This window comes from Fusibacter sp. JL298sf-3 (genome assembly GCF_053842995.1).
The window spans coordinates 859,182-1,320,554 of the sequence record NZ_CM132608.1; the positions used below are offsets into that span (position 1 = coordinate 859,182).

440 protein-coding genes, 19 tRNA genes, 3 rRNA genes, 1 other RNA gene, 2 pseudogenes, 3 riboswitches and 1 other annotated feature (2 of these 469 running past the window's edge) are annotated in these 461,373 nt (G+C 45.6%); of the genes and pseudogenes, 74 read left to right on the top strand and 391 right to left on the bottom strand.

The genetic code is table 11. The annotated features are described in order from the left end of the window. The 6 genes from ACR6HW_RS04195 to ACR6HW_RS04220 all read right to left on the bottom strand — a co-directional run. Positions 1 to 376, bottom strand: the 5' portion of a protein-coding gene (locus tag ACR6HW_RS04195) for a methyl-accepting chemotaxis protein (RefSeq protein WP_455729914.1). It extends 1,637 nt beyond the left edge of the window; the window shows 376 of its 2,013 coding nt (coding positions 1–376); its start codon is at positions 374 to 376; its stop codon lies off the left edge, out of view. A 333-nt stretch (positions 377 to 709) separates the two neighbouring features. Continuing rightward, complete coding sequence (locus ACR6HW_RS04200; protein WP_455729915.1) at positions 710 to 892, bottom strand: L-2-amino-thiazoline-4-carboxylic acid hydrolase; 183 nt, start codon at positions 890 to 892, stop codon at positions 710 to 712. A 454-nt stretch (positions 893 to 1,346) separates the two neighbouring features. After that, positions 1,347 to 2,519, bottom strand: coding sequence for an ABC transporter permease family protein (locus ACR6HW_RS04205; protein WP_455729916.1), 1,173 nt, complete (start codon positions 2,517 to 2,519; stop codon positions 1,347 to 1,349). After that, entirely contained in the window at positions 2,512 to 3,111 is a 600-nt protein-coding gene (locus ACR6HW_RS04210) for an ABC transporter ATP-binding protein (protein WP_455729917.1), read from the bottom strand. The genes ACR6HW_RS04205 and ACR6HW_RS04210 overlap by 8 nt, the downstream gene beginning before the upstream one ends. Next, positions 3,101 to 3,991: a hypothetical protein gene (locus tag ACR6HW_RS04215; protein ID WP_455729918.1), complete on the bottom strand. Its 891-nt coding sequence runs from the start codon at positions 3,989 to 3,991 to the stop codon at positions 3,101 to 3,103. Before ACR6HW_RS04215 ends, ACR6HW_RS04210 begins: the two co-directional genes overlap by 11 nt. Before the next feature lie 148 nt (positions 3,992 to 4,139). After that, entirely contained in the window at positions 4,140 to 4,715 is a 576-nt protein-coding gene (locus ACR6HW_RS04220; protein ID WP_455729919.1) for a hypothetical protein, read from the bottom strand. Positions 4,716 to 5,215: 500 nt separating this feature from the next. Here ACR6HW_RS04220 and ACR6HW_RS04225 point away from each other — a divergent pair, with 500 nt between their 5' ends. The 5 genes from ACR6HW_RS04225 to ACR6HW_RS04245 all read left to right on the top strand — a co-directional run bounded on the left by ACR6HW_RS04225 (position 5,216) and on the right by ACR6HW_RS04245 (position 9,782). Further along, the gene (locus tag ACR6HW_RS04225; RefSeq protein WP_455729920.1) at positions 5,216 to 5,635 is read left to right on the top strand and encodes a MarR family winged helix-turn-helix transcriptional regulator; all 420 of its coding nucleotides are present in this window, start codon (positions 5,216 to 5,218) and stop codon (positions 5,633 to 5,635) included. Continuing rightward, positions 5,632 to 6,300: an EFR1 family ferrodoxin gene (locus ACR6HW_RS04230; protein WP_455729921.1), complete on the top strand. Its 669-nt coding sequence runs from the start codon at positions 5,632 to 5,634 to the stop codon at positions 6,298 to 6,300. Before ACR6HW_RS04225 ends, ACR6HW_RS04230 begins: the two co-directional genes overlap by 4 nt. A 125-nt stretch (positions 6,301 to 6,425) precedes the next feature. Continuing rightward, positions 6,426 to 7,745, top strand: a complete 1,320-nt coding sequence (locus ACR6HW_RS04235) for an IS1380 family transposase (RefSeq protein WP_455727928.1) — start codon at positions 6,426 to 6,428, stop codon at positions 7,743 to 7,745. Between the two features lie 346 nt (positions 7,746 to 8,091). Then, positions 8,092 to 9,411, top strand: coding sequence for an IS1380 family transposase (locus ACR6HW_RS04240; RefSeq protein WP_455728668.1), 1,320 nt, complete (start codon positions 8,092 to 8,094; stop codon positions 9,409 to 9,411). A gap of 167 nt (positions 9,412 to 9,578) precedes the next feature. Continuing rightward, positions 9,579 to 9,782 carry a 4Fe-4S double cluster binding domain-containing protein gene (locus ACR6HW_RS04245; protein ID WP_455730862.1) on the top strand — a complete coding sequence of 68 codons (204 nt, stop codon included), beginning with the start codon at positions 9,579 to 9,581 and terminating at the stop codon, positions 9,780 to 9,782. 266 nt (positions 9,783 to 10,048) lie between these two features. Here ACR6HW_RS04245 and ACR6HW_RS04250 read toward each other — a convergent pair whose 3' ends face one another. The 7 genes from ACR6HW_RS04250 to ACR6HW_RS04280 form a co-directional block, all read right to left on the bottom strand. After that, the gene (locus ACR6HW_RS04250) at positions 10,049 to 10,879 is read right to left on the bottom strand and encodes a phosphoenolpyruvate hydrolase family protein (RefSeq protein WP_455729922.1); all 831 of its coding nucleotides are present in this window, start codon (positions 10,877 to 10,879) and stop codon (positions 10,049 to 10,051) included. Between the two features lie 15 nt (positions 10,880 to 10,894). Then, positions 10,895 to 12,103, bottom strand: a complete 1,209-nt coding sequence (locus ACR6HW_RS04255; protein WP_455729923.1) for a Tm-1-like ATP-binding domain-containing protein — start codon at positions 12,101 to 12,103, stop codon at positions 10,895 to 10,897. Positions 12,104 to 12,284: 181 nt separating this feature from the next. Then, positions 12,285 to 13,478: a phosphoenolpyruvate hydrolase family protein gene (locus tag ACR6HW_RS04260; RefSeq protein WP_455729924.1), complete on the bottom strand. Its 1,194-nt coding sequence runs from the start codon at positions 13,476 to 13,478 to the stop codon at positions 12,285 to 12,287. A 378-nt stretch (positions 13,479 to 13,856) separates the two neighbouring features. Further along, positions 13,857 to 15,038: a zinc-binding metallopeptidase gene (locus tag ACR6HW_RS04265; RefSeq protein ID WP_455729925.1), complete on the bottom strand. Its 1,182-nt coding sequence runs from the start codon at positions 15,036 to 15,038 to the stop codon at positions 13,857 to 13,859. Then, positions 15,035 to 15,847: a 4Fe-4S binding protein gene (locus ACR6HW_RS04270; protein ID WP_455729926.1), complete on the bottom strand. Its 813-nt coding sequence runs from the start codon at positions 15,845 to 15,847 to the stop codon at positions 15,035 to 15,037. The genes ACR6HW_RS04265 and ACR6HW_RS04270 overlap by 4 nt, the downstream gene beginning before the upstream one ends. Next, a complete protein-coding gene (locus ACR6HW_RS04275) occupies positions 15,847 to 15,978 on the bottom strand; it encodes a CD1871A family CXXC motif-containing protein (RefSeq protein ID WP_455729927.1) in 132 nt (43 codons plus the stop codon). Before ACR6HW_RS04275 ends, ACR6HW_RS04270 begins: the two co-directional genes overlap by 1 nt. Then, positions 15,965 to 16,564, bottom strand: coding sequence for a TlpA family protein disulfide reductase (locus ACR6HW_RS04280; RefSeq protein ID WP_455729928.1), 600 nt, complete (start codon positions 16,562 to 16,564; stop codon positions 15,965 to 15,967). The genes ACR6HW_RS04275 and ACR6HW_RS04280 overlap by 14 nt, the downstream gene beginning before the upstream one ends. Before the next feature lie 579 nt (positions 16,565 to 17,143). On the opposite strand from ACR6HW_RS04280, the gene ACR6HW_RS04285 reads away from it, so the two are divergent. Together ACR6HW_RS04285 and ACR6HW_RS04290 are read left to right on the top strand one after the other, a co-directional pair. After that, complete coding sequence (locus ACR6HW_RS04285) at positions 17,144 to 17,845, top strand: response regulator transcription factor (protein WP_455729929.1); 702 nt, start codon at positions 17,144 to 17,146, stop codon at positions 17,843 to 17,845. Beyond that, a complete protein-coding gene (locus tag ACR6HW_RS04290; protein ID WP_455729930.1) occupies positions 17,830 to 19,170 on the top strand; it encodes a HAMP domain-containing sensor histidine kinase in 1,341 nt (446 codons plus the stop codon). The genes ACR6HW_RS04285 and ACR6HW_RS04290 overlap by 16 nt, the downstream gene beginning before the upstream one ends. 15 nt (positions 19,171 to 19,185) lie before the next feature. On the opposite strand, the gene ACR6HW_RS04295 is transcribed toward ACR6HW_RS04290, so the two are convergent. The 17 genes from ACR6HW_RS04295 to ACR6HW_RS04375 all read right to left on the bottom strand — a co-directional run bounded on the left by ACR6HW_RS04295 (position 19,186) and on the right by ACR6HW_RS04375 (position 36,299). Then, on the bottom strand, positions 19,186 to 19,842 hold the full coding sequence (locus ACR6HW_RS04295; RefSeq protein ID WP_455729931.1) for an AroM family protein: 657 nt from the start codon (positions 19,840 to 19,842) through the stop codon (positions 19,186 to 19,188). A gap of 9 nt (positions 19,843 to 19,851) precedes the next feature. Further along, a complete protein-coding gene (locus tag ACR6HW_RS04300; protein ID WP_455729932.1) occupies positions 19,852 to 21,111 on the bottom strand; it encodes a M20 family metallopeptidase in 1,260 nt (419 codons plus the stop codon). A 1-nt stretch (position 21,112) separates the two neighbouring features. Next, complete coding sequence (locus ACR6HW_RS04305) at positions 21,113 to 22,093, bottom strand: ABC transporter ATP-binding protein (protein ID WP_455729933.1); 981 nt, start codon at positions 22,091 to 22,093, stop codon at positions 21,113 to 21,115. Between the two features lie 7 nt (positions 22,094 to 22,100). Then, positions 22,101 to 23,096, bottom strand: coding sequence for an ABC transporter ATP-binding protein (locus tag ACR6HW_RS04310; protein ID WP_455729934.1), 996 nt, complete (start codon positions 23,094 to 23,096; stop codon positions 22,101 to 22,103). A gap of 11 nt (positions 23,097 to 23,107) precedes the next feature. Further along, positions 23,108 to 24,289, bottom strand: coding sequence for a M20 family metallopeptidase (locus ACR6HW_RS04315; protein ID WP_455729935.1), 1,182 nt, complete (start codon positions 24,287 to 24,289; stop codon positions 23,108 to 23,110). Between the two features lie 2 nt (positions 24,290 to 24,291). Then, positions 24,292 to 25,203: an ABC transporter permease gene (locus ACR6HW_RS04320; protein WP_455729936.1), complete on the bottom strand. Its 912-nt coding sequence runs from the start codon at positions 25,201 to 25,203 to the stop codon at positions 24,292 to 24,294. Beyond that, entirely contained in the window at positions 25,200 to 26,162 is a 963-nt protein-coding gene (locus tag ACR6HW_RS04325) for an ABC transporter permease (RefSeq protein ID WP_455729937.1), read from the bottom strand. Before ACR6HW_RS04325 ends, ACR6HW_RS04320 begins: the two co-directional genes overlap by 4 nt. A 110-nt stretch (positions 26,163 to 26,272) precedes the next feature. Beyond that, positions 26,273 to 27,904, bottom strand: a complete 1,632-nt coding sequence (locus tag ACR6HW_RS04330; protein ID WP_455729938.1) for an ABC transporter substrate-binding protein — start codon at positions 27,902 to 27,904, stop codon at positions 26,273 to 26,275. Beyond that, entirely contained in the window at positions 27,901 to 28,836 is a 936-nt protein-coding gene (locus ACR6HW_RS04335) for a DUF1177 domain-containing protein (RefSeq protein WP_455729939.1), read from the bottom strand. Before ACR6HW_RS04335 ends, ACR6HW_RS04330 begins: the two co-directional genes overlap by 4 nt. Before the next feature lie 168 nt (positions 28,837 to 29,004). Beyond that, on the bottom strand, positions 29,005 to 30,123 hold the full coding sequence (locus tag ACR6HW_RS04340; RefSeq protein WP_455729940.1) for a PucR family transcriptional regulator: 1,119 nt from the start codon (positions 30,121 to 30,123) through the stop codon (positions 29,005 to 29,007). 97 nt (positions 30,124 to 30,220) lie between these two features. After that, positions 30,221 to 31,816, bottom strand: coding sequence for an ABC transporter transmembrane domain-containing protein (locus tag ACR6HW_RS04345; protein WP_455729941.1), 1,596 nt, complete (start codon positions 31,814 to 31,816; stop codon positions 30,221 to 30,223). Further along, entirely contained in the window at positions 31,809 to 33,098 is a 1,290-nt protein-coding gene (locus ACR6HW_RS04350; protein ID WP_455729942.1) for a radical SAM protein, read from the bottom strand. The genes ACR6HW_RS04345 and ACR6HW_RS04350 overlap by 8 nt, the downstream gene beginning before the upstream one ends. A 686-nt stretch (positions 33,099 to 33,784) precedes the next feature. Continuing rightward, a complete protein-coding gene (locus ACR6HW_RS04355; protein ID WP_455729943.1) occupies positions 33,785 to 34,186 on the bottom strand; it encodes a GFA family protein in 402 nt (133 codons plus the stop codon). Between the two features lie 56 nt (positions 34,187 to 34,242). Next, positions 34,243 to 34,656 carry a DUF6608 family protein gene (locus tag ACR6HW_RS04360; RefSeq protein ID WP_455729944.1) on the bottom strand — a complete coding sequence of 138 codons (414 nt, stop codon included), beginning with the start codon at positions 34,654 to 34,656 and terminating at the stop codon, positions 34,243 to 34,245. Beyond that, positions 34,653 to 35,099 carry a LytTR family DNA-binding domain-containing protein gene (locus tag ACR6HW_RS04365; protein WP_455729945.1) on the bottom strand — a complete coding sequence of 149 codons (447 nt, stop codon included), beginning with the start codon at positions 35,097 to 35,099 and terminating at the stop codon, positions 34,653 to 34,655. The genes ACR6HW_RS04360 and ACR6HW_RS04365 overlap by 4 nt, the downstream gene beginning before the upstream one ends. An 18-nt stretch (positions 35,100 to 35,117) precedes the next feature. Beyond that, positions 35,118 to 35,699, bottom strand: coding sequence for a hypothetical protein (locus ACR6HW_RS04370; protein ID WP_455729946.1), 582 nt, complete (start codon positions 35,697 to 35,699; stop codon positions 35,118 to 35,120). A gap of 105 nt (positions 35,700 to 35,804) precedes the next feature. After that, positions 35,805 to 36,299, bottom strand: coding sequence for a GNAT family N-acetyltransferase (locus ACR6HW_RS04375; protein ID WP_455729947.1), 495 nt, complete (start codon positions 36,297 to 36,299; stop codon positions 35,805 to 35,807). Between the two features lie 440 nt (positions 36,300 to 36,739). Here ACR6HW_RS04375 and ACR6HW_RS04380 point away from each other — a divergent pair, with 440 nt between their 5' ends. Further along, a complete protein-coding gene (locus ACR6HW_RS04380; protein WP_455729948.1) occupies positions 36,740 to 37,075 on the top strand; it encodes a DUF4870 domain-containing protein in 336 nt (111 codons plus the stop codon). A gap of 910 nt (positions 37,076 to 37,985) precedes the next feature. Here ACR6HW_RS04380 and ACR6HW_RS04385 read toward each other — a convergent pair. Beyond that, positions 37,986 to 39,212, bottom strand: a complete 1,227-nt coding sequence (locus ACR6HW_RS04385; protein ID WP_455727774.1) for a transposase — start codon at positions 39,210 to 39,212, stop codon at positions 37,986 to 37,988. A 151-nt stretch (positions 39,213 to 39,363) separates the two neighbouring features. On the opposite strand from ACR6HW_RS04385, the gene ACR6HW_RS04390 reads away from it, so the two are divergent. Beyond that, positions 39,364 to 40,134 carry a C39 family peptidase gene (locus ACR6HW_RS04390; protein ID WP_455729949.1) on the top strand — a complete coding sequence of 257 codons (771 nt, stop codon included), beginning with the start codon at positions 39,364 to 39,366 and terminating at the stop codon, positions 40,132 to 40,134. Between the two features lie 43 nt (positions 40,135 to 40,177). Further along, a complete protein-coding gene (locus ACR6HW_RS04395; protein WP_455729950.1) occupies positions 40,178 to 40,747 on the top strand; it encodes a hypothetical protein in 570 nt (189 codons plus the stop codon). A gap of 105 nt (positions 40,748 to 40,852) precedes the next feature. Here the strand turns inward: ACR6HW_RS04395 and ACR6HW_RS04400 are convergent, their stop codons facing one another. Beyond that, positions 40,853 to 41,101, bottom strand: a complete 249-nt coding sequence (locus tag ACR6HW_RS04400) for a hypothetical protein (RefSeq protein WP_455729951.1) — start codon at positions 41,099 to 41,101, stop codon at positions 40,853 to 40,855. A 70-nt stretch (positions 41,102 to 41,171) separates the two neighbouring features. Then, on the bottom strand, positions 41,172 to 41,438 hold the full coding sequence (locus ACR6HW_RS04405) for a serine hydrolase (RefSeq protein ID WP_455729952.1): 267 nt from the start codon (positions 41,436 to 41,438) through the stop codon (positions 41,172 to 41,174). 518 nt (positions 41,439 to 41,956) lie between these two features. Here ACR6HW_RS04405 and ACR6HW_RS04410 point away from each other — a divergent pair. Both ACR6HW_RS04410 and ACR6HW_RS04415 read left to right on the top strand, forming a co-directional pair. Continuing rightward, a complete protein-coding gene (locus ACR6HW_RS04410) occupies positions 41,957 to 42,724 on the top strand; it encodes a C39 family peptidase (protein ID WP_455729953.1) in 768 nt (255 codons plus the stop codon). Positions 42,725 to 42,766: 42 nt separating this feature from the next. Further along, entirely contained in the window at positions 42,767 to 43,342 is a 576-nt protein-coding gene (locus ACR6HW_RS04415) for a hypothetical protein (protein WP_455729954.1), read from the top strand. A 226-nt stretch (positions 43,343 to 43,568) separates the two neighbouring features. Here the strand turns inward: ACR6HW_RS04415 and ACR6HW_RS04420 are convergent, their stop codons facing one another. Then, positions 43,569 to 43,871, bottom strand: coding sequence for a hypothetical protein (locus ACR6HW_RS04420; RefSeq protein ID WP_455729955.1), 303 nt, complete (start codon positions 43,869 to 43,871; stop codon positions 43,569 to 43,571). Beyond that, the gene (locus tag ACR6HW_RS04425; RefSeq protein ID WP_455729956.1) at positions 43,862 to 44,023 is read right to left on the bottom strand and encodes a hypothetical protein; all 162 of its coding nucleotides are present in this window, start codon (positions 44,021 to 44,023) and stop codon (positions 43,862 to 43,864) included. Before ACR6HW_RS04425 ends, ACR6HW_RS04420 begins: the two co-directional genes overlap by 10 nt. Before the next feature lie 514 nt (positions 44,024 to 44,537). Here ACR6HW_RS04425 and ACR6HW_RS04430 point away from each other — a divergent pair. Further along, positions 44,538 to 45,305 carry a C39 family peptidase gene (locus ACR6HW_RS04430; RefSeq protein ID WP_455729957.1) on the top strand — a complete coding sequence of 256 codons (768 nt, stop codon included), beginning with the start codon at positions 44,538 to 44,540 and terminating at the stop codon, positions 45,303 to 45,305. Between the two features lie 43 nt (positions 45,306 to 45,348). Continuing rightward, entirely contained in the window at positions 45,349 to 45,924 is a 576-nt protein-coding gene (locus ACR6HW_RS04435; RefSeq protein ID WP_455729958.1) for a hypothetical protein, read from the top strand. A 159-nt stretch (positions 45,925 to 46,083) separates the two neighbouring features. Here ACR6HW_RS04435 and ACR6HW_RS04440 read toward each other — a convergent pair whose 3' ends face one another. The 3 genes from ACR6HW_RS04440 to ACR6HW_RS04450 all read right to left on the bottom strand — a co-directional run bounded on the left by ACR6HW_RS04440 (position 46,084) and on the right by ACR6HW_RS04450 (position 47,983). Further along, entirely contained in the window at positions 46,084 to 46,947 is an 864-nt protein-coding gene (locus ACR6HW_RS04440; protein ID WP_455729959.1) for a serine hydrolase domain-containing protein, read from the bottom strand. Next, positions 46,944 to 47,504, bottom strand: coding sequence for an SF0329 family protein (locus ACR6HW_RS04445; RefSeq protein WP_455729960.1), 561 nt, complete (start codon positions 47,502 to 47,504; stop codon positions 46,944 to 46,946). The genes ACR6HW_RS04440 and ACR6HW_RS04445 overlap by 4 nt, the downstream gene beginning before the upstream one ends. Positions 47,505 to 47,668: 164 nt before the next feature. After that, the gene (locus ACR6HW_RS04450) at positions 47,669 to 47,983 is read right to left on the bottom strand and encodes a DUF3784 domain-containing protein (RefSeq protein ID WP_455729961.1); all 315 of its coding nucleotides are present in this window, start codon (positions 47,981 to 47,983) and stop codon (positions 47,669 to 47,671) included. 224 nt (positions 47,984 to 48,207) lie between these two features. Between ACR6HW_RS04450 and ACR6HW_RS04455 the strand changes: the two genes are divergently transcribed. From ACR6HW_RS04455 to ACR6HW_RS04475, 5 genes are all read left to right on the top strand, one after another. Continuing rightward, complete coding sequence (locus ACR6HW_RS04455; RefSeq protein WP_455729962.1) at positions 48,208 to 48,936, top strand: hypothetical protein; 729 nt, start codon at positions 48,208 to 48,210, stop codon at positions 48,934 to 48,936. A gap of 151 nt (positions 48,937 to 49,087) precedes the next feature. Further along, positions 49,088 to 49,855, top strand: coding sequence for a MerR family transcriptional regulator (locus tag ACR6HW_RS04460; RefSeq protein WP_455729963.1), 768 nt, complete (start codon positions 49,088 to 49,090; stop codon positions 49,853 to 49,855). A gap of 121 nt (positions 49,856 to 49,976) precedes the next feature. Beyond that, a complete protein-coding gene (locus ACR6HW_RS04465; protein ID WP_455729964.1) occupies positions 49,977 to 50,702 on the top strand; it encodes an ABC transporter ATP-binding protein in 726 nt (241 codons plus the stop codon). Further along, positions 50,689 to 51,432: an ABC transporter permease gene (locus ACR6HW_RS04470; RefSeq protein WP_455729965.1), complete on the top strand. Its 744-nt coding sequence runs from the start codon at positions 50,689 to 50,691 to the stop codon at positions 51,430 to 51,432. Before ACR6HW_RS04465 ends, ACR6HW_RS04470 begins: the two co-directional genes overlap by 14 nt. Before the next feature lie 193 nt (positions 51,433 to 51,625). Continuing rightward, the gene (locus tag ACR6HW_RS04475) at positions 51,626 to 51,955 is read left to right on the top strand and encodes a hypothetical protein (protein ID WP_455729966.1); all 330 of its coding nucleotides are present in this window, start codon (positions 51,626 to 51,628) and stop codon (positions 51,953 to 51,955) included. Between the two features lie 121 nt (positions 51,956 to 52,076). Here ACR6HW_RS04475 and ACR6HW_RS04480 read toward each other — a convergent pair whose 3' ends face one another. The 8 genes from ACR6HW_RS04480 to ACR6HW_RS04515 all read right to left on the bottom strand — a co-directional run bounded on the left by ACR6HW_RS04480 (position 52,077) and on the right by ACR6HW_RS04515 (position 59,156). Continuing rightward, complete coding sequence (locus ACR6HW_RS04480; RefSeq protein WP_455729967.1) at positions 52,077 to 52,640, bottom strand: hypothetical protein; 564 nt, start codon at positions 52,638 to 52,640, stop codon at positions 52,077 to 52,079. Positions 52,641 to 53,092: 452 nt separating this feature from the next. Continuing rightward, positions 53,093 to 53,650, bottom strand: coding sequence for a hypothetical protein (locus ACR6HW_RS04485; protein WP_455729968.1), 558 nt, complete (start codon positions 53,648 to 53,650; stop codon positions 53,093 to 53,095). 40 nt (positions 53,651 to 53,690) lie between these two features. Further along, positions 53,691 to 54,356, bottom strand: a complete 666-nt coding sequence (locus tag ACR6HW_RS04490) for a hypothetical protein (RefSeq protein ID WP_455729969.1) — start codon at positions 54,354 to 54,356, stop codon at positions 53,691 to 53,693. Positions 54,357 to 54,497: 141 nt separating this feature from the next. Continuing rightward, the gene (locus tag ACR6HW_RS04495; RefSeq protein WP_455729970.1) at positions 54,498 to 54,695 is read right to left on the bottom strand and encodes a hypothetical protein; all 198 of its coding nucleotides are present in this window, start codon (positions 54,693 to 54,695) and stop codon (positions 54,498 to 54,500) included. A gap of 40 nt (positions 54,696 to 54,735) precedes the next feature. Then, positions 54,736 to 57,363, bottom strand: a complete 2,628-nt coding sequence (locus ACR6HW_RS04500) for a LuxR C-terminal-related transcriptional regulator (protein WP_455729971.1) — start codon at positions 57,361 to 57,363, stop codon at positions 54,736 to 54,738. A 148-nt stretch (positions 57,364 to 57,511) separates the two neighbouring features. After that, on the bottom strand, positions 57,512 to 57,907 hold the full coding sequence (locus ACR6HW_RS04505) for a DUF6326 family protein (protein WP_455729972.1): 396 nt from the start codon (positions 57,905 to 57,907) through the stop codon (positions 57,512 to 57,514). Positions 57,908 to 58,069: 162 nt separating this feature from the next. Continuing rightward, a complete protein-coding gene (locus tag ACR6HW_RS04510) occupies positions 58,070 to 58,522 on the bottom strand; it encodes a hypothetical protein (protein WP_455729973.1) in 453 nt (150 codons plus the stop codon). 112 nt (positions 58,523 to 58,634) lie between these two features. After that, positions 58,635 to 59,156, bottom strand: coding sequence for a hypothetical protein (locus tag ACR6HW_RS04515; protein ID WP_455729974.1), 522 nt, complete (start codon positions 59,154 to 59,156; stop codon positions 58,635 to 58,637). A gap of 169 nt (positions 59,157 to 59,325) precedes the next feature. Between ACR6HW_RS04515 and ACR6HW_RS04520 the strand changes: the two genes are divergently transcribed. After that, entirely contained in the window at positions 59,326 to 59,718 is a 393-nt protein-coding gene (locus ACR6HW_RS04520; protein ID WP_455729975.1) for a rhodanese-like domain-containing protein, read from the top strand. Positions 59,719 to 59,726: 8 nt separating this feature from the next. Here the strand turns inward: ACR6HW_RS04520 and ACR6HW_RS04525 are convergent, their stop codons facing one another. The 17 genes from ACR6HW_RS04525 to ACR6HW_RS04605 all read right to left on the bottom strand — a co-directional run bounded on the left by ACR6HW_RS04525 (position 59,727) and on the right by ACR6HW_RS04605 (position 84,521). After that, positions 59,727 to 60,989: a TIGR02679 domain-containing protein gene (locus tag ACR6HW_RS04525; RefSeq protein ID WP_455729976.1), complete on the bottom strand. Its 1,263-nt coding sequence runs from the start codon at positions 60,987 to 60,989 to the stop codon at positions 59,727 to 59,729. Positions 60,990 to 61,003: 14 nt separating this feature from the next. Then, on the bottom strand, positions 61,004 to 65,101 hold the full coding sequence (locus ACR6HW_RS04530; protein WP_455729977.1) for a TIGR02680 family protein: 4,098 nt from the start codon (positions 65,099 to 65,101) through the stop codon (positions 61,004 to 61,006). Then, positions 65,085 to 66,254, bottom strand: a complete 1,170-nt coding sequence (locus ACR6HW_RS04535; protein WP_455729978.1) for a TIGR02678 family protein — start codon at positions 66,252 to 66,254, stop codon at positions 65,085 to 65,087. The genes ACR6HW_RS04530 and ACR6HW_RS04535 overlap by 17 nt, the downstream gene beginning before the upstream one ends. 2 nt (positions 66,255 to 66,256) lie before the next feature. Beyond that, positions 66,257 to 67,756: a TIGR02677 family protein gene (locus ACR6HW_RS04540; RefSeq protein WP_455729979.1), complete on the bottom strand. Its 1,500-nt coding sequence runs from the start codon at positions 67,754 to 67,756 to the stop codon at positions 66,257 to 66,259. Positions 67,757 to 67,927: 171 nt separating this feature from the next. Then, positions 67,928 to 69,799 (bottom strand): DUF3427 domain-containing protein, encoded by a 1,872-nt coding sequence (locus tag ACR6HW_RS04545; protein ID WP_455729980.1) that lies wholly within the window; start codon positions 69,797 to 69,799, stop codon positions 67,928 to 67,930. A gap of 191 nt (positions 69,800 to 69,990) precedes the next feature. Continuing rightward, the gene (locus ACR6HW_RS04550) at positions 69,991 to 71,310 is read right to left on the bottom strand and encodes an IS1380 family transposase (protein WP_455727928.1); all 1,320 of its coding nucleotides are present in this window, start codon (positions 71,308 to 71,310) and stop codon (positions 69,991 to 69,993) included. A 125-nt stretch (positions 71,311 to 71,435) separates the two neighbouring features. Further along, the gene (locus ACR6HW_RS04555) at positions 71,436 to 72,563 is read right to left on the bottom strand and encodes a DEAD/DEAH box helicase family protein (RefSeq protein WP_455729981.1); all 1,128 of its coding nucleotides are present in this window, start codon (positions 72,561 to 72,563) and stop codon (positions 71,436 to 71,438) included. 111 nt (positions 72,564 to 72,674) lie between these two features. Then, positions 72,675 to 73,070 carry a (deoxy)nucleoside triphosphate pyrophosphohydrolase gene (locus ACR6HW_RS04560; RefSeq protein ID WP_455729982.1) on the bottom strand — a complete coding sequence of 132 codons (396 nt, stop codon included), beginning with the start codon at positions 73,068 to 73,070 and terminating at the stop codon, positions 72,675 to 72,677. A gap of 140 nt (positions 73,071 to 73,210) precedes the next feature. Continuing rightward, positions 73,211 to 75,427 (bottom strand): S-layer homology domain-containing protein, encoded by a 2,217-nt coding sequence (locus tag ACR6HW_RS04565; protein ID WP_455729983.1) that lies wholly within the window; start codon positions 75,425 to 75,427, stop codon positions 73,211 to 73,213. A 280-nt stretch (positions 75,428 to 75,707) separates the two neighbouring features. Beyond that, a complete protein-coding gene (locus tag ACR6HW_RS04570) occupies positions 75,708 to 76,523 on the bottom strand; it encodes an MmcQ/YjbR family DNA-binding protein (protein WP_455729984.1) in 816 nt (271 codons plus the stop codon). Positions 76,524 to 76,626: 103 nt separating this feature from the next. Next, complete coding sequence (locus tag ACR6HW_RS04575; protein ID WP_455729985.1) at positions 76,627 to 77,469, bottom strand: helix-turn-helix domain-containing protein; 843 nt, start codon at positions 77,467 to 77,469, stop codon at positions 76,627 to 76,629. A 23-nt stretch (positions 77,470 to 77,492) separates the two neighbouring features. Beyond that, complete coding sequence (locus ACR6HW_RS04580; protein WP_455729986.1) at positions 77,493 to 79,253, bottom strand: ATP-binding cassette domain-containing protein; 1,761 nt, start codon at positions 79,251 to 79,253, stop codon at positions 77,493 to 77,495. Continuing rightward, positions 79,237 to 81,024, bottom strand: coding sequence for an ATP-binding cassette domain-containing protein (locus ACR6HW_RS04585; RefSeq protein ID WP_455729987.1), 1,788 nt, complete (start codon positions 81,022 to 81,024; stop codon positions 79,237 to 79,239). Before ACR6HW_RS04585 ends, ACR6HW_RS04580 begins: the two co-directional genes overlap by 17 nt. Before the next feature lie 32 nt (positions 81,025 to 81,056). Then, complete coding sequence (locus tag ACR6HW_RS04590; protein WP_455729988.1) at positions 81,057 to 82,853, bottom strand: B12-binding domain-containing radical SAM protein; 1,797 nt, start codon at positions 82,851 to 82,853, stop codon at positions 81,057 to 81,059. Between the two features lie 101 nt (positions 82,854 to 82,954). After that, the gene (locus tag ACR6HW_RS04595; RefSeq protein WP_455729989.1) at positions 82,955 to 83,218 is read right to left on the bottom strand and encodes a hypothetical protein; all 264 of its coding nucleotides are present in this window, start codon (positions 83,216 to 83,218) and stop codon (positions 82,955 to 82,957) included. Further along, positions 83,215 to 84,333 (bottom strand): radical SAM protein, encoded by a 1,119-nt coding sequence (locus tag ACR6HW_RS04600; RefSeq protein WP_455729990.1) that lies wholly within the window; start codon positions 84,331 to 84,333, stop codon positions 83,215 to 83,217. The genes ACR6HW_RS04595 and ACR6HW_RS04600 overlap by 4 nt, the downstream gene beginning before the upstream one ends. A 65-nt stretch (positions 84,334 to 84,398) precedes the next feature. After that, positions 84,399 to 84,521: a hypothetical protein gene (locus tag ACR6HW_RS04605; RefSeq protein ID WP_455729991.1), complete on the bottom strand. Its 123-nt coding sequence runs from the start codon at positions 84,519 to 84,521 to the stop codon at positions 84,399 to 84,401. Between the two features lie 222 nt (positions 84,522 to 84,743). Here ACR6HW_RS04605 and ACR6HW_RS04610 point away from each other — a divergent pair, with 222 nt between their 5' ends. Continuing rightward, entirely contained in the window at positions 84,744 to 86,159 is a 1,416-nt protein-coding gene (locus ACR6HW_RS04610) for an ISNCY family transposase (protein WP_455730852.1), read from the top strand. 273 nt (positions 86,160 to 86,432) lie between these two features. On the opposite strand, the gene ACR6HW_RS04615 is transcribed toward ACR6HW_RS04610, so the two are convergent. Next, the gene (locus ACR6HW_RS04615) at positions 86,433 to 86,828 is read right to left on the bottom strand and encodes a GNAT family N-acetyltransferase (protein WP_455729992.1); all 396 of its coding nucleotides are present in this window, start codon (positions 86,826 to 86,828) and stop codon (positions 86,433 to 86,435) included. Positions 86,829 to 86,925: 97 nt separating this feature from the next. On the opposite strand from ACR6HW_RS04615, the gene ACR6HW_RS04620 reads away from it, so the two are divergent. Then, on the top strand, positions 86,926 to 87,483 hold the full coding sequence (locus tag ACR6HW_RS04620) for a GNAT family N-acetyltransferase (protein WP_455729993.1): 558 nt from the start codon (positions 86,926 to 86,928) through the stop codon (positions 87,481 to 87,483). A gap of 12 nt (positions 87,484 to 87,495) precedes the next feature. Here ACR6HW_RS04620 and ACR6HW_RS04625 read toward each other — a convergent pair whose 3' ends face one another. The 6 genes from ACR6HW_RS04625 to ACR6HW_RS04650 all read right to left on the bottom strand — a co-directional run bounded on the left by ACR6HW_RS04625 (position 87,496) and on the right by ACR6HW_RS04650 (position 95,396). Beyond that, positions 87,496 to 89,325: an ABC transporter ATP-binding protein gene (locus ACR6HW_RS04625; protein ID WP_455729994.1), complete on the bottom strand. Its 1,830-nt coding sequence runs from the start codon at positions 89,323 to 89,325 to the stop codon at positions 87,496 to 87,498. Further along, positions 89,322 to 91,133 carry an ABC transporter ATP-binding protein gene (locus tag ACR6HW_RS04630; protein ID WP_455729995.1) on the bottom strand — a complete coding sequence of 604 codons (1,812 nt, stop codon included), beginning with the start codon at positions 91,131 to 91,133 and terminating at the stop codon, positions 89,322 to 89,324. The genes ACR6HW_RS04625 and ACR6HW_RS04630 overlap by 4 nt, the downstream gene beginning before the upstream one ends. Before the next feature lie 118 nt (positions 91,134 to 91,251). Then, positions 91,252 to 91,989, bottom strand: coding sequence for a peptidylprolyl isomerase (locus ACR6HW_RS04635; protein ID WP_455729996.1), 738 nt, complete (start codon positions 91,987 to 91,989; stop codon positions 91,252 to 91,254). 15 nt (positions 91,990 to 92,004) lie between these two features. Beyond that, positions 92,005 to 93,345: a hypothetical protein gene (locus ACR6HW_RS04640; protein WP_455729997.1), complete on the bottom strand. Its 1,341-nt coding sequence runs from the start codon at positions 93,343 to 93,345 to the stop codon at positions 92,005 to 92,007. Between the two features lie 12 nt (positions 93,346 to 93,357). Beyond that, positions 93,358 to 94,485, bottom strand: a complete 1,128-nt coding sequence (locus ACR6HW_RS04645; protein ID WP_455729998.1) for a hypothetical protein — start codon at positions 94,483 to 94,485, stop codon at positions 93,358 to 93,360. 17 nt (positions 94,486 to 94,502) lie between these two features. After that, the gene (locus ACR6HW_RS04650; RefSeq protein WP_455729999.1) at positions 94,503 to 95,396 is read right to left on the bottom strand and encodes an ABC transporter ATP-binding protein; all 894 of its coding nucleotides are present in this window, start codon (positions 95,394 to 95,396) and stop codon (positions 94,503 to 94,505) included. A 355-nt stretch (positions 95,397 to 95,751) separates the two neighbouring features. On the opposite strand from ACR6HW_RS04650, the gene ACR6HW_RS04655 reads away from it, so the two are divergent. Then, positions 95,752 to 96,312: a VanZ family protein gene (locus ACR6HW_RS04655; RefSeq protein ID WP_455730000.1), complete on the top strand. Its 561-nt coding sequence runs from the start codon at positions 95,752 to 95,754 to the stop codon at positions 96,310 to 96,312. 240 nt (positions 96,313 to 96,552) lie between these two features. On the opposite strand, the gene ACR6HW_RS04660 is transcribed toward ACR6HW_RS04655, so the two are convergent. From ACR6HW_RS04660 to recQ, 9 genes are all read right to left on the bottom strand, one after another. Next, complete coding sequence (locus tag ACR6HW_RS04660; protein WP_455730001.1) at positions 96,553 to 96,894, bottom strand: hypothetical protein; 342 nt, start codon at positions 96,892 to 96,894, stop codon at positions 96,553 to 96,555. A 103-nt stretch (positions 96,895 to 96,997) separates the two neighbouring features. After that, positions 96,998 to 97,369: a CPBP family intramembrane glutamic endopeptidase gene (locus tag ACR6HW_RS04665; protein WP_455730002.1), complete on the bottom strand. Its 372-nt coding sequence runs from the start codon at positions 97,367 to 97,369 to the stop codon at positions 96,998 to 97,000. A gap of 377 nt (positions 97,370 to 97,746) precedes the next feature. Further along, on the bottom strand, positions 97,747 to 98,973 hold the full coding sequence (locus ACR6HW_RS04670; RefSeq protein WP_455727774.1) for a transposase: 1,227 nt from the start codon (positions 98,971 to 98,973) through the stop codon (positions 97,747 to 97,749). A 232-nt stretch (positions 98,974 to 99,205) separates the two neighbouring features. Continuing rightward, a complete protein-coding gene (locus tag ACR6HW_RS04675; protein WP_455730863.1) occupies positions 99,206 to 99,433 on the bottom strand; it encodes an AAA family ATPase in 228 nt (75 codons plus the stop codon). 234 nt (positions 99,434 to 99,667) lie between these two features. Then, on the bottom strand, positions 99,668 to 100,120 hold the full coding sequence (locus ACR6HW_RS04680) for a hypothetical protein (RefSeq protein ID WP_455730003.1): 453 nt from the start codon (positions 100,118 to 100,120) through the stop codon (positions 99,668 to 99,670). 233 nt (positions 100,121 to 100,353) lie between these two features. Next, complete coding sequence (locus ACR6HW_RS04685; RefSeq protein ID WP_455730004.1) at positions 100,354 to 100,893, bottom strand: hypothetical protein; 540 nt, start codon at positions 100,891 to 100,893, stop codon at positions 100,354 to 100,356. Positions 100,894 to 101,039: 146 nt separating this feature from the next. After that, positions 101,040 to 101,573 carry a methylated-DNA--[protein]-cysteine S-methyltransferase gene (locus ACR6HW_RS04690; protein ID WP_455730005.1) on the bottom strand — a complete coding sequence of 178 codons (534 nt, stop codon included), beginning with the start codon at positions 101,571 to 101,573 and terminating at the stop codon, positions 101,040 to 101,042. A gap of 8 nt (positions 101,574 to 101,581) precedes the next feature. After that, positions 101,582 to 103,069, bottom strand: coding sequence for a DNA-3-methyladenine glycosylase 2 family protein (locus tag ACR6HW_RS04695; protein WP_455730006.1), 1,488 nt, complete (start codon positions 103,067 to 103,069; stop codon positions 101,582 to 101,584). A gap of 32 nt (positions 103,070 to 103,101) precedes the next feature. After that, positions 103,102 to 104,922, bottom strand: a complete 1,821-nt coding sequence (recQ, locus tag ACR6HW_RS04700) for a DNA helicase RecQ (protein WP_455730007.1) — start codon at positions 104,920 to 104,922, stop codon at positions 103,102 to 103,104. A 244-nt stretch (positions 104,923 to 105,166) separates the two neighbouring features. Between recQ and ACR6HW_RS04705 the strand changes: the two genes are divergently transcribed. Then, positions 105,167 to 106,177, top strand: a complete 1,011-nt coding sequence (locus tag ACR6HW_RS04705) for a hypothetical protein (RefSeq protein ID WP_455730008.1) — start codon at positions 105,167 to 105,169, stop codon at positions 106,175 to 106,177. A 308-nt stretch (positions 106,178 to 106,485) separates the two neighbouring features. Here ACR6HW_RS04705 and ACR6HW_RS04710 read toward each other — a convergent pair whose 3' ends face one another. From ACR6HW_RS04710 to ACR6HW_RS04720, 3 genes are all read right to left on the bottom strand, one after another. Next, complete coding sequence (locus ACR6HW_RS04710) at positions 106,486 to 108,084, bottom strand: sodium:solute symporter family protein (protein ID WP_455730009.1); 1,599 nt, start codon at positions 108,082 to 108,084, stop codon at positions 106,486 to 106,488. 85 nt (positions 108,085 to 108,169) lie between these two features. Then, positions 108,170 to 109,444, bottom strand: a complete 1,275-nt coding sequence (locus tag ACR6HW_RS04715; protein WP_455730010.1) for an MFS transporter — start codon at positions 109,442 to 109,444, stop codon at positions 108,170 to 108,172. A gap of 8 nt (positions 109,445 to 109,452) precedes the next feature. After that, positions 109,453 to 110,556 carry an ester cyclase gene (locus tag ACR6HW_RS04720; RefSeq protein WP_455730011.1) on the bottom strand — a complete coding sequence of 368 codons (1,104 nt, stop codon included), beginning with the start codon at positions 110,554 to 110,556 and terminating at the stop codon, positions 109,453 to 109,455. Between the two features lie 312 nt (positions 110,557 to 110,868). Here ACR6HW_RS04720 and lepB point away from each other — a divergent pair, with 312 nt between their 5' ends. Both lepB and ACR6HW_RS04730 read left to right on the top strand, forming a co-directional pair. Further along, the gene (lepB, locus tag ACR6HW_RS04725) at positions 110,869 to 111,369 is read left to right on the top strand and encodes a signal peptidase I (RefSeq protein ID WP_455730012.1); all 501 of its coding nucleotides are present in this window, start codon (positions 110,869 to 110,871) and stop codon (positions 111,367 to 111,369) included. A 17-nt stretch (positions 111,370 to 111,386) separates the two neighbouring features. Beyond that, positions 111,387 to 111,593 carry a hypothetical protein gene (locus ACR6HW_RS04730; RefSeq protein WP_455730013.1) on the top strand — a complete coding sequence of 69 codons (207 nt, stop codon included), beginning with the start codon at positions 111,387 to 111,389 and terminating at the stop codon, positions 111,591 to 111,593. Positions 111,594 to 111,644: 51 nt separating this feature from the next. On the opposite strand, the gene ACR6HW_RS04735 is transcribed toward ACR6HW_RS04730, so the two are convergent. After that, on the bottom strand, positions 111,645 to 112,868 hold the full coding sequence (locus tag ACR6HW_RS04735) for a tetratricopeptide repeat protein (RefSeq protein WP_455730014.1): 1,224 nt from the start codon (positions 112,866 to 112,868) through the stop codon (positions 111,645 to 111,647). Positions 112,869 to 112,969: 101 nt separating this feature from the next. Beyond that, positions 112,970 to 114,022 (bottom strand): methyl-accepting chemotaxis protein, encoded by a 1,053-nt coding sequence (locus tag ACR6HW_RS04740; protein WP_455730015.1) that lies wholly within the window; start codon positions 114,020 to 114,022, stop codon positions 112,970 to 112,972. Positions 114,023 to 114,281: 259 nt separating this feature from the next. On the opposite strand from ACR6HW_RS04740, the gene ACR6HW_RS04745 reads away from it, so the two are divergent. Then, complete coding sequence (locus ACR6HW_RS04745; protein WP_455730016.1) at positions 114,282 to 115,655, top strand: MATE family efflux transporter; 1,374 nt, start codon at positions 114,282 to 114,284, stop codon at positions 115,653 to 115,655. 108 nt (positions 115,656 to 115,763) lie between these two features. On the opposite strand, the gene ACR6HW_RS04750 is transcribed toward ACR6HW_RS04745, so the two are convergent. The 3 genes from ACR6HW_RS04750 to ACR6HW_RS04760 all read right to left on the bottom strand — a co-directional run bounded on the left by ACR6HW_RS04750 (position 115,764) and on the right by ACR6HW_RS04760 (position 118,632). Next, the gene (locus ACR6HW_RS04750) at positions 115,764 to 116,597 is read right to left on the bottom strand and encodes an exodeoxyribonuclease VII large subunit (protein ID WP_455730017.1); all 834 of its coding nucleotides are present in this window, start codon (positions 116,595 to 116,597) and stop codon (positions 115,764 to 115,766) included. Between the two features lie 89 nt (positions 116,598 to 116,686). Then, entirely contained in the window at positions 116,687 to 117,628 is a 942-nt protein-coding gene (locus tag ACR6HW_RS04755; RefSeq protein ID WP_455730018.1) for an ROK family protein, read from the bottom strand. An 11-nt stretch (positions 117,629 to 117,639) separates the two neighbouring features. Continuing rightward, positions 117,640 to 118,632: a lipoate--protein ligase gene (locus tag ACR6HW_RS04760; RefSeq protein ID WP_455730019.1), complete on the bottom strand. Its 993-nt coding sequence runs from the start codon at positions 118,630 to 118,632 to the stop codon at positions 117,640 to 117,642. A 214-nt stretch (positions 118,633 to 118,846) separates the two neighbouring features. Between ACR6HW_RS04760 and yedE the strand changes: the two genes are divergently transcribed. The 4 genes from yedE to ACR6HW_RS04780 all read left to right on the top strand — a co-directional run bounded on the left by yedE (position 118,847) and on the right by ACR6HW_RS04780 (position 122,336). Further along, positions 118,847 to 119,902: a YedE family putative selenium transporter gene (yedE, locus tag ACR6HW_RS04765; RefSeq protein WP_455730020.1), complete on the top strand. Its 1,056-nt coding sequence runs from the start codon at positions 118,847 to 118,849 to the stop codon at positions 119,900 to 119,902. A 10-nt stretch (positions 119,903 to 119,912) separates the two neighbouring features. Beyond that, entirely contained in the window at positions 119,913 to 120,122 is a 210-nt protein-coding gene (locus tag ACR6HW_RS04770; RefSeq protein WP_455730021.1) for a sulfurtransferase TusA family protein, read from the top strand. Beyond that, a complete protein-coding gene (locus ACR6HW_RS04775; protein WP_455730022.1) occupies positions 120,122 to 120,358 on the top strand; it encodes a DUF3343 domain-containing protein in 237 nt (78 codons plus the stop codon). The genes ACR6HW_RS04770 and ACR6HW_RS04775 overlap by 1 nt, the downstream gene beginning before the upstream one ends. Before the next feature lie 367 nt (positions 120,359 to 120,725). Continuing rightward, positions 120,726 to 122,336 carry a M23 family metallopeptidase gene (locus ACR6HW_RS04780; protein ID WP_455730023.1) on the top strand — a complete coding sequence of 537 codons (1,611 nt, stop codon included), beginning with the start codon at positions 120,726 to 120,728 and terminating at the stop codon, positions 122,334 to 122,336. 92 nt (positions 122,337 to 122,428) lie between these two features. On the opposite strand, the gene mnmA is transcribed toward ACR6HW_RS04780, so the two are convergent. Both mnmA and ACR6HW_RS04790 read right to left on the bottom strand, forming a co-directional pair. Then, positions 122,429 to 123,523, bottom strand: a complete 1,095-nt coding sequence (gene mnmA / locus ACR6HW_RS04785) for a tRNA 2-thiouridine(34) synthase MnmA (RefSeq protein ID WP_455730024.1) — start codon at positions 123,521 to 123,523, stop codon at positions 122,429 to 122,431. A 4-nt stretch (positions 123,524 to 123,527) separates the two neighbouring features. Then, the gene (locus ACR6HW_RS04790) at positions 123,528 to 124,598 is read right to left on the bottom strand and encodes a cysteine desulfurase family protein (protein ID WP_455730025.1); all 1,071 of its coding nucleotides are present in this window, start codon (positions 124,596 to 124,598) and stop codon (positions 123,528 to 123,530) included. Positions 124,599 to 125,492: 894 nt separating this feature from the next. On the opposite strand from ACR6HW_RS04790, the gene ACR6HW_RS04795 reads away from it, so the two are divergent. Then, a complete protein-coding gene (locus tag ACR6HW_RS04795) occupies positions 125,493 to 126,362 on the top strand; it encodes a lysozyme family protein (protein WP_455730026.1) in 870 nt (289 codons plus the stop codon). 162 nt (positions 126,363 to 126,524) lie between these two features. Then, positions 126,525 to 126,833 carry a hypothetical protein gene (locus ACR6HW_RS04800; protein WP_455730027.1) on the top strand — a complete coding sequence of 103 codons (309 nt, stop codon included), beginning with the start codon at positions 126,525 to 126,527 and terminating at the stop codon, positions 126,831 to 126,833. A gap of 130 nt (positions 126,834 to 126,963) precedes the next feature. Here ACR6HW_RS04800 and ACR6HW_RS04805 read toward each other — a convergent pair whose 3' ends face one another. Both ACR6HW_RS04805 and ACR6HW_RS04810 read right to left on the bottom strand, forming a co-directional pair. Beyond that, complete coding sequence (locus ACR6HW_RS04805; RefSeq protein ID WP_455730028.1) at positions 126,964 to 127,857, bottom strand: YitT family protein; 894 nt, start codon at positions 127,855 to 127,857, stop codon at positions 126,964 to 126,966. A 186-nt stretch (positions 127,858 to 128,043) separates the two neighbouring features. Continuing rightward, complete coding sequence (locus ACR6HW_RS04810) at positions 128,044 to 128,502, bottom strand: DUF6557 family protein (RefSeq protein ID WP_455730029.1); 459 nt, start codon at positions 128,500 to 128,502, stop codon at positions 128,044 to 128,046. 71 nt (positions 128,503 to 128,573) lie between these two features. Between ACR6HW_RS04810 and proC the strand changes: the two genes are divergently transcribed. Next, positions 128,574 to 129,380, top strand: coding sequence for a pyrroline-5-carboxylate reductase (proC, locus tag ACR6HW_RS04815; RefSeq protein WP_455730030.1), 807 nt, complete (start codon positions 128,574 to 128,576; stop codon positions 129,378 to 129,380). Here proC and ACR6HW_RS04820 read toward each other — a convergent pair. Continuing rightward, positions 129,325 to 130,047 (bottom strand): YkgJ family cysteine cluster protein, encoded by a 723-nt coding sequence (locus ACR6HW_RS04820; protein ID WP_455730031.1) that lies wholly within the window; start codon positions 130,045 to 130,047, stop codon positions 129,325 to 129,327. The two genes, proC and ACR6HW_RS04820, sit on opposite strands and share 56 nt — an antisense overlap. Before the next feature lie 37 nt (positions 130,048 to 130,084). Between ACR6HW_RS04820 and ACR6HW_RS04825 the strand changes: the two genes are divergently transcribed. Then, on the top strand, positions 130,085 to 130,324 hold the full coding sequence (locus ACR6HW_RS04825; RefSeq protein WP_455730032.1) for a hypothetical protein: 240 nt from the start codon (positions 130,085 to 130,087) through the stop codon (positions 130,322 to 130,324). On the opposite strand, the gene ACR6HW_RS04830 is transcribed toward ACR6HW_RS04825, so the two are convergent. From ACR6HW_RS04830 to miaB, 9 genes are all read right to left on the bottom strand, one after another. Then, positions 130,319 to 130,558 carry a TIGR03905 family TSCPD domain-containing protein gene (locus ACR6HW_RS04830; protein WP_455730033.1) on the bottom strand — a complete coding sequence of 80 codons (240 nt, stop codon included), beginning with the start codon at positions 130,556 to 130,558 and terminating at the stop codon, positions 130,319 to 130,321. The two genes, ACR6HW_RS04825 and ACR6HW_RS04830, sit on opposite strands and share 6 nt — an antisense overlap. 64 nt (positions 130,559 to 130,622) lie before the next feature. Continuing rightward, complete coding sequence (locus ACR6HW_RS04835) at positions 130,623 to 131,384, bottom strand: hypothetical protein (protein WP_455730034.1); 762 nt, start codon at positions 131,382 to 131,384, stop codon at positions 130,623 to 130,625. Between the two features lie 7 nt (positions 131,385 to 131,391). Then, positions 131,392 to 132,093 (bottom strand): ATP-binding cassette domain-containing protein, encoded by a 702-nt coding sequence (locus tag ACR6HW_RS04840; RefSeq protein WP_455730035.1) that lies wholly within the window; start codon positions 132,091 to 132,093, stop codon positions 131,392 to 131,394. Between the two features lie 361 nt (positions 132,094 to 132,454). Continuing rightward, complete coding sequence (gene tkt / locus ACR6HW_RS04845) at positions 132,455 to 134,425, bottom strand: transketolase (RefSeq protein WP_455730036.1); 1,971 nt, start codon at positions 134,423 to 134,425, stop codon at positions 132,455 to 132,457. A gap of 90 nt (positions 134,426 to 134,515) precedes the next feature. Next, the gene (gene hfq / locus ACR6HW_RS04850) at positions 134,516 to 134,737 is read right to left on the bottom strand and encodes an RNA chaperone Hfq (RefSeq protein ID WP_455730037.1); all 222 of its coding nucleotides are present in this window, start codon (positions 134,735 to 134,737) and stop codon (positions 134,516 to 134,518) included. 41 nt (positions 134,738 to 134,778) lie between these two features. Beyond that, entirely contained in the window at positions 134,779 to 135,702 is a 924-nt protein-coding gene (gene miaA, locus ACR6HW_RS04855) for a tRNA (adenosine(37)-N6)-dimethylallyltransferase MiaA (RefSeq protein WP_455730038.1), read from the bottom strand. Positions 135,703 to 135,717: 15 nt separating this feature from the next. Further along, positions 135,718 to 137,607, bottom strand: coding sequence for a DNA mismatch repair endonuclease MutL (gene mutL, locus ACR6HW_RS04860; protein WP_455730039.1), 1,890 nt, complete (start codon positions 137,605 to 137,607; stop codon positions 135,718 to 135,720). 17 nt (positions 137,608 to 137,624) lie between these two features. Then, positions 137,625 to 140,225, bottom strand: coding sequence for a DNA mismatch repair protein MutS (gene mutS, locus ACR6HW_RS04865; RefSeq protein WP_455730864.1), 2,601 nt, complete (start codon positions 140,223 to 140,225; stop codon positions 137,625 to 137,627). Further along, positions 140,225 to 141,625: a tRNA (N6-isopentenyl adenosine(37)-C2)-methylthiotransferase MiaB gene (gene miaB, locus ACR6HW_RS04870; protein ID WP_459251974.1), complete on the bottom strand. Its 1,401-nt coding sequence runs from the start codon at positions 141,623 to 141,625 to the stop codon at positions 140,225 to 140,227. The genes mutS and miaB overlap by 1 nt, the downstream gene beginning before the upstream one ends. Positions 141,626 to 142,114: 489 nt before the next feature. Here miaB and ACR6HW_RS04875 point away from each other — a divergent pair, with 489 nt between their 5' ends. After that, entirely contained in the window at positions 142,115 to 143,434 is a 1,320-nt protein-coding gene (locus ACR6HW_RS04875) for an IS1380 family transposase (RefSeq protein ID WP_455728983.1), read from the top strand. A gap of 602 nt (positions 143,435 to 144,036) precedes the next feature. On the opposite strand, the gene ACR6HW_RS04880 is transcribed toward ACR6HW_RS04875, so the two are convergent. From ACR6HW_RS04880 to ACR6HW_RS04980, 21 genes are all read right to left on the bottom strand, one after another. After that, on the bottom strand, positions 144,037 to 144,711 hold the full coding sequence (locus ACR6HW_RS04880; protein ID WP_455730041.1) for an N-acetylmuramoyl-L-alanine amidase family protein: 675 nt from the start codon (positions 144,709 to 144,711) through the stop codon (positions 144,037 to 144,039). Further along, entirely contained in the window at positions 144,711 to 145,109 is a 399-nt protein-coding gene (locus tag ACR6HW_RS04885; RefSeq protein ID WP_455730042.1) for a phage holin family protein, read from the bottom strand. Before ACR6HW_RS04885 ends, ACR6HW_RS04880 begins: the two co-directional genes overlap by 1 nt. Before the next feature lie 13 nt (positions 145,110 to 145,122). Next, a complete protein-coding gene (locus ACR6HW_RS04890; RefSeq protein ID WP_455730043.1) occupies positions 145,123 to 146,484 on the bottom strand; it encodes a hypothetical protein in 1,362 nt (453 codons plus the stop codon). After that, on the bottom strand, positions 146,485 to 147,900 hold the full coding sequence (locus ACR6HW_RS04895; RefSeq protein WP_455730044.1) for a hypothetical protein: 1,416 nt from the start codon (positions 147,898 to 147,900) through the stop codon (positions 146,485 to 146,487). A gap of 15 nt (positions 147,901 to 147,915) precedes the next feature. Beyond that, positions 147,916 to 148,398 (bottom strand): hypothetical protein, encoded by a 483-nt coding sequence (locus ACR6HW_RS04900; protein ID WP_455730045.1) that lies wholly within the window; start codon positions 148,396 to 148,398, stop codon positions 147,916 to 147,918. Beyond that, positions 148,391 to 149,674: a hypothetical protein gene (locus ACR6HW_RS04905; RefSeq protein ID WP_455730046.1), complete on the bottom strand. Its 1,284-nt coding sequence runs from the start codon at positions 149,672 to 149,674 to the stop codon at positions 148,391 to 148,393. The genes ACR6HW_RS04900 and ACR6HW_RS04905 overlap by 8 nt, the downstream gene beginning before the upstream one ends. Continuing rightward, positions 149,671 to 149,895 carry a hypothetical protein gene (locus tag ACR6HW_RS04910; RefSeq protein WP_455730047.1) on the bottom strand — a complete coding sequence of 75 codons (225 nt, stop codon included), beginning with the start codon at positions 149,893 to 149,895 and terminating at the stop codon, positions 149,671 to 149,673. Before ACR6HW_RS04910 ends, ACR6HW_RS04905 begins: the two co-directional genes overlap by 4 nt. 113 nt (positions 149,896 to 150,008) lie before the next feature. Beyond that, positions 150,009 to 151,253: a hypothetical protein gene (locus ACR6HW_RS04915; protein WP_455730048.1), complete on the bottom strand. Its 1,245-nt coding sequence runs from the start codon at positions 151,251 to 151,253 to the stop codon at positions 150,009 to 150,011. Beyond that, positions 151,184 to 153,439, bottom strand: coding sequence for a phage tail tape measure protein (locus tag ACR6HW_RS04920; protein WP_455730049.1), 2,256 nt, complete (start codon positions 153,437 to 153,439; stop codon positions 151,184 to 151,186). Before ACR6HW_RS04920 ends, ACR6HW_RS04915 begins: the two co-directional genes overlap by 70 nt. A 199-nt stretch (positions 153,440 to 153,638) precedes the next feature. After that, the gene (gene gpG / locus ACR6HW_RS04925) at positions 153,639 to 153,944 is read right to left on the bottom strand and encodes a phage tail assembly chaperone G (RefSeq protein WP_455730050.1); all 306 of its coding nucleotides are present in this window, start codon (positions 153,942 to 153,944) and stop codon (positions 153,639 to 153,641) included. Between the two features lie 10 nt (positions 153,945 to 153,954). Beyond that, positions 153,955 to 154,509 (bottom strand): major tail protein, encoded by a 555-nt coding sequence (locus tag ACR6HW_RS04930; RefSeq protein WP_455730051.1) that lies wholly within the window; start codon positions 154,507 to 154,509, stop codon positions 153,955 to 153,957. 9 nt (positions 154,510 to 154,518) lie between these two features. Continuing rightward, on the bottom strand, positions 154,519 to 154,839 hold the full coding sequence (gene gp17, locus ACR6HW_RS04935; protein WP_455730052.1) for a tail completion protein gp17: 321 nt from the start codon (positions 154,837 to 154,839) through the stop codon (positions 154,519 to 154,521). Next, on the bottom strand, positions 154,836 to 155,219 hold the full coding sequence (locus ACR6HW_RS04940) for an HK97-gp10 family putative phage morphogenesis protein (RefSeq protein WP_455730053.1): 384 nt from the start codon (positions 155,217 to 155,219) through the stop codon (positions 154,836 to 154,838). Before ACR6HW_RS04940 ends, gp17 begins: the two co-directional genes overlap by 4 nt. Then, on the bottom strand, positions 155,219 to 155,584 hold the full coding sequence (locus ACR6HW_RS04945) for a phage head closure protein (protein WP_455730054.1): 366 nt from the start codon (positions 155,582 to 155,584) through the stop codon (positions 155,219 to 155,221). Before ACR6HW_RS04945 ends, ACR6HW_RS04940 begins: the two co-directional genes overlap by 1 nt. Positions 155,585 to 155,770: 186 nt before the next feature. Continuing rightward, a complete protein-coding gene (locus ACR6HW_RS04950; RefSeq protein WP_455730055.1) occupies positions 155,771 to 155,989 on the bottom strand; it encodes a hypothetical protein in 219 nt (72 codons plus the stop codon). Next, complete coding sequence (locus ACR6HW_RS04955; protein WP_455730056.1) at positions 155,986 to 157,146, bottom strand: phage major capsid protein; 1,161 nt, start codon at positions 157,144 to 157,146, stop codon at positions 155,986 to 155,988. Before ACR6HW_RS04955 ends, ACR6HW_RS04950 begins: the two co-directional genes overlap by 4 nt. Beyond that, a complete protein-coding gene (locus ACR6HW_RS04960; protein WP_455730057.1) occupies positions 157,136 to 157,810 on the bottom strand; it encodes a head maturation protease, ClpP-related in 675 nt (224 codons plus the stop codon). Before ACR6HW_RS04960 ends, ACR6HW_RS04955 begins: the two co-directional genes overlap by 11 nt. Positions 157,811 to 157,819: 9 nt before the next feature. Continuing rightward, entirely contained in the window at positions 157,820 to 158,941 is a 1,122-nt protein-coding gene (locus ACR6HW_RS04965; protein WP_455730058.1) for a phage portal protein, read from the bottom strand. A 13-nt stretch (positions 158,942 to 158,954) separates the two neighbouring features. After that, complete coding sequence (locus tag ACR6HW_RS04970) at positions 158,955 to 160,493, bottom strand: terminase TerL endonuclease subunit (RefSeq protein WP_455730059.1); 1,539 nt, start codon at positions 160,491 to 160,493, stop codon at positions 158,955 to 158,957. Positions 160,494 to 160,578: 85 nt separating this feature from the next. Beyond that, positions 160,579 to 160,917, bottom strand: a complete 339-nt coding sequence (locus tag ACR6HW_RS04975) for a P27 family phage terminase small subunit (RefSeq protein ID WP_455730060.1) — start codon at positions 160,915 to 160,917, stop codon at positions 160,579 to 160,581. Between the two features lie 108 nt (positions 160,918 to 161,025). After that, the gene (locus ACR6HW_RS04980; protein ID WP_455730061.1) at positions 161,026 to 161,334 is read right to left on the bottom strand and encodes an HNH endonuclease; all 309 of its coding nucleotides are present in this window, start codon (positions 161,332 to 161,334) and stop codon (positions 161,026 to 161,028) included. A 217-nt stretch (positions 161,335 to 161,551) separates the two neighbouring features. On the opposite strand from ACR6HW_RS04980, the gene ACR6HW_RS04985 reads away from it, so the two are divergent. Further along, positions 161,552 to 162,865, top strand: coding sequence for a KAP family P-loop NTPase fold protein (locus ACR6HW_RS04985; protein WP_455730062.1), 1,314 nt, complete (start codon positions 161,552 to 161,554; stop codon positions 162,863 to 162,865). A gap of 57 nt (positions 162,866 to 162,922) precedes the next feature. Here ACR6HW_RS04985 and ACR6HW_RS04990 read toward each other — a convergent pair whose 3' ends face one another. The 13 genes from ACR6HW_RS04990 to ACR6HW_RS05050 all read right to left on the bottom strand — a co-directional run bounded on the left by ACR6HW_RS04990 (position 162,923) and on the right by ACR6HW_RS05050 (position 170,575). Then, positions 162,923 to 163,360: an ArpU family phage packaging/lysis transcriptional regulator gene (locus ACR6HW_RS04990; RefSeq protein WP_455730063.1), complete on the bottom strand. Its 438-nt coding sequence runs from the start codon at positions 163,358 to 163,360 to the stop codon at positions 162,923 to 162,925. A 35-nt stretch (positions 163,361 to 163,395) separates the two neighbouring features. After that, positions 163,396 to 164,403 (bottom strand): ParB/RepB/Spo0J family partition protein, encoded by a 1,008-nt coding sequence (locus ACR6HW_RS04995; RefSeq protein WP_455730064.1) that lies wholly within the window; start codon positions 164,401 to 164,403, stop codon positions 163,396 to 163,398. A 32-nt stretch (positions 164,404 to 164,435) separates the two neighbouring features. Next, the gene (locus ACR6HW_RS05000; protein WP_455730065.1) at positions 164,436 to 165,206 is read right to left on the bottom strand and encodes a ParA family protein; all 771 of its coding nucleotides are present in this window, start codon (positions 165,204 to 165,206) and stop codon (positions 164,436 to 164,438) included. Next, positions 165,203 to 165,868, bottom strand: a complete 666-nt coding sequence (locus ACR6HW_RS05005; RefSeq protein ID WP_455730066.1) for an HNH endonuclease signature motif containing protein — start codon at positions 165,866 to 165,868, stop codon at positions 165,203 to 165,205. The genes ACR6HW_RS05000 and ACR6HW_RS05005 overlap by 4 nt, the downstream gene beginning before the upstream one ends. Positions 165,869 to 166,147: 279 nt before the next feature. Then, on the bottom strand, positions 166,148 to 167,467 hold the full coding sequence (locus ACR6HW_RS05010; protein WP_455727928.1) for an IS1380 family transposase: 1,320 nt from the start codon (positions 167,465 to 167,467) through the stop codon (positions 166,148 to 166,150). Positions 167,468 to 167,635: 168 nt separating this feature from the next. Further along, entirely contained in the window at positions 167,636 to 168,400 is a 765-nt protein-coding gene (locus ACR6HW_RS05015; protein WP_455730067.1) for a rolling circle replication-associated protein, read from the bottom strand. Positions 168,401 to 168,600: 200 nt separating this feature from the next. Then, positions 168,601 to 168,966, bottom strand: a complete 366-nt coding sequence (locus tag ACR6HW_RS05020; protein WP_455730068.1) for a DUF6075 family protein — start codon at positions 168,964 to 168,966, stop codon at positions 168,601 to 168,603. A gap of 162 nt (positions 168,967 to 169,128) precedes the next feature. Further along, on the bottom strand, positions 169,129 to 169,332 hold the full coding sequence (locus ACR6HW_RS05025; RefSeq protein WP_455730069.1) for a hypothetical protein: 204 nt from the start codon (positions 169,330 to 169,332) through the stop codon (positions 169,129 to 169,131). A gap of 14 nt (positions 169,333 to 169,346) precedes the next feature. Continuing rightward, positions 169,347 to 169,505: a hypothetical protein gene (locus tag ACR6HW_RS05030; RefSeq protein ID WP_455730070.1), complete on the bottom strand. Its 159-nt coding sequence runs from the start codon at positions 169,503 to 169,505 to the stop codon at positions 169,347 to 169,349. A gap of 288 nt (positions 169,506 to 169,793) precedes the next feature. Then, positions 169,794 to 170,033 (bottom strand): hypothetical protein, encoded by a 240-nt coding sequence (locus ACR6HW_RS05035; protein WP_455730071.1) that lies wholly within the window; start codon positions 170,031 to 170,033, stop codon positions 169,794 to 169,796. Continuing rightward, positions 170,030 to 170,215, bottom strand: coding sequence for a hypothetical protein (locus tag ACR6HW_RS05040; RefSeq protein ID WP_455730072.1), 186 nt, complete (start codon positions 170,213 to 170,215; stop codon positions 170,030 to 170,032). Before ACR6HW_RS05040 ends, ACR6HW_RS05035 begins: the two co-directional genes overlap by 4 nt. Positions 170,216 to 170,228: 13 nt before the next feature. Further along, complete coding sequence (locus ACR6HW_RS05045; RefSeq protein WP_455730073.1) at positions 170,229 to 170,402, bottom strand: hypothetical protein; 174 nt, start codon at positions 170,400 to 170,402, stop codon at positions 170,229 to 170,231. A gap of 17 nt (positions 170,403 to 170,419) precedes the next feature. After that, positions 170,420 to 170,575 carry a hypothetical protein gene (locus ACR6HW_RS05050; RefSeq protein WP_455730074.1) on the bottom strand — a complete coding sequence of 52 codons (156 nt, stop codon included), beginning with the start codon at positions 170,573 to 170,575 and terminating at the stop codon, positions 170,420 to 170,422. Between the two features lie 128 nt (positions 170,576 to 170,703). Between ACR6HW_RS05050 and ACR6HW_RS05055 the strand changes: the two genes are divergently transcribed. The 6 genes from ACR6HW_RS05055 (at position 170,704) to ACR6HW_RS05080 (ending at position 175,883) form a co-directional block, all read left to right on the top strand. Beyond that, complete coding sequence (locus ACR6HW_RS05055) at positions 170,704 to 171,180, top strand: helix-turn-helix transcriptional regulator (protein WP_455730075.1); 477 nt, start codon at positions 170,704 to 170,706, stop codon at positions 171,178 to 171,180. Between the two features lie 8 nt (positions 171,181 to 171,188). Next, complete coding sequence (locus tag ACR6HW_RS05060; protein ID WP_455730076.1) at positions 171,189 to 171,644, top strand: ImmA/IrrE family metallo-endopeptidase; 456 nt, start codon at positions 171,189 to 171,191, stop codon at positions 171,642 to 171,644. 24 nt (positions 171,645 to 171,668) lie between these two features. Then, complete coding sequence (locus tag ACR6HW_RS05065) at positions 171,669 to 172,349, top strand: hypothetical protein (RefSeq protein WP_455730077.1); 681 nt, start codon at positions 171,669 to 171,671, stop codon at positions 172,347 to 172,349. Positions 172,350 to 172,468: 119 nt separating this feature from the next. Further along, a complete protein-coding gene (locus tag ACR6HW_RS05070) occupies positions 172,469 to 173,287 on the top strand; it encodes an ion transporter (protein WP_455730078.1) in 819 nt (272 codons plus the stop codon). A 56-nt stretch (positions 173,288 to 173,343) separates the two neighbouring features. Further along, positions 173,344 to 174,102: a hypothetical protein gene (locus ACR6HW_RS05075; protein ID WP_455730079.1), complete on the top strand. Its 759-nt coding sequence runs from the start codon at positions 173,344 to 173,346 to the stop codon at positions 174,100 to 174,102. 83 nt (positions 174,103 to 174,185) lie between these two features. After that, complete coding sequence (locus tag ACR6HW_RS05080) at positions 174,186 to 175,883, top strand: recombinase family protein (RefSeq protein ID WP_455730080.1); 1,698 nt, start codon at positions 174,186 to 174,188, stop codon at positions 175,881 to 175,883. A gap of 36 nt (positions 175,884 to 175,919) precedes the next feature. On the opposite strand, the gene ACR6HW_RS05085 is transcribed toward ACR6HW_RS05080, so the two are convergent. The 10 genes from ACR6HW_RS05085 to ACR6HW_RS05130 form a co-directional block, all read right to left on the bottom strand. Next, positions 175,920 to 176,612, bottom strand: a complete 693-nt coding sequence (locus ACR6HW_RS05085; RefSeq protein WP_455730081.1) for an acetylglutamate semialdehyde dehydrogenase — start codon at positions 176,610 to 176,612, stop codon at positions 175,920 to 175,922. After that, positions 176,609 to 176,956, bottom strand: coding sequence for a hypothetical protein (locus ACR6HW_RS05090; protein ID WP_455730082.1), 348 nt, complete (start codon positions 176,954 to 176,956; stop codon positions 176,609 to 176,611). Before ACR6HW_RS05090 ends, ACR6HW_RS05085 begins: the two co-directional genes overlap by 4 nt. After that, positions 176,919 to 177,998: a hypothetical protein gene (locus ACR6HW_RS05095; protein ID WP_455730083.1), complete on the bottom strand. Its 1,080-nt coding sequence runs from the start codon at positions 177,996 to 177,998 to the stop codon at positions 176,919 to 176,921. The genes ACR6HW_RS05090 and ACR6HW_RS05095 overlap by 38 nt, the downstream gene beginning before the upstream one ends. Positions 177,999 to 178,152: 154 nt before the next feature. Continuing rightward, a complete protein-coding gene (locus ACR6HW_RS05100; RefSeq protein ID WP_455730084.1) occupies positions 178,153 to 178,332 on the bottom strand; it encodes a hypothetical protein in 180 nt (59 codons plus the stop codon). A gap of 1,291 nt (positions 178,333 to 179,623) precedes the next feature. Further along, positions 179,624 to 179,905, bottom strand: coding sequence for a DUF2087 domain-containing protein (locus ACR6HW_RS05105; protein ID WP_455730085.1), 282 nt, complete (start codon positions 179,903 to 179,905; stop codon positions 179,624 to 179,626). A gap of 10 nt (positions 179,906 to 179,915) precedes the next feature. Beyond that, on the bottom strand, positions 179,916 to 180,665 hold the full coding sequence (locus ACR6HW_RS05110; RefSeq protein WP_455730086.1) for a DUF2087 domain-containing protein: 750 nt from the start codon (positions 180,663 to 180,665) through the stop codon (positions 179,916 to 179,918). 405 nt (positions 180,666 to 181,070) lie between these two features. Further along, a complete protein-coding gene (locus tag ACR6HW_RS05115) occupies positions 181,071 to 182,264 on the bottom strand; it encodes a pyridoxal phosphate-dependent aminotransferase (protein WP_455730087.1) in 1,194 nt (397 codons plus the stop codon). A 131-nt stretch (positions 182,265 to 182,395) separates the two neighbouring features. Further along, positions 182,396 to 182,995, bottom strand: coding sequence for a histidine phosphatase family protein (locus ACR6HW_RS05120; RefSeq protein WP_455730088.1), 600 nt, complete (start codon positions 182,993 to 182,995; stop codon positions 182,396 to 182,398). A 148-nt stretch (positions 182,996 to 183,143) separates the two neighbouring features. Continuing rightward, positions 183,144 to 184,229 carry an HD-GYP domain-containing protein gene (locus ACR6HW_RS05125; protein WP_455730089.1) on the bottom strand — a complete coding sequence of 362 codons (1,086 nt, stop codon included), beginning with the start codon at positions 184,227 to 184,229 and terminating at the stop codon, positions 183,144 to 183,146. A 403-nt stretch (positions 184,230 to 184,632) separates the two neighbouring features. Then, complete coding sequence (locus ACR6HW_RS05130; RefSeq protein ID WP_455730090.1) at positions 184,633 to 186,420, bottom strand: SLC13 family permease; 1,788 nt, start codon at positions 186,418 to 186,420, stop codon at positions 184,633 to 184,635. A gap of 135 nt (positions 186,421 to 186,555) precedes the next feature. Here ACR6HW_RS05130 and pepF (ACR6HW_RS05135) point away from each other — a divergent pair, with 135 nt between their 5' ends. After that, the gene (pepF, locus tag ACR6HW_RS05135) at positions 186,556 to 188,358 is read left to right on the top strand and encodes an oligoendopeptidase F (protein ID WP_455730091.1); all 1,803 of its coding nucleotides are present in this window, start codon (positions 186,556 to 186,558) and stop codon (positions 188,356 to 188,358) included. Positions 188,359 to 188,447: 89 nt separating this feature from the next. Here pepF (ACR6HW_RS05135) and ACR6HW_RS05140 read toward each other — a convergent pair whose 3' ends face one another. The 51 genes from ACR6HW_RS05140 to ACR6HW_RS05390 all read right to left on the bottom strand — a co-directional run bounded on the left by ACR6HW_RS05140 (position 188,448) and on the right by ACR6HW_RS05390 (position 232,511). Next, positions 188,448 to 189,218: a CheR family methyltransferase gene (locus ACR6HW_RS05140; protein WP_455730092.1), complete on the bottom strand. Its 771-nt coding sequence runs from the start codon at positions 189,216 to 189,218 to the stop codon at positions 188,448 to 188,450. Between the two features lie 197 nt (positions 189,219 to 189,415). Beyond that, positions 189,416 to 190,501 (bottom strand): 30S ribosomal protein S1, encoded by a 1,086-nt coding sequence (rpsA, locus tag ACR6HW_RS05145; RefSeq protein WP_455730093.1) that lies wholly within the window; start codon positions 190,499 to 190,501, stop codon positions 189,416 to 189,418. Next, a complete protein-coding gene (gene ispH, locus ACR6HW_RS05150; protein WP_455730094.1) occupies positions 190,501 to 191,364 on the bottom strand; it encodes a 4-hydroxy-3-methylbut-2-enyl diphosphate reductase in 864 nt (287 codons plus the stop codon). The genes rpsA and ispH overlap by 1 nt, the downstream gene beginning before the upstream one ends. Positions 191,365 to 191,383: 19 nt before the next feature. Then, the gene (locus ACR6HW_RS05155; protein ID WP_455730095.1) at positions 191,384 to 192,001 is read right to left on the bottom strand and encodes a lysophospholipid acyltransferase family protein; all 618 of its coding nucleotides are present in this window, start codon (positions 191,999 to 192,001) and stop codon (positions 191,384 to 191,386) included. Then, positions 191,998 to 192,660, bottom strand: coding sequence for a (d)CMP kinase (cmk, locus tag ACR6HW_RS05160; RefSeq protein WP_455730096.1), 663 nt, complete (start codon positions 192,658 to 192,660; stop codon positions 191,998 to 192,000). Before cmk ends, ACR6HW_RS05155 begins: the two co-directional genes overlap by 4 nt. 173 nt (positions 192,661 to 192,833) lie before the next feature. Continuing rightward, the gene (locus ACR6HW_RS05165) at positions 192,834 to 193,685 is read right to left on the bottom strand and encodes a MurR/RpiR family transcriptional regulator (protein WP_455730097.1); all 852 of its coding nucleotides are present in this window, start codon (positions 193,683 to 193,685) and stop codon (positions 192,834 to 192,836) included. A 25-nt stretch (positions 193,686 to 193,710) separates the two neighbouring features. After that, a complete protein-coding gene (locus tag ACR6HW_RS05170) occupies positions 193,711 to 194,250 on the bottom strand; it encodes a 2-oxoacid:acceptor oxidoreductase family protein (RefSeq protein WP_455730098.1) in 540 nt (179 codons plus the stop codon). Between the two features lie 20 nt (positions 194,251 to 194,270). Next, complete coding sequence (locus ACR6HW_RS05175; protein WP_455730099.1) at positions 194,271 to 195,086, bottom strand: 2-oxoacid:ferredoxin oxidoreductase subunit beta; 816 nt, start codon at positions 195,084 to 195,086, stop codon at positions 194,271 to 194,273. Then, positions 195,086 to 196,219, bottom strand: coding sequence for a 2-oxoacid:acceptor oxidoreductase subunit alpha (locus tag ACR6HW_RS05180; RefSeq protein WP_455730100.1), 1,134 nt, complete (start codon positions 196,217 to 196,219; stop codon positions 195,086 to 195,088). The genes ACR6HW_RS05175 and ACR6HW_RS05180 overlap by 1 nt, the downstream gene beginning before the upstream one ends. Then, positions 196,219 to 196,428, bottom strand: coding sequence for a 4Fe-4S dicluster domain-containing protein (locus tag ACR6HW_RS05185; protein ID WP_455730101.1), 210 nt, complete (start codon positions 196,426 to 196,428; stop codon positions 196,219 to 196,221). Before ACR6HW_RS05185 ends, ACR6HW_RS05180 begins: the two co-directional genes overlap by 1 nt. Positions 196,429 to 196,608: 180 nt before the next feature. After that, positions 196,609 to 197,019 carry a GNAT family N-acetyltransferase gene (locus ACR6HW_RS05190; RefSeq protein ID WP_455730102.1) on the bottom strand — a complete coding sequence of 137 codons (411 nt, stop codon included), beginning with the start codon at positions 197,017 to 197,019 and terminating at the stop codon, positions 196,609 to 196,611. A 64-nt stretch (positions 197,020 to 197,083) separates the two neighbouring features. Continuing rightward, entirely contained in the window at positions 197,084 to 197,641 is a 558-nt protein-coding gene (gene scpB, locus ACR6HW_RS05195) for an SMC-Scp complex subunit ScpB (RefSeq protein WP_455730103.1), read from the bottom strand. Between the two features lie 19 nt (positions 197,642 to 197,660). Continuing rightward, complete coding sequence (locus ACR6HW_RS05200) at positions 197,661 to 198,434, bottom strand: segregation and condensation protein A (protein WP_455730104.1); 774 nt, start codon at positions 198,432 to 198,434, stop codon at positions 197,661 to 197,663. Positions 198,435 to 198,615: 181 nt separating this feature from the next. Continuing rightward, the gene (locus ACR6HW_RS05205; RefSeq protein WP_455730105.1) at positions 198,616 to 199,917 is read right to left on the bottom strand and encodes a pyrimidine-nucleoside phosphorylase; all 1,302 of its coding nucleotides are present in this window, start codon (positions 199,915 to 199,917) and stop codon (positions 198,616 to 198,618) included. 15 nt (positions 199,918 to 199,932) lie between these two features. Next, positions 199,933 to 200,754 carry a purine-nucleoside phosphorylase gene (locus ACR6HW_RS05210; protein WP_455730106.1) on the bottom strand — a complete coding sequence of 274 codons (822 nt, stop codon included), beginning with the start codon at positions 200,752 to 200,754 and terminating at the stop codon, positions 199,933 to 199,935. Between the two features lie 10 nt (positions 200,755 to 200,764). Next, complete coding sequence (locus ACR6HW_RS05215; RefSeq protein WP_459251970.1) at positions 200,765 to 201,940, bottom strand: phosphopentomutase; 1,176 nt, start codon at positions 201,938 to 201,940, stop codon at positions 200,765 to 200,767. A gap of 196 nt (positions 201,941 to 202,136) precedes the next feature. After that, positions 202,137 to 203,318 (bottom strand): GGDEF domain-containing protein, encoded by a 1,182-nt coding sequence (locus ACR6HW_RS05220; protein ID WP_455730107.1) that lies wholly within the window; start codon positions 203,316 to 203,318, stop codon positions 202,137 to 202,139. A gap of 18 nt (positions 203,319 to 203,336) precedes the next feature. Then, the gene (gene recN, locus ACR6HW_RS05225; protein WP_455730108.1) at positions 203,337 to 205,025 is read right to left on the bottom strand and encodes a DNA repair protein RecN; all 1,689 of its coding nucleotides are present in this window, start codon (positions 205,023 to 205,025) and stop codon (positions 203,337 to 203,339) included. A 27-nt stretch (positions 205,026 to 205,052) separates the two neighbouring features. Continuing rightward, a complete protein-coding gene (locus tag ACR6HW_RS05230; RefSeq protein WP_455730866.1) occupies positions 205,053 to 205,502 on the bottom strand; it encodes an arginine repressor in 450 nt (149 codons plus the stop codon). 81 nt (positions 205,503 to 205,583) lie between these two features. Beyond that, complete coding sequence (locus tag ACR6HW_RS05235) at positions 205,584 to 206,144, bottom strand: chromate transporter (protein ID WP_455730109.1); 561 nt, start codon at positions 206,142 to 206,144, stop codon at positions 205,584 to 205,586. Beyond that, a complete protein-coding gene (locus tag ACR6HW_RS05240) occupies positions 206,141 to 206,683 on the bottom strand; it encodes a chromate transporter (RefSeq protein WP_455730110.1) in 543 nt (180 codons plus the stop codon). The genes ACR6HW_RS05235 and ACR6HW_RS05240 overlap by 4 nt, the downstream gene beginning before the upstream one ends. Before the next feature lie 59 nt (positions 206,684 to 206,742). Next, positions 206,743 to 207,546, bottom strand: coding sequence for a TlyA family RNA methyltransferase (locus ACR6HW_RS05245; RefSeq protein WP_455730111.1), 804 nt, complete (start codon positions 207,544 to 207,546; stop codon positions 206,743 to 206,745). After that, positions 207,547 to 209,391, bottom strand: a complete 1,845-nt coding sequence (gene dxs / locus ACR6HW_RS05250) for a 1-deoxy-D-xylulose-5-phosphate synthase (RefSeq protein WP_455730112.1) — start codon at positions 209,389 to 209,391, stop codon at positions 207,547 to 207,549. It abuts the gene before it with no gap. Between the two features lie 11 nt (positions 209,392 to 209,402). Further along, positions 209,403 to 209,975, bottom strand: coding sequence for a hypothetical protein (locus tag ACR6HW_RS05255; protein ID WP_455730113.1), 573 nt, complete (start codon positions 209,973 to 209,975; stop codon positions 209,403 to 209,405). 836 nt (positions 209,976 to 210,811) lie between these two features. Then, positions 210,812 to 211,255 carry a divergent PAP2 family protein gene (locus tag ACR6HW_RS05260; protein ID WP_455730114.1) on the bottom strand — a complete coding sequence of 148 codons (444 nt, stop codon included), beginning with the start codon at positions 211,253 to 211,255 and terminating at the stop codon, positions 210,812 to 210,814. A 41-nt stretch (positions 211,256 to 211,296) separates the two neighbouring features. After that, positions 211,297 to 212,175, bottom strand: a complete 879-nt coding sequence (locus ACR6HW_RS05265) for a polyprenyl synthetase family protein (protein ID WP_455730115.1) — start codon at positions 212,173 to 212,175, stop codon at positions 211,297 to 211,299. Between the two features lies 1 nt (position 212,176). After that, a complete protein-coding gene (gene xseB, locus ACR6HW_RS05270; protein WP_455730116.1) occupies positions 212,177 to 212,377 on the bottom strand; it encodes an exodeoxyribonuclease VII small subunit in 201 nt (66 codons plus the stop codon). A 3-nt stretch (positions 212,378 to 212,380) separates the two neighbouring features. Further along, positions 212,381 to 213,586, bottom strand: coding sequence for an exodeoxyribonuclease VII large subunit (gene xseA / locus ACR6HW_RS05275; RefSeq protein WP_455730117.1), 1,206 nt, complete (start codon positions 213,584 to 213,586; stop codon positions 212,381 to 212,383). Between the two features lie 14 nt (positions 213,587 to 213,600). Continuing rightward, the gene (locus ACR6HW_RS05280) at positions 213,601 to 214,521 is read right to left on the bottom strand and encodes a DNA-binding protein (protein WP_455730118.1); all 921 of its coding nucleotides are present in this window, start codon (positions 214,519 to 214,521) and stop codon (positions 213,601 to 213,603) included. A gap of 2 nt (positions 214,522 to 214,523) precedes the next feature. Continuing rightward, positions 214,524 to 214,922, bottom strand: coding sequence for a transcription antitermination factor NusB (nusB, locus tag ACR6HW_RS05285; RefSeq protein WP_455730119.1), 399 nt, complete (start codon positions 214,920 to 214,922; stop codon positions 214,524 to 214,526). A 61-nt stretch (positions 214,923 to 214,983) separates the two neighbouring features. Then, positions 214,984 to 215,349 carry an Asp23/Gls24 family envelope stress response protein gene (locus tag ACR6HW_RS05290; protein WP_455730120.1) on the bottom strand — a complete coding sequence of 122 codons (366 nt, stop codon included), beginning with the start codon at positions 215,347 to 215,349 and terminating at the stop codon, positions 214,984 to 214,986. A 68-nt stretch (positions 215,350 to 215,417) separates the two neighbouring features. Next, a complete protein-coding gene (locus ACR6HW_RS05295) occupies positions 215,418 to 215,888 on the bottom strand; it encodes a CD1247 N-terminal domain-containing protein (RefSeq protein ID WP_455730121.1) in 471 nt (156 codons plus the stop codon). A 38-nt stretch (positions 215,889 to 215,926) separates the two neighbouring features. Then, complete coding sequence (efp, locus tag ACR6HW_RS05300; protein WP_455730122.1) at positions 215,927 to 216,484, bottom strand: elongation factor P; 558 nt, start codon at positions 216,482 to 216,484, stop codon at positions 215,927 to 215,929. A gap of 71 nt (positions 216,485 to 216,555) precedes the next feature. Next, positions 216,556 to 217,011, bottom strand: a complete 456-nt coding sequence (gene aroQ / locus ACR6HW_RS05305; protein WP_455730123.1) for a type II 3-dehydroquinate dehydratase — start codon at positions 217,009 to 217,011, stop codon at positions 216,556 to 216,558. Continuing rightward, positions 216,992 to 217,507, bottom strand: coding sequence for a shikimate kinase (locus ACR6HW_RS05310; RefSeq protein ID WP_455730124.1), 516 nt, complete (start codon positions 217,505 to 217,507; stop codon positions 216,992 to 216,994). The genes aroQ and ACR6HW_RS05310 overlap by 20 nt, the downstream gene beginning before the upstream one ends. Continuing rightward, positions 217,497 to 218,576, bottom strand: coding sequence for a type IV pilus twitching motility protein PilT (locus tag ACR6HW_RS05315; protein ID WP_455730125.1), 1,080 nt, complete (start codon positions 218,574 to 218,576; stop codon positions 217,497 to 217,499). The genes ACR6HW_RS05310 and ACR6HW_RS05315 overlap by 11 nt, the downstream gene beginning before the upstream one ends. Positions 218,577 to 218,593: 17 nt before the next feature. Next, complete coding sequence (locus ACR6HW_RS05320) at positions 218,594 to 219,064, bottom strand: methylglyoxal synthase (RefSeq protein WP_455730126.1); 471 nt, start codon at positions 219,062 to 219,064, stop codon at positions 218,594 to 218,596. A gap of 19 nt (positions 219,065 to 219,083) precedes the next feature. Next, a complete protein-coding gene (gene udk / locus ACR6HW_RS05325) occupies positions 219,084 to 219,713 on the bottom strand; it encodes a uridine kinase (RefSeq protein WP_455730127.1) in 630 nt (209 codons plus the stop codon). Beyond that, positions 219,713 to 220,945 (bottom strand): peptidase U32 family protein, encoded by a 1,233-nt coding sequence (locus ACR6HW_RS05330; RefSeq protein ID WP_455730128.1) that lies wholly within the window; start codon positions 220,943 to 220,945, stop codon positions 219,713 to 219,715. Before ACR6HW_RS05330 ends, udk begins: the two co-directional genes overlap by 1 nt. Before the next feature lie 6 nt (positions 220,946 to 220,951). Beyond that, positions 220,952 to 221,611 carry an O-methyltransferase gene (locus ACR6HW_RS05335; RefSeq protein ID WP_455730129.1) on the bottom strand — a complete coding sequence of 220 codons (660 nt, stop codon included), beginning with the start codon at positions 221,609 to 221,611 and terminating at the stop codon, positions 220,952 to 220,954. A 1-nt stretch (position 221,612) separates the two neighbouring features. Next, complete coding sequence (gene mltG, locus ACR6HW_RS05340; RefSeq protein ID WP_455730130.1) at positions 221,613 to 222,623, bottom strand: endolytic transglycosylase MltG; 1,011 nt, start codon at positions 222,621 to 222,623, stop codon at positions 221,613 to 221,615. A gap of 121 nt (positions 222,624 to 222,744) precedes the next feature. Then, entirely contained in the window at positions 222,745 to 224,625 is a 1,881-nt protein-coding gene (locus tag ACR6HW_RS05345; protein WP_455730131.1) for a ribonuclease J, read from the bottom strand. 110 nt (positions 224,626 to 224,735) lie between these two features. Further along, entirely contained in the window at positions 224,736 to 225,170 is a 435-nt protein-coding gene (locus tag ACR6HW_RS05350) for a Fur family transcriptional regulator (protein ID WP_455730132.1), read from the bottom strand. A gap of 139 nt (positions 225,171 to 225,309) precedes the next feature. Next, the gene (locus ACR6HW_RS05355; RefSeq protein ID WP_455730133.1) at positions 225,310 to 225,636 is read right to left on the bottom strand and encodes a DUF1292 domain-containing protein; all 327 of its coding nucleotides are present in this window, start codon (positions 225,634 to 225,636) and stop codon (positions 225,310 to 225,312) included. 42 nt (positions 225,637 to 225,678) lie between these two features. Next, positions 225,679 to 226,119, bottom strand: a complete 441-nt coding sequence (ruvX, locus tag ACR6HW_RS05360; protein WP_455730134.1) for a Holliday junction resolvase RuvX — start codon at positions 226,117 to 226,119, stop codon at positions 225,679 to 225,681. Between the two features lie 58 nt (positions 226,120 to 226,177). Beyond that, complete coding sequence (locus tag ACR6HW_RS05365; protein ID WP_455730135.1) at positions 226,178 to 227,128, bottom strand: aldo/keto reductase; 951 nt, start codon at positions 227,126 to 227,128, stop codon at positions 226,178 to 226,180. After that, the gene (locus ACR6HW_RS05370; RefSeq protein ID WP_455730136.1) at positions 227,122 to 227,394 is read right to left on the bottom strand and encodes an IreB family regulatory phosphoprotein; all 273 of its coding nucleotides are present in this window, start codon (positions 227,392 to 227,394) and stop codon (positions 227,122 to 227,124) included. Before ACR6HW_RS05370 ends, ACR6HW_RS05365 begins: the two co-directional genes overlap by 7 nt. 38 nt (positions 227,395 to 227,432) lie before the next feature. Beyond that, positions 227,433 to 230,060 (bottom strand): alanine--tRNA ligase, encoded by a 2,628-nt coding sequence (alaS, locus tag ACR6HW_RS05375; RefSeq protein WP_455730137.1) that lies wholly within the window; start codon positions 230,058 to 230,060, stop codon positions 227,433 to 227,435. Between the two features lie 55 nt (positions 230,061 to 230,115). After that, positions 230,116 to 230,326: a binding site (T-box leader), on the bottom strand. A gap of 79 nt (positions 230,327 to 230,405) precedes the next feature. Beyond that, a complete protein-coding gene (gene nifU, locus ACR6HW_RS05380) occupies positions 230,406 to 230,852 on the bottom strand; it encodes a Fe-S cluster assembly scaffold protein NifU (RefSeq protein ID WP_455730138.1) in 447 nt (148 codons plus the stop codon). Positions 230,853 to 230,856: 4 nt separating this feature from the next. Beyond that, positions 230,857 to 232,032, bottom strand: a complete 1,176-nt coding sequence (gene nifS, locus ACR6HW_RS05385) for a cysteine desulfurase NifS (RefSeq protein ID WP_455730139.1) — start codon at positions 232,030 to 232,032, stop codon at positions 230,857 to 230,859. 20 nt (positions 232,033 to 232,052) lie between these two features. Then, positions 232,053 to 232,511, bottom strand: coding sequence for an RrF2 family transcriptional regulator (locus tag ACR6HW_RS05390; protein WP_455730140.1), 459 nt, complete (start codon positions 232,509 to 232,511; stop codon positions 232,053 to 232,055). A 179-nt stretch (positions 232,512 to 232,690) separates the two neighbouring features. Between ACR6HW_RS05390 and ACR6HW_RS05395 the strand changes: the two genes are divergently transcribed. Continuing rightward, the gene (locus ACR6HW_RS05395; RefSeq protein ID WP_455730141.1) at positions 232,691 to 233,575 is read left to right on the top strand and encodes a hypothetical protein; all 885 of its coding nucleotides are present in this window, start codon (positions 232,691 to 232,693) and stop codon (positions 233,573 to 233,575) included. Between the two features lie 78 nt (positions 233,576 to 233,653). Here the strand turns inward: ACR6HW_RS05395 and ACR6HW_RS05400 are convergent, their stop codons facing one another. The 29 genes from ACR6HW_RS05400 to ACR6HW_RS05540 all read right to left on the bottom strand — a co-directional run bounded on the left by ACR6HW_RS05400 (position 233,654) and on the right by ACR6HW_RS05540 (position 262,267). After that, positions 233,654 to 234,091, bottom strand: a complete 438-nt coding sequence (locus ACR6HW_RS05400; protein ID WP_455730142.1) for a GNAT family N-acetyltransferase — start codon at positions 234,089 to 234,091, stop codon at positions 233,654 to 233,656. An 86-nt stretch (positions 234,092 to 234,177) separates the two neighbouring features. Continuing rightward, positions 234,178 to 234,342: a hypothetical protein gene (locus tag ACR6HW_RS05405; protein WP_455730143.1), complete on the bottom strand. Its 165-nt coding sequence runs from the start codon at positions 234,340 to 234,342 to the stop codon at positions 234,178 to 234,180. Positions 234,343 to 234,534: 192 nt separating this feature from the next. Continuing rightward, the gene (locus ACR6HW_RS05410; protein ID WP_455730144.1) at positions 234,535 to 234,954 is read right to left on the bottom strand and encodes a GNAT family N-acetyltransferase; all 420 of its coding nucleotides are present in this window, start codon (positions 234,952 to 234,954) and stop codon (positions 234,535 to 234,537) included. A gap of 121 nt (positions 234,955 to 235,075) precedes the next feature. After that, a complete protein-coding gene (locus ACR6HW_RS05415) occupies positions 235,076 to 236,053 on the bottom strand; it encodes a hypothetical protein (RefSeq protein WP_455730145.1) in 978 nt (325 codons plus the stop codon). 153 nt (positions 236,054 to 236,206) lie between these two features. After that, a complete protein-coding gene (locus tag ACR6HW_RS05420; RefSeq protein ID WP_455730146.1) occupies positions 236,207 to 236,767 on the bottom strand; it encodes a GNAT family N-acetyltransferase in 561 nt (186 codons plus the stop codon). A 407-nt stretch (positions 236,768 to 237,174) separates the two neighbouring features. Next, positions 237,175 to 237,963, bottom strand: coding sequence for a metallophosphoesterase family protein (locus tag ACR6HW_RS05425; RefSeq protein ID WP_455730147.1), 789 nt, complete (start codon positions 237,961 to 237,963; stop codon positions 237,175 to 237,177). 15 nt (positions 237,964 to 237,978) lie between these two features. Then, positions 237,979 to 238,950: a hypothetical protein gene (locus ACR6HW_RS05430; protein WP_455730148.1), complete on the bottom strand. Its 972-nt coding sequence runs from the start codon at positions 238,948 to 238,950 to the stop codon at positions 237,979 to 237,981. A 403-nt stretch (positions 238,951 to 239,353) separates the two neighbouring features. Beyond that, positions 239,354 to 241,357, bottom strand: coding sequence for a methyl-accepting chemotaxis protein (locus tag ACR6HW_RS05435; protein ID WP_455730149.1), 2,004 nt, complete (start codon positions 241,355 to 241,357; stop codon positions 239,354 to 239,356). 339 nt (positions 241,358 to 241,696) lie between these two features. Beyond that, positions 241,697 to 242,239 (bottom strand): DJ-1 family glyoxalase III, encoded by a 543-nt coding sequence (locus ACR6HW_RS05440; protein WP_455730150.1) that lies wholly within the window; start codon positions 242,237 to 242,239, stop codon positions 241,697 to 241,699. 12 nt (positions 242,240 to 242,251) lie between these two features. Further along, entirely contained in the window at positions 242,252 to 243,043 is a 792-nt protein-coding gene (locus ACR6HW_RS05445; RefSeq protein ID WP_455730151.1) for a transglutaminase-like domain-containing protein, read from the bottom strand. Positions 243,044 to 243,079: 36 nt separating this feature from the next. Beyond that, positions 243,080 to 244,147 (bottom strand): type IV pilus twitching motility protein PilT, encoded by a 1,068-nt coding sequence (locus tag ACR6HW_RS05450; RefSeq protein ID WP_455730152.1) that lies wholly within the window; start codon positions 244,145 to 244,147, stop codon positions 243,080 to 243,082. A gap of 1 nt (position 244,148) precedes the next feature. After that, the gene (locus ACR6HW_RS05455) at positions 244,149 to 244,625 is read right to left on the bottom strand and encodes a hypothetical protein (RefSeq protein WP_455730153.1); all 477 of its coding nucleotides are present in this window, start codon (positions 244,623 to 244,625) and stop codon (positions 244,149 to 244,151) included. Beyond that, positions 244,618 to 245,043: a type IV pilus modification PilV family protein gene (locus ACR6HW_RS05460; RefSeq protein WP_455730154.1), complete on the bottom strand. Its 426-nt coding sequence runs from the start codon at positions 245,041 to 245,043 to the stop codon at positions 244,618 to 244,620. Before ACR6HW_RS05460 ends, ACR6HW_RS05455 begins: the two co-directional genes overlap by 8 nt. Before the next feature lie 16 nt (positions 245,044 to 245,059). Further along, the gene (locus ACR6HW_RS05465) at positions 245,060 to 245,554 is read right to left on the bottom strand and encodes a DUF4860 domain-containing protein (protein ID WP_455730155.1); all 495 of its coding nucleotides are present in this window, start codon (positions 245,552 to 245,554) and stop codon (positions 245,060 to 245,062) included. A 2-nt stretch (positions 245,555 to 245,556) separates the two neighbouring features. Next, positions 245,557 to 245,853: a hypothetical protein gene (locus ACR6HW_RS05470; protein WP_455730156.1), complete on the bottom strand. Its 297-nt coding sequence runs from the start codon at positions 245,851 to 245,853 to the stop codon at positions 245,557 to 245,559. 8 nt (positions 245,854 to 245,861) lie between these two features. Next, the gene (locus ACR6HW_RS05475; protein WP_455730157.1) at positions 245,862 to 246,914 is read right to left on the bottom strand and encodes a type II secretion system F family protein; all 1,053 of its coding nucleotides are present in this window, start codon (positions 246,912 to 246,914) and stop codon (positions 245,862 to 245,864) included. Between the two features lie 15 nt (positions 246,915 to 246,929). After that, positions 246,930 to 248,264: a replication-associated recombination protein A gene (locus tag ACR6HW_RS05480; RefSeq protein WP_455730158.1), complete on the bottom strand. Its 1,335-nt coding sequence runs from the start codon at positions 248,262 to 248,264 to the stop codon at positions 246,930 to 246,932. A 152-nt stretch (positions 248,265 to 248,416) separates the two neighbouring features. Further along, the gene (locus ACR6HW_RS05485; protein WP_455730159.1) at positions 248,417 to 249,493 is read right to left on the bottom strand and encodes a response regulator; all 1,077 of its coding nucleotides are present in this window, start codon (positions 249,491 to 249,493) and stop codon (positions 248,417 to 248,419) included. Beyond that, the gene (locus ACR6HW_RS05490) at positions 249,490 to 250,656 is read right to left on the bottom strand and encodes an HDOD domain-containing protein (RefSeq protein WP_455730160.1); all 1,167 of its coding nucleotides are present in this window, start codon (positions 250,654 to 250,656) and stop codon (positions 249,490 to 249,492) included. The genes ACR6HW_RS05485 and ACR6HW_RS05490 overlap by 4 nt, the downstream gene beginning before the upstream one ends. Before the next feature lie 150 nt (positions 250,657 to 250,806). Beyond that, the gene (gene orr / locus ACR6HW_RS05495; RefSeq protein WP_455730161.1) at positions 250,807 to 251,874 is read right to left on the bottom strand and encodes an ornithine racemase Orr; all 1,068 of its coding nucleotides are present in this window, start codon (positions 251,872 to 251,874) and stop codon (positions 250,807 to 250,809) included. After that, positions 251,859 to 253,250, bottom strand: coding sequence for a GlmL-related ornithine degradation protein (locus ACR6HW_RS05500; protein ID WP_455730162.1), 1,392 nt, complete (start codon positions 253,248 to 253,250; stop codon positions 251,859 to 251,861). Before ACR6HW_RS05500 ends, orr begins: the two co-directional genes overlap by 16 nt. Positions 253,251 to 253,383: 133 nt before the next feature. Next, a complete protein-coding gene (gene oraE, locus ACR6HW_RS05505; protein WP_455730163.1) occupies positions 253,384 to 255,606 on the bottom strand; it encodes a D-ornithine 4,5-aminomutase subunit OraE in 2,223 nt (740 codons plus the stop codon). A 2-nt stretch (positions 255,607 to 255,608) separates the two neighbouring features. Further along, on the bottom strand, positions 255,609 to 255,983 hold the full coding sequence (locus ACR6HW_RS05510; protein WP_455730164.1) for an ornithine aminomutase subunit alpha: 375 nt from the start codon (positions 255,981 to 255,983) through the stop codon (positions 255,609 to 255,611). Between the two features lie 22 nt (positions 255,984 to 256,005). Continuing rightward, positions 256,006 to 257,421, bottom strand: a complete 1,416-nt coding sequence (gene ortB / locus ACR6HW_RS05515; protein WP_455730165.1) for a 2-amino-4-oxopentanoate thiolase subunit OrtB — start codon at positions 257,419 to 257,421, stop codon at positions 256,006 to 256,008. After that, a complete protein-coding gene (ortA, locus tag ACR6HW_RS05520; protein ID WP_455730166.1) occupies positions 257,414 to 257,725 on the bottom strand; it encodes a 2-amino-4-oxopentanoate thiolase subunit OrtA in 312 nt (103 codons plus the stop codon). Before ortA ends, ortB begins: the two co-directional genes overlap by 8 nt. Before the next feature lie 37 nt (positions 257,726 to 257,762). Then, positions 257,763 to 258,812, bottom strand: a complete 1,050-nt coding sequence (gene ord / locus ACR6HW_RS05525) for a 2,4-diaminopentanoate dehydrogenase (RefSeq protein ID WP_455730167.1) — start codon at positions 258,810 to 258,812, stop codon at positions 257,763 to 257,765. Positions 258,813 to 259,101: 289 nt separating this feature from the next. Beyond that, positions 259,102 to 260,889, bottom strand: coding sequence for a GGDEF domain-containing protein (locus ACR6HW_RS05530; protein ID WP_455730168.1), 1,788 nt, complete (start codon positions 260,887 to 260,889; stop codon positions 259,102 to 259,104). Between the two features lie 128 nt (positions 260,890 to 261,017). Further along, positions 261,018 to 261,353, bottom strand: a complete 336-nt coding sequence (locus ACR6HW_RS05535) for a hypothetical protein (RefSeq protein WP_455730169.1) — start codon at positions 261,351 to 261,353, stop codon at positions 261,018 to 261,020. A 149-nt stretch (positions 261,354 to 261,502) separates the two neighbouring features. After that, entirely contained in the window at positions 261,503 to 262,267 is a 765-nt protein-coding gene (locus ACR6HW_RS05540) for an SGNH/GDSL hydrolase family protein (RefSeq protein WP_455730170.1), read from the bottom strand. 256 nt (positions 262,268 to 262,523) lie between these two features. Between ACR6HW_RS05540 and ACR6HW_RS05545 the strand changes: the two genes are divergently transcribed. Further along, on the top strand, positions 262,524 to 262,742 hold the full coding sequence (locus ACR6HW_RS05545) for a hypothetical protein (RefSeq protein WP_455730171.1): 219 nt from the start codon (positions 262,524 to 262,526) through the stop codon (positions 262,740 to 262,742). Between the two features lie 94 nt (positions 262,743 to 262,836). Here the strand turns inward: ACR6HW_RS05545 and ACR6HW_RS05550 are convergent, their stop codons facing one another. From ACR6HW_RS05550 to ACR6HW_RS05670, 25 genes are all read right to left on the bottom strand, one after another. Further along, positions 262,837 to 264,231 (bottom strand): sigma-54 interaction domain-containing protein, encoded by a 1,395-nt coding sequence (locus tag ACR6HW_RS05550; RefSeq protein ID WP_455730172.1) that lies wholly within the window; start codon positions 264,229 to 264,231, stop codon positions 262,837 to 262,839. 15 nt (positions 264,232 to 264,246) lie between these two features. Beyond that, on the bottom strand, positions 264,247 to 264,702 hold the full coding sequence (locus ACR6HW_RS05555; protein WP_455730173.1) for a SoxR reducing system RseC family protein: 456 nt from the start codon (positions 264,700 to 264,702) through the stop codon (positions 264,247 to 264,249). Positions 264,703 to 264,715: 13 nt separating this feature from the next. Then, positions 264,716 to 266,500, bottom strand: a complete 1,785-nt coding sequence (gene aspS / locus ACR6HW_RS05560; RefSeq protein WP_455730174.1) for an aspartate--tRNA ligase — start codon at positions 266,498 to 266,500, stop codon at positions 264,716 to 264,718. A gap of 9 nt (positions 266,501 to 266,509) precedes the next feature. Continuing rightward, positions 266,510 to 267,931 carry a coproporphyrinogen dehydrogenase HemZ gene (hemZ, locus tag ACR6HW_RS05565; RefSeq protein ID WP_455730175.1) on the bottom strand — a complete coding sequence of 474 codons (1,422 nt, stop codon included), beginning with the start codon at positions 267,929 to 267,931 and terminating at the stop codon, positions 266,510 to 266,512. Positions 267,932 to 267,938: 7 nt separating this feature from the next. Further along, positions 267,939 to 268,565 (bottom strand): MBL fold metallo-hydrolase, encoded by a 627-nt coding sequence (locus tag ACR6HW_RS05570; RefSeq protein WP_455730176.1) that lies wholly within the window; start codon positions 268,563 to 268,565, stop codon positions 267,939 to 267,941. A gap of 11 nt (positions 268,566 to 268,576) precedes the next feature. Beyond that, a complete protein-coding gene (dtd, locus tag ACR6HW_RS05575; protein WP_455730177.1) occupies positions 268,577 to 269,026 on the bottom strand; it encodes a D-aminoacyl-tRNA deacylase in 450 nt (149 codons plus the stop codon). A 12-nt stretch (positions 269,027 to 269,038) separates the two neighbouring features. Beyond that, positions 269,039 to 271,213, bottom strand: coding sequence for a RelA/SpoT family protein (locus tag ACR6HW_RS05580; protein ID WP_455730178.1), 2,175 nt, complete (start codon positions 271,211 to 271,213; stop codon positions 269,039 to 269,041). Between the two features lie 111 nt (positions 271,214 to 271,324). Next, positions 271,325 to 271,843, bottom strand: coding sequence for an adenine phosphoribosyltransferase (locus ACR6HW_RS05585; protein WP_455730179.1), 519 nt, complete (start codon positions 271,841 to 271,843; stop codon positions 271,325 to 271,327). A gap of 15 nt (positions 271,844 to 271,858) precedes the next feature. Further along, positions 271,859 to 274,159, bottom strand: a complete 2,301-nt coding sequence (gene recJ / locus ACR6HW_RS05590) for a single-stranded-DNA-specific exonuclease RecJ (protein ID WP_455730180.1) — start codon at positions 274,157 to 274,159, stop codon at positions 271,859 to 271,861. Positions 274,160 to 274,281: 122 nt separating this feature from the next. Continuing rightward, complete coding sequence (gene secF, locus ACR6HW_RS05595) at positions 274,282 to 275,172, bottom strand: protein translocase subunit SecF (RefSeq protein WP_455730181.1); 891 nt, start codon at positions 275,170 to 275,172, stop codon at positions 274,282 to 274,284. Between the two features lie 6 nt (positions 275,173 to 275,178). Then, positions 275,179 to 276,474, bottom strand: coding sequence for a protein translocase subunit SecD (gene secD, locus ACR6HW_RS05600; protein WP_455730182.1), 1,296 nt, complete (start codon positions 276,472 to 276,474; stop codon positions 275,179 to 275,181). A 13-nt stretch (positions 276,475 to 276,487) separates the two neighbouring features. Next, the gene (locus ACR6HW_RS05605; protein ID WP_455730183.1) at positions 276,488 to 276,994 is read right to left on the bottom strand and encodes a gamma carbonic anhydrase family protein; all 507 of its coding nucleotides are present in this window, start codon (positions 276,992 to 276,994) and stop codon (positions 276,488 to 276,490) included. A gap of 14 nt (positions 276,995 to 277,008) precedes the next feature. After that, positions 277,009 to 278,367 carry a thioether cross-link-forming SCIFF peptide maturase gene (gene scfB / locus ACR6HW_RS05610; protein ID WP_455730184.1) on the bottom strand — a complete coding sequence of 453 codons (1,359 nt, stop codon included), beginning with the start codon at positions 278,365 to 278,367 and terminating at the stop codon, positions 277,009 to 277,011. 97 nt (positions 278,368 to 278,464) lie between these two features. Next, on the bottom strand, positions 278,465 to 278,605 hold the full coding sequence (gene scfA, locus ACR6HW_RS05615; RefSeq protein WP_455730185.1) for a six-cysteine ranthipeptide SCIFF: 141 nt from the start codon (positions 278,603 to 278,605) through the stop codon (positions 278,465 to 278,467). A 147-nt stretch (positions 278,606 to 278,752) separates the two neighbouring features. Further along, positions 278,753 to 279,070: a preprotein translocase subunit YajC gene (gene yajC / locus ACR6HW_RS05620; RefSeq protein WP_455730186.1), complete on the bottom strand. Its 318-nt coding sequence runs from the start codon at positions 279,068 to 279,070 to the stop codon at positions 278,753 to 278,755. A gap of 50 nt (positions 279,071 to 279,120) precedes the next feature. Beyond that, complete coding sequence (tgt, locus tag ACR6HW_RS05625; RefSeq protein ID WP_455730187.1) at positions 279,121 to 280,236, bottom strand: tRNA guanosine(34) transglycosylase Tgt; 1,116 nt, start codon at positions 280,234 to 280,236, stop codon at positions 279,121 to 279,123. 19 nt (positions 280,237 to 280,255) lie between these two features. Then, a complete protein-coding gene (gene queA, locus ACR6HW_RS05630) occupies positions 280,256 to 281,275 on the bottom strand; it encodes a tRNA preQ1(34) S-adenosylmethionine ribosyltransferase-isomerase QueA (protein WP_455730188.1) in 1,020 nt (339 codons plus the stop codon). A 23-nt stretch (positions 281,276 to 281,298) separates the two neighbouring features. Further along, on the bottom strand, positions 281,299 to 282,969 hold the full coding sequence (locus ACR6HW_RS05635; RefSeq protein WP_455730189.1) for a SpoIID/LytB domain-containing protein: 1,671 nt from the start codon (positions 282,967 to 282,969) through the stop codon (positions 281,299 to 281,301). Then, complete coding sequence (gene ruvB, locus ACR6HW_RS05640) at positions 282,959 to 284,002, bottom strand: Holliday junction branch migration DNA helicase RuvB (RefSeq protein WP_455730190.1); 1,044 nt, start codon at positions 284,000 to 284,002, stop codon at positions 282,959 to 282,961. Before ruvB ends, ACR6HW_RS05635 begins: the two co-directional genes overlap by 11 nt. An 11-nt stretch (positions 284,003 to 284,013) precedes the next feature. After that, positions 284,014 to 284,616 carry a Holliday junction branch migration protein RuvA gene (gene ruvA / locus ACR6HW_RS05645; RefSeq protein ID WP_455730191.1) on the bottom strand — a complete coding sequence of 201 codons (603 nt, stop codon included), beginning with the start codon at positions 284,614 to 284,616 and terminating at the stop codon, positions 284,014 to 284,016. Positions 284,617 to 284,736: 120 nt separating this feature from the next. Then, the gene (locus ACR6HW_RS05650) at positions 284,737 to 285,081 is read right to left on the bottom strand and encodes a PspC domain-containing protein (protein WP_455730192.1); all 345 of its coding nucleotides are present in this window, start codon (positions 285,079 to 285,081) and stop codon (positions 284,737 to 284,739) included. A 105-nt stretch (positions 285,082 to 285,186) separates the two neighbouring features. Continuing rightward, a complete protein-coding gene (locus ACR6HW_RS05655; protein WP_455730193.1) occupies positions 285,187 to 287,556 on the bottom strand; it encodes a homocysteine S-methyltransferase family protein in 2,370 nt (789 codons plus the stop codon). Further along, positions 287,553 to 288,221: a hypothetical protein gene (locus tag ACR6HW_RS05660; RefSeq protein ID WP_455730194.1), complete on the bottom strand. Its 669-nt coding sequence runs from the start codon at positions 288,219 to 288,221 to the stop codon at positions 287,553 to 287,555. Before ACR6HW_RS05660 ends, ACR6HW_RS05655 begins: the two co-directional genes overlap by 4 nt. After that, complete coding sequence (gene metF / locus ACR6HW_RS05665) at positions 288,214 to 289,098, bottom strand: methylenetetrahydrofolate reductase [NAD(P)H] (RefSeq protein WP_455730195.1); 885 nt, start codon at positions 289,096 to 289,098, stop codon at positions 288,214 to 288,216. Before metF ends, ACR6HW_RS05660 begins: the two co-directional genes overlap by 8 nt. A gap of 11 nt (positions 289,099 to 289,109) precedes the next feature. Beyond that, entirely contained in the window at positions 289,110 to 290,300 is a 1,191-nt protein-coding gene (locus ACR6HW_RS05670) for an aspartate kinase (protein ID WP_455730196.1), read from the bottom strand. A 106-nt stretch (positions 290,301 to 290,406) separates the two neighbouring features. After that, positions 290,407 to 290,509, bottom strand: a riboswitch (SAM riboswitch). A gap of 125 nt (positions 290,510 to 290,634) precedes the next feature. On the opposite strand from ACR6HW_RS05670, the gene ACR6HW_RS05675 reads away from it, so the two are divergent. Then, the gene (locus ACR6HW_RS05675; protein WP_455730197.1) at positions 290,635 to 291,039 is read left to right on the top strand and encodes a bacteriohemerythrin; all 405 of its coding nucleotides are present in this window, start codon (positions 290,635 to 290,637) and stop codon (positions 291,037 to 291,039) included. A 73-nt stretch (positions 291,040 to 291,112) separates the two neighbouring features. Here ACR6HW_RS05675 and ACR6HW_RS05680 read toward each other — a convergent pair whose 3' ends face one another. The 8 genes from ACR6HW_RS05680 to ACR6HW_RS05715 all read right to left on the bottom strand — a co-directional run bounded on the left by ACR6HW_RS05680 (position 291,113) and on the right by ACR6HW_RS05715 (position 301,685). Beyond that, the gene (locus ACR6HW_RS05680) at positions 291,113 to 294,133 is read right to left on the bottom strand and encodes a GNAT family N-acetyltransferase (RefSeq protein WP_455730198.1); all 3,021 of its coding nucleotides are present in this window, start codon (positions 294,131 to 294,133) and stop codon (positions 291,113 to 291,115) included. Positions 294,134 to 294,208: 75 nt separating this feature from the next. Then, positions 294,209 to 296,053 (bottom strand): ABC transporter ATP-binding protein, encoded by a 1,845-nt coding sequence (locus ACR6HW_RS05685; RefSeq protein ID WP_455730199.1) that lies wholly within the window; start codon positions 296,051 to 296,053, stop codon positions 294,209 to 294,211. Positions 296,054 to 296,075: 22 nt separating this feature from the next. Beyond that, positions 296,076 to 297,818 (bottom strand): ABC transporter ATP-binding protein, encoded by a 1,743-nt coding sequence (locus tag ACR6HW_RS05690; RefSeq protein ID WP_455730200.1) that lies wholly within the window; start codon positions 297,816 to 297,818, stop codon positions 296,076 to 296,078. 341 nt (positions 297,819 to 298,159) lie between these two features. Next, positions 298,160 to 298,282, bottom strand: coding sequence for a hypothetical protein (locus ACR6HW_RS05695; RefSeq protein ID WP_455730201.1), 123 nt, complete (start codon positions 298,280 to 298,282; stop codon positions 298,160 to 298,162). A 139-nt stretch (positions 298,283 to 298,421) separates the two neighbouring features. Continuing rightward, entirely contained in the window at positions 298,422 to 299,084 is a 663-nt protein-coding gene (locus ACR6HW_RS05700; RefSeq protein ID WP_455730202.1) for a class II aldolase/adducin family protein, read from the bottom strand. Positions 299,085 to 299,093: 9 nt separating this feature from the next. Next, the gene (locus tag ACR6HW_RS05705; RefSeq protein ID WP_455730203.1) at positions 299,094 to 299,810 is read right to left on the bottom strand and encodes a lysophospholipid acyltransferase family protein; all 717 of its coding nucleotides are present in this window, start codon (positions 299,808 to 299,810) and stop codon (positions 299,094 to 299,096) included. A gap of 86 nt (positions 299,811 to 299,896) precedes the next feature. Then, positions 299,897 to 301,171 carry a response regulator gene (locus ACR6HW_RS05710; RefSeq protein ID WP_455730204.1) on the bottom strand — a complete coding sequence of 425 codons (1,275 nt, stop codon included), beginning with the start codon at positions 301,169 to 301,171 and terminating at the stop codon, positions 299,897 to 299,899. Between the two features lie 4 nt (positions 301,172 to 301,175). Next, positions 301,176 to 301,685: a type 1 glutamine amidotransferase domain-containing protein gene (locus ACR6HW_RS05715; protein WP_455730205.1), complete on the bottom strand. Its 510-nt coding sequence runs from the start codon at positions 301,683 to 301,685 to the stop codon at positions 301,176 to 301,178. Positions 301,686 to 301,858: 173 nt separating this feature from the next. Between ACR6HW_RS05715 and ACR6HW_RS05720 the strand changes: the two genes are divergently transcribed. After that, complete coding sequence (locus ACR6HW_RS05720; protein WP_455730206.1) at positions 301,859 to 303,370, top strand: alkaline phosphatase; 1,512 nt, start codon at positions 301,859 to 301,861, stop codon at positions 303,368 to 303,370. Positions 303,371 to 303,433: 63 nt separating this feature from the next. After that, a complete protein-coding gene (locus ACR6HW_RS05725; RefSeq protein WP_455730207.1) occupies positions 303,434 to 304,567 on the top strand; it encodes a YibE/F family protein in 1,134 nt (377 codons plus the stop codon). Here the strand turns inward: ACR6HW_RS05725 and ACR6HW_RS05730 are convergent. Beyond that, positions 304,537 to 304,782, bottom strand: coding sequence for a putative signal transducing protein (locus ACR6HW_RS05730; protein WP_455730208.1), 246 nt, complete (start codon positions 304,780 to 304,782; stop codon positions 304,537 to 304,539). The genes ACR6HW_RS05725 and ACR6HW_RS05730 overlap by 31 nt on opposite strands. A 99-nt stretch (positions 304,783 to 304,881) precedes the next feature. On the opposite strand from ACR6HW_RS05730, the gene ACR6HW_RS05735 reads away from it, so the two are divergent. Further along, entirely contained in the window at positions 304,882 to 305,730 is an 849-nt protein-coding gene (locus ACR6HW_RS05735; RefSeq protein WP_455730209.1) for a mechanosensitive ion channel family protein, read from the top strand. Between the two features lie 17 nt (positions 305,731 to 305,747). Next, complete coding sequence (locus ACR6HW_RS05740; protein ID WP_455730210.1) at positions 305,748 to 306,674, top strand: polysaccharide deacetylase family protein; 927 nt, start codon at positions 305,748 to 305,750, stop codon at positions 306,672 to 306,674. Positions 306,675 to 306,731: 57 nt separating this feature from the next. Here ACR6HW_RS05740 and ACR6HW_RS05745 read toward each other — a convergent pair whose 3' ends face one another. The 6 genes from ACR6HW_RS05745 to hflX form a co-directional block, all read right to left on the bottom strand. Then, positions 306,732 to 308,639 (bottom strand): ABC transporter substrate-binding protein, encoded by a 1,908-nt coding sequence (locus ACR6HW_RS05745; RefSeq protein WP_455730211.1) that lies wholly within the window; start codon positions 308,637 to 308,639, stop codon positions 306,732 to 306,734. A 204-nt stretch (positions 308,640 to 308,843) separates the two neighbouring features. After that, positions 308,844 to 309,575 carry a YebC/PmpR family DNA-binding transcriptional regulator gene (locus ACR6HW_RS05750; protein ID WP_459251971.1) on the bottom strand — a complete coding sequence of 244 codons (732 nt, stop codon included), beginning with the start codon at positions 309,573 to 309,575 and terminating at the stop codon, positions 308,844 to 308,846. A 133-nt stretch (positions 309,576 to 309,708) separates the two neighbouring features. Further along, on the bottom strand, positions 309,709 to 310,458 hold the full coding sequence (nadE, locus tag ACR6HW_RS05755; protein WP_455730213.1) for an NAD(+) synthase: 750 nt from the start codon (positions 310,456 to 310,458) through the stop codon (positions 309,709 to 309,711). 23 nt (positions 310,459 to 310,481) lie between these two features. Next, positions 310,482 to 310,874, bottom strand: coding sequence for a CoA-binding protein (locus ACR6HW_RS05760; protein ID WP_455730214.1), 393 nt, complete (start codon positions 310,872 to 310,874; stop codon positions 310,482 to 310,484). A gap of 57 nt (positions 310,875 to 310,931) precedes the next feature. After that, positions 310,932 to 311,579: a YigZ family protein gene (locus ACR6HW_RS05765; RefSeq protein WP_455730215.1), complete on the bottom strand. Its 648-nt coding sequence runs from the start codon at positions 311,577 to 311,579 to the stop codon at positions 310,932 to 310,934. 3 nt (positions 311,580 to 311,582) lie between these two features. Then, a complete protein-coding gene (hflX, locus tag ACR6HW_RS05770; RefSeq protein ID WP_455730216.1) occupies positions 311,583 to 312,845 on the bottom strand; it encodes a GTPase HflX in 1,263 nt (420 codons plus the stop codon). A 165-nt stretch (positions 312,846 to 313,010) separates the two neighbouring features. Here hflX and ACR6HW_RS05775 point away from each other — a divergent pair, with 165 nt between their 5' ends. Further along, positions 313,011 to 316,436 carry a transglycosylase domain-containing protein gene (locus tag ACR6HW_RS05775; RefSeq protein ID WP_455730217.1) on the top strand — a complete coding sequence of 1,142 codons (3,426 nt, stop codon included), beginning with the start codon at positions 313,011 to 313,013 and terminating at the stop codon, positions 316,434 to 316,436. Positions 316,437 to 316,572: 136 nt separating this feature from the next. Here the strand turns inward: ACR6HW_RS05775 and thiI are convergent, their stop codons facing one another. Then, complete coding sequence (thiI, locus tag ACR6HW_RS05780; protein ID WP_455730218.1) at positions 316,573 to 317,751, bottom strand: tRNA uracil 4-sulfurtransferase ThiI; 1,179 nt, start codon at positions 317,749 to 317,751, stop codon at positions 316,573 to 316,575. Position 317,752: 1 nt separating this feature from the next. Continuing rightward, entirely contained in the window at positions 317,753 to 318,910 is a 1,158-nt protein-coding gene (locus ACR6HW_RS05785; protein ID WP_455730219.1) for a cysteine desulfurase family protein, read from the bottom strand. A 105-nt stretch (positions 318,911 to 319,015) separates the two neighbouring features. Here ACR6HW_RS05785 and ACR6HW_RS05790 point away from each other — a divergent pair, with 105 nt between their 5' ends. Then, positions 319,016 to 320,002 carry an asparaginase gene (locus ACR6HW_RS05790; RefSeq protein ID WP_455730220.1) on the top strand — a complete coding sequence of 329 codons (987 nt, stop codon included), beginning with the start codon at positions 319,016 to 319,018 and terminating at the stop codon, positions 320,000 to 320,002. Between the two features lie 74 nt (positions 320,003 to 320,076). On the opposite strand, the gene ACR6HW_RS05795 is transcribed toward ACR6HW_RS05790, so the two are convergent. Beyond that, positions 320,077 to 321,147 carry an HD-GYP domain-containing protein gene (locus tag ACR6HW_RS05795; protein ID WP_455730221.1) on the bottom strand — a complete coding sequence of 357 codons (1,071 nt, stop codon included), beginning with the start codon at positions 321,145 to 321,147 and terminating at the stop codon, positions 320,077 to 320,079. A 259-nt stretch (positions 321,148 to 321,406) separates the two neighbouring features. Between ACR6HW_RS05795 and ACR6HW_RS05800 the strand changes: the two genes are divergently transcribed. Further along, positions 321,407 to 322,384 carry a ribonuclease H-like domain-containing protein gene (locus tag ACR6HW_RS05800; RefSeq protein ID WP_455730222.1) on the top strand — a complete coding sequence of 326 codons (978 nt, stop codon included), beginning with the start codon at positions 321,407 to 321,409 and terminating at the stop codon, positions 322,382 to 322,384. A gap of 56 nt (positions 322,385 to 322,440) precedes the next feature. On the opposite strand, the gene ACR6HW_RS05805 is transcribed toward ACR6HW_RS05800, so the two are convergent. The 27 genes from ACR6HW_RS05805 to ACR6HW_RS05935 form a co-directional block, all read right to left on the bottom strand. Further along, positions 322,441 to 322,516: transfer RNA gene (locus tag ACR6HW_RS05805), tRNA-Phe, on the bottom strand. 6 nt (positions 322,517 to 322,522) lie between these two features. Then, positions 322,523 to 322,599: transfer RNA gene (locus tag ACR6HW_RS05810), tRNA-Ile, on the bottom strand. A 7-nt stretch (positions 322,600 to 322,606) separates the two neighbouring features. After that, positions 322,607 to 322,683 (bottom strand) — tRNA-Pro (locus ACR6HW_RS05815). A gap of 20 nt (positions 322,684 to 322,703) precedes the next feature. Continuing rightward, positions 322,704 to 322,779, bottom strand: a tRNA-Trp gene (locus ACR6HW_RS05820). An 11-nt stretch (positions 322,780 to 322,790) separates the two neighbouring features. Further along, positions 322,791 to 322,867 (bottom strand) — tRNA-Ile (locus ACR6HW_RS05825). 5 nt (positions 322,868 to 322,872) lie between these two features. Beyond that, positions 322,873 to 322,965, bottom strand: a tRNA-Ser gene (locus tag ACR6HW_RS05830). 5 nt (positions 322,966 to 322,970) lie between these two features. After that, a tRNA-Ser gene (locus tag ACR6HW_RS05835) sits at positions 322,971 to 323,059 on the bottom strand. Positions 323,060 to 323,062: 3 nt separating this feature from the next. Further along, a tRNA-Lys gene (locus ACR6HW_RS05840) sits at positions 323,063 to 323,138 on the bottom strand. 11 nt (positions 323,139 to 323,149) lie between these two features. Continuing rightward, positions 323,150 to 323,224: transfer RNA gene (locus ACR6HW_RS05845), tRNA-Gln, on the bottom strand. Positions 323,225 to 323,236: 12 nt separating this feature from the next. Beyond that, positions 323,237 to 323,312, bottom strand: a tRNA-Val gene (locus tag ACR6HW_RS05850). 1 nt (position 323,313) lies between these two features. After that, positions 323,314 to 323,387, bottom strand: a tRNA-Gly gene (locus ACR6HW_RS05855). Between the two features lie 4 nt (positions 323,388 to 323,391). Further along, a tRNA-Tyr gene (locus ACR6HW_RS05860) sits at positions 323,392 to 323,476 on the bottom strand. 17 nt (positions 323,477 to 323,493) lie between these two features. Further along, positions 323,494 to 323,569 (bottom strand) — tRNA-Thr (locus ACR6HW_RS05865). Between the two features lie 5 nt (positions 323,570 to 323,574). Further along, positions 323,575 to 323,651: transfer RNA gene (locus tag ACR6HW_RS05870), tRNA-Asp, on the bottom strand. A 31-nt stretch (positions 323,652 to 323,682) separates the two neighbouring features. After that, positions 323,683 to 323,757: transfer RNA gene (locus ACR6HW_RS05875), tRNA-Glu, on the bottom strand. A gap of 5 nt (positions 323,758 to 323,762) precedes the next feature. Beyond that, a tRNA-Met gene (locus tag ACR6HW_RS05880) sits at positions 323,763 to 323,839 on the bottom strand. Positions 323,840 to 323,843: 4 nt separating this feature from the next. Continuing rightward, positions 323,844 to 323,918: transfer RNA gene (locus tag ACR6HW_RS05885), tRNA-Met, on the bottom strand. A gap of 17 nt (positions 323,919 to 323,935) precedes the next feature. Continuing rightward, a tRNA-Leu gene (locus tag ACR6HW_RS05890) sits at positions 323,936 to 324,022 on the bottom strand. Positions 324,023 to 324,027: 5 nt separating this feature from the next. Continuing rightward, positions 324,028 to 324,102 (bottom strand) — tRNA-Asn (locus ACR6HW_RS05895). A 5-nt stretch (positions 324,103 to 324,107) separates the two neighbouring features. Then, positions 324,108 to 324,224: ribosomal RNA gene (gene rrf, locus ACR6HW_RS05900) — 5S ribosomal RNA — on the bottom strand. 151 nt (positions 324,225 to 324,375) lie between these two features. Beyond that, positions 324,376 to 327,290 (bottom strand): 23S ribosomal RNA (locus ACR6HW_RS05905). Between the two features lie 284 nt (positions 327,291 to 327,574). Further along, positions 327,575 to 329,104 (bottom strand): 16S ribosomal RNA (locus ACR6HW_RS05910). The 16S, 23S and 5S rRNA genes sit together here with 19 tRNA genes alongside, the layout of an rRNA operon. A 782-nt stretch (positions 329,105 to 329,886) precedes the next feature. After that, positions 329,887 to 330,246, bottom strand: coding sequence for a hypothetical protein (locus tag ACR6HW_RS05915; protein ID WP_455730223.1), 360 nt, complete (start codon positions 330,244 to 330,246; stop codon positions 329,887 to 329,889). Positions 330,247 to 330,273: 27 nt separating this feature from the next. Continuing rightward, positions 330,274 to 332,472 (bottom strand): DNA gyrase subunit A, encoded by a 2,199-nt coding sequence (locus ACR6HW_RS05920; RefSeq protein ID WP_455730224.1) that lies wholly within the window; start codon positions 332,470 to 332,472, stop codon positions 330,274 to 330,276. 11 nt (positions 332,473 to 332,483) lie between these two features. Then, the gene (locus tag ACR6HW_RS05925; RefSeq protein WP_455730225.1) at positions 332,484 to 334,454 is read right to left on the bottom strand and encodes a DNA gyrase/topoisomerase IV subunit B; all 1,971 of its coding nucleotides are present in this window, start codon (positions 334,452 to 334,454) and stop codon (positions 332,484 to 332,486) included. Between the two features lie 245 nt (positions 334,455 to 334,699). After that, positions 334,700 to 335,761 (bottom strand): HD-GYP domain-containing protein, encoded by a 1,062-nt coding sequence (locus ACR6HW_RS05930; RefSeq protein WP_455730226.1) that lies wholly within the window; start codon positions 335,759 to 335,761, stop codon positions 334,700 to 334,702. A gap of 93 nt (positions 335,762 to 335,854) precedes the next feature. Then, a complete protein-coding gene (locus tag ACR6HW_RS05935) occupies positions 335,855 to 336,211 on the bottom strand; it encodes a single-stranded DNA-binding protein (protein ID WP_455730227.1) in 357 nt (118 codons plus the stop codon). Between the two features lie 175 nt (positions 336,212 to 336,386). On the opposite strand from ACR6HW_RS05935, the gene ACR6HW_RS05940 reads away from it, so the two are divergent. After that, complete coding sequence (locus tag ACR6HW_RS05940; protein WP_455730228.1) at positions 336,387 to 337,622, top strand: MFS transporter; 1,236 nt, start codon at positions 336,387 to 336,389, stop codon at positions 337,620 to 337,622. 172 nt (positions 337,623 to 337,794) lie between these two features. Here ACR6HW_RS05940 and ACR6HW_RS05945 read toward each other — a convergent pair whose 3' ends face one another. The 18 genes from ACR6HW_RS05945 to ACR6HW_RS06030 form a co-directional block, all read right to left on the bottom strand. Further along, the gene (locus ACR6HW_RS05945) at positions 337,795 to 340,527 is read right to left on the bottom strand and encodes a PAS domain S-box protein (protein WP_455730229.1); all 2,733 of its coding nucleotides are present in this window, start codon (positions 340,525 to 340,527) and stop codon (positions 337,795 to 337,797) included. 26 nt (positions 340,528 to 340,553) lie between these two features. Beyond that, on the bottom strand, positions 340,554 to 341,618 hold the full coding sequence (locus ACR6HW_RS05950) for an HD-GYP domain-containing protein (RefSeq protein WP_455730230.1): 1,065 nt from the start codon (positions 341,616 to 341,618) through the stop codon (positions 340,554 to 340,556). 258 nt (positions 341,619 to 341,876) lie between these two features. Beyond that, entirely contained in the window at positions 341,877 to 342,479 is a 603-nt protein-coding gene (locus ACR6HW_RS05955; protein WP_455730231.1) for a prepilin peptidase, read from the bottom strand. A gap of 72 nt (positions 342,480 to 342,551) precedes the next feature. After that, on the bottom strand, positions 342,552 to 344,054 hold the full coding sequence (locus ACR6HW_RS05960; protein ID WP_455730232.1) for a hypothetical protein: 1,503 nt from the start codon (positions 344,052 to 344,054) through the stop codon (positions 342,552 to 342,554). 11 nt (positions 344,055 to 344,065) lie between these two features. Next, the gene (locus ACR6HW_RS05965) at positions 344,066 to 345,250 is read right to left on the bottom strand and encodes a hypothetical protein (RefSeq protein ID WP_455730233.1); all 1,185 of its coding nucleotides are present in this window, start codon (positions 345,248 to 345,250) and stop codon (positions 344,066 to 344,068) included. Then, the gene (locus ACR6HW_RS05970; RefSeq protein ID WP_455730234.1) at positions 345,240 to 345,800 is read right to left on the bottom strand and encodes a PilN domain-containing protein; all 561 of its coding nucleotides are present in this window, start codon (positions 345,798 to 345,800) and stop codon (positions 345,240 to 345,242) included. The genes ACR6HW_RS05965 and ACR6HW_RS05970 overlap by 11 nt, the downstream gene beginning before the upstream one ends. Positions 345,801 to 345,811: 11 nt before the next feature. Beyond that, positions 345,812 to 346,870 carry a pilus assembly protein PilM gene (pilM, locus tag ACR6HW_RS05975; protein WP_455730235.1) on the bottom strand — a complete coding sequence of 353 codons (1,059 nt, stop codon included), beginning with the start codon at positions 346,868 to 346,870 and terminating at the stop codon, positions 345,812 to 345,814. Positions 346,871 to 346,881: 11 nt separating this feature from the next. Further along, positions 346,882 to 347,934, bottom strand: coding sequence for a type IV pilus twitching motility protein PilT (locus tag ACR6HW_RS05980; RefSeq protein WP_455730236.1), 1,053 nt, complete (start codon positions 347,932 to 347,934; stop codon positions 346,882 to 346,884). A 10-nt stretch (positions 347,935 to 347,944) separates the two neighbouring features. Next, complete coding sequence (locus ACR6HW_RS05985) at positions 347,945 to 350,368, bottom strand: prepilin-type N-terminal cleavage/methylation domain-containing protein (protein ID WP_455730237.1); 2,424 nt, start codon at positions 350,366 to 350,368, stop codon at positions 347,945 to 347,947. A 14-nt stretch (positions 350,369 to 350,382) separates the two neighbouring features. Further along, positions 350,383 to 351,990: a prepilin-type N-terminal cleavage/methylation domain-containing protein gene (locus ACR6HW_RS05990; protein ID WP_455730238.1), complete on the bottom strand. Its 1,608-nt coding sequence runs from the start codon at positions 351,988 to 351,990 to the stop codon at positions 350,383 to 350,385. Beyond that, complete coding sequence (locus ACR6HW_RS05995; protein WP_455730239.1) at positions 351,978 to 352,412, bottom strand: hypothetical protein; 435 nt, start codon at positions 352,410 to 352,412, stop codon at positions 351,978 to 351,980. Before ACR6HW_RS05995 ends, ACR6HW_RS05990 begins: the two co-directional genes overlap by 13 nt. A gap of 337 nt (positions 352,413 to 352,749) precedes the next feature. Then, complete coding sequence (locus ACR6HW_RS06000) at positions 352,750 to 353,133, bottom strand: type II secretion system protein (protein WP_455730240.1); 384 nt, start codon at positions 353,131 to 353,133, stop codon at positions 352,750 to 352,752. A gap of 44 nt (positions 353,134 to 353,177) precedes the next feature. After that, entirely contained in the window at positions 353,178 to 354,395 is a 1,218-nt protein-coding gene (locus ACR6HW_RS06005) for a type II secretion system F family protein (RefSeq protein ID WP_455730241.1), read from the bottom strand. 11 nt (positions 354,396 to 354,406) lie between these two features. Further along, entirely contained in the window at positions 354,407 to 355,483 is a 1,077-nt protein-coding gene (locus ACR6HW_RS06010; protein ID WP_455730242.1) for a type IV pilus twitching motility protein PilT, read from the bottom strand. Next, positions 355,476 to 357,149, bottom strand: a complete 1,674-nt coding sequence (locus ACR6HW_RS06015; RefSeq protein WP_455730243.1) for a GspE/PulE family protein — start codon at positions 357,147 to 357,149, stop codon at positions 355,476 to 355,478. The genes ACR6HW_RS06010 and ACR6HW_RS06015 overlap by 8 nt, the downstream gene beginning before the upstream one ends. A 243-nt stretch (positions 357,150 to 357,392) precedes the next feature. Beyond that, a riboswitch (cyclic di-GMP riboswitch) is annotated at positions 357,393 to 357,477 on the bottom strand. Positions 357,478 to 357,550: 73 nt separating this feature from the next. Beyond that, on the bottom strand, positions 357,551 to 358,300 hold the full coding sequence (locus tag ACR6HW_RS06020; protein WP_455730244.1) for a prepilin peptidase: 750 nt from the start codon (positions 358,298 to 358,300) through the stop codon (positions 357,551 to 357,553). After that, complete coding sequence (locus ACR6HW_RS06025) at positions 358,290 to 358,709, bottom strand: hemerythrin family protein (RefSeq protein WP_455730245.1); 420 nt, start codon at positions 358,707 to 358,709, stop codon at positions 358,290 to 358,292. Before ACR6HW_RS06025 ends, ACR6HW_RS06020 begins: the two co-directional genes overlap by 11 nt. Further along, on the bottom strand, positions 358,709 to 359,572 hold the full coding sequence (locus tag ACR6HW_RS06030) for an aromatic acid exporter family protein (protein WP_455730246.1): 864 nt from the start codon (positions 359,570 to 359,572) through the stop codon (positions 358,709 to 358,711). Before ACR6HW_RS06030 ends, ACR6HW_RS06025 begins: the two co-directional genes overlap by 1 nt. A 239-nt stretch (positions 359,573 to 359,811) precedes the next feature. On the opposite strand from ACR6HW_RS06030, the gene ACR6HW_RS06035 reads away from it, so the two are divergent. The 6 genes from ACR6HW_RS06035 to ACR6HW_RS06060 all read left to right on the top strand — a co-directional run bounded on the left by ACR6HW_RS06035 (position 359,812) and on the right by ACR6HW_RS06060 (position 364,622). Further along, positions 359,812 to 360,792: an RnfABCDGE type electron transport complex subunit D gene (locus ACR6HW_RS06035; RefSeq protein WP_455730247.1), complete on the top strand. Its 981-nt coding sequence runs from the start codon at positions 359,812 to 359,814 to the stop codon at positions 360,790 to 360,792. Then, positions 360,782 to 361,399, top strand: a complete 618-nt coding sequence (locus ACR6HW_RS06040) for an FMN-binding protein (protein ID WP_455730248.1) — start codon at positions 360,782 to 360,784, stop codon at positions 361,397 to 361,399. Before ACR6HW_RS06035 ends, ACR6HW_RS06040 begins: the two co-directional genes overlap by 11 nt. Continuing rightward, positions 361,392 to 362,006, top strand: a complete 615-nt coding sequence (locus tag ACR6HW_RS06045; protein WP_455730249.1) for an NADH:ubiquinone reductase (Na(+)-transporting) subunit D — start codon at positions 361,392 to 361,394, stop codon at positions 362,004 to 362,006. The genes ACR6HW_RS06040 and ACR6HW_RS06045 overlap by 8 nt, the downstream gene beginning before the upstream one ends. A gap of 2 nt (positions 362,007 to 362,008) precedes the next feature. Continuing rightward, positions 362,009 to 362,599, top strand: coding sequence for an NADH:ubiquinone reductase (Na(+)-transporting) subunit E (locus ACR6HW_RS06050; RefSeq protein WP_455730250.1), 591 nt, complete (start codon positions 362,009 to 362,011; stop codon positions 362,597 to 362,599). Between the two features lie 9 nt (positions 362,600 to 362,608). Beyond that, on the top strand, positions 362,609 to 363,709 hold the full coding sequence (locus ACR6HW_RS06055; protein WP_455730251.1) for an NADH:ubiquinone reductase (Na(+)-transporting) subunit F: 1,101 nt from the start codon (positions 362,609 to 362,611) through the stop codon (positions 363,707 to 363,709). Between the two features lie 160 nt (positions 363,710 to 363,869). Next, the gene (locus ACR6HW_RS06060) at positions 363,870 to 364,622 is read left to right on the top strand and encodes a class I SAM-dependent methyltransferase (protein WP_455730252.1); all 753 of its coding nucleotides are present in this window, start codon (positions 363,870 to 363,872) and stop codon (positions 364,620 to 364,622) included. A 114-nt stretch (positions 364,623 to 364,736) separates the two neighbouring features. On the opposite strand, the gene glyA is transcribed toward ACR6HW_RS06060, so the two are convergent. The 15 genes from glyA to ACR6HW_RS06135 all read right to left on the bottom strand — a co-directional run bounded on the left by glyA (position 364,737) and on the right by ACR6HW_RS06135 (position 379,105). After that, positions 364,737 to 365,969, bottom strand: a complete 1,233-nt coding sequence (glyA, locus tag ACR6HW_RS06065) for a serine hydroxymethyltransferase (RefSeq protein ID WP_455730253.1) — start codon at positions 365,967 to 365,969, stop codon at positions 364,737 to 364,739. 1 nt (position 365,970) lies between these two features. Next, the gene (gene lpdA / locus ACR6HW_RS06070; protein WP_455730254.1) at positions 365,971 to 367,377 is read right to left on the bottom strand and encodes a dihydrolipoyl dehydrogenase; all 1,407 of its coding nucleotides are present in this window, start codon (positions 367,375 to 367,377) and stop codon (positions 365,971 to 365,973) included. 8 nt (positions 367,378 to 367,385) lie between these two features. Further along, positions 367,386 to 368,843, bottom strand: coding sequence for an aminomethyl-transferring glycine dehydrogenase subunit GcvPB (gcvPB, locus tag ACR6HW_RS06075; RefSeq protein ID WP_455730255.1), 1,458 nt, complete (start codon positions 368,841 to 368,843; stop codon positions 367,386 to 367,388). Then, positions 368,840 to 370,186 (bottom strand): aminomethyl-transferring glycine dehydrogenase subunit GcvPA, encoded by a 1,347-nt coding sequence (gene gcvPA, locus ACR6HW_RS06080; RefSeq protein ID WP_455730256.1) that lies wholly within the window; start codon positions 370,184 to 370,186, stop codon positions 368,840 to 368,842. Before gcvPA ends, gcvPB begins: the two co-directional genes overlap by 4 nt. Position 370,187: 1 nt before the next feature. Further along, positions 370,188 to 370,571, bottom strand: coding sequence for a glycine cleavage system protein GcvH (gene gcvH / locus ACR6HW_RS06085; RefSeq protein WP_455730257.1), 384 nt, complete (start codon positions 370,569 to 370,571; stop codon positions 370,188 to 370,190). Between the two features lie 84 nt (positions 370,572 to 370,655). After that, positions 370,656 to 371,759 carry a glycine cleavage system aminomethyltransferase GcvT gene (gene gcvT, locus ACR6HW_RS06090; RefSeq protein ID WP_455730258.1) on the bottom strand — a complete coding sequence of 368 codons (1,104 nt, stop codon included), beginning with the start codon at positions 371,757 to 371,759 and terminating at the stop codon, positions 370,656 to 370,658. A 111-nt stretch (positions 371,760 to 371,870) separates the two neighbouring features. Further along, a riboswitch (glycine riboswitch) is annotated at positions 371,871 to 371,951 on the bottom strand. A gap of 182 nt (positions 371,952 to 372,133) precedes the next feature. Continuing rightward, positions 372,134 to 373,096 (bottom strand): diguanylate cyclase domain-containing protein, encoded by a 963-nt coding sequence (locus ACR6HW_RS06095; RefSeq protein ID WP_455730259.1) that lies wholly within the window; start codon positions 373,094 to 373,096, stop codon positions 372,134 to 372,136. After that, the gene (locus ACR6HW_RS06100) at positions 373,077 to 373,715 is read right to left on the bottom strand and encodes a chemotaxis protein CheC (protein WP_455730260.1); all 639 of its coding nucleotides are present in this window, start codon (positions 373,713 to 373,715) and stop codon (positions 373,077 to 373,079) included. Before ACR6HW_RS06100 ends, ACR6HW_RS06095 begins: the two co-directional genes overlap by 20 nt. After that, the gene (locus tag ACR6HW_RS06105; RefSeq protein ID WP_455730261.1) at positions 373,705 to 374,079 is read right to left on the bottom strand and encodes a response regulator transcription factor; all 375 of its coding nucleotides are present in this window, start codon (positions 374,077 to 374,079) and stop codon (positions 373,705 to 373,707) included. The genes ACR6HW_RS06100 and ACR6HW_RS06105 overlap by 11 nt, the downstream gene beginning before the upstream one ends. A gap of 10 nt (positions 374,080 to 374,089) precedes the next feature. Then, positions 374,090 to 375,241, bottom strand: coding sequence for a GGDEF domain-containing protein (locus tag ACR6HW_RS06110; protein WP_455730262.1), 1,152 nt, complete (start codon positions 375,239 to 375,241; stop codon positions 374,090 to 374,092). 81 nt (positions 375,242 to 375,322) lie between these two features. Then, entirely contained in the window at positions 375,323 to 375,922 is a 600-nt protein-coding gene (locus tag ACR6HW_RS06115) for a DUF445 domain-containing protein (protein ID WP_455730263.1), read from the bottom strand. Between the two features lie 97 nt (positions 375,923 to 376,019). Then, positions 376,020 to 376,853 (bottom strand): phosphonate ABC transporter, permease protein PhnE, encoded by an 834-nt coding sequence (gene phnE / locus ACR6HW_RS06120; RefSeq protein WP_455730264.1) that lies wholly within the window; start codon positions 376,851 to 376,853, stop codon positions 376,020 to 376,022. Then, positions 376,801 to 377,532 (bottom strand): phosphonate ABC transporter ATP-binding protein, encoded by a 732-nt coding sequence (gene phnC, locus ACR6HW_RS06125; protein WP_455730265.1) that lies wholly within the window; start codon positions 377,530 to 377,532, stop codon positions 376,801 to 376,803. Before phnC ends, phnE begins: the two co-directional genes overlap by 53 nt. Positions 377,533 to 377,544: 12 nt before the next feature. Then, the gene (phnD, locus tag ACR6HW_RS06130; RefSeq protein WP_455730266.1) at positions 377,545 to 378,402 is read right to left on the bottom strand and encodes a phosphate/phosphite/phosphonate ABC transporter substrate-binding protein; all 858 of its coding nucleotides are present in this window, start codon (positions 378,400 to 378,402) and stop codon (positions 377,545 to 377,547) included. 265 nt (positions 378,403 to 378,667) lie between these two features. Then, the gene (locus ACR6HW_RS06135; protein ID WP_455730267.1) at positions 378,668 to 379,105 is read right to left on the bottom strand and encodes a 2-thiouracil desulfurase family protein; all 438 of its coding nucleotides are present in this window, start codon (positions 379,103 to 379,105) and stop codon (positions 378,668 to 378,670) included. Between the two features lie 115 nt (positions 379,106 to 379,220). On the opposite strand from ACR6HW_RS06135, the gene ACR6HW_RS06140 reads away from it, so the two are divergent. Next, the gene (locus tag ACR6HW_RS06140) at positions 379,221 to 380,045 is read left to right on the top strand and encodes a deoxyribonuclease IV (protein ID WP_455730268.1); all 825 of its coding nucleotides are present in this window, start codon (positions 379,221 to 379,223) and stop codon (positions 380,043 to 380,045) included. Here the strand turns inward: ACR6HW_RS06140 and ACR6HW_RS06145 are convergent. Both ACR6HW_RS06145 and ACR6HW_RS06150 read right to left on the bottom strand, forming a co-directional pair. After that, a complete protein-coding gene (locus ACR6HW_RS06145) occupies positions 380,032 to 380,490 on the bottom strand; it encodes a GNAT family N-acetyltransferase (protein ID WP_455730269.1) in 459 nt (152 codons plus the stop codon). The two genes, ACR6HW_RS06140 and ACR6HW_RS06145, sit on opposite strands and share 14 nt — an antisense overlap. Continuing rightward, positions 380,487 to 381,356, bottom strand: coding sequence for a hypothetical protein (locus ACR6HW_RS06150; protein WP_455730270.1), 870 nt, complete (start codon positions 381,354 to 381,356; stop codon positions 380,487 to 380,489). The genes ACR6HW_RS06145 and ACR6HW_RS06150 overlap by 4 nt, the downstream gene beginning before the upstream one ends. Before the next feature lie 154 nt (positions 381,357 to 381,510). Between ACR6HW_RS06150 and ACR6HW_RS06155 the strand changes: the two genes are divergently transcribed. Continuing rightward, complete coding sequence (locus tag ACR6HW_RS06155; RefSeq protein WP_455730271.1) at positions 381,511 to 381,858, top strand: DUF6176 family protein; 348 nt, start codon at positions 381,511 to 381,513, stop codon at positions 381,856 to 381,858. A 220-nt stretch (positions 381,859 to 382,078) separates the two neighbouring features. Here ACR6HW_RS06155 and ACR6HW_RS06160 read toward each other — a convergent pair whose 3' ends face one another. The 12 genes from ACR6HW_RS06160 to ACR6HW_RS06215 all read right to left on the bottom strand — a co-directional run bounded on the left by ACR6HW_RS06160 (position 382,079) and on the right by ACR6HW_RS06215 (position 394,524). Continuing rightward, a complete protein-coding gene (locus tag ACR6HW_RS06160; protein ID WP_455730272.1) occupies positions 382,079 to 383,257 on the bottom strand; it encodes a YcjF family protein in 1,179 nt (392 codons plus the stop codon). Between the two features lie 160 nt (positions 383,258 to 383,417). Continuing rightward, complete coding sequence (locus ACR6HW_RS06165; RefSeq protein WP_455730273.1) at positions 383,418 to 383,876, bottom strand: peptide-methionine (S)-S-oxide reductase; 459 nt, start codon at positions 383,874 to 383,876, stop codon at positions 383,418 to 383,420. A gap of 135 nt (positions 383,877 to 384,011) precedes the next feature. Then, a complete protein-coding gene (locus ACR6HW_RS06170) occupies positions 384,012 to 385,445 on the bottom strand; it encodes an ABC transporter ATP-binding protein (protein ID WP_455730274.1) in 1,434 nt (477 codons plus the stop codon). Positions 385,446 to 385,456: 11 nt separating this feature from the next. Next, entirely contained in the window at positions 385,457 to 386,314 is an 858-nt protein-coding gene (locus ACR6HW_RS06175) for an ABC transporter permease (protein ID WP_455730275.1), read from the bottom strand. Then, positions 386,301 to 387,305, bottom strand: a complete 1,005-nt coding sequence (locus ACR6HW_RS06180; protein WP_455730276.1) for an ABC transporter permease — start codon at positions 387,303 to 387,305, stop codon at positions 386,301 to 386,303. Before ACR6HW_RS06180 ends, ACR6HW_RS06175 begins: the two co-directional genes overlap by 14 nt. Then, the gene (locus ACR6HW_RS06185; RefSeq protein ID WP_455730277.1) at positions 387,298 to 388,911 is read right to left on the bottom strand and encodes an ABC transporter substrate-binding protein; all 1,614 of its coding nucleotides are present in this window, start codon (positions 388,909 to 388,911) and stop codon (positions 387,298 to 387,300) included. Before ACR6HW_RS06185 ends, ACR6HW_RS06180 begins: the two co-directional genes overlap by 8 nt. A 220-nt stretch (positions 388,912 to 389,131) precedes the next feature. Further along, a complete protein-coding gene (locus ACR6HW_RS06190; protein ID WP_455730278.1) occupies positions 389,132 to 390,736 on the bottom strand; it encodes an ABC transporter substrate-binding protein in 1,605 nt (534 codons plus the stop codon). 28 nt (positions 390,737 to 390,764) lie between these two features. Then, a complete protein-coding gene (locus ACR6HW_RS06195) occupies positions 390,765 to 392,069 on the bottom strand; it encodes a HAMP domain-containing sensor histidine kinase (RefSeq protein ID WP_455730279.1) in 1,305 nt (434 codons plus the stop codon). Then, the gene (locus ACR6HW_RS06200) at positions 392,062 to 392,745 is read right to left on the bottom strand and encodes a response regulator transcription factor (protein WP_455730280.1); all 684 of its coding nucleotides are present in this window, start codon (positions 392,743 to 392,745) and stop codon (positions 392,062 to 392,064) included. The genes ACR6HW_RS06195 and ACR6HW_RS06200 overlap by 8 nt, the downstream gene beginning before the upstream one ends. 359 nt (positions 392,746 to 393,104) lie before the next feature. Next, the gene (locus tag ACR6HW_RS06205) at positions 393,105 to 393,302 is read right to left on the bottom strand and encodes a hypothetical protein (RefSeq protein ID WP_455730281.1); all 198 of its coding nucleotides are present in this window, start codon (positions 393,300 to 393,302) and stop codon (positions 393,105 to 393,107) included. A 126-nt stretch (positions 393,303 to 393,428) separates the two neighbouring features. After that, complete coding sequence (locus tag ACR6HW_RS06210; protein ID WP_455730282.1) at positions 393,429 to 394,256, bottom strand: WD40 repeat domain-containing protein; 828 nt, start codon at positions 394,254 to 394,256, stop codon at positions 393,429 to 393,431. Positions 394,257 to 394,350: 94 nt separating this feature from the next. Then, on the bottom strand, positions 394,351 to 394,524 hold the full coding sequence (locus tag ACR6HW_RS06215; protein ID WP_455730283.1) for a hypothetical protein: 174 nt from the start codon (positions 394,522 to 394,524) through the stop codon (positions 394,351 to 394,353). 574 nt (positions 394,525 to 395,098) lie between these two features. Between ACR6HW_RS06215 and ACR6HW_RS06220 the strand changes: the two genes are divergently transcribed. From ACR6HW_RS06220 to ACR6HW_RS06230, 3 genes are read left to right on the top strand one after another with little or no spacing between them, the layout of a single operon-like run. Continuing rightward, a complete protein-coding gene (locus ACR6HW_RS06220) occupies positions 395,099 to 395,557 on the top strand; it encodes a hypothetical protein (protein WP_455730284.1) in 459 nt (152 codons plus the stop codon). Next, positions 395,532 to 395,762, top strand: coding sequence for a hypothetical protein (locus ACR6HW_RS06225; RefSeq protein WP_455730285.1), 231 nt, complete (start codon positions 395,532 to 395,534; stop codon positions 395,760 to 395,762). Before ACR6HW_RS06220 ends, ACR6HW_RS06225 begins: the two co-directional genes overlap by 26 nt. Before the next feature lies 1 nt (position 395,763). After that, a complete protein-coding gene (locus ACR6HW_RS06230; protein WP_455730286.1) occupies positions 395,764 to 396,174 on the top strand; it encodes a hypothetical protein in 411 nt (136 codons plus the stop codon). Between the two features lie 381 nt (positions 396,175 to 396,555). On the opposite strand, the gene ACR6HW_RS06235 is transcribed toward ACR6HW_RS06230, so the two are convergent. The 3 genes from ACR6HW_RS06235 to ACR6HW_RS06245 form a co-directional block, all read right to left on the bottom strand. After that, positions 396,556 to 397,740 (bottom strand): methyltransferase domain-containing protein, encoded by a 1,185-nt coding sequence (locus ACR6HW_RS06235; protein ID WP_455730287.1) that lies wholly within the window; start codon positions 397,738 to 397,740, stop codon positions 396,556 to 396,558. A gap of 546 nt (positions 397,741 to 398,286) precedes the next feature. Next, positions 398,287 to 398,589: a hypothetical protein gene (locus ACR6HW_RS06240; RefSeq protein ID WP_455730288.1), complete on the bottom strand. Its 303-nt coding sequence runs from the start codon at positions 398,587 to 398,589 to the stop codon at positions 398,287 to 398,289. A 178-nt stretch (positions 398,590 to 398,767) separates the two neighbouring features. Then, on the bottom strand, positions 398,768 to 399,328 hold the full coding sequence (locus ACR6HW_RS06245; protein ID WP_455730289.1) for a YdeI/OmpD-associated family protein: 561 nt from the start codon (positions 399,326 to 399,328) through the stop codon (positions 398,768 to 398,770). A gap of 310 nt (positions 399,329 to 399,638) precedes the next feature. Here ACR6HW_RS06245 and ACR6HW_RS06250 point away from each other — a divergent pair, with 310 nt between their 5' ends. Further along, positions 399,639 to 399,971 (top strand): hypothetical protein, encoded by a 333-nt coding sequence (locus tag ACR6HW_RS06250; RefSeq protein WP_455730290.1) that lies wholly within the window; start codon positions 399,639 to 399,641, stop codon positions 399,969 to 399,971. Positions 399,972 to 400,101: 130 nt separating this feature from the next. Here ACR6HW_RS06250 and ACR6HW_RS06255 read toward each other — a convergent pair whose 3' ends face one another. The 4 genes and pseudogenes from ACR6HW_RS06255 to ACR6HW_RS06270 all read right to left on the bottom strand — a co-directional run. Further along, on the bottom strand, positions 400,102 to 401,925 hold the full coding sequence (locus tag ACR6HW_RS06255) for an ABC transporter ATP-binding protein (RefSeq protein ID WP_455730291.1): 1,824 nt from the start codon (positions 401,923 to 401,925) through the stop codon (positions 400,102 to 400,104). Further along, complete coding sequence (locus ACR6HW_RS06260; protein WP_455730292.1) at positions 401,915 to 403,771, bottom strand: ABC transporter ATP-binding protein; 1,857 nt, start codon at positions 403,769 to 403,771, stop codon at positions 401,915 to 401,917. The genes ACR6HW_RS06255 and ACR6HW_RS06260 overlap by 11 nt, the downstream gene beginning before the upstream one ends. 69 nt (positions 403,772 to 403,840) lie before the next feature. After that, on the bottom strand, positions 403,841 to 403,936 hold the full coding sequence (locus ACR6HW_RS06265) for an IS3 family transposase (protein WP_455730867.1): 96 nt from the start codon (positions 403,934 to 403,936) through the stop codon (positions 403,841 to 403,843). A gap of 183 nt (positions 403,937 to 404,119) precedes the next feature. Further along, positions 404,120 to 404,452, bottom strand: a pseudogene (locus ACR6HW_RS06270) (helix-turn-helix domain-containing protein); the annotation flags it as partial. Between the two features lie 198 nt (positions 404,453 to 404,650). Between ACR6HW_RS06270 and ACR6HW_RS06275 the strand changes: the two are divergent. After that, positions 404,651 to 405,225, top strand: a pseudogene (locus ACR6HW_RS06275) (IS256 family transposase); the annotation flags it as partial. A gap of 80 nt (positions 405,226 to 405,305) precedes the next feature. Here the strand turns inward: ACR6HW_RS06275 and thyX are convergent. From thyX to rpoN, 17 genes are all read right to left on the bottom strand, one after another. Then, positions 405,306 to 405,926: an FAD-dependent thymidylate synthase gene (thyX, locus tag ACR6HW_RS06280; protein WP_455730293.1), complete on the bottom strand. Its 621-nt coding sequence runs from the start codon at positions 405,924 to 405,926 to the stop codon at positions 405,306 to 405,308. 10 nt (positions 405,927 to 405,936) lie between these two features. Beyond that, positions 405,937 to 407,598, bottom strand: a complete 1,662-nt coding sequence (locus ACR6HW_RS06285; protein WP_455730294.1) for an HD domain-containing protein — start codon at positions 407,596 to 407,598, stop codon at positions 405,937 to 405,939. Continuing rightward, positions 407,599 to 408,579, bottom strand: coding sequence for a hypothetical protein (locus ACR6HW_RS06290; RefSeq protein ID WP_455730295.1), 981 nt, complete (start codon positions 408,577 to 408,579; stop codon positions 407,599 to 407,601). Next, positions 408,576 to 409,595 carry a hypothetical protein gene (locus ACR6HW_RS06295; RefSeq protein ID WP_455730296.1) on the bottom strand — a complete coding sequence of 340 codons (1,020 nt, stop codon included), beginning with the start codon at positions 409,593 to 409,595 and terminating at the stop codon, positions 408,576 to 408,578. The genes ACR6HW_RS06290 and ACR6HW_RS06295 overlap by 4 nt, the downstream gene beginning before the upstream one ends. Positions 409,596 to 409,721: 126 nt before the next feature. After that, positions 409,722 to 410,084: a transfer-messenger RNA gene (gene ssrA / locus ACR6HW_RS06300) on the bottom strand. Between the two features lie 3 nt (positions 410,085 to 410,087). Continuing rightward, positions 410,088 to 410,552, bottom strand: coding sequence for an SsrA-binding protein SmpB (smpB, locus tag ACR6HW_RS06305; protein ID WP_455730297.1), 465 nt, complete (start codon positions 410,550 to 410,552; stop codon positions 410,088 to 410,090). A 103-nt stretch (positions 410,553 to 410,655) separates the two neighbouring features. Beyond that, positions 410,656 to 411,471, bottom strand: coding sequence for an HAD family hydrolase (locus ACR6HW_RS06310; protein ID WP_455730298.1), 816 nt, complete (start codon positions 411,469 to 411,471; stop codon positions 410,656 to 410,658). Positions 411,472 to 411,483: 12 nt separating this feature from the next. Next, entirely contained in the window at positions 411,484 to 413,589 is a 2,106-nt protein-coding gene (gene rnr, locus ACR6HW_RS06315; protein WP_455730299.1) for a ribonuclease R, read from the bottom strand. A gap of 156 nt (positions 413,590 to 413,745) precedes the next feature. Continuing rightward, positions 413,746 to 415,728 carry a sodium-translocating pyrophosphatase gene (locus tag ACR6HW_RS06320; protein ID WP_455730300.1) on the bottom strand — a complete coding sequence of 661 codons (1,983 nt, stop codon included), beginning with the start codon at positions 415,726 to 415,728 and terminating at the stop codon, positions 413,746 to 413,748. 71 nt (positions 415,729 to 415,799) lie between these two features. Beyond that, positions 415,800 to 416,030 carry a preprotein translocase subunit SecG gene (gene secG / locus ACR6HW_RS06325; RefSeq protein ID WP_455730301.1) on the bottom strand — a complete coding sequence of 77 codons (231 nt, stop codon included), beginning with the start codon at positions 416,028 to 416,030 and terminating at the stop codon, positions 415,800 to 415,802. 410 nt (positions 416,031 to 416,440) lie between these two features. Next, positions 416,441 to 417,730, bottom strand: a complete 1,290-nt coding sequence (gene eno, locus ACR6HW_RS06330) for a phosphopyruvate hydratase (RefSeq protein ID WP_455730302.1) — start codon at positions 417,728 to 417,730, stop codon at positions 416,441 to 416,443. Between the two features lie 13 nt (positions 417,731 to 417,743). After that, positions 417,744 to 419,273, bottom strand: coding sequence for a 2,3-bisphosphoglycerate-independent phosphoglycerate mutase (gene gpmI / locus ACR6HW_RS06335; protein WP_455730303.1), 1,530 nt, complete (start codon positions 419,271 to 419,273; stop codon positions 417,744 to 417,746). Between the two features lie 10 nt (positions 419,274 to 419,283). After that, the gene (tpiA, locus tag ACR6HW_RS06340) at positions 419,284 to 420,030 is read right to left on the bottom strand and encodes a triose-phosphate isomerase (RefSeq protein ID WP_455730304.1); all 747 of its coding nucleotides are present in this window, start codon (positions 420,028 to 420,030) and stop codon (positions 419,284 to 419,286) included. 8 nt (positions 420,031 to 420,038) lie between these two features. After that, the gene (locus ACR6HW_RS06345) at positions 420,039 to 421,229 is read right to left on the bottom strand and encodes a phosphoglycerate kinase (RefSeq protein WP_455730305.1); all 1,191 of its coding nucleotides are present in this window, start codon (positions 421,227 to 421,229) and stop codon (positions 420,039 to 420,041) included. Between the two features lie 257 nt (positions 421,230 to 421,486). Next, positions 421,487 to 422,497 (bottom strand): type I glyceraldehyde-3-phosphate dehydrogenase, encoded by a 1,011-nt coding sequence (gap, locus tag ACR6HW_RS06350; RefSeq protein WP_455730306.1) that lies wholly within the window; start codon positions 422,495 to 422,497, stop codon positions 421,487 to 421,489. A 13-nt stretch (positions 422,498 to 422,510) separates the two neighbouring features. Then, on the bottom strand, positions 422,511 to 423,569 hold the full coding sequence (locus ACR6HW_RS06355) for a sugar-binding transcriptional regulator (protein ID WP_455730307.1): 1,059 nt from the start codon (positions 423,567 to 423,569) through the stop codon (positions 422,511 to 422,513). 184 nt (positions 423,570 to 423,753) lie between these two features. Beyond that, positions 423,754 to 425,166 carry an RNA polymerase factor sigma-54 gene (gene rpoN, locus ACR6HW_RS06360; RefSeq protein ID WP_455730308.1) on the bottom strand — a complete coding sequence of 471 codons (1,413 nt, stop codon included), beginning with the start codon at positions 425,164 to 425,166 and terminating at the stop codon, positions 423,754 to 423,756. 338 nt (positions 425,167 to 425,504) lie between these two features. Between rpoN and proB the strand changes: the two genes are divergently transcribed. Beyond that, positions 425,505 to 426,338: a glutamate 5-kinase gene (gene proB, locus ACR6HW_RS06365; protein WP_455730309.1), complete on the top strand. Its 834-nt coding sequence runs from the start codon at positions 425,505 to 425,507 to the stop codon at positions 426,336 to 426,338. A 3-nt stretch (positions 426,339 to 426,341) separates the two neighbouring features. Continuing rightward, entirely contained in the window at positions 426,342 to 427,598 is a 1,257-nt protein-coding gene (locus ACR6HW_RS06370) for a glutamate-5-semialdehyde dehydrogenase (protein ID WP_455730310.1), read from the top strand. Between the two features lie 64 nt (positions 427,599 to 427,662). Here the strand turns inward: ACR6HW_RS06370 and ACR6HW_RS06375 are convergent, their stop codons facing one another. From ACR6HW_RS06375 to ACR6HW_RS06485, 23 genes are all read right to left on the bottom strand, one after another. Continuing rightward, entirely contained in the window at positions 427,663 to 428,613 is a 951-nt protein-coding gene (locus tag ACR6HW_RS06375; protein ID WP_455730311.1) for an ABC transporter permease, read from the bottom strand. Then, positions 428,613 to 429,716 (bottom strand): ABC transporter permease, encoded by a 1,104-nt coding sequence (locus ACR6HW_RS06380; RefSeq protein ID WP_455730312.1) that lies wholly within the window; start codon positions 429,714 to 429,716, stop codon positions 428,613 to 428,615. Before ACR6HW_RS06380 ends, ACR6HW_RS06375 begins: the two co-directional genes overlap by 1 nt. Beyond that, positions 429,703 to 431,238: an ABC transporter ATP-binding protein gene (locus ACR6HW_RS06385; protein ID WP_455730313.1), complete on the bottom strand. Its 1,536-nt coding sequence runs from the start codon at positions 431,236 to 431,238 to the stop codon at positions 429,703 to 429,705. Before ACR6HW_RS06385 ends, ACR6HW_RS06380 begins: the two co-directional genes overlap by 14 nt. A gap of 159 nt (positions 431,239 to 431,397) precedes the next feature. Beyond that, complete coding sequence (locus ACR6HW_RS06390) at positions 431,398 to 432,504, bottom strand: BMP family lipoprotein (RefSeq protein ID WP_455730314.1); 1,107 nt, start codon at positions 432,502 to 432,504, stop codon at positions 431,398 to 431,400. 297 nt (positions 432,505 to 432,801) lie between these two features. Further along, entirely contained in the window at positions 432,802 to 434,442 is a 1,641-nt protein-coding gene (locus tag ACR6HW_RS06395; protein WP_455730315.1) for a Na/Pi cotransporter family protein, read from the bottom strand. A gap of 143 nt (positions 434,443 to 434,585) precedes the next feature. Beyond that, positions 434,586 to 435,056 (bottom strand): tRNA (uridine(34)/cytosine(34)/5-carboxymethylaminomethyluridine(34)-2'-O)-methyltransferase TrmL, encoded by a 471-nt coding sequence (gene trmL / locus ACR6HW_RS06400; RefSeq protein ID WP_455730316.1) that lies wholly within the window; start codon positions 435,054 to 435,056, stop codon positions 434,586 to 434,588. 20 nt (positions 435,057 to 435,076) lie between these two features. After that, entirely contained in the window at positions 435,077 to 435,538 is a 462-nt protein-coding gene (locus ACR6HW_RS06405; protein ID WP_455730317.1) for a chemotaxis protein CheX, read from the bottom strand. 251 nt (positions 435,539 to 435,789) lie between these two features. Then, positions 435,790 to 436,380 (bottom strand): histidine phosphatase family protein, encoded by a 591-nt coding sequence (locus ACR6HW_RS06410; RefSeq protein ID WP_455730318.1) that lies wholly within the window; start codon positions 436,378 to 436,380, stop codon positions 435,790 to 435,792. A gap of 16 nt (positions 436,381 to 436,396) precedes the next feature. After that, positions 436,397 to 437,077: a DUF2225 domain-containing protein gene (locus ACR6HW_RS06415; protein ID WP_455730319.1), complete on the bottom strand. Its 681-nt coding sequence runs from the start codon at positions 437,075 to 437,077 to the stop codon at positions 436,397 to 436,399. A gap of 13 nt (positions 437,078 to 437,090) precedes the next feature. Further along, a complete protein-coding gene (locus ACR6HW_RS06420) occupies positions 437,091 to 439,124 on the bottom strand; it encodes a cell division protein FtsA (protein WP_455730320.1) in 2,034 nt (677 codons plus the stop codon). Further along, a complete protein-coding gene (nth, locus tag ACR6HW_RS06425; protein ID WP_455730321.1) occupies positions 439,112 to 439,768 on the bottom strand; it encodes an endonuclease III in 657 nt (218 codons plus the stop codon). The genes ACR6HW_RS06420 and nth overlap by 13 nt, the downstream gene beginning before the upstream one ends. A 142-nt stretch (positions 439,769 to 439,910) precedes the next feature. After that, a complete protein-coding gene (locus ACR6HW_RS06430; RefSeq protein ID WP_455730322.1) occupies positions 439,911 to 440,669 on the bottom strand; it encodes a folate family ECF transporter S component in 759 nt (252 codons plus the stop codon). A gap of 77 nt (positions 440,670 to 440,746) precedes the next feature. Next, positions 440,747 to 442,531, bottom strand: a complete 1,785-nt coding sequence (gene pepF, locus ACR6HW_RS06435; protein ID WP_455730323.1) for an oligoendopeptidase F — start codon at positions 442,529 to 442,531, stop codon at positions 440,747 to 440,749. 25 nt (positions 442,532 to 442,556) lie between these two features. Beyond that, positions 442,557 to 442,913, bottom strand: coding sequence for a PilZ domain-containing protein (locus ACR6HW_RS06440; protein ID WP_455730324.1), 357 nt, complete (start codon positions 442,911 to 442,913; stop codon positions 442,557 to 442,559). A 25-nt stretch (positions 442,914 to 442,938) separates the two neighbouring features. Then, on the bottom strand, positions 442,939 to 444,096 hold the full coding sequence (locus ACR6HW_RS06445) for an aminotransferase class V-fold PLP-dependent enzyme (RefSeq protein WP_455730325.1): 1,158 nt from the start codon (positions 444,094 to 444,096) through the stop codon (positions 442,939 to 442,941). 121 nt (positions 444,097 to 444,217) lie between these two features. Further along, entirely contained in the window at positions 444,218 to 444,880 is a 663-nt protein-coding gene (phoU, locus tag ACR6HW_RS06450) for a phosphate signaling complex protein PhoU (protein ID WP_455730326.1), read from the bottom strand. After that, entirely contained in the window at positions 444,837 to 446,945 is a 2,109-nt protein-coding gene (locus ACR6HW_RS06455) for a methyl-accepting chemotaxis protein (protein WP_455730327.1), read from the bottom strand. Before ACR6HW_RS06455 ends, phoU begins: the two co-directional genes overlap by 44 nt. 22 nt (positions 446,946 to 446,967) lie before the next feature. Continuing rightward, on the bottom strand, positions 446,968 to 447,747 hold the full coding sequence (gene pstB, locus ACR6HW_RS06460; RefSeq protein ID WP_455730328.1) for a phosphate ABC transporter ATP-binding protein PstB: 780 nt from the start codon (positions 447,745 to 447,747) through the stop codon (positions 446,968 to 446,970). 13 nt (positions 447,748 to 447,760) lie between these two features. Beyond that, the gene (pstA, locus tag ACR6HW_RS06465) at positions 447,761 to 448,642 is read right to left on the bottom strand and encodes a phosphate ABC transporter permease PstA (RefSeq protein WP_455730868.1); all 882 of its coding nucleotides are present in this window, start codon (positions 448,640 to 448,642) and stop codon (positions 447,761 to 447,763) included. A gap of 41 nt (positions 448,643 to 448,683) precedes the next feature. Next, a complete protein-coding gene (gene pstC / locus ACR6HW_RS06470; protein WP_455730329.1) occupies positions 448,684 to 449,607 on the bottom strand; it encodes a phosphate ABC transporter permease subunit PstC in 924 nt (307 codons plus the stop codon). Between the two features lie 70 nt (positions 449,608 to 449,677). Then, positions 449,678 to 450,721, bottom strand: coding sequence for a PstS family phosphate ABC transporter substrate-binding protein (locus ACR6HW_RS06475; protein WP_455730330.1), 1,044 nt, complete (start codon positions 450,719 to 450,721; stop codon positions 449,678 to 449,680). 212 nt (positions 450,722 to 450,933) lie between these two features. Further along, positions 450,934 to 452,661 carry a two-component system histidine kinase PnpS gene (pnpS, locus tag ACR6HW_RS06480; RefSeq protein ID WP_455730331.1) on the bottom strand — a complete coding sequence of 576 codons (1,728 nt, stop codon included), beginning with the start codon at positions 452,659 to 452,661 and terminating at the stop codon, positions 450,934 to 450,936. Positions 452,662 to 452,674: 13 nt separating this feature from the next. Beyond that, positions 452,675 to 453,379 carry a response regulator gene (locus ACR6HW_RS06485; RefSeq protein ID WP_455730332.1) on the bottom strand — a complete coding sequence of 235 codons (705 nt, stop codon included), beginning with the start codon at positions 453,377 to 453,379 and terminating at the stop codon, positions 452,675 to 452,677. Positions 453,380 to 453,524: 145 nt separating this feature from the next. Here ACR6HW_RS06485 and ACR6HW_RS06490 point away from each other — a divergent pair, with 145 nt between their 5' ends. After that, the gene (locus ACR6HW_RS06490) at positions 453,525 to 454,886 is read left to right on the top strand and encodes an MATE family efflux transporter (RefSeq protein WP_455730333.1); all 1,362 of its coding nucleotides are present in this window, start codon (positions 453,525 to 453,527) and stop codon (positions 454,884 to 454,886) included. Here ACR6HW_RS06490 and ACR6HW_RS06495 read toward each other — a convergent pair. Continuing rightward, positions 454,883 to 455,620: an acyl-[acyl-carrier-protein] thioesterase gene (locus tag ACR6HW_RS06495; protein WP_455730334.1), complete on the bottom strand. Its 738-nt coding sequence runs from the start codon at positions 455,618 to 455,620 to the stop codon at positions 454,883 to 454,885. The two genes, ACR6HW_RS06490 and ACR6HW_RS06495, sit on opposite strands and share 4 nt — an antisense overlap. A gap of 111 nt (positions 455,621 to 455,731) precedes the next feature. Here ACR6HW_RS06495 and ACR6HW_RS06500 point away from each other — a divergent pair, with 111 nt between their 5' ends. Then, positions 455,732 to 457,711 carry a methyl-accepting chemotaxis protein gene (locus ACR6HW_RS06500; RefSeq protein ID WP_455730335.1) on the top strand — a complete coding sequence of 660 codons (1,980 nt, stop codon included), beginning with the start codon at positions 455,732 to 455,734 and terminating at the stop codon, positions 457,709 to 457,711. Positions 457,712 to 457,911: 200 nt separating this feature from the next. Then, positions 457,912 to 459,171 (top strand): uracil-xanthine permease family protein, encoded by a 1,260-nt coding sequence (locus tag ACR6HW_RS06505; protein WP_455730336.1) that lies wholly within the window; start codon positions 457,912 to 457,914, stop codon positions 459,169 to 459,171. A gap of 73 nt (positions 459,172 to 459,244) precedes the next feature. Here ACR6HW_RS06505 and pdxR read toward each other — a convergent pair whose 3' ends face one another. Beyond that, entirely contained in the window at positions 459,245 to 460,639 is a 1,395-nt protein-coding gene (gene pdxR / locus ACR6HW_RS06510) for a MocR-like pyridoxine biosynthesis transcription factor PdxR (RefSeq protein WP_455730337.1), read from the bottom strand. Between the two features lie 141 nt (positions 460,640 to 460,780). Between pdxR and ACR6HW_RS06515 the strand changes: the two genes are divergently transcribed. Then, positions 460,781 to 461,373, top strand: the 5' portion of a protein-coding gene (locus ACR6HW_RS06515; protein WP_455730338.1) for a response regulator transcription factor. It continues 91 nt past the right edge of the window; only the first 593 of its 684 coding nucleotides appear in the window; the start codon lies at positions 460,781 to 460,783; its stop codon lies off the right edge, out of view.

Genomic DNA, 461,373 nt, shown 5'->3' on the forward strand with positions numbered 1-461,373 from the left:
CAATCTCGGCTTTCTGCTCTGCTAGGCCGACAAAGGTTTCAAAGTTGGCTTTGTAGGACGATAGTCCCGCCACCATGTTCGCCGCATTGTTCCGGTTGGTTTCAGAGAGCATCATCGACTGCGCCGTCTGCACGCTAGACACACTTTTATCGATGTGATCGTACACCATTGCAGCAGATGCCGCATCAGACGTCACCTCAAAGCGCAACTGCTCGATACGCGCCAAACTAAGTTCTTTGTCGGCGTTGACGATGTCATCGAATATAGCAACCTGGACATCCATCTTACCCAGATTCACATACGTTACGGCTGCACTTAAAATAATCAACACCACAACCATTGAAAACCCCAAGCTCAACTTTGTTCTTTGCCGCATGTGCCTCAATGGATTTTTCCAGTTTTTCTTTTTCATTATTGTCCAACACTCCTTATTTATTTTTTTAAAACAGTTCTATTATACCCTCGGTGCCGTTCTATACGCAGAAAAGCGCCTCTTTTTCTCTTTATGCGGAGAAGAAGCGCTTTTCTGAACCCTCTGATTATTGGTGTAAATGCTTGCTCATACGCCTGTTTTTAAGCCTAAGAGACAACGCCAATTCTAAAGCATCGTACAAGTGTAGAGCCCTTTCACGACTAGACTTTCAACTGGCTGGTATAAAATCAATGGTAACACATAATACGAGAAAACTTAAAAAGTAGACAGAACTTATTAAAAAAAAGAAAAGCGAAAATCACATCTCTCACCATTTTCTCCCAGTGTTTGATTGCGGTCAAAGGTGATTTGACGAATTCCTTCATACATAATCCAATCGCAAGAACAGAACACTTCGCAAATATTTGGACACTCAAAATAGCCACAAGTGTCTTTCCGCAAGCACTTTGAAATGTCCATAAAAAATGTTTATCGTCATCTGCTAAAATAACACTTTTCCAAATGTCTGCACCGGCAAGTTGTTTCCGCATAAACTTTCGAAACAGCTTTGAAAACATCGGTATACGAAAGCATACCTTGAAACTCTGTTGGCTTTTTTGACACCATGGTAGGCGTGTTCTCTCAAGAGCTCTTTCGCCTTTTCTTCACCAAACCCTTGTTCTCTAAACGTTTAATACAGAGCAATTTTAAGCAAAATAAATTTTTTTGAAAGCCTATTTGACGACGCGTCCCAGTTCCACGCTTGACTATTTGAATCAGCTTTTTCTTATTCTTTTTGTACATAAACTCTAGTTTACTGGAGATTTCTTCATCTACGCGAGAGAAATAGAATTTCTTTAATTTCATAACCTCACCTCACTACTCATTTAGACTTTACTGAGTTAAGTATTTGTCATCCGTATCAGATTGAGGGTTACTCTTCTCTCTTCATTTCTTTGAGCAACTTAAGTGGCGATTGCTTTGCATACCGTCGCACTTGAACGCCTACAGCAAACAATACAAGAACAGTTAATCCAATTTGAAAAGCTGAAATATACAGCCAGAAACGCAACTCTATTTTAAAAATTTCGTAGAACACAAGGATATTAATGAGAAGAAGTAATGCCAAACCAACACTTAGACAAATACGAAGCCTAGCGGTATAAATATAGGCAATTTGATTAACTGAATAACCTAGATGCTTTAATATAGCAATATCCCCAACAGCATTGTGCAAGGAGGCTCGAAATACAATCACTATAATGCTACCTGTTCCTAGCGCCAACAAAAAAATCGAGACAAATAGTAGGGCTACCGAAAGATTAATCGAAGAGGTAAAACTCTCGTCATAATACTTTAAAGCGTACTCGCAACTATAGCCCATTTTCTCTACCTCTTTTACAACTTCATCTAAATAAGCAATTTCTTTAACATAAATTAAAATTTCTTGTACTTCATTAGCATTGTTTAGCTGCATAATACGACTGATTTCGAGAAACTCATCATATGAAACAACAAATTCCGTTAAATCATCAATAGTCTCAATCAACTTGTTTCCGCGCAAATCAATCTCTACTTTGTAAGCTTTTTCTTTGCGCGATGAAGAAGTAAACCCCCCCTCAGCGCTCTCAACAATAGGTATGTTCAATGTTATTTTACTTCTATCTTCAATTGATTTTACGGGATAAATTGTCTTATTGTTGAGCTTTTCATTTGTTAGATGCTTCTCTATAGGTCCTGAATATGCTGTTAAAAAAACACTACTTCCACCCTTTAAATCGGAAGGAATTCCAAATTTAATCCTATGCACACTGGACACCTCCGCCCTTTTACGTATCAACTCATTTTTCCTCAATATATCCACATCTTTTTTCTCCAGCGTAGAATAATTGCCGTCTGCTGTCGTTGAACGTAAGGTAACAGGTACATACTTTATATAGTCATTCTCAATAAAATGAGTCTTATTGGCCCTGTACTCTCTTAGTAAAGTACCACCCGCTAAAGCAAACAGAATTAATGAAACGAGGTAAGCAATCACAAGTGCCAATATTAAAGACTTTTTTTTAGTAAAAATCAACTTCGAAACAGCTTTATTATTTTTATTCATACAACCCACCTTTGTCTAACTTCAATACATTAACGCCTTTTGTACGCCAGATATCGTCATGTGAAACCACAATGACGAGTTTGTCTTTAAAGATTTTTAAAATTTTCTCAACCAACTCTTTTGCCAAGTCTTTCTGAAGTGATGAAGTCGGTTCATCAAGCAAAACAACTTTTGAGTTTTTTAAGAGCATTTGCGCTAAAGCGACTTTTTTACGCTCACCACCAGAAAGGTGTGAGACTTTTTGGTGACAAACTTCATGTAAATCAAATAGGTCTAGGCTCCGATTTAATTGAACTTCAATGTCACTCACATTATGATTTGAAAAGAGCGCGATAAGCAAATTATCTTTCACAGTTAAATTGCGAAAAAGCATATCATCTTGCAACAAATAAATGATGTCACCAACTGAGTTGTCAATAGTCCCTTCATAAGCGCAATCATATCCATAAATCATATTCATTAATGTGGTCTTGCCAATGCCGTTTACACCTTGAATAACATATACTTCAGGATACGTAAACGTGTATGTTAAAGCCTCAAAAAGACACTTTTCACCAAAATACTTCTGCACACGATCAATTTTAATATACAAATTTACGCTCCCCTTCCCTTGAGAAAAACTTTAATCCACTGTCCAACCATTGAAGACCTAACATTTGATCTACCTCGAGTTCCAGTTCGCCGTTTTCAATATTATAAATACTGCATTTAAGATCGCCCCCTTCTGTTAAACTGATCTGCATCAAATAATTTTTTACCAAGTAGTTTTCAGCCCCAACATCATACGCCTTTCCGTTAATTTCGATTTTATTGTTCACCTCCACGAAATACTGATCGCCTTCGGCTAAGATAAGATCACTTTCAAGGCCCTCCTGCAATATCTCTGGTCGATTTTTAAAATCATCAATTTCTATTTTTTTTGCCACAAATTTGTCTTGATCCGGGATGTACTGAGCAAAATAAATCACACCGTTACTCAATGCACCTCCTACGGTCAATCCTTCTGTATAAACATATTCCTCAATTACCTCTGTTTTTAAATCTAAAACCGCTATGCGCCTTTTTTCGGTAAATTCTGCATTTTCTGAGCTGTAATACGTATGCGTAAAATACAGCTTACCGTCTTTGAATCCTATAGGAAACATGCCTTCATACTTACCGATTTTATAAAGGATGTCGTACCCCTCTTCAGACAACTGAATAACACCGAAGTCATTTTCTATGCTATCCCCATCTATATACGCATTTTCCAAGCCCATTATCGGGTACTGAAATCGCTGTTCACCTTCTATTAGGTCCTCAGTGTTTACTTTGCTCTTATAAATCTTTTGCAGTTCGTATACAAACGGATTGTATCCAATCTCATAGTCTTCTTCCTCGACATCTTTACGTTCAATTGCATTACATCCAACTAGAAACATTATTATGCACGCACAGCTAATTAATACTCTGCTCATTGTATTGTTCATCATTGTTTTCCCTCCTAATTGCCGACTAATAGACTTGATAGGACCGCTATGCTCTGACTCTACTGTAGACAACACTTTATCGCTCTATTCAACTTATGGTGCTCTTACATGTGCATTTTGAGCTTTAAAAATTCATCAAAATGGAGTTTACTTAAGCTGAGGCTTTAATCTCATACGCTTTTTCGTCGCCATCTAGGACTACTTTTGCCTCATTTTCAATGGCAATTGTATCTTCTCTGTAATCAATTGCAGGCTTAACTACGATGTTGCTTCTATAATCTGATGTTTTTGCACCGTTGGTATTTGACCAGTATTTAACAGGTGTTTCTACGGTTTCCCAACTGCTTCCTCCTCCAATAGAAACGCCGTCAGAACTTACCCCCACGTCTATAGAAGCGGAGTTTCTTAATGAAGCACTGGCTACCCATGTCGTTCGTATCTCTTTAACTATGACATCGCCTTCATACACAGCTGAAACTTGGTAATCCCACTGGAGGGTATTTCCTGACTCTGTTTCAGAAGTCGAGCGCCAAGCGTTTGAAATTAATTTCCCTCGTCCATTGGGGATTAACATATCTACGCTGTTCGCTGTTCTAGGCTCACGTGAAGAAGCAACTGATTCATTAGACTCCGCATCCGCCGGCGTCCCTTCATCTAGTGCAAATCCCGTTCCCCATGTTATAGAAAGTAAGAGTATAAAACTTTGAACAATCAGCCTTTTTTTCATAACGACCTCCTAGTATATTGTGTCAGAGCATATCAGCCCTATCAAATCCATTGTCCCTTTCGATAACACCCGTAACACGATTAACTTTTTGGTGTAGCATCTTGTTCACTTCTGAGCCACTATTGGCGTATTCATCTCAGATTACCGTAAATCTTCTAAAGCTCCTTACACGAACCGAACAAATCAAAATTACTCAATGGTTTATCATAAGATTGATCACCTCCTTCATAATATACATGTCATGAGAGGGTGAAAAAGTGACATACTTTACAAATATTTAACATTTTTTTTTTAGAGTCAAACTTAAATATTGAATCATCGTTCGTACATCATTTGTCAAAAATCTGATATGGCATTTTATGATAACTCTGAAAAAGTGCTAACGATCCAAATGAACCATAAAGTTTAACACAGAATCAACCGACAACAAATTGCACATCTAATATAGATGTGTTACACTAAAGTTGTCCACACAACCCTACTGTGAAATGAGGTGCCACATGCATACAGATAGACTAGGTGATGTAGTCATGACACTCTATAAAAACATTAAAACAAAATTGGAAAGAGAGTTGAGACATTATGATATTGGCATGGGTCAAATGCAAATACTGATGATTTTTTTTAGCAATGAGTATGCCCACTATACTCAAAGTGAACTCGCTAATATTACTGGCGTTGACAAGGGAAACATAAGTAGAAGTGTCTATAAACTCGTTGACAAGGCCTACATCCAACCCCATGAAAAGAACAAAAGATATTATCAAATGACACCAAAAGGTGTTCAACTAAAATCAGAAATCATCCCGATACTTGCCAACTTACACAACTCTATGTCGAAAGATATTGATGCAAGGGATTTAATGGTGACATTTATGACCCTTACCAAACTATCTAATAACTTGGAGGAAACCGTATGAACGTCTCTATTGTGTACTTCAGTGGTACAGGAAATACCAAAACTATTGCAGAAGGCTATGGGACTGCACTTTACAAGCAGGGCCACTGCATTGACATTCAATCTATAGAAACGACAACGAGTATCCCGCCCCATGATTTACTAATTATCGGTGGCCCGATTTACGCAGGCAATATGCCTGATAACCTAATCAACTGGGTTAGAAAGAACGTTAAAAGAGTTTATGGTCAAAAATCCATCGTTTTTTCAACTTCTGCCGGCTTAGAAAATGCGCATGGCATCAAATCCATAGGCAAAAAACTGGAGAAGAAAGGTTATTTACTTACGGATACCACTGCGTTTAAAATGCCTCGAAATTTCTATTTGGACCGCTATGCCCCAACACCTGAAAGCGACCAAAAACAAGAGTTTGAAGATGCGGCAACCAAAATTATAGAATCGATCAGCCGTCTTGATGATTGTTCTTTTATAAATATTAAAGAATCGGTTTTATTGACAGACCTATCTTCCGATTTGTTTAGACTGATAGCTATATTTCTAGGTAAATCCTTCCGTATAACTGACAAATGTGTCCAATGTGGGCTATGTGAAAAAAATTGTCCTAAGAATAATATTAATCCTGAATTATTCATGACGGTTCACGAAACACTCCCCAAAACCGCATAGTTACTGTGTTTTAGACTACTTTTGCTTTTCACTTATCAAGTGAAACCTAAATAAATAGAAGAAGAGCTCCAACTTTGTTAAAATGAAGTTACCACACTCACAAACTAACAAAGGAGAAACTCTTCATGTCTAGTGTAAGTTCACTTCAGCTCGAAAGCAATAGTAAAATCAAAATAAATTTCAATGGAGGCGATTTATCCTCCGATTCGGGGCTGCTTCTCATAAAAGAATTCGCCCATAAGTTTGGCTTCAATAAACACATCAGCCAGTTTGTAACGGACAAAAATGATAGCTTCCGTAAACACAAAGACCATCAAAATCTATCCCAGCTAATTTATCAAATCCTTGCTGGATACTTTAATGACAATGATGCAGACGAACTGACCAATGAACCTGTCTTTAAAAGTATTCTGGGTAAACAGGCTCTTGCCTCACAACCCACACTGTCGAGGTTCTGGAACCGTATGGATGGAGATACAGTCAAACAGTTTGAAGATATCATCCGTCATATGAGATCATCGGCCTACAGGACTAAAATGCCAGAACAAGTTCTGCTTGATCTTGATTCAACCCTACTTAACACGTACGGCAAGCAGGAAGGCGAAGGCTTTAATTACCACTATCAAGCTCATGGATATCACCCCTTACTCTGCTATGACGGACTCACTGGAGATCTTCTCAAAGCAGAGCTTCGAGATGGTACCGCCTATAGTTCTACAGGCGTCTGCGAATTCATGCAACCTTTATTAGATGAATACTTTACGAAGTACCCTGATGTCCATCTGTTCCTCCGTGGAGACAGTGGTTTTGCAACACCAGACTTGTACAAACAGTGTGAAAGCAATGGTGTATCCTATGCCATACGTTTGAAAGCAAACAAAATACTGTATGCTCACGCAAAACATTTGGATGATGAAATAACCGAAGCTACAAAGGATAACATGATTGATTATGTGGTCCGTTATGATGAGTTCTTGTACCAAGCCGGTAAATGGGACTATCCTAGACGGGTTATCGTCAAGGTCGAGAAACCGTACAATCAGCTAACCAATCAGTATGCCTTTATTGTGACCAACATGGATCTCAGTCCTGAAGAACTAATTAAGTTCTATCGACATCGAGGCACCATGGAAAACTTCATCAAAGAAGGTAAAAGTGGCTTCAACTTTGCATCAACGCCAAGTAAGGACAAAGTCGTTAATGCGAATCATCTACTGCTCCATGTCCTAGCATACAACCTATTTAATTACTTTAAACGATTGGTATTACCTAAAAGCATGAAGAAAATGTTGATAGATACCATTCGATTGAAGCTGCTCAAAATCGCATCAAAGGTTGTTAAAGCAGCAAGATATATTCATTTCAAACTGTGTAGCAGTTGTCCATACAAGAATGAGTTCTATGAAATTCTTGAGAACATCCGTCGACTTCCACAGTTGGAATAAACGTAACTGATGAACTTTGAAATCTGAAAATCGAGAAAAGTATTGTCCACAGGATAAGTCTGCCCATTTTTAGGTGATAAACAGGAAGACGTCTTCTATGATAAGCATTATGAAGCGCAAAAACTTAAATCCGCTCGATTTTTGGTGATATCATGGGTTCATGAATAATTCAGGCTGAATTATTCATGACGGTTCACGAAATACTCCCCAAAACCGCATAGTTACTGTATTTTAGATTACTTTTGCTTTTCACTTATCAAGTGAAACCTAAATAAATAGAAGAAGAGCTCCAACTTTGTTAAAATGTAGTTACCACACAAACACCAAAACAAAGGAGAAACTCTTCATGTCTAGTGTAAGTTCACTTCAGCTCGAAAGCAATAGTAAAATCAAAATAAATTTCAATGGAGGCGATTTATCCTCCGATTCGGGGCTGCTTCTCATAAAAGAATTCGCCCATAAGTTTGGCTTCAATAAACACATCAGCCAGTTTGTAACGGACAAAAATGATAGCTTCCGTAAACACAAAGACCATCAAAATCTATCCCAGCTAATTTATCAAATCCTTGCTGGATACTTTAATGACAATGATGCAGACGAACTGACCAATGAACCTGTCTTTAAAAGTATTCTGGGTAAACAGGCTCTTGCCTCACAACCCACACTGTCGAGGTTCTGGAACCGTATGGATGGGGATACAGTCAAACAGTTTGAAGATATCATCCGTCATATGAGGTCATCGGCCTACAGGACTAAAATGCCAGAACAAGTTCTGCTTGATCTTGATTCAACCCTACTTAACACGTACGGCAAGCAGGAAGGCGAAGGCTTTAATTACCACTATCAAGCTCATGGATATCACCCCTTACTCTGCTATGACGGACTCACTGGAGATCTTCTCAAAGCAGAGCTTAGAGATGGTACCGCCTATAGTTCTACAGGCGTCTGCGAGTTCATGCAGCCCTTACTTGATGAATACTTTACAAAGTATCCTGATGTCCATCTGTTCCTCCGTGGAGACAGTGGTTTTGCAACACCAGACTTGTACAAACAGTGTGAAAGCAATGGTGTATCCTATGCCATACGCTTGAAAGCAAACAAAATACTGTATGCTCACGCAAAACATTTGGATGATGAAATAACCGAAGCTACAAAGGATAACATGATTGATTATGTGGTCCGTTATGATGAGTTCTTGTACCAAGCCGGTAAATGGGACTATCCTAGACGGGTTATCGTCAAGGTCGAGAAACCGTACAATCAGCTAACCAATCAGTATGCCTTTATTGTGACCAACATGGATCTCAGTCCTGAAGAACTCATTAAGTTCTATCGAAATCGAGGCACCATGGAAAACTTTATCAAAGAAGGTAAAAGTGGCTTCAACTTTGCATCAACACCAAGTAAGGACAAAGTCGTTAATGCAAATCATCTACTGCTCCATGTCCTAGCATACAACCTATTTAATTACTTTAAACGATTGGTATTACCTGAAAACATGAAGAAAATGTTGATAGATACTATTCGATTGAAGCTGCTCAAAATCGCATCAAAGGTTGTTAAAGCAGCAAGATATATTCATTTCAAACTGTGTAGCAGTTGTCCATACAAGAATGAGTTCTATGAAATTCTTGAGAACATCCGTCGACTTCCACAGTTGGAATAAACGTAACTGATGAACTTTGAAATCTGAAAATCGAGAAAAGTATTGTCCACAGGATAAGTCTGCCCATTTTTAGGTGATAAACAGGAAGACGTCTTCTATGATAAGCATTATGAAGCGCAAAAACTTAAATCCGCTCGATTTTTGGTGATATCATGGGTTCATGAATAATTCAGGTTAATTTAAAAGAGAAAAAATATTACAATAGGTGCATTATGTGTACACGTTGCATTCACAACTGCCCAGCAAACGCTATTAGTTACAAAAATAGATATATCCAACAATATAAGGTACATTACGATATTGAATTAACCGATGAACACCTCAAAGTAGAACAGATGCAAATTGTCAAAACAATTCCCCCCATTAACTGACAACTGAAAAACGGCTATTTTGAATTTGAAATAGTCGCCCTCATTCCCACTCTTTTATTTATCCATACCATTTGCTCGCATCTGTACATACCTTTTACAAAAGATGCTCAAGGCATAAAAAAAACCGGCGCCTCTTATAAGCCACGAGACGCCGGCCACTCTATGGCAGCTATGTAACACATACTCTTTGAACACATCAAAGCCAGTTCAATACGCTGCCGGATAAGGCCTGCCCGACTGGGGGGACGAGCAGGCACCAAATCCCACTATTTAGATAAATTTTTAAACGCTTCTGCTTGCGCTTTGATGCCCTTTTCAGCCGCAAAGCGTTCAATGCTCGACGCACCGAAAAATCCGTCTATGCCATCAGCTTTTCCGATAACGTATTCAGCATCTTCTGGCTCTGCAATCGGTCCGCCGTGACAAATGACGAGGATATCCGGATTAACGGCTTTACCTGCCGCTATGATTTTTTCAATGCGCTCGACACAATCGTCCAATGTCAAAGCCGTCTTTGCGCCAATGGTGCCCTTTGTCGTAAGGCCCATATGAGCAACGAGGATGTCGGCACCGGCCTCAGCCATCGCCTTTGCCTGTTCTTCATCAAACACATACGGACAAGTGAGCATATCGAGTTCATGTGCTTTGCGAATCATATCGACTTCAAGCCCATAGCCCATGCCCGTCTCTTCAAGATTTTGTCTAAAGACCCCGTCGATTAACCCGACAGTCGGGAAATTCTGCACGCCGTTAAAGCCCATGTCTTTAAGTTGCTTCAAGTAAATTTCCATTACTCGGAACGGATCGGTACCACAGACCCCTGCAAGTACCGGCGTATTTTTAACAACAGGAAGCACTTCGCTCCCCATGTCCATAACGATTTGATTGGCATCGCCATAAGAAAGCAAACCGGCAAGCGAGCCTCGACCCGCCATTCTATAGCGTCCGGAGTTGTATATTATAAGCATATCTGCCCCGCCGGCTTCACTGGATTTAGCAGTAATGCCCGTTCCCGCGCCAACACCTAGTAAAATTCGTCCGTTTTCAATTTCCGACTTAAACTGATTCATAATTTCTTTTCTAGAAAGTGTATTCATCGTCAACCTCCACCTTTATGCTCTCATGAGCTCGACCAACTTCTTCGCCGCCGCCAATGCAAATGCATCGTCATTGATAGCCGCGTCTATTTCTATTAACGACACTTTATCCGCGTCAATTTCTCGTCTCAATGTTTCAAAGAGTGCCGCATCTTCCTCGGGGCCGTAAAACGGCTGACCGATGCCATCGATAAGCGATACGCCCTTTAACGGCAATAGCAGTGCCGTCTTGCCGTTGGCGCTATTGAGCTTTTCGGCAATGACGCTACCTACGCTTCGATTCTCCTCTACAGTGGTGCGCATCAACGTCACCGTCGGGTTATGTTTGTAGAACAAACGCCCTTCAAAAGCTTTTGGAATTGTATCGTAAGGACCGAAGTTTACCATATCGACTGCCCCCACTGAAACCACTTGTGGCACACCTGTTCTTCCGGCGGCCTCAAGTCGCTTGTCGCCTGCTGTTAATACACCACCGACGAGTTCGTCGCACCACTCAGTGGTCGTTACATCGAGAACCCCTTTAAAGTAGCCCGCTTCAATAAGGGCTTCCATAGACTTGCCGCCGGTTCCCGTGGCATGAAAGACGAGCACTTCATACCCTTCAGCTTCTAAATAAGCTTTTGCCTTATCGACACAAGGCGTTGTCACGCCGAACATAGACGCCGCAACTAGCGGCTTTTCACTTTCAGGAAGTTCTGTCGCATTTGTTACCATGCCGACAACAGCGTGGACTGCATTGCTAAAGATGCGCATGGAAATGGCATTGAGACCTGCGACATCCACCACTGACGGCATCATGACAATATCGCTTGTGCCGACGTACTGAGATGTCTCACCCGACGCCATCGTTGAAACCATGACCTTGGGAACCCCTATAGGAAGTGCTTGCATCGCAGGCGTCACCAAAGAAGTTCCACCTGAACCCCCTAGCGAAATAATGCCGTCGAAAGCCCCCTCTTGGTAAAGAGTCGACACAAGCTGCCTCGTGCCCTCTGACAATACCGCCATGGCCTCGCCTCTATCTTTTGAATCTTTTAACCGGTCAATCGACTTACCCGCCGCTTCGGCGACGCGCACGTTGTCGATATCCGGTGTAAAGCCCGGCTCAAAAACACCGGTGTGTATGGTCAACGTATTAAGGCCCAACTTCTCTATTTGTTCTTTGACAAACAGAAATTCACGACTCTTTGAGTCAAATGTCCCTGCAACTGCAATGGTTTTCAAATGGAACCTCCTTCGCTCTCTAAACTGTTCACAAGTTGTACCGTCGAGACCCTCAACACTCTTAAAATTTAGCCGAGCCCCTCAAATTTAAAAACGGTAGAATATAAGTCTATTCTACCGTTTGAGGACATATAAGTAAATGTGTTTATACGTTCTACAATTGTGTTTATATATTACGTTTTTAGTGATGTTCTTTTGTAGACATGTGTTTATATGCTTTTAAGTACATCTTAGGCGAAAGCCCTTTTATTTTTTTAAACATTTTACTAAACTGTGCGTAATCGAAGTACCCCACCATTTCCGCAATTTTCTTCAACGGGAGCTCTTCTCTCTCCATGAGTTCTGACGCCTTGCCAATTCTAAAACGCACCAAGTAATCGGTAAAGCTCATACCGACTTCCTTTTTAAATTTGCTGCTCAAATAAGATTCTGATATGTGGGCGACCAATGCGAGTTCACTTAGCTTAATCGTCTTTGCGTAATGGGCGGCAATATACTGCTTCACAAAGGCAACGTAGTCATTACGCCCATTTGATAGACGATTGACACCATCGTCAGACTGCCCCACTTTGAACCCTCTCACAGCATCGAGTATCGCCTTTTCCGCCGGTATGCGTTCAATAGAAGAACCGCCTATATACCCTGAAATTGCCGTGTGGGCATACAGATACTTTAAGGCAGCCGGATTGGTCGCCGGGCCACCGTATACCATTTTTATCGGTTGATGCGCTTCACCATCAACCGCTTTAAAAATTTTATCGGTGCGTATTTTGGCGTGTTCAATTGAAAAGCTTCTTTTGGCACCTAGAGCACCGCCCTTTGTCAGTCCCAAATGAACGCACAAGACATCTGCGCCCGCCCGCACCATCTCCACAGCTTGCGAGGCATTGAACACAAATGCAACAGTAAACAAGTCTAGAAATCTGGCGATTCGGATGGCCTCAACTTCTCGCTGAAAAGTGATGCCCTCTTCCTCTAAAGCCTCTCTAAATTGGCCGTCAAAGAGGCCGATACTTGGAAAGTTGTTAATTCCCGAAAAGCCGGCGGCTTTTATGCGCTTCATGTACTCGTAGAGATGAATGTCGGGATCGTTGGCGTGTAGACCAAAAAAAATCGGAGGCTTTTTAATCAAAGGGAGAAGCTCTGTCGTCCCGAGATGCATCACCATATCGTTGCTATTGCCATAACACAAGAAACTGGCCAGCGAACTCCGTCCCATCGTTCTAAACTTTCCTGCACTCAATGCCAATATGAAATCGGCACCGCCCTGAGCCGCATACTTCGCTGTCATCCCACTGCCGGTAGAAACGCCGACAATATGTCCATTGACGTTAATCTGTGCCCTCAACATTTTTAGTATAGCCTGTCTATCCATTTGTATTCCTCATCTCCCACGCTGTATTCACCACCATTATAACACACCTATGGACACCTAGTGCAATGTCCCTTCAAAGCTTAATTAAACGACCAAATATTTCGTATCCATACAACGTGAATAATCGACGACATTTCGGACGGTAGAGACGCCTTCGGCATCACTAACCGATTTTCGCTGACGCCTTTCCGCGTTGAATAGTCGCGGTAAGTCTTTCGGCTCAAATCTTGTTCGGCAACAACATGAGTAATGCCTCCGGCATCACTAACCGATTTTCGCTGACAGCTTTCCGCGTTGAACATTCGCGGTAAGCCTTTCGGCTCAAATCTTGTTGTTAAATAAAGCAGTGCCGCTTTTTTTGGGGGCACTGCTTTTAGATTATTTTGACAAGCCGAGTTTTTCTCTTAGGACATCGCGTATTTTAGTCATGTCTTTTTGGCTGTAGAGCCATTTTACTTTCTGGTCGGCGATGGTATTGCCTTCGGGCTTGTCGTTAAAAACAAAGACGCGAATGGTCTCTGCGATATCTTCTTCCGGATTGGTTGCCGCATACTCTGAAACAAATTGATTGGAGAACTTATCATAAAAGTCGTAAACGGAATCCGGCTGTTCCCAGCTCACCATTTTGGCATGTTGCGCAGAAATAGGCGTCCAAAATTTTTGATAAAAAGAATTGAGATAAGACGTTGGCGCAGTTATACCTTCATTAGTTTCATACGTTCCTGATGCCGTTTCTTGCATTTGGTCGAGATTTAAGGTCATTATATGCGCCAGTTCATGGACTATGGTTTCGTCAAACGCGCTTCTGTAGGCCCCTTCTTTATCGTAGGCATCTTTGATATCGAGCACGACACGCCACTTTTCAGGCTTGTCCGTCTCTTGTCTCACAAAAGCGGCCGTATTGTAGACGCCATCTGAGTTCACAAGAAAATAGTCGATGTAGGGTGCCAATACCTTTGGCGTCAGCTCAAGAGTCCGATCAACTACATATTGAAATTTTTCAAAATCTTGAGGCCGATAAGTTCCTAGCGCCTCTATCAAAGTAGCTTTGCCCGCTTTGTGCTCGTATTTGGCGTAAAGAACGCTGTTCATAGACATATGCCCGAGTAAGTCATCGACATTAAACCCCGCCGTTTCAAGATAAACGGCAAGTTTTTGATAGAGATTCATCACACGCAACTCAGAGCCGCCTTCATCACTTTCTCTTACCAAAGCTTTTTCAAGGCCTACAATTTCTTTCTTTTGACGATCGCTAAATCGATCCGGATACCGCTCAATAACGTCTGTAAATGACGTCATGGGCACAGTGATGCCGTTGGCTTTCAAAAAAGTGTTGAGCGCTTCAAGTGCCGCTTCTTCCGCTTCCGCATCCACCCCTTCAACCTCTAGATAGTCGTCCAAAAGGGTCTCACCTTCGTCGACTTTACTTTGGGGAAATAAGTCGTACTCAAAGCCTAAGTATTCCTTGAGGTCAACCTCTTCTGGAATATTCGCTCCTCCAAAGGCTACAGTAGGTAATAAAAGTGCCGTAATAAGCAATAACGTCGCTATTTTTTTCATAAAGTTCTCCTCTTAATTGCTTGTGAAGGGCAAACACGCTTACACTCTCCGCAGCGTATGCACTCCACACTGTTAATTTGCCGGACCGGATCGAGATCCATCTTACAAGTGCGTGTACACACATTGCAATGTGTACACTTGGCTTCTTCTACACGGTACCCTAAGAAGCTGAATCGGTTAAACCAACCGTAAATAAGTCCTAGCGGACATAAAACTTTGCAAAAGATGCGATAGACAAACACAGACGCCGTCAGCACAGTGGTGAGCAACAGCATCTTCCACCCAAAGAGCACACCGAGAGCCGCCCTAAGGCCTTCGTTTTTAAGGAGGAGCGGCAAGGCCCCCAACAAGGTGCCACTGGGACAAATATACTTGCAGAAGCCCGGGGCGCCGATGCCCACTTTACTTGTAAACACCGTGGGAATTAAAATGACAAAATAAACTAGAACAATGTATTTGATGTAAAGAAATAGTTTGGGTATTTTAAACTTCCGCGTCCTAAGCTTGTAGAACACATCTTGAACCATGCCGAACGGGCATAAATAGCCGCAGACAAAGCGCCCAAATACAGTGCCGAAAACCATCAGCAATCCTAAAACATAGTAAGACATCTGGTATTTAATGCTCCCAAGTACCGCTTGTAGTGCGCCGATAGGACAAGCGCCCAAAGCGCCTGGACAAGAATAACAGTTGAGTCCCGGAACACAAACGTACTTTGTCGGCCCTTTAAATATTCTTCCGCTAAAGAAACCTTTAACATAAGCATTTGTCGTGATAAAAGAAAGCAGTTGTATGTGTATGCGCTTCATCACCCGACTCCTATGCATTCCAAACAGATGCGTATCGCCTTGTGAAAAACGATATCTGCTTCATTTCGGTAGAGTCCGAGACCCATAAATGCCATGCCCGTTGCCAGTAGAAACCATTTAACCTTTTTCATTGAGTAAGGCCTCTATTCTGGATTTAAGGGCTTCTTCAGTTGTACCGCCCGGAATGTACGATTCGACGACGACGCCTTCAGAATCGACAAAAAGCGTGACGGGAACATAGTCAAATTTCGAGGACAACAATTCTTCAGTTTCCTCGTTCTCTTTTACCAACGGGTAAGTGATGCCTAAAACATCTTTTAACTGCTTGACTTCCGACGCTTCTGAGTTTAACGCCAGTCCTACAAATTGCACCTCTTTGTCTTTGTAGATTTTCCAGGCGTTTTCAAACGCCGGCATTTCTTCTACACATGGCCCACACCAAGAGCCCCACAAGTTGAGTACGGTGAGTTTCTTCTCTTTAAAGACAGCCCCTTCAAAGGTCCCGCCATCGTAGGTCTCAAGGGATAAGGTGCTTAAATCCGTTCCCACAACAGGGTTCTTTTCGTCATCAGGCTCCTCTGACGCAAGGTCTTCAGAGTCATTGCCCTGAGTCTCACCAGGCTGCTCAACATCCGCGGTCTCCGGGGGATCATCCGCTCGGCTACAGCCTGAAATGGACAATAAAGCCACTAATGCAACCACAACAATCTTTTTCATTTTCGCCTCCTTAAGTCTTCTAAATAGTGTCTGTACATTGGCCCCCCACTTTTAAAAGGGATTGCCAAGGCACAATTAATCGCATAACCGATCAATAAACCACCCCCTAACCTAGACGGGAGCCGAGCTTAAGATCGTTTATAACATAGAGTCGTTGTGATGTTATCTATTTGTTGTAACTTGTTGGTGTTCTATGGGCGTTTTATAAGTTGTTTTCACACACTTTAGCAATCTCCATAAAATCGTGTTTTACTGTGTCCGCTTTAATTATCAGGGGTATCGTTTGCCCCTACCTGCTCCAAAACAATTGAACGGATGCTTTAGTTTTTTCAGCTTTTTTGACGCAACAGTCGCCTATACAGCTTACATTCTGCACCACTACAGCTCGCCAACGTGTAAAATAAGCTCAGGCGGTCTCATTGAATTGTTTTATAAGGAAGAATGCCTTCACTATAACAAGCCAATCTTTCTCCTCGATAAAACTATTCTTAAATCAACCTTAAAATAACAATAGAAAGTGTCTCAAACTCAAAAAATATGCTAAAGTACAGAGTATGAACTTAAGAAAGGAACCCTACAATGAACGGAAAAATTTTGCTCTTAGAAGACGATAGAGGCATTAACGATCTCCTCACCATGCAACTGCGTGCCGAGGGGTATGACGTTCTTCAGGTATTTGATGGCAAATCTGCAATTGAAGCTTTCGACGAGACCATTGATTTGGCGATTTTAGACGTTATGGTCCCCAAGTGCGACGGTTTCGAGGTGCTCAGTTGTTTACGACAAAAGAGCACCATTCCTATTATTTTTTTGACAGCGAAAAACGAAGACCTCGATAAAATGCGTGCTTTGGGGATGGGCGCTGACGACTACGTCTGCAAGCCCTTCAGTGTTGTCGAAGTCGTCTATAGATGTAAAGCACACTTGAGGCGTTTTTTTCAATACGCGGGAAAACCAGACGCAGAAGTGCTTGTCCACGGTGATATTCGTTTGAACAAGCGCACTTTTGAAGCCACTTTCCGCGGCGCGCCTTTGCCCCTTCACGTTAAAGAATTCGAGCTCCTCGCCTATTTTATGACCCATGTCGGCCAAGTCTTCACCAAACAACAAATTTACGAACGCGTATGGGGCGAGAACTATTACGGCGACGACAACACTATTATGGTACATATTTCACGTATAAGAGAAAAACTCGGCGACAACCCCAAGTCCCCAGTCTACATCAAAACCATAAAGGGCCTCGGCTACAGAATGGAGAGGGTATCATGTCAAAAAAAATAGCGCATCAGCTGTTAAAAGGTTACTTACTGATGCTCTTTATGCTGCTTACCATTGCAGGCATGCTCTATATCACCTACGAAGTTTACATCAATCGAAGTCCCAGTTTATCACAGCTAAACTGGGTCAAGTTTATAGAAACTTACGAATCCGGCGCAGATACAAAAGTGCTCAATGCCATGTTAAACGGCGACGACTACGTCGTCGTTACCGATAGAGCGTACGACATCTTGAGTACGTACAACGCCCCCCTTCCCAAAGCTCAAACCTTCCACGACATCCAAATCAGGAGCACCACAGAAGGGTTCACCGATTACTTTATCTTCGAGTCGGAAGACGGGAAAACACTTTTTCACTTCTACCTGTCACCCTACATCAACAGTGTGCAGGTTATTTACACGGGTATTACAGTGGCCCTTCTTACTTTCGTAGTCTTTGCTGTACGCCATGCCAAAGCGACCAGTCAAAATATTGTGGTGCCTATTAAAAAGCTCGAGGTGGGCGTCCACGAAATCACAAAGGGCAATTACAATCACACCATTTCATATACGACGCACAACGAACTGGATTCTGTCAAAGACACGCTCAACGAAATGAGCCGACGTCTAAAGGAGGAAACCCGCAAACGCGTTGCGCTGGAAGAAGAACGTAGCACACTGCTTATGAACCTATCCCACGATATTAAAACTCCCCTTACGAACATCATCGGTTATGCGCAGGCGCTCTCTTTGAAACCACTTCCAAAAGAAATTGAGCAATCCGTCGAAACCATTTACAAATACGGTTTAATTGCAACGGAACTCACCGATGAACTCTTCGAATTTGCAAAACTCAACAACGACGGCGGCTTTGAGAGTGTGCCAAAAGACGTGGTCGAAATCACAAGGTTAAAACTCATCGACTACATAAGTGAGTTCGATGAAGCACGTATCGACTACACGTTTGATCTTCCGGACAAACGTCTCTACTGCCAACTGAACTCGAGTATGTATCTGCGTGTGCTGGACAATCTCATTCAAAATACACTGAAGTACAACGGCACCGATTTTGCGTTTAAAGTGGTCTTAACAGAACTCGATCACGAAATTGCCATTGTCGTACAGGACGATGGCATCGGCATTCCGGAAAGTTACCACGCCATCATCTTCGATCCTTTAATACGCGTCGAATCTTCTAGGAATCGCGCTCTGGGCGGCACCGGCTTAGGCCTCTCTATTGCAAAACAAATTGTGGAAAAACACCGGGGAACTATTGAACTCGACAGCACTTACGCAAACGGCTGTCGCTTTGAGATACACCTGCCAAAATGCAAACCGCCGGCTGATTAGCCGACGGCTTAAAGGTCAATAGACGAGTTCGTTGAGCATGCGCACGGCTATGGTGCGCGGCAACAGTATCGTTTTCCCGAGTTTATGACTGAGTTGTTGTTTCATCGCGCCGGTATAGCCCATACAGTCCATGACAACATACGCCAAAGAAGGGGTGTTAAAAGAAACGGTTTCAAAGGCGCTTACCTCCGAATAAGGCGAACACGCCTGCACTTCGACGTCGACCCCTCTCTTACGCCACCAGTTTGAAATGGCCTCTTTTTGTGCCCCATCCGGCACTAAAATACCGATTTTATCGACTGCCAGTGCCTTTGTGAGAGCCAATACCAGTTCTTTCGGTTCGATGAGCAGACGTCTGCTTCTGAGTCCCTCAAATTTACCTGTGCACAATAAGAGAATGATGTCAGCCGATGCCTCTACATCTTGTATCAGCACCTGTAATGCCGCTTTAACAGCAGACGTGCCGAGAGACACCTGCGTACCGTCTCTCATTCTCGAAACCAACAGTGTGTCTCTGGGGGACGGCGCAAACTGCGCGTCAATAGCCTCTCTGGATAGGCCATCGAGTATCCCCTTTTCCACCACTTCATACCGCGGGTCTAAAAGCGGCTTTAAGTCCGTCACCAAATCATCGCGCGGCGCTTGACCAATGGTTAAAATCGCAAGTCTCATAGAGGCCGCCTATTCTGAAATGCGCAAAAGGTCTACTAAAACGGCGACGTAAACTTTGGCCGAGTTCACCACATCTTCGATATCTACGTCCTCGTCATAAGAGTGGATGCCCTTTAAGTTGGCCGGACCGAACTGAATGGTCGGTATCGCCTCTGCGCGGTAATAGCGCGCGTCACTGGTGGCCCACTGATAGGCGGGCGTGATGGCACTTTGCCACACGGCCTCGGCATTTTGAACCACTGACTGCACAAGGGGGGCATCGACTTCTGTGAAATTGGCTTCACAGTTCCACTGAAAGGCCAATGAGATGCCTCCAATGCCCAAACGCTCCACCAGTGCACGGGTTTCAGCTTCCACCTGAGCGCAGGTGACGCCGATGGGGAGCCGGCAGTTTATAGCACACTCGCAATAGTCCGGCACCATGTTGTCTTTAACACCACCTTTGATGAGACCGATGTTCACCGTGACGTGGTCGATAACCGACGCGCTCCCCGGCGCTTTGAGCGCTTTTTCAGCGATGGCCTTGGAATCCGCCAAAACCTTCAGCTGACTTTCTTTATAAACCCCCTTAATCGCCCTGAGGGCGTGAATCTCTGAGAGAACTGCCAGCAACTTCTCGATGGCGTTTTCACCGACATAATTGCCGATGCTGCCGTGCGCACTGACGCCCTTTGCCATGACTTTGATGTTGAGCGATCCCTTCTGCCCCACCTCGACATTGTCGTTAGAGGTCGGTTCGGCGATGAGGCATGCTTTGGCGCCAGTGCCGTAACCGGCGGCCATCAAAGCTTTCGTACCATATGTGCCGCCGCTCTCTTCATCTGTCACCACGTGAAGTTGAAGCATCCCGTCTAATGAAGCTCCCTGCTCTTTTAAGAGCTTCATGGCAAACATAAGCCCTGCGAGCCCCGCTTTCATATCGGAAGTACCGCGCCCTTGAATTTTGCCGTTTTCAACTTTTCCGCCAAAGGGATCGAAATGCCACTGTTCGAGATCCCCCACAGGCACCACGTCAGCGTGACCATTCATCAACACTTTGTTGTGCGCGCCGTCCCCCAGTGTTACAACGAGGTTGGGAAACGCCGGATTAAACGCAACTGTTTCACACGCGAGATCGCACGCTTCAAAGAACTTTTGAAGATAAGCGACTATGGCGTCCATTGTGCCCGTCGGATTTTCACTGGGAATTTGGATCATATCGCATACCAGTTCAACAAGCGCTTCCCGCTCTGCATCCACCAGCCCGATGTATTTTTCTTTTACCGTCATTTTAAACCTCCGTTTCGTATAGATGACAAGCCGCCATATGCGTTCCGTCTACAGATTTAAGTGTCGGTTTTACAGCACTGCACATGGACATCGCCTTCGGACAACGTGAAACCAGAGCACATCCCGCCGGTCTGTTCAACGGACTCGGTATGTCGCCGACCAGTGCCCCCGCCGCCTTTTCTTCAAAAGGGGACTCCGGCGGAATGGCTGCGAACAGCGCCTTTGTATACGGGTGCTTCGGCGATTGATAGACAGCCGCCGCAGTGCCTGTTTCGACAATCTCTCCCAAATACATAATCAAGACCCTATCGCTGATGTACTTGACGACACTGAGGTCGTGTGAAATAAAGATGTACGTTAGACCGTACTTTTTTTGAACGCGCTGCATCATGTTGAGCACCCGTGCTTGAACAGAGACGTCGAGGGCTGAAACGGGTTCGTCGCACACGACGATTTTAGGGTCTAGGGCCAGCGCACGTGCCACGTTGATACGCTGTCTCTGTCCGCCGGAAAACTCATGTGGGTAGCGCGTCGTGTGCAGGGCATCCAGACCGACTTCGACCAACAGTTCCTCGACGCGTTTGTTTCGAGATGCCGTCGTGCCGATACCGTGGATATCCATCGGTTCTCTAATGAGCGATAAAATCGTCTTGCGTGGGTCAAGGGAGGCATACGGGTCCTGAAATACCATCTGAATATCTTTTCGAACGGCTCTCAGTTCTTTTTTCTTCAGTGTCGTCAGGTCTTTATCGTCGTAATAAATACGTCCCTCTGTTGGACGGTTGAGTTGAATAAGCGCCCGTCCCAGTGTGGACTTGCCACAGCCCGACTCACCGATGATGCCCAGAGTCTCGCCCTCGTAGACGTCAAAAGACACATCGTCGACGGCCTTTAGGGGCGCCGCTTTTTCAAACAACCTGCGACTTTTAATGTGAAAGGTTTTTGAAAGGCCTTCGATTCTAAGTAATTTCTTATCTGTCACAGCGCACCTACTTTCTCGATAAAATCTGTTCAGCGGTTTGAAAGTGACAGGCGACAAAGTGCCCGGGGTCGACTTCTATAAGCCCCGGTACTTGGTCGTAGCACACCGCCTCGGCATACGGACAACGGTTGTGAAAATTACACGAAGTCCCCGTCAACCTCAAGTCCGGCGGCGACCCCTCTATGGTCACAAGTGCCTCACGTCCACTTTGCTGTCGCTTCGGCATGGCGTCGAGCAACCCCCAAGTGTACGGATGCCTCGCCGATGTGTACAGTTTTTCAACGGTTGTGTACTCCACTGTTTTACCGGCATACATCACCATAACTCGGTCACAGACGTCCCAGACCACGCCGAGGTTGTGGGTGATGAGCAAAATCGACGTGCCGATTTCATTCTGAAGAGACTTGAGCAATTGGAGAACTTGTGCCTGCACGGTAACATCCAGCGCCGTCGTCGGTTCATCGGCAATAATCAATTTTGGCCGACAAATAATGGCCATGGCGATTATAACCCGTTGACGCATCCCCCCTGAAAACTCGTGCGGGTAAGCATTCATCCGCTTTTCGGGCTCCGGTATTCCCACTTTCCTTAAAGCGTCCACCGCTTCGGCATGTGCAGTTGCATCGTCCACCGGCCGATGTGTACGGATAACTTCCTTTACTTGAACCCCCACTTTGTACACGGGGTCAAGAGAGGTCATTGGGTCTTGAAAAATCATGGTAATTTCTTTTCCGCGTATGCGGCACATGGCGTTTTCAGGCAAAGTCACCAAATTCCTGCCTTCAAACTCGATAGAGCCGCTCTCTATTCTGCCTGTATTTTTGGGAAGTAAGCGCATTATCGACGCCGCGGTAACGCTCTTCCCCGACCCCGACTCACCAACTATGCCCATGGTTTCACCCTTTTCCAATGTAAAACTCACGCCGTCCACCGCTTTTACCACGCCTGTAGTCAAGTGGAAGTACGTCCTCAAGTTTTCCACAGCAATAATTGTTTTGTCCATGTCTCCCCCCTTCATTTGTACCGCTGTTTCTGGCGTTCAAAAGCCGCTTTTACAGCCTTAAGGTGCGCGCTGTCAAATAAGTCGACGGCGGTCATGGCCATGGCTTTGGCACCCTTTAGTAACGTACGGCGCCCACGTGCATCAGACGCCGCTGCCATGAGCGCATCGCTGTGTGTCATCAAATCGTCGTCGAGTTTCACATAAGATTGAAGCGCCGGTAGCGCGTGTGTGACATTGCCCATGTCGGTACATCCGATGCCCAAAATTGTATCGCGCGTTTTAACCGATTCGCCGAGGGCTTCAAAATTGGCTTTGAGAAGTGCTTCAATAGCCGGATTGTTTTGGATGGCTTCGTAGGAAAGTCGACTAAAACTGTACTTGAAAGTCGTCTCTGTGCTGTCGGCCATATGCTGACAGATACTGAGAAACCGTTCGACCAAGGCGTTTTTCAAAGCGGTGTCAAAGCTTCTGATGGTGAAATGGCCCCTCGTGTAATCCGGTACGTAGATGGGGTTCTCGCCACCGTCTTCTATAACGCCCAGTATATAAGCTCTGCCGTTTAGACGCTGCCGCCATTCTGCGACAGTGCCAAAGAGCTGAAGCAAGGGGCTCAAAGCACTGATGCCGTCCTCGGGATACGTTGCGGCATGTGCTTTAACGCCATAAAATTCCACGACGATGTCGGTTACTGAATACGACAAATCATTTACAACGGTCTCGTTGGCAGGGTGTATCAACAACCCCACATCCAAATCGTCGAACACCCCTTCTCTTAACATGAGAATCTTGCCGCCACCGCCTTCTTCAGCCGGTGTCCCCAGCACACTCACTTTACCTCCGAGCGCCTCGACCACAGGACGAAGCGCAATACCGGCCCCGACGCCCATTGCCGCCATAAGGTTATGACCACAGCAGTGCCCTTTGGGTTTGACGGCATCGTACTCGCAAAAGACGCCGATGTGCGGCCCCGGTTTCCCACGCCCATAGGTGGCTTTAAAAGCCGTTTCGAGACCACCGGCTCGCGGATCTACTGCAAAGCCGTACTCTGTGAGGCAATCGACCAACACCTTATGCGCTTTAAACTCCTTGAATCCGAACTCTGGATTTTCAAAGATGTAATCCGACAGTGCAAAGAGCTTCTCCTCAATGGCCTCTATTTCTTTTTGAACCTGTACTTTATACTTGTTTTCCATAATCACCTCTTCATCTTCGGATCCAGAACGTCTCTGACGCCGTCGCCGAGTAAATTAAAGCCCAGCACGGTAATCAGTATAAAAAGACCGGACAGTGTGGCCACGTGTGGCGCCGTGTTCAGAACGTCTTTACCGGATTTCAGTATATTCCCCCAAGACGCCGTCGGCGTAGAGATGCCCAGTCCCAAAAAACTCAGTGCCGCTTCTGAAATAATGGAACCCGCAATCCGCAACGAGGCAAACACAATGACAGAAGACAAGATGTTGGGCAGTATGTGCCTGAAGACGAGGCGCCCGTTACCGGCGCCGATGGCACGTGTCACTTGACAATATTCTTCATTTTTAACCACGTGGACCTGTGCCCTGACGAGGCGCGCATAATTGGGGACATTGGCGATGCCAATGGCGAGAATAACGTTAAAAACATCGCTGTTGCCGGTATCCGCCAGTACTGTCATCAACACAATGGCGAGCAGAATAAAGGGAAACGCCAACATGCCATCCATAAATCGCATAATCACAGCGTCCACCCAACCACCTTTAAATCCCGAGAGCAAGCCCAACAATACGCCGATGGAGCCCCCTACCAAAGTGCCGCCCACTGCGACGATAATGGAGATGCGCGCACCGTAAACAATGCGGCTCAAAAGGTCTCTTCCAAACTCGTCGGTGCCAAAAAGATGCCCCTCTGCACCGGGTTTAAGGTGTATCTGAGCCAACTGCATTTCATTGGGGTCCCGTGGTACAAGTAACGGCGCAAACACCGCCATAATCACCATGACGAGCACAATGGCGAGCCCAAACATCGCCGTCTTGTTGCGCCTGAGTTTGTTAAATGGGCTGTTGGCCTTGCGCTCTTTTAGAATAATGGCGTTTTGATTCTTTACGTCGAATGGGCTTTCTCTTTGAATCATGCGCGGCCCCCTTCCCCGGAATAGTCGATTTTAGGATTGATGGTCAAATAGACCACGTCCACAATCAAGTTGACAAAGACGAAGATAAAAGCTATAAACAGCACAGCGCCCTGTATCAGCGCATAATCGCGGTTTTCTATGGCGTCGAAAATCATGCGCCCCATCCCCGGCCATGAAAAAATAGTCTCCGTCAAGATCGCCCCCGCTAACGATACCGAAATTTGAAGCCCCATAACGGTGACAATCGGTGGCAGAGCGTTTTTAAGGCCGTGACGCCAAATGACGGCGCGGTCCTTCAAGCCCTTGGCTTTGAGCGCTTTCATATAGTCTTGTCCAAGTACTTCCAGCATACTGGAGCGGGTGATGCGCGCAAATGTCGCCGCTGGGATGGTGGCGAGGCAGATACACGGTAAAATCAGATGACTGACCACATCCCACAGACCATTTTCAAAGCTGCCCATACCAAAGGACGGCAACCAGCCCAAGTTGACACTGAATACCAAGACCAGCATCAGTCCGAGCCAGAAAATCGGCATCGACACGCCGACGAGTGCGAACACCATGGCGATGTAATCGAAAATGGAATACTGCCGCGTCGCCGACAAAATGCCAATGGGAATGGCTACTACCGTCGCTATTACTAGACTGATGACCGTCAAGATCACCGTGTTTGGAAAGCGTTCGAGAATCAGCGACATCACCGGCTGGTTGTAGTGATAGGATTTTCCGAAATCCCCTTTTACAATACCGCCGATGTAGTTGACGTACTGAACCGGCAGACTTTTATCGAGCCCCAGCTCCACTGTGAGGGCCTCTACCGCTTCTTTTGGCGCTTGCGGCCCTAAAATAGTCGCCGCCGGATTGCCGGGAATGATTCTCGTGATGACGAAGACGATGGTCGCCACTATAAAGAGAATCGGTATCAGCTGGAGCAAGCGTTGTACAATGGTTTTTAACATAAACAGCTCCTTTATCGAGATTCGAATAGAGTTCACATCGCTGTGAACTCCATTCGACTACATGAGGTTTTTAAGATAGGGAGATTATTCGTAAGAGGTTTTCACCTCGATTACGGCTGTATTTTGTAGACATTGATTTCCGGTGTACAGAAGTAGATATTCCCATCCGGTCTAATGACATACCCGCCGACAGACTGATTGAGTCCGTATATCTGCTTTTCATTGCCATAGTCGATGCGCGCATAGCTCTCCGCTATGATTTTGAGCGCCTCTTTATACAGCGCCGCCCGCGATTCGGTATCGGATACGGCAAGTGCTTCGTCAAGCAAGCGGTCGACTTCTGGATCGTCAAACCCTTGACCGTTGCCAAGCGCCCCTATTTCAGAGCTGTGAAACATCTTGTTGAGGAAGAAATACGGATCGGGGTACCACGTCCAAGACATGCCGTAGAGATCGGCTTGGCCACTTGAAGCGATGTCGCTGAAAGTGCCCCATTCCACTGTTTTAATCGATACGTCGACGTTGAGATTTTGTTTGAGATACGCCTGTAAAATCGTGGACATTTTAACCCGCGCCGGTTTATTGGAAACGTAGATTTCAAGCGAAAACCCGTCTTCATAGCCGGCTTCTTTTAGGAGTTCTTTTGCCCTTTCAGGATCATAGGTCGGTACGATGCTTTCTAAAGATGCGTCGTATCCCCAGGAGTTCGGCGGCAGCGGCAGATAAGCTCTGTCGGCTTCCCCGTATTGATAAATTCCCTTTACCATCTCGTCGATGTCCACGGCTCGAATAATCGCTTCTCTTACGCGTTTGTCCTTAGTCGGCCCCTCCATCATATTCATGTACATGTACGCGACATGAAGTCCCGGCACTTCCTGCATCACCAAATTTTTATCGCCTTCCACCAGTGGAATGCTCTCACCTCTTAAATCCGTGGCGATATCGATATCACCGGATCTCAAGGCATTGGTCATTTGATTGGCATCGGTGATAATTTTAAAAACCACACCGTCTAAATACGGCTTTTGCGCCCAGTACAGGTCGTTTCTTTCCAATATAACCTCTTGGTCCTTTTTAAAATCGACCAACGTAAATGGGCCACTGCCCACGAGGTGTGCGCCAAAATCATCGCCCCAGCCTTCCACTTCTTCTTTCGGAACTATGACGTTGCCCGCGTCGGTTAGCACCGTTAAAAATGCCGCATCCGGTTGCTTCAGATGACAAATTAGCTCAAAATCGCCGACGACCTCGACGCTTTGGAGCATGCCCAATCGATTCATGGCGGAGTGCTCTGCCGACCGCTCCAGGGCAAATTTAACGTCGCTTGCCACCAACTGTCGACCGTCTTGGTACGCACCTTTTTGAAAGAAAATGTCTTCTCGCAGTTTAAAGGTGTACGCGTCTCCAGCGTCGTTTACTGACCATTCGGTAGCGATATTCGGCTCAATGGCACTGAGGTCGTGTTTGTACCGCACCAACGTGTCCGCAACATTGCGAATAACGTTGCCTTCATAAGTACCGGTGTAGTAAATAGGATCGAGGTTCTTCGGTGAAGACGACAACGCGATAGAGACGACGCCGCCATAAGTCGGTTCTGTGTTTGGTTGTGCGTCCAGTTCTGAGCCCGGGTCTTCAGTGGACACATCGCCGTCGTTCGGTTCTTCAGTTTGTGTGTCGTTACAGCCTGCCAGCATGCCGATACTTAAAGCCAGTACGAGCAGCCATACCCATATTTTCTTCATAAATTTGCCCCCTTTGTTTGAAAACGGTTCATTTCGCCATAGAGCGCTTTAAGGCGCTCAAACTCCTCACTGTCGTATATATTGAAAGTGCCTTCTCCGATGCCTTTCGCCACTTCTACGACGAATCGGCAGGCATTTTCTATGTCGTAAAGATGCGTGGCGCCTGTCGCACATCCCGCCACAGGGACTTCAGTCGTCAGCGCCACCCCGACAACCGGTGCTTTTGTCGCTGTCGCCGGTTGTAAAATGCTGTTGATGTGGTAGAGGCCATTTCCGTAAGGCGTGATGTCTTGCTGAGAGGTCGGAAAGACATAGGGCAATCGCCCGGTGGTGCGCATCATCACTTCCAGCAAGTCATCACTCACCTTTAAGATGTAGCCCTCTTTAATGGTATTTGAAATGGCAAAGCCTCTGGTATTGATTATTTTATTGCCCTTTGTGGTATCCACCGACAAAATGACATCCATCTCTGGAACGACCTCCAATTGATTCATCGTCTCCATGTCCACATACGACCCCATAAACGGCACGGGATAATGCGGGTTGGTGGGTGCATCCGGGCAAATATGCGTGGTGACGATTACATCGCCTTTGAGTCGATCGCCGTGGCGCACCATATCGATGAGTTTGGAGGCCACCGAAAGGACGGCTAACGCCCCGTCACCGTCTGACACAAAGCCGATGACTTCCGGTCTCGCCCCCAAGCCCCCCAACCGGCCGATGACACCGAGAGTCGGCGCTGTGCCCCCCGACTGTTTGCCACAGCTTCCGGGGATGGTCACTTTAATGAAGTCTGTCGTCCCACCTTCTCCCGAGATTTTTTCGATGTAGATGTGTTCTCCGCCTTTTGCCGTCAAATAGTGTTTCACTTCATGCCCTGAAGCTTCTGCCTTGTCTAATAACTCGTACATTTCCATCACTTGTTTTAACACGATTGCCTCCTTAACCCCTTAAACATTTATATTTTTCTGAATTTTCTTGTCTTTTACGTTATTTTAACATTCGTTTTACAACAACATGACCTCTTTCTTTTGTATAACTTTAAAAAGAAAAGCACTGCTTTTGTTTTTTTTACAAAAGCCGTGCTTTAGGCAAGTTCTTTATAAGTCCCCATTTAAGCGTAAAACCCGAATGGCCATGGCCAGTTGTTCCATACAGTCTTTATTGGTATCATCCAGTATGGTGGCAATCTTCTTTAACCGGTAGCGGATGGTATTGGGGTGTAAAAACAATTTTTCAGCGGTGAGGTGAATGTCGTTTTCACAACGAAGGTACACCTGTACGGTCTCTAAGATGTCCATGCTGTGCTCGGCATCATACGCTTCAACCTGTTTGACAACTGATGCCGCATAAGCCACCACATCGGCATCCTTACAGATGGGAATCAACAATCTGTAAATGCCTATCTGCTGAATGGTCGCCCGTTTTTTGCCTGTAATCTTTAGGCATGTTTCATATGCGTAGCGCGCCTCTGTCACTGCCGCAACCAGTTTGCCGTAATCACTGTACACATCGCTGATGCCAAAGTGATAGCGTATCGCCGGATCGGGGAGTCGTTCTCCAAAAGTGTCAATTGCAGCCTGAAGGGGCATGGTATGGCCGATAATCATTAAAAAACCGTCTCCGTGTTTAATAATGGCATGGTCCTTCACGCCTCCAAAAATGTCACAGAGCAAACAGTAGATGATATTGGTTCCGCGGTCACTGGCCACATAAACCGCCCGATAGGGGTCGACGAAAGCCGCATTAATTTGATGCACGTATTTTAAGACGATTTCGTCATCGGTGAGCGCCATGATGCGGTCCAGAAAAATCGCGTTGTTATCTATAGCATTGCTATCGAGAATCAGTTTGTAGGCACTTTTTAGGACATCGGCGTATATGGGACTTTCCCCAATGCTGATAATGGGAAAGTTGTACTGAGAAGCCAGCGCACGAATGTCGTCATTGATGTCCGCATAGGTCCCCGCCCCCATAAGCAACCCCGGACAGTTGGTCTCTATCAACACTTTGATGTGTTCAAAAAGCGCTTCTTCGCCACCTTCCCGAATGTTGTAAAACGATGTGAGATAAAGTTCACCTGTGCGATCTCGCGTGTGCTTTAGGGTGTACTCGTAGATGTTGATTCCCGTGACAATATTCCCCAAACCGGCCTCTCCTGCCAGCAGTTTGTTCTGTTTTAAGATCTCCATTTCCAATATATCGCGTACCCGAACCACACGCATCCCCCCTTTTGGTGTTTATTCATGATTATAATAAGAATCGCCACCAAAGTAAACAGAAAATTCGTTACTTTCGGTGACGATAGGGGGAAAATTACGTCTGTGCTTTGATTTTGCCGTTGGAAATGTGCCATAGCCCATCGGCCAACGCATCGAAACCGTCGTCGTGCATCACGGCAATTAACAGACGATTTGATTTCTCCGATTGTATATAGGTTTTAAGTGCAGCAACGGTCTCTTTCTCTAAGTTGGTCGTCGGCTCGTCTAAAAGCACACAGGCCGTTCCCATCATCAATGTTCGGGCGAGTGCAATTTTTTGCCCTTCCCCACTGGACAGGTTTGGCGGATCGATGGTCACTTGTTTTTCTAAAGGTGGCAAATGAAGCAAGGTCTCCATTTTTGAGAGCTGCGCTTCGCTGTTCGCTCGATCAAGGCAAATATTTTCTTTTACAGTGCCTCTAAATGTGAACAAGGGGTAGTTCAAAATCGCGATATCCGACTTGAAGTGTTCATCGATTGCAAAATACCCGCCACTGCGCATTTGCATTTGCGCGCCGCTCAATTGTCCCATTATCATTTTGAACAACGTGGATTTTCCGCTGCCGTTAGCACCTTTGACAATATAGAAGCCCTTTTTCGGAATGCGTAGATTGGCTTCGTACAACAACTCGCCCTTAGGCGTGTACACTTCGACACCACTGGCCTTTAAAAAAACATCTGAAGTCTGGAAAAATGCGTCGTAACGCTCGGCGCTGTCGGTCACTTTGTAAAGAAAAGCCTCTAAACGCTCGAAGTACGGTTGAAAGGCCTTTTTTTCCGTGACGATTTGAGACAAATTGGTCAAGGGCTCAAATAAAAATCCCGTGTACTGACTGAACATGACGAGCGTCCCAAGCGACAGTTTGCCACTGTGCACGGCAACGGCACCGGACCACAGCATAACCAATGGCGCCACCGTTGATATAAATACCGGGACGCGCCGAATCAGTATAAACCAAAAGTTGTAACGTATGCGCTTATCAATCCAATCCGTTACAGTTTTATCGTAGCGCGCGTTAAAATACGCCTCTGTGTGCGTGGCGTTCATATGATCTTTGCTGCTCACATAATTTTTGACATCTGCGACGAAAAAATCTTGAGCACTGATTTGCGCCCTGTTGGCCGACGCAATTTTCTTCACATTGAGGTTAACCGAAATGAGATAAAATGGCATAAAGCAAAAGGCGATAATGGCGAGGCGCCTGTTGATACTTAGCATTAATCCCATGACAATTACGATTTGAAGCGAACTCGTGACCACAAATACACGGTAGTTTAAAATAGCTCTCGACGCGTTGCCCGAATCCGAAAAAAAGAGGTTGGTGACCATCCCCTTATCCAGTACATTGTAATCTGCCGGCGGCATAGCAAGCAACTTTTTAAACAGAAAGCGCTTGATGTTTCGATCGATGTACCCCGCGTATTTCGCGTTGAGGTAGTTGCCGAAGTAAAAAATACAAAGCTGTATAACGAAGGTGATGGCGATAATGCCCAGCATCTGCAAACTCGAGATAGCCACCCCTGCTTCTGCGGCAAAATCAATCAACTTTTTGTTAAAAAACGGAACGACGAGAAAGAGCAAACTCGCAAACAAATAACTTGTGACGAGTTTTAGAATGTCGACTTTCGACACCACATTCTGATCACGCATTAACGGATACACCAGTGGTCGCCTCCTTATAAAGCATACGGACATAAGCCTCTATAAAATGTTTTTCAGGAATACAGGCGTCTTCTCCTATTTGCTGAAGCAAGTGACACCCCCCTTTACAAAACGGCAGCACTTTACAGCCGATACATTTTTCTTTTCCAAAAGGCGTGTACGCAATTTTGGCATTGACTACCGCTTGATTGGGCACCACTTCTCCCTGTTCTATTCGCCCCAGCACGGAACCTTCATTAGGTTCTGTTGACGTGCAGCGAACGAGCTCCAGATCGGTGTTTACCAAGAATTGTTGCACACAATCAAACTTGCAGTTGGTGCCCCCAGAAGCATATCTCGGCAACTTCAGCCCGTTTGCCAACATCTGTTCGTAGATGCCCTTTAAGGCCTCTGAATACGCCTCAAGTGTTGAAAAATAGAATTTATCCACTTCTTCTGACGCATCGAACTGCGTCGTTCTATGAAAATGCAACCGCACTTTACCTAGGAGCTCCTCTTCTTTTAAGTACGTCATAAAAGGGGTGACATCTGCATTGAGCCGGTTCACATTGTAGCGCATACTCACTCTCTCACCTGAAGCCAAGAGGTGTTTAACATTGGCAATTACCTTGTCAAATGTCGCTTCGCCAGATACCAAAGGTCTTGAAAAATTATGGTGTGGCGCGATGCCATCGACAGTGATGTCGTACTGCGCAATGGCCATATGTTTCAGATGAGACGCGTAATAGCGGTCGACGAGATAACCATTGGTCGTCATTGTCGACAGATAGTCGAAGGGATAGCGCGTTTTAAGCGCCATCAAGCGATTATGTAAGTAGTAGGCCGTTTCAATATTTAGTAGCGGTTCTCCTCCAAACCAGTGAATACGCACTTCATTTACGCCATCGTTTAGGCGCGCCTCTATCCAATTTGAAATTTGATCGGCGCTATCTTTGCTCAAGTAGCGTTTTTCATGTGGTTGGTAACAGTATTTGCAGTTAAAATTGCAGGCATTGGTCAATTCTACAGTTATGCCTATCGAACGGTGATTGTGCTTGGCGCGCTGATAACTGGCAACCATCTTCTGCTCTTCTTCCTCTGTTTTCACGATAAAGCCGTATGTCTCCATGCGCTCTCGCACTTCAGGCGACAACTGCTCCGGCTGATGCATCAGTTGCACATAGTCGTCCTCTAAGAGCATCATGCCCTGTGTCAGTGTATTGAAAACAATGTTTTCCTCGCCTTCACGGTATACAAGATTGTATTGAGAGGCGCTCAATTTCTGTGCCATAAAAATTCCCCCTTTTTACGAAGTCTATGCCATTTCAACCCTTGTCCCACTCGACGTACCTCTGACTTATTAAAACATTCTCGTCGATGCCCTTCCGTCTTGAACACTGGCGGCAAGCTTTTAGGGACAACCCATTTTACAAAAGGTAAAAGCTGTCTTGGTCAAGACAGCTTTTATGTACCAGTTTAGCGTCGCTTTCTAAACTGAACCCGGACAGCAGTTCTCAACTGTACCCACGTTACATTCAGAAATAATATCCGAATCTTTTTGAGGCATCATAATTTCTTTCATCGCGATTCTCCTTTCTTCAGTTTTTTATCTGAAAGTGCGGTTACCCGCCATTTCATTCAGAATGGTTTTACCTGTAATTATGTAATCGAAACTTTATTATTACTTTTTCTTAATATATCATACGAACTTTATCTTGTAAATGTAATTGATTAAACTTAACTTATAGGTTTTTACTATTAAAATTTAATTATCTATTAAATTTAGTTGTTATTTCTTAAATTACAATTTATTAAAAACAACTATCGGTGCTGTGGCACTCAATCGGCCTCCTGCTTTCTTCGACATTTGATAGCTACTCTCCAAATAAAAAAAGAACCGTAGTGCTTTCTACACACGACAGTTCCTTATAGACCGAAATCAATTTCTCATCTGACGAAAATCACTTCGTCCGTTCTCTACTTTTTAGGCAATTTTTCAAACGTTTGTACCACCTCAAGTTCACAGTCCCAGTTTGCTCTACTGCCCGCAAAAATATGCCCCTGCGGCCTTATGTGAACGTCAGTGTCCAAACTGCCTGCCGGGACGACCAACAGTTTGCCGTCCATTTGGAGATTTGGAAGTGCCGAACCACACACCGAGCAAAAGGCGCGGATATGTCCTGCTTCTTTGTGGTTGTAACGCCGTACCAACTGCTCGCCGCTCAGCCACTTAACCGTCGCTGTCTTTGAGAAGAGATTTGCTGCATGGGCCGACCCCGTATCTTTGCGGCAATACCCACAGTGACAGAGAAAAAACTGTTCAAAGTCGCCCTCGACTTCATAAGCCACTTGCCCACATAAACAAGATCCTTTGTGCATCGCATGTCCTCCTACTCTGTACCGCCTCTTTTTCAGAGGCGCTCTAATAAGTGTCTTTACGGCGTTTGCCGTTTGGCTCTAATCTGTTTTAAAAGCGCGTCTTGCCGCTTAGCCGATCGATAGATGTCGATGTAATAGATTGCGGCACCCACCCCATAGGGCACTGTAAAGCTGACAAAGGCGTCTCGATAAGCGTCGGGATGGAGCGTCGTAAAAAGCTGACTCGACCACACCGTCGCGAAAATTAGAACGAGTGCTGCTAAATATTGTACCACCACCATTGCCACCGGCGACCAGCGGCTCAGATACCGATGCAAAGACAATACCCCAACGGCAATAGCACACCACACAAGCATGTACAACGCATTTAAAGCAGACAGCGTGCCGTCGCCATGCCACAAACTCCATCCGGCGGCCATCACGGAGAGGCAAACATAAGCTCCACAGATGTCGCGTAATGCTTTTATCATAGCTGCCCCCTTTTCTCCACTAAGTAGTTCTCAAAATGTTTTTTATAAGTGCGATTAATCACCAACTGTTCCCCATTATCTAGATACGCGTGCACACGCATGTTGAGTGCCGGCTTAATCGATTCAATTTTGTAGATGTTGACGACGTGGGATTTTCCAATTCTAACAAAGCCCTGAACGCCTTCCAGTGCCGATAACGCCTTATTGATTTCATAAACATCCTTTTCTAAATAGAGAAATGTGCGTTTGTCCACCGATTCAAAGTAATAAACGGCGTCAAATGGTATGAACTGAGTTTGATTGCCCCCCACCGCTTTAGCAGGGAGTACGGCATCTTCCCGAACGACGGATACAACGCGTTCTATATGCGGGTCCATCTGTGCGTATTCAATGGTTACAAGGGGCTCTTCGCACTGCGCCACTTTATTTAAGTTCAACTTCAAAGGATGCCTCCTAAACGTTTAGTCGGCGTACAGCCGCCTTTTTAAACAAACAATAGCACCGCTGATCCCCCATAGTGCCAATAGACTCCAGTAAAACATCACCTCGGTAAATACCGGCGGTACAATGAGGGAAAGTACGCAGTAAATCGCCGTCAATCCAGTAAACACCGTCGAAACCGTCAAAGGAACTTCTAAAACGCGTCCTGTGGTAACGGCTTCCCGCCACTCTCTCAGCATGCAAAGGCTGACGACAAATGCTACAATCCCTAGTCTCGTGAGCATGTGTACAAATGCAAAACGGCCTATTTTGGGGGTATCGATACCGGTCACCATCATCATAGTGTTCACCACTGTCACCGCAGTGAAACTCAGTGCAATTACTTGAAATGGGGACGACCACTTTACCGGTTTCTTGGCACTCTTCAAGCTGTAAAGCTCTATGCCGATACAGACCAGCAGGTACACGCCCACCACGCTACGCGTTAAATCGCGATAGGCGTCTGGATGCAAAGTACCGAACTGGCCGTACACGTACAAAAATCCCCATGTCGCCACACACACTATTCCTAAAATAATCAGTTGATTCACTATCTTTTTCATTTAAAAGCCCTCCTCTATTTTCGTATTACAGAGAGCTTACCAAATTCCGATGTATTATGTAAGGGGGATTCGACTGAGTTGCACTACCGAGCCCCCAAGTTGCACTTACAACGTTTTTTCGTAGGCCAAACGCTTGTTGCCGTCTGCCAAATAGATGATGCCGCAATAGGTGTAATCGCTCTTTTGAATCAGCCCCTGCATAGGAAAATTGACCTCTTGGGTGTCTATGCGTATACTGTTCGTGGTTAGTAAACGTTCAATACGCCGCATGACTTTAAAAGCAATTCCTCTGCCCTTGTGCGCCTGTGAAACCGCCAACCGATGAATCGTCGCGTAAGAACCTTCAGTAAGCCACGCGCCGTCATAAATGGTCTCGTACGTTTTTTCAATGCCGACGATAACCGCCACCGTTGCCAAAATGTCATCGGCTTCTGTCAACACATAGCTGTTGCCCTGTTCAATATCTGCTGCTATAACCGCCCGATTGGGATAACCGTTCTGCCACTGGTCTATGCCCTGCGCTTTAAAATGTGCCTGTGCGCTGTAGATGATGTCCAGTATGCCCTCGATATCTTCAGGTGTCGCTTTTCTAAAATCCATAGCCTTCTCCTCGTTTTGTTCGTCTTTTTAGGATACCAAATTAAAGAGTCGGATTCAACTATTCAGATTTTGATAAATAGCCCATGGAAATACCTCAAAGCCTATAGGACTATTCTACTAATTCTCTTGTAATGCGATTATTTTGACCTAAAATAGTTGGACAAATCTTATGAGAGTAGTTATAATGTAACAATTGTAGGTTTTTGTGTTTTATGTTACAAGTACTTGATTTAATGATGCACTCGTCGGCCCAGTACACAGTAAATCATGCGCCTGACATGACAGGTGTCGCATGCCTTGTACGTATTGCTCTGCTATTATCGGATACTTCACGTAAATATAATAAACTTATTACGATTAAACCCCACAACAACGGGTATAAGTGACTTGGATAATTTAATTGTCCTTGTATCAATTTTGAAAACATTTTAGGAGGTCCTATGGATAATCAAAACAACACTATCGATACGTTTGAAACAGAAGATATTGAAAAAAACAAAGTCATCGCCGGTTTGGCGTATTTACTTTTTTTCTTACCGCTCATCGCCTGTCCGGATTCGAAATTCGGTAGATTCCACGCTAATCAAGCGTTGATTCTCTTCTTAGTATCGTTTGCAGGTTCAGCTGTACTTTCATTTATTCCAATTATCGGATGGCTTCTACTGCCTATCTTTGGTATTGGCGTACTCGTCCTTGGCATCTTAGGTTTAATCAACGGCCTCAACGGCGTTGCAAAAGAGTTGCCGCTTATTGGCAAATACCGCATTCTCAAGTAATGGTTTTTATTTAATTACACACCATACGATGGCTTTACTGCTTTTCATTTCACTGGTTTCAGTAAAATCAATCGTTTTTTCACGCTTCAAGAATTCTACGTATCATTAGCGTATCACAATTTGACTTATTTTAAAAAGCCCCCTACACTTTTGCCTGTAGGGGGTTATTTATTTCATGGCTTTATCGCTCATCTGATAAAAAACCTCTGTGCATGGGTGTTCTCCCAAGCGCCGTCTGGTTGCAGAACTGACATTTTTCTTAAATGCGTTCTTTATACGCATCTGATTTTGATTGTGTTTCAACAAACGATACTCCAAAGTCATCACAAATCGCCTTTCTTTTGACCCCGACTTGAAGCCATCAAACTTGCTATCGTAAGCATCGCTACATAAAAGTCTCGCCTAGGGCTTACATCGGTGGCATACGTTTTTCTAGTGTCTTTGTGCCCTGTCCATCGTCAAGTGTGATTTTCTTTTCCTGATTATTGTCTCCTTCTCTTCAATGTGGCGTTTCTTTTCGGCTCAAATGTTAAGTTTTATTAACAAGCGTAAGATGTGCCGCCTTTCGTTCGTTCTATATGTAGAGGCTGTACGGATTAATTTCAATGTTTTTTGTGAAATGTGTCTCATTTTAGGCTTCTAGTGACATGTTATTTAATGAAGGGGGTGGTATTGCTGTGTTTTCTTGCTTAAATCTCATTAGAAGTGTAAGTTTTCTGCAAGTTACTCGTTTTTGTGAAGGGAGGTTTGACAACATACTAAGAAGAGAATTTTAAGTGATTTTACTGTTAGACACCTATAAACCACTTGATTGAGACTCTTGCATAATTAACTCGATAATTTGAGAAAAAGGCTTAATCCTAAGTAACAGCCCCTGCCATGCTTTCAAATTTCAATCTTTTGTTGTTCATTATGCTACTAAGAGTTCCTCATTTCTGTTTACTTTAACTTTTGAAGCGATGGTTCCTGCAACCAACGCAATGCAATTTAACAACGCATGAACAGTTGCTTTCTTGATACCTTTAGACCGGATTGAATTCAAATTTAAAATCGTCTTTAGTCGACCGTTGCAACGTTCAACAGAAGTTCGCTTGTTGTATAGAGTCTTCCATTGATCAGATGATCTTAACGGATATCCGATTTGTCTTGGATTTTCTTTACGATTTATCTTGAGCGTATAACCATAATTGCTTGATGAACACCATGCACTCCCATGTGGACAGTTACATTTCCCCAGTACTTGTGGACATCTAAATTTCATGTAATCGCCGTCAATCCCCCAATAAACGAGTTTGTAACCACCAGAACAGACTGGATGAAACTCATCATCTAACCCTTCTGGGGCGGCGTGACTGCCTCTTGGGTTGTAGGCTATGATTGGAGTAGCTTCAAAGTGATTTATTACTGCATCATAGACAGAATTATAATCATATCCAGAGTCCATCGCATAGAACAATGGTCTAAACAGATCTCTATACTGCTTTAGAAACTCTTCAATCAGTGGAACTGCAATTGTTCCATCATGAACATTCGCTGGTGTTACCATAACTGAAAGTGGTAATTCACTGTATGAATCGCTCAGGATATGAAGTTTCCATCCAAACCAACGAATGTTATTACCGTGAGTATCGCGCTTCATTCCCCAGTTTGGGTTGGTGCCGTCATCTACAATATCTTTCTTTGGTTTTGAGGCTTCGAAAGCATCTACCTTAGTAGAGTCTATTGAAATATGACTACCATCAACAATTCCTAATTCTTTAGCATGAACAACTAAATCACCGAATAGTTTCAGCAACGCATCTGATTCTGACAGCTTATCTGCGAATCTGCTGAAAGTGGCTTCTGATGGTACTTTGGATAACACCTCAAAACCACAGTTATAACGTAACACTGGGTTCTCTTTCAACTGTCTCACCAACTCGCTGGTGGTCGAAATTCTCAGAATTTGCTTAGCAATTAATGCGTAAATCATCGGTGCGACTCTGTAACCTTTTGGACCTCTCAAATGACTCTGTTTAGATAATGCCGCAACCAAAGGTGAGATGTTGATCTGAGCAAGAATTAATTCCAATTTCGTTTCTTGCTGAAAGTTCATAATTTCTTCAAAGGAAAATAGACATGTTTGTCGAATATACATAAGTGGAAACTTCCTCCTTCGTTTGGATTGTGTTTGCTGCCACTTATATAATTCGACGTTTGGGGTGAAGTTTCCTTTTTGTTTCTTTAAAAACTTGTTAAATCAACGGTTATAAATTATGCAATTTTCTCGATTGTAAAGGAGATTATTTATGCTAAAAAGAAAAATCGCAACAACACTTCTCATTTGTATCATCGGCTTAAACTCTGGTTTTCTGTCTTTTGCGAATACAACGTCTTTAGGTGAGTCAGAGGATTCATACGACGACTTTTCAATAGGGAAAGAAATTATCGATACCTATGGAGAGTTTATTGGAAACATGCCCTACGATGTCTACTTAAAGTTTATTGGTGATGAGAACAATCGACAAAAACTTAGTATCCCAGGTGTTGTAGAAGAAAAACGCCTTTACCTTACGCATTACAAGCAGGGGGATCCCAGATGGGCTAACGAAAAACTTTTCAACTCAAGTGTAACCATTGGCCGATATGGTTGCGCGGTCTCAAGCCTCGCCATACTTTTAAGTAAGTTCGGATACAACGACACACCTCTCGATGTCAACAATAAATTAAAGGTATTTATGCTTCCTGGCGAGGGTGATATGCAATGGTATCAGGTAAAGAATGCGTACGCGGTCGAACTATCGTATTTCAGGAGAGTGAATTATACGACAATAGAGGCGTGCTACAATTATATTAGAGGTCAAATTAGGCAAGACAAGCCTGTAATCGTATGCATGAAGAAAAATGAAACTCACTTCGTAACTGTCAATGGGATACTTGAAACTGCCTACAACCCTGAAGCCGGAACTGTAGACAAAAAAACGGTTATGATATCTGACCCTGGACACCTTGGCTATTCGAGTCTTGAAGACTATTTGGATGACGGCTACACCATAAAGGTTCTCATTGGATTTGAATAAGACTGCAATATGTTCCTTAATGCTGGGAAAGGATAGAATGCTTATGAAAAAATATTTAGCTTTAACATTGAGCCTTATTTTGTTGGTGCTCGCCGGCTGTTCGCGTAGCGACGAACTGGACGATGAAATAGTACAGGACCTCTACACCGCCGCTTACGAGGCGATGGAATGGTTTGCTTCTTCCTCCACTCTAGAAACGGTTGTTTTCGAAGACAAAAAAATCGATCGTTACGGAACCCCCTATTTTCGCGTAGAGGACAAACGCTTTAAAACTTTTCAGGACTTTCAGGATGCACTCAGTGCGCTGTTCACAGCAGAGAAGGTCGATTCGTTGTTGGCGCCGCCCAATGAAAACTGGAGACCCAAGTTCCAGGAGTTTGACGGCGCACTCTATAGGATGCTTGCCGACAGAGGTAGTGCTCAAGACATCGGCGCTGGCGAAACCCTCAAGTGGGCGTATACCGACGACGAAACCGCCACTGTAACCGTCACCTACCCCATTGTAAAGTATGTGGACAAAAAAGAAGAGATTGTCCGCTACGAAAGCGTCGATATGACACTTAAAAAGGTCGATGGGCAATGGCTTTGGGCGGATTTTCAACTGATTCGCTAAAACAGATATAAGATTTTCAAAAGGACAGCGCTGGTCTGCTCAAACAGTTTAAGCGCTACGATTTATAGCGTCATTGCCCTGACTCAAATAATAGCTCTAAAGACATCAACTGTTGTCTCTAAAATCGGCGACACTGTCCACCACTGCTTGCTCTACGACACCCTGATTCTGTGTGGGCAAGTTAATGGCGGCCGTTACCGATTCCTCCTCATCTGGGAACGCGTAAACGGCAATGACACTGTCTGGCCCTTGACCGGTATGACCAAACGAAAACGCCTTCGGGTTATCGTCTGCCATCACCTCCAAGCCATAGGCCGGACTGCGCCACGGTCGATCGGGAAGCTCAAAATTCAAGGTGTAAAGTGCGTATCTCACGTTTTATAGGTGCCGTCAAAAGGGCTCCAAAGGCGATTTCATATAGGCATTAGGCCGCATCTTTGAGAGACCCCACGACCAGCCCATGATACACAAACTTCGGGTCGTAGTCGGATTTTACATGCTGAACACCTGAAAGGTCAAACGCGTCCTTTAAACCCAAAGGGCGAAAAAGACGCTCACTGAGCACCGCATCAATTGACATGCCATACACCGTCTCCAGTATGCATCGCACGTGGTAATAGCCGATGTTTGAATACGCCCACCCCGTCCTCGGCTCGAAAATCGGCTTTCGCCCATGCGCATGTGTCAGCATCCAAAGTCATCACAAATCGCCTTTCTTTTGACCCCGACTTGAAGCCATCAAACTTGCTATCGTAAGCATCGCTACATAAAGGTCTCGCCTAGGGCTTACATCGGTGGCATACGTTTTTCTAGTGTGTTTGTGCCCTGTCCATCGTCAAGTGTGATTTTCTTTTCCTGATTATTGTCTCCCTCTCTTCAATAGGGCGTTTCTTTTCGGTTTAAATGTTAATTTTTATTAACAAGCGTAAGATGTGCCGCCTTTCGTTCGTTCTATATGTAGAGGCTGTACGGATTAATTTCAATGTTTTTTGTGAAATGTGTCTCATTTTAGGCTTCTAGTGACATGTTATTTAATGAAGGGGGTGGTATTGCTGTGTTTTCTTGCTTAAATCTCATTTGAAGTGTAAGTTTTCTGCGAGTTACTCGTTTTTGTAAAGGGAGGTTTGACAACATACTAAGAAGAGAATTTTAAGTGATTTTACTGTTAATTAGATACTTATAACTACTTGACTGTAAAGGAGATTATTTATGCTAAAAAGAAAAATCTCAACAACACTTCTCATTTGTATCATCGGCTTAAACTCTGGTCTTCTGTCTTTTGCAAATACAATGTCTTTAGGTGAATCAGAGGATTCATATGACGATTTTTCAATAGGGAAAGAAATTATCGATACCTATGGAGAGTTTATTGGAAACATGCCCTACGATGTCTACTTAAAGTTTATTGGTGATGAGAACAATCGACAAAAACTTAGTATCCCAGGTGTTGTAGAAGAAAAACGCCTTTATCTCACGCATTACAAGCAGGGGGATCCCAGATGGGCTAACGAAAAACTTTTCAACTCAACCGATACTATTGGACTATCTGGTTGTGCAGTCTCAAGCTTAGCTATACTTCTGAGTAAGTTCGGATACAGCGACACGCCTCTCGATGTAAACAATAACTTAAAGCCATATATACCCAGTGGACCTATCATGGATTGGAGAGTAGTGAAGAATGCGTACGCGGTCGAACTATCGTATTTTAAAGAAGTTAGATATACAACAATAGAAGAGTGCTACAATTATATTAGAGGCCAAATTAGGCAAGACAAACCTGTAATCGTAGGCATGAGGAAAGGTAGAGGTCACTTTGTAACTGTCAATGGGATACTTGAAACTGCCTACAACCCCGAGGCCGGAACTGTTGACAAAAAAACGGTTATGATATCTGACCCGGGACACCTTGGTTATTCGAGTCTTGAAGACTATTTAGATGACGGCTACACCATAAAGAGTCTCATTGGATTTGAATAAGACTGCAATTGTTCCTTAATGCTGGGAAAGGATAGAATGCTTATGAAAAAATATTTAGCTTTAACACTGAGTCTTATTTTGCTGATGCTCGCCGGCTGTTCGCGCAGCGCCAAACTGGACGATAAAAAAGTTCAGAACCTCTACAACGCCGCTTACGAGGCAATGGAATGGTTTGAAATGCCTTCTTTAAGCTCCTTAGAATCGGTTGTTTTTGAAGACGTAAAAATCGATCGTTATGGAACCACCTATACTCGTGTAGAGGACAAACGCTTTAAAACATTTCAGGACTTTCAAGATGCACTCAGTGCGCTGTTCACAGCAGAGAAAGTCGATTCATTATTAGCGCTGCCCAATGAAAACTGGAGACCCATGTTCCGAGAGTTTGACGGCGCACTCTATAGGGTGCTCGGTGACAGAGGCAGCCGTCAAAACGTCGGCGCCGGCGAAACCCTCAAGTGGGCGTATACCGACGACGAAACCGTCACTGTAACCGTCACCTACCCCATTGTAAAGTATGTGGACAGAGAAGCAGAAGTCGTCCGCTACGAAAGCGTCGATATGACACTTAAAAAGGTCGATGGGCAATGGCTTTGGGCGGATTTTCAACTGATTCGCTAAAACAGATATAAGATTTTCAAAAGGACAGCGCCGGTCTGTTCAAACAGTTTAAGCGCTACGATTTATAGCGTCATCGCCCTGACTCAAATAATAGCTCTAAAGGCATCGCCAAATGACGATGTCTTTTTATTTAGACATCAACTGTTGTCTCTAAAATCGGCGACACTGTCCACCACCGCTTGCTCTACGACACCCTGCTTCTGTGTGGGCAAGCTAATGGCGGCCGTTACCGATTCCTCCTCATCTGGGAACGCGTAGACGGCAATGACACTGTCTGGCCGTAGGCCGGACTGCACCACGGTCGATCGGGAAGCTCAAAATTCAAAGTGTAAAGCGTGCGCATCTCATGTTTTATAGGCGCCGTCAAAAGGGCTCCAAAGGCGATTTCATATAGGCATTTGGCCGCATCTTTGAGAGACCCCACGACCAGCCCATGATACACAAACTTCGGGTCGTAGCCGGGTTTTACATGCTGAACACCTGAAAGGTCAAACGCGTCCATCGCCACAAACGTGTCCTTTAAACCCAAAGGGCGAAAAAGACGCTCACTGAGTACCAATCAATTGACATGCCATACACCGTCTCCAGTATGCATCGCACGTGGTAATAGCCGATGTTTGAATACGCCCACCCCGTCCTCGGCTCGAAAATCGGCTTTCGCCCATGCGCATGTGTCAGCATCCAAAGTCATCACAAATCGCCTTTCTTTTGACCCCGACTTGAAGCCATCAAACTTGCTATCGTAAGCATCGCTACATAAAGGTCTCGCCTAGGGCTTACATCGGTGGCATACGTTTTCTAGTGTCTTTGTGCCCTGTCCATCGTCAAGTGTGATTTTCTTTTCCTGATTATTGTCTCCCTCTCTTCAATAGGGCGTTTCTTTTCGGTTTAAATGTTAAGTTTTATTAACAAGCGTAAGATGTGCCGCCTTTCGTTCGTTCTATATGTAGAGGCTGTACGGATTAATTACAATGTTTTTTGTGAAATGTGTCTCATTTTAGGCTTCTAGTGACATGTTATTTAATGAAGGGGGTGGTATTGCTGTGTTTTCTTGCTTAAATCTCATTAGAAGTGTAAGTTTTCTGCAAGTTACTCGTTTTTGTGAAGGGAGGTTTGACAACATACTAAGAAGAGAATTTTAAGTGATTTTACTGTTAGACACCTATAAACCACTTGATTGTAAAGGAGATTATTTATGCTAAAAAGAAAAATCGCAACAACACTTCTCATTTGTATCATCGGCTTAAACTCTGGTTTTCTGTCTTTTGCGAATACAACGTCTTTAGGTGAGTCAGAGGATTCATACGACGACTTTTCAATAGGGAAAGAAATTATCGATATCTATGGAGAGTTTATTGGAAACATGCCCTACGATGTCTACTTAAAGTTTATTGGTGATGAGAACAATCGACAAAAACTTAGTATCCCAGGTGTTGTAGAAGAAAAACGCCTTTATCTCACACATTACAAGCAGGGGGATCCCAGATGGGCGAACGAAAAGCTTTTTAACTCAACTGATACCATTGGACTATCTGGTTGTGCGGTCTCAAGTCTGGCCATACTTCTGAGTAAATTTGGATACAGCGACACACCTCTCGAGGTCAACAATAAGTTAAAGCCATATATAACCAGTGGAGCAGATATGCAATGGTATCAGGTAAAGAATGCGTATGCGGTCGATCTATCGTATTTCAAGAGAGTGAATTATACAACAATAGAAGAGTGCTACAATTATATTAGAGGCCAAATTAGGCAAGACAAACCTGTAATCGTAGGCATGAGGAAAGGTAGAGGTCACTTCGTAACTGTCAATGGGATACTTGAAACTGCCTACAACCCTGAAGCCGGAACTGTAGACAAAAAAACGGTTATGATATCTGACCCTGGACACCTTGGCTATTCGAGTCTTGAAGACTATTTGGATGACGGCTACACCATAAAGGTTCTCATTGGATTTGAATAAGACTGCAATATGTTTCTTAATGCTGGGAAAGGATAGAATGCTTATGAAAAAATATTTAGCTTTAACACTGAGCCTTATTTTGCTGGTGCTCGCCGGCTGTTCGCGCAGCGACGAACTGGACGATGAAAAAGTTCAGGACCTCTACAACGCCGCTTACGAGGCAATGGAATGGTTTGAAATGCCTTCTTTAAGCTCCTTAGAATCGGTTGTATTTGAAGACAAAAAAATGGATCGTTTAGGCAACGCCTATTTTCGCGTAGAGGACAAACGCTTTAAAACGTTTCAGGACTTTCAGGATGCACTCAGTGCACTGTTCACAGCAGAGAAAGTCGATTCGTTGCTAGCACCGCGCGATGAAAACTTGGGACCAAAGTTTCAAGAATTTGACGGCGCACTCTATAGGGAGCTTTCTGACAGAGGCGGCCGTCAAGACGTCGGCGATGGCGAAACCCTCGAGTGGGCGTATACCGACGATGAAACCGCCACTGTAACCGTCACCTACCCCATTGTAAAGTATGTTGACAAAAAAGAAGAGGTCGTCCGCTACGAAAGCGTCGATATGACACTTAAAAAGGTCGACGGGCAATGGCTTTGGGCGGATTTTCAACTGATTCGCTAAAACAGATATAAGATTTTCAAAAGGACAGCGCCGGTCTGCTCAAACAGCCCATGCGCGGCTGTCAAACAGTGTAAGTGCTACGATTTATAGCGTCATTGCTCTGACTCAAATAATAGCTCTTAAGGCATCGCCAAATGACGATGTCTTTTTATTTAGACATCAACTGTTGTCTCTAAAATCGGAGACACTGTCCACCACCGCTTGCTCTACAACACCCTGCTTCTGTGTGGGCAAGCTAATGGCGGCCGTTACCGAGCCCCCCTCATCTGGGAACGCGTAAACGGCAATGACACTGTCTGGCCCTTGACCGGTATGACCAAACGAAAACGCCTTCGGGTTATCGTCTGCCATGACCCCCAAGCCGTAGGCCGGACTGCGCCACGGTCGATCGGGAAGATCAAAATTCAAAGTGTAAAGCGTGCGCATCTCATGTTTTATAGGTGCCGTCAAAATGGCTCCAAAGGCGATTTCATATAGGCATTTGGCCGCATCTTTGAGAGACCCTACGACCAGCCCATGATACACAAACTTCGGGTCGTAGCCGGGTTTTACATGCTGAACACCTGAAAGGTCAAACGCGTCCATCGCCACAAACGTGTCCTTTAAACCCAAAGGGCGAAAAAGACGCTCACTGAGCACCGCATCAATTGACATGCCATACACCACCTCCAGTAGGCAGCGCACATGGTAATAGCCGATGTTTGAATACGCCCAACCCGTCCCCGGCTCGAAAATCGGCTTTCGCCCATGCGCATGTGTCAGCATCTCCTCACCGCTCCACGGGGGCATCCCCGCTGTCACTCTATCCTGGTAAGCCTTCAGTCCGGCGTATTCTCCGTAACCGGCTTCGTGCCTTAACAATTGTCTCAATGTGCCGCGCACTTCTCCATAACTTTTATCGAGCTCCAGAAGCCCCTCTTGAACGGCCATAAGTGCCCCTGTCGCCAAAATAGTTTTACCAAAACTCCACCACGGGTAAAGCCCCGTTTCATCCCCTAGAAACACCTTGCCGGTATAAATCATAAGGCTTCCCCAGCGCAAGTCAAGCCTTCGGCTTCTAATCGCATGAGATAGAGGCGTTTAAGCCACTCCGGCTGGTCGTCGACAACCGCCATCAACGCTTTGAGGCGTCGCTTACCTACGCGTCTGTCCACCACTGCCAAAAGCCGGATCAAGGGATTTTCTGAGGTGAGGGAAGTTTCAATAGGGCTGTTTAAAAAACGGTTCACCGCATCTGTAAACTGCCACACGTCGAGTTTGCCTTCTTCTATTCGGAGCGCCTCTGCATGGGCCTCAGCGTCGTTGTTTTCGGCGTTGTTCACGAGTGTGCTCCCTTCCCAGTAGCGCCTTTCAACACCGCGTTCTGCTTTTACCGCCTGCACCACCGGCCAGTACCCTCTATAAAAGTCAAACACATCGCCCTTCACGAGAACTTCGCCATCTACAAAGACGGTAATGGCACCGGTTGAATCGTGTGTTTTACGATAGACGGTCAAATGATAGCGCACGCGGCCTCTTAACGCTGGGCACATGAAATCCTGCTCTAATTTTTTACGTATACCACTCCAAGAATGTCCCATTTAATCATGTTCTCCTATTTTTAGTCTCTATTTTTTAGTCCCAATAGCATTGTAGCAAAAGCAGACGTTCCATAGAGGTTCCTGTTTGCTTATAAATGAACTTGGGTTGTTCATAAAATCGGCGCGTGTTGAGTTCGTGAAGACTCTAACTTTTAGCGATGGCTTTAGAACAACCCGCCATTGTACCGCTTTTGTGCGCGCAATATCACTGCAAAACCGACGACAAAGCCCACCGTCGCAGGCACCCAGTTGTACGCTTCAATAAGAAAGCGCGTCCAAAGTCCCGTGACCATCATCCCGCCGCCAATGACCATTAGGCCCTTTCCTATTTGGGCGGCGTACGGTTTTCTATCGCTTTCCTTTACATTTTTGTAGTGGTACGCGTGAATCCAGTTTATTTTTTGTCTACGCCAAATCATAAGCCCCAGGCCGATAAAAAGCACCCCGACCACCAAAGGAAAAAACCACTCTGCGTGCATACGCTCCACCTTTCTGTAATCACAATTAAGTATCTTCTTTAATTATAGATGACCTGTCAGAGAGCGTCAACACCGCCCTTTTGGCTATCTTCACACGCTTGCCCCCTCTCAATTCTTGCACGTCTGCTCAGCTGCCCTCTAACAATTTCATGACCATTTTCAAGATTTGGCATATTTTCTGATATAATTAGAGTAACCCTTACCCATTTAGGAGGTGCATACTTATGAAAAAAAACTTATGGCTCCTTTTCCTACTCGCCTTTACATTGGTCGGTTGCAAAGCAGAACCCGTCGATGTCAGCGCCTACGATTCTGAAATCACATCTTTAAAAGCAGACATCCAAACACTAACTGAGACACTAGAAACCACTGAAACGGCGCTGAAAAAAGCCGAAGAAGATCTTGCCAAAGCTCTTGAGGAAGAACCCGTCGAGCCCACTGAACCCACCGAAGCGACAGATTTAATCAGCGCCGGTGCCGCGGTGATGGCTTTGATTGAAGCGGAAGACTTCGACGGCTTAAGCGCGTGGATTCATCCGGACGAAGGCCTTTTACTGAAACCGTACCCCAACTCCGACCCCGGCACCAGCCAGTCGTTCACCGCGTCTGAAATCGCCGCAGCATATGCCTCACCGGATGTTCTCAACTGGGGAACCTTTGACGGGAGTGGCGAACCTATCGACTACACATTTGAAGCGTATTACGACCGCTTTATCTACGACGTCGATTTCATTGAGCCCGAAACCATTGCCGTCAATCATACGATTTCCGTCGGCAACGCCATTACCGATTTGGAAGGCAACTACCCGGGTGCTTCTTATCTCGAATACCATTTTTCAGGCTTTGAGCCCGAATACGAGGGCATCGACTGGAAAAGTCTTTTCCTCGTGTTTAAAAAGGTCGGTGACAACTGGTACTTAATTGCCATTGAACACAGCCAATGGACCATTTAGCTCAGGCGAAACCGCCCCCTTTCCGTTTGCTAGGGGGCGGTTTGTATGTGATAATACAAGGGACATAAACACTTTATGCCACGTTTATCCACGTGACAAATTGAAAAAACAACCTCCATAATACACTCATAGACCCTATTCACGAAAGTAGGTGATCGTCATCCAAGAAACCTTTACCACCAGTCAAGTGGCACAGCGCATCGGTATTCACCCCAACACTGTACGCATGTATGAAACTTGGGGGCTCGTCTCCAAACCCGAACGACGCCCAAACGGCTACCGAATCTACACGCCCCTTCACCTCTACCAGTTTAAACTGGCGCGCACGGCGCTACAGGTTGAGATTTTACAAAATGGTTTGAGGAAAAAGGCCATTGCCATCGTTAAATTGTCCGCCAGTTGTGCGTTTGAACAGGCGCTAGACGCAACAGACGACTACCTATCGGCATTGTCCGATGAACTGAAAAGTGCTCACACCGCTGTTGAAGCCGCAGCGTCTCTTTTAGATGGGCGCCGCTCTCCCGCTGGGCAACCCCTCAATCGAAAAGCCGCTTCGCACCTGCTCGGCATCTCGGTAGACACCCTGCGGAACTGGGAAATGAACGGTCTTCTCACTGTGAAACGAAAAGCCAACGGCTATCGCATTTACGACGGCGAAGATCTGCGGAAACTCCAAGTCATTCGCGCCCTTCGCTGCGCCAACTACTCGCTCTCAGCCATTCGTCGATTGATAAACGTCGCTTCTAAAAACGCCACTATAGACGTTGCACAAACGCTGAACACACCGGCGCCAAGTGAAGACATCATATCTGTCTGCGACCGGCTTATTGACGCCCTTGTATCAGCACAGAACAATGCCATTAACATGAAGACACTACTGAACACGATGCAACTTAAATTTTCAAACCCTCCACTATAACACCAACCTTTGCGTTGGTGTTATGCTTTTTTAGACAACAAGCGTCGAGCCTAAAACCTAGGTGTTGACAATGAGGTTTAAGTGACGCGCTTTCCCACAACACAAAAGGAGGTCAAAAATCGTGATTCACGTTGAAAATCTTACAAAGTCTTACGGCACCCTTAAAGCCGTAGACGCCCTCAGCTTTACTGTTCCAAAAGGCACCGTCTTTGGCTTGCTAGGTGCCAACGGCGCCGGAAAAAGCACCGCATTAGAGTGTCTCGTCGGGACGAAAACACTTGATAACGGCACGGTTTCAATTCTAGGGCTGTCGCCTGTGGACAATCGAAAACACCTCTTTGAAAAGGTCGGCGTTCAGTTCCAAGAAGCTGCTTATCAAGAAAACATCCGCGTCGCAGAGCTCTGTGAAGTAACTGCCGCCCTCTACAAAGCCCCTGCCGACTACTGTGCTCTGCTCGAACGATTTGACTTGGCTCATAAAAAAGGCGCCTACGTCAAGACCCTTTCAGGGGGCGAAAGGCAAAAGCTGTTTGTCGTTATGGCGCTTATTCCCGATCCCGAAGTGGTTCTTCTAGACGAACTCACCACGGGGCTCGACGCCAAAGCGCGACGCCGTGTTTGGAAACTGCTGAAGACGCTAAAAGCCGAAGGCTTAACCATCCTCTTAACGTCACATTTTATGGATGAAGTCGAAGCCTTGTGCGATGCCATTTGCATCTTGAAGAAGGGACAAGTCGTCTTTAGCGGCTCCGTTTCTTCTGCCATTGATGCAAGTCCCTACACAACGCTTGAATCCGCCTATCTTTGGCATACAGGAGAGGAGGCCCTAGACGATGAACACCTTTAAAACCTTGTTCAGAACCGAGCTCAAGTTATCGATTCGCGGTATGGACATGATTATTTTTTCTGTTTTTTTGCCTCTAGTGGTTCTCTTTTTAATTGGCGTCATCTTTGGCGACAAACCCGCTCACGCCGGAGCAGGCTACACCTTTCTTGAACAGTCTTTTGGTGGCATCGTCTCTATCGCCATCTGCGCAGGCGGGGTCATGGGACTGCCGCTCGTGGTCTCCGATTACCGATCGAAGGGCATTTTAAAACGCTTTAAAGTGACGCCGATAAAACCGGCAGCTATTTTACTCGTGCAGGTGAGCCTCTACGCCTTGTACGCTCTTGTTTCATTGATTACAGTTTATACGACAGCTTCACTGTGCTTCAACCTGAGTTTGAAAGGGCACATAGGTGCCTTTTTAATGGGGTGGCTCTTGGTGATGGTTTCGATGTTTGCCATCGGTCTCATGGTGGGCGGCTTATCAAAAAACACCAAAGTCGCCGGCATTGTGGCCAGCCTTTTGTACTTCCCCATGTTGATTTTTTCAGGGGCAACACTCCCCTATGAGATCATGCCTTCCTCTATGCAAAAAATCGCCGACCTCCTGCCCCTCACACAGGGTATTAAGCTACTGAAAGCCACCACTCTAGGACTTCCCGTGGCACACCTGACAACGCCGTTTGTCGTCCTCTTCGGCATGACAGTCATCTGCACGCTCATCGCTCTAAAAGGGTTTAAATGGGAATAGTTTTCTGCAAGGTGAACATCTAGGGAGTCTTCAAGCCGTTGTCGTACCTCAGCATCCTTTAACACCGACGTAAGCACGGCGTTCAAAGACGTCGCTAGCATCGCCAAATGGCTGCCCAACCAGTGCCGCTTGTCTCTCAATAAATTCTTTGATATGATAGTAGTCACAAAGTAATTTAACAGCGAGGTGAACGATGGATTTAAGGACAGCGGTGTTAGAAAGCAACACCCCAACAGCCCAATCGAAGCAAAACAAACAACTCGATAGAAAGCAACTTCTAGTGGAAAAAAGAAACGGCTTTGCCTACACCTATATGGTGGATGCCAAAGGACAGCGCGTACTCCTGAGTAAAATGCCCATTGAGGTCTCAAAGGACAGTGCCACCGAGCCGCCAATCCTTGCGGATCAAACAGCTAACCACAAACGTCAACTGTATACTGATGCCATGATTAAAAGGCACTCAAATACAATTGTCGACTTCTTAAACGAAAGTGTCGGCGTCGAGAAACAAAAAAATAGATGACTTATAAACGGACAGCCCTGACTTCCATTGAGGGATTGTCCGTTTTCGCTTAGTTGCTACTAAGAATCCCCCTTTGTAAAAGAAAAAACGGGATTCATCTGAACCCCGCTCTAATCCATTCTTATTGAGTTGTTTTAACCTCTATTTTATCGCCCACATCGTCACTGTCGAGCAACAGCCGGTATTCTTCATTGTCGATAATCATTACCACTTCGAGTTTTTCAAATTCCTCCTCGAAGATAGCCGCCTCGGCCTTAGTGTGTCGATCGACATGTTTTATCAAAGGCCCCGCCCCTAAGTAAAGTCCTTTTGAAGGCTCTAGTGTCACGGTGCGACCTTCTGTCCCAAAGTGTTCACTGCTAGCTTGAAGGGTCTCCTTTATCTTTGCCGATATAAACCCCTTTACCATCACTTCTATGGGGTAATCATTCAAATTCGTTATTTTAATTTGATACCGCAAATTGCAGAGAAAGTTATCTTCTCGCTGTTCTGTAGTCGTCTTGTTGTATAAAACCTCTGGTTTTTGATAGTCAACTTTAATATTTATCTCACTTAATGCATCCCTATCCATTAATACAGTCTGGTCATCGCTTCTCTCAATCTCATCGTAATCAAAAGTTTCTTCTGAGTCACAAGCCGTCAACAGGAGCAGTAGCACCATGGTTATAAAGATTTGTCTCTTCATGATAAAACTCCTTAAGCGTTGTTTGAATAGGTTTCTACATATCGTCCACGGTTGTATTTCCAATAGTCTATTGCAGTCTTATTCACCTCTAAATATTAACATAATTTTATATATACTGTCAAAGTGAGATACGTTGTATACGTAAACTTATCTCAAACGACTTAAAATCATTCGATAACATAAAATCATATCACTTGTTTCCTTCATAACAAGTGATTAACTTTTAAGGTTCTAACTTATCAGAAAGGATAAGAAAAAAGATCCTTTGGCAGTAATTTTAAAGCTTCTTGCCACATTTGCAATTCTTTGCTGTGGGAAGACTCGTACTGAGCTGAGTATAGGCGAGCCCTGACTTCCATTGAGGGACTGTCCGTTTTCGCTTAGTTGCTACTAAGACTCCCCATTTCTAAAAGAAAAAACGGGATTCATCTGAACCCCGCTCTAATCCGTTCTTATTGAGTTGTTTTAACCTCTATTTTATCGCCCACATCGTCACCGTCGAGCAACAGCCGGTATTCTTCATTGTCGATAATCAACACCACTTCGAGTTTTTCAAACTCCTCCTCGAAGATAGCCGCCTCGGTCTTAGTATGTCGATCGACATGTTTTATCAAAAGGCCCGCTGTCATATGAAGCCCTTTTGAAGGCTCCAGTGTCACCGTGTGACCTTCTGTCCCAAAGTGCTTGCTGCTGGCTAGAAAAGTATCTCGTATCTCTTCTGATATGAATACCTTCATCATCACTTCTATTGGGAATGTATTTAAATTCGTTACTTTCAAACCATAAGTCAAACTGCATAGAAGATCTTTAGATTTTCGCCCGTCTTCAGCCTTCCTGTATGCAACCTCCGGTTTTTGATAATCAACTTTAACATTTATCTCACTTAATGCATCCCTATCCAATAAAACAGTCTGGTCATCGCTTATCTTCAGCTTATCGTAAGCATCTTCTGAGGCACAAGCCGTTAACAAGAGCAGTAGCACCACGGTTATTAGAAAATGTCTCTTCATATGCCCCCTTCAAGAGCCCCCCTCAGTGTATTAAACACCTCTAGGAACTCGTTGTCCACATGGCCTCAAAAGCCTTGTCAAATGCCTCTATTAACAGTGTTTCATAAGCCTGTTTACCACGCGAAACTTTAAAATAAGTGTCTGCAACCCGCCGTGTTTGGTTGTTTTCGCGATAATAAAAATTAAGAGCACCTTCGCCGTCGTCTGATACAATGCCACTGAGCATAAAATAATCCCAAGGTACCACTTTATGTATAATTTTAATGGGGTATTTCGTTTCAAGTTCTTTTAAAAGACGGCAATTCTGTTCCAACCGACTTTGAAAGGCGTCGTCATCAGGTCTTTCTCTCAAAAGCACTTTAACCGTGACAGACACTTGACCAGAAGTCCTCTGTTGCAAAGCGTCTGTAAGATTGCGAATAAACAAATCTCCCAGTGAAAAAATACACCGCCATTCAGATGACGTCTTCAAACGCTCTTCAATAAACACATCTAACTTAGTCGGACTAAGACACATGGCATTTTGATACCGATTTTTCAACAACTTTATAAATGCAACCGCTATAATGGAGACCCCCGCTACCGCTGAAACCCAAAGACCTGTTTTCAAGTTTGACGTATAGCCAAAGAGTGTAAACAGCGCCGCCGGGACGCCCAATAAGGCAATGAGAAATCCCCAATCCGATTTAGACACTTTCCTGTTCATTTCCCCCTCCTCAATTTAAATATTAGCTGAGTTCAAGCTGTTCTCATTAAATATTAACTTTTTTTGACTTACATTGCAATGTTTTTCCGATATGTTCTCTCATTAAAAAAGAAGACTCCTTAGGAATCTTCTTTTAGCGAATTAAGTTTTATGCGCCACAGGAACGACTGAAACGAGTTCCATCCCCAGTTCTTGTACACGCCTCAAAACACCGTAAAGTGCCGCTTGATCTTTGAAATCACCTCGAAGAACAGTTGTGTTGCCCGCTTCTTTTACATGTTCAAAAGCCTCAAACCAGTGCGTACGTATATACCCCTTAATGCGTATTTCGTAAACCATAAGACACATCCTTACTGAGCAGATGGCGTTGAGAAACGTCTCATTCTATAAGGCCGATGCTTTGAGCTTTTGCAACGGCTTCTGTCCGCCTCTTGACCTCCAGTTTTGAAAACAGTTTGTTGTTGTAACTTTTGACAGTACTGAGTGCAATAAACAGGTGATTTGAGATTTCCTGATTGGAATACCCTTTTGCGATTAACGCAATCAGCTCCAGTTCTCTGGCCGTCAAGGGCTCCGGCAATGTTTCGTTAATCTGTGCCCGCTGGGCTTCAAATGGCATATCGCCACCGATGACTGTTTCCGGAGCAAACTCTATAAACGGCTGACGAATCCCTTCTTTCTTGGCGTAAGCATTCGCCAAATCCAGCAAATGCGCTTTTTCAACAGCGTCTGTCACATACCGCCTTAAAATCAAAGTGTACTCAATCACCTCAATCTGTCGTCGCTGATGTTTTGCCTGCCGCAGCAAACTTTCGCAAATCGGGCGCAATCTGTCACCAAATCTGTCTACCGGCGCTTGGCTTAATAGCACTTTCCAGCGCATTTCCTCGCTGTAGTTGGGAAACGCTTTGTCCGTCGATTCTAATGTCCCCAGTGCTTCTTCAATCAAATACATCTTTTTCGCTTCATCAGAATCTGTTAAAAATAAGAGCCATAACGCCAGTACATCTAGGGTCACCCCTTCTGGCGCAGGGTTTAAATAGGTATATTGCTTGCCTTCCAGAACGCATTGATGCGCTTGTTGGTACAGGCCGTCTTGCATAAAGAGACGCGCTTTCAGTTGATGGTATTTGTACCGCCAATCCATAAACTCGTAACGGTGGCCGTACATCTTACTGGTTTCAAGGTGTTTGTACGCCTGATCTCGATGTCCACGGAAACTCTCAATCGACGCCAGCAATAAGTAATATGTCCCCACCAAGAACGGCAAGACAGCGTTCTCTTCAACACTGTCTATGGCGTTTTCCAGCAACACTTTCGCCTTAGTAAGCTCACCTTTGCAAAGGCAGATTTCGGCGACGAGCCAAGTAAATGCGTTTTTTATAGACGGGCTCACTTCCTGCGGCAGCTGCTCTCTTAAAGCGCTCATTGTTTCAAGTGCCTCTATGAGATTGCCCTGTCCCCAATGCATCATGCCGAGAAAGGATTCGACAACCCATTGCCTCGAATAGGTGGCCGTTGCCGTTAAAGCCTTCAATTTTTCAGTATGGGCCATTAGGTCATGATACGCCCCTTTAATCGCTGCAACATAAGCTTCAGAAGACAACAACAGAGTTGGAATATCATCAAAAGTCTTTCGGTCGTGAATATCGATCTGCACACCCGGTTCGCCTAAATGCCAAGCGTCATACAACATCTTAGATCGACTAAACCATTTTTGACACGCTTCTATTTGCCCTTGGTCCAAGAGCGCCCATCCATAGCCGATACAGAGGACCGGACTGGACTCAATATACCGAACCGGTAACCGCTTTACCAAGCCCAGCCACGTCGCCGAGTGAAGCGCCATGTCCATTACGGCAAATCGATGTTCAATAACACGTTGAGCCTCTCCAAAATGACCGCCACTAATATAGTAAGAAATGGCCTCTTGATAGCCCTCTCTCGTTTCGTACCACTTACCGGCCCTCTGGTAAATGTCGTCTATTCCCAAACTCTTGTGGCGTTTAAGCTCTTGACTTAGAAGCACTCTAAACAGCTGATGGTATCTGTACCAGCCGTTTTCCTGATTTAACGTCACTAAAAAGCTGTTGGTTCGGAGCAAGTATTCAATTTCTGAAGCAGCGGTTTCACGCGGTATTTCCAGAGCATAAGCACACAGCGCTTCATTAAAATAAGACAGAACCGAGGTTTTTAGAAGAAATGCCAAATGCGCTTTAGAGTGACGCTCCAACACTTCTTCTAAAAGGTAGTCCATGATATACGCTTGGTTTTGTTTAAACGACTGAATAAAAGTGTCCACCGCCTCGACCTTTTCAAGTGTCATTGCAATCAGCTGAATTCCCGCAACCCATCCCTCCGAACGCTTGTAGAGAAAATCGATTTGTGTTTGCGTCAAGGGCGCCCGCGTGGCCGATTTATAAAACCTTTCAGCGTCTTCTCTACTGAACTTTAAAGACGACACCCTTATCTCATGAAATCCCCCCTGTGCTCTAAGCCTTCCGAAACGGATTGGCGGATCTTCACGGCTGATGATGCAAAGTGTCAAATTTGAAGGCAAATGCTTTAGCAAAGCGTTAATCAATGCGTGAACTTTGCCTTCAGTAACCGCATGGTAATCATCTAAAACCCAAATCCACGGAACAGGTACCTCGTGCAACAGAGCGACAATGCCCTTAATGAGCCCCTCGGCTTCCATTGGAAGGCTGCCCTGCGTAAATGATGCCAATTTTTGAGCGACAGTGTCCTCAATGTCCTCAAGACCTTTTTGAACATAGGAAAGAAAGACTAAGAAATCGTTGTCCCAATCGTCTAAAGTGTACCACAAATACTTTGAATGCCTCCCATCTATCCAGCTGCTCACAGCGGTCGACTTACCGGTGCCCGCCGAAGCACAGACTAGGGATACTTTTGAAGCAGACAACCCGCTTACAACCCCCTCCTTCTCTATAAAGGTCTTCGGTAAAGCGGGTTTCTGCAATTTGTTTAAAATGAGCCTGTCCGACATGGCACCTCCCTCAGTTTTAGCCCTATCACTAAGGCATAACGCTTTGCTCTTTATGAGTTTGAATTTTACCCTCAATCCCCTTCTGCAAAACATCTTTCATAAAGGAGTCGTTGCCACCAGAAACTGCACTTGCAATGACTCGCCGTCTTTACGCTTCAGCTTTCCACTGTATTGCCGTTTTCATAATGAAAAAGAGCGCAATGAGTTCAATCGTCGCAAAGAAAATGTAATGCGGTGCTGTCGACCCGCCTCCGATTATAAAAGCAGCTACGACAAATGGGGCTATTAAATTTAATTTTCGGTTTAAGCGCCTAGATGCGAACTTAGACACCAGAATCATGACGATGTTCACTTCCAGTAGGACCGCGGCCAAAATGAGAAATCCCGGTGTAATCGCAAGCCCCTCTGCTGTTCCCGAAGTCGTCAGTTCTTTTAAAAAGGCCGGCTGTAAAAAGCTCAACAAATCTGCACTAACCACATTTAATTTAACAAAAATCCACAATACCATTAACGTCGTTTGTCTATCGTTCTTTAGTTTTTCCATAGTTGCCTCCTTTAAAAACACTTTGTCTGTTAAGTATAGTCTATAAAGGTGACGCGCACTACCAACTAAAGTTGGTCTTTTGAGTTAAGGCCTATTTTAACGCCACAGATTGCATTAAAAAAAGGGGCGTCCAATAAGAACGTCTCCCTTTTCAAACAGCCTTTACACATGCTCCCCGCTCTCTTTCGCAAAAATCACGTAGAGAAACGGCGCTGCTATAGATGGCACCAAAGCCCAATAGGCCAATCGGTATGAAATCTCTAACAGCCAATTCCCAATCACCGCATACATGTGCGTCGGAATAAAAAGTGCCGTTAAACTCGACGTGTAAACGCCTTTGTTAATCAGCGCAATCTGTAAGATGAGAATGAGGATATAGTAAATAGAAAACACCGTTGCCGATTTTACAACCTCTTTTCGCGACATGTCCTTTACAAAGATTTTTCCCGTTACCACAAACAACGTCAGTGCAAAAATCGTATCCAACACACTGTAGTGTTCGACGATAAAATTTATGCCTGTTTTAAAAGCGACAATGGTGTTCACAAGCTCTAAAATAGTCAATGCAATTCCAGTCGCTATGGATATTAGTGAAATTCTCAATAACTTATGCATAGTGTATCCCTTCATGTTTTTTATTTCTCGATAGGTGCACGGTCTCGCCGAAGCAAACGATTGCAGTACCGCAACGATAAAGTTTTTAGCGGCAACACGTCTGTACAGGCGGTTATTCGAACTTTTCCCAATATACGTTTACAGAAGCTAACCCATATTCGGATTCTAAGGGCCTGCGAACAGTGCTTATTTGTACATCAAACGCGTTAAAAGCACGATGCAAATCCACCTCTTTGCTAGACAGCATGCCTTCGGTAATACCAATGGCCTCTCCAACAAGCTTCTCTTCTAAGATGAATCGGTAAGTCTCCCCCGTCTCAAGTGGCGCTGCCATTTCAGCACTCAAGCACAGAAGAAAAAGATCGCCGCCTTGAAAAGTCTCGAGGACGAGATAGGAAGGGGCCTCTTCAAAGCCTTCGGCAATGGGCACGAAGGCCTTGACTTGCGCTGTAAAAGCACCGTAGATTCTAGCGGCCACAGGGGTCATTTGTTTTTCGACCTCAATGAGACGCGCCTCCAGCATAGCCTTTTCCGCTTTTAGGGCGTCGACGGACTCCTGTGTGACCCCATCGCTACAACACCCTGTCAAAAGCATAAGAAGCAACGCACCTGTTACCAATTTCCTCAAAATCACTTTACACCTCCCCATCACCCTTTTGACGTTTCGCCCTCATTTTATCATATTAAAACATTTTTTCCCATCTTTAATGTTTCATTTGTGAATACTTGTTGAAAACGACGTCTCTTCGGGTATATCTAATTAAATAACTGTACTTTTACAGATGCAAAAAGGAGGCCTCAATATGGAAAAAACCACTACGCTGACACTGTTGCTCATGGTTCTGCTGTTGTTCTTAGGCTGTTCGTCTACTAAAGAAACCGACACCGCTTACAAGACCCTCTCAGCGGAAGAAGCCAAAAATCTCATGGAGGAAACGGAGTCCTACCTCTTGCTAGATGTGCGCACGCCGGAAGAATACGATGCGGGACACATTGAAGGGGCACTTTTAAAGCCTTTAGACACCCTTGAATCTGTCGCAGAGGAAGCGTTTCCCGATAAAGATCAAATGATTCTCATCTATTGCCGTTCCGGTAATCGCAGCGCCACTGCAGCAAAACTGCTCCAAGAGATGGGGTACACCGATGTCTATGATTTTGGGGGGATTATCGATTGGCCTTATGAGGTTGTGAAGTAGAGAGACCTCTAGTGTCCTGTATCTGTTTCGCCTTCTTCGTACGCCGCCACTTTATGTTGCGCCATCATGTCGCCCACAGCACGTAACTGTGGTGTTTCTAGAAGCTGTAACTGTTTTAAGCGCTTTGCGCTGATGCCCTCCTTACTCCTTTTACAGAGATAGCGCTCAACTGTGAAAAAAGACAAATCCAGTTCTGGGTACCTCTTTTTTAAACGTTCTGCAATCCAAAGACCTTCGGGGTCAAAATCGCCACTGTATCTCAATACGGCACCAGACGCATAAAGTCTATCGAGCAGCATATAATCTAATAAATGCGGCTGACCATGTGTACAAACAGCTGACTTCTCGGCATTAGACTGTATGAATTGATAGAATGCTGCGGGGTTCTCAAAACACCAAACGGTTCTTCCTTTACACATAACAGACGCTGCTGAACGGAGATTGAGTTTATTGAGTAAAAGCGGCTCGCCGCGCCCACTAAAAGTTTCCCAGCCTAACGACTGCCCCACATCATCATAAGCGTCTATTCCGTAAGTTAAGACCATTCGAGGCACTTCGTCAGAACTGATGTTGAACTGTTCGTACAGTACTTCTTGCTCTTCTAGTGTTTCAAAAGGCATTTCAGGGCGGCAACTTTTGGCATAAGTGGTAAACAACTTTCTTAGTGGCATCTCTTTGTCGAGAGCGTGTGGATAGCCTGTTGTATAGGCGGCAGCCATAGTAAAACTAAGGCCTTCAGGATGGCGATTTAACAGGCTTAAAAGCTTTTCCAGCTGCGGCAATAGCTCATCAACTGCCACAGCGTTGCGATTTGACGCAAACTCATTTATTAAACGATACCCTGGATGTGACGATACATTAAAAGCTGCCGTCGTCCAAGCTTTTAAGTCTTCTGATGACAATTGACGCAATGTAGCGTTTAACAAAGCGTTTTTAACTGTTTTTTGAACAGTAGAAACCTCTTGATTGGACTGTATGGGTTCATTAAAATACCACTCTAGAATCTTTCCCAACGTTATGCCTTGAAAACGCGTTTCCGCGAAAGCACTTTCAAACGTTGCTAAGTGCACTTTTATAGGGGTGTCACCTGAAAAATCCTTTTTTAAAAGTCCGCGTAAAAAATGCCTTTCTGAATCTGTCGAATTTTTGAGCACAATATTGCCTTTAGCGGCGCCGTAAGTGCAGTATTTGCCCCTTATTAGCGTCATTATCCGTTCTACATCGTAAGATTTTAAATACGCCATAAACGCATCGTAATTGGTTGTTTCCATTACTTTTAGCCCCCTTAGTGCTCTGCAACCAGTTCCCTAGTCGTCCCGTTCCAAATGTACCGAATGGTCGTTACATAAGTGGCATTTTCAGGTCTAATCAATTCGTAGATCGCCAGCGACGGTACGGTCTCGTAGTCGCCAAACAGCACCTGTGAGTTGGCAATAAACCCAAGATCAAGCTCTTTGGTCAACAAGCGGAACATGTCCGTGATATTTTTTTCATCCACACCTGCAAAAGCCTCATCCAACGAAACCAACTTCGGACACTCTCGATTGGCGCCGGCGTACTTGGCATAGACTGCTGAAAAAAGCGGTACGTACATGGCCATGGCTTTTTCTCCACCACTAAAGGTGTAAAAAGCGTTGTTGGTGAGTTCTCGTCGCCGCTCTCCTTTTTTGGTATAGTCCAGTCTAAACTCAAACCATGTCCTATAATCGAGTACTTCCTTCATAATGGTCAAAAAGCTTCTTGTATCTGTCGCATCGAGTGTCTTGCGCTTGCTTTCCCCTATCTTTGACTGAAAATGACGAATGAGCTTGTCCTTTTGGGCTCTTGTCAACAGCGCTTGTTCACCTTTTAATAAAGACACCAGTTCTTTCGTGCTGAGCTGTTCTTCAGAAGCGGCTTCTTTTGTCACCCATTTTAAGTGGAATGAGAGGCCACTGGAAGTGTCCATGCTGTTCATTAACTCATCGATTTTACGCACCCAACGTTCACTGTGGTAGATTTTCGCACCGATTTTCTTGCTGATTGAGTTTATGAGAATCTCTTCAAAAAGAGCACGGTCTTGTTCGTCTAAAACAGAAGTGGATTCTACAATCTGTTGCTCCACCCACTGGTTGAGCACCTTAAAACTCACGACTTTTCCTTGTACTTTTGCCTTTATATCGACGCGTTCGATATGTGTGAGGTCATCGTCACTACACGTATCGGTGCAAAGCGCCTTAAACAGGTACTCAAAGCGCATTTGATATTCCGCTAACTCCCCAGACTCGCTTAAAAATTTTTCTTTTAATGCATCTGTGTAATGAAGGATTGTCTTTTGGTCTTGGATGACATCGCCAAATTGAATCAGAAGTGCTTTTGCCTGTTTTGCGAGCACTTTGGTTTCAGAGGCCTCCCCGCCTTCTAAACCCATCTCGACATACCCCAGTTCACGCTCAGCCACAAAAGCCCGCTCATACAGGGCACGCTTTTCAGCCACTGACTTCCGCTGAGTTTCTAGCTGTTGTATGGCTCCGTCTAAGTGTGTCACCTTCGCTTCATTATCCGATTGAGCCTTTATTTGTCCCTTGAGCAACGTCGGTATTTCCAAAAGGCGTTTTCTACAATCCGCTATTTCGGCTTTAATGTCTTCAAAGTTTGAAAGTTTTAACTGCGCCTCAATATCTTCAAGGCGCACCATGGCTTTGCGTTCAGCGCGCTCAGAATGCTCTATGTCATCTCTCAGGGTCACTTCCGCGTCTTCGCTTATTTTACTTTGCTCCTGCAACGTTTTCAAATGCACTTCTATATAATGAATTTTTTGACTCAACTGATGCCAGTCTGTAAAGGCAGACAAGTAGTTTTCCATTGCCGTTTCAGCCTCTTCATACACTTCAAGGGTCAAGTTCAAATAGAGACCTTTGCTAATGGTTGCAACTTCTAGTTGGACGTCTTTTAACAGTTGAAAAGCTACTTCTGAAGCTTCTCGATAATACGTCACCTCTTTTTCTAGAAGTTTTAAGCGCCCTTCGGCTTCAAAAAACGTCGTGTACGCTACATCTAAATCGTCGTTATTAGGGAAGTGTTCCCATTCTTCTTGAAGGGTGTCTAACTTCTCATTTAATTTTTCAATAACGCCTTCTATTGCGCTTAATTGCGCTGTTGCCACGGAAATTTCCGCCTCTATTTCCCGAAGCAGCCTTTCTCTATAACGCTTTCTCGCCAAATGCCCAACGAATCGAGACGGTTTATCCCCAGATACTTTTCCGCGAATGGGCCCCATGCCATAATGGCCGGCCTCAGTGATGTAGAAACGATTTTCCGTTTCGTTGATAAACACGCTCATTAACACGTCTTCAACGGTGCTTTTTTCAAATGGGTGACCTTGGTCTTCGACTTTGAAAAAAGCGGTTAGGTTGTGGCTTAAATACTCCGGTGTCGCGAACAAGTAGCGTTCTGCTTCTCCAGTTGTCATGGCCAGGACCTGAGATTTGTGTTGCTCATGAACGATTAATGCATCGAGAAGACCCATGGCCTCAAGCGCTTCTTCGAGAACCCCTTTTTGGGTTTCGGACAGTTCTGCGTTAAAATCAAGAACCTTGTAAAGCGGCACATAGTCGATCCCCAATGCTTCAAGACGCTTTCTATTTTTTACAGTTGCCTCTGTCCGTTCAGGCGCCATGTCTTGTTGCTTTTCTACGGTCTGATAACGGTCTTTGAGTTGTGTAATCGTCTCTTTTACCTGTTGATGCGCACTTTTTTCACGGTGTATCGCCATGTGCACTTCCCCTTTTGAAGCCTCATAGGCTGTTCTCAAGGGCTCAATGGCTTGGTCAAAGCGATAAGGGGCATTGTAGCTAAATATGCGCTCTGTCACTTGCTGGAGAATCTGCCGCGGTATATCAAGGACACGATTGTGCTCCGCCCAAGCAAATGTGCTGACAGCAAACTCTTCTTTTATTTGGTTAAATTGTTGTTCAGTTTCTTTTACAAAATGCTTCTGATCGGCCAACTGACGCACGGCACTATCCACTTTTTCAAGTGAAACATCGTAGGCTTGACGCACTTCGGCTTGTCGATTTAACGCTTTAGCCGTGTCTTTTACCCGTTTTTTATAAGCTTCAACCTGCGCTTTGTGGTACTTAAAATCCGCCGCTTCTCGCTCTTTTTTGTACGTATCAGCAAAAAAATGATGTTCGTCAAAGCCAGCGACTTCTGCTTCTTCATCTAACAGTACCAACAGCTTTTCGCCTTGAAAAACAGCTGCATCAAGGTCGCTGTTCTGTGCCTTCACTTTGTACGCCAGTTCCGTGGTCACCGCTTCCTGCCGATTTAATTTTACGCGTTTTTTATCAGCTGCATCACGATACTGGTCGATATCTGATTTAAGTTGTTCGCCCTCTAATGCCAAAGTCGCCAAATCGTGACTTAACAAGCTGGCTTCTCTCTCTTTCAAGCGAGAATTCTCTGTCTCTAGGTTGGCCACTTCTCGCTTGGCAGCTTCAATGGCTGTCGTGGCTTCAACACGCTCGTTTTTATACTTTTCCTGACTTTTAGATAAAGTCGTCTCTTCTTCAAGATGCTTTAAAAAACGCGTCGCTTTGGTGGTCAGCATATACGAATTGTACTTGTCAAATGCGGTTTGTATCCGGTTTAAGCTCTTTTTAGAACGTTCCAGCGCATCGATTTTAAGCTTGATTTCATCCATGTTCTCGATGGCTTCGGCCATGGGTCTCAAGTCTTCGTCTGTCAATGTAACCAAGGAGTTTTGCATGATTTCATACATAGTCGTCGGTTTAAACTCTTTGCTCAGCTTTGGAGACCGTATCTGAATAAGCAAGGTAATGAGTTCATCGAAATCGGTAATGTCCGAGTAGCCAAACAGGTGCTCGTTCACTGCCGCTTTGTAGTCGCTCTGCTTGGTATAAACATGCCCGCCAATGTCGATTTTGTTTTCAAGTTCTTTTTGAGTCAGTGGTATTTTGTCTCCCATATCTCGATAGAGCGTAAAATCGTGGTTTTTACCGATGCGTCGGTTGTCGAGTAAAAGAAAATACCACGTCTGCATCGGCCGGTTCTTACGCGCTCTCATGCCCATACCAATGGTCATATGGCGTTGCGCTTCTTTCTTTTCAAACTCCAAAAACAAATAACCTGTGCGTTCTTCTACTTCTAAGCCATCGCTTAGAAGATAGCTCTCCATCTTCCGAGCTTTTGAACCAAAGGGATCTAAACGTTCGGGACTCTTGTTGCCGTCAAAAAGCAAAGGTACCAAGCTTTGCATGGTTACCGATTTTCCAGAGCCATTGGCGCCACGTAGGAGCAATCTCCCGTCTTCAAAGTGAAATTCTTCTTCATCGTAGTACCAAAAATTCACAACGCCTGCTCTACTAATTTTCCACGCCATCGTCACTGCCCTCCTTTTGCTTGTCCCAGTATGCTTTTGGGTAGTTCCCCGATAGTTTTCCACAAGCCGGCAAAATGGTTACAGACTTGTTGTAGACATCTAATTGAATCAGTCCAAAGCTCGTCATCTCGCGATTTATTTCTCCGATTAAGGCTTTTAACGGCAGTTCCCTATACCCTTTTGACCACCCTGCGCTGTATTTCTTTTGAATACCTTCTAAGAAAACTTCCCATGCGACTTTGGAGATCGTCGCTGAATCGTCAAAATGGCGTTCCCAAGTCCCCTTATTGATGTTGTCGCGTGCATCTGCGCAGCACTGTAGGACGATATCCGATAGATTTCTTCGATTGGGCAAGGCATCTCTCACTTGTCCCCCCTCTTGAAAGAGGAGCAACGCGCCGTTTTTATGCAGATGAAAGTCAGCACCCACATAGCGCTCAAAATCATGTGTCAGCACACTGCGCATGTTCTTAATGTACAGATAATCTTGATCCTCTGAACCGGTTTGGTAAACCACGGGCTCCATTAAGAGGCGTCTATAGACGCGATAACGTCTCATCACCCCGCGCTCTCCTTCTTCTGTTTGCCAGTCGAGCCCTTCGAGTTCTTTTATTGACCCCACCCCTGTTATATCAAAAGGAAAGCGCCTCACAAAGTATTTTGAAAGTCCTGTGTTCTCATATAAGACTTCTACAGCGGCTTCTTCACCCACGAATTGGCTGTCATCACCGTCGTTAACTCGAATCAAATACGCTTCTTTGCAAAATGCCAACACTTTGATGAGCAGTTTTCTCTGTGAAAACGCCGTCCAATCTACTTGTGACCGTATCTCTGGTTGAGATTGAATGTAATCTGTTATTTGAGCCAATACAAATTGCTCTTCAGGTTCTTTTTCTTCTAAAAACATTAAGATACAGCACAAGAAAACATAGCATAGTGGCGCATCAAACTCCGCAATGCCCATCCACGGCTGTGGCTTCCCAGGAAGCTTCTCCATTTTAATCATCAAAGGATTTACAATAAGCGTATAGCCCAATTTTTCCTTCACGAAACTTTGGTACGATTTTAAGTTGTCTTTTACTTTAAAATACTTTTCAGGCTCTCTTTTTTTAACAATCCAGCGATTGTTCAACAGTTCAAGCAATTCATCCACAATCATTCTCCCTTAAACTTTAATCGGTAAGCCGGCAAGTACAAGTTGCCATCTTCAGAACTCAATGTACAGTAACGCGTCTCCTTGGGATTGATAATCTCAAAAGACTTGCCTTGCTCTGTTACCGCCGTAAAGCGCGTGCTTGTCGATGCCTTCTGTATCCACTTTAATAGATGCCGCCTCACTGTAACGGGGACGTAAGTCAGATCAGATAAGTCCAGCTCACCATCGGCCATATACTGTAGCAACAGTTGATTTTCTTCTTCACGGGCTTTTAAAACGGCTTCGCGCTGACGCTTTTTATCTTCTGTATGTTCTGTAATGGCTGTTTTTTTAATTTTTTCACGGAAGGTTCTAATTCTTGGTGAAAGCACCACCTCTAGTGGCGCTTCATCGTAAATCGACGCATAAATGCTCTCAGTCTCTCTTGTGAGTTCTCCGACAAAGTGTCGATAAGAAGCGACACCGAATACTTGTGCCGATAAACAGTGCGCCTCATCGACATCGTCTATGGCATTAAAAAGGCGAATAAGCGTTTTGTACTCTTCTTTTCGTCCAGAGTACTGGTTGATTTGCTCCAATATAGTCGCCGCATATCGAGTAATTCTTCTGATGATTTCATTGGTCATCGTTAAAATCAGTTCGAGTTCACTTTCTCTGCTGGCAGTTCCCACGAAAAATGATTCAAGGCTTTCGAACTTGCCCTGGATGTTGTTGTATACATCCTGCTCGTTCAGTGCCTCCATATCTACCCTCGGTATGTCCATTTCATAGGTCGTGAGCCCTTTAAAAAGTGTCTTTTTAGTTGTTGGCTCGACTTCATTTAAATAAGCTTTGATTTCATAGCCGTGCTGTTGAAGCGCTTTAATAAAATGCCTCAAATAATCCACCAACTTTTCTTTGTAAATGAGGAAGTGTTTCGTTTTAAGGAGTTCTTCTGCTTTTGCCCCGGACCAATCCCTTATATAGTCTTGATAACTTTGGTTGAGTCTTTGAAAGTCACTCATAAGGGCCTGCCACCAGCCCCCTGCTGTTTTGGCGTCAGCCTCAGACATCTTTGTCAACTGCTTAATCTCAGATTTTAGGCGTTCCATTAACGTCGGCTCTAAAGAGCCACCTTCGACAAACAAGTTTTCAAGTCTCACGGTCATTCGCTCAATTTCTATGGCGTACTCCGTCATTTGATACCGAAACTGTTTGTTGACAAATTGCTTGTACGTCAAAGCTTTAGAAGAGTCTTGTACCGCGTGTAAATTTCCCCAATGATATAGGGCTTCTAAATCCTGTGCACACATCTCCAAAGTATACTCAGAAAAAGCCTCTTCCCCTTTAAGCGCTTGATAAACGTCCTCTTTGTTCAGCCAATGGCGGTATCTTTTATCATTGATGTAAAAAACGCGCATAATCGCACGGTATCGCCATGCGTTTTCTACGGACAAGTACTTAGTTTCATTAATCGGTTTTAAGGATTTGAGAAGCATTCTATCGTCTCCTTTTTTCATCTTTGAACATCATTATACAACAATTCTGCCTTTCCTAAAACCAAATTGTAAATGATAACATTTTTAACCATAGGGTGATTGGCTTGACCCCTTACGCCAATAAAAAAGCCCCTCTTCAAACGGGGCAAATGCGATCTTGTTTGAAAGGGGGGCTTTAGAACCGTTCACGCCCTACATAGTAGAGTCCTCCTGCACATCCGTCAAATACCGATACATTTCCTCTCTCACAGGCGTCTTTAACTTCACAAGCATCTTAACAACGGATATAGGTTTGCCCGAGTCATCTTGCATTGTCGTTTGTTCAAACGCCTCTGGCAATGGGGTGACATCCCCCATATAATAGAACTCTATCCCCTCGTCATTGTGCTTTTTAATAAAAAGCGGCAAACGCATACCGTGTTTGTCAAAGTTTGCAATTGATTTTACATCCGGACTCTCTAGTGTTCGCTTTGACTTAGACATCCACTGAAAAAGATCCGGTGATACAAAACCATCATCGTATTTAGTAGAACTGCTGATATCGCTCGCTTTATGATAGTTGACAAAAATGGCACAGTCTTTTTTATCACGGCTCACCTTGTACCCCCCAATATTTTGAGCCACCGGATTTTCAGGCCACCCCAGCACTCTAAAAACATCCCTCCGCGCATATTTCCTATAGAGGACAAAGCCATCGACATCATTATGCGAATGGTAGTCTTTTTTAAAGTTATACGCGCCATAACGCCATTGGTCTTCAAAAAAGTTTTTGAAACAAACCGTGTTTCTTAAAGCTTTAAAATCACTGCTAAACTTCAATACACGCGCATTCCGATAAGCTTCACTATCCAATAGGGCGATCCCGTATTTTTCTCCTACAGAAACCTGTTTTTTGTTCTCAGCTTCTTTCATGAACATAAAATTTAAGTTTGTAAAAACTGATTTTACGCGTTCGGAGGTCAACGGCCTCATAAACCCTTCATTTTGAGAGGCATCTATCAAATTCTGTTCAGAAATTGCCCCTTGATTCCAAATGCAGTCCAGGACAAAGAGTTCTTCATAGCGCTTACCATTGGCTACGTAAAGCCCGAAGAATTCCAAGAGCTTTATCGCTTTTGAATCCAGCTTGCCTATAAAGTTCTGCTCGTGTTTCACAACGTAATTGTAGTACGATTTAGCGTATAAGACATAAAGCAATGGGTCCCGAGAACCGTGCTCCACGAAATCCATCATATAAGGCACACGACCCAGTTTGTATTTCAAGCGTTCATAATCTTGGTCGAGGTCTTTTTTCTTTTGCATATTTGCTGAATCAATTGCTTTGTAAATCTGTTCTTTTGCTACTCGATCAAAGTTTACAGAACATGCTCCAGGCAATTCGGTGCTCCCACTTGCGATAAGTTTTCTCAACCCGTCCTTGTTGTAGCTGGAGTCTCCATACAGGGCAATAGGTATGAGGTAGTTGTTTTTATAGTTTCCAATAAAATCGATTACCGTAAGATACTCTTTATCATGCGTTTTTCGAAGGCCTCTACCCAACTGCTGCACAAAAACAATTGCCGATTCAGTCGGCCTAAGCATGATAATCTGATTGACCTTTGGTATGTCCACCCCTTCGTTAAAAATATCCACAGTGAAAATATAATCCAACTTGTGAACACCTTGAGACATTTCCAAGTAGCTGATTGCTTGCTCACGCGTATCTTCACTGTCTTTTCCAGTGAGCGCTATTGTGTTATAACCTCTTTCATTAAAACGACACGATAGCTCTTTTGCGATACGTGTCGTCTGACAAAACACTAGGCCATGAATTACCCCTGTATCCGTCCCATAATATCTTGATTTTTCTATAATCTTAGAAACCATTTCATCGGTGGTGACTTTTGTAAAGTCAGATTCCAAAGCAGAACTCTCTCCAACAGATAGGTCACTTACGCCATAATAGTGAAATGGACAGAGCATTTCTTCTTCCAACGCCCGGTTTAGCCGAACCTCAAAAGCGATGTTGTGGTCAAAGTCTTTAAACACATTGTACCCGTCCATACGCTCAGGAGTAGCGGTCATGCCTAACAAGAACTTAGCCTGAATTATTCATGAACCCATGATATCACCAAAAATCGAGCGGATTTAAGTTTTTGCGCTTCATAATGCTTATCATAGAAGACGTCTTCCTGTTTATCACCTAAAAATGGGCAGACTTATCCTGTGGACAATACTTTTCTCGATTTTCAGATTTCAAAGTTCATCAGTTACGTTTATTCCAACTGTGGAAGTCGACGGATGTTCTCAAGAATTTCATAGAACTCATTCTTGTATGGACAACTGCTACACAGTTTGAAATGAATATATCTTGCTGCTTTAACAACCTTTGATGCGATTTTGAGCAGCTTCAATCGAATGGTATCTATCAACATTTTCTTCATGCTTTTAGGTAATACCAATCGTTTAAAGTAATTAAATAGGTTGTATGCTAGGACATGGAGCAGTAGATGATTCGCATTAACGACTTTGTCCTTACTTGGCGTTGATGCAAAGTTGAAGCCACTTTTACCTTCTTTGATGAAGTTTTCCATGGTGCCTCGATGTCGATAGAACTTAATTAGTTCTTCAGGACTGAGATCCATGTTGGTCACAATAAAGGCATACTGATTGGTTAGCTGATTGTACGGTTTCTCGACCTTGACGATAACCCGTCTAGGATAGTCCCATTTACCGGCTTGGTACAAGAACTCATCATAACGGACCACATAATCAATCATGTTATCCTTTGTAGCTTCGGTTATTTCATCATCCAAATGTTTTGCGTGAGCATACAGTATTTTGTTTGCTTTCAAACGTATGGCATAGGATACACCATTGCTTTCACACTGTTTGTACAAGTCTGGTGTTGCAAAACCACTGTCTCCACGGAGGAACAGATGGACATCAGGGTACTTCGTAAAGTATTCATCTAATAAAGGTTGCATGAATTCGCAGACGCCTGTAGAACTATAGGCGGTACCATCTCGAAGCTCTGCTTTGAGAAGATCTCCAGTGAGTCCGTCATAGCAGAGTAAGGGGTGATATCCATGAGCTTGATAGTGGTAATTAAAGCCTTCGCCTTCCTGCTTGCCGTACGTGTTAAGTAGGGTTGAATCAAGATCAAGCAGAACTTGTTCTGGCATTTTAGTCCTGTAGGCCGATGATCTCATATGACGGATGATATCTTCAAACTGTTTGACTGTATCTCCATCCATACGGTTCCAGAACCTCGACAGTGTGGGTTGTGAGGCAAGAGCCTGTTTACCCAGAATACTTTTAAAGACAGGTTCATTGGTCAGTTCGTCTGCATCATTGTCATTAAAGTATCCAGCAAGGATTTGATAAATTAGCTGGGATAGATTTTGATGGTCTTTGTGTTTACGGAAGCTATCATTTTTGTCCGTTACAAACTGGCTGATGTGTTTATTGAAGCCAAACTTATGGGCGAATTCTTTTATGAGAAGCAGCCCCGAATCGGAGGATAAATCGCCTCCATTGAAATTTATTTTGATTTTACTATTGCTTTCGAGCTGAAGTGAACTTACACTAGACATGAAGAGTTTCTCCTTTGTTAGTTTGTGAGTGTGGTAACTTCATTTTAACAAAGTTGGAGCTCTTCTTCTATTTATTTAGGTTTCACTTGATAAGTGAAAAGCAAAAGTAGTCTAAAACACAGTAACTATGCGGTTTTGGGGAGTGTTTCGTGAACCGTCATGAATAATTCAGGCTTAGGTTTGAAATGGCGGAGTATTTTTTGATAAGTGGCTGCACCTGCATGATGTGATTCATCTATTACAATATAATCAAATGTATCAGATGGAAACTGCTTCAAGTTATCGTCCTTTGCCAACGTCTGTACTGTTGAAAATACAAAATCTGCATGGGTATTTTTATGACTTCCTGAAAAGAGTCCCATTGTTTTCGTGTTTCCAAATACCTTCTGATAACTCTCCATAGCATCTCTCGCAATGGTTCCACGATGGACAACAAACAATAGACGCTCTGGATTGAAATTTTGAGCATCAAATACCGACAAGTAGGTTTTTCCAGTTCCCGTTGCTGAAATAATCATCGCTTTATTCTGAGGGGGTTTCCCATCTTGTCCACATCTTAAGCGCCTCAAACTTTGCATCGCTTCTTCTTGCATCGCATTAGGACGAAAAATCATGGGAGGTTGCATATACTCTTGATTCGACGGGTCAGCTACAGCCCTTATTGCCGCTTGGTGCTTGTAAACCATTTCATAATGTTTAATAAAAGCGTCATCCACCTTCTGGGCTTTGTAAAACTCCTCATAAAAAATTTTCAAAGAGTCATCAATAAGTTTTGAAGCTTCTAAGGCACAGACATAAAGGTTCCATTCTTTGCTGGTGGTCAATGCTGGAGCCGTTAAGTTACTACTGCCCACAATCATAGCATGATGATTGCGATGTTTAAAAAAATATCCCTTAGCGTGAAAGTTCCCATGGGTGACAATTCGTAGGTCGATGTTTTCAAATTGCATCAGCGTCTTCAGTGCTTCTGGCTGTGTAAAATTCAAATATTGTGAAACGAGCACCTTGCCTTTAATGCCTTTGCGCCTTAGCTCTTCAAGTGTGTTGATTAAAACCGCGGTGCCGCTTTTAGATAAAAATGCCACAGAAAATACAAACGACTCACAATGAGTAAGTTCATAGATCAGCGTTGAGAGTATTTTCTTTTTCTGGATTTTATCATTGACAATAAGTTTAGGTTGATAATAAGTGTATGATGCAAACGTCTTATCAATAAAGCCTGTCTCTAGGGCATTTCTTAATTCATTTATCATCGAACAGCCTCCTGTTAAACGCTTTTGCTCCATTACATCTGCAAACGCATTCTATCATGTCGCCATAAATTTTTAAATCAAATATCATAAAATTATACTCTCGCAATCAGCTTAAGCTCTTTTTTTAAGCATTTCTACAACAGGGACATCTGCTGCTGCCCATTCAACACTATCTAGCGTCTCAGTATGCAACCATTTAAACCCTACATGTGCCTTTAAAACCAGCCTATCAGAGTCACTGCTACAGCGGTATACATGCATAATGAGATGAAAATCCGGGTATTGGTGGGAGACGGTGATCATCTTTTCGTGAACCTGTATCGTCAAAGAGAGCTCCTCATCTATTTCCCTGATAAGTGCTTCTTCCTGTGTTTCATCAGGCTCTATTTTCCCACCTGGGAATTCGTATTTGTATGCAATGTACGCGTGGGGGCTATTGTCTCTCTGAGTCGCCAAATAGCATCCATCTCTTTCAATTACTGCCGCAACTACTTCTATTTTTTTCATAGAATGCCTTCCTTTTTTTATAGAGTCACGCCCATTTTACCACAAACATACACGTCTACACAATTTCGACCTTTATCATATGACGTTGAGACCTTCTTTAAAAAAGCGCTCACAGAAAAACTGCAAACGCCTTTTTAAGCTTACCAAGTAAGCATATCTGTATTCATATTGTATAGATTGTTGAGAATCGTCGCCACTTCAGCTTTTGACAAAGTGCCCAAAGGTTTGAGTTGACCACTCTGGGTACCTGACATCATCTTGTTGACAACACAAAACGCCATGCTGTCTTTTGCAAAACCACTGATTTCTGACGCATCGTCAAAGGCCTCTAAGGTGGTTTCATCTATAGTGGCATCTTGTGAGGCCGACGGATCCTTCTTTAACGCCAAGAGCCTTTTAAGCATGACCGCCGCCTCCTGACGTGTAAGGGTCGATTCAGGTTTAAAATACCCTTCGGCTCCGGTAATCACTCCTGACGAAGCCATCAGCGTTATCGCCTCAGCATGGCGGTAGTTTCGAGGGACGTCTTTAAAACCGATGGGCTTTTGTGATGAACCTTCCGGTGCTTCCAGTCTCAAATCTGGCTCAGTCTTAGCGTACTGCACCAAAATCGTTGCAAACTCACCACGTGTTATGGCTGCGTTTGGACTAAACCTACCGCCGAGTTCTTCTAAATCGTCACCATTTCCCGTATACAAAATGCCTTTGCTCAAAAGAGACGTTATCGACTCCACCGCCCAGTGGCCTTCGATATCACTGGCGTAATACTTAGAAAAAGCCTTTTCGTCCAGCACCTTTCCATCGCAATAAAACACAAGCTTCTGATTAGGAGACGCTAAGAAATCCGAAATCATTACGGCAACCTCTTGAGTAGCAAGTTCCTTTGGTTGCAATGTAAAAGAATCCATAGTGCGTACCACGCGTTCACCCTCGACCAAGCTGAGTTCACAAGCGACAGGTTCTTCCCCTTCATTTTTGAAATTCAGCGCATAAAGCCATTTTTCATCTGTGTTTCCAGTTAATTTTAAGTATTCAACTTTGGGGTACTTGGTCACTTTTTCGAATGTAAAGGTTGGGACACCCGCCCTAAATTCCAGCTTAAACAAGGAAGTGCCATAGTGCGTTGGGTCGGCACGATGAGACAATTCCACCCAATACGTTTTACCAAGGTCTAGCTCTTTTGAATACTCAAGGTGATAAAATGTATTTTCTCTAATCAGTCTTATCCGTCCTTCAGCATCGCCAAGCCACTTTGCCTCAAAGGGTTCATAAGACGCTTCATATTGGTTTTCTTTAGTCATATCTGAACGACTTAAAAGATTGCCATTTAAATCTTTTGAGTGGACTAAGTAAAAATAACTGCCGTCATACGACACACGTGATTCTATGGCATTAAAATAATGCGTATCTGACAAAACCAAATCTCCCGTAAACGGATATTCTATGGCCCCTACATCACGATTTTGAGGATAATCCATTAAATAAAAGTTCATAGCGTAGACCACGTCTTCGTCAATGAATACATCTAACAGCTGTCTGTTCCAAGCGTCCCAATAGGTGTAGCTCGTATCCGTATAAAATTGAACGGTGAAATACGGCTTGTTTTTAAGCTGTCCGGCTGTCCGTACAGTACGCCGAGTTAAGTCAGACTTAACCTGATTGTAACGGTACTGTTGAGTTTCTTTATCTGAAACTGTCAGAGTATCGCCTGTATAATAAATCAGGTCTCCCCCTCTTTTAGAGACGAATATCGGCGTGTACACACCAGTACTCAAATACGCTATCTTACTTTTTTCACCCTCCTGAATTTTACCCACCACACTTGTATTTTCTTCAAAATGACTGTTATGCAGCCCATCCACAGGCAGGAACATCATCGTTGTTCCTTCGATGGTTACCCCATCTACGGTTGGTGTTACTTCCACCTTCGTCATGTCACTTAACTTAATCGTCACACGACAAGCTGTTTCTCCCTTTTCTTTACTTGCCGTCAACACATCGTATCCAACAGTACCGCTCACTTGAAAAAGAGCGTTGTCATGTTCACCATAGAGAGAATAGGTTAACCCCCACGGTTCTCGATACTTCACCCTAATGGCTTTATCGGTATAGCTTCCGGTTATGAGCTTACCTATGTTGAAGCCACTGTTCATACCGGTCATGCTCGAGTCTTTACCCTCCACCATAAAGCTAACGGATTTTGGGTCAATAGACTTGCCGTCTTCACCAACCACTACAAAGTCAATGTTAAATTCCACATCTTTTTCAGCGGCAAAGCCATTTACAGTGCCTGCTTGAACACAGAACATTGCCACTACTAAAACCACGAACCACTTGATTCCCTTCCTACTCATCATTGTTTTTCTCCTCAACTTATTTATGCATGGGGTTGAACTGATAGCGGTAAATCCAATTACAGTTGCCGCTTGAACACATAGCACAACTGCGAACAAGACGAAGAGCCCCTATACATATTTTGTTATTAAAGTCACTTTGTAAGTATACATCATTTTGATTTGATTGTCATTTTTTATAATTATAATGTTAGTAAAACAAAAAAAAGATACACCTAAGTGTATCCTAATAAAAACAGTTAAATGCCTTTCCGCTCAGCCTCTGTGTACCACAAATAAACGCTCACCCTTCAATCGCTCGCTGAACCTTCTTAGGTAAAGAAGCTAAAACACAGGCATACGACTGGTCCACCATACGCCTCAAAACCTCATCCGGAACTGTGCCGTCCATATACACGGAGTTCCAATGCGTCTTGTTCATATAATACCCTGGGACGATGTCAGCATACGTTTCTCGGAGCAACACCCCGTCCTCAGGCGGCAGTTTCAATGTCACAATCGATCGACCGTTGTTGTCTTTTCCCTGTAGAGCAAACATCTTCCCGCCAATTAAATACCGCACGGCATCCCATTCTTCCTTGTACGCGCTCGTCGCCCCGTGTTTCGCCGTACAGTGTGCGTCAAGCCACATATACCTCCCCCGACACTGCTCGACGAAATCTATTGGCATCATGGCCTTTTCAGAAACGGCTTCAACCGTCATTCCCGTAGCCAACAGCCGCTTCACAACTGCTTCCATGGACTCCGACACCTCGACTACATGTCGATCGGGGTCTAGAAGGCGCAGGGTACGCTGTCCCCACGGGGCTTCCTCAAGGGCTGTGAAAACAGTGACCTCAGTGTGCTTTTCAAGCGTTTTCACAAAATCGTCCAGTGCGTCTTCTTCGAAATAGAGCTCAAAAGAATGTCCAGACGCCTCTGGAGAAGACGTGTCGCCGGTCAATTTATGCCACTGCTCGCGTGTCATCATGGAAAAACCGCCGCTAAAGACCACATAAGACGCTAAATCCTGCTGAATGGTCTCGCTTAATAACTGGGTATAGAACGCCTTGCTTTTTTCAATATCCGAAACGATTATCATTGGACTGTGAAATTTCATCTATGGACTCCTTCCGTTATCCTAATGTACTGTCTCGTCAAGCGTTGTGAACCGATATTTAAGTGTGCACAAGACCGTACATTCGAGTTATACAGTCATTGTATCAGAAGGTTTTCAATGTTTCATTGTAAAAATCGGACTTTTTTTGCCTGAATCGCGCCGGTGAGATGCCGGCAATTTGTGTAAAATCGTGTACAAAATGCGCCGCATCGTAATAAAAAAGTCGATTTGAGAGACACTCAACAGAACAGCTTCCGGATTTCAAATACACAGCGGCTCGATTAAACCGTTTGATTCTCATGTACGCTTTTCCCGAAACGCCGGTTAACGCCAAAAGGTATCGGTTAATTTGTCGAGTAGAATAGTGTACCGCGTCTGAGAGGTCGTCCATTGAGCTGGAGAATCTAAGCGCCTGCAAGGCGTCTAAAGTGCTTCTACCACCGATAAAGTATTCTCGGCGCCGCTCTAGCAGAGCGTAGAAGTAGCTGTTGAGAGCATTGATAAGAACGCCTTCTGCAAAGAGGTTCTCCTCTACTATGCCGCCTATAGCGGTGTGACTTTCGACATCGATCTCAGACAGCACCCACTTTTGATTCAGCAACTCGCGGCAATTGGGATGGATAAGGCGCGAAAGACCGCCCGGCTGAAACTCCACAAAGTACCGACGCCACGTGCCTTCCTCACTGCAATCGATCCGCGTCAATTCACTGTAGGGGCCCCAAAGGCGTATATCGACCCCCTTGGAACTTACACTGATAACCATTGAACCGCCTAAATCCGGGACGAAGAGCGGCGCAATCGACTGGAACCCACCGTACTGGACGGAATAGTACGCAATATACGGTTGCAATACTTTCGTCGGCAAATAAGTTTCAAATAAGGTGTTGCTTTTTGTCACTGTTGCACCCATGCGCGCCACGCCCTTCCGCATACCGAATCGAACCAAAGGTTGCCCTCACTGCTATACCTCTATTTTACCACAGCGGCGCCCCCTTCAAACTGGCGCCGTTGCATTTCATAGAGTTTTCTATACAGCGACGTCTCTTTTGCCATAAGGCGCTCGTGGGTATCAAAATCTTGGAGCTTACCGTCTTCAAGTACCAAAATTCTATTGCAAAACCGCGTTGTCGCCATGCGGTGCGAGCTGAAAAACACCGTCTTACCCGTCACCGCCGCATCGTACAGGCGATAGGTCTCGTACTCTGTCACGGGGTCGAGTTTTGAGGTCGGCTCGTCAAAAAGCATTGTGGAAGCGTCTTTATAAAGTGCCCGCGCCGTTGCAAGTTTTTGTTGTTGACCGCCGGAAAGCTCGACGCCCTCTGAGTTCAGCTGTACGCCGAGAGGCGTTTGCGCACCGTGTTCAAAACGGTCGAAAAGCGCCTTGAGTTTCAATGTGGCCGTCACCGCCTCAAAACGTTCCGGACACAGGGTGCGCCCGGCAGTGACGTTTTCTTCAAGAGTAACGTTAAACAGCGCAAAGTCTTGAAACACGGTACCGATTTGACTTGCAACTGACTCATAAGTATACGAATGCATCGCCCTGCCGTTTAGCAAAATGACGCCCTCAGTGGGCATGTAAAGGCCGCACAACAGCTTAATCAACGTCGTCTTGCCGGCGCCGTTTAACCCCACCAAGCCAATGCGCTCTCCCGCTTTCACCTCAAATGACAGGTCTTCAATCGCCCACTGCTCGGCACTTGGGTATCGAAAAGAAACCTTTTGGAACGCTATTGAATCAATCTGCCCCAAGGTCTCATTGCCCCACTTGTCGTAGGCGTCAAAAGCCGCCATTTCAAAAACCGGGGACAAGTAGTCCATCAACTGCGCCACTGATGTCAGATGACCGCCTAAAGCCAGCATCATACTGCTGAGTTTGGCCACAAGGGTGTTTAAAAACACAAAGCTGCCTACCGTTATCTGAGCACCGAACACGCCAAGGGCTTTTAAGCCGGTCAATAGGTAGCTAAGACCGAGAACCGCGGTATTGACGCCGCTGACACGACGGTCGTTTTGTGCCGTTAAATCGTTCATTTCAAGGAAAATATCAGCAGTTTCCCCATTGTACCGTTCCATCTTGTCTGTAATCAGCCCTTGCATTTGAAAGAGCCTCGCATCTTTTTGGATGGCGACATCGCGCTTGACCCCTGAGAACCAATCGTATTTTCGATTCAACGTATACAAGTTCCTGAAATAAACGCCGAGCTTCTGATTGAGCCTGTGAGAAAAAAACAGCTGGAGCGCCACGCCCAATACGACCAAAAAAAGCAGCAACAAGTGGTATCTCAGCAAGTAGCCCACCGAAAGCGCTACCACCGTCATCGACAGCACCACATCACCTATGTGTTTCACTGCATTTTCAAGCGTCTTGTAGTGGCGTACCGCATAAGTTGCACCGGATTTCGTCGCCATAAACGCCTCGTCCTCCAACAGAGCGTAGGGGGCGTGCATCACCTGAGTCGCTAAAAGCTGTTCGCACTTTTTGTTGAGAATCACCCGTTTATCCGCCATCTTTTGATCCGCCAACTCTCGTAGGTGTATCGTCAGAAAAAACAGACCGACCGCCCCTATAATCGACGGCAAACGGTTGCCGCCCCGAACGATTTCATCTACGACAAACTTAGGTAAATACAGTTGAACCAGCACCGCAGCAGTACTGATGAGCAAGTGTCCCCCTGCATAAGGCAAAAAAGACGGATCACACAGTCGAATCAGCCTATATAATTTTTTCAATGGAGTCATCATCACATTTGTCCTTATAATACTGTTGTTGTAAAGTAAACAAGTTGCCGTACACGCCCCCTTGCATCATCAAAGCGCCATGCGTTCCCGATTCGACGATCGAGCCGTTTTGCATCACTGCAATGCGGTGGACCTGCTGCACATTGTGGAGCCGATGCGTTACAAAGAGACAGGTGCGCGCTTTCAAAGCGACGTCAATTTTATCGAAAAGCCGCTTCTCAGAAAAACTGTCCAGCGCACTGGTGGGCTCGTCTAAAATCACCAACTGCGGGTTGTGGTAAAGCATCCGTGCAAAAGCCAGTCGCTGTGCTTCGCCACCGGAGAATTGGATGCCGTCGGCATCAAAAACAGTGCCCACATGGGTTTTTAGTCCCTCGGAAAGCCCCATTACCTTGTCTTCAAGTGCCATTGCCTTTAAAGCTTCGCAGATGGCGTCATCGGTGCCCTCATCGGCACCGGCGATGTTTTCGCGAATAGAAAACGGGTACGGCTTGACATCTTGAAAAAGCACTTTCATCTGACCCGCCACCCACGACTGGTCGGCTTCTTTAAGTTCTTGTCCGCGCCATTTAATCGAGCCTTTGTAATCGTCGTACAGGCCCGAAATACATTTGATTAAAGTGGATTTACCCGCACCGTTCAAACCGACAATGGCCACTTTCTCCCCTTCGACGATTTTCAGGTTGATGTCTTTCAATACCCAGTCTGTACTATTTTTATAACGGTACCAAAGGTTTTCGACCTCTAAAATCGCCGGCGCTTCTTTCGGCGTCTCAGCCGTTGTCTCCGCCTCTGTTGCAAACGCTTTTAAAGCCGCCACAGCATCGCTTTCAAAGTAGAGCGCCTTGAAATCATCGGCGATTTTTTGGTTGAGCACCAACAACTGAAAAAGCGTGGCAATCAGCATGGCCACAGCGGACAAACCGATGTGCCCCAGCGCCACCTGTGCCGTCATCGTCGTGTAAAACGCCGCCAAAATCCCCAAACACAAAATGGCGCGCGGAATCATTGCCCGCCTCTGAAATCGGGTCACCGCTTTTAGAACCCCTTCAAGACGCTCAGTAGCCGCAGCGGCCTTTTCTTCTAAAAAAGGCTGCAGTTGATAGAGCCTGATTTCTTTTCCACTGGCAAAGGCACTACCCGCTTCAAATAAGTCGTCCAGTTGACGCTCAGCGGCTATTTTTTCAGCATCACAGGCGAGTCTATGACGTGTTACCTGTAGGCTCTCGACAACTTGCACCCCTGTCAGAACCAATAGAGCAGCTATCGTCCCCCATCCCATGTGCCGCTCTGCTAAAACGGCAATGAGCATCCCGTAACCAATGAGCAGTCCCGGTAGGCGAAACAACAGATGGCAGACTTTTTCAAATCCCGTCTCACTGCTGTCCAGTGCACCGAACACTCTGTGATGTACCGATAAAAACACCTCGTCTTCCACCTGTCGATAAGGCATTTCCAAGACTTTTGCATTGACCTTTGCCACTATGTCCATACGACAGCGCGTCATTATATTGTCGGCTTTTGACTGACTGTGGATCGCCAATGCGTTAAATACCGCTATTAGCAGTGTAAAGAAGAGCAACTCCCCTATAAAGGTGGTGCCTTCAGTCACCACTGCTGTCATGCGCTCGAGGAACAAGACGTACAAGAATGGCAAGATGCCCGTTGTCAAGGTGTAGAGACCGAAGTGCGCCATGAGCATTTTGTATTTCGTACTCCAACAAATAAGAATATAATGTAAGCTAGATATTATAACATTCATTTTTTCTACCTTTTAAATCAAAACACAGTTTTTTAACTGACACGTTTGTCAATATATATTTTCACAACATCATTAATTTTTCTAAGCAAATATATTTCTTTCGACTTATAATCAAAAGAGCTTGGATAGGTACCTGACTTTATATCTTTAACTATCTGTGAAATTCTAAAATTGCTATTTATGCGAACTTCTGATAGCTCATGAAATGTTCTCAATACAAAAATACTACTCTCATATTGACAGATGTTTTTCAACAAATCATCATAGAAATTATCGTTGCTTATATGCCGTTCAAATTGCTTCACCAAGATTCTTTCAAAATCTTTATCATGGCAGAACTCATAATAGTTTTCAAAATCTTTTTTAAACCGCTCTAAAGCATCTACGAAGTTGATGTTTTCTTTACTCATCACATAGAACATATACTTGAAATTTTTCACTAAATACACTGAACATATTGAAATGAATTTTAACAGTTCTATTGGAACATGCTTTGTTTTAAGATTAAAAAATGAAGAAAATATTTCTGGATACATTCGAATCAACTCTTTATCACTTTCGGGCACACTCAGCTTACCCATTCTTAAAAACTTAGAATTTAATTCAAAGCTCGTGTATTCAAGGTTCCTCTTCTGTTCGTCATAAAGCTTTGTGCCTGGAACAAGAGACAACATATGAAAATAAGCTGCCACATTGGAATGGTTTAAGTAAACATTCAGTATCAATAAAAGCGTTTTATGAATCATATACTTATCTTCTTCTGGATATCCTAAAATAAAAGATAAAATCGGTGTGATCCCATGTCTTGCAACAAGATCAATTTGACTGAACTGTTGATCTGATGTGACCTTTTTATTCATTAATTTCAACAAATCGTCAGAAGCTGATTCAACACCTAAAAGTATCTCTGAACACCCTGTACTTTTAAGTAACGATAGAGTTTTATCATCAATACAATCTATACGCCCTCTTGTGTCCCAGGTGATATCTAACTTTTCTTTCTTAATTTTTTGGACAAACTCGTTTGAAAATTTTTTATTAACAAGAAAATTGTCATCAGATAAGTAGATATGAGATATTTTATATTTCTCTTTTAGATTCTTTATCTGCTTAACTGTATCTTCAATAGAAAAACATCTTCTCTTCTTATTCCAAAATGAACTACAGCCACAGAAGGAACAGCCTCCCCCGCAACCTCTAGCAAGTTCTACATTTAATGAAACACGTTCTCTATTAAGTATTCTAGCATACTCTTCAGCTTTTGGTACTAGGTCATAATCAGGCTTTGGTAGTTCAGCTAAATTAGAAATCAACTCACCAGCACTATTCTTACACACATTGCCATTATCATCGCGATATACAATGCCCATAACATCTGAAAAACTCACTTTATCGTAAATAGAATTTATGAGTTCCAAGCACACTTTTTCACCTTCACCCATGATTAGGACGTCTATAAAATCAAACTCTTTTAAAATCTTCTCTTCAATCCCGTTTACTCCTGGCCCCCCCAATACTACTATTATACTGGGATCTCCCTGTTTTAGTATTTTTGCAATATTAATTGCTGTTGCCAGATTGAAATTAATTGTGCTCAATCCTACAATTTTATACCCAAACGACTGCACTTTTTGATATATTTTATTATAAAATTCATCATCAGCAACCAAAGTCTCTCCATAAACTTCAAATGCTAAATCCAGTACTCTTACATCGAATACCGAATGCTTTTTAATGTAAGAAGCTATGCTAAGCAATCCTAGAGGAATGTGAATTCCTTCTTCAGTATAGTACGACGGTGGATTTACTAGTAAAATACCTTTTTTCATACATGACCTCACAATATTGTACTCAATTTATAAATCATCAGAAATATTTTGTTTTACTACAATTCTATGGCAACTTAACAAGTATTCAGATTGTAGTAAAATCAAAGGATATTATGTTTTTTACATTTTGATAAGAAACTCTCAACCTCTAAAATTGCTTTATCTGAAGAACTAGCAAACAACTCCTTTACAATACATTCCGTTTGCTTCTTCTCCACCATTTTCTTGTAAATAATCTCACCTTGTATTTTATTAAAGCATAACACACTCAAACTATACGGTAATACTGTTAGATATTTATCATCTTCTTGTCTAAAAGTCATTACGATATCATTTATTTTATATCTAAATATATTTTTCTTCATTTATTTGCTCCTAAGATTTCGCATCTGCTGTCTTTTCCATACAAATTGTTCGTTTGGGTGTACGCAATTGCTCTACATCCTCCACCGCACCCTTTCATATTACATGAAACGCAATCTTCACTGAGATCGCTTATTTTCATATCTCTAATTTTTTTAAAAATCGAGCTGTTTTCCCATATTTCCGAGAACTTGTTCTCCCTTATATTTCCCGCTTTTAGCTCTTCAAAATTCATTAATTGTTCACAACCGTATACATCACCATTACTGGCAATAGAACAAGTCGTTACTCCAGCTTTACAACCTATTACTCTTTCAGTAAAACTAAGAGTACTTTTTCCCCAAAATTCTTCTATATCCTCTCGGATAAGGGCAGATTCTAACTCCCACGGAATATGGCTTTCATGTGGGAAAACCACATTAATAGGTATTTTAGATTTCTTTTTACATTCATTTATTGTTCTTATAGCTGTCATTTGAGCACTCAAATCAAGCTCTATCTTTTCTTGATTCATTGATGCCCTACCTACCAAACTAAACAATAAAAAACCGATTCCTTGTACGTTCAATTCAAGAGATAACTCTACCATTTTTTTTATTTCCATATAGTTTTTAGATGTAAGTACTGAAGCAATCCGTGTTTTTACACCATGCTTAACGAGTAATTTAATACCATCCATAACTAAACTATAACCACCACGCGTCATATTGTTAATAGCCTCAGTTGGTCCGTCAAGGCTAACCACCACCCAATCAATATTCGACCTCTTTATCAATGACACTAGCTCTTCATTTAGCGAAATCGCGTTAGTGCTAATTGAACATAAAAAGCTGTAGTTTGATATAAGCTCTATAATTGCCTTAATATCTGGATGAAGAAGTGGCTCACCTCCAGCAATGCGTATGTAATGAACGCCCATTTTTTCTAATTGATCAAATAATTTCTTGACTTCAGCTATCGGTAAAAACTCATTCTTACTTATTTCAGCGCACGCATAACAATACAAACAGTTTAAATCACACTTGTTGGTTATAGACACATCAACAAATAAAGGCGCAGATATATTACATAAGTCCATATTAAATCCTTTCAAACTAAAATTTAATTTATTAAACATATAACAACCCTCAGATGTTAGTCCAAGGGTTATCATAAATAAATGCACTATCTAAGTATTATTGATTATTGCTTTACCCATCCAAAATTATCCATAAGAATCAACTCTTCACCAACTTCTTCTAAGTTAGGTTCGCAAATAACCTCAGATTCTTTAGGCGTTTTGTTTTGTAATTTAATTCCTTTCACCCCATTATCTCCTTTCTATATATTTTTACTACAATTCTGATTATAATATATTATTATGTAATTTTCAATATTTTTTATAAAAATATATTGTTTTTTATGATTCACATGTGATAATGTCTTAAGTAATCAAACGTGATTTTGTCCCAAAAGATATAATGCTATAATAATACCTCAATGAATGAAAGCATCGAGGTAAATTAAATGACAAAGGTAGAATTACGTATGAATGAAAATCTAAAATATGAAATCATTAAAAAGCTCGTCGATACGAATGGCAATAAAAAAACAGCTTCACTTAAGCTAGGCTGTAGTATTAGAACGGTTAATCGATTAATCCAGGGCTATCGGTCAGAAGGGAAAGACTTCTTTGTCCATGGAAACCGTGGAAAGAAACCCGTTCACGCCCTGTCTAGCGAAACTAAAACGTTGATTTTAGGACTTTACAGGACCAAGTATCCCGATGCGAATTTCGCTCATTTTACTGAAATCCTAGCAGAGCAAGAACACCTTTTTCTTTCTCCAACTACTGTAAAAAATATCCTTATGGAACAAGATGTTTTATCTCCCAAGGCTCACAGGTCAACAAAGAGAGCCCTTCGTAAAAAATTAGAAGCCCAAAAGAAAAAGGCTACTTCTAAAAGGGACATGGCGATTATTCAGCACAAGATCGTTGAACTCGATGAAAGCCACCCTAGAAGACCTAGATCCGCCTACTTTGGAGAAATGCTTCAGATGGACGCTTCGGTTCACATCTGGTTTGGTGGCGTCAAAACCCACTTACACGCTGCTATAGACGATGCCACAGGGCGAATCGTGGGGGCTTACTTCGACCACCAAGAAACACTTAAAGGCTATTACAATGTCTTTCATCAAATTTTAACAACCTATGGTATCCCACACATGTTTTACACAGACAGAAGGACTGTTTTTGAATACAAACAAAAAAAGGCCCCTTCACTTGAAAAGGATACCTTCACTCAGTTTTCTTACGCTTGCCATCAACTAGGGGTAGATATAAAAGTAACAAGCGTTCCACAGGCCAAAGGACGCGTAGAACGCTTATTCCAAACACTACAATCACGACTGCCGATCGACTTAAGAAACGCAGGCGTATCAAGCGTAGAGCATGCCAACGAATTTCTGAACTCCTACATAAAGAAATTCAATGACAAGTTTGCTCTGCCTTTTGATAATAACAAATCTGTGTTTGAAACGCAACCGTCTGATGAAAAAATCAATCTAACGCTTGCGGTAATTGCTGAGCGCAAAATTGATACAGGCCATTGCATTAAATTTGAAAATCAATATTTTAAACTCATGGACGACAGAGGCCTCCCTATTTATTACCACAAAGGCACTCCGGCTGTCATTATTAAGGCTTTTAACGGCTGTTTGATGGCCTCTGTAAACGAGAACGTTTATGAACTCGAACTTATCCCTTCTCATCTAAGGAAATCTAAGAACTTTGATTTTCAGGACGAGTTCGAGGCTCTGCCTAAAAAACGCAATATCCCTTCTATGATACATCCATGGCGGAAGAGCGCCATCAAGAAATTTATCAAAACACACTATGCTCAACACAATTATACTTTTGAGGACATCATTAACACTCAAGAAAACTTTTTCTCCGCTAATTAACAAAGCACCAGCTTTTTACTGGTGCTCATGTTTCATTTATTTTGGGACATTTTCAAAAGTGATTGACATATTTTTTATAAAAATATATTGTTTTTATGTTATTTTTTTATCTTTTTTTGTTAAACGATGTTTTTTAATACTTTAACAAATATCTAACACAGTATTTATAGCTTACTCGTCAACTCACTTTCAAAACCAGATTCTTCATACAACACGTCTCAATTGAATTCGTTTTATCTCTTATTTAACGTGTTAGAACCTCTAGTATATCTGCTACTCTTTGACACGCATGCCGATGGCAAAAGACGTGTACCCGGCCCTTTCATAATACGGCACCAAGGGTGGTTCACAAAAGAGTTGTACGTGAAGGCCGTGCTGAACACAGTAATCCGTCAATTTTTTAAAGAGTTCCGTTCCGAGTCCCTGTCCTCTAAAGCGCGCATCGACACCCAAACCGCAGATGTACCCGTTGATAACGCCATCTGAAATAACGCGCCCCATGGCGACGAGGACATCACCGGCGTACACGTAAAGACTGTACCAGCTCTGTTCCATCGCCTGAAACAGTTGCTCTGCCGAGAGTTTTAAATACGCCTGCCAGCCGAGTCTTTCATACAAATCCAACAGCACTTCCGGCTGTGGCACCATCGTAGTGGTTTTAAAGTCCATGTGGGCTCCTTTCATGTGTGGGGGGAATACTATTTGCTCTGCATCTGCTAGCTGTTAAAGCCCCTGTGGTATACTGATAAAAAGGAGGTACAACAAGATGCGAATAGAGCGTATGCAAAAAACACAGGGGCCCATTTTCGTCGATTACTTCGACCGCTTATCCTTTGGACACGCCCCTGAATGGTCGAGCTGTTATTGCAGGTACTATCACACCACTTATCCTGACGACGCGTGGATGCAGCGTTCGGCGGATGTCAACAGGCGGGACGCACTGGACGCCATTGCAAAGGGGAACATGAACGGCTTTTTAGCCTTTGAAGGCGACAGCTGTGTCGGATGGCTCAACGCAAACGATGCGTGCGCCTTTGCGAGAATCCAGCCATGGGTCGGCAGGTTAATCGAAGGGCAAAAAGTGGCGTGTACGCTGTGCTACATTGTCCATCCCGACTACCGCCGCCGTGGAATCGCCAGTGCACTTTTAAACGCAGCCGTGGCGCACTATCGCGCAGAAGGTTATGACGCCATGCTCGCCCTGCCCTTTTCTGCCGCCACAGTTGAAAGACAATACCGCGGGACGCCGACCATGTACACGTCTCTCGGATACACCTGTATTGAGACACACGACACAGTACAGGTGATGTGGCTCACGCTGTAAAGCGTCACATCTCTAACCGGTTCGGTAGTACTGCGCCTGTGCACGCCACATGGTGTGGTACTGTCCGTCGGTCTTTTTCACAAGTGAATCGTGCGTCCCCCTTTGAACCAACTTGCCTTTGTGAAGCACGCAGATGACATCGCAGAAACGACAGGAAGACAGTCGATGTGAAATGTACACAACGGTTTTATTGCCTATATTCTGATTGAACGTCGCGTACATTTCAGCTTCCGCCACTGGATCTAAAGCCGCCGTGGGCTCGTCGAGGATATAGAACGCTCCGTCTTTGTAAAGTGCTCGCGCCACGGCGATTTTTTGAGCCTCACCCCCTGAGATCTCCGTCCCGTTTTCATGTACATTTCGGTAGAGGTAGCCCTCTGCACCACAACGCTTGTAAAAGGCCCCCATTCCCACTTTTTCAAGAACCTCCTGTACGCGAAAGTCGTCGTAAGTTGCACTTGCAGCAAGATTTTCCCCAATGGTGAGTGCCGGAAGTTTAAAGTCTTGAAACACCACCGAAAATGCGCGGATGTATGCCTTTTGATTCAATTCCTGAATCGATCGACCGTTGAGCCTGATTTGACCATTCGTCGGTTGATATAGCCCTAAAATCAAGTGTATCAAAGTGGTTTTCCCTGAACCGTTTAAGCCGACAAGTGCTATGCGGTCGCCTTTTCTTAAAGTCAAGTTGATATTTTTCAGCACGTAGTGTTCAGTGTCAGGGTACTTAAAACTTACCTCTTCAAGTTCGATAACCCATTCGCCCTCAAAGGCAGCTTTCACAAACTGCCCGTCGGCATCAGCCCCTGTGTTCTGCTCCTCTAAGTCATAAAAGTCGAGCAACTTAACCCGATAGGCATCTGACGCCGCTAAGATACTTAAGCTCGTCAAAAAAGCGTTCACATTTTTAAGCAGATACCGCAGTACCCCAATGTAAAATAGGACCTCCCCCACTGTAATCGAGCCGTAGAGACCTTTTAAACCGACAAACAAAGCAATGATAACAGAGAGGCAGTCGCTGTAAATGCCCGAGTGCGTCACACCGCGACCAAACACCGACCAAAATGAGGCATAGAGCATCTGCATCGTTTCTTTGTAAATCTCTCCGGCACGCGTTGCCAAAGGCCTACAGTAAAACTGCACATCTTTCGTCACTTTATAGTTGTACAACAGCTCCATATACGCCCGAATGTAACGGTACTGTTCCTTGGCCGTTTGCGAGACATCCTGTCCCGTCTTTTTATTGGCCTTTAGGGTCACTTTTAGCGACAGGGTATTTAACAACACAAAGGCACTGATACAAAGCGCCGTCATTTCGAAGGTGCCACCCCCGCGATAGACCAGTGGCGCTCTAAAGAAATCAATCGAAAACACTCCTGCACACGCTGTTCCCACTAGGGTGCCGCACAAGCGCCCCGTATGTGTCCCAAAAGAAGCGAGGTTGTGAATACCTGTAGCTTCTAAGTGTTGGAGCTCGGACCAATCGCTTTGAAACGCGTCTGACATCGCCACCTGATACGGCAAGCGGGCTATCTTTTCTGCTTTCTGCGCATCGTGTCTTTTAAAGAGCTTAAATTTGTAACGCTCTGATTGACTTTGAAAAAAACCCTCTACAATCATCAATACCGCAATGCCCGCGGTAGCTGGAAACGCTATATGCAGCACCTCTATCAGTGTCGTTTGCCTCATAACAGCATCGACAATTTGCTTTGACAAGTAAAAAGCCAAAAAAGGGTGCAACTGCCCGACGAGATTAAACAACACCATCGTTATAAAGTAGTTTGGCGACAACGTCCACAAGTAGCAATAAGTTCTACTTAAACGTTTGATGGTTTTTCTCATTTAGACATGCCCCCTCTCTTATAATATCGGCTCTGAACATCGTACAGAGCTCTGTAGCGACCGCCTTTTGCCATAAGCGACTGATGGGACCCTTCTTCTATAACCGCACCGTTTTCAAGGTACACGATACGGTCGCAAAATTGAGTGGAAGCCAGTCGGTGTGAAATAAAAATCGATGTTTTCTCACGACTGATGGCATCAAAAGCACTGTACAACTCGCTTTCTGCCACAGGATCAAGTGCTGCTGTGGGTTCGTCCAATACATTGATGGGGGCATCTTTATAAAGTGCTCGTGCCAGCAATACTTTTTGATTGAGGCCGCCGGACAAATCAATGGCGCCTGAACGGCTGGTCTTAAACAGCTGTGTCGCCCCTTTATCCGGTAGCGATTCAATATAGGTGCTCAAGCCGCTTTTTTGAATGACCTCTGTCACTTGATTGCTGTTGTAAACACTGTCTCCTGCAATATTCGCATTAATGGTTTCCGGAAAGATATAAATATCTTGAAACACAGGGGCAAAAAGTCTGTAGTAAGTGGTTCTATCGAAGTCTCTGCTGTCGATGCCGTCTATGAAAATGCGCCCTTCACAGGGGGTTAGCAGCCCCATTAGCAACAGCATTAAAGTCGTCTTGCCGGCACCGTTGTTGCCCACGAGTGCAAGGCTCTCACCTTTTCCAATGGTCAATGAAAAATCCCGAAACAGCCACTTTGAACTTTCTGGATACCGATACCCCAGCCCTTCTATACGAATCTCAGGCGCATGCGCAATTAATGGTCGTTGTCCCGCTGCGCTTTCTTCTGTTTCTATGTCCAGCAGTGCCCTTATGTGGCCCATAGAAAGACTGAACAGCATCAACTTGTTAACTTGCTGAATGAGTTCATTGACCCACGTGGAAAATGTCCGAACCAGTGCCAGCATAAACACGAAATGCGCCACCTCTATGGCGCCTTCCAGTAAGCTGATTACCAAGTAGATAATTACAGCAAGCTCTCTGATCAAAAACATGAGCGCGTTGACCACCGAAGCCCCAAAGTGAAGCGCTGTCGATTGTTTGATGTAATGTGACCAATCGCTTACATATGTCTCAAGGCGTTCTATTAACCAAGGCGCCATGTGGTACAGACGCATGTCTTTATAAAATGCCCGGTCCTGCAAATGAGATGACATCGCGGTCGCTTGCTTGGCCGAACGGCTGCGCGCACTCATATTGTCACTTTGACGGCGGTTGTTCCAAAAGCCGTAAAATGCGTTGGCGGCAGAAGTCACTAGGATAACGCCCAATAGAACGCCGTCGATTTTAACAATGTCTACTGCAAAAAAAACAATCCCGAACAGCGATGTCAACAAGAGTGCCAATGAGCGCCCAAACTGATGCATCGTCCCCTTATCGCCTTCACTCATTATTTCTTTTACTTTGGCAATTTGATCTTGGGTTTCCGCAGTCACCAGACGATTGTACGAGAGCGTGGTTATCTTCTTAAAAACGATGTTGGCGTTAAGATAGGTTTTAGGGAGAATGCCTTTCTCCATAAAGCGCATGGCACTGTAAGAAGACACGGCGTTGAAAACAACCATCGCCAAAGAAGTGCCTAAAAGTGGCTTTAAAACGGCGCCTATAGCCTGCTGTTGCTCTATGCCTTGAACGATGAGTTTGGGGAGTGTGGCAGTGGCATAAGCAGCTAGAATGCCACTGGGCACCGCCAGACCCAACAACAAGATAAAAGCCGGGTAGGTTTTTTGCCAAATGCCGAAGTAAAACAGTATGTTGCCTCCAAATGTATAAATGCTTTTTTTATTGTTATTCATGATTGCTCCGAATGTATGTATAATCTTTTGCTTGTATGCCCGTTTGATAATACTATTATCACAAGTGTTTGTTTGACAAAAGTTTATCATAGTATACAGTTTTCGGCAATAGTGAGGTTTAGGGGGTGTCGCCCTCTTCGTAACTAAAAATAACCACATCCAGTATCATAACAGGCTCTAAGCTCGATTGATTGGCGTCTTCAGAAGCGGAATCATTGATGGTCTGCACTAAGTCGAGACCTTCATAAACCTGTGCAAACACCGTGTATTCACCGTCCAATCGCGGGACGCCGCCTCTACACTCGTAAGCATTACGTACAGCTTCACTGTACCAGCTGGTATCTGAATCAACTGCTTCCATCTCGGCTGCCTCTAGGCCCCCTTGGCAAATGATATAAAAACTATCGTTTGGGCTATATTGCACGTCGGTACGATAATCTGTATACTTCGACATCCCCACTGCACCGGTTAGATGTACGTAGTCATGATCTGTTTCATCCGTGTAGTTTTCCCCGTTGATACTGCGCCCTAACGGATACAGTGGGTGTGACTGCACCTGAATCAAAAAATCCTTTTCTATACGGTCAAAAACCAAATAGTCGTAGTGATTCTCCTTTGCCAGTTGTACAAAGTTATTCACCGCATTTGGTGCCACTTCAGGAAACAAACGCAACTTAATGTCGCCGATTGTCGTAGTGACGCTAGCACACAAATCCCCTTGACTTGGTTGTCTGAGTTGTTCCAGTTCTGACTCAGGCTCAACTTCTTTGCGCTCATTGGCGACCGCCTCTTCAATGCCCCTATTTGAACAGGACACGAGAAGGAGCGCACACAACAACATCACATATTTTTTCATACCACCCCTCCTCATTTAAGCAATATCTTGATTTCTAAAAGCCCCGTGTGCCAACAACAGCGTACAGACACTCCCCACCAGAGTCACTGCCAAAACTTGCATCACAGTGACTGGGAGATAGCCACCGAACAGAGCGTTGAGTTCAAAAAATCCCGTAAAATCCCATAGAGTCCCTTCAATTGAGGGCATCAGATACGGTAATCCATAGGTCAAAGTGAAAACCAAACTCGACGCAACCATTGAAAACACCTGATTTTTAACGAGAATAGAAACCAATAGCCCCACCCCGGTCCAAAATAAAATGAGTACGGTCATAATACCGCCTTGCAAAAGAACGACTTTCCAAAGTGGTAGAAAACAATTTAAATCAAATGTTTCAGACGACTTCTTCAGTGATATCACATCGGCAATACCCACCGTATTCAGATTTTCTACCCGCCTTCCCCTATTCACAATTTCTAAATCAGGTTGCCACGATGTTAGAAATTCTTTTTTGACTACAACTGGCTGCCTTGCATCGGAAAACCCGTGCTTCGCACCTAAAAGAGCAAAGATGCCGAAAAAAACAATACAAACAATGAGCCACGATGTCACAGCACCGATTGTATAACTTCTCAAAATAAAGCGTCCTCTCCCTTGAGAGAGCTTGTTTTTTAGTACGCCTGTTTCCCTCTGTAGACTCACAGCCCCCGCACCGATAACCGCCGAAAGTACACCGAAAACCAAGGGCAGCTTTGTCTGAAAAAGCAAGTATAGAAATGCGAAAGGTGTTACCGATATCCTTACCCCTCTCGGAATATCTCTTTGAAAAAGTTGCATATAGTAAAGAGCGCTGTGAGCATAAACTTGTGCCCCTTGAAAATCCGGATACCGAAATGCCCCCATGTTGGGAAACTCTATCTCTGATCTCAGGGTATCCCACTCAGAACCAAAGGTGTCCATCGGCGAAGGTAATCGGTCATCTTCATCGGCTGCAAGCCATGTATCGTTGAGAACAGTTCCAGCCATCCAACCCATCATAAAAAACTGTGCCCGATTGAGGTTATAAGCCTCATGGTCCAAGAGGGGGTCTAGCTCAAGTGCATCTTCAGACAGTTTTATTTGAAAACTCAGTGCTTCCTCATATGTACGGAGGGTTTGCACCGGCGTATCGCGTATAGGGATTTCCATATGGTTGGCCCGACTCTGAAAGCTTTGACTCAGTACTTGATTCATGAACTGCGTGTCCCTTTTAAAAGCGATACTCTGTTTTTCAAAAGACCAGACGGTTGCCAATAGAAATAGAAAGAGCATCCCTATGATAATGAAAGTAGAATAACGCTTGAACTGTGCTTTGAGTTCCAAAAACAACATCATGGTGTCCCTCCTCTAAAGGTCTTCACGAGTAAAGCGATAGACAGCAAATAATCCGATGAATACACTGCTCACCACAGGAGCGCCCCACAGGGTATTAAGCGCCCTCTCGGCATAAACCGGATAGGCATTGAGCCCAGTCAACGGGTAATAGCACCAAAATGGTTCGCTCATCGGGAGCAACGTTCTTAACGAAAAATCGAAAAGAAAGACCACCAACATCACTATAAAGGTTTCCCCCTGTGCTTTGAGCTTCATCCCAACTGCAAGTGAAACAGTAACCAAAAAACTCATCAAAAACAGCGCATATACACTCACCGGAAACACCGTGGCGTACCAAGGCACACAGCCTACGCCGGCCTTAACCACCGGATAATTTAGGTCACCCAATTGGCCCATTAAATAAAAGCCACCTGTAAAAATCAAAAGGCAAACAACACTTGTTCCAAGTATATTCACAACGGCCACACACCACTTTACACCAATAATCCCTGCCCTATTGCCATTTATGCTATAGAGCGTTTTGTATGCACCACTTGTCATATCGTCTACAAAAACACCTGTAGACAGCAATACGGTAATAAGTCCCCAGATTAACAAGCCTTCATAAGACAACACACGCGAAATAAATCGATGTCCAACCATCTCAAAAGGGCTACTCAACGGTACAATGGCGTTTTTCAGAAGATACGTTTTAACTTCAATACTGTCGTAAAGTGTCTCCGCATCCATTCCAGGGTACAAGTAGTATGAGATATTCCGCTGGTTCTTCTCATAAAGCTCCAACAGCAGCTTCTCTCTTTCAATTTCGTAAACCAATCGGTCAATTGGCTCACGCTCGTTGAGAATCTGGCGCGTTATCATGTACCAGCGCATGGTAAGAGCTTTTCTGTCTTCCAAGGCTTTAAAATTCTTGTGGGTACTCTCATACGCCGCTATTGACGCATTTAAACTTTGAAGTTCCATACTGGTCGCCATTTGCTCAAAACGTATTTGTTCTTCATACCAAGTTTGGTAGCGGCCGTCTAAAACGGTATTTATGCTGACAAAGCCTGCAAAAATGAGAAAACTACAGACCACAATCCAAACATTTTTTCTCATCCGCCAAAAACGCCACATTTCGACTTTAAAAAAGTTTGTCATACCGGGCCCCCCTCCCATTAAAACAGCTCCTTATAAAGGCGCTCAAGGTCCTTTTCTACGGGAACTACCGAGCGTACCCAATACTTGTTCTGAACAAGTAACCCCAGTACTGCTGACAGCGCTTGATCGCGCGTCACCCATACCAAAACGCCTTCTTGAGTCAATTCGCATTTGGTGATGAGGTTTAAGTCTTTCAGCTCTTCAATCGTCTGATCCGAGAGGTGCTGGCCATCTAAAAATCTAATTTTATACGCCTTTGTCAGCGTCTCGGATTCCAGTGTTTGTCTATCGACTATTTCGCCATTTTTTATGAAAATACTACGCGTCGACACTTTCTCCAGCTCAAGCAACTGATGGGAAGAAATCAGCAACGAGACGCCACTTTCAGCAATGGCCATAAGTGTCTTTCTCAGTTCAAATATCCCTTGTGGGTCCAAACCGGAAAACGGCTCATCCAATATCAGGTATTCCGGCTGCGATAACAGAGCAATGCCTAAGCCCATGCGTTGTTTCATACCCATAGAATACTTGTAAGTCACCTTATGTATATGTGCTGTCATCCCAATGCTGCTGACAATGCCATTCAGTTCTTTAGGGGACACCTCTCTGAGTTTGCCAAAGAGTTTTAAATGCTCCATTCCCGTCAAGTTGGGGTAAAGCCCTGGGGATTCAATTAAAGCCCCTAATTTCGATAGTGCCTCTTTCGGACGCTTTTTCAACGACTGTCCTCCGATGATGACCTCGCCTGAATCTGGAAATACCAATCGTGTGATACATTTCATCGTCGTACTTTTACCGGAACCGTTTGGACCGATAAACCCCACGATTTCCCCTTTGTCTACACAAAATGTAACGTCACTTAATACTTGGTGTCGACCAAACCGTTTATTGATACCATTCACTTCTAACATCTAGGTCCTCCTCGTCCATCCGTTTACGCCTCACGGCAAATAAACCGCCTACAAATCGCACGCCTACCGGTATTGTATCAAACTTTACGCCGATTAATATCCAGAATTTATTTCTTTATCCATTTTTAATATCTTATTAAGTTTTACAAGTAGTAACAGGCCTATACATGCGCTTTAAACTTCGATTTTCAACATAACTCAATGGCTAAAAACCATCATTGGTATTTTAATACTAAAATGGTACAATAGACGAGAAATTGTTTTATTCACAAGATGTGTTTTCTTAATTTTCAATTTATTAAACAACTCTTTCCACTAAGCAGTTCTGATGTCACGATAACAGGAGGCCCTTGCTATGCCCGATTCAACCGTATTCATCTTTACCATCCCACTTTACTTGATTTTTGCGTTTATCCAGTACACCAAAAAAGTACCGATGCACAAACAACTCCTCTATTTGATGGTGTACATTTACGCGTGGAAGGTCATTGACCTGACCTTGTTCCCACTCCCAGTTCAAAGAGCTTATATCGACTATATGCGCTCTAATAAAGAAGTTTACATCGAACATGCTTTTATTCCCTTTAGCGACATCATTTCAACTGTGAAAAGCAGTTCTTTAAAAGGTGCCGTCTATATCATCGGTGGGAATCTTGCACTCTTAGCGCCATTTGGATTTTTCTACGCACTTTCCTCAAAAGTCAGCAGCATAAAAAAAGCCACATTGTACACTTTTTTAGTCGCCTTAAGTATTGAATCCAGTCAATTTTTGATTTCGCTTATCTTAGGCTTTACGTACCGTTCTGCAAGTGTCGACGATTTGCTGCTCAATACACTCGGCGGCGTTTTTGGGGCCATTGCCTACCAAAACTACTGCTATTTAAAGCATTCACTTACACTAAGAGAAAAAAACTAGGTAGCTCGCATCGTTTAGCACTAGCGCCAAAAATTGTTGGTGCCAATGAAATGAAATATCCATGGCAACTCTCTGACGGTTCTTTAGAGCCGTCTTTTTCATTCTAATCACAGTGTACGCCACTGCCACAATACCGTCAGCTTGAACGACTGCCTCATGCAAACGCAAAAAACAGTGTTCGAAAGCCCCATCTAAGCCAAGACGAAAAACCTTCAACCACTGCTTTCTACAAAACTACCTTTACAGGTACGCCTCTGGCTCTCCAAACAAAAGTCGCTCGAACAAGGCGAAGAAAAACGCCGTAAAAATGGCAGCGGACAACTGCGTTTCAAACAAATACCGTGTCAAAACAGTTAAAACCAGGAACAGCATAAAATTTAATGCGTACACGAATATTTTAGATTTTTGCCCAAGCTGCCACCTTTCAAATGGTTTTGACAGCGTCTCAACAATAGACGTTTTCAGATGCACTTGTTCGATGATTAGTTTAAACAGCAGATAAGCCACCGATAAAACGAATAAAGATACCCAAAAGTTATGTAACAACGCTTCGATTAACCATGTACTCACTTGTCCCTGCATGGTGTATACCTCCTTTTAAAATAAACATAGGGTTATAGGCACTCCTTTACTTGTGTGTTTTCATGTCTTCTTATTTAAGACAAACCGAGAAGAACAGATTTTTTTATCTACTTCTATTTTTGTATTTCAATTTTAAAAAATTAAAATATACAGCTCCTGTAAAATTTATGAGAATATGCATTAATATACTCATCCAAAGTGAACGCGTTAGTAAAACTAAAAATCCTATTGCATTGCCTATAATGAAAATAGGTAACATTCCGAAAATGTACTCTTTGCTTAATTTAAAATTATTTTCATAGTTGATATGAAATAAAGCAAATAAGAGCGAACTTATAATTACGAAAAGCTCTTCATATTTTATTATTGGAAATTTATTTAGTAAATTCATTAGTATAATACCTCTAAATAGAATTTCCTCAATAATCGGAATTAAAAAGCAAAAATAATAAAACGCTCTACTATCCCAACTCACTCCTGCGGCACTCCTGAAAAGATTCTCATTGTTTAAAGAGTAATATACCAACAATCCCAGTATCCATAAAATTATATGCTTGAAGGCTTCTTTTACGTATAAAATATCTCCCCAAGGTTTGTATTCACCCGGTGTTACAAAAATCAGTACTACTAGTAATATAAAGCCCCAAATGAAACTTGAAGGACTAGACCAAAGCTGCCTATTTTCACTTAGCCTATTTTTTTTATATAGAAGCCATTCTAAAATTGTATAGAGAAAAAATACTAGTATTATAATTGAGACTCTTGCATAATTAACTCGATAATTTGAGAAAAAGGCTTAATCCTAAGTAACAGCCCCTGCCATGCTTTCAAATTTCAATCTTTTGTTGTTCATTATGCTACTAAGAGTTCCTCATTTCTGTTTACTTTAACTTTTGAAGCGATGGTTCCTGCAACCAACGCAATGCAATTTAACAACGCATGAACAGTTGCTTTCTTGATACCTTTAGACCGGATTGAATTCAAATTTAAAATCGTCTTTAGTCGACCGTTGCAACGTTCAACAGAAGTTCGCTTGTTGTATAGAGTCTTCCATTGATCAGATGATCTTAACGGATATCCGATTTGTCTTGGATTTTCTTTACGATTTATCTTGAGCGTATAACCATAATTGCTTGATGAACACCATGCACTCCCATGTGGACAGTTACATTTCCCCAGTACTTGTGGACATCTAAATTTCATGTAATCGCCGTCAATCCCCCAATAAACGAGTTTGTAACCACCAGAACAGACTGGATGAAACTCATCATCTAACCCTTCTGGGGCGGCGTGACTGCCTCTTGGGTTGTAGGCTATGATTGGAGTAGCTTCAAAGTGATTTATTACTGCATCATAGACAGAATTATAATCATATCCAGAGTCCATCGCATAGAACAATGGTCTAAACAGATCTCTATACTGCTTTAGAAACTCTTCAATCAGTGGAACTGCAATTGTTCCATCATGAACATTCGCTGGTGTTACCATAACTGAAAGTGGTAATTCACTGTATGAATCGCTCAGGATATGAAGTTTCCATCCAAACCAACGAATGTTATTACCGTGAGTATCGCGCTTCATTCCCCAGTTTGGGTTGGTGCCGTCATCTACAATATCTTTCTTTGGTTTTGAGGCTTCGAAAGCATCTACCTTAGTAGAGTCTATTGAAATATGACTACCATCAACAATTCCTAATTCTTTAGCATGAACAACTAAATCACCGAATAGTTTCAGCAACGCATCTGATTCTGACAGCTTATCTGCGAATCTGCTGAAAGTGGCTTCTGATGGTACTTTGGATAACACCTCAAAACCACAGTTATAACGTAACACTGGGTTCTCTTTCAACTGTCTCACCAACTCGCTGGTGGTCGAAATTCTCAGAATTTGCTTAGCAATTAATGCGTAAATCATCGGTGCGACTCTGTAACCTTTTGGACCTCTCAAATGACTCTGTTTAGATAATGCCGCAACCAAAGGTGAGATGTTGATCTGAGCAAGAATTAATTCCAATTTCGTTTCTTGCTGAAAGTTCATAATTTCTTCAAAGGAAAATAGACATGTTTGTCGAATATACATAAGTGGAAACTTCCTCCTTCGTTTGGATTGTGTTTGCTGCCACTTATATAATTCGACGTTTGGGGTGAAGTTTCCTTTTTGTTTCTTTAAAAACTTGTTAAATCAACGGTTATAAATTATGCAATTTTCTCAATTATCAATTTCATAACATCATTTTTCGTATGATTACTTTCAAAAATCATACTCTCCTTACATAATATATTTAGATTCCAGAGGAAAATCCATTTAACCCTTAAGATAAATTAATAATATAATCCGCAAAATTAGTTAGTTCAGGATTATGAGTAATTATTATAACTATTGAATTTGATTTATGTTTTTTCAACCATTCTAATAAAGTTTCTTTAGATTTAATATCAAGAGCCACTTCAGGTTCATCCAAGAGTATTAGTTGAGGACACTTAGTTAAAATTTTTAATAATCTTAGTTTTTTTTTCTCTCCTCCAGACAGCTCTTTGATATTTTCTAAGTTTCATGCTCCTCAAAACCTCTGTGGCATCTATCGGGACAACAAGATAAAGAAAGGCGCGCTTGGTGCCGTCATACATAAACTTTCAAACCACATCATCGCGGTTTTTCGTGACAAAACTTCTTATTGACTTTTATCAACCGGTCTTCTCCTCAGTAATAGTATACCACTTTGTAACTAAAAAGGGGTACCCTTATCGACTAAAGACCCCCCTTAAATACTTCTTTACTGTTTATGAGCACAGGCCTTTAATTCAGGGTACATGTCCACCAAAAAATTCAGATGCCTGTAACGCAAATTGTCACAACGCACATCTTCCTCGTCGAGCCCTTTGTAACATTCAAACAACGCGTACATTTTTCCGGAGGAGCTGTACACGTACGATGTGCCCTTTTCTATGACGGTGAGAATATACCCGTCGTCAATTTCGTTGTCCCCTAACGCACTTTTAAAGAACGCCGGATTCTCGCGGTCAGATACCAGTTTGTACAGTGCCAAATCCATAGCGGACTCTTTGATTTCAGTCGCACTCTCTATGTTGGCTTTGGTCACTTCCACCGTTTTTCGTATGGGATACGACAGTTCCTGATTTTGCGGCTCAATGCGCTCGCAGACAAAGCGCTCTTCAATGTAGCGCATCAGTTCATTGACAGTGTGTTTTGGATAATAACTATGCATACGTCACCTCTTTTATTTTATAACTTGTGTACAGCCTTCACTATATTAAACGTATGAACCCCTAAAAATCTTACACTTTTTTGGTGACATTTTAATAATTTTTTTCACAAATGTATAAAGCCTTAGAATAGGCGGTTTTGTCCACCCTCTATCCAATGCGCACTGCGTGAAAAGCAATAAAATGGAGACGCCCTGCTTTGGTTTAAAATCAGCTTAACGGTATGTAGAACCGCCTACCACTTCGGTAATGAAAAAGAACCTGACCACGAACCGAAGTTAACCCAAGTGGCTTTGCTTAAATTGTAGATTTTCATGTTGCTCTGTGACAATTTAACGCGCTCTACATCTCGCGCAGTAAATCGACCTACAGATTGGTTGTGGCGTTTTGAGGCCGTATACGACTTACTTAACCATTTGTTCAAATACGTGTCTGATGAAAAAATACTCGTATCTTTCACTGTGAAGTTTCCTTGAACTGAATTGGTTAAATACTTGTCCGATTTAATGGTCATGTACAGTTCATAAGTTGTCGAACCGGATTTGTCGAACCAATAGTCGATATCGATGTACCCGTCGTACTGATACCCCTCGATGCTCATATCGTGGACGCTGCGCTGTTCAACAACTTCCAAATCACCTTGCGTATCTTTTAAGACATAGTACCGTTGACTGGCGGACTCGATTTTTACCCAAGTGTCGTCAGCGGCAAAAGCCACCGCACAGAGGTTGAACACAAGCACCAACACGCACAGTATACACAAACGTTTTTTCATATCAGTTACCACCTTTCATTATAAAAGCGGCGTCTCCATATATAGAACGTATGAAGGTGCTATTTTCTTACACTTTTTTATAAAATAAATTTACATGTATGAAAAAAGACGCTATACGCGTCTATTTAAAAGGTTTTTCTGTGGTTTTACTCTTCAGCTGCAAGTATTGCCCCTTCATGACTCAATAAGGCACGCTTTTTATCCAAACCGCCTGCATACCCCGTTAACTGACCACCTGCCCCGATTACGCGGTGACAAGGCACGATAACTGAAATCGGATTGTGACCGACGGCACCGCCGACCGCTTGTGCAGACATAGACGGCTTGCCGAGCATCTGTGCAACTGTTTGAGAGAGCGCGCCATAGGTGGTGGTGGCACCATAAGGGATTTGAACAAGTGCCGCCCATACGATTTTTTGAAAAGCTGTGCCGTTAAAAGCCAACGACACAGTAAACCGCTCCAGTGTCCCCGCCTCGTAGGCGGCAAGTTCCGTTTTTACAAGGTCAATCCCTTTGAAAACCGCTTCCGGTACCTCTGAACCGTCCTCAGTCCAGACGGCATCTGAAGGGATCTTCGGAAAATACTTTTGGCCTTCGAACCAAAGCCCCGACAGGGCGCCGTCTGTTTCGTGTCGTACAACGGCAGGGCCCCATTTCAACGCTATTTTCGTAAAATACATATTGCGCCTCACTTTCTGTATGTTCCCGACCAAAGCGCCAGCGTCAAGTAGCTGCGCCACGGTTTGTAGCGTGCCGCATAGTGTTCAGCCAACTCAATATAACGCTTGCGCCACTGATGCTTGGTCAACACCTCTTTTTTATCGGCCAAAAGCTGTCCGTCGACATCTTTCAAATACGGTGCGAGGCCGTTGATGACGCCGATGTCCATTACAGGAAAGGCATCCGGCCAGCTCATGCCTCGCATGACGAGGTAAGAAGCCGTCCAGTTTCCGATACCTTTGTAAGCAAGGAGTTGTCGCGTCAACGCGTCGGGGTCTAAATGGTCTTCAAACGTTAAACGTCCCGCTAGACAATCACGTGAAAGCACTTGAATCAAATGGCTGCGCGTTTTGATGATACCGAGCTTGCCAAGGGGCGCTTCAACTTCCCCGCAAAAGGCAGACGGTTCCGGAAAACAGCGGGTGACTTCCGGCCAAGGGGTGGTTACCGGTATGCCATAGGTATCGACGAGTCGGCTCAGCAGCGTCATCGCCGCTTTTACAGTAATCTGTTGGCCGACAACGGCGCGTACCGCCATCTCAAACCCATCGAGACATCCAGGGAGCCGTATCCCCACGGGAAGCGTCGATGTCGGTGGCGTAAAAGCGGTGTCGAGGTCAAAGGCACGCCGAACATTGCGTATGACATCGACGAGCACCGGCGCAAGACCATCGCTGACTTCGAGCTGTAAAACGCAGTTTTCAGGTTTTGGCGTCAACTGTATCCAGCCGCTGTAGAGGCGCTCACCACTTTTAACAGAAAGGCCGCGCCTATAAATACCTGCGTCTGTCACCGCCTCCATGTGCTGCAGTGCGCGCACCTTGTAAAAAGCCATCATCGCCTCCCAGTCGTAAGGCGGGCGATAAGCAAGGTTTACACATAGCGCATCGTCGACGCGCTTGCGCCCTCTAAATGCACTGGGCGGCAGCCTGTAGTGCTTTTGCATTGCGGCTCTTAACCTCGAAGCACTGCCGAACCCCGACCGCTTTGCAATAACATCAATGGAGAGTCTCGTGTCACTGAGCAACTGCTTGGCCGTAAGCAACCGCTTAGTCATCATATACTGCTGTGGGCCGGTGCCTACAGCTGCTTTAAAGACGCGGTTCAAATGTCTCGGGGTGACCCCCAGTTCAGCGGCGGCTGCACCCACCTGTCCCGATTGGTAACCGCTTTTATCAAAGTAGCGCACCGCCATTTCAAACAGCGCGTCGTACTGTTCGGCATCGGCGTACCCCGGTGCCAGTTCCGGACGACACCTGAGACACGGCCGATACCCGGCGGCTTCTGCTTCAGCTGCTGTTTTATAAAAGGTACAATTTTCGTATTTCGGCGCAGGCACTTTGCATATCGGCCTGCAGTAAATTCCCGTGGTCTTCACAGCGGTGTAAAACAAACCGTCGAAGCGAGCGTCTTGTGCTTTGACCGCCTGATAACAGGCTTCTTTTTTGAACTGCATCTCCCACCTCCATGACGTTAGTATACCGCATTTTAGCGCGCGCTTTCGGACATGAGCACTTTGATAAATCCGTCGCCATAGGCATCGGCCTTTTTCTCACCGACGCCCTTGACCTCTAAAAGCGCCGTCAGTGTCGTCGGTTTCAGCTGCGCCATATCGGCAAGTGTCGCATTTGAAAAGATGAGGTATGCCGGCACCCCTTTGGCTTGGGCCACTGATTTGCGATGAGCTGCCAATGCCTCATAAAGTCGCGCATCTGTTTCAGAGAGGGTTGCCGCTGTCCCCGAACGCTTCTTGACCCCTTTCTTCTGAGACGCCGTCACACGGTCTTGTTTAATGGCAAAAGACACCTCGCCCTTTAAAATTTGACGAGAGGTCTGCGTCAGTTGAAGCGTAGGGTAAGCACCACCTGCCATTTCAAGGTAACCCGATGCAATAAGATGCATGGCAATTTCTTTAATATACCCTTCGGACTGTGCCTCCATAATGCCATAGGTCGACTGCTTGTCCAGCCCCCACGACAAGAGCTTTTGATCTTTAGAGCCCCTGAGGACTTTGATAACCGTCCCAAGGCCAAAACGTTGACCCGTTCGGTAGACACAGGAGAGCACTTTTTGCGCCTCTACAGTGACATCGGTCCACTCGGACTCGTTAAGACAGTTGCCGCAACTACCGCAACCCGACGCCGGCGGTTGTTCACCAAAGTACTTGAGGATTTCACCGCGAAGGCAGTCGTGGGTATGACAGTAATTGACGAGCAGCTGTAAATTTTCGTACAGCATCGCCACACGCGCTTCTGACCTGCCGTCGTCACCGGATTGAATCAAAAGTTTCTGTTTGACGATGTCAGCGGGGGAATAGAGGAGAATACAGGCGCTCTCCGCCCCGTCTCTCCCGGCACGCCCCGCTTCTTGATAATAGGCCTCCATATTTTGAGGCATGTTGTAATGGATGACAAAGCGCACATCGGGTTTGTCGATGCCCATGCCAAAGGCGTTGGTCGCCACCACTACGCGCGTGCGATCGAACATAAAGTTCTCTTGAACGCTCTTGCGGGTTTCCGCATCTAATCCGGCGTGGTACCCTTCGGCGGAAACACCTCGCTTAATGAGTTCTGCCGCAAGGCTGTCCACGGCCTTTCGCGTCGCACAAAAGACAATCCCCGCCGCCTTGTCCCCGGCACTTTTGATGTGCTCCAAAACATAGCGCGTCTTGTGTTGGGGTTTGGCCACTTTGTACACGAGATTGGGTCGGTCAAATCCCGTAGTGACATCGCAGGGGGCTTCGAGCGCCAACAGCGCCTTAATGTCTTCTTTTACCGACACCGTCGCCGTCGCCGTAAACGCGGCGACCACTGGGCGCTTTTTCAGCTGTTTGATAAATGTGGGAATCTCTCTGTAACTCGGTCTAAAATCGTGCCCCCATTGACTGATACAGTGGGCTTCATCTACGGCGACGAGGTCGATGGGAAGTGTTTTGGCAAGTCGCATAAAACTCGGTGTGTTCAGCCTTTCCGGCGCCACATAGCAAAGTTTGTACGCGCCGTTTGATAGCCCTTCAAGCCGAGCGTAACATTCGGCTTCACTCAGCGAACTGTTGATGTACGTCGCCAACACGGCATTCTCCGTCAGGCCGTCAACTTGATCTTTCATTAGGGCGATAAGCGGCGACACGACCACCGTTACCCCTTTAAGCATCAGAGCCGGCAATTGATAACATATCGACTTGCCACCCCCGGTGGGCATGACGCCAAGCACATCTCTTCCCGCTAAAATCCCTTCTATAATAGACGATTGTCCCGGCCTAAACGCCGAGTAACCAAAATGTTTTTTAAGCAGTTCTAATTCTGTCATAAACGCTCCTTTACAGTCTTCTTCCCTTTAGCCTACCAACTTTTTAAGCCGCTGTCCAGCACTGAAATTTTGTCGGCGGGCTTATGTTGTCAGAAGCACCTCGGCATTTCAACCACTCAATTGGCATATGCGCGGAAAAGCCCAATCAACGCTATAAATATGGATTAATTTAACTTTATTTCAAATTGTCACACCCTTTGTTTTTCGATACAATTAAACAAATTTAACGTATAGGAGTGATTTTATGGGCAAATACCAAGCATCGAAAAAAACTGTGCGCTCGTACTTTGAAGCGCTGGAGCAAGCGACGCCGGAAACCGTTGCCGACGTCATCACCCGTTTTACAACAAAAGCGTACTGCTGGCGCGGCGTCTACCCTTTTAGAGCATTAGAGAGCGCAAACGCCGCAGCAGAAGTGTTTTACGCCCCGCTGATGAAAGCACTTACCGCCATGCAGCGGCGCCAAGACATCTTTATCGCCGGTACAAATGAGATCAGCGGCGACGAATGGGTCATGAGCATGGGGCATTTCGTCGGCCTCTTCGACGCGCCGTGGCTCAACATCCCGCCAACGGGCAAAATGGCGCACTTGCGTTATGCGGAGTTCAACTGCGTCGAAGACGGCAAAATTAAGGAGACCGGGTTGTTTGTAGACATCATCGGCTTTATGTTGGAATCGGGGCTTCACCCCCTTCCGGTGGCCACCGGCCATCACTTCGTCTACCCCGGCCCTCGCGACCACAACGGACTGCTTTATGAAGACGCAGATGCCGTCGAAGGCGAGAAGACGTTAGCACTGGTCAACCAAATGGTGGACGACCTCTCAGCTCTCAACGACAGCGGTGCCATGGGGTGTCCACCGGAAGTGTTGGAACGCACATGGGCCGAGGACATGACGTGGTACGGTCCAGGTGGCATCGGCGCCAGCTACACCATTCCAAGGTATCAGCGTCAGCATCAGCTGCCGTTTAGAAACCATCTAAAAGACAAAAAATTCAACGGTCACGTGTGCCGGTTTGCCGAGGGGCCGTTTGCCTGCTTCTTCGGATGGCCGAATCTCAGCAATACGCCTATTGGCGGCTTTCTCGGGTTGCCAGGTGGCATTCACGCAGATATGCAAGTCGTAGATGTCTACTACCGTAAAGGCGATAAACTCTCTGAGAACTGGGTGCTTATCGACCTTCCTTACTGGCTCAAACAACAGGGGCTCGACGTCATTAGACGCACCACCGACATCGCCGCCTTCAACGGCTGACCCCCTCGCTGACACCACTCGTGCCCAATAGTCGCGAGAAGTCTTTCGACTCAAATTTTGTCGTCTACGACATTTGAGCCCTCAAAACAATTTTCGCTGATGCCTTCTCGCGTTAAATAGTCGCGAGAAGCCTTTCGGCTCAAATTTTGTCGTCTACGACATTTGAGTCCTCAAAACAATTTTCGCTGATGCCTTCTCGCGTTAAATAGTCGCGAGAAGGCTTTCGGCTCAAATTTTGTCGTCTAAAAAAGCACCTGTGTGCCCAGCGCCAATCAGTCTTTAAAGCGTCGGGCATACAGGCGCTTTTTTTAGCGCGCTATCATGTAAAGCAACAGGTACTGGGCTATAAAAAAGCCGAGGACTGTCCAGGCGTATTTGTCCACTTGAAGCGGCAGCAGCGAAACGCCACCTTCTGAAACATTTCCGGAGGCCAGCAGGTTTGAACGCTGTCCCATCACAGTATAACGCTTGACATCGGCATCTGTTTTAGAGTTCCCCAGCAATAGACTGGCGCCGTACCCAATGGCACAAGTGAGCACCATCCCCACGGCGGGACGCCAAATCCAGCTGATGTCCGTCTGCGTGCCGATGACATAGGTCGCAATAAACCCGAGGACGATGCCTAGAGTCACGCCCCTATCGTGTGCCTTTACCGTAAACAGCCCTAGAAAAAATGCGCCACACATAGGCCCAGAAATATACGCAATGTAGCTGCCCACCACCGCGAGCACCGATTGTGTCGTCCCCGAGAAGCCGAGCAACGTCACGCCGATGACCACAAGGCCCCAAACGGCCGAAATGGCCATGGACATTTTCAGTGAGGCCGTCTCGTTACTTCGACTGAAAAAGCGCTCGTGAATATCCTTGACATAAACAGTACTCATGGCGTTGAGCAGGGAGTCCACACTGGACATCGCCGCGGCAAAAACGCCTGCCAGCACGAGCCCGACGACGCCAATTGGCAGGTAATCCGTGATCAGTGTAATCACCACATCGTTGCTCGACTCAAAGGCGCGCCCGTTAAAAAAGTAATAGAGCAGAATGCCGAGACACATAAAGAGGAAGTACAGGGTGTTCATCATAACGGCACTGACCACAAAAGAGCGCTTGACGCCCTTTAGCGATTTAGCGGTTAATATGCGCTGAACCTGCCCTTGGTCGTAGCCAAAATAGCGAATCCACATCACCGTTCCCCCAATGAGCGTCGCCCAGAACGCATTGGTGCGCGACCAATCGAGCGAAAAGTCCAGTGCGTTCAGTTTGCCCGCCTCTCGAGCCATACTGACGGTTTCAAAAAAGCCCACCTCCATTTTGCCGAGAACGAAGAACAGCGAAAATAAGACGCCGAACCACATGACCACCATTTGAAGCGCATCTGTCCAAATAACGGCCTTTATCCCGCCGAGCAACGTGTAAACAATGGCAGATACCACCACAACCGGCACCACTTTAACCAGTGACCACCCCGTCAGCCGCTGAATAATCAAAGAGGGGATAAACACCATAGAACTGATTTGAATAATGGAGTTGGCGATAAAGCCCAGAACCGCGAGTACGCGGGTATATGGCCCAAAGCGCAGCTCGATGTACTCGTAAACCGACGTCAAACGCAGCGCGTAAAAAAGCGGCACACTGGTGAGCATCACCACAAAAATCGCAAGCGGCACGCCGATGTTGACCATAAATGGACTGAGACCGTCGCTATACGCCCACCCCGGCGCGCCGACAAAGCCGTTGGCGCTAATCATCGTCGCCGCAACCGAAAGGCCTATAGGCAGCCAAGGCATCGAGCGCCCCGCGAGAAAATAATCTTCCTGAGTTTTGTTCTTTCGCCCTGTGTACCACCCGAGGACGAGTAGAGACAAAATGTATACGACCACAAGTATAAGGTCCAATTTAGAAATCATGAAAGCCCCCAATCTACACAATCACAGCTGACAGTTGAAACGACGAAAAGACATCAATCTAGGATTCATGTCTTTCGCCTTGTCCTTACGCTTCTCTTTCGCGGCCGAGCGTCTCCGGTAGGAACAGCCACAAAAGCGCCCCTGCGGCAAACACCGCCATGACCACCTTAAAGATGCCGGTCATCCCTGCGGAGGTTGCGGCAATTCCCGCCACTGCCGGCAGTGCAAATGATGAAATCAAGCGCCCGCCGTTAAATGAAATGCCCGGTGCGAGTCCGCTGAAACGCTTGGGAAAGAGCTCGGTGTAATACGCGCCCCACGCCCCGGAAAAACCGATGTTGAAACCGAGGAACAGAGAGACGGCCTTAAAGGCAGCGACACTATCCGCTCCAAGCTGCATGTAGAGAAAAACGCCGACGGCACAGAGGAGCATCCCAATTGCCGGGACTTTGCGCCCAAACTTATCCGACACGAACCCCCATACATTGTACCCCACCAATTGACCGATGCCCTGAAGGCTGTAAATGGCACCTGCAGTGGCAGCCGTCATTCCAAGCGACGTTTTCAGGTAGGTTGTCGCGTTGTTTGAAAAAGCCGAATACGCCGTAAAGTTCATGCCGGACAACAGAATCACACCGATGCCGATAAACAGGTATTTCCCCTTGTACATACTGAAGTAATTGATTTTCTCACCGCGTTCTTCCAGCGTCGCCGCCTGCCTTTCAAGGGTCAGTGCCTTGTCGTCCGGTACGAACAGTTTAATCAACACGACGCCGATTAAATGCGGCACAATCGCCGTGTAGATGAGGAGCTGCCAGCGGCTATCCCCCAGCGCGCTGTACAGCATCCCCGCAAAAATCATCGCCACTGAGAACGTGCTGGTGAGAACAGCGGCGAGTTTTCCGCGGTACTTGGGCTCAAACATCTCCGTTACCAGAGGAACGGCTGTACCGAAGACACCGCCCAGTGCAAATCCGGTCATAAACCGCGCCGCGCGCCATAGGGTAAAGTTGGTAGGCGCCAAGAGCGGCAGAAACGTCATGCCGGCAATCATTAGGGCAATGCCCATCAGCGTGTTCTTCTTCCCGATTTTCGTCGTCAACATGCCGAAAAACAAAGTGCCCGGAATGGTTGCAAACGACATAATGGCGAAAATCGCCGACGCCTGTTTCAGTGTAAAGCCGAAGCCACCGTCTGCGACAGTCATAATCATCGTCGGTCTCACAAAGGTGCCAACCATAAAGTTGTAACAATAGAAAAAGTAAACCACCAAAATGGCGAGAAACGCCAGCAATCTTTTCGCAAGCGATAGATTGGCGCCGAGTAAAATCAGCGAATTTTCCCCGTGTTCTGCTTTCATAATGCCCCCTATTCTTCTTCTTTCGCGCTGTTGTACATCTGTCGCAACACGTCGAGTCCGTCGTAAGTCATCCACTCTTCCACGACTTTTCGGTCCTCGAGGCGCAAATGGGTGATGCCTAAAAAAGTCACCGGTTTGCCCGAAGGCTTCCCAAACATGCCGAGGCCTTCGTTGAGACCGCTGATGCGCCATCTGACGGCGACGTCGTACGTTTCGGGCTCCGGTCGCGCGTTAACGGTGACGCGCTCCACGAGATACGCCGCATTTGGAAATGAGGCAAACAAGTTGACGAGCATCCCCTGAATGGCCTGATGCCCAGCCAAATCCTTGTCGCAAATGTAGTGCAATGTGGCGTTTTCCGCGTAGTAGCGCTTGACCTCGTCAAAGCGCCTGCAACTGTATATGCGATGAACCATTTCCATGACGTATTCGCCGATGGAAGCGTCTTTGGCCTCGTAGCGCTCTGGAAAAAACTGTCCCTTCATATTGGCGTCCATACCGTATCGCGTCCTTTCCACACCGTTGTTGTCGCAAGTGCTCTGTGCCATCTGCTGCGCCACTGCCCTCGGATCGAGTCTCAGTTGCTTGACAATCCAGAGGTTGTCTCTCACGAGCCACTCTTCGTAGATGCGGTTGTGAGAAACCGCACAGTCCACAACGGTTCTGAAATTGATTTTTTTATCTGTAGCGGGACCAAAAGTGCTGTCGTTTAAATGCGTCGCCGTAGAGAGAATGCGATGTGACGACATAAAGCCGTCTTCGCGGTGACGCGACCAAATGACATTTTGTCCAATCAACTTTCGATCGGGAAACGCGTGTAAAGTCTCCAGTGTGCCACAGATGACTTTGTCTACGCCGACGGCGTTGGTGGATCCCAAATGCATCACCACGTTGTTGTGGTACGTGTCGTAGATAATACCAATGCCCTTTTCTTCCCAAATGCGATGGGTGATTTTCATAATGTAGTCGACGAAGTCGTTGTACTGGTCGTCAAACCCCGGCAGTTCTTGTTCAGACGACTCTAGGGTTACAAAGGCGTTGTAATCGTATTCGCCGACGGGATTTACAGCGCTCATATCTCCGTAAAAGATCACTTGTGAAGGTGTTGTCATAGGTGCCTCCTCGTATTTTGTTACCGTCATTGTATGCGATTCCGGAAGCGCTGACAACGCACCCGTGTTCCAGTATATGTAATTTTTATATAACCGTCGTCTCACGTTGTCTCACCTGTATTTTCAATTGGGCTGTTTCAGTACATCTCACTGCAGGCGATGGCATCAGATAAAATTTTCAAATCTTTCAGACAAAACACGCTCTGACGCCGTTTATCTCTTGAACGTGTTCTTAATTTATGTTATATTTTAGGAAATGTAACTTTTATTTAGTGAGCATTTTGTGGTTTTCTCTATCATAAGGAGGCGGTTATGAAGCGGTATTGGATTCTATTCGGCACACTAGGGCTTTTTTTAATACTGACAGTTACCACGGCGACGTGTTTTGCTTTTTATACGTCCTCCGGCAATTCCATGAATCCCACTTTGAAAGCGGATAAAACCGTGTTTGTTCGCAACTATTTTCAAAAAATCGACGGCACGCCCAAACGCGGCGCCATTATGGTCTTTTACCCGCCTGGCAACCGGAACATCAAGGTGGTCAAACGCGTCGTGGGGTTACCTGGCGACCGCATTGAAATCAAAGACGGCGCCGTATACGTCAACGATGTGCGCTACGAGGAAACGTACACGGAACCGGGCATTAAAACACAGCCTCAACTCAGTTTTCCGCACCACAGCACTTGGAAAGTCCCGGACGACGCGCTCTTTTTCCTAGGTGACAATCGACGTCCCGGTGCCAGTAACGACAGCCGAAACTTCGGCTGTATCCCTTTAGCGGACGTCATCGGCTTTGTTTTGGCGTCTTTCTAATCCAAGGAGGTCTTCTCGTGTTTAAACGTTTTTTTAAGCGTTCCAAACCGTCCTCTATGGCCACTAATGGTGTGACCCTGTTTCTCGGCGTGTCCGCTATCGGAATAGCGCATTTGATTTTCCGGTTTTCCGCAGTGATGCTAATCACACTTTTTACAGGGCTGGGCCTCAGATTTACATGGGACAGTTACCTTTGCTGGAAAGCTTTTAGACGCGAAGAGTAACCCTCTTCGCCAATGTATAAAGGTGCGCCGAAGCGCACCTTTATACATTTCCTATGTGGTTTGAATCAATATGCTCCCGAGGATCTGCTTGAGAACGCGACGGCTCTCATCGTCTACTGCATACCGGCGCACATACCGGACGATGTCTTTTGAAATGCGCTTTAGGCACGACGTCGGCATGTCTAAAACTTCTATTAGGCGGGCCAATGTGCTGAGGTGATGCAAGGTATAGATATAGCCTTCTTTTATTTCATCGAGCAAACGCCGTACCACTTTAACCACAGCCTCTGAATCGCCACAGGTCAACTTGATTTTGAGATACGTTTCGAGCTTTCTGTGTTTGGATGCCGAAATGGTCCACGAGGCATCGTCAAATACGCGGTCGATGGCGGACGCCGCTTCTGTGAGAAGACCTTTGCTCAAATAGTAGGCGGCAAACTCGTCGTAGACGTAATAGAGCAAGTCCCCTTTTTTTTCAATGTGTGCCGCCGCCTTTTCGTAATAGCGAAACGCCAGTTCTTGGTCCCCTGTGGCCTTCGCCACATCGCCTAGCCGCATGTACAGAAAGCACTTGCTGTCCACGACGTCGGCGATGTCAAGCGCTTTTGAGAAAGCTTCCCGGCTGTCCTCAAACTGCCCCAGCTTAAAGTAAGCCTGTCCCAAATTGGCGTACATTTGGCATTTGGTCACTCTGCCGACCACTTGGACAACTGTTTCTTCAAAACAGTCGACACTTTTTCGAAACGCCTGCCTAGGCATTTCTTCTGCAGTGAAAAGCAACTGGTCTGAAAGGTACAGACCGAATCGGTCGATGTTTGCCCTGTCGCGCATGGTATTCACTGCTACGTCGATGTAGGCCTTCGCCCAACTGTTTTCTCCTTGGTTGTGATAAAAGTGCGCGTAGCACCTGCAGACGATGGCGTAATCCTCCATCAAACCGTAATCCAGCGTCAACATCTTCAACTTTTCGAGCAGCTGACTGTCGCCTTTAAAAACGTAGGTGTCTATTGTCCAAGAGACTTGAGACGTCCACTGCCTAATCTGCGTGGCTTCATCGGCGTACAAGTCGTGAAAGTCCGCGTCAAAGGCACGCATCAACCGGATCTTAAACGTCGAAGACCCCAATGTCTTGCTGGATAAGTATTGGCGAACAGATGAGGCGTACAGGTCGATGGCGTCTGCAAACGCTTCTATGGACCCGTACTTCGCCACTATCTTTTCGCGTAATTGTACACCGGGTGATTTAATGACAATATCGCTGAGCGCGTATTTCATGACGTCCTCCTTAATGTTTTGTATAGCGTACCATAAGCGCACACAAAAAAGCCACTGTTTTCAGTGACTTTTTAAAGGGTACTCGCGTGCTATACCGTTCACTAGGAGTTGCTGTTAATCCCAAAGGCGTACTCGACGACAACGACTCGATTGCCGTATTTTTGGGCGCAAAACTTGGCGTAAAATCCGTCGAGTCGCGTGACAATCGGCGTAAAATAGCAGTTTGACTTTAGTTTGCCTTCGTACAAGTGTTGGTACCCGTGGCAAATGGCGAACAAGTTCAGGCCGATGCTGGCGTCTTCTGTGGCCAGTACCACTTTTCCCGTAGCGTCCAACACCTGAAAGTTGCTGATGTTAAGGGCTTTTGACAATGTGCGGCAGCCTTCGACATCGACACATTTGTCCACGGATTTAACCAAGTTCGCCAGTTGTGCTTTTAATATGACGTCGATGGACTTCTCGGAGACAAAGTGGTAAAAATCATCGCTTAGTTCTTTTAAGTTGTCCGCACTCGCCAAAAGCTGATCGATGTCCTCGTAAATAGCGCCACACAATTTGTCGGCATGTTCGACGCGGGCAACTTGTGCAGTTGTGGCGCCTTCAATATGTGTGACAAACTGTTCCACTTGTCGGTTGATATGTCCCAGCGAGTCATCCGTTTCAAGTGACAGTTTTCTGATCTCGTCGGCGACAACTGAAAAGCCCCTTCCGGCATCGGTCGCGTTGCGCGTCGATGCCATGTAACTGTTGAGGGCGTTAAGGGCCTCCTGCGTGTGGGCGAAAGCCTCTTTGATAGAGGCCATTTCTTGCAATGTCGCCTGCACTTCAAACAAAACTGCCGAAAAATCTTCTTTGAGTTCAAGGATGCGCTCTTCATTAGCCGTCGCAAAACGATGAAGCGCACTTGACAGTTCGCTGGTTTTTAGAGCGGCAATCACCATTTCTTCAAAGGTCGCCGCATACACATCGCTCAATTTTCTCAGCGCCCTCTGCGTGCTTTTAAAGCACTTTTTTTCCCGGTGTAGCGGCGTTTTATAGTCGCCCTTTGAAAAGCGCTCTATGATGTAATCCAATTGCTGAACTCGACGGTCAAACCAAAAATGAAAGACGCCAAAACTCAGTCCGACGCCCAGTAAAAAACCCACTACAATCACTTGCAAAACCTCCCCATTCTCTAGACATATAGGTGCCTTTTCTATTATAATGGTTAACAAATGATAATTAAATAATATTTTTTAAGTTTCACAGGGAAATGGGTAAAAACACATGTGAAGTCGGTTTTAAGGCTTATTTTATATTTGTTAATTTTTCGAAACATTTCATTAGTGCCGTCGACTTTTTTATTTTGCGTGCAATTTAATCGGTACAATGGTAAAATAATTCGTGACACTAATTTATTTTAGGGGGAAAAACATGTTCAAAAAGGATTTAACACAGGGCAATGTGTATGGGAACTTGCTCTACATGGCGCTTCCGACAATGTTTGGCTTTTTTGCTCAAACCCTGTTCAGCGTCGTCGACCTCTATTTTATAGGGAAAATTTCAAGTGAGGCCCTTTCCGGCGTCACAATTTACAGTTCTATTTTTATGATTGTCTTCGTCTTTAACGACATTGTCGGCACCAGTTCCATCGCCATGATTTCTCAAGCCTATGGCGAAAAAGACTACGACCGTACATCGCGCGTTATTGAACAGAGCATCGTTTTTAAGGCGTTAATCGCCATTGTAGCCGGCCTGCTCATCGGTGTGTTTCTCAAGCCGCTCATCGCTTTTTTTAGCGACGATACCGCCATACAGACAGCGGCACTTGACTACGGTTACATACGTACGTTTTTCTTGCCGATTATGTTTTCATCTTACACGGTCAATACGGCCATGCGCTGTGTGGGCGACTCTAAAAAGCCGTTGTACATCATGGTCATCGTCTCTATTGTCAACATCGTTCTCGACCCGATTTTCATGTTCGAAACTCTCGACTTGGGGATTGTCACCATAAAGGGCTTCGGCATGGGCGTGTTCGGCGCAGCACTTGCAACGGTCATCAGCAACACTGTGGCGTTTGTCTTGGCCTTTTACATTCTCTTGTCCGGAAAAACGTATATTGGCATCGAGCCTAGACGCCTTTTGACACTGGACAAAGAAATCGACAAAAAACTCATGTCCATCGGTTTGCCGACGGGGTTTGAAGGCCTAAACCGCAACCTTGCCAACTTTGTCCTACTGAGATTTGTGACGGCTTATGGCGCCAGTGTCATTGCGGCCTACGGCATCCTCATCCGGCTCATGGACCTGTTTTTTATGCCGCTCTTCGGCCTCAATATGGGCGGCAGCACCATCGTCGGTCAAAACCTCGGCGCTCAAAACGAGCCGCGTGCCGTCAAGACGGTCTTCGCCACTGCAAAACTGGGCGCCCTGATTATCGTCGCCGTCAATGTCGCGATTTTCTTTATGGGCGACCGCCTTATCGGCATTTTCACCGACGATTTAGAAGTCATTGCCATCGGCGCCCGAATGCTCAGGTACATCGCCCCCTCCATGCTCTTTATCGCCATTATGTTCGGCATCGGTACGGCGTTTTCGGCATCGGGTTACAACAAGCCCTTCCTCATTGCCAGTGTGGTCTCCAGATGGGGCGTGCTGATGCCACTTGCTTTCATCTCGTACTACTTGCTCAAGCTGGACTATATGGGCTTGATTATCGCCTACATTTTTACGGAGTTTGTCGATATGGCGATTATCGTCTACCACTATATAAAAGGCAAATGGCGTCTGATGGTGGTGAAATAATCTCGAAATTTGAAAAGGTACTGTTGCCATTCCCATTGGGGACGCAACAGCACCTTTTTTTGTTTTTTGAGTGAAACCGAAAGCTCACTGTCTAAAATTTCCGTTTGCTTAAAGCCCCCACTGAAACCACGTAAAGGCCCCGATTGCAACTGCTGCAGCCAGACGTCGGTACCACTTGTGACGCACGTGGCGTCTACGCAGTTCGCTAAGGGTTTGAGCCGCTTGAGACGGCGTGTCGTAACTGTAATCTGCGAGGGCGTCAGCCGCCGACCGAAAGCCGGCGTGTCCCAGCGCGGTTACGACGATTTTCGAACTCTTGCCGACGGCTTCTGTCACTGCCGGATGGTTAAAGACATGTAAGCCGTCGACGCCGCCTCTTGAAATCAGAACCACATCCACATCGGTTTCTTCTGCTGCGCCGATGGCGCGGGCAATGGCGTGTGGGTCGAGTAAGTTCACAAACTGCTCTTCCAAGGTGTAGTACCGATGCAGGTTGTTTTGAATGTCGAGACGCGCTTCGCTGTGCGCCGACGTCACCAGTGCGATTGACACCGTCTTGCGCCCTCTAAAGGACAGCCGCCGACGCCTTCTGCGCCGCCCTTTGCGACGCTTCACTTGTGCAGGCGCCTTTTGCCGAGATAGCGTATGGGCGCTGAACTGGATTTGTACGGTGTCTTTGGCATACGGTGGTTGATACAGCCGGTAATCACCTCTGAGGGTTACCGTTTCCCATTGCCGAATAGCCGTACCGTCTTGCGGCATGTAGACGGTGATTACACCGGTGTCGCATTTGAGTTTAAAAACAGTCTGACCGCCTCTAAAATGCTTGGGGCGGTCTAACACAGTGCCGGTTAAAACGGTATCCTCCGGTAATGCACACTGCTCTTGCAGATGTCTGTAAATTGAAGCAAAACGCTTTTCTATATTTTCTGGGTAAATCATCTGTTATGCCTTCCTATTCTGTCATGCTACCATTATAACAGATAATTGTAGACCATGCGTCTGTAAGTCTCCCCTCGGGCAAAATGCTTTTATAGGGTCTCTATGGCTTTAGCAAGTGCAAAGCCGCCGTAAGTGCCCGCTTCATCTCCGAGGCTCGACAGTTCAATGCCGACGGTGTCAAAGAGGCCGGGCATCGTATGCCCCTTTGCAACTTCTTGTGCACGGGGGAGCATCACATCGCCCAGTGCCGAAATCACACCGCCGCCCAAGATGATTTGGTCGGGATGAAAAATGTTGATGAGGCTGCCAATGGCGACGCCCAGTGCTCGAGATGCCCTGTCCACAGCTTCCACTGTGATGAGATCGCCGCTTTTATAGGCCTTTTCCAACAGGGAACTCTTAAAGATGCCTTTTAAATCACCGGAGAGCACAGAAGTGCCACCCCGCTCCAAATGGCTCTTGATGTACTGGGTAATGGCTGTTTTTGACGCGTAGGCTTCTAAACAGCCAAAGGCCCCGCAACCGCACTTCGCCCCGTTCTCCATCACCACCATGTGTCCGAGCTCGGCAGCTGCGCCGCGACCGATGTACAGACGACCGTCTATAACAATGGCACCGCCGACCCCTGTTCCGACGAACAAGCCCACCACATTCTTAACGGTGGGGTTTTGTTGGCGCGCGTACTCGCCGTACATCGCCACATTCACGTCGTTGCCCACATAGGCTTCGACGCCGTACTCGGCTTTTAAATGCCCCTTTAAGTCAAAGTTTCGAAACGGTAAATTGGGTGAGAAACTGACGACGCCTTCGGCATCCACAAGCCCCGGTACACCGGCGCCTACGGCACCAATGGTGTAATCCTGCGCCTCCATCAGACCGGAGAGCACTTTGTCCAGTTGCTCCAGTACGCTCTCCAGGCCTTCGTGTGCCTTGGTCTTCTTTTTAATTTTTAAGATCCCTTCGCCACTCTCGTCGTAGAGTATCCCTAAGATTTTACTGCCGCCGATATCCAGCCCAATATAACCGCGCATGTAAGCCTCCTTTAAATCGGCAATGTGCGCACCCAGCGCGCCACATCGTCACGTGCGTCGATGTCACTGCCGCCGGCGTCTATAGCGCCGATTGCCTTTGCCAATGTTTCGCTTTCAAATTTAATATCGTCGAGCGCATCGGACAGCTGCTCGATAAACCCGGTGGACATGGCGTCTGAATAAACGGTGCACGACTTGGTTTTGGCACCTTTCAGTTCAAAGTTCAGCGCCACTTCGCCCCATGGGAATTTTTCTTCAAAGGTCACGTCAAAGGACGGTGTTTTACCATAGCGCCAATCCCACGACGCGTAGTGCTGAAAACGTTCCAATGCTTGTGGTGGCGCGTCGTTCTCTGTAATCTTGTAAATGGCGCCGACGTCGCCGTATTCTTTTTCAAAAGCTTTTCTAAGCGCTTCTTGCATCGCCTGAACGGTGATTTCCGGGTTGATTTCCTTTAAGTTTATTACCCGAGATTTTACCGACTCAACCCCTTTGGATTGAAGTTTTTTCATGGACACGTTCAAGTACTTCCCAAGGTTCGGCATGTCGACGTCAATCAGAACGGTGCCGTGGTGGTAGTAGTTGTTTTTGCCATAGTAAAAAGCGTTGCCAGAGAACTTTCGATCGTCTGCTAAAATGTCGTTTCGGCCCGAAAAATGAGCGTTGACGCCAAGGCTCTTAGCGGCCTCGACGATAACCTTCAGTTGTCTGTGTAGGTCTTCGTACTTCTTGGGCATAACAAATGTAAAGTTGAGGTTGCCGAGGTCGTGATAGACAGCACCACCGCCTGAAAGTCTTCTTGCCAATTTACCATCTGCCGCTTCCAAGTCGGATACGAGCACTTCCTTCCAAGGGTTTTGGTGTTTGCCGATGACGACGGTGTGCTGATTTTGCCATAAATAAAAGTACACTTCGTCGCTATTGACTTCGTTGACGAGGTACTCTTCAAAGGCCAAATTGAACCATGGATTGGTGGATTTCGATACAAAGAGCTTTGTTTTCATACTTGCCTCCGTTAAAATTTATATCATCTTAATTGTAAAGGTTTAGCCGTATTAAATCAAATACCCCTAGGCCGTACATCTAAACGTTTTACCATATAAATAAACATTATATTTAGGTAAACACTATAAATATCTTTCATTAGATTTGTTATATTGACCGTGGTATGATGGCGGTGGGGTAAGTGAAAATATTCACATATTTAGGAGGTTACAATTGAAACACAAAAAAATTATTCTAACCGGCGTCGTTATCGGCGCGCTGTCCGCCTTGCTGGTCAAGTACGGCAACCCGGGCAATATGGGCATTTGTGTGGCCTGCTTTTTAAGAGATATTTCCGGAGCACTTGGCTTCCATTCAGCAGGTGTCGTCCAATTCATCAGACCTGAAATCATCGGTCTGATTCTCGGTGCTTTTGCAGCAGCGCTGGCGTTTAAAGAGTTTAAGAGCGTCGGCGGGTCTTCACCGGTAACGCGGTTTGTCCTCGCCATCGTCGTGATGATCGGCGCATTGGTCTTTCTCGGCTGTCCGCTCCGCATGGTGCTGCGCATTGCCGGCGGCGACCTCAACGCCATTATCGGCCTCGTGGGCTTTGTAGCGGGTATCGGTATCGGCATCGTCTTTTTAAACAAAGGGTTTTCTTTAAAACGCAATTACAAACAGGGGACTTTTGAGGGCAGCATCATCGTCTTTATCGCGGCGTCTTTTCTCGCCCTCCTCGTTTTGGCACCGTCGTTTATCCGCTTTAGCGAATCAGGTCCCGGATCGATGTACGCCCCAATTGCCATGTCGCTCATCTTTGGGCTAATCGCCGGATTTATGGCGCAGAGAACACGCCTCTGTATGGTCGGCGGCATTCGCGACGTCATCTTGTTCAAAGACGCCCACCTGTTGACGGGCTTTATCGCCATTATCGTCTCTGCCGGCGTATTTAACGCCTTGTTTGGCAATTTCCACCTCGGTTTTGTAGATCAGCCGATTGCACACAACGCGTGGCTTTGGAACTTCCTAGGCATGGTTGTCGTGGGATGGGGCTCTGTCCTCTTAGGCGGCTGTCCGCTCAGACAACTGATTTTGTCGGGAGAGGGCAATAGCGATTCCGCCATTACCGTCTTAGGCCTCATTGTGGGCGCGGGCATTGTGCACAACTTCGGTCTTGCTGCGAGTCCTAAAGGCGTTCCATTTAACGGAAAAGTGGCGATTTTCGTCGTCCTCGCTATTTTAGCGGTGATTTCCGTCGTCAATCTCGAAAAATTTACGAAGCGAGCTTAGGAGGTAACTCATGTCGCGTATAGATGCACGGGGGATGTCGTGTCCCCAACCCGTATTAATGGTCAAAAAAGCGGTTGCCGACAACCGAAATGCCGTGGAAGTTCTCGTGGACAATACCACTGCCGAAAACAATGTAATGCGCTTTTTAAAAAGTGCCGGTTACAAGCAAGTGGTTTGCGAGTCCGCCGGCGACGATACGGTTATCAAAGGCACCAAATAATGCTCGAGGTCATCGTTTTATTCCACACCCATTTCGGCGCCATCAACTTTGAACGCCAATACAGGGAAACGCTTTCTAATTTTACGCTTAAACCTACCCCTAGAAAGCTCAGTTCAGGCTGTGGCATCTGTGCCGCCTTCCAACTGGACCGCCTAGACGCTGTCGATGATTTTGACGATACGCATATTGCGGCGGTTTACGAAGTGTCGGGTACAGACTACCGTCAATATCGCTAATTGAAAACGTTCTGTGTCCCCGCTGGGGCACAGAACGTTTTTGTGTACTTCCAGGGGGGACGGTTCTTTTGTGCCATCTCCAGGGATGTCCGCGCGTCAAAGCCTTGCTGTATCCCTCTTTCACAAGACATACACCGCGGGTAAACGGTTCGGCGGCCACTGACCATGCCGGCAACTTTCTGTGGCGACGCCTATAGACATTCGGGCAGTTTGCTGATTTTTAAAGGATTAGAGGTATCCACAAAGGCTAAAAAATGTTAAAATATAGTGGTATGCGGCACAAAAGAACCGTCCCCCCTGTGCATTAACAGCACTTTGTGGTATAATAGTCGTCGCAAGAAATGAAACCGAAAGATGGAGAAAAACTATGAAAAAGAGAAATATAACCATCGCCGTTGTCATTGTCCTTCTCATCGCCAGTTTGTTTTTGGTCTATCAGAGAATGATCAATGTCTTCGACGAAAAAACCATTGTCGGCATGACCGTATCCAGCGATAACGGTTTAACCACACAGTATTACGCGCTCGACGAAACCAAGCGAAAAATGCTGACTTCTAATATGAGGTCGCAATCGGATACCGATTTGACGCCTGATGAAGCAACGGCTTTTAAGATGACCTTGCTCAACAAGTGGGACATTTCCGAACACTATTGGGTTTACATGCTGAAAAGCGGCGACGTGCTGATCCAAAATGAGAAAAAAGAACAGACCAAAGTATTGGCCAGCGCTATTTTCTTTAAATCGCACGAGGCCTTTGACGCCTACTACAGCGACGCGTTGTTCCCCGAGATTACAATTAAACTCAACAACAAACTCCACCCGTACAGCATCCAAAACCACCAGTGGTTCTTCAGAAGGCTGAACAACGAGTGGGTGCAGAAAAACAAGTCGTTCTCGCCTGAGGAACTGCCGCCACAAGAGGTGGTCACCGAAGACGACGAGCTCTACATTTTCTCAGAAAAGAAAGCTGATAAAATCCACTACCGACTCATCGATACCGTCAGTGGCATCGAACTGGAAAACAAAGACTCCGATGAACACCTGCCGCTACCGACGCTCAACGGCAGCTACCAGTACATCGTCGACTTAGAGTGGCTCGGCGAAGACACCCCTTACAAGGGCACTGCCACAGTGGAATTTGACGTCGATGTAAAAAAACCGCCGAAGTTCACGCTGATGCAACCGGCTGTTGAACAAGGGGCTCTCATCGTCATCGAAGCGGTGAACGTCGACAAAATCGAAGACATCACAGTCGAGCAAACCCTGTCAGACAAGGGGCAGTGGTTCTATTCAGACGGCGTGTACACGTTTGTCATACCGACCAATTACAACACGACCATGGGCGAACACACCCTCACCGTTAAAAATGCTCAGACGGCCTCTGAAGAGACGTTTAACGTCAAAGTCCAAGCACGTGGCTTTAGAACACAACAGTTGACCATCGACCCCAATGTGGAGTCTACGACGCGTTCTGACGAAGCCTATGCCGAATACCGACAGTATTTTAAACCGGTGCGCTTAGAGAGTAGCGGCGAAAAGTATTACATCGACGGCGCTTTTGTCCTCCCGACAAAGGGACGACTCAACACCGAATTCGGCGAAATGCGCTCCGTTAATGGCGCAATGACCACTTACAGACACAGCGGCATCGATATCGGCGCCAGTGCCGGTACACCGGTTCTCGCTACCAATAAGGGCAAAGTCGTCTTCACCATGGACATGATGTTGACGGGCAAGACCATTATCATCGATCATGGACACGGTCTATTTAGCATCTACGAACACCTCGACGACATCCTCGTCGAAGAAGGCGCTATGGTGGAAGCCGGTGCGGAAATCGGAAAAGTGGGCAGTACGGGCTTCTCAACGGGGCCACACCTCCACTTTACAATGTCCTATTACGACATCGATCTCGAACCCGGTCACTTCATTATCGGCGAGACCTTTAGCAAAGAAACCATGACACATCTCGAATAACCATTGATTTTAACACTAAAAAAACAGTGTCGCGCGCCCTCTGTATAGAGAGCGCTGTCGACACTGTTTTTATTTGTATAGACGTCCGTCACCTACACGCGCTTAATTGTACCGCCGCCGACGAGTAAATCGTCTTTGTAGAAGACAACTGCTTGTCCCGGTGTCACGGCGCGTTGCGGCGTCTCAAACACCACTTTGACCATAGCGCCTTCCGGATAAAGGGTGCACGGGGCTTCTTTTGCACTGTAGCGCACTTTAGCCGCACAGCTGTACGGCCCCTCCAGCGTTTCAAACGGTATAAAATTCACTTCATCGGCGTAGAGCGTCTCGCTGTGGACGTCTTCATTGTTGCCCAGTACCACCTCGTTGGTGGCTTTATCGATGTCGATAACGTACATCGGCTTGCCGAAAGTCACGCCCAAGCCTTTGCGCTGGCCAATGGTGTAGTTAATAATGCCCTGGTGTTCGCCGAGCTTTTCCCCATCTGTGCCTACAAAGTCACCGCCGGCCACTTTTAAATCGCTGTTGCGCTTTAAAAAGCCCACATAATCTTGGTCCGGTACAAAGCAAATCTCTTGGCTATCGGACTTTCGAGACATTTGAACATCGAGTTTGGCGGCAATTGCCCTGACGTCTTCCTTAGATTCAAACTCTCCCAACGGCATTAAAATGTGCTTAATCTGCTCTTGTGTCAAGTTGTAAAGGGCGTATGTTTGGTCTTTTTTAACCGCATTGGACTTTCGGATAACGTAGCGTCCAAGCGCTTCGTCAAAGCCCATCTTCGCGTAGTGCCCTGTGGCCACATAATACGCACCCAGTTCGTGCGCCTTTTCTAATAGCGCCTCAAACTTGACGTACTTGTTGCACGCGATACATGGGTTCGGCGTTTCGGCGTTGTGGTAAGCGTCGATAAAATAGTCCACGACTTTTTCCTTAAAGACGCCTTTAAAATCCAACGCGTAAAACGGAATCCCTATTTTTTCACAGACGCGGCGGGCATCTTCCACGCTGGACAAACTACAGCAGCCACCGTCGCGCTTAAAGTGTTCCTCTTCCAAGAAGTCGTCCTGCCACAGCCTCATGTTGACGCCGATGACTTCGTAGCCCATCTCTTTTAACTGGTAGGCGGCGACGGTACTGTCGACCCCACCGCTCATTCCTACAATAACCCGGTTGTTTCTTTCCATTGTTCTATCCTTTCATAATGGCACGCGTTGCCTCGACGACGTGTTGAATCGCCTCATCCGTCGTCGGCGTGCCGATGGAAAAGCGGACACAGCGCTTGGCTTCCGCTTCGCTAAGTCCCATTGCCCTCAGCACGTGGGAAGCGCTAATGGCACCTGAACTGCAAGCAGATCCCGCAGACAGTGCGACGCCTTTCCAATCGTAATTTATTAAAAGACCGTCAGAGGTCTTGCCCTCAAAGTAAAATGTTACAATCCCGATGTCACCGTCGACGTCGCCTATCGGGCGAATCCCCTTATCGAGGTTTACAAGCCCTTCTATTAAGGCCTTTTTCTTTCGGCGCATTTCTGCCCTACAGTCCGGTTTAAAGCGCATCAAGGCGCTTTCAAAGGCGGCGATATAGGGCACGTTGTCCGTATACGGTGTGACAATAGGACAATAAGTGTTCGGAGCCTTCATATAAATGGCGCCGAGCCCTTTCGGCGCGTACACTTTATGTGCTGAAAACGTCATGGCATCCACATCGAGCCGTGTAACGTCTATGGGTATTTTCCCAAGTGCTTGAATGGCGTCGACATGAAGGGACACACCACGTGACTTCAGCAGTTCACACACCGCTTCAATCGGTTGCACCGTCCCTACTTCGTTGTTGACAAGCATTATGGAAACCACTGCCGTCGTCGGCTTCAAAAGCCCTTTAAGCACCTCGATCGCCACGTACCCTTCCGCGGTTACCGGCGCATAACTCACATCGCCACCGGCCTTTTCAAATGCTTCGGCATAGCGCAACACCGAAGGGTGCTCGATGGAAGAGACAATTAAATGGGGATCTTCAAACCCACTGGCCTTTAAAAGCGTCTCTATGGCGGCTTGATTGGCTTCAGTTCCCGTGGCAGTAAAATAAATGGCGCTGCTTAAATCGGCATTGAGCATTGCCTTCAACGTACGTTTAGCGCGTTCCACCAGAGCCTTTTCATGTTTTTCGTCTATAGGCGCCTCGTAATGCGCCTTTAACACTTTGGCAACCTCTAAATCAACAGGGGTTGTCGAAGCGTAATCCATATATATTCTGTTCATGTGGTACCCTTTCTTTAGAATTGCATTCGGGGGTCGTCATTAAGTATAGTACGCGCGTTTGCAGCTGTCAAGCACTGCGGAAACACCAATCGACCTCTTTGCCACAACGTTGTGAAACACTCCGTCAATGCCCCCTTACTGCACGTTCTACTGAAAGGAAAACAAATCCATTCGAGCCCCCGACGATGAACGCTTGTTTTTAAACGCGAAAATAGACGCTGGCGGGGCGTCTATTTTCTGTGAGGTATTCTAATAAAGTTCACGTTTTGGGGGGTACCTAATTTCGGTAAACAGATTGCCGTGCAATTTTTAAGTTCATTTACCGATGCTAGGCTATTGCGAGTATAAGGAGTTTTTGTTCTAAATGAAATTGATTATCAACTTCTGATGTAATAATACCATAAGATAATGGCCTTGTAAACCCTTTTTCTAAAAAAAATCATATTAATTTACTCGGAATTAAAAAAACGTTTAATTGGAACGTCTGTAGACGAATATTCCCTTTGACTTCACAGTGAAATTCTCCATTTATTCAGGCGATTTTTCATGTAAATCCATCTGACGTTACGACATCCCATTTTTGGTAAATACAAGTATTTTCCGACACAAAAGAACCGTCCCCTTTTGTTGCAAATAAAAATAGACGTTGGCGAGACGTCTATTTTTACTCTTACTTTCGTTCACGTTTTGGGGGCCTACTTTGAAAAGTTATTATCCAAAATAGGTTAATGCGAGTATAAGGAGTTTAATTGACAATTGATACTGATTATCAACTTCAAATAAATCATACCATGCTACTCGGGTATTGTAAACCCCTTTTTTATTATTTTATGCGTTAATTATTATTAAAGTATGGTAATATATGAAGAAAGACCAGTGAGAAGGAGCTCCGCAATGTCCCCCATCCTATCCGAACAAGATATCCATCGATTTAGAGAGGAAATAAAAAACATTTACGGTTTCTACGATCCCAAAGTGCACGCACATCTATTTTCCATGCGCGTCCACAGACATCTCGACGAAAAGCTCTCAGAAATCGTTCCGGGAGAAGCCGTAGCGGTCAAAGAAAAGCTCATCCGCGACACCTTGGCACAGGGCAAACTGACCATAACATCAGACGACCTGATTGCCCCGCCTGCTCCCGTCGAAGCGCCCCCGATACCGGCAGATGCCAAAGGGGCCCCCGCCTACAGACAATTGCTCGTCGTCTTCGCCTGTATCGTCGTCTTATTTGGCCTACACTTTAAGCGTATCGAACCCGCACCGGCGGACACAGCTGCCCCTGCACCGATGCCAATCGACGTCTATCCGGTGACAAACATCCTTTTAAGCACCGCGTATTACCCTTATGTTCCCATCGATCACAGCGGTTTAAAACACTACATAAAAAACGAACGCTTTGGCCGAATCGGCACCGATGACGCCTACTACAAAATCGTGTTCTTGGCAAAACAAAACGATATCGACCCGCTTTTGCTCTTCGCCATCATCGGACAAGAGCAAAACTTTGTTCCACTGGATCACCCCTCTTCAGGCGCTATCCTCAACAACCCCTTCAATGTGTACTACAGCTGGGAGGCCTTTAACACCAACCTGTCCGAAAGCACCCAAATCGCCATTAACACCATTCAGTACCGAATGGCACAGTACACAGGCGAAGGCGACCCGCTCATCTGGCTCAACGCCGTTTACGCCGAAGACCCCAATTGGCATCTCGGCGTACGCTACTTTTACACGTTCTTTCAAAAGACCTATCGACTTTAGCCGCGAGGAGCGCCATAGCGCACACACTTTGTGATTTATTTGTCTATACAGCAAAATTGCGGGCTCTGTAAAATGCGCGTAAAATACCTGTTAATTCTTCTTTGCCGAGGGTAATAGCCATAATAACCCCAACTTAAAACCACGATCGACAAGGAGGAGCCTATGCCTTACAGAGGAACCAATTCCAAGCGAAACGTCGTCCACGACAAAGGGCGCTCTACCATAAGAGAGGAGAGCCGGGCACATTATTTCGCTGAAAAAAAAGAACACGACCACGAGTTGCAAACGGCCATTAAGACCATAGGTAAACTTTACAACGAGGGCTACTGCTACAAAAAAACGCAAACGCGCAACCACCACGTCTTTATCACCTTTGAAAACGACAGCGGTTCAAAGCAGTCCGTGGAATTGGAATACCCTGAAAATCTCAGCCAAATCAAAGCCCATTTTGAGGACTTTGGCACCCTGTAACCCCATCGCATAAGACTGTCACACGGCAGTCTTTTTTTAATTTGATCTACAAACACTTTTCGCCCACAGCTGACCCTTAGCACAGCCCATTTGTCGTCAAAAAAAACAGCAGCTCAAGGCTGCTGAAAGTCTACTGATCACTCGGCGTCAATCGGTCAAAGCCAACGCCTTCACCCCAAACAGAATTCACCGGTAAAACACTGATAAATGCCTTGGGATCAATTTGCGACACCATGTCTCTTAGGAGAATAGATTCTCTCGGAGAACACAGCGTAACGAGTTTTGTGCGGTTTAAATTGGTGTAGCCACCGACAATATTGTACTTGGAAATCCCCCGTCTCAACTGATTGAGAATGTACAGTTCGATGTCGCGTTCCCTCTCGCTGATAATCTCCAGCTTCACCACTTTTGAAGAGAAACCGAACAAGACGATTTCCACCGCTTTCATCACCACCACCTGCGTTAAAATCGCATAGAGCGCAATGCGCGTATCGAACACAAAAGCCGCTAAAAAGATAACGCTGATGTCCAGTGCAGCGATAATCGTCGAAATGGACATAAATCGAAACAACTTCCGATTGATAATCTTGGCGATGGTGTCTGTGCCGCCGGAAGAGAAGCCGCCTTTTAAAATAAGCCCCGTGGCGCCACCGGCCAATACACCGTAATAAATACAGGCCAAGAACAAGTCGTTTTCAATAATCACGAGGTCCAGTCGGTCGAAGACAATGAGTATTAACGGGAAGAACACCGAAAAGACCACAATTTTGCTCGCTTCGCGTTTGCCAAGTGTCAAATAGGTGGCGATGAGCACCGCCAGTGAAATCAAGTAATAAACATAGGTGTACTCGATGTTCAACATCTTCTCGAGTACCAGTGAAAAACCCGTGATGCCGCCGGTGATGATGCCGTTGGGCTTCAAAATAGACGTAATCGCCAATGCGAGAATCATCGATCCGGACAACACGTAGACGATATCTTGCAGATACCGTTTTTCTCCGAAACGCTCTTTTAACTTGTTCATAATACCGCTCCCAAAATTTTATAATAAATTTACCCTCTATCTTTTATTTAACGCAGAGGATTTGCACACGATAAAAGTCGCCAATCCCACATTCATCGTCCTCAATGAATCTTGAACTGCCGACAGAAAGTAATTATAACACATCGCGTATAAGAGTCAATATCTAATGAAAAAGCTTACAGATTCTTAATGTAAAAACGTACTCGACAGCCCATTTTCTAAGACTTTCAGCTCTTCCGAAATCGTCTCTTGATCGAAACCGTAAAACGTCATTTCGTATACGCAAAGCGCCGCGACGTCTAGGGGTTCAATGTTGAGGTCGGCCTCTAATTCAATTGGGGCATTGGCCCATTCTTCCCACCGGGTAAAGCCCAGTGCAAATTCTAAGTTTTCTTTTTCACTGTACCCTGAAATGCTGATATAGGCTTCTTCGTCTACACCGGCTTCGTAATCGGTGTCCGATGCGGGGTCCACCAGTCCGAATCTAATGACGAACTCGTCAAACGGATAGGAGACCACAGATTCGACAAAAGTCAGTACCGAACTGTAGGCCTCGTCTTGCTCTTTACATTCCGGGTACATGTTGTAAAGCGCCTCCAGTATTTCTTCTTTTTTATTTTGTGTCACAATTTCTTTTAAAGTCATTTAAGTTCCTTTCTGTTTCTCGTTTTTGAGTATGGTATAATACTATATGAACCCACCTAAGGAGGTTAACAATGCATTATAAAATTGGATTTATCGGCTGCGGCAACATGGCACAGGCCATTATAGGGGGCTTATTGGCTACCTCCAGCTTCACTGCTAAAGATATTATAGCCAGTGTCGCCACTGAAAAGAGCCGAAAAAAAATCGCCGATACCTACGGCATTCACGCGACGCGCGACAACCTCGAAGTTATGCGTTCCGCGTCTTTTGTCGTTCTCGCCGTCAAACCGTATATTCTCACCGATTTATTCCCCTCTCTGGGCGAAGCGGTGCAACCTGATCAGACGATTATCTCAATAGCTGCCGGCGTTACACTGGATCAGTTGGCAAAAGCCCTTCCGGTAGAGGAACTCTACCGTGCGATGCCCAACACTCCGGCGCGCGTCGGCGCGGGAATGACCTCAATTTGCTACGCCAAAACCTGTCCCAAACGACAGCTCGAAACGGTTAAACAGCTCTTTGAAGCCGTCGGTGGCACTGTTGAAATCGAAGAGCGTCAAATGCACGCCGCCATTGCGGCACACGGATCCTCACCGGCGTACTTTTACATGATGCTCGAAGCCATGGGCGACGCCGGTGTCAAGCTCGGACTCTCACGCGACAGCGCATACGAAATGGCTGCACAAGCAATGCTCGGCGCCGCAAAAACCTATTTGGAAACCCGCGAACACCCGGGGGTTTTAAAAGATGCGGTCACTTCCCCAATGGGCACCACGATAGAGGCGGTGAGCACCCTTGAAAGCTGTGGCTTCAGACACGCCATTATCGAAGCGATGCGTCGCTGTGCGACGCGCTCTCAGCAGATGAGCGAAGATTAACCATTCGCAACGCTTCATAGCGCACGTCTTCGGCAAACGTTAGACAGGCGTCGTCAGACGCCGTCAGATAACGCATCATCCAACTAACCAAATGTTCGTTGTGTCGATGGCCTTTGAGCCCCAATCGAAACGTAATTCTCGCATCAAGCTGTATCAAGCGGTCGTAAAAATCCGCAACCGCCGCTTGATGCCATCTTTTTTTTGGTGTATAATCGTTACAAAATTGAATTTGTTTTTTGGTAACGCGCTTTGGTAGCAAAAGCCCCTCTGTGGCGTAAAGTGCCCTTGCCACTTCTGCATTTTGCCGCAGAATCTTCGCCATGTTGCGCTGATAATCCTCTTCGTAAACGTTGCCAAAGAGTCGACAGGGCAACGGCCTCACCGGATAAATGCTACAGCGCCTATCCGACATGAGGAACGGGCATTTCATCGGTTTAACCCATTCGAGGACGTGGTATTGCACCACTTTGCGCACCGGTACCGACACCTGCTCGGCATCAATGTACCGAATAATATTTAAAAATTCCAGATAACTGACGTTTACCGATTCACTGCAACAGCGCACACAGGCGCGGCAGTCACCGCCTTCAATGGTGTTGTAAAGGTCGTTCAGTTCATCAAAGTAACCGCTTGCCTCAGCGCTTTGCGCTTCTGCTAAATAGTTCATATTGCCTCATCTTTACCTATATAAAAAGGAGTGACTTATGAAAAAAATAATGAAAAAGTTTCTATCACAACCACCCCTGACGCGTCTTGCCAATATCCTGTTTTATACCGGATTTGCCGTCAGTATCGGCACGCTCGTCCACACCTACCTGTCGAGGCGCAATCTGCCGCCAAATGTCTGTCCGGTAGACGCCAATACCCATTGGTTTTACATTGCCATCGGCTTGCTCAGCGTCTCATTTGTTCTTTCATTTGTGGGCCATCTAAAAAAACTATAAAAATTTTTCAAGCGCCTCTGCCAGCTGAGCCGGACACGATGTGCTCTTATTGCCACAGGTCACGCCTCTCAGCCGCTCCACAACTTCAGAGACGCCTTGTCCCTCCACCATGTTGCTAAGGCCTATGGCATTGCCCGGACACCCGCCGACAAATTTGACATTTTTAACTTTTTCTTCTTCAACTTGAAACATAATCTGTTTGGCGCAAACGCCTTGTGTCGTTACAATATGCATGATTTCCTCCAACTTGTCTTTTGACATCCCTATCATTATAACGCATACTGTTCATAAATCATAGCTAAAGATTGACTTTTTTTTCGAGCAAGTAACCCGTGATTAAAAAGGTGATTACTGCCGAGACGATATTAAATCCAATGCTGACATTCAGCGCTTCGCGTATAACTCCAATCACTTGCGTAATCATTTCCTCGTCTAAAAAGGCATAGTATGTCCGCTTCATTTCAAAGGCTGAAATGTAGGCCACAATCCGTCCTTTAAAGACGCTGATAACAAAAAAGATAATCAGGGTCAAAAGCCCCTTAAACCTCAAATTGGGAAATAGGCTTTTAAAGATGGCGTACGACAAGTACACCGTTAGCGCGAACTCCACAAGGGACGTAATGACCGACAGGCCGAATCTGCCCACGAGGGGCATGATGTTCCAGTCCATATTAATCTGCCTGAGATCCTGAAAAAACACGCTGCCGTACAACATGCGCATGTTGATGAGCAACAACACAAAGTAAATCAAAAAAATGCTCAAGCCTTCAATTAACGCAAACATCAATTTAGACGCCAAAATCTTGTAACCGCTGTTCGGCGTCATAAACAACATGTACCCCTCCGGATGAAACACATCGTTCCGAAAAAGCGTCACGAGGTCGATAAAGTACAAAATCGCAAATACGATAAAGACGATGACCAAGTACAAGAGAATCAGGTTCTCGTTGTGGTTGACGCGAAAAGAAGCATCCACTGCAAAAAAACGCATGGAAATCAACAGTTGCGTCACCACCACTATAAACAAAGCCGCTTGAAAAAGCGTTTTTTTACGTTTCATTTCAAACTTAATAAGTTTCAGCATATCCAAACACCTCTTTATAGGCCGACTTCAACGAGTGGGCACTTGTCAAATTGAGATCTTCTATGGTCTCAAAAGCCTTTATACGTCCTTTTTCCATAAAGATGACAGCGTCGAGAAGCGACGACATCGTCTCCAGCTGATGCGAAGCGATGACAAACAACACTTCTGAGTGAAAGCTATCCAACAACTCGCGTATTAAAATGTCCTTTCCCTTCTGATCCAGCCCCTTAAACGGTTCATCCAACAAATACATCGAGGTCTTGCGCGACAACGTCAGCGCCAGTTTCAAGCGGGTTTTCTGCCCCAACGACAGCTGTGCCACTTTAATCTGCGCAGAAATTTCAATGGCGTCCAGTAGGCGATTAAAGTACACTTGGTCAAAGTCCTTGTAAAATGCGCTGTAAAACTGTTGAATTTCTGAAACGCGCATCCAGTTGTACAAGTACGATTCCGACGGCATAAAAGAGACAAAAGACCGCGTCTTATGCCCGACGACTTCACCATTAATTTTGATTTCACCGGCACTGATTTTTTCAAGCCCTGCAACGGCCTTTAACAGCGTGCTCTTTCCGCTGCCATTGGGACCGACGAGCCCATATATATTCCCCGCCTCAAGCTTGAGGTTCACTGCATCCAGCAATTTGGTTCTCAATTGGCTCTTGTTAACGTTCATGCAACTCAGCATGTGCTCTCCTCCCGTTCATTCAATTCTTCATCTATTATAACACAGCTGTGCTCAAGGGGACGGTTCTTTTGTGCCATCAGGCGACTGAGCCATGGCCTCAAGCCTTGAAAAACCTTTCTTCTCATGCACCATACATATGCCCCTCCCTCTGCAATGCGTCCATAACCCGCGTCCCTCTTGAGGCCAAAGACTCGGAGGACACGCGTTACAAAACACTGTCTTTCCAAGCGACTTGGCGCCTACACAACATCCTTTTATGTAAATTAATAGTAGATTCCGGCACAAAAGAACCGTCCCCTTTAACTAACTTAAAAAGTTAAAAAAAGCGCCGATTTTCATCGGCGCTTTTTACCTTATTGCATTATTTCAAAAGTGAAAGTGCTTTTTCTACAACGTTGTCCACTGTAAAACCAAAGGCTTTAAAGAGCTCACCACCTGGTGCAGAAAGACCGAAGTCATCGTGACCGATGGCGAGGTCAGCGTACTTGTGCCAGCCGTATGTGCATCCGGCTTCAATTGAAACCGTCTTAACAGACGCAGGCAACACGCTTTCGCGATAAGCGCTGTCTTGTGTCTCGAAAAGCTCTCTACAAGGCATTGACACAACGCGCGTTGCAATGCCTTTCTCTTCGAGCACCGCTTGCGCTTCAATAGCAAGCGATACCTCTGAACCCGTAGCCAAAAGCACCAATTGCGGCTCAGCCGATGCTTTAGACACCACATAGGCCCCTTTGAGAGCGTCTTTAGAAGACCCTTCGAGAGCCGGTAAGCCTTGACGTGTGAGAACCAGTGCCGTCGGACGGTCTTTCGTCGTCATGGCAATGTACCATGCCGCCGAAACCTCTCTGGCATCTGCCGGACGCACCACCTGAAGCTTAGGAATCGCTCTGAGCATAGCCAGTTGATCAATTGGCTGATGCGTCGGACCGTCTTCGCCGACGCCGATGCTGTCGTGCGTCAAGATGTACGTCACCGGTAAGTTCATCAACGCGGCTAGGCGGATAGAAGGTTTCATGTAATCTGAGAACACGAAGAACGTCGATGCATAAGCTCTGAGACCGCCATGTGCCTGGATGCCGTTTACGATACCCGCCATAGCGTGCTCCCTTACGCCAAAGTGCAGGTTGGAGCCGTCGTAGGCATCTGCAAAGAATGACGTTCTGTTTTTCATATCTGAATTGTTCGACGGTGCGAGGTCGGCGGAACCGCCAAATAAGTTCGGCACCACTTCTGCCAACTTATTCAACACTTTACCGGAAGAACTTCTCGTCGCCGCCTTTTCATTGTATGCCCAATAGTCTTCTGACTCGAGAACATCCATTGGCGCTTCGTTTTTAAACCAAGCGTCGTACTCTGTAGCGAGCTCCGGATGCGCCGCTTTGTACTTCTCAAAGAGTGCGTTCCACGCCGCTTCTTCTTCGCCAAGCGCTGCGACGCGCTCAGCCATATGCGCTCTTAAATCTTCAGGCACACAGAACGGCTCGTCGCAATCCCAGTTGGCAAATGTCTTAACTTCTTTAACGCCGTCGTCGCCAAGCGGCGATCCGTGAACCTTGTGAGAGCCTTGCTTAGACGGACAGCCAAAGCCGATAATCGTCTTGACGATAATGAGCGTCGGTTGCGTCGTGTGCGCTTTGGCTTCCACAAGTGCCTTTTCAATTGCAACGGTGTCGTTGCCGTCTTCCACCGTCAACACTTGCCAATCCATAGCTTCAAAACGCATGCCGACATTTTCGGTAAATGCTAAATCCGTACTGCCTTCTATTGTAATTTTATTGGAATCGTATAACACAATCAGTTTGCCGAGTTTCAACGTGCCGGCGAGAGAGGCCGCTTCGTATGAAATCCCTTCCATTAAACAGCCGTCGCCTGAAAGGGCGTAGGTGTAGTGATCCACTACATCGTAACCCGGTCTGTTAAACGTAGCCGCCAACTTGGCTTCCGCCATGGCGAAGCCCACCGCATTGGCAATCCCTTGACCCAATGGTCCCGTTGAAATTTCAACACCTTTTGTGTGACCGTACTCAGGATGACCTGGCGTCTTGCTGTCGAACTGTCTAAAGTTCTCGATTTCCGCCATTGGCAAACCGTACTCAAAGAGATTGAGCAGAGAATAAAGGAGCATCGATCCGTGACCTGCAGAAAGTACAAATCGATCTCTATTATGCCACTCGGGATGATGCGGGTTGTGCTTCATCTGCTTAGCCCAAAGCGTATACGCCATAGGCGCAGCGCCAAGTGGTAAGCCCGGATGCCCTGAGTTTGCCGCTTGAATGGCTTCAGCGGATAATACTCTTATCGCACCGATTGCTTTTTGATCCATCATTATCATTTACCAACCTTTCTTATTATAACAGTGCTTTTTTTAATCCCTAACTATTATATAGTGTCTGTCTTTAAATAACAACCACTATAAGGCCGATTATCCCTGAAAAGGAATGGTTTTAGACGGAATAATCGTCGATATCGCATGTTTGTAAATCATTTGCTGCTTGCCGTCGCTGTCGAGGACGATGGTGTAGCTGTCAAAGCCCTTGACAAAGCCCCTGATTTGGTAGCCGCTCACTAAGAATATGGTAATCTGGATCTGATCTTTACGGCATTGGTTTAAGAATAAGTCTTGTAAATTTACAGCTGATTTCATACTTTCCCTCCTTTAATCTTTCGCGCATTTTTAGACGCCTTTTATAGTATAGACACTATGTGTTCTAATGCTTCCGTTTTTGTCTGCTGATCCAGGTCGATCCAGTGCATGCCGCTGTAGCGTCTAAACCAGGTCATCTGGCGCTTGGCGTATCTTCTGGAGTTCTGTTTTAACATCGATACCATCAGTTCGCAGTCGTACTTGCCGTCTAAATGGCCTAAAACCTCTTTGTATCCTATACCCTGCATCGACTGAAATGTATCATCTAAACCTCTGGATTTTAAATTTTTCACCTCTTCTAAGAGGCCTTGCTCAAACATGATGTCCACGCGTTTATTGATACGCGCGTACAGCTTCATCCGCGCCCGCTTTAATCCTATTAAAACAGGGTTAAAACGGTCTGTCAAGACAGGGTCCTTCGAAAAATCCGACATCGTCTGTCCCGTGAGATAGTTGATTTCCAGCGCCCGGATAACGCGACGCACATTGTTCGGATGAATTCGCTCGGCAGCTTCCGGGTCGACGGCTTGCAGCTTCTCGTGAACTGCTAGCTCGCCTTCAGAAGCACAAAGCGCTTCCAGTGTGCGCCTGTAGTTTTCGTCAGACGGCGCCTTTCCAAAATCCATATCGTAAATCAAAGCGTTGATGTAAAGTCCTGTTCCACCGGTTACAATCGGTATCTTTCCGGCATCTATAATGGCCTCAATGGCCTCGAGCGCCTGCGCCCTATAGTCTGAAACCGAAAAGGGTAGCGCCGGATCGCAGACGTCGATTAAATGATGGGGCACACCGGCCATTTCCTCAGCCGTAGGCTTTGCAGAGCCGATGTCCAGTGCCTTGTACACCTGCACCGAATCCGCCGAAACAATCTCCGTGTCGAGACGCTTTGCGAGCTCGATGGAAAGGTCAGTTTTCCCCACCGCCGTCGGGCCTGCTAAAAAAATTACCGTTCTGTCTTTATTCATACTGCATCCTCTTTATCAAACAATTCGCTTAAACTTCTTTTCCAGTTCGTACTTAGAAAATTTAATGACAATCGGCCGACCGTGCGGACACGTGTAGGGGTCGTCCAGCCCCTTGAGCTGATCCAGCAGTCCTGAAACCTCCACTGCGGCCAGTGCATCGTTGGCCTTAATCGCCGCCTTGCACGCTTTTGACGCCAGTCGCATTTGAATCAACTCATCCATGCCTTCGGCGTACCCTTCAAGCGCTTCTAAAAATAGAAGCTTGGCAATGCCGAACTGCATAAAACTCGGAATGGCTCTAATGACCACAGTGCCCTCGCCGAAGATATCGTATTCGAACCCCATGCGGGTCAACAGAGCACTGCAACTGTCCAGCCTTTGAAACGTCAGCGTATCCAGTTCCAGTGTTTCTGGAACCAAGAGCATCTGACTGAGTACCGACTGTTCCTCAAACGCTTTCATAAACATCTCGTAGAGAACCTTTTCATGCGCCGCATGCTGATCCACCATGTAGAGCACCGATGCTTTTTCAAAGAGCAGATACGTTCTGTCAAAGGTGCCGATATAATGAAGGCCGTCGTAAATGGACGTCTCGACAAGGTCGGCGTTTTCTTTTATAAAGTCGCCGATTTGCTCAAAGGCATCGAAGTCGACGGATGGTTTTGGCGGCGGTGTATACGGCCGGCCGCCAGCGTGTCCACCACTTGTCGAAGGCCTTTTAAGCGCCGGTTCTAGAGGGATTACAGGGGGTTTTTCGGCCACCGGTGCCTCTGTCACCACCTCCTGACGCACTGGCATATCACGCGATGGGGTCTCTATAAACTCGAACCGCTTTTCCGCTTCCGGTTTCAGCGTCTGCGCCTGAGCTTTTTTGGTGAACACATTTTTTTCGGTAAAGGTCACTGAAGGCGACTGGTCGTACAAGTTAAAGGCTTTTTTTAGCGCCGTGTAGAGCACCTGCTTGACTTTGCCCTCTTCGTGGAACTTGATTTCGGTCTTCGCCGGATGAATGTTGACGTCCAGCTTTTCCGGCGGCATATCAAAAAACAAGAAACACACGGGGTGACGGTTGTGCATCATATAGGGTTTGTACGCCATTTGAACGATGTCTTTTATGAAGTCGCTCTTTACGTAGCGGCCGTTGACAAAGGCGATTTGATAACTTCTCGTCCCCTTGGTGTAGTCGAACTTTGAAACGAATCCCCTGAGGGAGATATCGTCTAGCATCTCTTCAATTTCGTACAAGCTTTTCGTCATCGCCGCATCGTAGACTCCGAATATGGCGTCTTTGAGCTTGTCTTTACCGGAGGTCCTGAAAATGAGTTTGTCGTCGAGTAGGTACTTAAAGGCGATTTCGGGATGCGAAAGTGCCAAGTGGTTCATGAGTTCAGTGATGTAGCGGCCCTCTGTTGCATCGGCCTTTAGGAATTTCAAACGCGCCGGCGTGTTGAAAAACAAGTCGCTCACGGCGATGCTCGTCCCCACCACTGTGCCGATATCGGTCTTCTCCAAAATTCGGCCCCCTGCCGCGCGGACACAGGTCCCGCTACTCGAGCCCTCTCGCATGGTGATCACTTCCATTTGAGAGACCGCGCAGATGCTGGCGAGGGCTTCTCCTCTAAATCCCAAAGTCCGCGTTGCGTACAGGTCGTCTATCGTCTGAATCTTACTGGTGGCGTGGCGTTCGAACAGCAGCGGCAAGTCGTCTTCATGGATGCCCGCGCCGTTGTCCGTTACGCGTATTTTGTCTTTGCCGCCTTTTTTCACATCGACGACGATTTCCGTCGCCCCTGCGTCTATCGCGTTTTCCACCAGTTCTTTGACGACCATTGCCGGTTTTTCAACCACTTCTCCGGCTGCTATCTTACCGGCAGTTGCCGCGTCGAGTTTTTTTATGCGGTTCATCTGCCACCTCTCTTTCTTTAAGATTCTTCAACGCACTTTACCAGTTCGTAAAGTGTGTTCATCGCTTCAATCGGCGTCATCCGGTCGACGCTCACCGCTTTGAGTTTGTCCAAGACGGGATGTTTTTCCTTTATGACGCGCACAGAGGCGGACTCGCCCTTGATGGATTCGATGTTGTTGTTGATGTCGTTTTCTTCAAGCTGTGATAAAATGCCCTTCGCCCGCTCGATGACCCCTTCTGGGACACCGGCGAGTTTGGCCACCTGTATGCCGTAACTTTGGCTGGCGCCGCCGGGCTCTATTTTTCTCAAAAAGACGATGTCGTCTGCGGCTTCCTTTACGGCAATTCTGTAGTTCTGAACACCTTTGACCCGTCCTTCTAGTTCGGTGAGTTCGTGGTAATGCGTGGCAAACAGCGTTTTAGCGCCGATGCCTACCTCACCTGCAATGTACTCCACCACGCTCCAAGCGATGCTGAGGCCGTCGTAAGTGCTGGTGCCACGACCGATTTCATCGAGGATAATTAGGGAGTTCGACGACGCGTTGTTGAGTATGTTCGCCAGTTCGTTCATTTCCACCATAAAGGTACTCTGTCCCTGAGACAAGTCGTCAGAAGCGCCGACACGGGTGAAGATTCGGTCGACTATGCCAATTTCCGCTTTGGTTGCAGGCACGAAGCAACCGATTTGAGCCAGCAGCGTAATCAGCGCCACCTGTCTGAGATACGTCGATTTTCCCGCCATATTGGGCCCTGTAATAATATAAAAATGACCGACTTTTTGATCCATGACGGTGTCGTTCGGCACAAATGGGCTGTCGTTGAAAATGCGTTCCACCACGGGATGACGGCCATTCTTGATGTTTAAAACATCTTTGGTGGTGACTTTCGGCTTTACATAGCCGTAGCGGTAACTGCACTCGGCAAACGACAGCAGGGCATCGAGTTCCGATATGGCAGTGGCCGTCTGCTGAATGGCCTCAATATGCGCTGTGAGTGCCACTTTTAGGGTACTGAACAGCTCTTGTTCCAAGCGGTTGATTTTTTCCTCAGCGCCGAGTACCTTCTCTTCAAGGGTCTTGAGTTCCGGCGTGATGTACCGCTCGGCATTGGCCAGTGTCTGTTTGCGTATATAGTGTTCCGGGGCATTTTTGCTGCTGCCCTTTGAGATTTCAATGTAGTAGCCAAAGACTTTGTTAAAGCCCATTTTGAGGTTTTTAATGCCCGTCTTTTCGCGTTCCTCTGCCTCCATGTTGAGTATCCACTGTTTGCCGTTGCCGACAATGTCCCTAAGCTCATCAAGCTCTTTAGAGTAGCCGGTCTTAATGACCCCGCCGTCTTTAATGACCATCGGCGGTTCCTCTTCTATAGACGTCTCAATCAACTCGTGTACCGCCTCGAGCAAGTCGATGCGCGACGCGATGGTCTGTAACTTGGCTTCTTCCTCGGCTTCTATAAGAGCGCGTACATCGGGCAGTGCGGCAATGGAGTACTTGAGCATAATCAAGTCCCGAGGATTGATGCTGCCGTAGACGAGTTTAGACGTTAGACGCTCCAAATCGTAAATTTGTTTCAAATGGGTTCTGAGATCGCTGCGAAGCAACAAATCGTCTACGAGAATGGCCACGGTGTTGAGGCGCTCGTCAATAGCGGCGACGTCTAAGAGAGGTTCTTCAAGCCACGCTTTTATGCGTCTTGCGCCCATAGCTGTGCACGTCTTATCGATGACCCAAAGCAAGCTGCCTTTCTTCTCTTTGGTGCGCATGGTCTCGGTGAGTTCCAAGTTGCGCCGTGTGAATTGATCCAGTACCATAAAGCCCGATGGGCTGTAGAGGTCGATTTTGGTGAGATGGGTGAGCGGCACTTTTGCCGTCTCTTCAATATAGGTCAGCAATGCTCCTGCGGCACACAGTGCGCCGTCCAACTCGGCAAAGCCCAAGCTTTCAACGGCGTACACCTTAAAGAGCCGCTTGATGATTTGTTCGCCGGCATGCTGCTGAAACGCGTAGGGCAAATAAGCCGTTGTGTTAATGGCGTTGTGTGCAATAAATTGAGTGAGGACTTCCGGCAAAGCGCTGTCTTTATCGGTGATGAGTTCGCTTGGCATGACTTTATTGAGTTCATCTACCACATTCTGAAGGGTTCTCACCTGCGTCGCTTTAAAGACCCCTGTGGTGATGTCACAATAGGCGATGCCGTACTGCCCTTCCGTCAGCTGAACGGCTGCGACGTAGTTGTTGTCCCCAGCGTCCAGCATCTCGGGATCGGTAATGGTCCCCGGCGTCACAATTCGCACCACTTCGCGTTTGACAATCCCCTTCGCCAGCGCCGGATCTTCAACTTGCTCGCAAATGGCCACTTTAATGCCTCTATCGACGAGCTTTTTAATGTAGCCGTCCACCGAATGGTAAGGGACGCCGCAGAGCGGCGCCTTTTCTTCGAGACCGCAGTTTCGAGCGGTCAGTGTTATCTCCAGTTCGCGCGACGCTCGAATGGCGTCGTCGAAAAACATTTCGTAAAAGTCCCCGAGCCTGTAAAACAAGATGTAGTCCATGTACTGGGACTTGATCTCGTAGTACTGCTTCATCATGGGGGTGAGTTTCCCTGTGTCTATTGGCATCATGCGCGTTCTCCATATAGTGAATACTGTTTAGGTTTGGTTATACGAACTTTTACTGTCTCGCCGATACACGACGGTGTGCCTTCAAAGTTGACGGTAATTCCCTGTGTGGTCTTGCCCATAAGCACTTCTTTTGAATGCTTCGAGAACCCTTCCACCAAGACGTCCACTTCTTTACCGAGAAAACTGTTCATGCGTTTGGCAATGCCCGGCTTCAGGGCTTCTATTAAGTGTTGAATGCGATTGGACTTAACGTCTTCTGGCACTTGGTCTTCAAAGGTCGCCGCCGGTGTGCCCGTGCGCTTGGAATAGATATAAGTGAATGCCGAATCGTATTGAACGGTATCTACAGCCTTTAAGGTATCTTCAAAATCTGCGTCTGTTTCGCCTGGGAATCCGACGATTAAATCGGTGGTCAACCCGATGTCCGGCATAAGTGTCCGGGCGCGTTCGACGATGTCAAAATACTGAGCTTTGGTGTAGTGGCGGTTCATGCGCTTTAAAATCTTGTCACTGCCCGATTGCATCGGCAAGTGCAGCGATTTACAGATGTTGTCGTACTGTGCCATGACTTCCAATAACCTCTGGTCGATGTCCTTCGGGTGCGACGTCATAAAGCGAATCCGCTCTAAACCGTCCACTTGCGCCACTGCTTCCATGAGGTCGGCAAAGGTCGTCGGCGCATCGAGGGTTTTTCCGTACGAGTTGACGTTCTGACCGAGCAACATCACTTCTTTTGTCCCGTCTTGAACCATTGCTTCAACTTCAGCGACGATGTCCGCCACTTTTCGGCTCCGCTCGCGGCCCCTCGTATAAGGTACAATACAATAGGTGCAGAAATTGTTGCAACCGTACATGATGTTGACGAACCCTTTGAGGCTCTTGAGACGGTTCACCGGCAGCCCCTCGATAACTTCTCCCTGCGAATCCCAGACTTCCACAACCTGCGATTCACTGTTGTACACTTCTAAAAGCAGCGCCGGAAAGTTGTGTAGATTGTGCGTTCCGAAGACCAGATCGACGTATTTGTAGCGTTTTTTGATTTCCTCTACAACGTGAGGCTGCTGCATCATACACCCGCACACGGCGAGTTTTAAATCGGGGTTGAGCTCTTTAAGCTTCTTAATATGACCGAGATTGCCATAGACGCGAAGCTCGGCGTTTTCTCTGACGCAACAGGTGTTGAAGATGATAAAATCCGCATCCGCATTTTCATCGGTCATAACGTAGCCCATCTCCATCAACATGGCATTGAGTTTTTCTGAGTCGTGCTCGTTCATCTGACAACCGTAGGTTATAGTGAGATGCTTTTTTCTTTTACCGGTTTCAAAGAAGTATTGATCATTTATCTCTCTAATCTTTCTTATAATTTCATCATTCGTATTAAGAATGTTTTCCACAGATTCTATGTTTACTGATTCCCTTTTTGACATTTTCATGTTCCTCCTCGTTTAAATCTTTTCTATTATATCAAATTTTCATGCTTTTGAAAGTGTCGAGCGTCCATATGGAAAAAAGTTCATGAAATGTTCACTTAACGAATTTTTCATTGTGTAAATTATCGAATTTTAATCGTACTAAACAGCTTCTTGTATTTACCATATTATGTATGTTATACGAACCGGAGACCTTCACAAAACGTTGATTTTATGCTATATTGAGTACATAAGAAATGTTGATCAGCATTCAAAATTTATTTGTTAGGAGAATACTAATCCTGAATTATTCATGACGGTTCACGAAATACTCCCCAAAACCGCATAGTTACTGTATTTTAGATTACTTTTGCTTTTCACTTATCAAGTGAAACCTAAATAAATAGAAGAAGAGCTCCAACTTTGTTAAAATGTAGTTACCACACAAACACCAAAACAAAGGAGAAACTCTTCATGTCTAGTGTAAGTTCACTTCAGCTCGAAAGCAATAGTAAAATCAAAATAAATTTCAATGGAGGCGATTTATCCTCCGATTCGGGGCTGCTTCTCATAAAAGAATTCGCCCATAAGTTTGGCTTCAATAAACACATCAGCCAGTTTGTAACGGACAAAAATGATAGCTTCCGTAAACACAAAGACCATCAAAATCTATCCCAGCTAATTTATCAAATCCTTGCTGGATACTTTAATGACAATGATGCAGACGAACTGACCAATGAACCTGTCTTTAAAAGTATTCTGGGTAAACAGGCTCTTGCCTCACAACCCACACTGTCGAGGTTCTGGAACCGTATGGATGGGGATACAGTCAAACAGTTTGAAGATATCATCCGTCATATGAGGTCATCGGCCTACAGGACTAAAATGCCAGAACAAGTTCTGCTTGATCTTGATTCAACCCTACTTAACACGTACGGCAAGCAGGAAGGCGAAGGCTTTAATTACCACTATCAAGCTCATGGATATCACCCCTTACTCTGCTATGACGGACTCACTGGAGATCTTCTCAAAGCAGAGCTTAGAGATGGTACCGCCTATAGTTCTACAGGCGTCTGCGAGTTCATGCAGCCCTTACTTGATGAATACTTTACAAAGTATCCTGATGTCCATCTGTTCCTCCGTGGAGACAGTGGTTTTGCAACACCAGACTTGTACAAACAGTGTGAAAGCAATGGTGTATCCTATGCCATACGCTTGAAAGCAAACAAAATACTGTATGCTCACGCAAAACATTTGGATGATGAAATAACCGAAGCTACAAAGGATAACATGATTGATTATGTGGTCCGTTATGATGAGTTCTTGTACCAAGCCGGTAAATGGGACTATCCTAGACGGGTTATCGTCAAGGTCGAGAAACCGTACAATCAGCTAACCAATCAGTATGCCTTTATTGTGACCAACATGGATCTCAGTCCTGAAGAACTCATTAAGTTCTATCGAAATCGAGGCACCATGGAAAACTTTATCAAAGAAGGTAAAAGTGGCTTCAACTTTGCATCAACGCCAAGTAAGGACAAAGTCGTTAATGCAAATCATCTACTGCTCCATGTCCTAGCATACAACCTATTTAATTACTTTAAACGATTGGTATTACCTAAAAGCATGAAGAAAATGTTGATAGATACCATTCGATTGAAGCTGCTCAAAATCGCATCAAAGGTTGTTAAAGCAGCAAGATATATTCATTTCAAACTGTGTAGCAGTTGTCCATACAAGAATGAGTTCTATGAAATTCTTGAGAACATCCGTCGACTTCCACAGTTGGAATAAACGTAACTGATGAACTTTGAAATCTGAAAATCGAGAAAAGTATTGTCCACAGGATAAGTCTGCCCATTTTTAGGTGATAAACAGGAAGACGTCTTCTATGATAAGCATTATGAAGCGCAAAAACTTAAATCCGCTCGATTTTTGGTGATATCATGGGTTCATGAATAATTCAGGCTAATTATGCTAAAAATTAATTGGAATCATGCTTTTGAAATTACAATCAAAGAAGAAATCATTTATGCTGAGTCAACTACCCCAGCTCACGGTACCCGCTATGAAAATCATAATTCTAGAACATTCAAATCAAAATTCTTTACCAACTTAAAAATAGATCTACTAAACATGAGCTTAAATAAGAATTTTAAAAAAGCAAACATAGTTCACACGTTACTTAACTTTATGAAATCCAAAATCCTTTGCTTCCGTCGCATATTTTTTAACTTTATAAAATCTAGCATGCCTTTTTTCGCAAGCACGTTTAAAAGGATAATAAAGGCATTCTGCGGGGATTTTTTGTAAAAGACTGTTTTTACTCAAGACAACACTACGCGAAAACTTGCTGCCTATGGAGCAACAAGTTTTCGTACTCTTTTTCTTTTCTCTCAATTATTGCATTTCATTTTTGTAATAAGCTCTGCCCAGTACCGATCCAAAGGATCCTCATTATATTCAATCAATTTCTCAATCCTATTAATCCAAGAAGGGTTCAAACCTCTGTCTAAGATAATGCGTTTCCATTCATCAAGCTTTAAATGCCCTATATGCGCCATATACTCCTGCGCAATAGCATTTGCCGCCAAACACAAAAAGTCATCGTCACAAAGCAAATCATGCTCTTGAGGGTTCGTTATGAACCCTAGTTCTACAAGTATGGCTGGTTGTTTCGTATTTTTCAAAACATAAAAAGCTCTGTGTTTAACACCTCTATCTTTCAAGTGAGTTGTAGAAACAAGTGCCGCTTGTACTTTTTTCGCAAGTTCTGTCCGTTCCCCACCTGAAGCACTGGTGTACACTTCAACACCATTTGCTTCTAGATTCTTAGCTGCATTAACATGCAAGCTTATAAAGTGTGTGGCCTTGCTTCTATTTGCAAAGGCCACACGTGATTTCAGAGACAAAGTGGTATCTTCTGTTCTAGTGAGCGCACAAGGAACGCCTGCGGTTCTCAAAGTCTCTTCTAACATGATTGCAAGCTTTAATGTGATATCCTTTTCTTTTAGACTTTTCCCCACTGCACCAGGATCACGTCCACCGTGACCAGCATCGATTAATAGCATTACTCCACCTCCGAACTGTCTTTCCAAGCTTTAAGCGTTCGCATCATAACCTTGGGAATAGGTACGCCAATTACCGAAAGGTTTTCTGTTAGACTGATACCTTCATTGGCAACAAAAAACATCATAACAGCTGTTCTGACAACCTGTGTCCCAGCGACTTTGTCCATTTGATGAGCAACAATGACGGCAATAAGTGTACCGATTTTTTTCATTAAACCACGCCACCCAATATCTGATGACAGATTTTTCTCAACTGCTCCTTTCATTACGCCGGTAACATAATCTAAAGCAATGAACAATATCAAAATTTTAAATAGTAAATCGACACCTCCAAATACGAGGGATCCAATTGTCCCTAACGTTGTTACGGTACCTTTTACAAGTGTACTTTCATGCATGTGTTTCTCCCTTCTACAGTTCTTCATAGCTAATTGTCCCCGGCGATCTGCCGGCATTGACTTTGCTTATATAATCCGTCAGACGACCTTTTCCGAGACGCCCACCGGAATCGACAACAAACTCAGTAAAAAATCCAGACTTTCCAAAACTGTGATTCACTTCAGTGATGACGCCGATGTCCTCTGCCACATCATCGACGATGTGCGCGGCATCCCCCGGCGTGAGATGCGGTCTAAACGGCCCTCTAAACGCTTCGACTTTTCCGACATTCTTTAAACGTTCAGCCAGCTCTGTTGCATAAAGATCTGCTGACGTAGAGCTACTACCATCCGGCATTTGAACATAAAGTGTCTTTTTTGCTTGAAGGTTCCACCCGGTGTACGCTACAACGTCCTTGTAGACCTTAACAGTGTAATCCGATGTGTGCACGCAGACCCTGCGGTACGCACTCATATCATCGCGGGATACCTGTCTTGAAAATATATCTTTGCCTCTTCGAAACGTATAGGTGCCCCGCCGAGTAAACATTCTGTACGAGGGGCTGCCAACGACGATGGTACCGTCGGTGAGCTCCTCTACTTTCCAGTTCACCGACGCTTTGAAAATTTCTTTTAGTGCATCGTAAGCTGTTGTCGACGGTTCAAACTCAAATCGATTTGCTGTCGTCGACGGCTCTATCATGTACTGATCAGATGTGAGATTTGCGTTTTCAAAGATTTCTGCCACCACTTTGTCCAGTGTGTTCCAGTTCGGCTTTGAGTCTTCATCTAAGGTCTGATCCGCAAGTGCTTTACCAATTAAGTTCCTACCGTCAGCGCTGACGGTTTCAGTTAGCAAGTCAAAATCCGACTTATCAATAAAAAAAGAACCCATTTCATAAGATTCCGAATCACCTGCGGCAAATTCAAATGTCACTTTTGCCCCTGGCGACAGAAGTGCGGTACGTTCAGAGATGCCTACATTGTCGGGGACATCTCTGTTTGGGTCTACGGGATTGGCGAGACTCAGCGTGAAGGATGATATTGGTCCAGACAGACTGTGCTTGATGCTACCGGATTCGAGGTACCTGTCCATTTCAAAGGCAAACTCGTAAATAAGCAGTTGATGCCCACCTTCTGACCACATCGCCCCTACGAGGCCAAACCCTTGAAGGTCTCTTACCTCAAAATGCTCCACGTCATCTGACGGCGAGACGCTCTGCGCGGTTTCCCAGCTCAGACTTTCATACTGACCATTTGCTTTTCCCGATGCAGCGCCTACTATCAAGCCGGCGTGCAGACCAAACTGCTGAAGCACGGTATCCGAATACTGAATCAGATTTGGCGATGCCCGCCCTTGCCCAACACTCACTGTCGTTTTAAAAGTCAGTTCCATCTAGTAGCCTCCGAACTGAATCTCATAGTCGATGTCTAAAACGTACTCTTGTGTCTTGGGGTAATACGGCACTGTGAAGTCTGCGCTTATAACCGCACCTTCAGCTGGCGGCGCGGCAAATTTAACCGTTGGTTTCACTGCTGCATCATTTATAAGATGCAGGCTTTCGATAAATACCGATCCGAAGTAATACGATTTAGTACAAGTTACCTGAATATGTGAATAGTCTTGCGTGAAGGTAAATGAACCTGTTTTATTGACTGTACTGCTGTCGAAATAAAGCCGCGTGAGTTCAGTAAAATTTTCCCCGTCGTTCGCCCCATAAAGGACAATATCAAAACGCGAGCTTTTTCCATACTCGGGACTACCACTCCCCTCAAATCCGATGGTTTTCCCCACGATATTGCTAGGGGTAGCAATTACAATGTCGGTATTTAGATCACTCTTTTCACCGTAGAGGTAGGGTGCAGCAATCCCCTTGACGGCTTCTCCGATGCTTAGGATGGATAATTTTTCAGCAGCCTCTGTAACCGATGGGTTTGTGACCACTGCCGCCGGATCTGTCACGCCCGCTACTTTAAACGTATACGCGCTAAGCTCGGGGCGCTGTGTTTCAAAAGTATCTGTAATGCCATCTCCTACGCCGATTTTAAAATCACTTATAGAAAAGCTCACGGGCATTATCTTTTTTGAAACGCCCATTAGCCCCACCTCAGCACACCTTACATCGGGCGACTCTATGGGAAAGCGTGTGGCAAGTAGCACCTTTCTGTTTGCAACCTCCGGCGTTACCGTTACCTCTGTAGGGGCTTTTCTTACAGATGTGACTATTGAATGATGCGGTGCCTGTAATGGTACTTCCGCAAGGCCAATCTCCAAGTTACTCGGCATCACGCCACCAGTGAGATATTCCAGGAGTAAGTTGCTCTCTGCCGGCTCTGTAAAGTAAACACGTTCTGTATTTGAGAGCTCAATGAACACCGTGGCGTAAATCACGACGACATCGATGTTTGTTTTCTCTATACTGAGTGGATTGCCCTCAGCGTCTTTAATCATGGCGTGGGTTACGGCGTGCGTTTCCGCACTTCCAAACCCAATGCCCACCTCTCTCAAAGTTGCCCCGACGTACTCTTCAGGTGCAAGCGTTATCTTCTTTGTCCACTTTGATAGAGGTAGCGCTTTCACTCTTTCCACATCTTCTGCTAACTTACTGCCTAACGGTGCAAAGAGCTGATTGCGATCTGCCGACGGTGTTCCCGAGCCGGTTCCAAAATGGATATACTTAAAATAAGGGCGGAAGTTACACAGTTTTTCGTACATTTGATTCAGCACGATGTTCTCCGCGGAAGCCCTTTGAATCGTCTGCCCCTCTCTTATGACTTCAATATCAAACCTATTGTGTATCTTTGTTTTCATTTTTATAATCGCCTCCTATGGATTCACTATGCCCACGTATTCAAAGTTTGCGGTTACATCGCTACCCACTGTGATTCGGCCGGTCTCAAACGCAGACGTATACCGCACCTCTATCAATTGTGCCTCGACCTGCGTACTAGCAAACAGTACTTCATGACGGTGGGGATTGGGTTTAGGGGCTAACTCTGTTGGTGTAAACGCTACAGAAAAGCTTTTAACAGCACCACCTCTGCCGGTAAGTGCCCCCGCGGTCATATCGTAATGTACCGTTAGTTCACCAACGACATTATTGAATCGTTTTGTCTCAAGTACCGTGATTAAAATTGCCTTATTTCTTGATGGATGCAGAGTAACTGCTTCAATTTCATAGTCGCCCTCTATAAGAGGCCCGTTTACATATTGGTGCTCTACACCTGTAATGCTAAATCCGGCCTTACTTACTACTGAAATCTCTTCTGTAAACTGGATTCCAATCTTTTGTCCTATACCTTTACTCATTCCACACCTCCAGTACCTCTGGTAATGGCACTTGCGGCGGATTGAGATTTATAGGGGTGAAGGTAAAAGTCATCGGCACATAGGTGTATCCAGCTTCATTCAGCGCTTCATTTACGCTAACCTCTAAACCGCCCTCTGCATCATTAAACCCGAACTCATGAACCGATTCATCTACCGTGACGGCAAAGGTCTTATTATCGACTTTTGCCACGGTTGTTTCATACGTTGCGCCTGTCTGCACGTTCTTTAAAACTACGACGGGGGTGTTCTCAATGCCGAACTTAAAGTCAACCTGTACCTTAAACCCGAAGTCTTCACGCCCATCCTTTACTACTGGTTTATTCTCTGCCGTAAGGGCATTGTCCGTACGTGCAAACAGACAGCGGGCTTCAGCTTCTGTATCGCTTTTTACAGTTTCGGTAAACGGCACATCCCGGTAATTCACCGGTGTAAATACGGCCTTTGCATTCGTCTCTACGTAAATCGTCTCGGCACCAACAGCCATCCCTGCCCAGTTTCTTTCAGTAACGGCCCAGTGCAGCGTGTCATCGGCGCGCCTTGCAATTATGGCCAGTCTGTAGTCTAGGAGCACCGCCGCGTTCACCTCTACAAAAGTTCCTTGTAACGCAGTGACTTCGCGCTCTGCCTCCCACAGCAAAGCCCCATCTTCTTGGAGACAGTACGCTCTGTAATAGGGGCGCCCGCCCTTTAGATAAAGAACAACAAGCCCTTGATCCAGCTCTACATGATACTTGTTTTTCCATCCTCTAATGGCGACAACCTGATTCACACCTGATGCTAGGGTGATTCTCGTTTCAGCATCGTGCCAGAGCTGTGCGTTCAGCGCGTTGCTATCGTCTACCCAAAACACCCACGGCGCATCGGCGGTTTTAAAACGCCACTTACTGCGCCATCTAAACCAGTCGCCATCAAAACAAATGGCCACCGCTTTCGCGGGGCCTAGTGTAAATTGATGCTGCCATCCGTGTTTGTGGTAGTCGGGATATTCGCGCATCGTGGTTTTAGCCACTCCGCTGTCTATGTGTATCTCATAAAGCCGATCTGGACGACCATAGTTTTTAAGACGACGCGCGGCGATGCGGATATCGCCTAAACCGTCCTTTTTACGAATTTCTTCCACGGTCCAATAGGTGGAATCAATCACGGCGGTCTTTGCCCTGGCGATTTGAACGGACATCCTCGGGGCAGCGGCATTGGTTGTCGTTTGTCTTTGTAAGTTTACTTTCTTTCCGAGGTCACCAGGTAGCGGTCTCATTCTTTTAGCTCCAACACACATTGACCCACATACCGACAGTCAGCTTTCTCACTAGAATATTGGAGTCTCGACCAGGCAATGCGTTCTGAGATAAAGCCTGCTTCGTCACCGAGACTTACCAAAGCATACTGGGCCTGCAACACATTGATTTTGTCGACTTGCACCCCATCGGCAACAATTTCAAATTCCAGTTTCTTTATGGGACTTCCAATTGTCTGCACATGCATAGTGCCGTCCAAAAGCCTGTTCTTTACAACAATTGGTTCAAAGATAGTAGGTGTAATCCGTCTACATATTCGGCTTAAACGATTCCCATTTGAGTCGACGAGCTGTTTCACCCCATTCTCACCTCTCTCCTTAATTCGTTCATAATAACGTCTACAACGCCTCTGAGTTCATTTCTATCGTTAACACCTTCAACTCTTATGACCCCACTGTGAGTGACTGTTCTAGCAGCCATTTCTTCAGATTTGTGGTGGCTGTGTATTTTTGTGCCTTCCGGTAGTTCTACAAGTTCTCTACCGAACTCGCCAACCCACGTTTTCCCGCCTTCAAAATTCTGAGTGCCTGAAAAATTAAGACGCGTTTCTCCTTGATAACGGCTTCCCACTTGCGATGATCTCGGTGGCTCTACATTAAAACTTTTTTCATCAACCGTTTGATCATTCCAAAACATAAGCTTTTCTAGAGCACTCTGAATGGCACTCTTTACTCTTGAAAAAGCACCTTCAACTTTTTCAGCGACACTTGAAAAGCGTCCTCCGGTTAAATGGTCCATTGTTTCGGTCACAGCATCCCATTTCTTAGAGATGGTTTCGCTATGCTCTGAGATAGTGTCCTTTATGAGCTTAAATTTATCCTTGGTGCTTAAAGTCATGAAATCCCATGTTGCAGACGTCCTTGTCTTTAATTTGTCCCACTCGCCACCCAAGTAGCTTGTGAGACCAGATGTTTTTTCTTCTGTCCAGTTACAGAATTTATCCCACTTGCTAAGGACTTCACCAGTTTCCCAGTCGACTGAGTCAACGTGTTCTCCGGCTCGCGCCTTTGCCTCTTTGATTACATTTTTATGCGTGTCTTCAGCATTCTTTACCGCTTCATCTCGCTGTCGTTTGGCTTCTGCAATGAGCGCCTCTGCCTGCTCGGCACTTATGGCTCCCAGTTCATCTCGCTGCAGAATAATGTTCCGAAGAACCTCATTGTATTGTTCTTCTGCTGCGGTAACAGCTCCATCGCGCTGAACGATGCTGTTTTGAGCGACTTCTGCTGCTTGTAGAGCCGACATTTCCCCGGCCTGGTCTTTCATTCGCTGCATAATCAAAGCCGCCTCTACCTCGTTTTCAGATAACGTCTGAACGCCTGTTTGCATCATGGTCTGCTGAATGGCGTTGATTTCTTGCTGTTCACTTGCTGTAAGTGCTCGGCGCTCTGTAGACGCGAGCGTCATAATTTCCTTGATGCGCGCCGCGCCCATTTCAATTTCAAGTCTCTGCTGCTCTTGCCCCTGTGTTACTTTTGAAAGGATTTCTGTTTTTTCTTGTTCTGAAAGTCCCACAGACTGTGAAACAAAACTCTGCATTTTTGAAGCGATTCTTGGTTTTTCACTTCAAGAGAAGTCAATATCTGCGCAGACATCGCGTCGAAATTACCCGATACTTTCATCGCCATATCTTCGGTAACTGTCTGCATCCCCCAACTGAGTTGATTAATTGCCACCGTCGCTTCATCATTGAGTGTCATGAATTTGCCAACGGATGCTTCTGTTGTTTCAGAGATGCCTTTACCAAATAAATCAACAGCCGGAATCGCGTCTTTTTTCAAGTGTTTTGCCGTTGCATAAGCCGCCACGCCTACAGCTGCAACGCCAGCTACAGCCAATCCTACTGGCCCTGTCAGCACAGTTGCCGCAGCGCCCAGTGCACCTTTTGCCGCAGCTAGTCCGCCAACCGCTTTTGCCGCGCCCCCCATAGCCACTGACCCCGCCGTCGTTGCCGTCTTAGCTACACCAAAAGCTTTGCCGATGGCACCTACGCCTTTTGCAACACTCGCCCCGGTGCTTACGAGCTTGCCCCCAACGCTTAACACAGGCCCTACTGCCGCCGCAAGCGCTGCCATTTTGACGATGGTACTCTGCGTTCCCGAATCGAGCTTTGAAAACCACTCGACACCTTTTTTCAAACTTTCAACGAGCTTTTGAAGATGTGGTGCCAACACTTCGTAGATTTGTATGGCAACCCCTTCGAGCTGAGACTTGAGTTCGGTAAGACTGCCTTTGGTGTTCTCCTGCATAATAGCAGCCATTTCTTTCGCTGCACCGCTTGAGTTTCTGATGGAACTTTCGAGTTCGTCATAGCGCTTTGTACCTGTTTCTAGAAGGATGTTAACGCCCTTTAAAGACTGCTGTCCAAAAACAGCTGAAAGTGCTGCATCTCTTTGTTCACCACTCATTGACGCTGTCGCGCTTTCAAGTTCTTTGGTTATATCTGTCATGTCCCGCATAGCGCCAGTGGCATCATAAAGTGCTATCTGGGTTTCTCCAATGCTAATGCTACCGTCTTTAGCCGACTTTTTCATGTCATTTAGCATTGCAGTAAAAGTGGTGCCGGCCATTGAGCCTTTAATGCCACTGTCCGCTAAGATACCGAGAACCGTTGTCGTCTCCTCTAAGTCCATATTAGAAGATTTTGCCGCTGAACCGGCGTACTTCATTGCTTCACCTAACATCGCAACGTTTGTATTGGACTTGCTCGACGCGCGTGCAAAAACATCCGCGGTGTTACCGGCCTTTGTTGCTTCAAGCCCAAAAGCAGACATCGTGTCTGTAACAATGTCTGCTGCAGTGCCAAGATTCATGTTCGATGCAGCAGCTAGATCCAAAACCCCTGGGAGCCCGGAAACCATTTGATTGGTATCCCACCCTGCAAGAGCCATGTAATTTAGACCTTCGGCAGCTTCGGATGCTGAATACTTCGTTGAAGACCCCAGTTCTTTGGCAACTGATTCTAAACGCTTAAAATCTTCACCGGTTGCACCACTGACAGCACTCACTTCGCTCATTGCCGCTTCAAAATCAAGGCCTATTTTTGTAGCTGCAACACCGACACCAACAATCGGTAGGGTCACCCGAGTTGTCATCGTTCGACCAACGTTTTGCATTCCCGTGCCGACAGCGTCCATCTTTTGGCCAGCAGCCTCCATTTTCTTTCCGAATGCCGTCCACCGACTGCTTTGAGTTTCAATTTCTCGACTAACAGCCCCTAATTCACTTTTAACCTTCGCGAGGCTTGCTTCGGCCTTATTCAAAGCAACTTCACTGTTTTGAGTTGCTTTTACGCTACTTCTTATTTTTTGTTCGCCCTTACTGTACTCTTTAGAAAGCGCTTCTTTTTCTCGCTTTAACCTTTCGGTTTCTTCGTGCTCTTGCCCCAGTGCTTTCACGCTATTCTCGTAGGCGGATTTAACCGAATCGAGCTTCTCTCTAAGCTTTTCCTGTGCTGTGGCGTTGTTATCCAGGGCCTTTTTAGCTGCTGAAAGACGCTCTTTATGAAGCGATACTTTTTCCGATGAAGCCTCTACCGCTTTTGCAAGGTAGTCTTTTTTTGCCCTTAATTTATCGAGATCCGTCCCATAGGCTCTGACACCTTGCGCCGCTTTCTGAAACTCGGATTTGGCAAGGGCCATTTTTCTATTTGCGTTTTGAATCCCTTTATCAAACCCGCTGTTTTCCATAGCAAGTTTTACAACCAAACTACCGACTTCTTCCACGGCTTCACCTCCTCACAAAAAAACACACCGGCAAGGTGTGTTTATAAAATGTCATCAATATAATTTCGCTGCGTCTTTCTTTTAAGCAGTTTTAAATAAAAGATAATGTCCATCGCATCAATCTCCGTTAGCGGGTAGCTTTCTAGCATATTCACATACAATTTTTCAATAAACTCTTCGGGGGTGATTCCACCCCCGTCTAGTTTTTTTCAGATGTCTCATCACCGGCGGTTGCCTCTGAGAGAAGTCCCATGACCTCTGAGGTACACTCGATTACAGTTTCAAAGAACTTACGTGAATCAATGCCGTCGTAAAATTGATCGATTGTAAATTCACCGTTAAAAATGGCGCATACATAGCCGGCTAGCTCATCCATCTCACTTTCTGAAAGTTTAGGTTCATTCAGTCTTTTTTGAATTGCTATGGTGTCTCTAAGTTTTCTGCCTGAGATAAATCCCGTTTTAAACGTTTGTTCTTTGCCATCAATCATTAGTCTTAGAATCATGTGCGCCCCCTTACACCGCTGGTTTATACGGCACCTTGGTGTACCAAGTGTCAGCACCGGTGAAACTCTGTTCATCTTCATCAGCACTGTATTTCCAGTTCCCGTCATAAACGCGCGGCATAAATGTTATTTTCAGTTTTGGCGTTTTAGGGTCGACGCCTTCTTTTTTTGTCGCATATTCTTCACCAGGCATTGAAGCTTTTCCTTTTGTAAGCCATACAAAGCGCTTTTTACCATTGCCTTTTAAAGACTCAAAGGCCATGGCCACATAAGGCGCAACATCATCTTTTGACTCTATAAGAACGCCATCCTCTATTTTTCCACCGAGAAAAAACGCGCGTTCTTCCATTGTAAGTGCGTTAACTTCAATTTCGACTTCAATTTTACCAAGAGTCGAAAAGGTCTCTTGAAGTTGATCGTCACCATATACCTCTGTTTCACTTACATTGGGGTTGATGTTCACAGCCATTGCCGGGGCAATTTTTCGAATAGCGCCATAAGCCACCTGCTCCAGAGTATCGCTTTCAAGCGGCGCCACGTGAATATTTTTAAGTCCGATTTGCATAGTAACCTCCTAGTTCAAATAAGAAAACCGCATCACTCTGTGATACAGCTTCGTCTTCTGCTCGTAAAAATCCCGGTACTGTCCTCGGGAAAACCCTGCGCCGAGCATAGCGCTTTCCACTGCTGACGATAGTGTGTCGTGGTTATCAAATGACCAAATGTCAATCTGTACAGCGTAGCGCGTACATATGACCCGGTCATCCGCCGACTGTACAGGTGTCTCCGAGATTACAAAATAAGTGATATAAGTCTTTTCTTTGCCTTCATAATAGTGCATTTCAGCGGGGACGCCGATGTCTGTCAGCGTTTGTTTTATCTTTTGATAAATCACAAGACTTTCCTCAATTCTTCAATCATTAGCCGCTTTGTATGATCAATGTTCTTTTCAAGTGCCGGTAACATAAACGGCTCCGCCGGCATTTTAGACGTGCCAAACTCATGAAACTTTAGATAAAACACCTCTGATAAGTCGCCTTTGTCAATTCCGATGACAATTTGTGTTTCCCGGCCTTTTCTACGCGACGGACGACCAATCTTTAGCTTTTCCTTCCCGCGTCCAGTATCTTCAGGCGCATTTTCAATCATATCCTTCAGCACTGGTTCCGCTGCTCTTTTAAGCGCCTTGTTTGTATATCGTGTTACACTCAGTCCTTTCTCTTCTAAAGCTTTTATCAGCGCTTCAAATCCAACTGTTTCACAGCTTATAGACATTACCGCCTCCCTTCTATGTGTTTTCCTCTAATGCGTATGGTCTGATGCCTAAAGTCGATGTCATCAACCGGTGGTATAATCTCATAGATTTCCCCTTGAAATTCTATACGCCGCTCTTCATCGCATAAGTCTTCTGAATACGGCATGTAAAATTCCACTGTCGTTTCCATTTGGGCCTGTGCAGCAGCATAGAAAATCCGCCCCTTTAGGTTACGCGCACTTGCATAAACTGATTTATACGGCACCCACTTCTCTTTCTTAAAACTGCTTTCATCCTCGACTATGGTTTTATCAAGAAAAGTAATACTTTTGTCGTAGACTCTAAGCAGCTGTCTTTCAGCATCTTTCTTTGACAAATGAATCATTCTCTAGCCTCCACTCCAACAATTAGCTGTAGTCTAAGCAGGTCATCAGAAAAATTTTTCTCAAAGTACTCAGACGCGTTGTTGTAATCGTATCTGCATCTGTTAATAAGCAGGTTATCGAACCGGTAATCTGTTTCAAAATCAATTACTATCCCCATTACTTGGTTGATGTAGTCGCCGGCTCTTTCAATCAGATTTTTTACGTCCGCGTCTATTCTTAGTGCTTCCTTCACTTTCGTCTCTAACCTGCTCACCGGTTGCCCCCTCATCCTCTAAAAAGATGCCGTGTGCCGTCCCGTTTATGGCTTTAAAGCGAGAAGCCGTCACTTCGACGACTTCCCCTGGCACATGCTCTTCTTTAGTCTCTACATCAATATACCGTTTTAAGACCGTGGCTGTTATCATACTGTAGGCACCTCCGCATCTGCGAGGGCTGAAATATCGAGTACAATAAATGACTCATTGTCTTTTGGACGCCCGTTACAATACATCTTGGTCAGATATGTTCTCTCATCTTCAAGGAATCTGTACTGATCTGAATACTCCAGCTTTCTAGTACTCCCGATGCCCATAAAATAGTCGCTACCAACGCCGGCAATCATTTTGTTTCTAGACACTGCAACAGACTGAACAACTGTCGCCGGGATAGGCAAGACGCCATGAACATATACGCCGTTTGCCGTCAACACAGTGGTTTGAGGGAAAATCTTCTCCCAGTAGTCAAGCGGGTTAACAATCAGTAAAACTTCGGTGACAGCTCGTTTTCCCTCTTTAGTCAATGGACTCATGATAACTTTTCCAAGCGTTTTAGGTTTAAAATCTGGAAGCACAACGTTTTCTTTTAAGGTATGACCCGCTACCGGATCCACAGCCTTGCTTAAGTCCTTATCCATGCCAATCGGTTGAACAACACCTGTTCCCGATACAATGGCCAGCTCTAGTGCCACTGAAATTGACTCAATAAGAACCTCTCTTACAAATTGATCAAGCCATGCAGGACCGAGATCAAGCATTGACTTTGAGACGGGGACAAACGCCGATAACTTGTAAAGCTCAGACTTTTCTTTCACAAAAGCCATTTCAAGTTTCTTTTTAATCTCATCAGTTAGCTTTCCCCACCAAGCTGCTGAAACCTCATTGTTTCTACTGATAAACTCTGTGGTTCCCGTTGTATTTTGAAACTTGATTTTCGCAAGAAGCGGATGATTTGTTCTTAGATACTCAAATACTCTCTCAAAGACCGTTGCCGGCATCAGCTTCTCAGCGCCGCCAAACCCACCTTCAGTGATTACCTCGTTGTAGTAGTCGTGCTCTTCCGCCGTCAAAACATTCATGCCTCGCGCTGCAAAGACTTTTTCATCGCTTTCCTGCTTAAGAACACTGTGTTCTTCTAGCAGCTTGCTCTCAATCTCTTTTGCAATTTGAAGTTGCACCCGTGCAAACTCCTCTGCATCGCCACTCTCGATGGCATTTTTAATTTTCTCTTTCATTTCAGCCTGTGCGATGTCCGGGTTCTCTAATGGTCCGGCAAAAAGTTGTAACTCGAATTTTCTACGCTTCATGTTCGTCCTCATGTTCGTCCTCCTTTTTAAACTTGTCCAAAATATTCGCCTGCATCCCATCATGGATTTCGTTTGAATATTTTTTAAGTAGTGACACCTTCACCTCTTCTTTAGGCTCTTTCTGCTTTTCGATAATCTGATCTGCAAATCCAAGTGACAGACATTCCTCTGCTGTCAAAAATGTCTCCGCCTCTAGCAGAGCTTTAAGTTCTTCATCATTGCCTACAAACTTGTCATAGGAGCCTTTTACCGCTTCATCAATTTTCTCTAGATCGTCTGCTATTTTTCTGAGCTCTTTTGCATTTCCTGAGGCAATTGTCCATGCACAATGAATCATTTGCATAGCGTTTTTGTACATGAATACTTTGTCTGCACCTGTCAAGATAATACTCGCACCGGATGCCGCGATGGCATCTACATAGGCGCAAATCGTCCCTTTGTGTTCTAAGAACGCATTTCGTATGGCTATACTCTCAAATACATCTCCCCCTTTCGAATTAATATGAATGTCTAAATCTTTGCCTTCGTGTTCTTTGAGCAGATTGATAACTCTCTTAGATGAAATAACACTGTCTTCATCTTCCCAGCTGAAGGCCTTTCTAATGACGCCGTGTAACACAATCTTGACGACATCGCCCCCTTGGTTTAAAACGTCTAACTTCACCTTTACCTCCTAACCCTTGACCTTTTGATAATTTTTTGTGACATACCTCTCATTTGCAAATACTTCATCGACTTCTTCAAGTCCCAAGACGCGCAGGTTATCATTGATTGTATGCGCTCCAATCCGAAACAAGATGTCCAGCGCTCCTGCAATGTCTTTAAGTGTACTTATTCTTATTTTGGTGTAGTCAATTTTCATGTACGTCTTTTCAAGATATGCCTCTTTTTTATAAAGCTTTCTGTTGACTTCTGATTCAATCCCTACGGCTAAAGGCTTGATGCAAAACGTTAAAAAGTCCGTTACCACATTTGATGTGTCTGCTACTGCGCCCCTGAGAAGTTGCGGCGGGATATTGAAGGCCTGCGCCACATAGTCAAAGACATCGTCAATAAGCGCTCTTATATCTCGAGATTCGCTGCCCCCTATGGCTTTTGAACTTAAGTCATTGTACTTTAAGCCACCTGTTAGCGGCAGAACCGCATCTCCCTCTGCTTCATAAAACTTCTTAAACTTGACGTCGAAGAGCTCGTTGAGGTCATCCGTCGCTTTTGGGGTTTGAGGGTAACTGGTTGGGACATCTAATGTACCTTTTTGGCCGCTTTTCCTTTTAAACTTTTTCCCGGCCGCTTTTATAAGCTTGCTATAATCGCTATAAAGACCATCGATAAGTACCTTGACGTTCTCATTATTGAACTTGAAAAATAAAATAGCTGCTTCATCCCTTGAAGAAACCGACTCGCCGTTAACCTTGATATTTTCGTATTTTGCGCTCATAGTTCCCGACTGTACCCTCCGCCAACTATCGGCAATAAAAAAAGCCCCTTTTTCCTGTAGAATAAGACACTCGTTCTTTCGGACCAACGACTTTACAACCGCTCTCCAAAAATCGTTTTTATTTTGATTTTGATTCGGCGAAACATTGAAACTGTAGTAAACTTCACCCACACGCCTTTTGCCCTTTTCAACGGTGTTAAAATCACAACTTGCAAGTGCATTACCGATGATGTTAATAGCCATCTCAATGGCGAGTTCTTTGTAGAAAATCTCGCCTCTAAGATCTACAGATGTCCCTGTGGTACCGAGAGTGCCCTCTTTATCAAACAAATCCAAAAACCAATCAACTAAAAACATAGATCCTCACCTCCTAGTATGTTCGCACCTCTAAACTCCTAAAATTTTCACTATCCACGAGTTCTTCATCTGCACTCATGGCGTGTATGAAAGCAAAGAAGCCGTCGGTCTTCCGCTTGATTGGTTCGATTTTTTTATACGACTTGTTGCCTTTCCCGTCGGTATCAACATAGCAGTTATTGGTGTACCAACGCATGAGCTTGTCGTTGCCAAACACAATATTTCTATTGGCAAACAGCTTTGTTATTAACGGGTGAAGCTTGTTGTGTGTAATATAGCCGGTACCAATTTGAGTCAAAACAAACCCCACTTTCTCAAACTCTTCTTTTAAGGCAGAATACCGGTACCTGTCCGCCACGACTTTTTTAATTGCGTACTTTTGAGAGTTTTGAACAAACCAATTTGCAACGATATCCCCATCGATAATCTCAGTATTTTTCACAACTGTCGCAAGTCCTAGATCAACAGCCTCCATGATGTCGACATTAAACTTGGTATGCATTAGACTCTTCTCGTGAATGAAGGTGTGCTGCATAAAATAACGCTTGCCTTCTCTTTTGAAAAGCAAACCCACTGAACAAAAATCTTTAAGATCAGCATAGTCAACTGCCCCGATACACTCGCATCCTTGAAAATTCGGAAACGGTTGATTGGTATCTTTAATTTCTTCCCATTCTGCGACAGCTTTTGCGATGTTCTCAAGTGGTAAGTTCATCCTCTTTGTATAAAATGCCGACTTGAGTTCACTACTCATCCCCATATCTTTGTATTGTTTCAACACCGTTTTTTTCAGTGTCACGTCATGGTTAATTCTCGGATTTGCTTTTTCCCAAAGATCCGGGTCGTCTACCTCTGACTTTTTGTCCATTTTGAACATAAAAGGAAAGAACCCATTATGGTGGTCCTCTCCTTCAAGTATCCGTTTTGCCTTTTCTTTTAAATCATCCAGCACGGCCTCTCTAACATAGCCGTCAGTTGTTATATAAAACGTCCTGGGCTTTTCGATTTTTCCTAGACCACCTGTGTGCACCGTGATGTTGTCATAGTTTACAAACTCGTGTACTTCGTCAAATATGATGGCTCCTGGTCTACCGCCGTCATGCGTCTTAGAGTTCGATGTACAGTATCGAATTTTCGACTTTGTTCTCTTATACGTTATTTCAGTTTTATTATAGTCAAAGAGCCTTTGCAGTTTCGGTGTTGCATCAATGACGTCGTATACTTCAAAAAAACTTGTTGAAGATTGCTTTTCACTGGTTGCGACAATGTCGATGTTGTAATTTCTGACGCCATTTTTGTCAGACGATAGGTAAAATACCAGGGTTGATATCAAGCCGTTTTTCCCAGTTCCACGTCCTGAGTAGAAAAAATACTCATCGAACAGCAGCGTACCGTCTTTTAAAAAAACACCGGTTACAAAAGCATAAAAGAATTTCTGAAAAGCGATGAGCTTAAACGGGAAATATTTCTCAACTATCTCGACAGCTTCGTAAATGGCCTCTGAGTCTACATAAACATCTTCTCTCGATAGCTCTTTTTTGACGAGCTTCATAAGCTGCTTTTGCTCCTTGCAAGCACAAACTTTTCCGCGCTCGACTAAATTCAACCACTCGTCTATATATTCATGGTATTTCCACCTAGAGGGTATCATCTTCAGGATCCTTCACCTCGAACTCAGCTGCCTTTATACCGAGATCATTCAGTATCTTGAGCATTTGTCCATTGACTTTTAAAAGTTCCGCTACACTTTCGTTTTTCTTGACACCTTTTTGTCCACCGCCATTGTCCCACTCGATTGCAACGCCTCTCTTCTTGATGTCTTTTGCCAGCATGTTCTTAATGTCCCAAAACGTCATGTAGTCATCTACGAGGTTTTTATAATGGGTATTTGCATCAAGATTTTTATCTTTAAGCTGCGCAATGATGGCCTCTTTGATTTTTTCTCGAAGAAGTTCATTTTTTGTTTTTCTGCCCAATTCAATACCCACCCCCCATCACGCGAGAAATATAGAAAAGTTGGACAGCCGATAGTGGACGTCGTTTCCCTGTGGCTGAAAAAAATCCGTTTTTTTAGAAGGGGGGGCTTATTCCCACCGCTCTTCGTTGATGAACTTCACTTTTTTCTCGAAGAACTTCTCCGGATGCACAAGGTTATGACAAGAATCACACAAGCTTTCTAGGTTAGCCTCTTCAAGTCCAAGCATTGGATCATCTTTTAAGTGTATGATGTGATGCACACAGTCAGCTGGACTAAACCGTCCGTCACGCTTGCATCGTTGACACTCGTAGTTGTCACGCTGTAGTACCTCTTCACGTTTCACACGCCACTCTTTCGACTTGTAAAATACTATTTCTCTTCCCGAAGCTATCGCCAACAGATGTTTTGGTCTCATCACCTTTTCTCCATAAAAAGAGCCGTTAGCTTACGCCAACGGCCTGTTTCTCTATACAACGTCCTTTATATCATATTACCATAGAAAAACACGGTTTTTTTCCCGTGTTTTTCCCTAAGTAAAAAAAGCAATATTAGGGAGACAATTACTATCACAAACATGCATATTAGTAACTTTTATGTTATTATGTAGTTGAAAACAAAAGGAGGTCATACGTATGGACAACTCAAACGATATCTTTTTGGAAGACTTATTTAATAGGGAGTTACAAGTAAAATCTTTATATAGTTTGATTGAAACTGCAGAAGTTCAGTTTGTTACTTGCATAGATGCACCTTTTGGCTATGGAAAAACAACGTTCTTTGAAATGTTCAAGAAATATGCAGACCAGAACTTCAAAGAAGAAAACTCTATTGTTACCATTCAATATAATGCTTGGGAAAATGATTTTTTCGAAAACCCTCTTCTATCATTGATTAGTAGTATTACTGTTGAAAGTAAAAATGAATTAACATCAAGTGAGCTTAAAAGAGTTCTAGCTGATATTGGTAGCAATTTAGTTTCAATTCTTACTAGAGGTACTATTAATCCGAAGGAACTTATGATGTGCGAGGATGAAAAGCCTGGAGAAAAGCTTTTGTCTGAATATCAAAATACAATAGATGAACGCAACTCTCTAAAAAAAGCTTTAGCGGATATGAGAGTGAATAATAATAATAATAAAATAGTATTTTTGATTGATGAACTTGACCGATGTAGGCCTTCATTTTCTATTAAAATGCTTGAGACTATTAAACATTTTTTTGATATTGATGGAATTTACTTTGTTCTTGCAATGGACAAAGAGCAACTTAAATCGACAGTATCTAAATTCTATGGCAGTACTATTGATTCGAATGGTTATCTGAGACGTTTTATTGATTTTGATGTTGCATTATCAAAACCTACAAATAAAGTATACTTCGAGGAACACCTTCGTGAATTCAATATTAATGGGGCCGAGTTCCCTTTTGTTGTATTAATAGAGATATTGTCGGAAGTCACCACAAACCTAGATTTTAGCCTTAGAGATTGCGATAAGCTTATCAAATATTTTAAGCTAGTGTTTAATACAGATTACTTAAAAGTCCACTCTTTTGATGACCGCTCAACACTCACTCATGAGTACATTAGAAATGTTACAATTGTTCATTTGCTATCATCCTTGTTGCCTCTAAAAGTGAAAGATCACAAGTTATTTAAAGACTATATTAACCACTCGCTCTCTGCAGAGAATCAAAATATTATCAATGATATCTCTTGCCACAACAGTTTAGCTAATTTATTTACAAAACATGACCTTACATACGATAATGGCTTCAAGGGTATTGTGAGTAAAGTCTATACAATGAAAAATCCTGAAAAGTTCAACACAGTTAAGTTCAATCAAGCCTCTAATCCAAACCTCTTAAGAAAAATACTTAAAATTGATTCTATGAGTGACCTTGACGTTTTAAACAGATTAAACCTTCTTACTCTCCTCAAAGAATGATATTCTGTTGTATTAATAGAAAAAGCACCCTATCAACCGAATCGATAGGGTGCTTTTTCAATACTCCCCAATCCCATACATACTCGTTGTAAACCGATAGAGCGCACGGTCTTTCATCCTGTAAACTTGGCTCTGTTCCACATTAAGCCTTTTCATCAACTCTACCGCATGATTCGCACGTCTGTTAATGTAGAAATGCTCTATAATCAGCCGGTCATTCTCCGAAAGGGCATCTAAGCCTCTGTCAATTATATTCAGCAATTTGGTATTGGCCTCTAATAGCATTTTAAGTCGCTCGCGCTCGACGATGTTATCAAGCAAAAAATCATCTAGTGTGGCTACACTGTCCCCCGTCGGCATCGCCGTTATGCGCTGCCCCTTTAGACCCGTGAACTTTATTTCAAGCGCTTCAATGCGTTCTCCGATGTTGACGATAGACTCTTTCAGCCCCTTGTATTTCTTTAAGTCTTGTATAGCGCATTCAGTCCATTTCATTAATTATCACGTCTCCATTCTCTAAACTCTTTAGACTACTCAGTCTTCTCATCCTGTTTTTGCTTAAGAATATGAAGTACTATCTCAAGCGATTTTATATCGTCAGCAGTTACTGTCATCATTTGGCCTTCTTTTGCGTTATCAATCATTAAGGTTATTAAGTCAATTGCTCTACAGAGCATCGTCTCACTTGTGCATCCTGTTTTTTCTATCTGGTTCTGCACTGAAACGGTAGAAGTTGCCTCTCTTCCACGAGTAACAGGATCCGGTGAGCCTTCTTGTTTGCGTTTGAGTTGTACCGGTTCAGTTTTTTTCGCTTTTGCGTCTTTGATTGATATGGTACCGCTGTCTTTGAACCGGTTAAATGCCGTCGCTTGCTCTTGTTCTGTTAATCCTGAGAGTTCATAAGCAGTAGAGATGTTTATACGCTCTTGCTTCAGTTCTTCCATAAAGTCTGATGATAGATTCCTAGCAATTGCATCATACCTCCCAATCTGCGTCGGGCTCGTATGTAATACCTTTGCTACTAAATCACGCAAACCACCAGGGAGTTTAGATTGCTTTTTAGCCCTCTCCATTAAAGCGCGAGTTCTTCGTACCTCTTCGAGCTTATCCCATGCTGTTTTTTCCCTCTGCGAGTTTGCGGCAATTAGCATTATCTCTTCACGGATTGCCTGAACCTCTGCGTCCGCTTCGTTTTCTTCTACCATACACGGTACAAACTCATATTGTACTTTCCCCTCTTCAACGAGGGCAATTGAAGCAGCCCTGCGGCGGTGCCCTGAAACCACCTTATATTTACCGTCACCAAGTGGAAGGACAACAAGGTTCTGAAGAATTTTCCCCGCAAGTTCGATTTTCCCTTTTAACTCTTCAATGGCATTCATCGAATAAAAATTATCCTCAGACGGTATGAGATCATAAACGCTTATGACTTTTATCTTACTTGACATAGTACTAGACGACTTATGCCCCTCTTTACCGGATGCGGCCTTTTTTGAAACATCAGTTAAAAGCTGATTTAAATTGAATTTTCCTGCCATGCTAGATGCTCCTTTCTGTCCGAATCGGACAACTAATGGCTACGCCTTTTCAAATACTCTTGAACAAAAGCAATATAGTCTATCGCTGCACCGCTTCTTCGGCTATATTCAGCAATAGGTGTCTTCGCAAATGTACTTTCCGTCACCTTCTCCGAATAACGAATGTGTGTGTCAAATACGGGATACTCTGGCCTAGCTTTAAGCCACTCTTCACCTTGTTTGTCCGCTTCGGTTCTCTGAAAACATGTAATCAAACAGCCCGCCAATTGCAGACCTGGGTTCAAATCGTCCCTTGTGTTTTCTATCTGTTCTTTAAGTTCTGCCAGCCCGTCAAATGCGTATTCATCAATTTTGACAGGCACAACCACATCGTCAGAGGCAACAAGGGCATTTATCGTGCTTATGTTGATATCAGGAGCGTTGTCTATTATGCAATAGTCGTAAAGCCCCTCTAAAGCTTTCAGAGTTGAACGTAAGCGCGTTTGCTGAGGCCGAGTGCTGTCCATCATCACCTCAAGATTTGCCCGAATCAGCGTCATATTAGAGGGCAGTACATCTATGTTCTCATAGCGAGTCTGCTGTATTGCTTCGCGAGGATCAATTCGCCTTGCGGTCAGTATATCCGAAATGCTTTTTGTATCGTATGAATGAACCCCAAATGCCTTTGAAGTGTTACCTTGCTTGTCATTATCCACAATTAAGACACGCTTATTGTGCATAACAGCCAAGATATGAGCCATGCTAATTGCTGTCAGTGTCTTTGCAACGCCGCCTTTTAAGTTGATGATTGATATCGTTTTCATTTTTTCCTCCACTTCTTCTTGAGGCTATATTGCGCAACCTTAACTTTTGCGATTAAAATTCCCGTTTCTGTAAGCTTGGCGTTTCTACTCCTTAATTTTGATCGCGTAAGTTCTAAGGACTCAGCCATCGAAACAAGTGCCAGATTATCCAACGCGATATTACTCTTATCGCCGTCGAGAAAAGTTAAAACACGTCCTTCAGGTACTTTGCCGTTCTTGTTTTCCCATATCACTTTGTGTTTTGGCACCCATACATTAGGTTCCTCTGTTTTTATTAAGGTGTAACCATACATATCTACGCGTTCGCTTCCTATGGGCTTATGGTTCGCCGCAGGACATCCTTTTTTAAACCATCCTTTTTCGGCACCTGGCGAACAGTACCCTTTTTTCCCTTTGTTCGGCGGTGTATGCCCCTTACAGAAGTATCCGGTCAGCCCGCTATTAATTTTGTGATTCGCATAGTAAGCCTTTATCTGTGCCTTGGTGTAGTTTCTTCCAAATGTCTTGTTTAAGAGCTCAGACATCTCTTTGGGGCCGACGCCTAGATGATTTTCTTCAATAAAACGGCAAACTTCCCTTGGGTATAGATTTGTGGGACGTCCCGCCGGCATTCCACGAGGCGTGCCACTTCTAAGTTTATGGTTAGCCTTATAGGCCTTCATCTTACTTTCGGTGAAAAGTTGACCAAACTCCGAGTTTACTAGACTCACCAGTTGATTCAATCATCCCTAACAAGCTTCAAATAAATCGACCATCCCATTAGTTCGCCTGAATTATTCATGAACCCATGATATCACCAAAAATCGAGCGGATTTAAGTTTTTGCGCTTCATAATGCTTATCATAGAAGACGTCTTCCTGTTTATCACCTAAAAATGGGCAGACTTATCCTGTGGACAATACTTTTCTCGATTTTCAGATTTCAAAGTTCATCAGTTACGTTTATTCCAACTGTGGAAGTCGACGGATGTTCTCAAGAATTTCATAGAACTCATTCTTGTATGGACAACTGCTACACAGTTTGAAATGAATATATCTTGCTGCTTTAACAACCTTTGATGCGATTTTGAGCAGCTTCAATCGAATGGTATCTATCAACATTTTCTTCATGCTTTTAGGTAATACCAATCGTTTAAAGTAATTAAATAGGTTGTATGCTAGGACATGGAGCAGTAGATGATTCGCATTAACGACTTTGTCCTTACTTGGCGTTGATGCAAAGTTGAAGCCACTTTTACCTTCTTTGATGAAGTTTTCCATGGTGCCTCGATGTCGATAGAACTTAATTAGTTCTTCAGGACTGAGATCCATGTTGGTCACAATAAAGGCATACTGATTGGTTAGCTGATTGTACGGTTTCTCGACCTTGACGATAACCCGTCTAGGATAGTCCCATTTACCGGCTTGGTACAAGAACTCATCATAACGGACCACATAATCAATCATGTTATCCTTTGTAGCTTCGGTTATTTCATCATCCAAATGTTTTGCGTGAGCATACAGTATTTTGTTTGCTTTCAAACGTATGGCATAGGATACACCATTGCTTTCACACTGTTTGTACAAGTCTGGTGTTGCAAAACCACTGTCTCCACGGAGGAACAGATGGACATCAGGGTACTTCGTAAAGTATTCATCTAATAAAGGTTGCATGAATTCGCAGACGCCTGTAGAACTATAGGCGGTACCATCTCGAAGCTCTGCTTTGAGAAGATCTCCAGTGAGTCCGTCATAGCAGAGTAAGGGGTGATATCCATGAGCTTGATAGTGGTAATTAAAGCCTTCGCCTTCCTGCTTGCCGTACGTGTTAAGTAGGGTTGAATCAAGATCAAGCAGAACTTGTTCTGGCATTTTAGTCCTGTAGGCCGATGATCTCATATGACGGATGATATCTTCAAACTGTTTGACTGTATCTCCATCCATACGGTTCCAGAACCTCGACAGTGTGGGTTGTGAGGCAAGAGCCTGTTTACCCAGAATACTTTTAAAGACAGGTTCATTGGTCAGTTCGTCTGCATCATTGTCATTAAAGTATCCAGCAAGGATTTGATAAATTAGCTGGGATAGATTTTGATGGTCTTTGTGTTTACGGAAGCTATCATTTTTGTCCGTTACAAACTGGCTGATGTGTTTATTGAAGCCAAACTTATGGGCGAATTCTTTTATGAGAAGCAGCCCCGAATCGGAGGATAAATCGCCTCCATTGAAATTTATTTTGATTTTACTATTGCTTTCGAGCTGAAGTGAACTTACACTAGACATGAAGAGTTTCTCCTTTGTTAGTTTGTGAGTGTGGTAACTTCATTTTAACAAAGTTGGAGCTCTTCTTCTATTTATTTAGGTTTCACTTGATAAGTGAAAAGCAAAAGTAGTCTAAAACACAGTAACTATGCGGTTTTGGGGAGTGTTTCGTGAACCGTCATGAATAATTCAGGGTTCGTTATAGGCCACTTCATAGCCGTAGTCTTCTGACGTAAGGCGATACCCTGGGAACTTACGCGCCCAGTAGCCTTTATCGAGCGGTTGCTTGACAAGCTTCTCAATTTGTCTTTTTGTCCACTTGTAATCGTCGATTTTCTCATCGGGCTTTTTTAGATTAGTGCTCGACGTCCACTGCCTTTTTCTATACTCGTACTTACATAGATAATGCGCCAATGCCGCGAATCCATTTTCATCTGCTTGTAAGCGTCTCGCATTTGTACGGCCTATTTTTTCACCGCGCTTTTGCCCCTTCGTCCGCCGCAAGCGCCACAAATCCTCAAGTAAATCCCGGCTCAGCTGGCCATCCATTACGATGTGGTGGTGGATGTGTACCGGCTTGTTGTCTTTAAGCTGATACTCGATTACGCTTATATATCGAGCTTTTTCAAGCCCCTCCTTTTTTCTTCTGTAATTCACCCGCGCGATGTAGTTTCTTACATTCCGTTCCGCGTCTTTGATTGACGTTGGGTGATGGCTTGGCTTATAAGTAAATGTCATGTAGTAATCAGCCTCTGTAAAATTGGTATTGAGCAACTGGACGAAATACCGCTTTGCTCTCTTGGCGTTCAGATTTTTCTGAGCCGGACGACTAACAGCTCTTTTTTTTGGCCTTTTACCTTTTGGCGTCTCTATCTGATTTTTAGTTCTCGGATAGATGTCCACCTCTAAATAGTTACCGCAATAGATGCGTTTTTGCTTAACGAAATTAAACACCGGTTTGCCTACCTTTCAGAGAGTTATTAATACCTATTACAAGGACGTATAGGGGCATACGCCCCTGAAAAATTCTAAAAAAAGTTGAGCCCATGGTCATTGCCCAAGCTCAATTTATAACTGACCTATCGATATAGCTGAGATGCCAAAGGCACGCCGTGACCACTCTCAGTCGCAGCGGATCTATTGATCCCAAATGCCTACTCAGTTGTTTCATGTTCCAGGAGCACTTTTACCGCCTCAAGCATGTACGGCATAAGTTCACAATCAAAAAGGCTGTACGGCGTGTACCTAGACGGCGAATCGCTTTCGTCTACCTCTCCCGCGTAACCGTTATAGAGATTAAATGCGAGCTTCGTGACCTTTAACGTAGTCCCAGTTTGCCATGCGCTTTTAAGACCATCAAACTCAATACTGCCCTCCTCAAAATTATACAGAGCAGTGATGTTACTTCTCGTCTCCCCTGTCAATCCAAGTGTGTAAAACAGCGCTTTTCTATATGGATCGTTGACGCTTTCTGTCTTTGCTATCTGTTTAAAGTAGAAATCTTTGTGTTCTTCGCTCATAAAATTAAACATCATTCGTACATCCTTTCCTCACAATATTCCATTTGACATTTTATCCCTTGTTTGGTAAGATGAATTTGCAATAGTCCACCCACAGTAATATTTCGACCATTGCATTGCACCAGGGCAGCTTTGTCCTGGTGCTTTAATTTATCAAAATGCTCATAGAACGCTCACTCGTGATGCAAGTGCCTCTGTCACACTGTTGTGATGCTTCATATCTTTTAATAGTAAACAAACTCTTAACCCTTTCTCCGTCATTTTATAACTCAGTGCCATAATGTTCTTGTAGACCATACCGTTGTAAACGACTGGAGATTGCTTAAAAAAAGCATTCTTTAGTTCTTCATCAATTCGTATAATCATTCTAAAATCCTTTCTTAGGAGAACATCGCCATGTATCGCCTCTTGACCTCTTCGTATGCTTCATCTAGCTCCTCATCGCTATTGATTCCATGATGTTTTCTTAGATATGCCCTGAGCTTTTCCGCTTTTACTTTGATTTCCTCAGGAGTCTCTCTTTTTCTTTGTGTCCTCATATGCTTTCCTCCTACCTTCACACTTTGGGCACCAATACCCGCTCTTTCCAATTTTCTGTTTCGGACTGACATTCCACATTTTTTTACATCTGACACACCGAGCAAACATATCACACCTCTGCCCTTTTGTATCTGAGCGTCTTACTGATCATGTCTCTTTGAAATTGACGTGGCTCATACTCCCGCTTTCTTCTCGCGTTTATAAAAGCCTTTTCGTATAAGTATGCTGCCTTTTGTTTTTGATATGAGAGACACTGAGTGCTGCACCCAGGATAACGGTCAGAACAATCAATACAACAGGTTATCTTTTTCACTGGCCACCGCCTTTATCAGTTTGATGTGCCGCTTTGCCCACGGGTGGTTGCGCTCCACGGCTTTTAATAGGATCTCTGCTTCCATAGGGTTTATTTTCGTCTCTTCGAGTTGTCCGTACATCCCCTTTGAAAGCTTAATAGACGTGGTACTGTTCACCAATATGTCGTCTATGACGACGCCAATCCACCCCACGTGCTTTTGACGGACAATCATTTTTTCCTCACAGGTGATACAAAGCAACCAATGTTAATTTTAGGCGCTGTCTTTAGTGCTTCATCAAGTTCTTCTTCTGTGTAGATGCCATACTCGTTTAGTTTTTTCCAAGCGTTCTTTATTGTCTGCTCGCGCTTTCTGAGTTTTTCCTCTTCATATTTTCTCAGTCTTTCCTCGTTCATTTTTTGCTCCCTTCTAATCCAGTAAAACCAAAATCGAGAGAAGCGCGCTCACAAATATACTTGCGAGCACACATCCTTTTAATACGCGAACCTGCCGTCTTACATCTGCCAATTTGACATAAGTCGTGCTCACTGCTTTGCGGTAGTTCTCTTGATTACGTTCCATGAGTTCTCTTAAATTTTCCACGCTCTACTCCCCTCTAATTAACTTGTAACAGACTCACGCTCTAGTTTTTTAGCAAGTCGAATACCTTGAATCATGTAGTTTAATGCTTGCTTTTCGTCGTCGGACAAACTGTTTACAAGTTCTAACATCTCGTCGACTTCGGGCACTTCATTCTTTCTTAATATTGAATCCATCGATTCTCACCTCCTTGAGCAAAAGTAGCTTATGTACACATTATAGTGCCTTAAATCTACTTTGTCAACATTCAATTGTTGACTTACGCTACGTTGTTTGTTAATATCTTACTGAGGAGGTGATTTTTTTGAATGAACGGATTAAGCGTGTCCGAAAATACTACAAGCTTAGCCAAGAAAAATTTGGTGAACAACTAGGAGTAACAAAAACAGCAGTAAGTAAAATGGAACTCGGCACTTATAAGGTGACTGACACAATGGCGAAGCTTATTTGCTCTGAATATAACGTCAGCCTTGATTGGCTTAGATATGGAAAAGGCAATATGTTTGTCGAAACCAATGCCATTTCACTTGATGAGTACGCAAAAGCAAAAGGTGCCACAGAACTGGAAATTGACATTATAAAAGGGTACCTTGAACTCGATTCAAGTACCCGAAAAATGTTGATTACTCATTTTAAATCCATTATTCAGCGCCATGATCATAAAGAATCAGACCATTTGTCAATTGTTAAAGATGAGTCTACTACAGTCGCTGCACACAACGATGCTGAGCTAGACGACGAAGAATTAAAACGCATGAGAGAAGATCTTGAAGAATTGTAGGTGATATAATGTACGAGAGATTTTTACATCTGGCCGAATCTGAAGGCATAACTGTCATTGAAAAAAAGTTCAAATCAAACGCAAAAGGACTTTGCAAGGGCAACAAGATTGGCATAAGTGAAACGCTTACCAGTTGTGAAAAACTGTGCGTGCTAACCGAAGAGCTTGGGCATTACTACACGACTTACGGCGATATTCTCGATGTACGCGATGTGAGTAATGCCAAGCAAGAAATTCGGGCTAGGGAGTGGGCCTATAACCGGCTCATTACGCTCGATTTGCTTTACAAGGCTTTTAACGCCGGCGTCAAAAACAGATATGAGCTTGCAGAGTACCTCGGCATTACTGAAGAGTTCTTGCAGGAGGCCATAGAGCACTTTAAGTCGAAATACGGCGTGCTCTATGAAACTGAGGACTATATTCTGTATTTTGAACCGTTTGGCGTTATGAAGAAAATTGAATAAAACTTTTAGATGGGAGGTCCTAGAATGGATGTTTTGTTATTTTTACTTGGTGGTTTAGGCGTTCTAGTTTTTATCATTCTGCTTATTGTTTTTGCGGTGATTAAAAAGCCTTTGAAAACACCTCTTGTAGGCTTTGCTGTATCTTTTCTACTATTTTTCATTGGTTTCTTTGCTATGCTTGAACCAATTGATAGCACCAGTGATCAAGCTCAATCAGAAAATGAACCACCGGTTCAAACAGCTGAAGTTGACACAACTGTGCAATCTGATACACCAATCGTTGATGACACTACAGACGCCTCGGAAACGCCTAGTGTTGAAGATAATACCGACGTCACGGAAACACCTGTTGTTGAAACCACTCCGAGCGACTCTCTAAAATCAATTGTCGATAAGATTTTAGACTCTGACGATTACATAGGCATGGAACTTGACGAAGTGGTTATAAACAAAAATTATGGCGATGAAGAAGGCGACACCTACATTGCCCTTATTTACGTGAACTTTACGACGCCAAACACCAAGAGCACTGGCATCGAGCTACTCAGAATGTACTCTGACGATATGGCTGCCAAAATTGCTCTTGAAACTGATTTAGCTTCAGAGGTCGCGGTATTTTGGACAGATGAATACAACGACAGAAGCCTTAAATTTGCATATTACTATGAAGATGGTGCTTTCTATCTGATGGATCAAGCGTATTAGACAATTAAGGATGAATGGAGAGTATGATGAACGTTGAAGGGACATACATGGACGCAATATATTAACCCCGTCAAGCCTGCTCAGTGTTAACACGCAATCACTTCGTAAGGAGATTCACTATGACAACTTACCAAAACTTTAAACAACGTACGTTTGAGATACTGGAGAAAGCCAGTAAAAACGACGGTCTAAGCAAAGCATTTGACTGGTTTATTCTAATTTTAATCGTGCTGAACTCAATTGCCATCGTCCTCGAGTCTTTCAATGACTTGTACAGAGACTACTATGTTTATTTTAGGAGCTTCGAAGTGTTTTCAGTTTTGGTTTTCTCTATCGAATACCTACTAAGACTATGGACATCTAATCTTTATCTGAAGGTCAAGAGGCTCAATTTTAAGTGTGTTGCCTCATACATACTTAAACCCATGTCTCTAATAGACTTATTTGCAATCTTACCCTTCTATTTGCCTATGCTGATTCCTATAGATCTTAGATTTTTGCGTCTGCTAAGGTTGTCAAGACTATTACGGATTTTCAAGTTAAATCGATACACAAAAGCATTCAACCACATAATACGAGTGGTCATTGATAAAAAGGAAGAGCTCGCTGCTACGATTTTCATCATGGGATTTATGATCCTGCTTTCATCAACGGTTATGTACTATGCTGAAAGTCGTGTGCAGCCTGAAGCTTTTCCCAATATCGTTGCCTCGTTTTGGTGGTCTATTGCTACTCTGACCACTGTTGGCTACGGGGACATTTACCCTATCACCGCTGTCGGAAAAGTGTTTGCCAGTATTATAGCAATCTTAGGCATCGGTCTTGTTGCCTTGCCAACAGGCATCATAAGTTCCGGCTTTATTGAGTCCGTCTCAAAAAAAGAAACGGGCCGCAGCGTGTGCCCACACTGTGGGGAGAAGTTAAACAATCACAACTAACAAACATAATTTATTATTTTCAAGACTAAACAATTGCAAAGGAATGGACAAAAACTATGGCTAAAGCAGACATCATTACAATTCTAGTTTCGTTGGCACCTTTTTTAGGAGTAATTTGGAAAAAGATTTTAAAACCATCTCGTGATCGGCATGTTTCACTTTTTCCCCTTTATTCACGTGACTTATCCGTTAAAACACCTTTTATAAACATTATCGGAACTTTTATAGTTATAATTATCTTCTCTGTTACCATACTCATATTTATTCCTTCTACGGACTCATATGAAGAGTTTACAAAGAATGGGATAATACTAAGAATCATATCACTGGGATTACTCATTATTCACAGTACATACATCTCATTTAAACCCGCCGATAAAATAACCAAATCAACTCGCAATCGTTTCAGATTCGGCGCTTCAATATATGTCACAACCTTGTTTTCAACTATATTTATTTCTGCTTACCTCGATTTAATTCAAGCTAATAAATTCTTAATCTTCAACTTGATAGATGGGCGAATTATATTGGGTGTAATAATGTTCATCGTAATAACTTATTTGCTATACTTGTACCAGGGACTCATTGACTTTGCTTTAATCACCATTGCAAAAAAGCAAAACATCTTTGTTGTATTTTATGACGAGGGGAAGAGGAAAATTGTTTGTAACGATATACACGATTTTAGAGATCGTTATCTTTTGCTAATCGATGTCTGCGACAGTAACAAGAAGAAATTTAGAAAAACTTGTTACCATACGATTGCTATAAAAAAAGAAATCACAAATGATATTCTATTTATTGAAAAATTCTAGCCATCACTGCGTATGAATCAGACTGGCTTAGGACTATAAATCTCCTCCCCCTATATCAATCACTAATATTAAGGCGGTTCTCCATGAAAAAAGCTGCGCTCTATGTACGTGTAAGCACCTTGCATCAAATTGATAAAGATTCCTTGCCATTTCAGCGTCAAGAACTTTCAAACTATGCAAGATACGCATTAGGTATCAATGAATATGAGATATTTGAAGATGCAGGGTACTCCGCTAAAAATACGGATCGACCTAAGTACCAAGAAATGATGAGTCGGATACATTCCGGTGAGTTCACCCACCTTGTCGTTTGGAAAATAGATAGAATATCCAGAAATCTTAAAGACTTCACACAGATGTATGACGATTTAAAAGAATGTGGCATTACTTTCATTTCAAAAAATGAGCAGTTTGACACCAGCTCTGCTATGGGGGAAGCAATGCTAAAAATTATTTTGGTTTTTGCAGAACTTGAAAGAAAGCTCACAGCTGAAAGAGTCTATTCTATCATGCTATCTCGTGCCGAAAAAGGACTATGGAATGGTGCGCCAGTCCCCTTAGGTTACAAGTTTGTCGACGACAACAAGTTCCCAGTCATTGATGAAGATGAAGCTAAAGCTGTTCGATTTATATTTGATGCTTATCTTGACACAAAGTCTACAAGTGAAGTCAAACACAGGCTAGAAGAAAATCACATTAAAACGAAACGCGGTAAGACGTGGACATCTAAAACTATTTCAGACATTTTAAGAAACCCTTTTTATATTGGTACTTATCGATATAACTATAGATATTCACCACATGGCAAAATTCGCCCTGAAAAGGACTGGGTTGTCGTAGAAGACAATCACCCTGCTATAATCTCAAAGTCTGTATACAGTAAAGCAAACGCTCAGCTAGATGCCAATCATAAAGCAAGAGGGGGCGATAGAACGCGGGGTAACCATACACATATATTTAAAGGTCTTTTCCATTGTGAAAAGTGTCATAAAAACTATATCGCTTCTGTAGATAGAAAACGGTCTGATGGCTATCGGCCTTCTTTTTATCGTTGCTATAACAACGTACACAGCAAAAAAAATTACAGGACTTGCAAAGGAGCTGTTTCTGAAGTGAAGATAGGCCCTTTTGTAATGAATTACATCGCCAACCTTGTTAAAGCAAATGAATATGTAAAGGCACGTGGCATCAATGCTGTAGAAAATGACATCGAAAAAATACTATTGACTGGAGAAGTCTTTTGCTCTGTTGCCGGGATCATTCCTAGCGACCTTAAAACTACTTTCGACATCTTGCTTAAAAATACAGGAGATATTCTCTTCTACAACACTGATACAAAAAAACCTAGTAATATTAGCTCTGAGCTCGATGCTTTAGAAGCCGAAAAGAAAAAGTTCGAACGTGCTTTCAAACGCCTCGACGACCTTTACCTTTTTGATGACAATGGACTGTCTGAAAAAGATTATCTAATCAAAAAGCGTGATCTCGATAAAAAGATTGAAACAATAAACTCAAAAATAAAAAAAAGAGCAATGGAATATGCTCGTAACATTCCTGGCCACGATATAGGATTTGTAAAAAAGGCATCACAATACCTTCTAGCTAACAATTTGCTAGACGAAGAAATTGACTATAACGAGATGGTGAAAGTCGTTGACAAAACACTCCTGCAAGACTTTATGCAGTATGTTGTTAAGAAAATTACCGTTAGAGAGGATAAAACTATCGAATCTATCGAGTTTTCAAATGGAATGCTCCATCGCTTTATCTACAAAAAATAAAAGAAATAGTCATGAGAATTTTGCATCTCATGACTATTATTTGTTCTCTGCTGGATGTGATTTTAAAAACTTTCTGAAGCAAGTGTCCAATCTTAGCGCATTTATTTTATTTTCAACTATTTCTAAAAAGTTCGATGATTCGTTCGCAATCATCTCAAACTCTTTAATTCCAAAATCGATTATTACATATCTCTCATCTGGATTTTCTTTATGCAAATAAAATTTCTTAATCAACCCAGCTCCGCTATACCACCCTTTTCCTGAAACGCCATGATAAGAGAATAGAATACCGAGTTTTATGTTATTAGTTATTAATAGAGAACAAAATTTCCCCAAGTAAGTTACATTTACTTTTTTGTTGTAATTTTTAGATTCACCAATAAACTGCTCAAAGCGTTTATCGACAACTCCCACCTCTGAGAGCGCTTTCCCTACTGGGGTTAGGTTAAATATATGATCTATTTCATTAGTTGAAGTGCGAATATTCTTATGGGAATCAAATAAGTTACCTGAAACTTTTAATAGGTAACTCGATAATTCTTCTAGTGCAGCGCCTTTTTCCTCGTTAGTAGCACTAGATGAATTTACACTCTTTAACTCCCCAAGAAGCTCTTTATACTTGTTCATCTGATGATCTGAAAACTTGCATAGCTCGCGATGTGAAAGCTTCTTATTTGCCTTCGTCAGTACCTCTATGGCTGCTGAAACCTCCTCATATGTATTACTCATATATCAACTACCCTAAAAATCATCACAGCATTTTCTACTCCAGATACTTCTTGTTCACAATTTTCACAATAAATCGTTTCTGGAATTTGGTTAAACACCTCAACAGTTTCTCCTGTCGACTTATGACAGCTCATGCACATAAGTTCATAGTAGATTTTAACTAGCCCCTCTGCTTCCATATCTAATAGTAAATTATAGACCTCAGTAATCGTAACATCAAACTTACGTTTGAGAGCTCCAGGGTAAATCCATTGTCCTTTTTTATACCTCGAAAAGAATAACGTAATTTTCTCTAATTCACTTTTATTAGCTATGTGTCGATTTGCAATCGTTTCTATTTTCACTAACGTACTTTGCAACACGATTCATCCTCTCCATCCCTATCAAATCATTATTCTTTAGGTGTTTAATCAAACAAAAACTGTATCCTAGATAATTGAACGTAAACTTTGTTTGCATGCATCTTTTAGCATTATCATCGCTCCAACTCAACTGAATCCAAGGATAATCAGACATTTCCTCTTTCTCATATATAAACTCTTCAAAGGCTTGTTTTAATTTTGGCACGGTATTAAACTCATCATCATGCTCTGATAAAAACAACTTGAGTTCATCAATAAAAGGAAGAACACGTTCTTCATTTTTACCTACATCTAGTTGTGCACTTCCACCACTACATAACATCATATACTGAGACACTAACCCGATTTCCTTGCAAGAATCGTCCTTTGCTTTTAATGTCATAAACTGCATGTCTACTGCTGTCATTTGGGCTCCAAACATGTACTTCATCTTCTCTAAGGTTTGCTTAATGAGATCTAAATAATACTTAGAACTAAATCTTGGATTTTTTAAGCTACCTCTCACACTGTCGAATCGAATCTCAATTAATTCGAGATTTTTATGAAATACAACTATTATCGGTAGTTTAAAAAACTCTTTATGTCCCTCTCCAGTATACCCAACATACAGCTTTGGGTACTTTAAAAATAAACGATCATCTTTTTCATACAAAATCGGCTGCTCTCCTGATTGAGAAGCAAATGCAGCTTCAGATTTAATGTCATCAAATCTTTTAACTTTTCTAGAGTTATTTATCTTGTGTATTAGCTCAGCAAAGTTATTCACTTCTAAAAATGTAGAGTAACTATAATCTTTCTCATATTCCCAAAGCTCATATGTCTTTATTGCAGAATCTGATTCTTCAATTATTTTTTGAATCTGAAAATAAGGCTCTCCACAAGGTATTTCTATCCGTCCCTCAGTGACTGGCTTCATCATAATCTGATCTGGAGTTGGTTTTATGTATGCATCACCGCTTTTTATAAATCGATTTTTTATATAAATTTTCATGTCTTTTGAATAGTTATTTTTAATTGTATCCAAGATATACTGCTTATACTCTGTCAGTTCCACGTATCCTCAACCTCTCTAAAAAAAATTAACAGCCAATTTATAGAATATTAACAACATAACTCATTCTAACATTTATTAGCATTCATTACTAGACAAAATCATAATTTAAAGAAGTCAAACTTATTTATCTTTTACATCTCACAACGTTCATCTGACAACCGTAGGTATGAGTAGACACGCGGCGTCTTCTGCCTGTTTCTGTGAAGTGTTGATCGTTCATATCCTTTACTCTAGCCATGATCTCATCGTTTTTATTTAAAATATCTTGGACAGATTCGATATTAATAGGTTCTCTTTTTGACATTTCATGTTCCTCCTCGTTTAAATCTTTTCTATTATATCAAATTTTCATGCTTTTGAAAGTGTCGAGCGTCCATATGGAAAAAAGTTCATGAAATGTTCATTCAAAATACAAAAGGCGGTACCTATTGGCGCGTATTGATGTGCGCCAGTAGGTACCGCCTTAGTGTGCTCGTGTCGTCGAATAGACTTTTTTTAAGTGACGCTGTCCAGCTTGGCTTTAAACCGCTTGAGAGCTGGTTAACTTAAACGATGACATGTTATTAGTGTAGAGGGACTTCCCTCGTTTCAATTGCTGAATTAACCGCAAGAGATAGTAAGGTGAGAGGCAGACGATTGCTTAAAGGCTTGTAAACTAAAATTCTTTTGTACACCACGACACCTTGGACAAAAATAATGTGGATTTTACTCTGCTTTTAGAAAGAACGTAATTTTGAGAATATTTAAATCGGCATGTCTACTACTTGTCATTATTTTCTCAATTTCAAGCTTATATGGCATTTAAGATAGTGTACTGTCTCGTTGAGATTTCAACGCCACAATGATGCATAGTAGATAAGCAGTTTTTTTAATTGTGAACGATACAGGATAAAAGTTTCCACTCATGCTATTTTTCTTTGGGATTATTGCAATAGCAATTTCAAAAGAGTACTATGATAATCAACAAATGCGTTTGCTATAGGCTCTTTAATAATTGGCATTTTAGCCTGTGTTTGCGCATTTCTCTCTATAATTTATCTGAAAACTGTGATCAGATTTGCGAACCACGTGAAAAGTGAGTAAGACTACAGTCGATTTAAACAAATTATTAGGAGGACCTTATGGAACTGGGTAACTTTGAAAAGTGGCATCCCTTTCAAATATCAGCGTTAATTATAACGTTGACACGGTTAAAATCGAAAATGGTGAACTGGTCGTTTTTTTTAATCCAGACATAGTCGAAAGCAAGCTAACAAGTGAAATGATTTCTTTTGTTATAAGGTTTGATGCCTTTCTTTGCTATCAAGTTACAAAAGAAAGTTTTCGAGAAGATTTGTGGATTAACGACCCAAATGCCGCATGGAACTTTTACAAAACCACGCAATCACAGTATATAGAATGTATGAAGTCAAAATGTATGCTTTTTCCAGATGACGTTGTTCACTATATTTTTATTGGTGCATCGTTGATTGTCGACGTAATTGTAGAAGCTAAAGCTAAGATACTTGTCACAAAGTCATGATATGACTAGGCTCACAGTTTTATAAAACTTCAAAAATCGACGCACTTTCTAAGAAAAACAGGCGACCGCCTGTTTAACTCTTCCGACAACGGTAATACACCGAACCGTCCTTTTCTCTTTTTAGGTACCCTTCATCTATAAGCCCACGCCGCAGCAAAAAATGGTCGCCAAATGTATGCGCTTTCATAAGCGCACAATTGACTTCAAATTCTGTATACGACGGTTTTGAATCAAACGCTTCTGTAAGATACTTGTAGATAAGATTCTGCTTAGAGCGCTTGCTTGGCCACAGTTTAACGCGGCCTTCATCATCGAGAAAACGATCGACAATTTTGCGTTCTTCTTGAGTCAACATCACTACCCTCCTATTCTTTTAGCCAATACGCGGAGCCGTCGTCGACGCGATCCAAAAAGCCGTATTCTATCAGATAGCGCCGAATGGTCACATAGTCTGAGTAAATGGTCTCGAGAATCGCGTTGAGTTCTGACTCTGTGTATGTTCTGTTTTTTTCTAAAATAGATGTAATTTTTCTTAAAATAACCAATTTCTTTTTTTCCTTTGACGAAAAAGTCTTGAGCTTTAACGGCTCAATGGATATGAAAAACTTTTCAAGTATTTCACGCTCTTCATCCACCGTCAAAGCGTATCGGTCATCGACCATAGTCGCATGAGCATGCACCGGCACCAGCGCGTCGCCTTTGCTCTCATTGTCAAAAATGAGCGCGTTTAATGCCAGCACCATTTTAGCTTGTCTAGCTTTTGCCTTCATTGCAAAACGCGTTTGACGCACAGTGGAAGGTGCGAGCTGCAAGTCCGATGCAATTTGCTTGTCAGACTGTCCGCTTGCCATTCGCACAAGTATAGTCTTCTGTCTTTCTGTTACAACAGCGTATTTTTTATCTGCTTCGAGCAAAACAGTTATTGCACCGCCATGCACAGATTCCACATGGTGCGCCACTTGTTTTTCCGCCGTGTAAAACCGACCTTCAATCTGAAAAATTTCAAGCCTATCGAACTGCGCGCCGCAGACCGTACATTGGTAATCGCCAGATTCCAACTCAACATACCCCTTCGTCAGTTCCTCGACCGTTAAGTCATCCAGTTTGTAATTCATAAACGCCTCGCTTTCTATAAACAAATTATATTCTTGTTTATTTTAAATGTCAACACAATTTTAACTTGTTTGTTTTCAGGTAGACAAATGCTTTAATGTTTTTTTTGGGGACGGTTCTTTTGTGCCATCGACTGTTCTCATCACCGCCAAAGTGTTGCTATTTCAGTTTTCCTACATGATAGCCCCCCAAATGAGCGGTTTAGTAGCATCAAAGGAAGCGGCGTTTTGCCATATAGCCTACATCGCCACAACCCCTTAACGCCAATTGTTAAAGAATTTTAAAATGTAAAATTTTAGTGAATTCCGGCACAAAAGAACCGTCCCCAAAAGAATTATAAGAAAAACCTCTGGGCACACAGCCCAGAGGTTTTATCCTTGTCCTTTTATCCTTGTCCTTTTCCCATTCTATTTGTACTTTGCGCAAAAATCGGCAATGCGCTTTAAGCCTTCTTCAATATTGGCCATGCTCGTCGCATAAGAGAGGCGGATAAATCTGTCGACGCCGAAAGCGATTCCCGGAATAACCGCCACTTTCATTTCCTCTAAAAGAGCCGTTGCAAAATCTATAGAGCCTTCTATCGCCTCGCCGCCGACTGTCTTGCCGAAGTAATTTGAAACATCGATCATGACGTAGAAAGCCCCTTCAGGTTCTACACAAGAAATGCCGTCGATGCCCTTAATCGTCTTCACCATGTATTGTCTACGCTCATCAAAGGCCTTGCGCATCTCTTCAATTGGCGCCTGATTGCCATTTAGAGCTTCGACGCTGGCATACTGTGCAATCGTGTTCGGATTTGATGTGGCATGCGATTGAACATTGCTCATAATTTTGGTAATTTCTTTAGAGCAGGCGGTGTAGCCAATGCGCCATCCCGTCATTGCATATGCCTTGCTGAGGCCGTTGACCACAATCGTTCTTTCGTAAAGCGCCTCTGAAAGACTTGCGATGCTCACGTGTTCTACGCCGTAGACGAGTTTTTCATAAATTTCATCAGAAATAATATAGAGGTCGTGTTTCACGGCGACATCTCCGATTGCCTGAAGTTCCTCTTTGGTATAAACCGCACCGGTAGGGTTGTTCGGGCTGTTGAGTAAAATCGCCTTGGTCTTGTCTGTAACTGCCGCTTCGATTTTATCTGCCGATACCTTGAACTTGTCCTCTGGTGATGCCGTTACCAAAACAGGCGTCGCATCGGCAAGTTTGGTCAATTCGTAATAGCTTACCCAATATGGTGACGGAATAATAACCTCGTCTCCCGGGTTGCAAATCGCCTGTAATGTGTTGGCAAGAGAGTGCTTTGCACCGTTTGAAACGACAATTTGAGACGGTTCATAAGTGAGTCCGTTGTCTCTTTTAAGCTTGTTGCAGATAGCTTTTTTAAGCTCCGGAAGTCCGGAAGCCGCCGTGTAGCCGTTGCCGCCTTTTTCAATGCGCGCAATAGCAGCGCTGCGAATATATTCAGGGGTGTTGAAGTCAGGTTCTCCTGCGCCGAAGCTCACGACGTTCACGCCGTCTGCTTTCATTTGCTTTGCCTTTGCTGTAATGGCAAGTGTCATCGACTCGGCGATGGCCTGATTTTTTACCGATAAAGCCTTCATGTTTACCTCCACCTTTTTTGCTAAGTTTTAGTCACTGTTATTATACCAATGTCTCTGGCTTTCGTACATAAATTAAAACATTCAATTGACTGCTTTTATTTTGAAAAATAAAGCGATTTTCAGATACGGGTTTAAATTTTAACATAATGCCCTTTGCCGACTTTTCGATACACCACTGGGGTGACATTTGGCGCCACTGTCATAGAGGCAACCGCGTCGACGGTTTGATTCTGAAAGTAAATCTCCATCATCATCAACGTTACGCCATGGGTCATCACAAAAACCTGCTTAGGCGTTTCGGCGTCGGCGTACTGAGCCTCAACAGACTCAATAAACGCGGCAACCCGTTCAAACAACGCCTCGTATGTTTCAGCGCCCTCTTTTTGAAAAGCCCTCGGGTTGTTGTAATACGCGTCGAACAGTACCGGCTCCATTTGGGCGATTTCGTCGACGCATTTACCCTGCCAGTTCCCGAGTTTAATTTCGGCAATTCTCGGGTCGCGCACAGCTATTTCTAGGGCCTCCGTATCCAACACCAACTCTAGCGTCTTCACTGCGCGCATACTCGGCGACACGTAGATGGCGTCAAAAACCGAGGCTTCTACTTGTCTGCCCAGCGCCATCGCCGCGCGAACCCCCGCCTCTGTCAGAGGTGAGTCAAAACTGCCTTGAATCCGCTTTTCCGCGTTCCACTGCGTTTGACCATGCCTCACCAAATACCATACCATCATCTAGCGCCTCCTCTACTCGTACTCATGTCTGTCATATGCACCTCTGTTGTGTCCAACTCAATTTACTTCACCGTCGAGCCTCCCGAGAAAGGTCTTCAAACTGCAACACATGCCTAAAACGAACTAAAGCCACACATTCTGCGCGGCTTCAGTAGGAATCTATAATACGATACGTTAAATTTTCAGATAAATCCACATCAAAATACAATTTCGTATAGTGCTTGCTCTCAGGTGTAAACACTCTAATCACAGGGCTTTCGGGATACAGTTTGTTCTGGTGAAGAACAATCCCACGATGTCCCGTATTGAGAATAACACCTGTACCCGTCGGGTAAATACAAATGTGCTTAGCAAAGCTCTCCATAATGTCTTTGTCAAAGTGTTTGTCACCGAGATGTGTAATTTCACGGTACACTTTGTCGGGTGCAGAGCGCTTTTGATAGACGCGGTCGTTGGACATGGCGTCGTACACATCCGCAACGGCGACAATGCGAGCGAAGAGCGGAATCTTCGTACGGTCGAGTCCGTATGTGTACCCACTGCCGTCGTATTTTTCATGATGGTAAAGTGCAATCTGCGCACTTTCCTCAGGAAAACCGGCGTCGATTAAAATTTGATACCCGTACAGCGTATGCTTTTTTACTTCCGCATATTCTTCCGGCGTCAGTTTGGAAGGTTTGTTCAGGATCTCATCTGGTATCATTACTTTGCCGATGTCGTGCAATATGGCGCCCATTCCCAAATTTAAAAGCGCTTCATTAGTAAGCTCGAGTTCAATACCGATAATCAGGGACAAGACCCCGACGTTTACGGAATGGTGGTACGTGTAATCATCCACAGACCTGAGCTGTGACAACGAGAACACAAAATCTTTTCTGTCAAGCAGTTGATCTAAAATCTCTTCGACAATAGCTGTAATCTTTCGTATATCTGTGTGGCCAAGTGATTTAAACCGAACCATCATCTTCTTAATCTGTGCGTGTGCATGCGATCTCGTTCTATCGTGTATGATGTCTTTTAAATTTAAGGACTTCGTTATCTCTTCAATCGATTCTTGTGCCATAGTTCCGTCATCTTCAATGTATACTTCAGTTACTCCCGCTTCCTTGAAGCGCGTTGTATATTGCGTTCGATACGCACTGCCTTTCTTAAGCAAAAGGACGCCGTCGTTGCCATATACATCTTGCGCAATGATCGCACCAGGAGATACGCCACTTAAAAAATGTTTATGCATGTCCCCCACCATATTTCATATTTTTATCAGGAAATAAATGCACCATTGAGATATGCATACGCAAAATAGTCTCAATTAAAGAGACTATCCTCGTATACTATTCAAATTTGGATACATATGATTGGTCAAATACAATTTTAACCCTAAAACACATTTCCTGAATAAGAGACATCTGTCCTTACTTAAAGAAATCACATTTAAAAAACTCTTACAATATCGATGCCTATATAGATGCCACATCCCCATTATATTGTGTTATTGTATGCACTGGTACAAATATGCAATTTCTTTACCCATTAAGAAAATAAAAAATATCTCCCTACTCCACTTTATTCTATTTTACATAAAAATGCAACTTCTTTTAAAATAATTTTCATAAATTTACTTCATCAATTGTGCAGGGCTACATTTGGAAGAACCAATAAATTGATAACGTTCCTATCATTAGGATTATCAAAGAAAGCGGCAACCCCATTCGCCAATAATCTCCAAATTTATAGCCACCAGGTCCCATAATCAACGTGTTGGACTGATGACCTATCGGCGTTAAAAAAGCACATGATGAAGCCACGGCAACGGCCATGAGCATGGGATCTACCGATATGCCCATTTGGTGAGCAAGGCGTATGGCAATAGGCGCCATAATCACCGCTGCAGCGGCGTTGTTAATCAGATTGGTCAGCCCCATGGTCAATGCCATCAACACGGCAATCATCAAAATCGGGGAGCGGTTCGACTCCAACGTGAAAAGCAGCTGTGCAATCAAATCGGCCCCCCCTGTATTCTCTAGGGCCTTGCCAATGGGAATCATTGCACCGAGCAACATGATGACCGGCCATTCTATAGCGTCGTAAAATTCTTTTAACGTCAAAATCTGAAAAAATACCATCCCAATGGCCGCTGCTGAAAAAGCGATTTCTACCGGTAGAAGCCCTGTGCTGATGCACACCACCGACGCGGCAAAAAGCAAGCCCGCCAGCCAACTCTTGCGTTTGATAAACAGGCTGTTCTCTTCCACCCCTCGGTTTGCCAAGGGCAAACAACGCAATTTTGTCAATACTTCGCGTATAGCAGGTCGCTTGACTTGAATTAGTAAAACGTCGCCTGCCTTAAATCGGAATTGCTTCAGCCGCTTAACAGAGGCATGTCCTTTCCTCGATACAGCCACGAGGTTAACACCGTAGTTTTGGCGCATAGAAAGCGTCTCCGCCGTCCTATGGATTAAAACCGAATCATCCTTCACCACAACTTCTATCAAAGCGTAGTCGTCGCTGTTGAGCATTTTACCAGAGTCCTTTTTACTGAACTCAGAGCCTTTGATTTTAAGCCGCGTCTTTTGAATACAGCGCGTGATTTCGCCGTGATCGGCTTTGACCAATAGGACGTCGCCGACTTCAAGGCGTTCACTGCCCAACGGCGCAATAATGTTCCGCGTCTGGCGCGTAATCCGCAGGATGTTGAGATCGAGGCCAAAAGTAGTTTTAAAAGCCTTTAGTGCCTTGCCGGCTATTTTGCTCTCTTGAGACACCACCATTTCAATCAAATACCCTTCGATGCTAAACGCGTCAACAGTATCATCGGGCTTCTCTCGTCTGGGAATTAAGCGCCAACCGTAAAGCGACACAAAGGCAATGCCAAAAACGGTTACTGTAACCCCCACTTTAGAGAAACTGAAAAACTGAAACGGCGCGCCGGTTTCTTCAGCGCGTATCATCGAAATGATTAAGTTTGGCGGCGTGCCGATTTCGGTAATTAAACCGCCGAGCAACGAGGCAAATGCCACGGGCATTAAGAGGTAAGACGGTGAAATATCGTCGTTTTTTGCGATTTGTAGCGCAATAGGCATCACGAGGGCCAAAGCGCCTACGTTGTTCATAATGCTGGACAGAACAGCTGTCAACACCATGAGACCGGCAATCTTGTAGCCCATGCGACCACCTGTGCCGTCGAATACGGCCACGAGTTTCCCTATCGTCCCCGCCTTAATAAGCCCCTGGCTGACGATTAAAATCGCCACAACGGAAACAACTGCCGGGTGACTAAACCCTTGAAAAGCTTCTTCGGTAGGCACGACGCCAAGCAAAGTCAAGAAAATCAAACCGCTGAGCGCAATGATGTCATAACGTACCGGACCGAGGGCAAATCCTATGAGCATCATCACAATGACGCCAAATAAAAGCCACATCGTCATCTGTTGTCGCCTCCTTTCAAATAGACGCTTTCTTTCGATTTTATCAGACTATTTGATTTTTTCAATCGATATGTTAAAATAAGAATATTAAGGGGCTCGAAATAATAAGCGCCCCGATGTTGAAAGGAGATTCCCGTGAAAGAAAGACTGAAACGAAACGAAGTGCCTGCTCAGCAAACTTGGAACCTTGCCGATCTCTTCACCTCGGAAGATCAATGGCAGCAAACACTCGACGCCACCTTGCGCGAAGTCGAGGCGTTTTTAACGTACGAAGGTCGACTTTGCGAAAGCGGTAAAACGCTTCTAGAAGCTATTGAACGCTACGCTACACTCTATGAAAAAATTACGAAACTCGGTACCTACACGAGTTTGAAACAATCAGAAGACGGCACCAATCCCGAGAACCAGAGCAGGAGCATGCAGTTCTCAAGCGCTATGTCCACCGTCTCTGCCAATCTGTCTTTTTTCAATTCTGAAATACAGAAGCTCTCTGAGTCCGAGTACGCCCAATTGCTGTCCTCTGAACCGGGCCTGGCACCTTACAAGTGCTTTCTCGACGACCTCATGGCCGATAAGAAGTACCAGTTGTCCCCTGAAACAGAGAAAGTGCTGGCGTCCCTGGCCGGTTTCCTAAGTGCGCCTTATCGCATCTACGGCGTCAGCAAATCTGCCGATATGACTTTTGACAGCGTTCAGGACGGAGAGGGACACACGCTTCCGAACTCTTTTGCCCTCTTTGAGAACAAGTATGAGTTCTCGACAAATACCGTTTTGAGACGCAACGCATACGAGGCGTTCAGCAAGACGCTGAAGCAATACAGCAACACGTATGCCGCCGTCTATGCAGCAGAAGTGGGCAAGCAAGTGGCACTGAGCCGCGCACGCGGTCACGAAAGCGTTTTTCACATGCTCTTGCACGACCAAAAAATCCCTTACGACATGTATCGCAAGCAAATTGAACTCATCTATACGGAACTCGCCCCTCATATGCGAAAATACGCCTGTCTGAAGCGCGAACAGCTCGGTCTTGATGAAATGCGCTTCTGCGACTTAAAAGCGCCTCTAGACGCAGATTTTGCGCCTCCAGCGACCTATGAGGAAATAGAGACTGTCATCACCGACGCCCTCGCGATTTTAGGGCCCGACTACCAAGCGATTATCAAGCGCGCTTTTAGCGACCGCTGGATCGATTACTGCGACAATGTGGGCAAGTCCACCGGTGCGTTCTGTTCGTCTCCATATGGCGTACACCCGTACATCTTAATCAGCTACGACGCCAATATGCGATCGGCGTTTACTTTGGCGCACGAGTTGGGTCACGCCGGTCACTTCCAGCTCGCCATGAATGCGCAGAACATTTTCGACCTCAGACCGTCGACTTACTTCGTGGAAGCGCCGTCGACAATGAACGAAATGCTCCTCGCCGAGCACTTGATGGCAAAAGACGACACGCCGCGCATGAAGCGCTGGGTTATTTTACAGCTTATGGGCACCTATTACCACAACTTTGTCACCCATTTGCTCGAAGCGGAGTACCAACGTCGCGTTTACGAATTTGCTGAAGCAGGGAAGCCGCTTACTGCCGCTCTTCTCACAGCGACTAAGCTCGACGTGCTCAGAACGTTCTGGGGCGATGCCGTCGTCATCGACGACGATGCAGGGCTCACTTGGATGCGCCAACCGCACTACTACATGGGGCTCTACCCTTACACGTATTCTGCCGGACTCAGCGCTGCCACTGCCGTTGCTAAAAAGATTTTCAAAGAAGGTGCCCCTGCTGTTGAAAAATGGTTGGAGACACTTAAAACAGGCGGTGCGTTACCACCACACGAACTCCTAAAGAAAGCGGGCATCGACATGAGTACGCCTGAGCCGATACGCGATGCCGTTCAATACGTGGGCGAACTGGTCGACACACTCGTAGAACTCTTTGAATAGGTCTTGTTAGACCAAAGATTAAGAACAAAACCATCAAAAAAACGCCGTACGGCGTTTTTTGTCATTTATAGAACCCCATGGACTACGGGTTACGCTTTGTAATAGAAAAACGTTTTGTTGGACTCGAAGTTGTAACGCTGAGGCTGTATGATTTGTTCTGTACTGCCCACGAAGAAATAACCACCGGGCACCAACGCACTGTAGAAGTTCTTATACATTTCGTCCTTGGCTTCTTCAGTAAAGTAAATCATGACATTTCGACACACAATCATATCGTAACCTTTTGGATAGGTATCTCTCAGCAAATTCATCTTCTTGAACTCGACGCATTTTTTAACTTCATCCTTTATGCGGTAGCCCTTCCCAACTTGCTCAAAGAACTTGTCCACATACGCTTTCGGCACATTCTTGACACTTTTTTCATTGTACATGCCGATTTGTGCTTTTCTAAGCGCTTCTTCATCGAAGTCCACCGCGAGAATTTTAATGTCCTTTAGAGGCAAAAACTCGCTGAGACACATCACCAGTGAATAAGGTTCTTCACCGGTTGAACACGCCGCAGACCAAATTTTAGGCCGCTTGTTGCGCTTTAGGATTTCTGGGAAAACCTCTTGACGCAACGTCTCCCATTGGCCGGGATTTCGGTAAAATTCCGATACGTTAATGGTCAAGTAGTTGACGAACTCGTCAAAAATCACTTTGTCCGTATCCAGTTTTTTATAGTAGGCTTCGAAACTCGTCAGGCCGTGACGCGTAATCAGCGACTCAATTCTGCGCTTCATTTGTCTTTCTTTGTACAGCGATAAGTCCAACTTTGTCTTCTTCAATATCTGTTCTTTAAATTTTTCATAACCTTCCATAAACGCATCCCCCATACTTATATTCAGTCGCCGGTACCACTTGATGTACCGCGTCTAAGCAATTTAACAACCATCACATTTATATCCGTATTTTGACGATTTAAGCATTTTATCGTGAAACTTTACTCTAATTTCATATGGATACGAAATAAGGCTGTTGACAATGTCAACAGCCTTTAGTCGATGAATCGACAGGATTACTCTGCATCTTCTTCTTGGTTGACTTCTTTCATAGAAAGCTTTACTTTCTTTTCATCGATAGCGTACTCAAGAATTTTAACTTCTACCATTTGGTTAACTTTTAAGACGTCTGTCGGCTTTTCAACATGCTCTCTTGCAATGTGTGAAACGTGAACGAGACCTTCGATACCCGGCTCGAGTTCAACAAACGCACCGAAGTCTGTTAAGTTCACCACTTTACCAGTGTAAACAGCTTCTGTATCGTACTTCTCTTCAAATCTAGACCAAGGCTCTTCTGTCAATTGCTTGATACTTAAAGAAACCTTATTTTCTTCTTTGTTGAGGTCGATAATCTTCACGTCGATTTTGTCGCCGACTTTAACGAACTCAGAAGCAGGTTTGATTCTACCCCAGCTCATTTCAGTAACGTGTACAAGACCGTCCATGCCGCCGATGTCAACGAACGCACCGAAGTTTGTAATGCGCTTCACTTCACCTTCTACGACTTTTCCGATTTCGATGCTCTTCCAGAACGCTTCTCTTTGCGCTTGCTTTTCTAAGATAGCAAACTCTTTATGAGAGAACACTGCTCTTCTCTTTTGCTTGTTGATCTCAATGATTTTAACTTTAAGTGTTTGACCGACATACGGTTTAAGGTTTTTAACGAAACGGTCAGACAATTGAGACGCAGGGATGAAACCTCTGATCTCTTTGTAGAATGCAATTAAGCCGCCGTTAACAGAATCTGTTACTGTTACGTCGATTGCTTCGTCTTTTTCGTTTAACACTTCGAGCTCGCTCCAGTGCTTGTCTAAGTTTACTTTTCTAAGCGACAATAAGATATTGCCTTCACCGTTGTCATGGCTTACGACGAAAACGTCAATTTCTTCGCCCGCTTTGAATTTGTCTCTTAAATCTAAATCTGCTTCTTTGCTCACTTCATTTTTAGGAATCACACCATCAGATTTATAACCAATGTTTACGATGATAACATCTTCGTTAACTTGAATAATGCTGCCTTTAACAACCGAGCCCTTTCTTGGAATTTTTAGTGACTCCTCGATTTGCTCCATCATTTCAGCCATTGAACTATGATTTTCCATCAAAAAAATACCTCGCCTTCATTTTCTATTTTAAGGACAACAGATTGAATTATCCAGTCCGGTGTTGATGCACCGGCGGCAATCCCGATTGTAGATGCGTCTTGCCATTCTGAACCCTTGAGGTCGTCCTTAGTTTCAATATGGATGGTTCTTACTTTCTCACTACAAATTTTAACCAGCTTCGTCGTATTGGAACTGTGCTTACCGCCGATGACAATCATCAAATCGACTTTTTCAGCGAGTGTTCGGCAAGCGTTTTGGCGCTGCTCTGTCGCCAGGCAAATGGTGTTGTGTATCACGACGTTTTGAAAAGACTCTTGGAAAACCGTTTCAATGGCCTGCCACTTTTCAAGGTTAAAAGTCGTCTGCGCTACAACGCAGACCGGCTGTGTTTTGTCTTCTATGGACGCAATGACGTCGATGTCTGCGACAACTGTAGCACGATTGTCGCACCAGCCGTTGATGCCGATGACCTCCGGGTGTTCTGCATCGCCTACTATGACGATACGGTACCCTTTTGAGGCATATTCTGAGACCGTTTTGTGGATTTTTTTCACATAGGGACACGTGGCATCTTTTAAAAGAATCCCCCGACTTGCCGCCGCATCGTACACGTCTTTTGGCGCACCGTGCGACCGCACCACAACACAAGTGTCTTCATTACTATTATCGGGTAAATCGGGAATTTTATCAATGATTTTCACACCTTTTTCGGCATAAAATTCTGTGACTTGCGCGTTGTGGATAATAGGACCGAGGGTGTACACCTTCTCAGCAGATGTCGCCACGATTTCGTCAAGAATCTGAGTCGCTCTTTTGACACCGTAACAGTAGCCCGAGTACTCAGCAATTAATATTCTCATAGTAAACCTCGTTATTGTATCATATTTCTTTAGGTTTGTCTAGTGACTCTGTATTTCTTTTTGCATAAATTTGAAGCATTAACTCTTTTGCCAATGTATCCATCGTCTCTTGAGGGACTTTTTGACCGCGATAGGCCTCTAGGGTCATCGGCGGGTGAATGGTGACATAAAGTGGTTTGAACTTTTTAAAAGAACCGCTAATCGATATGGGTAAAATCGGCGTTTCCGTCCTTAGAGCCATCATCACCACTCCGGATTTTACAGGAAGCGGCACGTTGCCGCTGTTGCGTGTTCCCTCTGGAAACAATGCCAAATTGCCGCCCTCTTTTAATACTTTCAGCGCGTTTTTAATGGCCTTTAAATCGTTGGCTTCCCGATCGACGGGGAAGACGCCTATAGACGATAGAAACCAAGCCACAATTTTAAAGCGAAACAACTCCTTTTTCGCCATAAAGCGCATCGGCTTCGGAATGATGCCGCCGATGACGATGGGATCGCGCCAGTCCATATGGTTGGCACAAATGCAGTAATGTCCATTGGGGTCGAAATGTTCCATCCCTTCTACCCGCAGTTTATAAAAGAGTCTGTAGTAAAAGTGGGCCCCCTTTCGGCACACGGTGTAAAGCCACTTTTTCATAGCTCGGCTCCTTCTCTGACCACATCGACGATGTGCTCGACAACTTGGTCGATGGTCATTTGCGTCGTATCGACCAGTACCGCATTCTCAGCCTGTGTCAATGGCGCGTGTTCGCGTTCACTATCGATTTTATCGCGCCTTTCAATGGCACTCTGTATCGACTCTAAATCGCATTGTTCACCCTTCTCCAAAAGTTCGGCAAAACGTCTTTTGGCGCGCTCAGCTACTGACGCGACTAGAAAAAACTTAAAAGGGGCGTTTGGCAACACATTGGTTCCGATGTCACGCCCTTCCATAATCACCGACTGTTCTGCGGCGATGGCCCGTTGTAACGCCTTCATTTTTTCACGTACAGGCAAGAAAGCCGCTACATAAGACACCTTTTGGCTGATGTCCGATTGCCGAATGGCCTGAGTGACTTCTGCATCACCTACCCACACGGAATCGGCACGCATATCCAATTCAAACGATTTAAGCGCCGTCAGCGCATCGGCCTCTGATGTAACGTCGAGCTTCAAATGACACATGTACCACGTAAGCGCTCTATACATAGCCCCTGTGTCTAGGTATACAATCCCCAGAACTTCTGCGACACGTCGCGCAACGGTGCTCTTCCCCGAGCCCGCAGGGCCGTCGACAGCTATCTGAATGGTTTTCATCTGTTTAATCTCCTTTAAATGTTCTTAACCTCACTCCTTCTAGTATACCCAATTCTGTCTGGGGAATCAATTGCAGGATATGGATTTCCCATTTAAAGGCACGCCCCTCAAGGGCGAAAAACGAAAAAAGAGGTGGCGTCAAAAGCAAGGTCTGCTTTTGATGCCGCCCCCATTTATTTAATTTCGTAAACGCCGTAGTCTTCCCAAATGTGTTCGAGCTTGTCCAAGCTGTCCTCAACCCCTTCTTTCTTATTGCTGATGCCGACGATTAATGCGTTGATAAGGCTCATCGGCGCCACAAAAGAGTCGATAAAGGTGTCCATGGTGTACTTGGCGGTAAGACAATAAGGCGTTTTGGCATACAGTGGCGAATTGGCACCGTCTGTTATGCCGAGAATCGTAATGTCGTTTTTGATGGCATAGTCCACACAGTCATAGGTGCGCTTTGAGTAACGCGGAAATGAAAGCGCAATAAGGACATCCTCTTCTGACATATGAAGAAACTGGTCGTAAACATTTTGAGTTGATTCCTTGATGATGTGCAAGTTGGGCAAAATGTAGTTGAGATAGAACCCGAGGTAATTTGCGAGAACAGAAGAACTTCTCAGCCCGATGATGTACACTTTACGCGCCTCTATGATTTTATCCACAAAGATGTTCATCAGCGTCTCATCAAACTGCTCGATGGTGTGGCGAATATTTTCAATGTCGCCAATCATCACTTTTTTCAGTTGCTCCTGTTCAATAGCATCTTTAGAACGTTCAAAACGTTGAACCGTCGTCAAACGCGTCTTAATGGTGTCCTGCAGCTCTCTTTGGAGTTCCGGATACCCCGAGTAGCCAATGGCACAGGCGAACCGCACCACTGTGGATTCACTGATGTTGACTTTTTTCCCGAGGCGCGACGCCGTCATAAACGCCACTTTGTCGTAATTTCCCAAGATGTAGTCTGCAATTTTCTTATGGCTTTTACTCAACATGTTGTACTGGCTCTTAATTCTTGCGAGTAAATCTGTATTTTCCATGCACCCACCACTCTATTTTTATTCTTTACTGATTGTTAATCAACTCTAAGCCTTTTTCCAAAGCGAGTTTGTTTAAATCCTCTGTTCCCTTTGGAATTCTGTTTAAAATCGCTTCTACTAAGCTTTCTTTCGTCACCACGTTGCTCACACCGACGATTACGCCAAGCGCTACGATGTTGGCGACAATCTCTTTGCCGACTTCATTGCGCGCTGTCTTTAGGATTGGCAATCTGATAATCTTTGCCGCTTTGATGTCCTCAGACAACACGATGGACTCGTCGACGATTAAGATGCCGTTTTCATCGATGTCGTGTGCGTACTTATCACTGGCCACCTGTGTCAGCGATAAAGACATGTTCGGAATGGTTACTTTCGGGAAGTCGATGGCGTCCTCGCTGATGATAACTTCCGCTTTACTGGCGCCGCCACGCGCTTCTGGTCCGTAACTTTGCGTTTGGATAGCGTTTTTTTGATCTTTTATAGCCGCTTCTGCTAAAATGATGCCGGCGGTGATTAGACCTTGTCCACCGGAACCCGATAATCTCAATTCAAATTGCTTGTTCATCGCTTTTTCTCCTTTGCGTTCTACTTTTGGAAACGTTCAATAATCCCCTCGTAAAGTTCCGTGTACTCAGCTTCTTGAACATCGATGAACTCGCCCATTAAATGCTTGCCCGCTTTCTTTTCAGGCGGCAATTTCTCTGCAACTTTGTGGTCGACAAAGCTGTCTTTTAGCCAAGTCATCATATCTACAGCCGACCCTTTTTTGTTTTTTCTGCCGTAGTACGTCGGGCAGACTGAAATCGCTTCCACAAAAGAGAACCCTTTGTGCTTAACCGCTTTTTCAATGTACTTGTCCAACTGGTTAACGTGGTAAACTGTAGATTTTGCCGCGTAGGTCGCGCCTGCACCCATAGCCAGCTTCGCGATGTCGAAACAGCGGTCGATGTTGCCGTAAGGCGCCGTCGTCCCTTTTTCATTGGTAGGCGTCGTCGGAGAATACTGTCCGCCTGTCATCCCGTAGATGTTGTTGTTGAAACAAATCGTCGTAATGCCGATGTTTCTTCTTGCAGCATGAATCAAGTGGTTGCCGCCGATTGCCGAAAGGTCGCCGTCACCGGCGATAACGATAACTTCGAGTTCGGGATTGGCGAGCTTGACGCCTGTGGCAAAAGCAAGCGCTCTACCGTGCGTCGTGTGCAATGTGTTAAAGTCCATATAGCCCGGTGCTCTAGAGGAACAACCGATACCGGAGACGATACACACTTTGTCTTTATCTAAACCGAGCTTTTCAATCGCTCTGGTAATCGACGCCATAACGATGCCGTGGCCACAGCCCGGACACCAGATGTGCGGCAATTTTTCTGTTCTGAAAAAATGATCAACTAATGGATGTTGCATTATAGTACCTCCTTGAACTTAGCCATCAAGCCTTCCGGTGTGATGATTTCGCCATTGGCTTTGCCGTAGAATCTCACGTCGCATGCACCTTTCACAACGCGCTCTACTTCCAGCTTAATTTGACCGTAGTTAAGCTCTGTTACGAGAATGTCTTTTAAACCGTCCGTGTACTTGAGCAGTGCCTCTTCTGGGAAAGGCCACAGTGTAATCGGTCTGAATAAACCGACCTTGATGCCCTCTGCTCTAAGCGCTTTAACAGTCGCTTTAGCTGTTCTCGCAGTACCGCCGTATGCTAAAATCGCATACTCTGCATCGTCCATGTAAAGCGTTTCGAAATCGATGATGTCGTCTTTGTAGTCCACGACTTTTCGCATCAATCTGTCCATCGCCTTTTGAGCGTTCTCAGTACTGTTGCTCGGGAAGCCCGTTTCATCGTGCATCAATCCCGTCACGTGGTATCTGAAACCGCTGCCGAAGTCCGCCATCTTAGGTACGATGTCGCCTTCTTCAACTCTATATGCAAGGTAGTCCGATCCCGCTTCTGGCTTCTTGCGCGTAAACACTTCAACCTCAGAAGGATCTGGAATCTCAATTTTCTCTCTCATGTGACCTGTAATTTCATCTGTTAATAAAATAACAGGCGTTCTGTATTTTTCCGCCAAGTTAAATGCGCGGATGGTTAAATCAAATGTTTCTTTTACGGAGTCCGGCGTCAGACAGATAACTGGGTGATCGCCGTGTGTGCCCCACATCGCCTGCATAACGTCACCTTGTCCAGGTGCTGTTGGAAGACCTGTACTCGGGCCGCCACGTTGTACGTTGACGATAACGAGGGGAATTTCTGTTAATGCTGCGTAACCGATGTTTTCCTGTTTGAGTGAAAAACCCGGTCCCGATGTTGCTGTCATAGATTTTAAACCGGTTAAAGATGCGCCAATTGCCGCTGCAATACCGGCGATTTCATCTTCCATTTGAATAAATTTCCCGCCAACTTTAGGCAGCATAACGGAAGACAGTTCTGCGATTTCCGTCGAAGGTGTAATCGGGTATCCGGAGTAGAATTTCATCCCCGCCATGATGGCGCCTTCTACACACGCTTCGTTACCTTGAAGAAATTTCACTTGCTTAGCCATTACTCCTTACCTCCTAAAAATATCGCGAAATCAGGACAACGCATTTGGCACATACCGCACTTAATGCAGTTTTCTCTGTCGAGCATTTCTACTTTTCCATACTCGTCAAATCCCAATACTTTTTTAGGACAAAATGCTACGCAAATGCCACAACCTTTACACCATGCCTTGTTAATGTGAATGGTTAAATTTTCTCTATTCTCAGCCATTGCAAAAACCTCCTTTGCTCTATTTAATGATAGCATAGGAAAATCATTTTGCAAGGTTTATTTCATTTTTTCATTTAAAATTAATAACTATGCAATTTCACCGTCATTTTGTATATTTGGCTATTCGTATTCCTGTATACATTTCGAGACAGGAAATAATTGATAACAGTTTAACAATCTTTATCGCCCTCTGCACGGTCTTAAAAAGAACGCCGGCAGCTCCACGCGCCAATTCCCATCAACTGTCAAGTCAAATGCTTCGAACTTGTAAAACGGCACCAAGGCTTCGTTGTAGCAAAAATGCACTTCGGTCACGCCGGCCCTGTCCAGTTGGTTCAGCGTCGCTCGAATCATCCCGTCTCCCAGACGCTGCCTGCGCTCGCCGGGCACAATGTAGAGCCACTTGACCTCTGCCGCTGACCGATTCTCCTTTTGGTACGCGTAAAGTGTTGCGCCTAGGAGTCTGCCTCGCTCTTCTGCGAGGAACACCTCGTCCACTGCCTCTAAGTCCGGTGCCTCTATTACTTGTTTTTTCATCCACGCTTCCACCTGCAGTCTGTCTTCAAATGTCGCCTGTCTAAACTGTATCATTTGCCCCTCCTTTAAACGCGAAAGAGCGCCTTCACTAAAAGCGCCCACGCTGCATGCAGCCCTTCTATTCTGCTCCGGCGTCCCGATTCAAAAACAAAGCCTCACCATCTTCAAGTGCCGGCAGCTCTTTCAGTGTCTTAAAACCGAAACTCTTTAAAAACATATCTGTCGTCCCATAAATTTGGGGCCTTCCGATTTTCTCGAGACGTCCTTTTACTTCGACGAGCTCTCGATCTATCAGTCCCTGTAGCACACTCTCACTGCTAACGCCCCGAATTTGCTCAATATCCAGCTTCGTTATCGGCTGTTTGTAAGCGATAATGGCGAGAACTTCTAGTGCCGAGGCCGAGAGGCCCTTGCTTTTCGTCTGTTTGCACAATTGTTCAATGTACGCGTAGTTTTCTTTTCGCGTCGCCAATTGGTATTGCTTGTTGACTTCTATCAGTTGGATGCCGCGCTCTTCCGACGCGTACGACGCCTTCATGTCTGCCAGTATTCCGGCGACGACACTGCTCTTTTCATCGAGAATTTTAGCTATTTTTCCGAGACTTAAAGGCTCTCCCCAGACAAATAGCAACGACTCGATGACTGAACGGTAATGCTTTTCTTTTTCAGGTGTCATCCCCTCACGTCCTCTCCATTTAGACTTCAACCGACTCGACGCGCCTTTGAATCGTCAGTTCATCAAAGAGCCGCGGTTGGTCGATACAAATTACTTTCAGTTTCAGCAACTCCAGCAGCGCCAAAAATGTGACCACCACTTCTTCTTTGGTCTTGGCGTCGCCAAAGAGCTCTGAAAAGGTGAATTGTGCCTTTGACGCCAGCTGTTCGTTTAAAAAATCGATTTTCTCCTCAACAGTAAACTTGTCCCTGCGTATGCGGTTAAAAAACGCTTTGCGGTTCTCGTCAAATCGATTGATTTTCTGAATCAGGCGCTTCACAGCCGCCACTAGGAGGTCTTCTTCAAGTGAAGCATTGAGCTCTTCGTTGCTAAGGGATTTCGTATACGGCGACAGTTCTTCCTGTCCCTTCATGACGACTTCATCCAAATGCCCTTCGCTCTTTTGAAGCGCCAGCGATGCCTCTTTAAACGCTTTATAGGTCACCAGCCTTTGGATCAGTTCGGCACGCGGGTCCTGACCGTCGAAATCAAACGCTTCTTCATCGCCTGAATCGGGGAGAAGCATTTTAGACTTTATTTCCAAAAGCGTTGCCGCCATTACGAGAAACTCTGTCGTTAGTTCGAGATCGAGTTCCTGCATTTCAGACATAATCTCGAGGTACTGATCGGTGATTTTCATAATCGGAATTTCCGAAATGGCCACTTCTTCCCGCGCAATTAAATTCAGCAATAAATCCAGCGGGCCCTCAAATGCTTCAATTTTTATTTCTATTTTTTTCTTCTCAAATGCCATGCTTTCACCTTCCAACGCCGTAAATACACTTGCCCTTCATTGTATCAAAAAAGAGCGGTTGCCGCAACGCCTAGCGCACTGTCTCGTTCACCATAAAAAAACCAGCGGTAACGGCGCATAATAGGCACCGTACCACTGGTTTTAAAAGCTTTTCTAATAAGGCGTTCACCCATTTTAAAAACTACTGAACGACGTCGAAAATATACGCCACCTCTGCCGGCTTTTCATCGCCGATGACAAAGGCCTGTGCAAGCACCGCCCGTGCGTCGTCAACGGTGTCAATATTCGTGTGCATGACACAAAGGACATCGCCTTTAGAGACTGCGTCGCCAATTTTCTTGCGGATGCTTACGCCGGCAGCATAATCGATAGGGTCCTCTTTCTTGCGTCTGCCCGCACCGAGCAACATGGCGCCAATACCGATTTTTTCGGCGTCAAACCCCGTGACGTAACCGTCTCTATCGGCACAGACATCGATGTGATGTGTCGCCGTCGGCAACTTCTCCGGAGCGTCGACCACCGAGGCGTCGCCCCCTTGGATGCGAATAAACGTTTTAAAATACGCCAGCGCTTCACCTGAAGCAATGGTCTTTTCAAAATGCGCTCTCGCCGCCTCAGTGGTTTCAAAGGCACCGCCTAAAACCGCCATGTGAGAAGCGATGCTGAGAGCCACTTCTGTTTCATCTTTTGCGCCGCGTCCACTGAGCACTTCAATTGCTTCGCGCACTTCGTTGGCATTGCCCACTTCGTGCCCCAGAGGCTGATCCATGTTCGTCAAAAGTGCAACGGTTTTACGGCCGAGCTTTTTCCCGATGGCCACCATGGTCTCAGCCAGCTTACGCGCTTCTTCCAGCGACTTCATAAACGCACCGGAACCCACCTTGACATCCAGTACAATGGCGTCGGCGCCAGACGCAATTTTTTTGCTCATAATAGAGCTGGCAATCAGCGGGATGCTGTCGATGGTCCCTGTGACATCTCTCAAAGCGTAAATCTTCTTGTCCGCAGGGGTCAAATCGCCGCTTTGACCGACCAATGCCATTTTGTATGTGTTGACGTTGTCGATAAACGCCTGTGGTGACAGTTCGATTTGGAAGCCTTCTACCGACTCCAGTTTGTCGATGGTTCCGCCGGTATGACCGAGGCCACGTCCGGACATCTTAGCCACCGGAATCCCCACCGACGCTACCAAAGGCGTCACCACGAGAGAAATTTTATCGCCGACGCCACCGGTGGAGTGCTTGTCGACTTTAACCCCTTCAATGGCAGATAGGTCTACCGTTTCACCTGAGCGCACAAATGCATCGGTGAGCTGGGCGATTTCTTCAGCGTCCATGTTCTGAAAGTACACCGCCATAAGAAAAGCCGCCATTTGGTAATCCGGTATGCGCCCATCGGTGTAGCCGAGTACCATAAAATCAATTTCTTCTGCCGACAACTTGCCGCCGTATTTCTTCTTGTTGATCACATCTACTGCTCTCATATTGCGCCTCCCGAACTAAGCGATTTCCACTATGCGTTTCACCAGCGTAATAAAGGTGCTCTGTACGCGGTTTGCCGTCTCCACGACCTCGGCGTGGTTGAGCGCCGTCTTTTGAATGCCGGCCGCCATGTTGGTAATGCATGAAATACCGGTTACTTTAACGCCCATGTGTGCCGCCACAAGTGCTTCAGGCGCCGTCGACATGCCCACGGCGTCTCCGCCGAGCATCGCCGCGAGTTTGACCTCAGCAGGTGTTTCATAGGAAGGTCCTGTGAAGTAGAAGTAAACGCCTTGCTCCAACTGGATGTCCAGTCCTTTTGCCGCCTTCAGCACTTCCGAGTTAAAGGCTTTATCGTATATGTTTGAAGCGTCCGGGAATCTCGGGCCGAACGATTTTTCATTTGGTCCTATGAGGGGGTTGAGCCCCATAATGTTGATGTGGTCGTCAATGAGCATTAACGCACCACCGGTAAACTCAGGGTTGAGACCGCCGGCTGCGTTGGTGAGGAGCAAATGTTCCACGCCGAGTGCTTTCATAACGCGCACAGGGAACGTCACTTCTTGAATCGTGTACCCTTCATAGTAATGAAAACGCCCTTGCATGGCGATGACCTTTTTACCCATAAAATCGCCAATGACAAATTGTCCCGCATGCCCTTCCACTGTAGACACTGGAAAATGCGGAATCGCATCGTATGGAATCTTTACCGGGTTTTCAATATAATCTGCGACGACACCCAAACCGGATCCCAACACCAATCCCATTTTCGGGACAGTTTGCGTTTGCGACTGGATGTACGCCTTTGCTTCATTTACTTTTGTGATCAGTTCTGACATATCGTCCTCCTTAACCCTTTAAAATCGTTTTTGCAAAGCTTTCACCATAAGGTGTCGCTTCTATGCCCAGCAGTTCCGAAACGGTTGCCGCTACGTCTGCAAATGTTTTGCGCGTGCCGATAGATGCCCCGGCTTTTACTTGATCGCCGTAGACGAGAATCGGAATGTACTCGCGCGTATGGTCGGTGCCTTTGTACGTCGGGTCGTTGCCGTGGTCTGCAAGGACAATGAGCACGTCGTCCGAGCGCATAGCGCCCATGAGTTCAGGCAATCTCGCATCGACCTCTTCAAGCGCCTTTCGATAGCCGTCGACATCGCGTCTATGACCGAACTTGGCGTCGAAGTCCACCAGATTGGTAAACAAGATGCCGCTAAAGTCTTGCTTGAGGTAGCGAAGGGTTTGATCGACACCATCCATGTTGTCTTTGGTGTGGACATCTTCGGTGATGCCTTCGCCATCGTAAATGTCGACGATTTTACCCACGGCTTTGACTTCCAGCCCCGCCGCCTTGGCGTGGTCGAGTACCGTCTTTCCAAAAGGTTTAAGCGAATAGTCTCTGCGGTTCGGCGTCCTTTGGAAGTTGCCCGGTTCGCCGATAAACGGTCTGGCGATAACGCGCGCCACTTGATCTTCACCTCTGAGCAGCTCTCTAGCAAACGCACACATCTCGTAAAGTTTCTCTAACGGGATGACGTCTTCGTGTGCCGCGATTTGGAACACGCTGTCTGCAGAAGTGTACACAATAGGATTGCCCGTCTTCATATGGGTTTCGCCCAGTTCCTCAATGACCACCGTCCCCGAAGCCGGCTTGTTACAAAGCACTTTTTTTCCCGTCTCTTTTTCAAACGCTTCAATGATGTGCGGCGGAAACCCGTCGGGATACGTCTTAAAGGGTTTATCAATAAAAAGACCTGCAATCTCCCAGTGTCCCGTCGTCGTATCTTTTCCGTTAGAGGCTTCTAAAGAGCGCCCGTAGGCACCGATAGGCGCCTCTGATGCCGCGATGGCATCCACCCCTTCTATATTGCCAATACCCAGTTCTTTAAGGTTGGGGATATTAAATGTTTCAGAAGATGTTGCAATGTGCCCCAGCGTATTCACGCCGACATCTCCGAAGGCCTCTGCATCGGGCAATGCGCCGATACCGACGCTATCTAGTACGAATAATGCCACTCTTTTAATCATCGTTTACCTCCTTCTTCTCCTGTATTCTTCCATCAAAAAAGAGCCCTAAGGCCCTAATTGTATCAGCCTTACAATGAGGTCATTCTCCTTGGTTATATACCCGAGGACGACGCTTCAATCACAATTTTCATTATAAAGCTATTGTATAACACTCTTTTAAATTTATACAGTGAAAGTGCTTTCTTTTGTATAATCTCTACAAGGCTTTTTGCTTGAACTTCTTTTTATACGCGTACATTTTTTCATCGGCTTCGTGTAGAAGATGGTTCATATCGCGGTGTACCAACGGATCGTACTGAACAAACCCGACGCTGGCGCTCACTGTGAAAGAATACTGTGCACTTCTATTTACTGCGGTAAACACATCGTTGATACGCATCCAGACTTTTGCCGCTTGCTCGATGTTGCACTTTTTAAAGACCACCATAAACTCGTCGCCGCCGAGACGCGATATTTCATCTCGATGTCGCAAGTTGTCGTGCACAATCCCCGTTATGGTTTTAATCATTAAGTCGCCGGCTTTATGCCCTTGGATGTCGTTGACTTTTTTCAAATCGTTGATATCGATGTAGGCCACGGTTAAATCGCCGCCGTGCAAAGCCACCTGCGTCATTTCCCGCCTCAAATGATTGAGACCGGCTTCACGACTCAGCGTTCCGGTCATGAGATCCGTCTCGGCCTTAAACTTGTAATCCTCCATACTGTAGTCCACAATAAACAATCGGTTGATTAGAACGACTACCGTAAACGACAACACCGTCGCCAACACGTAAGATGAAAAGAGGTAAAAGTCCACAGCCTTTAGCACGGCGCCGTTTGAGACGGCCACTTTAATCAAACTGCTGAACGCCATGCGATGATAGCCGATAATAAACGTGAACACGACGATGTTGCTAATGACGAGCAGGCGCTCTAAACGCCGCGTCAAATGATTCACGTTTTGAAACACTTTAATGGCGCGTTTGTAGTACAGCGTCAAAACAAACGCGCAAACGGCATAGAGAAGCAAACACGACAAGGGCGCACCGCCGACGATGGCCCTAAAGTCAAAATGCTGATCGAGGAGCATCGTGGCGATGTTTCCGGTAATCATAGCGCTTAACAGCTGTATGATAAATAAGAAGAACGTTCCCATCCCCGCAACAAAAGAGCTCGTCTTGTAGACCCCCTGTAGCAACAGCATAATCATCCCGTAAAAGAGCAGGACGTCGCGCAACAACCGTTCGTCCCCCAGCATATAAAAAACTGTAATCAAAACCGCGGTCAACACGCTTTTTTTAGTTGTTTCGCCTCTGAACTTCGGCACGATCATCGACAAGATGTACATCGCCGTTCCCGCACCGATGAGCGCACTGATAAAAGACATTAAATGCGTCATGTTTTCCTCACATCTCGTTTACTGCCTACACTTGCTTTTGATGGTTCTGGCGTGTTCGAGCATTTGAGCCGCATGTGTAAGGGTCGCTTCAGTAGGCGACTTACCGCCTACCAGTCTCACAATTTCATCTGTGACTTCCTCACCGCTGATCCACTTGATATCTGTCGTCGTCACACCGTTTTTCTCAAATTTAACAATCCAAAGATGCGCGTCGCCATAAACGGCGATTTGCGGCAGATGGGTGATGCTGATTACTTGGCTTTTCGCCGACAGTCTGGCGAGTTTTTCACCGACGACATTGGCGGTATGACCGCTAATCCCCGCGTCGATTTCGTCAAAGACCAGTGTAGAGACTGCGTCGTCACCGCCGACAATGACCTTTATCGCCAACATAATACGCGACAACTCCCCGCCTGAAACCACTTTTTTCATAGGCTTTAAAGGTTGGCCGGCATTGGTTGCAATGGTAAACGCCACGTGTTCGTACCCGAGGGGTGAAAAATCCACTGCCTCGAAAGCGAGTTTGAACACCGCTTCCTTCATGTTTAGCTCTTTTAGTTCCACCATAAGGGCGCTTTCAAAAGACTGCGCCATTTCGCGTCGGCGTGCCGACACGTCTTTTGCAAACGCGTCGTAGGCCGCCATCAAGTCCCTTTGTTGAGCCTCCAGCTTGTCGAGATGCGCCTCTGCGCCATCCATCTGCTCTAGGGCGCTTTCCAGCTCTTCGCGATACGCCAAAATCGCCTCCACAGTCTTACCGTATTTGCTCTTCAGTCGATTGATTTCATCTAAGCGCATCTGAACGACACCAAGGCGTTCTGGGTTCAGATCCACTTGCTCCCGATAAGCTGAGACGTCTTTGTTGAGATCATCCAATATATAGAACACGTCTTTTAAGCGTTCGCCATAATCTGCCATATGAGAATCAAAAGCTCCGAGTTTAGAAAACTCAGCGCCCAATGAAGACGCCGTCGACACCACGCCCTCGCCGTACTCGCCTGAAAGCCACGTTGTGAGTTTTTCAAGGCTTCCCATCATTTGGTCCGATCGATTGAGGCGTTCAAACTCCTGTTCAATGGCGACGTCCTCGTCAGCCTGCAACTTGGCCGCATCGATTTCGTCCAGCTGAAAGCGCATAAAATCTTCTTCACGTGCGCGCTCGGCAATCTGAGTCTTCAGCGATTCAATCTCCGCTTCGGTTTTCTTTATCAACTGGTACTGTTGCTTCATTGCCGCGATATTTTCGAGATGTACTCGACCACAGTAACTGTCCAAGTAAGTCAGTTGTGCCTCTTGATTGAGAAGCACTTGGTTGTCCATTTGACCGTGAATATCTAAGAGGCCTTCCGCCACTTGCTTGAGCTGTGCTATGGTACATACTTGGCCGTTGATACGGGCGATACTCTTGCCCTTAGCCTGTATCTCACGAGCCAATGTTACAATTTCAGGGTCGACGCCGATGCCCATGTCACTCAAACGCACCTGCGTCTCCGTATCGGTTTCAAAACTCGCTTTAATATGTGCGACATCGGCATCGATTCTCACCATATCCTTGCTCGCCTGCGCTCCCAATATTAAGTTCAGCGCACCGATAACCATCGATTTGCCGGCCCCGGTCTCACCGGTCATTACGTTGAAACCGTTGTGAAAGGGGATGCGCGTTTCTTCAATAAGTATAAAGTCTTTGATGTACAGCTCAAATAGCATTGAGGCCTCCCTGAATGTTTTGCAAGGTTAATCTAACAGTTGATTAAACTGCTCTATAATCGCCTGGACCTTTTCCTCGCTCTTGACCACCATAAAAATCGTATCGTCTCCTGCAATGGTACCGACGATATCGTTGAGATTAAACGCATCTATCGCCACAGCCGCAGCACTTGCCGATCCCACCAGCGTTTTGACGACGACCATGTGGCCGGCCGAATCGACAGAGGTCACAGAGTTTTTAAAAATCTTCAAAAATCGGTCGTTGACCGCGCCTTCTTTTTCCTTAATTGAAGCGTATTTGTATTTGCCGTCCTTTGTGAGCACCTTGATTAGGCGCATTTCTTTAATATCTCTGGACACTGTGGCCTGCGTCACTTTAAATCCCGCGTTTCGCAGTTCACATGCCAGCTCGTCTTGTGTTTCGATGTCCCGCTGTTCAATAATCTCTATAATTTTAGAGTGTCTCGAATACTTCAACGCCAGTCCCCCCTCTTTCTTTACAATTTTGTTATCTTTATTATACATCAAGTGTTTTAAGATGCAACTTTTTTTTGGAATCTAATTCCATATAAAGACACCTGACACACCTGCAATCAGAACATAAACGATGGGGTGTTTTTGCGTCTTCCGAATGGCGTAAAAGAATGCGCCGAGCATCAACACGGCCTTGACATCTAAACCAATCAACGGTTTTAACAGTTTCCCCCGCTCATTGCCGTAGAGGGAAACCAGCGCAATTTGTACAACAGAAGTGCCGATTAAACCGATGATGGCCGCCTTTACACCGACAAAAGCCGCTTTAACGCCCCGTTCTTTGTTGTATTTTTTAAGAAACTTACCCAGCGCAATAGCGAGAATGAACGACGGTAAGATAATGGCAATGGAAGCCCATACAGCACCGTGTGCACCAAATTCTCTATAGCCGATATACGTCGCCATATTGATGGCAATAGGCCCGGGGGTAGATTGAGAAATGGCAATGAGATCGGCAAACTGTGCATCGGTTAGCCAGCTGTAATCGATGACCACATTTCTTAAAATCGGAATCATCGCCAGACCACCGCCGTAGGTGAAAGCCCCGATTTGAAAGAACACTCTCAAAAAGTTTAGAAAATTCACATGCCCACCCGCTCTCTATAGATGGCGAAACCAAGAAGGGCACCGGCAATAATCAGCAGAATCGGATTGAGCCAACTGCCCACGACAAAGACAAAAGACATCACCGCAATAGCCAAGGTCTTCTTGTCGAAAACGGCGATTTTGAACAGGCGAATAAACGAGTCCATTAACAGCGCCAACACGGCGACGCGAACGCCTCTAAACGCACTTTCCACCCACCAGAAATGGGCTATTTTCTGAAAGAAAATGGCCACGAGCATAATGATGATAATCGACGGGGCGATGACGCCCAGCGCACTGGCAACTGCGCCTAAAAAACCGTTAATCCTATAACCGACGAGTGTCGCCGTATTAGAGGCGATAACTCCCGGTAACGTCTGTGCCATTGAATAGGCTTCCAGAACTTCCTCGTGGTCCACCATCTGCTCTTTTTCTACCACTTCTTTTTCCAGAATCGGCAACATGGCGTAGCCGCCGCCGACAGTGAACAAGCCGACTTTAAAAAAGATATAAAACAGTTTGAAAAACTTCTCCAGCATAAGCTGTCCTTTCTAGTGAGGACGGCAATCGCCCTCTAACAGTTCTCAAGTCCCGTCGTTTATTTAAGGGACGCATGCGCTTCAGCCACCAACTTTTGCACGTCAAATGCAGGTGCTGAGGCATTTTCACTCACTTTTCGCGCGTAACCTAAAAATTCAATGTTGCCTTTTGGCCCCTTGATTGGCGAATAAGTCAACGCCATAAGCTCTAAAGGCAATGTCTGACACAGCGCCACCATCTGGTCGAGAACCTTGGCGTGAACTTTGGCGTCGCGCAACACACCGCTCTTGCGCATATGTTCTCTCCCCGCCTCAAACTGCGGTTTAATGAGAAAAACAACTTCTCCACCTTCTCGCATCAAACTCACCGCCACCGGTAAAACGAGGCGCAGTGAAATAAACGATACATCTATACTGGCGAAATCAAGCGCCTCGCCAATTTGCTCCGGCGTCACATAGCGAATGTTTGCGCGTTCCATATTCACCACTCTGGCATCGTTTCTGAGCTTCCAATCCAGCTGTCCATAGCCGACGTCTACAGAGAAAACTTTTAGAGCGCCGTTTTGCAACATGCAGTCTGTAAAGCCCCCTGTAGAAGCGCCGATGTCCATGCACACTTTGCCTTCAAGCGACAGCGCGTAATCCCGCATGGCCTTTTCGAGCTTCAAACCGCCGCGGCTGACATAGGGAAGCACATTGCCCCTTATTTCAACGGCACTTTCAACCGGCACCTTTGTCCCTGCTTTATCGACGCGTTCGCCGTCGACGAAGACAATCCCAGCCATAATCGTTTTTTGAGCTTTTTCTCGCGTCGGCATCAGCCCCTTTTGAACCAACAGTACGTCTATGCGCTCTTTAGTCATTTAAATCCCCTTTATTTTATCTAATACAGAAGCGGCATCTAGGCCGTTTTGTTCCATTAATGCCTCTACAGCGCCCTGCTCGACAAAGTGGTCGTCGTACCCAAGCTTCGTAACGGCAGCTTTTAAACGCGGTGGCACCGCCTCCACAACCAGAGTGCCGAAGCCACCTGTCAACACGTGATCCTCCAGCGTGACGACCTTGTCATAAGGTGACAACAGCGGCGCTAGTGCAGCGGCGTCCATCGGCTTAATCGTCCCGATGCTAATGACGCCGACAGCCGGCCCCCCTGTTGCCGCTGAAGCGCGGGCAACTTCCAAGGCGGTCTCAACCATTTTTCCCGTCGCTATAACGACCGTTCCCGAAGCTTCCACGAGGTGTTGCGGCGCCAAAGACGGCTCTGCCGACAGTTGAAGGGCGTTGCCCCTCGGATAGCGAATGGCAATAGGGCCCTCGTCGTATTGCGCCGCAAAGTCGAGCATCATTTCTAACTCGACACCGTCTTTCGGCGATAAAATCATGAGGTTGGGCACCGCGCTAAGATAAGCGATGTCCAGCACGCCGTGATGCGTTTCGCCGTCGTTGCCGACGAGTCCCGCGCGATCGATGCAAAACACCACCGGCAAGTTTTGAATACAGACGTCGTGTACAATCTGATCGTACGCCCGTTGTAAAAAGGTCGAGTAAATGGCCACAAACGGTTTGTACCCTTTAGTCGCAAGTCCCGCGGCAAAGGTCACTGCGTGCTGTTCACATATGCCCACATCGAATGTGCGCTCGGGAAACTGCCGCTGGAAGCCGTTTAGCCCCGTGCCGTCAATCATGGCGGCACTAATGGCCACTATTTTCTCATCACTTGCCGCCAGGGCTGTCAGCTTGTCGCCGAAAGCGGCTGAATAATCGCGTTTCTTTTTAGCTTCAAGCGGTTTCAGAGGATCGAACTTGCCGACGCCGTGGTAACGATCGGGATCGTTTTCGGCGTTGACATAGCCTCGCCCCTTTTCAGTAATCACATGCAGAACAATTGGCCCCTGCTTGTTTTTGCACATTTCAAAGTGCTCGATGAGCTCTTCGATATTGTGCCCGTCTACCGGTCCGATGTAAGTAAGCCCCAAGTCCTCAAAAAATACCCCATGATTGACGAGTAAATACTTAAAGGACCCTTTGACTTTGCTAATGGCTTTCACAAAAGGTTGACCGATACCCGGTACTTTGCCCAGGCTGAACTTGGTCTTCTTTTTCAATTTGTTGTAAGTGGCATTGGTGCGTATGGCACCCAGTGCTCTCGACAGCCCGCCGACGTTCTTGGAAATACTCATAGCGTTGTCGTTGAGAATTACTTTCATATTTGCCTGAGTATGACCGAGATGATTCAGCGCTTCAAAAGCCATGCCGCCTGTTAAAGCGCCGTCGCCGATGATGCTCACCACATCGAAAGATTTTTTTTCTAAATCCCGCGCCATAGCGATGCCCAGTCCGGCGGAGATAGAAGTGCTGCTGTGTCCTGTGTCAAATTTATCGTGCGCCGATTCGGTGCGTTTGGTAAAGCCGCTGAGGCCGCCAAGCTGTCTCAGGGTATCAAAACGCGCCTTTCTTCCGGTTAAAATCTTGTGAACATACGCTTGATGACTGACGTCCCAGACGAAGTGGTCCTCGGGACTGTCAAAAACGTAGTGCAGGGCGATCGTCAGCTCGACGACGCCCAGGTTAGATGCCAAATGGCCACCTGTTTTGGAAACAGATTCTATTAAAAAGGTTCTAATTTCTTGTGCCAATAGTTCGAGTTCATTTAAGGACAGTTCTTTAATAGCCTCTGGGTTCTCAATACGATTGAGTAATGTGTACATAGATAACCCCTTTATTTAAAAAAACGCGTGTACGTTTTTATTGAAAATACTTTGTCCGAATAATAGAGGACGCGACTCGCGATGTCGATAACATCTTTTGAACGCGACATGGCAACATCCTTGCCGATGGCTTTTCCGCCAACAGTTAGCGAGGCCACGAGGCCGCTAAATGCAATCATCATCACCGAGTGGTACTCCGTCGGCAACGATGTGTTCTCTATAAAGGACATGATGATGCCAATAGTGGCACCACTGATAATACCGGCGATATCGCCGATGACGTCGTTGCAGAAGTTCGATACCTGAGAGGCATTTTTTATAAGCCTCAGGGCGTATTTTGCCCGAGGAATCTTCGCCGAGGCCATTGCGTGAAAAGGACGTTCATCCCCTGCGGCAACGGCAATGCCAATGGCGTCAAAAAAGACGCCGATAAAAATAATCAGCAACAACAGAAAAAAGGCCGCCACAATGTTGACGCGGCGTATTAACGTTTCTGATACAATGCTAAAAACAACCGCCAATACAAAAGTCATAGCCGCTGTTCTCAATACCCATTTAAAATTTACTTTTAACTTGCGCTTCATACGCTCCCCTTTAGTGAGGTCTCAAATCTCTACAGGGCAATTGTGTCGCATGCATAGAACTTGAGACAACCGTTTCAGTGTCTCACCCCATAGCTTCTGTACGCGTTGTACGGTTTGAGTCCTCTACTCACAAATTTTCACACAGGTGCGCCGTTTAAGCGTCACTGTGTCCATTCTACACCTTATGCTGTCGCAGCATCTGTGCAGCATAAGTGCTTTCAAACGCCTTCCCGTGCGCCACGCGCCCAAGAAGACTGTTTACAAATATATATTAAAGGAGGCTGTTGATAAAATTAATTCTGCGGCTTAGGTCTAGTAGGCTTTCCCAAAAACTTGCTGTTTGTCGCCATAACAGCGGTTTCCCATTAAAAGTTTTTTTATAGCGTCACCAACTATAAGACTAGATTACCACTTAGTCCGCACTCCAATCCTTTATCAACCCATCAGTCTAGGAGCTTTCCTCAACGGTTCGTCCAAAACCTAGCCTCTTTTGCAAAAGCGGTTTAGATTGGCAATCGCAAAGCGAAATTGGCCAATTCCACATTGCGTAAACCATCGTCTACCGCATTCACTCAAGGCAGGCTACTCTGCCCTTAGCCTTTCGACCAACAAGCAGGTTTAATCTTACACTTCTTAAGAGTGCAAGTCTCCACAGGCCAAGGGTCAAGTTCTACATGCCATTGTAGTTTGCCCCCGTACCCTTACTCCCAGCTCAAACCCAAAACTGGGCGTTTCAAGCAAAAACCAGGAACTTCATCGATGTGCCCTCTAGCGGATTTTTAGCCCCGCCTTCAGCTTTGGATGTTCCGACTAGAATACTGTGCCTCCAATAATCCTTATACTATTATATTCGAAATTATGATTCCTAGCAATGCCCCTGCGGCAACTTCTGTAGGTTTATGACCAATTAATTCTTTAAGCTTCTCTTCTCCCAGTGTTTTATGCTTGTACAATTCGAGTATGATGCCGTTGAGAAGCTTTGCTTGCTTCCCCACTGAGCGCCTGACGCCCGAAGCGTCGTACATGACCACAAAGGCCATCATCAGCGAAAAACCGTACAGCGTCGTATCAAATCCGTCGATTAGGCCAATGGCCGTCGACGCAGCCACGACTGTCGCCGTGTGAGAACTCGGCATGCCGCCCGAACCGTGGAACCGTTCGAAACGCCATTCCTTTTCTATCACAAGTGTCAAAAGCACTTTGATCAGTTGTGCCACAAACCATGCTGTTATGGCGCTTAAAACAACTTTATTGCTCATAAATGATTGTATAAACGCCATTTGGCCTCCTCTTCCAATCACCTATGTCTCTCCCATTCTACCTAATACTTTCTATTCACAAAAAAATCGACCGTGTCCCTTAAAAACGCATGCGGGACCTCGCAGGTGTCAATCAGCTTTAAAACATCGGCTTCAAGTGCTTTAATCGCCGCCTCTGTGGCTTCAATCCCCATGAGGTGCGGGTAAGTGAGCTTGTCGTTCTTCAAGTCGTTGTTCACCGCTTTCCCCAGCGCCGATGCTTCGCCTACAATGTCGAGACAATCGTCTTTCATCTGGAACATCAGGCCCATTAAGCGCCCGATTTCGCGCATCTTTGGAACATCTTCCTCTGCGCCGGCAAGTTGTGCGCCGGCTATCAGTGCGGCCATAATGAGCTTACCGGTTTTATGTGTGTTAATATAATCCAGCGTCTCCACCGTCTGATCGGGGTTTTGAGTGTTGTGTATATCCGCAACTTGACCGAGAATCATGCCCTGTGTCCCCGCTGCTTCAGCGATCGTTTGAACCGCCGGCAACGTCTCAGGCGCCGAAAGGGCGGCGCAAATCATCAATTCAAACGCCGAGTTGAGCAGACCGTCCCCAGCGAGAACTGCCATGGCTTCCCCATAGACCTTGTGGTTTGTCGGTTTGCCTCGCCTCATATCGTCGTCGTCCATACACGGTAAATCGTCGTGCACAAGCGAGTAGGTATGAATCATCTCCAGCGCAGCTGCAAAGGGCAGCACCGCTTCATAGGACGCACCATAAGCCTGTGCCACTTCGAGCATTAAAAGCGGTCTTATGCGCTTGCCCCCGGCTTTAAGGCTATAGAGCATGGCGTCGTCAATTTTCTTTTTTGACGCGCCCCCCTCTGAAAAGTAGCTGTCCAAGTGCCATTCGAATTGTGCTATTTTAGGCTGTAACGTCTCTGAGTAGGTCATTTTACTGCTCCTCATCTAAAGCGCGATTAAGCTTTTCAATCTTGCCCTGTGTCTGTTCAATCATCTTGTGGCAATTTTTGTACGCGTCGATGCCCGCTTCGTAAAGTGCTAAGAGTTTGTCCAGCGGTAAATCGCCCTTTTCCATCTGTTCGACGATGGTTTTTAGTGCTTCCATTTGCGATTCAAAAGTTTGTTCTTTCACAGGTTACTCCTTTACAGTTACGTCGAGGACTTCGACTGTCATTGTACCATCAACCATTTCAACTTTCAAGACGTCTTTTTCGGATATGTCTTCTGCCGATCGCACGACGGCTTCCTCTTTGTACACGATGCCATAGCCGCGCATCAGCACCGCCATAGGATTGATGGCCGATAGCTTTTCGCCGAGGGCATCGAGAGCTCGAGAGCGCAGTGCCACTTCGCGTTTTATTTCCGCGGTCATACGCTTCTCCAAACTGTCGAGCAACAGGCCGGCGCGCTCTTGCCTTGACGCGACGATGCTTTTAATCGACTGCATCCCGTACTGGTTGAGCGTCAACTGCTTCACATCGAGCTGTCGCTTTGACGCGACCATCAGCAGCTGGAGCTGTTGATTTAAGCGCATTTTTATCTCATCTCGAGATACCAAGGCCACCTCAGCTGCCGCCGAGGGCGTCGCCGCTCTTAAATCCGCTACGAAATCCGCTATGGTAAAGTCGGTTTCGTGACCGATGCCGGTGACCACCGGAATTTCTATGTGATACAAGGCATCGGCAATTTCTATTGCGTTAAATGCCCAGAGCTCTTCAATAGAGCCGCCGCCTCTCGCCAGTACAATTAAGTCGACTGCCATGCGCTCGGCTTCACGAAGTGCGGCGACAATATCGTTCGGCGCCTTTTGCCCTTGTACCAGCGCCGGGATAACGACGATTTCAGAAACTGTCGTCCGACGCTCTGCAACAGATAAAACATCTCGTACCGCCGCCCCTGTAGGCGACGTAATCACCGCGATTTTCTTCGGAAATCGCGGTATGGGCTTTTTGTGCGCGGGGTCGAAGTACCCCTTTTCCGCCAGCGTGGCTTTCAAACGCTCGAATTGCTCGTACAAGGCCCCTTTTCCAAGCCATTCGATACTTTTGACGTACAGTTGATAACGCCCGTCTCTCTCGTAGACATTGACGCTGCCCTTTAGCAGCACTTTATCGCCTTCTCGAGGGCGTATCGGCAGAGCCGCCACATTGGACTCAAACATGACACAAGCCATTTTGGAGGTTTCGTCTTTAACGGTAAAATACGCATGGCCACTGGCGTGCTTTGTAAAATTAGAAATCTCGCCTTCTACGAGAATGTGCCCTACGATTGGATCGGCTGACAACAAGCGCTTGATATAGCGGTTGACTTCCGACACTTTAAACGCTTTCATTTTTATCATAAGTACCGCACTTTCTACCGGAGGTAATGTTGTCGAGCCAGTTCGGCGATTCCGAGGGCGTTGTCTTTTGCATATTGAGGCGCTGCAAAATAAACGCCGTGACGCTCGCCGACGATACGGCGAACGACGGTATTCGAAGCGACGCCACCGGCGATGAGTACCGGGTCGTCAGTCGGCAACATTAAAAGCCATCTGAGCAATGCGTGCCCAATGGTGTTGAACAAATGTCCGGCGACATCTTCAATGGGCATTTCCTCGAGCAATGCCTTGTATTTGTTCTCAAAACCGGACAAGTTAAATGTCAGTTCGTCGGTAATTTTCAAGTTGAAATGCCCCTTTTCAACACTTTTTTTAGCTGCGTCGTCGAGGGCTTGCCCTGCGGGAAATGCAAGGCCGGCCTCGACGCCGATGCGATCCACCAGTTGCCCAAAGGCAATGTCCAGCGTATGGCCGACCATCTGACAAGAGAGGGTCGCTTGTTCGAGGGTACAGGCGACGAGTTCTGTCGTGCCGCCGGACAAGTGCATGGCGTAAAATCGACTGGGGATTTCACGAATTTTAGACGTTCTAAGCGCCGCCATAATATGGCCGTCTTGATGGGAAAACTTAAAGTGGGGCACGCCGAGGGTCAATGCGAGGTTGTCGCAAAAAAGCCGACCGGCTTCAAAAACGGGCATATAGGACCCCGCCACATTTCGAGGCCTGTCGCTACAGGCGACCGCTTTGATTTGCCGCGCATCATGGGTGCGGACAAACGCCTCGTAGGCTTTGTTCAGCGCATAGACATGCTGATAAAAGCCCTCCGATTGCCTAAGACCCTTGGTTCCCGGTTTAACCGTTAAAAGGACGTACGATTCGTATACGATGGCGCCGGATGCGGCGTCGAGCACCGTCATCGACGTCGTGTAACAACTGGTATCTACAGCTAAAATCATTTCTAAACCTCTTTTGCGAAATGCCCCAAAACGCCGTTAATAAATTTTCCGGATTTTTCATCGACGTATTTTTGAGCGATTTTCACCGCTTCATTAATGCTGACTTTATGCGGTATCTCTTTGTAGTACACCATCTCCGTTACGGCCATTCTCAAAATGGACAAATCGAGCTTTGCAAGACGCGCGACTTTCCAGCCCTTTAAATGCGCCTGTATGGCTTCGTCTACTGCCGGTTGGTTTGCTGTCCACAAAGCGAGAACCCCTTTGATATAAACCGTATCCAGTTGTTCCATCTCGTATTGTCCCAGCATTTTCTCGTAAAACTGCTCTGTGTAGTCTTTATGGATTTCCATCTGATAAATCAGCTCCATAGCGACTTCACGACTTCTAATTCGATTCACATATACCTCCTACACGTCAAAGAATCTCCTCGCTTTGAGGAGAATCCTTTACAGAAACTGATCAATTCGTCTTGGTATTAATGCCCTCCACGGTTACATCCACCTTGGCTACTGTCAAGCCCGTCATCGACTCAATGGCGATTTTAACATTTTCCTGCACTTGTACGGCAATTTCATGAATCTTTGAGCCGTAATCGATGATGACGCTGAGTTCTACTTTTACCTGTCCCTCTTCCATTTCCACATGGACGCCTTTGTGCAGACTTTTTTTGCCGATCTTAGACATCATTTCCTCAGAAAGCGTTCCACTGAGGTCCTTAATGCCATCGATTTCCGCCGCCGCAATAGATGCGATAACGCCCAAAACGTCGTCGGCGATGTTTACCGTTCCATGATTCAACGAATCTATCTTCATATTTTCAGCCATCTTCTACCTCCTATAGCCTAAAATGCTTAAAAGCCCCACCATGGTCACATGATGGGGCATTATGACGATTACGCTTCTTCTTTGTCTTCGTCCTCATCGCAACCACAACCGCAGCCACAGTCATCGTCAGCACAACAGTCACAGTCGTCGAAGAAATCGATGATAACACCACAGCTCGGGCACTCGATTTCACCACATTTGTCGACGATTTGGCTTTCGATGTATACCGTTTCGTCGCACTCAGGGCAGTCGATGGCTTCGTAGTCTTCACCGAGCGCTTCAAGTGCGTCGAGGTCTTCGTCGATAAACGCCTCTAAGTCAGAGAGATCCTCATCAATTGCGTCTACGTATTCATCGAGTTCATCCACAGCCTCTGTCAAATCATCGAGTTCCTCATACACATCTTCTATTTCTTCAGCAAACTCTTCCAACACATCGATGATTTCAAGCAATAATTTGCCTTTTTTAGAATCTTGATCCAGCTCCATACCATCTGCAAGACCTTTGAGGTAAGCGACTCTTTCATGCATATAGCTCATGTGTGCCCTCCTTAAATTATGATGCCTTTCGGCAAGTATTACGCTCTCGACAAGTATTCGCCGGTGCGCGTATCGATCTTAATTTTATCACCTTCGTTGACGAATGTCGGCACCATGATTTCAGCGCCGGTTTCAACTTTGGCTTTTTTAGTTACATTGGTCGCCGTATCGCCTTTTACACCAGGCTCTGACTCAACTACTTCTAAAATAACGAAGTTCGGCGGCTCTACTAAGAAGCACTTGCCTTTGTAGAACTTAAGTGTCGCGTTATCGTTTTCTTTAATGAAGAGAATAGCGTCTTCCACTTGTTCTTGAGAAAGCGGGATTTGGTCGTATGTTTCGTTGTCCATAAAGTAGTACAAATCGCCTTCACTATAGAGGTATTGCATTTCTTTCGTTTCGATATGCGCTCTTGGAAATTTCTCAGAAGGGTTAAACGCCTGCTCTCTAATCGTGCCGTTTAATAAACTCTTATATTTTGTACGAACGAACGCAGCGCCTTTGCCCGGCTTTACGTGTTGGAAATCTACAACAACATAAGGAGCGCCATCAATTTCAAATGTCACGCCTTTTCTAAAATCACTCGCAGCTATCATGCTAACCTCCAAAAATGATGTAATAATCGATCAATGCCTCGTCGCACACGACGCTGTCACATTGACTGAACCTATCTAATTTTATCAGAGAATTTGAATTCTGGCAACGCCTTTAAAAAAGCCAGAGCTTCAAGGTAACTCTTTTCTTTTTTACCGTAGAACTGCGCTTTGCAAACAGATTTTGTCACCGATACCGACCGGAAGGGTTCACGGCTGTAGATATCGGACAGATGCACCTCTACACAGGGAACGTCAATGGCCTCAATGGCATCTCTCACCGCATAAGCGTAGTGGGTAAATGCCCCGGGATTGATGACGATGCCGTCGTAATGCCCTTCTGAAGCGTGTAGCCAATCGATGAGGTCGCCCTCGTGATTGGATTGCCGCACGTCTACAGAAAGTCCCAAAGCACGCCCTTCTTCAATTAATAAAGTCACCAGCGCATCGTAGGTCAATGCCCCGTAGTGCGCCGCTTCACGATGGCCCAGCCGATTGAGGTTGGGACCGTTAAGAACCAGTATGTTCATAAAGCACCTCGCAAATTTTATCGACAATCGCTTCTACGCTCATTGTATCAGTAACCACCGTGGCATGTGCCGTCTCTTCGTAAAGTGCCGCTCTCTCATCGAGTAGCGTCGCCACATCGACAGTGCGGAGCAGCGGCCGCTCTAACGTCTCACCGATCAATCGGCGGTTGAGGGTATCGGCACTCGCCTTTAAATAAACACAAGTCCCCAGTCGTCTCAACAACTGGCGATTTTCCGCCGCTAAGACAATACCGCCTCCTGTTGCAACACACCGCTGTACACCACTTGCATCAAGTGCTTTCAAACAATCGGTTTCCAACGTTCTAAAGTGCCCAATCCCCTTGGTCTCAATTAACGTTTTAATCGAAAGTCCGGTGTCCACGGCAATCTGAGCATCTGTATCGCAGAGCGGTAGACCAAGACGCTTTGAGAGGCTCCTGCCCACAAGGCTCTTTCCCGCACCCATCATACCGATGAGTACGACGCTACTTAACATGCCCCCGCTCCCTTTGATAAGTGTTTTCCAGTCGCCGGATATATTCTTTATCAACGGCGTGTTCCATCAGCGTTTCTCTGGAAATCAACGCTTCTTCATAAAGTTTAAACAAAGAGGCATCCAAACTAACCATGCCTTGCTTGCGCCCTGCAATTAAAGAGTTTTGGATTTCCGCCAGTTGATCGTGTTGCAAATGCGTTTTAATCGCCGGATTGATTAAGAGGAGTTCACAGGCGAGAACCCGATCGTCCGCGTCTTTTCTCGGTACCAGTCGCTGAGCCAAAACCCCTGTCAGCGCCGAGGTCAGTTGATGTTTGCGCAACGCTTCTCTCGACGGATCGGCCACGAGCAAGCGCTCTAATGCCCCGATAGCCGAGCTGGCTTGATAGCCCGCGATCACACATTTGCCCGCTTCGGCGAGCTTTAACGCTAAATTTAACGTCTGTTCATCGGGAATTTCACTGAGCATAATCACATCTGGGTCGTGGAGCGCCGCCCCTTTTAGCCCAGAGTGAATATCGGCACAATCGATGCCGACATCGCGCTGTAAAACTATTCCCTGATCGTGTCTCAGCAGGTACTCAATCGGCGATTCAACGGTGATGACATGTTGCGGCTCACCGCTCAACCAGTTGTTTAAAAGCGCCGCCATAGTCGTCGATTTACCGCAACCGGAGGGCCCTGTGACGAGAAAGAGACCTTTGCGTTGTTTAAGCACGTCGATGAGATGACGGGGAATTCCCAAGAGATGCGTCGGCGGCACGATTAGCTTGTGTATCCTGACGGACACGGCGTAAGACCCCCGTTGCTTTAACACATTGATTCGGAATCGACCGACGCCGGTTATGGCATAGCCAAAGTTCAGTTCTCCGCTACTGGCCAACGACTCGAGCTGTGAGCTGTCGCAGGTCACAGTTAAAATACTTTCCACGGTCTCCGGTTTTAAAAGGTCTTCGCCAATGGCTTTCATTTTACCTTTGACGCGCATCATCGGTGTCGCGTTGGTGACAAAATGGATGTTATCGGCGCCCTCGGCAACTGCTTGTCTTATAATTACATCGATTTCCATTTGCGTACCCCTTCACTTTAGTCGATATCGCGTTTGATGTAGTGGTCAAAATTAATGACTTTTCGCGCATACGCTTTTTCCATGTACGCACTGGTCATCATGAAATCCGCCGTGGCCATGTTGGTGGCAATGGGAATGTTGTAAAGTGTCGCAATGCGCAAAAGCGCCTTCACATCGGGATCGTGCGGATGTAAGCTCAATGGGTCCCAGAAAAAAATCATAAAGTCGATTTCACCTTCCACAATCTTGGTGCCAATTTGCTGGTCGCCGCCAAGTGGCCCGCTTTTATACCCTTTCACCGGTAGCGTCGTCGCTTCTGAAATCAGTCGTGCAGTGGTTCCTGTACCGTATAAGAAGTGCTTGGTCAGCGCCTCTCTGTGTTCGAGACACCACTGAATCATATCTTTTTTACGAGAATCATGCGCCACCAAGGCTATGTGCTTGGAAAGCGGCATTTCGATGGTCTGTTTGTTGTTGGGATCAATCATCGGCACCTCCTGTTTCGCCTTACTGCTTCTTATCGTTGACAATGGCCATGACTTTTGTCGTCATAATGTCAATGGCCACTTTGTTGTAACCGCCCTCTGGTATAATGAGGTCGGCAAATTTCTTGTTGGGTTCAATAAACTGATCGTGTGCGGGTTTAACGGTGTTGAGATACTGTTCGATGACTGAACTGAGTGTTCTCCCGCGCTCTTCGATATCGCGTGTTATCCTTCTGATAATGCGCACATCGGCATCTGTGTCCACAAAGATTTTAATATCCATCAGTTCGCGCAGCGCCTTGTCTTCTAAAATCATAATGCCTTCGAGGATAATGATGTCTCTCGGCTCGACAGTAATCGTCTCTTCTTCGCGGTTGTGTTTGGCGAAGTTGTAGATGGGCTTTTCAATGGCCTCGTACGCACACAGCGCTTTGAGGTGCTCTATGAGAAGCGGCGTATCAAACGCCAGCGGGTGGTCATAATTCGTCTTAATGCGTTCCTCGTAGGTGAGGTCGCTCTGATCCTTGTAGTAGGCATCTTGTTCCAGTATCAATATGTTTTCTGCCGGCAACGATTCAAAAATCGCTTTTGCCACAGTGCTCTTTCCCGAGCCCGTGCCACCTGAAACCCCAATCACAATCGGTTTACTCATCAATTCGCCTCCTTAGCGCGTCTCAATATATAATACGGTGCCACTTCGGCATCCAACGGAATCTGCACCATTTGTTGTGCGTGCGGTGCCGTTTCAACAGACGTCCCCTTGTCGTTTATAATTTGCGAAACGACTGTTGTTTCAGCGTAATAATCCGGTCCGATGACTTCAAGTGTGTCGCCGACTTTAAAGTGGTTGCGTTGCTCAACTGTGGCCATCTTGGACACTTCGTCGTAGGCGCGAATCACGCCGACAAAGTCGTATGAACGGATATAGGCGCTGGAACCGTAGAGTTGTCCGTCTTCACTCGGTTTGTTGTTGTAAAAACCGTCTGTGAACTCCCGGTGAGAGACTTTTTTAATTTCTTCAAACCATTCGGGGTTGTATCGGTAATTTTCAGGGTCTTTGTAATAGGTGTCAATCGCCTCTCGATAGGCTCTTACCACATTTGCTACGTAGTAAACGCTCTTCATGCGGCCCTCGATTTTAAGGCTGTCCAGTCCCGATTCAATTAAGGCGTCCACCTGATGAATCATGCACAAATCCTTTGAGTTAAAGAGAAACGTGCCGTCTTCTGTTTCGAGAACGGGAAACGCTTCATCCGGACGATTTTTTTCCACAATATTGTACTCCCAGCGACACGGCTGAGCGCAGGCCCCCCTGTTGGCATCTCGATGCGTCATGTAATTGCTAATCAAACATCTACCGGAATAGGAGATGCACATGGCGCCGTGTACGAAGGCCTCGAGTTCCAAGGTCTCAGGCGTATTGGCTTTAATTTCTGCAATTTCTTTAAATGAGAGCTCACGTGCCAGTATGACCCGTTTGACGCCCTGTGCGTGCCAAAAACCAGCACTCATGTAATTGGTGTTGTTCGCCTGAGTGCTTAAGTGCACTTCAAGATCAGGCGCGTACTGCTTGACGAACATCAATGTGCCGGGGTCGGATAGAATCACCGCATCGAGGCCGATGTCCTTAATTTCATTAATATAGTCTTCTAAATAATGAATGTCCGCGTTGTGCGGAATGATGTTGAGCGTTAAGTACACTTTCTTGCCGAGGTTATGCGCAAATGCGATACCTTCTTTCATCTGCTCCAATGAAAAATTCTTAGCGGCGGCGCGCAGTCCAAAAACTTCACCGCCGATGTAGACGGCATCTGCACCATACAACAAGGCGAATTTAAGTTTTTCGAGATCTCCTGCCGGTGCTAATAATTCAACGCGATTCATGCGCTGTTACCTCCTTTTAAGCGTCACAGCTACACCGTCGCCCATGGGCAACACACTGGTGGTCAGCTGCGGGTGTTCACTGATGTAATCTAAATATTCGCGCATGCGCTTGACAATGGTGCGCTTGCGCTTGATGACGTACGCATCGGTAGCTACCATCCCTTTAAAGAGGACGTTGTCCGAGAGGATTACGCCGTCTTCGCCGAGCATCGGTAGACAAAGGTCCAGAAACTCGCGATAATGGCTTTTAGACGCATCGATAAAGATCATATCGTATGGGCCTTTGAGCGTTCTGAGGACGTCCTGCGCTTCACCTTTGTAAAGCCGGACATCGACTTCTGGGACCATAGTTTTCAGTCTTCCGAAGGTCTCCGCTGCTTTTTCAGCCATTGTATCGCTGAGTTCAATGGTGTCGATGGTGCCGCGCCCCATGGTCATCGCCATTAGCGATGCGGAATAACCGATGGCCGTTCCGATTTCCAAAACGCGCTTCGGTCCCCTGAGCTGCGTCATTAAGCGCAGGTACTGCGCCACTTCAGGGTGCACAATAGGCACAAAGGCCTCACGTGCAAAAAGCTCCAGCTCCCCGAGCAAACCCGTTGCCTCAGGGAGTAGAGCACGTATATACGTTTCAACATGTTCGTCTACGATTTTGCTTTCAATCATGTTACTGTCCTTTTCTTGCATCTCTTTCGTGTTCAGCTAACGTCTTATTAAAATAATGCGAGCCGTCGTTCTTTTCAGTTGTGGCAAAGTACAAGTAGTCCGTATCCGCCGGATAAAGTGCCGCTTCAAGTGCTCGTGCACCAGGCGATGCAATGGGCTCCGGCGTAAGGCCTGCATTGGTGTACGTGTTAAAAGGACTCACAATGGCGATGTCGTCGAAGCTCAGACGCTCTTTTCGCTCTTTTAGTATAAATTGCACCGTCGCACAAGACTGAAGCATCATGCCTTGGTCGATGCGGTTGTGAAAGACACTTGAAACCAATTCGAACTCGTCGTCGAGCATGGCTTCTCTTTCAATAATAGACGCCAGTGTCACCACTTCTTTTACCGTCATGCCCAGTTCAGCCGCTCGATCGTAGTAGGTCTGAGTAAATACGTCGTTGAATCGATCGAGCATCATTTTGACAATGACTTTTTCATCGGTGCCCACGGCAACTTCGTAAGTGTCCGGGAACAGGAAGCCCTCCAGACGGTAACTTCGGTCGATACCCTCTAAGAACGGGTAATCGAAAGGCGTCTGTTCGAGCACATCTATAAAAGCCTGTTCCTCGACAATGCCTTCGCCCACGAGGCGGTCGATAATCTGTCTGACCTCATAGCCTTCGGGAATGGTAAACTTCAAAGTTTCCACATACGTGTCGCCGTCGACGAGCTTGGTGATAATCGACTCGACGTCCATGGCCTTGGACAACTTGTACTGCCCCGCTTTCATCTGCCCGTCCACTTCCATTTCCTTCGCCTTGAGCTTCATGGAATTGGCGTTTTGAATCAACCCGGCTTCTTCAAGTGCACTGGCGATACCGCCTGTAGAAGCGCCCGCCGGCACCTCAAAGAGCACGTCTTCGGTGCTTTCCGGATCTACTGGCGTGTTGTATTTTTCAAGTATGGCCGAACAGCCACCGAGTACAAAAATGAGCACCAACCCTATGAGTAATACACTGAATTTTTTCACTCAGACCTCCTGAATCGTTTAAAGCAAGTGTGCTGTCCCGTCGCAAGAGAAGCGTGAGACGCTAAACACTCCAGGCAGACGCCACAGCACACTTATAAGCGTATTGACTATTTACAAGCGCTTACACTTCCATAAATACCGGCAAAATCATCGGCGAGCGCTTGGTGTTCTGGTAGATGTAGTGGCTCAACGCATCTTTCACAGATGATTTAAGCGACGACCAGTCTTTGATGTTCTTGTCAAAGCACTTTTTCAAGTCCGCCTGTACCACTTTTCGAGCGCCATCCATTAGGGATTCTGACTCTCTTACATAGACGAAGCCGCGGGAAATTAAATCCGGTCCGCTAACCATTTCACCTGTACTGCTTGAAATCGCCACGACGACGATAATCAAGCCGTCTTCAGAAAGGTGCTTTCTGTCTCTGAGGACGATGTTGCCCACATCGCCAATACCGAGACCATCGATAAATACGCGTCCTGCAGGCACCGGCTTGAGCTCTTTTGCCCCCTCAGATGAGAAGGAAATGCCCTTGCCGTTTGAAAGGATAAAGATGTTCTTTTCGTCCATGCCCATTTCCACCGCCAATTGCTTGTGACGGTTGAGGTGCACGTACTCACCGTGTACCGGCAAGAAGTATTTCGGCTTGACCAATGCGTGCATCAGTTTGAGTTCCTCTTGCTTCGCATGGCCCGAAACGTGGACATCGGCAAGGGACTCGTAAATAAGACGCGCGCCTTTTTGAGTCAACAGATTGATGATGTTGTTAACAGACTTCTCATTTCCCGGAATCGGCGACGACGACAAGATGATTAAGTCCCCCGGAACGATCTCCATGTTTCGGTGTTCCGAGTTCGCCATACGCGCAAGGGCGCTCATCGGTTCGCCCTGTGAGCCCGTTGTAATGACGACGAGTTCGTTTTCAGGGTAGCGGTCGATGTCTTTGATGTCGATGATAATGTCCTTCGGCACTTTTAAATAGCCGAGTTCCATGGCCACGCTTGAAACGTTTACCATGCTGCGCCCTGAAAAGGCAACTTTTCTATTGTTCATATGTGCGGCGTTGATCACCTGTTGAATACGGTGGACATTTGAAGCAAAAGACGCCACGATAATACGCGATGTCGCGTGTCTGAAGATCTCTTCAAACGTATCGCCCACAGTGCTTTCACTCATGGTGTACCCAGGTCTGACGACGTTTGTGCTGTCTGCGAGCAAACAGAGAACGCCCTCTTGTCCAAGTTCTGCAAGACGGTGCAAGTCCATCTTCTGACCGTCTATTGGCGTAAAGTCGATTTTAAAGTCGCCTGTGTGAACCACTTTTCCCGCAGGGGTGTCAATGGCAAAGGCCACGGCATCTGCAATACTGTGGCAAACTCTAATCGGTTCGATTTCAAATGCCCCGACTTTAATCTTTTGCCCCGGTACAATGGTAACCATCTTCGGCGTCATTCTGTGCTCTTTCAGCTTGTTTGAAACGAGCCCCAGCGTCAACTTCGTGCCGTAAATCGGCGTGTTGATTTCTTTGAGCACATAGGGAATGGCACCGATGTGGTCTTCGTGTCCATGTGTTAAGAAAATGCCTCTGATTTTGTTGGCGTTGCGTTTGAGGTACGTGATGTCCGGAATCACGACGTCGATGCCGAGCAACTCTTCCTCTGGGAAAGCCATGCCGCAGTCTACGATGAAAATATCGTTTTCATATTCGTAAACAGTCATGTTTTTACCGATTTCATCCAAGCCGCCAAGCGGTATGATTTTTAGTCCCGTACCTTTGACTTCTTGCTGTTTGCCGGCTGCGGCTTTGGGTTTTCGAGGGCGTCTAGCCGTCGAACTTGTCGCCTTGCCATTTGCCGTTTTACCGTTTGGCGTTTTGCCATTTGCCGTTTTGCTGTTCGACGCTTTTGAATTGCCGGTCTTTGCTGTGTTGGCCGTCGTCTTGTTCGTTGTCTGCTTGTCCTTTTTAGGAACCTTTTCTTCCCTAACTGTCTTTTTTTCTGTCATAATTACACCTCTTTATTATTCTATGCATACGTTCTCCGTTCCATGCATGTTTAGGTGTATCGAAACGCTTTGTCCTATCGGACGAAAAACAAACCTTGTGAAAACAAGGTTTATTTACATTTACTACATATGCCATAAAACTTTAACTTATGATCGACAATTTCGAAATCATAATCGTTTTCTATTTTTTCTTCTAGAGCATCTAGTAAATCGCCTTCAACCTCATAAACCATCCCACATTCTGTACAAATCAAGTGGTGGTGGTTGTGTGCGCCGTCATCGCAGTAAAGCTCGTAGCGGACACATCCGTCTTCGAGGTTCAGCGATGAAACGACTTCGAGTTCATCAAGTAATTGCAGCGTTCGATACACAGTGGCAAGTCCCATTTCGGGATTTTTTTGTTTTACGATATCGTATATTTCCTCTGTGCTTAGATGTTTACCCTTGTTTTCTGCAATGACATTAATAATCGCAATTCTTTGAGGCGTTAATTTGTAGCCGGCCTCTTTTAATTTTTTCTTATAACCATCATGACTTACACTCATTTAAACACCTCAACACTTTAAATTTAGCGCCTTGCGCTATGGGTAACATCTAGTGCGCTGTCCGATTCTCACAAACCGACGCCTTGCCTTGCCTCGCCGAGACGCTGCACCGTATCGGCTGTGTGAACAGGACGGCAAACTAGTTTTCTTCTTTTTCCATATCTTCCAACAATTGATTGTAGGCTTCGACGACTTCGTTTAATTCGTTTTCATCTTCAATCGTTTCAAAAACAAACTCTTCGTCTTCTTCAGTGACTCTAAAAACAATCACTTCCAGTTCATCTTCGCTGTCCGGGTCTTCTTCTTCACTTGTTAAAATCGCATACGCCTGATCATCCAGTTCTAAGTTAGCAATAATCGTGAAGGTTACAGGATTGCCGTTTTCGTCAATGAGTTCAACGGTATCCTGATGGTCGTGCGCATGCGCCGTATCGTCTACGGGCAATAAAGTATCTTTTGTATTCATTTTACACCTCTTTGTAATAGCGGTAAACCCGCTGCATTTATATTAAGCATTCTTCAAGCTGTCGAGATACCCCTGCAAAATCAACGTAGCCGCCACCGTATCGACGACATTTTTACGTTTTTTGCGACTCATATCTGCTTCGAGCAGAAAACGATTGGCGCCGAGCGTCGTCATGCGCTCGTCCCAAAAGATAATCTCAATTGCCTTTTCAATTCTTGTTGAATGCTTCAGTTTCTTATCCAGTTTTTCTGTAAATTGTTTGGTTTTTTCGCCTTGAGGCCCCAAAGTGCCGTTCATGTTGAGCGGCAGGCCCACGACGATTTTATCGACGTCGTAATCGCAAATAAACGTCACGATTTTGTCGACATCCTGTTTTAAAGACTCTCTAAAAATAGTTTCTTTGCCTTGCGCGGTAATGAGCAGCGCGTCGCTAATTGAAACGCCAATGGTTCTGTCACCGACATCTAACCCCATAATTCTCAAATGGTCTGTCCTCCAGTATAACCTATATTTAATTAATTGACAATCCTATGTTCTGGTTTTAATACACTTTTATACACAATTCAGGGCACACAGCGGCACAATAGCCACAGAGTACACAGCGCTTTCTGTCCACCACGGCCTGTCCGTCAACCAACGTCAGCGCACCGTGGTCGCACTTCTCGATACAAGCGCCACAGGCGATGCACCAGTCGGCGATGTTCAGCGTTTTTGTCGTCTTGGACAAACGCGCAGCAAGTGCCGGATCTATGGGGTCGCCGTTGACACGAGCGACGTTGTAGTCGATTTCATCATAGCTCTGCATACCAAACGCAATGGCATCGATGTACGGTTGATCCAATATAAAGTCAAAGCACGCGTCGATGCTTGAGAGCAAGTTGCCGCCGCCAAAAGGTTTCATGGCAAAAACGCCACCCCCTCTGGCCTTATAGGCTTTAAGTGCCGCCACCATGTCGTCGCGTCCCCCATCTTGTATGCCTAAGCCGTTGACGTTGATAATCGGATGTACCACTTCGATTTCCGGGTACCGAATCCCCGCCTCTACGCCTGAAACATAATGGGTTGAAATCCCGAAAGCTTTAATTTTGCCCTCTGATTTGGCTTTTAAAAAATATTCTATTGCCTCGTAATGCCCGCGAATCGTATGTACATCAACTTGCTCGTGGAGCATAAACAAGTCGACGTAATCGGTGTTCATCTCCCTAAGCGCTTGTTCCAACGATTGCTCAGCCGTTTCTTTCGAATAGGCGTAGCACTTGCTGGCGACGACCAACGACTCACGCGGTATGTGGCGAAGGGCTTCTCTAATATGTGGATAGGTCTCATACAGCTCTGCTGTATCGATAAAATTGACGCCTTTCTCAAAGGCGTACCGAATTAAATCAGCGCCCTTTGCAGGTGCAAAATTTCTCTGCAAAGGGCCCATGGTCAAACTTCCGAAACATATTTTAGAAACTTCCAACGTCGTGTTGCCCAGTTTCTTTTTTAGCACGTCTCATCCATCCCTGTTTTAAAATGTTGAATATAATGCGTCAAGAGCTCTTCGAGTATCTCGTCTCGCTCGACTTTCTTTATCATCGTTCTCGCATCTTTGTGTGTGGTGATATACGTCGGGTCACCAGTGATGAGATACCCCACCAACTGATTGATAGGGTTGTAGCCTTTTTCTTCAAGTGCGTTGTGCACATACATCAAAATACTTTTTTGGTCGCCTTGTTCAAGGTATTCTTCTAAACTGAATTTCATGGTATTTTTCATTTGAACTACCCCCTTCATATGATTTCATTATACCCTTTTTAAGCCAATAAAGCATAAACTTTTTGTAAAGCTTCTTCGATTTTTGATGAATCTTTTCCGCCGGCCTGTGCCATATTCGGTCTACCGCCGCCACCGCCGCCTGTTACAGCTGCGACTTCTTTAATAATTTTTCCAGCGTGCGCACCGCTTTTAACCGCCGCTTCCGACGCCATGGCGAGCAACTCGACTTTGTCGTCTGCCGCTGCGTTGGCGAGGACCACTACGCTGTTAGGCCACATGTCTTTTAGTTGATCGCCGAGGTTTCTAAGGGTGTTCATATCCACACCTTTAAACGACGCCGTCACCACTTGATAACCGCCCACTTCTTTCATGGAAGAGACAATTTCATCGAGGTTGCCCTTGGCGAGCTTCGCTTTGAGTTGTTCATTTTCTTTGTGCAGTTGTCTTTGCTCAGCCAACAGCCCTGCCACTTTTTGCTCGAGGTCAGCCGGAACAGTCTTAAGCAAATCACAAGTGGCGTTGAGTTTGTCGTTCAGCGTGTTGAGCAGTCGATAGACGTTTTCGCCGGTAATGGCTTCAATACGTCTGACCCCAGCTGCAACGCCGGACTCTGTTAAAATTTTAAAGAGTCCGATTTCGGCGATGTTTTTCACATGTGTTCCGCCGCACAGCTCGATGGAGTAATCCCCCATGCGCACCACGCGCACCCTGTCGCCGTATTTTTCGCCGAAGAGCGCCATGGCCCCTTGTGCTTTGGCATCTGCAATGGCCATTTCCTCTGAGTGCGTCTCTAAACCGCTGAGAATCTGTCTGTTGACTTCTTTTTCTACCGCCGCAATTTGTGCCGGCGTCATCGCTTCAAAGTGCGAGAAGTCAAATCTGAGGCGCTCAGGTGTGACGAGGGAGCCCGCTTGCTCCACATGTGAACCCAATACGTTTTTAAGGGCTTTGTGTACGAGGTGGGTCGCCGAGTGATTTCTCGCTGTCGCCATGCGCGATAAGCGCTCGACTTCGCCGTTAACTGTGTCGCCGACCACGATGCGGCCCTTTGTTATTTTTACGCTGTGCAGTATGCGGCCACCTACCGCTTTAGTGGTGGCGAGAACTTCTGCTTCAAAAGTCTCTGTGGACAACTTGCCCACATCGCCCACTTGTCCACCGCCTTCGGGATAAAACGGCGTCTTATCCAGTACGACACTGACTTCCATCCCTTCAAACGCTTCGTCAATCGGCGTCTCCGCCAACAGTGCGAGAACTTTTCCCGAACCGTCTAAATGCGTGTAACCGTCAAAAGTCGACACAATGTCTTTTGAGAGGGCGCTTACAGCGTCGCTCGCCCATCCCAGCTCGTCGCCGCTGCCACGCGCTGTTCTGGCACGCGCTCTCTGCGCTTCCATCTCCGCATCAAATGCCGCCTCGTCGACGTCCATCCCCACTTCTTCCAAAATTTCTTTAGTGAGTTCAAATGGAAAACCGTAAGTGTCGTAAAGGGCAAATGCCTTTGCACTGTCGAGCACCTTTTCACCTGCGGCCTGCGCTTCTTCCACAAAACCGTTTAATATGCCAAGTCCCTGGTCGATTGTCGCTTGGAAACGCTCTTCTTCAATGGCGATTACGCGCTTGATGTAATCAGCGCGCTCTTTTAAAGTCGCATAGCTGTCGCCGTAAACGTCGATAACCGTGTCGACGATAGATGTCAGAACCGCTTCAGACACACCGAGCATTTTAATGTGACGGGAAGCTCTTCTAAGCAGTCTTCTGAGGACGTAACCGCGGCCTTCGTTATTCGGAAGAATGCCGTCACTCACCATAAAAGTCACCGCTTTAACGTGATCGGTTACAATGCGAATCGACACGTCGTTTTTCTTGTCTTCACCGTAACGCACACCTGTCAGCGCCACAACCTTATCTAAAATCGTCTTAATGGTATCCACTTCAAAAATACTCTCTACATCCTGCATTAAGCAGGCGATGCGCTCAAGGCCCATACCGGTATCGATGTTCTTTTTTTCCAGTTCGGTGTAAACGCCGTTCTCATCTTTGTTGTATTGCGTAAACACGTGGTTCCAGAACTCTAGGAAACGCTCGCATTCACACCCCGGTGCACACGCTTCGTCACCGCAACCAAACGCCTCGCCTCTGTCAAAATAGATTTCCGAACAAGGGCCGCAAGGACCTGTACCAATTTCCCAGAAGTTGTCTTCTTTTCCGAGACGGGTAATCTTCTCTTCCGGAACGCCGATGACGTCGCGCCAAATGGCATACGCCTCGTCGTCTTCGTAGTAAACACTCGGCCATAATTTTTCCACCGGCATCTCCAGCACCTTCGTTATAAACTCCCAGCCGTATTCAATGGACGCCTGCTTGAAGTAGTCGCCAAATGAAAAGTTGCCGAGCATCTCAAAGAACGTCGCGTGACGCGCAGTAATCCCCACATTTTCTATATCGCCTGTTCGAATACACTTTTGGCAAGTGGCCATACGCGTGTTCGGCGGCACTTCGATTCCCATAAAGTAGTTTTTAAGCGGCTGCATGCCGGCGTTGACCAGCAGGAGGCTCTTATCCGCTTGTGGTACAAGTGAATAACTCGCCGTTACCGTATGGCCTTTTGACGCGTAAAAATCTAAAAACGCTTGTCTGATTTCATTCAATCCCATTTTTTTCATAGTTTTCGCCTCCAAAACATTTATACTGCCTACGCAAAAAACCTCCAAAGTTCTCTGCAGGGACGACTAAACCGCGGTACCACCCTGCTTACTGAAATTATCAGTCACTTTGAAGGTCAATGAGTATCTATCGCATACTGTACGCCGCCCCCTACACACTTTCGGTTCAGGGCCGGTACTCGAGAGCTGCTTCAATTGAATGTGCAGTTCCACCACCCCTGCACTCTCTATGGGTTCAACTTACTCTTCTCTTTCATTGTATTTAAGGTATTAATTTTTTATAGTTTATCACAAAACAGTTAAACCGTCAAAACAAGTTTTGACGGTTTAAGCGCTTTTATCTGCTTAAATTTCGATATCTACCACATCGTGATGATGGTCGTGTTCTTCGTTAGGATCGAACCCTTCGAGACCTTCGTAAGTCAAGTTGTTCTTAGTTGCGTAATCGTAGATTGCCGCCTTGAGCGCCTGTTCCGCTAAAACAGAGCAGTGTACCTTAACAGGTGGCAGACCGCCCAAAGCATCCACCACTTGCTTGTTGGTGAGCGTCAGTGCTTCTTCCACAGATTTGCCCATAATAAGTTCTGTAGCAATAGACGACGCGGCAATTGCCGAACCGCAACCAAAGGTCTTAAACTTCACATCTTCTAAGACGCCGTCGACAACTTTAATGTAAATGCGCATGATATCGCCGCACTTGACATTGCCCACTTCACCAACGCCGTCTGCATTTTCAATTTCGCCAACATTTCTCGGATTCATAAAGTGATCCATTACCTTCTCTGTGTACATAAACTTACTTTCCTCCCTTAACGCGATCGTATAGCGGCGACATCATTCTAAGTTTTGCCACCACCTCTTCTAAAGCTTCAATAGTGTACGCCACATCCTCTTCCGTTGTAAAATCTCCAATAGAGAGTCTCAACGAACCGTGGGCTATCTCATGTGTAAGCCCAATGCCCATAAGGACATGCGATGGGTCAAGTGACCCCGATGTACAGGCAGAACCGCTGGAAGCTGCTACGCCCTTCGCATTCATACTCAGCAGCAGTGCCTCGCCTTCTATAAATTCAAATGAAATATTGACATTACCCGGATGACGCTTGGTCGGATGACCGTTGTACTTCGAGTAGTCGATACGCGCCAATATGCCGTTTGCCAATTTGTCTCTAAGTGCTGTCAAACGTTCAATATGTGCGTCTAAGTTTTCGTGAGCAAGTGTCGCCGCTTTGGCAAAGCCCACGATGCCCGGCAGGTTTTCAGTGCCCGCTCTACGCTTTTTCTCCTGTGCGCCGCCTTCAATGAGGTTTTGGATGCGCACACCCTTGCGAACGTAAAGGCCGCCGACCCCTTTCGGACCGTATATTTTATGTGCGGAAACACTGAGCAAATCGATGTTTTGATCCACTACGTCAATCGGCGTGTTGCCAAACGCTTGAACCGCATCTGTGTGGAACAGAACGCCCTGCGCTTTACAGATGGCACCGATCTCTTTAATCGGCATCATCGTTCCGATTTCGTTGTTGATGTACATGACCGATACGAGCACCGTATCCGGTCGAATGGCATTTGCCACCGCTTCCGGCTCAATGAGACCGTCGGCGTCCACTTCGAGATACGTCACATCGTAACCTTCTTTTTCGAGGGTCTGTGCCGTGTGCAACACCGCGTGATGTTCAATTGCCGTCGTAATCAAGTGTTTTCCCTTAGAAGCATTGGCACGCATTACGCCTTTTAGCGCCCAATTGTCGGCTTCTGAACCGCCGCCTGTAAAATAGAACTCATCCGGCTTGGCGTTTAGCGTCTCCGCAATCTCCGCTCTCGCCTTTTCGAGAATGCGCTTTGCTTCTTGTCCAAACGCATGTATGCTCGACGCGTTACCGTAATCCTCAGTAAAACAAGGCATCATCGCTTCAAGCACTTCTTTTTTTACCGGCGTTGTCGCCGAATTGTCCATGTATATCCTCTTCATCGCATAACCTCCCACATACGTTATTTGCATTCACAAATACTATGAACGATACTCTGTGTCTGATTGTCGCTGTAATCGTCTATCATATCTTGCAGACAAATGCTGTTGACAACATTTGTGATGCTTTCGTATATCTTTTCATAAATGACTTTTGTCACACAGTAACTGCTGTGGTCACAAACGCCGTCTTCTTCCTCCACAACGCAGTCCGTCGGTGCCAGTGGTCCCTCGAGCGTCGTCAAAATTTCGCCGACGGTAATCTCAACAGGCGCTTTTGCCAGCATGTACCCGCCTTGTGCGCCTCTTACGCTTTTGACGAGTGCGGCCTTTCTAAGTGGTGTAATCAATTGCTCCAAATAGTTGACGCTGATCGCTTGCCTCTCGGCAATACTCGTGAGAGAAATCGGGCCTTCTCCATAATAGAGCGCCAACTCGAACATCGCCTTTAACCCATATCTGCCTCTTGTCGAAAGTTTCAATTTTACACACTCCTTTAATTCCTAGTCTTTTACTAAGAAATCATATTCATTATAATATATCCGATAAAAATCGTCAACTTTAAAATGCCCTTTCTATTTTCTGAAAAAAACTTAACACATCTGTCACTTATGCCGATAGATAGAATGAGCACTTAATGTGTTCAGAACTTTTAACAGAGGTGAACACAGTGTCAGAAAAACTCAATGAACTCTTTTTATTAGAACAAAAAGCTCAAAAAATGGAGCTCATAAACGAAGAAGTGGCCTTAAAGCTCTATCGGGAAATCTTCGAGTCGTACACGCCCAAAATATCGCGAACATACGAAAGTACCATTCGCCTACTTGAGAAAAGGCAGTGCTACGACGAAGCCCTTGTCATCTGCGATCGCGCCATAAGCGGCATTAGCGCCAACGAAGTCTCAGGCGTCCTCTCAAAATTTGAAATCATCAAGAGCCGCCTTGAAGACAAGAACAAGCAAACGCCTGTGGCACCGACATCCGAACGCGCACCAAAGCGTAGAAAATTCGGAAAGAAACATTTAATCGCCCTGCTGCTCACGCTGATTTTCGTCGTATTTTTAATCAAATACACCGTACCGGAGCGTGAACTCAACGTCAACTTAGAGGGCAAAGAGTCCCTCGACGGCGGCGAAGTGCTCTTCCCCGATAAAGAAAAGGAAGACCCAACCAAGACTTATCCGATTACAGAAGACATGATGGCCGTAGCGTACGGCAGCATCTCTAAGTTAATCGAAGTCGCCGACGCGGAAGTTATCCCGCAAGAAGACACGCTGGGCATCGTCATCATCGTCAAAGGCGGTACCGACGAAGACCGCTCGAAAGAAATCGCAGAGCTTTATCTCAAGAGCCTTTCAGGGGCGGCAGCAGCGACCTACGACGACTTAACCGGGCCAACTGATGAAAGTCTCGGTACGCTGTACGATTTCTACGAACTCATCGTCGTCGTCGGAACGACAAAAGACGAAAAAGACGCCATTGCAAAGGGCACCAAAGTCAAAGGCGCCGGCAAAATCTATTGGCGCAAAATTGAAAGCGACACTTAAATAGCAAAAGGGTCAATCGGAAAATAGTTTTATTTCTCGATTGACCCTTTTTTCGCCGGGTTCAAAGGCTGTCACCGGTCACTTTTCTAAATGCTGCATATACAACGTATTGGGTTTAAACCCTAATTTATCATAAAACCCAATGGTCGACGCATTTTCCTGAGAGACCGTTACGCCAATTCTCTCGCACGCCATTTCTTTCATCCATGCCAGGTGTCCCTTCACGAGGTTTTCACCGATTCCACAGCCACGTTTGTCCGCCGCCACATGTACGGATGCCACCTCACCGACGCCGTTCACCGCTGTAGAAATACAGTATCCTATGATGGCACCCGCCTCTTTGCACAAAGTAATTTTGATCAGATGTGCCTCTAGCGCACGAAACGGCTCCATGCGCTCTTCAAAGCAAAGCGACTGATAATCACTGCCGAAAAATGCCGACGTTTCTTCATGATAGGCTCTATTCTTCTCCCAGAGTTCTTTTATAAGCTCTATACTTTCCAGTTTAATATCCATATACACCATAACGTACTACCCACTCCTATTTACATAGAGTGTTCTCCACTCTATAGACTATCAATCTGTTCAACTACCCATTCGTATCAAGACACGACGGCCTCTCTCTCAACCCCACCGGTTCTATGTTCAAACAAAATATTTTTCAGCTTAACCGAATGGCCAAGGAAGAAAATCATCTTGTGCACATCTCCCCAACCACCCTTCTCACTTAAAAGAGCAAACGCAGGGACGTGTCTATTTAATACCATGCCGTCCACCTGTAAGTTGGAGACATGTAAAGCGCTCGTATATGGGGATAACAGAGCAATAAAAGCACACGCATCAAAACTTTTGTCTATATAACTTTGCAGTCGACTTAAAAATGCCATGATGCGGCTGAAAATTGACAACATGCCAATTCAAATCATCCTTTAAAATTACGGGGCTTAAAATGACGGTTCCTATTGCTTAAAAGTGAACACGACATCGTCCTCTGAGTTCACCTCTCCACCACTGGAACGGTACAACGCAACAGCGGCGTCATTGGATTTGTTTGTTATTAAAAACAACTTATCATAAGCGCACGCTTCTTTGATGCGCTTAATCTCATCCATTAATTTTGTCGCTATGCCACGTTGTCTGTGAGATGCCAGCACGTCGATTTCATGCAAATAGAGCATTGCTTTACGCCCGTCATACCTCTGTAAAACATAAGCCACTAAGAACCCTACAATTCTTTCATCCTCAATGTATGCCAGAAAATAGTTGTCGTCGTTAGACAAGAAGCTGTCAACACACGGCAAAGATTCAATTGCGGCACCTCTCTCATCTATCATCTTTAGTATCAAATCCCTATCTGTTTTCTTTAATCGCTGAATCATCCCGTTCCCACCTCTCAACCTTCTTCTAGCATTATTGCTGACTGAATCGACCACGTTTTTTTTCACGTTCAGACGCTTTGTCTGAAAACCTCTAAAACATTTGGGCTTCTACTGTCCCCCATTAAATACTGACGACTTCAACCGCTTCAAAGCCTTTGCTCTTTTTGAACGCCATATTGTGTACAAAATTTGTTAACGAATCCGACGGGTCAATAAGGTCATAATTCAGTCTTTCTAATGTGTCCCTAACATATAGAACCGACAAAATTACGGCGTCTTCCATATACCCGGTTGCGGTGTTCAACAACTCACATTCTGTGTTCACGATGAGCTTCTCAATAGGTAGCGCTTCAAACAGTTCTCTCGCAACCCTTAGAGAACAGCTGGCCAAATGGTCTTGATACAATTCATTGCGCTTAGTCGTCGAAAGCTTTTTTTCAGATAGCTTCCCCGTTTTTAAAAGTGACTTCGACCGTTCGGGGACGACATCAATTGAACTCCCACCTATTTTTGCCACAATCGTTTGTGGCTCAAAATCGATTAGAATGCTTCTACCGAGCCCTTCAATTTCTTCAAACGGTTGAATGGTTGTTATCCAGTTTTTATACGCCATGCGGTCGCCGTTCTTCAGACCTTCAAAACACGCACTTACATAAGTGTATTCTTCCATGTCTTCTTCGTACGCCAATAGACGTTTTTCATACGCCGCTTTGTCCGCTTCAATGGCTTTCTGAAGTTTAGAGTTCAAGTTGCGCTTCTTTTTCTCGACTGTTCCAAACAATTTGTCAAAAAATCTGGGGGAATAGTTGTCGATTTGCTTCTGAACCCACCTCTCATTTGAAGGGTCGTATTCCGGCTCGACCGGCACGCTAACCTCGCCCAACACTTTCCAGCTCCCCCCTGAGATTTCTTTATGTAAGGATTGTATGACTTCAATGTGGTTTTCATGACGCGCTACTTCAAACCGCGCCTGTTCAACCGCCTCCATCTTCCGCACTTCACTTTCATGCTTTTCCAGCGCCCGCTGGCGCCGTCTTGCATCTCGTTCAGCGGCCTTGATGGCGGCATTTACCGATCTGATGGTCCCTTTCCACCCCATGATGCCTCCTTCTTTTACATATTGAATAACGCCTGTGGGTCAGCATTACTTTCTAATCCGTAAATTTCACTTAAGTTACACTGACCCGTCGTCTGATTTTGAATTGAGAAGCCTTCTAGTACACCTTCCCTGTGAAGCCAAACGATTCACAGGTTACGCATTAAACTCTTTTCGAGTGAGTCCGTAAAATATTTCGTCCTTGTACACACCATCTGTAAAGATAACTTCTCGCCTTATGCCTTCCTGCTTGCACCCCAACTTTTCCAACATCGTTGCAGAGCCGATATTCCCCTCGATAACCGATACATTAAATTTGTTCAGCCGTCGTTCGTTGAAAGCATAATTTAAAAGCAGTCTCATTGCCGATGTCCCGTAACCTTTGCCTCTGTAATCACGGCCTATTTGTATACCAATACCAAACGTTCCGTTGCGTTCATCTATACCATTCAAGTTGAACGAACCGACGTTTGTACCGTCTAGCGTCTCTATTGTAAACATCAGACGCCTTGACTCGGCATTAAAATTCGAAAAACCTTCAATTTCTGATTTATTGTCTGAAATCGTAGGTGGCAACTCCAGTTCATATTGCAACATTCTTCTGGCTTCGCTGTCAAAACAATTGTAATAGTGCTCTTCCCAATCTTCAGGTTGCATTGCTCGCAATCTTACCAAATCGTTTTGCCAATAATAGTTTTCATAGTTTATCGTTTTCATAGTTTGTTCCTCCCTTAAATACTGTTTTATTTTTCAGCACAACTTCTAAAGTATCACCTACTCTCACAGAAACAATTGCCAGAGTTATTTTTCAGTGAGTTGATTGAGCCTATCTCATCGGAAAACGCGCCCTTTAAAGCTGTAATTATAAAGTTTCCGTGTTTCATAGTCGTAATGAGAACATGCAATCGTGTATGGTATTTCAGAGTCTTTAAAATGATACGCCTCAATAGCCATGTACTTATAGCCTAAAATTTTTGCCAACGCTCTACCTAGCGTCAATTTACCACTTCCGTTTAATCCAAAAATTATAATTCCTATTGGCATACTGCCCTTCTTTTTAATCGCCTTGCGTCTTAAGACTTTTGATTATTTGATTTAGGACGGCCGTCAAAATCAATGACATCTTACTTCTTATGCCGTCCTCTATACACTGCAGTTCTCAACTCAATGATATAGGCCTCTTTCTCTGGCATGTCACTCAATTCGGCATGCGATACGGCTGCCTCAATATCGTATGGAATTCTTGCAAGTGAAATGGTGAATGATGCCGCTTCTTCCGAACCATATACCCCTTCGAGGATTGCATATGACGCCTGCGTTATCTCTAGCGGATTGCCTACACTTCCCGCATTAAATACAGTCTTCCCTTCAAAATTATCCACATGGGCTCCGTGAATATCGCCATAACCAACTACATCTGCTTCTAAATTCAATGTTGGTGTTGGCTCAAACAGTTTCAACCGAGCGGGTCTATCTGACTTTAAATGTGTTCTGTGAAAAATATCGTTGGGACTTGCATGACACAATCTAACAAGCTTACCGCTCATATAAAATTCAAAGTACACCTCTAACGCCCTCAAGTAATTTAGCCGTTCTCCACCGAGTGCCTCTCTGTGCCACTGTAAAGCATCTGTGTCATCACTGGCTAAAAAATGATCCCAATTGCCCTTTACAACCTTTTCACAAGTATTCATTATTCGGTCGACAGCTTGAGCAGAACTCGGCCCCTTGCCGGCCAAGTCGCCTAAACATATAATTCTGTCAATGCCTCTTGATTCAATATCCGCCAAGACCGCTTCAAGCGCAGGCATATTGCCATGTATATCAGATATTACAGCTATTCTGTCCATGTGTTTTTCCTCTCGTTTCCATATTTTTTTCGGGTTAAACAGAGGCAGCCCGATTAAAATCAAGCACGCCTCTCAGCCTCAGCTACGAGAACATTTTGTGAGAAAAAATGCCTCTTGCTCACTCAGTCTCTTAGTGTCCTCAATTAACAGTTCCTTTGCCACCACTCGTATATCATCAAGTTTCTTTAAAAACAAACCAACATCGTCCACATACGCCTTACAAAACAACCTTCTTGATAAATCGGATATCACCCGATGGCTTGCCATTGAATGTGAATTTTTACTATCGCGATTGTCAGATGCCATATGGAACGCTCTTATTAACGCATCACCTTCCCAATAGGCCAGTTCAACTAATTTTGCTCTATACTCTAGCTCGTGGTTTGTAATATGCCTAAAAGCCCTTGTATCTATAGCATGTTGAGCTTCGTGTTTAAGATACGAAATCTTGAAGCTTTGGCTATCAAGGTTGTACGCAGACTTCACACAATACAGACGTCCATCTTTTCCACTCCAACCGCCAGTACCTACTTTTCCAAAAGACAAAAAATCCATCCAGCTTCTAGAGATAAATCCTTCCATAAAAATAATTGAGCACACTTCATTTCCACTAGGCAAAGCAACATCATAACTTACTTCGTTTGAAGTCTCCCATATATAAGGGCCATAAAATCCGGAGGTGGTTCCACCAAGAAATTTAAAGCCTTCTTTTCTGACGATTTTTTCTACTTCAGCTTCAATGGACGCGTTTTTTTCTAAGTTACCCTTTTCACCACAATATGTCCACAGACCAACAAACAACTTATGTTCCGCAATTTCTAGTTTTTTATCGAACCAAAATACATCTTTATAATACGCTTGATAAAGGCTATCTATTTCGTTTATAACGCTATTTGTCGATCTCTTTAGATCCATGTTTTCAACAAAGACATTTTCATATTTTTTTATAAGCTCTTTTTGATTTCCAAGGGTCTCTAAGTATTTCATCGCATCAAGTAAACGGCCTTTTACAAGCAAAGAGGTGTACTGCTGCTTCTCAAATTCTTTCATCGTCTCTTACCGTCCATTCTAATAACGAGATCACTCAAGCCCCCCGACTCTATGTACGACTACGCTCTTACAAAATATTTCTATAATGCAATAAATATCGAACTTATGTATTATTTCTTATAATTATTTAAAGTCAGTTTATCACTAATACCATCATAAGTAATAGCTTCTAACATAAACACCACCTTAACTTTTAACACCGGTCGACTCTTTCAAACAAAGTGTCAGAGTATTTCTATTTTAACACTTTTCTCAGAATATTTCGAGAAACTTTTCCATAAAATTCTTTTCAATATCTCTTTAAATCTGCCTTCAAATGAACATGAGATGGAATAAACAAAAAGAAGCATTCCCAACACAAAAGCACCTGTTCAAACTCAGTGAACAGGTGCCGTATCTCCAACTACAATTTAAACTGGGACATGCTCTTTTGCATCTCCATCGCCAAGCGCGACAGCGCTTCGCTGGCCTCGGCGATTTGTGCTACCGACGCCGTCTGCTGCTCGACGCTGGCAGAAGCCTGCTCTGTACCTGCGGCATTTTCTTCAGAAATCGCCGACAAATTTTCAATAACGCCGATAATATGTCCGCGCTTCTCATCCATTACAGTGCTCGAAGTCTTCAGCGCCTCTACGACATTTTGCATAATTTCGATGGCTTCAGAAATGCCTACAAACTGCTTGCGCGTCAGTTCCAGACTTTCAACTTGTGCCTTCGTCAGCGTTCTGGAGTGGCGCATGGTTTCAACCGCGTCATGGGTTTTGCCGCTCAGTGCTGCAATTACAGTACTGATTTCACTGGCAAACGCGTTGGACTGTTCAGCGAGCTTTCGAATCTCTTCCGCGACCACGGCAAAGCCCCTTCCAGCATCACCGGCTCTCGCCGCCTCTATTGCCGCATTGAGAGCAAGCAAGTTGGTTTGGTCGGCAATATTTTGAATCATTTCGCTGGCGGTATAAATCTTCTCCGCATTGGCGTTGGTCTCTTGGATAATCGCATCTACCGCCAACGACGCTTCATTGTTTTCATGTGTTTTGGACTCTAGGGTCTCAAGTGCTGTAAAGCCTTCTATTTTCAGTGCATCCACACGGGTTGCCGAGGCTTCTAACTGTACCACCAGTGCTTTGTCCTCTTCAATCAAAGTGCCGAGGGCATCGATTTGCTGTGCCCCTTCTGTGGTCTCTTGCGCCTGGTCGGTCGCCCCGTTTGCAATTTCTTCAATCGTCTTAGCCACTTCATTGGCAGACGCCGCAGACTGCTCACTGGTGGCTGTCAATTGCTCAGAAGAGGCCGCCACACTTTCAGAATCCTCTAAAATCGTTTTTACCAACACGCTTAAATTCTCTCTCATGGCGTGTACTGAGCGGGCGATAACCCCCACTTCATCGGCACGCGCCAAATAGCGGTCGTCTTCTCTCTGCGTATCTACCGACAAGTCGTAGTCGGCCACCTTCATAATCGATTGGGACAGCGCTTTTATCGGCGCGCTGACAGATCGTCCGAGTAAAAAGGCCCACACGATGCCCACTGCTAAAAACAATACCGTGAGCACCACCAAGAAGTTGCGCATGTCTCCCACACTGCTCAAAACTTCATCTCTGTCGGCAACAGTGATAAGTACCCAATCGGTTCCTGGAATTTCGGCGTAAGCACTGTACAGCGCTTTGCCGTCAAATGTATAGTCGCCGACGCCATGACCGTTTGCAATAGCCGTTTCCACCATTGTGCTCAGCGATTCAAACCGAACATCCTCTCCCCCGGCAGTTAAAACATTAAACTGCTCCATGACGTAATCCCGATTGGGATGGGCGACGGTTGTGCCCTTTTTATTGACGACGTAGGCGTAGCCGTTTTCGCCGTAACCGAGCGATTTGATAACATCGTTTAGGGCGTTGCCATCTCGACGTGCAATAAGTGCCCCTACCACTTCGCCGTCTCTTTCAATTGGCGATGCGTACATGAGGACAGCATCGTTGATAACGCGACTGATGAGGACGTCTGAGACATTGGGTTCACCTGCAAGTGCTTTCTGAACGTAGCCCCTGTCGCCGAGGGAAGCCACATCATCGCTCAAGACATAGCGACTCTCTCCCGTCTTTGAAACCACTGCCATGTCCAAGTACCCCAATCTCTCGACACTTTCCTTTAGAGCGGCGCGCTGTTGACCGAACACCATGCCGTTGACCCTACTGTCGCGTGCCACTTCGTACAACACATCTTTGTTTGCCGCCAGGCGAATGTCGACTTCTCTGGCGCCCTGTTCCGTCATCGTTTGAAGGGCACTTTCCGCCTCCATTCGCACGGTACGCGACGCATAAAGCGTGCTCACAGTACCGAGCCCTATGGCGACAAACAGTATCGCCAGTGTGACGTAAACCGTCATTTTAAGTGATAGGCTTTTCTTCATCGATAGATACTCCTTTTAAACGTTATTTTCTCTTATGTTTAAAAAACCGTTGTATTTCTACCCATTTTCGTAGGCATTACACCTTTTTCCATTGTAAATCCTCTAAATCTCTCCCCAACAACAGACCACACTGTATCATACCGCTTTTAAAAAGAAAAAACTATAGCAAAGGGAAACAATTGGAAATGGATTTATTGTTAATAATAGCCATTTATTCGTTGGATTCCTCTAACTTCTAGGACTTTGGTCCTTACAACCGGCCGTAAATGACGGCGCCTGCACACACAACAAAAAAACGCCCAAAGTCTTCTTTGAACGTTTTAATCGCTGTCTAGTGCGCTATGGCATCAAAAGCCCTTTGCGCACAGTATCGGCGCATGCAGCGCCCTTTAGCAAACTCACCAACTGAAGCGCAAACTCAATGGCACATCCCGGCGATCGACCGGTTACCACTGTTCCATCTACCACAACGGGACCGCCGACGTAAGTACCGTCTTCAATTTCCTTTTCAAAACCGTCGTAACACGTATAGCGTCTCCCTTTTAAGGCACCGATTTTCCCTAAAACCGTCGGTGCGGCACAAATAGCCGCCAGCCATTTCTCCTCGGACGCATGTGTCGTCAATGCCTTGTGCAACATTTCGGATTCGGCAAGATGGCGCGTTCCCGGCATGCCACCCGGTAGCACCAACATTTGAAAACCATCAAAAGTGCTCGTCTGATCGATAACCGTGTCCGCTACAACAGAGACCCCGTGGGCACCGACAATCTCTTTGCCGCCGACGCCAACTGTGCACACCTCAATGGTGCCGCGTCTTAAAATATCCACAATAGTCAAGGCTTCAATTTCTTCAAAGCCCTGCGCTAAGAAAACCGCTACCATAAACGCCCTCCTCTAATAGTCGTTGACCTTCGTGTAGTCTTTAGAGCTCTTCACCATTGTCGGTTTCGTCTTCGACCCTTTAAGCGTCGCATCGACAGTCGTATCGACGATGTACCATTCGCCGTCGATAAAGACTTCGTTCCAAGCATGGTACCCTTCGGTAAACTTAGAATAGCCTTTTACGAGCCTAGTTGGAACCCCTTGAGACCTCTGAATACTGGCCACAAGTGCGCTGTAGTCGTAGCAAATCCCCGTCAGCGTCTTGTACGTGGAAAGGATATTCGGCACGTACTCCGTCGTGAGGTTTTCAATCTTGCCGTAATCGTACTCGACGTTATCGACCACGTAACCGTAGAGCTTTTTGAGTTGCTCGTCACGGCTTTTAATACCGCCGATTAGCTTGGCGCCGTATTGAATCGGCGCATCTGTTTTTTGCCACTCGACATTTTGAACGCTGTTGAGGTACACGACGTTTGGGTCGCTCAGAGAAAGGGTTACTTTCTTCTGCTCCACATAGACGTACCGCTTTTCCCCAACATTTTTCAGGAGCCCCACGGTATACGTACCGTTGCCCATTTGGAGCGGAAAAGCATCTGTTCTGCCGTCTGCAAAAAACGGATAGACGATTTTCTTATCACCTTTCACGACGAGGACGCGGTAAGCGACGTCATCGGTTGCTTTATAAGTTACTTTAACGATGCCTTTGTCCAGTGCGCTGTCGTCAATGATGTCGGCACTTGAAATGCCCAATGCCATGAAGGCCATTACCGTCAGAACAAAGATAAAAGAAAATTTCTTCATCATGTTCATCACCTTCTTTCTTACATATGCTAAAAAAGTTTACTTTTTAAAACTATCTAGGTACCTGTTCATTATATCATGGTTCATACAATGGAGTAAAGCTTCCTCACGGGAAATGTAACCTTTTTGAAACAATTGTGCCAAGCTGTAGTCCATGCTCACCATGCCGTCTTTTTGCGACGAGTGAATGGTGGCCTCAATTTGAGGAATCTTACCGTCGCGAATCATATTTCGAATGGCGTGGTTGACATTCATAATTTCAAACGCCGGTACGCGGCCAAGTGTGTCCGACGGAATCAACTGTTGCGTAATGACACTTTGCAGTACAGTGGATAGCTGTAGGCGTACTTGCTGTTGCTGGTTAGGTGGAAAGACATCGATGATTCGGTCGATGGTCTTTGCCGCCCCAACTGTATGGAGGGTTGAAAACACGAGATGACCGGTTTCCGCCGCCGTAAGTGCAATGGCCATGGTCTCGTAATCCCGCATCTCACCGATGAGAATCACATCCGGTGCCTGTCGGAGTGCCGATCTAAGTCCATCTTGGTAACTGCGCGTATCGACCCCCACTTCCCGTTGGTCGACGATGCTCTTATTGTGGCGATGAACGTATTCAATCGGGTCTTCCAACGTCAAAATATGGCAGGCCCGCTCTTTGTTGATTAGGTCGATTAAACACGAAAGCGTCGTGGACTTACCGCTGCCTGTAGGGCCGGTAATCAACACGAGACCTTTGGTGTGCTTGCGGACATCGAGCACTTGGGCTGGTATCCTGAGCTTTTCCACATCTAACTTATCGAACTTCAAAACGCGTATTGCCGCCGCATGAGAGCCCCTCTGTGTATAAGCGTCTACTCTAAAGCGTCCGATACCGCTGATGGAAAAAGAAAAATCTTTTTCGCCGTTTTCCAAAAACAACGCATAATGTTGGTCTTTTATAAACAGGGACTTGACGAGCTTCTCCGTATCCGGCGGCATCAGCTTGTCATAATCCATGGGAACGAGTTGACCGTGTATTTTAAGTGTCGGCGGTACGCCTACTGTTATAAAAAGGTCGGATGCTTCTCTTTCAACTGCGATTTTGAGTAATGTTTCAATTTGAATCACCCTAGTTTCCTCCTACATCATCAAATTCTATTTCATCTTCATAGTCAAACGACGGGCTGAGTTCACGCCAAGCGTCCTTTTGTATGTCATAGGTTTGCTCTGAGACTTTCAAGCTGAATTCTGTATAAAACTGTCTGCCAGAAGCGACGTCTGTCGTCGCAAAGGCGATGGTATAAAGAGCGTCTTCAGCGTCATGAGTCAGCGACAAGCTTTCAAACCCCAGCTCACCAAGAACGGCTTCAAGTGTCGCCGCATCACGGGCTTCACTGTCATTCCACTGGTCTATTGCCGCCGAGGCTGCTGCGTAATTGTCGGCGGCCTGAGCTTCGAGGGTGTAATACCCCTGTACCCAATCGGCATTTTTTCGCGCCAGTTTGAAATTGGAATGTGCCGTCATCAACGCCAAAACTGCCAGTGACACTAGGAACAACATAATCATAATCACCAAAACAGAAGCGCTCCCCTTTTGTCTACTCATAGGTCTTGGATTCCAACACATAAGCGTCTCGCTCCTCTCTTTCAGCTGTCGATTGCACGGCCACCTTGTAGGCGGTACCGTCCCCAGCCACCGATTCAATTGTAACGGCGGCTATATAATAAGCATCGGATTTTTGAGCCGTCGTCTTGAGCATTTGATCGTACATCAGTTGCAGTTCATTTCCCGCTACTGTACCGCGCCCAAGCGCCTCGTCGGCCATTAAATTCTCTATGTCACCTGCGGCACGTGCACGCTGAAGCAACTGTTCCGCCAACACGACGCTTTCGTCGAGTGCCTCTGCGCGATCGTTAAGCGTCGAAGCGAGCAAAAACATTTTGACGACAAAGATACTTAAGATAGACAGGACCGCAACAGACAGTATGATTTCTATTAATGAAAAACCCTTTTTCCTTTTCATAGTTCAACCTTTCGTATCATTCCGTCATCAACTGATAGTAAAACGTGCGCGAAGGCAATGCCCCCTTTTGCAAGTGAAACGTCAACGCCCCTTCTGAAAAAGCCACATCAAAGGCGTCTAGCGCCGCTATCACAAAGCTCAAATCGTCATCCAGATTTCCGTTAACAGGTATCGTCGCTTCTCTCAGCGCACCGTCTTTGAGGTAAATCCAAGTTTCATAAGTTTCACCGAGCAACACTTCCTCCAGCACCAACGCGCTGGCGTCTAAATCTTTGCGGTCTACTACGCGAATGCGACCGCGCACGTCGTTCTGCTTGATTTTTGTGCCGAGGTAGGCACCGGCTATGCGGACTTCTGAACTGTCATCACCCGCTTCTACAATGCCCTCGTAACCACTGGATGCCGCACCTGCCAGTACGAATACCGACGAGGCAAATAAGACGAGCAACAGCATGACCAAAAGCCATTCCACACTACTTTTACCGGCTTCTTCTTCAATTAATCGCTTCATCGTCACCATCTCCTATAAACCGCTATGTTGGGCAGTATATTTGACGCAATCACTTCGTAATGGTAAAAGTACGCGTCCTCGTTGACAATCAATCCGTAGTGTTCCTGTAAATAAGCGATGTCCGGTGGGTAGCGCCCTTCCAGTGCGTAACACTGAATCGCCGAGCGCTTGACACTTTCTTCAATCGCCGCAATGTTTTCCCGTACGACGCCGTCCTCCATGGCGTGACTGCCCAAAAACGCTTGGTAGAAGAACAAGCACACAATGAGGAGCGCCAATCCCATAAAGACTTTTTTCATAACGCCCCCTAACCGATTGCAGACATAATATCAATCAACGGCAACATGACGAGGAGCAAGATAATCCCCACGATAAACGATAGGACAAAGACGAGAATCGGTTCAACAGACACGGTCATCTTTTGAATCGAACGGTCCATTTCTCGGTTGTAAATAGCCGCAGTCTTGTCCAGCGTGTCTTCTAGGGTTCCCGCTTTAACCCCCACCTGAACCATTTTCAAAAAGAGAGGATTAAACAGTTCCGTTGCAGCGAGTGCTTCACCAATAGACGCGCCCTCTGCCACTGCTTTTTTCGAGGCGTTCAGTCGCTCTACGACGATGTGATTGTCCATCAGTGGAATGACCATTTCCAAAGCGCCGTACGCATCCATACCGCTTTTGACAAGCATGCTGTACGCCTTTGAAAATTTCACTGCAACCGATTTTTTATACAGGCTTCGAACGCCCCACATACTCACAGCACATTTGTCTCGAAACCCTTTTGCAAACGGCGCTTTAACCAATGTAACTAATGCGACAATCACCAAAAGGATAACGGCGAACACGACACCGAGGTTGTCTTTAAGTGCTGTACTCGCACCCAATATCACCCGTGTTGCCTTCGGCATCTCGCCGCCAATGGCCTGTAGCACTTCGTTGAATATCGGCAGTATTTTAAGGACGAGCAGTAAAACCACCCCTGTCATCAATGCGATTAAAACCACAGGGTAGGTCAAAGCGGATTTGAATTTGCGCTTCGTATCGTCAATTTGCTCGTAGTATTCCGAAAGGCCTTCGAAGACTTCGGCCAATCGTCCTGTCTGTTCACTAATGGCAATCATTTCGAGCATGTAGACCGGAAAAACCTTTTCTCTTTCAAACGCCTCACTTAATGGCATCCCACTTTGAGCGGCCTTGGCAATGGCCTGCGTATGTTGCTTGAGTTCGGCGTCAAGCGCCTCATCTGAAAGGAGATGTAACGCTTCGACATAGGGAATACCGGACTTTAACACAACGGAAAATTGGTAACAAAAGAGCGCCAAATCCGATTCCTTCATCTTCTTAACAGCCTGATCCTTCATCGATATACCACCTTTTTATTTGTTTTCTTGAGTTTTAAGCCCGTCTAAATAGGCTTTCAAATCTTTTTCCCGTCCAATGGCCTTCGGCTTGTAAAAGCGCTTCGACTGAATATCCTCCGGCAAGTATTGTTGCGCCACATACCCGTTTTCATAATTGTGCGGATAGAGGTACTGGTGCTGACCGCCACCGGTGTACTGGCGCTCGAGCTTCAGAGAGGTCCCATCTTTCAAGTAATATGGCATCGGCCCCACTGTTTCAGTTTCTAGGAGGTGCATAACGGCATTTATGCCTTCGTAAGACGCGTTGGACTTCGGTGCCGAAGCGATGTAGGTCACCGCCTGTGCCAATAGGATACGGCCTTCCGGCATGCCGATAAAATCCACCGCTTGCGCGGCGTTGTTGGCGACAACCAAAGCCATCGGGTCTGCATTGCCGACGTCCTCGCTGGCGCAAATGACAATGCGTCTGGCAATAAATCGTGGGTCTTCCCCTGCATAAATCATTTTACCGAGGTAGAACAGCGCTGCATCGGGGTCAGACCCCCGCATACTTTTAATAAATGCCGAAACAATGTCGTAATGGTAATCGCCGTCCTTATCGTATAAGGCGGTGTTCATTTGCATACACTGCTGTATTTTAGCCACGGTAATCTCCAGATGTGTTTCCAGATTATCCTCTGACAGCACCGCGGTTTCCATCAAGTTGAGCGCCCTTCTGGCATCGCCGTTTGAAGAGCGCGCAATGTAGCCCAGCGTCTCGTCGTCCACAGCAATATCATAAGTGCCGAGACCCTTTTCAGCATTTGAAAGGGCGTTTTTCAATATGCCGACGATGTCCTCTTCCGAAAGCGCCTCTAGCCGCAACACCGTCGAACGCGAGAGCAATGCGCTGTTGACTTCAAAATACGGATTTTCCGTCGTCGCTCCAATGAGTATGACCGTTCCGTTTTCCACATAGGGCAACAACGCATCTTGCTGACTTTTATTAAAGCGGTGAATCTCGTCGATAAACAGTACGGTTTTTTTCTGATACAAATTGCGACTCTCTTTAGCCATCGCCACAGTCTCCCGAATGTCTTTCACACCAGAGGAAACGGCGTTGAGCGTTACAAACTCAGCTTCCGTCTGATGAGCGATAATCTTTGCAAGGGACGTTTTACCACTGCCGGGCGGTCCGTGTAAAATCAGCGAGCTCAATCGATCGGTCTTAATCATTTTGTACAGTATCTTGTCTTTGCCGACGACGCGCTTCTGACCGTAAAAAGCTTCTAAGGTCTCCGGTTTCATGCGTTCGGCAAGTGGTGCTTGGCTCTCTAGTTGCTTTTGAGCCAACAGTTCAAACATATCCATGACAATGCCTCTTTCCTGTGTTTGTTATAACCTTTATTTTATCATGTTTCTTACTGCGGTAAAACACAGTATTGTTGACGTTTAGCAAAAATCCGGGAAAAGTTTTCAAAGACATTATCTGAGCAAGAACTTAACGAAATGGAAAAGGCGCTTTAAATAACAGATTTTTCTGCTTTCACAGGCATAACCACTTCTGTCACCGCTTGTTCCCCTAAAGCGTCAAAGGTGAGCTTGCCCCCCATAACCTTTAATGCCTGCTGTAAAAACTTGCCTTTGCTCTCACGCATTTCGACCATACGATCGGTATTTCTCGAGGTGACCACCATCTTAATTTGTGGAAATATTTCATTTTCTACAACGGCGATCTCCACACTTTCAAGGTGATCCACATTCTCGGTAACTGTTTGAATCAAATCGGAAAAAACCGCTGACAAGAGTTTGAAATTGTCTCTAAAATCAACTGGGGAGTTGTGGGCTTTTATGGTGATTTGAGAGGTGTCCAACGATAGTTTTTTCAGTACAGAGAGAATTTCAACTTCCAGCTGTGCCACATTGAACACTTTGACGCCGAATTTGCTCATATCAAAAATACGATTCATAAAGTACATCCGCTCTTTCATTTGAGCAAAGATATGCCTTAAGTTAGTTTCGTAGGTATCGTCCGGCTTAAGTTTTCGAATCTCTTGCATAGATAAAATGTGATGGTAGTTTACCGTGTGTGAAAATTCTTCAAACAAATGTGAAAGAAAGTCCGCTTTTTCATAACTCTCAATGAGCATTTTGTTAAACAACTTGGTCTTCTGCTCTTGGGACTTGATTTGGTTCCCCACTTCCTTGCGTTCTACGTAGATGTCTATGGCTTCTTTTATGTAGACTTTCAGCTCTTGTTCGAGGTCCCAGGGCTTTGTGAGAAATTTAAAGATATCGACTTTGTTCACTGTCGCCAGAATTTGAGGCAGCTGCGTATACCCAGTGAGCACAATCTTAAGGGCATCCGGACTCAGGGCGTGAATACGTTCCAGAAGCTGCAGGCCGTTCATTCCCGGCATGCGCATATCGGTGACGACGACGGCGATGTCCGTCTCTGTTTCAAACATTTTTATCGCTTGGTCGCCTGTGTTCGCGTAAAGTTTTTCGTAGGGCTCCTTTCTCAAGTCTCTGTTGAGCGCCTTAAGAATCTCCAGTTCGTCATCGACAATGAGTACTTTGTAATTTTCGTAGGCTATCATGTGGTCTCCTCCTGATATTTCTTTTTGAGTTCGGCTAAATCAGTTTCTTTGTATCCGAGTACCTCCATGGCGTAAAGGTAGTTTGAGTTGATGCTCCGTTCATCGTTTTCTTCTATTTGAGACGCTAGGCACATTAAAGCTACCAGCTCTTTGTTGGCGATGTGAAGATCTTCAGGTGTATGATGAAAAAGTGTCGCTTCGATAATGTCGTAGGGAAAAGCCCACCAATTGAGAAAATACCCCCCCACCAAACTGTGATCGATGCCATACAGTGCCACTTCAGTTTCCAAGAGTTTATCGTCTCTGATTTCAGGCTTGATAACATTGTCGTAATAGCTGGAACCGAAAATTTGAAGCATGATAATCTTTCCGATGTCATGCATCAGTCCCGCCGTGGAAATGATCCCCGGCACTTTTTTGCGGTAGTAACGTTCGTACAAGTCGTGGAATATCTTATTGGTACGCATGCTGTGCGTCCAAATGCACGCACTGTCTTCATAGAGTTTTGACGACATATTGGACACTTCATAAGACAGGACAATTTGCTTGAGGTTGTTCAGGCCGATAAACATAATGGCCTGTTGTAAGTCCCCAGTTTTCGCGGCATAGAAAGCCGAGTTGGCAATGCGCAGAATATTAGAAGCGATGGCAGGGTCTTTATTGACCAGTTCAGAAATGGCCTCGACGCTTCGATCGCGGGAAATGGCGAGGTTAATTTCGTTAAAGAGCTTGGGGATGGTCTTAACCCCTTCAAACTTCTGTGCGTACTGAAACAAGTGCGCGCTCTTTAGCGTGTCCTCTAAGGCAAACATCTTTCGAATGCTGTCTACAAACTGTTCGTTGTGCCACGGTTTGTGGAAATACTGCTTTGCTAGGTTCTTACTGACAGCTTCTGTAATGCTGCTGGTAGATGCGTAGCCGCTAAGGGCGACGCGTATCGTCTCGGGAGAAGCCTCTTTAAAGAGCTTTAGTGTTTGTATGCCGTCAAAATGCGGCATTTTTATATCGCTGACAATCATGTCCAGTTCGTCCAGCGACGCAAAAATTTCCACGGCTTCGCGAATGGTCTGAGCGTAATAACATTCAAATTCCAAGTTCCTAAACAGGCGTCTCAACGCTTTCAATATATTCTTTTCGTCGTCTATAAACAGTATTTTTTTCATAGATTCGCCCTCCCATACTTTAAAACATTCATACCCGTTAACCATGGAAAATCACAAAAACAACATTTAACACGCCCTCGGCGCGTCAAATGTTGTTTAAGTAAACGCCGACTGTCCTTTTGAACAATCGGCGCATTTATAAGTCGTGGTCTACAAAAGGCTTTCAAGCACTTTGTCGACGTATTTAGAGGTAAAGAGTTTTAACATGGCGCTGTAATCCATTTTAAAGGCGAGAATATCTCCAACGGCGTAGGCGCTGTCTGAGCGCGTGACATCTAAGAGCATGTGATCGCTTGAAGCGCCTAGGATATCTATTTTCTCATCCAGCGGCTGTAAGCCGTCGACGACCACGTCCTGTTGACCGATGGCCACTATGGCTCTGAGGATTTTTCCTCTGTCTTCAAAATGTGGCGTTTCTCCAAAGGCGTTCATGCCGATTTTCCCCTTGGGTACGGAACCTTTTTCTTTGAGCTCTACAATTTCCGCCTCGAGTATAAAGGCGTCGTCGTAAGTGCCGTCCAGCGTCGCGCCGTAAGCGGTCTCTCTGCCGAGTACAAGCGTTTCACCGACGCGCAATTGATTGATCTTTGAAGGCATTTTGCCGTTTTCAAGCAGGTACAAACTGCTGGAATTGCCTCCGGAGATGTATTCGAGCGGTCTCCCGATAAGGGCTTCGACGTCTGTGGCAATCCGTCCCAGTTCGCCGAGGTTGTCTTCGTCGGGGATGACGCCGCCATAGCAGGTTAAGTTGACGCCAATACCGCAAAGTGTTACGGCTTCAAGCGCCTCTATCGCCCTAACAGTCGTCTCAACTTGTTCTGGCAACACCCCTTCTCTTAAATCGCCGAGGTCGACCATCAATACAACTTTGTGACGAACGCCGAGGTCCTTCGCCGCTACATCCAGTGCGCGGAGTGTTGCGAGTTCCGACTGCAAGCTGATTTCTGCGTGGCGCACCACTTCTTTGACCTCGCTGATCATGGGGATTCTTAAAAGCAACCGCGTGACGCCCAAGTGCCCGAGGGTCTTTAGATTTTCGATACGCGAATCCGCAAGCCCCTTTACACCGCCCTTTAAAAGCACCTGCGCGATTTGCGAATGTGCGCAAAATACTTTGGTGACGGCAAACACGTCGATGCCGTATGGCTTGGCCATTCCCACAACTTTTTCTGTGTTGGTTTTTAATTTTTCACTTGAGATAATTACTCTTGGGTACATGTGTCCTCCAATCTCAACGATTTTTTCATCAATTTTACGGCGGCGGCTTCGTGCTCCATTGATAGAACGCCTAACGACGCCATGATGTAGTCGTTGTCTATGAGGACAGGGGTTTGAAGATTCGGCAACAATTTGTCCCCCAGCACATTGTATGTGACTTCTTTTAGCAGCTGGACCCTGTTGGGCAGTCGCGTACACGCGCCGCCTGTCCCGACGATGTACTGAACGCCGGTTAAGTCTTTGCCTTCTGCAAAGGTCTTCTTGCCACCGCCGCCGTAAAGCGAACGGTACCCCCCTGCGTGTCGATGCGCAGAGAGTCTGATGGCGGTCTTGGTCAGCGCCTCGACAAAGGCTATCTGCGCCGCCGACTTCGGTATGGGCACATGAGCTTCTATGAGCGCTTCCAGTTCTCCGGCATCTACTTTTAGGGTTTCTGCCAACGTCTCCCTGCCAATGAGGTCGACGATGTTGCGCATGTTGACATAGACCCCTAAGTCCCCTTCTACGGTGCGCTTTGCCACCGGCTCGGGGCTGATAAGCACTCGGGACACTTCTTCGCTGCCGTCTGTTACCGAGTGAATGTCTGTTGTGGCACCGCCTACGTCGACTGTAACGAGGTCGCCGATTTCATTTCTCAGTTTTTTAGAGGCTTCCATAACGGCGCCTGGGGTCGGTACAATCGTGCCCGACACCAGATCCCGTATGTGCTCCATCCCCGGTGCGTGGACGATGTGGGCTTCAAATATGTCCTGTATTACGTGACGCGCCGGCTCTACATTGAGCAAGTCGATTTTCGGGTAGACATTGTCGACGATAAAGAGTTGGTCTCCTTTGCCCGCTTCTTCAAAGATGTAGCGCATGTCGTCGTGGTTCTCTACATTGCCTGCGTACAAGATGGGCACGTCTATCGGCAACTTGGCGATTTTCTCGGCGTTTTCTATAGCGGTATCCCGCTCGCCGTAGTCGACCCCACCAGCTATCATAATGATGTTTGGCGAGATCGCCTCTATCTTTCTCAGATCAGAGGGTCTGAGTTTTCCCGCTGTCACCAGATGGATATTGGCACCTGCGCCCAATGCGGCTTCTTTTGCCGCCTTTGCGGTCATGTCGTAGACGAGGCCGTGGACGGTCATCTTGAGACCCCCTGCCGCACTGCTCGTCGCCAACAGCTTATCGTAAGTGAGGGCCTCGATTTGAAGCGCCTCTTTCAGGGCGTCTATCGCGCCGTTTAAGCCAATGCGCACATCGCCTTCAACAACCGATGTCGGCGCTTGACCTTGACCGATAAATTCGGGATTTTCCGTGTCTATGCCTTTAAAAGCGTTGACCACTGTTGTGGTGCTGCCAATTTCAGCAACCAATACATCTACTTTCACAGCATCACCTCCTCGTATCGTTTTACTGTGTGTTCTGCTCTCACCGAATGGCGAGAACGCATCTTTTTCCGAAAGGGTTACAAAATGGCTGCAAAGTTAATTTTGCAGCCATTTGGAATTGTACTATGCAATTTTATTGTGCTGCGTCTCTGAGCTCTCGTCTCTTATTGACGAGGAATGTCGCCACGTTGACGCCTCTGTCGTACCGGCCGAAACCTTCGTCCATGCCGTGTTCACGTGCGATATCAGGGGTTACCTGCGTACCGCCGGCACAAATGATAAAGCGGTCGCGCACGCCTTTTTCCACGGCGTACTCGTGAATGCGCTTCATGTTTTTGTAGTGAATGTCGTCGTGTGAAATAATCGTCGACGCCAAAATGACATCGGCGTTGAGTTCTATCGCCGCGTCAACGAGTTTCTCAACCGGTACAGAAGTACCGAGGTACTCCACGTCGCAGCCGTATTTCTCGATGCCGCCGTGTTTGATGTCGATGACTTCTCTTAAGCCGACGGAGTGCTCGTCTTCGCCGACAGTTCCGGCGACAATGCGCACCGGATGTGCGTCGAACTCTTCGCGAATTTCGTCGTCGCTGAGCACTTCCGGCTCAGGCGGCACCACGATGGTTCGCATGTCGAGGTCGATGTCGAGAACACCTTTGAGCTGAACGCGCGTGCCTTCAGCAGGGTGCATCGGCTCGATGTGTACCACTTCCACTTCTTTGAGGTTCATCTTCTTAGCAAATTCAATTGCTGCAAACTGCGCCGGTCTCAGACCGATTGGCAAGAGAATTTCCACTTGAACCACACCGTCACCAAGCCACTGAACTTCTGGCTTGACAAAAGGCGATTCGCCGTGCGCGCCTCTGTACTTTTCAGTTTCAGCCATACGCTGATTGACGTTGTCGTTTTCGTCGAGTTCGTCGATAAAGACAATTTTCTCAGGTTTTTCAAACGTACAGCCGTCGATGAGCGCCGCTGGGTTTGCCACTGCTGCCGCGTCGTATTGCGCGACGTTGTTGTAGCCGAAGTGCGCCGTTACCGGTGCGAAATAATCTTCTGCGCGTTCGTACACCGTGCCTGCGCCGACGCCACCGTCGATTTTTCTGCCGATGCCGTCGCCGTTGCGCTCAGGGTAGATGCCCGAGTCGACGAAGAAACCGTGCTCAACAGCGTTGAAGTAGCCACCCTCTTTGATAATTTCTTCTAAATAGAGAATCGCGCGTTCTTTGAGTTCTCTCGACTTATCTCTCAGATACCCTTCATCTTTGAGTTCAATCATGTCCATTAAGCCGTCAAATCCTGCAAGGGTTTGCTTCGCTGTGGAACACGCCTCGATGTTGAACATATGCCACGGCACGTTACGTCCTTCATCCGGTGTAATTGTGGACTGAATGTCGGCAGAGGTCAATCTGGAGATCAGCATGTTCATAACATGTGTTACAGTCGCCTCTCTCGATGAAGAGGTGATGTACTTGGTATTCATCTGTGCGCGCATTTTGTACTCTGAGAAAAATTCTCTAAGTGCCACTGCATACGGCAAGTCGAGCTTCATACACGGTGCCGGTGACGATGTCGGCGGTACTGTGGAAAGGGCGATGTTCGCCTTCGGCATACCCACTTTATGAGAGTAGAGGGCGTTGATGCCGTGTTGTACCATGAGTTCAGGCATAACCTTCCAAGCTTCTCTCGCAGTGGCGTTGGCGTTGTGCGCGCCGTCGATTTGTACCATTTCGGCCCACGACATGACTTTTTTAGACTCCGCTGCATCGACAAACGAACGCACCATGTTGATGTTTCTGTAGAGGACGTTGTACTGCGGGTCTTGATGCGCGCCGTTTACACCTTCTTCTGCGAGCATAACGGCGACATCCGGTCCTGCCACACCGGAGACGTAAGAGTGGTAGTTAATCGGTCTGCCCACTTCGTCTTCAATGAGATCGAGGGCTTTTCTGTGCGCGCGAACTTGCTTTCTTGAAATCGGCACGCCGCCGATGCCCTGAGGTGTGCCCTCGATTAAGCCGTCGAAGTGCGATTGGCCCGCTGTACGGATAACCATGATGTGGTCTGCGCCATGCCATGCCGCCATACGCATTCTTCTAATATCGTCTTCAAAGCGCCCTGAGGCGATTTCTGTCGTAATGGTGTTGTTCGGTTGTGGGTCTATGCCGCCGAAGTACTGTGCTGCGGGAATGCCCATAGAACATTTGAGCGGTGTAGACATATCCGAGTACTCAAACGGTCCGTACACTTGCTTGTCGCTTTTTTCGCGCCATACCCAGCCTCTGCGCTTCGGGCGGTAGTTTTCAAGACCGCTGAGGATCTCTTTGACATCGAGTTTTTTATTGATATCCAACATGATTAAGCCCTCCCTTTAAAAATGGCAACGGCATCATCCCAGTGTTTGCCTTCGATTAATTCCAGTCCTGCTGTGCGAATGTCCAGTTGTTTTGCCTTCGCAATTCTGTACACCACGTGGCCGACGCCGTGACCGATTAAGCCTCTGTCGACAGCACCTTCCACAAGGGGTTTCGCTTCAAGGCTTGAAAAGCCCATGCGCAGCAACACCGATCTTTCAACAGCCGGCGATGTGTTCTTTTGCGCCAAGTCCAAAAGGGGGTCTACGATTTCTTCTATTAAACCCCAAAACTTGTCTTTGAGCTGCTCATCTGTTAACTCTTTCAGATGGGCGCGTCTCATTTCAAAATCATCTTCTCTCTTTATAAAGCCTTTCATTTGATCCTCCTTACCCTCATCTTTAATAAGCGATGTTTAACGCATCCAGCGCGCCTTTGACAAATGCCTCGTCAGCTTTCGTCTCCGCTACTAAAAACGCAATGTCCGCCTCAGTCACTTTTTCTACATTTTTTGCCTTTACCGCATTTTTGACAACTGACCGCCTTATTTTATCTAAATCTAAATCCACTGCTTTAATATACGCCGGTGTTGTAGGCAACAAGATGTTTTTTCCCGGAATCTGATCGACGGGATCGCCGAATTTCAGTTCTATGCCATTTGCTCTGGCAAAGGACAACTGAGGTTGTATGTGTTTGCCGGCGCCGGTGTACTCGGTCTCCTGTACGAGAATCATCGCATCTTCAGGCATTTCCTTGGCGATGCTGAACGCCGCCGCAAGCGACGTGTTCCCCGCCGGACCTCTTTCAAGGCCCTCAATTTGTGCAAGTGCCTCTGTCATATAGAACACTTCGCCCTGTGTTACGGTAACGTAGCGGTCCATATAGCGCATCGGTCGCGCTGCTGAACGCGGGACATCTGAACGGTCTGGATACGTTGAAAACGGCAATCCGAAACCTGTGTGTCCCGTTGTAAAGGACTTCCTGTTAAAGTCTTTGTCGCTGGCCATATGCAGTCCTGAGAGGTCGACTGAAGCGCCTACAATTTGCGTATCCAGTGCCCCGGCTTTAATTAAACCGCGCGCCGTGCCGGTTAAATTACCGCCACCTGCATTGGTGCACACCACCACATCGGGGTCTTTCCCGAAACTTTCTCGCATTTGTGTGGCAATTTCATACCCCAGTGTCTCGACACCGGCAATGCCAAACGGTGTGTAAAGCGATGCGTTGAAATAACCCGTTTCCTCGAGCAACAGCAAGAATTGGTAAAAGAGTTCGGGGCCGACGGACAACTGAACGACTTCAGCGCCGTAGGCTTCGCATTTCCGCGCCTTTTCTACAATTTCAGGCTGGCCTTTGTAGGTTGAATCGTAGGTTTCCTGTACGATGATACATTTGAGACCTTGAATTGCCGCTTGCGACGCCACCGCTGCACCGTAGTTGCCGCTAGTAGCTGCAATAACCCCCTTGTAACCGAGGCGTTTGGCGTGATAAACGGCGTTTACCGCACGTCTCGCCTTGTAACTGCCCGACGGGTTGGCCGCTTCGTCTTTGATAAAGATGCGTGCACCGTAGCCGGGTCTGGAATACTTCCGCGCCAAAGCTGTCATGTTTTTAAGTTCGAAAATCGGGGTGTTGCCGACGTTGTTGTCCGCTTGTATCTTTTGAATTTCATCGAGGGTATAGCCGGCCTCGCGCATCATTTTGTCGTAATCAAAAGCGATGGAACCGCTCTCAAAATCCGTGTAGTCGATGCCGATGGCCTTTTTCATAATCTCGTTTTTTCGCGCCATAACCGCGCTGTAAGAACGGTTATTCATCGCCTTCACCTCCAAACAGTATTTCTCTGAGGTCGACGCCGATTTGAACGAGTTCCGGAATATACGCCCCAAACGAATGGTCATAACTCGGTTTGATTTCCATCAGCGTACCCTTTTCTTCCCGCTTCATCAGTGTCGTTACCGTCACCTCGTCGCCAATTGCCGCTTCATCTTCGTGAAGAAACCCTTTGACCCACATTTCCAGCGGCACAGCTTTTGTGTCATCCGGTACTTGAGGCGCACGTTCTTCAGGTCTTAATACAACGCGATGAACTTTAACCCAATCGCCTTTTTTTGCTTGCATCTACAGCACCTTCTTTCTCTCAACTCTTCAAAGCTCACTATTTAACGAAACTTCTCATGTCGCCCATAATCGCTCTTGGAACCGGTAAATCTAACATGGTTTTAAGACCTGGGTCCGCGTTAATTACTTGAGGAATCATGTTGACGCACATGGCGATTGTTCCGAGACCGCCTTCGACTTCCGGCTTAATGCTCATGTTGACTTCCGGTGTGCCTTTGATAGTGATGTAATCGCCTGTATAAGTGCCTTCCATTTCAGGCTCGATTTGTTGCGGGTGAATCATATCGATTTTGACTTCGCCATCCACGTAGCCTTGTCCGGTCATGGAAACACCTGCCACATTGCCCGCTGCTGCAAAACCGTGTGGCGATTTTCTGTCCACAGTGGTCACAATCGGCGCCATCTGTTGTTTGATATCACCTACCGGCCAACCAATTGCATCTGCAATCATGCGAATGGATTCAGGGAAGCCGACGTGGCCTGCCAATGTGCCGTCTTCAACGCCCTTGTTAAACGCGTCTACTGTAATGCCGACGCCTTGCTCTTCCATAACGGCGTGACCGAAAGGTGACAAGCTGTTGACGCGTTTCGCTTCAATGTGCTCGACATCGGTCATACAGCCAGTTAACACGACGACGAGTAAGTCCATAATGAGTCCCGGGTTGATGCCTGTTCCCAAAATAGAAACGCCGTTTTCTTTTGCAATTCTATCGAGTTCAGCGGCGAGTTCAGGCTGTTGTGCTTGTGGGTAAGCCATTTCTTCAGCTGTTGAAATGACATTGATTTTCTTTTCAAGAACTGTTTTAAGTCTTGGGAAAGCGTTTTTAGTAAAAGAATCTGTTGCACAGAGACATAAATCACATGATTTTTCCGATAACACGTTTTCGATGTCGTCTTGAATAACCACAGGCGCTCTATCGCCTCTGTCGACGCCGAGTACCTCGTACATGTCTTTGCCCACGCGGTCTTCATGTCTATCGCAAACACCGACGATTTCAACACCTTGCTTCGTCAACAACATCTTCGCCATGCCGCTGCCCATTGCACCGAAGCCCCAAATTGCCACTTTTACAGTTTCTTTTCTCATTTTCTTTCCTCCACTTTTCTGAATTTGCGCTCGTCAAGAAAATTGACGCAATATTTAAACTTTCGCATCAAATTAGTGCAAATCCCATGCCAATTTATTTTGAAACAAGTTTATACATCTATACAGTATAAAAAAAGATACAATATATAGTGTTCCACATAAAAAAACACCTACATATCGTATCTTAAACTTTAATTTTATTTTTTTAAGCGTCTTGTAAACGCCATTGGCATTTCAACAAATCACCGCAAAGCAAAATATTTTGCAGTATCATAGCAAAATATTTTGCTTATCCTGCTAAAGGCGCAAGCTTTTTTGCACCCACTTGATGAATGATATAGTGGCTTCTGCCTTCTCTTTTTGCTTCTTTTTTTAAAAGAGCCAGTGCTTCAGTGAGCTTCTCTGTGGTCTCAAAGGTAGAGAGCTTTCCGTAGACGCCTGCAATTGAAAGCGATGTCAACGGGAACTCTCGGACGACGCCAAACCGGTCTTCGGCCACAATGGTTTGACACGCCAGTTGATCGGCTTTAAATAGGGGCGGTTTATTTGCCTCAAAAGCGTCTAAGATGCTTTGGCAAAGGGGTTCGTAGTCTGCCGGTGCCGACATAACGACCATCACGAAGTCGTCGCCACCTATATGCCCGACAAAACTCGTGTAACTCAAAGAGCCTTTAACTTTTTCCTTCAATAAATCTGCGACAAAGCAAATCATTCGGTCGCCGGCTTCAAAGCCGTTGACATCGTTGTACACTTTAAAATCGTTGAGATCCAAATAACAGACGAGCACCTCGTTTCCGTACTCTACCAAGTCTCGCAGTACCCGATTGATAATAGGGTTCCCCGGAAGACCGGACAAGGGGTTGTGCTCCCGTGCGTTGTTTTTTTCATACATCAGCGTGTACTCGATGATTTTTTTCATCGGCACCATCCCCGCGTAAGCGCCGGACTGCGTGACGATAATATCGTCGTACAGATCCTGATCGTCGCGCTCCATTGCGCGCTTGGCCACCACGGCGATAGGCGTGTAGGCGTCGACAATCAATGCAGAAGTATTCATTAAATTGGCGATGGGCTTTCCTGAAAAAAGGGCGTAGCCATACTGTGCCGACATGGACGCATCGAGTTTGGATTTCATCACCATCCCCACAGGGCGGTTGTTCTCGCATACACAGATACTGTTGGCTTTGGATTGATTGAAGTAACGCTGTATGCTGACGCACTTGGTCATGGGCTCGTACACTTCTCCGTAGCCGCTGGACAACAAGTTCGAAATGTAGTGATACTCTTTAGAAAAACCATTGAGGTTGTGTGCAATTTTATTGTACGCTTTTATTTTATCCTGTACTTCTTCTGCCAGCGGTTCGATGACGTAGCTGGGCTTTTTTAAATAGTACCCTTGTCCGTAGTCGACCCCCAGTACAATAAGCGTCTTCAGTTCTTCTTTTGTCTCTATGCCCTCTGCGATAATTTTAATATTCGTGGTCATGGCCGTGTCGACAAAAGCTTTTAAAAGCGCTTGCTTAAACACGTCCTTATCGATGTTTCGTATCAAGTCCATATCGATTTTAATAAAGTTCGGTCGCACCTCATTGATGGTTTTGAGGCCTGAATAACCGGCACCGACGTCGTCCATGGCGATTAGATACCCTTGCGATTTATAATTTTCAAGCAGACACTGAAAAGCCGGGTAATCGGTAATCGCCGTGCGCTCTGTAATTTCAAAGACAATGGTTCTATTGTCCGCCCCTATGCTCTTAAGATACTCTTTGGTCATGCCGGTCTTATAAGCACTGCTCTTAATGATATTGGGGTCGACGTTTATAAAGACAAAAGCTTCTTCTGGGAGGTTTTTCATGCCCTCTAAAGACTTCTGTCTAAAAATCATTTCAAGCTCCCATAGGCAGTCTTCTTTTACGGCTGTCTCAATCAGTTGCATCGGCGCATAGTACACCGAGCCCTCGGGACCTCTCGAAAGGGCTTCATAACCCATGACAGCGCCATTTTTCAAATCGACAATCGGTTGGTACACCGCGTGTACTCTTTGATGTCTCAAGATATCGTAAAATCCTTCACTCATAGCACCCTCTCTTTCCTAGAGAAGTGTACCATTTACCTATTAAAATACTGTTTACATCACTTTATCTCTGTGTTAAATGTGACTACCTTCACAAAGTTGTCGAATCTTCTCTGTCCCCTCTACAAAGCTCACTTCAATAGGACTTTCTTTGTCATTTTAACTGCTATAAGAACGCTTACAACTAGAATTGCGGCCAATAGAAAGGGCATTATGTAGAAAAACAAATGATTCATCTGCTCCAATATAACACCTCCATCACCAGTAAACCTTACCCCTATCGTTTGCATTTTTATGCCGCCCATTTTCAACTCGATGACTTGATCTTTGTTCAATTCAACCATTTCTTCAAACGAATAAGGAATTTGACTGTCTAAATAATGCCTTATGAAAAGCATGCTTCCAAACAAGAAAATAATAAATAGAACGACATACACAATCGTTGATTTTAACAGACGATTCTCCACAGGTAACCTCCTTCATTCCTTCACTGAGCAGCTGCAAAAAAGCGCTTTTTTGTAGCCGGTACGATTCACCCATAATTATGCAATTAGTTAAATTGTACCACTTACATTTCTTGTTGTCCAGTAGGTTAACTCAAGACGCACCCTATCCATTACGAAGGTTTACGCGCGTCAGCAAAATGGTCGTCAAGCGCTTTTAAACAGGCGCCAAGAACTGAACAATAAAGCTCTGCCCCTGCGCCATTGAGGTGTATGCCGTCTACCGTCAGTACCAACCCCCTCTTACGGCTTAGTGCTGCTGCGCCTTCTTCAGTCCTCGTCTTAAGCGCATCAAAGTAAAATGTATTCAAAAAACGGTCTAAAAATTGGTCCGTTCCCCGTCCTTTCTTCAGCACCTCGTCAAATGCGTGTCCCACATCGGCCACCACACACGGATGTGCTTCGCCCACTTTCTTTATACGCGCGTTAAGTTCAGCTCTTTTGAGGTTGGTATCAACTTTAAGCGCCTCGCTTAAACAGCTTAAAGTCGTCACGACAATTGCCCCCTTGTGCAGGCGTCTAATATCGGTGAGCATCTGAGCGTACTTGCTTTCAAAGACATCGGCTTCTGTCGTCGGTACACTGCCGCGTTTCAAAAGTCGCTCGTATCCGAGCTCATACAACTTGCCGAGATTTTTCATTTTGGGCAAAATGATATCGTTATGCCCCGCTTCCACAACCACGACATCGTAGACATTGTCAGTCAGTTCGACCAGCACCCGCGCCGCTATGCCCTGAAGCGTATCGCCCCCCAGTCCCATATTGCGAAAAATCCATTGGGGAAACTGGGCTTCCAGCTTTTCAACATAGTTGATACCGAGTTCGCCTTCAGTAATGCTGTCGCCGACAATTAACACCTTTTTGATTTCATTTGACATTTTTAGTGACCTCTTTTTCTATTTTTTTTATACAGTTGTTTCTTATACACAGATCTTTTTATCTATCTTAACACACGGGGCTTTCCTTATCACCTTTAAAGTGCTTAACATTTATTGCTTCTACGAACACCCCCTACACTTTTTTCTCTATTATTGTTATAAAATTGATTTAATGATACACTGATGACAACGCATTTTCACACGATTACATAAAAAACCTTTATTTTTTTAAAGAGCGTTTATCTAGGAGGTTACTATGGGAAAATACAGCGGTTTATGGGTTCTACTTACACTTGTTATAGGCATTGTTCTATTTAAAGCCGTGTCCTTTGTGTCCGTCGTATTGCTCGCCAATGTGGGCCACAATTTTGATACCTTGTTGTTAATGGCGTGTACGTCATCGATCCTATCGACGACAATCGTCTGCACGAAAATCATTGTCGATAAACTTAAAGCCCAAAGCAATCAGCAATAACACAGACGGATAGTGGGGATTTTGTAACTTTCGGATCCCCCCCTTCCCAGCCGTTAGGTTAAAAAACGCCAAAAGCTCAATGGGCCTTTGGCGTCTACAGATAGCGTTTAATTTTGTATTGCAGGTTTTGCCGCGACAAGTTGAGATGTTTGGCCGCTTGGCTGATGTTGCCGCCAAAACGCCTCAAAGTCCTTTCGACAATGGCTTTTTCTATGGCTTCTATATGCGCGTTTAAATCGGTGACGTCCACCTCTTCTTCACCGATGTAGCAGGATTTTTTTAAAAGCACCTCTAATACGTGACTCGGCAAATGCTCTTTGCCAATGACGTGTTCGTCGGTAATGAGGTTCATCGCCGATTCAATGAAGTTCTTCAGCTCCCGAATGTTCCCTGCCCAATCGTAGCGCTTAAAGGCGTCCATAATCTCTTCAGAGACCATCCAAACGTCCTTCTGCATCGACCGGTTGTAAATTCGAATAAAATGGTCTACGAGCAACGGGATATCCGACACCCGCTCGTTGAGATTCGGTATGCGAATATTGATGACATTTAAACGGTAGTAAAGATCCTTTCGAAAGAGGTTGTTTTCAATCAACACCTGCGGGTCCTCGTTGGTGGCCGCTATAATGCGCACATCCACAGGGATATCCTTGTTGCCCCCTATGCGCCGTACATAGCTTTCCTGAAGAACGCGAAGTATTTTGGCTTGAAGGCCACCTGGCATGCTGTTGATTTCATCTAGAAAAAGCGTTCCACCATCGGCCTGTTCAAAGAGCCCCGCACGGTCTCTAGCTCCGGTAAAAGAGCCTTTTTCCGTCCCGAACAGCAAACTCTCCAGGAGCGTTTCCGGAATCGCCGCGCAGTTCTGGGCGATAAACGGCTTGTTGCACCGATCGCCTTCATAGTGAATGCTCTGTGCAAAGAGTTCCTTGCCGGTTCCCGTGTCGCCGTAAATGAGGACACTGGAAGACGACTTCGCTGCGCGTTTGGCAATGCGAATGGCTTCAAGGTACTTATCGCTTTTGCCAATGAGTTCATCAAATCGGTACTGGCGAATGCCCTCTGTCTTCGGCACGGGTTTCATCAAGCGCTGTTGCAAGTCCATAATGCGGTCGGTCATATCCGTTACTTGCGTCAGGTCCTTGGAAATCTCCACAGCGCCGATCAGCTTGCCGTCTTTGAGGATGGGCAACGTCGTGTTCAACGTCTGAATCCGCTTCCCCTTGAAGTTCACATAACTCTGTTCCCTATCGTAAATCGCAGTACCTTCTTCAATCACTGTCAGTAAGGTACTGTTTTCCTTCGTCCAGTCGGGAAACAAATCGAGCAGATGACGCCCCAGCACTTGCTTGGCCTCAAGTCCCTCGATTACTTCCATCGCCTTATTGTACAATATGGTCACACCTTCTGCATCTACAATATGGACACCTTCCTGTAAGGTGTCCATAACGGTAGATGCCGCATGACGGATGACTTGATCCAGTGACATGCCGACCTCCTCTACTTAATTTTCAAGCGTTTGCAAGGTGATGAGATCATCGTGATGTTTTTGAACAATGGAGAGAATATGCGCGGTGTACTTATCGCTTTTGAGGATGCGTTTCTCGTTGAGCTTTATCACTAAAAACGCCAGCGCCATAATCCCGAGACCCAGCAGACCGGCATATACCTCTGTGTCGCCTGACTTAAACACCAGTGTGCCGATGCCAAGGCCTAGGAACAAGCCGATGAGGGGAATCACGTACATAATAAACGCCGCACTGAGAATCCCCGCTGTGGGCATGCCCACTTCGACGACGTCACCGATTTCCGCGGACACTTCGTTTTTAGCCGTCAACAGGATATCCTTTTGATCATCTCCCAATTGACAGGCACCACAACTGCCGCAAGCGGTGTGGCGCATGAGTTTTATTTTAGCAACCGCCCCTTTTGATTCGATAATCATACCCATTCTTTCCATAATGAACACCTTTCTATTTTTCGTATGGGGTTAATGACAGGTACAGTTCTTCCAGTTGAGTCGCTTCCGCAGACGACGGTGCACTTGACATCAAACATTTTGCATCTTGAGTCTTAGGGAAGGCAATGACGTCTCTGATATTGTCCGTACCCACCAACAACATGACAATACGGTCTAAACCATAGGCGATCCCACCGTGAGGCGGCGCCCCGTATTTGAATGCGTCGATAAAGAAACCGAACTTTTCTTCTGCTTCTTCTTCTGTGAAGCCCAACGCTTTGAACATTTTTTCCTGAACGGCAGAATCGTGGATACGCACTGAGCCACCGCCGATTTCATAGCCGTTTAACACTATGTCATAAGCTTTGGCACGACAGGCCATCGGCTCGGTTAAGAGCAACTCGATGTCCTCGTCCTTCGGCGCTGTGAACGGGTGGTGTTTCGCGACGCATCTGCCGCCTTCTTCATCGTATTCGAAAAGCGGGAAGTCCGTCACCCAAAGGAAGTTGTACTGACTTGGATCCAACAACTCCAATTGTTTTGCTATTTCAACTCTAAGCGCCCCCAGTGCATCGTACACCACCGAAGGCTTATCTGCCACCATGAGAATCAAATCGTTTTCTTTCGCTTCAGTCACTTCTAAAATTCCTGCCAACTCTGTCTCAGACAAGAATTTGGCAATAGGTGATGTTACGCCTTCTGTTCCTACTTTTACCCAAGCCAAGCCCTTTGCACCATAGTTCTTAGCAAAATCTTCGAGTTTCGAAATATCTTTTCTAGAAAAACGCTCTGCGTAACCGCTGATATTGATGGCGCGCACGTCCCCACCGCTTTCAATAGCAGAGGCAAAGACTTTAAACTCAGAGTTTTTCAAGACGTCGTTGAGCGCCTTGAGTTCGAATCCGAAACGGGTGTCCGGCTTATCGGAACCGAAACGCGTCATCGCTTCGGCGTAGGTCATCCGCTGAATCGGCAGGGCCACTTCTACACCTGCCACTTGTTTAAACACATTGGCGAGCATGTTTTCATTAATGGTCATTACATCGTCTGCGTCGACAAATGACATCTCGACGTCGATTTGAGTAAACTCAGGCTGTCTGTCCGCTCTGAGGTCTTCGTCTCTAAAACATTTGGTAATCTGATAATAACGGTCCATTCCAGACACCATTAACAGCTGTTTAAAAAGCTGAGGCGATTGCGGTAAGGCATAAAACTTGTTTGGGTTCACACGACTCGGCACGAGGTAATCTCTCGCCCCTTCAGGCGTCGGCTTCGTCAGCATCGGCGTTTCCACTTCTACAAAACCGTTGTCATCGTAAAAGCGTCTCGCCAAAGAAGCCACCTGATGCCTAACCATAAGATTGCGCTGCATTTTAGGCTTTCTAAGATCGAGATAACGGTATTTAAGGCGCAATCTCTCGCCGGCTTCGTCGTTGTCGTCGATGTGAATCGGCGGCACATCTGCTTCACAGAGAATTTTCAGCGTATCTGCAAAAATCTCGATTTGTCCCGTCGGAATGTTGGGATTTACGGACTCGCGCAACTTCACTTCTCCAGTGAGGGCAATCACGAACTCGCCTCTGATTTTGCCCGCTTTTTGAAAAGCTTCTTCAGAAATGTTTTGATCAAAAATAACTTGACAGTATCCCGAACGGTCTCTCAAGTCGACGAAAATCAAGCTGCCTAAATTACGGCGCTTTTGAACCCAGCCCATTAACGTCACTTTCTGTCCGATGTGTTCGCTTCTAAGCGTGCCACAGTAGTGCGACCGCTTTAAACCGTTTAATGCTTCACCCATATTTGCCTCCTAATAGCCTCTAATTTTATCTTTTCTTTTCAATATTTCATCAAACCTCTCGAGGTACGCCTCTACCCCTTTGAAATTTGCCACGCGCTCGTGGCGGTTTTCCTTGGGATAACATATCTTCGAAACAGCACCGGCGCCCAGTGCGAGGATTGTATGTTTTTCTTCCATAATGCGCATATTGTACAGCGAAGCATGGCCCTTTTTGGCATAGCCCACATTTTCCATATGGCTGCGCATCTTCTTTTGTCGATACATGTAGTAAGGCGTAATGCCCACAGCTTTTAAAGCCGCATCGCCAAGTTTTAACATGGCCTCTATGCGCCTGTCTTCCTCAAAAACCGCTTTCTCGCGTTCCAAGCTAAGTGTTGACGCCCGCTTCAGAGAGAGGGTGTGTACCGTGACGTTTTCAGGCGACCACTTGAGCACTTCGTCCATTGTGTAGGCGAACGCTTCAGGGCCTTCGTCCTCCAATCCGACGATTAGGTCCATGTTCACACAGTCAAAACCGATTTCCCGCACCCATGTCATTACAGTGTCCACATCGGCCTTATTGTGTCTGCGGCCAATGGCCTTAAGGGTGGCATCGTGCATCGTCTGAGGGTTTACACAGATGCGCTGTACACCATAGCGCTTCATCAGCACAAGTTTTTCTCGCGTAATGGAGTCCGGTCTCCCGGCCTCTACCGTAAATTCTTTAACCGCCTTAAAATCTAAAGCAGTGGTCAAATGCTTTAATAGCCGTTCCAGTTGAAGTGCATCTAGAGCCGTAGGCGTGCCCCCGCCAATGTATACACAATCGATCCACTTGCCACTGGCCGCCACCACTTCAACCGCATAAGTAATTTCTGCCATAAGCTTGTCGAGATACGGGTCGACGAGACGCCCTTTTTGTGCCAGTGGGTTCGAGGGAAACGAACAGTACACACAGCGCGTCGGACAGAAGGGAATGCTGATGTACAGCGATACCTGTCGCTCGTCTATTGGATACAGATGCGGTCGTTCTCTAGAAGCCACCGCCATCATCAAGTCGATCTTCTCCGGTTCGATTAAATAGACCTCAGTGAGCAAACGCCGTACCGCCTCCGCGTCCATACCGCGGTCAAAAGCCTCGTGAACAATTTTAACAGGGCGTATCCCCGTCAAAGTGCCCCAAGGGCTCGACGCCTCGGCAATTTCTGAAAGCGCTCTGTACACCGCACGCTTAATATAACGCTTTTCAGGCACTTCAATCGTTTCGGCGTAGAGCCGCTCATCGGCGTCCAGTGTTACAACAGCGGTCTCAGGGCATACTGTTACAATTAGTGTATGCGCAGCTTCACCGGTATTAAACACCCATTCTTCATCACGAAAAAACAGCCCAATCACAAGGCTAAGCTCGTACTCTAGTTTTGGACTGTTTGTAACCGCCTTTAATTGTTTCATGTGTCACCTATCCCTGAATAAAAGGGTTTTTTCTGCGCTCAAAGCCCACAGTCGTCGAAGAACCGTGTCCTGAATAGACCGTAAAATCGTCTTCGAGCGGCATGAGTTCTCTAATAATTGATGCAATTAATGTCTTGTGGTTCCCGCCGCTTAAATCCGAACGCCCAACAGAACCATAAAACAACGTGTCTCCGCTGAATACAATGCGCTCGTTTTTCTCAATAAGACAAATCCCACCGCGTGTATGGCCCGGTGTGTGACGCACTTCAAATCGATGCGTGCCAACTTCTATGGTATCGAGATGCCCAATAGTTGCATCTGGTGTAAACGCCACCTTTTGACGCATTGTCGCCGTTAAATTCACTATGGGATCGCCCAGCATCTCCGCGTCGTCATGATGGATGACAACAGGTGCGCCGGTCTTCGCCTTCACCGCTTCTGCACCGCCGATATGATCGCCGTGGCCGTGGGTCAACACGATTTTTTTAACTTGAACATTTAGCGCCTCCAGGCGCTCACAAATGCGTTCGCCCTCTGAACCGGGGTCGATGACAATAGCTTCTCTGGTGTTCTCATCTGCTACAATATAACAATTTGCCGCATAAGACCCCACCACTATTCTTTCGAGTATCATGGTCTGTCTCCTTAAAAGTTTTTATTTGAATCCAATAAAATGGTCACTGGTCCGTCGTTTTCAATGTGTACCGTCATATCGGCCTGAAACTGGCCTGTGGCCACATCGATGCCGTGACCACACATTGCCTCGGCAAAAGCCTCGTAAAGCGCCTTCGCCTTATCCGGTTTTGCCGCGTTCATAAAATTGGGGCGTCGCCCCTTCCGACAATCGCCCATCAGCGTGAACTGTGAGACGACGAGCACTTCACCGCCGATGTCTTTCAGCGATAAGTTCATTTTTTCTTCTTCGTCCTCAAAAACGCGTAGAAACGCAATTTTCTCAGCCAAATAGGCCACGTCTTTTTCGGTATCTTCTGTTTCTATACCGAGCAGCACGTTAAACCCCTTTCCGATTTTGCCGACCACTGTACCGTCTACGTGTACTGAGGACTGTGCCACTCTCTGTACCACTGCTCTCATAACTGTCCCTTCTTACGCGTTTACACGCTTAACTTCAATCACTTCTTCCATAGCTTTGAGCTTTCTCATCAACTTATGGAGTTCTTCAATGTCTGAAATCTCAATAGAGAGATTGACGATGGCAATGCCCTTTTTATCAATTTTGGCGTTAATACCGGTCATCATCATGCTCTGTTCGTGCATCAACATGGTAATGTCCGTCAAGAGGCCTTTTCGATCAGATGAAATAATTTGGACATGCGTCAAATACGATGCCTCTGTGTCCGTCGCCCACGCCACCTCTATAAAACGGTTGCGGGCGTCTTCGGATTTTTCAAAATTCTCACAGTCGCTGCGGTGAATCGTGACGCCGCGACCACGGGTAATGTACCCGATGATGTCATCGCCTGGCACAGGTGAACAGCACTTTGCAAACCGCACGAGAATGTCGTCCATTCCCTTTACTGTGACACCGGCTTCGTTGCGCTTCGGAGAAGGTTTTTTCACCACTTCCTCCGGTCTAAACACCTCAGCCGCCTCTTTCATCTGTTCTTCCTTGCGCTCTTTGTTGTACTTTTCGCGTATCTTAGGAATTACTTGGCTGGTGAGAATGCCCCCGTAACCGACGGCATTGTAAAGGTCTTCCACATTTTTAAGACTCAATCGCTTGAGTATCGGGTCGAGAAAATCGTCATTGAGCACCGCTTTCGTCGGTATGTTCTGCTTGCGCACCTCACTGACGAGCATTTCCTGCCCTTTCTCCACGTTTTCATCGCGACGCTCTTTCTTAAACCACTGTTTAATACGTTGCTTGGCCTGCGTACTCTTGACGAACTTCAGCCAGTCCCTCGACGGTCCCATAGAGCCTTTTGACGTCAGTATTTCCACGCGCTGACCATTTTGTAGCTGGTAGTTAAGCGGGACGATTCGGCCATTGACTTTTGCTCCGACACATTTGTTGCCCACCTCGGTGTGAATACGGTAGGCGAAATCTACAGGCGTCGCGCCAATCGGCAAGTCCAAAACGGCACCGTCCGGCGTGAAAACGAACACCTCTGAGTTAAAGAGGTCGAGTCTCAAAGATTTCATAAACTCGCTGGGGTCCTTTAAGTCGCTTTGGAACGCCATCATCTGTCTAAAGCTGTTGAGTTTCTCTTCCATTTCTTGATGGGTATTTTTCGTCCCCTCTTTGTACTTCCAGTGCGCCGCGATACCGTACTCGGCAATCTCGTGCATTTCACGGGTACGAATTTGTATTTCAAACGGTTCGCCGTTGCCCATCAGCGTCGTGTGAAGCGACTGGTAGAGATTGGGCTTCGGCATGGCAATATAATCCTTAAAACGGCCCGGAATCGGCTTCCACAGCGTGTGTACAGCCCCTAGAGCGCTGTAGCAGTCCTTGATGTCTTCACAAATAATGCGAATAGCCGTCAAATCGTAAATCTCATCAAATTCTTTGTGCTGGTACTTCATCTTTTTGTAGATGCTGTAAAAATTCTTCGGTCGACCGTAAATTTCGAATTCGAGGTGTAGCGCATTTAAAGCTTCTGCAATTTGTCTGATGTAGTCGTTGATAATGGACTCGCGTTCCGTTCGCTTTAAATTGACTTTCTGAACGAGGTCGCGATACCCTTCTGGGTCGTAATATTTTAAGCTGAGGTCCTCAAGTTCCCATTTAATGGTGAAAATCCCGAGTCGATGGGCGATGGCCGCGTAGATCTCGATGGTCTCCTCTGCCTTTTCCTTTTGTTTTTCAAGGGTCATGGCACCAAGCGTTCGGATGTTGTGCAGCCTATCCGCCAGCTTGATTAATATGACGCGTATATCGCTGGCCATGGCGAGAAACATCTTTCTCAGGTTCTCCACCTGGCGCTCTTGCTTGGTCTCGTAATTAATGACTTCGAGTTTGGTCACACCATCTACCAATGCGGCAATTTCTTCTCCAAACTTGGCCACTACGTCTTCAAGTGTGACTTCCGTATCTTCCACTGTATCGTGCAATAAAGCGGCAACTATGGTTTTTTCATCCATTTCAAGTTGCGCGAGAATAAGCGAGACGTTTGCCGGGTGGTCGAAGAAAGGCGAACCATCTTTTCGAAGTTGTCCTTCATGCGCTTTTTGTCCAAACAAAAACGCGTCTTCGATAAGAGCCATATCTACATACGGTGCGTATTCTCTTAGTTGACTTAAGTACTCATTTAAATTCATAGCTACACCACAACTGCTTTCTAAATATTGTAAATAGTCCGTCTAGCATACACCAAACGGACTTTCGTTATATTTATTTTACAAAGAATTTCAACAGTTTACAACCATTTTTTACGCATCGTAAGATAAAACGCTGTAAACATCGTAGCCTTCCAGCACTTTTCGTCCGTCGAGGAAGTTCAGTTCCACGAGAAAAGCGAGACCGGCAACTACGCCTCCAAGCTTCTCCACGAGTTCACAAACGGCTTTTGCCGTTCCACCCGTAGCGAGTAAGTCGTCGACAATTAGAACGCGTTGCCCCGGTTTAATGGCGTCTTTGTGCACTTCTAAACTGTCGCTACCGTACTCCAGCTCGTAGTCGTGTCGTACAGTTTCGTATGGCAGTTTACCGGGTTTTCTAATGGGCACAAACCCTTTCTCAGTCGTTACAGCCATTGGGGCCCCCATAAGGAATCCTCTAGCTTCAGGGCCTACAATTAAATCGTAGGAGACGTCCTTCACAGTATCGATACAAGCGTCTATCGCCGCTTTGTACGCCTTGCCGTCTTCCAGCAACGTCGTGATATCCTTAAAGCTTATGCCCGCTTTAGGGAAGTCTTCTACAACTCTGATTTTTGATTTTAAATCCATGTACGTCCTCCAAGATTAGGCTCTCGCCGTAAATTTCTGATACAACTCCAGCTTTTCAAGCTGCATTTTTTCTTTAGGTTTATGATGTGCCGTAATCGTCAAGTAATGATTATGCACCGTGTATTCTATAAGCGACATGTCGCTTAACAAGGCCAAACCACATAGTATTTTGGCAATGTTGAAATTCAATTTGTCCTGAGCGTCAAAGAGCGAGGTCTTCTTGAGCTTCATCGCCCACTTGTACAAGTAGACCATATCGCCACGCGTCGGGTAATACGCACCGAGGCTATTGTCGCAAACGTCGTTCTCGAGTACGTAATAAGGCGTATTGAGAACCACATCCCCAGCGGGCATATACAGAATATTGAGCCCCTCTTCTAGAAAGTCACAAGTGGAGAGCTTCCCGAAGTGCAAGCTGTAGGCCAGCGACTGCGACATTAGCAACTCGTCTTTTACTGTGTTAAATGCCTCTAAACTGTAAATGAGAAGAACCCCTGTCTCCAAGTTGCTCACATCGTCGATGACTTGCGCCGCCTCTCCTTTAAAGAGTGCCGTCCCCGAAACGAGGTGGTTGTACGGGGTCTCATAGACTTTAAACGCCAATTGCTCCTTAAGCGGCATGTTCTTCTTCACAAAGTCTTTTACGAGGAACTGAATGGTCTCAACACCTCTAAAGTGGTTCTTTTCCAGTGTTAAAAGCAAATTGAGCGCTTCATTTTTTTTGAAAAATTTGATGTTGTCCGATTGATTAAACGCCAGCGCATCGTAAATGCGCACGCCGTCGTTAACCATGAGCTTCAAATGGTTCTGCGCTTTTCCAATCAACTTGTAATCGTCTATCTTCAGATGGTTGAACACAAACTGCGGCTTGGGATTGCCCATGCCGAACGGCTTGAGCTGTTCAATGGCGTCCACCAACTCGTGGGTGACCATCTGCGGCATAAGCACGGCGCTAATGGTCTGCTCTTTGACGAGTTGTCGCCAAGGAATTTCCGTGGCGCCATAAGCCATCAGGCCTTCTTTTAGCGCTGGGATATGCTGTGCCGAGAGGCTGAGTCCAGCCGCTTGCTCGTGTCCGCCAAATTTATCAAAAAGGTCTTTAAAACGGCTGAGCACCGCAAAGATGCTGATACCGTCCACACTTCTAGCCGACCCTTTTGCAACACCGCCTTCCAAATTGAGAACCACCACCGGTCGATCGTATTTATCCGTGAGCTTAGACGCCACTATGCCGATAATCCCCGTGTGCCACTCTGTGCCCACGACGAGTAAAATCTTCTCTTTGGCGAGGTCGATAGACGTCTCAATATAGAGTTCTGCTTCCTCCATAATCTGACGCTCCTGCATCTGCCTCTTGGTGTTCAGGTCGCTGAGACCCTTGGCAATCTGAAGTGCGCTAAAATAGTCTTTCTCCAGCAACATTTCCACAGCGATGCTCGGGTTGCCTATGCGACCTGAGGCGTTGATTCTCGGCGCAATAATAAAACCGATGTGTCCGGCATTAATCTCTTTTCCCTGAAGTTGCGCCTCTTCAATGAGCGCCTGAACGCCTGGATTTTGTGTGTGGGTCATCTGCTCGAGACCGAGCTTCGTAAAGACGCGATTTTCATCGACGAGTGGAACAATGTCCGCAACAGTCCCCAAAGCGACGATGTCGATTACCGATAGGTAGAAAGCGTCAAACCCATCGCCGAGAAGCGCCTGTGTCAATTTAAAGGCGACACCGCATCCCGCCAACATTTTAAACGGGTAGCCTTCGCGCTTAGGGTTGATAACCGCTACCGCCTCCGGCAGCGTCTCTTGACACTCGTGGTGGTCGGTAATAATGAGTTCGATGCCGATGGATTTGGCATATGCCGCTTGCTCGACAGCTGTAATGCCGCAGTCGACTGTAATAATCACTTCGCCGCCGCGTTCTTTAATCGTGTCAATGCCCGCCGTGTTAAGACCATAGCCTTCTTCTTGGCGGCTTGGAATGTAATAGTCGGCACGGTACCCGACAAACTCGAAATAGCGGCTTAAAACCGCGATACTCGTAATCCCGTCGACATCGTAGTCGCCGTATATCCAAATTTTTTGACCACGTGCCATCGCTTCCTGAATACGCGCCACTGCTTTTGACATGTCGGCCATTAAAAAAGGATCGTGTAACTGCGTCATCGAAGGCTTTAAAAACTGTTCCGCTTCTTCATAAGTTGCTATACCGCGGTCCAAAAGAAGCTTTGTCACCAGCGGCTCTGTTTTAAATATGCGATTGTACTTTTCTACTTCGGCACTGTGAGGATCGTAGTGCCAAATGGCGTGTTGAAATATCATTGCGTCACCACTAACTGTTTATTCTATGCATGCATTTGCGCCTCTATATGTGCATGGCACACGAGAGGTATGTATGGGGCGAAAATGCGCAATAGCATCTGCTACTGCGCATCTCACCTCTATTACTTGTTGCCGTAAGACCCTTTGAGCTTGATTTTATTTCGAAGCAATGCCCAAAACGGATTGGCAATGAAAATTGATGAATACGTTCCGACCATGACCCCGAGTAAGAGCGGCAATGCAAACATCTTGATGCTGTTTACGCCGAGGAAGTAAAGGGAACCGATGACGAGTGCCGTCGTCAAAGAGGTGTTGAGGGTACGCGTTAAACTCTGTGTAATCGATAGGTTGGCCACATCGAAATGGCTAAGACCTTTTTGTCTCACGACGTTTTCACGCACTCTGTCAAACACGACAATGGTATCGTTAATCGAGTAACCGACAATTGTCAGAATCGCCGCAATAAAGGATTGATCCACTGTGATTTGGAAAATAGCGTAAAGCGAAAGTAAAATCAAAATATCGTGTACCAAAGCCAAAATCGCTGCTATACCGAAGATGGCTTCAAATCGTATAATGATGTAAATCAACATCGCCACTGCTGCAATGGTAATCGAGAACAACGCGCGGTTGCGAATCTCGTCCCCAACATTTGGTGAAAACTGATACGTCTCGCCAAACACAGGATTTTCTCCACTGAATTGCGCTTCAATAGCATCGACGATTTCGTTGCGCGTTTCGCTGTTTACAGACGCCGCCGTCTTGATGATAACGCTTTTTTGAGCTTCCCCTGAGTGAATAATCTGCGCGTTGAGCTCAAACGGCTGGAGCACGTCTTGAAGGGCATTCACTTCTACCTTGTGGTCGAAATCGATTTGAATCGTCGTACCACCGGTAAAGTCGATGCCGAGGTTAAAGCCTTTCGTCACCATGAAAAACAGACCTAACAGAATAACAAGTGCTGAAATGGTGAACCAGATTTTATATTTGTCCGTTATTTTATACATTTTCATCTGCCATTACCCCCTTGATCCATATAGCTTTTTACGGTCTGAGAAACCAAGCGATAGTTTGAGAAGTGTTTTGGTGGCGACGACAGCAGTAAACATACTCGCTGCAATACCTACCATCAACGTAACGGCAAACCCTTTAATTGGCCCTTCGCCAAAGTAAAAGAGAATAACTGCAGCAATTAACGTCGTCACATTGGAGTCGATAATTGTGCGCATTGCTCTATGGAAGCCACTGTCAATAGAAGCTCTAAGGGATTTTCCAACAGCTATTTCCTCTTTAAGACGCTCGAAAATAATAACGTTGGCGTCTACCGCCATCCCTAGCGAAAGTACAATACCGGCAACGCCCGGTAGCGTCAGTGTCGCATTTAACGCAATTAGCGCGTACACCATAATCAACGCGTATAGCGTCAATGCAATGGTGGCAATGACACCTGGAATTCTATAGAAAATAATCATAAACACAACCACGAGTGAAAGACCGATTAATGCCGCTCTAATCGCAGAGTAAAGTGAGTTAAGACCTAGTGTCGGTCCGATAACAGAAGACTTCACTTCGACGAGTTCTACCGGAAGTGCACCCCCTCTAATGAGTTGAGAGGTTTGAAGCGCCTCTTCAAACGTAAAGCGACCGGTTATAACCGCTTTTCCGTCTGGGATAACAATACTTGTCGTCGGCGCCGAAACCACTTCGCCGTCTAAAATAATGGCGATTTGTCCTGTGCCGCCTTCAAAGCTTGTGGCTTTTTTTGTTGCTTCTGAAAACTTGTCTGTACCCTCTGCATCAAAACGCAATGCAATTGCAGGCAGACCGTTCTCATCTTGTGTCACAAAGGCGTCTTTGACGTTTTGACCGTAGAGCACGTGTTCGTACTCAAAATCAGAAGTCTTCATTCCAGCGGTGGCAAACGCCCCTTGTTTAACAAGACCAAACTCTAGGAGTGCCGTCTGACCGATGGCCGCTGCCGCTTGCTCGGCGTTTTCGACGCCAGGCAGTTCAATGCTGATTCGATTTTCACCCTGAATCGTCACCACCGGCTCTGTAAGACCCATTTCGTCTACACGCTTGCCGATAACGCTCTTTGTCTGTTCCATAGTTTTCTTAAGATCATCACCAGTCTCATCTGTCTGCGCTTCGTAAACCACAGCCACGCCGCCTTTTACATCGAGACCGAGTTTCATTTGATCTTTAACTGGGCTGATTGAAAAGTTGCCAACTGTCAATCCATTGATTGCAATAAATGCAGCACCTGCTATAACTGCAACAATTAGGAAAAACAACAGGGTATTTTTTCCGTTCATGATTTGATGCCTCCTATTTTGATTTGTATTGCATCGACAATTGTACGTAATTGTCTGCTGACGCTTTAAGATGCAAGCGTTCAGCTTCGGTGAGTTCTCTGACGACTTTGGCCGGAGACCCCAAAGCGAGCACGCCTTTTGGTATCCGCTTGCCCGGCGGTACAAGTGCACCTGCCCCGATGATGACGTCTTCTTCAATGACAGCGCCATCTAGAACAATAGCCCCCATGCCCACCAGTACGCGATCAGAAATCGTGCAGCCGTGGACGATGGCACCGTGTCCTATGGTCACATCTGCCCCTATGGTCAGCGGAAAGCCCTTGCTCGTGTGGAGCACCACCTGATCTTGTACATTGGTGCGCTTTCCGATGCGTATAGGTTCGACATCACCCCTAACTACTGTATTATACCAAATGTTTGAAGCTTCTTCTAGGAAAACTTGCCCAATCAACACGGCGGTCTCAGCGACAAATCCCGCCGATGCCGTGTCCGGCACATATGTTTTAAAAGGTCTAACCATACAGCGCCTCCGTTCTATTCTTCCGTCAGTGTCCGTTTCGCATAAAGGTAAATAGAGTTTTCAATGCGTTTCTTCTCGAGTTCACATCCGAGATCGTAAGGTTTGTAGATGCTTTCGTTAAAGTTATACGCGTTGGCATGACACCCGCCGCTACAATAAAACTTCGCCCAACAATCGCGACATTTTTCTTTGTTGTAGACATGGGCGTTTTTAAACTCCGTCGTCAAGCCGAAATCTAAGATGCCCGCCATAACGTTGCCCATTTTAAAATGCGCGTCTCCGACAAACTGGTGACACGGATACACGTCGCCTTCCGGTGTAATGGCCAGGTACTCTGAACCGGCACCACAGCCTGTGAGCCTCTTGACCACACACGGTCCCTGACCGAGGTCGAGGGCAAAGTGGAAAAAGTCAAACGCGTCCTCTGTGTTGTAACGCTTTAGCATCTCTTCAGCCAGTTCATCGTATTGTGCGTTTAACACGTCAATATCTTCTTCTGTCAAGGCATAAGGATCGCTCGGCTTCGCCACGACGGGCTCGACTGAAGTGCTCTTAAAGCCTAAGTCCGCCATATGGATAACGTCTTTTGCAAAGTCGAGGTTGTTTTTTGTAAAGGTGCCGCGAACATAGTAAGACTTGCCGTTTCTACCTTCGATGAGTTTCTTAAACTTCGGCACGATAATGTCGTATGTGCCGCCCCCCTGAATGGTATAGCGCATCTTGTCGTTAACAGCCTTTCGACCGTCGATGCTCAACACGACGTTGTCCATGTTTTCGTTGATGTACGCCATGTTTTCATCGTTTAAAAGCACGCCGTTGGTCGTTAGAGTAAAGCGAAAGTTCTTACCGAAAGGACCTTCTAAACTTCTGCCGTAGTCCACCAGTTGCTTAACCACTTCGAAGTTCATCAGCGGTTCGCCGCCAAAGAAGTCAACTTCCAGGTTCTTGCGGTTGCCCGAACTTCTAACGAGTAAGTCCAGAGCGTTTTTACCGACCTCATAAGACATCAATGAACGCTCGCCTTTAAAGTCGCCCTGCGACGCAAAACAATACGCACAACGGATATTGCAGTCGTGCGCAATGTGAAGACACATGGCTTTTATAACAGGGCTTCTGTTTTGAAATTCAATAGAATGAACGTATTGATCACTTGCGAAGAGCATCTCGCCTTCTATAAGCTGATCGACGTCTTCTATGGCTTCTCTCACACGCTGCTCAGTGTATTTGTCTTTTAACGCGGCAATCGCCTTTACCGCGGATTCAGCAGGGTAAATCGCCAATAAGTCAAATACCAACTCGTCGATGACATGTACGGCGCCACTGTTGACATCTAAAGCAAAATACATGTCGCCCTGTTTAAACTTGTGTATCATTATTTCCTCCTCATGCATTCACAGAAAAAACCGTGAAAATGAAACCGATGACTTCGGTTTATAAGAAAAGCAGCGTTACGCTGCTCGTCCAGTGACACTATTTATTTTCGCACGCTTGGTTGCCGACTGTACAAGATGTTTTACAAGCCGATTGACAAGACGTCTGGCATTCGCCACAACCGCCGTGCGCCGCTGAATGCTTAAGTGAACCCTTATTTAATGTTTTGATATGTTTCATTAGAACCTCCCTATAATTGTGTTGTCCCCCGCCGTTTTAGACCCAAGGCTAAGCACTTGTCGAGGAGATAACGACTAAAATACAAGATATTATATCACAGTTTCTAAAATTAGAAAAGACCTACCTGCCGAGAGGTAGGTCTCCCTATTATTCAACTTCTGCTGGATCTTTAACTTCCATCTCTTCAGTGTCGATAGCCGGACGATCTGCCGGCTCGACAGATGAAACGGCCCACTTCTTGAACGTCATCTTGTTTTTGCCTACTTCGAGTACAATGTCATCTGTTTTTACATTTAAAACTTTGCCCACGATGCCACCGATGGTTACAACGCTGTCACCAGGCTTTACACTGTCTCTGAGATCGTTCATTTCCTTTTGCTTCTTCTTCTGAGGTCTTACGAGTAAGAAATACATCAGTGCGAAGAAAAAGCCCATATAAAGAATAATTCCTATTGGTCCTTGCATGTCTACACTCCTTTACTAATTAAGTTCACTTTCTATTATAACAGAAAAAGCTACGCGCCATAATACTTTTTAAAGAATTCGTTTCTAAAGTCCATCAATCGGTCTTCCACAATCGCTTCGCGCACTTGAGCCATTAAGTTCAACAAGAAGTGAAGGTTGTGTGTCGACATCAATCTCGACGACAAAATCTCGTCTGATTTGTAGAGATGTCTGAGGTACGCACGGGTGTAATTTTTACAGCAGTAGCAGTCGCACTCGGGATCAAGCGGTGTGAAGTCACGGCGGTACTTGGCATTTTTAATAGCCACTTTCCCCTGTGATGTCATCGCCGTGCCGTTTCTGGCGATTCGGGTCGGCAACACGCAGTCAAACATGTCGATACCGCGAATAACCCCTTCGATGAGCGCGTCGGGACTGCCGACACCCATGAGGTATCTTGGCTTGTTCTCAGGCAAAAGAGGCGTCGTGTAATCGAGTACTTCGTACATGAGCTCTTTCGGTTCGCCGACGCTGAGGCCGCCGATGCTGTAACCCGGGAAATCCAGGGGAACCAGTTCGCGAACGCTCTGCTCTCTGAGGTCGCGGTACATCCCACCTTGAATGATGCCGAACAGCGCCTGATTTTCAGTGTTCTTATGCGCTTCTTTACAGCGCACCGCCCAGCGCGTCGTACGCTCTAAAGATTTTTTCACATAATCGTGGTCTGCAGGGTAAGGGGCGCACTCGTCAAACGCCATAATGATGTCGGCACCCAGTGCGTTTTCAATTTCCATGACTTTTTCTGGCGATAAGAAGTGTTTGCTGCCGTCGATATGCGACTGAAACGTAACCCCTTCTTCTGTAATCTTGCGAAGGTCGCCCAAGCTAAACACTTGGAACCCGCCGCTGTCTGTCAAAATCGGACGATCCCAGTTCATAAATTTATGAAGGCCACCGGCTTCTTCCACGAGGTCGTGCCCCGGTCTCAAGTATAGGTGATACGTGTTGGACAAGATAATCTGTGCGTTCATCTCCTTGAGTTCTTCCGGCGTCATTGCCTTTACAGTTGCCTGAGTACCCACCGGCATAAAAATCGGCGTTTCTATAACGCCGTGGGGCGTATGCAAACGCCCCAGTCTCGCACCGGTTTGTGCGCAGGTCTTAATCAGTTCGTAACGTATGGCCATGGTTGTTCCTTTCTATCGGTTATAAAATCAGCATCGCATCGCCGAAGCTGAAAAATCGGTACTTTTCATTAACAGCGGTTTTATAAGCCGCGAGCGTCTGCTCTCGACTGGTGAAGGCGCTGACGAGCATAATAAGTGTGGACTCCGGTAAATGGAAGTTGGTAATCAGCCCATCTACAACTTTAAACGCGTAGCCCGGGTAGATAAAGATCTCCGTCCAACCGCTTTGCGCCTGTACGCGTCCATCGGCAGTTGCAATGGTTTCAAGTGTACGTGTCGACGTCGTTCCGACGGACACAACGCGTCCGCCGGACGCTTTGGTGCGATTGATAAGCGCCGCGTTCTCTTCGTCGAGACAGTAGTACTCCGAGTGCATTTTATGTGCATTGACATCGTCGACTTTTACCGGTCTAAACGTCCCCAGCCCCACGTGGAGCGTCACATACGCGATGTTCACCCCTTTTGCACGGGCTTTTTCCATAAGCGCCTCTGTAAAATGCAACCCTGCTGTCGGCGCTGCGGCGGAACCGTCGTGTGCCGCATAGACGGTGTTGTAGCGCTTGGCATCGTCCAACTTGGCTTTGATGTAAGGTGGCAACGGCATCGTCCCAAGGCGGTCTAAGATTTCTTCAAAGACGCCTTCATAGGCAAAACGGATAATCCGCGCCCCTTCTTCTGCCACAGACTCGACCACTGCAGTGAGCTCACCGTTTCCAAAAGTAAAGATCGTGCCGACTTTTGCCTTTTTCCCCGGCTTCACCAAAGTTTCCCACCGGTCTTTGTCAAGGCGTTTGAGCAAGAGAAACTCCACAGTTGCCCCTGTGTCTTTTACGCCGAACAACCGCGCCGGAATCACCTTTGTGTTGTTCAGCACGAGGCAGTCACCCGCTTCCAAATAGTCGAGGACGTCGTAAAAGTGCTTGTGTTCCACGCCGCCTTGTCGACCTAAAACCATCATACGGGATTCAGAGCGGTTCTCAAGGGGGGTCTGAGCAATGAGTTGCTCAGGTAAATCAAAGTAAAAATCACTTGTCTTCATTATAATTTGTAGCCTTTCTATGGTTATTGAATCGGTTCAACTTGTGCACCATTGTAATAATGTGCGAGGATTTCTTGATAGGTAAAGCCCATTTCAGCCATTTTACGAGCGCCCCATTGACTCATGCCGACGCCGTGTCCATATCCTTTGCCATAAAACGTCACTTCTCCGTTTGAATTCGGAACGGCGACTTCAGAAACACTTTGCGCGCTTTCTTGTGCATCGGCGGCCTTTGCAAGGTCCACAGTAGTCATTGCGCCACCACTGTACATTTTGTACACGTCGTCTGACAGGCGTTCAAAATAAACTGGACTTTGAGACAACAGGGCTTTGGGGCCGTTACCGGATTGCTCTACCGTGGGTTTTGGCGCCGGTGGCGCTGATTTTTCTTCAAAAGGCTCAAAAGCGATGAGCATGCTCTTTAACTGTGTTCCGCCAATGTAACGCCTAAAAGCGTCCTTGCGCAATGTAACCTGTCCCAAATCGCCTACGAAGATCATCTCGTGCGCACGACCGGACGCAGTGCGCTTGGCAATTCGAACTTCTTTAAGCGTCCCTATGGATTGACCGGACTTCGCTACAGCACTTTCAATTTCTTCTCGAGTAAACGAGACTTGCCAGTTGTCATTTGGCGCCCCTTTGCCGTAAGGGTCTTCTACCGCCTTGATATAAGGCAAATTATTTGCCCAGACGTTAGCGGCGTCTTCAGTGTAACCGCCGCTGTGCGCGTAGTAAAAACATTCGACCAGTGCACCGGCATAATAAAGCGCTTCACCCGACGTCTCATCGACTGCGCGATTGGTGCGCGGGTCTTCAGAGGCATAGCCGCCATACACTTGGCTCGAAACCGTCGCAGCTACGTCGAAGCCGTAAGCCGCGTACTTCCCACTATTGGTAAACAAGTAGTTGCGAGCGGCGATGGCCTGTGCTTTGAGGGCATCCTTCGGCCAACTCGGGCTCACTTCCTTCGGTACGACGCCATAGAGATACTCTGAAATCGAGACGCGGTTAATCAGTGTCAAATCGCTGTTTGAAAGGCGTTTGACGAGCATTTGATTTCGATAGACGACACCGTTGTAGGCAATCAGTGGCGCCGCTAACGCCAGAGATTCTGCCGTATCCACATACGTCAGCAGTTCAGTCCCTGCGTAAACGCCGATATAGCGAAAAGGTAATTTTTCAACTTCAAACTGACGAGTGGGGTAACGCACTTTGAGTGTAGATACCGCCGCCTCTGCCTCTGCTTCAGTGGCATAGTTGCCGTAATAGACGCGGTACATCTTTGACAAGCCAATTGCAAAAGCCTCGTCCTCTGCCTTCAACGCCAAAAAAGCGTCAAAAACCTCTTGGTAATCTGTGCTTTCCGAATCTACCGCCACTGTAAACGTTCCCTTTTCAGCAGGTAGAGTCGGTTCAAAAACAGGTTCTTGTGCATTATACACATAGCCTCCCAGCTTGTAAAGGGTCAACGTTTTGTAATTGTGCAAATTCAACAAAGCGTCTTTTTTGGAAGCACTTTTCGAAAGGCCGATTTCAAAGCCGTCTTCCGACTTAAGCGTCAGCGCATCCGTAGTCGTCGTCCCGAACACGAGGCCGATATCCACCGTGTCCTCAGCCGGAGAAAATCCGTAAACCGGCACGATACCCGCCAGTAACCCCACAAGTATAAACACAATCAAAAGTTTATTCTTCATAAGCGCCCTCATTTCTAAGCAATGTCAATTGCTCTGTCGAAAGAACGGCTTCGTACCCCATGTGCTCTCTCGCACGATTAGTGACGATGCGCCCTCTCGGCGTCCTCTGTAAAAAACCAAGCTGTAATAGGTAGGGTTCGTAAACATCTTCAATCGTCGTATTTTCTTCGCCGGTAGTCGCCGCGAGGTTATCGATGCCCACCGGACCGCCGTCGAAATACTCGATGATACTCGTCAAAATTTTACGGTCTACAGCGTCGAGTCCAAGGGCGTCGATTTCCAGCATATCGAGCGCTTCTTTGGCGATAACCCGCGTGACAACGCCCTCGCCTCGCACCTGCGCGTAATCCCGCACGCGCTTTAAAAGGCGGTTGACAATCCGAGGGGTACCGCGACTGCGCATCGCCATTTCAAGTGTCGCCGCGTCGTCAATAGGCACCTTGAGGACACCGGCTGACCGCTTAATAATATGTGCGAGATCGTCTGGCTCGTAAAGATCGAGTTTGCAGATGACGCCAAATCGATCTCTAAGCGGTGCCGTCAACTGACCGGCGCGGGTGGTCGCCCCCACTAAAGTAAAATGCGGCAAGTCCAATCGCACCGAGCGCGACCCGGGACCTTTGCCGATGACAATATCAATGGCAAAGTCCTCCATCGCAGGGTAAAGTACTTCTTCCACATGGCGACTGAGTCGATGAATTTCATCTATAAAGAGGACGTCGCCTTCTTTTAATCCCGTTAAAATAGCGGCTAAATCACCTGGCCGCTCTATGGCCGGCCCCGAAGTAATCTTAATATTGACGTCCATCTCGTTGGCGATGATGCAGGAGAGCGTCGTTTTGCCAAGTCCTGGCGGCCCGTAGAGCAAAACGTGATCAAGTGGCTCGTGACGCAGTTTCGCCGCTTTCATAAAGATTTCAAGTTTTTCTTTTGTCTTCGACTGTCCGATATACTCCGCCATGGCTTTAGGGCGGATACCGTTTTCACTAACTTTATCTTCTTCCAGTTGACTGGGTGTTACAAATCGTTCCATCTATGCCTCCGTTACTGCATCATCAGTGCCTTAAGTGCCGCTTTAATAATGCCTTCTGTATCCAGCGCCGTCATATCCAGTTTGGCAATGGCACGCTGTGCTTCTTGTTTTGTATAGCCCAATGCCACAAGTGCCATCAGCGCGTCGTCAGCATGCCCGGCACTCTCGACTTGAACAGCCTCCATAGATGTGTCAGACGCCGCCGGTTCAAACCCTTTCAGTTTGTCTTTAAGTTCTAAAATAATCCGCTCTGCCGTCTTTTTTCCGACCCCTGGGGCCGCTGTAATCGCTTTGACGTCACCTGTTTGTACCGCCAGTGTCAGCTTTGAAATGGGAATCGCCGACAAAATCCCGACCCCCACCTTAGTCCCCACGCCGCTAACTGACGTCAAAAGCTGAAACATTCGCAGCTCCTCACGCGTGGAAAAGCCCACCAGTGAAATGGCGTCTTCCCTAACAATCATCTCTGTATGCACTTTAACAGCTTCTTCACACGCTTGCCAGTCTGAAATTGACGTCGTCGACGTGGCCACGCGGTAACCGATGCCTTGATTCTCCACTACGACCGCATCGTTTTCAATTTCGACGATAAGGCCTCTTATAAAATGTATCATATATCTCTCTCCGTTTTTTTCGTTATCTATTATACCATTATAGCCTATACGCCAAAAAAACGCATCGGTTTCATGGTAAAAAACCACCGATGCGTTTGAATTTAATGCGTTTGAAATGTTTTAGTAACGTTCGTCATTGGACTTCTTGCCGTCGTCATACCCATAGGCTTCAGTGCCTTCCTCTTCATAACCTCTTCTTCGGGAAGGGTCGTAGTAATCGTCCTCATCCTCTTCTTCCTCGTCGTCTTCAACGACTGTATAAGCGACTTCGTTTGGGTCGCAAGTCGGCATGACAATTGCCAAAACGATATAGAGCAGTATCGGCGAACCAAATCCGAAAAATAACGCCGCCACAAAAATCAATCGAATAAGCGTTACTTCTATATCAAAATAGTGTGAAAAGCCCATGCAAACTCCGGAAACCATTTCCCCCTGTTTAACTTTACAAAGTTTTTTTCTTTGCATTTTTTCGCCTCCTAAACTTTATTTACCTCTTACATCTATCATAAGCGTAAACACGGCATATCGCAAGGGATTCATACGAATTCTAATAGCTTTCTAACGATTCTTTTACCTTTTTTGTCGCATAATGTGAGCCACGGCGCCAGGGTCTTTAGCGTAGTAATCGGCACCGATTGTTTCAGCAAGCGATGCGGTCACTACGGCACCGCCCACAATAACCGTACAGTGCGGTGCTTCCCGTTTCAACAGCTCGACAGTTTGTGCCATGGAGGGGACTGTCGTCGTCATCAGCGCACTGAGACCTGCAAACTGAGCACCGGTAGCCTGTACAGCTTTGAGCACCGCTTCAGCAGGTACATCTCTTCCGAGATCGTAAACGTCAAAGCCATAGTTTTCGAGGACGACCTTTACGACGTTTTTGCCGATGTCGTGGACATCGTGTTCCACCGTGGCGAGAACGATAATGCCGCTTGACTTATACGGGGACGCCGTAGCTTCAAATGCGCGTTTGATGCGTTCAAAGGCAACACCTGCCGTTTCAGCCACTTGTATAAGTTGCGGCAGAAAAAGCTCTCCCGATTCAAACCGTGCACCGATGCTGTTGAGCATCGGTATCAAGCGCGTTTCGACAACAGCCATCGGCGCTTCGACTTCGAGTAGTGCATCGACACAAGCGCCGACACTGTCTTTCAAACCCGCCTCAATCGCCGATTCCAAACTGAGTTCAGCTGTCGTAGAAACCGTCGTCGGTTCGTTGCCATATTGGGCGATGTAAGCCGAAGCGCCGATATCCTGTCCCTTTAAAACGCGAAATGCGCTGAGTGCCCACTGCATTTCTTCTTGTGCCGGATTGACAATGGCGAGATCCAGCCCTTGAGACAGCGCCATTGTCAGAAACGTCTGATGAACGAAAACGCGTTTCGGCAAACCAAAAGAGACGTTGCTCACCCCTAAAACGGTACAAACCCCCAACTCTTCTTTAATGCGTCTCAGCGCTTCAAGTGTCTCAAATGCTCCCGATGGCTGTGCACTCACCGTTAAGGTCAAACAGTCCACCAACACCCTGTGTCTCGGTATGCCTTCGTCTTCTGCACGGCGTATAATGCGCTCCGCTATTTCTAGACGCGCTTCGACACTTTCGGGAATTCCGTTTTCATCCAGTGTCAGCGCAATGACACAAGCACCGTATTTTTTTACGAGAGGCAGTACCGCCGCCATACTCGAAGCCTTGCCGTTGACAGAGTTCACAATCGGAACGCCGTTGTAACGGCGCAGGCCCGCTTCAATGACCGCCACATCGGAAGCGTCGATTTGAAGTGGGACATCGACCACTTTTTGAATTGCCGTCACCATGTGACACATCGCAGCAGCCTCGTCAATCCCCGGTAAGCCCACATTTACATCGAGAATCTGAGCCCCTTCGGCAACTTGAGCACAGGCTTCTTTAAGCAGGAAGTCATAGCGCCTTTCTCTTAGCGCTTCTTTTAACTGACGGCGCCCCGTCGGGTTGAGCCGTTCGCCGACAAACTTAGGTGTTTCCCCGATGACAACGGTCTGCGCATAGGAGCAAACTCTTGTCTTTTTTTGTATAGATCGAACTTTTGGTTTTCGATTTTCGAGGATTCTCGCAGCAATGCGCACAGCTTCCTCAGTCGTTCCGCAACAGCCGCCGAGATGCGCGACCCCCATAGAGTAAAAGGCCGTCATAACCCTTTCATAGGTCTCTGCATCAAAAGCGTAGACAGTTTCGCCGGCTTCTATGGTCGGAAGTCCCGAGTTGGGCTGAACCACAATCGGCACGTCGGTTACTGCTATCAATTGCTCGACGAGGGGATACAAGCCCTCCGGACCAAAGGAGCAATTGAGACCTAGAGCCGCTACGCCGAGGGCTTCTAATGTGACGGCCATGCTCTCAATAGCCGTTCCTGTAAAGGTGCGCCCCGTCTCCTCAAAACTCATGGTGCAGATAATTGGCAAATCGCAGTGGGCCTTTACTGCGAGAATCGCGCACTTAGCCTCCAGTAAATCCGTCTGCGTCTCGATGAGAAAGCCGTCCACGCCACAGGCGATGCCCGCTTTCACTTGCTCGACATACAAGTCGTAAGCCGCATCAAAGGTCAAAGTACCTGAAGGTTCCAAAAGGGTGCCGATTGGTCCAAGGTCTTGAACCAGCCATATTTGACGCTCTCTACATGCCTCTGCTGCACGTCGTGCACAGGTCACTGCCGCCGCAACGATCTCTGCCACACTGTAGCCGCTCTCTTTGAGTTTTATCCCATTGGCACCAAAAGTATTGGTGGTAAGCACGTCGGCGCCCGCTTCAATATGCCTTCTGTGAATCTCGTCAATCCACGCCGGATTTTCGATGTTGTAGACCTCCGGTCTCTTGGACACATCGGCACCTTTTTTCTGTAGTGCCGTTCCCATTGCCGCGTCAAAGACCAGGCAATTTTCCATAAGTGCGCGTTTCAATGTCATTTAGTAGTCCTCCTATACGGGCAACCCGTTATTTCACAGTTTAAACAATTGCCACATCCCGTTGCTTTCAGCGCTGTACACGTTTCAGTGGACAACAAAAACAAAACGCTTTTTTCAGGTAACAACATCCCGGTATCCAATGCGGTGACCCCGATATGTCGAAAGGCTGTGAGACGCTCAGTTAATATTTTCGAAACGGTTGTACTCAAATCGCCATACCCCGGACCATAGCGCATGGCCTTCGGGTTGAGCACATCGTTTAAAAATGCTGCATACCCCTCTGCCAACGCAGACGCGCAGGCGTCTACGACAACGCCATGCGACGGGTTCATGAGCATCTCGCGCTCGATGTAACGTACGACTTCTGAACCTACCGTACAAATCACCACCCAGACAGCAGAGGTCTCCAGGGTTAAATGCGTTGCCAGATCGCGGGAACGAACTTCGAGTCCCAATGTCTTAAACACCACCGAACGCTCTAAAACCACCACAGGTAGCTGCGCCGTAAGCGCCGTAAACCGGCAGTGCTCAAGTGTGGCCTCAAATAGTTCCTCGACGCGGTTGCGCCATACCGCGTCATCGGTGTGCCTTAAATAGCGGTATACAGCGGATTTGTCCACAAATGGACGCACCGTGGCCACGGGGTCTCGACGAACATCAGCCATGGACTTTCAGCGCCTTTAAAATTTCGCTGACACTCCGCACCACGCGTTCGCTAATATTGGGCTTGTTGAGCACATAAAAGTGAATTCCATCCACACCGGAGGACAACAAGTCCACAATTTGTTCAAGTGCATAGGCGATACCCGCGTCGACAAGCGCTTCGGGCTTCGTCTCGTACCGCTGTAGGATGCGCTTGAACTTCTCCGGTAGATGCGCGCCGCTAAGCGCCACCATCCGCTCTATTTGAACCTTGTTGAGCACGGGCATAACCCCTGCGATTACAGGAACCTTCACATCGAGACACCGCACTTCATTTGAGAATTCGTAAAACCGCTCGTTGTCAAAAAACAGCTGCGTAATTAAGAAGTCTGCACCTGCGTCGACTTTTTGCTTTAAATGAATCAAGTCGAGCGCCCGGCTTCTGCATTCAATATGCCCTTCCGGGTAGCACGCTGCGCCAATTGAAAAATCGTACCGCGATTTGACGTGTCGAATCAAGTCCGCCGCATAGGCGAAACCATCCGTCGGCTTAGGCGTCTCGCTGGTAATATCGCCTCTGAGCAACAACACATTTTCGATGCCGCTGTGCGCCATGGTGTCCAGTACCCCGTTAATTTCACGCTTTTCCGCCCCTGCGAGGGTCATGTGCGCCAATGATTCGATGCCATGACGTGTTCTGATATCCCGTGCGAGATTCAATGTGTCCGCACCGCGTTCCGTCCCTGCGGCACCGTATGTCACGCTGATAAAATCTGGGGTCTGCTCTGCGAGTTTATCTATGGTATGCAACAGCGCAGCCTTGTCGCCATCGCGCTTTGGTGGAAATATTTCAAATGAAAAAAGCGGTTTCTTTTCTGTGTACAACTGATGAATTTTCACTATTGGCCTCCTTATAGCTCAAACGCTTGGTGAATCGCTTTGACGGCGCCAATGTAATCCGCCTGCGCCACGAGACACGATATGTTAATATTTGAAGTGGTAATCATTTGAATATCGATGCCCGCGCCGGTGAGCGCGCGAAAGACTTTAGCAGCAACCCCCGGCGACGATTTCATGCCCACGCCGATGACGCTGACGCGCGCCACAGCAGGTTCTCCTTTTACAGCCCCTGCGCCGATGCTGTGGGCGACGCGTTTGGCCACTGTAAGCGCCTTCTCGTACGCATGGGATTCGACGGCAAAAGCAATCAGCCGACTGCCGTCCTCAGAATCGCTTTGTGTGATAACATCCACGACAATATGCGCACGGGCGATGGCCTCAAACAAATGCGTAACACCGTTACTCGTCGCCGGTACCCCGTAAACAGTAATGCGCGCATTATCTATGGCATGCGCAACCCCTCTCACAACCGCTTCTTCCATGATAGCCTCCTTTACCCACGTACCTTCGTCGGGTTCAAACGTCGATCTTAAATGCACTTTCAAACCGTTCTTCGCCGCGAGTTCCACACTCCTGAGATGGAGAACTTTAGCCCCTGAACCCGCGAGTTCCAACATTTCATCGTACCCAATTGCGGCTATTTTTCGCGCTTTAGGCACAATTCTCGGATCGGCTGTATAAACGCCGCTGACATCGGTGAAAATTTCCACTGACGTCGCGCCTATTGCCACAGCAATGGCCACCGCACTTGTATCAGAGCCGCCTCTTCCCAACGTCGTGATATCTCTGTTTTCACCGACACCTTGAAACCCCGGCACAATAACAACGGCGCTGTCTTCAAGGTGCTCGAGAATTTTAAAGCCGTCAATCGTCTTGATGCGCGCCTGAGCATGGCGCCCGTCGGTGACAATGCCCACTTGAGCACTGCTCAAAGACAATGCGCGCTCGCCTAGGCCTTCAACAGCAAGTGCCAATAGCCCTGAAGCTACTTGTTCACCGGCCGCAAGCATGACGTCGATTTCTCTCAGATTTACCCCGCCGACAGCTTGCGCTTGTTTCAACAAAGCGTTTGTGACGCCGGCCTGCGCCGAAACCACCACGACCACTTGATAGCCTGCCCTTTTTTTGTCGACCACGCGTTTAGCCACAGTTTCAACAGCAGCCATCGATGTCCCGCCAAATTTAAGCACTACCGTTTCCATGCACATACCTCCTACTCTGTCGTTCACCATTCATCGGGCAACGCATGTATTTTAAAAAAATAAACGCCGCTTTCCGGTAAGAAAGCGACGTTTTAAGCGCACTACTTTCTTATCTTTCGCTCCCATAGGGGAACGCAGGAATTAGCACCACACTGAATGTAGGTTGCCGGGCGTCATAGAGCCTGTCTCTCAGCCACTCTCGATAAGAATCGTGATTTTCAATTATTGAAGATAATACCATAGTTTTTTTTGATATGCAAGATATTTTTGAATTTTTATTGCATAGACGGTCTCGAGTATGGTAAAAATAAATATACAGAGTAAAGGAGGCAGTATGCTTAAATTTGATGAAAAATTTCTCTACGGCGTAAAAGAAATGGATACGGAGCATATAGAACTAATCAATCGAGCGGAGACGTTAATCAACGCTTACCAACAGGAGAATCCGGAAAAAGAGTTGCTCAAATTGCTCAACTTTTTAACAGAATACGTCGTGTTGCACTTTGACCACGAGGAGGCGCTGCAGAGACAGTACGCCTATCCTGCGTATGAAGAACACAAGTACCTGCACGATAATTTTAAACAAGATGTCAGCGACCTCTATCAAGATATTTTAAGAAACGGCTTAACCATGCACTCTAGGCTAAAATTTATGCACCTTTCTTCAGATTGGATTGAAAAACACATTGGAGAAGAAGACAAAAAACTTGCCGACTATCTAAAGAAAAACGGCTATTAAAACCATCACCCCAAAAAAGCCAGTGACGCACGTCCCTTTGGACGTTGCGCTCACTGGCTTTTTTTAGGCTGTTTTATTCAAACCGAATAGCGTCTAACCCTGAAAACGCGGAAGTTCCCACTTTAAACGGCAATGGGACGACAAAATCCACTTGAGATTTAAACATCCGAAACGGGTCGATGGCGATTCTGGAAATCTGTTCTGTGAATACCAAACCACCGGTGCGATTGATGTAATTCAAATCGGCGTTTTGACTGTAGTAATGCACGGCTAACGCCTCTATTTCCAAAACTATGCGCTTAGATTGTGCCACAAAGTCGACACCGTCTGCCTCCTTGAGGACATGAGCAGTTCTATGGTCACACTCGGTGACGATATCACCGCTGTCCTCTCTAAAGAAGCACTGATTCATAAAGCGCTGTTCAGCGTACTTGCCGCCATCGGTTATGACCTCAGAGTAATGAGCCAACACGGGCAAATCGCCCATTGTCAGGAAATACTGCACCACTTTAACACCTTTCAAACGCTGTTGAACTGTATACGGCGTGGTGACGGCGACGCCAGTCCACTGGTTGCCTAAATGATCTTTTCGCGTGACAAATGTCGCCGTCGACGTTTCCGAAAAGAGTTGGTAATTGGTCGTGCCGATTAGATAGCTGTAAAAGCCTCCTGCCCAAGGGTTGTACCACGACTTGGTCCGCGTCGCCGGAAAACAGTGATCGAAGAGTTCCACGCCGTCGGCTGTAAGGGAGAATACGCCACAGGTGAATGCCGGCGCAACTTTAAACTTAAGGTAGCCGTTGTCGACACAGTAGACTTCGTGCCCCTCTTCAACCGCTTTTACAGTGGTACAAGCGCCTTTTGTCTTAAACACCAACGTCTCCAGCGGCAGCCGTCTCTTTTCCGTTTTTATGGAACCCTCTATTAGGCGGACACGCGCTGTCATCGGCAGAAGTGTAGCTACTTGCTGTTCATCGATGCCTTCAACTTCTACAATCGGTGGCCGAGCGTTTTGATCGACGGTCACAGGCGTTAGGTCAAGCGACTCTGTGACGATTGGTGGCACCGTCAGCCGCGTTCCATCGTAAGTCGCCAAAAGTGCACCTCTGTCTGATGTGAGGTACTGACGCACATTTTCACACTGTCTAAACCGGTTGATATGCAGTTCAACAGGGGGTGTCTGCCATGCGCTCTCTCGCGTAAATGTCGATTCGAAGTTAAAACAATGATCCGAAAACTTGACGCTTTGAGAGGACGACCACGTCAAGGCGACGGTGCTATCAAAGGTCTCGTTAAACACCCAAGGTTCCGTCAACGCATCAAAATCCACATGTGCCAGCGCTCTATTGTCCATTACCCCTTCATCCAACTTCATAATACCGGTGCCATATGGCAAATACAGTATTTCTTCGTCAATGGCCAGCGCTAAGTTCAGCTTTAAAGTCTCCACGCCTTCGGGAAATCTCACGAGTTCATGCCAAATGCTCAGCGTTCCCGTTGGACTCAGCACCATGCATCGGTCGAACTCAGCCCCCTTTAGCGTCTCCGAACTGTAACGCACCCTACAGACCACCGCGCCATTTGATTCAAAAGTCACGTTATCCGCTTTCTTCTTTTCGAACTCCGAAGTGTAAGGCGCCCCCAGTTTTGGCGGCAAAATTTCACAAAGTGTCTCCGTCCACAGGTCTTTAATGTACCCTTCGTTCAATCGAAACTCTTCGTCGATAAACAGCCTGTAAACATCTGCAAGAGCGTAGTGACGCGCTTTTATGGAACCGCCGGCCAAACTGCCGTAGACGTTAATGGCCAAATCGACTTTGCTCGTGTAGGTCAACGGGCCTTCGTTCAGTGCCACGGCAATGGGCATATCCACGATGCCTGCAAAAGCTTTCGTCGCTGTAAAAGGCACTTGCACACAGTGGGAAGACAGGCCTTCGATAGACGCTGTTATTTTTGTCGTTCCAAACGCGACCCCATCGATTACAGGAAGTAAAATTTCAAAATCGGCACTCTCTGCCAAATTGTTCTCGAGGTTAACATACAACGTCGACTGGACCCCCGCACGCTCAACGCGCCGCTTGGTTTCGCATTTAATGAGCAGCGGTGGCATGGGCTTTACACCGTTTTTCAGCAAAAACGTCTCGCCTTCCACAGTGACTTCTACAACAACCGCTGGGTGCGTGTGCCAATCGCTCTGTTCCCGGTCCGTCGGCAATACTTCAAAAGTCCCGTGCACCATCTCGCCGGTATGCAAGGTTTTCTGAAAACTCAAATCGGTTCGGACGCCTTCTGTGCCCACCCCTTTGAGTTCAATAGCCATAGGTGCGCCACTCTCGTTGTTAAACTCAATTTCAAAAGGGTAGCATCGTCCGAAAACCCGTTTGTTTTCAGAGTGATTCAATTTGATTTCATACGCATCGGTTTTAAACCCACACAACCAACGGCTCGTTTTTTCGAAGTAACATTTCAGATACTCTTGCTCTTTGCGCCATTCGTAAATGTAGTAATCGGTATCCCCTTTTCTACGCCCATCCGGTTCGACGACGATTTCCCGCACGGAATCGGCATACCAGTCTATCGTATTAAAGGCACTGCCGACGACAGGGTGCGCCAAAACCTGAGGCATAAAGTTCATCAAATGGGTATTGGCTGTTTCAGTTTTCTCCCAAAAGAAACCACATTTTTTATAAAGCGGCACCGCCTTCGTATTGCCGGGCCAAGTGAACAAGTCCAGTCTCGGGTAACCGAGTTCACAAGTGGCTTTAACAGCCTCAAGTACGAGCTTTTTACCTATTCTGGCACCGTGGTAATCCGGGTGGACATTGAGCAAGTCCACATAGAGCGTCGCCTCATCAAAAGCGTATTTCGAAAGTTTCAAGTAGCCGAGTACCCTCGGGCTCTCGCTGTCCAACGTCGCCGTTTCCACGGCTATAAACAGTTTAAGATGCGTCGACGCCTCTTCTTTGTCGCGCGTCGCCTCTTCAGTGGTTGAAAAATCGAAACCGTTCCATCCGGCACTGCTTTCGTTCCACATTTGAGCCACGCCTTTTGCGTATTTTGCTTCGTAGTGTACAATGGTCGTTGATGTTTCCATATAACCTCCCCCCACTATGGGTATGTAAGAAGGGGACCTGTGCCCCCTTCTATTGTCTGGGTGTAAAAGCGTCTTTTACGATGCCGTTTGACCTTTGAAGTCGCCGTGTTGCGACAAAAGGTCGCGCTCAGACTCTTCGATGAACTGATTGGTGTAGAGTTCGTAATAGTGACCCCGCTGTTCAAGTAGAGCCTCATGGGTGCCCGCCTCGATGATTTGACCTTTTTCAATAACCAAAATTTTATCGGCATTGCGTATGGTCGAAAGACGGTGCGCCACAATAAAGCTCGTTCTATTTTCCAAAACGCGATCGATGGCTCGTTGAATCTTTGCCTCAGCTTCTGTGTCGATTGAAGAAGTCGCCTCATCTAAGAAGAAGAGACTTGGTTTTGAAATAATTGCTCTTGCAAAAGAGATGAGCTGTTTCTCACCGGTTGACAAGAGGCCGCCACCTTCTCCAACTTGCGTGTCGTAGCCGTTTTCTAGCTTAGAGATAAACTCGTGTGCACTGACGATTTTTGCCGCTTCAATGATTTCATCGTCGGTCGCCTCTAATTTCCCGTAACGTATATTGTCTTTAATGGTACCGCTGAATAAATGCGGCGACTGCAAGACGTACCCCATGTTCGCGTGAAGGTACTGTTGCGTCATCTCGCGGTAATCTTCCCCGTCGATGAGGATGCGGCCGTCCTTCGGTTCGTAAAAACGCGAAGCCAGATTGACAATGGTACTCTTTCCGGATCCCGTTTCCCCTACCAGGGCAACGGTTTCACCTGCACTGACATGTAGGTTGAAATCTTTGAGAATATACTCGTTTTCTTTGTAGTAAAAAGCCACATTCTCAAATGTTACATCACCTTTAATGCGATGCTTGAGCAAACCGGATTGAAGGGCTTGGTACCGCTCTTGAGAGGCCTCTGTGTCCACGATTTCCTCCGGTTCGTTGAGGAGACCGATGACGCGCTCACCGGCGGCCTGTGCACTAATCATTTCCGTATAGATACGCGCCAGTTCCAACACGGGGTCAAAAAACTGTCTCGCATACGTGATGAACAGCACCAATACGCCGTACGTAATCCATTCGCCCATAAGCATGACGCTGCCGAAGTAAAGTGTCAGCACTGTGCCGATTGTGGCTGTAAACAGTGCCATCGGCAAGTAACCGGCAGACAACGTTGCCGCCCGCACAGAAGTTCTTTTCATATCATTGGTTACTTCACCGAACTCCGAAATATTCAGTTCTTCTCGAACCAACGTCTTTGTCGTCTTGGCACCGACGATGCCATCGTTGAAAAGGCCGGTGATTTTAGAGTTGATTTTTCGAACATTTCGGTAAGAAATCAGCATCTTCTTTTCAAAGATAACACTGATAACACCGAGAATCGGCACGGCAATCAATGTGACTAGGGCGAGCTTCCAGTTGATAATTAGCATCACCACTGAGATGCCCAGCATCATGGTTAGTCCCCATACCAAATCGACGATGCCCCAGGCGATGGTCTCAGAAATCTTCTGAGCGTCAGAAGTCACTCGAGAAATCATCCAACCCACGGCGTTTTTGTCGTAGTATGAGAAAGACAACCGCTGAAGTTTCTCAAAACAATCTTTTCTTATTTTGTACACCATATTCATTTCCATGCGCCCGGCGTGTCGGATAAAAACAAACACGACGCTGGAGATGCCCGCCGCCATTAGGAAATAGGCGATGCCGACCCAGTGTATCCCGTCCAGACGCTTCGGCACGACAAAATTGTCGATGGTGTACTTGGTCAACATCGGAAAGCCGATGTCAAACGCCGCCAAAGTAATCATAAACGCACACAGTATCATAAAATCTTTTTTAAAGCTCTTAAAGTACCGGAACAAGTCTTTCCAGACTTTTTTGTCGTACTTGAGCTGCATTTCTCTTTGTTCTTCCATAAAAACAACCTCCAATTCCCAATTAGCCCACCAATCGCTGAAGATCCCAGATGCGCTTGTAAAGCCCCTCTTCTTCAACGAGTGATTGATGTGTGCCCCTTTGTATGATTTTACCTTCGTCCATTACAATAATGTAATCGGCCTCGGATAGTGTCGCGATTCTGTGGGAAATAATCAGTGTTGTCACATCGGCACTGCGCTTTTTAAGTGCCGCACGTATTTTCATGTCGGTTTCTGCATCGACGGCGCTAAGCGAATCGTCAAACACCAAAATCGCTTTGTCTTTGTCGATAATGGTTCTTGAAATGGCAATGCGCTGCTTCTGCCCCCCTGAGAGCGAAACCCCTTTTTCACCGATAATTGTGTCGTACCCATCTTTAAACTCTAAAATATTCTGATGAATTGATGCAGTCTCTGCTGCTTCAAAAATGTCATCGTCTCTAAAACGCCTTTGTGTGATGCCGATATTCTCTTTAACCGTTTTGGCATAGAGATACGGCTCTTGCAATACCAGACCAATTTTTTCTCGAATATGCGATTTTTTAATGGTATTGAGTTCCACGCCGTCGATTTTTATCGATCCTTCGTAGTCGTACAACCGTTGGAGCAAGTGCACCAAAGTCGATTTTCCTGAACCTGTAGAGCCCAATATGCCCAGTGTCGACCCCACAGGTACTTCGAAGCTTACTGCATCGAGTACTTTTTGCTTTTCTTCGTAGCCAAAGCTGACGTTGTCAAAGGCAATGTGCCCCTTCACTTCCGGTGCACATTCCGTCGGCAAATCACTTTCCACAGGCTCATTTAAGATTTCTTCAATTCTGTCGATGGCAACAGTGGTCTTGCCGAGCTCACTGAGGAGGCGGCCCGACTGTTTAACCGGCCAAAGCAGCATCGAGATGTAGGTGATAAACGCCGTCAACACGCCGATGGTCATCTCGCCTTTGATAACGAGCACGGCGCCTATGACTAAAACGACGCCGTTTTGAATCAATGTCAAGAAATCCGAAGACGACCAGAACGTCGCCATAAGCGTCATCATGTGATAGGCCTTGTTTCGATGCGCTGTGTTCACTTCATCAAATTTGCCGATTTCGTAATCTTCCCTTCCAAAGGCGCGCACCACGCGAACGCCTGACAAGTTTTCCTGAAGCACAGTGGTCAACTTGCCTTCGGCTTCATCGACGCTTTTAAACGTCTTTTGCACTTTGGTAAAGAAGATATAAGAAAATAGGAATAAAATCGGAATCATTATAATAGCGTAAAGTGTCAGCTCGACATTAAGTGTGAACATGATCCCCGCTGTCATCAATATCATAAAGACGATGCGGCCGAGGTCTACGACTTGGACGCCCAGAAAACGGCGCATTGTTTCTACATCGGAGGTACAGCGCTGTACCATGTCACCGGTTTCTTTCTTCGTGTGTTTGTCGTAAGACATATACTGTATCTGTCTGTAAAGCTTTTCCCTCACATTTTGAGCGATGTTCTCTGCGGCATAGCTGGACAAACGGCCCTTGAAAAAGAGGAAAATACCTCTGAGAAAGCTGATGGCTAGAATCATCCAGACGATGCTCATTAAATTTTTTCCAAATGCGTCCATTAAAAATTGTAAACGCCCTGCCGGAATATCTCCTATCACAGAATCTATTGCGTATTTTATCAGAATCGGCGTCGCAAGCTGCATAATGGTTGCAATGATAATTGAAACAATAGCGCCGGCAAATGCCAAGCGATACCCTTTCAAATACTTAAACATTTTCTTCATAGTGCTACCCCCGTAAGTATCTAAGTCAAGTAAGCGAGAGAAGGCGCCTCCCCTCTCTTATTTTTCAGTAAATGAACCGATGCCGCACCGTTTGACACATTGCGAACTCGGTACATTAGTTCAAATTTGTGCCCTCTCAGAAGTCACAAACCGATTTTAGCCTCGGTCCCGCATGTCCATCGAAACGTTGAACCAAAATCTCATTGTTAAAACAAAAAAGCCACGCATCGCGTGGCTTAGCAAAAAACAGTCGTCACTGTTTGAAGCTGACTCGTCCCCTAATTTAGGGCACAAAAAACCACAGGCCAAAGACCTGTGGACGTTTTAACAGTTAGAAATCGTCAATTCCTCCGAAACAGGTCATAAACATATTTATCATTAATTTTGGACACAGACATCCCGTGAAATTGATTGGCCGTCCCAAAAGTAACTGCTTTGCCTTTAGTGCTGATTTGCTTCATCATGTTTATAACCTCCTTTCATCAAAATAAGATTTCGTTTGTTGATACTCAATTGTCTCAACCTATAAGAATTTTAGCGCAATTTGAAAAAATGTGCAACAGCATATCCGTTTTGTCATATGTTTGTAACATCTTTGTAATATTAATCGTTTTCCTTTTGACCATAGGCATGCGCGTAGAACCCGAGCAAATCTTCACACTGCGTTTCATTCAGTGCAACTGCTCCACCTATTCCAGCGGCAAGCAATGTGGCGTGTGCCGATTTCTCACAAATCAACGCCCTTTCTACAGCTTCCCCCAGTGTTTTGCCGACCGTAATCAAACCGTGGTTGGCCATTAACACGGCATTCTTACGCCCCAGTGCCTTAACGACGGCTTTGGCAAGATTAGGCGTTCCCGACATTTCATAATCGGCTACATCAACGGAGCCCCCGACACTGAAAATCATATCCTCACAAGAAGCAGGAATCCCCTTGCGCGCTATGGCCATTGCCGTACAATACACCGAATGCGTATGGACAATGGCGAAGACATCTTCTCGCGCTTTGTAGATGCCGAGGTGTAGCGGCAACTCCACCGATGGTGTCATGGTACCGTCGATACGGTTGCCCTCTAAATCCATTATAGGCAAATAATCGGGTTCGAGCTCTTTGTAAGCGACTCCCGTCGGCGTAATGACAATTAAATCGTCCTCTGGAATACGAACGCTAATGTTCCCCCAGGTTCCGATGACGAGGTCGTGCTCTAATATTTCCAGTCCGGTATTCAACACTTTCTTACGTGCTATTTGGTGTTTTAACGACATGTCTTCCCCCTAACTGTTGTGTCCCAATGCGGCTTGAATGCGCGTTTTGACTTCTTCTGCCAACACATTCGTCTCTCTGTTCATCGACGCGACATCGACAATGGGCTCGCAAACCTTAAGCGTCACTTGCGCTTTGCGGATGCGCACATCCCCTTTTTTCATCAGCCCCATGGAATTTTCTATGGCCACCGGCACAATGGTTGCACCTGATTTGGTCGCCAGTTTCAAACTCCCCGCCTTAAAGGCCGACAGCTGCCCGTCTATTGAACGCGTCCCCTCTGGAAAAATCACCATGGACTGACCGTCTTTGATGTTGCGGACGCCTTCGCCTATGGCTTTTACCTGTTGACGTATGTCCGAACGGTCTAAAAAGACACAATTCATGTACGTCATCCAAGTTCTGACGATGGGGATCTTCAAGGTTTCTGCTTTGGCGATAAAGCCCTTCGATTTCGGCATATGGGCAATCATCAACGGCACATCAAAATTGCTCTGATGGTTGGCGATGTACACCACACTGCCTTCAGTAGGAATCTTGTCCAGCCCTTCAACAGTAACCTCAGCACCTGCTCGCCTCAATAGAAAACGCGCCCAGGCGCGGGCTTTTTTATCTGCAAATACCCGTTTTTCCCTCGGCGTCTCCAGGCGCTTCGCCTTAAGCATCATCGGCAGATAAAAAATCAAGCTTACCCAGAAGCAAATAAACCAAAATAAAGTCCTTAACATATGACCTCCTGTATAAATTTACCCCCATTGCTTCACAATGAGGGTAAGTCATCTCAAACCTTATTATAGCTTATTTTTTTTGAAAATCAAACCACAGATGAGTTTCGAGGCAAATAAATGTTAAAGCAAGTGCCCACACCTTCTTCGCTTTTGACATCAATACGCCCTTGGTGCTTCTCTACTATAATGCTGTGCGATATGCTGAGACCAAGCCCGGTGCCCTGTCCCACCGGTTTTGTCGTAAAGAAGGGATCAAAGGCTTTTTGCAAGGTGTTTTCGTTCATACCGCCACCGTCGTCACAAATGCTGATCATCACGTGATCGTCGTCAAATGCCGTATCGATTTTGATATGACCCATTTCAGTTAGGCCCAGTTCTTTAATCGCCTGTGCCGCATTGACGAGCAAGTTGACGAAGACCTGTTCCACTTCGCCCTTGTTGCAAAAGACAAGGGGACACTCGGTGTAGTTTTTCTCTACCACAGCGACGTATTTGATTTGATTGTTGACCACAAGGAGTACCTCGTCAATAATATCGTTGATATCGATGTATTCGTGAACGTCGTCCTCAGAGATCCTCGAAAAGTTTCGCATGCCAGTGACGATTTTCGTGATGCGCTCCAGGCCCTTGTGTGATTCGTCGACCACATCTGGCAAATCCTCTAGTAAAAATTCCAAGTCGTATTTTTCCCATGTATCGGCATAATCAGAAAGTGCCGACGCGTGCATCAGCGTCGCCTTGTTTTCATTGAGCCAATTAAAGAAGGCGATTAAATCTTCCGAATAGCTTTTGATATTCGTAAAATTGCTCATGACAAATGCCAGCGGGTTGTTGATTTCATGTGCCACCCCTGCCGCCAACTCTCCTATGGCCACCAGTTTTTCTTTCTGAATTAAATAAAATTGTGCTTCTTTAAGACTCTTGTTCGCCTCGTGTAGCTGATTGTTCTTTTCCGCCAGCTCGTGTGCACTTTCTTTTATGGTTTTTTTCTGGTGAATGTTGCGCAGAGCCGACCGAACCCGAGCGATAAAATCGATGTCGTCAAAAGGCTTCTTGATATAGTCCACGGCACCGTATTCAAAACATTTCAGCAGTGTCTCGCTGTCGGAAATCGACGTGAGCATAATGACTTCTACCTCGACAGTGCCTTTTGCCTCAAGCGCCTTGAGCACCTCTATCCCCGTCATATTGGGCATAATGATATCCAAAAGAACGAGGTCGACCGATTCGTTCTCAATCACCTCAAGTGCCTCGACGCCGTCGTCTGCAAAGAAGAGTTCCGACTCGATATCGTGTTTCTTAAGGGTATCTTTTGCAATCATTTGGTTGATTTTGCTGTCGTCTACTATGAGTATCTTCATCGCATCACCTTTCTAAGCATTCGAGATAGGCTTTCATATACGCCGGTAAATCTTTTGGCCATCGACTGGACACAAAATGGCCATCGACGACAACTGGGGCATCGCGCCATAGAGCCCCTGCGTTTTCCATATCGTCTTTAATACCGGGCGTGCTGGTCACTTGAACGCCTTGGAGCACACCGGCAGAAATGGTAACCCATCCTGCATGGCAAATCTGACCTATGGGCTTTTTAGCAGCGTGGAACGCCTGAACCAAAGTTTTTACGCGTTCATAGCGCCTGAGCTTATCTGGCGCCCAACCACCCGGTATTAAAATCCCGGCGTACTCCGATGCGTTTACCCCTTCAAAAGACACATCTGACGTATAGGGAACGCCGTATTTTCCCTTATAGGATCGATTGGCCTCAACGCCGGCCAAATGGACTTCATAGCCCGCTTCTTGCAGGCGGTAGTATGGGTATAAAAGTTCCAAGTCCTCGGCTTGTTCGTCGACGACAATAACGATTTTCTTCATGGTACCCCTCCTTCTATCACAAGGTATTTTTATTGAGTGTATACCCCATCTGTTTTTTATTCTAACGGTGTTTAACATTTTTATTACGCAGTGTTAAAGCGCATCAAACACCGTCGGTGTATGTTAAATACTGGACAAAGTCCACTATTCTATCACATGTTTGGAGGGTAAAAATGAACGTAAAACTTAAAAGAATTGCCGCTGTTATGATGGTTTTTGCACTACTCGTTACAAGTGCAACGCTACTCAAGCCCAATTTTGAAGCGGCTTATGCCAACTCCGTAGACGGCGTTTGGCGCGGTAAAGCGCCAAAATACGTCTTCTTATTCATTGGCGACGGTATGACGTACCCGCAGTTCACTTCTGCAGCAGCTTACCTCGGCGCCGTTAAGTATGAAGGCAAAGCGGTCAGCGACGACAAACTCGGTTTTATGAAGTTCCCCGTTTCAGGAACGGCCACTACTTTTGACTCGACGTCATTTTGTCCGGATTCCGCTTCAACTGCGACGTCTATTGCCACTGGGTTTAAAACCCTTAGCGGAACCGTCAATATGAACGAACAAAAAACGCTCGACTACGAAACCATTTCTGAAAAACTGAAAACTCAAAAGGGTTACAAAATCGGCGTCGTCTCTTCTGTGCCGATTAACCACGCAACACCTGCTGCTTTCTACGCCCACGAGCCGTCTAGAGGCAACTACTACGAAATCGGTCTCGACCTCATCGACAGTCAGTTTAACTACTTTGCCGGTGGCGAATTCATTGCGAGAACCGGAAAGAAAAACGACCAAAAAGATTTGCACACGCTGGCGGAGGCCGGTGGTTACAAGGTTGTCAACGAAAAATCCGACATTTTGTCCCTCGGAAGAAACGACGACCAAGTCATTGCTATCAGTCCGGTTTTAAGTGGTGAAGCCATGCCGTACGAAATCGATCGAAAGCCCGGCGAACTCTCACTTGCCGACTTTACGCGAAAAGGCATCGATGTCCTCTTTAACGACACCGGCTTCTTTATGATGGTTGAAGGCGGTAAAATCGACTGGGCATGTCACGCCAACGACGCGGTTTCCTCTATTCACGACACCATCGCCTTTGACAACGCCGTCGCTGAAGCGGTTAAGTTTTACAACAAATACCCCAACGATACGCTTATTGTGGTCACAGGTGACCACGAAACCGGCGGTATGACACTGGGCTTTGCCGGTACCAAGTACTCGACGTACCTTGACAACCTCCAAAACCAAACGCTTTCCTATGAAGCTTTTAATAAGACAGTCGAAGGCTATCGTAAAAACAAAACGCCGTTTGAAACCGTTTTAAAAGATGTTTACAACAATTTCGGTCTCATGACCAGCGCGCATTCCAAGGCAGAAGCAACCCCTGAGATGGTGCTCTCTGACTACGAGTACGAAAAACTCAAAGACGCTTACAAACTCAGCATGGTGACAAAAGAAGACCGCTCATTTGGTGAAAACACCTATTTGATGTACGGCAGCTACGAACCCCTGACCATTGCCATTACAGATTTGCTCAACAACAAATCGGGCATCGGTTGGACATCTTACTCACATACAGGGCTCCCAGCTGCAGTGTTCGCAAAAGGCGTCGGCGCGGAACTCTTTTCCGGTTCATACGACAACACCGATATCTTTATGAAACTGGCTTCCCTTTCAAAGACTCAATAACTTGCAACTTTAAGCTTACGGCAGTGCCACAGCACTGCCGTACTTTATGTAGGAGTGTATCCCATGCATCATCGACGCATTGTCTTCCCCACGCTGGGAACTTTATTGCTACTCGCCGTACTGCTCATTTTACCGGCGCCATTTCAGCAACGCCTCTTTCCAAACACCGAGCGCGTCCCCGTTCGTATCCTGTCAACCGACGCCTCTAAAGTTCAAGGCATCGGCCTTATCAAACAGGGCGAACAGCTTTGCGATGTAGAGGTTTTGCGCGGCCGCTACAGAGGTGTACGCCACGAAGCGGTCAACCTGCTCACCGGCAGTCTCGAACAAGATAAGCTTTATTCGACAGGAGACAAAGCGCTTGGCGTTGTAGACTACACCGAAGAGGGCATCCAGTTTATCACACTTGTCGACCACTACCGCCTCCCGGCAGAACTTTTGCTCGCCGTCCTCTTCATAGCAGCCCTGCTGATTTTTGCAGGTTGGGTCGGTGCCCGCGCCATTCTCTCTTTTTTCTGCACACTGTTGATTATCTGGAAAATTATTGTGCCCGCTTTTCTTTTGGGCTACAACCCCATTGGCATCGGACTGCTGTGCACCGCGCTTATGACAACTGTTATTGTCACTTTGGTCTACGGTATCGATAAACGGGCGCTGAGCGCCATACTGGGGGCGCTGCTCGGAACACTTTTAACCGCTCTTTTATCAGTTGTTCTCGTCGATGCCTTTCAAATTCACGGCGCGGTGATGCCGCACTCTGAAAGCCTTCTCTATGCCGGTTTTGCCCATCTTAATTTGACACAAATTTTCACAGCGAGCATTTTTATCGCCTGTTCCGGTGCCATGATGGATGTCGCCGTGGACATCACATCCGCTGTAGACGAAGTGGTTGAAAATTCTAAGGGCATTAAAAAGACCCAAGCGATTCGCTCAGGTCTCAATGTCGGTCGCGCCATTATGGGAACGATGACGACGACCTTGTTGCTCGCCTATTCAGGCGGCTTCATTTCACTATTAATGGTGTTTATGGCGCAAGGTACCCCTTTTTTAAACATTTTAAATCTCAAACACGTGGCTTCTGAAATACTTCATACCCTCGTCGGCAGCTTTGGTTTGATATCGGTGGCGCCCTTTACCGCATTGACGGCGGGACTTTTGTTGACGCCTCACGACTCGGATGTTTCCGGCGCGTCGTAATGCCCGGAAAAAAAGGCTTCAACGAGTTCCGTTGCCTTATCGACATCCTTCTCAGCCACATAGATGTCGATGCCGTAAGGGCTGTTGCCCATGTAGATCTGCATGAAGGCACCGGATTCCCTATGCGCAGATTGATGCTCAATGCCGTAATCGTCAAAGATTTCGGCAATCATTTGCGCTTCAATTTCATTGTCTACTGTTCGTATAATCTTCATATTGGCCTCCTCTTTCTTTATGATACCCGAACTTCACTTTTCTATGCAACACCTGTGGGTTCTATGGTATACTTTATGTAAAGGATAAGAGGAGGTTTTATGCCGTCTATTCGCTTTTTTCAGAAAGAAAACTTGATCTGGTCCATTGTCATTATCATTGCAGTTTACTTTGTAAAAAGCATGATTTTGAAACTTCTCCACAAACGCATTGAAGACGTCACCGTTTACTATAGAACGAAACGCGTCGTCAATACAATTGCTTTTTTTCTAGCGTTGCTGTTGATTACCATCATTATTTTCCAATCCGGTGGTTCCATATCTACTTACTTAGGTCTTTTTTCAGCGGGATTGGCGCTCGCCATGAAGGATATACTGCTCAATATTGCGGGATGGCTGTATATACTTGTCCGCCAACCGTTCATCGTCGGCGATCGGATTGAAATTGCCGGTCACAAAGGCGATGTTATCGACCAAAACATCTTTAAGTTCAGGGTGATAGAAGTTGGCAATTGGGTGCATGCCGAACAGAGTACCGGTCGCATCATCCACATACCGAACTCAAAAATCCTAACCGATTCCATGGCCAACTACACCATTGGTTTCGACTATATCTGGGATGAAATACGAGTTCTCGTCACCTTTGAAAGCGACTGGAAACGCGCCAAAAAAATATTGGAAGACATCATCAACGACCACGCCAAAGACGTTTCAACTGATGTGCAAAGAAAAATCCGAAAAGCCTCTAAAAAATACATGATTTATTACAACAATTTGACCCCCATCGTCTACACCGACGTCCTGGAAAGTGGCGTCCAACTGACTATGCGCTTTATCTGTGAGCCCCGTGCTCGGCGGGGATTTGCGGAAAAAGTCTGGGAGTCCGTCTTAGATCGATTTAATGAAGAACCCAACATAGACATCGCTTATCCTACTTTTCGAAGAGTATAGACATCCAAGGAGCATCTATGAAATCACCATTATTTAAGTACCTGTCCGTTGCACTTGCCGTTCTCATCGTCATTGCAGGCGGACGCGTTGTACACACCATTTATCGACAGGCAAAAGCCATTGAAACCTATCAATCGCTGTATGAAACGACCCTCTCCGATAAAAGAACACTTGAAAATGCACAACGTACAACGGTCGAGTTTTTCGACGAAAAGCAAAAAGACTATCAAACAGAAATCGATACACTCAAGAGTGAAGTCGAACGTTTGGACAAACTTCTAACCCTCGAACGCGCCGAAGGCGAAAAGCGCAAAGACAAAGTTATCTATCTGACCTTTGACGACGGCCCCTCGGACAAAGTCACCCCCGAGTTGCTGGACTTACTCGATTACTACGACATCAAAGCCACGTTTTTCGTCACCGGCTATCAAGTCAAAAAGAATCCCGACATTCTAAAGGACATTGTCAATCGCGGACACGCAGTCGGCAACCACTCGGCGACACACGATTATTACAAAATTTATCAAAATCTCGACACGTTTAAAGAAGATTTTGAAACCAATCAAGAACTGATTTTTAATGCCGTGGGCTTTTACCCGACACTCTACCGCTTTCCAGGCGGGGTTCTAACGGCGCACAACATTGCCGGAAAAGAAATCAAGCAAACGTATGAAACCTACTTGTGGGATCAGGGGGTTCAATATTTTGACTGGAACGTCGACTCGCGAGACGCCTCTGTCAATTTGCCCTCTGTCACCACCATTCGCAGTAACTTGCTTTACCAATTGAGAAACAAGAAAAAAGCCATTATTTTAATGCACGACACAAACTCCAAGGGAAATACTGTGAAGGCTCTTGGGCCTGTCATTGAAACCTATCTCGAAAAAGGGTACCGTTTCGACAAGCTGACCGCCGACGGGTTTACTGTTCAACATCAACGCTAGAAAAACAGCCGCCGGCATATTGAAGATGCCCGCGGCTGTTTTTAAGAGAAGGTATCGTTATTCACTCACATAGGCGTACAGTATGGCTTGTACGGTATTAATAAGCGCATTGTTGTTAAATTCTTTAAGCTTATCCGAATAAAAGTCGTGATAAATGTTTGAGTAGAGCGGTAAATCCGGCAGCAATGCATTCCAGCGCGTCGTAAAGGCGACAAAGTCTTTCTTAAACCCTTCGCGGTCTGCCGGATCGTTGAGGATCATTTTTTTGCCCAGCTGATCCAATGTTTCGTCGTAAATATAGTTGCCATTATGTCCTAGAGCAATATCGTCTTCATTTATTGAATACGCTTTGGACATATCGTACATCGGGTTAAAGTTGACGGCTAAGTTAAACATATGGTACGTCGGCACGGCGTACTTTTTATCCTTGCTCCCATCGCGGTGCGAATAGTTGAGCAATTCGCCAAATGTCATCACCGTTTGATTGATTTTCATCCCTGCATCGAGCACATCGGGATTTTCTTGCAGCTGTACCACGAGTAAATCCGACATGGAGTTTTGCTCAGTAGAAGCCCATTCGAGCACCAGTGGCATGTACGTGCCGTCCGGCATTTTTTTATGTCGAATGCCTTCCGTATACGGTGCACCGTTTGCATCGTATACCCAGCCGCCCTCTACAAGCAACTCAACCGCTTTTTCAGGGCTGTAAGCGTAGCTGTTTAGTGCAGAATCGATTTCCTTTCGGCTCTCGCTGTAGAACCATTGGCCTTCGCCGTACGGGCCGTTGACAATTGAGCCAAAGCCATCGGTAAACGTTCTGGCAAACGCATTTCTGTCGAGGAGGTATGCAACGGCCTGTCTAACTTCTGTAAACTGTGTCGGCCCGAAGTCACAGACGAAAATCAGCTTGCCGAACCCCGCACGCGGATAATCGGTGAAATGATAGCCCCCTTGATCGACGAGATCAAAACCGGCGTTGATTTCATCCCCTGATACCAGCTTGATTAAAAGGTCAACTGAGCCGGTTTTGAGCTCATCCAATCGCGTATCCTCGGTAACCCCTTTAAAGATAACAGTTTCAATTCTCGGCTTTTGTCCTGTGAAATCTCCAGGATAGAGCGGGTTGACTTTCAGAACTACCGTTTTGGAAACATCGTCGAAACTGTCGACGACATAAGCCCCTGAAGACACGTACTTGGGGTTGTTTCGCCCGGCGTTAAATGCTTCTTTGTGCCCCTCGACGGTCGGCGTAACACTAAAGTAGGCCCCTTCGCCATCATCCAACACATCGATGCCGTCACCGAGCCAGAACGGCCAATACTCAGGCGTGATGTTTACCATAGGCAGCTCAAAGAAGAATGGCAAATACTCAGAAGCTATCGTTGTAGAGAAAGTATACGTGTCGAGTAAACGGACGCCCTCAAAGACGTTTTTCTCCCCTTTCGCATAGGCTTCCTGCCCAACGAGTCTGTAGTTTTGCGTGTTTTTTCCTCCCAAGTCTGCAACCAGCTTGCTGTTCCAGAGCAATAGGTTCGCTACATAGCTCTCAGCGGTCACCGCTTCGCCATTGCTGAAGACGAGGCCTTCATTGAGGGTCCACGTATACGTTTTGCTACCGTCGGCGTTCACTTCTGTCTCATAAGTGCGCACAACAGTATCGTTGACGACGTACTCGCCTTCAAAAGTCAGTGCAACAGTGTTCATTTCGTTGATAAATGTGTAAATATCGTGGTCGGATGCGTTGTTTTGAAAATGCGGAATCCAGTCGCCACTGACATCGTTGCCACCGCCGATGATTAACTCGCCATCGGCCCCTTCCGGCGCTTCAGTTTCTTTGTTTTCTGCCTCTTCCTTTGACACTGCCGTCCCATCACCATCCTCCGGCGCATCTGCCGGCGCGCCGCTACAAGCGACCAAACTCAACATCATTGCCAACACCAACACCCATGATAACCCCTTCTTCATTGTGTGCCTCCTATTCACCTTCGTTTTGGTTACTTACATAATGTTAGTAAGTAAGTATATCGATAGTATAGCGGCTTTCGTCTGAATTGTCAAATAGTTTGCCGTCGTATTTAATAAGCACTTACGTAAAAAAACACCTTCGACGCCCTATAAGCATCAAAGGTGATTTGTTTATGAAATAAAGTTGTCTAATCGACGAACACTCTATTCAGTGTCTTCCCAGTTGTGATAAACGTTCTGAACATCGTCGTTGTCCTCTAAAAGGTCAATGAGCTTGCCCATGTACTTGATGTCTTCTGCATCGGTTAACGCCGTCATGGTCTGAGGCAAGTAGCGGAGCTCAGCCATACTGAACGCGTAGCCGTCTGCGGCAAGTGCATCGCGCACAGCGGCAAAGTCGCCGATTTCCGTGTAGATTTCGAAATGCGTTTCTTCCACAGAAATATCCTCTGCGCCGGCTTCAATCGCCGCCATTTCCACTGTTTCTTCATCCATGTCCTCTGCTCTGTCAATGACGAGAACGCCTTTGTGGTCAAACATAAAGGAAACACAACCGTTGGTGCCGAGGTTGCCCTTGCCTTTGACAAAATAGCTTCTGACATCTGCAGCCGTTCTATTGGTGTTATCCGTGAGGCACTCTACCAGAACGGCGACGCCACCTGGGCCGTAGCCTTCGTATGTCAATTCGGTAAAGATTGCGCCGTCGTTTTCTCCCGCTCCTTTTTTAATGGCTCGGTCGATGTTGTCATTTGGCATATTCGCGGCTTTGGCCTTTTCAATTGCGCTTTTAAGGGCCGCGTTGTATTCGGGATCGGCGCCACCTTCGCGTGCCGCTACCATAATGTAGCGACCGAGTTTAGTAAACTCCTTTGCTTTTTTGGCATCCTGCTTCCCTTTTCGGTTGATAATGGTTCCTATTCTACCCAAGTTTCTCACTCCTGTTCTTTATAAAGTCGCCATACAGCGTTTGTTTTTCGTATAAAAGCGTTCCCAAATTCAATTTTATGGAAAAAACAGACTTTTATTAACAAAAACTATCATAGCATAAATCGGGCGGTTTGCCTATCCTTTATTCAAAAGCAGGGGGAGCCGGCGGCATGTTGCGCTTGTGCTCGGAAACGCGATGCAGACGCTCTATAATCGCCTTGTCTTTTTCAGGGACCTCTTCGCCACATAAAAAAGCATCGATGCGATCGTAAGTGGTGCCCATTTCATCTTCATCGGTTTGACCGTCCCATAGGCCGGCGCTAGGTTTTCTGTCTATAATCTGCTGAGGGACATCCAGTTCTTCTGCCCATTTGAAAACATCTTGCTTGAGCAGATGCGCAATCGGCAAGAGGTCGACGCCGCCGTCGCCATACTTTGTAAAATAACCTGTGTAAAGCTCAGCTGCGTTGTCTGTGCCCGCCACTAGGTAACCCAAGGCGTTGGCGATACCATAGAGTGTCGTCATACGCAGACGCGCTCTTAAGTTGGCATCGTACAGCCGCTCATTGCCCATCTCTTTATCGGTGCTCTGAAGCGCCGTCGTCACTTTGCCCATTAGCGTCGAATGTTCTTCGCTTAAATCGACGGTGACGTAATCGATGCCACAAGCTTCTGCCAGTGCCTTGGCGTCTTCAGCATCCTTTGGATTGCTCTTGCAAGGTAAGATAACGCCAAGTGAGTGCTGGGGAAACGCCTTTTTTATCAAACAGGCGACCACAGCGGAATCAATACCGCCAGACAGCCCTACGAGCATGCCCTTTGTGTGCGACGCTTCAACTTGTGCTCTCATCCAATTGACGGTGCTTTCTATTTTCTCATTTACAGATTTCATAGTGTCCCATTTCCTCTCAATTCTTAAGCTTTTTTATCGAGTTCAACTAAAACGCAATTGTAATAGACGGTATTCATCCCCAATACTTCTGACCGATCGATAATCTCAGGGGTAAAAGTCCCCGGTTGAAACCAAATGTTTCGGATGCCGAGTTCATGTGCTTTTTCAAGCGCCGGTGCCGCTCTTTCCGGCGCTACGACGATGTTTACACAGTCGATTTCCGTACCGATGGCCTCTAAAGACGGGTAACACTTTTCGCCGTCAATTGTATCGTAAACAGGGTTGACCGGATACACTTCGTAACCGAAAGTCTTAAGCTTTTTAAAAATCTTATAGCCGAACTTGCTTTCGTTTTGAGTCGCACCGACAACCGCCCACTTCTTCTTAGACAATAGGGTTTCAACAATCTTTTCCATAAAAATGCCTCCTTTAAACGCTGTGAGGACAGCTTGTTCACATAGACAGCCCCCACATCACTTTGAATATACTTTACCATTTTTAATTGTTAAATACAAAGGGTCATTCTCATTTATAACCACATTTCCGGAAGTCCACTCAGTTAATTGTGTTTTTAAGGTCTCTGTGGCTTCCGGTTCGACATACAAAGTCACTGTAACCGCTTCGGTATAGGCGGTATCGTGAACAATAACGCCGTCTGCATTCAGCAGTTCGTTCTGAAGCTTGCCATGATAATGGTACGCCACAGTGACTTGCAGTACATTGTAAAGTGCTTTGGTGACGACGCCACCTGCTTCTAGGGCTATTTTGGCCGTCTGTGTGTACGCGCGCACGAGTCCACCTGTACCGAGTTTGATACCGCCGAAATAGCGGGTCATCACAAGGCACACATTGGTAATGCCCTCTTTTTTAAGCATTTCCAAAACGGGAACCCCCGCTGTACCCGACGGTTCCCCATCATCGCTGTAGCGCTGAACCCCATAGTTTTCCCCGATGACATACACCGGTACGTTATGCGTGGCGTCCCAGTGCTTTTTTTTGATTTTTTCAATAAAAGCCGTCGCTTCTTCTTCTGATGCAACTGGCGTCACATACCCGATAAATCGAGATTTCTCTATGACAATGACATCTTCTCCTGCTTCGTAAACAGTTTTATAGCCCATCTCCTACCCTTTCAAATACTGTGCGTACTTGCTGTGATCTTTTTGAGCGACCTCGAGTGTCACTTCCGTACCGGCTTCGAGGTAATCCATATTTTCCACAGAATACGTCTCACAAAGATACGACAGAACGCGTCCTTGATCATAGGGGATCACAAATGTCGCTTTGACAAAATCGTCAAACAGTTCCTTTTTAATAGCGTCGATGAGAACATCGAATCCTTTTCCCGTCTTTGCGGAAATTTGCAGTTCACCAGCAGCCAGCGGGATGGTGTCCGCAACTTTATCGACTTTATTGTAAAGCACCAATTGCGGTATATCCAGTGCTTTTAACTCTTTCAGCACCTTTTCTGTCACCGACATCTGCATGTCGTGCTGATCGTTGGACACATCGACCACGTGTAAGAGCAAGTCTGCCGACAGCGCTTCTTCAAGTGTTGCTTTAAATGCCTCGACGAGGCTGTGCGGCAGTTTCGACACAAAGCCGACGGTATCGGTGAGGACAAACTGCTTCTTATCCCCCAGTTCAATGCGACGTGCAAAAGTATCCAACGTCGCAAAGAGCATGTCTTTTTCAAAGACTTCTTTCTCAGTGTCTGTACTGCCTGTAAAACGCATCATTTGATTCATCACCGACGATTTGCCCGCATTGGTATACCCCACCAAGGCGACCACCGGTACTTCGTTCTTCTCACGGTGCTTTCTCTGTACCACCCGATTCTTTTCCGCTTCAGCAATCTGCGCTCTAATGTCGTCCATTCTGGACTTAATGCGACGCCTGTCCATTTCGAGCTTCTGTTCACCGGGGCCTCTCGTTCCGATTCCGCCACCGGTTCTGGATAGGGCGCCGCCGTAGCCGATGAGCCTCGGCAGTCGGTAACGCAACTGAGCGTACTCTACTTGAAGTTTCGCGATTTTGCTCTGTGCCCTCAAGGCAAAGATGTCGAGGATCAGCGCCGTCCGGTCGAGTATTTTAACGCCAATCAGCCCTTCGAGGTTCCTGATTTGGGCCCCTGAAAGTTCATCGTTAAAAATCACCATATCCGCATCCATAGCTTCCACACAAAGTCGTACTTCTTCGACTTTGCCGCTGCCGATATACGTCGACGCCTCTATGCGCTCTTTGTTTTGAATGAGCGTATGCAAAGGCTCCGCCCCTGCGGCCTGAGTCAGTTCTTTAAGCTCTATCATTGAATTTTCTATCGCCATTTCATCTTTCAGCCCTTGGTAAAGGCCGACCAAAACAGCGGTTTGCTTTTCTGTATTCATCAAATTAACCACCTTCTTTTCTCTTTTGCTATTATATCAAACCCCCTTATGTTTGCCTACTCGTATATTACAATCTTATGATAATGCTTAATCCTTTTAATCAAATATGGTATAATACAGTGTGCATTTCCACACGTTCATGAAAAGTATGTATCAGGAGGCAATATGGAAAGCGGTAATAGAAAAATAAATACTCCACAGAAGAAAACGAACAGTTCCGGAAATAAAAAAGGTAAACATAAGAAATCTTCCGTATGGAATGTTATCAAGGTTCTCATCATCATCTTCTTTATAGTGGGGATTATTGGAAGCGTTTACGCCTACCAATTGGTCACATCGTCTTTGGAGGGCTTAGAGCCCCTAGACCCAACGGTCATTCAAGACAAACTCGTCGAGAACTCCGTTATCGTCGACAAGGAAGGTCGCACCCTTGAAACGATTCACACAAGCGACTCTCTAAGAACGGTAGTGGGTTACGACGACATCAGTCCCGACATGATTAACGCCATTATATCCGTTGAGGATAAGACGTTCTGGGACCACAACGGTTTTAACATCGTCAGAATGTTCGGCGCCGTTAAGGATGCCGTTGTTTCCGGCAAGCGCATCGGCGGTACGAGTACCATTACGCAGCAGCTTGCAAGAAACGCGTTTCTCTTTGAAATCAGAGCGGATAGAGACCTCGGCCGTAAAGTCCAAGAGGCCTATTACGCCATTCAGCTGGAGAAAAATCTCACCAAAAAACAAATTCTAGAAGGGTATCTCAACTTGATTTCCTTCGGTGAAGCACAGGGGATTGAAGCCGCTGCGCAAACGTACTTCTCTAAGAGCGCCAAAGACCTCGATTACATCGAGTCGGCGATGCTCGCAGGCGTTCCCAAAGGGCCGTCTGTCTATTCGCCGGTTACACGCGTCTTCAAGCAGTACGTCACCGACGACCACTTCGTCGTCGACGATACCGATCCGATGTACACCACGGTGTTCAATGAAAAATCCATCGATCGTTATCAAACGGCAATTTATTTAATGCATCGAAACAACTACATTACGGATGAAGAATACGAATACGCAAAGAATTTCGACATTCGTCAAAAGATCAAAATGTCTACGGACTCACAGCACGAAATTTCGTCCTTCTTCGCCGACATGGTAAAGGATGAAGTCGTGGCAGACTTAATGGCGCAGTACGGCTACACTTACGATGAAGCCATGAACATGCTCTATACCAGCGGTCTCGTTATCGAGTCGACCATCGACTTCGATATGCAAAAAATCCTCGAGAGCCACTACGCCAAACAGGATTTCACACCGTACTACGGTGAATCCACCATCGTCGCCGTGAGAAAGTTCCAAAAGGATTACGGCCTGCAAGTAGACGGTTCCTCCGGTCAAGGGACACTGAAAAAATTGTCGGAACTCTCCGGTTACGATTTTTCAGCATTTAAACAAGCGTATTACTACAGAGGTCACAACAGCGAAGATGTCGTTCAAATTAAAAAAGCGCTTTTTGATTTAGGGTATATGGTCACCAATGAAAACTTCCCTAAAGTTCAGGCACGCATCAATCGAAACGGCGATATTATTGCACCGGACTCCAACAAAGTCCTGCTCTACAAAAAAGCCAATATGATTGATTCAAACGACAACTTCATCGTTCGAAAAGGCCAATACAAGTTTGATGACGCTGGGAATTTGGTGCTCTTTAAGGGCAATTACCTCTATTTCTACCCGCATTATCAAAACCAAGAACTCACTCATGTGCAATTGGTGCTCAAAGACATGTTTACTGTCGGTCTCAACGAAGCCGATCACAACTTGTCACAAGGCACACACACAATAGCTGACCTCTACAGATACCAAGGTCGCGAGCTGATTATTCCAAATGAGTACAAAAAATTTGACAGCGAATACAACGTCGTCGTCGACAAGTCGTTCTTCGACGAAAACCCTGATTTTTACACACAAGATGCAAACGGTAACCTCCTCATCGACCAAAGCCGTTATGCGGCAATCGGTCAAGGGGTTATCCAACCGCAATCTTCAATGGTCATTATCGACCCACACAACGGCGAACTCAAAGCGGTTGTCGGCGGCAGAAACGTCAGCGGTCAAAGAATCTTTAACCGCGCGACAAACCCAAGACAGCCGGGCTCGTCTATAAAACCGCTCACCGTATTCACTCCGGCCATTGATTCCGGCGAATACACAGCGGCAACCGTTGTAGACGACAGGCCGACTTATCTCCTAGGAGACGGAAGAACGCGCTGGCCAATTAACTGGTACGAGTACTACTCCAACATGGTCAACTACCGAGGCCTCGTTTCTATGAGAGAGTCGTTAGAGCAATCCATTAACGTAACGGCGGCAAAAGTCGTCTCCGATATGGGCGTTGAACGCGCAGCTGATTACCTGCAAAAGTTCGGCATTTCGACCCTTATCAAAGAAGGCCCTTCAAACGATATGAACGTTGCGGCACTTGCACTTGGCGGCATGACGCGAGGCATCACGCCGGTAGAACTCACCAATGCCTTTGGCGTATATGCCAACAAAGGTGTTCTGAACGATTACCACACGTACACCACTGTTAAAAACAGAAGTGGCAAAGTCCTATTGACAAAGAATGTCGGTCAAAAAGTGGTTATTGATGAAAATGTGGCTTATATTATTCACGACATGATGCGCACAGGGGTTAACATCGGCGTCGCAAAACGCGCCAAACTCTCACCGAACAACGATAAAATCGTTGTTTCAGGTAAGACGGGAACGACATCCAGCAACATCGACGCGTGGTTTGTCGGTTACACGCCTTACTACGTCGGCGGCATTTGGTTCGGTAACGACATCAACCTGCCGATGGATCAAGGCTCTCAAATTGCAGCTGCGTTCTGGCGCGACGTCATGGCAGAAATTCACACGGATTACCCGGCCAAAGGCTTTGAAAGACCGTCGGGCATCGTTACAGCCACTGTGGACAGCATCTCCGGCAAACTGCCGACCGAGCTGTCGAGGCAGGACCCTCGAGGGACCATCAAGAGTGAAATCTTCCTGAGAGGTACTGTTCCAACTGAGGAGGACGACGTCCACGTCATGTTGGAAATCTGTACAGAAAGCGGCAAACTCGCCGGGGAATTCTGTCCGACGACAACGCGTAAGATGAAGTTGTTCGTTCAGAGACCTGAACCTTATATTCCAGGTGAAAACTTGGATAGTCGCGGCAATCCAATAAGAATTAGAGATATGGAGTACGATGCACCTACAGAGGAATGTGATATTCACACAGAAGACTTTGTCGATCCAGAAACCGATCCAGACGGTGAAACAGAAACGCCAACTGGACCGATTGATCCGACGAAAAGCCCGTACTACGGTGTGGAACCGAGATACGAACTCGCCAGTGGCGTCGTCGTCATCCAAAGACCACATCCGGTGATTCTCGTTTCAGGTGAAACCATTATTATTCCAGGCAATACACGGCTCCAACTCGACGGTAGCCTTAAACTACCAGACGGCTCTATTATTCAAGCGTCAAATATAGAAAGTATTCCAAACTATTCAATAGAAGAACTAGACGCTATGAACTTAAAATCGTAATATATAAGCGCTGTTGCACATCTGTGTAGCAGCGCTTTTTTCTTCCTGTAATAGAATCCGTCGAGACGGTTGCACCGCGCTTAACGCCATAAAAAAAGATGCAAACGCCTGCAGGCGCCGCACCTTTTTCCTCTATTTACTCAAATACTTCAGGTGTTACAACAATGACTTCCAACTTCTCAATGGCTTCCTCAATTAACCCGTCCACATCCAGCGCACTTAACGACCGCTCGATTTTATCGACTCGAGGTTTGGTCACGACTTTGTCCGGAAGAAATACTGTACAGCAGTCTTCATAAGGTAAAATAGAGGTTTCATACGTGTCAATCCGCTGAGCGATATCGATGATTTCCAGTTTATCATAGGCGATTAACGGTCTTATTACCGGGAGGGTGATTGAGCTGTTGGTCACCGTCAGTCCCTCAAGTGTTTGACTGGCCACTTGCCCCATGTTTTCACCGGTTACCAAACATTTGCATCGACTATTCTCCGCCAGCTTCTCGGCGATTTTCATCATAAAACAACGCGATAAAATGGTCATTTCCTCAGATGGACACTGTGCATTAATGGCTTTCTGTATCTCAAGAATGTTGACGCTGTGTATTCTGAACGTCTGTGTGTAGTCCGTGAGTTTACGCGCCAACTCTACAACTTTATCCAGTGCACGCTCACTTGTAAATGGGTATGAGTGGAAGTGCACCGCTTCCAGTTCTAACCCCCTTCGCGCCATTAAATATGCGGCCACAGGGCTGTCGATTCCGCCGGATAACAAAATCATCCCCTTACCTGCGCTCCCATAGGGCATGCCTCCAAGGGCTTTGATTTTCTCACTGAACACATACGTCTTGTTTCGAATCTCTAGGGTCAATACGACATCGGGGTTGTGCACATCCACTGAAACCGCATCGAGTTCGGTATTGATATAGCCACCGACGCGTCTGGAGACTTCCGGCGACTGAATTTTGAACCCTTTATTGGCCCGACGCGTCTCAATTTTAAACGTCTTAATGCCCTTTTCTTTGCTCAATCGAGTCATTTCTTCAAGAGCGGTTTTCATAATCGCGTCCATATCGTTTTCAACGACAATTGAAGGGCTCACCGATACCACGCCGAATACTTTTGTCACCAATTCTATAACGCGGGACTCATCTGCGGCGTGGTAATTGACATACATGCGACCGTGTCGATTGGTCACCGTCGCTTCCACACCAACCAAAGCCTTCTTAATATTTTGAACGAGTTTCTTTTCAAAAACGCCGATGTTTTTGCCTTTAAGGGCGATTTCACCATAGCGAATCAACAGTATATTTTCCATTTTATCTTCCTTTTTTCATCATTATTTTTCGTAAGTCTTCTCCTGTACGCACGATCGTATGAGCAGCTTCTACCACAGCGGCTTCTGTAAGCGCTCTGCCAAAGCTGATGCGAATGGCGCTGTCCAGCGCTGCGTCATCGAGCCCCATAGCTTCTAAAACATGCGAGTAATGCCGCTTTTTAGAAGAGCAGGCCGAACCTGTGGAGACATAAATTCCTGCCATTTCAAGACTGTGCAGCATGACTTCTCCCTTTGCGCCAAGTATAGAAACGTTGAGGATATACGGCGAACCGTCGCTCCCGTTGACGGTTATGAACGCATGCGCCTTAAAGACATCGAGCATCGCCTGCTTGAGTTGCGCTACATGCTGTGCGTCTTCGACCATTCTCGGCATTTTTTCTCCGAGCGCTTTGCCAAAGGCCAAAATGCCAAGGGTATTTTCCGTGCCCGGTCGAAGTCCCCCCTCTTGCTGACCACCGGTGAACAGCGGCTTTAACTGTGCCGGCTCCTTTACATACAAAAGACCCGTTCCTTTAAAACTGTTTAACTTATGTGCGCTAAATGTCATCAAGTCGACTTGTAAGTTCACAACATCTATCGGCATCTTGCCAAAGCTTTGTACAGCGTCCACGTGAAAGCGTATCGATGTCCCGTGTGCCGCGTTGTACGCTGCCACAGCTGCGCCAATTTCTCCAATGGGCTGAATGGCGCCAACCTCGTTGTTCACGTGCATAACGCTGATTAAAAGCGTCTCAGGGGTCAATGCTTCGAGAACGCTTGCCACTTCTACGACGCCATTTTCATCCACCGGCAAGACGACGGTATCGTACCCATTTGCCGCATAACTGTCAATGGTCGAACGCACAGACGGGTGCTCGACAGCGCTGACGATTATACGGCCTTTTCGAGAACCGATTGTCCCCTTAATGGCGAGGTTGTTCGCTTCTGTGCCGCCCGAGGTAAAAATGAGCTGTTTTTCTTTACAATTTAATTGACGCGCAATAAACTTCCGTACTTTTTGCACTTCTCTTTCAACAGCGACACCCTTTCGATGCAACGAAGACGGATTGCCGTACAAGTCCTCTAAATTCGACGCTACAAACTGATGCACACTTTCGGCCACCGGTGTCGTCGAAGCGTGATCCAAATATATTTCCAAAACGAAACTCCTTTACTTCAACATTGGTCTTTTAATCTCCATCACAATATTATATAATATTTTTTGGATAAAAAAAACACACGAATGCTTTCGGAGGGAAAATATATGAAAAAACGTATTGCTGTGATTTTTACTGGGGGCACCATCTCTATGAAAGTAGATGAGCGATTGGCCGCGGCGATTCCCGCGCTTTCTAGTGAAGAAATCATGTCTATGGTAACGAACATCGATAAAGTTGCAGATATAGAAATCATCAATTTCGGCAGTTTTCCGGGGCCGCATATGACCCCCGAACTCATTTGGTCTTTAAAGACTCTCGTGGAAGAGACCCTCGCCAAACCGGAAATAGACGGTATCGTCATTACGCACGGCACGGACTCACTTGAAGAGACGGCTTATTTTCTCGACCTTTGTTTCGACACCGATAAACCGATTATCGTCGTGGCGGCGATGCGCAATGGCTCGGAACTCGGCTACGACGGCCCGAGTAATTTGTCTTCAGCTATTTGTACTGCCGTTTCTGAAGAATCTAGAGGGAAAGGGGTTCTCATTGTTTTAAACAATGAAATCAACTCGGCAAAAGAAGCGACAAAAAGCCATACGCTATCACTGGACACTTTTAAATCGCTCGAGTTTGGGCCACTGGGGATTGTAGACAACGACGTGGCCGTTTATTATAGAAGTTTCACCCGATCTGAACACATTAAAACCGATCGATACGAGCCGAATATCGCATTGATTAAAGCCTGTGTCGGTGCGGATTCCGATTACATCAACTACGCTGTGGCAAACGGTGTCAAAGGCATCGTCATTGAAGCCATGGGTCGCGGTAATGTCCCGCCAACTATGAAACCCGGCATTGAAAACGCCTTATTAAACGAGATTCCCGTGGTCATTGTGTCAAGATGTCCTATGGGCCGCGTTCTCGACTCCTATGGCTACCCGGGGGCGGGAAAAGACCTTCGTACACTGGGCGCCATTTTTGGTGGCAACCTCAATGGCCAAAAAGCCCGCATTAAATTAATGCTGGCTTTGGGCAAGACCAATGACTTTGAAAGCATTCGCGCTATTTTTGAAGCCAACAACTACTAACCGTGTCCTCGCTAGAATTTTCAAGTGGACAAATAAAAAGCTCTCCGTTTTTTTACCGGGGAGCTTGTTTTATGCTACAACATCATGACTTCATCCACCTGAATGGAATAGTCCATTGATAAATCGACATAATCGTCGTTGTCAAGGCGGATTAGCGGTCGGTTAAGCGCATATTTATTGACATACACAACACGTCCGACATTGCCATCAGACAATTTGACGCGATTGTTAATAAAGTAGGCTGCTATATTGCTTAAAAAAACTTCTGATATCGCCGGATCCAATCCCGCAAAACTTTCATCCTTGATAATTGAGAATGCTGTAAATGCAGATACCCCATCTTTATAAACGCGATCAGATGTAACGGCGTCGTACACGTCTGCCACAGCTATAATACGCGCTAAATAAGGGGTTTGCTCATCGGTTAAGCCGCTGGGGTAGCCCTTACCGTTACTGCGTTCGTGATGGAATAAAACGCCTGCCAACACTTCCTTAGATATATTGGGATTGCCCTTGAGCAACTCATAGCCTTTTTGCGTGTGCGACTGAAAAATCTTTGATTCCGAGGGGGTTATCTCCTCTTTCTTAAGCAACAGTCCCGGCGATATCTGTGCTTTTCCAATATCGTGCAACAATCCCGCCAATGCAATTTCTCTGATAGTCGATAAGTCAAGACTGAGCCACTTGCCGATCATCGCTCCGAGCATGGACACGTTGACGGCATGTGTCAGCTGATAATCCTCCTCTAGCGATACCAGTCTGAGGCTACCCAATACATCATTGTCCTTTAGAAGTTCTTCCAGAAGCGGTGTCAAAGACGTTTTAAGAGACTCTAGGGCGTCGTTATCCAGCATTCCTTCCCGAACCTTGAAAAAAGTGTCCTTATAGACATCCAGCACGTTTCTGTAGCAAAAGCTCAACTGCCGATACTTTTCGTCTGTTAAAAGCTTGTATGCCGAAGCATCTTCCACGCGCTTAACCTCTTCAGCAATGTAGACAAAATCAATTTGATGGCGCTTGAAGTAAGCCAGATGTTTTTCTGTAATCTGCGTTCCTTCAGATAAAATTATATTCCCCAAATCATTAAAAACGTCTTTCGACAAACAATCTCCAACTTTTAGTCCGTTTACAGGTATGCCCTTCATCTGACCTCCTAGAAAGCACTGTTTTTCCCTTGTACACCCTCGGTGACGCACACTATTCACTCTATACCCGAAGCCACTTTATTGCCCATATAAGTGACTGATATACCACTTTAATCACTTTTGACAAAAGCCGTTTCTTCTACTATACTGATACCATCTTAAGACATGCTTTACACGAAGTCTTAGTACACTTTATAGTATCACAATTTCTGTTTTTTGACTACATGTCACCTATGGATTTTATTACGAGGAGCTGCCTATGAAACTGATCAAAAATACTGCACCCACTGCCTATAGGCCAACTTGCATTGAGCCAGACCGAACGTACTGTGTGATTGACATCGAGACACGTGGGCTCGGCTATCGACACGACATCATCCTCATTGGACTCGTCTTTTTTTCCAGTTGCCACTCAGAATGTGATGTTCTTCAACTCTTCAACGATGACGGTCTATCAGAACGCGAGTTGCTCTGCACCTTGCTCGACCTACTAAAAAGTCGGCCTGTAGACGCGTTTATTTCTTTTAACGGTGACGCATTTGATTTTTCTTTTATCAACGCCCGCTTAAAGCACCATCGTTTTTCTACGACGCTGAGCAAGGCGTTCGACATCGATCTTTTAAAAATTGTTCGTCAAAATAAGAACCGCTTCAATTTAGACGCGTATACGCTGAAAAACATCGAGCGCTTTTTCAATATCGACCGCGTTGACACCATCTCCGGAAAGGAGAGCGTTGAACTCTACGAGGCCTATTTGGCTCATCCAACACCGGCTTGCGAAGCGATTATCTGCCGTCACAACTACGATGATATTGTAAACTTACTGCCTCTATACGATCGAATTGCCAGCTTTGTCGACATGAAGCCGTTACCTGTGGTCGACGTCGCCGACAACAAGTGGGCTATTTCTAATTATTATATCAAAAATCATCATTTAACGGTTCACTTTTCAACGGTCTTCTTCCCAGAAAACGCTTCGGTTGACATCGTCAAAATCGGTTATCGCCTTCAAAAAAAAGAACATTTTTACGAGCTTTCACTGTTGTTAAAGGGATTCGGCAACAACACTTTATGGACAGTCGACACCGATTCGGTCTACGGCATCCCTTTTCAAGAGCTGAGCAATGAAGCCAAACAAGGACATATTCTCTACAACGAAGGCGTGTTCTATGAAGCCAACATCTATTCACATTTAGAGACTCTATTGAAAACATATCCTGAGCTCGCTCTTTTTTAGGGCGAGTTTTTATGTAGTGACAATAAAAAAAAACAACGCGTATGCGTTGTTGAGTGTGGTGCCCAGAGGCGGAATCGAACCACCGACACGGGGATTTTCAGTCCCCTGCTCTACCGACTGAGCTATCTGGGCTAATTGTGGTGGGCATAAGTGGACTCGAACCACCGACCTCACGCTTATCAGGCGTGCGCTCTAACCAGCTGAGCTATACGCCCACAATTATGGTCGGGGTGGCAGGATTTGAACCCGCGACCCTCTGGTCCCAAACCAGATGCGCTACCAAACTGCGCTACACCCCGATATAAATATGAAATTAAGATGGCAGGGGTGACAGGACTTGAACCCACGACACGCGGTTTTGGAGACCGCTGCTCTACCAACTGAGCTACACCCCTATTTTGAATCATGGTGGGCCTTCAGGGACTCGAACCCCGGACCATCCGGTTATGAGCCGGGCGCTCTGACCAACTGAGCTAAAGGCCCAAGAATGGCGGAGAAGGAGGGATTTGAACCCTCGCGCCCCGTAAATAGGACCTACTCCCTTAGCAGGGGAGCCTCTTCAGCCACTTGAGTACTTCTCCATTTTTGGCGGAGAGGGTGGGATTCGAACCCACGTGGGCTTGCACCCTAACGGTTTTCAAGACCGCCCCGTTATGACCGCTTCGGTACCTCTCCTTTTGGTGATCCATCCGCGACTCGAACGCGGGACACCCTGATTAAAAGTCAGGTGCTCTACCGACTGAGCTAATGGACCCAATATGAATTTGGCTGGGGATACAGGATTTGAACCTGTGAATGACGGAGTCAAAGTCCGTTGCCTTACCGCTTGGCGAATCCCCAATGTTTTGAAAATGGTGGGAGTAATAGGGATCGAACCTATGACCTCCTGCTTGTAAGGCAGATGCTCTCCCAGCTGAGCTATACTCCCATGGAGCGGGTGAAGAGAATCGAACTCTCACGACCGGCTTGGAAGGCCGGGGCTCTACCATTGAGCTACACCCGCATGTTGGTGGAGGGAGAAGGATTCGAACCTTCGAAATCGACGATAACGGATTTACAGTCCGCCCCCTTTGGCCACTCGGGAACCCCTCCACTGTATTAAATTAAGATGGAGCCGGTGATGGGACTCGAACCCGCGACCTACTGATTACAAGTCAGTTGCTCTACCAATTGAGCTACACCGGCATAAATGGCGATCCAGAAGGGACTCGAACCCTCGACCTCTAGCGTGACAGGCTAGCGTTCTAACCAACTGAACTACTGGACCGCGTTGAGAACGAATTAACGTCCTCTTAAAATGGTGACCCCTAGGGGAATCGAACCCCTGTTACCGCCGTGAAAGGGCGGTGTCTTAACCGCTTGACCAAGGGGCCAAATCTGGTAGCGGCGAGTGGACTCGAACCACCGACCTTTCGGGTATGAACCGAACGCTCTAGCCAACTAAGCTACGCCGCCATAATGGTTGCGGAGGCAGGATTCGAACCTGCGACCTTTGGGTTATGAGCCCAACGAGCTGCCACTGCTCCACTCCGCGATATTGGGTATTTCTAATGGTGCCGAGGACCGGAATCGAACCGGTACGATGTTGCCATCGCAGGATTTTAAGTCCTGTGCGTCTGCCAGTTCCGCCACCCCGGCACTTTTGGCTCCAAGGGTGGGATTCGAACCCACAGCCTATCGGTTAACAGCCGAGTGCTCCACCGTTGAGCTACCTTGGAACATAAATCAGCAACGTTCTACTCTCCCAGGCAGCTGCCCGCCAAGTACCATCGACGCTGGAGGACTTTACTTCTGTGTTCGGTATGGGAACAGGTGTTGCCCCTCCGCCTTCGTCACTGAATTATCTCTTTAGCTCGTGTTTTCTCTCACCAGCGAATTATATTATATCATAATCACTTTAGTGCTGTCAACACTTTTTTGTTGCTTTTTTTAGGGTTAGTACCCTGAAAACTGTATATATAAGAACCGATAAATCCTCTTAACTCTAAAGCGTGGTCAAGTCCTCGACCTATTAGTACCTGTCAGCTGAATGCATTGCTGCACTTACACCTCAGGCCTATTACCATATTATCTTCATGGGGTCTTACTCTATTAAAAGATGGGAAATCTCATCTTGAGGGGGGCTTCGCGCTTAGATGCCTTCAGCGCTTATCCCTTCCAAACTTAGCTACTCAGCAGTGCTCTTGGCAGAACAACTGATACACCAGAGGTTTGTCCATCCCGGTCCTCTCGTACTAAGGACAGCTCCTCTCAAATTTCCTACGCCCACAGCAGATAGGGACCGAACTGTCTCACGACGTTCTGAACCCAGCTCGCGTGCCTCTTTAATGGGCGAACAGCCCAACCCTTGGGACCTACTTCAGCCCCAGGATGAGACGAGCCGACATCGAGGTGCCAAACCTCCCCGTCGATGTGGACTCTTGGGGGAGATAAGCCTGTTATCCCCGGGGTAGCTTTTATCCGTTGAGCGATGGCCCTTCCATGCGGTGCCACCGGATCACTAAGCTCGACTTTCGTCCCTGCTCGAGATGTCTCTCTCGCAGTCAAGCTCCCTTTTGCCTTTACACTCTTCGCGCGATTTCCAACCGCGCTGAGGGAACCTTTAGGCGCCTCCGTTACTCTTTAGGAGGCGACCGCCCCAGTCAAACTGCCCACCTGACATTGTCCTAGAACAGGATCACTGTCCATAGTTAGAATAACGGTATACAAAGAGTGGTATCCCAACAGCGACTCCTATAAGACTGGCGTCCTATATTCTTAGTCTCCCACCTATCCTGTACATCATATACCATTATCCAGTGCCAAGCTGCAGTAAAGCTCCACGGGGTCTTTCCGTCTAGCTGCGGGTAACCGGCATCTTTACCGGTACTACAATTTCACCGAGTCCATTGTTGAGACAGCGCCCAAATCGTTACGCCTTTCGTGCGGGTCGGAACTTACCCGACAAGGAATTTCGCTACCTTAGGACCGTTATAGTTACGGCCGCCGTTTACTGGGGCTTCAGTTCTGTGCTTCGCCTAAACTAACACTTCCCCTTAACCTTCCAGCACCGGGCAGGCGTCAGCCCCTATACATCATCTTTCGATTTAGCAGAGACCTGTGTTTTTGGTAAACAGTCGCTTGGGCCTATCCTCTGCGGCCGGATCTAGCTCTTAACCTAATCCGGCACCCCTTCTCCCGAAGTTACGGGGTCATTTTGCCGAGTTCCTTAACAATGGTTTTCTCGCGCGCCTTAGTATTCTCTACTCTCCTACCTGTGTCGGTTTACGGTACAGGCACCTGCTCCCTCGATAGAAACTTTTCTTGACAGTGTGATATCTGCTGCTTCGTTACTTAAGTTCACTCCCCATCACAGCTCATCCTCAGTAGCGCGGATTTGCCTACGCTACAGACTCGCTGCTTGGACATGCTCTTCCATTCGCATGCTCAGCATAACCTCCTGTGTCATTCCTTCTCTCAAACGGGTCTCGGTGGTACAGGAATCTTCACCTGTTGTCCATCGCCTACGACTTTCGTCCTCGGCTTAGGTCCTGACTTACCCTGAGCGGACGAACCTTCCTCAGGAAACCTTAGGTTTTCGGCGGACGGGATTCTCACCCGTCTCTCGTTACTCATGCCAACATTCTCTCTTGTGTGATATCCATAAGTCCTTGCGATCTTACTTCACCTCTCACACAATGCTCCTCTACCAATTGTCTAAACAATTCCATAGCTTCGGTAGCAAGTTTTAGCCCCGGTAATCTTCGGCGCAGGATCACTCGACTAGTGAGCTGTTACGCACTCTTTAAATGAGTGGCTGCTTCTAAGCCAACATCCTAGTTGTCTGTGCAATCCCACATCCTTTTCCACTTAACTTGCATTTTGGGACCTTAGCTGATGGTCTGGGCTCTTTCCCTTTCGACTATGAATCTTATCACACATAGTCTGACTCCTGAGTAAAAGATATCGGTATTCGGAGTTTGATAGTCTTCGGTAGCCGGTGAAAGCCCCTAGGACATTCAGTGCTCTACCCCCGTATCTCTTAACTCAAGGCTAGCCCTAAAGCTATTTCGAGGAGAACCAGCTATCTCCGGGTTCGATTGGAATTTCTCCGCTATCCACATGTCATCCCAACCTTTTTCAACAGATATGGGTTCGGGCCTCCAAGAGGTTTTACCCTCGCTTCACCCTGCACATGGATAGGTCACCCGGTTTCGGGTCTACGCCATACAACTTATTCGCCCTATTCAGACTCGCTTTCGCTGCGGCTCCGCACCTGAAGCGCTTAACCTTGCTGCATAACGTAACTCGTTGGCCCGTTCTACAAAAAGTACATGGTCGTTCTTTAACGAACTTCCACTGCTTGTAAACATAGGGTTTCAGGTTCTTTTTCACTCCCCTCCCGGGGTTCTTTTCACCTTTCCCTCACGGTACTGTGCGCTATCGGTCACCAGGTAGTATTTAGCCTTGGCAGATGGTCCTGCCTGCTTCCCACAAAGTTTCACGTGCTCCGTGGTACTCCGGATCAGTACGTTCGATCTTCCCCTTTCGCCTAAGTGGCTCTCACACGCTTCGGCGGACTTTCCCAAGTCCTTTGGCTAGGGTACCTTCTACTTGATATACTGTCCACACCCCCTCGTCCGAAGACTTGGGTTTGGGCTGTTTCCCGTTCGCTCGCCGCTACTTAGGAAATCACTTTTGTTTTCTCTTCCTTCGGGTACTTAGATGTTTCAGTTCCCCGAGTTCCCTTCCTATGACCTATGAATTCAGTCATGGATACCTAGACATTACTCTAGGTGGGTTCCCCCATTCGGACATCTACGGATCGGCGCTCGCTTGCAGCTCCCCGTAGCTTTTCGCAGCTTACCACGTCCTTCTTCGGCTCCTGGTGCCAAGGCATCCACCCTATGCTCTTAGTAACTTGACCTTACTTTTGAGTTTGAGTTTTTACTTTGGCTTACATTGTTTTCAATGCTTGCTTTTTTACTAACTTAATAGTCGGTTCTATATATACAGTTTTCAAGATACTAATTCACGAAATTTGAAATGCAAATTTCGAGGGATGCGTCAGCATCCTAAGACGTCAGTCTTGAATTCGTGTGAGGCACTTTCTGAAAGAAAGTGACGAATACTCGTCCAAGATTACATCTTGTTTTGAAAGTTCCTAGAACCCTCAAAATTAAACAGTGTAAATGTCTATTTACTCCTTAGAAAGGAGGTGATCCAGCCGCACCTTCCGATACGGCTACCTTGTTACGACTTCACCCCAGTCATTGATTTCACCTTCGACAGCTCCTTCCTTACGGTTAGGCCACTGGCTTCGGGCGCCCCCAACTTCCGTGGTGTGACGGGCGGTGTGTACAAGACCCGGGAACGCATTCACCGCGACATTCTGATCCGCGATTACTAGTAACTCCAACTTCATGTAGGCGAGTTGCAGCCTACAATCCGAACTGGGATCGGCTTTTTAGGATTCGCTCCAGGTCACCCCTTCGCTGCCCGTTGTACCGACCATTGTAGCACGTGTGTAGCCCAGATCATAAGGGGCATGATGATTTGACGTCATCCCCACCTTCCTCCGTGTTCTCCACGGCAGTCTGTCTAGAGGGTTCAGCTTAACCTGTTAACAACTAAACATAAGGGTTGCGCTCGTTGCGGGACTTAACCCAACATCTCACGACACGAGCTGACGACAACCATGCACCACCTGTCTCCTCTGTCCCGAAAGACATAGCCGGCTAAGGCTACTTCAGAGGGATGTCAAGACCTGGTAAGGTTCTTCGCGTTGCTTCGAATTAAACCACATGCTCCGCTACTTGTGCGGGTCCCCGTCAATTCCTTTGAGTTTCACACTTGCGTGCGTACTCCCCAGGCGGAATACTTATTGCGTTTGCTGCGGCACCGAGCTTTGACACCCGACACCTAGTATTCATCGTTTACGGCGTGGACTACCAGGGTATCTAATCCTGTTCGCTACCCACGCTTTCGTGCATCAGCGTCAGTTACAGTCCAGTAAGTCGCCTTCGCCACTGGTGTTCCTCCTAATATCTACGAATTTCACCTCTACACTAGGAATTCCACTTACCTCTCCTGCACTCAAGCTTAACAGTTCCAAAGGCTTACATTGGTTGAGCCAATGCCTTTCACCCCTGGCTTGCTAAGCCGCCTACGCACCCTTTACGCCCAGTGATTCCGGATAACGCTTGCCCCCTACGTATTACCGCGGCTGCTGGCACGTAGTTAGCCGGGGCTTCCTCCTAAGGTACCGTCATTTTTTTCTTCCCTTAGGACAGAGTTTTACGATCCGAAAACCTTCTTCACTCACACGGCGTTGCTGCATCAGGCTTGCGCCCATTGTGCAATATTCCCCACTGCTGCCTCCCGTAGGAGTCTGGACCGTGTCTCAGTTCCAGTGTGGCCGATCACCCTCTCAGGTCGGCTACTGATCGTCGCCTTGGTAAGCCGTTACCTTACCAACTAGCTAATCAGACGCGGGCCCATCCCATACCGATTAATCTTTGTCGCTCAGAACATGTGTCCCGTGCGAAGTATGAGGTATTAATCACCGTTTCCAGTGGCTATCCCTCTGTATGGGGCAGGTTGCCCACGCGTTACTCACCCGTCCGCCGCTTTCCAAAACTTCATTTGGCCGAAACCGCATTCCATTTCTTCTCGCTCGACTTGCATGTGTTAGGCACGCCGCCAGCGTTCATCCTGAGCCAGGATCAAACTCTTAATTATAATGTTTGACGCCTGTTACCTCAAAACGAGCTAACTGTGTGTGTTGTGTCGCTCCCAGTTTGAAAATCTGCCGACCTGTTTTACGCCATTGCTTCGTCAAGCATTCTCGACAATGTACCACATTGCCTTCAAATACTTTCCTTGCACTGCCGCAAAACATCTGACATCTTTTCTAAAGCGGATACGAAACAACACACGCGCATTTGTTTTTCCGTTTTTCATCACTCTTCTCGAATTGCTTCGAGTAGGTTTTGACGTTTGGTTTTTCTTGCATTTACACTGTTTAATTTTCAAGATTCTAGTTTACATGGCCTTAACAAGTTTTTTTCACTTTGTTAACAGCTACTAAATTTTATCAAAGTGTCTCTCGCTTGTCAAGCGTTTTTTAGCTTCTCACAACAAGTTCTAAATCGTTGTGAAAGCTGTGTGTTGTCGTCGTTTCATCAGGCGACTTGATTATGATAACACCTCTACCTACTGCTGTCAACGGCTTTTTAGAACTTTTTTAAAGTTTAAGTATTTAGACAATTGCCGCAGTATGTTATCCCGACATACATATTATACTCAAACCTTGTTGTTCCAATCTCTAAGGCACTTCACCATGCAAAACACGCTCTGAGATCACCTTGTGTTCGGAGGGTCCAACAGGGTTGTTAGAGACGCACCACTCTTCTATTACTCGTGTACTGTTTGGTGAAAGCCTCTCTTTCTTGTGCCTTTCTTCACATAAAAAACACCTGCCCCATTAAATTAAGAGCAGGTGCCGTTTGTCCATTTTAGTTTTAGACCATCTCAAAGACAGACTTAGACGTCACTTCATAATACGCGTATCGACCAAAGAAGGTATTGTGCGTAATCAAGAGCTCATAACCGTCCTTTTCAAACAGCATGCCTCTACCGTATCTTCTGATATACTGCCAATTCTTTGAAGCCATAAACGCCAAGAAGACCGCTTCTTTATCGCCTTTTGTCACAAAGGCAAAGCTTTTAAGCGAAACCCTCTGCACCGTATCAGGGGCTTTTTCAACTTTGTAAATACCGTAGAGCACATCAAACCACTTGAGTTCATAAGCTGCTTTGATCAGCAATGCCGTTAAAAAGGAGATAACAACCAGCTTGACTACAGATTTATTTTTTTTCATCGACGCAGACCTCCTATTTCTTTTTCTTTAGTATATGCCTTTTGGCGCTACTTTTAAAGTCATTTTTTGAATACCGTCGAGTTTTTCGCCAGATTTTGGTATGTCGGAAATGATGAATTTCTCTACTTCAACAGCTTCGACGCGGTCTGCCTCGACAAAGTGCGTAATAAAACTGCCTTTTTTCATGCGAAAGACTTGGACACCCTTTGTATTTTTTGTCACTTTTTCCGGTACGGCATCGGTTTCAAAGACAATGGCGCGCGTTTCACCTTTGGTATCCTCTCGAACGGCGAACACCTGAGTGCTCTCTTGTACAAATACACTGCCTATGAGCTTCGATTCACCTGAGTAAGCATTTTTCAATTTTTTTCTATTGGTTTTTGTTTGATAGGAAGTCAACGGTACACGAGCAACTTTTCCATTTTCAAAGCCAAAGACCATATGCCCCACAAAATCCGATGTCAGTACGCTGTATAGAACTTCTTCCCCTTCTTCGAGCTCAATGAGATTGGGGAGGTAGACGCCTAGGCTGCTCACTTTGTGATCGCCAATTTCATGCATTTTCATTTTGTAAACATTGCAGGCGTTGGTAAACAAGAGCAGCTCGTCTTTGTTAGAGCCTTCTATCTCCTGTATGATCTCATCTTCCTCTTTCATTTTATGGTCCCCGCTGGATCTCAGAGAAACCAGGGAAACTTTCTTCAAATAATTGTGTGCCGTCAGAAACACCTTTAAGTTGTAGTCTTCTATATTCTCTTCGGGGACATAGACTTCAACCGCTTCGTGTGAAAGAATTTCTGTTTTTCTGTCACTCCCATATTTTTTAATAACGGCTTCAAGCTCTTTTACAATCACTTGATGTTGCTTACGCTCACTTTGCATCAACGCATCGAGCCTTTCAATTTCTTTTTCGAGTTTCCCGATCTCGCTAATCTGCTTAATAAAATACGCTTTATTGAGGTTTCGGAGCTTGAGTTCCGCTACGAAATGCGCTTGAACGTCGTCTATTTGAAACGCCTCTGCCAAGTTGCCGACAACTGCCTTGTCATTTTCTGTGGCCTTTATAATTTCAATGGCTTTGTCGATATCCAGTAAAACGGATTTTAGACCGTATAAAAGATGCAGTCGCTCGCTAAACTTCTGCTTGTCATAGGCTGCCCCTCTGACAATACAGCCTTTTCGAAAACGCAACCACTCGGTTAAAATTTCTTGAACACCAAGGGACTTAGGTCTACCGTCTATGAGTAAGTTCATATTGCATGGGAACGAATCCTCCAGTGTGGTGTACTTGTAAAGTTTGGCGATGACTTTGTCCACATCGGTATTGCGCTTTAAATCAACCGCAATTTTCAGCCCTTTTAAGTCGGTTTCATCTCGAACATCGCTAATTTCTTTTAACTTGCCGGATTTAATGTACTCGACAACCTTATCGATAATTTGCTCAACCGTTGTCGTATAGGGAATTTCCGTAATTTCTAAAATGTTCTCCGACTTGACGTAACGTATTTTGCCTCTAATCTTAAACGAACCTTGTCCCGTTTTGTAGATTTGACGCATTTCTTTTTCCTTGTAAAGAATTGTCCCACCGGTTGAAAAATCAGGTGCAGGCATGTACGCCAACAAATCCGTCCCCGGGTCTTTAATATGCGCAATCGTCGCCTGACAAAGCTCTGTTAAATTAAAACTCGGAAAATTACTGGCCATACCTACGGCAATCCCCTTGTTCGGATTGGCCAAAATGTTTGGGAAAGTCGTCGGCAAAAGCATAGGTTCTTTCATAGTGCCGTCATAGTTGTCTACAAAAGACACTGTGTTTTTATCGATGTCGGTAAAAAGGCACTCGCAAACTTCATCCAGTTTGACTTCAGTGTACCTAGACGCGGCAAATTTCATATCGCGCGATGTGATTTTACCAAAGTTACCCTTGGAGTCGATAAAAGGCACCCTTAAAGCCTCGTTGCCCTTTGTCAGCCGCACCAATGTCGCGTAAATCGCTTGATCGCCATGTGGGTTGAGCTTCATGGTCTGACCCACGACATTGGCAGATTTTGTCTTTGTCCCTTTAAGCAAATTCATCTTATACATGGTGTAGAGGATTTTACGATGCGAAGGCTTAAAGCCGTCGATTTCGGGAATGGCACGCGACACAATAACACTCATGGCATAGGGCATATAGTTCTTTTCAAGCGTTTCTGTTATTCTTTCTTCTATGTGATTGCTCATCATGACTTATCCACCTAACTTAAATCTAATAATTCCAAATAGCGCTCGCCGTTTGTGCTAATAAAGTCTTTTCTACCGTCTAAATCATCTCCGAGCAAGACTTCAAACATCTTCTGCGTCTCAAAAACATTGTCCGTAGTGACACAAATCAATTTACGTGTCTCAGGGGACATTGTGGTGCGCCACATCATATCGGGATCGTTTTCTCCCAGCCCCTTTGAGCGTTGTATCGAAACCTTTTTCTTTGTCTTCTTTAGAAAATCGTTCTTTTCTTTCTCGTTGTATGCAAAGTGCGTCTCACCGTCACTGGTGGTCATTTCAAATAAGGGGGACTCGGCTATAAAGACTTTCCCCTCTTCAATTAGAGTCGGCGTCAAGCGATACAGCATCGTGAGAATCAGCGTTCGAATCTGAAAGCCGTCGACATCGGCATCGGTACAAATAACGATTTTATCCCATTTTAAATTGTCCAGACTAAAGGTGTCTAAGGCTTTGTTATGACGCGACTTAATTTCGACGCCACAACCGAGCACCTTAATCAAGTCGATGATGATGTCCGACTTAAAAATCTTGTCGTAATCGGCCTTAAGACAGTTGAGAATCTTCCCGCGTATGGGCATCAGGGCTTGAAAGTCACTATCCCTTGCCAGCTTACATGCGCCGAGGGCCGAATCGCCCTCTAGGATATACACTTCTCGTCTATTGATGTCTTTGCTTCGACAGTCGACAAATTTCTTAACCCGATTGGTTACGTCAATTTTATTTCCAAGAGTCTTTTTCAAATTCAACCGCGTGACTTCCGCTTTTTCACGGGAGCGCTTATTGACCAGCACTTGGTCGGCAATTTTATCCGCTTGATCTTTGTTTTCAATAAAGAAAATCTCGAGGTTTCGCTTGATAACGTCCGTGATAAACTCCTGAACGAACTTATTGGTAATGGCCTTTTTAGTCTGATTTTCATAACTGGTTACCGTTGAAAAACTGTTGCTCACTAAAATCAGACTGTCTTGTATATCTCCAAATGTAATCTTCTTTTCATTTTTTGTGTACTTATTGACTTTTTTGATGTATTTATCTACTTCATAGACAAAAGCGTTGCGAACCGCTTTGTCAGGTGAGCCGCCGTGTTCGAGAAAACTGGAGTTGTGGAAGTACTCGAGCACATTCTCTGTGTTGCTAAACGCAAAAGCGATGGCTGATTTCACCTTGTAAGGTGGCATATCAGCTCTATCCTTCCCAGAGCCTGTGTCCTCGAAAAAAACGATATCGGTGAAGTGACTCATCTCAGAAAGTTCTTGAATGTAATCTTTGATACCGTTCTCATAGTAGTATTCAAAAGCCACATTCTCGGCCTCATCTTTTAAAACAAATCGTACGCCAGGATTGACAATCGACTGTTTCTTCATCACATCTTGAAAATAGTTAAGTGGAATGTCGATGTCTTTGAAAACATCTAAATCCGGTCGCCACTTTATCGTCGAACCGGTTTTTCGGCTCTTAGTTTCTCTTTTAACAAAGCCGCCTTCGGTCATTTCGCCCTTTTCAAAATGAAGTCGGTATTCGTAACCGTCCCTTAGGACGCATACGTCCATGTACTCCGAACTGTATTGGGTTGCACAAAGCCCTAGCCCGTTGAGGCCGAGGCTGTATTCGTATACATCGGAGGCGTTGTTGTATTTACCGCCTGCGTACAGTTCTGTAAAAACGAGTTCCCAGTTGTATCGGTTTTCCTTGTTGTTGTAGTCCACGGGAATCCCCCGTGCCTCATCTATTACAGAAATCGAGCAGTCGCTGTGTCTAATAACGGTAATTTCAGTGCCGTAGCCGTCTCGCGCTTCATCAATTGAATTGGAAAGTATTTCAAAGAAAGCGTGCTGACATCCTTCCAGACCGTCTGAGCCAAAGATAACAGAGGGCCTTTTTCGCACCCGATCTGCACCTTTTAACGCGACAATACTCTCATTATTGTAAGTGTTCTTACTCATTGTTCACCTCTTGTTCATTATAAGTTCAGCTCTAATCATATCAAACACAGTCCACTTGACGCAAGTTTTTAATGCAGCGCAGAACATATGTTCTTTTTTTATTATACCACGGTTTCACCATTTATCAAATGCAGTCGACTTTCTTTCTTAAAACTCGACAATGAAAACCCCCTATCTCTTTGATAAGGGGTTTGTTTGTTAGAACCATCAAAGCAGGGCGTGAAACACAACGCCTATCTCGCTGATTACAACTCGAGTACAGTGACGATGTCCACCCCCAACTCCTTGCGCAAGTCAATGTACTGGTCTTCAACGCGAACAAGCGGCCTGGCGGGATCGTCTTTATAAGTCATAATCACTTCGGCGGTGCTGCCGTCTGAAAGAACAACTTGATTCCCAATATAAAAATGTGCAATCTTCGTTAAAAATGTTTTGCTGATTGAAAAGTCCAATGAACTCGAACACTTGTCCAACATAAAACTCATTACTTCAAAAGGGTGCATCGCCCCTTTATAAACCCGTTCTTGCGTCATGGCACAGTAGACATCCGCTACAGCTACTATCTTGGCGATATCGTTTATATCACAGGCTTTTAAGCCGTGAGGATAACCGGAGCCGTCCATGCGTTCATGATGTTGTAAAACACCCAATTGTACAGCGGGAGACAGATTCGGCATCTCCTTTACCAAAAGGTACCCTAGAATCGCGTGCGTTTTCATAACTTTAAACTCATCATCAGTGAGTTTTCCGGGTTTGCTTAAGATCTCATCCGGGATATTGCACTTGCCCACATCGTGCAAAAATCCTGCTAGTGAAGCTTCTTTGATCTTCAACGGTCCCATTTTACACCATTTTGCCAAAAGTCCTGAGATCATGGAAACCCGAACACTGTGATCAAAAGTATACGCATCTGTCCGCTCAATTTGCCACATCTTGTGTGCGAATGTGTCATCGTTGACAATGGCATCGTAAAGGGGCTCTATAATGTCTTCAATCTCCTGCGCCACTGGAACGCGTCCGAGCTTAAAAGCGTTGTAGATTTTCTTAAACGACTGAATGGTGTCGTTGTATTGTACCTCAATCGCATGGACGCTCTTAACGTAAGGGCGTTCAAAAGAATCTGCCATGTAGCCGATTTCCTGCACGTCCTTCACTGTGACGTCTGCCACTTGTTTTTTGAGGAGAAACTCAATATGAATCTCCAAAAGTTTGGTGCCACCTGCCACTAAAAGAAGTCCGTCTAAATCGTAAACATCTTCTGCCAAAATCATCCCCTGCTGAACTTCGTCCATTTTCACCTTTGCCATAACACACATTCACCCGCCTGTTCATTGTATTGTCTGACTTCTCAACCCTCTATATTACTATTATTATAATCTTAAAGGCGGGTAAAATCCAGTTTATTTTTTATGTTCGATGTTCTGAGATTCTAAAAAATGGACTTTTTCACCAACAATTTCTGTTACATAGGCCGTTTCACCATCTGCCTTTTCATATGAGGTCGTATTGACTCTGCCGTTGATGCTGATTAAAGCGCCCTTCTTTAGGTATTTACAACAGTTTTCAGCCTGCTTGCCCCACAGGACAATCCTTGGAAAATCTGCTGTTTGACGACCTTCACTCTTTTTTTCCGCCTTCAGGGTCGACTTTAAATACCTGTCGATAGCCAAATTAAAGCGCGTGACACAGTTGCCGTCTTCAAAGTTCTTCAGTTCCAGTTCTTGTGTGATTCTGCCTACTAAACTTACTTGGTTCATAAAAGCCTCCTTATTTTTTGAATTGTCTAATATTACCATTTGTATTTTCAATTGTCAATATTTTCCTTTAATTTTTTTTAATATTTCTCACTATTCTCATTTGGAGGACTTTCGTTTATACTACTTTTAGTGTTTCGTTTTTCGAAACAATTATTTTTGAGAGGGGGGCTCTCTTTTGACGGAACGCAACATCAAGACCAATATACTCAATGGCGTCTATGCCGCCATTGCCCTTAACCTGGTTAACCCGTACTACGCGAAGTTTGCACAGCGTCTCGGTGCAACGGACTATCAATTGGCTTATCTCAACTCCTGGCCGGCTTTCATCAGCCTCTTTGCACTGATACCCGGCGCACTTTTACTCGAGACCTTGGGGAAAAAACAAGTGAACTCCGGACGCTTCATGCTGTTTCACAAGCTGTTCTTCGTGGCACTTGCATCGGTGCCGTTTGTAACAATCGTCTCTCAACCTTGGCTGTTTATCATCCTTGTCGGTTTAATGAACTTTCCTGGATCTATTTACACAATGGGCTATCAGTCGTGTATCGGCGATTTATTCGAACCTTCTGAACGCAACCGGGCGATGAGTTTAAGGAACCGCTACGCCGACTTGTTTCGATTAATTGTGACATTTATCTCCGGTCAGTTGCTCTCGACTTTGCCGAGCACAAATGCCGAGGCCATTCGCCTGTATCAGGTCTTTTTCCTTTTGGCCTTTGGTTTTGGTCTACTGGAAGTGGCTTCATTTAAAAAGCTTAAAAGCCCTAAACTCGAAAGGTCACCACAACGCGTACGGCCTACACCAAGCGACTTTTGGGTGACACTGAAAAACGGACTTCACTTTATTAAAACCGACAGGGCATTCCAACTGTTTTTTCTCTGTTCTCTGATCTTTCACTTCGGATGGCAAATGGGCTGGCCTCTTTTTAACATCTACACCATTAAGACGCTAGGGGCAAATGAAGCATGGCTTTCGGCCATCTCTATAGCCTCCGGTTTATCTTCTATTTTAACGGCCACACTTTGGGGACGCTTTTCCGACAAACACGGCTATACGCTCTCCATTGTCATTGCAACTTTCGGCATGAGCATCACCCCGTTTTTATACGTGATGAGCCGCTCAATCGCCATGTTGGTTTTGTTCAATATCATAATTGGCGTCTCTATAACAGGTACCGTCCTGTTCTTGTTCAACATGCTTCTGGAGGTGACCCCTTCTGAGAACCGAACGACAATTATCTCCCTCTACAACACAGCCATTGCCCTGTCGGCAACCATTGCGCCAATAATCGGCGTCACTATTCAAACGCATACTTCAATACAAGTGGCCCTCATTGTGGTCGGCTGTTTAAGGCTGTTGGGCTGTGCCTCTTTTTACTTTAGAAAAAAAGTAGCCGCTCGCCTTTTGTAGCACCACATCCAATGGCACTATCGCAAGTTCTTTGACGATAAAAAACCGGTCTCCTACGGGAAACCGGTTTTTTTATGGTCGTGTACTGTATCGGTACGAGTTGATCTATCGACGACAATGAGGCCTATTATCGAAAATTTTTAAGACAGAGTGGGCAACTGCGAACGCCGCACTACGAACTGTAGAGCGTCACCAGATTGCCGTAGTATCGGCCTTCTGAATCCAACACCGGAGAACTGATGAGAACCAACCGCTCTCCCGATTTACCATTTAACGTGTAATACTGTTCTGTCCACGCCAGCTCTATGGTGTCGTTCTCATTTTCTTCCCCAAGGTAATAACGCGTTAAGATCTTCTGCTTAATTTCTCGGAACTCGAGTTTATCCACAGATGAGGTGCTGAACAACGCGTCAAATTTTTCGTTGCGCACTTTTACAGAGCCGCCTCTTATAACCAGTGCCACTGCAAAAGGCAGGCTTTCAATCATCTCTTCATAAAACATTTTTTCCTGCTGCAGTTTCTTATGGCGCTGCACGTCTAACGTGATGTTCTTCACGGTACCTATAGCGTAAAGCGGCGCGCCGTCTTCGTCTGTGTAAACCTTTCCGGCAAACGCCAGATAGCTGACAGCACCGGTTGGTTGAATGCGCACAATGACATCCAACGTTTCCCCCTGCCAAATAAACTTGTAGAATTGATCTTCAAAAAAACTTCTATCCGTCCACAGGATACTTTCGACCAATTGTTCATAGTGAATTCTATTGCCGCCTGAGGCGACGCCAACGACCTCTAAAAATGTATCGGAAATGACAAACTCGTTTTTAGAGACTTCGTACTTCCAATGCGCCACTTCTGATATGCGCTCTGACTCAATTAGCAAATGGCGGCTTTCCTCTAAGCGGTTCTCCATCGTTTTCACTTCTGTAATATTTTGGTTAACCAATACAATTGATGCCGACTGCGGCGACTCAATGTATTTGCCCGTCGATCGAATCCAATGCCACTCTCCCGATAAAAAATAGCGGTATTCAAAGGTCAAATGGCGTTTTTTATAGAACATCAACGCGTCGATGTTCTCGTAGACAATTGAACGGTCGAAGTCGTGAACGTTGTTTAACCACTGTAGGAATTTCAGCTCCAGACCGATTAATCCGCCTTCTTCTTCAAAGGCATCGTAGAAGTACACCGTCTTGTCCGGCAACTTAATTTCGACGATTTGGTGTTCCACAGCATCAAAGATGTGCGCGTAACGCAGTTGCGGCGCCACCGCCGACTTAACCGTCATTTGTTTTTCTTTCATCGGTCTCAAGAGCAGAATCAGTTTTTCTTCTTGGCTGTCTCCGCTTAGTACCGACACCACTTCCATCGGGAGTTCCTCGCCTTCTGACGTTTGGTAAACCCGTTCAAATTGGAGGGTACGATGCTCTTTCGACATGGCCCAGTTCCGTCGAACCATGTCGAGTGTTAGACCTTTCGTAACCGACATAATGTTCATGCTCTCCATTTCGGCACGCGAAAACTTGAGCAACTTTAAAGTTTTGTCGTTGACGTACTCTATTTGACCGTCGTAGTTGATCACCACAATCCCCTCGACGATGTGTTCGAGCACAAGGGCGCCTATTTGCATCGCCGTAAAGGCCGATATTTTGCGATTGATGTATTTTAAAACCAACCCCGTCGCGTAGTGGCTCTCACTGTAAATCACCTGCTCGACGACAAAATAATGGCTTTCTCGATAGACGACGGTAAACGGTTCAAAGTGCCCGTCAGCAGTTAAAAGAGCGTCTAGCTTTTCGCAGTCGCCTTCTGAAAGGCCTTTATAAAACATTTGATACCCTTCTAGCGGGACATCTAAAAACTGCTTTACACGCTCTAAAAACAAGAGTTCACTGTTCATAAAGTCGACGACAATAAGCGGCATATAAGTGTTCTCACCACTTAAACCCTGAATGTAGGCGTAGCTGGTCAGCAGGAGATCCGTATGCGTTTTTATAGTCAGGTCAATACAATTGGAGATAATATGCCGTTTGTTTTGATACAAAATCAACGTTTCTGAAACCTCATAAAACTTGATTTTTTCATCTTCGCCTGTGTATTTTAAAAGAGTCTGCATCGACCGTTCTTCACCAGCGACAAGTTTCGCCTGTTCCGCTTCGTGCTTGTAACGTTCCGAGCGCTTGTTGTATATGCGCTTGTAATTTTGCCCCTTGACCGTTTCCAAAGCACGTCCTAAAAACCGTTCCATCTTGTGGTTCATATAGACGATTTCACCGTCGAGGGTTCGTATCATAATCATGTTGGGCGCATTGTCCCATAGGTGCTGGTAATAAGCCTCTTCTTCATTCATAAGATGTTCGAGTGCCTCTTTTTCCGTCACGTCTTCCATGAGGAGAATGGAAAATTTTGCACCTAACGGTCGAATTTTTGCAAGATAGACGCGCCGCTGGTTATTGGCGTCCATTATTTCGACCTTGTTCTGCCCTCTATGTAATCGGCTGACTAAGGTCGGGAGTTCAATTAAATGCTTCGCCCGCTCAAAGACTTGCTTATAATTTTTATTGGAAGCGACGATTTCGATGTTCTCGTTCTTAATAATGGCTATGGCTTCACTGGTAAAGCTCAACACCGGTGACGATAGAATCTGCTTGTAGTCCAGTTGAAGCTCTTTACTCTTAAACGTTTCATAGCTCATGAAAATCAAAAAGATGACGATTAAAGCCTGTGAATGGGCGTCGCTTGGGATCTCACCAGCAAATAGCGTTCTAAAACCATGCGCCGCAATAAAGGCGACAAATACAAAAAAAGGGATTTTGTACATCCCTTTTTCACGTAGTGATTCGCGCACCAATCCCATGAGTAAAACAACTGCCAAGATCAATTTAATGTAAAAAAATGTCCCCGCCATGTCGCCTCCAATACCTGATTACGTCTTCAGTCGTCCAATGTCCTCGCCACAAACAATGTCAAGTGCTCCATTAGATCGATAACGTCCTGCCGTTGTCGATTCTCGACAACCTGAACTTTGGGCCGCGTTTGAATCAACTTATTTTCTTCTATAACGACAGCTTCTCTACCGTCGCTAAGTTCCACAAAAGTCCCCACTGGGTATATATTAACAACTTTTAATAAATGATGCAAGACTTCTCGGTCGAGTTCGTACACGGTTTCAGCTCTCAACAGTTCAAGTGCCATATCGGCGTTCATTCGCTGCTTGTAAGATCGATTGGTGGTCACTGCATTAAAGATATCGCACATGGTTACCACGCGTACTGCAATGGGAATCTCAGCGTTTTCAAACCCGTGAGGGTAACCGCTACCATCTAATTTTTCATGGTGCAACAGAACAATTTGTCTCGAAATCGGTGAAATGTTGGTCGCGTCCTTTAACATCTCATAGCCGACTTTCGGATGTTCTTTCATTAAAAGCCACTCCGCTTCTGTTAGGGGCTCTCGTTTGTTTAAAAGTGTGGCATCAACTTTCATTTTTCCCACGTCGTGCAGCATGGCACCAATGCCGATTTTTTCTACAAAGGTGTTGTTCAACCCCATGCTTCGCGCCACCATCATGGATAAAATCGCCACTTCGGCGGAGTGGTAATAAGTGTACATGTCCGTCCCCATGAGTTCCGTCATACAGTAAAGCGTGCTGTGGTTCTCATAGATCAACTGGAGCATCGTGTCTACAGTTTGTTTTATGGCCTCGCAATTGCCCAAAGTATAGACATTGCCTTGATTTTTAGCAAGGGATTCAAAGGCATTTTTGACGGTGCTGACCGATCGGATTTTAAGTTCATCCGGTATGACTTCTTCCATAATCAAGTCTTGAGTCAAGGCGTCGTCGATATAAGCACACTGTATGTTGGCTTCCTTTAAGCGTTTGAGATAGTTCTGCGTCAAGACGCAGTCCTTTGCCAACAACAGGTTACACTTGTTGTCATAAATCGGTTTTGCAAGTTTTTCGCCAATTTCTAATCGTTCAATGCTTTTAAGCCTCAAAAGCTTTCCCTCCTACCTAATCTTATCGAAAACGGTTCCTTCCGCTTGGGTTCAATGACATCGTACCGTTTTTATTCCCAACTTGTCAGTAAGAGAGGGGGGAACTAAAACGATTTATCGAAACTCTGCAGATGGATCTGGGTGCTGTTTCGTTCACAATAACTGTCAGAAGGATACAGACACCAGTGCCTTAGATAAGCCGGCCATACGCCGAAAGTGAATACCTCTTTATTTTATCACATATCGATTAACTTTTCTCTAACGGAAAAGGTACCACTCCATTACTCTCTGCCCAAAATGTTCAGCCAATACAACAGCGGCCACGATGTAGGGGCCGAAGGCAATTTCAACACTGCCCCATTTTCTTCCTTTTATAAAAGTAAACAACACTACTATTATAAGGGCTATATAAAATGAAAGCAAGCTTGCAAGTAAACTCAACGGCCATCCTAGGTAAAACCCCATTATCGCCATTAAGTAAACATCTCCTGAGCCAAATGCTTCGCGCTTGTAAACCCATCTTGCCCCCCAATAAATACTGCCGTAAAACCCGATCCCCCATAAGAAGCCTAGAACATTTGTCACGTCGACGGGCCACGTTGCCAAAACACTGAACGCTGCCAACGTCAGCAGGCTCGCATCTAAAATCGTCTGAGTGTACCCGTCGATAAAAGCGATAATGAGGAGATTCGAAAGCAAAAGGTAGTGAACACCTGTGTGCAACACACCGTCTGACGGCACCAATAGAAAGAGCGCAAAGGTCACGCCGACGATACACCAACTGTGTGTTTTCACCCCCATAGATCCTTTTTTAACGATAAACGCCACGGCTGCGCTCAACAGCAAACCGATTATCCACATACACGCCCCCTCGATGACTCTTCTGCATACGTTAAAAGCGAGCTTTGGCGATGCCGCTCGCTTTTAACGCTGTTATCTCAACCATTGAACCAGTGCGTAATACACCTCATCACTTGGCATAGCTGTCGTCTGTTGTCTATAATCTGTTCTCACGTATTCTTCACGCAACATCTTTTCGGAAGCCTCCGACCATTTGAAGCTTCTCGTCAGTATTGCCGACAGCGCCTGCTCGAACATGCCGTATGTCAGGACATCGTATCGGGCAAATTGATTGTTTGCTTTTTTCGACATAAGTCTGCGGTCGAGCACATAAGCCATCGCTTTTTGTTCCAGCTCCGCCTCATCTTTTATAAAGCGCGGTCGCTCAATCATCTGGTACAAAAGCTTGGCAAATTCTATGCGCGTCATAGATTTAGAGGGTTGCAATGTTTGCGATGTGGTCAAATACCCTCTTCGCGCCAAGGTGTAAAGTGCCTCTTGGCCCCAGTGGAAACGGTTGTACGCAATACTTTTCGCCGATTCATCGATGAAAATAGCGTATGTGCCACCGTTGTAGTACCCCATCGGAATCTCTGTTGAAATCTTGCCGTCTTCGAGTTTTGAATACTGGTAAACCCACTGATTGTCTTTCCACAAATAGATGCCGGCGTATTCAGACCCGTAATAATTAAAGGTCAACGTCACGGGCTTTAGCAGCTCTACAGCACCTTTAGAATTGCCCACGCCGATAATGTAAGCGCTGGAAACGGGTTCAATTCGCGTGTAGTTCCCCATGTTAAAGCTTTCCTGTAATTTATGAACGCTAAACACCGTCGGCTCGTACAAGCTGGCCGCTTCGAACTCAAGCGCTAACGGTACAAAAAGTTCCTCAGTGACAGTGCCGCTGATAACATGCGTCTTAAAATCTGCGTACTCGACTTTTTGCGCCGCCATGTCCACAGTCTTTGAATTGATGTTCATCGTCTCATGTTTGAGGTTGGCGCTTCGGTATGACGCCGTATAAACAGCTCTGAAGGCTTCTTCAAAGCCCCCTATAAAATAAATACGATAAGCATCGCTGTCTCGATTCAGAAAAAAACGCGCTTCCACAGAGCCTTCTTTTTTATACCGTGCATACGCAGATGTCCAATCATTTTTTCGCCCTTGTATAAAATCTGAAATGGCATAGGCTTCACCGACAATACGCCCTGCTGCTTCACCATCTAACACACCGCCCTTGGCGTCGTCTTCTTTCGGCTCAAAATGCGCTTCTCGGTACCCTGTATCGTAGGCCACCACATAAGCCAACTTGTACTGTCTTAAAAACGACAGTTTAAACTGGAGGCTCTCCTTACTGAGTTCGTAGAGGACGACCAGCTCTTTATCTCCTTTTAAATGCCGTTTGTTACCGGAAGGCAACCCTTCTTTGTAGTCCGCTCTGCCGTCTCTCAGACCGTCTTCTGTTCCAAATTGTTCTCCATACGCCTCGCCTTGCTCCATGGCCGCCCGAGAAGGCGACAGTACTTCAGCGTAGGCAACTGTATGGAATAAGGCACTTAGTGCAATCAATAGACTTATTAAAAATCTTTTTTTCATACTGCCTCCGTTTAATCAACCGGGTAAGACACTTGAAGCTGATCGAACAAGTACTTACCGTTTAATTTTTGCTCATAGCCGACGCCTTCAACATAAATACGCGTAATTTTACAAGGGTAAGTGATTTCAAGCGGCAAAAGCACCTCCAGCTCTTTCCACTGTGTAAAATCCACACCTTTTGTCAATTCTATTTTATACTCTTTTCCGGCAGAATCAAGTAAAGCAACACCGATATTGTGATTGGATGCCTCGTAGGCGTATGTCCAAAGTCCAATGTACTCTGGTTGCTTGTTCAATGTTACGGCGTTGTGTTCAAAGACGATATTGGCTTCGCTGTACGTCCGCGGTACTTTAAAATCAAAGTTCAGTGCCGCCGAGTAACCACCGGCGACTTTTGTCTTGCTCCTCGTTAAAGTCCCCTCAACTTCAGGAACATTGCTTACGAAGAACGCCCCGCCGTCTTCAAACCCGTAAATTTGGGTTTTCGGACGATACGACTCGTAGTCCACAGTCTCGTCGATTTCAGGGTACACGGGGAGCACCACTGCAGTCTCTTCTTCATAGGGCTTAAAATCCGCATAAGGCACAAAAGGACTCTGTGTAATGTCCCGCGTGTTCTCCTGCGCATCTACCCAATGAAGCGTCTCAGGGTTAAAGGCACGCATCCCCGATAAAATATCAAATTCCATGAGAAAGCGCCCTTCCACATCATTAGACGCCGTTCTCGAAAGACTGAGTTCTCTGACGTAAAGATTCTTGCTGTGTTGCCTTACCCCTCGTAAAAATCCCATGAGCTCGTGGTAGTCCCCCTTGTAGGTGACTTCTGTCAAATGGGTGTCCATTTGATAGGCTTCAGTTGCCTTGGTAGAGAAACCAAGTTGTTCAAAATCAACTTCCAGCGGCGTTGCAATGGAACGCACGAGCATTAAAGCTTCTTCTTGGTCGAGCTGCCTGTAATACCCTTCAGAGAGCGCCGAAATTTCCGATTCTAAGAAGAGAATTCTGTCACTCAAAGGCTTTTCGAGTAATAACTTATCCTTTATTTCATTTTGAATGGCGGTTTCTGTTTCAACATCACCAACCAGAGACTTAAGCTTTTCCTCTGTCGGCACAAAAGCCAGAAAATAGAACAGTGCGCCCACGAGAACAAATGCCAATAAAATCAATAGGTTCCGATCTCTCTTGCTAATCTGCATTGACGACCTCCTCTTGCCACAACAAGTCGATGACGTATTGCAGTTGGCCGTTCTGGTCTGCAACTTTAGGCAGTCTCACATCTCCATAGCGACCGGTAGTTCTCAGGTTGTACGCCAGTTGTGCAACGCCCTCATAGCTCACGGCGTATCCTTCAATGACCACCCCACCACCTGTAAAGTCAAACCGATCTAGAAACACCCCTTCAGGCACCTGAGCGTTTACTTCTTCCATGAGAAGGTCTGTTACACGGTTTTCGCTTTCAATCTGCGCAGTGGTGACATTGACCTCCGTATAAAGCGTTTCAAGTGCTTGTACGCGCGCCTGCATCTGGTCGATAAGGTCCAGGGACCTCACAACTTCCGGCGATTGATTGTAAGCTTTAAGCCCCTCTAACACCGCTTCTTTCTGTCGTATTTTGTTCATATACAGCACCTGTATACCGCCCAGTGCCATGACCAACACAATTGCAGCCACCGCAATAAACCATTGCGAGTAATTGCGCTTTACAGGCACTTTTATGTACGGTTCAAAAAAGTTAAAATCGTTCATATGCCGCCCCTTTACTTTCGAATTAATGCCCCGACGGCATTGAGGTATTGATTGAGTGCGCTAAAGGTCGCCTTATTAGAAAGCTCCAGAATCGATACTTGATCCACTGTGAGGGTCTCAATTAAAAAATGTGCCTTCGCATAAGCCAAAAAACCCTGTATGTTCGAACTGCCTCCCACAAGTATGACGCGATCAATTTTGTTGTCGGCACTGCGGCTGACGTGGTATTTGAAAACTTTATCGATTTCCAAAAGACAGTCTTCTAAATACGCCTTGACATCGTCTGCAATAAAGCGATCGATTTCGTCGCCCTCTGTCTCTTCAAACGGCTTTAATGCGCGCTTTATTTCGCCAATATTGCCACCGCGATGGCGCTCCACAGCGCGGTCGATTTCGTACCCACCGAGCCTTAAAATCCGGTTAAATCTGTATCGACCGTTTTCATACACGCCCACATCGATCATTTTGTGTCCAAAATCAATGAGTGCAGTTGTGCCAATCGATTCTTGTAAACGCTCAACAAGAGTCAAATCCATTATCTTACCGAGGCTGTTGCTGTGGATATCCATGTATTGTGGCGTTAAACCACACCCCTTCACCAGTTCAAAGTGTGCCTCGACGATTTCCTTCGGAACGGCGCCGAGCAACACTTTAAGTTTTTCGTCCCCCCCATCCACTACCGTTTCAATCCGTTTGTGCTGAATCACGTAGGCATCAGTATCTATTGGCAAATACTGTGCCACTTCAAAAGCCACGAGATCTGTTAAATCGGCATCGTCTACCTTTGGAACAATCATTTCACGCTTAATAATCTCTGAGCTCTCCAATGTGAGCGATACGTCCTTTGTGCGGATGTGATTTTTCTTTAGACCCGCCATTACAGCAGCTTGCAAAACTTCTCGATCCAATATCCGGCCGTTTTCATAGACGCCGTCAGGCAGCACTTCTTCAAAAGCCGCGGTCACTTTTATGCGTCCGCCAATCTGCTGGCCTACGACAAATTTGATGCTGTAACTGCCGATGTCCAGTGCGACCATCGGTCGCGTCTTCGTCTTTTTCGATGATTTCAAATACGTCCTCCCTATCCCAACAACTTGTGTATGTTTTCTTGGTCCACGGCGTTTTCTAGTGCCGTCACTTTCGATATGTGATGCGCACGATAAAGTTCCATTAAGTAGGCATCCATCGTTTGCATCCCCATCTTCTGTCCCGTCTGAATAAACGTTTGAAGTTGATGAACTTTGCTCTCTCGAATTAAATTGCGCACCGCAGGTGTGACAATTAAACTCTCCACTGCGACAATTCGTCCCGGCGCTTGCCGCTTCGGCAATAGGCGCTGACTAAAGACCGCCATAAGCGAACTGGCCAGCTGAACTCGAATCTGTTGTTGATGATGTGCCGGAAACACATCGATAATGCGCTCTATTGTTTGATGTGCTGTACGCGTATGGAGCGTCGCCAGCACAAGGTGCCCTGTTTCAGCAGCCGTTACCGCAGTGGAGATGGTCTCTAGGTCTCTAAGTTCGCCAACCATGATAACGTCCGGGTCTTGTCGGAGACCAGCGCGTAACGCCTCTGAAAAGTTGTCGCAATCCCGTCCGATTTCCCTCTGTGTCACAAGGCTCATTTTGTTGCGATGCGTGTATTCAATAGGGTCCTCAATGGTCAAGATATGACAGCGCTTGGTCTCATTGATAACACTGAGGAGCGACGCTATCGTGGTAGACTTGCCGCACCCCGTCGGACCGGTGACAAGGACCAACCCAGATTTCAACGCGGCAACTTTTCGGACGGCTTCAGGTAATAAAAGTGCTTCCGGTGTGGGAATGTCGTTGGAAATAATGCGCAGTGCCATGCCAATGCGACCACTGGCGTAAAATATATTGATTCGAAAAGCGTACTGCCCTTCCGGCAAGTAAGCGCTGTCAATATGCCCGGTTTGTTTGAAGGTTTTTTGCTGCGTTTCTGTTAAAATGGCTGAAACGACACCCCTAATCGCCTCATGTGTCAGCGGCGGATAAGGCATCTGAACGAGTTCGCCGCTCACACGCATCACCGGGGGATCGCCCACGGCGATGTGTACATCAGAAGCCCCTAGTTCTGCCGCTTCTATAATGACTTTATCAAAATTCATAGACAGCCTCTTACTGTAGTTTTGTGTCACCTGTATAAGGTGCGTAAATAATTGCGGTGTTGAGTGTTCCGTTTTCACCAAAGCGCTCTAGTGCCACATAAGCCCCGTACAAGGTCATGCCCCCATAGTTCAAGTCGATTTCCTTGCTGACCACCGCCCCCACCCACTCAGAGCCGGCATCGCCGAGCCAGAAGTGTTCGCCCATCTCCCAGTAAACCCGTTGAGACAGTGTTTTAAGCGCTTCTGTGGAAAAAGCCGATAGCGGTTGATAGCCTGCACTCGAATCGGTTTTTATCTCAAATGTGATCCGACGGTTTCTCAGGTCGATTCCCTTTTCTAAATAGACCCTGAGTGGTGCCGTACCGGTTAAGTCGAGTCGAATTTTGGCGTTGTAAACGGCTGAGTCAATAGACTCCAGGACATGCGTTTGATTAGCCGAGAGTTCAAGCGGCCCATTGATTCTAATACGCGTGTCGGATTCAATGGTGTTGAGTACCGGCGGCGTATACGCTATCTCCGAAAAGTCGGGATCGCGTCGTCTCGGGTCATTGGCTTCGTAAAGTGCACCATACGTAAAGCGTCTGTGAAGGACCGCTTTTTGTAAGCTGTGAATTTCACCGATAATTTTCGAAGAACCGGCATTCCCTGTAAAGCGTCCAAGGGTATACGCGTCTTTTCGAACCTCCCAGTTGCTGCCGATATCAATATTGCCCTTTGCGTGAATAGAGCCATCGATGATGCCGCCGCCATTTGTTAAGTCCACGGTGCCTTCTGGTGCATAGATGCTCCCTTCGATAACCGGATTGGCACCGGCACCTTTTATGACGATATTCCCAGTCTTTGAAACCACATCGCCTTTTACCGATGCCTTTGCTGGGTCGAACGCGAGGTCGCCCACTGCATAGATGCCGCCATCGATGGAAAAACCGTGTTGTACGGATAGGGCATTCGGGGCGTAGACGATGTATTTAAACACGTCATCTTTACCACCACTATATGCATCAAATGCAATGTTTTTGTAGTTGACGGCAAAATTGCGGTCGTATCTACCGTAGATTTCGTAGCTTTGGTCTTTTATATAATCGAGACCGCTGTAGCCTTTGAGTCCGACATAGGTCGGTGTTAAGGCCGCCTGCAGCTCGATTTCAACAGTCTCCGAGGTGCGGGAGCCCGTCGCGTCGGTTTGAGCTAGGACAACGGATAGTTTAGACGCAGCTTTGTCGTATGCCAGCTCAAGTGTCGATGTTCCGGACCAATCGATGATGGCGCTGCCGTCTACAGAGACTTTTAAGGCGTCAAAAGCATCGGTCGTAAGCATGTTCGCCGTATAAAGCGTCGCTTTGTAGGCGCCGTTTTCGACAGTTGTAACGGCCAACTGATTGGCACTGGGCACAAGGGATACCATGACGCCGTTGTTGTCGGCATCTACCAGTCCGATGCCGCTGCCCACAGTAACCTCGGGAACGAGTGGGGCATACGTCAGGGCGACACTGGTCTTAAAGCTTTTGCCGCTATAAGCACTTGGCACTGCAACGCCCACTAAGGCCCCCTCCGGGTCTTTGTTTTGGAGCCAGTCCAAGTTCAGCGTAGGTGTCGTCCGGTCGTTAAACAGCTCGGCATAGACACCGCTTCTAAAGTAGTGCGCGCGCTCAAAGTAGAGGTCCTCAAAGAAATTTTGCCAAGTGGTCGTACCGGCCCTGTTCAAGACCAGCAAGCGCGGTTCGTTGTAGTGCTGTGACAGCTTTCCCGCCAAAGTGTATGGGCGCGCTTCAAAGTGGTAATACCGGCCGGCTTCTATCTTTTTATCCGGTTCCGACGCCGTCGCCGTCTTGAGCAATCGATCGGTTTTCAGCCCGGGGGCCGGCTCTTCTGAGATGCTTTCAGAAATGGCCTCAAAGCCACTGGGGAAATAAGGGTTCTCGTCGGCGCTCAGAGAAGCGTACCACCGCGTGCGATTTTGAAAAATTGTCGGTGTCGCACCGAGACCGTAGTACGCACGAAGCTCAATGGCGTCGTCGTACCACGGAAAAGCGCGCGTATCGGTGCCCTGACGGTACACATCTACTGTAAACGGCGATACCGATGGGGCCGCCGGTTCCTTAATTAAGACACTGGAGACGAAGCCCGTATAAGCGCGGCTCCCCTGAATAACTGTTTTAACCCGCTTGACTTTGACACTGGAAGCGTATGCACCGTCAAACACCCCAAGGGTTTCTTCTGATGCACCATAGCCGTCATAATCGATCTTATGCTCAAAGAGTGCCTTCTCCATTACCGCTTGATAATCAAAAGTCTCTTGAGTAATGGCCTTGCCTTCAGAGACAATGCGAAAGCCACCGGCGAACACCGTAATGTAGGCGACGAGAACAAAACTCATAAGCGCGAGCGCCACAATGACTTCGATGAGGGTTACCCCTTTTTTTCGTTTGTTCATAGTCGACCTCCCGATTATGGATTGAGTCTAGGCCCCTCAATTTGCCAAAGGGCTTCGTTGATGTAACCGCCAATATTGTCAAACGCCTCTTTTAAACTCTCTCTATCTGAGGCGATGAAAACAAAGTCATTGTTAACAAACTTCTCGTCGGCTTCGGAAGCGTCGACGTCAATCCCCAGTGCTTTGGCGATGTTGACGACACTTTCCAGTTCGGGATAATCGCCATAGGCGTCTTTGTAATTGGAATACCCGATGACAAAACACTGATCGATTTTCGGCGTCCCCGAAGCAATCATTGTCCCAACAGCCCTGACGTAGGGCTCGCCGTAAGTTTCATCTAGTTGAGAGCCGTGTCCCGCGGGATAGGCGCCTATGTTGCCGTTAAACGGATTCATTGTCACTCTGTAATAGCTTCCTGAACGAGAAGAAAACAGTGTGTTGTTAATGTTCCCGTCTTCTGTAATAAAGCGCTTAAACGAGCCGTAGTACACCCACCAGTCGCGATAGACGGCCAAACGCGCACTGCCTGCTGTCGTTACGCCGTCGACGAGAACCACCATGTAGTTTTTTACCGACTGGTCACTTTTTAGCCCATAGCTGGTCTTTTCACTGTTAAATTTTTTGAGTTGGTAATAAGCCCGTCTCAAGCCGTCGCCGGTATTGGTGGCGCCGCCGGTGTTCAGCAGATTGACCAATGCCGACAGCGTCGCTTTATCGTTGCGGGTATTGTAAAATTTAGAGGGGTCATAGCCGCCGTAGTAGGCGTAATTGCCATGGGGAATGTTGGCATTTTGAGAGAAGGGCACGAGTCCCACATAGGCCTCGGCGTCCTCTAAGACTGTGAAAAGACCGTCGCTGCTATCTGTCAACGTGTTTTTTAGTAGAGAAAGTCGCACCGGATTGCTTCCAGTCACCCCTGTGGTAGAGGTCCCCTGACCATTCATGCCCCACGCCATGCTCCCCGACGTGTCGAGAACCATCGCCAACGAGGCCACCGGTCTTTTATTGATTTCAGGGGTCTCGTCAGTTCTGTAGGCAATGGCCACAGCCGGCTTTGCCGCATCGCCCCAATCGATGATGTGAAGCGCGTTAATCGCTTCCAGTTCTGTGGTAATGGCTTCAGTACGCGCACCACGGGTATACGTCAGCGTGTATTTTAAAATTTTATCGGTTTGCGCCGGCGTCTCTTTCTTAAAAGTTAAAGTATATGAAGAACCGGACTCTGCTGTGGCCAAAACTTGTTGGTCGTAAGCGCCGCCACCGGTGCCGTCGCTTTTGAACACGTAGTGCACTATGGCGTCTTTGCCGGGGGATAGCCCAATGTAGTTCCAAGGTTCTACCAACCCCGTGACATCGCCGCCTCCGGTGAGCACCGGCTTGTAGTCGTCTTCCGTAACGGCAAAGCCCGCCGTGGCAAATTTTACGGCGTTGTTGGTCACTTCGACAGCATAGCGCACGTCGGTTTGCTCTTCAAAAGACGTACGCGTCTCCGAAAACCCTCTGAGGCCCGTAAATAAAATATTGTACGCGACGAGCATCAACACCGATGCAATGGCTATGGTCACGATTAATTCAATTAATGTAAAGCCCCTCTTTCGCATAAGCCCCTCTATCTTTCCCATCTTGTTTTTGAGAAGTCGTCCTTTTCTACATAGAGATTTAACGTGCTCGAACCACCGTCGTTTGCCGTGGCTTCGGCTTTAAATCGTACGTCGTCTCCCACGACAGATACTGTAACAGCCACCGTCCCCAGCGTCTGGCCGTCTTCGGTTAACGTCAAGGTGTCTGTGAGAACAGTCGTTCCGTCGGCGATGAATGCGTGTATCTTCGCCGTGCCGCTCTCTTCACTCATAAGCGCCGCATAGCTGATATCGATTCCCGACCGCGCCAAGTAATACGCTCTTAAGTTGTCTTCTTGCTGTGCCACTTGCTTGGTGTTGGTTTGCATCATCGTCGCCAAAGCGACGAACAGAATCGACAGCACGACCACCACGACCAAAACCATGGGCAACGCATACGCGCTACGGCGTTTCTTCTTCATCATCCACCTCTTATACACACTTTTCTGCTCTAGCGAAAGCCTTTTTTCAAAGGCCCTCGATACAGCATGCCAATCTGCTGGGCAGATTGGCAGTGAGTGCTTAAAACACCGACTGTATTTTTAATTTGTTTGTCATGCGTTATTAGACACATAACAAAACGGATACTCATTTTAGTTAAAAGTTACTCTGTAATCTCATTGAGGTTGAAGATAAACTGTCGTTCCAACAGCTTCAATATGAATTACTACACTGCCCTCATCATACTCGATATAAGGAACAGTTTTAGCACTTTTTTGATATCTGTCAATATGAAAAGTTTGGAATTTAAAGAAATATAAGTCAATTAAATACAGCTGTCACTTTCCCATCGGCTACAGTAAATCCCAACTTCTTGCTGCTATCCTCTTGAGATATTGGTACGGCATCTAAATACTTAGGAACTATAACTGCTATTATTGCTGCCTCATCCAAATCTTTTCCAGATGAATCTACCAATTTATCACCAGCGTCATTTAAAGCCAAATCGCCTGCAGCCATAGCAATAGAGATTGCAGATTCTACCGTTCTTAATGAAGCTAAATCGGCTTTTTCTTTTGCATCAGTGGTAAATCCCCCCAATCTCGGCACCGCTATCGCAGCCAAAATCCCCAAAATAGCAATAACGACAATCAGTTCAATGAGGGTGAACCCGCCCTTTCTCTTTTTCTTTAGTGTCTGAACCATAGATTCCTCCTAAAATTTTAATAGTTTATTTTAATGCCCTGCAACTAACCGACGGTCTTCATCATGTCGAACATCGGCATCACCATTGCGATGACAATAAAACCAATAAGTACAGCCATTACAAGGATCATTAACGGCTCCATAATGGCGACGAGCCTTTGAAGTGCCACTTCCAGCTCTTCATCGTAGTAATCCGCCGTCTTCTCCAACATTTCTTCCAGTGAACCGGACTCTTCCCCAATGCTCACCATGGAAATCATCATCGGCGGAAAGACGCCGACCCGTTTTAACAAGCGGCTCAACTGCGCCCCTTTTTTAATCTCTTCCGATACGGTTCCAATGCCCTCGATAACCACTTGATTGCCCGTAACAGTGGCCGCGGACTCCAGTGCTCTTAAAATCGGGATCCCACTGCCCATCAGCGTGGAAAGGGTACGTGTAAAACGCGAGGTGATAATCTGCGCCACCGACCGCTTCACAAAGGGCACATTGAGTTTAAGGCGATCTAAGAAACGCTTCCCGCCCAAACTGCTTTTAAACGCCTTAAACGCAAAGACGAGGAGCACAATGCCCAGAATAAACAAATACCAGTAGTTTTTAAGCGCATTGCTGAAAGCAATCAGCACACGCGTCGGCCCCGGCAAAGCGACACCTGCGTTTGTAAACATACTGATAAATGTCGGCATAATAAACAAGAGCAAAAAGGTGACAACACTTACGGCGAGAAAGCTGAGGATAATTGGGTAAATCATAGCGCCTTTTATTTTAGAGTTGATTTTGTTCTCTTTGGTATAGTGCACGGCCATCCGGTCGAGCACGTTGTCGAGATTTCCGGTGAGCTCGCCGGCCTCCACCATATTGATGAGGAGCACTGGGAAGATTTTTCGGTGCTGTTTCATAGCGATCGAAAGCACATCGCCCTTTTGTACCTGAATGGCCATGGCCTTTAACGTCGTTCTCAACGTGCTGTGATCGGTTTGTTCTGCTAGCACCTCCAAAGCGGTTATCAACGGCATTCCGGCGTTGAGCATCGTGTGCATCTGTTTACAAAAAATGGCCAACTGCTTCGTTTTAACACGCTTTTGAAACAATGGTGCCGATGTGCCGCCACTCGATTGAGCCGTATCGAGCTCTACTTTAACGGGTCGATGGCCTTTTGAGCGAATGCGATTGATGATTTCGTCTTTGGTTTCACCTTTGTAAACTTGTGAAACGACGGCACCGTTTAAATCAATTTCTTTACACTTGTATATATTTGACACAAACGCCTCCGTTAAAATCCAATCTGACGGTTGATGCCGTCGACATCCACCGCGTATTTTTTAAGGGTATCCCGACGTATCAACCGCCGGTTGTACAGCGCCAACAGCGAGGCATCCATGGTCTGCATCCCCAAGTGACTACCCGTTTGTATAACCGTTTGAATCTGATGCGTCTTGCCTTCGCGCACGAGGTTGCGTACGGCAGAGTTTGCCACCATAACTTCAAAAGCGGCGACGCGCCCTTCCCCATCTGCCGTCGGCATAATCTGTTGCGAGATAACAGCTTCTAGAACTGAAGCGAGTTGTACCCGCACTTGCTGTTGCTGGTGGGGGGGAAAGACATCAATTATACGGTCTACTGTTTTCGCGGCGCCGATGGTGTGAAGCGTCGACAGAACCAAATGGCCTGTTTCAGCAGCTGTAATCGCCGTTGAGATGGTTTCGAGGTCGCGCATCTCGCCGACGAGAATCACGTCGGGGTCTTGGCGAAGTGCCGCACGAAGGGCGTTGGCAAAACTGTCGGAGTCGTTGCCGATTTCACGTTGGTTGACGATGCTTTTGTCATGCTTGTGCAGGTATTCAATGGGGTCTTCAATGGTCATGATGTGGTCGTTTCGATTTTTATTCATATAATCGACCATTGCGGCAAGCGTCGTCGACTTTCCGCTGCCCGTCGGCCCTGTGACCAAGATTAGTCCACGCTGTTTGGTACAAAGTGTTTCAATGACGTCGGGAAGGCCTAAAGCCGACATGTCCGGAATTTTAAGCGCCACGACGCGAACGGCGAGACAATAGCTCCCCCGTTGTTTGTAAGCATTGACCCTAAAGCGACCGAGTCCCGGGTTCGAATGCGAAAAGTCTAACTCGCCATGTGTTTCAAAGCGTTCAAGTTGCTCTTTTGTAAGCATTTCTGTTACAATTCGGATGGTGTCTTCCGGCATCAGCCGCTCATCTGACAACTTGATGAGCTTGCCATTGACCCGCATAATCGGCGGCGACGCCACTGTAATGTGTACGTCTGAGGCACCGCTCTCTATGGCTTTTTGTAAAATCCAATTGATCTCCACGTCTTTGCCTCCTCTATGCATCCACTCTAAACGTCATACGTATCATTTCATCGATGGTGGTCACGCCGCCGGCCACCAGTTCCCTACACGTCTCCTGTAAGGTAACCAGACCACTTTCCTTGGCCTGTTTAAGCAGAGTTTCTGCATCCTGATTTCGGGTCACCATGGTCTTTATCACACGGTCCATAACCAGCACTTCGTGTATGGCGGTTCTGCCGGAGTACCCCGTTTGATTACAGGCGTTGCACCCAGTGCCTTTGTACAGATGCTGTACCGAATGTCCGAGCATTGCCTGTTCTTCTGCACTTGGCGTATATGCTGTTTTACACTTTAGGCATATTTTTTTCACGAGACGTTGTGCCACGACACCGACGACACTGGAGGCGATTAAGTATTCGGGAATCCCCATATCTGATAAGCGGGTAACGGTGCTTATGGTATCGTTGGTATGAATGGTCGAGAGAACCACATGACCCGTTATTGCCGCTCTAACGGCAATTTCTGCCGTTTCCACATCGCGTATCTCACCGACCATAACGATGTCGGGGTCTTGTCTGAGAATAGAGCGCAACCCCTCTGCAAACGTCAGACCCGCTTTGTTGTTCACTTGCACTTGGTTGATGCCCTCCAGTCGATACTCTACGGGGTCTTCAACTGTAATGATATTTTTGCTTACTTTGTTCAGCTCTTTTAAGAACGAATACAGCGTCGTCGTCTTGCCGCTACCGGTGGGACCGGTGACCAAAACAATGCCCTCGGGCACTTTCATAATTTTCTCCACCAGTCTCAAATTGTGTGCTGTAAAGCCTAAATCGTCTTTTTTAACGACGAGACTGCTCCGATCGAGAAGTCGTATAACGACTTTTTCGCCATAGACCGTCGGCAAAACCGAAATACGCATATCGATGGGAATGCCCTCTATGGTCGTTTCTACGCGTCCATCTTGCGGCAGTCGACGTTCGGAGATGTTCATTTTCCCCATGATTTTAATACGCGTTACCAACGCGCCATGGGTGGATTTCTCCGGCGTCATCACTTCTCTGAGATCGCCGTCGACGCGAAAGCGTATGCGGACGTTGCGTTCAAAAGGTTCTATGTGAATGTCACTGGCTTTCGAACGCACCGCTTGCGAAATAATGCTGTTGACCAAGCGCACCATGGGTGCATTGGTAACGTCTGCGTCTTCTTCGTCATTGATTTCTTCTAAAACGCCCGCTTGACTTTTATAATCTTCTACCGCTTTTGCCGCCGTTTCAGAGGTGTCGTAAAAGCGGTTGATGGCCTTGGCGATATCGAGCGAAGAGCTGATAACCTGCTGTATCTCAAGGCCGGTAATAATGCGAATATCATCCAGTGCAATGATGTCCAAAGGATCGGACATGGCCACTTTCAGCACATTTTTCTCAAGTGCAATGGGGATTAGCGAATGTTTGCGCGCCAAAGATTCGCTAATCAGCTTTGGTACTTTTGGGTCTATATAGATTGTATTGATGTCTAAATACGGAATGTCGTACTGCTGTTCGAGCACCTCAAAGAGCTGCTCTTCTGTAATCCAGTCTTGTGTAATAAGAACAGCACCGAGCTTCTGTCCCGAATCCTTTTGCAGTGCCAAGGCCTGCATCAGCTGGGCTTCTGTAATTACCCCATTTTGAACGAGGATGTCCCCAAGTCTCATTTTTAATTTCATATTGCCCCCAAGTTTTTATAGTCTATATTCAGTATACCGCAATTTGACGCCGAACTCAGTTATTTTTTATCGATGTTTGTTAAGTTCTTTATCGCCTATTTATAGAGCCCCCTAAACCAAGTAGAAATGAACAGGCCTTTGATGTGCTGTATCGGTGAACTCTCAACGATACAGTACACGATTATGTATAAACGCGCACCTATAGGGAACAGTTTTAGAAAATAAAAAAGGCTGCAGTATGTAAACTGCAGCCGAACCGTCATAGCACCATGCCTTAGACTTCATGCTTTGCGCCCTGTTTTTTCAAAACAGTTTGCCCAACTTATTATAATATATTTCTATACTCTTGTAAACAAATATTTAACTGCATAAACGCCTTACTGTCATAAGTGTCTTTCCAATTAGCCTTGCCAAAGCACAACCGCTAAACACGCCGACACAATAAACGGTGCCAACGCCAAGTGCCGTTCACTTGATTTGAAAACGACTTTTTTGAAAGCCGCGTAGACACCGGCACAAACAAACATCAACCAAAGTGCTGCCCATATGTACACGCCCCCAAGGACTGCGCCGACAACTAGAAAAAACTTGACGTCACCATATCCGAGGCCATTGCCGCCTGTGGTCTTGTTGGAAACCAGCGCCAGCCCATAGAGCACTAAAAATCCGGCCAAACTCCCTGCGAGTCCCATAAGCGGTGTTGTATACAAAGGATTTTTACCGACAAAACTCATGACCCAAAGGGGCACGGCCAACAGGAGCCCCATGAGCACACTCTTGTTGTGTATTTTGTGGTGGTCGATATCGATAAAAGCGACGACTATAAAATAAGCAGACAGCAGACAGTAAAAAGGCGTCGCCAGCTGAAAGCCAAAACGCGCAAAGATGCCTAGAAAGACTGCACTTGTCAAAAGTTCCACGCCAAGGTAACGCGCTGAAACAGGCGTCCCGCAGTGCGCACAGCGCCCCTTAAGCCAGAGCCAGCTGAACACCGGCACCAAGTCAATCGGCCGCAGTACCGTCTCACAAGTGCCACAACGACTTCTCGGGGTCACGACACTTACGCCTTGAGGGATTCTGTAAATACAAACATTTAAAAACGATCCCACCGCAAGGCCGATGAGACCGATGACTAGAAAATTACTCCACATTTTCTGATACCTGTTCGACAAAATACTTGTACTCAAAATCATCGCCTCTAATGTGGTCCACAATCCAAGTCGATAAAAACGCAAAGAGTTCCAAAAGCACCTCTTCAGGAGCGTGGGATAACCGTTCGCTTGAAACCTCTTCTAAGTACGCGATAAATCCGCGGTGCTGTGAACTGTGTACCTCGGACATGGGGTAGTTTACAGAGATAAGATACGCCTCTTCATCAGAAAAATGTTGTGTTGCAAACCGTTTCAACCCTTTGAGTAAGGCCTGCGCCTCGTCAAACAAATTGGGATCCTCCATAGCGCGCCTAAACAGCTGCTCCGTTTGATCTGTTAATTCCATAAGCTCTCGATGCTGTTTGTCCAGCGTCTCTACACCGACACTCAACGATACGTCCCACTTCATTATGGCCTCCTATCGACTTCATATTGGGTCATCATAGTTTTAATGGCAGACACATCCCCTTTACACTGTCGCACTTCAGGACGCGCTGTTTTTTCCATAATCTCTCCTAAATAATAATGCGCCAGATCTCTTATATTGTCAATACGAATTAGGTAATCTTTAACGCGCTCGGCTTTTCTTTTTTGGTGGGCCATATCCTTCAAAAGCGCTTCAAAAGCGTCGATGTCGCCAAGGATTGCCACCAAGTCCGCTTTTTGCTCGTGATAGGCGTCGACCCCATCGAGCGCACTGTGCCTCGACATAATAGCGTCTAAAGTCTCCGTGACATAGGTCATGCGCTTTTTCAGCATGCCTTTATAAAAGAAAATCGAAAACGTGTAATTGTAAAATAAAGCCACCGCTATCCCCGCTAAGAGGGCAAACATGCGCACGCCAAAAGTCAGCGGCATGCTCGGTGCTCCATTTGCGCCAACTTGTAGGTATTGGGTCATATAAATGGCTGTAAAAAACGCCACCGGGGATACCGCGCGCCAGTTAATGGTCAATGCCAAATAAAGTGTCAGGGCAACTGAGAGCGGCACAGTGACGAGGTTTACGCCAAACGCCGCAACGAGCACCGCCGTGACAAGCCCTCCCATTGCCGATGCCTCTATTTGCTCAAAGGCAATCTTGCACCCCGACCGGTTAACCGGTTCCAGTGTCAGCATCATCCCAAAGAGAACAGAAATCATATCTCGCCCCACAATGGGGTGGTCCTTAAACAACACATACGCCGTTAAGACGCCTGTAAAAGCTTTTAAAATATATAGTGGGGAATCGAACAACATGGCCTCTCGCCCCAATGTCCACTTAATTCTTCGCATCTGCGCCTCCTCGTTATTCTTTCTTAATTTATATCCTTTTTATTTTAGACTATTCATCATTATAGCCCCGACATCTGTCTATGCCTATGTAAAGTCATTACAAAACGTCATATCTTATCGCAGTTTTCGGTAATTTTTAATAAAATTTTGATATTTGGGGATAACATTTGGATATAAGTATGGATAACGAAGTGACACCATCGTTTTTTCGAATATTTAGCTATGGGAGGGATCGTATTTTGAAAGCATTCAAGGAAATTCAATTTATGAAGCAAGCTATGATGAGAAAAGTTATTTACGCACTTATTCCCATTGTATTAGCAGGCATTTACTTTTACGGCTGGCGCGTGCTCAGTTTGTTAGCCGTCGTATCGCTGTCCGGTGCTCTAACCGAATGGTTGTTTGTCAGGAAGACCACTAAGAAAATCACTGAGGCCGTTTGGGTGACCGGGATTCTCTTTACATTGACGTTGCCGCCGAGCACCCCTTATTGGATTGCCATTATCGGGATAGTCTTCGGCGTCGTCTTCGGCAAGATGGTCTTTGGCGGCTTCGGGAAAAATCCGTTCAACCCGGCACTCGTCGGCCGCGCTTTTATCTATGTGAACTTTCCCAGATACCTCACGGTTGAATGGAACGAACCTGCAAACGGTGCAATAGGCGCACTTACCCAGTACTTGACGCCGCACATTGACGCCGTTACCGAAGCGACTCCTATGATGATTTACCGCGCAACTGGCAAAATGTTTCCTATAACGCGGGTTTTGTTCGGTAACATCGCAGGGTCTATTGGTGAAACCAGCGCATTGTTAATTATTTTGGCGGGGCTCTACCTCATTTTTACGAAAACCGCTGCAAAGGAAACCATCATCAGTGTCATTTTAGGCTTCCTCGGAATGAGCGGCGCCCTATACCTCGCCGGCTTCTCACAAGTGCCAAGCCCTCTGTACGGTTTATTTGCAGGCGGGATTTTATTTGGTGCCGTCTTTATGGCCACCGATCCAATTTCGTCTCCTAAGACTTTTGAAGGCCGTATTTTTTACGGTCTGCTCATCGGATGTATCACAGTTGTCATCAGGGGATTTGCCCTATTCTCCGGCGGCATTATGTTCGCTATCTTAATCGGCAACACCTTTGCGCCGATTATAGACGAAGCCGTCAAGGGCTTAAAAGCACTCAAACAGCAGAAAAGTGCAAAGGAGGTGCGCAATGGCCAATAAGAAGAAAATCCTGTACCCTGTCGTCTTCATGGTGATTTTAACAGCGGTTTACACATTTGCACTGGCATTTGTCAACGAAGCCACAATAGACACCATTAAAGCGCAGGAAGAGCTCGATGTTCAAAAGGCGATTCTCTACACCTTTAACATCGAACACGACGGCAGTGATGAGATGGTTAAAAAGCTGTATGACGAGAAACTCTCCTACCATGCCAAAGACGGAGAAGATGATTTGGCCTATTACATCTACAAAGACGCCGGTACTGTCAAAGGGTATGCGTTCTACTATACGGGCAAAGGCCTCTGGGGCAGTATCTCCGGGTATCTCGCTTTCGACCCGAATTTCGAGTCACTCCTCGGCATCGTTTTTACCGCCCATTCTGAAACACCGGGACTTGGCGGACGAATTGACGAAGCGTGGTTCAAAGAGCAATTTCGTGGCCTCTCTATCGTAGAAGACGACCCAATAGAATTTAAGCCGGCTGCTTCGGGAACTATCGACGGCATAACCGGCGCCACTGCAACCTCAGTTGCCGTCAAAGAAATTGTGAACGATTTTGTCAAACAAGCAAAAGACGCTGCAAAGGAGGGCCTAATCAATGAGTGAAATTAAACGCGTTTTCAAAGACGGGATTTACAAAGACAACCCCGTTTTCAGACAAATACTCGGCATCTGTTCCTCACTTGCCGTTACGAACCTGCTGATGAACTCCCTCGTTATGGGCATCGGTCTGATGTTTGTCACCGCTTTCTCAAGTTTTACTGTATCTCTGCTTCGAACGGTCACGCCAAAGCATATCCGCATGATGGTTCAAACGCTGATTATCTCCGCCTACGTCATCTTGCTCGACATCTTTCTAAAAGCCTATATGCCGAGCATGTCAAAGGCACTGGGGCCTTATGTCGGCTTAATTATAACCAACTGTATTATTATGGGGCGCTGTGAAGCCTTCGCTCAAAAAAACAAGCCGATTATTTCTTTCTTTGACGGCTTGATTATGGGTATTGGGTACACTTGGGTCTTGCTTGCAATTGCATTCTTTAGAGAATTTCTCGGATTCGGCACCTTGTTCGGCGTACAAATACTGGGCGAAAGCTGGGTCAACTGGACACTGATGATTATGCCTCCGGGAGCGTTCTTTATGCTCGGCATCGTCATTTGGGCCACCTACAGGCTGTTCCCACACCCTGAGACGGAACAAGGAGGTAAATAATTATGCTAGAAATCAATCCATGGGTCATCTTTTTTGCATCGATCTTTACAAACAATATGATACTCGCCAGTTTTTTAGGCATGTGTTCGTTTATCGCCGTTTCAAGTGAAATCAAGACGTCGCTGAGCCTCGGACAGGCAGTTACCTTCGTCCTCGCCTGCACGTCAGTACTCAACTACTTTATCTACAACAAAATCCTCGTTCCACTTGGGCTCGAGTACCTTCGCTTTATCATCTTCATCATCGTCATTGCTGCTTTTGTACAATTGGTCGAAATGATTATCGAACGTTACTTTGAATCGCTCTACTACTCACTGGGGATTTTTCTACCGCTTATTACCGTTAACTGCGCCATTCTCGGTGTGTCGCTGTTTATGATTATCCGCGAGTACTCGCTGATTCAATCGTTTGCTTTCGGCGTCGGCTCCGGACTCGGCTGGACACTGGCCATTGTGGCCATGGCCGGTATACGGAAGAAGATTAAAAACGCCAAAATTCCAAAAGGGCTTGAAGGTCCTGGGATAACACTGATTATCACTGGGATTATGGCTCTTGCATTTTTAGGTTTTTCAGGCATTGTACAAATTCAATAGGAGGTCCTTATGGGTACTATAGGCATTACAGTCTTAACCATCAGCGGCATTACCGGCGTGTTGGCACTCCTTTTGTCCATTGCCAACCGCACCATTGCCAACTATGGTGAAAAGAAAATTACCATTAACAAAGAGAAAGAACTTACTGTGGACGGCGGCGATACCTTGTTGTCGGCTTTGGTAGAACAAAAGATCTTCATCCCCTCTGCCTGTGGTGGGAAAGGGAGCTGCGGCTACTGCAAAGTCGCTGTCAAAGAGGGGGGCGGAGCGATACTCCCTACAGAGCTGGGTTACGTATCTCCCGCTGAGCAAAAAGAAGGCGTCCGCCTCTCGTGTCAGCTAAAAGTCAAAGAGGATCTCCAGATTGAAATACCTGAAGAACTTTTCAGCGTCAAACAGTTTGATTACCACGTCGCATTCTTGAGAGATGTCACACCGACCATAAAGCACCTCCGTTTGGAGTTACCTGAAAAAGAGGAGATCTCCTTTAAACCGGGGCAGTACATTCAGCTCTTAGCGCCTAAATACAAGGGGAACCCCGAAGAAGTCTACCGCGCGTATTCCATCGCCTCTTCCCCTTCTGACACAAAAGCTGTGGAGCTCTACATCGGCTATGTGAAAAACGGCGTTGCGACGACTTATGTACACAACCACATTAAAGAAGGTGCCACCGTACGGCTGGTGGGCCCTTACGGCGACTTCTATTATCAAGACGGCGACCGAGAAATGGTTATGGTGGCCATCGGCACAGGGATGGCGCCGATTATGTCGATTCTCAAGTACATGCGCGATGAAAAAATCGACCGAAAAGTCACCTTTTACTTCGGCGCTCGAACGCGAGAAGACCTCTACGAAATGGACACGTTGGCACAGCTTCAAGCAGAAATGCCGAACTTCAAACTCATTACTTGTTTGTCGCGGCCGACAGAAAGTTGTAACTGGGAAGGCGAACAAGGGCGTGTGACCGACATGCTCGACAAGTTCCTCACAGAGGGCGAGAAAAAAGAAGCTTACCTCTGCGGCAGTCCCGTTATGATCGATTCGGTCATCGAGGCTTTAAAAGCCAAAGGCATGCCAGAGTCACAAATCTTTTACGATAAATTTGAATAAACTCACCTATTGCCGCCCGCTCTTGTATAGAGAGGGCGGTTTTTTATGGGCCCGTGACATCAACACAGGCGTCGTGGTAAACTGTTAGAAGACACTACAGGCATACACTACCATAGGTCAAAAAAGGTAGCTGCTTATCCAGTTTTTCGAAGGAGGAAAAATGAACAGTACTTCACTCAACCAAAAGGCATGGGAACACAGCGCTTACAAGTTTTGGACCACACACCTCGGCCCTCCGGAAAAAGAAGCACAAAAGATACTGGACAATCCTAAAAAACTGCTGCGCCGCTATTTACCTTTTTTCCCAGACATAGAAGGCAAACGCATTTTGTGTCCGCTGGGGTCTTGCGGTCGTCGGTCCCTAGCACTTTCGTTATTAGGTGCCGAGGTCACGCATCTCGATTTTTCCGAGGGCAATATTCAGTACGCTCGAGAAATGTGCGTCGCCATCAATCAGGACATGGGGTTTGTCTATCAGGACTTTATGTCTTACAATGGCGATCAATACGATATTTGCTTTATGGAAGGCGGCATTTTGCATTACTTTCACGACCTCGACGCCTTTGTCAAACGCGTTCGCCAACACATCAAGACCGGGGGAACCTTTATTCTCAACGACTTTCACCCTTTTAGAAAAGTATTTAGCCAGCGCGATATCTTCGCGAGCGATACTGCGTTCCAAACCACCGGAGACTATTTCGATACCGACATACATGAAGCCCCTGTGGCGTACGAAAGATTTATGAAGGACACCGACCTCCCCAAATGCGCTCTTCGCTATTTTACGTTTTCGGAAATTCTAAACGCGCTGGTTTCCAACGGATTCCATCTCATTCATATGAATGAAGGGCCTCGGTTTGATGTGCACAAACATTTGCCCGGTGACTTTACAGTGGTATTGAAAGCCGTATAAAATACGGCGCCATTGCGTGTACATCTTTCGCTAATTAGAACCCTTTAGGCTCAAGGCTTGTTGTCAAAAAAGTCCTGCCACACCTCGCGTGTAGCAGGACTTTACTTTTTTACGTTACTTGTAGAGCGGGTATTTGCCGCAAAGTGCTTTCACACGTTGACGTGCAGGCTCTAAATCTTCAGCTCGATTGTCGATCACCCAGCTGATGATATCGGCAATTTCAATCATCTCTTCTTTGCCAAAGCCGCGCGTTGTCGTGGCCGGCGTTCCCATCCTAAGACCGCTCGTCACAAATGGACTCGCCGTTTCATTAGGGACTGTGTTTTTATTAGTGGTGATGCCCACTTCGTCTAAAAGCTTCTCAGCGTCTTTACCGGTAATGTCCTTGTTTCTAAGGTCTACCAGAAGAAGATGGTTGTCCGTTCCGCCTGAGACGATTTGGAACCCTTTTTCCTTGAGGGCCTCCGCCAATGTCGCCGCATTTTCGACCACTTTCTTTTGGTACGCTTTGAAATCGTCTGACAGCGCTTCTTTAAAGCAGACAGCTTTGGCGGCGATAACGTGCATCAAAGGCCCACCTTGAATACCTGGGAATATGGTTTTATCCACCGCTTTGGCGTATTCCGCTTTACAGAGGATAATGCCGCCTCTAGGCCCTCTTAGTGTCTTATGTGTCGTACTGGTGACAAAGTCCGCATATGGCACCGGATTGGGATGGATGCCCGCTGCAACGAGACCGGCGATATGTGCCATATCCACGAGCAAGTACGCACCGATTTCATCGCAAATCGCTCTGAATTTTTCAAAATCTATAATTCTCGAATACGCGCTGGCACCGGCGACAATCATTTTAGGCTTTTCTTCAAGCGCCTGCTTTCTCAACGCCTCGTAGTCGATAAACCCATTGTCATCGACGCCGTAAGACGTGAAATTGTAGAGCTTTCCGGAAAAGTTAACCGGACTGCCGTGTGTTAAGTGACCGCCGTCGGACAGGTTCATCCCCAGCACTTTGTCACCTGGCTTTAAAACGGCCATGTACACGCCCATATTGGCTCCTGAACCGGAATGCGGTTGGACATTGGCATGTTCTGCACCAAAGAGTTCTTTCAGGCGATCGCGCGCCAAATCCTCACTGATATCTACATATTCACAACCACCGTAATAGCGCTTATTGGGATAGCCTTCTGCGTATTTGTTGGTCAAATGCGAGCCCATTGCCGCCATAACCGCTTTGCTCGTGAAGTTTTCAGAAGCAATGAGTTCAATCCCGTTTTGCTGTCTTTCAAGTTCGAGCGCCATGGATTTGTACAGTTCAGGGTCTTGCTGTTTGATAATGTCTAAGTTCATGCTATCTCTCCTTTTTCTTTTTTTTAGGCGCCAAGTGAATGGCGGTTTCTAAAATGCCCATGCTCGCTTCGGCAAAAGCTTCGCCCAGTGTCGGATGCGCATGGATGGTCTTGCCGATTTCGCTAACGTGTAATTTTTGAGTGATGGCCAGCGCCCCTTCATGTATAAGGTCTGAGGCATGCGGCCCCATGATGTGCACGCCGAGGACGATGTCGTTCTCATCGGTGATAACTTTTACAAAGCCCTCTGTCTCGTCGATGCTGAGCGCTTTGCCGTTTGCCACAAAGGGAAACTTGCTCTTTTTGATGGCAACGCCCTTCGCCTTGGCACGTTCTTCGTCGAGACCCACACAGGCAATTTCAGGGAATACAAAAATACAGTTCGGCACGACATCGTTGTACCCTTCGGGCTCAATACCCATAATCGCTTCTGCCGCAGTGATGCCTTGATGCGAGGCGGCGTGAGCCAAGAGCATGTGTCCGTTGACATCGCCAATGGCGTAAACGTGGTCTACAGACGTTTTGTAATGGGCGTCTACGACAATCCCCTTTTCCGTCTGTACACCAATGCCCTCGAGGTTGAGCCCTTCAAAATAAGGCTTTCTTCCTGTGGAAACCAACAGTGTATCGCCTTCAAAAGCAACTGGTGCCTCTTTCTGACGGCCGACGAGTCGCACCCCCTCTGGGGTCTTTTCAATCTGCTCCATCTGCACGTTTTTATGAAGGGTAATGCCTTTTTTCTTAAGCGATGCGGTGAAACGCTTGGCGATTTCCCCGTCAACTTCTCTCAGACAGCGGTCACTTCGAATAACCATTTCAACTTCTGCACCCAGTGCAGAAAAAATACAGGCAAATTCCATGGCGATAACACCGCCGCCAATGACAATGAGCTTTTTAGGAATTTCTTTAAAATCCAAGAGTTCCTTACTCGTCACGACGCCTTCTGTCTCGAGCCCCCCTATCGGTGGGAGGGAAGGGACAGAGCCCGTTGCGATAATCACGTCGTCAAAGGTGCGCTCGTATACAGCGCCCTCTTCCGGTTGAATAGAGAGTTCGCCCGCACCTTTAAAGGCTGCCGTTCCCTCAATCACTTCAATGCCGTTTGTTTTAATCAACTGCTCGATGCCCGACACCAATTGGTGCACGACTTCGTTTTTGCGCGCTGCTATTTTACCGGCATCGACATGCATGCCTTCAATGGTGACGCCGAAGATTTCGGCGTCGTTTAATGTCCGCAGGACTTCTGCGTTTTTGTACAGCGTCTTTGTCGGTATGCACCCGTAGTTCAAACAGGTGCCGCCGATTTTGTGCTTTTCAATTAAGGTGACTTCCGCGCCCAGCTGGGCCAAGCGAATGGCCGCTACATAGCCCCCTGGACCGCCACCGATGACGGCAACCTTTTTTTGCATAACGCCTCCTACTTAGTCTTCTCCCATTTAACCACCGGTTGACGTGCTGCAGCGACTTCGTCGACACGTCGGATAATCGTAGTCGTCGGGGCTTCTTTAAGCACTTCAGGTGTTTCTGCCGCCTCTTTGCTGATTTGAATCATGACATCGGCAAAGGCGTCTAGCGTTTCTTTCGTCTCCGTTTCCGTCGGCTCAATCATAATCGCGTTTGGAACAATCAGTGGGAAATAGATGGTCGGCGGGTGGAAACCGTGGTCGAGCAAGCGCTTGGCCACATCTAATGTGCTACAAGCAGAATACTCGTCCTTTAAACCGGCGAGAACAAACTCGTGTTTACAGATGGTGTCTACAGGCAGTGCGTAATGCTCTTTTAACTGAGCCTGTAGGTAGTTGGCGTTGAGAACCGCCATTTCTGAAGCGTGTTTCAACCCCTCTGCCCCCATCGTCAGAATATAGGTGTAGGCGCGAACCAATATGCCGAAGTTGCCGTTAAAGGCCTTCATGCGACCGATGCTGTCCGGCCGCGCTTCATCGAGGAAATATCGGTCGCCGTCTTTAGCAACCACCGGTTTCGGCAAAAACGGTTCGAGGTGCTTTTTAACCCCTACAGGGCCGGCTCCTGGGCCACCGCCGCCGTGTGGCGTAGTAAACGTCTTGTGCAAGTTGTAGTGAACGACATCAAATCCCATATCGCCGGGGCGGGTTTTGCCCATAATGGCGTTGAGGTTGGCGCCGTCGTAGTAAAGCAGACCGCCGGCTTCGTGTACCAGCTTTGAAATCTCGACGATGTTGCGTTCAAACAAACCGAGTGTGCTCGGGTTGGTCAACATCAGCCCTGCGATTTCGTCACTTAAAACACTCTTTAAGCTGTCGAGGTCGACAGAACCGTCCGGTGCCGATTTCACTTCCACCACATCGAAACCTGCGACGTGAGCACTGGAAGGGTTGGTACCGTGTGCCGAATCCGGCACGATTATCTTCGTCCGCTTGGTATCGCCATTTTTACGATGGTAGGCTTTGATAATCATCAAACCAGCCAACTCACCCTGAGCGCCTGCTGTAGTCTGTAGCGAAAACGCGTCCATACCGCCGATTTCACTTAGCTTACCCGCCAAATCGTACATGAGTTCCAAGGCCCCTTGTGCCAGCGGCCCTTCTGTATGCGGATGCAATGTGCTGAAGCCCGTCAGCGAAGACATATCTTCGTTGATTTTAGGGTTGTACTTCATGGTACACGAACCCAGTGGGTAGAAACCGGTGTCGACACCGAAATTCAAATTGCTCAATCGGGTGTAGTGTCTGACCAATTGCGGTTCGCTTACCGACGGTAGTTCAGGCGCTTCTTCTCTTAGCAAATCACTTGGCAACACAGCCGTTATGTCCATGTCGACCTCAGACGGCGGCAGTTTATAGCCGCGTCTGCCTGTTTCCGACAGTTCAAATATCAATTTATCGTAATTCTTCATAAGATGGCCTCCAATGCTTCGACAAACGCGTCCATCTCTTCTTTGGTACGCTTTTCAGTGACACAGAACAACACCCGCGGTTGATCGCTCTCGTAATCGCGGTTGAGGTTGTAGCCGCCCAAAAAGCCTTTGGCCGCGAGCTCTTCGTTGATGCGCTCTACCTCTTCAGTGGTCTCCATGACAAACTCCCTGAAAAACGGCGCATTGTATACCAGCTTAAACTTACCTGTCGCTTCGAGTTTTTCTTTGAGATAATACGCTTTTTTCGCCGACTGTTCTGCCACTTCTCTCAGGCCGTCAGCGCCGAGCAATCCCATGTAAACAGTTGCTGCAAGTGCATTAAGTGCCTGATTTGAGCAAATATTAGACGTCGCCTTTTCACGACGGATGTGTTGTTCTCTCGCCTGTAGCGTCAAAGTAAACGCGCGTTTGCCATCGACATCCACCGTTTGTCCCGCTATACGTCCCGGCAACTTGCGCATCAGTTTTTTCGTAGAGGCCATGAACCCGAGATAGGGCCCGCCATAGTTTAAAGCGTTGCCCAGGGGCTGCCCTTCTCCGACGGCGATGTCTACGCCATAAGCACCGGGCGTCTTTAACAGTCCCAGTGAGATCGGGTCGACATTCAGTACCATCAACGCCTTGTTGTCATGTGCTAGCGACACGGCGCTTTCGGGATTTTCAACGACGCCAAAGAAGTTTGGAGATTGCATAATCACCGCGACAGTACTGCTGTCAACGGCGCTTTCAAGTGCCGCAGCATCAGTTCTGCCATCGCTGTCCACAGGCACTTCTACCACCTTGATGTCTTTAAAGCGCATGTAAGTTTTTACCACTTCTCGCGTCTGGGGATTAACGGCTTCGGATACAACGACCGTATCGCCCTTTTGGCTGCCGGCAGCCAGCATTGCCGCCTCGGCAGTTGCAGTCGCCCCATCGTACATAGAGGCGTTGGATACTTCAAGCCCAGTCAAGTTCGCAATCATCGTTTGGAACTCAAAAATAGCTCTCAGCGTCCCTTGGCTGATTTCCGGCTGATAAGGGGTATAAGCGGTATAAAACTCAGACCTCGACGTGATGTGATGGACGACACTTGGGACGGCGTGATCGTAGGCGCCTGCCCCCCTGAAACAAACTAAGGCATCTGTTGCGCAGTTCTTCTGTGCCAACTTGCCGAGTTGCTTCTGTACTTCAACTTCCGAAAGCGGCGGGTTGATGTCCAGACGTCTGTCGAGGCGAATTGAAGCCGGTATATCACTGAACAATTGATCCACACTGTCGAGCCCCAGGCGATCGAGCATCGCCTTAATGTCTTGCTCAGTGTGAGAAATATATGGGAACATATTATGCCTCCTCTTCGCAGAACGCCTCATACGCTTTTGCGTCCATCAATGACGCCAAAGCCCCTTCATCTTCGATTTCAATTTCGACAATCCAATTTGCATAAGCGTCTTGGTTGAGAAGTGCCGGATCATCGTCGAGTGCTTCGTTGACAGCGACAACTTTACCGGTCACAGGCATCAACATATCCGATGCCGCCTTAACCGATTCAATCGTACCGAAGTTGTCCTCTGCATCATATGTTTCATCGATTTCAGGCATTTCGACATAGACGATGTCACCTAGCGCATCCTGTGCAAAATCCGTGATGCCAACCCAACCTTTTTTACCTTCAACTTTTACCCATTCGTGATCTTCCGTGTAATAAAGTCCATTTACGATTTTCATAATAGCCTCCTCGTTTTTGCAAAGTGTTTTGTATGAAAAGGGCGCTCTGTCGCCCTATACTAAAAAAGCTTACGCTTTTTTATACTATTTCTTGTAGTTTTTTTGATAAAAACGTTTGCTGACAATTGTCGCAGGCATAACTTTTTTTCGGACGCCGATTTCAATGGCGTCACCCATAACGGCATAAGTGGCATCGATGAGCGCCAATCCGATGTTCTTCTTAAGCGTCGGCGACAAGTAGCCCGTCGTCACGTGACCGATTGTCTCGCCGTCTTTAAGCACTGGATAACCGTGTCTCGGAATGCCTTTGGCCATCTCAAAACCGACAATTTTGCGCTTCAGACCGTCTTCTTTCTGCTTAATCAGCGCGTCTCTTCCGATAAATGCGTCTTTTGTCAACTTGACGCAGAAGCCAAATCCCGCCTCTAAAGGTGAAATGTCTTTGTCTATTTCGTTGCCGTACAGCGGCAATGTCGCTTCAAATCTCAGTGTGTCTCTTGCACCGAGTCCCGCCGGTTTTAGCCCCATCGGCGCGCCGACAGCCATAAGTTTTTCCCACACCGCCACGATGTTCTCATTGGCTGTGTATATTTCAAAACCGTCTTCACCTGTGTAGCCGGTTCTCGATACAATGCAGGAAATCCCATCTATTGAAACCGCTTCATCAAAGTAGAAAAAGCCAATGGTTTTCAAGTCTTTGTCGGTAAGTTTTTGAAGTATCTCTTGGGCGAGCGGTCCTTGAAGGGCTACTTCAGAATAGTCTTCCGACACATTTTTCAAATCGATCTCATAGCCTTTTGCCTGTTTCTGCATCCACTCGTAGTCCTTGGCCACATTGCTGGCGTTAATGACGAGGAAAAAATGTGTGCGGTCGTACTTGTAGACGAGCAAATCATCTACGACACCACCGTCTTCATAACACATCATGGCGTACTGAATCTGACGGTCTTCGAGGAGCGTAACATCGTTGGTAACGAGGTTCTGAACAAATGCTTCAGCCCCTTCACCCTTGACTTCGACTTCACCCATGTGAGATACGTCGAAGATGCCCGCTTTCGTTCGCACCGCTTCGTGCTCTTCCATAATGCCCTCGTACTGTACGGGCAACGCGTACCCAGCGAAGTCGATGACCTTGCCGCCGGCTTTGACATGAGCCTCATAAAGCGCTGTCTTCTTTACTGCTTCCATTTCAATGCCTCCTTTTTTATCACTAGGAGATTTATACCCCCAGCAACTGTTTTTATGCGATTTTTGCTATGATGATATAAAAAAAACGCACAAGAATAGCTATAAGCTGCCTTGCACGCCTCTGTTTCTTTACCTGAGCGTTTCGTCGCCTTCGGTGCTACATGAATTGTAGAGCTCTCCAGAGTTCCATCAGATAACGCTTATGGGGCCTGAGAGTTTCATCATATGCGGCAGACATACAACTTGCGCCTTCGGCTATTCTTGCAGAATATCTCACATCATCGTCAAATGGTAACGGTATATGTTTGTTCTACTGTCATTGTATGCCTTTGAAACAGTTTTTTCAATATCAATTTTGATTTTTTCTAATTTTCTTATAAATTTTGCGTATAGAACTTATAACCGTTCCGGCCGTTCCGCTTAACTTGGTACAAAGCCCGGTCCGCTTTGTCGATTAAAGCCTCTTCCGAAACGTCTTCTCCACAATAAAGCGCGATCCCGATGGAACACGTCAGATAAATCGTATGTCCCCCTGCATATATAGGGGCCCTGACCGATTCCAGAATACGACGCGCCACCATTTCGAGATGCGCTCGGCTGCTTTCATGCGTCATAATAATGGCGAACTCGTCGCCTGAGAGGCGCGCCACGAAATCCGAACTCCTAATACTCTCTTTAAGGCGTTCGGCAAACGTCTTAATCACATCGTCCCCCACTTGGTGTCCATAAGTGTCGTTAATGGGCTTTAAATGGTCCATATCGATAAAAAACAAACCAAAAGCCGACGCCTTTTCATCTGCTAATGCGACGGTTTCTTTTAGACGCTCTAAAAAGAAAGTCCGATTGGGGATTTGCGTCAGTGCATCGTGTAACGCCATTATGCGCGACTGCACCTCACTTTGCTTAATACTCGAATTCTCCACCTCGAGTTTTTTTATAAAATGCCGCATGTGTTTGACCTTATAGTTGTGTGCTGTCACATCGGTCACCTGTATCATAACGACGCGCTTCCCCTGATAATTCAGTCTCTCCAGTTGAAGATTCTGACGGATGCTGTCACCTGCCAAATCGTCAGCACCGACAAAAAACGACTGGTGTATGGCACCTGAAAGAAAGCGGCCGCGACCGGTTTCAAAGACCTGTTCAACCACTTTTCGGTAAGCCGGTAAGGCAAACTTATCGGACAGCGCCTCTAGGGAATGGCTGACAATCGAATCCGATAACACCGACATTTTTGAAGCAATCCACCGGTTGACATAAACCACTCTAAACGCGTCGTCAATAACGACGATGCCCATGTTGAGTTTGTCCAGAAGATCATAGATAAAAGTCTTCATCGCATGCTCCTATTACGGCGTCTAATCGATCGATGAGGCGTTTGAGGGAGTTGACTCCCAGCGCAATGATAATGACCCCGTCGATTGCCGTCTTCTCTAGGGTAAAACTCGTATGCATCAACAGCATATAGACGTTCTTCTTTAAAACCTCTACTTGTTCAGTTTCGCCGACAAAGACCAGTTCAATATCCGGAATGGTAAACTCGACGGTGGTTTCAACGAGATTGGAAAACTCGCCCACAACAGAATTAAGTATGACGTTGCTGATTTCTTTTAAGACGTCGAAGTCGGTATCCATCAACGCCATGTCTTGGTTTTGACCTGTACTGGGCTCGATGCCGAGGCAAGAATCCACCAAGAGCTTGGCCTTGTCTGCACTAAAAATCAAAAGGGCTTTTCCATTAAAATCATCCCCAAATTGCATGGAGGACGAAACAATATGGCCGTGTTTAAAAAGACCACTTTGACGGTCTATGTTGTAGGTCGTATTGATGACTTCCACTTCCGGAACGGTGAGCAGTACGCGCTGATTGGCCATCTCAGACAACATGCCCGCCGCTTTTCCGATAAAGACGTTGACATACTCTTTAAGCAGGTCTTTTTGCAATTCATTCAGCATGACCTTCTCCCTCAATTAAAGCCACTAGTGCTGCCGACTTTTCCGGATTGAGCGGCTTGTTAATGTAGTGTTCGACACCCAGCGCTTTGAGCTCATCTTTTGTCCCGCGCTGCACATCTGCCGAAATCACCACTGTATTCGGCAGATGTCCTTCTCCTCTAAGCTTTTTAATCAGCTCTTGTCCCGTCATAACCGGCATGAGCAAATCGGTAATCAACCAGTCGGTCTGAGCTGCTCGTATCGCTTCATAAGCAACTGCGCCGTTCTCACATGTGACAATCTCTGCCGCATCGAATTTCTGACGGACGACGCGCTGAATAATTTGTCTGATAAAAGAAGCATCATCTGCTATTACAATTCTCATTTTAAACTCCTTAGCACACAGGTACTTTTTTCGAAAACTTTCTCCTGTACATTTCTTGATCGGCTTTCATAATTAAGGTCTCAGCGTCTACTGTCTCGCGTCCTTTGTAAACTTGAACCCCATAGCTAAACGTCACTACAAACGGGTAGTCTTCTGAGGCACTCAGCGTTAAAAGCGCCTCTTCTATACGCGCGAAGAACTTGTCTGCTATCGCTTCGTCACTGTCGTAAAGGACGAGGACGAACTCGTCGCCACCATATCGAAACAAGGCATCTGTTTGACGAATATTGGCCAGCATCATCTCTGCGGCTTTAATTATGGCGATGTCCCCCATATCGTGTCCGTAAGCATCGTTGATTTTCTTTAATGCGTCTACATCTATAAACGCCACGGCCAAGGGCTTTTGATGGACTCTCGACTTTTGAAGCAAGAGATTCAATCGATTTAACCCTGCCGTCTTGTTGTAAATTTTCGTCATATCGTCGAACTCAGACTTATTTTTGTACTTCATATAGTAATAAAGCAACAAAAAAGACATCACAAAGTAAAACAAAACCATCGTTGAGAAAAAGATTTCTACAACCAACCCTATTTTATAAGCCCTCGGCACAAAATAAATCGCCGGATTGAGTGTACTTTTGATAAAGGCAAAAGTGCCATAAGCCAACATGGGGAAAAAACCGTTTAAAACAACTAAAAATGCCGCCAATCGACGCTTAATGTGTAATGTGTCGTGAATCAACGTCGCATAAGGGCTGAAAAACCACGCGCCGACAACAGTCGCCGCGTAGATGAGCACGGTAACCGTCCCGTCAAGCCATGCTGCGTTTTCACCTTTAAACAAAAAGTAAAACCCGCCCTGTAAAAGCATGCGCCCGTATACGACTGAAACGAAAAAAAGCGCCGTGATAAACAGGGAATACACCATATTGTTTTCGAAGACTGCGTAATCGATTAAAGCTTGAAAGACGATTAGCATAACGATGGCGAGCATATAAGGCAGTTCCAATACAAAGACGAAGAGTCCCAGATTGACGGCCTGCAAGCACAGCGCTTTTGCCATTTGTCTCAAGCCTATTGCGGCGTTGTTCCTATTGATGCAGTATTCAGTAATCAGCCAAGAGATACTGTGAATAAATCCTGTGAAGATGAGTGCGTCCATTGTTTTACCTCGTTGCTGTTAAGCTTAACCTACTTTTGTCCCATACTAGAGTATATCATTATCCCCAAAGTGCATCAACGACTAAATCAAAAGTACCAATACCCACTGTAGAACCCCGATAAAGAACCCGATGAGACCGCCGAGGTACTCGATGTGCTTAAGTTCTTTTTGTGCTATTCTAATAACGAGGGCTTCCAGCTCTTCCATTGGGAAGGCGTTGATTTTGTCTTCAATCATCTGCGCCATGTCGATTTTGTCAGTGGCGTGATGAATGACTTTTTCAGAAAGCTCATTGATTAAGCGCTCACCTTCTGAGGCAATGATGTCATGCACATAATTCAAAATCATCCCTCTAAACATGCTCGGCACCATTGCCGGCATTTTTTCTTTAACGATTTCGACAATGTACACCTGCATCTGCTCAATAACCTGTGTCTTGTCGACGCTCTCTATCAGTTCATCCATAATCTCCTCTACGGAGATAAGTTCCTTCTCAACAGTTTCCCCGATACTCTTGGCAATTTCCGCTTTGCGCTTCGGCATCAACCCCTGTATATAAAACGGCAACAGCGGTACCTTGACCGGGTGAATTGGCCTAAACAACAATTTGATGGCGATGACGTTGGTGGTCCACCCTATAAAAGCGCCAATTGTCGCCATAAGCACTAACTTTATCAACATATACATCCTCCAAAAAAACTTCAAAAACCAGCCCGACTACAGCTGGTTTACTGAATATTAAGTCCTATGCTATTTTAGCACTTTTAAAGTTATCTGGCTATAAAAAGTTATCGACCTCTCGACTGTCGTCTTTAACAAAGGTGCCGATATAGTCGATGACAGCCACCATGAGTAAAATGACGAGGATACATGTCAACGCCACCTTGTAGTTGAGTAGCCGCATGTTTGTCAGTAGGAAGAAACCGATACCGCCGGCACCTACAAATCCCAAAACCGTTGCAGAACGTACGTTGACTTCAAAGCGATAAAACGTCATGGCCACAATTTGCGGCATAATGCTCGGCAAGATGCCCCAGACAATGACTTGAAGCTTGTTGGCACCTGTGGATAACATCGCTTCTCTGAGTCCTTTATCCGACGATTCGATGTATTCTGCAAACATTTTCCCCAAAACCCCCGTCGTATGGGCAGTGAGCGCTAAAATTCCCGCGAAAGGTCCCAACCCAACAGCGGTTACAAAGAGCAGTGCAAAAATAAGCTCGGGTATGCCCCTTAAAAAATTTAATACGTTGCGCATTAAATGGTAGATGCCTCGACTCGGTGTGATGTTTTTAGCCGCTAAAAAACTCAAAGGGATTGCGAGTAACACTGAAAAAGAAGTCGCTACAAAGGCAATTTGAATGGTCTCCACGGCGAGCCATCCCACTTTGGGCAAAACCTGCCAATCCGGTGGGAGCATTCTGGAAATCAGGTGCCCCATGTTGCCTAGGCCCTTATAGAGTTTCACTGCTGAAACATCGGTGGCAACCATGCTGATGCCGAGGAAAATGACCCATAAGAGCAAATTGCGCACCTTGTGGTCCCCTTCTGCCGAGTGGCTACGCGTAAATATTTTTGAGAACGGATGCGTCGACGTCTTCCGCTTTGCCATCGTATACGACCTCCCCTCTGTTAAGTCCAATAATGCGCGTTGCATACTTGAGCGCCTGTTCCACGTTGTGCATGTTCATGACAACCGTTATGGCTTCTCGTCTGTGAATATCTTTAAAGAGATCGAGCACTTCTTCTGAACTCTTAGGATCTAAACTCGCCACCGGTTCGTCTGCTAAAATCAACTTAGGCTGCTGAACCAGTGCTCTGGCTATAGCGACACGCTGCATCTGTCCCCCACTTAAATGCTCTGCTTTTGCAGAGAGCTTGTCCATTAAGCCCACACGGGTGAGTGCCTGATGTGCCAAGTCGACCTCTGCGTCATCAAAACGGCCGAATAGACCGGACAGCCCACCATGATAGGCGAGCCGACCGGCCAATACATTTTTAACCACACTTTTTTGAGGCATGAGGTGAAATCTCTGAAACACCATGCCGATGTCTTTGCGAATAGTTCTCAAGGTCTTCTCATCTGCTGTGGTCACCGACCGGTTGTCGAAGGTGATATCGCCATTTGAGGGGCGTACAAGCCCGTTAATACAGCGTATTAACGTGGATTTTCCTGAACCGCTCTTCCCCAATATGGCCACCATTTCGCCTTTTCCGATGGTCAATGTGACGTTTTTAAGGGCTTCGACCTCTTTGCTGTAGCGTTTGCTCACGCCTCTAAAGGTAATCATATCGACCTCAATCTATTTTACTTGTTCTTCTAAATCCAGTTCCAAAATGTCGACGAGGTTTCGAATGACATCGTAGTCTTCGTCTTGAGCCGGAACAAATCCAGTTGCCAACTGCGGTTTTAATATGGCTTCGTCGTCAATGGCGACAAACGCTTCAATCAGCTTGTCTACCAGTTCTTGATCGAGATCTTTACGCGCCGCCCAAGGGTATTCCGGAATGGCGTCTGACTTGTGCAGTACAGTTACGACGTCTTCGTCAATAACGCCTTCTTCTACAAGGTGTTTGTAGTTGTTTTCGTTCATACCGCCTGCCAGCGCTTCTCCATTTGCTACAGCCAGTGCCACGGCGTCATGGCCGCCTGTAAATATTTTTTCCACATCTTTATCTGGATCGATGCCGTGCTCTCTCAATACAGCGTTTGGCATAAGGTGACTCGAGGTAGACGCAGGGTCGCCAAAGGCAAAGATGCCACCTTTGAGGTCTTCAAAAGTAGATACCCCGCTGTCTTTTTTCGTAATAATAATCGAGTGGTATGTCGGACTGCCCTTCACTTCAGCCTTAACCAGTGGAATGGCACCTGTTTTAGCTTTGGCGAGAACATATGTTAAAGGCCCATAATAAGCGATGTCCAGTTCCCCTGCATTCATCGCTTCGATAACGCCGACATAATCCGATGCAACGAACAATTCAACCGGCTGTCCAAGGGCTTCTTCTAGATAAGTACGCAATGGTTCGTTGATTTTCAGCATTTCTTCATGGTTCTCATTTGGAATAATCCCAACTTTAAAAACATCTTCATCTGATTTACCACAAGCGGTAAATGCAAATAAAAGCAGTGCTGCCAATAACAATGAAACGATTTTTTTCATGCATGCCTCCAAAATATAATTTTTAATAAGATAAACGAGATGCCATAGCGCCCAAGGCTTCTACCACTCTCTCGCGACCGTCGGCGTCCCACCACCTTATAGGTCGATTAAAAAAACGGTACAACCTTGTAAGCGTTGTACCGTTTTCCATTATATAAAAACCTGTCTTGTCAAACCAATAGATTGTTTTTATATATTTTTAGTATTTATAAGTTGTGTTTATGGCGTTGTATTCAGGTGCATATTTATTCTATAAGATGCATAACTACTCATCCGCGTATGCACTCTCAGTAACCACCTCGATGCCGTTCGCCTCTAGTAAGGCCGCTGTTATACCGTCTCCGTCGACGAGGACGCCTTCAAAAGACCCGTCGTATACACGTCCTTTTCCACAAGATGGACTTCTCGACTTGAGAACGGCCTTTGCACAGCCGCTTTCAACGGCAATTTGAAGGGTTTTCTCAGCACCTCGTTTAAATGCTTGCGTCACATCTCGTCCCTCGGCATCTAACGCTCTTATCAAACCACCTTCTGTCGTTTGAAGTTCCACACAAGGGCGCGGTGTCTTTAAACCACCCAAGACTTCAGGACAAACCGCTATGGCTTTTCCTTCTTTATAGAGTTTCACTAATGCCACCACAGGTGTCGCCTTACCGTCGTAACGACAAGGCTCTCCTATGAGGCACGCACTGACGAGTATCATTTGGCCTCCTTGAATATTCATACGAAAGTATCTTTTTGTTAATAATTCCTCAGATTTTGTGTTCCCCTTGACGACATGATATACTCTTTATAAAAACAATGTTAGGAGTGACATCATGCTCAATATAGGTGCACATTTATCTGTTTCTAAAGGGTACGCACACATGGGGCGCGAAGCCCTTTCCATCGGCGCCAACACGTTTCAGTTTTTTACCCGAAACCCCCGTGGCGGCAAGGCCAAGGATTTGGATCCCGACGACATCAAGGCGTTGATAGCGCTTATGGAGGCAAACGACTTTGCCCCACTTTTGGCGCACGCGCCCTATACGTTAAATCCGTGCTCTGACAAGCCGCAAACGGTGGCTTTTGCCGAAATGGCTATGGCGGACGACCTTGAAAGACTGCGTCACCTTCCGGGGACGCTGTACAATTTTCACCCCGGCAGCCACGTCGGCCAAGGGGTGGAGATGGGCATACGCAAAATTGTAGACCATCTGAACCGCGTTTTGAAAGCGGATCAACCCAATAAAATTTTACTTGAAACTATGGCTGGAAAAGGCAGTGAAGTCGGTAGCCGCTTTGAGGAACTGCGTGCCATCATCGACGGCGTCGAGCACAAGCATTTGATGGGCGTTTGCCTCGATACGTGCCACGTCTACGACGCCGGTTACGACATCGTCAACGATTTGGACGGTGTGCTCGACACTTTTGACGCCGTTATCGGTCTCAATAGGCTTTACGCCATCCATCTCAACGACAGCAAAAATCCTTTTGAGAGCCACAAAGACCGACATGAGAAAATCGGAGCAGGCAGCTTAGGGCTTGAAGCCATTACCCGCATTATCAAGCATCCGAAACTCAAAGATTTGCCGTTTTTCCTCGAAACACCGTGTACGGTAAAAGAGTACGGCGATGAGATTGCGCTGCTTAAAGGGCTGTAGACGCCCTGTACAATCGAGACGACTCTCCCCAAGGGTGGTAGCCGGTTCCGATGTATTCAAAGCCAAATTTTTCATAGTAACCAATGTGATCGGTACACAAATAGACGTATGGGAACCCCGCTTCCAATGCGTCTTTTTTTGCCTGCTCTAAAAAACACCCCCCAAGTCGCTGACCGCGATACTCGGGGTCGATGTATAGTGAGCACAGCCAAGGATAGAGATCCATTCTGCTGATAAAGTCGTTGGTAATAAGTCCTGCGCAGCCAATCGGCACGCCGTCGTCTTCCATTAGATACCACTGCGGTAGCGGCGCCTCTGCACCGACGGTGTGCTCCAAGCAATCGTCATAGACGTATTTGCTGTCTTCACTTGCCCACTTGTCTTTAATGTAGGTCTTCATGGTGTCGAGTTTCTCCGGATGATTTCTCAAACTGTATAGGGTCATATGATCGCCTCCAATTCTTTTTCTAATTCCGCTATTAACCGTTGCATTTCGTCTGCAACCGCTTTAAAATGCGTCCCCGATTTGCTCGCTTCAATCTGTGCATTGAGTGAAACGAGCTTTAACGAGGCCACCAGTTTTTCTATAGGCGCTTTGGAAATCGACGTCGAAACCGTGTCTTTTGAGGTCAAAAGCACTTTGAGTTCAGCTATGTCCTCTTGTAGCGGCGTTACTGCCGCCTTCACTTCCGCCCCTAAAGGGACCGGATCCGGGATGAGGCCTTTGACCTGCTGAACAATGGCCTCGATGAGGTCGTCTGATGGCGTCGAGGCGGACGGGTGCTCTATGTAGACGATTGAAGGGGCTTTAAACGCCGTTTTATCGTCAGTCTGTTCAGACGCTTTTTTAAGCGCTTCTTTAGGTGTTTCTTCGACAATAGATGCGGCTAGCAAACGGTCGACGAGGTCGAGCTGGTAGGTGTAAAGGGCCTGATTGTAGGCGTTTTGATGCGTTTTACGACTCGTCCAAATATGCCAAATGGCGTAGCCTGCGAGGACTGCGGTAAAAATCAAACTTACTATGAATAGAGCGCTCCTCCAAAACCCCTCTGCACCCAAAGCGTCTACGCCACTCTGAACACCTGTCAGAAAAGACAGCCCTGAAAAAACAAGTGCCACAGAACTGATGACTGTACTTTGAAATGCCGAGACCGCGTTGGAATCGTTGGCTGTCAGCTTGTAACAAAGCTTGCGCCGGAGGTCTGGAAGTGCTTCTTTAGGGGCCTTATTAAGGGTCTCTTCTGCTTTTTTGCATTTGTTGTCAAATTTTACTTCTCGATTGTCTTTATCACTGAGTTCTTTTTTCGTCAATTTATATGGTTCGATACTGTTCCCTCCTATGCTTGAACTCTTTTAATCATACCATCAATATCTTAATAATTGTATCCTTTTATTCACCAGTATACGATAAAATGTGATAAGATGTGATTGATAACAATTCTCACTTTATAAACAGGAGGTTTCTATGAAAAAAATGGAAGTAGTTCTTTATAAAATGCCTATTATTAAGGGGCAAGAACCTGTAGCAGAAGAATGGCTCAAGTTTTTAGAAAGCATTCCCCCATCGGCAATAGTCGAGATGCTTAACAATGAAAAAGCCTATTATGAAACCTATTTTAAAAATGTCGAAGACGAGAGGCTTTATGTGTACATGGTTTTTGCTTCAAAGTCCATTGAAGCATCCAACAACACCGCTTGGAACAGCGAAAACGCTTTCGACAAGCAACATTTTGACTACATGAACCGTTGCGTGGACCGAGAGCGCGTTCAGGTGATTCCAGGCGTCCCTCAATTTAACACTTGGTCTGTGTAGAAAAAGCCATCCGCTTAAGTGGATGGCTTTTCTAAGGGGGCACATCAGTTTCGCGGTGCCCCTACACTATTACGCTTACTATACTGCTCTTTTGGTTCCACAACACATTTTTAACCCATCTATTTTATGCGCTTTGAAAACGCCCAGTAACTTAAATCAAAGTGCAAGATTAGAACGTTGTAAATTATGTTTTCATTAGTACATTTCAAAGACCGGTCTATTAAGTCTTTTCTTCCCCAGACGTTGAAGCAAACTTTTTTGAGACTTCCGACACAAGGCGTACAATTGTCTTAGAATCCGCTGTAGGTGTTGCTTTGGCGGCTACAGCAGCTACCATCTCAACAAATTGCGAAGAGAATTTCGATTCCATGACTTTTTTCACCCATTGTGTGTCAGATACACTCTTTTTTCCCAAGTAAACTTGTTCAAAAGCATAAATTGAGCCCTCTCCCAATGCGGCGACGATGCTTCCTGCAATAATGGCGTTTAAAACGCTCGCACCTAAATTAACTCCGGGAATCGCTTTTAAAGCACTTATCGCTGTCTTTGCAGCGACGCCAACTGTACCGACTTCCACTATCGAGTTTAGAAAACGCTTTGAGGTTTCATCTTTTCCGACATCATAGAGCTGCGCCAGTGCATTGACCAAAGCCAACTCAATGGGCGCAAGAATCAGTGCATCGGCAAATGGAATCGGAACAGCTGCCACCACCGCTGCCGCCGTGGTTGAAATGCCCGTGATACCATGTGCCAACGCCCGTTTGCGACTGAGCTTAAACGCCGCAATGTCTTTTTCTCCGGCTCTAATACCTTCGGGCATCAAGGCGTTTGTCGCATCGATTAACTCGGCAATTCCCTCCGGTGCCGCATAAGCATGTGCATTTAAAACATACGCTGAGGCAACAACGGGGATGACGTTTCTCAGTCGCTTTAAAAAACGCTTCTGTTTTGCAAAAGCATCTTTGACCATTTGGATACTTTGCGCTCTTTCAGGCATCGAATAAGACTTTGTAATGACGACAATTACCGGCACAGAGGGCCAAAGCGCTGTTGCTCTGGAGAGGTCTTTTAGCGTTTTCGCAAACAGTTTGCTCGACGTCCCATCGACACAAAACCATATGACATTTATTGTCCTCATCTGATCGTCTTCTACAGCACTGTTCTTAGACCACTTCCTTACGGCGTTTACCGCTCTTAGCGCCTTTGTAAAAGATGGCTCAAACCCAACGGTATCGATTGCCCTAAAAGGGACTTTTGAATTTTCGTAGATTGCCAGTGCCCTTGTGGTTCCTTCAGTTCCCCAGCCCGTCTCAGCACTTTCCTCTCCGAGAACCGCATTAATCAAGGTGGATTTTCCGACGCCGGAATTGCCGATAACCAACACATTACCTTTCTGCATAGTTGCTATCTCCTTTAAATACTTTGAACAGCTATTAAGAGGCCTAATTTTAGGTGCTACAAGAGTCCATTGTAATAAATGCTTAGTGTTCTTCTTTGTACTTATTTAGAATGTCATCGGGTATATGGCAATAGTCCTCAGGACATCTCTCCAGACGATCTTAGTGTTCTTCAGCACTTCGCACATAGTTACTCAATAGCAGAACTTCTACGACGATTTTTTCAGAATCTTCCCTATTGGAAATATACCGCTTCACCTGCTCCAAGTGGCTGGGGTCTTTGCTGTAGACACCGGTTCGGTATTTTTCTCCGACATCTTCACCTTGCTTATTGACACTGTATGGGTCGATGATTTCAAAGAAGTACGTCATTAACTGAAAAACAGAGACTTCCTTTGGATTAAATACGGTCTTAACGCATTCGGCATGCCCGTCATAAGGCCCCTCTAGCGTACAAGTACTGCCGTTCGCCCGTCCCGCCTCTGTTGCAACCACACCTTTTAATGTTCTAATAAACGCCTGAACGCCCCAGAGGCATCCACCGGCAAAATAAATGGTTTCCATATGAAAACGCCTTCTGTCAGTTCTGTTGTTAAAAGCCGCTGCTCTGATACCAGACAATCTACAGGCACTTTTCTAGTATACCACGACCAAGAAAAATGTCATGTACCACTACTGTACATGACATTTTTTCGACCCTGCAGTATAATTTTATTACCATTTACGCAAACATAATGCCTATCCATCATTAAAGATTTAAATAGCCTCCAAGTCAATGGATCGGTCACACAGTTTCTCGATGATACTGTTCTCGTGGCTGATAACCAATAGTCCCATATCGTATTTTTTTACAGCATGTAAGATAATTTCCCATACTCGTGCCTGCATAATTGCATCGAGCATTGTTGTCATCTCATCAGCAATCAGAAAACGGGTATCCTTGTGTAAAACCCTTGCAATGCAAAAACGCTGTAACTCTCCACCTGACAGCTCGTGAGGGTATCGTCCAAGCCATGCGTCATTAATACCAAGCGCTCTCAGAACTTCCTTATCCGGCTCAAAAGCCTCTGTCAAAGTCTTTTTAAGTTTCCATCGAGGATTTACAGCCTTTTCAGGGTGCTGATATATAAGTTGTACCGGATTATAGTTTCCGGAAACATGTGTCTTTCCATTTACGGTCACAATTCCTTTTTGTGGTTTGGCATATCCTGCCAGTATTTTTCCAAGAGTCGTTTTTCCTCGACCACTAGGACCTTTTAAACCTACAATTTCGCCGGAACGGACTGTAATGTCAAAATCATTGAAAATGTTTTCGCAGTTGTTATAGCAATAAGTAATCCCCTTACCTTGCAATGCCTCACTTCTATTCGTAGCAGACATTGACCTGATTTCATTCACCTCTACAAACTGATTTTGAGGCAAGGACTGCCATAATTTTCGTGTATATGAATGTTTTAAGTGTTCTCCTGTTCCTCTAAAATCCTCTTTATTAACAGAATCAATTGTTGCACCGTCGAAGAAAACAGTAATACGGTCAGCAACTTGAATAGCGGCCTCGATATCGTGGGTAATCATCAAAATTCCACAGCCTTCATCTGCCAACTCCCTAAGATTTTTTAAGGTTTCCTTTACCAAATCAGGACTTAGTCCAGGAGTAGGCTCATCTGCAATGATAAATTTCGGTTCTCTTACAACAGCCGTTGTAATCAGCACTCGGCGTGCCATCCCACCTGACAATTGAAAAGGATAAAGGCAGTCTGCTCGTTGTCCAAGTTTGTATCTGTCAAATGCAAGTTTTTGTTTGGTTTCAGAATTGCCCTTGTATATGATACTCTGCACCTGTTTTCCTACTTGCATAAGCGGGTCAAGATAGTTGACTGATTGGGGAATAAGTGCAATATCAGACTTTCGCAATTCCTCCTTAGACTTTTGTGTAAGAACTTCTCCGTTATAACGTATCACGCCCTTTTCAACCGCATTATTAGGTAAAATCCCCATGATAGAATGTGCCAATAGACTTTTTCCGGAACCGCTTGCTCCAACAATAGCTACTACTTCTCCTCTATTTACAGTAAGATTAAGGCTTTTAATCGGTTGTATCACGTCTCTCTTAAAGCGCTCTACATATTGTTCAAATCCAATAGATAAATTTTCAACCTCCAAAAGGGGGCGCTGTTTGTTTTCTGCCATCTTTTTTCCTCCTATTCCTGACTGGTGTATGGATCAAGCAATTTATTCAAGCTGGTACCGATGGCATCAAAGCATCGAACAACCGATAAAAGTGCAAGACCGGGGAAAACCACCAACCACCACATGCCAGTGGAAAGATATTGCAAAGCCTCAGAGAGAATAACACCGATAGCAGGTTTTAATGGAGACAGCCCAAATCCAAGGAAAGTCAATGATGCCTCATGTAAAATTGCATGGGGAAACAAAAGAACAAATCCTACAAAAAGTTGTGGCAACAAGTGAGGAAGAATATGCATAAAGGCAATATACATTCTGCTTTTTCCCATGTTCGCTGAAACCTGAACATAATGAGAAGTCCTAATCTGTAATACTTCTGCCCTTACAACACGAGTAAGTGCGGGCCAATGCGTACACGCAACAGCAATCACAACACCTTTTGCTCCACCACCAAAGGCAAAGGATATTAAAATCATTAAAACCATGTGAGGGATACCTAAAAACAAATCTACAAGCCATGACACAAAGGCATCTACATACCTTCCCAAAGTCGCACTTATAATTCCCAAAAGCACTGCAACTCCTACGCTAATAATTGAGGACATTAAACCGATACGAACACTAAGGGTTAATCCTTTCATCGTTCTTGTCAACATATCACGCCCTAACCAATCTGTTCCAAATAGATTTCTAAAAGAGGGTGGCATTTTTTGTGAGGAGAAATCCATTGCCATTTTTGAATCACTCAGTACAAAGCTAAGTGCCAAGACAAATCCTAAAAATAGTAAAGAAAGAATTATGCTAATCACCATCTTCTGACGATTATTTAGTTGCCTTTTGTTTATAGTAGTAGTTTTCTTAATGGCCTCCATTCAAGACACCTCCTTCCTTCATACGAGGATCAATTACATAATAGAGAATGTCTGCTATTAAATTTCCTGTAAATACGAACAATGCACTGGCTAATACAGTGCCTAAAAGAAGTGCCATATCCCCCTTGGTCCCCGCCTCCGAAACAACACTGCCCAGTCCTGGATAGGAGAAGATTTGCTCTACCAGTACAGAACCTCCAAACAACTCACTAAAAGACAAAAATTGTAGAGTAATCGCAGGCAATGCGATATTTCTTAAACCATGCTGTACGACTAACTTCAACCCAACTTTGCCATTTGCTTTTGCAAAAAGAACATACTCGCTCTCCATTACTTCAATGAGCTTTGCTCTAGTATGAAGTGTAATATTTGCTACACCGACCACACTTAACGTAAATGCTGGAAGTATCATATGATATAGACGTTCCCATATGGTTACGTCTACTGCTACTTTTCCAACCGGTACCGAGAGTGCAATTGGGAACCATCCAAGCCATGATCCAAAAACAAGCAAAATCAATAAAGCAATCCAAAAGACAGGACTGGAAGATAGCATTAAGCAATACCATTTGACAATTTTATCAATAGGCTTATCTTTGAAATATGCACTCACAATTCCCATTACGAATCCTAAAATACCAGATAACAACCATGCAAGAAACATAATACCTAATGACGCCATAAATCGACTTCCTAAAATTTCAGACACAGGGCGATTATAAATCATAGATATCCCTAAATCTCCTTGAAGAACATTGCCTCCCCAGTTGGCAAGCCGTTCTAAAGGCGGCTTCTCTAATCCCCAGTACTCTGCAATTTTCGCTCTCTGCTCGACGCTCATTGTGGAACTGGATTGCGTGCTTAAATGGGCACGAATTGGATCGACAGGGGAAACAATTAAGAGCAAAAAAGAGAGTATGGATAGTGCCACTAAAAGTGACACCACCCTTGTTGTTTTCTTCCCTATAAATTTAAGTGCATTTTTATTCATCCCAAGACCACTCCGTTACATTGTGTAAAAGTGCCCATCCCATAGAAGCGCTTTGTAAACCTTGGTCGCCAATACTCAGTCCATGCTTGATGCGGTATACATGATCTAATCTTACAAGCCATAACCAAGGGGAATCGCCTTTAGTACTAAGTCCCGTCTGCCCATCCCATTGTGCTTTTTTCCAATACTGATAGGCTTCTTCCTGTGTATCCGCTTGCAAAGCAAGATTTATATATTTATCAACTTTATCATTTTTATAATAGCCACTATTGTAGTAACCCTTACCCATGTTAACACTGTCAAAAATATATTGGATGTTAATCGGATCCTTAGAACCCCAAGCCAGTACATAGGGCTGTGTGTAAATAAGCGTATCAATTTCTTCCCAGCTTTTGCTTTCCACATTAATTTGAATCCCAAACTGTTTAGCCATTTCTGATACAGCCATGGCTAAGCCTTGATAGCCCTTGTTTCCGGATGCAGCCACAATCGTCATTTCAGCTTTTAATCCATTTTTTTCAACGATGCCGTCGTCATTTACATCTACCCAGCCAGCGTTTGCTAGTACTTTTTTTGCACCTTCTACATCATTATCCTTATATTCAGTGTCGGAATTGTACCAAGGCATAGATGGGTCTACCAAATCATAGGCAGGACTTCCGTAGCCTCCAAGAATGCCGTCAACAAGAGTTTGGCGATCGATACCAATATTAATTGCTTTACGAATGGCAATATCCGATGTTACATCATTTCCTACCGAAAGTCTGTCCTCTCGCGTCACTGCACCTGAAGGCTGAACAGACCATCCGATATTCTGCACATCAACACTTTTATAGTGAACCAATTCCATTCCTTTAACATCCTGACTTGTATATACGCTCGGCACATAATACACATCTAAAGTACCTTTTTTCGCTGCTTCAAAAGCGGCCTCTTCACTAAGGAAAAGTACAGTAAGCTTCTTTATTTTAGGTTTTTCTCCGAAGTATTCGGGATTTATTTCTGCGATTAGCTGCTGTCCTTCGTCCCATTGCACCAACTTGTATGCACCAGAGCTGACAGGATTTTTCCCGTAGCCTTCCCCATAAGCATTTTCAGGTACAATTCCAAGACGAATCACTGCATAAATAAACAGCGAATTAGGTTGTTCGAGGTTGATTACAACCGTATTGTCATCTGGAGTATCAATACTTGTTATCTGATCTAGGTTGCCAACATATCCGGTTTCCGCTGCCTTTGTATACGTAAAGGCAACATCTTTACTTGTAATTTTAGTTCCATCGGAAAATTTAGCATCCTTCAATTTGAATGTATACGATTTACCATCCTCACTGATTTCATAGGTTTCCGCCAAATCTGCTACAATATCCATGTTTTTATCTTGTTTAAGCAAATTACTGTGAAATATACTGACCCCGTCCACATTAGCCCAGCCAAGAATAGGGTCAAATCCCATTGAAGGTTCACCTAACTCTCCAAGATACAGTATTGCCTCTTCTGTCTTTGCACTTGCTTGCCCATTGCTATCCGATGGTGTCGTAGTGGATGAACACCCCACCGTTAAAAGCAGCACAGATACCATCATCAGTGCTAATAGTTTTTTCATTTGAAAGAACCTCCTATTTTTTTAATATAGTTAGCCAAATCTAACTCATGTCACTTAATATATAAAAAATCAAGTTCAAACACAATATATTCACTTCTGATTTCATAATGTTTCATAATTACAAAATCGAATTTATGTGAGGTATAATTTTCATATCAAGTTTTAGCCAAAATAAAAACAGCGATCTAAAATCCGCTGTTTTTAAAAATATATCTTTCTTTCAGTCCCACTGCCATTCGGCTATGTTGTGCATAATAGCCCACCCATTTGAAGCATTTTGCATGCCCTGTTCTCCAATATTCAGACCCGTCTTAACACGAAAAATATGATCCATACTGGCCAACCACAACCATCCAGCATCTCCTTTGTTGCTAAATCCGGTATTTCCATCCCATTGTGCTAATTTCCAATACTTGTTTGCCTCTTCATTTGAGGTAGAGCGAAGTGCGAGTTTTATATAGTTGTCTACGGTATTGTTGTGATAATAAGCACTATTAAAATATCCGTTTCCACTATTTAAACTGTAATAGAGATATTCAATATTGATAGGGGAAAGAGACCCCCATAAAAGGACAAATGGGTTGGCATATCGCAATTTATCTATTTCACGCCAACTTTTAATTTTGACATTTATTTCAATTCCCAATTGACTAACTTGACTGGAAATAAGCTGCGCAATTTCTTGATAGGTCTTATTATCAGATGCAGCATAGAGGTCAAACTTTGCCTTTACACCATTTTTATCTACAATGCCATCTCCGTCTGTATCAACCCAACCACCGGATTGCAATATAGTTTTAGCCAAAACGATATTGTTGTCCTCATAAGAGGTTTCTTCATTAAACCACGGCATTTCTTCATCAACCAAATCATAAGCAGGCTTTCCATATTGGGAAAGCGCTTTATCCGTAATGGATTGCCTATCAATCCCTACGTTAATCGCATGACGAATGAATTCATCTGAGGTTACGTTATTTCCTACTGGAAGTCCGTCAGCACGGGTAACTGCTCCGACAGGTACATTCGGCAATGAAATATTCACTCTGTCTGCACTTTTAAAATGTAATAAATCCATTCCGGGGATGTTTTCGTTCGCATAACGCCTTGAAACAAAGTAGAAATCCAGTTCCCCATTTTGAGCAGCTCTATAAGCATCGTCTTCATCTAAAAAGAGTACCGTTATCGTTTTAAGAAAAGGTTGCTTTCCATAATAATCGGGATTCGCTTTTGCAATCAATCGCTTACCTTGTTCCCATAACTCAAGCTTATAAGGGCCGGAGCCAATTGGATTAAGATAGAAGCCGTTACTATATGAATGTTCCGGAACAATACCTAATCTAGTAACAGAATAGAGAAATAATGAATTTGGTTCTTTTAAATGAATAATAGCTGTAAGTTCATCAGGCGTTTCTACGTAATCAACTACCGATAAATTCCCAACCTGACCACTTTTAGCTGCTTTATCATAAGTAAATGCTACATCACTGCTTTTCACCTTACTCCCGTCTGAAAATTTAGCCTCTTTCCTTATACTAAAGGTATAGGATAGCCCATCTTCACTAATAGCATAGCTTTCAGCTAAATCTTCAACAATATTCATATTTGTATCTTGTTTAAGCAAGCTGCTAAGAAATATGCTAACACCATCTACATTCGCCCATCCAGCGATTGGGTCAAAGCCCATTACCGGTTCACTCAACGGCCCCAAGTATAATACGGCCTCATCAGAATTACGCAAAGAGTTCTGATGTTGTGGAATAAACATATTATCGCAGCCAGCAATAAAAATACATATAACGACTCCCAGTAATATTAGTCTTTTCATTGTGACACCTTCACTCTCAATTAGAAAATCAATCAAGCCGAATCTTCAAATCCACTTGATAGTTGTCTCCATAGTCATTTACTAACAGATGCCCCCCTCGTTCTTCTAATAACTCCCGACAGGCTTTAAGTCCAAGCCCTGTACTAACCGCATCACTTTTATCAGCTTTAACAGCATTTAGGATTGAAATCGTCAAAAATGAATCTTCAACTGCAATCGTAATAGAAAGAGAAACTTCTTTATCTGCATATTTTAATATATTGGAAATCAAGTTATCCAATATTCGTTGGAGAGGTTCTCTGTAAATATGAACCCGATATTCTGTACGTTCTTCAATCGTAATTTTAACACGAAACGCTTCTGATTCAAGGAGAAAAATACAATCGAAAATCAATGCTTCTACTACGGAATTATCAATGCCGCCCTCATGTCTCGTCATCATTGAATTCTGCTGTGACACTACAAAATGGTCAAACAAGTGATCTGTTAAAATTCTAAGCTGTTCTGCTTTTTCCCCACTCTTAACTAAATATTGATGGCGTTTTTCTTCATCGCTTGTCCTTTTATGAACCAATATATCCAAATATCCAATTAAAACGGCTAGCGGTGTCCGTATGTCATGCGACATTGTTGAGGCAAATTGTTTACTTGAAATACCTCTTTCTTTTTCTTCTTGTATCTGCTTGATAAATACACGCCGCATTTCATCTAGGCTCTCAGCAAGATTAGATATTTCATCATTGCCTTTTGAATCTATTGGCAGATCCAATGTGCCGCCTTGCATAAGCTGTACCTGCTGCTCTAATTTCAAAATCGAGGTTGTTTTTCTTTGAACGAAAAACAGCACAATAGAAATAAACAGTATAAAAAAAATAATGAGATTTCCGAGCAAAGCCATGTCATAATCGTGATGTCTCAGATATACAGTCAGGCTCATTTGTACTTCTTCATCTTGAAACTTTATAGGGTATAAAGTTTCCCAAGGAAGAGGTTTTCTTTTAATTCCACTATTAAGAGTGCCTGCACGATAAGATATATCAGAATTGTAAATTAATCTATCTTCATAGTATAATGAGATTGCCGTAATTTTATCCCGATCTACCCATTGAGTGATTTTATAAAAGTTTTGTATGGCAATTTTATTATCTGTTACATAACGTTGAAGAGCATCTACCTCTTTTTGCATATGTTCTGCAACAAAGACGGAATCCTGATACTTTGCCTCTATATGGCTAGCAGTCAGCTGTTGCAATAGAAGAAAAACTAATCCAGCAAAAGTGAAAGCAAAGATAACTGATAATCCAAGTTTACGGACTAATATTTTTTTAAACAATCTGATAACCCCTTCCCCAAACAGTAAGAACATACTTCGGCTCTTTGGGTTCTTTTTCAATCTGTTGGCGTAAATTCTTTATATGGGCAACAACTGTATTATTGGAAACAGGCAAAAATTTTTCTTCCCAAATAGTTTCATATATTTCCTGTGCAGATAAAACTCGACCTCGATTTTTTGCTAAGAGAAGCAACAATTTATATTCCATATATCGTAAAGAAATTGGCTTATTGTCAAGCCACACATCTCCGGTAGTTCGATGGATACGAAGCTCTCGAATGCGTATAATTTCGGCTTTCGGATTTTGCTCTTTTCCTTGATAGACAGCATATCGTCTAAGCAATGCTTTTACTCGTGCAGTTAACTCTACAGGTGAAAATGGCTTTGGTAAATAATCATCTCCACCGATAGAAAGTCCCTTTTCTTTATCCTCTATATGAGATTTGGCTGAAAGAAATAGAATAGGGGCAGTTGTCATTTCTCGAATTCCTATGCAGGACTCAAAACCAGATTTCCCCGGCAGCATAATGTCCAATATAATTAAATCTGTATTGTGATGAGCGTTTAATAAATGGAGAGCCTTTTCTCCACTGTCTGCCGTGACAACATCATAGCCTTCATTAGTAAGCAGAACCTCAACAATCTCACGAATATCCTCACTATCATCTACAATCATGATTTTGGCACACATAAACTTCTGTCCCCCCTTAATTTTATCTCTGATAATGTATCATAACATTATATTTTATAACAAATGGGAAAGCAACTGTATAGTTGTTTTTCCCGCATTTTGAATTATGAAATATTATGAAATAGGTTAGCTCGACTTTCAAAACACGTTGTATTTTATCTATGAAAGTTAAACTATTTATTGCCGCCCCTTTATAAACCGTTTGGATTTTTTGGTAATAATTGCAAGCTAACAGAGAGAGGGGGGGACTATGTCTAAAGACCAAAAAAATATGGCTTTAAGGCGATGAGAAAAGCTATATAACAAGCTCAGATAAGTCTAGGTTGGACAAGGCGTTAGGTGGATTAAGGGGTCAACGTCTCCCTCCGATACATCATGTTCCCTGAGAGCCCAGGAGTATGGGTTGATACAGGCGGTATCTTAAATGTAAAATAGTACATCACTGAACCAACGCCTCTTTTATCGAGCAGCACATCGTCTATAACCCACTTTTGCGCCAAGGCCCAACCAGCCGTAACAGCGCCACTAAAAAAGTTAAACATACGAACGCCTTTCACAGAACAGTACGCTGTCTCTTCGAAATACAATTAAAAATGTCCGATCGTTTGTATCTGTACACGGCAATGAGAACTGTCCCCTAGCTCTCAGCCCATCTGTCCGCGCAAAGGTCACAACGTCTTCTCGTAAATGCCGTGGTAATCGCTTCCAATAAGCATATTGTCGCGCAAAATCACACCTTTGTTAAAATGCCCTGTGGGAAAATCGAACCGCTTGTACAATTCGAGCGTTTGTTTATCCCAAAGAGAGATTCGCCCGTCAGCAACGACAAGCCACTCTTTATAAAGGCCAATGATTCTCGCCATCCCCGTAACGGCTTTATTGGCCACGCCGATACATTCAAATGTTTTAACGTCTACCGCTCTTATCGTCGTATCCTGCGACACCGTATACAGTATATCGTTTGAATGAACGACGCTGTAAACATTCTTTTTACAGAGTTTGATTTTACGCAGCGGTTCCATGCTTACAGCATCTGTTTCGACGAGGTCGCCAATGACGGTGCCCGTATAGAGACGCTCCCCTACCACACAGTGGTCCCATGAACTCGACACATCTATACAAACGGTTTCGTAAGTCAATGTTTCAAGATCCATAACAGCCATCTTGCCATTGCGTACGTTGACGTACGCCTTTCTTTCGTCAAATCTGACAACGCCTAAATCAGAGGATCTGTTTTCGCCAATCCGCATCGTTTTAACGGTTTCTAAAGTGAGTTTATCGAGGACGTACAAATCGCAATAGTCGGTAAGGAAGATATATTTGTCACAAATTGAAAAGCCACGTGCTTTCCCGTCTTTTTTGAAGACAACGTTTTGGCCCGTCAAACACCTACCATCCAAGTCGTACTTATAGAATGTGCGTTTGCAACGTATGTATAAAAAGCGCTCGTCTGCCGCCATATTTAAACCGTCGTTCTCCAGCTCAAGTATTTTCATAACTTTTCCTTTCTATGATTGTGTGGGGGGGGTTACAAGAAGTGACGCGCTGCGCTCTATTCATCTGGTTCAGATATATGCAGTGTCTTTAGCTTTAGGCTTCCTTACGATTGAGGCATATCCAGTCTATTAAAACTTCATTTGAATATTGTTTATTGGGAAACACGCTAAAGATAATACAATTTTCAATAGAAGTGTATTTATTAATGCAGACCGCCGGAACCCAAACGGCAATTGATGCAAAGACACCTTTCGTTTTTGTCTTCATGTGCCTCCCTTGTTACTTTCTACACCATCTATTGTAGCAGAACACGGGTGAAAATAGGTGCTAAAAAGCCTTTTTTAGTCGATGCTGTTTACCAGATCTTATATTTCTACAGAAACAAGCTTCTAAGTAGTGTCCCATTCACATAACCCTTGTCTATACAATCTAAAATCTGGAGCGCCTGGTACTAGGCGTTTTTATCTCAAAAGCCGTTCAGCATTCGCTAGCCTTCTCTGGAGGCTTTACTTCGTTTAAAAGATTAATCTAAGTGACGGCTGCAATGCTTGCGTCCTTTCATTTGTTCTGTTAACGGTACCCGCATGTATTAATCTTTACAACACAAAATACTTTTTGTTAATTTTATGTAAACTATGTCACTTTTTACACCTCTGGTGACATGTTATTAGTAAGAGGGCTTGGCACTAACTAAGCGTTCTTACCTAAATCTCGCTTGAAGTGTAAGATTTCAGCGCAATAACCATTTTATTTTGGAAGGAGGGACAACGCCAAAAACTGGCTACTAGATTTGTTTGAACTAAAACACTAAAAACTTTATTTTACAAGGAGGTATCGTCGTATGAAAAAAATATTAGGCATAGTTTTATCTTTAGCACTTGTTTTTACAACTTTAGGAACCTCATTTGCTGATACAAACAATAATATAATAAGACTAAGTAATGGAAATGAAATGACTGAAGTAGAACTAATAATTTTCTTTGACAATTACGCGGGCGAGATCACCAAAGTGTCTGGCAGTACTTTTCAAGAAGAGACAGATACAAACACGGGGCCCCAACAGGCCGCTGTTATAGCGATACCATTTTGGGCTGTTGGAAAATGGGTAATTCCGCTAATTGGAACAGTAATAATAACACCTGCTGCTATTTATATTGGTGAAACTGTAGTTGAGGCAGGAAGCAAGTTGTTTAACTCAATACTTTCTGCAATTGAAAATTTATTTCTTTCAGAGAGTGGCGAAAGGGTACAAGGGGTATTAAAAGATAAGCAACATGATAGGAAAACATCATCGGACTGATATTTATGTAGGATCCGGTGGCTATAGCGAAGCAGAAAGTGATTTTGAAGAATTGAATGAAGGCGATTCTACAACATATCCTAATGGGACGAAGGTTGGCCAGCTACCGGATGGAACCAGCATAAATGTCAGAAAGCAAAGTTCAGATAGTAGAGTCACTTTAGAAATTCAAGGAAAGTATAAAATAAAAATAAGGTATGAATGATATGAATAGACTTAATTATGAAAAGTGGGTACCGCAATCAAACTTCAAACTTGACACTGTGTATGACATTGAAAATGTCTATTTGGATAATGGGCTTATAATCACGTTAATACCAGATAATATTTTCAAATCACAAAGAGGCAATTTTAAACTAAAGCTGTATTGGGAGTCTTTTTTGAGCTTTAATATAACAGAAGAAAGCCATAAAGAGTCATTGTGGATTCACGATGCAAAAGAGTCATGGACATTTTATAAAGCCAAATCTTCAGCTTATATCAACTTTATAAAACAAGATAGCATCCTATTTCCAAAACAGGATGTAACACATTTTTTGTTAATAGGAACTAATCTTATTGCTGATATCATTTCATTAGAAGAACCTGTTATAGAGACTATGCAAATAGACCTATAATAGTATTTTTCAGTTTAAGTATATAAGACGCTTTTGAAAGCTTAGTGCAAATAAAAAATTTTCATTAGGGCAGAACCGGTTTTTCTGGTATCTGCCCTTTAGCGTTATAGCGGTTTTTTAATAAACGTTCTGAACAGTCCTGCTGTACTTTGTATTCGTTGGGGAACTGTGCTTGAGGACGGTCAAATTAGTCCAATTTAATTTTACCCTCTGCTGTTTCAGGCACGCCTACGTAACTTTTTTGACTCGGCAAGGTATAAGAAATAAATGCTCTTAACAGTTTACCAAATGGCGATAGACAGCAAAAAAAGCTTGAAACCTCTAATTGTAATAGGTTCAAGCATTTTGCATACTCTGAACAATAAAGCTAACGTTTAAAGACTAGATTTTTCTGGCCTTAATTACAAAAGTCACCGGAAGCAGTTTTGCTTTATTTGCAAACTGGCTATTTCTTGATTTTACGAGTTCATCTTCTGCTTCTTCAACCAGTTCTTCAATAAAGAATCCCGATTTTGCAAGGGCATTAATGTATGTGGACATTTTTCTATCAGTTAGTGAAAACAGATTGCCTTCAATGGGAACCGAGTACCAAGATTCATCAAAATAATTTTTCTTGAAAATGAATTCTTCACCTTCCGCTGCAACGCATTTATGAATGGGATGGGACCAACTAAAGATAAAATGACCTCCTGTTTTCAAATATGACGCAACTTGATAAAAAGTTTTTTCTAAATCTGTCGACCATCCAATTCCAAATACCGAATAAACATAATCAAAATAGTTATTGGGTAGCCCACATTCCGATTCCATTGGTGAACAGATCAATTTTGCTGTTAGATTATTGTCCAGTAAATGTTGACTAGCCTTCTCTATTTGATCACTTGAGAGATCTAGTCCCCATAATTCTGATGCACCACGCTCGCCTAAATAGCGTAGTGAATGACCTGTACCACAGCCAATTTCAAGCACCCTTTTATTTTCAACTTCTTTGAAAAAATTGCAATGGTACTCTGTAATAAAGGCACCATAATTGGGCAGTGCTGTGCCTCCAACCAGTTCAGTACCCACCTTGTCCCAAAAAACTTGATTGGTTTGATGAATCTCATCGACACTCATCTCTTTATAAATTGCATATTCAGAATCTCTAGAACCCATTATGTTCTTTCTGCGTTTTTGACTATTCTCCATCAACTCATTCTCCTTTAAAACCAATTTAAAGGCAAAAGGCTGAAAAGGTTTAAGCTGAACGCTATCGTTTCGTGCCATTGTTGGTGTTACACCATATAGTTGTTTAAAGGCTCTTGAAAAAGCCGCATGAGATTCATAACCATAGTGCTGTGCTATGTCTATGATTTTTTCTCCGTTTTTTATAGCTTCAATGGATGCTGTTATACGCCTTTTACGAACATATTCCGATAATGACATTTGTGCTAGGAAAGAAAACATTCGTCTAAACTCCCAGTCTGAACAGTTGATTATTCTTGCCAATGATGCATAATTGATGTCTTCTGTAAGATTGTTTTCAATATAATCCATGGCTTGATTCATTCGCTTTTGCCAATCCAACGCCTCACCTCCAACTCAATTTTAGCATTTGAACAATGAAGTTACTGTGCAGTTCGTGTAGTCTGTTGCATAGTTTAAAATTTAAGCGCAGAAGAGGCTATTTGGGGGTAGATATCTGATATCGACTCGAATGCTAAAAACGCTCTTTCCACCGCTTCACTAGAGTCGAGCATCTTTTTGAAATCAGTTTGAATATGTAACTCGCCTAGTTCGGGATCGAAGTCAATAGCCTTAACGTAAATCGGATTCTTAAGTCCTCGTGCACTATCTCGTTAAGATTCAATTAGAAATTTCAGATAGTCTGTATCCGTGCAAGGCAAACTTTCGACGACAATGCGGGATAGTGTCGAGAGATTTTAACGCCGCAATGATGCAGAGTAGATGAGCCGTTTTTTAATGATGAACGCTACAGGACACTAGAAACAAAACACGCTCTTAAACACCACTCGGAACACCTCACCAACTTTTAAACAAAGGAGGGCATCAATTTTCTCAGTCAAATTATTTTCAATAGACACCATCGCTTGATTCATCTGCCTTCCCCTCTTACACGTCACACCCGCAGCAGCTCCCTGTAACTCTACAGCCAATCGAGCCCCCCTTTGATATAAGGAAGATTGAGTCTTTGTCTCTTGTACAGCATCTATCTAAAAGAAATACCGATACGTAATAAAGCGATATCTTCTGCAACACCACTTTCAGAAAGCCCAGTAAAATCAATACCATGTACACCACAAATGTTAGGACACCCACCCAAGAAAAAAAGTGTAGCTTCTTCATCAAACTGTTTTTTTCCTCTGTGCTGTACTCGGCCAATTTGTATACCATTTCTTCTGTTTCTTCATTCATTTTTTTACTTTTCCGATAAAACGGTAATTTATCTCGATTTCCTGTATTCTTTCATTACTTTATTGTAGTAGATTGGCGGTGCAAAATACATTTTACTTCCACCACGTTTTTCAACACTTTGTTGATCTATAATGGTTTGAAATTTTTGACAACCCTCTATTTTTCAGCCTACAATTTACTACATCGGTTTCAAATTTTTACTAAGTCTATCTACCATCCAATCAATTCTCTTTTTTCTACCTTGAGCAGTCTTGGCATCGAAATAGGCTTTCGCATAGGTTTTCTTAACTGATGGAGACATTAACTGAAAATTTTTATAAGCAAGTTCATATTCTTTTAGAACATTAGATACTTCTAAAATATGCGCTTCTGTTATTTCAAGAGCTTTTGACGCAGTCCATTGACCATTATTTTTAGCTTCTTTTATTTTATTTCTACCATATTCAGTCATAAGTCCTCTTTCTTCAAGACTTTCTGTTAAAGCTTTATTCTTTTCCGACCACTTGCTTTTTGGTCTACGCATAGAAAAATATTTTTTATAAGCTTTATCATCAATCCTTTGCATTTGTCCATCAATCCATCCAAAACATAATGCTTCTTCAAGTGCTTCATTTGCCCTAATTGTTTTTGGCTTTCCTGACTTTCTAAATAAAATCCAAATACCTTCCTCTGATAAGCAATTATCAGATAACCATTTTCTAAACTCTTCTCTATTAGCAAATTCTAAAATATCTCTCATTGCATATCCTCCTGTGTTCGATAAATTTTGATTTTTCGCTAAACCTGAAAGAACATGATGGCCCCAGAGCCATCTCAACGGATCTACTGTTTGATGACAATTATCAGAGCTATCTTAAACTAGATTCTATAAGCCCTTCTCAGCTCTATAGACGACCGTCAGCTCTCGATACATCTGTGCTTCAAAACATCTTCACGCATCTGGTGTCAAACTACATCTCGGCCTTCGCTATTATGGTGAAAACGCACTTTATCCAAGTAAAACCACTGTCACCGGCGCAAAAGAACATGATGTGAGTGAAATGTTCAGTGTGACAGATTTTACACCAGGCGTCATCAACGTTTATGATAAAGGCTATGTGGATTACAATCGCCTAGATCAAATCCACGAAGCTGGTGGTTGTGAACACTTTTTCAAATGGCTTAAACAGCATTCTAAAGTCAAGCATTTCTTTGCGACAGATGAAGTAGGCGCGGTAAAACAAATTTACCTTTCGCTCATTCTCTACTGTCTGCTCGCTCTGTTTAAGCAAAACATGAGAACAGATGCGACACTAAACAAGATTCGAGTTGCTATAAGAGCAAGTCTTTACAGCACTTTCGAAGGTTTCAAACGAAAGATTATGAGGCTCAATCCTTTTTAGATTAATCTATCCATATGTGGCGCCCATCACTGTGCAACGCTAGTGATTTGGCATATAATAGTCCTCTTTTCTAAGAGAATTATACCCTATATAAAACGATATGTTAATTGATTTTAATCATTCTAGTTAACTATCTGTCATACCATTTTGCTTGTTCAGTATATAATCGAGAATATACGCCTTCTTCACCAATGAGTTCGTTATGTCTCCCATCCTGAACGATTTTACCATCACTAAAAACTACAATCCTATCAGCGAGTGATGCTACACTAATTCTATGAGTTACAAAAATAACTGTCTTATCCTCTGCTAATGAAATAAACTTGTTAAAAATGTCAGTTTCCGCTAATGGGTCAAGATTGCTCGTAGGTTCATCTAAAATGATAAAGTCCTTATTACGATATGCTGCCCGTGCAATTGATAATTTCTGCCATTGCCCTCCAGATAAGTCTGTACCACCAACATCTTTACCTAGCATAGTATCATTCTCGATTTCACTTAATCCCGAAAAAGATAAGGCTTTATCGATATCCGCTTCATCTCGAGATTTTGTTGTCTCTCCAAGAAAAACATTGTCCCCAACGCTAAAAGTTACATACTGCATTGTTTCTTGCATTACTGTACTTATGTTGTTGTACCAAGCAATTGGATTAATCTCCTCAACAGATAAATCATTTATCTTAAGCTCACCACTTGATGGTGAAAGTATGCCTGTAATCAATTTAACAAATGTAGTTTTTCCCATTCCGTTTTCACCAACAAAAGCAACCTTTTCCCCTTTTTGAATGGATATACTAATATCATCGAGTACATATTTTTCAGTCAGTGGATAGCGATATCTAAGTTGTTTCGCATCGATTGCATTAAACGCCTCCAATGTTTCGCCTTCGTTCTTTTGCTCTGGTAATGTCATTAGATCAAAGAACTGTGCAGCTTCGTTTTTCTTCATATAAACTGTTGCAAATCCTACAATTAAAAGTCTCGTATCTTTTACCAAGGTTGATACTAATAATAGGACAGCACCTAAAGCTCCTAATGATAATTTACCTGTTGTCAATAAAACAATTGCAAATACACTACCACTAATGGTTGCAAGGCTGATTAGAAGTGAATTTAATATCTGTAAGAACGCTCGCTTACGAATCATAATCTGCTCTTTGACAGTATACTCATCAGCTGCATTCTTCCATTTTTCATAGAAAAAATCATGTAGTCCCAATACTTTTAACTCTTTTCCCGCTGGTGACAACATCACATTCTGGAAGTATTCCGCTTTCCTCTCCAGTTTCATATTATTTTTTATAAACTTGAAGTTTAATTTCTGTCCTATAGTCAGAGACCACACAGTAGGAATGGGAGCTACTAAAACTGCTAAACAAAGCCAGGGATTAAATATATAGAGTGATGCTGCAATCGCAATCACAGAAATAGCTTTAGCAATTACGATATAGCCATTCATCATAACCTGTGTATTTAGTCCTCTCCATTGATCACTTACAAATTTATACACCTGTTCCATGTTATCGTTTATCTTTGGCACCTCATAATACTCAGGTGAAATTGATGCATATTTCTCAAACATTTTTGAACGCATCAACTCAGATTGGTGATTTGCTTGAACAATGTTTAGCATCTCAATTCTATTATATACACCTACATAACGATCAATCAATTCAGCTATAAAGCTAATAGAAAAGTAAGATAGTAGTAGCAAAACAGCTGTAATCAAATAATTTGAATCACTAAGTAGTGTTGCTGTTTGAATATACTCACCCCAAATAAAAGCCAATAAAGGTCGAAGTAATGATAACAAAATAAACAAGCCTAAATACACAATGCTAATAAGTTTAGTAGTAGAAAAAGTAACAGCAAACAACTTAAATAAATGTTTAAACTTAGGTTTCTGTTCCTTTAAAACATGATTTTCAACTTCTGTTGTTTTATCATTGAACATATTCAAGCACCTCCTCATTTTGTACATACCATTGCTTCTGAGAACTGAACATATCGGCATATAACCCACCCGACGCCATAAGTTCATCATGTGAACCACTCTGAGCTATCTTACCTTTAGCAATAACAAATATCTTATCAGTAATTACAGTAGAGCCAAGTCTATGTGTGACAAAAATTGAAGTTTTATTCTCCGAGATCTCTGCAAATTCGGAATAAATACGACTTTCTGCCATTGGATCCAGCTGATTTGTTGGTTCATCAAGTATTAGAATAGGCTTATCCCCCATAAATGCTCTAGCAATTGCAATACGCTGCCATTGCCCTCCCGATAAGTCGACACCACCTTCAAAATCACGCCCCAATAGAGTATCGATTCCATTTATATAAGCTTCAATGTAACTATCAACACCAGCTTTTTGCATAGCAGAACTTATAGCCGCTCTATCATCTATTTTATCAATATCACCTATTCCAATATTTTCACCAATAGTCATACTATATCTCATAAAATCCTGGAAAATGGGACCAAACATCTTTCTTTGAACGCTTCTTGAATAACTACCGAGTGGTTTACCTCCAATAAGAATCTCACCACTATCCGGTTGAAACAATCCAAGTAATAGCTTTATCATTGTGGTTTTTCCTTCACCATTCTCACCAACAATCGACACCTTAGCACCGTCTTCTATCTTCATGCTAAGTCCATTCAATACTTTTCGGTCTGTTCCAGGATAGGTAAAATGAACATTGTTAAACTCGATTGAAAACTCAGTTGGAATCTCATCGTCTTCCCCATACTCACTTTCAGATAATTGGAAATATTTATCATAGAACTCGAAGACCACTACTTTTCTTCCACTAACAAGGAAGATATTCATTATTCCTTTCAATGAGTCAAAAAATCCTGTAAACATGATTAAAGTTAAGGAAACAAGTACACCTATACTCAACTCCCCATTTAAATAAAGTATTAGCAATAATAACGCATTTACAATTTGAGAAATGCTTATAATAATTTTTCCTGCTAGCTTTCGACGCATATGCTTAAAAAAGTATTTCTCATATTCACGGTTACGTTTTGATAATCTATTACGATATGTATTAACTAAAAAACCAGAAGCTTGAATCAAGGTGTTTTCAATAATAAACTTACGTGACTTGAGCATATTTCCCAAAACCCCATATTGTCGGTCTTTATCCCAAAAGCTTGCCATTTCCTTGTAAATATCTTTAGAATATTTCAAAGATATATATGCATCAATCATGACTGGTATAAGTATCGTTAATATCAACCACCATTTTACTGATCCAACAATATATAAAGTACCTACTGAAGCTATCATTGAAGTGATAAACCCTCTTAAGTATATTCGTGCCATGTCACTTGCAACTTCTTCAGCACCATCATCCCGTCTATAAACAGAATCTATTATTTTTAATGACTCCTCATTCTCCAAATGCTCATATCTAAGTTTGCTTAGTTTTTTTAACATCTCTCCCTTGAGTGCTGTACGTAAAATAAGCTCAACTCTCGGTCTAATATATGCAGCATTAAAAAGATCCCCTATAATTGCTGGCAATATTGTTATTACAATAAATAATGCTAAATATGGAATATATGCAGAAAAACCGATACTGCCAGATGCTACTTCTAAGCCAAGATTAAGGATTTTACTGTTGACCCAAACAGAAACTGGCATTATTGCTCCAGTTATAATAGCTGACAAAAAAATAACTATAACCAAAAATGGACTCTTGGAAAATAGAATTATCAGTAGCTCTTTATACGCTCTAAAAATACGTTTCATAAAATGATTTAACTCCCTTATAATTACTGTAATCATAACTATTCTTTGATAAAAATCCGATAGATTTTCATCCCCTCCGGTCAACACTTCATCAGACAGATTTCTTTATATGTAAAATTTATAAGCATTTGGAGGCGAATGGCCTAATGATGAGTGCAGCCTTTTATTGTTATACCAGTTTACATAATCAAACAGTTTCAGATACTGATATTAGTTCGTTTTAGCCATTATACGTCCGATTCGGCGTCTAGATAAGATAATACCTTCCTTATCTAATTCTTCTTTATATACGTCTGATCCCGTAACACTTTCGATTTACATGCCCCCCCTTATTACATCATCGGTGTAAGGATCTATAGTCGGCTCTGATTCGACTTTATTCAATTCAAAGTAATAACTGCTTCGAGAAATTTTTAGGACGGTACACATTGTGATATCGAGTATTTGTCACTGTTTGCACTTATGACTTTTACTTTCGTCCTACTATCAGCGCTGCTTGCTTTAAAATATCAACTTCCATTTCAAGCTGTTTATTTCGCTTTCTCAATTCAATGAGTTCTTTTTCAGAATCTGCTAAATTATCAACAGTTTAAATGAGCCTGTATTTTGATGTTGTTTAATCCAATTATCTAGAGTAGAAGCATAGAGACCATACTCTTCTCGGATCTCAGATTTACTTCAACCAGCAAGATAAAGCTGAACAACTTGTTCTTTAAATTAATCGGTAAAATTACGACGTTTACTCTATCCGCCTACGTGACTTTTTTGACTCGGCAAGGTATAAGAAATAAATGGTCTTAACAGTTTACCAAATGGCGATAGACAGCAAAAAAGCTTGAAACCTCTAATTGTAATAGGTTTAAGCATTTTGCATACTCTGAACAATAAAGCTAACGTTTGCAGATTAAGGCAGCGCTGAATGTTCTGACAGGCTTGAAGAATCGCGGTGTAAAGGATATACTGATTGCGTCGGTCGACGGTCTTTCCGGCTTTGTCGAAGCGATTCACGCGGCATTTCCTAAGACCGAGGTGCAGCGCTGTATTATTCACCAGATTCGTGCCTCCACGCGCTATGTCAGTTACAAGGATGTCAAGGCGTTCTCAGCTGATTTGAAGCCGATTTACAAGGCGACGGCCGAGGAGTCCGCCCTTATGGCGCTTGATGATCTTGAGGCAAAATGGTGCTCGAAATACGCCATTAGCGTGAAGTCGTGGCGCGTCAACTGGCTGGAGCTTTCGACCATATTTAATATCCCCTGGGGCTTCGAACGCTGATTTATACGACCAAAGCCATCGAAAATTTCAACCATTAGTTGCGCAAGGTGTCCAAGACTAAGAGCGCCTTCTTTTCCGATGGCGCACTAATGAAGATTCTCTATTTGGCCACTATGAACATCACTGAGAAGTGGACGATGCCCATTCGTAATTGGGGCACGATTTTAGACCACTTGATGATTTACTTCGGCGACAGAGTTGAGATTGCAATCTAACTTTGCATTGGACTGGCTTTGGAATTTACACGAAATTTTACGCACTACCCATTTAGATTTGATAATTCACTCAACTATATCTACAAAACATCATCAAATATTACTGGTACTAAAGATTTGAACTCATTAAGTAGCGGTATTGCAATTTCCCTCATTTGAGGATGAGCTTTAACTGAAGTTCTCAACTTAAAGAAGTGTCTCCATTCCCTCAAATTCATAGTTACAACTATTTCAGTTTTTAAACTATTAGGCAATATACTTCGAGCTTCTTCAGGTTTTGCACCCAAAGCTATTAACTGATTATACGTATCTTCTATATTTTGCATTGCATTAAGCCAAAGTTGATATTTCTCACTATTATCTTCCCAATAAAATGGTTTAATAAAAGTCAACTCATTTCCAAACTTATCTTTTGAATAATTACAATATCTTGTACTTTCTTGACTATAACTTGCAATTCTGTGACGAACAATCTCATGGCTTACTCCCCTATCACAAATAATTTTTACTGAGATTTTTTCGTGCTCAATTACTGATTCATGACCACTCAGCAGTATCATAGAAATAAATTTGGATGAAGAGTCTTTATTAATTTTATCTTCGCTTTTATAGCAAATTCTTCCTATTAACTCGATTTTTTTCAATAGATTTTCACCATCAATTTTATCTAAAATTTCATAACTTGGAGAAATTATGTTCATATAATGCACCTCACTTTTGGGGTTTATTTAACGCAATACAGCGTTCTTTTCTTTCACATTCTGATTTACTTACAACTTCAATTTTAAATGTTGAATTCAAAACATATGTTTTTTTTACTAACTCATCGGATGATGGTATGAAATTTTTGTTAATATATTTTGGTTCTCTATATAGTACAGAGTAAACTGAATCAACATTCTCATAATCAAACTTATAATCTTCCATTATTTCTCTAATGGTTCTCCATTGGGAAATAACATCTGTTACAAAAATCACATTTGAATTTTCTGATAATTCTGTTGTTGCATCATGAGCATCGCTTATCTCAGACTTTACCTTTGGTAAAACGTATGTGAAATTTACATCAAGCAAAAGAGCTAACTTAGATGCTAATAGAGCTCCTTCAACATCTATTCCAATTAATACGGTCTCTTTAGATGGATTTCTTACTTCATTAATATGTTTATATAGCTCATAAATAATAGAGTCTGAATATGTTACAGTCTCAAGCAAATCCCTTGTATCAATCCAATCACGCGAGCAAATTGAATCATTAATAATAAAATGTCCTTGATGAAATGCATTTTTCTCTTCAATCCATTGTTCAATACTTTCAGACAGCTTCCCTATTACTTCCGGTACAGTCAATTTTTTTTCATCCACAGAGCTGATAGGTACATTACTTTCAGTATTTTCTGGTGGATTATCATTATTCAAACTAGAAGTGTTTGCTAGTATCAAATTTTTTTTATTCATAATTTCATCGATAATTTTACGAATATCATCGTCTTGTGTACCAATCTCTATTTTTCTAGGTACTATAAAAGTTCGAGGATTCTCAAATCCATCTTTAGAGGAATATTCATCAACGATGCTATTGAAACCATCCATCTCGTTACATACTTTTATATAAACTTCTGAGATATCGCTCTTTACATTTAAGGCATCACCTGCTATTAACTGTGATTTTACATACCTGTCAGATATGTTTAATTTAATAGTTACACAAAATTCTCCCTTGAAACCAGAAAAGTATTTAAGCTTTTTCCAATGATGATATGACTCTCTCTCAGATGCATTCCCTTTTTCAAGTTGCTTATATTGATGCTCGTGCCCTAAGCGATTGGAGGTAACATCAAGTTCATCTGACAATCTTAAAATTGATGCCAACAGCTTTGTTCTTACTTCTTCATGACCGCCTTCATCGTAATCGTTCAAAAGATCTAACTTATTTTCACCACTATGTGCGCTCACAATTTTACAAAGAATTTGTACGTCATTTTCAGTTAAATGTCCTTGAGTTTTTAAAACAGCATCTTTATCGTACTCCGCTTGAATATAATCACTAGATTCATTAGAATGATTTTCCCTAGTAAAGTCTATTTTTTCAGCCATTGATACATCATGAAACAACACGGCAACAGATAATAAAAATAGTTCGGACTTATTTAACTTTTCAACATTAACAACGTAATTGCCCAATACTCTATAAATATTATAACAATGCTTATCAAAATTATGAAGAGTATAGCCGGTACGTTTTATTAAATTTCCATTATTTAATTTTACACCATATTCCTGAACCAATCTATCAAATTTAGATTTATCTTGAGTATCTAACTTTTTATAAAAATTAAGATTTTTGTATTTCGTAGATGTAGTTTCCCCCATTTAACCCTCCAACTCTTTTTTAGTACCTGCCACTTTGTAATTTATTCCACACTCATCAACCCTTGCTATAAATCTTACTTTGGAAAGAATTGACTCTTTGTACACAGCATCAGATAAATCTAAGTATGAAGCAACGACGACGCCGCCAACTATCTCAGAGTTATTATTTGCAAGTAACACATTTAGAGTTTTTAGTTCTGTTCCTAAACAAATAAAATCACCAACATATAAATATTTTTTCTTAGCTCTTATTTTTTTCATCATATTTTTTTCAGTAATAGCAAACTTGGGTCCAATAGAAATGTAGTGAATAACCTTTCTATTAAGCAAATAACCAATTAATGTCGCAAAAATTGAACCCGTTTTACTCGAACTTATTATTCCGTCGAAACTATTCCCATACTCATTTGTAATTTTCGTCATTTCATACAATATAATCTTTAAGTTTTCTGAATGCATAAACATCTTTTTAAAGTCCACGTAATGATTGCTCCAAACACTCGAAGAATTTAAATATTCGCTTCCTGGAATCGCATATGTAGCTATTATTTTTTTAAAATTGTCACCATAAACAGTTTTAAATTTCTCTTTAAAATCTACACCAAAGTTATTATTTTTTCCAAATGTAATCATATCATTTCTCACTTCTAGACCAAAACTATTTAAGTCTTCAAAGATTTTTTGCTTTACAATAGAATTTTTATCTACATTAATAAAAACAATTTTTTCCACAGCTGTTAATATTGAAAATTTCGAAAATGCTCTGCTATCTGCATTAGTAACATACTCTAAATCAATTCCAATGAATTCATATTTATTTATTACATCTTCAATACGATTGATTAATTCAATTACATCAGAATCTCTTAAATATACACTAGTAGAAAATCTACAAGTTAAAGAATCTCTCTTAAAAGAATTGAATAAAACATTGCTTGCAATTGGATATAGGATAACTTCATTATTTATATGACAAATCATCTTCGTCCACCATCCTCTAAATATTTGATTTCAGCTTTTTGCAATGGAATTTCATACTCTATGTGTACACCTGCATACTTTTTATCTCTTCTAATATTAAAATCAAAGTTTTTATCAGACATCAATTGATTAACGTTTAGGTCACTATTATTGAAGTATTTTAATAATCTATTTGTAAAAACAACTTGAGAATCCATAGAATGAATACGTACAACCCCCCCCTTTTCAATAGTCATTTTTATTGTGCTATATAACCCATATATTTTACTACTTTTACGAGAAAATACACCTTGAATAATCGCTTCAACCTCATCTGTAATAGGAAAATCTTTTATTTTATAACCGATTCTACCTGACCCAATTCCTTTTGTAACTGTACTCAAAAATCCCACGCCTGAATCTGAAATTGAAATTTTAACTTTTTCCTCCTTAAAGTTATACTGAAATGTTAAGAAGGAAAAACTCTCTCCATGAGATTTTGCATTTTCAATTATTTCATGGCATAAATCTACCATCAAATTGTCGTTTTTGCCCAAATTATACTTATTATCGTATAAGTGAAGATATTTGCTGGCAAAACCTTCCATTTCCCTATTGATCTTATACCAGGTATCTTCCTGCAACTCATTTTGCGAAAAATATATCGTTGAATTTAAAACATCCATATTCCTTTCGCTCAAGCCACAGTCGATAGAATAATCAAACTCATATATCTGTAATTTTTTTGAAAGTAAAATAAACCCGATATTATGAAGATAGCTTTTTATTTTTCCAGATTCTATAATATCTTCAATATAAAAAATAGGCTTTTCACCAGTGTATTCTTTTATTATATAACCCACTAATAGTAAATTCGGAATAACAAGCCCATCTATTTTTTTACAGTTTGTTAAATTAAAAACCAGTCTTTTACCAATATGATTTGATTTAAAAAAAATATGTAAATCCGGCAAAACTTCATTATAAAACTTGTATGAAGTTAGTGAGTTTCTAATTTCTATTTCATAATAAACCATGAGCATGTCTCCTTTAAAAATTTTAGATAAAAAATCTTTACTAGCGTTGCTTGTTCATTAGAAAAAAGCCAAGAAAGCTAAATAACATTAAATTTGACTTCATGTTAACTCTCTTGACTTTCATATTGGTGGAGATGGCGGGAATCGAACCCGCGTCCAAAAACAAATCACTTATGCTTTCTCCGAGCGCAGCTGCTGATTAACATTCGCCACAAAGCGCATGCAGCAGCGCATATGCCCTATGACTATTTCTATCGTACGCGCATCATCCATTAGAAAAGCATAGATGGACGCGGCCCCAGCAGGAGTTGGTCAGCTAAAGGCGGCTGAGACAAGGCCTATAGGTGACAGCTGCATTACGCAGCTAATGCAAAATTATTGTTTTTTGCGTTTATATTTAGTAATCCAGTTCTTTAACGTGTACCCCAGATTAGAAAACACGGCTCGCTTACATAAGGTCATCATCCCTGTCGAAACCAGTACATCCCCTTGTTAACGTTGATTGTACGCCTTAATGGCCTTATCGATTTTACGCTTGGCGTCTTTCTTGGCTATGGTCTGGCGCTTGTCGTAGAGTTTCTTACCCTTGGCGACGGCGATTTGTACCTTAACCAGTCCTCTAGCATTGACATAGACTTTTAGGGGCACCAGCGTGTACCCTTCCCGCGTCGTCATGACGATGAGTTTGTGAATTTCCCGCCTGTGCAAGAGCAACTTTCGCACTCTAAGCGGATCTTGATTGTAGCGGTTGCCGAAATCGTAAGGTGTTACATTCATACCGAGTACAAACACTTCACCGTCTTTAATTTCTGCATACGCCTCTTTAATGCTCACCTTGCCGTTTCGGATGGCCTTCACTTCCGTCCCGAAGAGCTCTATGCCAGCTTCGTACGTTTCTTCAATGAAGTAATCGTGTCTGGCTTTTTTGTTTTGTGCGCATAATTTAGATTCTGCCATACAGCGACCTCCTTATGACTCTATTAGCTATTTTATCATAAAAAAGCATGTATTTCAACGCTTGACATGGAAATGTCACGCAGTCGTCATACATGCTGTTTCTCTACCCGATAAACTTTTTAAGGGCGTGTACGAGGCCGTCGTCGTCATTGGAGACCGTTACAAAATCTGCAACGCGCTTCAACGCTTCAGTTCCATTGGCCATGGCCACGCCGATGCCTGCATAAGTGACCATCTCGGTGTCGTTTTCGTTATCTCCAAAAGAAATCACATCGGCTACTGGGATATCGTAATACTTTTGAATCGCTTGAATCCCCAGCGCCTTTGATACACCTTTTGCCATCACATCAAACGATGTCTCCAAAGACTTACACGTCTGTATGCCGTCCAGTGCATTAATAGCCGTCATTACAGCTTCAAAACGCTCTGGGTCATCACTGTACACCCCCACCTTGTAAACTGCACGGTCGTCGAGTCCTTCGAGGATATCCGGCATAAAGCAAACGTCAAAGTGGTACGCCTTTGGTAGCGCACGCATCTGGTCGTAAAATTTCTTTGCGAGGTGCATAACTTTTTCTGCGTAAATCGCTTCTATGCCGTAAAAATGAAAGTACGCGTCATGCGCTCGGCAAATGGCTGTAATATCGCGTACCGTCTGTTTGTCCATCTCAACCGCTTGAATCACTTCACCGGTTTTGAGATGCTTGACCACTGCGCCGTTGCAAGAGATTAAAAAGCCGTCGTAGTCCAACATTTGCGTCACCAACCGCCCTGCGCCATGCATTCTCCCAGTGGCAATGGCAAAGACGTGCCCGCGGTCGATGTAATCGAAAATGGCCGTTGCCGTCGCTTCAGAGATTTTCTTATCGCTTCGGAGAAGTGTGCCGTCTATATCTGATACAATGAGTTTTTTCGTCATGTTCTGCTCCCTTTATACGATGTCGAAGTCAACTTGTCTGAGTTCAGGGCTCGCGCCGGTCACCACAACTTCAACACTGTCGCCTAATGCATAGACTTTCTTAGTGCGCTCACCCACCAGTTGCATTCGCGACTCATCAAAATGGTAGTAATCGTCGTCGAGATTTTCCATGCGCACAAGGCCCTCGATGGTGTTTTCAAGCTCCACAAACATGCCAAATGACGTCACTGACGACACAACCCCTTTGAAGGTTTCGCCGACAAACTGCATCATGTACTCGGCCATTTTCATGTCGTTGACTTCTCGCTCTGCCAGTTCGGCATTGCGTTCCCGTTCAGAACTCTGAATCGACACCTCAGAAGTAATCTTTTTAAGGCGTTCTACGCGGTTCGCCGACAACTCACCGCGTAGAAACTCTCGTATTATGCGGTGAATCTGTAAATCCGGGTAGCGCCGAATTGGAGATGTAAAGTGACAGTAGTACTTCGCAGAAAGACCAAAGTGTCCTTCGTTGTAAGGGGTATATTTTGCTTGTTTTAACGAACGCAGTGCCATTTTGCTGATAACGTGTTCCTCTTTTTTACCGGTGACCTCTTCAATCAGTTGCTGAATCGCCTTCGGATGAATATCGTCAGCTTGCCCTTTAACTTTGTAGCCAAAATGGTACAAGAACTTGTTGAGCGTCTCAATTTTTTCAGGCTTGGGATCCTCGTGAATCCTGTAAACAAACGGCAACTCCAGCCAGAAGAACTGCTCGGCAACAGTTTCATTCGCCGCAAGCATAAACGATTCAATGAGACGGTGTCCGGTTCGGCGCTCGGCTTTCCCTACCCAAATCGGTTTACCTTCACCGTCGAGCTTGATGCGCGTTTCGGCAAAATCAAAATCAATGGCCCCACGACGCACGCGCTTTTCGTGCAATATCTTCGCCAGTTCCGCCATCATCAAAATATCGTCGTAAATTTCTTTGTAGCGCGATATCAAAGCATCGTCGGCGACGCCCTCAATCATATCGGACACATCGTCATAATTCATGCGTTCTACAGTGCGGATAAGGCCTTCTGAAATTCTGTGGTTGATCACATCGCCCCTCTTGTCGATTTCCATAACACAAGACAGCGTCAAGCGGTTTACCTGTGGGTTTAAACTACAGATGCCGTTGGACAGGCGCTCGGGCAACATAGGAATCACGCGGTTGAGCAAATAAACACTGGTCGCGCGTTTCAACGCTTCCTTATCCAGTTTGGAATGTTCTTTTACGTAATAGCTGACGTCTGCAATATGGACGCCGAGCTCATAGTTGCCGTTATCCAGTTTCTGAATGTGCACGGCATCGTCGAGGTCTTTTGCATCTTTGCCGTCTATTGTAAAGACGCGCAGTCCCCTGAAATCGTCTCGCATTTTCAGTTCATCTTCCGATACTTCCAGCGGTATTTTATCGGCTTCTTCAAGCGTCCGGTGATTAAAAGCCTCCGGTAAACCGTAAGAACGAATCACCGACAAGATATCCACCCCCGGCGCACCGGATTGCCCCAGCACCTCTATGACCTTGCCTTCGGGATTCCGTCGCTCTTCTGCGTACTTGATAATCTGTACCACGACTTTATCGCCCTCTCTAGCGCCTAAAGTGTTGTTTTTAGAAACGAATACATCGTTTTTGAGTTTGTTGTCATCGGGAATGACGAAGCCGAAGCTCTTTCCTTCCTGATACGTCCCCACCACCGTGCTGTGCGCGCGTTCAACGACTTTAATAACTTCGCCTTCACTCTTCGGCCCTTTCTTGGTGAGCTTTACCATGACTTTATCGCCGTTCATGGCGCCTTTTAGTGCACCTGCGGGAATAAATACATCGCGCATATCGACATTTTCAACGAGGACAAAGCCAAAGCCCCTTTGGGCGATTTGAAGCTTGCCTACATAAATTTCAAAAAACTCCGGTAGAGCGTATTTGCCTTTTTTCGTCTTTATCACGCGACCTTCGGCTTCAAGGTCTTCAAGTGTCGCAATAAAGGTAGAGCGATCGATGGGTTCAACGTCAAGTGCTTCCATTAACGCCATCTCTATATATGGTTTCGTATTGTTTTCTTTCAAAAAAGACAGTATCTGTTCTTTGTCCATTGCGACCTCCATTCTTATACTGATATTCCTATCTCTATTATACCACACTTGCACAGGCCTCACGCTTTTATTTCCATGCAAAAAGACCCGGCGAAAACCGGGTCTTTTATGATAAAGTGAATGATTATTTTACGCTGTATTACTTATAGTTACGCTCTAGAATAACGAGCCGATGGCCACGAACAATGGTGCAAATACCAATGATACGATGGTCATCAATTTGATTAAGATGTTGATTGAAGGGCCTGAAGTATCTTTAAACGGGTCACCGACAGTATCGCCAACGACACTCGCTTTATGCGCTTCTGAACCTTTGCCACCAAAGTTACCTTCTTCAACATACTTCTTCGCATTGTCCCAAGCCCCTCCTGCATTTGCCATAAAGATAGCGAGGAGAACGCCTGTTACAAGGCTACCTGCAAGCATGCCGCCAAGTGCTTCAACACCGAGTACAAGACCGACTGCAATTGGTACCAACACAGCCATAAGGCCCGGAATCATCATCTCTCTTAAAGCAGCTGTTGTCGAAATGTCTACACATCTCGTGTAATCCGGTGTTGCTTTACCTTCCATGATGCCTGGAATCGACTTGAACTGACGTCTAACTTCTTCGATCATATCGTAAGCTGCTTTACCAACGGATTCCATTGTAAGCGCTGAGAAGATAAACGGCAACATACCGCCGATAAAGAGACCGACAACCACTTTTGGGTTGAGGACGTTAATGCTTGTAAGGCCGACTTCTTGAGAATAAGAAGCAAAGAGACCAAGTGCTGTAAGTGCCGCTGAACCAATGGCAAAACCCTTGCCGATAGCAGCTGTTGTGTTACCCACAGCATCGAGCTTGTCCGTAATAGAACGCACTTCTTTTGGAAGCTCGCTCATTTCTGCAATACCGCCGGCATTGTCGGCGATTGGACCGTATGCATCGACAGCAACCGTAATTCCCGCTGTTGAAAGCATACCAACGGCAGAAAGTGCAATACCGTAAAGGCCTGCAAACTCAAAAGCAACAAGTGTTGCAACTGAAATAAAGAGGATTGGCCAGAGGGTTGAAACCATACCTACGCCAATACCTGAGATAATCGTCGTCGCAGGACCTGTTAAAGATTGCTCAGCGATTTTCTTAACGAACTTGTGGTCGCCTGACGTATAAATTTCCGTCACAACGCCAATTAAAATACCACATAATAAACCTGCAACAATTGCAAAAAATGCTTTTAAGTCGCCGAAGAAATACTTGCTGAGTCCAAATGCAGCTATTGTTACCAAAACACCACTGACATATGTGGCTTTTTTAAGCGCTTTATGCGGATCAGATTTTTCATCGCCTCTTACAAAGAATGTACCGATAACAGATGCTAGGATACCACATGCCGCTAAAATAAGCGGGAAGTAGGCACCGTTTACACCTTTATCAAGTGTACCGAGTGTAATAGCTGCGATAATAGAACCGACATACGATTCAAAGAGGTCAGCGCCCATACCGGCGACATCACCGACGTTGTCACCCACGTTATCTGCGATAACCGCTGGGTTTCTCGGATCGTCTTCTGGAATGCCCGCTTCAACTTTACCTACGAGGTCAGCGCCGACGTCTGCTGCCTTCGTGTAGATACCACCACCGACACGGGCAAAAAGTGCAATAGATGATGCACCGAGACCAAAACCAGTGATGATTTGAGGTTCACCAAAAATGAAATAAAGTGTGCTGACGCCGAGTAAGCCTAAACCAACGACAGACATCCCCATGACGGCACCACCTGAAAACGCTACTGAAAGCGCTCTGTTCATGCCGCTCTCTTTAGCTGCAAAAGCCGTTCTCACATTGGCTTTTGTCGCAACGCGCATGCCGACAAATCCTGCTGTAGCAGAAAAAGCAGCACCACATAAAAAGGCAACCGCTGTCGGGACGCTTTTTAACCCTAGGGCTATTGCAACTGCCAACACGATTGAAAAAATAACCAATACCTTGTATTCTCTTCTTAAGAAAGCCATTGCACCGTCTTGAATATACGTCGCAATTTCTTTCATTCTCGGGTGGTTTACCGAGATCACGTTGATCTTTCGAACCACCAAAAATGCAGCAAAGATCAGGGCAATAAGACCTGCTCCCGCCGATAATAATGCGTAATTCATGTTATTATTCCTCCCCACAATCTAAAGTCACGCATAGGAAAAAAATATACAACAATCGGCAAGAATGCCAATTATTGTATATAGGCCATAACTAATGCTGAAATCATGAAAACGATTGCTGAAATCTTCGTAATCTTGTCAAATTTCGCATCGTAATCTCGCGCCTTGTTTTTACCCCATAGTTGTTCAGCACCGCCGCCAATAGAACCCGAAAGTCCCGCCGACTTGCCCGACTGAAGTAAAATACTCGCAATCAGCACTACAGACGAAATAATAAGTAATACGCTGAATAATGTGTTCATATCCCTTTCACCTCCACTTTACTTGCTTAACGTATGTATTTTATCATACGTAAGCCTAAATTACAACGACCCATTGGATATTTGCGTCATATTTTGAAAAAAGCTTGGTGGTTGCTGTCCACCAAGCTCTTAACTTGTAGATAAACGCCGAAATACGGCGTTGCTGGTCAAATCCCGCTCTAATCACGTACGTTCGGTACGCTCTTCTCGCTGGCTTTTCCCGCGCCTTGTCTTTCGACTTTTCCTAAAAGTTCTCATCTAGCCGACTTCGCCGACTAGATGAGAGCTTGGTGGTTGCTGTCCACCAAGCTCTTCTTTTTTTCTTTTTCTCTTTGTCATTGAGAATTGCGTTATTGGCACCTCTTAAACCTCTCTTAAGAGGGATTGCATAAATTGTGGGAAAATGATGCTTATCTGAGATTGTAGAACGTCTCCATGCCTGGATAAATGGCGTTATCGCCAAGTTGCTCTTCAATTCTCAGCAATTGATTGTATTTTTCTACACGGTCTGTTCTCGCAGGGGCACCTGTTTTGATTTGTCCCGCGTTAACAGCCACTGCCATATCGGCAATTGTCGAATCTGCTGTTTCGCCTGAACGGTGTGAACTGATGGTTGTAAAACCAGCTCTCTTCGCCATTTCGATAGCGTCAAGTGTCTCAGTAATCGTACCGATCTGGTTGAGTTTAATCAAGATAGAGTTTGCAGATTTCTCTTTGATGCCTCTTGAAAGTCTCTCTGTGTTCGTAACGAACAAGTCGTCGCCGACGATTTGAATTTTGTCTCCGAGTTTGGCCACCATATGTGTCCAAGCTGCCCAGTCTTCTTCAGCTAAGCCGTCTTCAATTGAGATAATTGGATACTTATCGACCAAGTCGCCGTAGTAAGCGACGAGTTCTTCAGACGTAAACTCTCTGCCTTCACTGGCCAATGTGTACTTACCTGTCTTCTCATCGTAAAGCTCATTTGCAGCGACGTCGAGGGCAAGTTTAATTTCTTCGCCCGGCTTGTAACCCGCTTTTTCAATCGCTTCTACAATGACTTTAAGTGCATCTTCATTTGTCGGCAAGTTCGGTGCGAAACCACCTTCATCGCCTACACCTGTAGCCAGTTTTTTAGATTTGAGAACCGCTTTAAGCGCGTGGTAGATTTCAGCGCCCCATCTCAAAGCTTCTTTAAAGGTCTTTGCACCTACAGGCATTACCATGAACTCTTGAATATCGACGTTGTTGTCCGCATGTGCGCCGCCGTTCATAATGTTCATCATCGGAACAGGCAAGGTCTTCGCGTTGGTACCACCGACGTATTCGTAAAGTGCAAGACCTAAAGAGTCTGCCGCCGCTTTAGCCACGGCAATGGAAACACCGAGAAGGGCGTTAGCACCGAGTTTGGCTTTGTTTGGCGTACCGTCGAGCTCGATCATCATTTTGTCGATACCCACTTGATCAAAGACATCCCAGCCTTCCAGTTCAGGTGCGATAATGTCATTGATGTTTTCAACCGCTTTTTCGACACCTTTGCCGAGGTAACGCGATTTGTCGCCGTCTCTTAATTCAACAGCTTCGAAAGCACCGGTTGAAGCACCTGATGGCACTGCTGCTCTACCCAAAGAACCGTCTTCTAAATAAACTTCTACTTCTACTGTTGGATTGCCGCGTGAATCCAGTATCTCTCTTGCATAAACATCTGATATAACTGACATTTGATACCTCCAATTATTTATTTATAATAATAGACTTACCTGACATTTCAGTTGGCACGTCCATGCCTAACATACCCAAGAGGGTCGGTGCCAAATCGCATAATTTGCCGTCGTTTCTCAACGACACCGATCCGGTACCACCGACAATGCATGGTACTTTGTTCGTGGAATGCGCTGTCATCGGCTTGTTGTCCGCTGTCAGCATTTCTTCTGCATTGCCGTGATCCGCTGTAATAACAAAACTTCCGCCGACTGACTCCAGCTTGTCGACAATTTTACCGAGGCACGTATCCACTGTTTCTACAGCTTTCACCGCAGCAGGGAAAATGCCGGTGTGGCCGACCATGTCCGGGTTGGCGTAATTAATAACGATAAAATCGTACTTGTCCGCGTCGATTTCCGCAAGGAGTCTATCGGTCATTTCGTAGGCCGACATCTCCGGCTTAAGATCGTACGTGGCGACTTTAGGCGATTCGATGAGCACACGGTCTTCCAGTGGGGTCGGCTGTTCGACGCCGCCGTTGAAGAAAAAGGTCACATGCGCGTATTTTTCTGTCTCGGCAATGCGCAATTGGGCTTTGCCGTTTTGAGAAAGGTACTCGCCAAGTGTCATCGTAATCTTTTGCTGTGGATAAGCAATGCCCAAGTTGGCAATGGTCTTGTCGTATTGTGTAAAACCGACGTACTTCAGTGGAAAATGTGTTCTTTCAAAGCCTGTAAACTCAACGTCGAGCAACGACCGCGTTATTTGTCGCGCCCTATCGGGTCTGAAGTTGAAGAAAATAACCGCATCGTCCTTGCCGACAGTTGCCGTCGGCTTACTGCCATCCATGATGACAGTAGGGAGAACAAACTCGTCTGTAACGCCTTGTGCATAGGAGTTTTCAATAGCTTCAACAGCATCAGACGCCTTGACGCCTTCCCCCTTCACGAGCATGTCGTAAGATTTCTCAATGCGCTCCCAACGGTTGTCTCGATCCATCGAATAGTAGCGGCCTGAAATCGATGCAATTTTGCCGAATCCGATATCGTCCATATAACGCTGAAGGGCCTTGAGGTACTGGACACCTGCTGTCGGGGACGTATCGCGACCATCCATAAACGCGTGGACGTAGATGTTGTCCAGGCCTTCTTGTTTGGCCATTTTAATCAATGCTTTTAAGTGATTGATGTGGCTGTGCACACCGCCGTCGGACAAGAGCCCCCACGTGTGGAGTTTGGTGCCGTGTGCCTTTGCATGTGCCATCGCCGATTTCAATTCGGCGTTATCAAAGAAGTCGCCGTCTTCAATAGACTTGGTAATCCGCGTGAGTTCTTGATAAATGATGCGCCCTGCACCGATGTTTAAGTGGCCGACTTCCGAGTTGCCCATCTGTCCGTCGGGCAGCCCCACAGCCATGCCGCTAGCGGCGAGGGTCGTATTGGGATACTGTTTCAATAAGCGATCATAAACCGGCGTGTTGGCTTCTAAAACCGCGTTTCCGGCTTCAGTATTGCTAAGCCCCCAACCGTCGAGTATGATTAGCGCTGCAGGTTTTTTCATAAATCGCTCCTTAAAAATTGACGAGCTGGACAAAGCTCTCTGCTTCAAGGCTGGCGCCGCCTACCAGCGCGCCGTCGATGTCCGTTTGATTCATAATGTCTTCGACGTTTGCAGGTTTAACACTGCCGCCGTACTGTATTCTAATTTCTTCAGAAACCGCATCGCCATAGAGTTCTGTTAAAACACTTCTAATAAAGGCGATGACATCGTTTGCCTCTTCGCTACTGGCCGTCTTACCGGTTCCAATTGCCCAAATCGGCTCATAAGCGACGACGACCTTTGCCGCGTCGGCTTCTGAAACCGTTTCAAAAGCTTTTTTTACTTGTCGCTCACAAACGGCCTTTGTTTCACCGGCTTCTCTCTCTTCGAGGCTCTCGCCACAGCAAACCACTGGAACCAGACCTTTGGAAAGCGCTTTCAGCGTCTTCTTGTTAACCGTTTCATCGGTTTCACCAAAATACTGTCTTCTCTCCGAGTGGCCGATAATCGCGTGTGTCACCCCGATATCAAGGAGCATATCGGCACTGACTTCGCCTGTGAAAGCGCCCTTGTCTTCATAGTGCATATTTTGTGCGCCGATTTTAACCGGCGTTCCTTTTGCCGCCTCTACAAGTGCAGGCAACAATGTGTAGGGTGCACAGATGAGCACCTCCACATCGGTGCCTTGAACTTCCGGCGCTACCGCTTTGACAAAAGCGACACCTTCAGAAACGGTCTTATGCATTTTCCAGTTACCAGCAATAATTGGCTTTCTCATAAGTCCTCCTATTTATTGTTAAGCGCATCGATTCCAGGGAGTACAAGACCTTCTAAAAACTCTAAAGAAGCGCCGCCTCCTGTTGAAATATGCGTCATTTCATCCCCAAATCCAAGGGTATTAACTGCCGCTGCACTGTCGCCGCCACCGATAATTGTCGTCGCTTCAGAAGAAGCGAGCGCCTTGGCGACTTCAATGGTGCCTTTTGCGAAGTTTTCAAACTCGAAAACCCCCATTGGGCCGTTCCAAACCACCGTTTTAGCATCTAGTACCGCTTTGGCATAGGCCGCCGCAGTCTTCGGTCCGATGTCGAGGCCCATAAAGCCGTCTTCAATATTGGCATCTTCAGTGACAATCGGCTCAGCATTTTTATCAAAATCCGTCGCGACGACGTGATCTGTCGGCAACAGCAACTGAACGCCTTTGACTTTTGCGTCTTCTAGCATTTGCTTAGCGTAGTCGACTTTGTCTTCTTCCACGAGGGATTTTCCGACTTTATAGCCCTGTGCCTTTAAAAACGTATACGCCATACCACCACCGATAATCAGTGTATCAACTTTCGTAATTAAGTTCTCAATTACCTTAATTTTATCCGAAACCTTGGCACCGCCTAAAATGGCACAAAACGGTCTAACTGGCGTTTCAACAGCTTCTCCTAAGAACTTGAGTTCTTTCTGAATCAAGTACCCGCACACAGACGTGTCGATAAAAGCAGTTACGCCCACTGTAGAAGCGTGCGCTCTATGTGCCGTTCCGAAAGCGTCGTTCACAAACACGTCAGCAAGTGATGCCAACTCTTTTGAGAACGCTTCGCCATTCTTGGTTTCTTCTTTTCTGAAACGCGTATTCTCAAGTAAAAGCACATCGCCTTCTGAAAGTGCTTCTACCGCCTGACGCGTCAAAGGACCGACCACTTCTTCTTCCGAGTTGAAAACCACCGGTTTTCCAAGCTTTTCAGAGAGACGGTCCGCCACAGGTTTAAGTGTAAACGCAAGATCATAGCTCTTCGGTTTACCGAGATGCGAACATAAAATAACTTTTGCACCGTTTTGCACAAGGTATTCTATTGTCGGCATAGCGCCGTTAATTCTATTTTCATCGGTGATTTTGCCTTCTTGAATCGGAACGTTAAAATCACATCTCACAAGCACCCGCTTGCCTCTTACGTCTATGTCTTCTACAGTTTTCTTATTAAACATTCAAAGCCTCCATCTATTATCAAATGGGGAACAACAGTCATAGCCCTGAAGGCATTCAGGGCTACTCATGTTTTGCGCAGAGACCGGGAGACAGGTCTGTTGCCCCTTCTCCCGTTTCCCACTGCAGCTATTATCGATTTGGCGTCGATAACGCGTGTCTTAACGCTTCACCAAGTGAAGACCGTTCCCCTTCAAGAAGTGATTATATCACAATTATTCATTACAAGAAATATAATGAAGTGAAATTCGGAGCGTTCTTACAGTCCCTTTTCTACCATTAAGCTTACGAGGTCTACAACTCTGCAAGAGTAACCCCACTCGTTATCGTACCAAGAAAGAATTTTCACCATGTTGTCGCCCATAACCATAGTTGAAAGCGAATCGATGATAGAGCTTCTAGGATCTTGTTTGAAGTCCATTGATACAAGTGGCTCTTCTTCAAAGCCCATAATGCCTTTTAATTCGCCTTCAGATGCAGACTTAAGTGCTGCATTAACCGCTTCCATAGTCACAGGTTTTTCTGTTTCAATGACGATATCTACTGCAGAAACCGTTGGTGTCGGTACGCGCATCGCCATGCCGTTGAACTTGCCCTTAAGTTGAGGAAGGACCAAAGCAACAGCTTTAGCAGCACCGGTTGAGGTAGGGATGATGCTTTCAGCTGCCGCTCTAGCTCTTCTCAAATCTTTGTGAGGCGTATCGAGAATTCTTTGGTCGTTTGTATAGGCGTGAACCGTTGTCATCAAACCTTTTACAATGCCGAACTCTTGATCTATTACTTTAGCAAAAGGTGCCAGACAGTTGGTTGTACATGAGGCGTTGGATACAATGTGATGTGTTTCAGGATTGTAATCCCCGTCGTTAACACCCATTACTATTGTAATGTCTTCGTCTTTCGCTGGTGCAGAAATCACCACTTTTTTAGCACCGGCTTCAATGTGTTTACCCGCAGACTTTTTGTCTTTGAAAAGACCTGTAGATTCAATGACGACATCTACGCCGAGTTCTTTCCAAGGCAATGCGCCTGGATCTCTTTCAGCAAAAATTTTAATCTCTTTGCCGTTGACGATTAAAGCGTTCTCAGCGGCTTCAACTGTACCGTCGAACTTGCCGAAAAGCGAGTCGTACTTCAATAAATGCGCAAGTGTTTTTGCGTCTGTTAAATCGTTGATTGCAACGATCTCAAAGTTAGGATTTTGTTGTGCCATTGCCACTTTAAATACGTTTCTTCCGATTCTACCGAAACCATTAATTGCTACTTTAGCCATCGTGTTATCCTCCTTAAATTAAATACGATTGAATTGACTTTGCAGTCTGTTCATCCGTCACCAAGACGAGGTTCGGATTAAGTTTGGTAATGGCGACAATCGCCTCCACTTTATCCTCACCTGCCGCAACGGCGATGACGTTCTGTAATGTCTTGTATTTTTGCAAATCAATACCGATGGTACTGATTTCATGAACAATTTCACCGTCTTTGTTGAAGTAGTAGCCAAAGGATTCAGCCACAGCACCCTTTTTCATAATCGTGTCAATCTCCGTTTGGTCGAGCACGCGTCGGTTGGCCATAACGCTCGCCTTGCCTACGCCAAAGACCAAAATGTCTATTGCTTCAATGCTCTTCAGTATTTTCTGTATACTCGGTTCGTTTTTCAGTTCTTCAATCGTCGACTGCGACAGATTGTCCTGCGTGTAAAGCAGTTGGTATTCCGCATCGAGCTTGTTTGCAAGGCGTTCGGCAAGTGTATTGGCTTGGTGCTCGCTCTTATTGCCTAAGCCGCCCCTCGCTGGGACTACGACTACCTCAGACCGGTCAAATTGTACCCAGTCAGTTTTATACCCACTTATTACTTTTTCTATCGAAGAACCGCCAGTTAATCCGATAATACTTTTCGGATGGATGCATGTGTTCAAATACTTGGCCGCTTCAATGCCCACTTCGCTCAAAGTCGCCTCTTCTCTATAGGGGCCGATTGAGCCGATGACAACTTTTTTAATGTTGAGTGCCTCTGCCAAATGCTCTGACAAAGTGGTCAATCCGGTCATTTTATAGAATATGTCTGATAACGCGTCAAGTGCTTCGACGCCCCGTTCAGTTATGCGCATACCGTCGGGGTGATAGTCGATGAGATGCGATTCTTTTAAAATGTCACATTCCCTTCTCACCACGCGTTCGGTATACCCCATGGTGCTGGACAGCAGTCTTCTGCCCACAGGCTGCTTTGAGTGTATGGCATTCAACAGATTAAATCGAACAGGCAACAGTTCGTCCATTTCTGGAAATACATATTTTAAGACAAACATCATTTTTTCTGTGCGATTCATTTCACCTGGTTTCACGCGTACACCTCCTGGGATAATTTTTAGATTAGCGTTTTATTTTCTGTCCCGCATAGGTTAAAAAAAATAACCTCACTGACATTATACCATCTGTAAAAAGGAATACAATAGCTTTTGAAAAAAAGTTGGACTTTTTTCGCCACGCGGGATAAATAAAGTCCAACTCATTATAACTATTCTATAACTAAACGCGTTTGCGCTTAGAAGAGGGGGGGATGAGCAGTTCGTCTCGATACTTTGCAACGGTGCGTCGAGAGATTTCGATCCCCTTCTCCGCCAGTGTATCGGCAATTTTTTGATCACTTAACGGCTTTTTCTCATTTTCTTCTGCCACCATGCTGCGAATCAGCACCTTAATGCTCTCTGACGACACGCCGTCGCCGCCGAAATTTTTAACACCGCTTTGAAAAAAGTATTTGATTTCAAAGAGCCCATTGGGGCACTGCATGTACTTGCCGTTGACGGCTCGACTCACAGTGGATTCGTGCACTTCAATTTCATCGGCGATATCCTTGAGATTAAGGGGCTTCAAGTAGAGCAACCCCTGTTCAAAGAAATCGATCTGATAGGCCACAATAGCCTCACAAACGCGTTTAATGGTGTTGCGACGCTGTTCAATGGATTTAATAAGTCGAAGCGCCGATTGGAGATTTTTACTGAGGTAGTCCACTGTGTTGGCGTCTTTTTCGATCTGTGACAGCATCCTTTTGTAAAAGCTGTTAATTCTCAAGCGCGGCGCAGAAGATTCGTTGACGCGCACATTGTAGACGCCTTTCTCTTTTTCAACATAGACATCCGGCGTGACGTACTTCACATGTCGCGTGGAACTAAACCCTCTGCCGGGTTTCGGTTCCAGCGTTTTAATGAAATCGTAGGCGCTTTGTATGCGCTCCGGCGACTCCTTCAGTGCTTTTGCAATCTGCGCGTACTTCTTCTCACTCAACGCTTCTAAATAGTTGAGAACCAGTACCTCTTCGAGGCTTTCTTCAAACCCTTGCTGATAGAGCTGAATGAGCAGACACTCTTCTACACTTCTGCCGCCGACCCCTGGCGGATCAAACGTTTGAACCAGTTTTATCAAGCGCTCCACTTCTTCGTAGTGGATGTCAAAATTCAAAACCACTTCTTCAGTCGTCATGTTGAGATAGCCGTTGTCGTCGATGTTTTCGATAATGTAATCGCACACTTTTTCAAGAGGATGCTCCAGACCGGCAAAATTAAGCTGCAGGCGCAAATACTCTTTAAGCGTCTCTTCATCTGCCAAATAGTGGTCGTAAGCCAAAGTTTCCGACGTGTCCACATGACGATCTGAGCGAATTCTCGGCTCGTCAAAATAGTTGACCACTTCCTCCCAGTCAAAAGTCTTATCAGCCCCTTTATCGTGGTCGTAGTCAAACCCGTCCTCTTGCGCTTGCGCACTATCGCCGAGTTCCTCACCGGAAGGCTTCTCCAGTATAGGGTTACTGAGAAGCGCTTCTCCAATGAACTCGTTGAGCTCCTGCGATGTGTACTGTAGTATCTCAATAGCTTGTTTCAACTCCGGTGTCATAACGAGCTTTTGAGTCTGCGACAAATTCAAATTGAAGTTCATTTTCATAATTATGCCTCATCTCAACAGAATTAAAGAAATCGCATAGACCTTGCAATTTCTTCATTAAAATAGCAACTGTCTCACCGATTTTTAGATGCTGACGTCGCATCTTACGTTATTTTTCGGTTAAGAATATTATATCAAATTTAAGGACTTGTGAACAGTCGGTGCGGGACTTTTAACGCCGCGCACCTTGTCTTTTTATAGCTGTCATTAAACAACGCATCGGCACCCAAACATAAAATTGTTAACAACACATTTAAACTTCAGAGAATTCTTGCATTTTCAAAAAAACGTGGTACTATAGAAACCATCTATAAAAAAACAAGTGGAAGGAGGCCGCAATGGAAGCATTGTTGTCAGAGATCAAAGCCGCCCATCGCATTGTCATCAAAGTGGGCACTTCAACACTCACACACGAGAGCGGCAAATTGAACCTCAGACGTATTGAAGCGCTGATAAGGGTCATTGCAGATTTGAAAAACCAGCAGCGGGAAATTGTGCTGGTCAGCTCCGGCGCCATCGGCGTCGGCATGAGCAAACTGAGGTTGCGCAAACGCCCGAAAACAATGGCGGGCAAACAAGCTGCAGCAGCTGTGGGACAATGTGAGATTATGCATCTTTACAGCCAGTTGCTTTCAGAACACCACTACGCAGTCGGTCAACTGCTTTTGACGCGAGATGTTGTGGAACAACCGGACAAACGCCAAAATGCACAAAACACCTTTAACCGTTTGCTCAAACTGGGTGCCCTACCTGTCGTCAACGAAAACGATACTGTCGCAACAGAAGAAATTGAATGCAACTTCGGCGAAAACGATACCCTCGCCGCAATTGTCGCTGTTATCATTGAAGCGGATTTGCTCATTAACCTCTCTGACATCGGCGGCCTTTATACAGCTGACCCACGGGAGGATCAAGCCGCCGAACCGATTGCCGTCGTCGAAGACGTTACCGAAGACATCTTAAAGCTAGCAGGTGGCGCCGGTACAGCCAGAGGCAGCGGCGGCATGCTGAGCAAACTAACAGCGGCAAAATTAGCGGGAGAAGCCGGCGTCAACACCATTGTTGCCAGCGGCGAATCGCCGGCCATTCTCTACGATATTTTAGAAGGCCGACATCGGGGGACACTCTTTGTCCGACGTGGAAAAATCCTTAATAAGAGAAATGAGGTGTGATCAATGACGGATTTAAACAACATCGGCGCTCGTGCCAAGAGCGCATCGCACCTTCTGAGCGGCGTTTCAACGTGTGAAAAAAACCGCGCTTTGTTGCGTATTGCAGCCATGTTATCTGCCAATAGCGCTTCTCTGCTGGCGGAAAATCAAAAGGATTTGAAAAAGGCGCGGGAAATGGGGATGCCACCGGCTCTGCTCGACCGCTTGACCCTTACCGAGGAGCGCCTCTTACAAATGGCCGACGCCGTTAAAGCCATTGCCGCGCTGGAAGACCCCATTGGCGAAGTCGACCGCATGTGGCAACGCCCAAACGGTCTGACCATTGGAAACAAACGCGTCCCACTAGGGGTCGTCGGCATCATATACGAGGCGCGCCCCAATGTCACTGTCGATGCCGCTGCCCTTTGTTTAAAAGCCGGAAATGCCGTTGTCCTGAGAGGTGGAAGCGAAGCCCTTCATTCAAATCTCGCCCTATGCGCCCTTATGTCTGAGGCGCTTTGCCAAGTGGGGCTTCCCGATTATAGCGTTCAGTTGTTAGAAGACACCAGCAGAGAAACCGCCACCGCCATGATGCGACTCAACGCCTACATCGACGTTTTGATTCCTAGAGGCGGTGCCGGACTAATCCAAGCGGTGGTTCAAAACGCTACTGTACCGGTTATTGAAACCGGCGTCGGCAACTGCCATATCTATGTGGACGAACACGCCGAGCTGAACATGGCCATTGAAATTGTCGTTAACGCTAAAACGAGCCGCCTTGGGGTCTGTAACGCCGCTGAAAACCTTCTCGTAGATTGCGCCGTCGCCCAATCGCATCTACCTAAAATCGCCTGCGCTTTAACGGCACTCTCCGTTGACATACGCGGGTGTAAAAAAACAGTTGAACTGCTGTCTGAGTTTGGAATCACCTCTACACTTGCTACAGAAGAAGATTACCACACGGAGTTTTTAGACGCTGTCATCGCCGTAAAAATCGTCGACGGTATTGCCGAAGCTATTGAACACATCAATCACTACGGCTCTGGACACTCTGAAGCCATTGTCACCCACAGCTACGATAACGCCATGCGCTTCCATCGCGAAATCGATGCAGCTGCTGTGTACGTCAACGCATCGACGCGCTTTACAGACGGGGCCGCATTTGGTTTTGGAGCTGAAATCGGCATCAGCACCCAGAAACTGCACGTCAGAGGTCCTATGGGCCTTAAAGCCCTTACGACGAACAAGTACATCGTCTTCGGAAACGGCCAAGTGCGCTAGCGCTCTCTAAAACATAAAAAATGACACAGCTGAGGCTGTGTCATTTTTATATTACAAAGTTAAGTTAACGCTTACCCACATCGTACGGCTCGCCTGCCGCTTTCGGACCGGCGGCATTTTTAGAAAACAGAACCAATGCAATGAGTGTCATCACATATGGGAAAGTGTTGAGTATAATGTTCGGTACAGATTTTAGCGAATCGTAAATCACAGCGATGTTGGAAATGGTCATCGCTGTACCGAAGAACAGTGCGGCACCGAGAATCCCCCAAGGCTTCCAGCGACCGAAAATCAAAGCGGCTAACGCGAGGAAACCGAGACCGTTAAAGGTCAACTGGGAAAACTCTTTTGCATAGGTCAAGATAACAATGGCACCGCCGAGACCTGCTAGAGCCCCTGAAATCAAGACGCCGGTGTAGCGCATTTTCTTAACACTTACGCCCATTGAATCCGCCGCATGTGGGTTTTCACCACAGGCGCGCAGGCGAAGACCAAAGCGCGTCTTGTAAAGTAAGAAATAACTAATGGCAACAAGGGCCAAGACAATATATGTCGTATAGTACACTTTGCTGAAAAGCAAAGGCCCGATGACGGGAATATCGCTGAGCAACGGAATCTCCGTGCGGGCAAAAGAAGTTTTAATTTGAATGTTGGAGCTCGTTGTAATCCAACGCGCCAAGTAAACCGTGATGGCGAGTGAAAACATATTAATCGCCGTACCGCTGATAACCTGATCGGCATTCATCGATACACTGGCAAATGCGTGGAAGAACGATAAGAGCAAGCCCGCCATGGCGCCGACTAACAGCGCAAGCCACACGGTCGCCCCGCCGAAAGCACCGGCGCTCTGAGCGACAAATAGCGCAGAGGCAAAGGCGCCGACGCCCATTAAACCTTCTAGACCGATATTGACCACACCGCTGCGCTCACTGTAGAGACCGCCGAGGGCGATAACGAGCAATGGCGCTGTATACGTAAGTGACAAAGGTATGATACTCGTAATAAAATCCCACATTAGTTTGCACCTCCACTTCCGGACTCGGCCTTGGATTTTTTATTGGCAACCCGTTTCATCCACTTCTTAATGAGCATTGTCGATGCCGAGAAAAAGATGATAACGGCGATAATAACTTGAACGAGTTCGTTCGGCACTTTGGTAGCGGCCTGCATTAGACCCTTTCCGGCGTTCATAATACCAAATAGGAGCGCAGACAGCACGACGCCAATTGGCGTGTTTAAGCCGAGTAGGGCTACGGCGATACCGTCGAAGCCAAGCGTCGGCAACTCACCGATTTTCACGTTGTCCGTATACCCTAAATAGAAAGTAGCACCAGCAAGTCCTGCTAGAGCACCGGCAATCATCATAGAGTAAACGATGTTGCGGTTCACTTTAATACCTGCGTACTCAGCAGCGTGTTTGTTGTGCCCCACCGCTTTGAGCTCGTAGCCGAAAGTGGTCTTTTCGAGAATCCACCAAATGACCACCGCCGCAACTAAGGCTAAAAATAAACCGAGATTGACGCTGGAGCCGTTAAACAAATCCGTCATCCAATCTGTTCTCAAGCTGGCTGATGCGCGAATAGGCGCCGATTCCGTATCGAATTTACCCTTGATAAACTCGGGAACAAACCAGTAGACGCTCCAAACGGCAATCCAGTTCATCATAATCGTCACGACGACTTCGTGCACGTTGAACTTGGCTTTTAATATGCCTGGTATCATGCCCCAGAGTGCACCGACCAAAACGGCAGTTACTACAGCCAGTGGCAGATGGACGATTTTCGGCAACTCGAGAAGGACGCCGACAGCTACAGCTGCACAGCCCCCCATCAGCATTTGACCGGAAGCACCGATGTTAAAAAGACCGGTGCGCATGCCGAAAGCCACTGACAGACCCGTAAGAATAAGCGGCGTCATTACAAGCAACGTATCGCCGAAACGCTTGATGTTCCCATAGAGGCCAGCGCCTTTAAAGAGCTCTGAATACGCTCTAAGGGGATTAAACCCTGACAAGAGCATGACCAGTGCCCCGATGACAAAGCCCAGTGCAACCGCAACAAAAGGAATCAGCTTGTCCTGTCCGCTGTCACTTGCCAAAAGTCTTTTAAACCTTTTCATGCGCTGCACCTCCTTTTTTTGAGCCGGCCATTAAGAGGCCGAGTTCGTTTTCATCTGTCTCTTCGGCGCCCATTACACTGACGATATTGCCTTCGTAGATAACCGAAATCCGATCTGACACATTGAGTACTTCATCCAGCTCAAAAGAGATGAGCAACACCGCTTTGCCTTTGTCGCGTTCTTCAATGAGACGCTTATGGATGTACTCAATAGCGCCGACATCTAGCCCACGTGTCGGTTGTGCCGCAATGAGAAGTGCCGGTGATCGGTCGACCTCTCTGGCGATAATCGCCTTTTGTTGATTCCCGCCGGACATACTTCTGGCAGTGGTAATAGGCCCTTGACCAGAACGCACGTCAAACTCCGCTATTAAGCGTTCGGCGTAACTCTTAATTTCCTCTTTGTTTAAAATGCCGTTTTTAGAGAACGGCTTTTGGTAATACGTCTGCAACACCATGTTTTCACCGAGAGAATAATCCAATACCAAGCCGTGTTTGTGGCGGTCTTCCGGGATATGTCCAATGCCGGATTCTGTTTTCTCGCGAATGCTCAGTCCTGTAATATCCACACCATTTAGTGTAACCGCACCGGATTCAATATGGCGCAAGCCTGTAATGGCTTCGATCAGCTCTTTCTGACCGTTGCCGTCGATACCGGCAATCCCCATAATCTCGCCGGCTTTTACCTCGATGTCGAGGTTGCGCACAGCGGGCAGTTTTCTGTTGTCGAGGACATTCAAGCCCTTGACACTCAACACCACTTGCTTCGGTTCTGCCGGTTTTTTATCGACAATAAAGTTGACGTCGCGGCCGACCATGAGCTTTGCCATATCGTCCTCAGAGGTTTCAGCGACATCCACCGTACCGATGTACTTGCCCTTTCTGAGAACGGTACAGCGGTCCGAAACTTCCTTGATTTCTTTTAATTTATGTGTAATCAGAACAATTGATTTGCCTTCTTTTTTCAAGCGCTTCATAATCCCCATTAGCTCGTGAATCTCCTGTGGTGTCAACACCGCAGTCGGTTCGTCGAAAATGAGTATTTCAGCATCTCTATAGAGCATCTTTAATATTTCCACGCGTTGCTGCATACCGACAGAAATGTCTTGTACAAGCGCGTGGGGATCGACGCTTAAACCGTATTGGTCCGACAGCTCTTGTATGCGCTTCGCCGCCGAATCGATATCGATTTTAAGCCCTTTTTTCGGCTCCATCCCCAAGATGATGTTCTCAGTTACCGTAAAGACATCTACCAGCTTAAAGTGCTGATGCACCATGCCGATACCGAGGTCGTTGGCAACATTCGGGTTGGTGATTTTGACGTCTTTCCCCTTGACTTTAATCTTTCCTGCTTCGGGTTGATACATTCCAAACAAAACCGACATCAAAGTGGACTTTCCCGCACCGTTTTCGCCTAACAGCGCGTGAATTTCGCCTTTCTCCACTTGCAATGTCACATTGTCGTTTGCAACGATTCCAGGAAATTCTTTTCGAATGTCGAGCATCTCAATAACGTATTTCATTGCTTCACCCTAACCTTATCTGAATTCGTTTTTGTTTACATCACAAAATTACTGACGTCCGGCAGGCCTCTGCGACTTTGCCGCATGAATAGAGAAGGTGCAACATCTCTTGTTGCACCTTCCAAGCCTGTATCTTTCAGTATTTAAAGTCGGACAACTTTATTTTAAATATTCATCTAGTGCTTCTTGAGTAGCCGGTACGACGACGTCGCCGTTTACAACTGCTTTTTCAGCTTCTTTAATCTTTTCGAAGACTTCATCGCTTAAGTTCGGGTTTTCAGCAGGGATGCCTACGCCGCCGTCAGCAAGTGAAAGTCTGATTTCTTCACCACCTGGGAACGAGCCGTTTAACTGTGCATCAATGTACTCATACGCCGCAACGTCAATACCCTTAACTGCTGAAGTTAACGTAACTGATTTTGCATCGTCTTCTTCTGAGATTTTACCTTGGTCGTATTGGTCAACGTCGACGCCGATAACGTATACGTTTTCACCAACTTTAGCACGCTCAATAGCTTCACCAAATACGCCGACACCTACGCCACCTGCTGCGTGGAAGATAATGTCGATGCCTTTGTCATACATACCTGAAGCGATTTGACCGCCACCAGCTACGTTGTTGAAAGACCCTTCGTAAATGTAGTCAACCACTTCTGCGTTTGAGCCGAAGTTGTCGTTTGCGTACTTAACGCCAGCTTTATAACCCCAACCAAATTTTTGAACCGGTGGAATCTCTAAGCCACCTACGAAACCTAATTTGCCAGTTTCAGTAGAGAGTGCTGCTGCTACACCTGCTAAGAAGCCCGCTTCGTGCTCGTTAAAGAATACAGCAACTGTATTTGGTCCGATTTTGTAAGTAGGACCTTCCTCTGCTTCAAAATCGGCATTGTTTGGAGAACCGTCGATTAAGACAAAAGTCGTATCTGGGTACTGCTCTTGTGCTTGGTAAATCGCTTCTTCAAACTTGTAACCTGGTGTTACGATGATTTTGTGGTCTGTGTCCACTAAGTTTTGAATTGAGTTCAGATAATCTGTTGTAGACTCGTTATCTGGTTGTTGATAGCTCGCTTCAATTGTCTTTTTCTCTTCTTCATAGCGCTTGATACCCGTCCAAGTCCCTTCGTTGAACGACTTGTCGTCAATAGAACCCGAGTCCGTTACCATACCTACTTTTGTAACGTCTCCTTCTGATTGTGCGCCACAGCCTACAAGCGATAAACTCATAAGCATCGCCACCATTAGAAAAGCAATCACTCTTTTACGCATTTTAATGTTTCCTCCTCTTTTCATTCATATAGAATTTTGCCCGAATAACACATATTCGACATTCAAAAGAAAAATCCTTCTTAAACCTAAAAACTTTTTGAATGAATTTATAAAACGCACGAAGCTATTGGGCTGTCTTTTATCATTATATCCAATTTATATTTGTTTAATCATTATATTAAATCACCAAATCCATCACCAATTTAATATAAAATGAACACCAATCGCCTCTTTTTTTTGTAACTTTACCACATGAATTCGTATAGTGCGTTAATAAATTCTTCAATTTTGATAATTTTAGCTTTGTTTTGCATCTAAAGTTGCCAGCGCTATATTGGAGGCGTGGTCAGATACCCGTTCCAAATTGCTCAACAAGTCGAGGAAGACAATTCCCGAACTCGTTTCACAGCGCCCTTCATTAAGACGTGCAATGTGCTTTTTACGCAACACTTTTTCCATTTCATCCACAACGCCTTCCATTTCCACAGCTTTCTTCGCCTTGTGGATGTCAAACGTGTTTAAAGCTGCTAAAGCGTAGTCGTAGGTCTCCATAACTTTAGCGACCATCTCCTGCATTTCTGCAAGGGCTTTTTCGGAAAAGCGCACGTTGTTGTCGACTTTGTAAGCCGCCAACTCCGCGATGTTGTCCGCGTGATCGCCGACGCGTTCAATGTCGTTAATGGTATCAAACAAACTGTCGATGACAATGCGGTCGTCGGCATCGATGGCCGTATTCGATAATTTCACTAAAAATTCACTGATTTCGCGTTCGAGTGCGTTAATTTTCTTTTCCGTTTTGAAAGTGCTCTTCGCCATTTTATAGTCGTTGTTGATGACGGCTGTCGTTGCAGAATCCAGCGATTTCTTCGCCAGTTCTCCCATTTGTAACACCGCCTTGGTCACTTGGCCCATGGCAATAGAAGGCGTCTCTAAGAAACGGTCGTCGAGAAGACGTTTTTCCAGAAGCGCTTCTTGCTCTTCTTCTTCAGTCACCGGTAAGATGTACTTAACCGCTTTGACGATAAGACCGGCAAACGGCAAGAGCAACAACGTGTTGGCAATGTTAAACAAGGTATGCGCGTTGGCAAGTTGTCTTTCCGGTATCACACTCATCGACGTGACGAGCTTGATGGTTAAAGAGCTCAAGAACAGTAAGAAAATCAAACTACCCACTAAGTTGAACAACAAGTGCATCCAAGCCGCTCTCTTCGCCGTTCTGTTGGCGCCCACTGATGAAATCATCGCCGTTACACAAGTACCGACATTGGAGCCCAGCAAAATCGGAAATGCCGCTTCTATCGGCAGTGCACCTGCGTGTGCAAGTGCTACGAGCATCCCTGTCGTCGCAGAAGAACTCTGTACCACAGCAGTGATGAGCAGCCCCAGTGCGAACCCTTCAATAGTCCCTAGCCAAGTTCCTGAACCGATGTTCTGAATCATCTCTACAAAAGCTTGACTGTCTTTTAAAGGGGACATCGCCTCTTTCATGACATCCATGCCGAAGAACAAAATACCGAAGCCGAGGAGCACTTCTCCCCAAACCAACTGCCTGTTGTTCTTCGAAAACATGCGCATCGCCATACCACTGACAATGGCAATCGGTGCGAGCGCCGAAACGTCAATTGATACCAACTGAGCCGTAATCGTCGTTCCGATATTGGCTCCCATAATAATGCCGATTGCCTGTGTGAGGTTCATAATCCCCGCGTTGACGAAACCTACGACCATAACTGTCGTCGCAGAAGAACTTTGAACCACAAAGGTCACAAACGTTCCCATGAGAATCCCTTTGAAAATATTGCCCGAAAGCTTTTCAATAATCTTTTCGAGCTTGTTTCCAGCTGATTTCTCGAGGCCGTCACTCATGATATTCATACCGTAGAGAAACAGTCCGAGTCCCGCAAACAGTGGAAGTAGGATCTCAAATAAACTTTTCAAATCAAAGCCACCCATTTTCCTCTCCTTCAAATTGACTTAAATCTATCATCAACTGCCTTCTCGCAGTTCATGTCATAAAAAAGCACTACAGTTCATGTAAATACAGAAGTGTAGTGTTTAATTTACATCCAGGGCACCATACGCTATTTCAGTCCCTTAAACCCCGTCTGTCTAAGTGCTTCATACAACACAATCGCCGCTGCATTGGAAAGATTGAGACTTCTGAGTGCTTCATTCTCGAGCATAGGAATTTTAAAACGTCCTTCTGCGTACTGCTCGTGAAGGTGTTGAGGCAGGCCCGACGTCTCTTTCCCGAACACGATAAAGCACCCGTCGTCAAATGTCATTTCGTCGTAGTGTTTATGCGCTTTTGTCGTGGAAAGAAACAGCTTTTGGTCGCCGTATTTTTCAAGAAACGCCGCCTCGCTCTCATGTACCTCGATATCGAGATAAGACCAGTAGTCGAGCCCCGCTCGTTTTAGATGTTTATCGTCTATTGAAAACCCAAGGGGCTTTATTAGATGTAGTTTCGACCCCGTAATTGCGCAAGTACGCGCAATATTACCGGTATTTGGTGGTATTTCCGGTTGATAAAGAACAATATTTATTGCCATGCGTTTTTGTATTCTCCAGTTTAATTTTTTAAGCCGATGTCGAACTCGATGGTGCCTTCATCGCTAATTAGCGGTACACAGATGGTTTCCATCCCCGCTGTACTCACTTCGATGCTACTGCCTTTAATGAGCGACGGCGGTGTAATGTCCACCTGAAACCCTTGGTTAAAGAGCAATGTGGCAGAGTTTCCCATAATCATGTTGCCGAGTTCCGATAAGGCGCTCTTGGCCATCTCGTCAAGTGTGTCAACGGGCATGCCCATCATCATACCAGACGCGACGCGCTTGGCCATCTCTTCATCCAGACTCAGAACAGCTTGACCTTTTATATCGCCGGTAATTCCCAGCATGATAACGACTTCTTTCGTCGGAAAAGGACTCTGTCTAACAAAAGGTTTGCCCACGCCAAATTTGCTGGACACAAAGTTATTAAGGACTTCTTTAGATGCACTGATAAATGCATTTACTTGTTCTACTTTCACGCCATACCCTCCTTATTTATCTCCTATTACACTATATCATACCTAGTGTTCGTGTGACAATGAATATGCTATACTGATGCCCATTTTTCACGTCGGTATTCATGTAAAGTGAATTTTAATAGGACGGTTTTACGCCAGCGTACTGTAGGTGTTAAGCTCTTTCGACACGCTCTCGCATTGTCGTCGATAATTCGCCTTGCGCGGAAACGAACGATTTACCCGTTTTAATTAGGCCTCAACGAGACTGTTCACTAGGCATTAATCTGTCTTATAACCGGGTAGCCCATGACATATTCTACACGATTGATACCGCAGTTGTCTACACGAAATCTCCAATATCCCGAGATATTTCCGTAGCAAATATGACTCATGAGTGCCTGAATGACGCCGCCGTGTGCCACAATCAATACATTTTTGTCGGAATCCTCGCCGTGCGCCGCTACAATGGCGTCGTACGCGGCGCTGACGCGCTCGTAAAGTTCCGTGACACTTTCCCCGCCGTGAGCATTAAACGTTTCATACGCTTTTACCCACTCGAAAAAACCGTCTTGGTCCATTGCTTTAATCTCCGCAATGGTCTTTTTCTCCCAATTGCCGAAGTTCAGTTCTCTAAAGGCCGGCGTCGGTTCGATATCTGCGCCGTTGGCAATGGCTTCAGCTGTGTTAAAAGCACGCTTTAAATCCGAAGCGTAGATTTTGTCAAATGCGACGGCATTGAGTTTTTCAGATGCGCGTCTGGCTTGTGCTTCCCCGATTTCGTTCAGCGACACGTCCCAAATCCCTGCAAATTTTTGCTCGGCGTTGGCATATGTCTGCCCGTGTCTCACCAAATATACGTTCATATCCTGCACCCCTTTCCTATCGATTGTCGTTGTGTTGTTCCACCGCCAGGGCCCACTGTTCCCTCGCGTATGTGACAATTAAACGGTTCTTATAAGCGAACTCATGGCGCACCGTTTGGTCAAACCAACGAACGGCCTCGCTAAAGTTGCCAAGTTGGCGGTTGAGTTCACCAATGAGGTATATGGTCTCCAGTTCTTTACCGCTCATTTCGTCTAGTTTCTCATTTTCATAACTGTCTATAAAAGCGTCTAAAGCCAAGCGCATGTACTTTTTACTGTCTGTAAACAAGTCGCTTTCTCTATAAAACCACGACAGCCTCAAATAGAGCTTCGCCATTGTACTGGCGGGGGCATTTTTTAATTTGTAGCTGGCAATGGCTATGGTGTGTACGCGTATGGCGTCTTCAACGCTTCGCTCTTTTGTAAAGTCTTGCGCCTTCCAATTGGTTGAAATTACAAGTTGAATTTTATCTCGGTCGGTATCGGTTACTTTCTTTTTAAAGTCGCTCTCAAATTGTGCATAGCCGCAAGACGGGCAACAAATCACACCGTAATAGGTTGGGTTTTCCCCGTGAAATGTCGCATGAAAATCTTTCATTCTACTTTTGGTTCGAATTGCAGAGGTTCTCACTTGTTTGGAGTCAAAATTTTCTCCACAGACTTCACAATGATAGGCGCGATCAAATAAATCGCTCATGATTGGCCTCCTGTTATTGGTTCCATTTGATTTCGATGACATCTCCGCCCTCAACCAAATCCGTGTATTTTGCACGTTCGCCGTTTAGCCTCAAGTGCAAAATGCCCTTGGGTTCAGACAAGTCGAATTCAATGTGGTCAAAGATGTCGACAAAGACGACGCGGCCGTCTTTATAAGGTATTTCTACAGTCTCCCCGTTCACGAGAACATCAATCCCCGGGGCTTTGTTTTCGTAGTCAAAATAAGGTGTCGACGACACCGGCGCAGCTTCTACAACTTCTTCTTCTACTTCTCTTTCACATTTTTTGACGGTGTACACACCCTCTTTTTGCACCATTTCCAATGCGTCGAGCGGTTCTCCGTCGAGGCATATATCAAAATGCGTCAAATCGACTTCAGCGAGTTTGGCGAGATCTGCAACGGTGCGCACGCCTTCTGTCTCAACGACATCTCCTGCCCTTACGATGTAGTCTGCCGTTCGGTGCGTACCGTTGACGGACACGTACTCGACCAACCGAATCGGCGTCTCGCCAAAGTAACACACCCCGTCGTAGTCAATAAGTGTTTTTAAGGCAGCTTCCCGCTTCTTTCCGGCTTCCGCGGGCACGACGACAATGTGATCCTTGTGCCCAATCCGCGTGTGAAGCGCCGCTGCAGCCCCATTGACGAGAATTCTGGCGGGCTCGCCGTAGTCGCCTCGGACAACCGCCGGCCTGCCGTTAAGCGTATAGGAGATGTTTTCGCCGCGCTCGGCAATCAGTTTCCGCGCGCTGTACCCCGTTAAAACAAGTGCATCGGATACGTGAAGTGGCTTAGAGTGAAAGAGGCGAACAGTGGTTTCATTAACCGTCACTTGTATAAAGTCCTGATCGCGCTCTTCAAACGCTGTAACGCCGATCCCCACTGGGGTTATAAACTCGGGCCCGTTTAGCACCACTTCATTGTAAACGACTTTTTCCAGGCTTTCAGCCGATTTAATGACAACGCGTTCTTCCGGAAGCCCTAAGGCCTCTGCAAGATGCTGTGTAAACTGAGGAATCTGGGCGCCGCCACCGATACAAAACACAGCGCTTGGCGATTTTTGATTGAGTTCGAGAAGTGTATCGGCGATGTGTTGGGTCAGCTCTTTTAAACCGCTGCCCAGCTCGTTCATGACGGTCTCCCTGTCGACGGTGTGCGTCATGCCGATAACGTCGGTATACGTCAGTTGTTCGTGTTGGCTCAAGCCGATTTTAAGTGTCTCCGCCGTGTTAAAGTCGAGCAGATACGTCTGCGCCAAATGTTCCGTAAGCTTATCGCCTGCCTTTGCCACCATGCCGTAGCTCATCACAGCGCCCTCTTTCGAAATCGCGATATCCGACGTCCCGGCTCCCACATCCACAAGTGCGAGGTTTAACATTCTGAGGTGCGGGGGAATGGCGACGTTAATGGCCGCAATCGGTTCAAGGGTCAAATTCATCACTTCAAGTCCCGCTTTATGCACCACGGCATACAAACTATCGACGACAATGTGCGGCAAAAAAGTGGCAATAATCCCAATCTTTATACGCCGTCCCCTATGACCGATGGGATTGAGAATCATGGCGCCGTCGAGAGCATACCCGATGACGCTGTGCCCGACGCAGTAGTAATCTGTGTCGACAGCGTCTTCTTTGAGCAATCGGTCTTGTGCCTCTTGTATCGCCTGCATTTCAAAGCCATCTACGAGGTTCTTGTCAATTTCCTTGGTGACATCTATTGAGCCTTCGACTTCAGCGCGCGCCGTTTTCAACGCTCGACCTGCGGCGGCAATAGACGCCTGCTCCAGTTTAAAGCCATTTCGCGTCTCCAAAGTTTCAATCACCCGCTTTACCACTTGAGTGACTTTTGCAATATCGTGTATCTGTCCGTCGAACATCGCGCGTTCGGGATGCGGCTCCAAAGCGTAATCCAGCACTTCGTAAGTATCGTTGACTTTTTTCGACAACACGCCGATAACGCTACGCGTGCCGATGTCCAGCGCAAACATTAAATTTTTCGGCATAGGCGCCAACTTTATTTCTTGCATTTTTTCGACTCCTTTTGCTGTTGTTTAAAATAACGACAGTGCGCCGTCAGCGGACACGCGTCACACTGGGGCTTTCGCGCTTTACAAATGCGTCGGCCCAAGAAAATCAACTGATGATGCGCCTTTGTCCAACGCGCCTTCGGCAGCGCCTTTTCCAGTTGCTTTTCAGTGGCTTCCACAGTAGAGGCTTTTGCAAGTCCCAATCTGTTGGAGACTCTAAAGACATGTGTGTCTACCGCAATGGCCGGTATACCAAAGGCGTTGCTCACGACGACGTTGGCCGTTTTCTGACCGACGCCGGGAAGCTCGAGTAAGGCCTCATGTGTTGAGGGCACTGTGGACGCGTAGCGTTCATAGAGTATTTTTGCCGTCTGATGTAGGTTTTTTGCCTTCGTTTTAAACAAACCGCAAGGTTTGATAATGGCTTCGAGTTCAGCTATTGGGAGTTTGTACAAATCTTCAGGTGTCGATGCCACTTTAAAGAGTTCCCCCGTCACCTGATTGACCCTGACATCAGTACATTGGGCGCTTAAAACAACTGCTACCAGCAGCTCGAACGGGTTGTTGTAGTCGAGTTCTGCCTTGGCGTCCGGATACAGGTCATCCAAAATATCTAGTACTTCAATCGCTGCTTTCTTCGTCATTTGTATCGTCCTCCTTTAAAGCTAGAACCATTATAACACAGACTGACGGCCCTTTGACTTATTTTTAAAGGTCAAAGAGCCGAATCAAAAGTGTTGTATTAAAAGGATTTACAATGAGCCCATGTCCACATCACACAGCGCACTACTCATCGATCATCGGCACAACTTTACTCAATGTATAGAGAATCCAAGTGTATACCGGAATGGTCAGCAAAGAAGCGACAATGCGTCCCGGCAACAGTAGTAAAAAGCCCTTGTCCAACATAATGGTCAGCCACAGGGTGTTCAAAAACAAAGCGTTTACAATATAGGAAACGCTCACTGCAAACGCAATTTTATCAAAATGCCCCGCCAGCCGGTAAACGCGTCCCAAAACAAAGGGCAACGCAATAAACAACACAGTCACCACGAGCAGCGCCACAAACATCGGCAAAGCGCTCTTTTCTGTAAACATCAGACCGCTGTCCGTGAAAGACAATGTCCCCGATTTAAACATCACGCCGACAAAAGCCAAAGCGAAAAGCCCTGTTAAGAACGCGTTGATGTAGTTGAAGTTTAGCGACAGCTTCTGAATTCGAAAACGCTTAAACAGAAGGCCTGAAAGGACACCGTACAGCGCGGCCGAGACGGTGAATCCCGGAAAATAAGCGCCTCCCATAGGGTTCAGTACATAGCCGATCAGGTCGGCGACGACACCCACTGCCCCTCCTACAAGAGGACCGAACATCATACCCGCCGCAATGAGCGGCACATTGCCAAATCCAATTCTAAGCGCCGGCATGCCTCCAAGTGGAATCATATAGGAGAAAAAGCGCGTCAGTACAATGCTGATAGCGGTTAATAAGCTTGCCTTAACAAGCACCGAAGTGGTCAAGCCACTTTTGTATTTTGTGGAATTCATCGATGAAAAAGTCCCTCACTTTGCGATCATTTTAAAGAAGAGAACAGCGCCTGACTGTTCTCTTCAAAATAGGCCAATTAAATCAAAGCATCAAATGCGTCAACAGCCTCTTTAAAGACTTTAAGTGCATTGTCAACAGGTGCGCCTGTGGCCATGTCCGCTCCGGCTTTTCTCAAGATATTAATCGGATAGTCTTTTGAACCGCTCGATAAGAATTCAAGGTAGCGTTCTACAGCCGGTTCACCTTCTTTTAAGATGCCGCTAGACAGTGCAATGGCAGCAGAGAATCCTGTTGCATACTGATACACATAAAAGTTGTAGTACATATGTGGTATACGCGCCCACTCGTATTTGATGGCTTCGTCGATGACCACATCTGGCCCATAGTACTTTTTATTCAATTCGAGGTAGTGCTCACAGAGGTACTCTGCTGTAATAGCGCCACCGGCTTCAGCGTGCTGGTGGATATCGCGCTCAAACTCAGCAAACATGGTCTGTCTGAAGACAGTGCCTCTAAATTGCTCAAGGTAATGGTTGAGAATGTACTTGCGCTTCTCTTCGTCTTTCTCCGTCTTAAGCAAGTAGTCGTTGAGCAGCGCTTCATTGGTTGTGGACGCCACTTCAGCTACAAAGATAGAGTAGTTGCCATAGACATAAGGCTGGTGCTTTCTCGTCAAATAGCTGTGCATAGAGTGTCCGAGTTCGTGTGTTAATGTAAACATGCTGTCCATGTTGTCTTTGTGATTGAGCAAAATGTACGGCTTTGAGTCATAAGTGCCCCAAGAATAGGCCCCTCCGCGCTTACCTTCTGTTTCATAGACATCGATCCATCTGTTGTCAAATGCAGATTGAATGGTCTCCTGGTAGTCTTTACCCAGCACTCCAAGCGATTCCACAACCATTTTCTGAGCTTCTTCATAAGAAATTTTGTAGTCGACATTGTCGATAATCGGCGTGTAGATGTCGTAGAGATGCAATTCGTCGACACCCATTGCACGCTTTCTGATTTTCATGTACTTGTGGAAAGTATCGAGATTGGCGTTAACCGCGTCGATTAACCCGTCCGGTACAGAAGCCGGTACGTTGTTTGCAAAGAGTGCCGCTTCTCTAGACGACGGGTATTGGCGGGTTTTACTGAAGAAGATGTTTTTAGTAACTTCACTTCTCATGAGCGTTGCTATGGTGTTGATATGCCCTTTGTAGACGCTGTAATATTTGTCGAACGCATCTTTTCGAAGGGTTCTGTCGCCGGACATCATCATCGGAATGTACGAGCCGTTAGTCAAAGGGTGTTTCTCGCCTTTTGAGTCTACAACGTCTTCAAAAGTCATATCGGCGTTGAGAAGCATGCTGTAGGCACTGCTCGGAATGTTGCCCAGCTCTCCCGCTTGAGCCAATACGGCCTCCATCTCTTCTGAGAGAATATGCGGCTTCTTTCTGAAAACATCTGAGAAATACTTTTTGTAAATCGCCAGCTCAGCATTTTCGGCCATCATTTTCTCAATGGTGTCAAACTCAGCTGTCAACAGCTCTGGGTTCATAAACGCTATCGCCTCACTGACTTCAGCCATGAGCTTCTCCGCTCTTGAAACAAATCCTTGGTAGACGGCGTCCTTGGTGTTTTCATCGAGTCTAAGCCTCGAATAGGTTAAAACATTCACGGCCTTTCTATTCAATGTTTCAAACGTTTGAAAAGCTTCCAGCAATGTGTCAGCACTTTCAAGAAGTCTTCCTTTATAGGCACCGATACCGCCTGAAAGCTCTTTCACTTCCTTAAACGCCACTTCCCAAGCCGCGTCGTTTTCAAATAAGTCGCTCAAATCCCATTTGTAGCATTCGTTAATTTCTGTTCTTTTCATCATACAATGGCCTCCTTTTCTGATGGAACTAATTGGTGTATTTGGTGAACGTCTCTGGCATATCGGAAAAATACGCCACCAACTGTTCAGGCATATAAATGAGTTTTAGGCCGCAATCGTATTTGTTCCCACAAGCGTCACCACAAAAATGACACCATACGATTTTGCCTATTACGACAAAACTTTCGCCTTCAAATTCCAAGTTGACGCTTAACGTCGTATCCGTTTCTAAAAACGCATTGGACTTGATGCCCAATCCGCCGGCAGAAATATCTCTCAGCGAAATTTCTAGAGGGAACTGAATTTCCACTTCCCGATTTGTCGTGTGAAAATTAAATGATTCTATGTTGCCGATGCTGTACCGTTTGTCACGCCTATTGTCCATAACCACTCCTTTGCGTTACTTAAACTTACACCTTCAATACACGCTTAATGGCTTCTATGGTATAGTCGATCTCTTCGATTGTCGTGAAACCGGAAACACTAAAGCGGACGGCACCCTGAGGAAAACTGTTATAAGCGCGATGCGCAAGCGGCGCACAATGTAATCCGACGCGCGTGCTAATGCCGAACGCTTTGCTGAGCTCAAAAGCCACAGCGGCGTTATCCCACTGCTCAAAGTCGAGGGCCAAAACGCCGAGGCGCTTTGACGCGTCTCTTTGTCCGAGCACCCGTACGCCACTCATGTTTTCTACCCCTTCTTGGAGCCTCTTAATCAATGCGTTTTCATAGCGGTAGAGCGCCAAAGGGTCTTCCGCTGCCATTAAATGCGCCACACCGGCGCCGAGTCCCATAATCGCCGGCGCATTGGCCGTACCCGACTCAAATTTGTCTGGCATGAGTTCAGGCTGTTCAAGAGATTCTGATAAACTGCCTGTCCCCCCGTAAAGAAGCGGACGAATGTGCGGTGCAAGTGACGGGTTCATTAAAACGCCGCCAACACCTTGAGGCCCCAACAAAGACTTGTGCCCTGTAAAAGCCAAGAGGTCGATATGTGCCGCCTTCATGTCGATGGGAAGAACCCCCGCCATTTGAGCCGTATCCACGAGGAAAGGCACCCCGTAGCGATGACACATTTCGCCAATGGCCTCAATCGGGAGCACGTCACCGGTTAGGTTGGACGCACAGGTACTCACCATAAGTTTTGGCTTTTGTTCCAGTTGACGCTCCAACTGGTCTAAATCGAGCGTCCCTGCAGCCGTAAGCGGCACACAGGTGTAGCGGACACCACGCACCTGACTCAAATGTTCAAGTGGCCTGATGACTGCATTGTGCTCGAGACAAGTGGTCACCACTTTATCACCGGCCTCTAAAAAGCCCATGAGCACCAAGTTCAAACTCTCAGTGATGTTCTTTGTGAACACCACGTGGTCCACATGGTCAAAATTAAAATACGCGCACAACGCACTGCGCGTCTCGTAAATCCCCCGTTCAATCAGCAGCGCATCGCTGGAGTAGCTTCTGTTGCTGCTGCCCTCAGTATGTAAAAGCATTTGATGCATGGCCTTTACAACGACGTCCGGCTTTGGAAAAGAGGTTGCCGCATTGTCTAGATATACTTTCTTCATTTCGTCCACACCTTTACGTTTACTATCGGTCTTTAGCTACTGGTACGATTATATCACAGCTTTTTAAAACAAAAAAGTCCAAATCCCAAGGATTTAGACTTTTTTTACGATACACGAAATATTATTGTGGCAATGTACTTTCATTGAGGTGTTTTCCCTCTACAGAATAGATGACCCACTCTGCGATGTTGGTGGCGTGGTCTGCCATGCGCTCAAAGTACTTGGCAATCATCAAGAAGTCCATGCACTGCTTGATGTTGTCTTGACGGGTTTTCATCAACGCCTCTAAGTCAACGCGAATGGTGTCGAAATAGGCGTCGACCACATCGTCGTGTACGCAAATTTCACGCGCTTTTTGCGTGTCTCGATCGATAAAGCAGTCCACGGTCATCTTGACCATTTGTTTGACTTCTTGCGCCATCTTAGGGATGTCGATTAACGGCTTTACATAAGACTGTCCCGCGAGTTCCAATGTAATCCTCGAAATGTCCTGACAATGATCGGCGATGCGTTCGAGGTCGGTTATGATTTTAACGATGGAAAAAATTTCTCGAAGGTCCGAAGCCACCGGTTGCTGGGTAGCGATAAGTGTGATGCAACTGCTCTCGATGTCGAGCTCCATTTGGTCAAACTTATCGTCGCCTTCAACGACTTTTTGCGCACTTTCTAGGTCTTGCTTGACCAGTGCCGACACAGTCTCCTCAATGGTGCGCTCGAGCAAGGTGCCCATTTTTATAATTTCAACGTGAACATTTTTCAGTTCCTGATCCAAACCAATTCTCATGATACGCTCCTAAATGTACGGTGCTGATCGACTGTTTTAACGTCGCCGACAGCTTCTCCAGTTGTTGACTTTCATTTAATAAAGTCTTAATTTTAACATCTTGTGCGCCAATGTGCCCCACTGTTTCCTCAGTCTTTTGTCGATTGAGAACACTGGCACTTTCTAAAGCCTTCACCGTCTCGACGAGTGTGCCTTTTACCCCGGCGACCTTCTCAGACGTATGAGCCATTTTTTCTATCGTTTCGTCTATCGCTTTTGAACACCTAAAATACTCGGCATAATGTGCTTCCGTCTCGGCTACAGACGCCATTTGAGAGTTTGATTTCGCCATCATCTCCCCAACGGAGTTCGCTATGCCCCGATTTGCCGCTTGAAGGCGTTCCAGTAGACCGCGTATGGTCTCAGCTGACGCCTTCGATTGTGTGGCAAGCATGCCGATTTCTGTGGCCACCACTGAAAACCCTCTGCCGTGTTCACCAGCCCGTGCGGCTTCTATAGCGGCGTTAAGTGCCAGTAAATTCGTTTGCTCAGCAACCTCTTTAATCATGGCACTGGCCTCTTTGATGCCCGCCGTCTCCGAAACACTCTTCTCTATAGATGCCTTGACGCGTTCACCTTCCAAGCAAGTGGCGGTGTTAGTCGCCTTTAAAGTTTCAATCACTGTTTCTCCGGTCTGTCCCACCTCAATCATCGCGGCAACAGCTTGACGCATCGTCGCTATTAAGGTGCGGTCTTCCTCTAAAACAGTTTCCAAAGCGACGATGGCTTCAGAGCTGTTCTCTGAAGCAGACTGTGTTTGCACAGCTCGACCGGCGATGGCCGTAATGGCTTCAGAAATTTGTTTGCTCTGATGAACCATCGCCGTGGCACCGCCGCGTACAGCGCCGGCTTCTATTGTGAGGGCATCAGATGTTTGTGACATGTCTGACAGGAGCGCTTTAAAGTTGTTTCCGATGCGCGTAAGGGAAGCTTCCAGTCGATCGATTTCACTTCCCCCTTCCGCAGGAACCTCAGTCAGATTTTCGAACTGAAGTTCCGCCACTTCACCTGCCAACAAAATGGTACGCTCTAAAGGCCGCTTAATGCTTTGAGTCATTAAAAAAGCGGCACCGAGACTCAAGGCGACGGCAACGCCCGTCATCCAGGCCAACCGCCCGCGGACGTCGGCAACCGGTGCCAATGCCAACTGCTCGGGGATTTCAATTAAGAGTATCGCCTCAGCAGCCCCAAACTGTACCGGCGTAACCGTTCCGAGAACCGGCTTACCCGAAGAGGTCAAGTAGCGAACAGCTGAATTGTCCGAAGCCTGTGCCATTAAAGTCTCAAGCCGTTCAATCTCTACAGAGCTTTCTAAGGGGACTGCACCTGACACCGCGGGGGCCGATAGCAAGCTGCCGTTTACGACGAACAGCATCGATGTCCCAAGTGCCTCATCGCCAAGGGCCACCAAGTTGTCCACATCTTGCTGTACAAAGACCAAATTCACACTGCCAATTGTCTCCTCTTCTACACCGTAAATCGGCGTTGACAATATGAGCAAATTGTCGTCGACCAATGTGTTTCTAAAGAGAGGTGACCAGTTCTGCCTGCCTTGGAGAGCGGCGTCAATAAAAGCGCCGTCTGCGGCTATCGGCGCCATGTCCAGCGGCGCGTAGTTTAGTGAATAGACGATTTCCCGATAGGCGTTTGTCACAAATATATCTGTATAGCCATAGGTTTTGCCCGCAACACTTAAAAGCGATTCAAACCGTTTTTCAATACCCAAGCGCTCTTCTTCGGTATATTGAAAGGTATTCAGTTGTTCCAACCCCGCTTTGAGGTTGTCGGCATTTGACAGCAGGACAGCTTCACCGGCTTTTTGTGTCATAAAATGTTCCATTCGCGCTTTTGTCATCTGCGCATAAAGCCCATGTGTCGCGCCAATTTCCCTTTCGAGTCTTTGCTCAATGAGGCCGGTGCTCTGAAGGCTGAGTGCAACCAGCGGCACACTGCCCACGAACAGAACCAGTATCAGCAATTTTGATAGAATCCGCATGTGGTAGAGTCGATGCTTTAACTGCGCCATGAGCGCCTCCTTCAAACTGTTTTTAACCGAATCTGCCGGTAATGTAGTCTTCGGTTCTCTGATCTCTCGGATTTGAAAAAATCTGTTCGGTCTTTCCGTATTCGACGAGTTCCCCCATGAGGAAAAATGCCGTCTTATCTGAAATACGACCGGCTTGTTGCATCGAGTGGGTTACGATGCTGATGGTGTAGTCCTTTTTCAAACGGTCGATGAGTTCTTCTATTTTCGCCGTGGCAATTGGATCGAGAGCCGAAGTCGGCTCGTCCATTAAAATCACATCCGGCTGAACCGCCAAACACCGCGCGATACAAAGACGCTGTTGCTGCCCACCGGAAAGCCCGTAGGCGTTATCGTTCAATCGATCCTTCACCTCGTCCCAAAGTGCAGCACTTTTAAGACTTGACTCGGCAATGGCCATCAAAGTCTGCTTGTCTTTAATCCCGTGAATTTTAGGCCCGTACACGACGTTTTCGTAAATGGATTTCGGAAAGGGATTGGGTTTTTGGAACACCATGCCCACCGTGGTCCTCAGTTGCTCCACTTTTACAGAGCGGTCGAAGATGTCCTTCTCATGGTACAAAATCTTGCCACTGGTCTTAACGATGGGGACGTTCTCAATCATTCGGTTGAGCGTTTTAATAAACGTCGACTTCCCGCAACCTGAAGGCCCTATAATTGCCGTGACCTCATTTTCATAAATCTTCATGTGAATATCTTTTAGCGCCTGGTCGTTACCGTACCATAAATTGAGTCCCTGTACGTCGTATACGACTTTCCGCTTTGTTGTATGCGCATTGTTCAAAAGTCTGCCTCCATTAAAAATTTCTCTGATACTTGTTTCTGATAAATATGGCTACCGAGTTGAGTAAAAAGAGTACTGTAAGCAAGACGACAATAGTCGCCGCCGCCAAATTGGCGTATTCTTTTGTCAAAACCGTATCCAATGTCCAGTAGTAAATTTGTATTGGCAACGCTGTAAAGTCGTCCATTAAGCTGTTGGGGATTTTCATAATAAGTGTAGGAATTCCCAGTACAACCAGAGGCGCCGTTTCGCCAAGCGCTCTTGAAATCGATAGGATGGCACCTGTGAGTATCCCGGGAAGTGCTACTGGCAGAACGACTTTTTTTATGGTCATCCACTTGGTGGCCCCCATGCCATATGAAGCTTCTTTTAAAAACGAGGGCACCGCTCGAATGGCTTCTTGACTGGCAACGACGACTATCGGCAACACCAAAAGCGACAGTGTGAGGCCCCCGGCGAGGATACTCGATCCGAGATTTAAGAAGCGTCCGAAAACAGCGAGTCCCAAAAGGCCGAAGATTACTGACGGCACACTGGCGAGGTTTGAAATATTCACTTTAATAAACGCTTGAAGCTTGCCTTTTTTGGCGTACTCCTCGAGGTAAATGGCCGTTGCAACGCCTAAGACCAACGTAACGGGAATCACAATGAGCATCAAGCCTACCGAGCCGATGATGGCGCCGTAAATCCCCGCCTTTTCAGGAAAAATAGATAAGTTGCCCGTTAAAAAGTTGATGTTTATCCACCCAATTGCCTGACTGATAATACGGTACAACAACACCAGCAAAACCACGAGTGCAAATACCGTCGACAGCGAGAACAAATGCTTCGCAAATGTGTTGCGCCGTATTCTTTTATCAATGCGCTTTTGTGTAACTGTTACTTTTGTTTCCATCTCCGTTATCTCCGATTTTTCAAGTGACAGTGCTTTCATAGTTAGTAGGCCTCCCTGAATTTATGCGAAATGTACTGGGCAATTAAATTCATAACGAGTGTAAAGCCGAATAAAAGCAAGCCGACAGCGTACAAACTGTAGTAGCCCGTCGTACCGCTTGCGGCATCGCCGCTGGTAAATTCGACAATGTAACCGGTCATGGTCTGCATCGACTGTGTCATGTCGAAAGTCAGTGCTTTTGAACTGCCCGAGGCGATTACCACAATCATGGTCTCGCCGATGGCTCTCGAAATGGCGAGGACAAACGATGCCATAATACCGGAAATGGCCGCAGGCAAAATCACTTTAAAAGTTACTTCCAACTTCGTCGATCCAAGGCCGAGAGCACCTTCTCTCATAGCATTGGGAACCGCACGCATGGCGTCTTCAGATAAGGACGCTACCATCGGAATGATCATAATCCCCATAACGATTCCCGGACTGAGAACATTTTTAGCCCCGAGAGTCGGGATTAACTTCATTAACAAAGGGGTTACAAAAGAATAGGCGAAAAAGCCGTACACAATGGTCGGTATGCCCGCTAATACCTCCATAATGGGTTTGACAACGCGTCGCATTTTCTCCGAGGCGAACTCGCTGAGGTAAATCGCCGCCGACAAGCCGACGGGAATCGCCACGAGCATAGCGATGAGCGTTGTAAAAAACGTTCCTGTTATAATAGGTAATATTCCAAAACTCGGTTCTTTTTTAAGCGGCGCTAGATCCGCGCTAAAAAACTCACTGAGCGGCACTGCACTAAAAAACTTTGCGGCGTCGGTGATTAACGTTATTACAATGCCCGCTGTTGTAATAATCGAAACCGATGCGGCCACGAACAAAAACAGGGGCATGAGTTTATCCGACCTATTTTTGCGCTTTGAAACATTTGCCTTAATTTGCTGCCTGACATCTATTTTATCCGTCATCCGTTCTCTCCCTTGCACTAAAAGGGTTTCAAAGTCTCAAACCGAGACCTTGAAACCAATTGTTTCCCGTTTATTTAAGGCCGTTTAAAACGTCCATGTAGCCGTCGTAAACACTCTTTGGCAGTGGTGCAAAACCATTTTCGCCAGAGAGTTTAAGCGCGCCTTCCTCTGATACCACGTATTTGGCGTAATCGAGAACTTGCGGCTTTTCAGCTGCTTTAACGAGGTTTACATAGGTGAATACCGGTCTCGTAAACCCTGCGTATCCGAGGTCTTCACCGATGGTATCCAGGGACGGTGCCACAGGCCCTTCGCCGAAGTCGACACTCACCGCTTGAAGTTTGTCTTGGTTGCTCGCATAGTAACCGTATCCGAAAAATGCAATGGCGTTCTTGTCTTTAGAAACGAGATCGACAAGTGTTGAATACTCTTGTTGCAGACTAGCTGTCTTCACCATATCTTGTTCATCTAAAATAACTTCGTAGAAAAACTCGTAAGTGCCGTGGTTCTCATTTGGACCGTAAAACTTAATTTCTTCTGCCGGCCATTCTGATCGGATATCTGACCAAAGCACTTTGTCGTCCGCTTTGTACTTACCGGAGATGTACATGTCGATAATCTCTTCTTTCGTCATTTCAGTCGCCCATGTATTCTCTTTGTTAATAACCATTGTAAGGCCGTCTAGAGCGATTTTGATTTCCAACACATCGTCTTCACTGTAGCCGTTCTCTTTTAATGCTTCCACTTCTGTGTCTTTGATTTTTCTAGACGCATCAGAAAGGTCGGTTTCGCCGACGACGAATTTTTTAAAGCCCGCACTCGAACCGGCACGACCGACTTGAACACTGACGTCACTTTCTTTATTGACCATGTACATTTCTGCAATATGTGCCATGAGTGGGTAAACTGTTCCTGAACCGTCTACAATAACCTGTCCTGATAAAGTGGTCTCTTCTTTTTTGTCGCCATCCTTGTTTTCAGAATCCGGTTCATTCGTCGTCACATCCCCGCCTGTTTCCGGTTCTGTGCTCTCTGTTTTCTCCCCACAAGCTGTGAGCGCAAACATCAATGCAAAGATAAGTAATACGCCTGTTAACACTTTGATTTTCTTCATTATTAAAACGCCTCCAATTTTCTGAGATTAGTTATGAGCTTTATCGCTCACACATAGACTTTAACACCGGTTTGTTAGAGACACATAACCCTTTTGTTAAATCGAAGTAAAGTCGATGAAACCAAGTCCAGTCAACTGTTTTAACAGCATGTTAACGCTCAAAAAAAAGCTGCCACCAGGCCCTTCGGACCGACGACAGCCAATAGACGCTTTTAAATGTCTTTAAAAACAATCTCAAATTGTGTGCCTTCATTTGGCGTGCTTTCTACGTAAATCTGGCCGTTGTAAAGCAATACAATATGCTTCACTATGGAAAGGCCTAACCCCGTGCCGCCCTTGTTGCGGCTTCGCCCTTTGTCTACTCTGTAAAAGCGTTCAAACAAGCGCTCTTTATGTGAAGCGTCAAACCCCATACCGGTGTCTTTTACACGTAAGACCAGCCCCTGCGGTGTTTTTTTAGCAGTGATTTCCACGTAACCGGTCTCAGTGTACTTAATAGCGTTGTCTACGAGATTGATGAGCAACTGCTTTAATCGATCTCGGCTCCCGCTCATTGTGAGTTCCCCCTCTACACGGTACTTGAGCTCAATGCCTTTTTCCTCTGCCGACAGACTCAGGATATCTACAACCTCTTGAATCAACTCTTTCATATACACACTGGAAACATCTCGTTCATGCGCCATTTTTTCTATTTCAGACAGCGACAAAATGTCGTTAATCAAGCGATAAAGCCTATCGCTTTCTATTTCAATAATCTCGAGAAAGCGCTTCGCAGTCTCTTCATTTTGAAGCGCACCGTTTTTAAGTGTCTCGACAAACCCTTTGATACTGGTCAGCGGCGTCTTCAACTCGTGAGAAACATTGGAGACGAAGTCACTGCGCATCTGTTCGAGCTTTCGCATCTGCGTGACGTCTTGTACCACGAGAATGCTTCCGATGGTATTGCCCTCTGTAGAGCGCACGGGATTGACGAAAATTCTCAAAACTTTATCCAGATGTGCGTAGTGAATTTCCTTTACTTGCGACTGCCCTGCTTCTATGGACGCTTCCACAAGGGAAGCGATCTCATCATTTCTAACGATTTTATACATGGAATCACCCTGTTTGACATAGGTGCTGTCCAGACCCAATATTTCATAACACGATGGGTTGATGAGCAGGATGTTTTTCTCACCGTCGATGGCGATTACGCCGTTAATCATGCTGTTGAGAATGCTTTCTAACTCGATATTTCGATTTTGGAGTTCGGTCATGGTGTCCTTTAAATTGAGACTCATGGCATTAAACGCTTCTGTCAGCCGTCCGATCTGATCTTTTGAACTGCTGTAAATTTTCTTCCCGTAATGTCCGTTTTGAATTTCTTCCGCTGCCCTGGTCAAGGTGTAGATAGGGTCGGTAATCTTTTTAGTTGTAAAAACAGCCAGCAGTGTCGCTACTAAGGTGGCGATGACGATGGCGATAATCGCGTAATTGAAAATTTGTCCATTGAGCTGTTTAATTTCAACCAGAGGCATGGACAAACGCAGGATGAAAGCCCCTTCAATAGGCACTGCGACATACATGTGGTCGACCTCAATGGTCTCGCTGTAACGGGTTGCTACAGCCACATCGTTAGTTAAAACACTCTCTTTAATTTCATCTCTGAGTTTGTGGTTGTCCATTTCACTGGGGTTTTTCTCCGTATCGACGAGAACGGCTCCATCGAAGCCGATTAGCGTCACCCTTGCCCCTGTTTCTCGATTGACTTTTTCAGCAAAAGCTTCCAAAGACCAATCGGTGCCGGCGCGGTATAAAGAACGCGCCATAACGGTTTCGTTGACCAATTGACGCTCGTATTGCCCCTCCATGGAGCGGTTGAGCGCCCCTTGAATTATCCAGACAAACCCCAGCGCCATAAGGAGGATTAAAGCGATGTGAGAACCGATGATTTTCTTTCTCATAAAAGCCCTCCTATTACCCTTTAAACTTATAGCCGATGCCTCTAACGGTGAGAATCAGTCTCGGATTTTTATCGTCGTCTTCTACTTTTTTGCGCAGTTGTCGCACGTGGACGTCCACTGTGCGCGTTTCCCCCATATAATCGTACCCCCATATGGTTTCAAGCAGTTCGTCTCGGGTAAATACTCTTCCAGGAGACTTCATCAATTTTTCGAGGAGTTCAAATTCCTTCAATGTCAGAAAAATCTCTTCACCATTTTTAAAAATTTGATGGGTTTTGACGCTGATGGACAGCCCCTCTTTTTGTATCTCATCCACAGCGGCTTCAGACGCCGTCTCCACCCGTGCCTTAGAGCGCCTCAGCACCGACTTTATACGGGAAATCAGCTCTCGTGTGCGAAAAGGCTTTCCTATATAGTCATCTGCCCCCATCTCCAAACCGATGACCGCATCGATTTCCTCGTTTTTTGCAGTCAGCATCATTACGGGGAGCAGCGGGTTAAGTGACTGCCGAATTTGACGGAGCACTTCAATGCCATCGATTCCCGGCAGCATTAAGTCTAAAATCACGGCATCGACTGCACAAGTTTTAAGAATCTCTACAGCGGCTTCGCCGGTTTCCGCTTCAACCACCTCGAACCCATTGCTTTCTAAATTGTATTTTAGAAGTTCCAAAATATGAATTTCATCATCTACAACCAGTATTTTTTGTTTGCTCATTTTGAACGCATCCTTCCTTTATGTTTTCTTTACCTTATTTTAACGCATCTTTGGCAGTTGGATGTTAAGTTTATGTTGGCTATTGGTTAAAATCATGTATAATAGAATCTGATGCTAAAATTTATACAATAGAGGAGGTTTGCATATGACCGATTTACGCATTCGCAACAACAAAGAATTCTATACCCTCTTGCTGACAATTATGCTACCTATCACCGTTCAAAACCTGATTTCTTCATCTCTTAACCTTGTGGACAACGTTATGATCGGACGGTTGGGCGAAGCGCCCATTGCCGCCGTTGGACTCGCTAACAAAGTATTCTTTTTAATGACGCTAATGCTCTTTGGAGCCAACAGCGGCGCCAGTATCTTTATTGCGCAGTACTGGGGTAAAAAAGACACCCAGCGCATTAAGAATGTCCTCGCTCTAGCCTTGGGCTTCAGTTTAATACTCAGCAGTGCCTTTTTTCTTTTGTCTTTTATTGCACCGCGCGCAGTGCTGGATTTGCTTTCTGACGACCCGGAAGTTATTACGCTTGGAAGCCAATACCTTCAAATCGTCTGTTTAAGCTTTCTCACCACCGCCATTAGCTTTGCCTACGGCGCGTCGTCGCGAAGTATCGGAAAACCCAAATTGCCTATGTACGCCAGCGCAATTTCGCTGGGGATTAATACGGTGCTGAACTGGGTGCTGATTTTCGGTTATCTGGGATTTGAGCCCATGGGGGTCAAAGGTGCCGCTATTGCGACACTTATCGCTCGATCAGTCGAAGTGACCATAATTGTCACACACATCTACCGGTCGACCCCAGAACTCGCCATTCGCATAAAAGATTTCTTCTCTGTGCCGAAGGCGTTGATTAAAGAGCTGATGATTAAAACCTTGCCCGTCATCTTAAATGAGACCTTTTGGGCGCTCGGCGTTACCGCCTACGCTTATTTTTACGCCAAAATAGGCACCGATGCCACGGCGACTGTCATGATTTCAGACACCGTCAGCAGCCTTTTCATGGTGCTCTGTTTTGGACTCGGCAACGCCTCTGCCATTATGATCGGCAACATTTTAGGTGAGAACAACATTGAAAAAGCCGTCGACTTCAACAAGAAGTTTCTCACACTTGGCGTCTTGGCCGGGGCCGTGGTCGGCGTGCTGATTATCGTGCTTTCACCGCCAATGGTTAAGGCGCTCTACAACCTCACAGAAGTTTCGACCCTAAACACCATTAAAACGCTGAGCGTTATGGCGCTGTTTATGCCGTTTAGATTTTACAACACCATTGTGATTATCGGTACACTGAGAAGTGGCGGCGACACGTTGTTCTCCATGCTCATTGAAATGGGCTGTGTCTGGGGCATCGGCGTCACCATGGCCTTCTTTGGCTCTGTGGTTTGGAAGTTGCCCGTCTACGTCGTCGTCGGACTCGTTTCTTTTGAAGAAGTGGCAAAGGCCATCCTGGGATTCCCGAGAATACGATCGAACAAATGGGCTAAGAACATCGTAGGCTAAGCCCATTCTGTGGAGATTTCAACACAAGTCTCCCCGCGTTCATTGGCGACAACTTGATAAACCCCTTGCCTTTGACCGAGCGCGTGCATTTGTGTACTGACGCTCGGTCTGCTGTTTTCGTGCATCTCTTTTTGGTAGCGAATGTGTAGCCCGCAGAGGCTTCTGGTATGGAAGTCTTCGTAAGTAAGGTGCATCAACGCATCAATTGCCCAGCGCAGATAAACGACGTTGTTGACGTGCTGGTTGATGTCGATATCCGAATAGACGACATTAAAATGGTGGTTGCTGGCAATCACCGCTTGTGCGTCGGGTTTTACAACTTTGTACGCCTTCGGCTTAACATGTTCTTCTATGCCGAAGCGCTCGCTGAACGCCTTCGGAATCGTCTGAGGTGCACGGGTCGTTTTGTGAAGGTAAGCCCACTTGCTCGTACCCGACGCAATCAATCTACCGTCCTCAGCATAGACTTCATACCGTCTGTAGGCGACAAACTTCCTAAAAAACAGAGGTTCTGTAATCACTTTTACTTTTTCGAGACCGACTTTTAGGGTATATACTTCTATGTCCCATGCGACGATGACCCAAAAACCTTCATCGCGCTTGCCGATAACAGATTCAAAGTGTCTCGTAGATATGTCTTGTAAGTGATAGAGCAACGCTGTGGGTTTCAAATGCTTAAACGCATCGAAATCACAGGTTTTTAAAGTGTATTCATAGGCATAACGGCGATTCATAAGTACCTCCAATGTCGATTGTTCGTAAGATATATTTATCATATCACTATGCTGTCGCAGTGTAAACGTCAATCCCATTGGAGGAGAACTGCATTCATTTGGAGGGTAAATATGAAATTTAAAAGCATTGCGTCACGACTTAGGGCGATTTTTATCGCCATTTTATTGGTGGTAACCGGTGCCCTAGGGTACCTCACTTTTACTCAAATCAAACAACAGAGAGACTTTGCCAAGGAAGATCTCGAAAAAGTTGTCTATCTGACAGAGACACTTGTCGAAGGCAGAATAAACGACGCAGAGGGTCTCGCCATTACCTTGGCACAAGATGAAAACGTCGTTTTTTCACTGGATCAGGGCAACCTGACTATGGTAAAGCGCACATTGGACCCCATCTATGCGGAACTGTCACAAAGCATGGGGATGCAAGTTCTCGAGGTCGGCGGTGCCGACGGGAAGGTGTTTTACCGGGCACACAACCCCGAGAAAAACGGCGACGATAAGTCTGACAACGGATCAATAGCCGCAGCGCTGAACGGCGAAAAAGTGGCCGGTACTGAAATGGGCTCCTCGGGGATAGCTATCCGCGGTTTTGTCCCCATTATCCGTTACGACGCTGTCATCGGCACCATGCAAGTGGGCTTTTCCGACGCCCTTTTCCAGCAGATTAAACAGACGACGGTTTCGGATATCGACATCTACAGCACTGAAAAACGCACCTTTACCACAGCGACGTCAGAAGATGCACAGCGCCTTATCTCCGAGCTTCCAGAAGACCTCCAGTCAAATCTTCAACGCGCGTTAAACGGTGAACGTCACGCCATTACCACTTGGTCAGAACTGGCCTATTTTATTCCCATCACTGAACCTGTCGGCGACGACATTATCGGTGCTTACCACATCACCTACTCCATGGCGGCCATCAATCGTAAAATTTTAACTGGGATTATTTTCGAAGCTTTCTGCATATTGATCGCCATCGGCATCATCACCTACGCATCGCGCACCATTAGCAAACAGGTGGTCAAACCCATCGCACACCTGTCCAATGAAGCCGGAAAAATTGCTCGTGGCAACCTACAAGTTGAACTGATGCAACTGAAGCAAAAAGACGAAATCGGTACATTGGCCGGCGCTTTTAACGAAATGGTCGAAGGCTTGAGGGCCCTTATTCTCACAGTAAATGACAACGCACAAACCATCGCCTCGACCTCACAGGAGCTCACGGCGACGACAGAGCAGTCGTCTGCAGCAGCAGATGAAGTGGCAAGAGCTGTACAAGACATAGCCGAAAGCGCTCTGGAGCAATCGCATGAAACTGAAAAAGGCGTCGAGAAGACCCGTGTTCTCAGCGAAACCATCCAAGGGGTCACCGCCAATATAGCCGAAATCAAAAATCAATTGACTTTGTTAAATGAACACAAAACCTCCGGCTTAAGCAGCATTGAAGCGCTTACCAGTCACAGTGGAGAAACCATCACCGCCATCGACTCCATACGCAAGACGACACATGAAACCAATGAAAGCTCCAAGCGCATTGGCGAGGCCAACCAGCTGATTGAAAGCATCGCCGAGCAAACGAACTTATTGGCGCTTAACGCGGCTATTGAAGCCGCCAGAGCCGGTGAAGCAGGCAGAGGCTTTTCTGTTGTCGCAGAAGAAATCAGAAAACTTGCCGAACAATCGACCCAATCTGCTAAAGAAATCAGCGACATGCTTAGAACACTTCAAGTCAACTCCAACGCTTCTGTTGAGACGATGACACATGTCCACGACATTATTCAAAAGCAAGTGGTGGGCATTCGAAAGACCGAAGGTGACTTCAACAACATTTCTGAAAGCATTGAAAGCGTAGACGCTATGATTGGTGAAACAGAAGGTGCCGTTCACCATATGGAAAGCAATCGCACAGACCTTCACGACATTGTCAGCAGGCTGTCGGAAATTGCACAACTCAACGCAGCTGGTACAGAAGAATCCGCGGCGTCCGTTGAAGAACAAGCCGCGTCTATCGAGGAAATCGCCAATTCAAGCGAAAGCCTTTCGCTAATTGCACAAGAGCTTATGGGCAGAATTCAGAAATTCAAAGTGTAGAGACTTTACAAAAGCGTCCGTCAAAATCCTCGACGGACGCTTTTAGTTTCAAAAAAACAACTTGAACTGCCCAAAGGTTTGTGGTATAGTTTTTTAGAACAAATTGCATAGTCGATGCTTTTTAATTTGGTCCTGTGAGGCTAAGAAGAGAAGATCCCAATCTTCTCCCAACTATTATTCACTTTAGGGGAGGTTTTTTTATGTCTACAAACGCATACGTCCAGTCACCGACGACGTCAACACTAAAAGATGCAAGGAATTTTATTTTAGGCCTTCAACATCTTATTGCCATGTTTGGCGCAACGGTACTCGTTCCCATTCTAACTGGATTCAACCCATCGGTTGCACTCTTCAGCGCCGGTGTCGGCACCTTAATTTTCCACTTTTGCACCAACTTCAAAGTTCCGGTTTTCTTAGGTTCTTCATTTGCATTTATTCCACTTATTATACAAGTAAAAGAGATGTCCGGTGGCGATCTGGCCTATGCACAAGGCGGTATGATTGTCGCGGGTCTTATTTATGTGCTGATGTCGATTGCTGTACGCTTTGTCCGCGTCGAAACCATCCGACGCTTTTTACCGGCTCAGGTAGTCGGTCCCATGATTGTGGTCATCGGTTTGAAGCTGATTCCAGTTGCTTACGGCATGGCCAGCAGCCAATTTTTACTGGCGGGCATCGCCCTTGGAACAGCACTTGTAATCAACTTATTCGGTAAAGGCTTTGTCAAGCAACTGGCCATCCTCATTGCCATCGTCGTCAGCTACAGCATTGCCGCGGCAATAGGCGCAATTGATTACACGGCCATCACCGGTGCCAAAACCTTCGGACTGCCGGCATTCACACTGCCAAAATTCAGCCTTGAAGCCATCTTTATAATCGCGCCGGTCGTTATCGCCGTCTTTATGGAGCACATCGGCGATATCACCACGAACGGCACCGTGGTCGGGAAAAACTTTATCGCAGACCCCGGTCTTCACAGAACGCTTCTCGGAGACGGTATCGCAACGATTTTCGCAGGATTTATCGGTGGCCCGGCGAACACGACTTACGGTGAAAACACAGGGGTTTTGGCACTGACTAAGAACTACAACCCCGGTGTTCTAAGAATTGCAGCGGTCTTCGCCATTGTTCTCAGCCTCGTGGGTAAAATCGGCGGCGTTCTCGCCTCTATTCCTACAGCAATCATCGGCGGCATCAGCTTTATGCTCTTTTCAATGATTGCCATTGTCGGCGTGAACACCATTAGAACCAGTGCGGTTAAATTTAATATCAAGAACAGCCTGATTATAGCGACGATTCTTTTTATCGGTCTCACACCGGCGTACGCACCGGCTATTGCACCGACACTCGCTATTCCAGGGACTGCTGTGGCACTTTCAGACTTGAGTTTGGCAGCCCTCGTCGGCATCTTGCTCAACGCAGTTCTCAACTTTAAAGCACCTGCTCAAGAAACCGCGTAATATCGGAAACTCATAATAACAAACGCCCTCTCGCAAGTCAAATAGCGAGAGGGCGTTTTTATGTCGGGTGTATTTAAAGGCTGTTCACAGAAAAGCGATTGGCAATACGCACAAGTGTTTCAACACTCTTTTCAATGGCATCGTCGGGAATACCGCTGTACGGGAAAACCAAGATACCGCTGTCGAGGTAATTGTCCGCCCCCTCCAACGTCAGCCCTCTCTCCCGCGCTTCGGCGAGCAGCCCTTCTACGTCGGTTCCCCGCTTAAAGGCCAGCACAACGTGTAGACCGGATTCTTTTCCCACCAGTGTAAAGTCCTCGCTGTCGTACCCTTTAAACGCTTCCACCAACAAACTGTTTTTACGCGCATAGTGCTTGCGGATGCGGCGGATATGCTTGTCGAAATACCCCTCTTGCATAAACTGCGCCAGAGTCAATTGTTCGATTTTTGAGACCGACTGCGAGTAGCGCCCTTTTATCGCATGATACGCATCTAATAAGCTGTCCGGCAACACCATAAAACTGATTCTAAGAGCCGGTGTCAGCAGCTTTGAAAAGGAGCCGACATAGATGACCCCCAGCCCTTTGCTGAGGCCCTGAAGTGCCGGAACCGGATGTCCCTCGTACCTCAAAAGGCTGTCGTAGTCGTCTTCTATAACGTACGACCGGTTTTTAGCGGCCCACTCCAGTAGATGAAAGCGCTTTTGTATCGGCATGACGCTTCCCGTTGGATACTGATGTGACGGCGATACATAAACCATTTTAACAGGCAACTTTTCAAGCTCTTTGACATCGATGCCGTCGGCGTACACCGGCACGCGGTGCGTGGTGTAACCGTAGTCCTGAAAGATGTACAAGCCTTTGGAAAATCCCGGGTACTCAAAGGCAATTTCATCGGACTTTGCGTCAAACATCGTCGCAATTAAACCGAACAAATACTGTATCCCCGCCCCTACGACAATTTGTTCCGGCGTGCAGACACCGCCGCGGGTCGTGTGAATAAACTTGGCAATTTCCTGTCTCAGCGCATACTCCCCTTGCCCATCACCATAAGTGAGCAGGTCGTGGGTACGGTATTCCAGAACGCGATTGGTCACTTTTTTCCATTCGTTAAACGGAAAGCTCTCTTCTTCTATGCCGTCAGTGCGCATTTCTAAGCGCTTCGGTACGACGGCAGACGGTTGAGTGCGTTCACTTTTAAACCAAGAGATGTCGTAGCGTTCCAAGGCGTTGACATAATACCCGCTTTTAATACGACTTTCAATGTACCCCTCGACAACCAGTTGGTTGTAGGCGCTTTCTATTGTCGATTTGCTCACCCCGAGCGTGTCGGACATAGCGCGAATAGAAGGGAGTTTTAGCCCCTTTTCGAGAGTGCCTTTTAAAATCTCCTCTCTTATAAAGTCGTAAATCTGTACATACTTCGGCCGGTTGCTCTTTTCGTCAATCGGTATCAGCCATCCTGTCATTTCTGTCCCTCCGATACTGGATTAATTAGGCATTTTTCTTAGGTCAATTATACCCTATGACGCACCTGTAGACAACATTTGTTGTGATTCGGCGTTTTTTTTGATATATTAGAGCCATATCAACAACTTATAGGAGATCTTATGGAAAAAATATTGATTGCTGAAGACGAAAGTAAAATCAGCCGAATCATCGATTTACAGCTCAAACACGTCGGGTACGATACCACGGTAGTCGACAACGGCAAGCGGGCTCTGGAATGCCTGGCGCACGAATCTTTTGACCTCGTTTTACTCGATGTGATGATGCCCGTCATGGACGGTATAGAAGCTTGCCGAGAAATAAAAACGCTCTACCCCGACATCAAGGTTATTATGCTCACCGCCAAAGACGATATCGGCGATGTCATCACCGGACTCGATTCCGGTGCCGATGACTACGTGACAAAACCCTTCATCTTCGAAGAGCTTCACGCGAGAATACGCGCCAATATCAGGAAGACTGTCAAGCCATCAAAAGCAAATGCCAGCGAAAACGCTTTGGCTTTTTTAGACCTCAAAATCAACACCACCACTTTTGAAGTGTATCGTCAAGACCAATTGATTACCCTCTCTAAAACGGAGTTTGATTTGCTCAACTATTTGGTACTCAACAAAGAGATTGTTTTAAGCCGAGAGCAAATTCTCAACCACGTTTGGGGATACGATTACTTTGGTGGCCTCAACATTGTCGACGT

Excerpts from the sequence above, each read along its gene's own strand:
- ACR6HW_RS04200 (WP_455729915.1), bottom strand. The coding sequence starts at position 892 with ATGGACATTTCAAAGTGCTTGCGGAAAGACACTTGTGGCTATTTTGAG.
- ACR6HW_RS04205 (WP_455729916.1), bottom strand. The coding sequence starts at position 2,519 with ATGAATAAAAATAATAAAGCTGTTTCGAAGTTGATTTTTACTAAAAAA.
- ACR6HW_RS04215 (WP_455729918.1), bottom strand. The coding sequence starts at position 3,991 with ATGATGAACAATACAATGAGCAGAGTATTAATTAGCTGTGCGTGCATA.
- ACR6HW_RS04220 (WP_455729919.1), bottom strand. The coding sequence starts at position 4,715 with ATGAAAAAAAGGCTGATTGTTCAAAGTTTTATACTCTTACTTTCTATA.
- ACR6HW_RS04225 (WP_455729920.1), top strand. The coding sequence starts at position 5,216 with ATGCATACAGATAGACTAGGTGATGTAGTCATGACACTCTATAAAAAC.
- ACR6HW_RS04230 (WP_455729921.1), top strand. The coding sequence starts at position 5,632 with ATGAACGTCTCTATTGTGTACTTCAGTGGTACAGGAAATACCAAAACT.
- ACR6HW_RS04235 (WP_455727928.1), top strand. The coding sequence starts at position 6,426 with ATGTCTAGTGTAAGTTCACTTCAGCTCGAAAGCAATAGTAAAATCAAA.
- ACR6HW_RS04240 (WP_455728668.1), top strand. The coding sequence starts at position 8,092 with ATGTCTAGTGTAAGTTCACTTCAGCTCGAAAGCAATAGTAAAATCAAA.
- ACR6HW_RS04250 (WP_455729922.1), bottom strand. The coding sequence starts at position 10,879 with ATGAATACACTTTCTAGAAAAGAAATTATGAATCAGTTTAAGTCGGAA.
- ACR6HW_RS04260 (WP_455729924.1), bottom strand. The coding sequence starts at position 13,478 with ATGGATAGACAGGCTATACTAAAAATGTTGAGGGCACAGATTAACGTC.
- ACR6HW_RS04265 (WP_455729925.1), bottom strand. The coding sequence starts at position 15,038 with ATGAAAAAAATAGCGACGTTATTGCTTATTACGGCACTTTTATTACCT.
- ACR6HW_RS04270 (WP_455729926.1), bottom strand. The coding sequence starts at position 15,847 with ATGAAGCGCATACACATACAACTGCTTTCTTTTATCACGACAAATGCT.
- ACR6HW_RS04275 (WP_455729927.1), bottom strand. The coding sequence starts at position 15,978 with ATGAAAAAGGTTAAATGGTTTCTACTGGCAACGGGCATGGCATTTATG.
- ACR6HW_RS04280 (WP_455729928.1), bottom strand. The coding sequence starts at position 16,564 with ATGAAAAAGATTGTTGTGGTTGCATTAGTGGCTTTATTGTCCATTTCA.
- ACR6HW_RS04285 (WP_455729929.1), top strand. The coding sequence starts at position 17,144 with ATGAACGGAAAAATTTTGCTCTTAGAAGACGATAGAGGCATTAACGAT.
- ACR6HW_RS04290 (WP_455729930.1), top strand. The coding sequence starts at position 17,830 with ATGTCAAAAAAAATAGCGCATCAGCTGTTAAAAGGTTACTTACTGATG.
- ACR6HW_RS04295 (WP_455729931.1), bottom strand. The coding sequence starts at position 19,842 with ATGAGACTTGCGATTTTAACCATTGGTCAAGCGCCGCGCGATGATTTG.
- ACR6HW_RS04300 (WP_455729932.1), bottom strand. The coding sequence starts at position 21,111 with ATGACGGTAAAAGAAAAATACATCGGGCTGGTGGATGCAGAGCGGGAA.
- ACR6HW_RS04310 (WP_455729934.1), bottom strand. The coding sequence starts at position 23,096 with ATGGACAAAACAATTATTGCTGTGGAAAACTTGAGGACGTACTTCCAC.
- ACR6HW_RS04315 (WP_455729935.1), bottom strand. The coding sequence starts at position 24,289 with ATGGAAAACAAGTATAAAGTACAGGTTCAAAAAGAAATAGAGGCCATT.
- ACR6HW_RS04320 (WP_455729936.1), bottom strand. The coding sequence starts at position 25,203 with ATGATTCAAAGAGAAAGCCCATTCGACGTAAAGAATCAAAACGCCATT.
- ACR6HW_RS04325 (WP_455729937.1), bottom strand. The coding sequence starts at position 26,162 with ATGTTAAAAACCATTGTACAACGCTTGCTCCAGCTGATACCGATTCTC.
- ACR6HW_RS04330 (WP_455729938.1), bottom strand. The coding sequence starts at position 27,904 with ATGAAGAAAATATGGGTATGGCTGCTCGTACTGGCTTTAAGTATCGGC.
- ACR6HW_RS04345 (WP_455729941.1), bottom strand. The coding sequence starts at position 31,816 with ATGCGTGATCAGAATGTGGTGTCGAAAGTCGACATTCTAAAACTCGTC.
- ACR6HW_RS04350 (WP_455729942.1), bottom strand. The coding sequence starts at position 33,098 with ATGGCACAGAAATTGAGCGCCTCTCAATACAATCTTGTATACCGTGAA.
- ACR6HW_RS04355 (WP_455729943.1), bottom strand. The coding sequence starts at position 34,186 with ATGCACAAAGGATCTTGTTTATGTGGGCAAGTGGCTTATGAAGTCGAG.
- ACR6HW_RS04360 (WP_455729944.1), bottom strand. The coding sequence starts at position 34,656 with ATGATAAAAGCATTACGCGACATCTGTGGAGCTTATGTTTGCCTCTCC.
- ACR6HW_RS04370 (WP_455729946.1), bottom strand. The coding sequence starts at position 35,699 with ATGAAAAAGATAGTGAATCAACTGATTATTTTAGGAATAGTGTGTGTG.
- ACR6HW_RS04375 (WP_455729947.1), bottom strand. The coding sequence starts at position 36,299 with ATGGATTTTAGAAAAGCGACACCTGAAGATATCGAGGGCATACTGGAC.
- ACR6HW_RS04380 (WP_455729948.1), top strand. The coding sequence starts at position 36,740 with ATGGATAATCAAAACAACACTATCGATACGTTTGAAACAGAAGATATT.
- ACR6HW_RS04385 (WP_455727774.1), bottom strand. The coding sequence starts at position 39,212 with ATGTATATTCGACAAACATGTCTATTTTCCTTTGAAGAAATTATGAAC.
- ACR6HW_RS04390 (WP_455729949.1), top strand. The coding sequence starts at position 39,364 with ATGCTAAAAAGAAAAATCGCAACAACACTTCTCATTTGTATCATCGGC.
- ACR6HW_RS04395 (WP_455729950.1), top strand. The coding sequence starts at position 40,178 with ATGAAAAAATATTTAGCTTTAACATTGAGCCTTATTTTGTTGGTGCTC.
- ACR6HW_RS04405 (WP_455729952.1), bottom strand. The coding sequence starts at position 41,438 with ATGCTGACACATGCGCATGGGCGAAAGCCGATTTTCGAGCCGAGGACG.
- ACR6HW_RS04410 (WP_455729953.1), top strand. The coding sequence starts at position 41,957 with ATGCTAAAAAGAAAAATCTCAACAACACTTCTCATTTGTATCATCGGC.
- ACR6HW_RS04415 (WP_455729954.1), top strand. The coding sequence starts at position 42,767 with ATGAAAAAATATTTAGCTTTAACACTGAGTCTTATTTTGCTGATGCTC.
- ACR6HW_RS04425 (WP_455729956.1), bottom strand. The coding sequence starts at position 44,023 with ATGCTGACACATGCGCATGGGCGAAAGCCGATTTTCGAGCCGAGGACG.
- ACR6HW_RS04430 (WP_455729957.1), top strand. The coding sequence starts at position 44,538 with ATGCTAAAAAGAAAAATCGCAACAACACTTCTCATTTGTATCATCGGC.
- ACR6HW_RS04435 (WP_455729958.1), top strand. The coding sequence starts at position 45,349 with ATGAAAAAATATTTAGCTTTAACACTGAGCCTTATTTTGCTGGTGCTC.
- ACR6HW_RS04440 (WP_455729959.1), bottom strand. The coding sequence starts at position 46,947 with ATGATTTATACCGGCAAGGTGTTTCTAGGGGATGAAACGGGGCTTTAC.
- ACR6HW_RS04445 (WP_455729960.1), bottom strand. The coding sequence starts at position 47,504 with ATGGGACATTCTTGGAGTGGTATACGTAAAAAATTAGAGCAGGATTTC.
- ACR6HW_RS04450 (WP_455729961.1), bottom strand. The coding sequence starts at position 47,983 with ATGCACGCAGAGTGGTTTTTTCCTTTGGTGGTCGGGGTGCTTTTTATC.
- ACR6HW_RS04455 (WP_455729962.1), top strand. The coding sequence starts at position 48,208 with ATGAAAAAAAACTTATGGCTCCTTTTCCTACTCGCCTTTACATTGGTC.
- ACR6HW_RS04470 (WP_455729965.1), top strand. The coding sequence starts at position 50,689 with ATGAACACCTTTAAAACCTTGTTCAGAACCGAGCTCAAGTTATCGATT.
- ACR6HW_RS04475 (WP_455729966.1), top strand. The coding sequence starts at position 51,626 with ATGGATTTAAGGACAGCGGTGTTAGAAAGCAACACCCCAACAGCCCAA.
- ACR6HW_RS04480 (WP_455729967.1), bottom strand. The coding sequence starts at position 52,640 with ATGAAGAGACAAATCTTTATAACCATGGTGCTACTGCTCCTGTTGACG.
- ACR6HW_RS04485 (WP_455729968.1), bottom strand. The coding sequence starts at position 53,650 with ATGAAGAGACATTTTCTAATAACCGTGGTGCTACTGCTCTTGTTAACG.
- ACR6HW_RS04490 (WP_455729969.1), bottom strand. The coding sequence starts at position 54,356 with ATGAACAGGAAAGTGTCTAAATCGGATTGGGGATTTCTCATTGCCTTA.
- ACR6HW_RS04495 (WP_455729970.1), bottom strand. The coding sequence starts at position 54,695 with ATGGTTTACGAAATACGCATTAAGGGGTATATACGTACGCACTGGTTT.
- ACR6HW_RS04500 (WP_455729971.1), bottom strand. The coding sequence starts at position 57,363 with ATGTCGGACAGGCTCATTTTAAACAAATTGCAGAAACCCGCTTTACCG.
- ACR6HW_RS04505 (WP_455729972.1), bottom strand. The coding sequence starts at position 57,907 with ATGGAAAAACTAAAGAACGATAGACAAACGACGTTAATGGTATTGTGG.
- ACR6HW_RS04510 (WP_455729973.1), bottom strand. The coding sequence starts at position 58,522 with ATGCATAAGTTATTGAGAATTTCACTAATATCCATAGCGACTGGAATT.
- ACR6HW_RS04520 (WP_455729975.1), top strand. The coding sequence starts at position 59,326 with ATGGAAAAAACCACTACGCTGACACTGTTGCTCATGGTTCTGCTGTTG.
- ACR6HW_RS04525 (WP_455729976.1), bottom strand. The coding sequence starts at position 60,989 with ATGGAAACAACCAATTACGATGCGTTTATGGCGTATTTAAAATCTTAC.
- ACR6HW_RS04530 (WP_455729977.1), bottom strand. The coding sequence starts at position 65,101 with ATGGCGTGGAAAATTAGTAGAGCAGGCGTTGTGAATTTTTGGTACTAC.
- ACR6HW_RS04540 (WP_455729979.1), bottom strand. The coding sequence starts at position 67,756 with ATGAAAAAAGGAGACGATAGAATGCTTCTCAAATCCTTAAAACCGATT.
- ACR6HW_RS04545 (WP_455729980.1), bottom strand. The coding sequence starts at position 69,799 with ATGACCGCTACTCCTGAGCGTATGGACGGGTACAATGTGTTTAAAGAC.
- ACR6HW_RS04550 (WP_455727928.1), bottom strand. The coding sequence starts at position 71,310 with ATGTCTAGTGTAAGTTCACTTCAGCTCGAAAGCAATAGTAAAATCAAA.
- ACR6HW_RS04555 (WP_455729981.1), bottom strand. The coding sequence starts at position 72,563 with ATGATAAATGAATTAAGAAATGCCCTAGAGACAGGCTTTATTGATAAG.
- ACR6HW_RS04560 (WP_455729982.1), bottom strand. The coding sequence starts at position 73,070 with ATGAAAAAAATAGAAGTAGTTGCGGCAGTAATTGAAAGAGATGGATGC.
- ACR6HW_RS04565 (WP_455729983.1), bottom strand. The coding sequence starts at position 75,427 with ATGATGAGTAGGAAGGGAATCAAGTGGTTCGTGGTTTTAGTAGTGGCA.
- ACR6HW_RS04570 (WP_455729984.1), bottom strand. The coding sequence starts at position 76,523 with ATGAAATTTCACAGTCCAATGATAATCGTTTCGGATATTGAAAAAAGC.
- ACR6HW_RS04585 (WP_455729987.1), bottom strand. The coding sequence starts at position 81,024 with ATGAATGTTATAATATCTAGCTTACATTATATTCTTATTTGTTGGAGT.
- ACR6HW_RS04590 (WP_455729988.1), bottom strand. The coding sequence starts at position 82,853 with ATGAAAAAAGGTATTTTACTAGTAAATCCACCGTCGTACTATACTGAA.
- ACR6HW_RS04595 (WP_455729989.1), bottom strand. The coding sequence starts at position 83,218 with ATGAAGAAAAATATATTTAGATATAAAATAAATGATATCGTAATGACT.
- ACR6HW_RS04600 (WP_455729990.1), bottom strand. The coding sequence starts at position 84,333 with ATGTTTAATAAATTAAATTTTAGTTTGAAAGGATTTAATATGGACTTA.
- ACR6HW_RS04610 (WP_455730852.1), top strand. The coding sequence starts at position 84,744 with ATGAATGAAAATCTAAAATATGAAATCATTAAAAAGCTCGTCGATACG.
- ACR6HW_RS04615 (WP_455729992.1), bottom strand. The coding sequence starts at position 86,828 with ATGGACTTTAAAACCACTACGATGGTGCCACAGCCGGAAGTGCTGTTG.
- ACR6HW_RS04620 (WP_455729993.1), top strand. The coding sequence starts at position 86,926 with ATGCGAATAGAGCGTATGCAAAAAACACAGGGGCCCATTTTCGTCGAT.
- ACR6HW_RS04625 (WP_455729994.1), bottom strand. The coding sequence starts at position 89,325 with ATGAGAAAAACCATCAAACGTTTAAGTAGAACTTATTGCTACTTGTGG.
- ACR6HW_RS04630 (WP_455729995.1), bottom strand. The coding sequence starts at position 91,133 with ATGAATAACAATAAAAAAAGCATTTATACATTTGGAGGCAACATACTG.
- ACR6HW_RS04635 (WP_455729996.1), bottom strand. The coding sequence starts at position 91,989 with ATGAAAAAATATGTGATGTTGTTGTGTGCGCTCCTTCTCGTGTCCTGT.
- ACR6HW_RS04640 (WP_455729997.1), bottom strand. The coding sequence starts at position 93,345 with ATGATGTTGTTTTTGGAACTCAAAGCACAGTTCAAGCGTTATTCTACT.
- ACR6HW_RS04645 (WP_455729998.1), bottom strand. The coding sequence starts at position 94,485 with ATGACAAACTTTTTTAAAGTCGAAATGTGGCGTTTTTGGCGGATGAGA.
- ACR6HW_RS04650 (WP_455729999.1), bottom strand. The coding sequence starts at position 95,396 with ATGTTAGAAGTGAATGGTATCAATAAACGGTTTGGTCGACACCAAGTA.
- ACR6HW_RS04655 (WP_455730000.1), top strand. The coding sequence starts at position 95,752 with ATGCCCGATTCAACCGTATTCATCTTTACCATCCCACTTTACTTGATT.
- ACR6HW_RS04660 (WP_455730001.1), bottom strand. The coding sequence starts at position 96,894 with ATGCAGGGACAAGTGAGTACATGGTTAATCGAAGCGTTGTTACATAAC.
- ACR6HW_RS04670 (WP_455727774.1), bottom strand. The coding sequence starts at position 98,973 with ATGTATATTCGACAAACATGTCTATTTTCCTTTGAAGAAATTATGAAC.
- ACR6HW_RS04680 (WP_455730003.1), bottom strand. The coding sequence starts at position 100,120 with ATGCATAGTTATTATCCAAAACACACTGTCAATGAACTGATGCGCTAC.
- ACR6HW_RS04685 (WP_455730004.1), bottom strand. The coding sequence starts at position 100,893 with ATGAAAAAACGTTTGTGTATACTGTGCGTGTTGGTGCTTGTGTTCAAC.
- ACR6HW_RS04690 (WP_455730005.1), bottom strand. The coding sequence starts at position 101,573 with ATGTATTTTACGAAAATAGCGTTGAAATGGGGCCCTGCCGTTGTACGA.
- ACR6HW_RS04695 (WP_455730006.1), bottom strand. The coding sequence starts at position 103,069 with ATGCAGTTCAAAAAAGAAGCCTGTTATCAGGCGGTCAAAGCACAAGAC.
- recQ (WP_455730007.1), bottom strand. The coding sequence starts at position 104,922 with ATGACAGAATTAGAACTGCTTAAAAAACATTTTGGTTACTCGGCGTTT.
- ACR6HW_RS04705 (WP_455730008.1), top strand. The coding sequence starts at position 105,167 with ATGGGCAAATACCAAGCATCGAAAAAAACTGTGCGCTCGTACTTTGAA.
- ACR6HW_RS04710 (WP_455730009.1), bottom strand. The coding sequence starts at position 108,084 with ATGATTTCTAAATTGGACCTTATACTTGTGGTCGTATACATTTTGTCT.
- ACR6HW_RS04715 (WP_455730010.1), bottom strand. The coding sequence starts at position 109,444 with ATGAAAGCAGAACACGGGGAAAATTCGCTGATTTTACTCGGCGCCAAT.
- ACR6HW_RS04720 (WP_455730011.1), bottom strand. The coding sequence starts at position 110,556 with ATGACAACACCTTCACAAGTGATCTTTTACGGAGATATGAGCGCTGTA.
- lepB (WP_455730012.1), top strand. The coding sequence starts at position 110,869 with ATGAAGCGGTATTGGATTCTATTCGGCACACTAGGGCTTTTTTTAATA.
- ACR6HW_RS04735 (WP_455730014.1), bottom strand. The coding sequence starts at position 112,868 with ATGAAATACGCGCTCAGCGATATTGTCATTAAATCACCCGGTGTACAA.
- ACR6HW_RS04745 (WP_455730016.1), top strand. The coding sequence starts at position 114,282 with ATGTTCAAAAAGGATTTAACACAGGGCAATGTGTATGGGAACTTGCTC.
- ACR6HW_RS04750 (WP_455730017.1), bottom strand. The coding sequence starts at position 116,597 with ATGATTTACCCAGAAAATATAGAAAAGCGTTTTGCTTCAATTTACAGA.
- ACR6HW_RS04755 (WP_455730018.1), bottom strand. The coding sequence starts at position 117,628 with ATGCGCGGTTATATTGGGCTGGATATCGGCGGCAGTAAAATCTTAGGG.
- ACR6HW_RS04760 (WP_455730019.1), bottom strand. The coding sequence starts at position 118,632 with ATGAAAACAAAGCTCTTTGTATCGAAATCCACCAATCCATGGTTCAAT.
- ACR6HW_RS04770 (WP_455730021.1), top strand. The coding sequence starts at position 119,913 with ATGTCGCGTATAGATGCACGGGGGATGTCGTGTCCCCAACCCGTATTA.
- ACR6HW_RS04775 (WP_455730022.1), top strand. The coding sequence starts at position 120,122 with ATGCTCGAGGTCATCGTTTTATTCCACACCCATTTCGGCGCCATCAAC.
- ACR6HW_RS04780 (WP_455730023.1), top strand. The coding sequence starts at position 120,726 with ATGAAAAAGAGAAATATAACCATCGCCGTTGTCATTGTCCTTCTCATC.
- mnmA (WP_455730024.1), bottom strand. The coding sequence starts at position 123,523 with ATGGAAAGAAACAACCGGGTTATTGTAGGAATGAGCGGTGGGGTCGAC.
- ACR6HW_RS04790 (WP_455730025.1), bottom strand. The coding sequence starts at position 124,598 with ATGAACAGAATATATATGGATTACGCTTCGACAACCCCTGTTGATTTA.
- ACR6HW_RS04795 (WP_455730026.1), top strand. The coding sequence starts at position 125,493 with ATGTCCCCCATCCTATCCGAACAAGATATCCATCGATTTAGAGAGGAA.
- ACR6HW_RS04800 (WP_455730027.1), top strand. The coding sequence starts at position 126,525 with ATGCCTTACAGAGGAACCAATTCCAAGCGAAACGTCGTCCACGACAAA.
- ACR6HW_RS04805 (WP_455730028.1), bottom strand. The coding sequence starts at position 127,857 with ATGAACAAGTTAAAAGAGCGTTTCGGAGAAAAACGGTATCTGCAAGAT.
- ACR6HW_RS04810 (WP_455730029.1), bottom strand. The coding sequence starts at position 128,502 with ATGACTTTAAAAGAAATTGTGACACAAAATAAAAAAGAAGAAATACTG.
- proC (WP_455730030.1), top strand. The coding sequence starts at position 128,574 with ATGCATTATAAAATTGGATTTATCGGCTGCGGCAACATGGCACAGGCC.
- ACR6HW_RS04820 (WP_455730031.1), bottom strand. The coding sequence starts at position 130,047 with ATGAACTATTTAGCAGAAGCGCAAAGCGCTGAGGCAAGCGGTTACTTT.
- ACR6HW_RS04825 (WP_455730032.1), top strand. The coding sequence starts at position 130,085 with ATGAAAAAAATAATGAAAAAGTTTCTATCACAACCACCCCTGACGCGT.
- ACR6HW_RS04830 (WP_455730033.1), bottom strand. The coding sequence starts at position 130,558 with ATGCATATTGTAACGACACAAGGCGTTTGCGCCAAACAGATTATGTTT.
- ACR6HW_RS04835 (WP_455730034.1), bottom strand. The coding sequence starts at position 131,384 with ATGAAACGTAAAAAAACGCTTTTTCAAGCGGCTTTGTTTATAGTGGTG.
- ACR6HW_RS04840 (WP_455730035.1), bottom strand. The coding sequence starts at position 132,093 with ATGCTGAGTTGCATGAACGTTAACAAGAGCCAATTGAGAACCAAATTG.
- tkt (WP_455730036.1), bottom strand. The coding sequence starts at position 134,425 with ATGATAATGATGGATCAAAAAGCAATCGGTGCGATAAGAGTATTATCC.
- hfq (WP_455730037.1), bottom strand. The coding sequence starts at position 134,737 with ATGAAATCAGCTGTAAATTTACAAGACTTATTCTTAAACCAATGCCGT.
- miaA (WP_455730038.1), bottom strand. The coding sequence starts at position 135,702 with ATGAATAAAGACAGAACGGTAATTTTTTTAGCAGGCCCGACGGCGGTG.
- mutL (WP_455730039.1), bottom strand. The coding sequence starts at position 137,607 with ATGAACCGCATAAAAAAACTCGACGCGGCAACTGCCGGTAAGATAGCA.
- mutS (WP_455730864.1), bottom strand. The coding sequence starts at position 140,225 with ATGCCAATAGACACAGGGAAACTCACCCCCATGATGAAGCAGTACTAC.
- ACR6HW_RS04875 (WP_455728983.1), top strand. The coding sequence starts at position 142,115 with ATGTCTAGTGTAAGTTCACTTCAGCTCGAAAGCAATAGTAAAATCAAA.
- ACR6HW_RS04880 (WP_455730041.1), bottom strand. The coding sequence starts at position 144,711 with ATGCTATTAATCGATGCTGGTCACGGTGGACGTGATCCTGGTGCAGTG.
- ACR6HW_RS04885 (WP_455730042.1), bottom strand. The coding sequence starts at position 145,109 with ATGCATGAAAGTACACTTGTAAAAGGTACCGTAACAACGTTAGGGACA.
- ACR6HW_RS04890 (WP_455730043.1), bottom strand. The coding sequence starts at position 146,484 with ATGGAACTGACTTTTAAAACGACAGTGAGTGTTGGGCAAGGGCGGGCA.
- ACR6HW_RS04895 (WP_455730044.1), bottom strand. The coding sequence starts at position 147,900 with ATGAAAACAAAGATACACAATAGGTTTGATATTGAAGTCATAAGAGAG.
- ACR6HW_RS04900 (WP_455730045.1), bottom strand. The coding sequence starts at position 148,398 with ATGAGTAAAGGTATAGGACAAAAGATTGGAATCCAGTTTACAGAAGAG.
- ACR6HW_RS04905 (WP_455730046.1), bottom strand. The coding sequence starts at position 149,674 with ATGAGACCGCTACCTGGTGACCTCGGAAAGAAAGTAAACTTACAAAGA.
- ACR6HW_RS04915 (WP_455730048.1), bottom strand. The coding sequence starts at position 151,253 with ATGCAGAGTTTTGTTTCACAGTCTGTGGGACTTTCAGAACAAGAAAAA.
- gpG (WP_455730050.1), bottom strand. The coding sequence starts at position 153,944 with ATGATTCTAAGACTAATGATTGATGGCAAAGAACAAACGTTTAAAACG.
- ACR6HW_RS04930 (WP_455730051.1), bottom strand. The coding sequence starts at position 154,509 with ATGCAAATCGGACTTAAAAATATTCACGTGGCGCCGCTTGAAAGCGAT.
- ACR6HW_RS04940 (WP_455730053.1), bottom strand. The coding sequence starts at position 155,219 with ATGTCTATAAGCTGTGAAACAGTTGGATTTGAAGCGCTGATAAAAGCT.
- ACR6HW_RS04945 (WP_455730054.1), bottom strand. The coding sequence starts at position 155,584 with ATGATTCATTTGTCAAAGAAAGATGCTGAAAGACAGCTGCTTAGAGTC.
- ACR6HW_RS04950 (WP_455730055.1), bottom strand. The coding sequence starts at position 155,989 with ATGATAACAGCCACGGTCTTAAAACGGTATATTGATGTAGAGACTAAA.
- ACR6HW_RS04955 (WP_455730056.1), bottom strand. The coding sequence starts at position 157,146 with ATGAAGCGTAGAAAATTCGAGTTACAACTTTTTGCCGGACCATTAGAG.
- ACR6HW_RS04965 (WP_455730058.1), bottom strand. The coding sequence starts at position 158,941 with ATGTTTTTAGTTGATTGGTTTTTGGATTTGTTTGATAAAGAGGGCACT.
- ACR6HW_RS04970 (WP_455730059.1), bottom strand. The coding sequence starts at position 160,493 with ATGAAGCTCGTCAAAAAAGAGCTATCGAGAGAAGATGTTTATGTAGAC.
- ACR6HW_RS04980 (WP_455730061.1), bottom strand. The coding sequence starts at position 161,334 with ATGAGACCAAAACATCTGTTGGCGATAGCTTCGGGAAGAGAAATAGTA.
- ACR6HW_RS04985 (WP_455730062.1), top strand. The coding sequence starts at position 161,552 with ATGGACAACTCAAACGATATCTTTTTGGAAGACTTATTTAATAGGGAG.
- ACR6HW_RS04990 (WP_455730063.1), bottom strand. The coding sequence starts at position 163,360 with ATGAAATGGACTGAATGCGCTATACAAGACTTAAAGAAATACAAGGGG.
- ACR6HW_RS04995 (WP_455730064.1), bottom strand. The coding sequence starts at position 164,403 with ATGGCAGGAAAATTCAATTTAAATCAGCTTTTAACTGATGTTTCAAAA.
- ACR6HW_RS05000 (WP_455730065.1), bottom strand. The coding sequence starts at position 165,206 with ATGAAAACGATATCAATCATCAACTTAAAAGGCGGCGTTGCAAAGACA.
- ACR6HW_RS05005 (WP_455730066.1), bottom strand. The coding sequence starts at position 165,868 with ATGAAGGCCTATAAGGCTAACCATAAACTTAGAAGTGGCACGCCTCGT.
- ACR6HW_RS05010 (WP_455727928.1), bottom strand. The coding sequence starts at position 167,467 with ATGTCTAGTGTAAGTTCACTTCAGCTCGAAAGCAATAGTAAAATCAAA.
- ACR6HW_RS05020 (WP_455730068.1), bottom strand. The coding sequence starts at position 168,966 with ATGAGCGAAGAACACAAAGATTTCTACTTTAAACAGATAGCAAAGACA.
- ACR6HW_RS05025 (WP_455730069.1), bottom strand. The coding sequence starts at position 169,332 with ATGATTATACGAATTGATGAAGAACTAAAGAATGCTTTTTTTAAGCAA.
- ACR6HW_RS05030 (WP_455730070.1), bottom strand. The coding sequence starts at position 169,505 with ATGAGGACACAAAGAAAAAGAGAGACTCCTGAGGAAATCAAAGTAAAA.
- ACR6HW_RS05035 (WP_455730071.1), bottom strand. The coding sequence starts at position 170,033 with ATGATTGTCCGTCAAAAGCACGTGGGGTGGATTGGCGTCGTCATAGAC.
- ACR6HW_RS05040 (WP_455730072.1), bottom strand. The coding sequence starts at position 170,215 with ATGAACGAGGAAAGACTGAGAAAATATGAAGAGGAAAAACTCAGAAAG.
- ACR6HW_RS05050 (WP_455730074.1), bottom strand. The coding sequence starts at position 170,575 with ATGGATTCAATATTAAGAAAGAATGAAGTGCCCGAAGTCGACGAGATG.
- ACR6HW_RS05060 (WP_455730076.1), top strand. The coding sequence starts at position 171,189 with ATGTACGAGAGATTTTTACATCTGGCCGAATCTGAAGGCATAACTGTC.
- ACR6HW_RS05065 (WP_455730077.1), top strand. The coding sequence starts at position 171,669 with ATGGATGTTTTGTTATTTTTACTTGGTGGTTTAGGCGTTCTAGTTTTT.
- ACR6HW_RS05070 (WP_455730078.1), top strand. The coding sequence starts at position 172,469 with ATGACAACTTACCAAAACTTTAAACAACGTACGTTTGAGATACTGGAG.
- ACR6HW_RS05075 (WP_455730079.1), top strand. The coding sequence starts at position 173,344 with ATGGCTAAAGCAGACATCATTACAATTCTAGTTTCGTTGGCACCTTTT.
- ACR6HW_RS05080 (WP_455730080.1), top strand. The coding sequence starts at position 174,186 with ATGAAAAAAGCTGCGCTCTATGTACGTGTAAGCACCTTGCATCAAATT.
- ACR6HW_RS05085 (WP_455730081.1), bottom strand. The coding sequence starts at position 176,612 with ATGAGTAATACATATGAGGAGGTTTCAGCAGCCATAGAGGTACTGACG.
- ACR6HW_RS05100 (WP_455730084.1), bottom strand. The coding sequence starts at position 178,332 with ATGTCAAAAAGAGAACCTATTAATATCGAATCTGTCCAAGATATTTTA.
- ACR6HW_RS05105 (WP_455730085.1), bottom strand. The coding sequence starts at position 179,905 with ATGTTGACTCAAGAAGAACGCAAAATTGTCGATCGTTTTCTCGATGAT.
- ACR6HW_RS05110 (WP_455730086.1), bottom strand. The coding sequence starts at position 180,665 with ATGAATTACAAACTGGATGACTTAACGGTCGAGGAACTGACGAAGGGG.
- ACR6HW_RS05115 (WP_455730087.1), bottom strand. The coding sequence starts at position 182,264 with ATGAAGGCTTTATCGGTAAAAAATCAGGCCATCGCCGAGTCGATGACA.
- ACR6HW_RS05120 (WP_455730088.1), bottom strand. The coding sequence starts at position 182,995 with ATGATGGTATGGTATTTGGTGAGGCATGGTCAAACGCAGTGGAACGCG.
- ACR6HW_RS05125 (WP_455730089.1), bottom strand. The coding sequence starts at position 184,229 with ATGCATAAACATTTTTTAAGTGGCGTATCTCCTGGTGCGATCATTGCG.
- ACR6HW_RS05130 (WP_455730090.1), bottom strand. The coding sequence starts at position 186,420 with ATGACGATGTGGCTTTTATTTGGCGTCATTGTGATGATGCTCATAGGA.
- ACR6HW_RS05140 (WP_455730092.1), bottom strand. The coding sequence starts at position 189,218 with ATGGAAGGTTATGAAAAATTTAAAGAACAGATATTGAAGAAGACAAAG.
- rpsA (WP_455730093.1), bottom strand. The coding sequence starts at position 190,501 with ATGGAAAATCATAGTTCAATGGCTGAAATGATGGAGCAAATCGAGGAG.
- ispH (WP_455730094.1), bottom strand. The coding sequence starts at position 191,364 with ATGAGAATATTAATTGCTGAGTACTCGGGCTACTGTTACGGTGTCAAA.
- ACR6HW_RS05155 (WP_455730095.1), bottom strand. The coding sequence starts at position 192,001 with ATGAAAAAGTGGCTTTACACCGTGTGCCGAAAGGGGGCCCACTTTTAC.
- cmk (WP_455730096.1), bottom strand. The coding sequence starts at position 192,660 with ATGAAAACCATTCAGATAGCTGTCGACGGCCCTGCGGGCTCGGGGAAG.
- ACR6HW_RS05165 (WP_455730097.1), bottom strand. The coding sequence starts at position 193,685 with ATGGAAAATACAGATTTACTCGCAAGAATTAAGAGCCAGTACAACATG.
- ACR6HW_RS05170 (WP_455730098.1), bottom strand. The coding sequence starts at position 194,250 with ATGAACAAGCAATTTGAATTGAGATTATCGGGTTCCGGTGGACAAGGT.
- ACR6HW_RS05175 (WP_455730099.1), bottom strand. The coding sequence starts at position 195,086 with ATGCAACATCCATTAGTTGATCATTTTTTCAGAACAGAAAAATTGCCG.
- ACR6HW_RS05180 (WP_455730100.1), bottom strand. The coding sequence starts at position 196,219 with ATGGCTAAGCAAGTGAAATTTCTTCAAGGTAACGAAGCGTGTGTAGAA.
- ACR6HW_RS05185 (WP_455730101.1), bottom strand. The coding sequence starts at position 196,428 with ATGGCTGAGAATAGAGAAAATTTAACCATTCACATTAACAAGGCATGG.
- ACR6HW_RS05190 (WP_455730102.1), bottom strand. The coding sequence starts at position 197,019 with ATGATACAGTTTAGACAGGCGACATTTGAAGACAGACTGCAGGTGGAA.
- scpB (WP_455730103.1), bottom strand. The coding sequence starts at position 197,641 with ATGACACCTGAAAAAGAAAAGCATTACCGTTCAGTCATCGAGTCGTTG.
- ACR6HW_RS05200 (WP_455730104.1), bottom strand. The coding sequence starts at position 198,434 with ATGGCATTTGAGAAGAAAAAAATAGAAATAAAAATTGAAGCATTTGAG.
- ACR6HW_RS05205 (WP_455730105.1), bottom strand. The coding sequence starts at position 199,917 with ATGAGAGCAGTAGATGTGATCAACAAGAAGAAATACGGCGGCAAGTTG.
- ACR6HW_RS05210 (WP_455730106.1), bottom strand. The coding sequence starts at position 200,754 with ATGTCAGAACTGATCACAAAAGTAAATGAAGCAAAGGCGTACATCCAG.
- ACR6HW_RS05215 (WP_459251970.1), bottom strand. The coding sequence starts at position 201,940 with ATGATTAAAAGAGTGGCATTATTCGTACTAGATAGCGTCGGTATCGGC.
- ACR6HW_RS05220 (WP_455730107.1), bottom strand. The coding sequence starts at position 203,318 with ATGACGCATTTAATGTCTTTTATCAGTGCGCTCATCGGTGCGGGAACG.
- recN (WP_455730108.1), bottom strand. The coding sequence starts at position 205,025 with ATGCTATTTGAGCTGTACATCAAAGACTTTATACTTATTGAAGAAACG.
- ACR6HW_RS05240 (WP_455730110.1), bottom strand. The coding sequence starts at position 206,683 with ATGCTGGAGAAGTTTTTCAAACTGTTTTATATCTTTTTTAAAGTCGGC.
- ACR6HW_RS05245 (WP_455730111.1), bottom strand. The coding sequence starts at position 207,546 with ATGACTAAAGAGCGCATAGACGTACTGTTGGTTCAAAAGGGGCTGATG.
- dxs (WP_455730112.1), bottom strand. The coding sequence starts at position 209,391 with ATGTACACATTACTCAATCGTATTGAGAACCCAGAGGCTATTAAAGAA.
- ACR6HW_RS05255 (WP_455730113.1), bottom strand. The coding sequence starts at position 209,975 with ATGAAGCGCAAGTTAAAAGTAAATTTTAAATGGGTATTGAGAACAGCG.
- ACR6HW_RS05260 (WP_455730114.1), bottom strand. The coding sequence starts at position 211,255 with ATGGCGTTTATACAATCATTTATGAGCAATAAAGTTGTTTTAAGCGCC.
- ACR6HW_RS05265 (WP_455730115.1), bottom strand. The coding sequence starts at position 212,175 with ATGACCTACTCAGAGACGTTACAGCCTAAAATAGCACAATTCGAATGG.
- xseA (WP_455730117.1), bottom strand. The coding sequence starts at position 213,586 with ATGATAAAAATGAAAGCGTTTAAAGTGTCGGAAGTCAACCGCTATATC.
- ACR6HW_RS05280 (WP_455730118.1), bottom strand. The coding sequence starts at position 214,521 with ATGATTTTAGCTGTAGATACCAGTTGTTACACGACGTCGATGACGGTG.
- ACR6HW_RS05290 (WP_455730120.1), bottom strand. The coding sequence starts at position 215,349 with ATGGCTGAAAATATGAAGATAGATTCGTTGAATCATGGAACGGTAAAC.
- ACR6HW_RS05295 (WP_455730121.1), bottom strand. The coding sequence starts at position 215,888 with ATGAGCTATATGCATGAAAGAGTCGCTTACCTCAAAGGTCTTGCAGAT.
- efp (WP_455730122.1), bottom strand. The coding sequence starts at position 216,484 with ATGATAGCTGCGAGTGATTTTAGAAAAGGCGTGACATTTGAAATTGAT.
- aroQ (WP_455730123.1), bottom strand. The coding sequence starts at position 217,011 with ATGAACATACTGGTTCTTAACGGTCCCAACCTCAATCGGCTGGGCCAT.
- ACR6HW_RS05310 (WP_455730124.1), bottom strand. The coding sequence starts at position 217,507 with ATGTTAAGTAGCGTCGTACTCATCGGTATGATGGGTGCGGGAAAGAGC.
- ACR6HW_RS05315 (WP_455730125.1), bottom strand. The coding sequence starts at position 218,576 with ATGGAAATCGATGTAATTATAAGACAAGCAGTTGCCGAGGGCGCCGAT.
- ACR6HW_RS05320 (WP_455730126.1), bottom strand. The coding sequence starts at position 219,064 with ATGATTGATCCCAACAACAAACAGACCATCGAAATGCCGCTTTCCAAG.
- udk (WP_455730127.1), bottom strand. The coding sequence starts at position 219,713 with ATGAGTAAACCGATTGTGATTGGGGTTTCAGGTGGCACGGGCTCGGGA.
- ACR6HW_RS05330 (WP_455730128.1), bottom strand. The coding sequence starts at position 220,945 with ATGAATCGCGTTGAATTATTAGCACCGGCAGGAGATCTCGAAAAACTT.
- ACR6HW_RS05335 (WP_455730129.1), bottom strand. The coding sequence starts at position 221,611 with ATGATTGAAAGCAAAATCGTAGACGAACATGTTGAAACGTATATACGT.
- ACR6HW_RS05345 (WP_455730131.1), bottom strand. The coding sequence starts at position 224,625 with ATGACAGAAAAAAAGACAGTTAGGGAAGAAAAGGTTCCTAAAAAGGAC.
- ACR6HW_RS05350 (WP_455730132.1), bottom strand. The coding sequence starts at position 225,170 with ATGAGTGTAAGTCATGATGGTTATAAGAAAAAATTAAAAGAGGCCGGC.
- ACR6HW_RS05355 (WP_455730133.1), bottom strand. The coding sequence starts at position 225,636 with ATGAATACAAAAGATACTTTATTGCCCGTAGACGATACGGCGCATGCG.
- ACR6HW_RS05370 (WP_455730136.1), bottom strand. The coding sequence starts at position 227,394 with ATGAAAAATACCATGAAATTCAGTTTAGAAGAATACCTTGAACAAGGC.
- alaS (WP_455730137.1), bottom strand. The coding sequence starts at position 230,060 with ATGAAAAAAATGGGATTGAATGAAATCAGACAAGCGTTTTTAGATTTT.
- nifU (WP_455730138.1), bottom strand. The coding sequence starts at position 230,852 with ATGTACACAGAGAAGGTAATGGATCACTTTATGAATCCGAGAAATGTT.
- nifS (WP_455730139.1), bottom strand. The coding sequence starts at position 232,032 with ATGAAGAGGATATACATGGACAATTCGGCGACAACGCCGGTAAAAAAA.
- ACR6HW_RS05400 (WP_455730142.1), bottom strand. The coding sequence starts at position 234,091 with ATGGATATTAAACTGGAAAGTATAGAGCTTATAAAAGAACTCTGGGAG.
- ACR6HW_RS05405 (WP_455730143.1), bottom strand. The coding sequence starts at position 234,342 with ATGGTATTAAATAGACACGTCCCTGCGTTTGCTCTTTTAAGTGAGAAG.
- ACR6HW_RS05410 (WP_455730144.1), bottom strand. The coding sequence starts at position 234,954 with ATGATTCAGCGATTAAAGAAAACAGATAGGGATTTGATACTAAAGATG.
- ACR6HW_RS05415 (WP_455730145.1), bottom strand. The coding sequence starts at position 236,053 with ATGGGGTGGAAAGGGACCATCAGATCGGTAAATGCCGCCATCAAGGCC.
- ACR6HW_RS05420 (WP_455730146.1), bottom strand. The coding sequence starts at position 236,767 with ATGAAAACGATAAACTATGAAAACTATTATTGGCAAAACGATTTGGTA.
- ACR6HW_RS05430 (WP_455730148.1), bottom strand. The coding sequence starts at position 238,950 with ATGAAAGAATTTGAGAAGCAGCAGTACACCTCTTTGCTTGTAAAAGGC.
- ACR6HW_RS05435 (WP_455730149.1), bottom strand. The coding sequence starts at position 241,357 with ATGAAGAAAAGCCTATCACTTAAAATGACGGTTTACGTCACACTGGCG.
- ACR6HW_RS05440 (WP_455730150.1), bottom strand. The coding sequence starts at position 242,239 with ATGGTAGCGGTTTTCTTAGCGCAGGGCTTTGAAGAAATTGAAGCCTTG.
- ACR6HW_RS05445 (WP_455730151.1), bottom strand. The coding sequence starts at position 243,043 with ATGATGAAGAAATTTTCTTTTATCTTTGTTCTGACGGTAATGGCCTTC.
- ACR6HW_RS05455 (WP_455730153.1), bottom strand. The coding sequence starts at position 244,625 with ATGAGTAGACAAAAGGGGAGCGCTTCTGTTTTGGTGATTATGATTATG.
- ACR6HW_RS05460 (WP_455730154.1), bottom strand. The coding sequence starts at position 245,043 with ATGAAAAGGAAAAAGGGTTTTTCATTAATAGAAATCATACTGTCTGTT.
- ACR6HW_RS05465 (WP_455730155.1), bottom strand. The coding sequence starts at position 245,554 with ATGAAGCGATTAATTGAAGAAGAAGCCGGTAAAAGTAGTGTGGAATGG.
- ACR6HW_RS05470 (WP_455730156.1), bottom strand. The coding sequence starts at position 245,853 with ATGAAAAAAGTCTTTATGGGATTGGCGCTCCTCATTGTGTGCTTGTTC.
- ACR6HW_RS05475 (WP_455730157.1), bottom strand. The coding sequence starts at position 246,914 with ATGAAGGATCAGGCTGTTAAGAAGATGAAGGAATCGGATTTGGCGCTC.
- ACR6HW_RS05480 (WP_455730158.1), bottom strand. The coding sequence starts at position 248,264 with ATGGATATGTTTGAACTGTTGGCTCAAAAGCAACTAGAGAGCCAAGCA.
- ACR6HW_RS05485 (WP_455730159.1), bottom strand. The coding sequence starts at position 249,493 with ATGATAGCCTACGAAAATTACAAAGTACTCATTGTCGATGACGAACTG.
- ACR6HW_RS05490 (WP_455730160.1), bottom strand. The coding sequence starts at position 250,656 with ATGAAAAAAATACTGTTTATAGACGACGAAAAGAATATATTGAAAGCG.
- orr (WP_455730161.1), bottom strand. The coding sequence starts at position 251,874 with ATGTACCCAAGAGTAATTATCTCAAGTGAAAAATTAAAAACCAACACA.
- oraE (WP_455730163.1), bottom strand. The coding sequence starts at position 255,606 with ATGTTGGATATCAATAAAAAACTCGATGTCAAAGAGATCCTCAGCGGT.
- ACR6HW_RS05510 (WP_455730164.1), bottom strand. The coding sequence starts at position 255,983 with ATGAAAGGCTTTATAAAGAGAGAAGATGATTTTGAAATGAGACGCGCC.
- ortB (WP_455730165.1), bottom strand. The coding sequence starts at position 257,421 with ATGAATAACCGTTCTTACAGCGCGGTTATGGCGCGAAAAAACGAGATT.
- ortA (WP_455730166.1), bottom strand. The coding sequence starts at position 257,725 with ATGCAAGCAAAAAAAGGCGATTGGGTTAAAGTTCATCGCGTTGTATTA.
- ord (WP_455730167.1), bottom strand. The coding sequence starts at position 258,812 with ATGAGAAAAGAAACTGTAAAAGTGGCAATTTGGGGCTTCGGTGCAATG.
- ACR6HW_RS05530 (WP_455730168.1), bottom strand. The coding sequence starts at position 260,889 with ATGAGTGAAGGATTTTACGATATCTTGAGACATCAAAGAGTACACGCG.
- ACR6HW_RS05540 (WP_455730170.1), bottom strand. The coding sequence starts at position 262,267 with ATGTCAAATGAAATCAAAAAGGTGTTAATTGTCGGCGACAGCATTACT.
- ACR6HW_RS05545 (WP_455730171.1), top strand. The coding sequence starts at position 262,524 with ATGGGAAAATACAGCGGTTTATGGGTTCTACTTACACTTGTTATAGGC.
- ACR6HW_RS05550 (WP_455730172.1), bottom strand. The coding sequence starts at position 264,231 with ATGTCACTGGATCAAGTCATCCGTCATGCGGCATCTACCGTTATGGAC.
- ACR6HW_RS05555 (WP_455730173.1), bottom strand. The coding sequence starts at position 264,702 with ATGGAAAGAATGGGTATGATTATCGAATCAAAAGGGGCGGTTGCTAAA.
- aspS (WP_455730174.1), bottom strand. The coding sequence starts at position 266,500 with ATGGGTGAAGCATTAAACGGTTTAAAGCGGTCGCACTACTGTGGCACG.
- hemZ (WP_455730175.1), bottom strand. The coding sequence starts at position 267,931 with ATGAAACAATTAAAGGCGGTTACAAACAGTCCAAAACTAGAGTACGAG.
- ACR6HW_RS05570 (WP_455730176.1), bottom strand. The coding sequence starts at position 268,565 with ATGATACTCGAAAGAATAGTGGTGGGGTCTTATGCGGCAAATTGTTAT.
- dtd (WP_455730177.1), bottom strand. The coding sequence starts at position 269,026 with ATGAGAGCAGTGGTACAGAGAGTGGCACAGTCCTCAGTACACGTAGAC.
- ACR6HW_RS05580 (WP_455730178.1), bottom strand. The coding sequence starts at position 271,213 with ATGAATTTAAATGAGTACTTAAGTCAACTAAGAGAATACGCACCGTAT.
- ACR6HW_RS05585 (WP_455730179.1), bottom strand. The coding sequence starts at position 271,843 with ATGGATTTAAAATCAAAAATCAGAGTTGTAGAAGACTTCCCTAAAGCG.
- recJ (WP_455730180.1), bottom strand. The coding sequence starts at position 274,159 with ATGATATTTCAACACGCCATTTGGCACTACGATCCTCACAGTGCCGAA.
- secF (WP_455730181.1), bottom strand. The coding sequence starts at position 275,172 with ATGAAAATGTATAAAATAACGGACAAATATAAAATCTGGTTCACCATT.
- secD (WP_455730182.1), bottom strand. The coding sequence starts at position 276,474 with ATGAACGGAAAAAATACCCTGTTGTTTTTCCTAATTGTTGCAGTTATA.
- ACR6HW_RS05605 (WP_455730183.1), bottom strand. The coding sequence starts at position 276,994 with ATGGTTAGACCTTTTAAAACATATGTGCCGGACACGGCATCGGCGGGA.
- scfB (WP_455730184.1), bottom strand. The coding sequence starts at position 278,367 with ATGATACACAAGTTTAAACAGGGCGACATGTATTTTGCTTTAGATGTC.
- scfA (WP_455730185.1), bottom strand. The coding sequence starts at position 278,605 with ATGAAACATATCAAAACATTAAATAAGGGTTCACTTAAGCATTCAGCG.
- yajC (WP_455730186.1), bottom strand. The coding sequence starts at position 279,070 with ATGCAAGGACCAATAGGAATTATTCTTTATATGGGCTTTTTCTTCGCA.
- tgt (WP_455730187.1), bottom strand. The coding sequence starts at position 280,236 with ATGGCCATACGTTACGAACTGATTAAGACCTGCGCACAAACCGGTGCG.
- queA (WP_455730188.1), bottom strand. The coding sequence starts at position 281,275 with ATGAAGACAAGTGATTTTTACTTTGATTTACCTGAGCAACTCATTGCT.
- ACR6HW_RS05635 (WP_455730189.1), bottom strand. The coding sequence starts at position 282,969 with ATGAAGAATAAACTTTTGATTGTGTTTATACTTGTGGGGTTACTGGCG.
- ruvB (WP_455730190.1), bottom strand. The coding sequence starts at position 284,002 with ATGGAACGATTTGTAACACCCAGTCAACTGGAAGAAGATAAAGTTAGT.
- ruvA (WP_455730191.1), bottom strand. The coding sequence starts at position 284,616 with ATGATACATTTTATAAGAGGCCTTATCGTCGAAATTGAAAACGATGCG.
- ACR6HW_RS05650 (WP_455730192.1), bottom strand. The coding sequence starts at position 285,081 with ATGCAAAGAAAAAAACTTTGTAAAGTTAAACAGGGGGAAATGGTTTCC.
- ACR6HW_RS05655 (WP_455730193.1), bottom strand. The coding sequence starts at position 287,556 with ATGACATTGAAACGCGCACTTATGGAAAATTGCCTGGTCTTTGACGCG.
- ACR6HW_RS05660 (WP_455730194.1), bottom strand. The coding sequence starts at position 288,221 with ATGGCTGATGTTCGTCGAGACCCCGTGGCCACGGTGCGTCCATTTGTG.
- ACR6HW_RS05670 (WP_455730196.1), bottom strand. The coding sequence starts at position 290,300 with ATGGAAACGGTAGTGCTTAAATTTGGCGGGACATCGATGGCTGCTGTT.
- ACR6HW_RS05675 (WP_455730197.1), top strand. The coding sequence starts at position 290,635 with ATGCTTAAATTTGATGAAAAATTTCTCTACGGCGTAAAAGAAATGGAT.
- ACR6HW_RS05680 (WP_455730198.1), bottom strand. The coding sequence starts at position 294,133 with ATGGAAACATCAACGACCATTGTACACTACGAAGCAAAATACGCAAAA.
- ACR6HW_RS05685 (WP_455730199.1), bottom strand. The coding sequence starts at position 296,053 with ATGGAAGAACAAAGAGAAATGCAGCTCAAGTACGACAAAAAAGTCTGG.
- ACR6HW_RS05690 (WP_455730200.1), bottom strand. The coding sequence starts at position 297,818 with ATGAAGAAAATGTTTAAGTATTTGAAAGGGTATCGCTTGGCATTTGCC.
- ACR6HW_RS05695 (WP_455730201.1), bottom strand. The coding sequence starts at position 298,282 with ATGATGAAGCAAATCAGCACTAAAGGCAAAGCAGTTACTTTTGGGACG.
- ACR6HW_RS05700 (WP_455730202.1), bottom strand. The coding sequence starts at position 299,084 with ATGTCGTTAAAACACCAAATAGCACGTAAGAAAGTGTTGAATACCGGA.
- ACR6HW_RS05705 (WP_455730203.1), bottom strand. The coding sequence starts at position 299,810 with ATGTTAAGGACTTTATTTTGGTTTATTTGCTTCTGGGTAAGCTTGATT.
- ACR6HW_RS05710 (WP_455730204.1), bottom strand. The coding sequence starts at position 301,171 with ATGAAGATACTCATAGTAGACGACAGCAAAATCAACCAAATGATTGCA.
- ACR6HW_RS05715 (WP_455730205.1), bottom strand. The coding sequence starts at position 301,685 with ATGAAGAAAATCGTTATTGTCGTCGACGAACAAGCCGAGGACTTGGAA.
- ACR6HW_RS05720 (WP_455730206.1), top strand. The coding sequence starts at position 301,859 with ATGAACGTAAAACTTAAAAGAATTGCCGCTGTTATGATGGTTTTTGCA.
- ACR6HW_RS05725 (WP_455730207.1), top strand. The coding sequence starts at position 303,434 with ATGCATCATCGACGCATTGTCTTCCCCACGCTGGGAACTTTATTGCTA.
- ACR6HW_RS05730 (WP_455730208.1), bottom strand. The coding sequence starts at position 304,782 with ATGAAGATTATACGAACAGTAGACAATGAAATTGAAGCGCAAATGATT.
- ACR6HW_RS05735 (WP_455730209.1), top strand. The coding sequence starts at position 304,882 with ATGCCGTCTATTCGCTTTTTTCAGAAAGAAAACTTGATCTGGTCCATT.
- ACR6HW_RS05740 (WP_455730210.1), top strand. The coding sequence starts at position 305,748 with ATGAAATCACCATTATTTAAGTACCTGTCCGTTGCACTTGCCGTTCTC.
- ACR6HW_RS05745 (WP_455730211.1), bottom strand. The coding sequence starts at position 308,639 with ATGAAGAAGGGGTTATCATGGGTGTTGGTGTTGGCAATGATGTTGAGT.
- nadE (WP_455730213.1), bottom strand. The coding sequence starts at position 310,458 with ATGAAATCTGTAAATGAGAAAATAGAAAGCACCGTCAATTGGATGAGA.
- ACR6HW_RS05760 (WP_455730214.1), bottom strand. The coding sequence starts at position 310,874 with ATGGAAAAGATTGTTGAAACCCTATTGTCTAAGAAGAAGTGGGCGGTT.
- ACR6HW_RS05765 (WP_455730215.1), bottom strand. The coding sequence starts at position 311,579 with ATGGGCTATAAAACTGTTTACGAAGCAGGAGAAGATGTCATTGTCATA.
- hflX (WP_455730216.1), bottom strand. The coding sequence starts at position 312,845 with ATGAATACAGAAAAGCAAACCGCTGTTTTGGTCGGCCTTTACCAAGGG.
- ACR6HW_RS05775 (WP_455730217.1), top strand. The coding sequence starts at position 313,011 with ATGGAAAGCGGTAATAGAAAAATAAATACTCCACAGAAGAAAACGAAC.
- thiI (WP_455730218.1), bottom strand. The coding sequence starts at position 317,751 with ATGGAAAATATACTGTTGATTCGCTATGGTGAAATCGCCCTTAAAGGC.
- ACR6HW_RS05790 (WP_455730220.1), top strand. The coding sequence starts at position 319,016 with ATGAAAAAACGTATTGCTGTGATTTTTACTGGGGGCACCATCTCTATG.
- ACR6HW_RS05795 (WP_455730221.1), bottom strand. The coding sequence starts at position 321,147 with ATGAAGGGCATACCTGTAAACGGACTAAAAGTTGGAGATTGTTTGTCG.
- ACR6HW_RS05800 (WP_455730222.1), top strand. The coding sequence starts at position 321,407 with ATGAAACTGATCAAAAATACTGCACCCACTGCCTATAGGCCAACTTGC.
- ACR6HW_RS05915 (WP_455730223.1), bottom strand. The coding sequence starts at position 330,246 with ATGAAAAAAAATAAATCTGTAGTCAAGCTGGTTGTTATCTCCTTTTTA.
- ACR6HW_RS05920 (WP_455730224.1), bottom strand. The coding sequence starts at position 332,472 with ATGATGAGCAATCACATAGAAGAAAGAATAACAGAAACGCTTGAAAAG.
- ACR6HW_RS05925 (WP_455730225.1), bottom strand. The coding sequence starts at position 334,454 with ATGAGTAAGAACACTTACAATAATGAGAGTATTGTCGCGTTAAAAGGT.
- ACR6HW_RS05930 (WP_455730226.1), bottom strand. The coding sequence starts at position 335,761 with ATGGCAAAGGTGAAAATGGACGAAGTTCAGCAGGGGATGATTTTGGCA.
- ACR6HW_RS05935 (WP_455730227.1), bottom strand. The coding sequence starts at position 336,211 with ATGAACCAAGTAAGTTTAGTAGGCAGAATCACACAAGAACTGGAACTG.
- ACR6HW_RS05945 (WP_455730229.1), bottom strand. The coding sequence starts at position 340,527 with ATGGCGGGGACATTTTTTTACATTAAATTGATCTTGGCAGTTGTTTTA.
- ACR6HW_RS05955 (WP_455730231.1), bottom strand. The coding sequence starts at position 342,479 with ATGTGGATAATCGGTTTGCTGTTGAGCGCAGCCGTGGCGTTTATCGTT.
- ACR6HW_RS05960 (WP_455730232.1), bottom strand. The coding sequence starts at position 344,054 with ATGAAAAAAAGATTTTTAATAAGTCTATTGATTGCACTAAGTGCCTTA.
- ACR6HW_RS05965 (WP_455730233.1), bottom strand. The coding sequence starts at position 345,250 with ATGCAGATTAGCAAGAGAGATCGGAACCTATTGATTTTATTGGCATTT.
- ACR6HW_RS05970 (WP_455730234.1), bottom strand. The coding sequence starts at position 345,800 with ATGAACGATTTTAACTTTTTTGAACCGTACATAAAAGTGCCTGTAAAG.
- ACR6HW_RS05980 (WP_455730236.1), bottom strand. The coding sequence starts at position 347,934 with ATGAATTTTGATAAAGTCATTATAGAAGCGGCAGAACTAGGGGCTTCT.
- ACR6HW_RS05985 (WP_455730237.1), bottom strand. The coding sequence starts at position 350,368 with ATGAACAAACGAAAAAAAGGGGTAACCCTCATCGAAGTCATTGTGGCG.
- ACR6HW_RS05990 (WP_455730238.1), bottom strand. The coding sequence starts at position 351,990 with ATGGGAAAGATAGAGGGGCTTATGCGAAAGAGGGGCTTTACATTAATT.
- ACR6HW_RS05995 (WP_455730239.1), bottom strand. The coding sequence starts at position 352,412 with ATGATGAAGAAGAAACGCCGTAGCGCGTATGCGTTGCCCATGGTTTTG.
- ACR6HW_RS06000 (WP_455730240.1), bottom strand. The coding sequence starts at position 353,133 with ATGGTTCAGACACTAAAGAAAAAGAGAAAGGGCGGGTTCACCCTCATT.
- ACR6HW_RS06010 (WP_455730242.1), bottom strand. The coding sequence starts at position 355,483 with ATGCATAGAGGAGGCAAAGACGTGGAGATCAATTGGATTTTACAAAAA.
- ACR6HW_RS06015 (WP_455730243.1), bottom strand. The coding sequence starts at position 357,149 with ATGAAATTAAAAATGAGACTTGGGGACATCCTCGTTCAAAATGGGGTA.
- ACR6HW_RS06020 (WP_455730244.1), bottom strand. The coding sequence starts at position 358,300 with ATGTGGAGTAATTTTCTAGTCATCGGTCTCATCGGCCTTGCGGTGGGA.
- ACR6HW_RS06025 (WP_455730245.1), bottom strand. The coding sequence starts at position 358,709 with ATGAAGTGGGACGTATCGTTGAGTGTCGGTGTAGAGACGCTGGACAAA.
- ACR6HW_RS06030 (WP_455730246.1), bottom strand. The coding sequence starts at position 359,572 with ATGCGAAGAATTAAGTGGACATTGGGGCGAGAGGCCATGTTGTTCGAT.
- ACR6HW_RS06040 (WP_455730248.1), top strand. The coding sequence starts at position 360,782 with ATGGCCAATAAGAAGAAAATCCTGTACCCTGTCGTCTTCATGGTGATT.
- ACR6HW_RS06045 (WP_455730249.1), top strand. The coding sequence starts at position 361,392 with ATGAGTGAAATTAAACGCGTTTTCAAAGACGGGATTTACAAAGACAAC.
- ACR6HW_RS06050 (WP_455730250.1), top strand. The coding sequence starts at position 362,009 with ATGCTAGAAATCAATCCATGGGTCATCTTTTTTGCATCGATCTTTACA.
- ACR6HW_RS06055 (WP_455730251.1), top strand. The coding sequence starts at position 362,609 with ATGGGTACTATAGGCATTACAGTCTTAACCATCAGCGGCATTACCGGC.
- ACR6HW_RS06060 (WP_455730252.1), top strand. The coding sequence starts at position 363,870 with ATGAACAGTACTTCACTCAACCAAAAGGCATGGGAACACAGCGCTTAC.
- glyA (WP_455730253.1), bottom strand. The coding sequence starts at position 365,969 with ATGAACTTAGACATTATCAAACAGCAAGACCCTGAACTGTACAAATCC.
- lpdA (WP_455730254.1), bottom strand. The coding sequence starts at position 367,377 with ATGCAAAAAAAGGTTGCCGTCATCGGTGGCGGTCCAGGGGGCTATGTA.
- gcvPB (WP_455730255.1), bottom strand. The coding sequence starts at position 368,843 with ATGAAGAATTACGATAAATTGATATTTGAACTGTCGGAAACAGGCAGA.
- gcvPA (WP_455730256.1), bottom strand. The coding sequence starts at position 370,186 with ATGTTCCCATATATTTCTCACACTGAGCAAGACATTAAGGCGATGCTC.
- gcvH (WP_455730257.1), bottom strand. The coding sequence starts at position 370,571 with ATGAAAATCGTAAATGGACTTTATTACACGGAAGATCACGAATGGGTA.
- gcvT (WP_455730258.1), bottom strand. The coding sequence starts at position 371,759 with ATGGAAGCAGTAAAGAAGACAGCGCTTTATGAGGCTCATGTCAAAGCC.
- ACR6HW_RS06095 (WP_455730259.1), bottom strand. The coding sequence starts at position 373,096 with ATGAAGACTTTTATCTATGATCTTCTGGACAAACTCAACATGGGCATC.
- ACR6HW_RS06100 (WP_455730260.1), bottom strand. The coding sequence starts at position 373,715 with ATGCTGAATGAATTGCAAAAAGACCTGCTTAAAGAGTATGTCAACGTC.
- ACR6HW_RS06105 (WP_455730261.1), bottom strand. The coding sequence starts at position 374,079 with ATGAGAATTGTAATAGCAGATGATGCTTCTTTTATCAGACAAATTATT.
- ACR6HW_RS06110 (WP_455730262.1), bottom strand. The coding sequence starts at position 375,241 with ATGGACGCACTCATCTTCACAGGATTTATTCACAGTATCTCTTGGCTG.
- ACR6HW_RS06115 (WP_455730263.1), bottom strand. The coding sequence starts at position 375,922 with ATGTTGATAAAGTTAGTGCTTATGGCGACAATTGGCGCTTTTATAGGG.
- phnE (WP_455730264.1), bottom strand. The coding sequence starts at position 376,853 with ATGGCAAAGCGGAAGACGTCGACGCATCCGTTCTCAAAAATATTTACG.
- phnC (WP_455730265.1), bottom strand. The coding sequence starts at position 377,532 with ATGATTACCTTTAGAGGCGTGAGCAAACGCTACAGCAAAGAGGTCGAA.
- phnD (WP_455730266.1), bottom strand. The coding sequence starts at position 378,402 with ATGAAAAAAATCGTTTCATTGTTATTGGCAGCACTGCTTTTATTTGCA.
- ACR6HW_RS06135 (WP_455730267.1), bottom strand. The coding sequence starts at position 379,105 with ATGATACTCGTCAGTGCGTGCCTCATAGGAGAGCCTTGTCGTTACGAC.
- ACR6HW_RS06140 (WP_455730268.1), top strand. The coding sequence starts at position 379,221 with ATGCTCAATATAGGTGCACATTTATCTGTTTCTAAAGGGTACGCACAC.
- ACR6HW_RS06145 (WP_455730269.1), bottom strand. The coding sequence starts at position 380,490 with ATGACCCTATACAGTTTGAGAAATCATCCGGAGAAACTCGACACCATG.
- ACR6HW_RS06155 (WP_455730271.1), top strand. The coding sequence starts at position 381,511 with ATGAAAAAAATGGAAGTAGTTCTTTATAAAATGCCTATTATTAAGGGG.
- ACR6HW_RS06160 (WP_455730272.1), bottom strand. The coding sequence starts at position 383,257 with ATGCAGAAAGGTAATGTGTTGGTTATCGGCAATTCCGGCGTCGGAAAA.
- ACR6HW_RS06170 (WP_455730274.1), bottom strand. The coding sequence starts at position 385,445 with ATGGCAGAAAACAAACAGCGCCCCCTTTTGGAGGTTGAAAATTTATCT.
- ACR6HW_RS06175 (WP_455730275.1), bottom strand. The coding sequence starts at position 386,314 with ATGGAGGCCATTAAGAAAACTACTACTATAAACAAAAGGCAACTAAAT.
- ACR6HW_RS06180 (WP_455730276.1), bottom strand. The coding sequence starts at position 387,305 with ATGAATAAAAATGCACTTAAATTTATAGGGAAGAAAACAACAAGGGTG.
- ACR6HW_RS06185 (WP_455730277.1), bottom strand. The coding sequence starts at position 388,911 with ATGAAAAAACTATTAGCACTGATGATGGTATCTGTGCTGCTTTTAACG.
- ACR6HW_RS06190 (WP_455730278.1), bottom strand. The coding sequence starts at position 390,736 with ATGAAAAGACTAATATTACTGGGAGTCGTTATATGTATTTTTATTGCT.
- ACR6HW_RS06200 (WP_455730280.1), bottom strand. The coding sequence starts at position 392,745 with ATGATTGTAGATGATAGTGAGGATATTCGTGAGATTGTTGAGGTTCTG.
- ACR6HW_RS06205 (WP_455730281.1), bottom strand. The coding sequence starts at position 393,302 with ATGTTTAACTTTTTTAGTGGCGCTGTTACGGCTGGTTGGGCCTTGGCG.
- ACR6HW_RS06210 (WP_455730282.1), bottom strand. The coding sequence starts at position 394,256 with ATGAAAATACTTGAGCTGGAGAACGACGGTTTAAATATGGCGGCAGAC.
- ACR6HW_RS06215 (WP_455730283.1), bottom strand. The coding sequence starts at position 394,524 with ATGAAGACAAAAACGAAAGGTGTCTTTGCATCAATTGCCGTTTGGGTT.
- ACR6HW_RS06220 (WP_455730284.1), top strand. The coding sequence starts at position 395,099 with ATGAAAAAAATATTAGGCATAGTTTTATCTTTAGCACTTGTTTTTACA.
- ACR6HW_RS06225 (WP_455730285.1), top strand. The coding sequence starts at position 395,532 with ATGATAGGAAAACATCATCGGACTGATATTTATGTAGGATCCGGTGGC.
- ACR6HW_RS06230 (WP_455730286.1), top strand. The coding sequence starts at position 395,764 with ATGAATAGACTTAATTATGAAAAGTGGGTACCGCAATCAAACTTCAAA.
- ACR6HW_RS06240 (WP_455730288.1), bottom strand. The coding sequence starts at position 398,589 with ATGAATGAAGAAACAGAAGAAATGGTATACAAATTGGCCGAGTACAGC.
- ACR6HW_RS06245 (WP_455730289.1), bottom strand. The coding sequence starts at position 399,328 with ATGAGAGATATTTTAGAATTTGCTAATAGAGAAGAGTTTAGAAAATGG.
- ACR6HW_RS06255 (WP_455730291.1), bottom strand. The coding sequence starts at position 401,925 with ATGTTCAATGATAAAACAACAGAAGTTGAAAATCATGTTTTAAAGGAA.
- ACR6HW_RS06260 (WP_455730292.1), bottom strand. The coding sequence starts at position 403,771 with ATGATTACAGTAATTATAAGGGAGTTAAATCATTTTATGAAACGTATT.
- thyX (WP_455730293.1), bottom strand. The coding sequence starts at position 405,926 with ATGAACATAATTTCTCCAAGTTATGAAATTTTAGATAAAATTGATGGT.
- ACR6HW_RS06285 (WP_455730294.1), bottom strand. The coding sequence starts at position 407,598 with ATGGGGGAAACTACATCTACGAAATACAAAAATCTTAATTTTTATAAA.
- ACR6HW_RS06290 (WP_455730295.1), bottom strand. The coding sequence starts at position 408,579 with ATGATTTGTCATATAAATAATGAAGTTATCCTATATCCAATTGCAAGC.
- ACR6HW_RS06295 (WP_455730296.1), bottom strand. The coding sequence starts at position 409,595 with ATGGTTTATTATGAAATAGAAATTAGAAACTCACTAACTTCATACAAG.
- smpB (WP_455730297.1), bottom strand. The coding sequence starts at position 410,552 with ATGGCAGAATCTAAATTATGCGCACAAAACAAAAAAGCCAGACACGAT.
- ACR6HW_RS06310 (WP_455730298.1), bottom strand. The coding sequence starts at position 411,471 with ATGACGAAAAAACTCATTGTATCAGATATAGACGGCACACTTCTCCGA.
- rnr (WP_455730299.1), bottom strand. The coding sequence starts at position 413,589 with ATGGACAAAGAACAGATACTGTCTTTTTTGAAAGAAAACAATACGAAA.
- ACR6HW_RS06320 (WP_455730300.1), bottom strand. The coding sequence starts at position 415,728 with ATGAATTACGCATTATTATCGGCGGGAGCAGGTCTTATTGCCCTGATC.
- secG (WP_455730301.1), bottom strand. The coding sequence starts at position 416,030 with ATGAACACATTATTCAGCGTATTACTTATTATTTCGTCTGTAGTGCTG.
- eno (WP_455730302.1), bottom strand. The coding sequence starts at position 417,730 with ATGTCAGTTATATCAGATGTTTATGCAAGAGAGATACTGGATTCACGC.
- gpmI (WP_455730303.1), bottom strand. The coding sequence starts at position 419,273 with ATGAAAAAACCTGCAGCGCTAATCATACTCGACGGTTGGGGGCTTAGC.
- tpiA (WP_455730304.1), bottom strand. The coding sequence starts at position 420,030 with ATGAGAAAGCCAATTATTGCTGGTAACTGGAAAATGCATAAGACCGTT.
- ACR6HW_RS06345 (WP_455730305.1), bottom strand. The coding sequence starts at position 421,229 with ATGTTTAATAAGAAAACTGTAGAAGACATAGACGTAAGAGGCAAGCGG.
- gap (WP_455730306.1), bottom strand. The coding sequence starts at position 422,497 with ATGGCTAAAGTAGCAATTAATGGTTTCGGTAGAATCGGAAGAAACGTA.
- rpoN (WP_455730308.1), bottom strand. The coding sequence starts at position 425,166 with ATGAAAATGAACTTCAATTTGAATTTGTCGCAGACTCAAAAGCTCGTT.
- proB (WP_455730309.1), top strand. The coding sequence starts at position 425,505 with ATGGAAGCATTGTTGTCAGAGATCAAAGCCGCCCATCGCATTGTCATC.
- ACR6HW_RS06370 (WP_455730310.1), top strand. The coding sequence starts at position 426,342 with ATGACGGATTTAAACAACATCGGCGCTCGTGCCAAGAGCGCATCGCAC.
- ACR6HW_RS06375 (WP_455730311.1), bottom strand. The coding sequence starts at position 428,613 with ATGTGGGATTTTATTACGAGTATCATACCTTTGTCACTTACGTATACA.
- ACR6HW_RS06380 (WP_455730312.1), bottom strand. The coding sequence starts at position 429,716 with ATGAAAAGGTTTAAAAGACTTTTGGCAAGTGACAGCGGACAGGACAAG.
- ACR6HW_RS06385 (WP_455730313.1), bottom strand. The coding sequence starts at position 431,238 with ATGAAATACGTTATTGAGATGCTCGACATTCGAAAAGAATTTCCTGGA.
- ACR6HW_RS06390 (WP_455730314.1), bottom strand. The coding sequence starts at position 432,504 with ATGCGTAAAAGAGTGATTGCTTTTCTAATGGTGGCGATGCTTATGAGT.
- trmL (WP_455730316.1), bottom strand. The coding sequence starts at position 435,056 with ATGGCAATAAATATTGTTCTTTATCAACCGGAAATACCACCAAATACC.
- ACR6HW_RS06410 (WP_455730318.1), bottom strand. The coding sequence starts at position 436,380 with ATGAACGTATATTTGGTGAGACACGGGCAGACATATGCCAACGCCGAG.
- ACR6HW_RS06415 (WP_455730319.1), bottom strand. The coding sequence starts at position 437,077 with ATGAGCGATTTATTTGATCGCGCCTATCATTGTGAAGTCTGTGGAGAA.
- ACR6HW_RS06420 (WP_455730320.1), bottom strand. The coding sequence starts at position 439,124 with ATGCAAGAAATAAAGTTGGCGCCTATGCCGAAAAATTTAATGTTTGCG.
- nth (WP_455730321.1), bottom strand. The coding sequence starts at position 439,768 with ATGACGAAGAAAGCAGCGATTGAAGTACTAGATATTTTGGATGACCTG.
- ACR6HW_RS06430 (WP_455730322.1), bottom strand. The coding sequence starts at position 440,669 with ATGAATTCCACAAAATACAAAAGTGGCTTGACCACTTCGGTGCTTGTT.
- pepF (WP_455730323.1), bottom strand. The coding sequence starts at position 442,531 with ATGATGAAAAGAACAGAAATTAACGAATGCTACAAATGGGATTTGAGC.
- ACR6HW_RS06440 (WP_455730324.1), bottom strand. The coding sequence starts at position 442,913 with ATGGACAATAGGCGTGACAAACGGTACAGCATCGGCAACATAGAATCA.
- ACR6HW_RS06445 (WP_455730325.1), bottom strand. The coding sequence starts at position 444,096 with ATGAAGAAAGTATATCTAGACAATGCGGCAACCTCTTTTCCAAAGCCG.
- phoU (WP_455730326.1), bottom strand. The coding sequence starts at position 444,880 with ATGAGAATTGGTTTGGATCAGGAACTGAAAAATGTTCACGTTGAAATT.
- ACR6HW_RS06455 (WP_455730327.1), bottom strand. The coding sequence starts at position 446,945 with ATGGCGCAGTTAAAGCATCGACTCTACCACATGCGGATTCTATCAAAA.
- pstA (WP_455730868.1), bottom strand. The coding sequence starts at position 448,642 with ATGGAAACAAAAGTAACAGTTACACAAAAGCGCATTGATAAAAGAATA.
- pstC (WP_455730329.1), bottom strand. The coding sequence starts at position 449,607 with ATGACGGATAAAATAGATGTCAGGCAGCAAATTAAGGCAAATGTTTCA.
- ACR6HW_RS06475 (WP_455730330.1), bottom strand. The coding sequence starts at position 450,721 with ATGAAGAAAATCAAAGTGTTAACAGGCGTATTACTTATCTTTGCATTG.
- pnpS (WP_455730331.1), bottom strand. The coding sequence starts at position 452,661 with ATGAGAAAGAAAATCATCGGTTCTCACATCGCTTTAATCCTCCTTATG.
- ACR6HW_RS06485 (WP_455730332.1), bottom strand. The coding sequence starts at position 453,379 with ATGAGCAAACAAAAAATACTGGTTGTAGATGATGAAATTCATATTTTG.
- ACR6HW_RS06490 (WP_455730333.1), top strand. The coding sequence starts at position 453,525 with ATGACCGATTTACGCATTCGCAACAACAAAGAATTCTATACCCTCTTG.
- ACR6HW_RS06495 (WP_455730334.1), bottom strand. The coding sequence starts at position 455,620 with ATGAATCGCCGTTATGCCTATGAATACACTTTAAAAACCTGTGATTTC.
- ACR6HW_RS06500 (WP_455730335.1), top strand. The coding sequence starts at position 455,732 with ATGAAATTTAAAAGCATTGCGTCACGACTTAGGGCGATTTTTATCGCC.
- ACR6HW_RS06505 (WP_455730336.1), top strand. The coding sequence starts at position 457,912 with ATGTCTACAAACGCATACGTCCAGTCACCGACGACGTCAACACTAAAA.
- pdxR (WP_455730337.1), bottom strand. The coding sequence starts at position 460,639 with ATGACAGGATGGCTGATACCGATTGACGAAAAGAGCAACCGGCCGAAG.